Raw genomic sequence first — 456,405 nt, 5'->3', positions numbered from 1 at the left:
CCGTCCGGGACGGCTCACGTTGGCCAGCGTCCGGACCGTCTGATGAGGACGGTAGTGGTCACGGCTGGGGCCGAGATCCACCAGCACACCGGTGGCGAGTTCGGCGGCGTAGAGCGTGCCGATGATCTCGTCCGCCTGCCACGGGTGCACCGGCAGCCACAGGAAGACCGCGGGGTTCGCGGCGAGGGTGAACTCGGCGCGTTGCTCGGCGTCGAGTTCCTCCCGGAGCAGAAAGTTCTCGTCCAGCCCGGCCACCGAGCGGAACCGCGCGTGGTCGCGATGCACGGCGAACCAGCGAAGCTGCACGTCCGACCCGGATTCCGGTGCGTAGAGCGCGCGGTCGGCCGCCGAGAAGCCGACCCGGCCCTTGTTGAGCACCAGGCGCGGATGCCCGGTCAGGTGCCCGTCGGCCAGATTATAGTCCATTGTGGACAATCGTTCCGCGGTCGGCGCGTGTGCCAGCCGGGTCGCTTCGTTGGTGACCGTGGCGGTGAGTTCGGCGAGAACATCGGCGAGCCGAGCCCCGGCCAGACCGAGTTCGGCGCGCGCGTCCACAATCAGCGTCCGCGGATCGGAGGCGGGCACCGGCTCCTCCGCGCCGGCGCGCCGGGTCGCCGTTCCCGGCAGGACCGTCCACGAACCGAAAGCGCCACGGCGCGCCTTGAACTCGTACTGGACATCCTCCGGAAGGGACAGTCGCCAACCCCGGTGGGCACCGGGGTGCTCCTCCTCGGTGGGTTCCGGCTCGAACAACCCTTCGTAGGACAGTTCTCCGAGCATCTTGTGCGTGACCTGCGACCCGGCCAGCCGCCAGGCGTCCGCCTCGTCGAGTTCGTCGTTCACTGTCTCTCCTCGCTTGGGGGGCACAGGCCGAACCTGGTGAACGCGGTACGGGAGGGAAGATCGTAGACCGCGTGCCCGCGGACCGAGTTGATGATCGACGCCGCCCGCCACGCGGCCAGGCCGAGATCCGGCGCACCGGCGCCATGCGTGTGCCGTTCGGCGTTCTGCACGTAGATCGAACCCGTGATGCCGGCACCGTCCGGGGACAGGCGAAGCCGGTAGTCGCGCTCGACCACGAGCCTTCCGCTGCCGTCGCGTGCCAGGCAGGCGCCGAGCGGAGCGAGCAGGTCGTCCAGCGGCGTCTCGGTGTAACCGGTCGCGGCGACCACCGCGTCAGTGTGCCAGACGGCGCCGGCGCTCTGCTGCCGATGCCGCAGGCCCAGCGCGATCCTCGTCCCGTCGGGCCGCGCCGAGACGACCTCCACCCCCGGCGTGAGGACGACGTCGGGCCAGTTTCCGCCGACACTCCGGCGATACAGTTCGTCGTGGATAGCGGCGATCGTGCCGGCGTCAATGGCCTTGTAGAGCTGCCATTGCGACGGCAGCAGCCGGTCACGCTCCGGTTCGGGGAGGCCGTGGAAAAACCCGGTGTAGTCCGGGGTGAACTGTTCGAGCCCGAGCTTGGAGTACTCCATCGGCGCGAACGCCGGAGTCCTCGCGATCCAGCGCAGGCCGTCCGGGCGTGAACGGTGACGCAGCAGGTCGAGAAAGACTTCGGCGCCCGACTGCCCGGCGCCGACGACGGTCACCACGGGAGCGTCCAGCAAGCGCTTTCTCTCGTCGAGGTAGTGCGCCGAATGCACCACGGAACCAAGGGATTCCAGGCTCCGCAACGGTTCCGGCAGCCACGGCGAGGTGCCGACGCCGAGCACCACGTTCCGGGCCCTGACCGGCTCGGCGTCCACCGCGGAAGTCAGCCGGAAGGTGCCGTCCGCCCAGGCGATCGAGGTGATCTCGGCACCGAAGTGGCAACTGCCGAGCCGCCCGCTCGCCCAGCGGCAATAGTGGTCGTACTCGGCGCGCGGCAGGTGGAACCGTTCCGCGAAATAGAACGGGAAGAGCCTGCCATGCTCCCGCAGATAGTTCAAAAAGGACAGTGGGCTGGTCGGATCCACCAGCGACACCAGATCGGCCAGGAAGGGCACCTGGATCGTGGCGCCCTCGATGAGCAACCCCGGGTGCCAGCGGAATTCCTCGCGCCGGTCGAACAGCGCCACCGACAGGCCCGGGACCTTCTCGGCCAGCGCGGCCAGCGACAGGTTGAACGGGCCGATGCCCACACCGGCCAGATCGAGGGGCTCCCCCGTCATGAAGTCACCGCGCCCTCGGCGGACGCGGCTCGCGCGGCCGGCGGGGTCATTTCGGCACGGGCGACGGCCAGGATTTCGCCGAGCAGGCCGGAATAGTCGGCGGCCGTGGCGTGCGGGTGCAGGAAGGTGAGCTTGAGCCAGATCCGCCCGCCGATCGTGGCGCGTCCGACGACCGCCGTCCCGGCCTCCAGCAGCGTCCGCCGGATCCGCGCGACCAGCGCGTTCGCCGCCGGAACGGTGATGTCGTCGGCGACGGCCGGGCGGAACAGCACGGTGGACAGTTTCGGGCTTCCCCACAGCGTCAACCCGGGGTCGGCATCGATCAGCCCGGCGACCTCGGCCGCGGTCCGGCAGCACTGTTCCACCATCGCGCCCATGCCGCGGACGCCGAGGGCCCGCATGGTCACCGCCATCCGGAACACGTCGGGCCTGCGTGAGGTCCGGAGGGAGCGGCCGAGCACATCCGGCAACCCGGCTTCGGTGTCGTCTTCGGAGTTGAGGTATTCGGCTCGCACCGTCAGCGCGTCGAGGTCGGACGCCACGCGGGAGACGAACAGGCCCGCGGAAATCGGCTGCCAGCCGAACTTGTGCAGGTCGAGAGCGATCGAATCGGCCTCGCCGAGTCCGTCCAACCGGGACCGCAACGAAGGACTGCACAGCGCGAGCCCCCCGTAAGCGGCGTCGACGTGCAGGCGCGCGTTGTGGCGGCGACAGATCCGCGCCACCTCGGGCAGCGGATCGATCTCCCCGGTGTCGGTGGTGCCCGCGGTCGCCACCACGACGGCTGGTGCACCGTCCAGCGCAGTGCCGAGGGCCGTCTCGAGAGCGGCGGGACGAATCCGCTGGTCATCACAGTCCACCACGACCGGCGCGGGAAGCCCGAGCAGCCAGGCCGCGCGGGCGACGCTGTGGTGCGCGCTCGCACCGCACACCGGCCGCACGGCCGGGTTCCGCTCGCGCGCCAGCAGGAGGCCGAGCAGGTTGGACTCGGTACCCCCGGTGGTGACGACCGCGTCGGGCGCCGGCTCATCCGGGTAACACAGGCGCGCCATCTCGGTGACGAACTCACGCTCGAGTTCGGTCGCCACCGGGGCCTGATCCCAGGAGTCCATCGACGGGTTGAGCGCGCCGGCGACCACGTCGGCGGCGACCGCGACGGCCAGCGGCGGGCAATGGAGGTGCGCCGCGCACCACGGTTCGGCCGGATCGACCGATCCCGCGGCGAACAGCGTGCCCAACTCGGCCAGCGCCCGCTCCGCACCGACGCCTTCGGCGGGCACCAAGGGCCGGGCGCCGCTCAGGGCCGCCGCGACGGCGGCGGGTCCGCCCGCGGGCGCGGCACCGTCACGCTCCGTTCCCCCTGCCGCCAGCGTCCCGAGCGCCAACGGAATCAACTCCGCCAGCCGCTCGTGCCCCGCCGCTCCGCCGGCCAGCGCGTCCGGCGCGCCCACAGCGTCCACTCAGTGCCCCCTCGGTGCCCTTCCCAACATCCCAAGGTCTTTCCTTAGGTTTGCCTACCCTCAGCTACTCTACGCACCCTCTCGATTGCGCGAACGGGGAGGCAGGGTGTTGTCGAGGGGCCCGGGGAATTCAGCGAGGAGCCAGCGCCGCCACCGTCGCGGCGGGGTCGTCGCCGGGGACGGCCAGCGTGATGAGCGGCGTGTCCACCCCGTTGTCCTGGTAGGTCTGGACCTTTTCGCGGCACTCCGCCAGCGAGCCGTGGATCAGCAGATCGTCGACCACCTCGTCGGGAATCGCGGCGTTGGCGGCCTTCCGGTCGCCCCGCGCCCAGGCCTCGTGCATCGGCGCGAGCAGTTCACCGCGCCCGAGCCAGTCGTGGAACGCGGCATAGACCGGGACCGTGAGATAACTGCTGATCATCCTCCGGCCCAGCGCCCGCGCGGCTTCGCGGTCCTCGGTCGGGCAGACGAACACGCGCGCCACCAGTTCGAGGTCGTCACCGATTTCCGCCTGCACCTTGGGCACGTCGGAGGGCGCGAGCCAGTTGGTGATCGCGCCGTCGGCCTCCCGGGCGGCGAGCCGGAGCATGCCGGGCCGCAGCGCCGCGAGCATGATGCCGGGCGCGGGATCGGGCACCCGTTCCAGCCGGAAGCCGTTCACCGAGAACGTCGGATACTTCTCGGTCACCTTCTGCCCTGCCAGCGCCGCACGGAGGAACCGCAGGGTGTCCCGCGTGCGGCCGAAGGGTTCGGCGAACTCCGCCGCGTTCCAGCCCGACACGATCACCGGGGACGAAGCGCCGATGCCCAGCACGAACCGGCCGGGCGCGGCATCGGCGAGCGTGGCCGCCGACATCGCCAGCAGCCCGGGCCCGCGCGTGTAGACCGGCACGATCGCCGTGCCCAGCCGCAGCCGGGGGGCCCACTGCGAAGCCAGCAGCAGCGGCGAGAACGCGTCGTTGCCCGCGGTCTCGGCCGTCCAGGCGTCCGTGTAACCCAGATCCGGCAACCGCTCGACCAGTTCGCGGTGCGCCATCAGCGGCACCCCGTTCAGCGGAATGGTCAAACCCCAGCGCTTCACGCGTCCTCCCGGTTGTCCAGTTCGCGCTTGATCCACTCCACCTGGAGCCGGACCAGGTTCTCGGCCACTTCCTCGGCCTGGGGCGTCATGTGCGTCGCGCCGACCAGCGGAAGGAAGGTATGCGCCCGGCCCGCCGCCAGCAACGCCGAGGACAACCGCAGCGAATGCGCGACGAACACGTTGTCGTCGGCCAGACCGTGCACGATCAGCAGCGGACGGCGCAGCCCCGGCGCGTCGTCGATGAGCGAACTTTGCCGGTAGGCGTCGGGTTTCTCGTCCGGCCTGCCCAGGTACCGCTCGGTGTAGTGGGTGTCGTAGAGCGCCCAGTCGGTGACCGGCGCACCGGCGACCGCCGCATGGAAGGTCTCCGGAGCCCGCAGCACGGCGAGCGCGGAGAGGTAGCCACCGAAGGACCAGCCCCGGATCGCCACCCGGCCGAGGTCCAGTTCCGGGTGGTCGGCGCCGACCGCGCGCAGCGCGTCGGCCTGGTCGGCCAGCGTCACGCCGGCGAGGTCGCCCGCGACCTCCTTCTCCCAGGCCGGACCGCGTCCCGGCGTGCCGCGGCCGTCGGCCACCAGCACGGCGAATCCCTGATCCGCCAGCCATTGCGAGGTGAGGAACGCGTTGCGGCTGTGGAGCACGCGTTGCGCGTGCGGACCGCCGTAGGGATCGAGCAGAACCGGCAGCGGCGGGTCCTCTCCCGGCCGGTACCCGGTGGGCAGCAACAGCGCGGCCCGCAGCCCGCGCTCGCCCACGGAGAGCATGAGCGGGCGGGGCTCCAGCCCCGGATCGACCGGGTACGAGCGGACGGGGACGACCGGCTTCCCTTCCCGCACAACGGAAACCTCGGGCCCGCTCCGCTCGAGCGACCATGACGAAAGCACCGTCACCGCCGCGGTTCCCCCGCCGATGTGCACACCGTCCGATGTGGACACTCGGGCGACGGAGCCGTTCCGGGTGCGGTAGACGTGGATCTGGGTCGGGTCGTCCTCGGACGCGCTGAACAGCACTTCGTCGCCGACGTGGAGCACGGAACGCACTTCGAGTCCGGGCGGGGTCACCGGCTCACCGTCGATCAGGAGCCGGTAGCGGCCGTCGGCGGCGCTGACGCGCACGAGCCGCCCGCCGGTGGTCCAGGCCGGAACGCCCGGGACCAACTCCACCCAGTCCGGATCGGTTTCGCTGTGCAGCAGGCTCGTCGAACCGTCGTCCGGGTTCACCGCGAGGATGTCGAGCCGGCGCTGGTCCCTCGGCTGCACGGCCAGCAGCGGCGGGCCGCCTGCCGACCAGTGCACCGCGGCCAGGTATTCCCAGTCACCGCGTTCGATGTCCACCCGAGAGCCGTCGAGGCCCAGCAGGGCCAGTGACACCTCGACGTTGGCCGTGCCCGCCGCCGGGTAGGCGACGGTCGTGGCGGACGCGCCCGGGTCGGCGGGGTCCGCGATCGTCCAGCGGCTCACCCCCGACCGGTCGGTGCGCTCGGCCAGCAGGCTCGTGCCATCGGGCGACCACCAGTAGCCGCGCGCCCGGCCCATCTCCTCCGCCGCGATGAACTCCGCCAGGCCCCACGCGACGTCTTCGGTGTCGGCGGCTTCCTCGACCACCACCCGGTCCTCGCCGGTGGCGAGTTCGATCACCCGGAGCCTGCGGTCACGCACGTAGGCGACGTGCTTCCCGGCCGGGTCGGGCCGGGGGTCGACCACGGCGCCCGCGACGAGTTCGGTCACCTCCCGGGTGGCCAGATCGACCGCGTAGAGCCGGCCGGACAGCGAGAACGTCGCGAGGCGCAGGTCGTCGTCGACGGCGTAACCGACCACCCCGCCCGCGCTCTCCCGGCTGCGTTCCCGGCGAGCGCGCTCCTCCGGGGGGAGTTCCTCCTCGCCGGGCAGCAACTCCACGGCGTCCACGATCTTGGCTTCGGCCCCCGACTCGAGGTCGGTCTCCCACAGGCTGTTGCGGCGATCGGTGCCCGATTCCGATCGCAGGAACAGCAGTCTCTTCCCATCCGGCGACACCCGGAACTCCCGCGGGGTGCCGAGGGTGAAGCGCTGGGAACGCGCCTGTTTGCGGAGGAAGGAAAGCTCGTCGGTCACGTTCGCACACTCTTTCAGACCAGCACCACGGTTGGCGAACGCGCCGCCGTGAACAGGCAGCCACCCCTCTTCTCACACGATCGGGGTGACCGGCGCAGCGTTCCGCCGGTTTCCCGGCCGGAAACGCAACGATCAGCGGGTGAAAGCAGCGTTTTCCGGGATGAAGCGCCGCCCGGACTGCCCGTAGCCTCTAGGTCATGACTGAGACCATGTCGAGGACCTCCCCCGGCAGCACGGCCGCCTTCATCGCGCTCGACGAACGCTGGAGCACGCACAACTACCATCCGCTGCCGGTGGTGATCGCCGAGGCCGAGGGTGCCTGGGTCACCGATGTCGCCGGAAGGCGTTACCTGGACTTCCTTTCCGCCTACTCGGCGCTGAACTTCGGGCACCGCCATCCCGCTCTCGTCGCCGCCGCCGTCGCCCAGCTCGGCCGCGTCACCCTGACGTCACGCGCGTTCCACCACGACCAGCTCGGCGTCTTCTGCGCGGAGCTCGCCGAACTCACCGGCACCGAGATGGTGCTGCCGATGAACTCCGGGGCCGAGGCCGTGGAGTCCGCGCTGAAGGTCGCGCGCAAGTGGGCCTACGAGGTCAAGAAGATCCCGGCGGACCAGGCCGAGATCGTGGTCGCGGGCTCGAACTTCCACGGCCGGACCATCAGCATCGTCTCGTTCTCCACCGACGAGAGCGCCCGCGCCGGGTTCGGTCCGTTCACCCCCGGCTTCGTCGTCGTCAAGTACGGCGACGCCCAGGCGCTGCGCGACGCGATCACCGAACGCACCGCGGCGGTGCTGCTGGAACCGATCCAGGGCGAAGCCGGGGTCCTCGTGCCCCCCGACGGTTACCTCGCCGAGGCCCGCCGGGTGTGCGACGAGGCGGGCGTCCTGCTGATCGCCGACGAGATCCAGTCGGGCCTGGCCCGCACCGGCACGCTGTTCGCGCTCGACCACGAACACGTCCGCGCCGATCTCTACACCCTGGGCAAGGCCCTCGGCGGTGGCATCGTGCCGCTGTCGGCGGTGGTGGGCAGGCGGGACGTGCTGGGGGTGCTCAAGCCGGGCGAGCACGGGTCCACCTTCGGCGGCAACCCGCTGGCCTGCGCGGTCGGCCGGGCCGTGATCGAACTGCTGTCGACCGGCGAGTACCAGCGGCGCTCCGCCGAGTTGGGCGCGCACCTGGAAGCCCGGCTGGGCGAGTTCGTCGGGCACGGCGTCGCCGAGGTCCGCGGACGCGGCCTGTGGGCGGGCATCGACCTGACCCCTGGCGGCCCGTCCGGGCGCGAGACTTCGGAAGAGCTCGCCCGGCGCGGTGTGCTGTGCAAGGAAACCCACGGCACCACGCTGCGGATCGCACCGCCGCTGATGATCAGCCGGGAAGATCTCGACCACGGCCTCGACATCGTCGCCGACGTGGTCACCCGCTGATCACGCAGCCCCTCCGCGGCCTTGCGCGCCCCCGCGATCGTGTCGACAGGGCGCTCCTTACCAACGCACGTCACCTGGGACGAAAAGGCGCCCCGCCGCCCCGATAGCGGATTCAGTCGGCGCGCTCAGTGGTCACCTTGACAGCCGCGTGTTGACACAAGGGGTACTACGCAGGCACGGCTTCGCGGGCGAGGGCGGTCAGGCGGCTGACCGCGCGCAGGTACTTCTTCCGGTATCCGCCTTGGAGCATTTCGTCGGTGAACAGGCCGGACAACGGTTGCCCCGAGGTCAGCACCGGAACGGCGCGGTCGTAGAGGCGGTCGGCGAAGGCGACCAGCCGCAGCGCGACGTTCTGGTCCGGCGCCGGCCGCACATCGCGCAGGTGCACGAGCGACACGCCGTCGACAAGCCTGCCGTAGCGGGACGGGTGCAACCGCGCCAGATGCGCGCACAGCGCGCCGAAATCGTCCAAAGTGGACCCCGGATTCGCCTCCGCGGACGAGAGCAGGATGTCGTCGTCGACCGGCGGTGGCGCCTCCGGCAGGCCGCGGTGGCGGTAGTCGGGGCCATCCACGCGCACCACCGAAAACCGTTGTGCCAGCGAGGAGATCTCACGGAGGAAGTCGTCGGCGGCGAAACGGCCCTCGCCCAGTTTGCCGGGCAGCGTGTTGGACGTCGTCGCGACGCGGACACCGGCGCCGGTCAACTCGCGCAGCAGGCGGGTCACCAGCATCGTGTCGCCCGGGTCGTCGAGTTCGAACTCGTCGATGGCGAGCAGGCGGTGCCCGGACAGCCGCCGCACCGCCTCCGCGAAGCCCAGCGCACCGACCAGGTGGGTCAGTTCGACGAAGGTGCCGTACGCCTTCGGCCCGGGCGCCTCGTGCCACAGCGACGCGAGCAGGTGGGTCTTGCCGACACCGAACCCGCCGTCGAGGTACAGCCCAAGAGAACCCGCGGGCTCCTCCCCAGCCGCACCGAACAGGCGACGCAGGAGAGGCCTCTTCGGGGCCTGCGCCGGGATCCGCCCGGCGAAGGCCGAGCAGGCCGCGACCGCCGCCGCCTGGCTCGGTTCACCCGGATCGGGCACGTAGGTGGAGAACCGGACCGCGTCGAAACGCGGTGGCGGCACCAGCGCCGTGATCAGTTCCTCGGGCCCGATCTCCGGAAACCGGTCGGTGAGCTGCATAAAGGCGAATTTAGACGGCGCAGGGGGCCTCGGCCCGCGAGGTTGATCAGGCTCACTCCGGCCGGATTGAGCGGGCTCACGAACGGGCATCCCCGCTTCGACCTGCGCTTTACCTCCCGATCGACCCCATGCTGGGATGGACGACCATGCGGATGTTGTGGCCAACCCCACTCGACGAAGTGACCGACGAGGACCTGATGCGGATCTACGGCTACCCCCCGGAAATCGCCACGTCGTGGGTCCAGGTGAACTTCGTCTCATCCGCCGACGGAGCCGCCACTTTGGACGACCGTTCCGAGGCGCTGTCCCACCCCGCAGACAAGCGGATCTTCCTGCTCGGCCGCGACCTCGCCGACGTGGTCATGGTCGGGGCCGGAACGGTCCGCGCCGAGGGCTATCGCGGCGCGCGCACGACGTCGGAGCGCCGCGAGCGGCGCAAGAGCCTCGGGCTCTCGGAGATCCCGCCGATCGTGGTGGTCACCGCCACCGCCCGCCTCGACCCCGGATGCGCGCTGTTCACCGACACTTACGTGCCACCGATCATCGTCACCAGCGAGCACGCTCCCCGCGAGCGCCGCGACGCGCTGGCCGCCGCGGGCGGAGAGGTGCTCGTCGTCGGTGAGCGCATGGTCGACCTTCCGGCCGCGCTGACCGAGTTGTCCCGGCGGGGGCTCAAACGGGTCAACTGCGAAGGCGGCCCGCACCTGTTCGGCGAGCTGATCGCCGCGGACCTGGTCGACCAGCTGTGCCTGACCATGGCTCCGCTGCTGGCGGGCGGCGGCGCGGACCGGATCGCGGTGGGCCGGACGACGAGTGAATCGCGGCGCATGGAACTGGCGTCGATCCTGTACGAGGACGGGTTCTCCATGCTGCGGTACCGGAGGCCCTCCTGATCTCCCGGGCACCCGCTTACCCGCTGCTCACCCCGCCCGTGCGAAGGTTTGGAATGGTATGGGAACCGGGGAGGGGAAGCATCGTGCGCCGCGGTAAGGGGTTACTGCTGGCCCTGCTCGTGCCCGTCGTGCTCACCGGATGCACGGCGGGGCCCTCGCGGCGCCCGGCCGTGGTGGAGAACGACGCACGCTCCGCGCCCACCGCCGGCGTGCCCTCGACGGTGCCGCTGCCACCGCTGACCGAGCCGCGTTCCCCGTCGGTGCAGTGGTCCGACTGTGACACGCAGGTGCGTTCCCGGCTCGAGCCGCCCTCGGTGCCGGCTTCGGCGCTGTCCTTCACCTGCGCGACGGTCACCTCCGTGCTCGACTCACCCGACCTTCCCGGCCGCATCCCGACGCACGTCGCGCTGCTCAAGGCGGGCAGCGGCCCGATCCCGCTGCTGGTGCTCAACGACATCGAGGGCGAAAGCGGCACCCACTACGCCGCGCATCTCGCGGCGGCCCTGCCGCCCGCGCTGCTCTCCCGTTTCTCCCTGATCGGCGTGGACCGCCGGGGCACCGGCGACTCCGACGCGGTGGGCTGCGTGCCCCGGGACGTGCGCACCACGCTCCTGTCCCAGGACCCGGCCGCCGACGAAATCGACGAGGTACTCGACGCCGCCCGCCGGGCAGGCCAGCAGTGCGCCATCGACCTGGGCAACAGCCAGCTCGCCATCGACAGCTGGCGCGCCGCGGGCGACCTCGAGCAGATCCGCGTCCAGCTCGGGGTCCCCAAGCTGAACGCGATCGCGCACGGCGAAGCCTCGCACGTGCTCACCTCCTACGCCGCGCGCTACCCGGGGCGCTTCGGCCGGGTCGTGCTCGACGGCATCCCCGACCCGTCCCCGGACCCGGCCACCGCGCTCGCCGACCTCACCGCCGCCCGTCAGTCCACTTTGGACGCTTTCGGCCGGGACTGCGCGGACCGGCGCTGCGGGCTGGGCGACGCGACCGCCGCGGTGACCACGCTCCTCGACCGGCTGCGCGCGGATCAGCCCATGCTCGGTGACGGCACCGCCTTCAGCCCCGGCCTGGCCCTCGACGCGATCACGGTCGGGCTGGCGAACCCGGCGCGCTGGCCCGAACTCGCCACCGCGATCCAGGCCGCGGGAGGCGGGAACCCGGCGCCCCTCGCGGCCTTCGTCGATCCCATGCTCCACGGTTCGCAAGCGGCCCCGCCCCGGCTCGACGGCGCGCTGGCCACCGAGTGCAACGACAGTTCGGCCCGCCTGTCCGCCAACCAGATCACCGCGCTCGGCACCCGGCTGCGGCAGCAGTCCGCCCTCTTCGGCGCGGCGGCGACCGAGCGGCTCACCTGGTGTCTTCCGTGGCCGGGACGCACCACCCCACTGCCGCCACCGGGCGTCGCGGGCCTGCCCCCGATCCTCGTCACCGCCACCGCGTCCGACCCCGTGACGCCCGAGCCCGGCACCACCCGTGCCGCCGCGCAGATGCCCAGCGCGGTCCGGATCTCCTGGCAGGGCAGCGGGCACGCCGCGTTCACGTCACCGTGCGTCGGGGAGGCGGTGAGGGCTTTCCTCGCCGACGGGAAGGTGCCCGCCGATGGCACGCTCTGCCCCGCTTAGGGACGGCTATGCCCGATCGTTACCCTAGGCGTTCGTCCCAGCCGCCGAGCCCAAGGGGAATCACCGTGTCGTCATCCGCCGTCGAGGCACCGGCCGACCTGCCGGCACCCTCGCCGCCGGAACGCAGGCCCCTGCCCTGGCCGGTGTTCTGGGCCGGCCTGGTGCTCGGCGCGCTCGCGGGCGGAGTGTACGTGCGTCAGGTGCTCGCCGACCTCGGCGGCATGATGCATCTGCTGGACCTCAGCGTGTACCGGATCGCCGGGACACGCATCCTCGACGGTGTCTCGGTCTACGACACCCCGCTGGCAGGCCACACCCGCGGTGAGTGGGAGTTCGTCTACGCGCCGTTCGCGGCCCTGATGTTCGTGCCGCTGGCCAAGTTGCAGGGCACCCCGTTCACCTACACCGGCGCGCTCGGGAACTTCGCGCTGCTGGCGCTGGGCGCCTGGGCCGCGCTGTCCATGCTCGGCTATCGCCGCGACCTCCGGCTCGCCGTGTTCAGCCTGCCGCTGGCCGGCATCCTGCTGTGGATCGAGCCGATCCGGCAGACCATGGCGTTCGGGCAGGTCAACATCCTGTTGATGTCGATCGTGCTGGTCGATCTCGCCCTGCCGGACCGCACGTGGGCCAAGGGCGTGCTCACCGGGATCGCCGCGGGCATCAAGCTGACCCCCGCCTTCTTCGTGCTGTACCTGATCTTCACCCGGCGTTACCGCGCCGCCGCCGTGGCGGTGGGCTCGTTCGCCGCCACCGTGCTGATCGGTTTCCTCGCGGTGCCCCACGACTCGGCGACGTTCTGGTCGGGCGCCTTCGCCGACCCGACCAGGGTCGGCGTTCCGGAGAATCCGAGCAACGAGTCGCTGCGGGGCCTGTTCGCCCGCACCATCGGCCTCGCGGGCGGCGCGCAACTGCTGTGGCTGGCCTCGGCCGCCGTGGTCGCGCTGGCTTGCCTGCTGCTGGCGCGGTACCTGTCGTTCTCGGGACAGGAACTGCTCGCCGTCGTGCTGTGCGGCCTGGCCACCACCGCCGTCTCGCCGTACAGCTGGGTGCATCACTGGGTGTGGCTCGGCCCGCTGATCATCTACCTGCTGCACGCCAGTCTCGGCAAGCGTGCGGTCGGCGCGTGGATCGCGCTCGTGCTGAGTTTCGCGATCGCCTCGGGCGGAGTGCTGAAGCTGTTCGGCTTCGAGGAAAACAGCATCCTCGGCTATCCGTCGTTCGATCACTTCGGCGTGGTGTACCACAACGCCTACATTTGGCTCACCGTCGTGATGCTCGTGGTGATCGCGGTCGGCCTGTTCGCCCGGCGCCGGCACACCGAGCACACGGAAGGCATGGAGGACGTCCGACCGGCCTAGGTTTCCGCACGTCAAAGCCCGCCGGTTAGGGTTCGCGCATGCGATTCGCGATCTCCCTCCCCCAGTTCTTCGAAGACGGCGCCTTCGACCCGGCCGGCTTCGCCGGCTTCGTGCACCGGGCGGAGGAGCTCGGCTACCACAGCGGGTGGACGCAGGAACAGGTACTCGGTCCGGGCGCGAACCTCGGGCCCATCGAGCTGATGACCTACGCCGCCGCGTGCAGCGAACGGCTCCGTCTCGGGTGCGCGGTGTTCGTCAGCCCGCTGCACAACCCGGTTCATTTCGCCAAGAACCTCGCCACGCTGGACCAGTTGAGCCGCGGCCGTCTCGAAGTGGGCATCGGCACCGGCGGCCGGGGCCGCATGTTCTCCGCCTTCTCGGTCGATCCCGACCGCCTGGTCGGCCGCTTCACCGAGGGCCTCAACCTGATGAAGGAACTGTGGACCAGCCCACGGGTCACCTTCGACGGACAGTTCTGGCAGCTCGAAGACGCGATCATGGAGCCGAAGCCCGCCCAGAAGCCGTATCCGCCGGTGTGGTTCGGCGGCAGGCACCCGGCGGCGCTGCGGCGCGCGGTCCGGCACGGGGACGGCTTCTTCGGCGCCGGGTCGAGCACCACCGCAGACTTCGCCGAACAGGTCGGGATCGTCCGCGAGGAACTCGCCGCCACGGGACGCGAGCCGGGGAGTTTCCGGCTCGCCAAGCGGGTTTACGTCGCCGTGGACGATGACGCCGCGCGCGCAGCCGAGCTGGCGGTGGCGGGCCTGTCGGTGATCTACGGCGATCGCGGCGGCCGCGACCGGCAGTCGGCGGCCGTGTTCGGCACGCCCGGGAACTGCGTGCGCGGGGTGCGCGAAGTCGCCGAGGCGGGCGCCGAACTGATCCTGTTCACGCCGCTGACCGACCCGGCCGCGCAGATGGAACGGCTGGCCGCCGAGGTCATGCCGCACCTCTCCTGACCCGCAGGGCGGCGGGAAAGCGCTTTCCGGACACTCGCGGTGTTCTCCCCGGAGTCTTCCCCGAAGCCGGTCACGGCCGCGGAATCCCGCTGTCCTACGGTGGTCACATGTCCCGCCGCACCAAGCTGATCGTCGCGCTCGCGCTGCTCGCGGCCGCGATCGTGGCGGCCACGGTACTGCCGTTGCCCGGTCCCGCCGGGCTGCGCGACTGGGCGGCGGGCCGGGGCGCGTCCGCCGCGCTGCTCTTCTTCGCGGCGTACGCGGTGGTCACCGTGGCGCCGGTGCCGAGGACGGTGTTCAACCTGGCGGCCGGCCTGCTTTTCGGCGATCTGGCGGGGGTGGGCGTCGCGATCAGCGCGACCGCAGTGTCCGGGATGCTGGGTTTCGGGCTGGCCAGGCTGCTCGGCCGGGACCTGGTCTCCCGCCATCTGCAGCGCGGCTCGGTGCGCTCGGTGGACGAACGGCTGGCGGGCGGTGGTGTGCTCGCGGTGACCTCGCTGCGGCTGATCCCGGTCGTGCCGTTCGCGCCGTTGAGCTACTGCTGCGGGATCCTGTCGGTCCGTCCGCTGCCCTACGCCGCCGGCACCGTGCTGGGCAGCCTGCCCGGCACGATCGCGGTGGTCGTACTGGGCGACGCGCTCACCGGCGGCACGCCGCCGGCCCTGCTCGCGTGTTACGCCGGATTCGCGCTGGTAGGAGCGCTGGGAATGATCAAGGTCGTACGGGGGGCAGCTTACGACAGCCGCACGAACCAGCCCGCTACACTCGGTGCGGTGCGCGAGGAAGTCGTTCGCGCTCAGGGAAGCCAAGAAGCGCGGGTAGTTTCCGAGGAGTAGTCGCCATCGACACCGGTCAGCTGATCGCAGGGCACTATCGCCTCGTTGAGCACATCGGCAGCGGCGCCATGGGCGTCGTGTGGCGGGCGGTCGACGAACGCCTGGAACGCTCGGTCGCGGTCAAGCAGATCCTCGCCCAGCCCGGCATGTCGGAGACCGAGCGCAACAACATGCGCCAGCGGGCGATGCGCGAGGCCAAGAACGCGGCCCGGTTCCAGCACCCCAACGCCATCGTCGTGTTCGACATCGCCGAGCACAGCGGGGACCCATGCCTGGTCATGGAATACCTGCCCTCGCGCAGCCTGTCGGCCGTGCTCGCCGAGCAGACCACGCTGCCGCTGGCGCAGGTCGCCAAGATCGGCTCGCAGGTCGCCTCGGCGCTGGTCGCCGCGCACCGGGCCGGCATCGTGCACCGGGACATCAAGCCGGCCAACATCCTCATCGACGAGGCAGGCACCGCCAAGATCACCGACTTCGGCATCTCCCGCGCGGCCGGTGACCTGACCCTGACCCAGACCGGGCTGATCGGCGGCACCCCCGCCTACCTCGCGCCCGAACTGGCCCGCGGCTCCGACCCCTCGCCCGCGTCCGACGTGTTCTCCCTCGGCGCGACCCTGTACCACGCGCTGGAGGGCCAGCCGCCCTACGGCAACAGCACCAACCAGCTCGCCCTGCTCTACACCGCGGCGAACGGCCAGGTCATCCCGCCCCGCCAGTCCGGCAAGGCGACCGCGTTGCTGATGAACCTGCTCCGGATCGAACCCGACGAGCGGCCGAGCATGATCGAGGCGCGGGACAAGCTCGCGGCGCTGGCCGCCGCACCCGAATCCGCTTCGCCGGCCGCCCCGTCCCCCACCCTGGTCGCTCCGCCGACGCCGCCCCCCGGCCGTCCCGCCGCCGGTGTCGCCGGTAACCCGATGCCCGCCGGGCAGGTCGGTCAGGGGGACCGGCCACCGTGGCAGCGGGTGAACCAGCCCGTCGGCGGGAACGCCCCGAGTTTCGCCGGGATGCCGCCACAACAGCCCCGGTTGCAGAACCCGACCGCCGCCTACCATCCGACGTCGCGGCCGCCCGTGCGGCCGCAGCAGTCCTCGTCGCCCCTCAAGAACAAGGGCGTCCTGATCGGCTCGATCGCCGCGGGCGTCGTGGTGATCGCCACCGTGGTGTTCCTGATCCTCAACTCGAAGGGGAACGACCACAACGGCACCCCGCAGCCCGGTCAGGGCGGTACCAGCACGTCGCAGGCCTCTCGTCCCTCGTCCGGCCCCTCGTCGCCGGCCGCCGCCCTGGGCGGAACTCCCAGCACCGGAAAGGTCAACATCCAGGACGCGGCCAACCTGGTGGTCGGTTTCCTCGATCCCCTCACTTCCTCCGGCGGCAGCAGCGAAGGCTGGAACAAGCTCACCCCCGCCGCGCAGCAGATTTACGGCAGCCAAGACGCCTTCATCACCTACTGGTCCCAGCACCGCATCACCGGCTACCGCAATGTTTCCGCCGACCAGGGTGCGAACTCCGACGGTTCGGTGGAGCTCTACACGACCATCGACGGGGCGGGCCGGCCACACTGGCGAGTCGTCAACACCGGCGAGGGTCTCAAGATCGACGCCAACACCAAGGCCTTCGGCGGCTGACCGTGGTCCGCGCCACGGTTACGGGCGTGGGTTACCGTGGGGACATGGCCGAAACCGACCCGGCCCGCCATCACCGCTTCGACGAGGATCTGATCGGGCTCGATCCGGCCGATCCCGAGGCGCGGGCCTTCGCCGAGCACCTGGACCGGATGGAGCGCTGCGGTCCAGCCTTCACCGTCGAGGCTTCGCTCGAAGGGGTCGCCGACTTCGCGGACTCCAGCCACCGCGCGACCGGTCTGCGCTGGTGGCTCGCCGCGTTGATAGCGACGCTGATCGTGTTCGGGGTCGTCGTCAGCTCCTGGGACATCATCACCCGCGCCGTCCAGTGGCTCCTCCCTTGAGAGAGGCCCGGCAGGCGTAGATTCGAGGTATGGAACCTCGTACCGATTCCAGCCCGCAGTCCAGCCCGCGCGTGGTGAAGTCCGAAGCGGAATGGCGGGAGAGCCTCACGCCGGAGGAGTACGCGGTGCTTCGTCAGGCGGGCACGGAGCGCGCTTTCACCGGCGAGTACACCGACACCAAGACCCAGGGCGTGTACGAGTGCCGTGCCTGCGGCGCCGAACTGTTCCGCAGCGACACCAAGTTCGAAAGCCACTGCGGCTGGCCGTCCTTCTACGACCCCGCCGACACCGACGCCGTCATCCTGCGCCAGGACCGCAGTCTCGGCATGGTGCGCACCGAGGTTCTGTGCGCCACCTGCCACAGCCACCTCGGGCACGTCTTCGAAGGCGAGGGCTACGGCACGCCGACCGACCAGCGCTACTGCATCAACTCGATCTCGCTCCGGTTGGTGCCCGCCGAATAGCGGGGCACACCCGGCGACGATAAGGCCCGTTTGCCGCCCTTCGCGGCGTCGAACGGGATTTCGCCGTTACGCTGGCTCGCGTGAACGAGCCTTGGGGGATTTCGGGTCCCGGCTTCATCCTGCTCTATCTGGTGTTGCTCGCGGTGCCGGTACTGTTTCTCGCCGTCGCCGTCACGGTGCTCCGGTTCCGTGGTGGGGGCACGGCGGGCCCGCTGCCCGGCGCCGCGCACGCCGCCTACCTGGCCGGCGGGGCCGACCGCGTCACCGACGCCACGATCGCCACGCTGGTCGAGCGGGAAAGCCTGCGCGTCAACACCGGCGGCAAGCTCACCGTCATCGGCCGGCGGCCGTCCGACGGGCTGGAAAGCGCGGTCTGGGGCCGGGTCAAGAACGATCCGCGCCGCCGGATCGCCCGGCTGCGGGACGATTTCCGCGATCACCCCGCCATCAACAGGCTCGCGGCGGACCTCACCGAGCGCGGGCTGCTCGTCCCCCGGCGGTCGCTGACCAAGGTCTGGCAGATCACCCTCACCCTCTACGGGCTCGTGTTCCTGACCGGGCTGGCCCGCTGGATCAACGGCACACGACTGGACCGTCCGGTGGGCGGTTTGACGGTCCTGCTCGTGGTCACGGTGATGCTACTCGTGGTCGTCTACCGGGCCCGGGGATGGGTCGAGCGGCGCCCCACCGTCACGGGCTCCAAGGCGCTGGCTGGCGCCCGGGGAACGGCTCTGCTGGCCGGTGCCGCGGGCGCCGTCGCCCTGGGCGGCCTGAGCAGTTATCCCGATGCCGCGATCGGCGCCGCTTTCGCGGCCGGTTCCGGTGGCGGAAGCAGCGGCGGCGGCTTCGACGGCGGGAGCAGCGGTTGCGGCGGCGGTGGCGGATGCGGCGGTGGCGGAGGCTGTGGTGGTTGACCGCTGGGTGGTTGAACGCTGGGTGGTTGAACGCTGTGGTGGCTGATGCCGGATCCCTGGGCGTCGGGATCGGCTGGCGCCCGGAACTCGACCTGTCCATCGCGCGCCTTCCCGGGGTGGACTGGGTCGAGGTGATCGCCGAAAACCTCGACCCCGGCGCGCTGCCGGAATCCTTGCTGGACCTGAAAAATCGCGGCCTTCCGGTGCTTCCCCACGCGGTTTCGCTCTCGCTGGGCGGCGCCGAACCGGTGGACACGCGCCGCGCCGAGCACCTCGCCCGGGTCACCGCCGCACTTGGTGCGCCGCTCGCCAGCGACCATGTGTGCTTCGTCCGCGCGGGCGGGCTGGACTCGGGACACCTGCTCCCGGTGCCCCGCACCCGCGAAGCGCTGGATGTGCTGGTGGACAACGTGAAGGTGGTCCAGTCGATCGTCGGTGTCCCGTTCGCGCTGGAGAACATCGCCGCGCTCTTCGCCTGGCCCGGCGCGGAACTCGGTGAAGGCGAGTTCCTGCGCGAACTGACCGAGCGCACCGGATGCCTGCTCATCGTCGACGTGGCCAACCTCTACGCCAACGCGCGCAACCTGGGCGCCGATCCCGGAGCCTTTCTCGACGAGGTGCCGTTGGACCGGATCGCCTACGTGCACGTGGCCGGTGGCGTGGAACGGGATGGCGTCTATCACGACACCCACGCCCACCCTGTCAGGCCCGAAGTGCTCGACCTGCTCGGCGAGTTGCGGAAACGGACCGAGCCGCCCGGCGTTCTGCTCGAACGCGACGACGACTACCCCGCCGACAGTGAACTCGCCGCCGAACTGGCGGCGATCCGGGCCCGGCTGTGACTCCGGAAAGCCCCGGGAACCCTGGGAATCCTCGCGAACGGCTCGCGGCCCGGCAGGCCGAGTTGCTGCGGGCGCTGCTCGCGGGCGGGCCACCGCCCCCGGGCTTCGATTCCGCGCGCCTGGCGGTCGAATCCACGGTGTTGCGGGCGAAGCGCCGTGGCATCGTCGCCCGGCTCCGGCCGGATGTGCCGGCGGCGCTGGGCGAGTCGTTCGGGCCCCTGTTCGACGAGTACGCGGCGGAGAACCCGCGCGCCGAGGGCGTCCGAGCGCGGCAGGACGCCGACATGTTCGCGGACTGGCTGGTGGCTCACGGAAAACACGCCGGCTTCAGCCCACGCCGGAAACCGCTTTCCCGGCTGCTCTCCCCACTGCGCCGGATCGCTTCGCGGTAGGTGCGGAAGTCCCGATCCTGGCTCAAGTCACACCCATCGCCTTGCGGGCAGTAGCGATCTTCAGAATCAGGCGATGAGGATTTCCCTTGACGGGCACAAAGTCGTGCTTCCGGTAGAACGCCGCGGCACTATCGTCGATAGCGTCGACCACGATCAGACGCCGGACGATATCTCGGCCGCTCCGACCATCCTGCTGATCGCGTCGACGAGAAGCTGTGTGCCCAGCCCCTTACCGCGTAGCTTGACGTCGAGGGCCAGCCGAGCCAGGAGATCGCCAGGAGCGGCTACGGGAGATTCGTGACGAGTTCGGCGGGAGCGATCCGGGTGCCGGTGTAGAACGGGATCTCCACGCGGACGTGCCGACGCGCCTCGGTCGCCCGCAGATGCCGCATGAGGTCGACGATCCGGTGCAGTTCGTCGGCTTCGAAGGCGAGGATCCACTCGTAGTCGCCGAGCGCGAACGAGGCCACCGTGTTCGCCCGCACGTCTGGGTAGTCCCTGGCCTCCTTGCCGTGGTCGGCGAGCATCTTGCGGCGCTCGTCGTCGGGGAGCAGGTACCAGTCGTAGGAGCGGACGAACGGGTAGACGCAGACGTACTTGCGCGCCGGTTCCCCGGCCAGGAACGCCGGGACATGGCTCTTGTTGAACTCGGCAGGCCGATGCAGCGCGAACTGGCTCCACACCGGCGTCGACACCCGGCCGAGCGGCGTGCGCCGGAACCCGGTGTAGGCGGCCTGCACGGCTTCGGCCTCGGACGCGTGCCACCAGATCATGAAGTCCGCGTCGGCCCGCAACCCGGCGAGGTCGTACACGCCCCGGACGACGACGCCCTTGTTCTCCAAGGCATCCAGGTACCCCTCGGTCTCACTGGCGGCGGCGCCCCGGTCGTCGGGCAGCCTTCCCTGCTCCACCTTGAACACCGACCAGGCGGTGTAGCGGACGGTGTCGTTGAGCTCGTTGTAGTTCAGGCGTGCCATGTCTCCATCATGGCACTCGGCCGGCGGGCACCGAACCCGGATCGGGCACGCTCAGGGTGCGATACCCGCCACGATCGCCTCCGCGGCGGCCGTGGCGGTGCCGATGCACGCGGGAACGCCGACACCGTGCAACGCGGCCCCGGCGATCGCCAGGCCCGGCAGTCCGGACACGGCACGCTCGGCGCGCTCGACGAGGCCGAGGTGGCCCACGCCGTACTGCGGCAGCCCACCGCCCCAGCGGGTCACCACGACGTCCACCGGAGCCGCCGTGATGCCGGTCAACTCGGCGAGGTCGGCGCGTACCAGGCGGACCAGTTCGGTGTCGTCCGCGCGCAGCGCGCCCGGTTCGCGGAACCGCCCGACCGACCCGCGCACGAAGACCGGCCCACCGGCGAAATGCGCCCACTTGCGGCTGGAGAAGGTGAACGCCTTCGCGGCGAAGGGTGTGCCGTCACGGTGCCGTTCCCCCGCTGAGATCAGCACGCCCGACGCGTCGGGCAACTCGGTGCCGGGCGGCAGCGCGAGCGCGACCACCGCCATCGAAGCCAGTTCGATGCGGCTCAGCGCCTCCGACGCTTCGGGCACGACGCCGTCGAGGAGCCTGCGCGCCGCCGGGGCGGGAACGGCGAGGATCACGGCGTCCGCGTCGAGCGTTTCGCCATGCCCGGTTTCCAGTGTCCAGCCGGTCTCCCGCCGCCTCAGCGCCACCACCCGGGTCTCCAGCCGGAGATCGGGCTTCGCGAGTTCGGCGAGCCTGTCGACGAGGGTGCCGAGGCCGCCGGTCAGCGTCCCGAAAACCGGGGTGCCCGGGGAGCCCTTGGCAGGCGCGGGCAGCAGCGAGGCCGCCGCGACCGTCAGCGAACCGGCGCCGCCCTCGATCGCCGAGGCCAGCGCGGGCAGGGTCGCCCGCAACCCGAGGCCGTCCGCGCCCCCGGCGTAGACGCCGCCGAGCAGCGGGTCCACCAGCCGGTCCACCAGTTCGTCGCCGAACCGGGAACGCAACAGGCCGCCCAGCGCGACGTCCTCCTCGCCGAGCGAGACCGGTGGCAGCCCAGGTTCGGCCGCGACCATTTCCCGTCCCCGCTCGGACAGCACGCCGGCCACCGCGTCGGCCGAACCAGGAACGCCCATCATGGTGCCGCCGGGCAACGGCACGCGCCGCCCGCCCGCGCACACCGTGGACCGCGCCGGAGTGGGGTGAACCACTTCGTCCGCGAGCCCGGTTTCGCGGATCAGCTCGAGCGCCTCCGGCCTGCGCGAGAGGAAGGCTTCGGCACCGACGTCGAACCGCACCCCCGCGACCTCGGCCGTCCGGAGCTTCCCGCCGAGCACGCCGTCCGCTTCGAGCACGGTGATGGTCGCGGTGTCGCCGAGCCGGGTGCGCAGGCGGTAGGCGGCGGTCAGGCCGGACACGCCCCCTCCGACCACGGCGACGCGCATCAGGGCTCCAGCCGGTGCACCAGGTCGACCACGCGGGTCAGCACGTCCGGGTCGGTGCCCGGGGGCACCCCGTGGCCGAGGTTGAACACGTGCCCGGCGGCCGCGCGTCCCTCTTCGGCGATCCGCCGGACCTCGGCCTCGATCACCGGCCAGGAAGCGTGCAGCAGCGCCGGGTCCAGGTTGCCCTGGACCGCGGGCGGCGCCTGGCCCTCGGCGGTCAGCCTGCGCACCGCCTCGTCGAGCGGGATCCGCCAGTCCACACCGACGACGTCCGCGCCCGCCTCCCGCATGGCGGGCAGCAGTTCACCGGTGCCGACACCGAAGTGGATGCGGGGCACGCCGTAGTCGGCGACACCGCCGAGCACCGCCGCCGAATGCGGCAGCACGAACTCGCGGTACTCGCGCGGCGACAGCGCCCCCGCCCAGGAGTCGAAGAGCTGCACGGCGTCCACGCCCGCGTCCAGTTGCGCGCGCAGGAAGTTCAGCGCGATCTCGGCCAGCCGCCCGGCCAGTTCGTGCCAGAGCCGGGGCTCGGAGTGCATAAGGGCCTTGGTGTGCTCGAAAGTACGGCTGGGTCCGCCTTCGATGAGGTAGGAGGCCAGGGTGAAGGGCGCGCCGGCGAACCCGATCAGCGGCGTCTCGCCGAGCCGTTCCACCAGCAACCGCACGCCCTGGGCGACCTGCTCCACCTGGCCCGGTTCGAGCCGGGGCAACGCCGTGACGTCGTCGGCGGAGCGCACCGGAGCCGCGGCGACCGGCCCCTTGCCCGGCACGATGTCGATGTCGACGCCCGCGGCGTAGAGCGGGACCACGATGTCGCTGAACAGGATCGCCGCGTCGACACCGTGGCGGCGGACCGGCTGGATGGTGATCTCGGCGAGCATCTCGGGGTCGAAACACGCCTTGAGCATCGGCACGCCTTCCCGGAGCGCGCGGTACTCGGGCAGCGAACGACCGGCCTGGCGCATGAACCACACCGGCAGACGAGCCGGCCTGCCGCCGCGGGCGGCGACCAGGAAGGGCGCGCCCGGCAGGTCGCGGGCGGTAGACCCAGGAGTGGACCCGGTAGTAGACATCGCCCATATCGTCCCACGACCACGTGACACGCTTCGCTCGGTGTGTCTACCCGGGGTAGCACCCGTCGCGTCTTACAGTCGGTCGTGTGACCGCGATGACGCATGCACCCGAGTTGTTCCGTGAAGCCGTCGCGGCGCTACGAGCCGTCCGGCCCCGCCCGGAAGTGACCCTGGAGACCGTCCGGGCACCCCAGCGGCTGGCCCCGTGGGCCTACGCCGTGGCCTGTGAGGCGACGGGCCCCGCCGACGTGGGGGCGAGCGGCAGGCTCGTGCTCCTGCACGACCCCGAGGGTCCCGAGGCGTGGCATGGCGTGCTGCGGCTGGTGGTCTACGTACGCGCGGAGCTCGATCGCGAGCTGGCCAGCGACCCGTTCCTGCCCACGGTGGGCTGGTCCTGGCTCACCGACGCGCTGGAGACTTCGGGCGCCGAGTGGAGCGCCTTGGGCGGCACGGTGACCGAGACCTCCTCCGCGCGGTTCGGCGAGATCTCCGGGCCGTCGCGCACCGATGACCTCGAGCTCCGGGCGTCCTGGACCCCGCCGGACGCGAACCTGAAGCCGCACGGCGAAGCGTTCCTGCAGCTGATGTCGAGCATGGCCGGACTGCCCCCGGTGGGTGTCACCCTGTTCCGGCAGACCTCCTAGCGGACCGGCACGCGGCCGGGCGCGGCCTTGCCGGTGGCCGCCCCCGGCTTGGCGCTCCCGGCCCGGATACAGCGCCTTCGACGGCTTCGGGGCTTTCACGGTTTTCACGGCCGCCGGCCCGGACCGTCCCATCCGCCTTGCCCGGAAACTTGCACCGCCGCATCGTCCACCGCGGCGTCGTTCCCTCCTCGTTCACCGCAAAGGTGGGTGGCCCAGCCTCCTTGAGGCCCACGATCGGGGGCCGCCATTCGGGTGAAGCCGGGCCCTCCGCCGGAGGGCGACGACCAGGTCCGGAAAACGGCCTGGCCTCGATTCGATGAACCCCCGGCCGCGGTGCCGCGGAGATGTCGGCCATAGTGCCGTCACGGGCACGGCCCGGTGGCGTCAGAATGGGCATCAGCTCGCCGGAGGAGGTGCAGGGGGCAGATGCACGACCCGGATGCACGCGCACGCCCGAAGCATTAACCCCCCATTATCGGGTGCTCAGCGCATCTCGTTAGCCACTCCACGTATGTTAACCCGATCGTGTTACAACATATTCCCTCAGTGACTACCCGATCGGGATAGATACCCGTTCGATCCCCCCGCGAACCCCTGAGTGCGGCTAGAGTGCCTTCGACGACACCACTTTCGGTCTAGAGCTGGCGCGGCTGATTGGCCGAAAGTCCCGGTGCCGGTCGGGGGGCACGACCGACTCCAGGGAGGTAGTGACGTGGCTGCCGTCGGCTTATCTCAGGCCGTCAGATCCACGCCGGCCGGCACCTTGCCGGCGAGCATGGTTCCGCATCCGCGGGAAGAGCTGTTTTCCGTGCTGGTGGTCGATGACCACCCGCTGTTAAGGGAGGCGATTGCCGCACGGCTCGCTCAGATGGGAGCGGGCACAGTACACGAGGCCGCCACGGTGGCCGAGGCGAGGGCGCGGGCGACCGCGACCGGTCCGTGTGACCTGGCCATCCTCGACCTCGGACTGCCCGATGGCAGCGGGATCGAGTTGGTCACGGAACTCCGTAACCACGGCTGGCCCCGCATCGTGGTACTCGCGTCCTCGGACGACCCGTACGCGGTTCGTTCGGCGTTCCAGGCAGGCGCTCAGGCGTACCTGCTGAAGAGCGCGTCACCGATGGTGGTGACGGACGGGGTCCGGCGTGTGCTCGAGGGCGGTGTGTACGCGGACCCGAGCGTGGCCCCGGTGCTGGCCACCGGTACCCGCGTTCCGGGCACCGACAACACTCCGCGTGAGCTTTCCGCGCGCGAGGTGGAGGTTCTCCAGCTCGTCGCGGATGGCCAGTCCAACAAGGAGATCGGCGAAGAGCTCAGCCTCTCCGCGCTCACCGTGAAGTCGCACCTGTCCCGCATCGGCCGCAAGCTGGGCACCGGGGACCGGGCACAGATGGTGGCGCTGGCGATGCGCGCGGGCGTTATTCGCTGATCGGGACAACCGGCTCCCGGGACGGGCGTACCCAGGTCGGTACGCCCGTCCCGTAGGGTGCAACGCTGTGGAAACCGCAGATCACGGCACCGACGCGGGGCACACCCCCGCGCCCATCCTGCTGAGGGAGCCCGCCGAGGGAACACCGCCGGTCCTCACTGGCCGCGCGGAGCTCGAGCAAGCCTGCGAACGGCTCGCCGAAGGCAGCGGTGCCGTCGCGGTGGACACCGAACGGGCTTCGGGCTACCGGTACTGGCCGAAGGCCTACCTGGTGCAACTCCGCCGGGATGGCGCGGGCACGCTGCTGATCGACCCGATCGCCCTGGCCGATCATCTTGATCCCCTACGAGGCGTGCTCAACGACACCGAATGGGTGTTACACGCGGCATCACAGGACCTACCCTGCCTCGCGGAACTCGGTCTCGCCCCGAAGAGCCTGTTCGACACCGAACTGGCCGGACGGCTGGCCGGCTACGAGCGGGTCGCGCTGGGCACGCTGGTCGAACTCCTGCTCGGCTACCAGTTGGAGAAGGGGCACAGCGCGGCGGACTGGTCGCGCCGTCCACTCCCGGTGGACTGGCTCAACTACGCCGCGCTCGATGTCGAACTGCTGATCCCGCTGCGCGAAAAGCTCGAAGCCGAACTCGCCGCCCAGGGCAAGCTCGAATGGGCACGGCAGGAGTTCGAAGCCGTGCGCCTGGCGCCCCAGCCTGCGCCCCGGGCCGAGCCGTGGCGCCGTACGTCGGGCATCCACAAAGTGCGGAGCGCGCGGGGCCTGGCCGCCGTGCGCGCGCTGTGGGAGGCGCGGGACGAGCAGGCCCGCAAGCGCGACCGCGCGCCGAGCCGGGTGCTCCCGGACAGCGCGATCATCAACGCGGTTCTCTCCGAGCCGCGCAGTGTGGCCGAGCTCCAGGCCCTGCCCGTGTTCAGCGGCCGGGTCCAGCGCCGGTACACCGCGAACTGGTTCCGGCATCTCCAGCAGGCCCGGGAACTGCCCCGCGAGGAGCTCCCCAGCGCCTCTCAGACCACCGACGGCCCACCGCCGGCGAACCGCTGGGCCGACAAGGATCCGGACGCCGCCGCGCGCCTGGCCGCGGCCCGCGCGGCACTGATCGCGATCGCCGAACACCACCAGCTTCCGGTCGAGAACCTGCTGCTGCCCGACCTCGTGCGCCGCACCTGCTGGCGGCCCCCGGAGGACCGCTCCGCCACCGGCGTGGCCGAGGTCCTGCGGGCGGCGGGCGCGCGGCCCTGGCAGATCGAGCTGACCGCGTCCGCGTTCGCCGAAGCCCTCCAGGCCACCGCGAACGCGAAGGACTGACGCCAGGCAGGGTTTCAAGACACCGAGTGGCGTTTCCCACTCGACTGGGGAACAGCCCTGGTTACCCGCCGGTAACAAGGGCTATGGTGCGGGGGTAAGCCGAGACTTCCGAGGCTCTGTCCGACTTCCCACTCCCGATTTCCCTCAAGGAGCAAACCGTGGCCGCAACACCCCTGGCGCCTGCCGGGCGGGCGGTGCGCAGCGTGGCCTTCGTCGAAGGCGTGCGCACCCCGTTCGGCAAGGCCGGTGAGAAGGGCATCTACGCCGGCACGCGAGCCGACGACCTGGTCGTCAAGGTGATCCGCGAACTGCTGCGCCGCCATCCCGAACTGCCCGGTGAGCGGGTCGACGACGTGGCCATCGCCGCCACCACGCAGACCGGCGACCAAGGACTGACCATCGGCCGGACCGCCGCGCTGCTGGCCGGGCTGCCCAAGTCGGTACCCGGATTCGCGATCGACCGCATGTGCGCCGGCGCGATGACCGCGGTGACCTCGGTCGCCGGTGGCATCGCCTTCGGTGCCTACGACGTCGCGATCGCCGGCGGTGTCGAGCACATGGGCAGGCACCCGATGGGCGAGGGCGTCGACCCCAACCCACGCATCGTGGCCGACAAACTGGTCGACCCGACCGCGCTGGTGATGGGCCAGACCGCGGAGAACCTGCACGACCGGTTCCCCGCGATCACCAAGCAGCGCGCCGACGCGTACGCGGCCCAGAGCCAGGAGCGCTTCGCCGACGCCGTCAAGTCGGGCAAGATCGGGCCTGAACTGGTCCCGGTGGCGATCCGCTCGGCCGAACTGGGCTGGGGCCTGGCCACCGAGGACGAACCGCCACGGCCCGGCACCACGATCGAGGGGCTGGCCGGCCTCAAGACCCCGTTCCGCCCACACGGCCGGGTCACCGCGGGCAACTCCGCGGGCCTCAACGACGGCGCGACCGGTGCGATCCTCGCCGACGAGGACACCGCTCGCGAACTGGGCCTGCCCGTCGCTATGCGGTTGGTGGGCTACGCCTTCGCCGGGGTCGAACCCGAGGTCATGGGCGCGGGGCCGGTGCCGGCCACCGAGAAGCTGCTCGCGCGCACCGGACTGTCCATTTCGGACATCGGGCTGTTCGAGATCAACGAGGCGTTCGCCGTGCAGGTGCTCGCCTTCCTCGACCACTTCGGGATCGACGCCGACGATCCGCGGGTGAACCCCTGGGGCGGCGCGATCGCCTGCGGACACCCGCTGGCATCCTCCGGCGTGCGGTTGATGACGCAACTGTCACGGCAGTTCGCGGAGCATCCCGAGGTGCGCTACGGCATCACCACGATGTGCATCGGCATCGGCATGGGCGGCACCGTGCTCTGGGAGAACCCGGCCTACGACGGGAGCGAAAAGTGACCCTCACCGCGCAGCAGGCCGAAACGGCCTTTCCGGACGAGGTGGTGACCACCGCGGTCACCCGCCTGGCCAACGTGCCGGGCCTGGACCGTCCGGTCGCCCTGATCACGCTCGACAACGGCCATGACCACACGCGGCCCTCCACGTTCGGTCCCCGGGGACTGATCAGTCTCGATGCCGCGCTGGACGAGGCGTTCGCCGCCGAACCCGCCGCGATCGCGGTGACCGGCAAGCCGTTCATCTTCGCGGTCGGTGCCGACCTGTCCGGCATCGAGACGCTCAGTGACCCGTCGCTGGCGCGCCAGATCGCCGAGATGGGGCACGACGTGTTCCGCAGGCTGACCGAATCGACGATCCCGACCTTCGCCTTCGTCAACGGCGCGGTGCTGGGCGGCGGGCTGGAACTCGCGCTGTCCTGCCACTACCGGACCCTGTCGGAGACCACCACGGCGATCGCGTTCCCCGAGGTCTTCCTCGGCCTGCTCCCGGGCTGGGGCGGCACGCAGCTGCTGCCGAACCTGGTCGGCGCGGACGCCGCGGTGACCGTGATCGTGGAAAACGCGCTGAACCAGAACAAGATGCTGAGCGTCGCGCGAGCCGCCGAACTCGGCATCGTCGACAAGGTCCTGGGCTCGGCGGACTTCCTGGAGCAGTCGCTGCTGTGGCTGGCGAAGGTCGTCCGCGGCGAGATTTCCCCGGCACGGCCGGAGATCGACCGGGGCGAGGCGTGGGACGCGGCGATCATCCGCGCCCGGTCCATTGTGGATGGTAAGACCAAGGGCGCATCACCGGGCGCGCTCAAGGCGGTCGAGCTGCTCGAACTGGCCCGCACGGCGGATCTCGAGACCGGTTACGCGGCGGAGACCGAAGCGCTGGCCGCGTTGCTGATGGACGACACGCTGCGCGCCGGGCTGTACTCGTTCAACCTGGTCAACAAACGCGCCAAGCGCCCGGCCGGAGCACCGGAACGATCATTGGCGCGTCCGGTCACCAAGGTCGGCATCGTCGGCGCCGGGCTGATGGCGAGCCAGCTCGCGCTGTTGTTCGTGCGCAGGCTCAAGGTGCCGGTGGTGCTGACCGACGTGGACGCCGAGCGCATCGACAAGGGTGTGTCCTTTGTGCACACCGAAGTCGACAAGCTGTTGGAGCGAAAGAGGATTTCGCCGGACGAGGCCAACCGCCTCAAGGCTCTGGTGTCCGGTTCGCTGGACAAGGCCGCGTTTTCCGACGCCGACTTCGTGATCGAGGCCGTCTTCGAGGAGATGGACGTCAAGCGAAGGGTTTTCGCCGAAGTCGAGGAGCACGTCTCGCCCGAAGCGATTCTCGCCACCAACACGTCTTCGCTTTCGGTGAGCCAAATGGCGGCGGAGCTGAAGCACCCCGAGCGCGTGGTGGGGTTCCATTTCTTCAACCCGGTCGCCGTCCTGCCCCTGCTGGAGATCGTGCGCGGCGAGCGGACCGACGACGCCGCACTGGCCACCGCGTTCGCGACCGGCAAGCAGCTGAAGAAGTCCTGCGTGCTGGTTTCCGACGCGCCCGCGTTCGTGGTGAACCGGTTGTTGCTGCGCTTCCTCGGCGAGGTCCTCACGGCGGTCGACGAGGGCACCCCGTTCGACGTGGCCGACCGGGCGCTCGAACCGCTCGGGCTGCCCATGTCACCGCTGACGCTGATGCAACTGGTCGGCCCGGCCATCGCGCTGCACGTCGGGGAGACGCTGCACCAGGCCTTCCCGGACCGCTTCCCGGTCAGCGAGAACCTGCGCCGGTTCGTACGGGCCGGAAAGACCGCGGTGTGGCAGTGGGACGCCCAGGGCACGCCGTCGGTCGATCCGGAGGTCGACGAGTTGTGGGAGCGCGGCGACAAGCCATCCACCGCCGAAGAGGTCCGGCAGCGCGCGCTCGCGGCCATCGCCGGAGAAATCCGCATCATGCTGGACGAAGGCGTGGTCGCCGAACCGCAGGACATCGACCTGTGCCTGCTCCTCGGCGCCGGCTGGCCGTTCTGGCTCGGCGGGATCACCCCGTACCTCGACCGCACCGGCGTTTCGGAAAAGGTCAACGGCAAGCCGTTCCTCGCTCCGGGCATCGCCTCGGTGCCCTGACGTCTGTGGACTCGCACGCGAGCGCTGCCTGTGGCGGGCAGCGCTTGCGTCGGTGTCGATCAGGTTGAGTCGATCAGGTTGATATGTCGGCGAGCTGACCGGCCGCGAGCAGGGCTCGGCCGAGGAGGACGGCTTCAGGCGCGGTGAGGTTGTATCCGGGTGAGTTTCTCGCGCCGAGCAGGATGCGCGGCATGGTTTCCCGGGCGTGCTGCTCCAAGTCGACGGAGAGCACCAGGGGTTCGAAGCCCCGTTCCGGGCGTTCGCCGCGGATCGGGTCGTTCGTGGTCAGCAGGACGGCGGCGAGTTCCTGGCCGGGGCGGTGTATCCGGTCGTCGGGGAAATCTTCGTCGGTGTGGGTCATAGTGCACCATCCCGGGCAGGGGGAGGTCTGCCACTCTGGCCTATCATCCTTCATCGGGTCGACTCCTTCGTAGTCGATCAAGGCCCCCGGTTGGTGTTCCAGCACCGCCGGGGGCCGCCTTATTGGATATCTTAGATCACAATTCGACTTTGTGGTTGATTAACTATCTTTATTTCACCCGAAAGTGTGATCGTCCTTTTTCGTTGGCCGACAGCGTTCGCCGTTCACGCGTCGATCCTGGTCAATGGCTTCCTGTTGAGGTTTCGGGACTATCAGGTTCAGAACTCGGGCGCCACCGCCCGCTGGCGTCAGCACGGTCCGACAGCCCGCCAGCGCAGGGGCCTTGACAACCGAAATAGCCACCCACCAGGCAGTTTTCGGCCAGCTGATCGCACGAATGGACAGTTCGCACACATTAAATAACACCAGAACGTGTACGAACTAGAGTTCGATACGACGGTATACTGGGCGCATGACCGCACTGACGCCCGAGCACGTGTCCTCGCTGAGTGACACGGCGGTGCTCGACGCGCTCCGGGAGGCCGAGATCCGGCGTCGCCGGATGTATCGGGATGAGTTGGTGCTGGTCGCCGAGGTCGAGGCGCGGGGTATCGCGACCAGCCGTGGTGTGCATGTGGGTACGGTGGCGTTGCTGCGGGACATCTTGAACGTCGGTTCCCCTGAGGCGCGGCGGTTGGTCGCGCACGCCGAAGCCCTGTGTGGCACGGTCACTCCCACTGGTGTCCGTCTGGACCCGCAGCTTCCGGTCGTGGCCGAGGCGCTTTCCGATGGTGCCCTCGGGCCCGACCATGTCGAGGCGATCCGTAAAGCGGTGACCGGCTTGCCGGACGCCGCGACGGTGGAAGACCGGGTGATCGCCGAAAAGATCCTGTGTGAGGCCGCCACCACGAGTGAGCCGTTCGTCGTCAAGCGGCTCGGTGATGAGATCGCTCAGCGTCTGGATCCTGATGGTGACGAACCCAAGGACAAGGAACTGCTACGGCCGCAGCGGCGGCTGGATGTTCAGGAGACCCGGGACGGCCGGGTGCTGGGACGGTTCGATCTCGACACCGAAACCGGAGCTTTGCTGAGCGCCCTGCTGTCTCCGCACACCGCGCCGCGCTCGACCGACGAGGGCCCCGACCGGCGCTCCCGCAGCGAACGCTACGGCGACGCCTTCCGGGACATTCTTACCCTCGCGGCGCAGTGCGAGAGCACACCGACCGAGGCAGGCGAACCCGCCACCCTCATGGTCAGCGTGACACTGGAGGAGTTGAAAAGCGGGATCGGACACGGGTTGCTGGACGGTTACTGGAACCTCTCCGCCGCCCAGATCCGCCGCATCGCCTGCGACGCCGCCGTCGTCCCCGTGGTCCTGGGGTCGAAAAGCGAGATCCTCGACATCGGACGCGCCACCCGGATCGTGCCCCGCGCCATCCGCCGTGCACTCATCCGACGAGATAAAGGTTGCTCGTTCCCAAGTTGCGCGAAAAAAGCCAAGTGGTGTCAAGCTCACCACATTTTGGAATGGTTTTCCGGCGGGCCGACCGCGTTGGAGAACTTGGCCCTCGTGTGCCACTACCACCATCAGGTCCTGCACCACAGCGACTGGCAAGTTCGCATGATACAAGGGTTTCCGGTGTACATACCACCGTCCTATGTGGATCCCAAGCAGAGACCACGGCGGAACACCTTACACACCATGCGCACATAACCACCCCACTGGAACCCTCGCATATAATAGTACAGCGACCTCCCCGGACAGCGGCCACATATTGCGCTTGCCGGGTCGTAAAGCTTCCTTAAAACCCAACAAGATTGGAGCGATCAGCGCAGCGCGGGCAGCCGGACGGTGACCGAAAGCCCGCCTCCGGGCACCGGTTCCGCCGAAACGACCCCGCCATGGGCCTCGACCGCGGCCCGCACGATGGACAGTCCCAGGCCGGCTCCGGTTCTGGCGGTCCGGGCCACCCCGGCACGGCGGAAGGGTTCGAACAGCGTGTCCACTGTCGCCGCGTCCACCTGCGCCCCCGAGGACCGCACCCGCAGCGTCGACCAGGCGGCGCCGGGCTGGGTCTGCACGTCGATCCAGCCGCGCTCGGTGTTGTGCCGTACCGCGTTTTCCAGGAGGTTGCCCGCGATCCGTTCCACCAGCGCGGGGTCGCCCCGGACCAGGGCGGGCGCGCAGTCGAACTCGGCGCGGACGCCGTGCTGGTCGGCTTCACCCCGCACCGCCCGCCAGGCGCTGGAGACCACTTCCGCGAGGTCGACCGGCTCGTGCACGGCCAGCCCGGCGCCGTCGGTCCGGGCGAGCAGCAGCAGCGAGCCGACCAGTCGTCCGGCGCGTTCGGTGGCGTCGCGCACCACGAGCGCCATGCGCCGCAGTTCGGCCAGGTCGGCGTGCGGGTCGGCCAGCGTGACGTCCAGTTCGGTCCGGATGACCGAAAGCGGGGTGCGCAGTTCGTGGCTGGCGTTGGCGACGAAGGTCCGCTGGGCTTCGAAGGCGGCCTGCAGACGGTCGAGCATCGCGTCGAAGGTCCCCGCCAGCTCGGCCAGCTCCCCGCGGGCCTTGACGTCACCGATGCGTTCTCCCAGCGACTCCACCGAGAGCCGCTGCGCGGTGCCCGTGATCTCCCGCAACGGCCGCAACACCCGTGAGGTGAACGTCCACGCCAGGATCGCGGTCGCCACCACTACGCAGCAGAACGCGATCGAACCGGCGAGCAGGACCTTGTCCCGCGCCATGTCCTTCAGATGTGCGGCCAGTGCCGAAGCGTCCACGTCGACCCCGTCCACGCGCACCGGCGTGCCCGGCGGGAGTTGCGGCACGGCGGCCACGGCGTCGCCGACCAGCGTCCACGCGAGCCAGAGCAGCACGAGGCTCACCCCGGCGGCCAGCCCGGTCGCCAGCAGAGTGATCCTGGCCCGGAGGCTGCGCGGCCTCACACCACCTCTTACCCCATCCCTCACGCCACCACCGAGCTTGTCACGCCTGCTGCTCACGCACCCGATTCTCGCCCGGCCGCCCTGCGGCCACGCTGCCGGACCACCTTCTGGCGGCCCGCTCCTGCCGGACCTACTTCGGTACCGGCTGGACCGCGGCGCCCTCGCCGATCCGGTAACCGGATCCCACGACGGTCTCGATGATCCCGGGTTCGCCGAGCTTCTTACGCAGGGTCATCACCGTGACCCGGACCGTGGTCGTGAACGGGTCGGCGTTCTCGTCCCACACCCGCTCCAGCAGCTCCTCGCTGCTCACCACCGCGCCCTTGGCCGACAGCAGGACCTCGAGGACACCGAACTCCTTGCGGGTCAGCTCGACCGGCAGACCGGCGCGGCGGACGGTCCGCCGGGCCGGGTCGAGTTCGACGTCCGCCGCGGTCAGCAGCGGCGGCGCGGCCGGCGTGGCCCGCCGGCCCAGCGCCCGCACCCGCGCCACCAGTTCCGGGAAGGCGAAGGGCTTGGACAGGTAGTCGTCCGCGCCGAGGGAAAGCCCGGCCACCCGGTCCGACACCGTTCCGCTCGCGGTGAGCATGAGAACCCTGGTGAGTTCGCCGGAAGTGACGATCTCCCGGCAGAGTTCGTCACCAGACATTCCCGGAAGGTCACGGTCGAGCAGCACCACGTCGTAGCGGGTGATGCTGGCCTTCTCGTGCCCGTCCTCACCGTTGAGCGCGACGTCCACGGCCATGCCTTCACGGCGCAACCCGCGGGCAATCGCCTCCGCGAGCGGCTCCTCGTCCTCGACTACCAGAATTCGCACACCGACCACCGTCCCACAAATACCTGAGAGAAAATTATGAGACGTTCACTCCAACGTATTGCTTGCCGTCGAAGTTCTCCACCTCTACGCGGGCCACGTCGCCCGGGGCGACCAAAGCCGTCCCGTCGAGGTGGGTGCCTTTCTGCTCGGCGGCGGAGGACACCAGCCAGCTTCCCGCTTCCTCCCGGTTTCCCTTGCGGGAAACCACATAAATCCGGCATTTTTCCCCCTGGGGGATCCCCTTCACGTCCGCGCTCAGCCGCACCCAGCCCGCGGCCGGCTGCACGGAGACGCTCATCGCGGCTCCGGTGGCCGGGTTGGTGGCGGAAATCGTGTGCGGTTCCGGGCCTGCCGCGTTCGTGGTCGGCGCGGTGAACCGCCCGGCCGCGATCCCGCCACCGGCGAGCACCACGGCCGCCGCGGCCGCCGCCATCGTGGTGATGATCCGGCGGTTACGGGTCTGCACATTGCGTTCCCGGCGAATCGTGCGCAGCGTCCGCTGCAACAGCAGATCACCGCCCTCGGGTGGCCCGTCCAGCCACGCCTCCGGCGGCAGCCCGCCCAGTGCCGCGTGCGCCGACTGCAGCTGGGCCACTTCGGCCCGGCACGGTGCGCACGAGGCCAAGTGCCGCTCCATGGCACGCATCTCCTGCTGGTCCAGCGCGGAAAGGACGTAGGCGCCCAACGACCGCGTATCGTGTCTCGTGGTCATCCGGCCACCTCCGGGATCGCCTGCCGCACACCGAAAGTCTGACGCATCGCTCTGAGGGCGTAATACGACCTCGACTTGACCGTGCCCGGCGGGACCCCAAGAGTCTGGGCGGCCTCCGCCACGCTGCGGCCCCGGAAGTAGATCTCGGTCAGCACGTCGCGGTGTTCCGGCGAAAGCCGCTCCAGCGCGTCGAGCACGACCATCGAGTTCACCACCGCGTCCGCATGGTCACCTTCCACGGCCGGGGCCGCCGCTGATTCGGCGACCTCGGCCGGCCGGGCGGCCTTCGCCCGGTATCGATCGGTGATGATGTTGCGGGCGACCGTGAGCAGCCACCCCCGTACCGATCCCTTGCCGTTGACGAGGGAGTCCGGATGCCGCCAGGCGCGGACCAGGGTCTCCTGGACCACGTCCTCGGCGGCGGCCCGGTCGCCCGTCAGCCGGGTCGCATAGGCGAGCAGTGCCCGCCCATGCTCCTCGTACAGCGATCGGATCAGCGCCTCGTCGGCCACCACCGCCCGTTTGCGGGCCCACAACGCCGCCATCCGGTCACTCCTTAGGTTTCAGTTCGGTTCAGTAGCCACCGGAGCCGCCGGAGCCGCCGGCCGTGATCCCGGCCGAGCCCGACGTGCTGTCCGATCCCGCCGAAGAGGTGGGTTTCTTGCTGCCGTCCACCTTGCAGCCGTTGGTCTCGATGGCGAACCACACGCCACCGACGTTGTGACCGGTGGCCTGCCCCGGCGCGGTGTCCTTCATGTAGCGGTAGACGGGCCAGCCGCCCACCGTGAGCTGCTCGGTGCCATCGGCCCGCTTGGTCTTGCCGACCAGCTTCGGGTCGATTCCGTTGATCTTGGCGTCTCCGTTGGCCAGCAGCGGCGGCCAGGTGGTCGCGCACTGGCCGTTGCAGTTGGAGACGTGCTTGTTCTTGTCGTCCTTGGTGTAGAGGTAAAGCGTCATGCCGTTCTGGTCGGTGAGGATCGTGCCCAGACCGTCGATGTTCGCGGTGTTGATGGCGACCCCGGCGTCGGCAGGCGCAGACTGGTTCTGCTGGCCCTGCGCCGCCGCGTTGGCCTTGCCACCGGTCGGCGTCACGGCGTACCAGGTGTTGCCCACACCCTGGCCCTTGGAGTCGCCGGCAGCGGCGTCCTTGGCGTAGCGGTAAAGCGGCCAGCCGTTGATGGTGACCTGCTGGCTCCCGTCGTTCCGGGTCACCGTGCCGACCAGTTTCGAGTCCACGCCCTGCACGTCCACCGAGCCGTTGGCCAGGACCGGCGGCCAGGCGGCCGCGCAGTCACCGTCGCAGTTGGACTTCGGTGGTTTCGCCGTGTCCTTGTCGAACCGGTAGAGCGTCATGCCTTTCGCGTCGGTCACGACCTGGCCGACCCCGGTCACCTGCGCGACGTTGAGCTTGACCGCGTTCGAGGCGTTGTCGACGGCCGCTTGTTTCTGGACCGCCACGGGAGCCGGGGTACCGGGGTTGGAGTTGTTTCCGCCGTAGCCGCTGCACGCGCCGAGCAGGCCGACGCCGAGCACGGTGGCGGTGGCCACCACGATCTTGCGGGCAGACATGGGATTCTCCTTCAGTGAGCTAGGGAACGCGACCCTTTGGGGCCGCGACGTTTTCTCACCCAGCACACGTCCGGTACTCCTGACCGGTTCGAACGAATCTTTCCTCAAACGGCACAAGAATTGGGGCAGTTCTGTACGGCCTATCGGGCAAACACGGGCAAGCCCGGGCAACCCGAAGGCGGGCCCGGGCAACGAACGCGGGTATACCCGGACCCGGACGCGCCGAGAAGGGAGCGCGCCCGTGCGGACGCGCTCCCTTGGTGCTCGTGCTCGTCACTCCTTGCAGGTCTTACCGCCGTTGATGCAGTTCACGACGCGGGTCATGATCGCCTGTGACATCACGTTGGCGAAGTCGTCGTGATCGGAAAGCGGGTTGTGCTTTTCCTGCGCGAATGCGTCCACTTTGTACTGACCGTTGAGCTGGACGTCCCGGGGGATGCTGTAGGTCAGCGTGATCCTCAGCTGCGGCACGGCCTTGAAACCCTGCTTGCACTTGCCGTTGGCGTCCGGGAACACGATGTGGTCGCGGTGGTTGGTGCTGTCCACGTTCTTGCCGTCCCAGCAGCTCGGGAAGTCGTGGATCCGCTCGACCTTGCTGCCCGCGGGGCAGATCGGGTACTTGTCCAGGAGCCGGTCCTCGAAGCCGGTGCAGGTCCACGACGCACGGGCGTTCTTCGTTCCGTTGGTGGACTGCTTGGCGTCACCGGTGAGGATCCTCAGGAACTGCGGCATGGCGGTCACCGGCCCGGCCGCGTTGCCCCGGAAGGTGATATCGGCGCTGTCCGGCTCCACGATGGTGCCGTCGTTGTCGCCGACCTCGTTGTCCGGACCGCTGACGCCGCCCAGTTCGGTGGTGCTGGTGGCGGCGGCACTGCTGCTGTTGTTACCGCCGTTGTTGTTACCGCCGTTGTTGTTACCGCCGTTCTTGCCGCCGCCGTTCTTGCCACCGTTGCCCTTCTTGCCGCCGGCGGCACCGTTGTTCTGGGCGGGGTTGCTGTTCTGGCCACCGTTGTCCAGTCCGCCGCCGTTACCGTCCTTCAGCGCGCACTTGGCCAGGCCCGCCACGTCGAGCTGCGGCTTCTGGGCAACCCGGCCGATCGCGGTGGCGATGCGGTTGACCACCGCGGTCCGCTTTTCGCCCAGCGGGCCGAGGACCGCGTTCTGGATGAAGTTCGGGCCACCCTCGCCCTGGCTGGTCACCAGGCGCTGGTCGGCCTCGTTGATCTGGCTGTCCAGTTGCTGGAGGTTCTGCTGGACTTCGGCCATCGCCTGGTCCGGCACGTCGGCAAGCTGGCTGGCCACGTCCGGGCAGTCGACCTGCGGGGCCGCGTTGTCCTCCTGGGCCTGTTGCTGGTCCTGCTGCTGTTTCTGCTGTTGCTGGTTCTGCTGTTGCTGGTTCTGCTGTTGCTGGTTCTGCTGTTGCTGGTTCTGCTGCTGACCGTTCGCCGCTTTCCCGTCACCGGCGGCCGGGGCCGTGGTGGAGGCCGCCTCGGTGCCGGAGTCGTTCGCGGCCTTGCCGCCGTTGGCCTTGCCGCCGTTGGCATTGCCCCCGCCGGCCTCGTTCTGGCCCTTGTCGATGCGGATCACCGGCCAGAAATAGGCCGACTTGTCGCCGTTCTTGCAGGTGGTACCACCCTTGATGAGGCTCTTGTTGTTCGAGTCGGCGTTGGTGGTCAGGTTGCCCACGTAGTCGTGCAGGTGTTGCGCGCCGTTCTTGATGCCCGGCTGCGCGATGAAGTTGTCCGGGTTGGCGTGACTGCCGTCGGCGTTCGTGCCGCAGTCCACGGTGAACGTCCCCTTCGAAGCTCGCGCTCCGTCCTGGGGATCCTTCACGTTGGGCTTGACCTTCGTGATGTCGACGAAAAAGGCCTTGTTCGCCGGGTCTGCACCGGCCTGCCCGGTGTCGCTGGTCGTCGTCGCGACGACCAGTCCGCCGGCCGCCATCGCCAGTCCGATCATTCCGGTCGCGATCTTCGTTCGGCGGCTGATGCGGTGTCGGCCAATAGTGCGGGCCATTGACTATTCACCTCTTTGGTTTTCGCCCGGGCGGGATGAGCCTGGAGGAGCGCAGGCGCCGGGGCATCGGCTAAAAGATGATCTCTGGGAAACGGCCCCCGTCCCGTCACCCATGAGTACGTATCAACCGGCCGGGTAGTTCAAACCGAGATTTGCGCGTGATCGGGAGGTGATAAGCCGCTGGTTACGCGGCTGATTGCGCGGCTAGTGCGCGATGGTGGTCACCACGGCGCCGTCGTCGCCGCGGACCTCGAACTTCTGGATCTGGTCGGGGGCGAACGCGGTGCCGCCGGAGACCCGCAACGGACGCCCCGAATCCTCCGGCGTCATCCAGGTACTGACGACCTGGGCCTCGCCGGTCCAGGAAATCGCGAACAGCTGACACTGCTTGGGACCAGGCACACCGGCGAGATCGAGGGTGATGTCCGAACCCCACGTGGTGGCGTGGACCACCACGGTGGCCTGGACCCCCTTGCCGGCCGTGCCGCTCGCCGGGGAGACCGAGTTCGTCGTGCCGCCCGAGCCCCAGACCTGGCCGGTCGGGGCCGCGGCCTGTGGGCTGGCGCTGCCCTCGACGGTCGGCGAAGGCAGCAATGCCAACGTGATCGGCGGACCCGCGGCGATGAGCAGCGCGGCCGCCACCCCCGCCACGCGGGTCAGGAGCCGTCGGCGGCGGCGCCGGAGCGCCACCTGGTCGAGCAGCCTGCCCAGCTCCCGGGGCACGGGCATCGGCGGGGCAGGCCAGTGCTGCCGGATCTCGTCCAGGATCTCGGGCAGGTCGTAGAACTCGAGCAGGTCGAACTGGCAATGCGGGCATTCCAGCAGATGCGCTTCGAACGCGGAATTCTCGCCTTCATCGAGCACACCGAGGACGTAGGCTGCCACGTCGGTGTGCGTCACCCCTCCCACTTGACCTTACCCCCGATCTCGTAAGGCCCGCCGCAGCGCGCGCACCGCATGGTAGATCCGCGACTTCACGGTACCGGGCGGAATGCCGAGTGTGGCGGCCACCTCGTTCACGGTCCGGTCACGGATATAGGTCTGCAGAATGGCTTCGCGCTGTTCGGGCGAGAGGTTCTGAAGAGCCTCGTAGACCACCATCGCGGCCAGTGTCCGGTCTGATTCGTCGGGCACTCCGATGGAGTCCGCATCGGCCTCCTCGACCTCCTGCGGGCGCGCCTGCCTGCTCCGCCATCCGTCGATCACGATCCGCCTGGCCACCGTGTAGAGCCATGCACGCAGCATTTCCGGCTCCCGGTCGAGCTTGTCGGCGTTGCGCCAGGCCCGGATCAACGTCTCCTGGACCACGTCCTCGGCCCACAAGCGGTCCCCACCGGTCAGGGTGACCACGAAGGACAGCAATGGGCGGCCGAACTCCTGGTACAACGCGGTGGCCAGGTCATCACGGAGACCATGGGCCGACTCGGCGTCGGCTCCGGGGCGAAGTGTTCGGCTGTGGCGTCCCACGGGGGAACATCCTGCAGCCCGCCGCCTTGTTCGTCCAGAGGCAAAAATCTTCCAACCGAATTTGAACCATGTACCTCAGGCGGACGTATCCCCCAGCGAAGACCCCGACCGGGCACCGACCCCCGCGGTGCCCACCTACACATCCACTATGGATGCCCAGCGTCCGGCGCCGCGCCTGACATCGCTCGGTCAGAAGCAGCGGTTTGCCAGGAGCATTGTGCCTGAGGCGCGTTTTGTCAGGCGCATTGTTTCGAGGCGGCGGCGACGCGGTGTCCACAGTGGATTTGACGTGCACTTTTCCAGCACTTCCGTGCCTGGCCCCCGACAGGAAGGAAGTCTTCATGCGCTGTACCCGCACATCGCCGGTGCCGCAGGCGGTCACCGGCTTCGCCCTGGTCACCGCCACGCTGATGAGCACCGTGGCGTGCACGGCGAGCAGTACTGCTTATTCTTCTTCCTCCCCCGGCGGTGCCGGGGGAATGGTCATGCAACAGCAGGTCGCACCGGTCCCACCCGGGTTGTTCGCCGATCGTCCGTTCGATCTGAGCCCGATGGTCGTCGACGAGATGGGGATGACCGTCTACCGGTACGACAAAGACAGTGCGAACCCACCACGCTCGACCTGTGACGGCGACTGCGCCCGGATGTGGAAACCGATCCGGCCCAGCGCCGACCTGGAGGTCGGCGGTATAGACAAATCGGCGATCTCGTCGATCACCAGGCCGGACGGCAGTGACCAGGTCACGCTCGCCGGCTGGCCGATCTACCGGTTCGCCGGCGACGGGATGGCGGGCGAGACCGCCGGCCAGGGCAAGGACGGCGCCTGGTATCCCATCGCGCCGACCGGCGAAAAGGTCCAGGCCGTCTCCGACCCGGGACAGTCCAATGCGTTCGGCTTCTGAGCGCGGCGGGCACCGGGGAACGCGGCGAATCGTCCGCGCCTGCGTCCTCGCGTTCGCCTTCGCGGCCGTGGCGATGATCACTCAGCTCGCGGTGCCCGTCTCCGCCACCGCGCAGAACGCCGCCGTGCTCTCCCCCAGCGACCAGGATCTCATCGTCCGCGTCCGGCAGGCCGGGCTCTGGGAAATGCCCTCCGGTTCCTGGGCCATTCAGCGCGCGGACAGCGACCAGGTCAAACAGGTCGGCCGGACGCTGATGGTGGACCACGGCAGGCTCGACGTCCTCACCCGGAACATGGCGGCGCAGTACAACCTGCAGTTGCCCGACCAGCCCAACGCCGACCAGCAAAGCTGGTTGAGGGAGGAACAGAACGCGCGTAACGGCGCGGAGTTCCAGCGGATCTTCGTCAACCGGCTTCGCGCGGCGCACGGCGTGATCCTGGGTGTGATCGGCCAGGTCCGGGCGGACACGAAGAACGACCAGATCCGGGGTTACGCGACCACGGCGAACCAGGTCGTGCTCCGCCACATCACCCTGCTGGAAAGCACGGGGCTGGTCGACTACAGCCAACTGCCCGAACCCAAGACCGCCACCACGGCGAGCACCTCGGCGGCCCAGTCGCTGGACCTCGGTCTCCCCGGCATCGTCGCCGCGGTCGTGGTGACGCTCGTGGTCGCGATCGGCTCCTGGTGGCTGCTCAGGATGATCCGCAGGCCCCAGAAGACCCGGGCGGTGAAGGAGGTCCGGACGGACAGGACGGCCCGGGAAACCCAACCAACTCAAGAGACTCGGAAAAGAAGCTTCGGCAGCAGGGACGCGATCGCGGGCCCCCAGCCGGACTTCCGGACGAAAATCTAGCGGAGGCACGTGATGTCGATGGTTTTGGCACAGGCGAGCGGCGACGACGGGCTGCGACACATCGCCCAGTACTCCGCGCGGCTGTCCTTCGTCTTCATGTGCCTGACGCTGGCCTGGGGCGTGTTCACCGCGACCGGCTGGATCCGCAACGTGACCGGACGGAAGGCGGTCCGTGGCTCCCACATGGTGATGGCCACGCTCACGCTGGCCTTCGGCGGGATCCACGCGCTGTGTTTCGTGTTCCTGTCCAGTGGGGCACTCAGTTTCGCCTACATCGCGGTTCCGTTCTCGGTGCCGGGCGCGCTGGCCCGGCACGAGTTCGGCGTCATCGGCTTCGAACTGATGCTGGCGATCGCGCTGACCGCGGGCCTCTACCGGTTCACCTCCTACCGGCGGTGGCTGTACCTGCACCGGGTGGCCTACCTGGCCGTGCCGTTGACCGCGATCCACTCCTTCTTCGGGGCGATCGCCAACGGGCACCTCGCACTGGACTGGCTGGTCGGGACCATTCTCCTGGTGCCGGCGTTGCTGATGTCGTTGCTGCGCTTCATGCCGGTCCGCACCCTGGAACGGATCGGCCTGATCGAGGAGCAGGTGTGATGCGGAAGCTGACGTTGCGCGGCGGTCCCCGGATCGCCGTGGACGACGACCGGTGCGAGCTCTACGGGATCTGCCAGTGGGAGGCACCCGACATTTTCGAGCTGGACCGTGACGGCCGCCTGAAATACCGGCGGCAGCTGGAGCCCGACGACTACGACCAGGCCGCCGCGGCGGCCCGGTGTTGTCCGATGCAGGCCATCGTGATCCGAGGTTTTTCCGAAGAATGACCCTGCCCTGCTGGCGCGGCCGTTCCGCGCGCGGGCAGCACGACAACAGGAGCTTTGTCTGATGAGTGATGGGGACAGGATCGTCATCGTGGGTGCCGGCGTGGCCGGGCTGCGAGCCGCGGAGCGGGTCCGGGAACTCGGCTTCGACGGCGAAGTGGTGATCATCGGCGACGAGCCGCGACGGCCGTACCACCGGCCGATGGTGTCCAAGCAACTGGTCATGGGCACGGTCCGGCCGCTCGACGCCTACCTCAAGCCCTATCTGGACCTGGACGCCCACTGGCGGCTGGGAACCCGCGCCACGCGACTGGACACCAAGCAACGGGTGGTCTACCTGCCCGGCGGCGAGGAGCTCTGGTACGACGGACTGATTCTCGCCACCGGCGTCTACCCGCGCCATCTCCGCGGCGCGCCCCGCTACGACCCGCGCGTCCGCGTGCTGCGCACCGTCGAGGACTCGATCGCGCTGCGGCGCACACTGGTGAGCAGCACCAAACCCGCGGTGGTGATCGGCAGCGGCCTCATCGGCTGCGAGTTCGCCGCCAGCATGCGTTACCTGGGCCGGGACGTGACGCTGGTCGGGCACGCGAAGGCGCCGCTGTACCGGTTCGGGCCGCACATCGCCGAAGCGGTGACCAAGGTGCAGAAGGAACATCGCGTGAATCTCGCGATGAATTCCGAGGTACGGCACTGGATCAGCAGCAAGGAATCCTTCGGTCTGCATTTGACCAACAACCAGCTCGTGGTGGCCAGCTGTGTGGTGCTGGCCATCGGCAGCGTGCCCGCGGTCGAATGGCTGCGCGATTCCGGCCTGGTGATCGACGACGGCGTGCTGTGCGAGTCCACCCTGTTCGCGGTCGACGCCGAGGACGTGGTGGTGGCCGGTGACATCGCCAAATGGCCGAATCTGCGGTTCGACGAGGTCCCGCGCCGGGTCGAGCACTGGCTCAACGGCGTCGAGTCCGGACGTGCCGCGGCGGAGAATCTGATCCGGGGACGGATGAGCGCCGTGCCCTACACGCCGTTGCCGCGGGCCTGGTCGACGATCTACGACGTGCGGCTCCAGATGGCCGGAATGCCGGCGCTCGGCGAGGACACCGTGGAACTGGGCACCAACGTCACCGGCTTCCTCAAGGACGGGCGGCTCGTGGGCGTCTGCGCCTGGGATCGTCCGCGCGCGATGCTGCACTGGACAGCGGAACTCGAGCGGCGGCTTCCGGTGCCTTTGGTGCCCACCCCGTCCCTTCCGGCGCCGGCGGAGCCCGCCGGGACGCTGGTCGATTCGATGCCGCTTTCGGATATCGAAGAGGAATGGTTGTCGCTGCCGACGCAGACATCGTCCTCGGAATTGTCCCGGCCGTCGCTCCAGCCGGTTTCCGGCGTGGCGTGACGGGTGCCGGAATGACGGGTGTTCGCCTGGGCGCCGGCGCTGTCCACGAGATCGAACGGGGCTCGATCTACGGGGTGGGACAGGGCCGGCGCACCACGCGGACGCTCGCGGTGACCGGCTTCGTCGGGTGAACCGTCGCGATGACGGCGACATCGCGACGGTGCGGTGAAACGGTGAGGTGAGGGGCTGCCGGCGGGTCAGCGTCTCAGGGGTGCAGCGTTTCACCGGACGCGGCGGAGCGGGTTTCCACCGGGAACCGGGCGGCCGGATCGAGCACGTGCTCGATCCGGCCGCCCGGTTCTGTTACTACTGCTTGTTCTGTTCCTGCGGGGACTCTTCCGGTTCCGCGGTCTCGTGGTGCGGGTCACCGATCAGGTTCGCCGCCCACTCGGTGATCTTCCGCGCCGCGTCCTGTGCGGTGAGGCCCACCCTGGCCAGCACCTCCTCGCGCGTGCCGTGCGTCAGGAACCGTTGCGGCACCGCCAGATCCCGCAGGGGTACATCGCATTCGGCGTCGCGGAGCAGCGCGGCGAGCGCCGAGCCGAACCCGCCATGCCTGCCGCTGTCCTCGACGGTGACCACCAGCCGGTGCTCGACCGCGAGGGTCACCAGCTCCGACGGCACCGGCACCACCCACCGCGGGTCGACGACCGTGACCCCGATTCCCTGGTCCGCCAGGCGTTCGGCGGCCGCCAGACCCAGCCTGGCGAACGCCCCGACGGCGACCAGCAGGACGTCCGGCGCCGCGTCGGGCTTGCTGCTGGGCCTGCACAGCACGTCGACGGGCCCGATCCGCTCCAGCGCGGGGATCTCCTCCGGCACGCTGCCCTTGGAAAACCGCAACGCGCTCGGGCCGTCCGAGATCGCGATCGCTTCGCGCAGCTCTTCGCGCAGGGTTACCGCGTCCCGGGGCGCGGCGACCCGCATGCCGGGCACCATCCCCAGCAGGGAGAGGTCCCACATGCCGTGGTGACTCGGCCCGTCGGGGCCGGTGATGCCGGCGCGATCGAGCACCAGGGTCACCGGCTGGCGGTGCAGCGCGACGTCCATCAGGGTCTGGTCGAAGGCCCGGTTGAGGAAGGTGGAGTAGACCGCGACCACGGGGTGCATGCCGCCCATGGCCAATCCCGCGGCCGAGGTCACCGCATGCTGCTCGGCGATGCCCACGTCGAACCAGCGATCGGGGTGCCGCTCGGCGAAGGCGTCCAGACCGGTGGAGCGCAGCATCGCCGCCGTGATCGCCACCACGTCGGGGCGCTCGTCACCGATCTTGGCCAGTTCCGCGCCGAAGACCGACGTCCACGAGCGTCCCTTCGGCTTGGGCAGTCCGGTCTCCGGGTCGATCGGGTCGGTCTGGTGCATCTGATCGTGGCCGTCGTTGACCGCGGGCGGGTAGCCGTGGCCCTTCTCGGTCACGGCGTGCACCACGACCGGGCCGCCGAACGCCTTGGCCGCCTGCAACGCCCGCTCCAGGGCGAGCAGGTCGTGGCCGTCGACCGGGCCGAGGTACTTGAGCCCGAGATCGGAGAACATCATCTGCGGGCTCAGCGCGTCCTTGATGCCCGCCTTCGCGGCGTGCAGCGCCGCGTAGATCGGCTTGCCCACGACCGGGGTGTGCAGCAGCAGCTCACGGCCGCCGTCGAGCACCCGCTCGTACCCCGGCTGGAGGCGCAGCGACGCCAGGTGCTCGGCGAAGCCGCCGATCGTCGGCGAGTAGGAGCGGCCGTTGTCGTTGACCACGATCACCACGGGGCGGTCCGGCGCGGCGGCGATGTTGTTGAGCGCCTCCCAGCACATGCCCCCGGTGAGCGCGCCGTCGCCGACCACGGCCACCGCGTGCCGTCCGCCCCCGGCCAGTTCGAAGGCCTTGGCCAGACCATCCACATAGGACAGAGCGGTGGACGCGTGGCTGTTCTCCACCAGGTCGTGCTCGCTCTCGTCCCGGATCGGGTATCCGGCCGGGCCGCCGGTCTGGCGCAGGCGGCCGAACCCGCCGTGCCGCCCGGTGACGATCTTGTGAACGTAGCTCTGGTGCCCGACGTCGAACACGATCGCGTCCTTCGGCGAGTCGAAGACGCGGTGCAGGGCCAGGGTCAGTTCGACGACACCCAGGTTCGGCCCGAGATGCCCGCCGGAGGCGCGGACCTTGTCGATCAGGAACTCACGGATCTCCCCCGCCAGCAGATTGAGCTGCTGATTCCCCATACGCTTCAGATCGGCTGGTCCGTGCACCGACTCCAGCAAAGTCACATCTCACCTCACCGCTCGATCGTGGCCGTCCGCCCAGTCTAGGAGAGACCGGATAACTCTCGCTCGGCCACTCGGGAGCGCACACCGTGGCGCGCACCGGCGTGACCGTGCGTTCAGCCGCGCTCCACGAGCGCGACGCACTCGACATGGTGGGTCATCGGAAACGCGTCGAAGGCCCGGAGATCGGCGAGCGAGTACCCGTGCCCGGCGAAGGTGGCGAGGTCACGCGCGAGCGCGGCCGGATCACAGGCCACATAGACCACCCGCGCCGGAGCGACCTCCACAATGGACTCGACGACCGCGCGTCCGGCGCCCGCGCGGGGCGGGTCGAGCACGACCACGTCCGGGGCCCCGCCCTCACCGAGGTCACGTACGACGTGTTCGACGCGGCCTGCCCGCCAGCTCACCTGGGGCAGATCGGCCAGATTCGCCTCGCCGTCGGCGACCGCGCCGCGGTTCGACTCGACGGCCACCACCTCACCCCGGGGCCCCGCCTGGCCGGCGAGCACCGACGCGAAAAGGCCCACACCGGCGTAGAGGTCCCACGCGCGGCCACCCTCGGGCACCCGCGCCCACCGCCCGACCACCTCCGCGAGCGTGTCCGCCGCGGCGGGGTGCACCTGCCAGAACCCGTGCGCGTCCAGCTTCCAGTCGCGCCCGGCGGCGTGTTCGACAGCGCGACCGCCGCGCAGCTGCCGGGTCTGGCGCCTACCACGCGCGCTTGTCTGCTCACGGACATGCGGGCGCCCGTCACCGTCGGAGGTGACCTCTACTTCACTGCCGGGTCGCCAGCGCCGCGAAACCACCGGCTCCAGGATGCCCGGCACCGCGATCGGGCAGTCCGGCAGCGCGATCACGTCGTGGCCGCGATGCCCGCGGAGGCCCGCCCGCCCGTCGCGGCCCGCGACCAGCCGCATCCGCGTGCGCCAGCCGAGCATCCCGCCGGGCAGTTCCTCGACTTCGGTCTCGCGCTCGATCCCGGCGAGCCGGGACAGCTGTTCGGCGACCACCCGAGCCTTCAGCTCCCGCTGGAGCTCCGGTGCCGCGTGCTGCCAGTCACAGCCGCCGCATGCGCCGGGCACGGCCAGCGGACACGGCGGCTCGACCCGGCCCGGCGCCGCCCGCAGCACCCGCACCGCGTCGGCCCGGCAGTACGACCCGCCTTTGTCCTCGGTGATTTCGGCGACCACGCGCTCACCCGGCAGCGCGTGCCGGACGAACACCACACGACCGTCCACTCTGGACACACAATGCCCGCCGTGTGCCACCGCGCCGACCTCGATTTCCAGCGTGGTGCCGACGTCGTACCGCGACAATTCTCGCGATGTTTTTCCTGACACCGTGCCGGTCACCGGCGTCCTTCGGAATACAGGCCGCGGCGGACGTCACCGGCGGCCGGACGGGCACGCATCTCCCGCCGCACCGCCTTGGCCGAAGAAACCAGTTGCCACGGCACGCTGGTCACCATCACGCCGGGCTGGAACAACAGCCTGCTCTTGAGCCGCAGCGCGCTCTGATTGTGCAGCAGGTGTTCCCACCAGCGGCCGACCACATACTCGGGAATGAACACGGTGACCACGTTACGCGGATTATCGCCCCGTACCCGCTTCACGTAGTCCAGCACGGGCTTGGTGATTTCCCGGTACGGTGATTCGATCACCTTGAGCGGCACCTTGAACCCGCGTTTGTCCCATTCCACCACGAGTTCCCTGGTCTCGGAATCGTCGACGTTGACGGTGACCGCTTCGAGGACGTCGGGCCGCATCGCCTTGGCGTAGGCGAGCGCGCGCAGGGCAGGCCGGTGCAGTTTGGACACCAGCACGATCGAGTGGTTGCGCGACGGCAGGACCGTCGGCTGGTCGCTGTCGGGCTCGCTCAACTCGGTCGAAACCCGGTCGTAGTGGCGGCGGATCGCGGTCATCAGCAGGTAGATCGCGGCCATGGCGGCGATCGCGATCCACGCGCCCAGCAGGAACTTGGTGATCAGCACGATGACCAGCACCGTGCCGGTCATGGTCAGGCCGATCGCGTTGACCGTCTGCGAACGCCGCATCGTCCGGCGCGCCGCGGGATCGGTTTCCGTGCGCAGCAAGCGGTTCCAGTGCCGGAGCATGCCGGTCTGGCTGACCGTGAAGGACACGAACACGCCCACGATGTAGAGCTGGATCAACCGCGTGACTTCCGCGTCGAACGCGATGATCAGCAACAGCGCGAAGGCGGCCAGCAGGATGATGCCGTTGGAATAGGCCAGTCTGTCCCCGCGAGTGTGCAACTGCCGGGGCAGGTAGCGGTCCTGCGCGAGAATCGAGCCCAGCACCGGGAAACCGTTGAACGCCGTATTGGCGGCCAACAGCAGGATGATCCCGGTGACGAAGGAAATGTAGTAGAACCCCGGCGGGAAGCCCGCGAACACGGCCTGCGCGATCTGGCTGAGGATGGTCTTCTGCTGGTAACCCGCCGGGGCTCCGGCGAGCTGGGTCGCCGGGTCCTCGGCGAAGCGGACCTTCGTGATGACCGCCAGCGCGATGATGCCGACCAGCATGCTCACCGCGAGCAGGCCCATCATCAGCAGGGTGGTGGCCGCGTTCTTCGACTTCGGTTTGCGGAAGGCGGGCACGCCGTTGCTGATCGCCTCCACCCCGGTCAGCGCCGCCGCGCCCGAGGAGAACGAGCGCAGGATCAGGAACACGAACGCGAACCCCGTCAGCGAGGATTCGGCGTGGAGCTGGAAGCCGGCGCTTTCCGCCCGCAGCTGGTCGCCTCGGAGGGTCTCGAGCAGGCCCCAGGCCACCATCAGCAGGATCCCGCCGATGAACCCGTAGGTCGGCACGGCGAACGCCTTGCCGGACTCGCGCACGCCGCGCAGGTTCATCGCGGCCAGCACCGAGACGATCAGCACCGCGCAGATCACCTTGTGCTCGGCCACCCAGGGCAGCGCCGAGCCGATGTTGGCCACACCGGACGAAGTGGACACCGCGACCGTGAGCACGTAGTCGACGAGCAGGGCGCTGGCCACGGTGAGGCCGAATCTGCCGCCGAGGTTGGTGGTGGCGACCTCGTAGTCCCCGCCGCCGCTGGGATAGGCGTGCACGTTCTGCCGGTACGAGGCGACGACGACCAGCATCACGAGGGCGACGGCGATCCCGATCCAGGGCGCGTAGGCGTAGGCGGACAGTCCGGCGACGCTCAGCGTCAGGAAGATCTCTTCGGGCGCGTACGCGACGCTCGACAGGGCGTCGGAGGCGAAGATCGGGAGCGCGATGCGCTTGGGCAGCAGCGTGTGGGACAACCGGTCGCTGCGGAACGGGCGGCCAAGAAGAAGCCTCTTGGTCGCGGTCGCTAACTTCGGCACGGCTGCAGCGTAATCCTTGACATCACAAGGTAGGTTCTGCGCTGGCACGACGCGGGTAACCGCCGGCGTGGAGGTGCCAGGAGCGTTACTACGAGGAGGCAGGAACGTGCACGTGGTGATCATGGGGTGCGGCCGGGTGGGCGCGTCCCTCGCCGCGGCGCTCGAGCGCCTCGGGCACGATGTCGCGGTCATCGACAAGAGCCAGGAGGCGTTCCGGCGGCTCGGCAGCGACTTCCACGGCCGTCAGGTCGTCGGCGTCGGGTTCGACCGCCAGGTGCTCGTCGACGCCGGCATCGAACAGGCCGGCGCGTTCGCCGCGGTGTCCAGCGGCGACAACTCCAACATCATTTCCGCGCGCGTGGCCAGGGAAAACTTCCACGTCGAACACGTCGTGGCCCGGATCTACGACCCCAAGCGCGCCGCCGTCTACGAGCGCCTGGGCATCCCGACGGTGGCGACCGTGCCGTGGACCACGGACCGGTTCCTGCGCACCCTCCTGCCGGAGGGCGTGGCGTCGGCCTGGCGGGACCCGACCGGCAACGTGGCGGTGCTCCAGTTGCCGCTGCACGAGTCGTGGATCGGGCGCAGCGTCGCCGACCTCCAGGAGGCGACCGGCGCGCGTGTGGCGTTCATCATGCGTTTCGGCACCGCCGTGCTTCCCGAGAGCAAGACCGTGCTGCAGGCCGACGACCTGGTCTACGTGGCCGCCCGTTCGGGCACGGTGAGCGACGTCACCAGCGTCGCGGCGAGGGCTCCGGAGGACAGCTGATGGACGTGACAGACCGCACCGACAATTCTCGTGAAAAACCTCGCGAAAAGGCTCATCGCGAAATGGCCAAGGAGTGCTGATGCGGGTCGCTATCGCCGGTGCCGGCGCGGTAGGGCGTTCGATCGCCTCCGAACTGATCGACGGCGGGCATCAGGTGATGCTCATCGAGCGGCAGAGCGGGCAGTTCGAGCCGGAGACCGTGGAACAGGCCGACTGGGTCCTCGGGGATGCCTGCGAGGTGTCCACGCTGGAGGAGTCGGGCATCGAGCGGTGTGACGTGGTGATCGCCGCGACCGGGGACGACAAGGTCAACGTGGTGGTCGCGCTGCTCGCCAAGACCGAGTTCGCGGTACGCCGGGTGGTCGCGCGGGTCAACGACCCCGACAACGAGTGGCTGTTCACCGAGGCCTGGGGCGTCGATGTCGCGGTATCCACGCCGCGCATGCTGGCCGCGATGGTCGAGGAGGCGGTCAGCGTCGGGGACCTGGTGCGGCTGATGACCTTCCGCCAGGGGCAGGCGAACCTGGTCGAGCTGACGTTGCCCGAGCAGACGCCGCTCGCGGGCAAGCCGGTGAGCGAACTCGATCTGCCGCGCGACTCGGCGCTGGTGACCATCCTGCGCGGCGACCGGGTGATCGTGCCGCAGCCGGAGGATCCGCTCGAACCGGGTGACGAACTTCTCTTCGTCGCCGCGGCCGAGGTCGAGACGGACATCCGCACCGCTCTGGGCTACTAAGGCTCACTGAGCGCTACCGAGAAGCGGTCGGCGCTACCTACTGTCACCAAGCGCTTGAGGTCTTGTCACGGCCAATGAATTCACAAATCTGTGAAAACTCTGTAGCTTGTGAAGCATGACGACCCACACCAGCGACACCAGTGAAACGGCTCCCGTGCCGGAAGGGCTGCCCACCGGACGCGAACGCCTCCTCGACCCGCCCGGAGAGCTGTCCCGGCTGCGCGCCCAGCGTCCGGTCAGCCGCATGATCTATCCCGACGGGCACGAAGGCTGGCTGGTGACCGGCTACCACGCGGCCCGTGCCGTGCTCGCCGACCTCCGGTTCAGCTCGCGGCAGGATCTGATCCGCCACACCCCGATCCCGAACCCGTTCGGCGACCAGAAACCACCGCCTGCCATGGCGGGCACGCTGACCCGCCTCGATCCGCCGGAACACACCCACTACCGGCGCCTGCTGACCGGCCAGTTCACCGTGCGCCGCATGAACCAGCTCGCCGGGCGCATCGAGCGGATCACCGAGGATCGCCTCGACGCGATCGCCGAGGCGGGAGCGCCCGCCGATCTCGTGCCCACCTTCGCCCTGCCCATCCCGTCCCTGGTCATCTGCGAGTTGCTCGGGGTGCCCTATGCCGACCACGAACGGTTCCAGCGGGATTCGGCGACCCTGTTCAACCTCGGCTCGTCGGCCGAGGCCATGCTGGAGGCGTTGGACGATCTCACCGCGTTCCTCGGGGAACTGGTCGAGACCAAGCGGGCCGAACCGACGGACGATCTGCTCAGCGGCCTGGTCACCGGTGGCGAGCTGAACCACGAAGAGCTGGTCACCATCGCGCTCACGCTGCTCGTGGCCGGGCATGAAACCACCGCCAAGATGCTCGCGCTCGGCACCTTCGCACTGCTGGAAAACCCCGATCAGCTCGCGAAGCTGCGCGCCCAGCCCGAGCTGATCAACAACACGGTCGAGGAACTGCTGCGCTACCTGACCATCGTGCACATCGGACCGGTGCGGGTCGCCAAGGAGGACGTCGAGGTCGACGGGGTGCTGATCAAGGCGGGCGAGACCGTCACCCTCAGCCTGCCCGCGGTCAACCGGGACCCGGCGCGCTTCACCAACGCGGAGGAACTGGACATCACCCGGCCCGCGACCGGGCACGTGGCGTTCGGCCACGGCGTGCATCAGTGTCTCGGTCAGCAGCTCGCCCGGATCGAGATGCGGGTGGCCTATCCCGCGCTGCTGCGGCGCTTCCCGGGCCTGCGTCTGGCCGTCCCCGCCGACGAGGTCAAGGCACGCGCCAACGCCGCCATCTACGGACTCGACGCGCTTCCGGTCACCTGGTAGGCGCCGGCCTCGTCGAGCTCCTTGAGCCGCTTGTCGGAGCGGCGCACCGCCCAGACCACCACCAGCAGCGCGAGTCCGTAGAGGGGGTAGCCCATGGCGATCTTGGCGAACGCCAGCCAGCCGGTGTAGTCGGCCTCGTACAGCCAGCGCTGCACGATGAACCGCGCGCCGAAGACCGCCGCGAGCGCGAGCGTGGCCACGTCATAGCCGTACCGGGAACGTTTGTCCGCGCGCCAGGCCGTGCCGGTCCCGTTGAGCAGGTTCCAGACGAGGCCGGCCAACGGCCAGCGCACCAGGATGGACACCACGAACACCGCGCAGTAGACCAGGCTCGCCCAGATACCGAACAGGAAGAAGCCCTTGGCCGAGCCCGTCCGGAAGGCGATGAACGCGGCGATGGCCACCCCGAAGAACCCGGAGATGGCCGGTTGCAGCGGCTCCCGGCGCACGATGCGCAGCACGGTGATCGCCACCGCGCTGCCCAGCGCGCTCCAGATGCCCGCCTTCAGCCCGAAGAAGGCGTTCGCGAGCACGAACACCACCACCGGCAGCGACGAGTAGAGCAGGCCGGAAACCCCGCCCATCTGTTCCAGCAAGGTGGGTTCGGGCTTGTCCTGGTGCTCTTCGCCGGTCTTCTCGCCGGTCTGCTCACCGCCGGGTGGGGTCACGTCGTGGTCCTTGTCGTGATCCCGCCCGACCGGCTGGAGCCTGGTGAGTTCGTTGGGTCAGCGGGATCAGGATGTCGTCTGCAGTTCGTAGAACGGGTTGTACAGCACCTTCTGGCCGTCCCGCTCCGCCATCCGGCCCCGTACCTTGATGGTCCGCCCCGGCTCGATGCCGGGGATGCGGCGCCGTCCGAGCCAGACTAGCGTCACGCCCTCGGTCCCGTCGAACAACTCAGCCTGCAGAGTGGCCGCTTCGTTCGTGGGGCACAGCTGCACGCTGCGCAGTCTGCCGAGCACGGTGACCTCTTCACCGGACCGGCAGTCGCAGGCGCGCTGCGCCCCGCCGGCCTCGGATTTTTCCGACAGATCATCGGCGTCGAGCTCGTCGACGTCGCTGGTCAGCTTGCGCACCAGCCGGCTGAAATAGCCGCCGTCCTTGGCGGACATAAGTCGCTCCATGAGTTCCGGGGCCCCCGACAAACCACGGCCCATTACGTGGTCCAGCGTAACCTTTCCCAGGCAGGGAAACCGGTTTGCTTCAAGATCGCAACGTGATGTCCGCTATGCCGAAACCACGCGTCGTGCTACTGCCCGGTACCGGGTCCGATGAAATCTTCATCCGAAGCGTCTTCTCCGGCCCGTTGTCCGGGATGGGCGCCGAGGTGATCACGCCACCTCCGCCGGCGGAATCGCTGCTGGTCAGCGGCTACCTGCGGGCGCTGGACACCCTCGCGTCCGCACCACGGGAAGGAGCACAGGAGGGGCCTCAGGACGGGGCACTGATCGTGGGTGGCGTCTCGTTCGGCGCCCACCTCGCCGCGCGCTGGGCGCTGGCGAATCCGCATCGGTGTGCCGGGCTGATACTGGCTCTGCCCGCGTGGTCGGGACAGCCGGGCGAGGCCCCCGCGTCGCGGGCCGCGCGAGCGTCCGCGGATCTGGTGGAGGCTCACGGCCTGGAAGCCGCGCTCCGGCTGTCGGCCGACGGCGTGGCACCCTGGCTCGCCGCCGAGCTGACGAGGTCATGGCGGCGCCACGGCGACGGCCTGGCCGCGAGCCTGAAAGTGGCGGCGGACTCGCCCGCGCCGGAGCTGGAGGCGTTGCGGCGCCTGGAGATCCCGGCCGGCATCGCCGCCTGCGTGGACGACCCGGTGCACCCCGCCGGAGTCGCGCACGCCTGGGCGGAGGCACTGCCCCGCGCGGCGGTCGTCGAGACGACGCTGGCCGCCCTCGGCGAGGACCGCGAATCCCTCGGCCGGGCCGCCGTACTCGCGTGGCTGCGCGCGGGAGGCTTGCCCGCGGGGCAGGGAACGGCGGTCTAGACCATCCGGCCCTGTTGTTCGGCGATGTGCTGGGCCACCGATTCGGGCAGGGTGATCGGCAGCGGCGTGCGCACCGGCATCGGCGCGTCCCCGCGTACGACGATCGTGTGGCGCACGATGTCCCGCAGGACCCTCGGCGCCTCGGCCGCCTGCGACTGGGGGCCCGCGATCACGCCGCGAAGCATCCACCGCGGACCGTCGACACCGACGAAGCGCAGTGCCATGTCCCCGAGCAGCGCGGACAGCTCGAAGCCCCACTCGCCGTCGCCGGGGGAAACCCGCGCGCCGTCGGCCCGCAGCTGCTGGGTGAGCTCGGCGCCGACCTCGCGCCACAGCCCGCCGGAACGCGGTGCCGCGTACGCGCTGACCGTCACCTGACCGAACGGGGTGGCCACGTGGACCGCCCGCACCCCGCCGTTCTCGGGATCCATCTCGACCTGGACGCCGGTGCCGTCCGGCACCGGGACCCGCACCGACCCGAGGTCGATCCGCGGGATCCCGTCCTCGGGCGCGTCGTCGACGTCGAACGGGCCGTCGGTCAACGGTCCGTCCGGCTCATCGGCGTATTCCTCGGCGTACTCCCCGGCATAGGTACCCCGGTCGGGCGCCGCGTGCCGTCCCGCGGGCCGCCGCTTGCGTCCGAAAATGCCCACTACCGCTTCGCTCCTTCCCCGGATCTGCCCGAATTCTGCAGCGTCGCATGTCCGCCCGTGGACCCGTATCCGCCTTCTCCGCGGGCGGAGGCGTCCAGTTCGGCGACCTCGACGAACTCGGCGGTCTCCACCCGCTGCACGATCAGTTGCGCGATGCGGTCCCCACGGGAAAGCTCGACCGGCCGGGACGGGTCGTGGTTGATCAGGCACACCTTGATCTCGCCCCGGTACCCGGCGTCGATCGTGCCGGGCGTGTTGACCACGGAAAGACCGACCCGCGCGGCCAGACCCGACCGCGGATGCACGAAAGCGGCGTAACCGTCGGGCAGCGCGATCGCGACACCGGTGCCGACGACGGCCCGTTCGCCGGGCGGCAGCACGACATCGCTCGTGGTCACGAGATCGGCGCCCGCGTCGCCGGGATGCGCGTAGGCGGGTAGGGGAACCCCGGGATCGAGCCGGGACAGCAGCACCTGCACAGTGGACACGACCGGCGAGACTACCCTGGGCCCGTGGGTGAGAGTTCGAGCGCGCCTGGCACGAAGGTCGAGGGCGCCGGGAAACGGTATTCGGAACGCCTCTACGTGCCCTGGTACAACTGGCCGCTGCCGCTGATCGGCGCGGGGCTGATGGCCGCGACCATCCACCTCGGCTACCCGGGCCTGCGGGCGTGGCTGCCCTATGTGGTCCTGATCGCACTGATGATCGCGGTGCTGGTCCAGCTGAGCAGGTCGAAGGTCGAGGTCGCCGACGGCGAACTGCGGGTCGGGAAGGCGCACCTGCCGTTGCGCTACGTCGGCGAGGTCGAGGTGATCGGCAAGGACCGCAAGCGCAAGGCGCTCGGCCCCGAACTCGATCCGGCGGCGTTCATGCTCTACCGGGGATGGGTCGGGCCGGTGCTGCGCGTCCGCCTGACCGACCCCGAAGATCCGACCCCCTACTGGGTGTTCAGCACGCGCAGACCCGATCACCTGGCCGAGTTGCTCCGGTCGTCACACACGTCGTCGTAGCGACCGTGACGGCCCGTCCCGGCGGTACCGCACCCGGCAACATGTCCGCATGTTGCCGGGCCGGTCGTTTCACGCACAGTCGCGGCAGATCATCCGGCCGTTGCTCTCCTCGGCCAGCCGGCTGCGGTGATGCACCAGGAAACACACCGAGCAGGTGAACTCGTCGGCCTGTTTCGGCACCACCTTGACCGTCAGATCCTCGCCGGAAAGCCCCGACAGGTCCGCTCCCGGGAGTTCGAAGTTCTCCGCGGTCGCGTCCTCGTCGACGTCGACGACGCCGGACTGGTTTTCGTTACGCCTGGCCTTCAGTTCCTCCAACGAGTCTTCCGCCAGCTCGTCGGCCTCACTGCGGCGCGGAGCGTCGTAGTCGGTCGCCATTGTCCCTCACCCCTGCGATCAGCTTGGAGTCAATCATTCCAGGCCCGCGATGCGCTTCGCACGCCCGTCGTTGCCGCTGGACAACGTTCCAGCGCCCCTGTTTGTGCCCGGCGGCGTAGTGAGTCAGGTCTCTCTTGGCAATCGTTTCCCGGGACCTGATCTACGGCCGGAGCCCGCAGAGGGTAGCTCACCGGATACCCCGACTCGCAACGAGTCAGGCGAAGCCACCAAGACGTCACCCGAGAGGGTTAACGGTTGGCCCTGAAAGTCCAGGTCGATACAACTTCGTGACCCACCCGGCCAGGGTGTGGCGCGACACCTCGCGCCAAGCCCTACCCTTGATCAAGGACGGCCTTTCCGGCACTGACCCGGAGCCGGGACGCGGAAGATGACGCGGAAGGATGGGGCACGTGGCGTCGGAGATCCGTTTCGGCAACCGGAAGTCACGGGGCTACCGCAGGCGCAAGCCGCTGCCGGCGCTCATCGTGATCGGTCTGCTCGGCCTGATGGCCATGGTCATCTGGATCCGCGCCATCGTCACCAAGTCGGACATCGACGAAGTGATCCGCTGCACCCCCGCGGCCACTCCCCCGGCGGGAACGACCTTCACCCCGCTCGGCCACGCCGCCCTCGACGACGCCGCGCCCATCGCGCCGGACCAGGTGGCGGTGAAGGTGCTCAACGCCGGCCGGATCCGCGGCCAGGCGCTGATCACCACCGAGAGCCTGCGGCAGTTCGGGTTCAGCCAGGTCGGCCAGCCCGACAGCGATCCCGCCTACCCGGAGAACGACGCCAAATGCTGGGGCCAGATCCGGTTCGGCGAGAGTGGCACGTCGGCCGCCCGCACGCTCAGCCTGATGGTCCCGTGCGCCGAACTCGTCAAGGACAACCGCCCCGACGCCAGCGTCGACTTCGCGATCGGTAACCGCTTCGCCGACCTCACGCCCACGCAACAGGCACGCGAGGTCCTGCGGCAACTCACCGCGACGAGCCATCCCGGTGGCGACGACTCCTCCGCGGTGAACAGTCCGGTCATCGACCACGACCTGCTCGCCGCGGCACGCGACGTCACCTGCTGAGAGCTCCTGAGAGCCCTCGAAAGGCGCGCTGAGAGCCCCGCCCCCTGGGGTTATACGTCCTTCGCGCCGTGGGCGGCCAGGAGGTCGCGCAGCGGGGCCGCGATGGAGGGCGCGGCGGCGAACGTGGCGTCCGTCCCGAGACCGGGATCGTCGCCGGGCAGGCTGACCACCGCGCCCGCCTCGGCGGCGACCAGTGCCCCCGCGGCCCAGTCCCAGCGGTTCAGCCCGTGCTCGAAGTAGGCGTCGGTCCAGCCGGCGCCGACCGCGCACAGGTCGAGCGCTCCCGAGCCACCGCGCCGCACGTCACGAACCCGGCTGAGGAGGCCTTCGATCACCCGGGCCTGCCGGGCGCGACGTTCACTGAGGTAGGAGAAGCCCGTGCTCAGCAGCGTCACCTCGAGCCGTGCCGGCGCCGACACCCGCAGCGGGCGCCCGTCCAGCCAGGCCCCCTGCCCGCGCACCGCCGTCCAGACGCGGCCGCTTGCCGGCTCGACGACCGCGCCCGCCACCGACCGCCCGGCCACCTGCGCGGCGACGGACACGGCGAAAACCGGTGAGCCGTAAAGGAAGTTCACCGTTCCGTCGATCGGATCGACCACCCAGGTGACACCGTCACCTTCGCCCTCCCCGCCGGAACCCTCCGCACCGCCGCCCTCTTCGCCGAGCACCGCCTCACCCGGCCGCAGCTCGGCCAGCCGGCGGCGGATCAGATCCTCGGACGCGCGGTCCACCGCGGTGACCACGTCGGTGTCCGAGCTCTTGGTCTCGACGGGCATCCGCTGCCCTGCGACCATGGCTTCACGGGCGTTTCTGACCAGCTCAGCCGCCTCTTCCGCGACCTTGACCGCCACATCCCGCAACGCAGATTCGCCAGCCGTCACACAACCATGGGACCACAGCCGGATAAAGTCTCCCGAGCAGGTATCTGAATCGAGTCTGAACAAGCAGGAGGGACGACGCCAATGACGGCGACCCGAGGTTTCGGTATCGACATCGGCGGCAGCGGTATCAAGGGCGCCCTTGTCGACCTGGAAAAGGGCGCGCTCATTGGTGACCGCCTCCGCATCGACACCCCCAAGCCGTCCACCCCTTCGGCCGTCGCCGAGGTGGTGGGCGAGATCGTGCGTCACTTCGGCTGGGACGGCCCGATCGGCGTGACGCTGCCCGCGGTGGTCAAGAAGGGGGTCGCGCTCACCGCGGCCAACATCAGCCATCACTGGATCGGCACCGACGCCGACGCGCTGTTCGCCAAGCAGCTCGGCCGCACCACCGACGAGATCGCGGTGCTCAACGACGCGGACGCGGCGGGCATGGCGGAGATCCGCTTCGGCGACCCGGCCGCCCGTATCGGGGTGACCTGCCTGCTCACCTTCGGCACCGGCATCGGCAGCGCGCTGTTCCAGGACGGCAAGCTGGTGCCCAACACCGAACTGGGCCATGTGGAGGTCGACGGCCACGACGCCGAGAAGAAGGCCGCCGCGTCGGTGAAGGACAACGAGGGCATGTCGTACCCGGACTGGGCGAAGCGGGTGAACCGTTACCTGACCGTGCTGGAGAACCTGATCTGGCCCGATCTGTTCATCGTGGGCGGCGGGGTCAGCAAGAAGTCCGAAAAGTGGGTCCCTCTGCTGGACATCCGTACCCCGATCGCGGTCGCGTCGTTGCAGAACAATGCGGGCATCGTCGGTGCGGCCTCGGCCGCGGCCGAGGGTCTCCGGCATTAACCCGGGCGGGCGCCAGGGGAGATGATCGGACGCAACGCACAGGCGTATCGTCGTTACAATGGAACAAGGCCCCGGATCGCGGGAACGAACTCGCAGGCCGGGGATGTCCCCGAATCTGAGGCAGGCTGGGACCAGCCGTCCCGGCTCGCCGTGATCGACCGCTGCGAAAGGGCGTACGTGGCAGCCGCAAAAACCGCTACCCGAAGCGGCACGAAGACAACGAGCGCCGCCCAGGCTCCCTCGGCCGGCGAAGGCGCGGAACCCGACGACGCGGGCACCGACCAGGCCACCACGACCAGGAAGACGGCGGCGCGCAAGCCTGCCGCGGCCAAGACCGGCGCCAAGAAGGCGCCGGCGAAGACCGCGAAGCCCCGCAAGGGCGCCGCCAAGCCCGAGGACAAGAAGGGCGAGGAGGACGGTCCCGGCGAGGAGCTGGAGGATGTCGAACTCGACGTCGACCTGTCCGACCTGGAAGAGGTCGAGGTCGATGTCGTCGACGCCACGGTCAACGACGAGCCCGACGAGGACGAGGAGCCCGCTCGCGGCGAGCGGCCCAAGGGCGGCAAGTCCTCCAACGATCCCGACTTCGTGTGGGACGAGGAGGAGTCCGAGGCCCTGCGGCAGGCCCGCAAGGACGCCGAGCTCACCGCGTCGGCCGACTCGGTCCGTGCCTACCTGAAGCAGATCGGCAAGGTCGCGCTGCTCAACGCCGAGGAGGAGGTGGAGCTGGCCAAGCGGATCGAGGCCGGGCTCTACGCCGCCGAGCGCGTCCGGGTGGCCGAGGACGAGGGCGAGAAGCTGCCCACCCAGCTCCGCCGCGACCTGAAGTGGATCGTCCGTGACGGCGAGCGCGCCAAGAACCACCTCCTCGAGGCGAACCTGCGGCTCGTGGTGTCGCTGGCCAAGCGCTACACCGGCCGCGGCATGGCGTTCCTCGACCTCATCCAGGAGGGCAACCTCGGCCTGATCCGCGCGGTCGAGAAGTTCGACTACACCAAGGGCTACAAGTTCTCCACCTACGCGACGTGGTGGATCCGGCAGGCCATCACGCGCGCGATGGCCGACCAGGCCCGCACCATCCGCATCCCGGTGCACATGGTCGAGGTGATCAACAAGCTGGGCCGGATCCAGCGTGAGCTGCTCCAGGATCTCGGGCGCGAGCCCACCCCGGAGGAGCTGGCCAAGGAGATGGACATCTCCCCCGAGAAGGTCCTGGAGATCCAGCAGTACGCCCGTGAGCCGATCTCGCTGGACCAGACGATCGGTGACGAGGGCGACTCGCAGCTCGGCGACTTCATCGAGGACTCCGAGGCGGTCGTGGCGGTGGACGCGGTGTCGTTCACGCTGTTGCAGGACCAGCTCCAGTCGGTGCTGCAGACCCTGTCCGAGCGCGAGGCCGGGGTGGTGCGGCTCCGCTTCGGGCTCACCGACGGCCAGCCGCGGACCCTGGACGAGATCGGCCAGGTCTACGGGGTCACCCGCGAGCGCATCCGCCAGATCGAGTCCAAGACGATGTCCAAGTTGAGGCACCCGTCCCGCTCCCAGGTGCTGCGCGACTACCTCGACTGATTTTTCGCTTCACCGCCGGGCAGCCGGCTCCACGCCTCCGCGGGCGTCGAGCCGGCTGTCCGGCGTTTCGAGCCCTGCCGGACCACTGTCCACAGTAGCCTCCGCGTCCACAAGAGACAGTGCGAAACGACTTGGGGGCAACGTTTCCTCAACTGTCCATTGAGGAACCTTGGACGGAACGGTCAGTACCGCCAGAGGTGGGCCGCGACGATCTCGGCCGGGCTGTGTTCGGCCGCCCACTTCCGGTCCGAGGAGCGGACCGCGCGGAACGCGCCGAGCAGATCCTCGCCGAGCGTGCCGGACACCCGTGGCGAGGCCACCAGCGCCGCGTCCTGCTCAGCCGGGGTGGCAGGCAGCCGCACCACACCGGCCTCCTGCCGCCGTGGATCGCTCCACGTTCCGGGATCTTCGCCGATCGGATCGGGCAACGGCAGGGCGTCGGTCACGCCGGCCAGCCCGGCCGTCAGCACCGCGGCGAGGGCAAGATAGGGGTTCGCCGACGCGTCGGACGGTTTGAGTTCGACATTGGCGTGGTCCTCACCGAGCAACTCGGTGGCCGGTACGTAGCGCAGCGGAGCTTCGCGGTTTTCCACGCCCCAGAAACCGTAGGCACTCGCGAAGTAGCCGGGCCTCAGGCGCATCGTGGAGGGCACGCTCGGCGCGGTGACGGCGGTCAGGGCAGGCAGGTCCCGCAACAGGCCGGCCACGTATCCCGCGCCTTCGGCGCCGGGTACCGGCATCCCCGCCTCCTGCCGCTGCCCGGCGCCGAGCACGTTCGTTCCCTTGCGCCACAACGAAGTGTGCAGATGCCAGCCGTTGCCCACCGCCTCGGGGCTCACGATCGGCGCGAAGCTGACGCGCAGCCCGTGGGCGTGCGCGGCGGCGTGGATCGTCTGGCGGGCGAGCAACTGGTCGTCCGCGGCCGACATCGGGTCGGTGGCGGCGAGGGAAAGCTCCAACTGCGCGGGCCCGTACTCGGCATGCAGCTGGTTGAGGCCGAGCCCGTTCGCTTCGAAGTCGTGCAGCAGCGTGGCGATGAAGCCGTCGAGTCCGATCAGAGCGTGCGGGCTGTAGGCGGGACCGTGGTGGCCCGGTGTCGTCACCGCGTCCTCACTGCCGGCGGGTGCGACGGTGAACTCCAGTTCGTAACCGGCGCGCAGTTCGTAACCTCGCGCGGCGGCCTCCGCGACCGCCCGTTCGAGCACGGCTCGCTGGCAGTACGGCCAAGGCGAGCCGTCGGCGGTGATCTGGCGCCCCGGCGCCCACGCGAGCGCGGGCTGGCCGGCGAGCCGGCGCAGCCGTTCGATCACCGGTACGAGACGTACGTCACCGGACGGCGTCGCCAGCCCGGGGTGACCGTAGGTGATGGCGTCGTGCGAGTCGAAGACGGCGAACAGTGTGGTCACGCCCACACCACGGCCGGCGGCGTGGGCCAGTCCACCGACCGGGATGATCCGTGACCGGGGAATGCCGTTGTTGTCCGCCCAGGCGATCTGCACCCCGGTGACCCCGGCGGCGGCGAGGTCCTTGGCGGCGGCCGATGCTGCCTTCGTCATGGCTCGCAGTGTCCCACCGATTCAGCTGATAACGAACACGGCGCGGCCGGGGAGGGCCGCGGGAGGGCCAGGAGGGCTCCGCCACGCCGTTTTCCCACCGCCCCGGATGGGCGCTTGACCACCGGAAACACGGTCACGGAGAGAGTCACCGTTCTGCATGCCGGGATTAGATCTACGACATCCGGGGTAATTCGCGGTGACACGCCTCCTACTCGTGCGGGAACACTTGCGGCTCACACAGCGTCTGCAAGAGTGGAGGCCAGCGAGCACCTCGGTGGTCGCGGCCGGATCGATGGCATCGGGACACCGGTGCCGGGACGGAGGGAGACTCCACATGACCACCACGACGCTCACCCGCCCCGAACTGACCGCTGCCGACCGCTGCGACCGGTGCGGTGCCGCGGCGAAGGTTCGCGCGATTCTCCCCACGGGCGGCGAGCTGCTGTTCTGCGGCCACCACGCCCGCGAGCACGAGAACAAGCTCAAGGAGCTGGCGGCGGAGATCCAGCGCTGATCGATACCGGCTTGGAAGGGCGGGAACCCCGGCGGGTTTCCCGCCCTTCTCCTATCCCGGCTGTTCCGTCACGCGGTGTGGCTTTCGTCACCATGACCGCAGGGTGACGATCCGTTCTTCCAGCTGTTCCATGGTGGCCATCGCGGTGGGCGGGCCACCGCAGACACGGCGCAACTCGCTGTGGATCGCTCCGTGCGGCTTCTTCGTGCGGTGGTGGTAGACGCCCACCAGAGCGTTGAGTTCCTTGCGCAGCGCGGCGATCCGCTCCGACACCGCCTGTGGCTTGGGCGGCGCGGCGGCAGGCTCCTCCTTCTGCGGCTTGCGCCGTTTGGCATCGGAGAGCTGCTCCTCCTGGCGCTTGCGCAGCAACGCCCGGACCTGGTCGGGCTCCAGCAGCCCGGGCAGGCCCAGGTACTCCTGTTCCTCCTCCGAGCCGGAGAACACCGCGGTGCCGAACGAGTTGCCGTCGTAGATCACCTGATCCAGTTCGGCGGACGCACCGAGCGCGGTGAAGGCCTTCTCCTCCTCACCGGGTTCGTCCTCGGTCCGGTTCGCCGCCGCGAGCAGTTCGTCGTCCCAGCCGTCCTTTTCGCGGTGCGGCTTGCCGAGAACGTGGTCGCGTTCGGCCTCCAGTTCGCTCGCCAGCTCCAGCAGCACCGGCACGCTCGGCAGGAACACGCTGGCCGTCTCCCCCTTTTGCCGGGCCCGCACGAACCGGCCGATCGCCTGCGCGAAGAACAGCGGGGTCGACGCACTGGTCGCGTAGACACCGACGGCCAGTCTCGGCACGTCGACACCTTCGGACACCATCCGGACCGCCACCAGCCACCGGCCGTCCGATTCGGAGAACTCGCCGATCCGTTTGGTCGCCTTCGGGTCGTCGGAGAGCACGACGACGGGTGTCTCCCCGGTGATCGTCGCGAGCAGTTTGGCGTAGGCGCGGGCGGACTCCTGATCGGTGGCGATCACCAGACCGCCGGCGTCCGGGATCCCGCCGCCGCGCAACTGCTGGAGGCGGGTGTCCGCCGCGTGCAGCACCGCGGGAATCCACTCGCCGGCGGGATCCAGCGCGGTACGCCACGCACGCGCGGTCTGCTCCGCGGTCAGCGGCTCTCCCAGTCGCGCGGTGAACTCCTCGCCCGCGCTGGTCCGCCAGGACGCCTCGCCCGAGTAGGCCAGGAAGACCACGGGGCGCACGACGCCGTCGGCGAGGGCGTCGGCGTAGCCGTAGGAGTGATCCGGCTTGCTGCGCAACGCCCCGTCGCCGTCGGGCTCGTAGGTGATGAACGGGATCGGCGAGTCGTCACTGCGGAACGGCGTCCCGGTCAGCGACAGGCGCCGTACGGCGGGCGTGAACGCCTCACGGACCGCGTCACCCCAGGACTTCGCGTCACCGCCGTGGTGGATCTCGTCGAGGATGACCAGCGTCTTGCGGGTTTCGGTGCGGACGCGGTGCAGTGTGGGGTGCGCGGCGACCTGTGCGTAGGTCAGCGCCACGCCCTGGTAGTCCGAGGAGGTGGCGCCTTGCCCGTTGCGGTAGTTCGAGTCGATCGCGATGCCGGCCAGGGCGGCGGAGGCGGCCCACTGGTGCTTCAGGTGCTCGGTGGGAGTGACGATGGTGATCGACTCGACGGTGCGATCGGACAGCAGTTCGGCCGCCACACGCAGGCCGAACACGGTCTTGCCGGCGCCGGGGGTGGCGACCGCGAGGAAGTCTTCCGGCTTGGTGGTGAGGTACTTGGTCAGCGCGCGGCGCTGCCACGCTCGCAGCGGGCGGGCCGTCGCGTCGTGCCGCGGCTCCGGTGCGCCGAAGGTCCGATTACGCTGGGCCGTGTCCGACAAGGATGGTCCCCCTCCTCTCGCCGATCAGGAACGCGACATGCGAAGGCCCCCGGAAACGCGAAAACCGGCGTCGATGCCGGGCCGCGATGGGGGCGACCGGACGAGACTACCTGGCGTGGCCCACGCGGGTGGAGCCGAACACGCCGCGACGGCGCCCGGCCGGACCCGCGCGGATGCACCATGCTGGAAAATGCGATGAGCACCACGAACGAGAAGCGCGAGCCGGAGCGCCCCCGGAAGGGCGCCCTGCGGCTCGTTTCGCGGACGGTGGCGAAAGCCTGGGACGGCAGCATCTTCTCCGAGTCGGCGGAGGCGGCGTTCTGGCAGACGCTGTCCCTGCCGCCGCTGCTGCTGGGCCTCCTCGGCAGCCTCGGCTACATGGGCGACTGGTTCGGCGCGTCGTTCGTGGCCAATCTGCACGACAAGATCATCGCGGCCTGTGAGCGCGTGTTCACGCCCAACGTGGTGGGCCAGATCATCGAGCCGACGGTGAACGACATCCTCACCAAGGGCAAGGGTGAGGTCGTCTCCGTGGGCTTCGTGCTCTCCCTGTGGGCGGGATCCTCGGCGATGTCGTCCTTCGTGGACGCGATCACCGTGGCGCACGACCAGTACGGGGTGCGCAACGAGGTGTGGCAGCGGATCTTCGCGCTGCTGCTGTACCTGGCCGGGCTGGTGCTGCTGGTGGTCGGTCTGCCGGTGATCGCGATCGGGCCGGACGAACTCACCGACTTCTTCCCCGATTCCTGGAAACCCACCGTGTCCACCTGGGTGAGCGGGCTGTACTACCCGGTGCTGGCCGTCCTGCTCTTGCTCGCCCTGGCCACGCTCTACAAACTGGCACTGCCCCGACGGCTGCCCTGGCACCGGTTCCTCCCGGGGGCCAGCCTGGCGATGCTGATCTTCCTGTTGTCCAGTGTCGGCCTGCGGATCTACCTCACCTGGATCACCAGCACCGGCTACACCTACGGCGCGCTCGCGGCGCCGATCGCCTGGCTGCTGTTCACCTTCTTCATCGGCATGGCCGTGGTGGGGGGAGCGTATTTCAACAGCGCGATCCAGGAACTGTGGCCGGCGAAGATGACCCGGCGTCAGCGGCGGAAGTGGCGGCGTCTGGAGATGGACCGCGCCGCGGAAACCGGCTCCCCGGCAGGCCCGGCGCAGGAAAGGCCAGGGGAAGAGACACAGGAAGAGACGCGGGAAAAGCCACGGGAAGAGGCACAGGAAAAGACGCGGGAAGAAACCCCGGAAAAGCAGGAAAAGGGGAACGACAAAACGGCGGCGCGCGAAGCGCAGGCGGCCGAGAAGAAGGCGTGAAGCGCCACGGCTTCGTCATCGGCCGCCGGAGGGCCGTACTCCAGAACTCCGGGGAGTCCTACTCGCCGCTGGGGCCGGGCTTGAGGCCCTGGTAGATCTCCTTGCACGCCGGGCACACCGGGGAGCCGGGCTTGGGCGAGCGGGTCACCGGGAAGACCTCGCCGCAGAGCGCCACCACGTGGCTGCCCATGACCGCGCTTTCGGCGATCTTGTCCTTGCGCACGTAGTGGAAGACCTTGGGTTCGTCGCTGTCGGTGCTGTCCGTGCCTTCCGGACGAGTCTCGACATCGGGCAACGTCACTGTGCTCATGACCACCATGATACGGCGCGCCGGTCATCGGCCAGGATGGCTGGTGTGACTCCGATTTCCCTGAGCGTTTCCCTGAGCGACGAGGTGGCCGACGCGCTGGCCGACGGCAGGCCCGTCGTCGCGCTCGAAAGCACTCTGCTGTCACACGGCCTGCCCCCTGGCCGCAACCTCGACGTGGCGCGGCGGCTCGAACGCATCGTCCGTGACGGGGGTGCGGTACCCGCCACCATCGCGGTGCTCGACGGCAGGCCGCGCGCCGGGCTTTCGTCCGCCGAACTGGAGCGGGTCTGCGCGCCCGGCGCCGGGATGGCGAAGTTGTCACTGCGCGATCTCGGTCCGGCGGTCGGGCTCGGCCTCTCGGGCGCGACGACGGTGGCCTCGACCTCGGCACTGGCCCACGCGGCGGGGATCGGCGTGTTCGCCACCGGCGGCCTCGGCGGAGTGCACCTGGGCGCGCCCTGGGACGTCTCGGCGGATCTCGGCGTGCTGGCCAAGGTGCCGACGTTGGTGGTGTCGTCGGGGTTCAAGTCGGTGCTGGACATCGCGGCGAGCCTCGAGGTGCTGGAAACCGGTTCTGTTCCCGTGCTCGGTTATCGCACGGACGCCTTCCCCGGCTTCTACCTCCGGGACTCCGGGTTCGCCGCGCCGTGGCGGGTCGACGATCCGGCACAGGTGGCCGCCGTCGTCACCGCGCACCGCGGCTACTCCGGATCCGGGGTACTGCTGGCGAACCCGATTCCGGAAGAGTCCGAAATGGACAGAGAGCTGCACGACCGGCTGCTCGCCGAAGGACTGGAACTGCTGCGCGAACGGGACGTGCACGGCAAAGAGGTGACCCCCGTGCTGCTGGACCACTTCCACACCGCGAGCGGCGGGATAAGCCTCGACGCGAACGAAGCACTCGTCCTGGCCAACGCGCGCTTGGGAGCCGAGGTCGCGGTCGCGCTGTCATGAAGATCATCGTGGTCGGTGACGCGGGCTTGGACGTGCTCGTGCGCCACGAGGGCGAAATCGTTCAGGGCGACGACACCCCAGCCCAGGTACGGATCGCTGGTGGCGGTTCGGGGGCCAACACGGCGCTCTGGCTGGCCGCGTGCGGTGTGGAACCCGTCCTGGTGACGCGGGTGGGCGATGACACCGGTGGCCGCCTGGTGCGCGCCGACCTGGAAGCGGCGGGGGTGCGCTGCCTTTTCACCGTCGATGGTCGTGCCGCGACCTTTTCCCCCGTCGTGCTGGTGGACGGTGCCGGGGAGCGGACCATCTTGGGCGAACGGGGCGCCTGCGCGCGGCTCACACCCGGCGATGTCGAAGCCGCCTTCGAAGCCGCCGTCGCGGAGGGAGCGAGCCACCTGCACCTCTCCGGTTACGTGCTGCTCGACCCGCGCTCGCGCGACGCAGGCCTGGCCGCGCTCGCGGCCGCGCGCGAGGCGGGGCTGACCACATCGGTCGACCCGCAGTCGGAGGCGCTGCTCGCCGGATCCGGCACGTTCCTGGACGACGTGCGCGGCGCCGGGCTCCTTCTGCCGAACACCGGCGAACTCCGGGCCTTGACCGGGTCGCCCGAACCGGCCTCGGCCGTAGGGCTTCTGGACACGGTGGGCGCCGTGGCGGTCACCGCGGGGCGCGACGGAGCGAGTTGGGTCGACGCCGACGGAATCATCACCGTCCCCGCCGCACCAGCCGCCTGCCGGGATTCCACCGGCGCCGGGGACGCGTTCAACGCCGGGGTGCTCGCCGCCCTGGTTCGCGGAAAGTCCATAATGGACACATTGGCCGCGGGAATCGCTTCGGCCACCAAGGCGATCGGCCGGATCGGTGCCCAGCCCTGACCCGGCGTCAGCCGCCGTCGATCACCCGATGCGTACCGCTTTCGATGGCCGGGAGCCCCTCGGCGTCGCCGCGGTAGCGGTTGACCTCCTCCGACTTGCGCGGCGGACGGTCGTTGGCGACGAGGACGGCGACCCAGGGCAGGGGGATCGACAGCACCACGAACAGCAGCGCCAGCCACCACGTGTGGTAGAAGACGCCGGCCAGGATCAGGCACGGGAACCGCAGGCCCATCATGATCATGTACTTGCGCTTGCGGGCGGCGTGTTCGTCGTCGTAGGAGGGGGCGGCCTCGGTGATCAGCACCGGGGCTGAATCGCTCCCGGAGTTCCGGGCGGGCCTGCTCACAAGAACCACCTCCTTGTTCCATGCTGCCACTCCGGCCGTCCTCGCGACAGCCGGGGGCGGGACAGCGTCTCAATAGCCGGTGGCACCGTCGATCCGTTCGCGGAGCAGATCGGCGTGGCCGTTGTGCCGGGCGTATTCGGCGATCATGTGCACCATGATCTGGCGAAGCGAAACCGGCTCACCGGACGGGATGTGCGTGCCGGTCGCGTCCAGGGACGGCGCCGCCGCGACGATCTCCCGGGAACGCTCGCACTCCGCCCGCCAGACCGCGAACGCCTCCGCCGGATCGCCGTCGAGGCGTTCGAAGTCCTGGTCCGGGTCGTCGTCCGAGTAGTAGAGATCCGGCACCTCTTCCCCGGCGAACTGTGTCCGGAACCACCATCGTTCGCCGCCGGCGAGATGCCGTGCGATGCCGTGCAGGCTCAGGCCCGACGGCGGGATTTCCTTGGCGGACAAGCGGTCCTTGGGCACACCGGCGCACTTCAGCTCGAAGGTGCTCCGGTGCCAGTCGAGGAGCGAAGTGAGAATCTCTCGCTCGCTCCCGGTCTTGGGCAGCGGTGGGCGGGTGTCCTGCGGCCATGGCCGGGCGAAGTTCGCCGGGGGCGTTTTCGTCATGTGCCCAGCGTCTCAGTGGGTACCGACAAAAACTCGAGCGCGCCGACGACCAGCGTTTCCACGCCGGTACGCAGAGTGGGATGCAGCACCGGGGCGAAGCGAGGCGAGTGGTTCGACGGGATGTCCCGCTCGAAGGTCCCACCGGCGATCGCGTCCAGCACGGCCTCCGCCTCCATGCCGCCGACCAGCCAGAACACCGACGGAGCTCCGGCCGCCTTGCCCAACTCGCCGAAATCCTCGCTTCCGGTCACCAGGGGTGCCTCCAGCACTCGCTCACCGCCGAAATGACCCCGGAACGCCGTGGTCAGGCGGGTGTTCGCGGCCTCGTCGTTGACCGTCACGCCGAAATTCGCGATCGGCGTGATCTCCGGCGGTTCGGGCGCACCCGCCGCGGCCGCCTCGCCGCGCACGATCCGGTCGACCGCGGCCAGCACCTTGGCCCGGACCTGCTCGTCGAAGGCGCGCACGGTGACCTCCAGCACGGCGCTCTCCGGGATCACGTTGTGCGCGGTGCCCGCGTGCACGGACCCGACGGTGACCACGGCCGACTCGGTCGCGGAGATCTCGCGGGAGACGATGGTCTGCAGGCGGAGCACCACCGAAGCGGCCATCACCACCGGATCGACCGTGCTCTCCGGACGGGCGCCGTGGCCGCCACGGCCGTGCAGCACGATCCTGAACCCGTCGGTCGCGGCCATGATCACGCCGGGCCGGGTGAGCACCCAGCCCGCCCCGCCCGGCACGAGATGCTGGCCGAGTACCACGTCGGGCCGGCCGGCCAGTTCGAACAGGCCGTCCCGCACCATCGCCTCGGCTCCGGTGCCCGCCTCCTCACCCGGCTGGAAGACGACGAGCAGGGTGCCTCGCCAGGCATCGCGACCCTCGGCCAGCAGCGCCGCGGCACCGCTGAGCCACGTCGCGTGCATGTCGTGCCCGCAGGCGTGCATCACCGGCAGATCCCGCACGTTCGAGCCCTCGGCCGCACACCCCAGCGCCTCGCTCGCGTAGTCGAGGCCGGTCTTCTCCTCGACGGGGAGCGCGTCGATGTCCGCTCGCAGCATCACCACCGGGCCGGGACCGTTCCGCAGCACGCCGAGCACGCCGGTACCGGCGATGCCCGTGTGCACTTCGAAGCCGCCGGAGCCACCAGAGCCGCTCAGCCGTCGTGCCAGCTCGGCCGCCGTGCGGTGCTCGGCGAACGACAGCTCGGGATGACGGTGCAGGTCCTTGTAGAGTTCTTCCAGCCCCGGCAGCAGCCCGTCCAGCCGGGCGAGAACATCCCGAGCGCTCATACATGGGAAGATTACGCCCCGTGAGTGGCCATCTTCCCCAGTTCACCGACGATCTGTGCGCCCGCCTGCGGGAATCGCTGCGGCGCACCGGGTACGACGCCGACGGCGTGCTGGGCACGCTCGGTGAATCCGCCCACGCGGCGCTCGGCCGCGGTGAGCCGGAGCCGGCCGCGCGAGCCAGCCGTGACGCCGGTGAGCTGGGCACCCTTATCCGCCTCTTCCTGCTGGGCGGCGCCGAACCGCGCGACGCCGTCCGGGCCGCCTTGGCGCCGGTCCCGCTCGACGACGCGATCGCGGTCGGCCTGGTCACCGACGGTGACGAAGTTCGGGCGGGGCTGGACCTGCGCCCGCACGGCGACGAGCGGGGTTCGTGGTGGGTGCTGTCCGACCTGGACTCCGACGTGCTCGGCGGTCAGGTGCCCGCAGACCACGTACTCGGCGTCGGCCACGCCTCGCTGAGCCTGATCCGTGCCACGATCCGGCGACCGGTGGACACCCTGCTCGATCTCGGCACCGGGAACGGGGTGCAGGCGCTGCACGCGACGCGGCACGCCCGGAGGGTGACCGCGAGCGATGTCTCCGAGCGGGCGCTCGCCCTCGCGGACGCGACGTTCCGCCTCAACGAACTCGATGTCGAACTGCTCCGCGGCGAGTGGTTCGCCCCGGTCGCCCGCCGCCGGTTCGACCAGATCGTGTGCAACCCGCCGTTCGTGGTCGGTCCGCCGCGCGTCGACTACACCTACCGGGATTCGGGTCTGGCCGGTGACGACGCCAGCGCGCTCGTGGTGCGGCAACTACCGGCTTTCCTGACCGAGGGCGGTACCGGCCAGTTGCTCGCGTCGTGGCTGCACGTTCGCGGCGAGGACTGGGCCGATCGGGTGCAGCGGTGGCTCCCGCCCGAAACCGACGCCTGGTTCGTGCAACGGGATGTCGCCGATCCCGCCCTTTATGTGGGTACTTGGCTGCGGGATGCGGGAATCGATCCACGCTCAGCGCAGGGCCGCGAGAAGGCGGCGGCCTGGCTCGACTGGTTCGCCGAGGCGAAGGTGCAGGGCATCGGATTCGGTTTCGTGACCCTGCGCCGCGCCGGCACGGCCCATCCGACGGTGGTGTGCGAGGACCTCCGCCAGTCCTACGACGACCCGCTCGGGCCGGAAGCGGGTGCCTGGCTGGACCGCGTGGCGTGGCTGCGCGAACACGACGGCGAACTGGCGGCCACCCGGTTCCGGGTGCCGCCGACCGTGGTGGCCGAACACGTCGACCGGCTCTCCGACGACGGCTGGGAGACCTCCGTGCGCCGGTTGCACCGCACCGACGGGCCCGGCTGGCAGCACGACGCCGACGAACTGGTCACCGCGCTGCTGGCGGGCTGCCGCGGCGTTCTCCCGCTGTCGGACCTGCTGGGACTTCTCGCGGTGGCGCACGGCCGCCCGGCCGGGGAACTGACCGAAGCGGCGCTGCCGGTGGTCCGGGAACTGGTGCGTCACGGAATGCTCGAGCCCGCATGAGGGCGGTCGTCGCGCGAGTCACCGAGGCGGACGTCACTGTCGCCGGAGAGATCACCGGGGCGATCGACGAGCCCGGCCTGCTGGTGCTGTTGGGCATCCACAGCCAGGACTCTCCGGACAAAGCGGACGTCATGGCCCGCAAACTTCACGAACTGCGCATCCTTCGTGACGAACAGTCATGCGCGGTCACCGGTGCGCCGCTGTTGCTGGTGAGCCAATTCACGCTCTACGGCGATACGCGAAAAGGACGACGTCCATCGTGGACCGCCGCGGCACGGCCGGAACCCGCGGCACAATTGTTTGATTTGGTAGTCGAGCGGCTACGCCAAAGGGGTGCCCGCGTCAGCACCGGCGTCTTTGGTGCGGCGATGGCGGTACGGAGCGTGAACGACGGACCGTTCACGGTTCTGGTGGAAGTGTGAAACTTTGGTTCGAACCATTCTTTCGCACTGATTTGACGGCGGATTCACGGGTTTTTCTCAGCTGGACCTCAGGTTTGGTCGAGCAAACCGGGCGCGCGGGCAAGTCGTCCACTTTTCGCAGGATGCGGGAACGATTCGCGGTTCCCCAGCGTTGACCCGAATGTCGGCCAGCCAGCCGGCAGCGCGCGGCGGGAACTCCACAGGACCGCTTCGCGAAGCACAACCGGTATGACGCATAAGCGTCAGCCCGTGACCGGGGAGGCAGAACATGTCAGTACAGACCCTCGAGCGCAAAACTCGCGGGAGCACCGAACCGAGGTTCCCCGAACCCACCGTCGATCCGGCTCTCGACACCAGCGTACCCGCTCAGCAAACTGCCGACGCCGACCTGGACGCGCAAGGCCCCGCGGCGGATCTGGTCCGGGTGTATCTCAACGGAATCGGCAAGACCGCGCTGCTGTCCGCCGCCGACGAGGTCGAACTCGCCAAGCGGATCGAAGCCGGTGTTTTCGCCCAGCACATGCTCGAAACCGCGCCCAAGCTCCCCGCCCAGCGCCGGCTCGAGCTGAAGGCACTGGTGCGGGACGGACACCAGGCCAAGAACCACCTGCTCGAAGCCAACCTGCGCCTGGTCGTGTCGCTGGCCAAGCGCTACACCGGCCGGGGCATGCCGCTGCTGGACCTGATCCAGGAGGGCAATCTCGGGCTGATCCGCGCCGTGGAGAAGTTCGACTATTCCAAGGGGTTCAAGTTCTCCACCTACGCCACCTGGTGGATCCGGCAGGCCATCACGCGCGGCATGGCGGACCAGGGCCGCACCATCCGGTTGCCGGTGCACCTGGTGGAGCAGGTGAACAAGCTGGCGCGGATCAAGCGCGACCTGCACCAGCAACTGGGCCGCGAGGCGACCAACGACGAACTGGCCGCGGAGTCGGGGATCCCCGCGGAGAAGGTGTCGGACCTGCTCGACCACGCGCGCGATCCGGTCAGCCTCGACATGCCGGTGGGCACCGAGGAAGACGCCCCGCTGGGCGACTTCATCGAGGACTCGGACGCCACCGACGCGGAGAGCGCGGTCATTTCCGGTCTGCTCCAGGACGATCTGCGCCGCGTGCTCGCCACCCTGGACGACCGTGAGCAGCACGTCATCCGGCTTCGCTACGGCCTCGACGACGGGCAACCGCGCACCCTCGACCAGATCGGCAAGTTCTTCGGGCTCTCGCGGGAGCGGGTGCGCCAGATCGAGCGCGAGGTGATGGCCAAGCTCCGGCAGGGGGAACGCGCGGAGCGGCTGCGAGCGTACGCGAGCTAGACCCACGGATCACCCGTTGCGACGCACGGCGTGTGGCTTGGCACCCGTTGGCACCATTGACATATGACATGCGTCACGCCACGGTCGAAGCAACGGGCCCGGTGGACGGGGCGTCCTCCGGGTGTTGCGAGCTTCGCGGCGGGTGATCCGTGCCCGGCCGCTTGCCCCGGAAGGTCGGGTCCGTCGGGGTGGGCCCGGCCTTCCGACTTTTCCGGCACTTCTTCCAGCACTTCTGATCCGGGTAGGGCACAGCCCGGCCTGTCCCCAGCGGACATGCCGTGGCTCACATCGCGGTTTCCTCACACCGGGCGGTGCGCGGCCCGGTGCGAGCGGTAACGTCGGCACCCTCCAAGCACGTGCAAAGGGAGCCGAGCCGTGACCGCCACCAGCCCGTTCCAGTACACCGAAGTGCTGCCGCTCTCCCCCGATCACGAGACCGAGTACCGGCTCGTGACCACGGAAGGCGTGCGTGTCGTTCAGGCCGCGGGCCGGGACTTCCTCGAGATCGCACCCGAGGCGCTGACCACGCTCGCGCGCACGGCGATCAGTGACATCCAGCACCTGCTGCGCTCCTCGCACCTGGCCCAGCTGCGCGCCATCGTCGACGACCCGGAAGCCAGCGGCAACGACCGGTTCGTGGCCATGGACCTGTTGCGCAACGCCGCGATCTCGGCCGGCGGCGTGCTGCCCATGTGCCAGGACACCGGCACGGCCATCGTGATCGGCAAGCGCGGTGAAGGCGTGCTCACCGGTGGAGACGACGAAAAGGCCCTGGCTCGCGGAATCCACGACGCCTACCAGGAACTCAACCTCCGGTACTCACAGATGGCGCCGCTGTCGTTCTGGGAGGAACGCAACACCGGCACCAACCTCCCCGCGCAGATCGAGCTCTACCACCGGGACGGGGGCTCGCCGGGGTATGAGTTCCTGTTCATGGCCAAGGGTGGCGGCAGCGCGAACAAGACCTTCCTTTACCAGGAGACGAAGGCGGTCCTCACGCCGAAACGGCTCGCCCGCTTCCTCGACGAGAAACTGCGTTCCCTCGGTACCGCCGCCTGCCCGCCGTACCACCTCGCGATCGTGGTGGGCGGTATGTCGGCCGAATACAACCTGAAGGTCGCCAAGCTCGCCTCGGCCCGATATCTCGACACCCTGCCCCGTGAAGGTTCACCGCTCGGGCACGCCTTCCGTGACGTGGAGCTCGAACAGCAGGTGCTGGAGATGACGCGACAGTTCGGCATCGGCGCGCAGTTCGGCGGCAAGTACTTCTGCCACGACGTGCGGATCATCCGGCTGCCCCGGCACGGCGCCTCCTGCCCGGTGGGCATCGCGGTGTCCTGTTCGGCGGACCGCCAGGCCAAGGCGAAGATCACCGCCGACGGGGTGTTCATCGAACAGCTCGAGCGCGACCCGGCCCGCTTCCTGCCCGATGTCACCGAGGACGACCTGTCCGGCGAGGTGGTGAGCGTCGACCTCAACCGCCCGATGGCGGAAATCCGCGCCCAGTTGTCCGCCTTGCCGGTCAAGACGCGGCTGTCGCTGACCGGCCCGCTGGTCGTCGCGCGCGACATCGCGCACGCCAAGATCGCCGAGCGGCTCGAAGCCGGGGAACCGATGCCGGACTATCTCCGGGACCACCCCGTCTACTACGCCGGGCCGGCCAAGACCCCGGAGGGTTACGCGTCCGGGTCGTTCGGCCCCACCACGGCGGGCCGCATGGACTCCTACGTCGAGCGCTTCCAGGCCGCCGGGGGCTCCCTGGTCATGCTGGCCAAGGGAAACCGGTCCAAGCAGGTCACCGCGGCGTGCCAGGCGCACGGCGGGTTCTACCTCGGATCGATCGGCGGGCCCGCCGCGCGGCTCGCGCAGGACTGCATCAAGAAGGTCGAAGTCCTGGAATACCCCGAACTCGGCATGGAAGCCGTGTGGAAGATCGAGGTCGAGGACTTCCCGGCGTTCATCGTCATCGACGACAAGGGCAACGACTTCTTCGCGGCCACTTCGGAACCCGTCCTGCAGATCAGTTTCCGCAGCTGAACCGGCCGCGCTCAGTGCCTGCTGTCCTCCGACAGCAGCAGGACGGTCCGCTGCCCCAGCGGTTCGTCCAGTGACACCGACACGACCGGGTAGCGGATGTCCATCGTGCACATCTGTCCCCGGGGCGGTGACTGGGTCTTGACCAGGCTCACCACGACGCGCTGTGCGGTCTGTTCCCGCACCTCGCCGTGGACGCGGTCGCAGCCGCCCTCCTGGGCGCGGGCGAAGAGTGTCCGGCCGTCGGCGGAGACCCACACCTCGTGCGGATACCCGGCGGGCAGCGCGCTGAAGTCCACCTGAGCGGCGGGCACCGACCTGCTTTCGGCAGGCGGACTCGTCTCACGCGGCGGGGGCACTGGGGAAGCGGGTCCCGTCGAAGGGGGCCCCGGGGAAGACGGCGCCGGGGAAGGGGGCGCTGGCGCGACCGAAGAACTTCCCGGGGGGCCGCCCGGCGTCACGGTCGACGGCGGCTGACCGCAGGCCGTCCCCGCCACGAGCACGAGGCCGAAACCGATGAGCAGCAATCCTTTCCACCTCATACCCCAAGGACGGAACGGGCGGGCTATGCGGTTGCATGACACCCTTGTGTCAACCCGCGGCTGTCAAGGTGCGTATCGAGCGCGCCTTTTCTTGCTGGTGCTTTATGGGGGCGCAGCCCCCACACCCCCGCTGGGGGCAAGCCCCCAGACCCCCTCATCGGGGCGGCAGGGCGCCCATCAGTCTGACGTGACGTGTGTCGGGGAGGAGCGCCCTGTCGACACGATCGCGGGGGCGCGCAAACTCGCGGATGACTCTGCATCACCTACCGGGTTGAATGGGCGCGTGACGGAACGGCTGGAACGGCGTCTGGGCACCGGGGACGCGGTGGTGATCGGTCTCGGCTCGATGATCGGGGCCGGGGTGTTCGCGGCGTTCGCGCCCGCCGCGAGAGCCGCGGGATCGGGGCTCCTCATCGGACTCGCCGTGGCGGCCGTCGTCGCCTACTGCAACGCCACCTCGTCGGCCCGTCTGGCCGCCCGCTACCCGTCCTCGGGCGGAACCTACGTCTACGGCAAGGAAAGACTGGGCGAGTTCTGGGGTTATCTCGCCGGTTGGGGCTTCGTGGTCGGCAAGACGGCCAGTTGTGCCGCCATGGCACTGACCGTCGCCGCCTACATCGCTCCGGGGCTCGGGCGCGCCGCCCAGTCCGGGATCGCCGCCGCGGCGGTGCTCGCGCTGACCGCGCTGAACTACCGCGGGATCCACCGTTCGGCGCTCGCCACCCGCGTGATCGTGACGGTGTCCGTACTCGTGCTCGGTGGCGCGGTCGTGGCGATCGGCGTCGCCGGCGACCCCTCCGGGTCACGCCTGTCCCCGTTCCCGGGTGGCGGCGTGCTGGGCATCCTCCAAGCCGCCGGGCTGTTGTTCTTCGCCTTCGCCGGATACGCGCGGATCGCCACCCTGGGCGAGGAGGTCCGTGATCCGGCGCGGACCATTCCCCGGGCGATTCCGGTCGCCCTGGCGCTGACTCTCGTCGTCTATACCGCCGTCGCCATCGCGCTCCTGCTTCAACTGGGTCCCGTCACGTTGGGCGCTTCCGCGGACCCCGTCGCGCAGGCGGTTCCGTCGTGGCTTTCCCCCGTGGTCCGCGTAGGCGCCGCGCTGGCGTCGCTGGGCTCGCTGCTCGCCCTGGTGCTCGGGGTTTCCCGCACCACCTTCGCGATGGCCCGGGACCGGAATCTGCCGCGGCCTCTCGCGGCGGTGCATCCCCGTTTCGGGGTTCCCCACCATGCCGAGATCACGGTCGGTGTCGTGGTGGCGATCCTGGTGGCCTTCACCGATCTGCGCGGCGCGATCGGTTTCTCCTCCTTCGCGGTCCTGATCTACTACGCGATCGCCAACGCCAGCGCTTGGACGCTCCGTGGCGACCGGATCATTCCCGCGCTCGGACTGCTCGGCTGCGTCGTGCTCGCCTGCACGCTGCCGCTCGGGTCCGTCCTGACCGGTTGCGCCGTTCTCGCGGCCGGGGCGCTCGCCTGGCTCGTCCGCGGACGCGGACGAGCACGCGACAATTAGGGTTCGTTCAGCGGGTCTTGTCGAGACGGCTCAACGTCTCCTCGTAGCCGCTGACCAGTTCCGCGACGATCTCGGCGACGGGCCGTACCCGGTCGATCCTGCCCACGATCTGCCCGGCGGGCATGGACACCAGTGACGGCTCCTTCGCCTCGTGCAGCCGGTCGTGGGCGGGCGCCACCAGGACGTTCTGCAACGGCATCGGCAGTGGCTTCGGGGCGTCCGGCGCCTCCCACGCCTCGGTCCACCGGGTCTTGAGCAGCCGCGCGGGTTTGCCGGTGTAGATCCGGGTGCGCACGGTGTCCGAGGAAGTCGCGTTGACCAGCGCGGTCTGCATCGCCGTGGAGCCGGGCATGGTCTGCAGGTATTCCTCGGTGGCCAGCCACAACGAGCCCATCCACGCCCCGGACGCGCCCAGCGCGAGCGCGGCGGCGACCTGCCTGCCGGAGCCGATCCCGCCCGCGGCGAGCACCGGGACCTGGTCCCCGACCGCGTCGACGATCTCCGGCAGCAGCACCATGGAAGCGATTTCACCGGTGTGCCCACCGGCCTCGTATCCTTGCGCCACAACGATGTCGACGCCGTTGCCGACGTGCCGCACGGCGTGCTCGGCCTTGCCCGCCAGTGCCGCCACCGGCACCCCGTGCCGGTGGGCCTGCTCGATCACGTCGGGGGGCGGTGAACCCAGCGCGTTGGCGATCAGCTTGATCGGGTGTTTGAGGGCCACCTCGACGTGGGAACGCGCGACCGAGTGCAGCCAGCCGAGCACCGCGTCGTGCCGCTCCCCCTCTCCGGGAACGGGCACACCCAGTTCCCGCAGCGTCCGGTCCACAAAGGACTTGTGCTCCTCCGGGATCAGTTTGCCGAGATCGTCCGGCGTGCCTTCGGTCGGGATCTTGGCCGGCATCACGACGTCCACCCCGTACGGTTTGCCGCCGGTGTTGTCGTCCATCCAGTCGAGCACCCGGTCGAGTTCGGTGGCGTCGTTGAAGCGGACGCAGCCGAGCACGCCCAGCCCGCCCGCCTTGCTGATCGCCGCCGCCACGTGCTCCGACGGAGTGAAACCGACGATGGGGTACTCGATGCCGAGCCTTTCGCACAGCGCGGTGCGCATGCGGTGCCTCCTGTGTCTTCGCCGGCCGCGCCGGGTGCTTTGTCCCTCTGACTACGGGGCCTACCGGACCTACCGGGCTTTGACGGCCGGCTCGTTTTCGGCCGCGAAACGCTGGGCCCACGGGTAGTCCGGCTTGCCGCTGGGCAGGCGGCCGATCTCCTTGGCCAGCCAAATGGTCCGCGGGACCTTGTAACCCGCGATTTCGGTGCGCACGTGTGCCTCGACCGCGGCGAGGTCCGGCTGTTGCCCCGGCCGGCCCTGGATGATCGCGGCGACCCGCTGCCCGAGCCGCTCGTCCGGAACTCCGAGGACGAGCGCGTCGAACACGTCCGGGTGCGACTTGAGCGCGCCCTCGACCTCTTCGGGGAAGACCTTCTCGCCGCCGGTGTTCACGCACTGGGAACCACGGCCCAGCAGGGTGACCGTGCCGTCTTCCTCGTAACGCGCCCAGTCCCCCGGGATGACATAACGGTGGCCGTCGATTTCGGTGAAGATCGTGCGCGTCTTCGCCTCGTCCTTGTAGTAGCCGAGCGGAACGTGCCCGCGGCGCGCGATCCGGCCGACGGCGCCCGGTACCGGCTTCACCACCTGGTTGTCGTCGTCGAGCAGGATGGCGTCCTTGCCGAAGTTCACCCGGGGGCCCGCGGAGTGGTCGGTGTCCTTGCCCACCATGCCGATTCCGGTGAAGCCGCTTTCCGACGAACCGATGGCGTCGGTCAGCACGACGCCCGGGAAGGTTTCGACGTATTCCTGTTTGAGCGACTGGGAGAACAGCGCCGCGTGGCTGGACAACGCCACGAGCGACGACGCGTCGTACTCGCGCTCACGGTAGGCGTCGAGAAGCGGCCGGGCCATGGCGTCGCCGACGATCGCGACGACCTGCACCTTGTGCTCCTGGATGTTCCGCCACACGTCGTGGGCGTCGAACTGCGGGACGAAGACGACCGTGCCGCCAGTGAACAGCGCGCCGAACGCGGCCCACTGCGCGGCGCCGTGGATCAGCGGCGCGACCGGCATCCGGACGAGGCCGTACTGCTTGGCCTGCTCGGCCATGGTCCACTCGTCGGGCACGTACTCACCGGTGACGAAATCGATGCCACCACCGAGCGCCCGCCAGACGTCCTCGTGCCGCCAAATAACCCCTTTGGGGTAACCCGTGGTGCCGCCCGTGTAGAGGATGTAGAGGTCGTCGGAGGTGCGTTCGCCGAAGTCCCGTGAAGGCGATCCGCCCGCGAGGGCGTCTTCGTAGGCGACGCCTTCGAAGTCCGCTCCGGACCCGTCGTCGACGACTACAACGTGTTTCAGTTTTGGCGCGTCGGCGCGCACCCCGGCGACCCGGTCGGCGTACTGCCGCTCGTGCACCAGCGCGACCAGATCGGCGTTGGTGAACAGGTACTTCAACTCGCCGTGGACGTAGCGGTAGTTCACGTTGATCGGGACGGCGCGCAGCTTGAAGGCCGCGAACATCGTTTCGATCATCTCGATGGAGTTTCGCGAGTACACGCCGATGTGATCGCCCTTGCCCACCCCGTGCCCGGCGAGGTGGTGGGCCAACCGGTTGGCGCGCTCGTCCAGCTGGGCGTAGGTGATCTGCCGTCCGCCGCAGATGACCGCGATGCGATCCGGCACGGCGTCGACGGCGTGCTCGAGGAGATCCGCGATGTTGTATGCCACTCAGCCAAACTAGAACATGTTATCGTTTTGGGCAATGGCGAGTAGTCGCGAAGAGCGCTGCCGGCGGCGGTGGCGCCCGCGCGGGAGGACTGGAGGGCAGGCATGACCGGACCACACGCTCTGGTGGAACAACGCGGGCACACCCTGGTGGTGACGATGAACCGGCCGGAGGCCCGCAACGCGATCACCGGCGAGATGATGGCGATCATGACCGAGGCCTGGGATCGGGTCGACGACGATCCCGAGATCCGGAGCTGCGTGCTCACCGGCGCGGGAGGCGCTTTCTGCGCCGGGGCCGACCTCAAGACGATGGCGCGCAACTCCCCCGCCGAATCCCACGCGCGCGGCACGTTCGACCCCAGCCGCATCGAAGGCCTGTTGAAGGGCCGCCGGCTGACCAAACCGCTGATCGCCGCCGTCGAAGGGCCGGCGATCGCCGGTGGCACCGAGATCCTGCAGGGCACCGACATCCGGATCGCCGGGGAAAGCGCCAAGTTCGGCGTGTCCGAGGCGCGGTGGGGACTGTTCCCCCTGGGCGGCTCGGCCGTCCGGCTCACCCGTCAGATCCCCTACACCGTGGCCGCGGAAATACTGCTGACCGGCCGGCACATCACCGCGATCGAGGCCAAGGAGTTCGGCCTCGTCGGCCACGTGGTGCCGGACGGCACGGCGCTCGAACACGCACTCGCCATCGCCGACCAGATCGCGGCCAACGGACCGCTGGCCGTGCAGGCGATTCTCCGGACCATCCGGGACACCGAAGGCCTCCACGAGGAGGAGGCGTTCAAGATCGAGGCCCAGTACGGCCTGAAGGTCTTCCAGTCCGACGACGCCAAGGAAGGCCCCCGCGCGTTCGCCGAGAAGCGCAAGCCCGAGTTCAAAGGCCGCTGAAAAGGCACTGAAAAAGACACTGAAAAGCGAAAAGGCCGTGTGCGTCCGGACGCACACGGCCTTTTCGGTCAACGCTCAGATGGCGCGCTCGCGCCCCTCCCAGTACGGATCGCGGAGCTTTCGCTTGTAGAGCTTCCCGTTCGGATCGCGGGGCAATTCCTCGACGTAGTCGATGCTCTTCGGGAGCTTGAATTTCGCCAGCCGTTCCCGCGCGTAGGCGAGAAGTTCCTCCGTCAGTACGTCGTTCGGCTCGACACCCGTGGCGGGCTCCACGACGGCCTTGATCTCCTCGCCCCAGTCCTCGTGCGGCACGCCGAAAACGGCCACGTCGGCCACCTTCGGGTGCATGACGAGTTCGTTTTCGATCTCCGCGGGATAGATGTTCACCCCACCGGAAATGATCATGTCGTTCTTGCGGTCGTGCAGAAAGAGATATCCGTCCTCGTCGAGATACCCGACATCGCCGAGCGTGAAGAGCTCACCCGCCCGCGCCTTTTCGGTTTTCGCCCGGTCCCGGTGATACTCGAACTTCGAGTTGCCCATCTTCATGTAGACGGTGCCGGGCTCGCCCGGTGGAAGTTCGCGGCCCTCCTCGTCCAGGATCTTGATCACCGAACCCGGCCACGGCCGCCCGACGGAACCCGGCTTGCGCAACCATTCCTCGCCGCTGATGGCCGTTCCGCCGCCCTCTGTCGCCGCGTAGTACTCCGTGACGACCGGCCCCCACCAGTCCAGCATCTGGCGCTTCACCTCGGGCGGGCACGGCGCCGCACCATGGATCACGTTCCGCAGCGAGGACACGTCGTACTTGGCGCGCACCTCTTCGGGCAGCCCCAGCAACCGGCGCAACTGGGTGGGCACGACATGGCTGTGCGTCACCCGGTGCCGCTCGATCAGCCGCAGCATCTCCTCCGGGTCCCACCGGTCCATCAGCACCGCCGTGTGCCCGAGCTGGATCGAGATCGCCACGAAATTCAGCACGGCCGTGTGATAGAGCGGCGAGCCGCACAGGTGCACGTGGTCGTCGAAGGGTTTGAGCCCGAAGATGCCGAAGAACCCGGACGCCGCCACCGGCACCTCGTCGGGGTCGGCACCGGTCAGCGGACGGCGCACGCCCTTCGGACGGCCGGTGGTGCCGGAGGTGTAGAGCATCGGAGAACCGGCCGTGCGGCGCCGTGGCCGCCCTTCACCCCCGGCGCCGAGTTCGCGGACGTCGCCGAAACCGTCGATCCGGCCGACCGCGAACCGGGCGCTCTCCGGCAGACCGGCCTCGTCGGCGGCCGCGATCGCGACCTCGGCGAAGCGCTCGTGCGCGATGAACGCCTTCGCGTCGCTGTCGGAAAGGATGTAGGCGATCTCGGGACCGACGAGATGCCAGTTGACCATCACGACATAGAGACCGGACTGGATCGCCGCGAAATACGCGGCGAGCAGTTCGATGCCGTTGGGCTGCAGCACCACGATCGCGTCGCCCGTTTCCAGGCCGAGGTCCCGCAGCCCGCGGCCGTAGGCGTCAGCCTTGGCCGCCAGCTCCCCGTAGCTCGTCTCCGTGCCGTCCGGACTGATCACAGCGGCACGCCCCGGTTGTTCGGCGGCGATGTTCCAGAGCCCCGTCATGAGCTCAAATCTAGAACGTGTTCCACCGCGAGGCAAGTGCATCCCCTCGGCGCCTTGCCGACTTTTCGAGAACGTGTTTCACTCATCGCGTGAGTACCCCGCTGTCCGCACCGCTGGAAGTCGGCTTCGACTACACCCGCTCGCTCGGGCCGGTCCTGGGCCGGTTCGTCACCGGCCTGCGCGACCATCGCATCGAGGGAATCCGAGGCTCCGACGGCCGGATTCACGTGCCGCCGGTCGAGTACGACCCGGTGACCGCCGAAGCCCTGAGTGAGTTCGTCCCGGTGGCCGAGGAAGGCACCGTGCTGTCCTGGTCGTGGATCGCGCATCCGCTCGAAGGACAGCCCCTGACGGATCCGTTCGCGTGGGCGCTGATCCGGCTCGACGGAGCCGACACGGCCATGCTGCACGCCGTCGACGTGCCCGCACCGGCGGACATGCGGACGGGAATGCGGGTTCGCGTGCGCTGGGCCGAAGAGACCACCGGGCACATCCGCGACATCGCCTGCTTCGTGCCCTCCGAGGGCACCACCTCACCGGAACCCCCGCCTCCGGCCACCGACGGCGCGCCGGTCGAAATCATGATCACTCCGGTGCATCTGCACTACCAGCATTCCGCTTCTCCCGAGGAAAGCCGGTACCTGCGCGGACTGGCCGAGGGCCGGCTGATCGGCCAGCGGTGCCCCGCCTGCCAGAAGGTCTACGTTCCCCCGCGCGGCGCCTGTCCCACGGACGGGGTGCCGACCGCCGAAGAAGTGGAACTGCCCGACACCGGGATCGTCACCACCTTCTGCGTCGTGAACGTGCCGTTCCTCGGGCAGCGCATCAAGCCGCCCTACGTCGCCGCCTACATCCTGCTCGACGGCGCCGACATCGCGTTCCTGCACCTGGTGCTCGGCTGCGACCCGTCCGAAGTCCGGATGGGACTGCGCGTGCGCGCGGTGTGGAAGCCACGCGACCAGTGGTGGACAAGCCTGGAAAACATCGATCATTTCGAGCCGACCGGCGAACCGGACGCGCCCTACGAGTCCTTCGCCCACCATCTGTGAGGGGAACCCCGATGCAAGACGTCGCCGTCGCCGGGTTCGCGCAGGCACCCAACGTCCGCCGTACCACCGGCACCACCAACGGCGTGGAGATGCTGGTACCGATCTTCGCCGAGGTCTTCGCCAGTACCGGTTTGTCCAAAAAGGACATCGGCTTCTGGTGTTCCGGTTCGTCGGACTACCTTGCCGGCAGGGCGTTTTCGTTCATTTCTGCGGTCGACGCCATCGGCGCCTTCCCTCCGATCCACGAGTCCCATGTGGAAATGGACGCCGCCTGGGCGTTGTACGAGGCATGGCTGAAGATCCGCACCGGCGAGGTCGACACGGCGCTGGTGTACGGATTCGGCAAGTCATCGGCCGGCCAGCTCCGGCGCGTCCTCTCGATGCAACTCGACCCGTACACCGTCGCACCGCTCTGGCCGGATTCCATCAGTATCGCCGGTATCCAGGCGCGCATGGGCCTGGAAGCGGGATTGTGGACGGAAAAGGATCTCGCCGAAGTGGCCGCGAGGAGCCGCGCCGACGCGGCCCGCAATCCGCACGCGCAGATCACGGACGCCGTCGACGCCGGCGACCTTCTCGCCGCCCCGTATTTCGCCGATCCCCTGCGGGCACACGACATCGCGCCCGTCACCGACGGCGCGGCGGTGGTGATCCTGGCTTCGGCCGACCGGGCGAAGGACCTCGTCGAGCGGCCCGCGGTGATCACCGGTTTCGAACATCGCGTTGATTCCCCCGTGCTGGGCGCGCGCGACCTGACCCGCGCTCCTTCCGCCGAAGCCGCCGCACGGGCCGCCGGAGCCGACGGGGTGGAGGTCGCCGAACTGCACGCCCCCTTCACCCACCAGGAACTGATCCTGCGCACCGCCCTGGGTCTGGACGACCACGTACGCATCAACCCCTCGGGTGGCGTGCTCACCGGCAACCCGATGTTCTCGGCCGGACTCGCGCGGATCGGCGAGGCCGCGACCCAGATCTTCACCGGGTCGGCGCGGAAGGTGCTGGCGCACGCGACCAGTGGGCCGGCGTTGCAGCAGAACCTCGTGGTCGTGCTGGAAGAAGCCGCGGGTTGAGGACGATGTGAACAAGCCGATTCCGACGAAGCCGGAGGGCCGGATGGCCAAGCAACTCGCCGCGGTGCTCGGCACCGGGCAGACTCATCACCGCGCGAAACGGACGGACGTGTCGATGGCCGGCCTGGTCCGGGAAGCCATCGACCGTGCGATGGCCGACGCACGGGTGGACTGGTCCGACATCGACGCGGTGGTGCTCGGGAAGGCACCGGATCTGTTCGAGGGCGTCATGATGCCCGAACTGTTCCTGGCCGACGCCATCGGCGCGACCGGCAAGCCGATGCTGCGGGTCCACACCGCCGGATCCGTCGGAGGCTCCACCGCGCTGGTGGCGGCGAGCCTGGTGCAGGCGGGTGTGCACCGGCGAGTGCTGACCGTCGCCTTCGAGAAGCAGTCCGAATCGAACGCGATGTGGGCGCTGTCGATCATGCCGCCGTTCCAGATGCCCGTCGGGGCCGGCGCGGGCGGATATTTCGCACCCCACGTGCGGTCCTACATCCGGCGTTCGAAGGCGCCCGAACACGTCGGCGCGATCGTCGCCGCGAAGGATCGGCGCAACGGCGCGCTCAACCCCTTCGCCCACCTCCGGCAGAGCGACATCACGGTCGAGTCCGTCCAGGCATCGGCGATGCTGTGGGATCCGATTCGCTACGACGAAACGTGCCCGTCTTCCGACGGCGCCTGCGCGATGGTGATCGGCGACGAGGCCACGGGGGACGCCGTGGGCGACGCGGCGTGGATCCACGCGACCGCCATGCGCACGGAACCCACCACCTTCGCCGGACGGGACCAGGTGAATCCGCAGGCAGGCCGGGACGCCGCCAAAGCACTGTGGCGGGAGGCGGGCATCACCGATCCACTGTCCGAAGTGGACGCCGCTGAGATCTACGTGCCGTTCTCCTGGTTCGAGCCGATGTGGCTGGAAAACCTGGGATTCATGCCGGAAGGCGAGGGGTGGAAGCTGACCGAGGCGGGTGAGACCGGGCTGGGAGGCCGTCTGCCGGTGAACCCTTCGGGTGGCGTCCTTTCGTCCAATCCGATCGGCGCCTCCGGCATGCTCCGCTTTTCCGAGGCGGCCAAGCAGGTCATGGGACGAGCGGGCGACTACCAGGTCGAGAATGCCAGGGTCGCCCTTGGACATGCCTACGGTGGCGGGTCCCAGTACTTCGCCATGTGGGTCGTCGGCTCGGCGAAACCCGCCTGACCTTCGGTCACGAAGCCGGACCCCGGAGTCTCCGGGGTCCGGCCTTTTCCTGCCAGGCTCGTCACTTCGCCCGGGCGCAACACGAAGCCCCCCGTCTGCCCGTCCGCACGGGCATTCGGGGGGCTGTCAGCTTTCGGCCGTCACTCGTAGGCGACCTGGTAGTGCTTGATGCCGTTGAGCCAGCCGGAACGCAGGCGATCCGGCTCGGAGACTTCGCGGATTCCCGGCATCTCGTCGGCGATCGCGTTGAAGATCAGGTCGATTTCCAGCCGCGCCAGGTTCGCGCCGATGCAGTAGTGCGATCCGGTCCCGCCGAATCCCACGTGCGGGTTGTCCTCCCGGAAGACATCGAACTTCTCGGGCTGGTCGAACACCTCGGGGTCGAAGTTCGCCGAACTGTAGAACATACCGACCCGGTCGCCCTTGCTGATGTGCTGCCCGCCCAGCTCCGTGTCGGCCATGGCCGTCCGCTGGAAGGCGATCACCGGGGTTCCCCAGCGGACGATCTCGTCGGGGGCGGTCTTGGGTCGCTGCTCCTTGTAGAGCTCCCACTGTTCCGGATGGTCGAGGAACGCCTTCATCCCGTGGCTGATCGCGTTGCGGGTGGTCTCGTTACCGGCCACCGAGAGCAGGATGACGAAGAATCCGAACTCCTCGGAGCTCAACGCCTCACCGTCCACGTCGGCATGGAGCAGCTTGGTGACGATGTCGTCCATCGGGCAACGGCGGCGTTCCTCGGCCATGTTCCACGCGTAGCCCACCAGCTCCGCGGAGGCGGCCAGCGGCTCGACATCGTATTCCGGGTCGTCGTAGCCGATCATCTGGTTCGACCACTCGAAGATCTTGCCGCGGTCCTCCTGCGGGATCCCGATCAGTTCGGCGATCGCCTGCAACGGCAGCTCGCAGGCGACGTCCTGGACGAAGTCCCCGGAACCCTTCTTCCTGGCCTCGTACACGATCCGGGCCGCGCGCTCCCGCAACGTGTCCTCCAGCTTGAGGATCGCCCTCGGCGTGAACCCCTTGGACACGATGCGGCGCTGCTTGGTGTGCTGCGGGGCGTCCATGTTGAGCAGCACCAGGCGATTGGCCTCCATGCCCTGCTCGTCCAAGCTCTCGTCGAACCGGATGATCGCGAGCTTCTCCTGCGAGGAGTAGAGCTCGCTGTCGCGGGAGACCGCCTTGACGTCCTGATGCCGGCTGACCACCCAGAAGCCGTTGTCCCGGAACCCCGCCTTGTTGTAAGGCTGTTCGTTCCACCAGACCGGAGCCGTGCGGCGCAGTTCCGCCCACTCCTCGAGCGGCAAGCGGCTCGCGTACAGATCCGGGTCGGTGAAATCGAAGCCGGCAGGGATCATCGGTGTCGCCACGGCTACCTCCGAGAGTCGGTGGAACACGTTCTAACACCGATTAGAGCATACGGCGTTAACTCGCTGAAGGGTTTGAGTGAAACCCGTTAACTTTCTCGATTAGGATCTTGAAATCCCTGGTTGGAGGCCAGGTTCGAACCACGGCCGGCATCGTGGTGTCAACCCTCGACTCTTGCCTAAAACTGGAACTTGTTCTAGCTTCGAACCAGGTGCGCAACGTCGGACAAAGGAGACCTGGTGGGCGACCCCGTCATCGTCGAGGCCGTGCGGACGCCGATCGGGAAGCGGCGTGGCTGGCTTTCCGGTCTGCACGCCGCGGAACTGCTCGGCGCGGCGCAGCAGGCGTTGCTCCGACGCGCCGGGCTGGATCCGGTTCTGGCCGAGCAGGTGATCGGCGGTTGCGTCACCCAGGCCGGTGAGCAGGCGGGCAACGTGACCCGCACGGCGTGGTTGCACGCCGGTCTTCCGGAAGGCACCGGAGCGACCACGATCGACTCGCAATGCGGCTCCGCGCAGCAGGCCACTCATCTGATCGCCGGCCTGATCGCGGCCGACGCGATCGAGATCGGCCTCTCCTGTGGCGTGGAGGCCATGAGCCGCGTGCCGCTCGGCGCGAACCGGGGCGTCGACGCCGGCGAACGCAAGCCCGCGTCCTGGTCGATCGACATGCCCGATCAATTCGGCGCGGCCGAAAGGATCGCGGTCCGCCGCGGGCTCGTTCGCGAGGACGTCGACCAGTTCGGGGCGAGCTCTCAGCTCAAGGCCGCGAAGGCATGGGCGGAAGGCCGCTTCGATCGGGAAATCGCCGCCGTGACGGCACCGGTACTCGACGCGGACGGTGCACCGACCGGGGAATTCCGCGAAGTGAGCCGGGATCAGGGGCTGCGTGAGACCACCGTCGAGGGGTTGGCGAAACTCAAGCCGGTGGTCGAAGGCGGGGTGCACACGGCCGGGACGTCCTCGCAGATCTCGGACGGCGCCTCCGCGGTGTTGCTGATGGATGCCGGGCGCGCACGCGATCTTGGTCTGCGACCACGAGCACGCATTCGCGCGCAGGCGCTGGTGGGCGCCGAACCGTACTACCACCTGGACGGTCCGGTCCAAGCGACCGAGCGGGTCCTCCGGCGGGCCGGGATGAAGATCGGCGATCTCGATCTGTTCGAGGTGAACGAGGCCTTCGCCTCGGTGGTGCTGTCCTGGCAACAGATCCACGAAGCCGATCCGGAGAAGGTGAACGTCAACGGCGGCGCGATCGCCCTCGGCCACCCCGTCGGCAGCACCGGGACACGCCTGATCACCACGGCCCTGCACGAACTCGAGCGTCAGGATGGTGAGACCGCGCTCGTCACCATGTGCGCCGGCGGCGCTCTGTCCACGGCGACGATCCTGGAACGCCTCTGACCCTCCGCGCCGAACTCCGGCCCTACCGGTTCGCCGCCGGGCCGGTGTTCACGCGCACCGCGGGCCCGTTGTCCGGCCGTTCGAACCGCACAACGGATTCGCCTGGCCGCCAGACCGTGACGACCAGGGCGTTGCCCTCCACCGCGGTCAGCACCGCCTCGCTCAGATCCAGCCTGAACAAGTGACAGGGATCGGCGTTCCCTTGCACGGCTTCGATCTCACGCGGGTCGGTCAGCTCGATCGCCACACCGGCCACCTTGGCGTCCCCGTTGGCACTGGGGAAAGCGTGGATCGCGCAGCGTCCGTCCCGCCGCAGGTCCCGCGCCTTCATCGCGTCGAGCATGGAGCCGATCATCAACTCGGACCCCGAGAAATCCACCTCGGTCCCGCTCACCCGCGGAGAGCCGTCCCGCCTGAGCGTTGCCAGCACGTGTGACTTCTCCGCGGTGAACCGCGCGCGCACCGTCGCCGCGAGTTCCGGCGCCTCACGAGTGAACCGCAACCAGTCGACCATGCCGCACAGTCTGGCAGGCACCACCGACAATTTCGCCGCGCCGGCGCTCGGGGCGGATCAGCTGGGACGTGCGAGCTTCGTGGCGTCATAGCGGGCGCGGGCGGTCATCACCTCGGGCACCCGGGCCTCGACGAACTCGATCAGGTCGACGAGTTTCTCGGCGACCGCGTGCCCGGCGGGGGTAAGGCTGTACTCCACGCGGGGCGGGATGGTGAGCTCGGCTTCACGATGAACGAACCCGTCACGTTCCAACGTCTGCAGGGTCTGCGCGAGCATTTTCTCACTCACCCCGTCCACTTTCCGGCGCAACGCGTTGAACCGGAGCGCACCTTCGGCAAGCGCCGCCAGCGCCAGCGAACCCCATCGGCCGGTGACATGTTCGAGGATGCCCCGGGAGACGCATGCGCGGGCGAACACGTCCGCTTCGGGTGGACCGAACTCCGCACGCACGTCGTCGAGGCCGGGTGCCGTGTCCGGCGTGGCCTCTGTGGCGCGGCTGCTCATGGCTACACGGTACCGGGCGGATGCGGCGGATCAAGGTGATTACGCTAACCGAAGGTTGTGCACTTTCGATAAGTTAGTACAAACTCGCGGTACTGCCCCGATGAGAAGGAGTACGCATGATCGTCGTCACCGGCGCCACGGGCCAACTCGGCCGCCTCGTCGTGGAGGGCCTGCTGGAACGACTGCCCGCCGGAGAGATCGTCGCCGCCGTTCGCTCACCCGAGAAGGCGAACTGGGCCGCGGAGCGCGGCGTCGTCGTGCGCAAGGCGGACTACGACCAACCGGAGACGTTGTCGTCCGCCTTCGAAGGTGCCGACAAGGTCCTCCTCGTTTCCGGAAGTGATGTGGGCAAACGGGTGGCGCAGCACAAGGCGGCCGTGGAGGCCGCCCGCGACGCGGGTGTCGCGCACTTGGTCTACACCAGCGCACCGAAGGCCGACACGAGTCCACTGGTGCTGGCGCCCGACCACAAAGCCACCGAAGAGTTCATCCGGGCGTCCGGGCTGACCTACACCATCCTGCGCAACAACTGGTACAGCGAGGGCTACACGCAGGCCATCGAACAGGGCGCGCGAACCGGCAACTTCGTCGGCAGCGCGGGCGACGGCCGGGTCGCCACCGCGACTCGCGCCGACTACGCGGCCGCCGCCGTCGAGGTGCTCACCGGCGACGGTCACGCGAACGAGATCTACGAACTCTCCGGCGACATCGCCTGGACCCGGGCCGAACTCGCCGCCGAAATCTCCAAGGCGACCGGCAAGGAGGTCACCTACACCGATCTGCCCACCGACGAGCACAAGGCCGTCCTGGTCCAGGCCGGACTGCCTGCCCCGGTCGCGGAACTGTTGGCCGCCATCGACGCCAACATCAAGGACGGCGTGCTTTCCGCGACCCCCGGTGACCTGAAGGCACTCATCGGCCGTCCCCCCACGCCCATCGCCGACACCGTCGCCGAGGTCGTCAAAGGCCTGTGACCGTTCCTCGGACATCCCGGGAACTTGCCGGGCACCCTGGAACGGCAAGCCACGCCGCGGCTACATTTCAGCCGTGATCTCCGAGGACACCTGCCGGGCCGAAGACGCCGAACTGCACGTACGGCGCACCGGCGAAGGCCCGCCGTTGCTGGTGATCGCCGGTGGAATCGGCTCGGCCGACGCCTTGCGGGCACTGTCCGCACGGCTGTCCGCCGAGTACACGGTGCTGTGCTACGACCGCCGCGCGCATTTCCGCAGTACCGACCGATCGGAAGGCTCGATCACCGTCTCGCGCCAGGCCGACGACGCCCGCGCGGTGATCGAGCACTTCGGTTACGGGAAGGCGCTGGTGTTCGGCAGCAGCGCCGGCGCGCAGATCGGGTTGGCGCTGGCCGCCCGGCATCCGGAGGTGGTGGACGGTCTGGTGGCCCACGAGCCTCCCGCCGTCCGCCTGCTCCCGGATGCCGACGAGTGGCTGGCCTTCGCCGAAGCACAGACGAGCTGGGCCGCCAAGGGCGATGTCTTCCAGGCGTTCCAAGGGTTCATCGAGTCGATCGCCGGCGCGGGACTCCCGGCGCTCAAACCCGTGCGACTGCCCAACGAGGCCGAGTGGCAAACCCTGTTCGACCGGGAACTCACCGAGATCTACCACTATCTTCCCGACACCCACGAGCTTCGCCGAAACGGACTCCCCATCGTGCTGGCCGCCGGCGTCGAAAGCCGCGGCTACCATCACTATCGGCCCGCGAAAAAACTGGCGCTCGAACTCGGCCTTCCCTTTGTGGAAATGCCCGGAGCCCACCTCGCGCCCCAGCGCGACGCGGCCGAGTTCGGCGCGGCCCTGTGCTCGCTTCTCAACGACTTCCTGAGCTAACCGGCTGGTCCAAGCCGGCCGGCGATCCGGCCAACAAGGCGATGAACCAGCCGTCAACGGGCACGGGCGCGCACAGTCATCGCGGGCGGACAACGGGTACCCGTCAGACGGCGTGAAGGGCGGGAAACCGTTTACCCATGGGTCCTTTGTAGACAAGCATTGACGGAAGGGCAGGCAACCGGGTGAACCGTGGTGTGATTGCCGGAAACCCCACCCGACGAGGCCGAACCGCTGTATCCTTGAGCGGAAGCGGCTGGCGTCATCCTCCCCAGTTTCTCGCCGGCCGCGTTCCGGCGCACAACCTCCCCCTCGGGCGCCGGAGCACAAGGGCCCCCGGGCCGCGCCTTTTCCCCCAGTTCGGCGCCGCCCGGGGGCCCGTGGCGTCTCCGCTCGTTTTCCCCGACACCGCTCGCACCCTGAGGATAAATCGAACTTGTATTCGGTAATATCCAGCGAGTCACGTATTTACACGTCGATCAAGACGCGCTAGCTTCCGGCCATGACCACCGCGCACCAGGCGACGGCCGCACGCCTCGACCGGCTTCCCGTGACCCGTCTGCACCGGTACCTGATCGCCGTCGTCGGGGTGGCCACCTTCTTCGACCTCTACGACCTGTTCCTCGCCAGCGCGGTGAGTACCGTGCTGGCCAAGGAGTTCGGCGTGTCCGCCGGTTCGCTCAAACCGTTGCTGGCCTCCGCGTTCCTCGGCGCGTTCCTCGGGGCGATCGCGTTGGGACGGCTCGCCGACCGGATCGGCCGCAGGCGCGCTTTCCTGGTGACACTGAGCATCTACTCGGTTTTCACCTTGTTGGGCGCATTCAGTACGAATGTCTGGATGCTGGTCGGCTGCCGGTTCGCCGCCGGTCTCGGCATCGGCGGCGAACTACCGCTCGCCGACGCCTATCTCGCGGACATGCTGCCGTCGCACGCGCGGGGCCGGGCGACGGCATGGGCTTACACGATCGGCTTTTTCGGAGTGCCCGCGGCGGGTTTCCTGGCCATGGGCCTGGTCGGCCGTGCCCCGCTCGGGGTGGCGGGCTGGCGGTGGTTGTTCGTGGTCGGCGCGCTGGGCGCCGCGATCGTATGGCTGGCCCGCACCAGGTTGCCGGAGTCACCGCGCTGGCTGAGCGCCCGGAATCGGCACGACGAAGCCGAGGAGGTCCTTCGGCGGCTGGAATCGTCCGCGAAAACGCCGTTGCCCGAGTTGGAGGCCGGCCACGAGCATCCGGCCGATCCGCGGCCGGAACGCGTCGGAGCCCTGTTGAGCGTACGGTGGCGCCGCCGGACCGTCATGCTCTCGGTGTTCCAGCTTCTCCAGACTTTCGGCTACTACGGCTTCGGCTCCCTCGTGCCGATCATCCTGGCGGCCAAGGGTTTCGACCTGACGCACTCGTTGACCTACAGCGCGCTGACCTTCGTCGGCTACCCGATCGGCTCCGCCCTGTCGATCCCGGTCATGGAGCGACTGCAGCGCAAGTGGCTGATCGTCGGCAGCGCGTTCCTGATGGCGGTCTTCGGCCTGGCCTTCGGATACTCGGCCAACGGCGCGGCGATAGCGGTGCTCGGCTTCTGCTACACGGCGACAAGCAACGTGTTCTCGAATGCCTTCCACACCTATCAGGCCGAGCTGTTCCCGACATCCCTGCGCGCGACGGCCTCGGGATCGGCCTACTCGCTGTCCCGTCTGGCGACCGCCGCGATGCCGTTCATCCTGTTGCCCGTGCTGCAAGTTCACGGCGCGACGGGGTTGTTCACGGTCGTCGCGTCGGCGATGGGCCTGCTCATGGTGGACATAGCGGTCTTCGGACCGCGAACCACGGGAGAATCCGTGGAGGTGATCGCCAGCAGGACGTAATCTCCCTGCGCTAGAGCCAATCGTCGGGGCCCGCGACCGCGAAAAGGGTGCCAAGGCCCCCGCGAAGCGGCTCTGTCGCTGTGTAGCGGCCGCGGTAATACAACAAGGGCCGCCCTTCCGACGGTTCTCCGAGCGCGGTCACCAATCCCACGGCGAGGTAGTGATCACCGGCCTCGTGAGTGGCATACAGGTCGCACTCCACCCAGGTGAGTGCGCCGTCCAGCAGCGGTGACCCCGAGGGCCCGGGGCTCCATCCGACCTCCGCGAACTTGTCCGCACCAGGTGCGCCGAAAACGCCGCAGACATCCCGTTGCTCCTCGGCCAGCATGTTGACCGCGAACTTCCCGGACCGTTCGATGACTTCCCAGGTGCGGGAGTGGCGAGACGGACAGAACACCACGAGTGGGGGATCGAGCGACAGCGCCGCGAAGGACTGGCAGGCGAAGCCCGCGGGCGACTGGCCGTCGTGGGTGGTCACCACGGTGATACCGGTGCAGAAATGCCCCAGCACGGCCCGGAAACGGGTGGCGTCGACGGGCGGCGTTTCCGCCCTCATTCCGGTCGCATCCCGACGCTGAAGTCGTGCCCCCACAGACTGACCGCGGTGCTCTCCCGGGCGATCCACTGCTCGTCGTCGACCTGCCTGCCCTCACAGCCGAACTCGACGTCGAATCCGCCCGGTGTCTTCATGTAGAAGGACAACATCAGGTCGTTGACATGACGGCCGAGGGTGGCCGACATCGGCACGTTCCGGCGCTTGGCACGATCCAGGCAGAGCCCCACGTCATCGCTGTTCTCCACCTCGACCATGAGGTGGACGATCCCGCTCGGCGTCGGCATCGGCAGGAACGCCAGGCTGTGGTGCCGGGGGTTGCAGCCGAAGAACCGGAGCCACGCCGGCGCACCGTCCGCGGGCCTGCCGACGACCTGCGGCGGGAGCCGCATCGAATCGCGCAGCCGGAAGCCGAGCACGTCCCGGTAGAACCGGAGGGCGGCCTCGTCGTCATGCGTGGACAGCACGACGTGCCCGAGGCCTTGCTCACCGGTGACGAACCGGTGGCCGTACGGGCTCACGACCCGGCGGTGCTCGAGGGCGGCGCCGTGAAAGACCTCGAGCGTGTTACCCGATGGGTCGTCGAAGGTGACCAGTTCGGTCACCCGGCGGTCGGCCAGTTGCTCCGCGGTGCCTTCCTTGTAGGCCACCCCATGGGCTTCCAGGCCCGCCCGCACCTCGTCGAGCTCCGCCGCGTTGGCGACCTCCCAGCCGACATGCGCCAGCCGGTCGGTCTCGCCCGGGAAGATCACCAGGCGCGCCGGGAAGTCGTCCATCCGCAGATAAAGGGCGTCCGGATTCGATCCCTTGCCCTCGATCATGCCCAGGACCTTGAGACCGTATTCCCGCCATTTCGCCATGTCGGTGGCTTCGATCCGCAGATAACCCAGCGAGCGGATGCCCATCACGCGCCTCCCAAGAACTCGATGGCCAGCCGATTGAACTCGTCGAACTTCTCCAGCTGCGCCCAGTGGCCGCACCGGCCGAACACGTGCAGTTGCGCGCGCGGAATCATCTTGAGTGCGAGCAGCGCCCCGTCAAGCGGATTCACGCGGTCTTCCCGTCCCCAGATCAACAGTACTCGTTGACGGAGGCGGTGCGCGTCCCGCCACAACATGCCTTGCTCGAAGCTGTCCGGCCGCATGAACGACGCGCCCATCGCGCGCATCGCCGCCAGGGATTCCGGCGTGCTCGCCGCGGCGAAACGTTCTTCGATCAGTTCGTCGGTGATCAAGGACTGGTCGTAGACCATCACCCGGAGGAATGCTTCGAGCTTTTCCTTGCTCGGTCCGGGGGGTGCGGGAAACCGGCTGAGATTCTTGACGCCCTCGGTGGGATCCGGAGCGAAAAGGTTGACGCTCAGCCCACCCGGCCCCATGAGTACGAGCCGGCCCGCCCGGTCCGGATGGTCCAGCGCGAGCCGCACGGCGGTGCCGCCACCGAGGGAATTGCCGACGAAATGGGCCTTCTCGATGCCGAGCTTGTCGAGCAATCCGAGGACGGCCTCGGCCGAATGGGAGAAATACTGGGGATGGTCGACCGGTTTGTCCGAAAGTCCGAAACCCGGCTGATCGACGGCGATGGTGCGGAAAGCCTTGGCGAAGACCGGGACGTTGCGGCCGAAGTTGCTCCATGCCGACGCGCCGGGCCCACCGCCGTGCAGCATGAGCACGGTCTGTTCGTGCTCGACACCGGCCTCGTGGTAGTGCAGCCGCAGGCCTTCCGCTACTTCGACGAAGTTGCCCACTGTCGCCACCTCACACCATCGCGTTTTCGACGCGAAGTCCGAACTCGCCCGTGCCGAACATGGTGTAGGCACGTTCGGGGTCGTTGGCCGCGTGCACCCGGCCGGCATGCGCGTCGCGCCAGAAGCGCTGGATCGGGGTGCCCGCCCGCAACGCGCCCCCGCCCGAGTTCTCGAAGAGCCGGTCGATCGCCGCGATCGACCGTTCGGTTCCGCGCACCTGGTCCCGCCGCACCCGCAGCCGGGTGGGGAACGGCAGTTTTTCACCGCGGCAGGCGGCCTGGTAGAGCTCGTCGATGTTGTGGGTCAGCTGGAGCCAGGCGGCATCGATGTCACTGGCGGCTTCGGCGACGCGCACCTTGGCGAACGGGTCTTCCTTCGCCTGCTCGCCCATGTAGGACGCCCGCACACGCTTGCGCTGGTGCTCGACGTGCGCCTCGTACGCGCCGCTCGCCATTCCGATGATCGGCGCGGTGATCGTGGACGGGTGGACCGAACCATAAGGAAGCCGGTAGAGCGGCCCCGGGTTGACCTCCTGGCCGGGCGTCTTGCACTTCGAGGTCGCCACGAAACTCAGCGCACGGTGGTCGGGAACGAACACGTCCTCGACGAGAATGTCGTTGCTGCCGGTCCCGCGGAGTCCCACGGTGTCCCACACGTCGATGATCTGGTAGTCGGCGATGGGCAGCAGATAGGTGCAGAAGTCGACCGGCTTGCCGTCGTCGAACGCCGGGGCGCCCAGCAGGACCCAGGTCGCGTGGTCGCATCCGGAGGAGAAACTCCACCGGCCGGAAAGCCGGTATCCCCCTTCCACCACCGTCGCCTTGCCCATCGGGGCATACGAGGACGAGATGCGCACGTCGTGATCCTCGCCCCAGACCTCCTCCTGCGCGCGGGCGTCGAACAAGGCCACGTGCCACGGGTGGATTCCCAGGATCGAGGCGACCCACCCGGTCGAACCGCACGCGCTCGCGATGAGCTTGACCGCGGTGTAGAAACTCACCGGGTCGGCCTCGAAGCCGCCGTAGGATTTCGGCTGCAGCAGCTTGAAGAAGCCGCTCTCCTGCAATGATTTGATCGACTCGTCGGGGATCCGCCGCCCGTCCTCGGTCTCCTGTGCCCGCTCACGCAGGACAGGCCGCAGTTCGGAAACGGTGGCGATCACCCTGCTCACGTCCTGCTCGCTCATGAGCAAAGACTAGAACACGTTCTCGTTTTTGTCACCAGCCGGAGCCCGGCATTTGGCATGAAAGGGCAAACGACGACGTCTCCGCGGACCTCCACCGGCAACGGGCTCACCCCCACGGGATAGGCGACCCGGCCGACATCCGCTACCCTGGAACTGAAACACGTTCTCGTCTATGGTGACGACGAGCGGAGAGCGCTCGACCGCCGAGGGGCAATCAGGCTCCACGCGGAGCACGCGGAGGGTGGCATGCCGGACAGCCCGTCTTCAAACCGGGAGATTCCTGGTCAAGGTGAGTGGTCGAACCCGCCTTCCGGAGGGACGGGTTTCAAGACAGGCACAGCGAACTTCGACGTGGTGGTGGTCGGCAGCGGCGCTGCCGGCATGACCGCGGCACTGACCGCGGCCCACGCCGGTCTCAGCGTGGTCGTCGTCGAGAAGGCCGCGAAATTCGGTGGTTCGACGGCCCGCTCGGGCGGCGGTGTGTGGATACCGGGTAATGAGGCTTTGCGGCGGGCCGGCCGGAAGGACACCCCGGAACGAGCACGTGAGTACCTGCGGGCCATCGTGGGCGATGTCGTCCCGGCCGAGCAGCGCGAAGCCTTCCTGGAAAGCGGGCCCGAGGTCGTGTCGCTCGTCCACCGGACCACCCCGCTGCGATTCCGCTGGGTTCCGGGCTACTCCGACTACCATCCCGAGGCACCGGGCGGCGAGCCCGGCGGACGCTCCGTGGAACCCGCCCCGCTGGACACTCGTGTCCTCGGCAAGGAGATCGCGAACCTCGAGCCGCCTTACAGCGCACCCCCGCTCGGCGTGCCCATCATGCAGAAGGACTACCGCTGGCTGTCCCTCATCGCACGGCATCCGCGAGGCATCGTCCGGGTTCTGAGCGTGGGCGGCAGGTGGCTCGCGGCACGGCTCACCGGCAGGCACCTGCTGGTGATGGGACAGGCGCTCGCCGCCGGCCTTCGTGCGGGCCTGCTGAGGGCCGATGTGCCGGTGTGGCTGGACACTCCCCTTGTCGACGTCGTCACCGAAGGCGACCGGGTCACCGGCGTACTCGTCCAGCGGGACGGCGAAGAAGTTACGATCAAGGCGCGCCGTGGTGTGATCCTCGCTTCGGGCGGGTTCGAGCACAACGCGGAGATGCGCGCGAAGTACCAGCGGCAGCCGATCGGCACCGAGTGGACCGTCGGCGCCAAGGGAAACACCGGCGACGGGATCAACGTGGGCCTGAAGCTCGGCGCCGCGGTCGACCTGATGGACGACGCCTGGTGGGGGCCCTCGATTCCGCTTCCGGGAGGCCCGTGGTTCGCCCTCGCCGAGCGGTCCCGGCCCGGCTGCGTGCTGGTCAACGCCCGGGGTGAGCGGTTCGTCAACGAGTCCGCGCCCTACGTCGAGACGGTGCACGCGATGTACGGCCCGGGAGACGGACCGGCCGCGAACGTGCCCACCTGGCTGGTCTTCGACCAGCGTTACCTCAACCGGTACATGTTCACCGGGATCGCGCCACGACAGAAGCTGCCCGGCCGCTGGTTCAAGTTCGGTGTCGTGGTGAAGGCGCCCGGCATCGCCGAACTCGCCGAGCGGATCCAGGTGCCCGCCGAAGCGCTGACCGCGACCGTCGAGCGGTTCAACGGGTTCGCCCGTCGAGGGGTGGACGAAGACTTCCGGCGCGGGGAAAGCGCCTACGACCACTACTACGGGGATCCGCGTTCACGACCGAACCCCAGCCTCAGCCCGTTGGACTCGGCGCCGTTCTACGCCGTCAAGATCGTGCCCGGGGATCTGGGGACCAAGGGCGGCCTGCGCACGGATCCCCACGCCCGGGTGCTGCGGGAAGACGGTTCGGTGATCGCCGGGCTCTACGCGGCCGGGAACACGAGCGCGTCGGTCATGGGACGCACCTACGCCGGTCCCGGCGCGACGATCGGGCCGGCCATGGTCTTCGGCTACCGTGCCGTCCGGCATCTCGCCGGTGAAGGTCCAGGGATCGCTGAAGAAGGAACGGGAGGGCAACGATGACAGAGGTTCGCACGATCGACGCCGGCGCGCCGCCGGCCCGGTTCGCTCGCGGTTGGCACTGCCTCGGCCTGGCCGACTCGTTCCGGGACGGCAAGCCGCACGCGATCACGGCGTTCGGCACGAAACTCGTGGTGTTCGCGAGCCAGGACGGCAAGCTCCACGTGCTCGACGGCTACTGCAGGCACATGGGCGGTGACCTGACCCAGGGCACGGTCAAGGGCGACGAGGTGGCCTGCCCGTTCCACGACTGGCGCTGGGCGGGCAACGGCAAGTGTGTCTCGATCCCTTATGCCAAGCGGGTTCCCTTGCGTGCTCGTACCCGGTCGTGGACCACCCTCGAGGAGAACAAGCAGCTTTTCGTGTGGCACGACCCGCAGGGCAACCCTCCTCCGGAGGACGTGGTGATCCCCCGCATCGACGGGGTCTTCAGCGGCGAGTGGAGCAACTGGACCTGGGATTCGGTGCTCATCGAAGGGTCCAACTGCCGCGAGATCGTGGACAACGTCGTCGACATGGCGCACTTCTTCTATATCCACTTCGCCTTCCCGACGTATTTCAAGAACGTTTTCGAAGGGCACATCGCCACCCAGTACCTGAACACGAAGGGCCGCCCCGACGCCGGGATGGCGTCCAACTACGGCGGTGAAGACAACCTGTTGCGCTCGGAGGCGTCCTACTTCGGCCCGTCGTACATGATCAACAAGTTGCTGAACACGTACAAGGGCTTCGAGATCGAGAACGTCCTGATCAACTGTCACTACCCGGTCACGCCGACGTCCTTCGTCCTGCAGTGGGGTGTCAGCGTGAAGAAGCTGCCGGGAGTGTCCGACGAGCAGGCCGACAAGATCGCCGGGAAGTTCGCCAAGGGCATCGGCGTGGGCTTCCTCCAGGACGTGGAGATCTGGAAGAACAAGACCCGGATCGACAATCCGTTGCTGTGTGAGGAAGACGGGCCCGTCTACCAGTTGCGCCGCTGGTACGAACAGTTCTATGTGGACGTCGAAGACGTCACCGAGGACATGACCCGGCGGTTCGAGTTCGAAGTGGACACCACCAGGGCGAACGAGGCGTGGGCCCGCGAGGTCGCCGAGAACCTGGCCCGTCAGCAGGCCGGGGTCTGACCGTGCCCGAGAGACTGTCCGCGAATCGTGAGTTACCTGATCAAAGTGACCAGGCGGCGCGTTCACCAACAGGCACCGAGACGGTCGCGGAGCGCGTCGAGTTCCTGGCCGGCGGCTTCCGGCCGCACGACTGTTCGTCCTGCGGGAACCGCGTGCTGGCGAAGAAGAACAGCATGAAGCACACCAGCATCCAGTGGATCACGGACGCGGTGAGCGGCTGCCCGGTCTTCGCCGAGCAAGCCGCCGCCGGAACGCACACGGCGCTGCTGGACACCTGCGAACGACTGAGCGCGAGCATCGCGGAAGCGGCCAGAAAAGGCGAGTTCGGGGTACTGGATGAGTGAGCCGCACGCGTTGACGGTGGCGGAGGTGATCGAGGAGACCTCCGACGCCCGGTCCGTGGTGTTCGAAGTGACCGCGGAGCAGGAGGAGGCCTTCCGGTACCGGCCCGGTCAGTTTCTCACCCTGCGGGCGGGTGCCGTCGCGCGCTGCTACTCGCTCTCGAGCGCGCCGCACGAGGGGTCCCGGCTGAAGGTCACGGTGAAGCGCACCGACGGCGGTTACGGGTCGAACTGGATCTGCGACAACCTCCGGGCGGGCGCGAAGGTCGAGGTTCTGCCTCCGGCCGGGGTGTTCGGCCCTCGGTCGTTCGACGAGGACCTGCTGCTGTTCGCGGCCGGAAGCGGGATCACCCCGGTCGTGTCGATCGTCAAGGCCGCCCTGCGCGAAGGCTCGGGACGGATCGTCCTGGTCTACGCGAACCGGGACGAGCGGTCGGTGATCTTCGCCGACGAACTCGCCGTCCTCGCCCGTGACCATGCCGATCGCCTGCTCATCGTGCACTGGCTGGAAACCGTGCAGGGTCTGCCGGGGGTGGCGCAACTGCGGGCGCTGGCCGAGCCGTTCGCCTCCTTCGAGGCGTTCCTCTGCGGACCGGCTCCTTTCATGGCCGCGGCCAAGCAAGCGCTCGAGGAACTGGGATTCCCCCGGCGCCGCGTGCACCTGGAGAAGTTCGTCTCGCTCGGCGGGAACCCGTTCGAGACCGCGGCGGCGCCCGCTCCGGCGGGCGAGACACCGGTCGCGCCTGTTCCGAGCGGAGAGACGAGCACGGTGCGCGTGAACCTCGACGGTGAGGAGCGGGAGTTTTCCTGGCCACGGCAGCAGAAACTGCTCGATCTGCTGCTGGCGAAGGGACTGGACGCGCCCTACTCGTGCCGCGAGGGCCAATGCAGTGCGTGCGCCTGCCGGATCGTTTCCGGTGAGGTCAAGATGTTGAACAACGAGGTGCTCGATTCCGAGGACATCGCGGAGGGCATCGTGCTGGCCTGCCAGTCTTTGCCGCTCACCGACGAGGTCTCGGTCAGCTACGAGTAGGAGCGAACGTGCCGATAGATCCCGAACGCGCGATCGGCGCCGACCTGGGTGAGGAGTCCTTCTCGTGGACGGCCTCCGACGTGCTGCTCTACCATCTGGCGCTCGGAGCCGGCGGGAACCCGGTGGACGAACGGGAATTGCGCTACACCTACGAGCGCGACCTGCGCGTGCTGCCCACCTTCGCGACCGTGGCGGCGAACGCGCGGACGGACGAGCCACCGGCCGTTTCCTTTCCCGGCGTGGAGATCGCGCTCGACAAGGTGGTGCACGGCACCCAGGCGGTGACGGTGCACCGGCCCGTTCCCCCGGAGGGCAAGGCGGTCGCCCGCACCCGCATCGTCGACGTGCTCGACAAGGGCACCGCGGCGGTGATCATGAACGAGACCGTGGTGACCGAGCCGGACGGTGGTCCACTGTGGACATCGCGGTCGAGCATCTTCGCCAGGGGCGAAGGCGGTTTCGGCGGCCGACGCGGTAGCTCGGAGCGGATCGCGCTCCCGGATCGCGACCCGGACTCGGTTGTCGACATTCCGACTTTGCCGCAGCAGGCGCTGCTCTACCGGTTGTGCGGGGACCGCAACCCGCTGCATGCCGATCCGGAGTTCGCCCGCGCCGCCGGCTTCGACGCGCCGATCCTGCACGGCCTGTGCACCTACGGCATCGTGGCGAAGGCCGTCACCGACACGATGCTCGACGCGGACGTCACCCGGGTCGAGTCGTTCTCGGCCCGGTTCGCCGGGATCGTCGTGCCGGGCGAGACTCTCCGCGTCCGCGTCTGGCGGGACGGGGAGCGTCTCCTTGTCACCGCGAGTGTTCCCGAACGCGGCGGCGCACCGGTGCTCGCCGACGCGGTGCTGACGACCACCTGATCCCCCGGTGGCTACCAAACGGCGGCGACGAACAGATAAGCCATGGCCGCTCCCATGACGGAACGGCAGATCGGGCGGACGACGGTCGCGTCCCTCATGCCGGCGGTACGCGCGTTGCGGGCCGCCCGGGTACCGACCCGGACGGCGTCGTAGGCGAAGTAGGCGGCGGCGAGGGCCGCCAGTGCGGGGAACGCGAGCCGGGCCGTGCCCATCCCGGACATGGTCAGCCAAGGTCCGTGATCCGTGTGCTGCCCGGGCATCGCGACGATCATGTACAGCATCGCGATGGCCACGACCGCGTGGTGCACGGCGCAGCATCGGCGCCTGCGGAAAGCCGCGACCAGAAACCATCCGGCGGCCAGCGCCAGCACGGCCGCCCAGCCCGCCGCCGGGATCGGCCCGCCGAGCGGCGACACCATCGCGACCATGGCCAGCGCCATCAACAGTTCGGTCAGATCGGTCTCCCGGGCGGTCCAGGCGAGGCGGCCCGGATCGACGCGCACCAGCCGGGACACGCTCGGGACGACGAGCACGGCGAACAGGACGACGAGCGTCCACGCGACCGCGACCGGAATGTGCATGGCTTCAACCATCACTCGCCGCCGCGCGACCACGCCAGCCTGCAATCAGGTGAGGCCGCCACGTTTCAAAGGCCCGTGTCTCCACATGCGGTGAGTAGGTGCGCGCCAGTGCCGAAGGCCTCGGATTTTCTCCAGGCGGGCCGCCTGCTTGCCCAGAGCAGGCCGACGGCGAGAGTCACGGCCCGTCTACGCAAATCCGATCGCGCGCCTTTGAAACACAGTGCTTACTGGTCCCGGGCCAGCACGAGACCGGAGGTGGGCACGCCGGTTCCCGCCGTGACCAGCACGTGCTCGGCCCCGGCCACCTGGTTCACGGCGGTGCCACGGATCTGCCGCACGGCCTCGGCGATGCCGTTCATACCGTGAATGTAGGCCTCTCCGAGCTGACCGCCATGGGGGTTGAGGGGAAGTTCGCCATCCAGTTCCAGGGTGCCGCCCGCGATGTAGTCCTTGGCCTCGCCCCTCCCGCAGAAACCGAGCTCCTCCAACTGAAGCAGCACGTACGGGGTGAAGTGGTCGTACAGCACGGCAACGTCCATATCGGACGGTCCGAGGCCGGAACGCGCCCACAGTTGCCGCCCGACCACGGCCATTTCGGGCAGCGCCTCGAGTTCGTCGCGGTAGTAGCTGGTCATGATGTACTGGTCGGGCCCGCTGCCCTGGGCCGCGGCCGCGATCACGGCGGGCGGGTGCGGCAGGTCGCGGGCGCGCTCGGTGCTCGTGATGACCAGGGCGACTCCACCGTCGGTTTCCTGGCAGCAGTCGAGCAGGCGGAGGGGCTCGGCGATCCAGCGAGAGGCCTGGTGATCGGCCAGGGTGATGGGTTTGCCGTAGAACCAGGCGTTCGGGTTGGTGGCCGCGTGGGCACGGTCGACGACGGCGATCCGGCCGAAGTCCTCACTGGTGGCGCCGTAGGTGTGCTGGTAGCGCCGGGCGACCATGGCGACCGTCGCCGCCGGGGTCGCCAGGCCCATCGGGTAGTGGAAGCTGTTGTCCACGCCCGAGGAGTTGACCTGGCCCGCCGCCGCACTCGACACCTGCCCGAACCGGTGCCCGGATCGCTCGTTGAACGCGCGGTAGGCCACCACGACCTTCGCCGCCCCGGTCGCGACCGCCATGGCCGCCTGCTGCACCGTGGCCGCCGCGGCGCCCCCGCCGTAGTGGATGCGGCTGAAGAAGGTCAGCTCCGGGATGCCCAGCTCGCGGGCGACGGAGATCTCACTGTTGCCGTCCATCGTGAACGACACCAGTCCGTCCACATCGGACGGTTTCAGGCCGGCGTCGGCGAGTCCCGCGAGGATGGCCTCACAGGCCAGCCTCAGCTCGCTGCGCCCGGAGTCCTTCGAGAACTCGGTGGCGCCCGCCCCCACGATCGCGGCGTTCACGGTGTGTCCTCCGGGAGTGTGAGCGAAACCGTGCCGGTGATGTGCTCGCCGGCGGCCACGGTCCCGGTGACCTGGACCGTGGCGTCGCGCCCGTCGAGCGCGGTCAGCCGTCCCGACAGCACCAGGGTGTCCCCGGCGTAGCAGGGCACGCCGAGCCTGATCTTGATGGATTTCACCAGTGCCTCCGGACCGGCCCAGTCGGTGACGAACCGTTGTACCAGGCCGGTGTCGGTGAGGATGTTGACGAAGATGTCCTTGCTGCCACGGCGAACCGCGGCGTCCCGGTCGTGGTGCACGTCCTGGAAGTCGCGGGTGGCCAGCGCGGTGCTGATCACGAACGTCGGGGTGACCTCGAAGGTCAGCGGCGGAAGTTCGGTGCCGGTGCTCGTCATGGGGCGACCTTCCACACGGGCAGCGTCAGTTCTTCGTCCACCCGGACGAAGTCGGACTGGACCCTTTGTCCTATGTGGACCGAAGATGGGTCGGCGTCGACGAGTTCGCCCAGCATCCGCACTCCCTCCTCCAACTCGACCAGCGCGATCACGAACGGCAGTGCCTTGCCGGGCACCGCGGGGCGGTGATGGACGACGAAGCTGTAGACCGTGCCCCGTCCGCTCGCCACCACGTAGTCCGGCTTGAGGTCGAGGTCGCCGTCCGGCGGCATGGGTCCGGGCGGATGCCGGAGCTTGTCGCCCCATCGCTGGATCCGCAGTTCCCCCGCGCGCGTGCCCTCCCAGAAGAACTCGGTGTCCCGGCTGATCACCGGCCGCAGCACGGCGGCCGGGGAGGGCTTCTGCTTCGGCTTGAACTTGAGCACGCGGAAGAGCATCTCCGCGACCGGCTCCTCGCCGACGGACCAGGTGGTCTTCGTGGTGACGAACCAGCCCTCGCCGAGTGCGGTGCGTTTCGGGCCGGTGACGTCCTCCAAGGTGAGGGATGTCGAAACCCGCTCGCCGTGCCGGAGGTAACGGTGATAGGTCTGCTCCGAGTTGGTGGCCACCACGGAGGTGTAGCCGGCCTCGTCGAGGATGGTCATCATCGCGCCGAGCGGATCGTCGTCGCTACGGCCGCCGTGCAGGCCGGGCATGCTCCAGACCTGGGCCATGGCGGGCGGCGCGACCAGTCCACCGTGGACGGACGAGGCCGCGAAACCGGGGTCGGTGTACACCGGATTCCGGTCACCGATGGCCTCGACCCAGTTGTTGATCATCGCCTGGTTCACCGGGTCGCGGGCTTCACGCGGTCGCGACGGCCCTCGCGCGGCAACGCGCTCCGCTTCTTCTTCGATCGTCATCTCTGGTCCTCCGCGAGGTCACAGTGATCGCCTTGGCAGCCGCGAGTCGGCACAGGAGGTGTCATCGTGGCACCCTCGGCAGTTTCAGGCCGGTCATGGCGATCAGCTCCCGCTGGATTTCGTTCACTCCGCCACCAAAGGTCAGCACCAGGTTCCGGCGGGCGATCACGTCGAGCCACTCGGCGAGTTCGGTGGTGGCCGGATCGGTGAAGTCGCCGTGCCGGGCGACGATCTCCCCGAGCACGCGCCCGATCCGCTGGACTCGCTCCGAGCCGAACACCTTGGTGGCCGACGCGTCGGCGATGGCTGTCCCCGGGTCACCCGCGTCCGCCGGGTCATCGCCGGACCTCGCGGCGACCTGCCAGTTGAGCAGTTCGTTGATCCGGGTCGTGACCAGCGATTCGGTCAGGGCGCGCCGGACGTCCGGGAGATCCAGCAGGGGCACGCCGTCCGGGGACTTGCGCGTCGAAGCCCATTCCCGGACACGGTCGTGGAGACCGCCGATACGCCCGGCCGGACCGAGCATGACGCGTTCGTGGTTGAGCTGGGTGGTGATCAGCTTCCAGCCCTGGTTCTCCTTGCCCACCAACCGGTTCGCCGGTACCCGGACGTCGGAGTAGTACGTCGCGTTGACATGGTGGGCACCGTCGCAGGTGATGATCGGTGTCCACGAATATCCGGGATCGGTGGTGTCGGCGATGAGGATCGAGATGCCCTTGTGCTTGGGCGCGGCCGGGTCGGTGCGCACGGCGAGCCAGATGTAGTCGGCGTCGTGGCCGCCCGTGGTGAAGATCTTCTGGCCGTTCACGACGAAGTCGTCGCCGTCGCGGGTCGCGGAAGTGCGCAAGGAGGCCAGGTCCGTGCCGGCGTCGGGTTCGGTGTACCCGATCGCGAAGTGGATTTCGCCGGCCAGGATCTTGGGCAGGAAGAACGCCTTCTGCTCGCTGGTGCCGAACTGCTGCAAGGTGGGACCGACGGTCTGCAGCGTGACGGAGGGCAGTTGCACGTCCGCCCTGGCGGCCTCGTCGGCGAAGATGTGCTGCTCGATGTCACCGAACCCGCGTCCACCGTATTCCTCCGGCCAGCCCACCCCGAGCCAGCCGTCCTGCCCCATCCGGCGGACGATGCGCCGGTAGGTCTCGCCGTGCCGTTCCCGGAGCAGCGACTTCCGTTCCTCCGGCGTGACGAGGCCGGCGAAGTAGCGGCGGAGTTCGGCCCGCAGCCGTTGCTGTGCCGTGGTCAGTTCGATGAACATCAGCGCACCAGCTCCCCGAGCCGGTCTTCCGCTCCTGCCACGAAACGGCTCGTCTCCGTGAGCAACGTGTAGTACCGGTGCAGTGGGTAGGTGATGTCGACGCCCAGCCCGCCGTGCAGGTGATGACAGATGCCGATGGCCTCCGGCGCCTGGTCGGCGAGCCAGTAGGCGGCGACGTCGAGATCGGCTTGCGCGTCGAGCCCCGCGGCCATCCGCCACACGGCCGAGAGCACGGCCAGGTGCAAGGTACGCGAAGCGATGTAGACATCGGCGATCTGCTGGGCGACGGCCTGGAAGGTGGCGAGCGGCTTACCGAACTGTTCGCGCCGTCCGATGTGCCCGGTGGTCAGCGCGAGGGCGCCGGCGAGGGCGCCGTCGGCCAGCGCGGCCGCTCCGGCGATCGCGTGGCGGTGCAGAGTGGCGATCGCCTGCCCGGGTTCGCGGTCTCGCACCAGGTCCGCGTCGGTCGCGATCACGTTCTCCAGCCGGATCGCCGACCCGGTGACGGTGACGCCGTCGGTGCGGGGGTCGAGCACGAAGACGCCCGTGCCGCCGGGAAGTGAGGCCGGCAGGAGGATTCTGGTGGCCTCGGCGGCGTAGGGCACCGCCGTCTTGACCCCGTTGAGCACCCAGGCGCCGTCTTCGGCTACCGCGGTGGTGGCGGGCCGGGCGGGAAGGGGTGCCGACGGCTCGTGGACGGCGGCCGTGACGACGGCGGTTCCCGCCGCGATCTCCGGCAGCAGCTCCGCCTTCTGCCGGGGAGTGCCGAGTTCGGCCAGCGGCAGGAGACCGAGGGCGAGGGTGAGCGCCGGCACCTCGGCCGCGGCACGGCCGATCTCGGTGAGCACGATCGCCACCTCGGCGATGCCCAGCCCGTCGCCGTCGAGGTCCGGTGGCAACGCCAGCGCCAGCAACCCGGCCTCGGCCAGTGCCCGCCAGACCGCCTCGCCGGGTTCCTTGTCCAGGACGGCGGCGGCCAGCGCGGCGATTTCGCGCTGGGTCTCGTCGAGGGTGAAGTCCACACGGGCTCCTCAGCTGTAACTGAAACCTGTTCTAGTTCTAGCCGAGGATGGCCCTCTGGGGCAAGGCTCACTTCGCGCCGAGAAGCTCTTTCAGCTCATCCGCGATCGCGTCCGCCAGTGGCCACGGATCTGGAACGAGTTCTTGCGCGGCGAGGAGTCCGACGTCGACCCGGCCGGCGTTGGAGATCACGGTGATGTTGAGGCCGGCACCGTGGAACACCGGCCCGAGCGGGTACATCCCGGTGATCCGCGCGCCGAGCAGGTAGAGCGGCGCCGGTGGCCCGGCCACGTTGGAGATCACGAGGTTGTGCACCACGGGGTGTTTTTCGGCGAGCCGGAGGGCCGAGTAGGCACGCACTCCGAGCCGGAACAGGAACGGGCCGGCGAACTGTGCCCAGTCCTGCAGCATGTCGGCGTCGATGCTGTAGTGGTGTTCCTTCGCCAGCCGGTTGCTCTCGGCGATCGCGTAGACGCGGGCCGCCGGATCGGCGAGCTGGGTGGGCAGGGAGGCGAAGAACGCCGAAACCCGGTTGCTGCCGGTGCCGTGTTCGGAGCGGTTGTGCAGCGAGACCGGAACCGTCACCACGAGCGGGTCGTCCGGCAGCTCGCCCCTTTCTGCGAGGAAACGGCGCAACGCGCCGGTGCACAGCGCGAGCACGACGTCGTTCACCGTGACACCGAAGGCGTTCTTCACCTTCTTCACCGCGTCGAGGTCCATCGAGGTGAACGCGACGCTGCGGTGCCCGGTGATGGTGCTGTTGAGCGACGTACGCGGCGCGGTGAACGGCACGGGCATGCCCTGACGGCGCAGCGCCCGGAGCAACCAGCGCGGCACCACGCCGGCCAGGTCGGGCAGCAACCGGGCCAGTTCGGCGGGACGGCGGGCGAACTCGGCCAGGCTGGCCTTCAACAGGTCCAGATGTCCGGGCGGCGACGGGATCGGGGATGTTTCGGGCAGGGGCGGCAGAGTACCGGGCTCGGTCCCCGCCAGATACGCGATGATGTTCGCGCCGCCGACCCCGTCGACGGTCGAATGGTGCATCTTCAACATCACCGCGACGCGGCCGCCGGGAAGCCCTTCGATGACGTACATCTCCCACAGCGGACGGCTGCGGTCCATCGTCTGCCCGGCGAAGTGCGCGCACAGCTCGGCGAGCGTCGCGTGGTCACCGGGCGAGGGCAGGCCGATGCGGTGCACGTGGTGGTCGATGTCGAAGTCGGTGTCCTCGACCCACACCGGGTGCCGGAGGTTCAGCGGCGAATTGTGCAGTTTCCGGCGGAATTCCGGGATGGCACGGACGCGCTGGTCGAGTGACCCGGTGAAGGCGGCGAAATCGTAGCCGCCAGGAATCGTCGAGACGTCCAGAGTGAGCAGGGCGCAGACGTGCAGCGGCTGCGAAGGTGTTTCCAGGTACAGAAAACTGGCGTCGAGACCGCTGAGCGCTTGCACAGCTCCAGGGTAGGCCAGCGGTTACCATGGTGCGTCAGGAGAGTCCGTCTTCAAACGGGGAGGTGCCTGGTCAAGGTGAGTGGTCGAACCCGCCTCCCGAAGGTACCGCGGGTTTCAAGACAGGCACTGAGATCGCGGTTCCTCACCAGGAGAGCGGCACAACTGGTATTGACGGCCAACGCGTTGCGGCCGCTGGGCGGTGAGAGAACGTCGATCGCGGCGTTCTTCGCCGGGTGGCTGACCGGTGAGCTGGCTCCGCACCTGCTCGCCCTGACCGCCGCCGACACGCTCGCACACCTCGCCCGGCACGGCCTGCGCGAGCGGTCGGACCGGATCGGGGTCGGCCTGGCGGCCCTGTCGGCCGCGGGGCTCGGCGCGTTGATCGTGGATTCGCAACGGGCACGCGGTGAGGTCGAGCGCGCACTGGCCGAAGCGCTGGGCCCGCGCTACGCGCAGAACCTCCGGCGCCCGCCGGATCCCCGGGATCTGGCGACACCGTGGGGACAGCTCGTGTTGCCGTTCCGGATGCGCGACCCGGACGTCCGCCGGGACCGTGACATCGCCTATGCCCCTGGGGGCAAGCGATTCCTGCTCGACATCTACCGCCCGAAGGAGCCGGTCGAAAACAGCCCGGTCCTGCTGCAGATCCACGGTGGCGCGTGGATGGTGGACAGCAAGGACCATCAGGGCATCCCGCTGATGCTGCACATGGCGCGGCGCGGCTGGGTCTGCGTGGCGATCAACTATCCGCTCTCGCCGTCATCCCGGTGGCCCGAGCACATGATCGGGGTCAAGCGGGCGGTGGCCTGGATCCGGCGGAACATCGCCTCCTACGGGGGCGATCCCTCGTTCCTGGCGGTCACCGGCGGTTCCGCGGGCGGCCACCTCGCGGCCCTGCTGGCGCTCACGCCGAACGACGCGGCCCTGCAACCCGGCTTCACCGAGGTGGACACCAGCGTGCAGGCGTGCGTACCGCATTACGGCGTCTACGACTTCGCGGCGACCAGCGGCTCACCGGCGAGCCAGCGACGGCTCAAGGGCCTGATCGCCCGTTACGTGGTCGGCAAGGATCCGGTGCGGTTCCTCGACGACTACATCGCCGCGTCCCCGCTCGACCGGATCACCGACAAGGCGCCGCCGTTCTTCGTGATCCACGGCGAGCGCGACACGCTGGTTCCGGTGCGGGAAGCGCGCGAGTTCGTGCGGCGGCTGCGGGAGACGTCGCCGAATCCGGTCGCCTACGCCGAAATCCCGGGAGCGCAACACGCCTTCGACGTGTTCCCCTCGATCCGCAGCGCGCACGTGGTGCGTGGCGTGGAGCGCTTCCTCGAATGGAGCTATCTGCGCGCGCGCGAACCCTGAGTCACCGCAACGCTTCAGGACAGCACGTCGACCGGATGGACGGAGCCCGGGCCGGAAGGAACCCAGCCGAGACTCCTCCGGGCGAAGCGATACCAGCGGCCGTCGCGGCCCAGCCGGAGCTGGACGTCTCCGCGAGTGACCCGGTTGCGCCAGACCACCGTCTCGCCGGGCAGGTCCGCCTCGTCCAGTTCGGCGCGGGCTTCGGCCGTTTTTCCGCGCGGTGGCTGCCAAATCTCCCGCAGGACGTTCAACCCGCCGCGCCCGGCTTCGCGCCAGGCGATCGCCCAGCGGGTGAGTTCCTTGACCGGCATTCCGGCGTGCGCGGCGAGCACGGTGACGTCCGGCATGATGGCGGCCCGGCGCGCGAGATCCTCTTCCAGGGACAGGCCGAAAACCTCGCCGGGACCGTCGGTCAGCGCGTGCCAGGCGACCGTGGCGGCGTTCGTGGCCAGGTCCGTCAGGACATCGGTGCGCAGGGCGCTGCCCGGCGGCGGGTCCGAGGGCAGCGGGAGCGGACGGGCCGGCCCTTCCGGAATCGGGGGCAGCGCGGGCAGAGCACCCGGTGTGCGGGCGAAGGCGTCCTCAGGCTCGACACCCTCGTCGAGCGCGGCTTCGGCGCCGGGCGGCCGGGCCCGGCGGGCACGCAATTCGGCGAGGAGCTCGTCGCGGCCCTTGCCCCGCAACAGGAACAGCACGAACGGATCCGCGTCGACCTCGTCGGCGACCAGGTAACAGACGGCGGCCGCGTGCTTGCACGGGTCGGCCGAGTCGGGACAGGAACACCGCGGCCACAGGTCTCCCGGCCCCGGCAACAGATCGACGCCGGCCGACCGCGCGTGCTCGGCGAGTTCGGGTGGGAGTTCCCCGTCGAGCAGCGCCGCCGTGTAGCCCATCTGGCCGCCGATCGTGTCCAGCAAGGTCTCCCAGTCCCGCGCGGAAAACCGGTGGGTGCCGATGGTGACGCGATACGGGACCGGACGGCTGCCCTGGACCCTGGCCTTGATCTGCCCCGCCGTCACCTCGAGCGCACCCACCTGGCCCTTGCGCGCGTAGGTCCGGCCGCGCGGCAGGCGGTTGGGGTCGATCTGGGCACGGCCTTCCAGGGCGTCGACCCAGGCTCGTCCCCACCAGGTGCTTCCGAAGTTGCGCCGGGCCATCACTGTCCCCACGGGCCGGCGGTCATGGTGTCTCCCCGAGGCGCACGAGGTCGGCGAGTTGCTGGTCGGACAGTTCGGTGATCCAGTCCTCGCCGGCGCCGATCACGGCTTCGGCGAGCCCGCGCTTGGTCTCCAGCACCGCGGCGACCCGTTCTTCCAGGGTTCCTTCGGCGATCAGCCGGTGGACCTGGACGGGCCGGTCCTGGCCGATGCGGTAGGCGCGGTCGGTCGCCTGGTCCTCCACCGCGGGATTCCACCAGCGGTCGTAGTGGATCACATGGGTGGCCCTGGTGAGGTTCAGCCCGACCCCGCCCGCTTTGAGCGACAACAGGAAGACCGGGATCTCCCCGGCCTGGAACCGGCTCACCATCCGCTCGCGCCGGTCCGCCGTCACGGCGCCCGACAGCAGTTCCGCGCCGACGCCCTGTTCGGTCAGACGCGCCGCCAGCAACCGGCAGAGCTGGACGTACTGGCTGAACACGAGCACGCTCTCGCCCTCGTCGAGGATCACGTCGAGCAGTTCCTCGAAGGCCGCGAGCTTCCCGGACCGGCCGGTGAGCGGACCGTCTTCCTTGAGGTACTGGGCCGGATGGTTGCAGATCTGCTTGAGCTCGGTGAGCATCTTGAGCACCTGCCCGCGCCGTTGCACACCGCGCGACTCGCGGATGACGGCCATGTTCTCGCGGACCACCGCCTCGTACAGCGTCGCCTGTTCGGTGGTCAGCGGGACGAACCGGTCGGTCTCGGTCTTGCGCGGAAGTTCCGGCGCGATGTCCGGGTCTGTCTTGCGCCGCCGCAACAGGAACGGACGGACCATGGCGGCGAACCGCGCGGTGGCCTCCGCGTCGCGATGACGCTCGACGGGCCGGGCGACGGTACGGCGGAAGTGTTCGAGGCTGCCCAGCAGGCCCGGCGTCGTCCAGTCCACAATGGACCAGAGCTCGGTGAGCCGGTTCTCCATCGGGGTGCCGGTGAGGGCGACGCGGGCGGCCGCGGGGATCTTCCGCAGTTCCTTCGCCGTGGCGGACAACGGGTTCTTCACGTGCTGAGCTTCGTCGGCGGCGATGAGGCCCCAGCCCGCCTCGGCGAGCGCGGACCTGTCCCGGCGCAGCACGCCATAGGTGGCGAGCACGACCTCGTCCGGCGCGAGCGCGTCGAGATGCCGCCCGCCGCCGTGGAACCGGCGCACCGGGATCTTCGGGGCGAACTTCGCGAATTCGCGCTCCCAGTTGCCGAGCAGTGAGGTCGGGCAGAGGACGAGCGTGGGGCCCGCGCCGAGCGCGCGCCGATGCAGGTGCAGGGCGATGAGCTGGATCGTCTTGCCGAGACCCATGTCGTCGGCCAGGCAGCCGCCGAGGCCGAGCGCGGTCATGGTGGCGAGCCACCCCAGCCCGGCCAACTGGTAGGGCCGCAGCGTGGCCTCAAGGCCAGGAGGCGGACCGCTCACGCGGGCGGTGTCGTTCCGGACGCGCTCCAGCAGGTCCGCAATTGCTTGCGGGGGCGAGAAATCGAGCCGCTCCCCCTCGACCTCGACGGTGCCGGCCAGCGCGGCCGCGAGGGCCTCGGCACCGGTGAGGGTGCGCGTGCGGCGCCGGAGCCTGGCGAGCATGGCCTCGTCGGCCCGCACCCACTGCCCGCGCAGGCGGACGATAGGCCGTTTCGCCTCGGCCAGCGCGGTGACTTCCTCCTCGGTGAGCGGCTGACCGCCGACGCTGAGCTGCCAGCGGAAGGAAAGCAGGTCGGTCAGGCGGAACGCCGAGGCCGATTCGCTGCCGGGCGACGGCGTCGCGCCGGCCCGCACGCGCACCGCGTCGGCGAACATTCCCTTGGGCCACAAGACTTCCACGCCCGCCTCGCGGAGGGGATCGTGGCTGAGCAGTTCGACGATCTCGTCGTCGGTGAGCGCCAGTTCGCCCGGGGCGGCCGCCTCGAGCGCCCGGTTCAGCGGGGGCCAGGCGCGGGCGGCGCGGCGCAAACCGATGAGCAGCCGTGCCTCGACCTGGTCGCCGAACCGGCTGAGCACGGCGTCCGGCGCCTGCCACAGGGTCGCCGCGTCGACCACCAGGCTCGGGTCGGCGGCACTGCGCAGGGCGATGACCCCGGCGAAGGAGAAATCCTCGCCTTCTTCGCGGATCTCGATGCGCAGCGACAGGTGCGCCCCGGAAGGCTGCTGCGCGGTGAGCCACGCGGCGTCGGCGGAGCTCAGCAGGGTCGGCTCCGGGTCCGCGAAGGCGGGCTCGGCCGAAGCGAACCGGGCGGCGGGCGTACGCGCCAGCACGTCGGCGACCGCGTCCCAGAGCGCTCGGATGAGCGACTCCGGGGAATGCAGGCGGATCCGTTTCAGCCCGGACAGGGGCAGCGCGTGCGCTTCGGGCGGCAACGCGGCCGCGAGGCCCCGGATGAGTTCTTCGTCGGCGCTCTCGAGCGGACCTGCCCGCCACGAGTCGTACCCGCCGGGGCTCGCGGCGGGCAGGACCCGGCCGCGAGCCACCACGTTCAACGCGGCCGCCACCGCGGCGCTCCACGCCTCGATGGTGCGGTTGGGCGGGTCGGTGACGGTGAGCAGGAGCCCGATCGCCTCCGCCACCGGCAGCACGTGGGCGTCGACCTTCATGCGCCGGAACGACTTCCCGTCGGGCAGCACGAGTTCGATGGGGGTGTCCCCACCACCGTCACCCCACAGGGCGAGCACGCCTCGGCGGGGCGGGTCGGAGGGCACGAAGATCGCCCTGGTGGCCGGTGTGAGTTCCACGCAGTCACGATAGGACCGGCCACCGACACCGCCCGCACGCGCATGGTCAGGAAGAGGGCAAAGAGCCCAACTGGGTGTCGATGTCCGATCCGAGCACCAGATCGGTGAAGGGCGCCTTCAGGGTGAACCGTGCGGAGTGCACCCCCGCCTTCATGACCTGGGCCACCGTCCACAGCCACAAACCGTCCGGCAACCCCTCCGGCTTCTTGCTCATCACGTAAGGGAGGGCGTACCGGTTCCGCAGTGCCTTGTCGGCCGCCGCGAAGGTGCCGCCGCCCAGCAGGCCCCACACCATGTGCCTCGGATCAGTGTCGCCGTGGGCCAGGTTGAGAATGGTGTTGCCGGTGGCGGTCACCATGAATTCCTGTGCGGCACCGTAGAGGACCTGTGCCGTGGTCGGAGGCAGGTATCCGGCGCCTCCCACCGCGGCTTCTTCGGTTTCCGAGACCCGCACCGAGACATTCTCGGTGCTCCGATGGACGCTCGCGTCCACCTCGGGCCCCTCCCCTGCCGCCGATTCCTGGGCGGCCACCGCTTCGCCGCGGCCGGCAACGGAAGGAGCGGCGGGCTCGTCCAGGGCCACCTGGTCTTCCAGCACATGCCCGGAATCCGTGCGGGCCACCTGCCCGGCGTCCGGAGCCACCAGAGTGAGATCGGTGCTCCGGCGGAGAAGAGCGTTCAAGTCAGGCTCGTCGACCGTGGGTCCCTCCTTGACCTCAGTACCCTCCTTGACCGCCGATTCCGGCGCGGCGCCCGCCTCACCGCCACGCTCGGCGGAAGGACCGGCGGCGACATCCAGGTCAGTGGTCTTTCTTTCCAGCACCGGTCCGGAACCCTCGCGAACCGCCTCAGGCGTCACCAGAGTGAGATCGGTACTCCGATGGACAAGCGCGTCCAGGTCAGGCTCCCAGGCCGCGGGTCCCGGCGTGACCACGGAGCCCTCCACCTCCGGGGTTTCCTCCTTGGCCGTCGAGTCCCGGCCGGACGCCCGCTCACCGCCACCGGCCACGGAACGGACGGAGTCACCATCGCGCAATGTCATCAATGCGATGCCCTCCGCCGGTGCCGGTACCGGCGGAGCCACCTCGGTCGCGGACCGCGGACCCGACGCGTTGTCCCCGCCGTCACGGGACGGAGAACGGGGCGAATCGCTTTCACGCGAGGCCCTCTCCCTCCGCGTCCCGTAGTTGTCGATCGCGTTCTTGACGCGCTTGCCGATCTTCGTCTCCTGCTCCAGCAGGTGAATGGTGAAGTAACCAGCGAAATCGAGCGCCTCGAACGGAAGGAGGCTGTAGAGCAAGACATCCCTGGCATTGCTCAACCCCCGCCCGGAAAGGAACTCGGGAGCCATCATGCCGGTGTACATCGTCGCGGCGTCGGCAAGGTAGGCGGGGAGCCATTTGGTCAAGATCTCACCGGCGTATCCGGCGATTTTACCCGCGGTGGCGCCCACCCCCCGCATGACCTCGGCCGCGGAGGCCACCAGTCGGCGGAACGCCTGGCACAGTTGGATCGCGCGGCTGATCAACCAGTAGGCCCGGTTCAGGAAGATGAGTCCGGCTATCCAGCCCACCACCCAGGAAAGGGCGACGGTCGCCAGCAATGCCTCCAGGATCTCCAGGGCTATGCCGATGATCGTCCGGATGATCAGCCCGGCGTTGGCCGCGTGGGTTTCCAGGTGGTCGGCGGCTCTGTCCAGGTGATCGGCGGCGTCGTTCGCCAACTGGAGGTGGTACTGCGCGAGCCGGGAATGGGAATCCGCGGCGGAGCCCGCCCAGTCGATGTCGTTCAGGGAGGAAACGACCTGGCCGTAGGACTGCCGCATGGCGTCGGCGTGCTCCCGGTACTGCTCCGCCCGTGCCCGGATCGCCTCGGCATCGCTGCCGCGCCCGGGGTAGGCCACGCCGAAACTCTCGAGGACACGGATCGCCTCGTCGACGATGGCCGCGTTGACGTCGGTCATCGACCGTCCGGGGCGGGCAACCCGGCCACGGCCGTCGCGTCGTCGTCGACTCCACGACAGAGCCGCGTCATCGATTCCAGCGCATCCCGGTGACGCTGCGCCAAATCGTGCATACCGAGCACCATGTCCTGCAACGATTCATGCATCGTGCGATATTCGGCGGACGCCCGTTCACCCTCCGGCGATATTCCGAAAGCGAATTCCGGAGTGGTCCCGCCATCGAGAGCGCTCAGCAGGCTTCCGGTTTCTTCGACACATTCACCGAGGCCGCGCGCCGCTCGCCTGAGCTGTTCCACGTCGGCCCGAAAACGATCCGCCGCCAAAATTCCTCCCACGACCTGGTAGTGCACGCGCATTGATTCGCGCACTTCCCCGGCGAAGCGCGACAGACGAGACCGTCCGCGTCAAGAACTACCGAGTCCAGGTGGCACACTCAAGGGATGGCCAGAACGGAAACGTTCATTTAACATTCACCCATCCGGTCGCGGAGAAGCCGGTCGCCGCTACACCGCCGTCACCCGTGGTCTGGCCGTTTCCTTGCGGACCACCGAGGGCGCCGGCACCTGCCACGGTTTGCTGGCGGAGGTGGCCGCCGAACTCGCGGCGACCGCCGCCGGGGCAGGCCGGCTGCGCCCCGAGGTCACGGTCGAGGACCTGCTCGCTGTGGCCAACGGGATCGCCATCCAGGCCGAGGACGATCCGGAGCGGGCGGGCCGCCTCCTGCGGATCGCCCTCGACGGCGTGACCCCCCGGGGCTAGCGGGCCGACCTGGGTCGTATCGAGGTCAGGCGGCGCCAGACCTGCGGAAGGACGCCGTGGCACACTTCGTTGACCACGATGCCGTCAGGGGAGCACGACGCATGACCGAGCGCCCGGCCAGGCGAACGCAGGAGCAACGACGCGCCGAGACCGAGCGGCGCGTGCTGGACGCGGCAATGGCGCTCATCGCGCGCAGCGGCTCCCGTGCCATCACGCTCGCCGAGGTCGGGGAGGCCGCCGGCTACAGCCGCGGCATCGTCTACCACCATTTCGGCAGCCGGGAACGGCTGCTGGAAGCCGTGGTCGACGAGGCGCAGCGGTTCGACGTCCCCGACTACCAGGGCGACGCCCTGGACTACCTGGCGCGGATCATCGAGGCGTACCTGCGCAACGTCGTGCGACGCACCCCGTCGGCGCGCGCGTTCCTGCAGCTGTGGGGCGAGGCGATCGCGGCCGACCCCGTGCTGGCTCCGCTGTTCGCCCGCCGGGACGCCGACTTCCGGCAACTCCTGGCGAACGTGGTCCGCCAGGGCGTCGCCGACGGGTCCATCCGGCCCGACGCGAACCCGGCCGCGGCCGCCGTGCTGATCCTCGCCCTGCTCCGCGGGACCGGGCTGCAACTCATCGCCCAACCCCCGGTTCGCAACCTCCCCACCCTCATCACCGAGGCGACGCGCTCGGTACGCGCGGCCTTCGCGGTCACGCCGTAGCTTCCGGCAGTGGTCTCCCGCACCGGCCGCTGCTACACTTACTTGCATACATGCACACAACTTAGGAGTGATTATGGCCGTTCCACTGGTACTCGTGCACGGCAATCCGGAGAGCCCCGGCGTGTGGGGACCGCTGATCGCCGCGCTCGGCCGGGACGACGCGGTGTCGCTGTCCCCGCCCGGCTTCGGGGTGCCCGCCTCGGACGACTTCTCCGCCACCGTCGACGGCTATCGCGAATGGCTCGCCGCGCGGCTGGAGCAGTTCCGGGAACCCGTCGATCTCGTCGGCCACGACTGGGGTGGCGCGCACGTCGCCCAGATCGCGATGACCCGCCCGGATCTGATCCGCAGCTGGGCATCGGACGCACTCGGCCTCTTCGCCCCGGACTACGTCTGGCACGCGCGGGCCCAGGTGTGGCAACAGGAAGGGGCAGGCGAGGCCTCGGTGAAGGAACTCTTCGGCGGCACGCTGGAGCAGCGGCTGAAGGTCGTCGGCGCGCTCGGGATGACCGGCCCGGCCGCGGAACGCGTGGCCGCCGGTATGGACGACGGCATGGGGCGGGCGGTGCTCTCGCTTCTGCGATCGGCCGCCCAGCCGGTCATGGCCGACGCGGGCCGCGGCCTCGCGAAGGCGCGACAGCGGCCCGGCCTGGCCCTGATCGCGCTCGCGGACAGGGACCAAGCCAGTGGAACGCCTGCGCAGCACCGGTTCGCGGGCGAGGCCGCCGGTGCCGAAATCGCCGAACTCCCCGGTGTCGGACACTGGTGGCCGGTGACCGACCCGCACCCGGTGGCGCGCGCCCTGGCCGCGTTCTGGTCCCGTTTGGACGGTTAGCCCGTCGTGACGAACTCGTCGGCGACCCAGCGTGCGACAGCGGCGGGGTACGGCGGCAACAGTCCGAGGACGATGTGCCGGAAGCCGGCCTCGATCGCCTCGGCGATCGCCTTCCGGGTTTCGCCGGGCTTGTCGTAGGAGACGGGAAGGTGGATCGAGCGGGTGATCGTCGCGGGGTCACGACCGATCTCGGCGCAGTAGCGGTCCAGCACCGCGCTGCGCCGGAGGAGGTCGTCCATGTCCTGCCCGCCGGGGATGTTCCACAGGTCGGCATGTTCGGCGACCACGCGCAGCGTCGCGTTCGAACGCCCGCCGATCATGATCGGCGGATGCGGGCGCTGAACGGGTTTGGGATCGCCGAACGCTCCGGCGAGCTGGACATAAGTGCCGTCGAAGTCGAACGGTTCGGCCTCGGTCCACAATCGCCGGATCACCGTGACGGCCTCCGCGAAACTGCCTACGGCGTGCGCGGTGTCGTGGAAGGGCACGCCGTGGGCCTCGTACTCGCGGCGGGCTTGGGGAAGGTCCGGTCGTGAGCCGACACCGATGCCGAAGTCGAGCCGCCCGCCGGACACGATGTCGACCGTCGTGGCGATCTTGGCCAGCAGCGCGGGAGGCCGGAAGCGGTTGCTCGTCACGAGCAGGCCGAGGCGGAGACGCCGAGTCTGCGCGGCGAGAGCGGACAGCAGGGTCCAGCCTTCGTAGGTCGGCCCGAGCGGGTCGCCGAAGATCGGCATGAGGTGGTCGTAGAGCCACGCGTGCTCGATTTCCGGGATCGCGTCCGCTTCTCGCCAGACTCGCCGGACGTCGTGGTAATCGACCTGCGAGGGCGCGGTCATGATCCCGAAACGCGGCCGTGAATCAGGCATGATGGTCCATTTCTTTTCGTCGGATACCGTCGGAGAATTCATTTGTATTCGATCCGGCCCAGCGGATCGGAGGCGTCCTTCAGCGCGGCGCGCGCGGCGCTCCAGCCGGAGTCTTCGGGATAAAGCGCGCTGCGAAGGTAGGCCGAGGTGAGGCGTTGAATCAACGCGACCCGTTCGGGATTCTCGTCCGTCGTTTCCGCGGCTTCGTAGCCGGCGATCCCGCCCAGTGAATGTTCGGCACCGAACAGCGTCAGCAGGCTCTTTTCGCCGGGGCTCAGGAAGTACGCGTCGGTGAACCAGTCCGGGCCACGGACCGACAACGGGGAGTCGTCGTGATCCCCCGCGACGATGAGAGCCGGCGTGGTCATGTCCGCGAATCCCGGATTCATGAACGGCATCTGCTCGGCCGCGAACGGAGCCAGGTCCGCTCCGCCCGTACCGGTCACGGCGAAGAGCACACCGGCTTTGACCCGTGAATCCGACAGATCCTCCCCCTGTTCGCCGTCGGCATCAAGGACTCGCGCGCCCAAGAGCATGCTCGCGGTCTGGGCACCCCAGGAATGTCCGGCGACGGCGATACGGCTTCGGTCGAGACGTCCGCCGAGACCGGGAACGGACGTTTCGAGGAAATCGAGCTGGTCGAGCACACGCTTCAGGTCGTCGACCCTGATACGCCAGATCAGTGGTGTCCGGGGATCGTCCGACGGAAGGTTCAGCGTCCTCGAATCGAGATGGGTGGGTTGAACGACCACGAAACCGTGCGCGGCCCAGAAGTCCGCCAACGGACCGTATCCCCGCAAGGAAGACCCGAATCCGTGGGAGAACACGACAATCGGCAGATCGCGCCCCGTCTCCGGGGCCGACACTCGCACCTGCAGTTCTTCACCACGACCCGGAGCGGACAGCACCACCGGGCCTACGGAGACCACACGAGAGGACACGCCGGCCGGTCTCCCGGCAGTGATCGTGTTCGGCTTGCTCATGAACAACCTTTCCGAGGGGGTGTGGTGGCCGGGCCTTCGCCCTGGCATCATGGACTAAGCGGAACGTTGCTCCGCCAACGATACGGAACTATGTTCCGCTTTGCAAGTGCCTCGGTGACGGAAGGAACCGCGCGATGAACGACAGCGGCAAGAGCGCGGCACGCCCCAAGCGCGCCGATGCCCGGCGCAACGAGAAAACCCTGCTCGACGCGGCGGCCGCGGTCTTCGTGACGTCAGGCGTGGAAGCGCCGGTCCGCGACATCGCGGCCAAGGCCGGCGTCGGGATGGGCACGATCTACCGCCACTTCCCGACCCGGGCGGACCTCATCATCGCCGTCTACCGGCATCAGGTGGAGGCCTGCGCCGAGGCCGGACCCGCCCTGCTGGCGAGCAGCGCGTCCCCTTACGCCGCACTGGTGCGGTGGATCGACCTCTTCGTCGACTTCCTGGTCACCAAGCACGGACTCGCCGCCGTGCTCCGGTCCGACAAGGGCGGCTTCGACGCGCTGCACGCCTACTTCCTCGACCGCCTCGTGCCCGTGTGCACCGAACTGCTCGAAGCCGCGGTGGCGTCCGGCGAGATCCGATCCGACGTGCGGGCCCTCGAACTCATGCGCGGCGTGGGAAACCTCTGCATCGGCGCCGAGGAGAACGACACCCGCTACGACGCCCGCCGGATGGTGAACCTCCTCGTCGCCGGGTTGGGTAAACCTTCTTAGCGAGGCAGGCCGAGGAGACGCTCGGCGGTGACGTTCAACAGGATCTGCGTGGTACCACCCGCGATGCTGAGGCACCGCGTGAGCAGGAACTCGTGCTGGGCGGGCCCGGACAGGGCGCCCAGCGGTCCCTGCCATTCCACCGCCGTTTCCGCCACCGCCTGCCGGTGCCGTACGCCGATCAGCTTGCGGACGCTGGATTCCGGCCCGGGGTCGTGACCGCCCAGGCGGCGCAGCGCGGCCCTGAGTTCGAGCAGCGAGCACGCGGACCCTTCGGCGACCAGGGCACCGAGGCGTTCCAGCATCGCCGCGTCCGGTGACCGCACCGTACTCAGCAATTCCTCGACCGCCTCGCCCACCGAGGATCCGCCGCCCATCGCCACCCGCTCGTTGGCCAGCGTGGTCCGCGCCAGCGCCCATCCGCCGCCGACCTCGCCGACCACGTTCTCGTCCGGCACGAACACGTCGTCGAGGAACACCTCGTTGAACACCTCGTCACCGGTGATCTCGCGCAGCGGCCGGATCTCGATCCCCGCACTGGCCATGTCCACCAGGAAGTAGGTGATCCCGCGGTGTCGTTCACCACCGGTGCGCGCCAGACAGATCGCCCAGTCCGCCTCGCGTGCCAGCGAGGTCCAGACCTTCTGGCCGGTCAGCCGGAAACCACCCTCCACTTTGGATGCCTTGGTGCGCAGGGAGGCGAGGTCGGATCCGGCACCCGGCTCACTGAAGAGCTGGCACCAGGCGATCTCGCCGCGCAGGGTCGGACCGGCGAACCGCTCTCGCTGTTCCGGCGTCCCGTGTTCGAGGATGGTGGGCACCGCCCAGGCGCCGATGGTGAGGTCGGGACGGGAGACTCCGGCCGCGGCCAGTTCGGCGTCGATCACCAGTTGCAGTTCGGGACTCGCGCCGAGGCCGTAGGGCTGGGGCCAGTGCGGCATGAGATAGCCGGATTCGGCGAGCCGCGCCCGCTGTTCCCCGGAGGGAAGCGCGGCTATTCCGGCCACGGTGGCTCGTACGTCGTCGTCCACCGGAAGGTCGAGACCAAGCCTGCGGCGCACGCCGGAGAGCACGAGTTCGGCCGCGCGACGGCGCCAGCGCGCCGAACCACCGAGCAACTGGCGCAGGGACAGGGCACGGCGGAGATAGAGATGCGCTTCGTGCTCCCAGGTGAAGCCGATGCCGCCGAGCACCTGGACGCAGTCCTTAGCGTTGTCCACCGCCGCATCCAGCGCGGCGGACGCGGCCACGGCGGCGGCGAGCGGGTGCTGGCCGGGGTCCCCCGCGGCGCGGGCGGCGTCCCAGGCCAGCGCGGCGGCGAGTTCGGACCGGCAGAGCATCTCCGCGCACAGGTGTTTGACGGCCTGGAACGACCCGATCGGCTTGCCGAACTGTTCCCGCACCTTCGCGTACTCGCTCGCGGTGCGCACGCACCAGGCGGCGACACCGGCGGCCTCGGCGGCGGCCAGGGTCGCGGCGAGGTCTCCGGGATCGGCGACGAGCGCGGTGTGCGGCACCTCGACGTCTTCGAGTTCGACGAAACCCAGGTCCCGCGAGAAGTCCAGGGCTTCCGCGCGTTCGACACGCACGCCGGGCAAGCCGGGCGGCAAGAAGAACCAGGTCGTCGATCCGTTCACGTCGGCGGCGAGCAGCAGATGGGTTTCCTCGCCGGCGTCGAGCACCGGGGTGGACCGGCCGCTCATCCGGAAACCCGGGGAGCCCTCCAGCGGAACACCCGTCAGATCACCGGGCCCGAGCGCGACCGCGGCGCGTGCCGTGCCGTCGGCCAGCGGCGCGCAGAATTCCTTGGCGGCGGCCGAGTCCGGCCGGGCGCTCAGCGTCAGCGCCGCCAGGAGGGTGCCGAACACCCTCCCGGGCGCGAGCACACCGGCCGCCTCCGCCAGGCCCACCGCGGCGTCGGCCACGCTCGCCCCGGCGCCGCCGAGATCCTCGGGTACCGCGATCGCGAACAACCCGATCTCCGCCAGTCCGGCGCCGAGGTCGCCCTCGCCGCCGCCCTCCCGGGCTCGCACCAGGTCGGCCGGAGACGCCCCGGAGGCCCAGGAACGGATCGATTCGCCAAGGGCACGCTGCTCCACCGTGATCGCCATCGCCACGCGGCTCACTATAGAACGTGTTTCAGTTTTTTCGAAAGACTGCCGTTAGGTAAGCTATGCGGACATACTGAAACAAGTTTCGGAGTATTTGCCGATGACGGGTAAGTCGAAGGTATCTGCCCAGGCCAAGAACGGACTGGGCGCCGCACCCGGCGAGGAGCTGGGGTCAGCCGCCCAACGGGACCGGCGCCGCCGCATCCTCGACGCGACGCTGGCGCTGGCCTCCAAGGGCGGCTACGACGCGGTGCAGATGCGCGCCGTGGCCGAACGGGCGGACGTCGCGCTGGGCACGCTGTACCGCTACTTCCCGTCCAAGATCCACCTGCTGGTCTCCGGGCTCGCCCGCGAGTTCGAGCGTGCCCAGGAACGGCTGACCAGGAGCACCATCCCGGGCGAGACGCCGGCGGAGCGGTTGATCTTCGTGCTCAGCCGCAACACCCGGATGATGCAGCGCGACCCGCACCTGACCGAGGCGGTGGTACGGGCCTTCATGTTCGCCGACACCAGCGCGGCGGCCGAGGTCGAACAGGTCGGCAGGTTCATGGAGGAGATGTTCGCCCAGGCGATGCGGATCGACGAGCCCACGGAGCACGACCGCGCCGTGTTCCACCTGATCGCCGACGTGTGGATGGCGAACCTGGTGGCCTGGGTGACGCGCCGCGCCTCGGCCGCCGACGTGGCCGCCCGGCTGGAACTCTCGGTGCGCCTCCTGCTCGAACGCTGACGCACCGAAAGCCCACCCGTCGCCCACCGCCACCCTCAACGGACGCGCTTCGCGCGGCGGCCTAGCCCACCCGTCACCCACCACCGCCCTCAACGGACGCGCTTCGCGCGGCGGCCTAGCCTTTGAGCTTCGGCAGGACCTCGCGGCCGAAGACCTCGATCCACTCCTTCTGGTTCCGGCCGACGTTGTGCAGGTAGATCCGGTTGAATCCGGCGTCGACGAACTTCTGCAGCGCGGCGCGGTGCACGTCCGGGTCGGACGAGATGACCATGCGGCCCTCGAAGTCCTCGGCCCGCACCAGCTTGGCCATCTGACCGAAGTCGAACGGGGAACGGACGTCGGCCTTCGGGAACTTCATCCCGCCGTTGGGCCACTGGTCCAGCGCGTTGGCCAGCGCCTCCTCGTCGGTCGGCGCCCACGACAAATGCACCTGAAGGAGTTTCGGCATGCTGTCCGGGTCCTTGCCGGCCTTGCGCGCGCCCTGGCCGAAGTTGTCGAGGATGCCGGCCAGCTTCTCCAACGACGCCCCCGGCGTGATCAGGCCGTCGGCCAGCTCACCGGTCTTGCGTGAGGTGTACGGGCCCGCCGAGGCGATGTAGACCGGCGGCGGGGTGTCCGGCAGCGTCCACAGCCTGGTGGTGTGCAGCTTGAAGAACTCGCCGTTGTGCTTGACGTCCTTGCCGCTGAACAGTTTCCGGATGATTTCCAGCGCCTCGAACATCCGGCGGACGCGTTCCGGCGCCTCCGGCCAGTACCCGCCGATGATGTGCTCGTTGAGCGCCTCGCCCGATCCGATGCCGAGCCAGGTCCGGCCCGGGTAGGTGGCCTCGAGCGTGGCCGCGGCCTGCGCCACCATCGCGGGGTGCAGCCGGAACGACGGGCAGGTCACCCCGGGGCCCAGGTCACCGGTGGTGTTCTCGGCCAGCGAAGCGAGCACGCTCCACACGAACGACGCCTGCCCCTGCTGCGGTACCCATGGCTGGAAGTGGTCGGCGGCCATCTGCCCGGAGAACCCGTGCTGCTCGCCCATCGCCGCCAGCTCGATGGATTCTCGCGGCGAGAACTGCTCCAAGGCCGCCGCCATGCCGATCTGAACGCTCACGACTCAATACCTTTCTCGGATGACAACTTCAAACCTACTCGTAGCGGGCCGCGAACACCGCCAGCGCGTCGAGGCGCCGCAGCGTGCGGGCCTCCGGCTCCACCGGAAGCGCCAGCGTCACCCGCTCGGCACCGGCCTCGGCATAGGCGGCGAACAACTCCTCGTCCGGTGATGCGGAGGTCACCGTCACCGGCACACCGGAGGGCCTGGCCTCCAGCTGGGCCTCGACCTGGCGTGGATCCCGCACCGCGAACGGCAGCCAACCGTCACCGAGCCGCCCGGCCCGCGCGGCCGCGGACGCGCTGTCCCCGCCGATGTAGACCGGTGGGTGGGGCTTGGAGACCGGCTTCGGCCACTGGAACATCGGGGCGAAGTCGACGTACTCGCCGTGGAACTCCGCCTCGTCCTGGGTCCAGATCGCCTTCAACGCCAGAATCCGTTCGTCGAGCAACGCGCCCCGGGTGCGCGGGTCGGTGCCGTGGTCGCGCATCTCCTCGCGGTTCCACCCCACCCCGACCCCGAAGATCACCCGGCCACCCGACAGTACGTCGACGCTCGAAACCTGTTTGGCGGTATGGATCACATCACGCTGTACCAGCAGCGATATGCCGGTACCGAGGAGCAGCCGGGAAGTCACCGTGGCGGCCGCGGCCAGCGCGACGAACGGGTCGGCGGCGCGGAAGTACGGCCGGGGCAGGTCGCCTCCGAGCGGATACGGCGTCTCGCGGCGGACGGGGATGTGGGAGTGCTCGGCCACGAACAGCGCGTCGAATCCGCGTTCTTCGACCGCTTCGGCCAGCGCGGCGGGCAGCATGCCCTCGTCCGTCACGAAGGTCGAGATGCCGACCTTCACAGGCCCGCGACCTTGGCCAGTTGGTCAAGGCGGGTCAGGGTTTCGGCTTCGGGCAGGGTGGGCAGGAGCAAGGCCACCCGCTCCGCGCCGGCTTCGGCATAGCCCTCGATCAGGCGGGGATCGTCACCGACGCCGAACGCGGTGAAGGGCACGTCCTCGCGGCCCAGTTCGGCGAAGCGTTCACGGGCACGGCGGAGCTGGCCCGGGCCGGCGATGGGCAGCCATCCGTCGCCGTGAGCGGCGACCCGCGCCAGCGCCGCCGGGCTTTGTCCTCCGATGTAGACCGGTGGGTGGGGCTTGGAGACCGGCTTCGGCCACTGGAACATCGGGTCGAAGTCGACGTACTCGCCGTGGAACTCCGCCTCGTCCTGGGTCCAGATCACCTTCAACGCCGCGAGCTGCTCATCGAGCAGGGCGCCCCGGGTGCGCGGGTCGGTACCGTGGTCGCGCATCTCCTCGCGATTCCACCCCACCCCCACCCCGAAGATCACCCGGCCGCCGGAAAGCAGGTCCAGGCTGGCGACCTCCTTCGCCGTGTGGATCACGTCCCGCTGGATCGTCAGCGCGACACCGGTGCCGAGCAGGAGGTCCGAGGTGACCGTGGCCGCGGCTGCGAGCGCGACGAACGGGTCCAGCGTGCGGTAGTACTCGCGAGGAAGGTCACCGCCGGCGGGATACGGCGTCTCCCGGCTCACCGGGATGTGGGAGTGCTCGGCCAGGAAGAGCGAGTCGAAACCTCGTTCTTCCAGCGCTTTGCCGAGCGCCGCGGGCCCGATTCCGTCGTCGGTCACGAAGGTGGCGATTCCGAACTTCATATGACCGCGCAACCTCGCCGCGCCGCGCGATATTCCCGCGCGGGCGCGACGATTTCCGCCCGGATTGGTCCGCCGTCACACGTTACGCCGGTATTGACCCCCGACTTCGAAGAAGGCTTCGGTGATCTGGCCCAGTGAACACACCCGGGCCGCGTCCATCAGCGCCCCGAACAGGTTCTCGCCACGCGTGGCCGCCTCGCGAAGACTCTTCAGCGCCTGTTCCGCTTCGTCGTGGTGCCTTTCCTGGAAGTCCGCCAGCCGGCTCAGTTGCGACTGTTTCTCCTCCTCGGTGGCACGTGCGAGTTCGACCTCGACCTCGTCGTCCTCCGGGTGCGGGTTGCGGAAGGTGTTCACCCCGACGATGGGCAGCGATCCGTCGTGTTTGCGGCGCTCGTAGAGCATCGACTCGTCCTGGATCCGGCCCCGCTGGTACCCGGTTTCCATCGCGCCGAGCACCCCGCCTCGCTCGGAGATCCGGTCGAACTCGGTGAGCACCGCCTCCTCGACGAGGTCGGTGAGCTCATCGATGATGAACGAGCCCTGCAACGGGTTTTCGTTCCCCGCCAGGCCCCATTCCTTGTTGATGATCATCTGGATGGCCATCGCGCGGCGCACCGAACTCTCGCTCGGCGTGGTGATCGCCTCGTCGTAGGCGTTGGTGTGCAGCGAGTTCGCGTTGTCGTACAGCGCGCACAGGGCCTGGAGCGTGGTCCGGATGTCGTTGAACGCCATCTCCTGCGCGTGCAGCGAACGCCCCGAGGTCTGGACGTGGTACTTGAGTTTCCGGGAACGCTCGTTCGCGCCGTAGCGTTCCCGCATCGCGATCGCCCAGATGCGGCGCGCCACCCGGCCCAGGACCGAATACTCGGCGTCCATTCCGTTGGAGAAGAAGAACGAAAGATTGGGCGCGAAGTCGTCGATGTCCATTCCGCGCGCGAGATAGGCCTCGACGTAGGTGAATCCGTTGGCCAGCGTGAACGCCAGTTGCGAGATCGGGTTCGCACCGGCTTCGGCGATGTGGTAACCGGAGATCGAGACCGAGTAGAAGTTGCGGACCCCGTGCTCGATGAACCATTCCTGGATGTCGGCCATCATGCGCAGCGAGAACTCGGTGGAGAAAATGCAGGTGTTCTGCCCCTGGTCCTCCTTGAGAATGTCCGCCTGCACGGTGCCACGGACCGTGCGCAGCGTCCACTCACGCAGTTCCGCGGCCTCGTCTGCCGAGGGCTCCCTGCCGTGTTCAGCGGTGAACTCCGCGATGCGCGCGTCGATCGCCGTGTTGAGGAAGAAGGCCAGGATCGTCGGCGCCGGACCGTTGATCGTCATGGACACCGAGGTGTTCGGCGCGGTCAGCTCGAAACCGTCGTAAAGGGCCTTCATGTCGTCGAGGGTGGCGATGGACACGCCCGAAGTGCCGATCTTGCCGTAGATGTCGGGCCGGGTGCCGGGATCGTGGCCGTAGAGGGTCACCGAGTCGAAGGCGGTGGACAGACGCTTGGCCTCGGAATCGGCGGAGAGGTACTTGAACCGGCGGTTGGTGCGGAAGGCGTCGCCCTCGCCCGCGAACATGCGAGCCGGGTCCTCGCCCTCGCGCTTGAACGGGAAAACTCCCGCGGTGTAAGGGAAGTAGCCGGGAAGGTGCTCGCGGCGCAGGAAGGACAACAACTCGCCGGGGTCGGTGTAGCGGGGCAGCGCCACGCGCGGGACCCGGTTGCCGGAAAGCGTTTCCCGCCACAGCTTCGTCCGCAGTTGCTTGTCCCGCACGCCGAACACGAGTTCCTCGCCGCGGTAGGACTCGGCGAGTTCGTCCCAGGAGTCGAGCAGCCTCCGCGACTCACTGTCCACTTCGGACTCCGCGGCGGCGAGCAGGTCGTGGAGCGCACCGACGGTGTCCGAAGAGCCCGCCTCCTGCAACGCCGCCTTCGCGGCGGCGAGGTGTTCACGCCGGCGCACCACCGCGACCTGGCGCCGGGTGTGTTCGTGGTAGCCCCGTACGGTCTCGGCGATCTCGGCCAGGTAGCGCGTCCTGGACGGCGGGATGACGGTGCTCGCCCCGGTGGACACCTTGCCTTCGACGTGCGGCAGGGTTCCGGCGGACACCGAAAGTCCCCGTTCGGCCAGCGCGTCGCGCAGGTGCGCGTACAACGCGGTGACCCCGTCGTCGTTGAACTTCGCCGCGCTGGTGCCGAACACCGGCATGTCCTCCGGCGACGCGCCGAACTCTTCGCGGTTGCGCAGCAGTTGCCGCGCGACGTCACGGCGGGCGTCCTCCGCGCCGCGCCGCTCGAACTTGTTGATCGCCACCACGTCGGCGAAGTCGAGCATGTCGATCTTCTCGAGCTGGGAGGCCGCGCCGAACTCCGGAGTCATGACATACAGCGAGAAGTCGACGTGGTCCACGATCCCGGCGTCACCCTGCCCGATGCCCGGCGTTTCGACGATCACCAGGTCGTAACCGGCCGCCTTGCACGCCTGGATCGACTCGTCGAGCCCCTGCGGGATCTCACCGTGCGTGCTTCTGGTCGCCAGGGAACGGAAATAGACCGGCGGGGTGCCGCCCCCGGCGTCGCCGGTCAGGCAGTTCATCCGGATCCGGTCGCCCAGCAGCGCACCGCCGCCACGCCGCCGGGTCGGGTCCACCGCCAGCACCGCGATCCGTACCTTGTCCTGCTGGTCCAGCCGGAAACGGCGGATCAGCTCGTCGGTGAGCGAAGACTTCCCCGAACCACCGGTACCGGTGATGCCGAGCACCGGCACGGTGCGGGCCGCCGCCGCCCGCGTGATCGCGGCCTGGACGTCCTCGGGCAGGACACCGCCCTGCAGCCGGGTGATCGTCCGCGCGAGGGCGGGCACGTCCCCGGACAACAGCCGGTCCACCGGGCCCGGCGAGGTGGCGGCGAGGTCGACGTCGCATTCGCGGATCATCAGGTTGATCATCCCGGGAAGGCCCATCTCCAGGCCGTCGTCCGGGGAGAAGATGCGGGCGACGCCGCGGGAGTGCAGGAGTTCGATCTCCTCGCGCACGATGACGCCGCCGCCACCGCCGTAGACCTTGATGTGCCCGGCGCCGCGTTCGCGCAGCAACTCGACGAGGTAGGTGAAGTATTCGACGTGGCCGCCCTGATAGGCGCTGACCGCCACGCCGTGGACGTCCTCGGAGATGGCCGCGGTGACGACCTCGTCCACGGAACGGTTGTGCCCGAGGTGCACGACCTCGGCGCCCTGGGACTGAAGGATCCGGCGCATGATGTTGATCGAGGCGTCGTGCCCGTCGAACAGGCTGGACGCGGTGACGAACCGGAGGGGATGAGTGGCCCGGTAGAGCTGCATACCCCTAAAATACTTGGACTTCCTACTATTTCAAGCCCAAGGACGCCCTTCGTCCGCACAGGGACGGACGGCCGTGCGAACGCAGCACGACGGCAGGATCGGTGAACGAAGAGTCGCCCACCGCGGCGGCCGTCCGGGTCTCCCCTCGCGAACCGCCGCGGAAATCACCGCTTGCCGGCGGACCTCATCGCGATCCACTGCCGCATCGCGTACTCGACCAGCGTGATCAGGGTTTGCTTGGTCGACTCGCGATCCCGCGCGTCACACCGCACGATCGGGATGCTCGGCTCGATCGCCAGCGCCTCCCGCACGTCGTTGAGATCGTGCGACAGGACCCCGTCGAACGTGTTGACCCCGATGATGTAGGGCAGGCGGCGGTCTTCGAAGAAGTCCACCGGCGCGAACGAGTCCGCCAGCCGGCGGGTGTCCGCGAGGACCACCGCGCCGATCGCGCCCCGCACCAGGTCGTCCCACATGAACCAGAACCGCTGCTGGCCCGGCGTGCCGAACAGGTAGAGGATCAGGTCCCGGTCCAGCGACACCCGGCCGAAGTCCATGGCCACCGTGGTGGTCTGCTTGTTCGGCGTGTTGTCGAGGTTGTCGATGCCCCGGCTGGCATCGGTCATCATCGCCTCGGTGGTGAGCGGGACGATTTCCGACACGGACCCGACAAAGGTCGTCTTGCCGGCGCCGAACCCGCCGGCGACCACGATCTTCGCCGAGGTCATGGTCTGCGGCGCGGCCGGCCGCTGTGTCTTAAAGCCGACGGAGTCCACTCAACACCCTTTCCATCAACATGAAATGCGCCTCCCCATCCCCGTTGCCGGATACTGTCTTGTGCACGGTGATCAACCCCGCATCAGCGGCGTCGCTGATCAGCACCCGGGCCACGCCGAGCGGAACCCGCAGCAGCGCCGCGACTTCCGCGACCGAACGCGGTGTCCGGCATTCTTCCATGATCGACCGGTGCTCGAACTGCACCGTCGTCAGGTCCACCTGGACGCCTGCCCGTTCGGATACCGAGATCAGCGTTTCCAGTTCCAGCGTGAGCTTGGCCTTCGTGCGACCCCCGGTCAGCGCGTAGGGGCGCACGACCGAGGCCTCGTCCGACTGCCGTTCGAACTCCACCGGACCGCTGGACACCGCGGGCTCGAACAGCCCGGTGCCCTGGGAGGTCTCGAAAAAACCGGGAGGCTCCCGTGGCGCGTCCATCGGCGGGGGCACCGGCGCCTGCTGCGGCGGCTGGTGCTGCTGTGGCGGCGTCTGTGGCGGACCGGGCGGCAGGTACTGCTGTTGCTGCTGCCCCTCGTACCCCGGCGGCGGCGTCTCGGCGTAGCCGTCGGGATAGCTGTCTCTGCTCTTCTTCCGCTTCCTGCGCGACCGCCCCGAGTCGAGGGTGAACGCGTTCAGGACATCGGCGAAGGTCGCCTCGTCGTCCTCGTCCGGAGACGATGCACCGCCCCCGGGTCCCGTGCTCATCTCGGCATCATCCCACCGGTTGGCCCATCAAAGATCCGCCCGAACCCTGGAGCTGGGCCCGCAACTCCGGGGTGAGGATCTGGCCGACCCGGTCGACCAGCATCGTCATCTCGTAGGCCACCTGCCCGATGTCACAGTTGGGCGCGGCCAGGATCGCCAGGCACGAACCGTCGCTGATGGACATCAGCACCATGATGCCGAGTTCCATCTCCACCACGGTTTCGGTGACGGCACCGGCCTCGAAGCACCTGGCGGCGCCCTGGGTCAGGCTCACCAGGCCCGACGCGACGGCCGCGAGCTGGTCGGCACGGTCCAGCGGGAGCCGGTTCGACGCCGTCAACAACAGGCCGTCGGCCGAAACGACCACCGCGTGCGCCACTCCCGGGACGCGCTCGGCGAAGTCGTTGACCAGCCAACCGAACTGGTTCTGTTGGGGCTGCGGCGAGGTCATTCACCCTCCATGGTTTCTCGTTCGGAGTCGACCGCCTGGGTGGTCCGGTGCCTTCCGCGCCGGACACCCTGCTGGAAGCTGCTCAGCCGGCCACGCACATCCTGCGCGTCACGCTGGGGCAGGCCCGCGTTGGCGGGCGCCGCCGAAGCGGCACCCGGCAGGAGCTGCTCCCCACGCCTCCTGCGGGGCAGGCCCGCGGAGGTGAAGCTGGACGGTGCGGCCTGCGATACCGCCTGGACCGTGCGCCAGGTTTCGTCGGTGGCGAAAGACCACGGCGAATCCTGGCCGCTCACGGCGGACGGGGCGGATTGTGGCGATTCGGGCTCGCGCTGTGGGTAAGCCGTGTCGGCTCCCCACCGCGGAAGCTGTCCCGTCTCGTCGGCCGCCAGCGGTTCGCGCCGGGGCGTCGGAGCGGGGTGCTCCGCGAAGAACTCGGGCTGAGGCAAGGTGCCGCGTTCCACCGCCGTGTAAGCGGTGTTCTCCGCGGCCGACGGCCGCCATTGCCCGGTCCCGCCGGCCGTGGCGGCCGGGTCGGGTGCTTCGCGGGGCGGCACGGCCTTGGGGCGCCGCTGGGGCAACGGGTGACCGGATCGCGGCTGCTGGTGGGCCTGTCCGGTCGTCGGCTCGGGTGGGGAGTAGGACTGCTGTCCCTGGCCGAAAACGGGTCGCTGCTGGTACTGCGTCTGGTAGCCCTCGGGCTGGTACTGGGTCGGCTGTCCCTGGTCCGCGACGGGCTGCCACGGCGACTGGAACGCCTGGTACTGCTCGGTTTGGTACTGCTCGGCTTGGTATTGCTCGGTTTGGTACTGCTCCGCCTGGTACTGCTCGTGGGCGGGCTGCTGCTGCCACGGGGACTGCTGCGCCTGCGGAGCGGGCTGCGCTTGCGGGGCGGGCTGCTCCGCCTGGTGCTCCTCGCCCGCCGCGTGCCGGGCGCGGTGCACACCGTCCTGGAAGCGGGAAAGCCTGCTCCGGACGTCGGCCGGATTCCGCACCGGCAACCCGCTCGTGGTCCGCGGGGCCGGGGCCGCGGGCACGGCGGAGGACGCGGCGCTGCCGGGCAGCAGTTGCTCACCGCGCTGGCGGCGGGGCAGACCCGCGTCGGTGAAGCTGCTCGGCTCCGCCTCGGCGACCGACTGCACCGTGCGCCAGCTCTCGTCGGAGGCGAACGCCCAGCCGGGCTGTTCCGCCGGCTCTGATTCCGGCTCTTCCCCGGCTTCGGCGGCCTGCTCGCTCTCGTCGATCGTCCCGGCGAGCCCGGCTTCGGCCTCCGGGGCCTGCTCGGCGGCCGGGGCCTCGTCCTGCTCGGGCTCCGCCTCGGCCGGCTGCGACGGACGCGCGGGCCGGTCGCTGCGGAACCACGCGGACAGCGTCTCGTCGAAGATCGGCGTGGTCTCGTTCGGCGGGGGCGGCGGGGGCGGTGCCGGCTCGGTCGTGGCCGTGCTCCACCACTCGGTCAGCGCGCCACCCGAAGTGTTCGCCTCGAACAGTGCGCTTCCGGCGGGCAGTCCGCCGGCAGGCGTCTCCGGCGGCTGGGACGACGGCGGGGCTGGCGGCAAGGAAGGCGGCGGCGGGCCCGGTTCGTCGGTCTTGGCGGGGGTGAACAGGGCGGGCCCGGAGACCTCCACGGCCTGGCGCGACGGCAGCACGCCGGAATGGCCGTTCTGGCTCCATCCACCGGGCGTCGCGGCGCCGTCGCCGAGGGTTCCGGAGGTACCGGCGAGGTTGGCGAGCCCCTGGCCCGCTCCGTTGACGGTGCGGCGCTGCGGGAGCGACCCACTGTCCGCGGGCTCGAGTTCGGGGAAGCTGGGGTGGGCGGTGGGCCGGCTCGGGGCGGGCGCCGAAGGCGGCGGCGTGGGGGCCTGCTCCAGATCCCGCACCAGTTCGGCGGGCACGGTCACGGTGGCGCGCACGCCGACGACGTCCTTGCCACCGTGCAGCGAGACGCCGATGTTGTGCCGGTTCGCCAGGCGGCCGACCACGAACAGGCCCATGCGGCGCGACGTGGCGAGGTCGACGGTCGCGGCCTCGTACAGGCGGGCGTTGGCCTCGGCGACCTCGGCCTCGTTCATGCCGATGCCCTTGTCCACGATCTCCACCACGAGCCCGCCGTTGTCGGAGGCGTGCGTGGTCACGGTGACCTGGGTCTGGGGCGCGGAGAACGCGGTGGCGTTGTCGAGCAGCTCCGCGACCAGGCGCATCAGGTCGCTGGCCGCGTAACCGACGATGCGGGCGCTCGGCGGCTGCTGCACCACGACCCGCTGGTACTGCTCGATCTCCGAGACCGCGGCCCGCAGCACGTCCGCGGTGGCGACCGGCTGGCCCGAGCGCCGTCCGGGCTCGGCGCCCGAGAGGACCATCAGGTTCTCGTTGTTGCGCCGCATCCGGGTGGCGAGGTGGTCGAGCTGGAACAGCGTGGCGAGCTGGTCGGCGTCTTCCTCGTCCCGCTCGAGCCGTTCGATGAGCTGGAGCTGCCGCTGCACGAGACTCTGGCTGCGGCGGGAAAGGTTGACGAACACGTGGCTGAAGCCGGTCCGCATGTGGGCCTGCTCCATCGCCAGGCGCAGGGCCTGACTGTGCACCGCGTCGAAGGCCTGGGCCACTTCACCGATCTCGTCGCTGGTGCCGATGGCCAGCGGGCTGACCTCACTGGCGACTTCTTCGCCCTCCTGGATCCGGCGCACCGCGGCGGGCAGCTGGTGGTCGGCCACGTCGAGCGCGCCGGACCGCAGCAGTCGCAGCGACTGCAGGATCTGGCGGGTGATCAGGAAGACCACCGCGGCGGTCACCATGAGGGCGACGAACAGCAGCACCGCCAGCAGGCCCGCGTTGGTCCCGGAGGACTCGACCAGCGCGTTGGACGCGGTCCGGACCTGGTCGTCGAGCCGCTTGGTGAGGCCTTCGGCGGCGCCGATCACCGAGTTGGACGCGGCGTTCCACTGCTCGGCGGAGATCGCGTTGAGCGCCGAGTTCGACGACGCGCCCTGCGCGTTGAGCACGCTGCCGGCCAGCCGGGTCCGGGTGTCGTAGTCCGGGCCCATCACGGTGCTGTCGAAGTCCTGCTGCTGGGCCAGAGTGGCCGAGGCGCGGAAGTCGTCCAGCCGGTCGCCGAGGCGGACCTCGTCCGTCCGCAGCTGGTTCAGCTGGATGGAAGTCAGGTTGTGGCGGTTGATGCCGTAGCCGAGCAGCGACTGCGAGGAGGACATTTCCTCCTTGGCGACCTGGAGGTCGTGCAGTGCGCTCGGGGTGCCGCCGATGGAGTCGTCACCGATGCTGGCCACGCGGGAGGTGTCGAGGGCGAGCACCGCGGTGGTCATGGCCGAGTAGCTGTCCATGGCCTGCACCGCTTCGAGCTTGCCGCCACTGACCTGTTGCCGGACCGTGGCCAGGCGGGACAACGCGTTCCCGGCGGAGATGGCCGGTCCGCTGACCCCGCTGTCGAGTTCGGCGGCCCGCGCGGCGTCCGTGCTGTAGGCGGGGAGGGCCCGGTCCACCGCGCCGCGCGCGGCGTCGAGCGTGGGCGAGTTGCCGACGGTGCTGTCGGTCAGCTGGCTCGCGGTGATGCTCCGTTCCTGCTGCAGCGCGTCGAGCAGGATGTGCAGGTCGGTGCCCAGGGTGACCAGGCGGTCGATGCGCTCGAGGTTGTTGGAGCGCTGGACCTGGTTGCTGATCGTGATCCCACCGAGGATCAGCGCGAAGACAATAGGAACCAGGGTGACCGCGCCGAGCTTGGCCGAAATGCTCCAGTCACGCCACCGAGTGACGGCTCGCCACTTGGTGGGACGGCGCGGTTGCTGGCCGAGGAGCTGTCCAACAGGCACTTGGCCTTGTCCTGCAACGGTCACGAAAGTGACTCCCTGTCCGGCATGTTCGGTACACATCCCTGGCTGACGCCGCTTTCCTCGCCGCCGTCCGTGAAGTGTGCTCCGTCCGGTCCACCGCCGCGCACCCGGGCACCGCCACCGGCCGCGAGTGTGCGTGCATCATGCGCCGCGCATGATGCGGAGGACAAGATCGGTTTACCTTCGGTCACAGCGAGTCAACGTAGCCAGGGAAGCGTACACCAATCGAGCGGCGAGCGATCCTAGCCGAGCATTTCGGCGTTGACCAGCGTAAATACCCAAGGTGATGAGTTGTTGACGCGATCCGAAGAAGCCGTCCGCAAGGTCGGCCATCTCGCGTAACGCCCTGGTGAGAGCGTCGGTAGGGGTCGCCACCCGAATGGCTCAGGGGTCTCCTGGAACCACCGGGGAAATAGATACAGGGCGTACCAACGCGACGGTGTAACAGAAGAATAACGCCCGATTTCGTGGTTTTGGTCGTCACACCTACCCAACGCCCGGCCTCGCATGCCCAGCCAGCGGTTTTCGACGTGGTGCCACCGCCGGGGGTCACCGGTTCCGCGCAGCGAAACCATCGGTTAATCACAAAAAGTCATGAATACACTGCTTTTCGCTTCCGGTACCCGCTGTTCGAGTGATTACGCTGCGCTCGACCAGGCATCTTTTGAACCAGGCTGCCGCCGCAGCCGTTTACCAACCTGGCTACCATGTGCGATCCCGAAGGTTCGCCCGCCCAGCCCGCCGGGAGGCAGACATGCAGAACGTCGCCCAGACCTCTGCGAACAGGAACACCATGGAGGACACGGGCCCGATCCCGGTCCTTTTCGAAGCGGCCGGCACCGACCAGTACGCCAAGCCCGGGCGCCAGGCCGGTCCCGACTACCTGACGATCCAGCACAGCGAAGAGTTCCGCAGGCTGCGTGCCCGGTTCCGCCGCTTCGTCTTCCCGATGACCCTGCTGTTCATCGTCTGGTACTTCGCCTACGTGCTGCTGGCCGCTTACGCGCACGACTTCATGTCCATCAAGGTGTACGGCCAGATCAACGTCGCCATCGTGATGGGCATCGGCCAGTTCGTCTCCACCGCCCTGATCACCTTCGCCTACCTGCGGTTCGCCCGGCGACGGCTGGACCCGCAGGTGAACAAGGTCCGGCAGCAGGCGGGAGTCTGACCCATGGCCGACCACACTTCCACGGTGCTCGCCCAGGCCGCGGCCACCGGCAGCGACCCGGTCATCAACACCGTCATCTTCAGCCTGTTCGTGGCCATCACCCTCTACGTGGTGTACCGCGCGAGCAGCCGCAACTCCTCGCGTTCCGACTACTACGCGGCGGGCAGCGCCTTCACCGGGCGGCAGAACGGAATCGCGCTCTCCGGTGACTACCTCTCGGCCGCTTCGTTCCTCGGCATCGCCGGTGCCATCGCGGTCAACGGCTACGACGGGTTCCTCTACTCGATCGGCTTCCTCGTCGCCTGGCTGATCGCGCTGCTGCTGGTCGCGGAACTGACCCGGAACACCGGCCGGTTCACCATGGGCGACGTGCTCAGCTACCGGATGAAGCAACGTCCGGTGCGCGCCGCCGCGGCCACCTCGACGCTGGTCATCTCGCTGTTCTACATGCTGGCGCAGATGGCGGGCGCCGGTGACCTGATCGCGCTGCTGCTCAACATCCACGGTGCCTTCGGGCAGGCGCTGATCATCGCGGTGGTCGGCCTGGTCATGGTGTTCTACGTGCTGGTCGGCGGCATGAAGGGCACCACGTGGGTGCAGATCATCAAGGCCAGCCTGCTGATCCTGGCCGTGGTGATGATGACGGTCTTCATGTTCGGCAAGTTCGGCTTCAGCGTGTCGAACCTGCTCTCGCAGGCGGCCTACCACAGCCCCCTCGGTGACAAGCTGCTGCAGCCCGGCGGCTCCTACGGCGCCAACAACCTGACCAAGCTGGACTTCGTCTCGCTGTCACTGGCGCTGGTCCTCGGCGTGGCCGGACTGCCGCACGTGCTGATGCGGTTCTACACCGTGCCCAACTCCCAGGAGGCCCGCCGTTCGGTGGTCTGGGCGACCTCGTGCGTGCTGGTGTTCTACCTGTGCACGCTGGTCATCGGCTACGGCGCGGCCGCCCTGGTCGGCACGAAGGAGATCAAGGGCGCGCCCGGTGGCGAGAACTCGGCGGCCCCGTTGCTCGCCCTGCACATCGGCGGTCCCCTGCTGCTCGGGCTGATCGCCGCGGTGGCCTTCGCGACCATCCTGGCGGTTGTCGCGGGCCTGACCATGACCGCTTCGGCCTCGTTCGCGCACGACGTGTACGCGAACATCTTCAAGCGGGGCAAGGCGGACCCGTACGAGGAAGTCCGGGTGGCACGGCTGACGGCGGTCGTGATCGGCCTCCTGTCGATCATCGGTGGCATCCTGGCCAACGGGCAGAACGTGGCGTTCCTGGTCGGGCTGGCCTTCGCGGTCGCCGGTTCGGCGAACCTGTCCACGTTGCTGTACTCGCTGTTCTGGAAGCGGTTCAACACCACGGGCACGCTGTGGGGCATCTACGGTGGCCTCGTCGCCTGCGTGGTGCTGGTGATCTTCTCGCCGGTGGTGTCCGGGGACGCCCATTCCATCGTCAAGGGCGTGGACTTCCACTGGTTCCCGCTGAAGAACCCGGGCCTGGTGTCGATCCCGTTCTCGTTCATCTGCGGGTTCATCGGCACCTTCGTCGGCGGCGGCAAGGCCGACGCGCGGAAACACGCCGAGATGGAGGTCCGTTCGCTCACCGGCATCGGCACCTGAGGAGGAGTTTTCGAACTCCCAGGGCGCCCGGTGCGGGTATTCGCACCGGGCGCCTTTTCGTGGAGGCGCAGACTGGTCTGGTGAGTCACGAGCGAAACCGGCGGTTCTTGGCGGAACACGCGCCCTCGACCCCCTGCCTGATCGTCGACACGGCGGTGGTGCGGGAACGGGTGCGAGCCTTCGTCACCGAATTCCCGCACGCGGCATTGCGCTACGCGGTCAAAGCGAACCCAGAGCCCGCGGTACTGAAGGCCGTGCTCGCGGCCGGAGGGGGTTTCGACGTCGCGAGCCCGGCCGAAATCGAGGCCTGTCTCGCCGTGGGGGCGCCACCGGAGACGCTGTCCTACGGCAATCCGGTCAAGAAGGCGGCGGACATCGCTTTCGCGTACTCGCGCGGTGTCCGCGACTTCACCACCGACTCCGGAACCGATGTCGGGAACCTGGCCCGCTTCGCCCCCGGCGCCACGGTTTCGGTGCGGCTGGCCACCGAGGGCCCACCGTCGGTGACGCCGTTCGGGCAGAAGTTCGGCTGCGAGCCCGCCTCCGCCACCGACCTGGTCCAGCAGGCCGCCGAACTCGGCTTGGACGTGGCGGGGCTGGCGTTCCACCCTGGTTCGCAGCAGCCCGACAGCGGCGCCTGGGAGCCCGGGATCTCCGCCGCCGCCAAGATCTTCGCCGCGCTGGACGGTGACGGCATCCGGCTCCGGCGGCTCAACCTCGGTGGCGGGTTCGCCGTGGCCTACCGTGCCCCGGTCCCCTCCCTGGCCGGCTACGCCGCGGCGATCTCGGCCGCGCTGGAGGCACGATTCCCGTACCGGAGGCCGGAAATCGTGCTGGAGCCGGGGCGGGCGCTGGTCGCCGAAGCCGGGTTGATCCGCGCGGAGGTCGTGCTGGTCGCGCAGCGGTACGGGCGGCGTTGGGTCTATCTCGACATCGGCCGCTACAACGGGCTCGCGGAGACCGAGAACGAGGCGATCGCCTACCGGATCATCGCGCCGGGCGGCGAACCGCGGGGCCCCGCCGTGCTGGCCGGGCCCACATGCGATGGTGATGACGTGATCTACCAACACACGCCGTACGAGCTGCCGCTTTCCCTGCGGGCGGGTGACCGGGTGGACATTGTGGACACCGGTGCGTACACGGCCAGTTACTCTTCGGTCTCCTTCAACGGCATCGAACCGCTCCGGGTCTACTGCCTTGACTGACCAACCATCTGCAAACCGAAACGGACCAGCTCAAGGCGAGTTGCCGAACGCGCCATCCGAAGGTCCGGCGCGTTCTCAAAATAGCACTGAGTTTTCGGGCAGACATGTGCTTGCCGAGATGCGTGACGTGGACCCGGCGTTGCTGAACGACGCGGAGTTCCTCAGCGAAGCGGTGCGCTCGGCGGTGACCCAGGTCGGGGCCACGGTGTGCGAGGTGGTGTCGCACCGGTTCGAACCGAACGGGGTCACCGTGGTCGCGTTGCTGGCCGAATCCCACGCTTCGGTGCACACCTATCCCGAGTTCGGCGCGTTGTTCGCCGACGTCTTCACCTGCGGCGAGCGCGCCGACCCCGAGCGCGCGGTCCGGCTGCTGGCCGGGCGGCTCGGCTGCGAGCGGGTACTTCTGTCCACTGTGGACCGTGGTCGCGGCGGCGCGGTGTTCGAGCGCATCGGCGCGGGCCTGTCGAGGCGGTGGGAAGTCTCCGACGTGTTGTTCGAAACCCACACGGGCTTCCAGAACCTGCTCATCGGGCGCACCGGGCAGGGGGTGGCGCTGTTCTGCGACGACGAGCGCCAAAGCACCGAGGCGTCGCAACTGATCTACCACGAAGCCCTGATGGTCCCCCCGATGCTGCTCGCCGGGCGGAGGCGGCGGGTGCTCGTCATCGGTTCCAGCGAAGGCGTGCTCAGCAGGATCGCCGCCGACGAGGGCGCCGAAGTGGATCACGTGGACATCGACCGGGTCGCGGTGCGCGCCTGCGCCGAACACCTGCCGTATGGCTACACGCCGGAGATCCTCAAGGCCGCCGAACGGGGGCAGGGGCCGATCCGGGTGCACTACCAGGACGGCTGGGAGTTCGTGGCCCGCTCCGACGGCGGGTACGACCTCGTGCTCGTCGATCTTCCGGACGAGCACCCCGGGTCCGGAGAACAATACGAGCGTCTCTACAGCACCGAGTTCCTGCGCCGCTGCGCGAGCCTGCTGGCCCCGGAAGGGGTGGTCGCCGGCCAGGCCGGCTCCGCGATCAAACAGCGCAACGGCACGTTGATCAACGCGTGGCGCCGGTTCCGCGAGGTCTTCGGCACCACCGTCTACTACGGCTCGGACGAGCACGGGTGGGCGTTCCTGTCGGGCAGGCTCGATGAAGTGCCCGACCCCTTGGCCGTGATGACCGAGCGGCTCGGCGAACTCCGCTATCGCCCGGAGACGATCGACGCGGAAGCCTTGCGCGGCAACACCGTTCCGCCGCTGAGCGTCCGCCGGTCGTAGCGGGTTCGCTCAGACCTTCTCGCCCGCCTCGACCCGGCGCGTGACCAGTCGTTCGGCGACGAAGGACAGGAACGGGATGGTCCCGGCGAGCAGGACGAACAGGGTGCCCTTGATCGACCACCGGGCCTTGAGCGCCAGGTCGACCGCCAGCACCAGGTACACCATGTAGCACAGGCCGTGGGTGACCCCGGCCCAGCTCATCATGCCCGGCGAGTCGGCCGCGTACTTCAGGATGAACGCCGCCGTGAGGCACAACAGGGCGACACCGGTGACGTAGGCCAGCACCCGGTACCGCAGCAGCGGGCCCTTGAGTTCCCGCGATGACTTCGCGCCCGCTCGTGCTCCGGTCGCGGGCTGTTCCTCCGTGCTCACCATTGTCGCGGCTTGCCTTTCTGACGATTCTCTTGATCTCGCGCGTTCAACTCGGCGAGGTAGCGGTTGTAGGCGGCCAGTTCGTCGTCCTCGTCCCGCACGTCGCTCTGGACGGGCCGAGGCCGCTCCGGCTTCGGCGCCGGGAGTTCGACGGCCTGCCGGTCGCCGTCCCCGGCGGTGCTCGCCCGCTCGTCTTCGGCCGCGGCGGCGCGGCGAAGCTTGGCGATGCGGTAGACCATGAACGCCGGGAAGAGCCCGAACAGCGGCCACTGCAGCACGTAACCGAGATTCTGGAACGTTCCGCTGGGCGAGGCGAACCGGTCCCACTGCCACCAGGCCAGTCCGCACGAAGCCAGCAGGCTCAGCAGACACAGACCCGCTGTCCCGAGACGGCGTGGTGTGAGGAAACCTGCTGGCACGACTTCGACGCTAGCACTCACGAGACCCGGACGACCTGTGCGGCCTTGGCGTAGGAGTCGGCGAGGCCGTAGACCTTCCGGCCGTAGTCGACGGAGTTGTTGTACGACAGCACCCCGGACCACCAGCCCTGCGCGCTGGCCATGTCCCGGCCGCCGGCGCAGAGGTACTTCGCGGCGGCCAGCGCGGCCGCGTCGATCTGCTGCGGGTCGTAACCGCCACCCCACTTCAACCAGGTGGACGGGATGAACTGCATCGGCCCGACGGCGCGGTCGTAGTTCGGGTCTCCGTCGAAGCGGCCGTGGTCGGTGTCCGGGATGGCACGCACGCCGGGCGTACCGTCCAGCGGCACGCCGACGATGGGCCTGGAGGGGTAACCGTTGCTCTGCAGGATCGCGCCGCCGTACTGGCCGTGGTTGGACTCGATCCGGCCGATGCCGGCGAGCGTCGCCCAGGAAAGACGGCAGCCTGGCTGCGTGGCCCTCAGCTCGAGTTCGGCGTTGCCGTAGGCGACCAGCGCGCGGGCCGGGATCCCGGTCACCTGCGCGGCCCGGTCGGCCCAGAGCTGGAGCAGATTGCCCGGCCGAGGCTGAGGCTGCTGGGGCTTCGCGGGTTCGTTGCTGACGGTCGCGTCGACCGGCGCGCTCGCCCCGGGTTGCACGTCGACCGCGGGGACTTCCAGGGCGGGGATCTCGGTGGTGGTCGGGCTCGCGGCGGGAGTACTGGCCCGGCTGGTGAACCAGACCGCGCCCGCCGCCACCAGCAGCACCAGCCCGACGATGCCGAGCCTGCCCAGCGCGGCGAGATACCGGCGATCCGTGTCTTCCGACCCCGACGACCCCACCGACTCAAGCCTCCACGTGACGCTGCCTTACCGGACAACGAAGCCGCAGGAGCCTACGTTACGGGTCTTCCGACACAAACGGGTGCTGCCCGGCGGGCATGCCGGCATGATGCCGCTCACGCGAAGCGGCCCGCTGCCGGCATGCCGCGGGGAACGCTCAGCCGGCGCGCTGCTGGCGGGCCAGGCGGGCCACGCACCAGGCGGGCGCGCTGCCGCGGCGAAGGTGCTGGAGAACGGTCATCGGGCCCAGCCTGCGGGCCAGGTCGGACGGCCGGAGACCGGCCGCGCGGTAGTCGAGGGCACGCTGGTCGAGCGGGCTGATGCCGGCGTCCCACCACTGCTCGGCTTCGCTGACATCGCCGATCATCTGCCACCAGCCCGCCGCGGCGACCAGGAGGTCGTACGGCACGCCGGGCAGCCGGTCGCGCATGGCGTCGAGGTAGCGGGGGTCGGCGGCTTCGAGGGGCGCCCAGCCACGGGCGCCGCCGCGGGCACGCTGCCCGGGGATGCCCGGCGGGGCCTGGGGGACGTCGGCGAGCCATTCGGTCGCGATACGGTCGATCTCTCTTTCCTCGGCCGTCTGCTCGCGTTCGGCGGCCCACTGACGGATCACCGCATCAACTCCGGGATCTCCGGTCATCCCTGCCTCCTCTTGTGCCCCAACCGAGGTGTCGTGCCGCTGCACGGGAATGCTGGAACGTGACCTCGGATGAGAACCACCCGATCGGTCGGTCACGCAATGTGAGCACCGTAGGGTGCGGTGACGATCCAGCGCCAGACCTTCTAGCGGACGAATTCGACGACCAGCGGTTTTATCGCGGCAATCCACCCGGATGGTCCAATGTTTCACCTCATTTTCCCAAGCGCACTACGCAGAGTCACGCCTGGTCGGAGGCGTGCTCCGGTGACCCGCCGCGAGGCACGTACGGGCTGGTGAACTGGGGTTTTCCGCCGGCGAAACGGGCTCAGGCGAACAGGTCGCGCACGAAGGTCAGGATGGCCTCGGCGCCGTTGCGCAGCCAGCCGAGAGCGTTCTGCACCACGTGGGCCGACTCGGTCGGCTTCGTGATCAGGAAGAACAGGACGAGTGCGACGACGGCGACGGTCAGAATCTTCTTCGTGTTCGCCGACATGGGCTCCCCTTCGATCGTCGTCCGGGCCCGCGTCGCCGTTGCGTCGCCGGCGCGGCACCGGTCCCCCGGCGAAGGGGATCATAACGGTCCGTGGCCGTTCGCCGGGAAAGCGCGCATCGCCGGGCGCGTCACAATCCGCGCGAAATGATCTCCTTCATGATCTCGGAGGTACCACCGAAGATCCGGGAAATGCGGACGTCGGCCCAGGCCCGGGCGATCGGGTATTCGGTCATGTAGCCGTAGCCACCGAAAAGCTGGAGACACTCGTCGGCGACCTTTCCGACCCGTTCCGTTGTCCACAGTTTCACCATCGCGGCACCCTGCACGTCCAACTCGCCCCGCAGATGACGGTCGAGGCACTGGTCGAGGAAGGCACGGGCGACCGCAGCCTCGGTGGCCGCATCGGCGAGGGTGAACTTGGTGTTCTGGAAGGAAAAGACCGGCCTGCCGAAGGCGGTCCGCTCCTTGGTGTAGGCGATCGTGTCGTCGATCATCGTTTCCATGCCCGCCACCGCGGTCACCGCGATGATCAGCCTTTCCTGGGGCAACTGCTGCATCAATTGGATGAAGCCCTGCCCCTCCTCGCCGAGCAGATTCTCCGCCGGAACACGCACGTCGTCGAAGAACAATTCGGCGGTGTCCTGCCCCTTCAGGCCGACCTTGTCCAGCACGCGGCCACGACGGAAACCCGGGGCGTCGCATTCGACAACGATCAGTGACACGCCGTGGGCTCCCGCGTCCGGGTCGGTCTTCGCCACGACCACCACCAGGTCGGCCAGACCACCGTTGGTGATGAAGGTCTTGGCGCCGTTGATGACATAGGAATCGCCGTCGCGCACCGCACGGGTGGTGATGCCCTGCAGATCCGATCCGGCTCCCGGCTCGGTCATCGCCACCGCGCCGACCATCTCGCCGCTCGCGAGCTTGGGCAGCCACTCGCGCTTCTTCTCTTCCGAGGCATAGTTCACCAGGTAATGCGCGACGATCCCGTTATGCACGGCCACACCCCAGGCGCTGTCCCCGGCACGCACCTGCTCTTCGTAGAGCACCGCCTCGTGCGCGAAGGTTCCGCCGCCCCCGCCGTACTCCTCCGGAATGGACAGTGCCAGCAGGCCTACTTCCCCGGCCTTCGACCACAGTTCGCGGTCGACGTGCTTCTGCTCGCTCCATCGTTGCTGATGCGGCGCGAGCTCCTTCTGGCAGAACGTCCTGGCCAGCTCGCGGAAATCGGCCAGGTCGGCACTCCAGGAACTGTTCGGGGTCTGAAGCGGCATCGAATCCCCCTCGGTAGCGGGCCCCTGGTCCCCAGCGGCCGGGTGGAAAACATTACGACTGGAATGTAAGTTACGACCGTAATGTACAAGCGGGGGAAGGCCGGGTAAAGACGTGACCGTGACTCCGTCCCATCGCACCCAGGCCCAACGGCGCGAGCGGACGAGGACGGCGCTGCTCGACGCGACCATCGACTGCCTGGTCGAGCTGGGCTACGCGCGCACGACGATGCAGGAGATCTGCGCCAGGGCCGGGGTGTCCAAAGGCGCGGCGCAGCACCACTTCACCGACAAGGCGACCTTGATGGCCGCGGCGGTCGAGCACCTGACCAACCGGCGCCTGGCCGAACTGGCCGGCTCCCTCGACGGCGTGCCGGCCGGGCCCGGCGCCGTCGGCATGGCGATCGACCTGTTGTGGGCCGGTTACTCCGGCACCCTCGCGACGGCGGCGACCGAACTGTGGGTGGCCGCGCGCACCGATCCGGCGCTGCGGGCCGCCATCCGGCCGGTCGACCGCACGCTGGGGCGCGCCGCGTTGAAGCGGGTCGCCGCCCTCGCCGGAGACCTGCCGAGGGAACGGGTCGAGACGCTGTTCTGGCTGACCGTGAACTTCACTCGCGGCCTCGCCCTGGACGCCGAACTCGGTGGCGCCCCGGCCCGTCGCCGACAGCTCCTGGACGAATGGAAACGGATCGCCTCGGAGAGCACGGACAGCACCGGCGTGGCGGCGAACGGGCCGGCCCGGCCCTCGCACGGGTCGGCCCGCCGCTCGTGAGAGAACGACCGGAGCCCACCGCTGTGACGTTTGCTTGAGAAAACTTGACAGCGATCCCGGATTGTTAGCCTGTACTGATCAGTAACTACCCCCGGAGGGCCGCCATGAGCAGCAGCATCACCCCCACCACGGGTCACGAGGCGGGCACGCCGGGGACGGTGGGTGGCGTGGTCGGCGCGCCGTCGGCCGCGCGGGCGGCGCAGCTCGTCCGGCGCGCGGACGGCGGAGCGGACTCGGCGCCGGTGGAGGCCGTCTCGCCGTTCACCGGGCTGCTCACCGCGACCCTCCCCCAGGCCACCGACGCCGACGCGCGGCGCGTCTTCGCCGAGGCACGCGCGGCCCAGGCCGCTTGGGCCGCCAGACCGGTGTCCGAGCGCGCGAAGGTACTGAGAAGGGTCTACGAGAAGATCCTGAAGCGGCAGGACGAGATCCTCGACCTGGTGCAGGTGGAGGCGGGCAAGGCCCGGATCGACGCGTTCGACGAAGTGAGCGCCGCCGCGCTGGTCGCCGGCCACTACGGCAAGCACAGTGCCCGGCTGCTCGCCCCGAAACGGGTCAGCGGGCTGATCCCGTTCCTCACCCGGGCCCGCGAACTGCGCCATCCCAAGGGCGTGGTCGGCGTGATCACGCCGTGGAACTACCCGGTCGCGCTGACCGCGATGGACGTCTTTCCGGCACTCGTGGCCGGCAACACCGTGGTGCAGAAGCCGGACAACCAGACCGCGCTGTCCGCGCTGTGGCTGCACGAACTGGCCGAGGAGGCGGGGCTGCCCGCCGGGGTCTGGCGCGTGGTGCCCGGCCGTGGCTCGCGGATCGGTGACGCGTTCGCCGAGGAGTCCGACTATCTGTGCTTCACCGGTTCCACCCCGACCGGCAAGGACCTGGCCACGAAGATCGCCCACCGCCTGACCGGCTACTCCCTCGAACTCGGCGGCAAGAACCCGATGGTGGTCCTGCCGGACGCGCCGGTCGCCAAGGCCGCCGCCGGTGCGGTCACCGCCTGCTTCTCCTCGGCCGGTCAGCTGTGCGTGTCGGTGGAACGCTTGTATGTCCACGAAAGCATCCGCGAGGAGTTCACCGAAGCCTTCGTCGCCAAGACCAAGGCGTTGCGGCTCGGAGCCGAACTCTCCTACAGCGCCGACGTGGGCTCGCTGACCACGCAGGGGCAGCTCGAGTCGGTTTCGGCCCATGTCGAGGACGCCCGCGAAAAAGGTGCCGAGGTCCTCGCCGGCGGCCGCCCGCGACCGGACATCGGGCCGCTGTTCTACGAACCCACCGTGCTCACCGGCGTCACCGAGGACATCACCCTGTTCGCCGAAGAGACGTTCGGGCCGGTGGTGTCGATCTACGGCTACCACGACGTCGAGGACGCCATCGAGCGCGCCAACTCAGGCGAGTACGGGCTCAACGCGAGCGTGTGGGGACGTGACACGGCCGCGGCCTCCGCCGTCGCCGCCCGGCTGAAGGCGGGCACGGTGAACGTCAACGAGGGCTACGCGGCCACGTTCGGCACGGTCGGCCTGCCGATGGGCGGTATGAAGGAATCCGGGTTCGGTCGTCGCAACGGCGCGGAAGGCCTGCTCAAATACACCGAAGCGCAAGCCGTGGCGGTCCAGCGGGGGATGCGCCTGCGCCCGGCCCGCGCCGTGTCGCCGCGCCTGTGGACCCGGGCCCTGACCGCCGGTATCCGCCTCCTGAACCGCCTGCCCCGCTGAGACCTTCTGAAAGCGCTTTCAGGAAGCGACGGGCCTGGTCAGCAGGCCGCGGTCGTAGGCGATGGCCACGGCTTCCGCCCGCCGGGCGGCCCCCAGCTTGGCCATCACCCTCGACAGGTGCACGCTGACGGTCTTCTCGCTGATGAACAACTCCTGCCCGACCTCGCGGTTGGTGCGGCCGAGCGCGACCTGCTCGAGAACCGCGCGCTCGCGGCCGGTGAGCGGGTCCGCCACCACTTCCTGCCGCGCCGGTGCGGGATCGGCGACGCCGGGAAGCTCGATCCTGGCTCGCTGCGCCAGATCCCGAAGCGCGGAACGCAGGGGCAGTGCCCGCAGCCGCTCGGCGACCTCGTGCGCCCGCAGCAGTTCCTTGACCGCGCCGTCGCTTTCCCCCGCGGCCAGCAGGGCTTCGGCGTGGTGCCAGCGGCTGATCGCCTGCTCGTAGACGGCGCCGTAACCGAACGCCGTGACCGCCGTCGACCACAGCTCCGGATCTGCGGGGCCGTCGAGCCCGCTCGCCGCGGCTTCCGCGCGCGCGAGCCAGGCTCGTCCTTCCGGGCCCAGCCTGCCCGACCGGGGACGGCCGTTTTCGGCGGCGGACCGGACCGTCGCCAGCAGTTCCCGCGCGTCCGCCACGATGGCCGCCGTCGTGGCGTCACCGCGGCCGTCGCGTGAGCGCGCCACCGCCCGGGCAGCGGCCTCGATGCCGAGGGAACCGAGCCTGAGCCCGGCGAGCACCCAGTCGTCGTCGAGGCCGGCGAAGAAGTCGAGGAGTTCCCGGATCCGCTTGATCGCCTGGGCGTAGTCCCCCTGCCAGTAGGCCAGCTCGGCACCCGCGGCGGCGGCCAGCGCGGTGAACGGCTCGGCACGCCAGTGCGGGCGCAGTTCGGCGAGCAACTTGCCCGCCATCGCGAACCGGCCGCGCGCCACGGTCATCGCCGCCCACGACGCGCTCATCCGTGCCGCCACCACGCTCGAAACCCCCTGGCCTGGGCGGGTGGTGAACTCGGCGGGCCAGTCACCGGCGACATAACGAAGCCAGATCTGGCGGGCTCGTGACTCGATCCCGTAGAAGCTCCAGGTGAGCCCGGTCTCCTCGGCGCGGCTGATGCCCCGTTCGTAGACCTTCGCGGCGGATTCCAGCTCACCCTGATCCTCGAAACTCAAGGCCAGGAAGCACATCGCCCTCAGCTCGACATTGAACGCTTCGACGCCGCGGGCCTTCCGCTCCGCTTCTCGGAGGTGATCACGGGCTTCGGCGAAGCGCCCCGCGTTGTCCGCGAGCGCGCCGAGCGTGATCAGGGCCGACGCCTCGGCGCCGGCCGAGCCCGCGGCCCGCGCGTCGCTCACCGCGGTGCGCGCGCTCCACGACGCTTCCTCGTGCTGGTCGAGCGCGCGCTGGAGGGCGGCGCGGGTGGCCAGCACCCAGGCACGGGTCTTGCTGCTGCCGGTCCGGGCCACCAGCTCCCAGGCCTTGCCGATCGCCTCGACCGCGTCGTCCAGGCCGACCTCGACGTTCATCAGCGTCTCGGCGAGCCTGCGCCACGTCTTCGCCGCGCGCTCCGAATCTTCGTCCGGCCCGAGCGCCTGCGCGGCGGAACGGGCATAAGCGACCGCGCGCTCGGGCTCGCCGGAGGTGCCCGCGAAGTACGAACCCTCGTGCAGCAGACGCAGTTCGTCGAAGTCCGGCGGGCGGTCGGCCTCCGGGACCGCGTCCCAGATCTCCAGCGCCTGCTCGATGTGCCGGAGCGCGGCGGCGGGCGCGCCGAGGCGCTCGGCCTCCTCCGCGGCGCGGAGCAGGGCGGGCAGCGCGACGCGCAGATCCTTGCTCTGCAGGCTGTGGTAGGCGAGCTTGGCGTCGTGCCCCCGGCCTTGGGGCGTCCGGCGGATCCTGGCCGCGTACGCGGCGTGCACGCGGGTGCGTTCTCCCGGCAGGAGATCGGCGTAGACCGCCTCCTGGAGCAAGGCATGCCGGAAGGTGTAGGCGGCGCGTTCGACCACCAGCACGTGGTGCTGCACCGCCTCGCGAAGCGCCTCTTCGAGCTCCAGTTCGCCCAGTCCCGAGACTTCGGCGAGCGCGGCGTGCATGACCAGATCCGATGCGACCGCGATGATCCGCACCACGCGGCGGGCATCCGGGGACAGTCTTTCCAAGCGGGCCAGCAGAAGTTCGGCGAGCCCGGCGGGAAGGTCGGCGCGGCCCTCGGCATACGAGGCGAGCAGTTCCTCGGCGAAGAACGGGTTTCCTTCGGAGCGCTCGGCCACCCCGGCGAGGACATCGGGGGAAACCGGCCCGTCCGCCAGCGCCTCCACGAACGCGCGTGACGCGTCGGGCCCCAGCGGAGCGAGCTCGATCCGGGTCACCGCGGGAAGGCGCACCACTTCGACGAGCAGTGCCCGCAACGGATGACGGCGGTACACGTCCTCCTCGCGGTAGCTGGCCACCACCAGCAGGCGCTGCCCGCGCAGCCGGGAAACCAGGAACGACAACAGGTTCCGGGTGGATCCGTCCGCCCAGTGCAGGTCCTCCAGGACCAGCACCACCGGCCGCCGCGCGGCGATCTCGGTGAGCACGCCGAGCACCGCGTCGAACAGCTGGAGCTGGCCCAGATCCTGCTCGGACCGTGCCCGGTGCGGCAGGTCGTACTCGGAGCCGGCCGGCGGATGCCCCGCCCCGGCCGGCGGACCCGCCTGCGTCAGCGGCAGCAAACGGGCCAGCGCGGGCCGGGACCGCACCGCGTCGGCGACCGTCTCCTCGGCGTCGGTGGCCAGTGGCGCCAGCGCCTCGGCGAAAGGGAGGTAGGGCAGGCCGCCCTCCCGCACGTCGAGGCAGCGGCCGGTCAGGACGAGCGCCCCGCGTTCCCCGGCGAACTCCGCGAGTTCGGTGAGCAGGCGCGTCTTTCCCACGCCCGCGTCCCCCGCCAGCAGCACGGCACCCGCCTCACCGCGCTCGGCCCGGGTGAACGCGGCGCGGAGCCGGCGCAGCTCCTCGACGCGCGCTACCAACGGGATTCCGGAACCTAGGCGAGGCACGAGACGCATTGTCTCGCACCCCACCGACAATCCCGCCATGATTTTCGCTTACCGCGGAGTTTCCGGCGTCTCACCGGTCCCGCGCCGACACTCTCCTGTCGTGGCTCGGCCGCCGTTGCTCGGGCACGGTGACGGTGCGGCGCCCGAGTTTCCACCATGGCGCGCGGTCGTTCCCCGAACGCGCCCGGGCCCGGTAGATCTCCTCGGTGCGGTAAGCCAGTTCGGCTTGTGTGACGTCGAAAATGCGGTCGTCGCGCATGACCTGTTTCCCCGTTTCCCTGGTTCGTTTTTCCACCAGGTCCCAGGTTCTTCCTGAGGGGGCCGCCGCGGCATCGGACGATCACGCCGCAGCGGGGGCGATCGGGCCCCTTACCCGGCGGCGCGGGGACCGGCCGGGGTAAGGGATCAGTCGCGGACCCGCAGCAGCCCTTCCTGCACGACCGTCGCGATGAGCCCGCCGTCGGCGGAGAAGAACCGGCCGGTGGCCATCCCCCGGCCACCCGAGGCGCTCGGAGTCGAGGTCTCGTAAAGCATCCATTCGTCGGCGCGGAACGGCCGGTGGAACCACAGCGCGTGGTCGAGGCTCGCGCCGACGACCTTGTCCAGTTCCCAGTAGACCCCGTGCCGCGCCAGCGGCGAGTCGAGCAGGGTCATGTCGGAGGCGTAGGTGAGCACGCAGACGTGCAGCAGATCCTCGTCCGGCAGCTTGCCGTCGGCCCGCATCCAGACCTGGTTGCTGGAGGTGCGGCGGCCGGTGCCCCGGGTCACCCACGGCGGGTCGTTGACGTACCGGATGTCGATCGGGCGGGGCAGCCATCGGGCGGCGGGCAGTCCGGGGAAGCCCTGTACCCGTTCGGCCATCGTCGGCAACGTCTCCGGGGCGGGCACCTCGGGCATTTCGTCGGCGTGTTCGATGCCGTCCTCGGGCGTCTGGAACGACGCAGAAAGCGAGAAGATCGCCTTGCCGCGCTGGACCGCGACGACCCGGCGGGTGGTGAACGAGCGGCCGTCGCGGATCCGGTCCACCTCGTAGACGATGGGAATCCTCGGATCGCCGGGACGGATGAAGTAGGCGTGCAGCGAATGCACCTTGCGCTCGGCCGACACGGTGCGCCCCGCGGCGACGAGCGCCTGCCCCGCGACCTGTCCGCCGAACACCCGGACCGAGGAGCGCGCCGGGCTCACACCCCGGAAGATGTTCTCCTCGATCTGCTCCAGATCCAGCAGGGCGACCAGGCGGTCGAGCACCCGCTGCCCGCTGCCCTCGGCCTGGTCCTCCTCGACCGCGGCTTTCCTCGCCAGCTCAGTCATAGGGCGAACCCTAACCGGGCAAACCGGCGACGAGGCCGGAAAAGCGCCTAAGCGTGGTCGTCCTCACCAAGACGGTGCACCCGGATCAGGTTGGTGGTGCCGATGGTGCCCGGCGGGGAACCGGCCACGATCACCACCAGGTCGCCGGGCTGGTAGCGGCCCATCTCCAGCATCGCGTGGTCGACCTGCTGGATCATCTGGTCGGTCGAACCCACCTTGGGCACGATGTGCGTGGTGGTGCCCCAGGTCATCGAGAGCTGACTGCGGACGCTCTCCTCCGGGGTGAAGGCGAGGAGCGGCAGCCGCGTGTGCAGCCGGGCGAGACGGCGCACGGTGTCCCCGGACTGGGTGAAGGCGACGAGGGCCTTGGCGTTGAGCCGCTCGCCGATGTCGCGCGCCGCGTAGGAGATCACGCCGCGCTTGGTGCGGGGCACGTGGGACAACGGCGGCACGGTGGGCGAGTCGGTCTCGACCGCCTCGACGATCCGGCCCATCGTCTGGACGGTCTCGATCGGGTAGCGGCCGACGCTGGTCTCACCGGAGAGCATCACCGCGTCGGCGCCGTCGAGCACCGCGTTGGCCACGTCGGAGGCCTCGGCGCGGGTCGGGCGCGAGTTGTTGATCATCGAATCGAGCATCTGGGTGGCCACGATGACCGGCTTGGCGTTCTCCCGCGCGATCTGGATCGCCCGCTTCTGCACCAGCGGAACCTGCTCCAGCGGCAGTTCGACACCGAGGTCGCCCCGGGCGACCATCACGCCGTCGAAGGCCAGCACGATCGCCTCGAGGTTGTAGACCGCCTCGGGCTTCTCCAGCTTGGCCACGACCGGGAGCCTGCCCTTGCCCACCCGGTCCATCACCTGATGCACCTGGTCGATGTCGGCCGGCGAGCGCACGAACGACAGCGCGATGAAGTCCACGCCCAGTTCGAGGGCGAACTCCAGGTCTTCGATGTCCTTCTCGGACATGGCGGGCACGGACACGTCCATGCCCGGCAGCGAGACGCCCTTGTTGTTGCTGACCGGGCCGCCCTCGGTGACCTCGCACACCACGTCCGGGCCCTCGACACCGGTAACCACGAGGCCGACCTTGCCGTCGTCGACGAGCAGGCGGTCGCCGGGTTTGGCGTCGCGGGCCAGGCCCTTGTAGGTCGTCGACACGCGGTCGTGCGTGCCCGCCACATCCTCGACGGTGATGCGCACCACATCGCCGGTGCGCCATTCGACCGGACCGCCGGCGAACGTGCCGAGGCGGATCTTCGGTCCCTGCAGGTCGGCCAGGATGCCGACCGCGCGGCCGGTCTCCGCCGCGGCGGCCCGCACCAGGTCGTAGACCTGCTTGTGGTCGCCGTGGCTCCCGTGGCTGAAGTTCATCCTCGCCACGTCCATCCCGGCGTCCACCAGGGCGGCGATCTTGTCGGCCGTGGCGGTGGCGGGGCCCATAGTACAAACGATCTTCGCGCGTCGGCTCACGTCTCCACAGCGTAGCCCCTCGGCGCGGAGCCGTCTGTACCGATCTCTCGACCGGTCAAGTCGAACGCTGTTTTCGAGCCTTTCGGGGCAATTTCGGGACCCTTTCGGCTCACCGGCGAGGCTTCTCGGTCACCCCTACGTGGTCACGCGCCCACTCGTTGAGGTCACGCAGCTGCCGCCACGCCGTGCGGACCCGGTCGAGACAGGAACGGTCGTGCAGGGTGTCGTCCGGGTCCCACACGCGCACGGCGTAGAGCGACCGGTGCCTGAGCAGACCGAGACGCGGATGGTCCTCGGCGTAGCCCCGCGGCCGGGTGCGCAGGGTGTCGCCGGCGATGGACCAGCCCGACCGGCGCAGCTTCGCCAGGATCTTCTCCAGCCGTGTGCCGTGCACTTCGGTGTCGACGGCCTGGCGGAACCGCGCCAGCTGGTCGGACTCCAGATGGAAACAGCCGCCCCCGGCCCGCAGTCCCGCCGCGGAAAGCTCCACGTAGTACGCGCCGGCCCCGCGGCCCTGCTCGATCACCCCGCCACAGTGCGTCTTGTACGGGGTCTTGTCCTTGGCGAAGCGGACGTCGCGGTAAGGCCGGAAGACCTTGCCCTCGCCGAAGTCCTTTCCGAACTCCGGCGAGAGCTCGGCGACCAGCGCCTCCATCGGGCCGCGCACGTGCTCGCGGTAGATCGCGACGTTGTCGTCCCAATAGGCCTTCGAGTTGTCGGCGACGAGACCGTCGTAGAACTCGACGGCATGCTCACCGAACCCCGCGAACTTCACACCGCAACGATAGAACGACCGCGCTAACTCGCGACGGCGGTCAGGAGTTCGCCGTCGGGGGTGTCTCCGGAGAGCTCCCAGACGAACGCGCCGCCGAGGCTCTGCCCCCGGGCGTAGCCGATCTTGCCCGCGATCGTGGCCGGTGTGTCGTAGCCCCACCACTCGCTTCCGCAGAACGCATAGGCCGTGCCGCCGACGGTGCCGGTCGACGGGCAGCGGGTCTTGAGAACCTTGTAGTCCTCGATGCCCGCCTCATAGGTGCCCTGCGCGGCGCCGGTCGCCGAGCCGCCCGGTGCGGCCTGGCCGACGCCGGTCCAGCCGCGACCGTAGAAACCTATGCCCAGCAACAGTTTTCCGGAAGGAACGCCCTCGGCCTTCAGCTTGGCGATCGCGGTGTCGGAGGTGAAGCCGGCGGTCGGAATACCGTTGTAGGAGGTGAGCGGCGAGTGCGGCGCGGTCGGGCCGGTGGCGGCCCAGGCACCGAAGTAGTCGTAGGTCATCACGTTGTACCAGTCGACATAGGCCGACGCTCCGCCGTAATCGGCCGCCTCGAGTTTGCCGCCGGATGTGCCGTCGCCGGTCACCGCCGCCGTCACGAGTTCGCCGCCGAAGCGTGCGCGCAGTGCTGCCATCAGGTTCGTGAACGCCGCACGCCCGCTGCTGTCACAGGAGTTCCCGCACGCGTTGGGGTATTCCCAGTCGATGTCGATCCCGTCGAAGAGACCGGCCCAGCGAGGGTCGTTGAGCAGGTTGTAGCAGGAGTCGGCGAAGGCGGCCGGGTTCTGCGCGGCCTGGGTGAACCCGCTCGACCACGTCCAGCCGCCGAAGGAGTAGACCACCTTCAGGCCGGGATGCATCCGCTTCAACCGCGTCAACTGCCCGAAATTGCCGCGCAGCGCGCCCGTGTCCCAGGTGTCGGACACGCCGTCGACACTACTGGAGGCGTCGTAGTACTTGTCGTAGGCGGCATACGAGTCGCCGATCGCGCACTGACCGTTGGTCACGTTGCCGAAGGCGTAGTTGATGTGGGTCAGTTTCGCGGCCGAACCGCTCGTCTCGACGTTCTTGACGTGATAGTTGCGGCCGTACACCCCCCACTCGGTGAAGTAGCCCCCGACCTTCCCCACCGAACTGGCGAGCGGAGCCGAGGTGGCGGACGGAGCCACCGCGACGGTGACCAGACTCGCCGCGAAGAGGCCGGTGATGGCGTAGATGACTGTCCTGGCTGACCGGAACATGGTCCCTCCCTTGATCCGACGGAGAAGGGGACCAGTTTCACGCTATGTGGTTTAGACCAAAAATCAATGGTCTAGACGTATTTTCCCTACTAAAGGAGGGTCGGCTTCGCGGCGCGAAACCGGTGGCCACAAAGGACTCCCACAAGAAAGCCGGGCCGCCTCGGCGGCCCGGCTTTCTCTCCGGAGAAGATCAGCTCAGCCGAAGAAGACCTCGGCCTCTTCGTACCGGCTCTGCGGCACGGTCTTGAGCTCGGCGGTGGCCTCGGCCAGCTTGACCCGCACGATGTCGGTGCCGCGCAGGGCCACCATCACGCCGAAGTCGCCGTCGGCGACCGCGTCCACCGCGTGCAGGCCGAAGCGGGTGGCGAGCACCCGGTCGTAGGCGGTCGGGGTGCCGCCGCGCTGCACGTGGCCGAGCACCACGGCCCGCGACTCCTTGCCGGTGCGATGGGCGATCTCGTCGGCCAGCCAGGTGCCGATGCCGCCGAGGCGGACGTGACCGAAGGCGTCCTTCTCCCCGCTGGTCAGGGTTTCCGCGCCGCCTTCGGGCAGCGCGCCCTCCGCGACCACGATGATCGGCGCGTACATCCGCTCGAACCGGCGCTCGACCCATTCGACGACCTGGTCCACCTTGAACGGCCGCTCGGGCACCAGGATCACGTTCGCGCCGCCGGCCAGGCCGGAGTGCAGCGCGATCCAGCCCGCGTGCCGGCCCATGACCTCCACCACCAGGGCCCGGAAGTGCGACTCGGCGGTGGTGCGCAGCCGGTCGATCGCCTCGGTGGCGATGTGGACGGCGGTGTCGAAACCGAAGGTGTAGTCGGTCGCGGCCAGGTCGTTGTCGATGGTCTTGGGCACGCCGACCACGCCGACGCCGTCGTCGGTGAGCCTCTTGGCCACCCCGAGGGTGTCCTCGCCGCCGATCGCGATGAGCGCGTCGACGCCCTGCTCGGCGAGCGTCGCCTTGATCTTGTCGACGCCGCCTTCCTCCTTGTACGGGTTGGTGCGCGAGGAGCCGAGGATGGTGCCACCCCGGGTGAGGATCTCCTCGACGTCCCCGAGTCCGAGCGACTTGCTCTCTCCCGTCATCGGCCCGCGCCAGCCGCTGCGGAACCCGACGATCTCCCAGCCGTGGATTTCGATGCCCTTGCGGACCACCGCGCGGATCACCGCGTTCAGGCCCGGGCAGTCCCCACCACCCGTCAGCACCCCGACACGCATGGGATCAGTCCCTTCCAGATAAGCCTTCGTCACAGATGTCACCGTCAGGGTAGCCGGGGGTGCCCTTGATCGGTAAAGGGCGGTCACACCACCGGAGGTGATGCCGTCCCGCACGGTGCTAAGGTCTTCTCTCGTGCGACGGCGTTATTTCTGGTTTAGCGGGCCGGCCCTGGGTGGGCCAGCCGGCGAGATCGCCGCGCGCTGAACCTTCCACCCATCGAGCCGGACACCAGACCGGCTCGGTGCTCGCGGGCCGGTCACGAGAGGACCACCCGCCATGCAGATCCCCGCAGACGCCGCGGACTCCCTGGACAACCAGCGGACCGCCGCGATCAGCCCGCTGATCTCACCCGCCCTGCTCCGCCAGGAGCATCCGATGAGCGTCGCCATCGCCAAGACGGTGGCCCAGGGCCGCGCCGCCACCACCGACATCCTGAACGGCATCGACGACCGGCTCATCGTCATCGTCGGCCCGTGCTCGGTGCACGACCCGGACGCCGCGCTGGAGTACGCACGGCGGCTGGCCGGGCACGCCGACAAGCTCCGCGACCAGGTGCACGTGATCATGCGGGTGTACTTCGAAAAGCCCCGCACCACCCTGGGCTGGAAGGGCCTGATCAACGACCCCGGGCTGGACGGCGGCTACGCGGTCAACGAGGGGCTGCGGATCGCCCGCCGGCTGTTGCTCGACATCTCCGCGCTCGGCCTTCCGGTCGGCTGCGAGTTCCTCGACCCCATCACCCCGCAGTTCATCTCGGACACGGTGAGCTGGGGCTCGATCGGCGCCCGCACCGCCGCCAGCCAGGTGCACCGGCAGCTGTGCAGCGCGCTGTCCATGCCGGTCGGGATCAAGAACTCGACCGAAGGGGATGTCCAGGTCGCCGTCGACGCGGCGCGGGCGGCGGCGGCGAGCCACGTGTTCCCGGGAATCAACGCCGACGGGCTGGCCGCGCTGATCACCACGTCGGGCAATCCGGACTGCCACGTCATCCTGCGCGGTGGCTCACGCGGGCCGAACCACGCCCCGGAGACGGTGACCGAGACGCTGGAGCGCCTGTCCTCGGCCGGCCTGCCGGAGCGACTGATCGTCGACGCCAGCCACGGCAACAGCGGCAAGGACCACCGGCGGCAGGCACTGGTGGCAGCTGAGCTGGCCGGGCGTATCGGTGACGGCGAGCGCGGTATCGCCGGTGTGATGCTGGAGAGTTTCCTGGAGGCGGGGCGCCAGGACCTTGTGCTCGGCCACGCGGACCAGCTCACCTACGGGCAGAGCATCACCGACGCCTGCATGGACTGGTCCACCACCCAGCACCTGCTCGACACGCTGGCGATGGCGGTGGCGTCCCGTCGCTAAGCCGCGCCGATGGCCGCCGGAATCACCGTCACAGAGTTTGGCGGGTGTTCGGCTTACGGAGCCGGTGGGCTTCGATGGCCCGCCAGCGCTCGAGGTTGTGGCGCGCGTCGGCGAGCGCGTCGTGGGCGTCGCCTCCCGGCGCGGGAAGCTTCGGCTTGCCGGCGTCCTCCCAGCGCTGGCGCAGGTCGCGGGTGAAGCGAGGCAGCTGGCGCGGCAGGTCGGGCATCGCGCCCCACAACTGCGCCAGCGCCACGTGGTCATAGGCGGCATACCAGGCCCACAGCTCGATTCCACCGCCGGGCTTGCCGAAGAACTCCAGCAGGTCCTCACGGATCCGCTCCCGGCTTCGCCAGGCCGGGTCGGCCGGTGACGGCAGTTTCGGCAGGACGTTCTCGCGCACCCACGGGCCTGCCTTCGCCGGGTCGAAGTCGGTGGAGACCGCGTAGAACTCCCGGCCCCGTTCGTCCACCACACCGATCGACACCAGGTCGATCGTCACGCCGTCCTCGATGAATTCGGTGTCGTAGAAGAATCGCACCGGAGCACCTTAGGCCGTGCTCAGCCGACCTTGGTCTGCGGCACCCGGTCGGCCTCGGCTCCCGAGGGCTGCGACGGCACCTGAGGCCGCACCCCGGCTTCCTCGGCGGCCATCAGTTCCTTCGCCCGCGCGGCGTAGATGTCCACGTACTCCTGGCCGGACAGTTCCATCAGCGCGTACATGATCTCGTCGGTGATGGAACGCTCGACGAACCGGTCGCCGGAAAGGCCCTCGTAGCGGGAGAAGTCCAGCGGTTCCCCGAAGCGGATCTCCAGCCGCCGGGGCCGCCACATCTTGGACCCGATCGGGTTGACCTTGTCGGTGCCGATCATCGCGACCGGGATCACCGGGACGCCCGCCTCCAGCGCGATCCGCGCGACGCCGGTCTTTCCCTTGTAAAGACGGCCGTCCGGGGAGCGGGTGCCCTCCGGGTAGATGCCGAGCAGGTGCCCTTCGCGCAGCAGCCGGATCGCGGTGTCCAGCGCGGCCTGCGCCGCCGAGCCCCCCGAACGGTCGATCGGGATCTGGCCCACGCCGGTGAAGAACCACTTCTTCAGCAGGCCCTTGAACCCCCGCCCGGTGAAGTATTCCCGTTTTGCCGGGAAGGTGACGCGGCGCTTCACGCGCACGGGCATGAAGAACGAGTCGGCGACGGCGAGATGGTTGCTTGCCAGAATCGCACCACCGTGCTCGGGGATGTTGTCGGCGCCGGTGACCCTGGTCGGCCACAGCAGCCTGAGCAACGGCCCCAGCAGTACGTACTTCAACAACCCGTACAGCACCGTTTCACGCCCTCCTGCCGCCACAGCCGCCGTGCTCCCAGCCTACGAACCGTCACCACCACCGCACAACCGGCACCGGCGGGGTGCGCGAGACGTCACACGCGCGCAGGCTATCCCCACATGGGGCATGGGCGTGGGACGATGGTGATCCGGTCTCGGACGAGGGAAGGACGGACGATCATGCTCGCCGGTGCCGAACCGTTCTCCTACCCCGGGTCGGGCGAGGTGGGGGTGCTGCTGTGCCACGGCTTCACCGGGTCTCCCCAGAGCATGCGGCCCTGGGGCGAATACCTGGCGGAGCGGGGCTACGCGGTGCGCTGCCCCCTTCTTCCCGGACACGGCACCACGTGGGCCGAATGTAACCGCACCGGCTGGGCGGACTGGTACGGCGCCGTCCGTGCGGAACTGCTGTCGCTGCGCGAGGACTGTTCCTCGGTGTTCGTCTTCGGGCAGTCGATGGGCGGCGCGCTGGCGCTCCGGCTCGCCGAGGAGTTCGGTGAGCAGGTGAGCGGACTGGTGCTGGTCAATCCGTCGATCACCTCCCTGCGCTGGGACGTCAAGCTGCTGCCGGTGCTCTCGCTCGTCCTGCGCTCCGCGCCCGGACTCGCCGGTGACATCGCCAAGCCCGGTGTGACGGAGGTGGCCTACGACCGGGTGCCGGTGCGCGCCATGGCGAACCTGGCCCGGTCCTGGCGGCTGGTCCGCACGGACCTGCCGAAGATCACACAACCGTTGCTGGTGCTGCGTTCGGTGGACGATCACATCGTGGAGCCGGTCAACTCGCGCATCATCCTGGATTCGGTGGGTAGCGAAAAGACGACCGAAGTCGTCCTGGAGAACAGTTTTCACGTAGCGACCCTCGACAACGACGCGCCATTGATCTTCGAACGGAGCGTGGAGTTCATGAGGGAGGAGGCATGACACCCCTTGTGTCCACCCGCGGCTGCGAAGATGACCGGGGTGACGTCGCGGAGGAACGAGCATGAACAGCCGGGATCCTGAAGACGTCGACGCGACCTTCGCGGCGATCGTCGCCGATCTGCGGGCCGAGGGCGTCGGCCGGTTCGCCGACGAGCCGCTCGACGAACCGGCCCCCGAGCGACCGGAACAGGGCTGGCGCTCCGGCGCCGACGGCTGGGACCAGGTCGTGCTGGGTGACGACCCGAGCGAGTCCGACGAGCATTTCGTGCCGCCGGATCCGCCACCCTTGCCCCGCCCCGGCAAGGGCGCGTTCGTCGTGCTGCTGTTCTTCCTGGTGGGGTTGTTCATGCTGATCGCGCCGGGCCTGATCGGGGTCAGCACGACGGTGGGCACCCCGCTGGGCATCCTCTGCCTCGCCACCGCGATCGCGTTGTCGTTGCTGCGGGTCAAACAAGGACCGACCGACGGGGACGGCGCGCAGGTCTGAGCGCTTAGGGTTTGGCGCATGCCCCGAGTGGTCGTCGCGCCGGACAAGTTCAAGGGCTCGCTGCCCGCCGATCGGGTCGCCGAAGCCGTGGCGGCCGGGTTGCGCCGGGTCGTGCCCACCGCCGAGGTGTTCGAATGCCCGATCGCGGACGGCGGTGAGGGGACGGTCGCGGCCGCGGTCGCCGCCGGTTTCCGGCACGTGCGCCTCACCGCGACGGGGCCGACCGGGGAACGGGTGGCGACGGGTTACGCGCGGCGGGGCGAAACGGCCGTCGTCGAACTGGCCGCGGTGTCCGGCTTCGGCCTGCTGCCCGGGGGCCGGCTCGCGCCGCTGACCGCGAGCACGCTCGGCGTCGGTGAGGTGATCCGGCAGGCCCTCGACGACGGGTGCACGCGGGTGGTGCTCGGCATCGGCGGGAGCACCAGCACGGACGGCGGCGCGGGGCTGGTGCGTGGTTTGGGGGCACGCCTGCTCGACGCGGACGGCGACGAACTGCCTCCCGGTGGCGCGGCGCTGCTGAAGCTGGACCGGATCGACCTCGACGGCCTCCGCGAAGCCGACATCGTGCTGGCCGGTGACGTGGACAACCCCCTGCTCGGCGAGCATGGCGCGGCCGCCGTCTACGCCCCGCAGAAGGGTGCGACCGCCGCGGAGGTCGAGCTTCTCGAACGGGCGCTGGCACGGTTCGCCGCGGTCGTGCGGGCCCAGACGGGCGCGGACCTCGCGGAGGCACCGGGCGCGGGCGCGGCCGGTGGTGTCGGTTTCGCCGCCCTGGCGCTGCTCGGCGCGGTGTTCCGGCCCGGCATCGACGTCGTGTTGGAGCTGGCCGGTTTCGAGGACAAACTCACCGGCACCGATCTGGTGATCACGGGTGAAGGCTCGGTCGACGAACAGACGCTGCGGGGCAAGGGCCCGGCCGGGGTCGCCGCCGCGGCGAAGGCGCACGGTATCCCCGCCGTGGCGGTCGCCGGACGCGTCACCCTGGCCCCGGAAGTTCTTGCGCGCCATGGCTTTTCGGCGGCCTACGCGCTGACCGGCATCGAACCCGACATCGATCGATGCCTCGCGCATCCCGCCGAACTGCTCGAACGGCTGGCGGCCCAGGTCGCCACGGACTGGCTGACGGCCTCCTAGCCCACCACCCTCAACGGACGCGCTTCGCGCGACAGCTACCCCAGGAGCGCCTTCCACTCCTCCAGCGAGCGGGGACGGAAGACGAAGTTGTGCTGCTTCACCGACGACAGGGAGGCCGAGGGGTCGGCCGAATACTGGTGGCCCGGGTAGACGACCGGGTCACCAGGCAGGTCGGCCAGCCACCGCAGGCTCCGGTACAGGGCCTCGGAGTCGCCGCCCGGAAAGTCGGTGCGGCCGCAGCCTTCGAGGAACAGCGTGTCACCGGCGACGAGCCTCCCGCCGACGAGGAAGCACTGGCTGCCGGGTGTGTGGCCGGGCGTGTGCAGCAGACGGATTTCGATCGCGCCGACCGTCACCACGTCGTCGTGCTCGTGGACGGTCAGGTCGGTGGTGGACACGCCGGTGGTGCGCCGGACCCAGTCGCTCTCGTCCCGGTTGACGTGCACCGGCACCGGCTCGCGGGCCAACAGGTCGGCGAGGCCGGGCAGCTTGATCCCCATCAGGTCACCGCCGACGTGGTCGGGGTGGTGGTGCGTGGCGAGCACTCCCGCCAACCGCATGTCGTCCTCGGCCAGCTTGTCCAGCAGGTCGCCGACGGCGTAGGCGGGATCGACCACCACCGCCTCGCGGGTCTCGCGGTCGCCGATGAGGTAGGAGAAGTTCACCATCTGCGTGGCGACCGGGTCGCCCGCCGCGTAGTCGCGGCCGGAGAGGAGCTGGCGGAAGTACAGGCGGTCGGACATGGGGCCGACCCTAGCTCACATGCCGTTCCTCTCCGGCCCCGTCGTCGCCTCAGGCGAACTTGGTCTTCGGGCGGTCCTGCTTGACGCCGTCGACGAACACGTCCACCTTCTCGTCGTAGAACGCGACCAGTCCGGTGACCTTCTGGCTCTCGGGCAGCGGGGTCCGGTAGAACCACGCGACGTCCTGGTGGAGAGCGTCACCGAGGCGCACCGACCAGTACTCCGCTTCACCCTTGTAGGGGCAGCGAGAGACGGTGTCGCTGGGTTCGAGCAGATCCAGGCGGACGTCGGTCTTCGGCAGGTAGTACCGGGTGGGCAGACCGGTCTCGAACAACAGCCGCGGCTGGGTGGACTCCGCCACCGTCACGCCGTCGATCTCGATCCTGATGTGGCGGGAGCTGGAGAGGATGTCGACACGGGTGTACGGGTTCCGCGGATGGACGAAGATCTCCTCGTCCTCCTCGAACCACGCGTCCATGGCCGCGAAGTCGAACCGGACGTGGCCGCGCAGCTCCTCGATCGGCGAGTCCGGGTACTCGGTGGCCGCCTCGACGGCCTCGTGCTTGCCGACGCGCACGGTGGACAGCCTGCCTTCGCCCCGGCTCGGCGAACGCTTCGTGTTCCCCGTCGGCTCGAGGACATCCCGGACGTCTTCACGGGGAAGGTAGTACGCCGGGTAGTAGGGCACCTCCCACACCAGCAACGGACGGACACTGTCGGCGACGACCTCGCCACCGAAGACCACCCGGACCCGTTTCACACTGCGTTCGACTCGCACCCGTCCACGATCGGCGCTCATCTCGTTTCCTCCCCGCGCTCGCGGCAGTTGACAGAGGGGAAAACCCGGCGGGGGCACCAGATATTTCGGGGCAGCCTCCGCGACAACCGCTTCCGGTTTCCGGGGCGGGTACGGAGGGTATTTCCCGGGCATGGACGACCGGTTGCGGAGTTTCTTGTCCGGCCTGGATTTTCCGTGCGATCGGGCCGCGTTGCTGCGCCACGCCGCGGCGAGCGGGGCCGGCGACGATGTCCTCGGCCACCTTGCCACGCTGCCCGAGCGCGATTACCCCGGCATCGACGAGGTGGCGCGGGAAGTACGTTGTGCGCCTGGCGAGGAGTGACATCTCGGCGCCGGGAATCCGGCGTCGGCGGAACGGGCGGGGTTTCCGGTATGTCGATCCTACGGGTGCTCGCCTGGACGACGAAACCCTGCGGCGGGTCAAGGGCCTGGTGATCCCGCCGGCGTGGCGGGAGGTGTGGATCTGCCCCCGGCCGAACGGGCACATCCAGGCGGTCGGTATCGACGACGCGGGTCGCCGCCAGTATCTCTATCACGAACAGTGGCGGCGTGCCCGCGACGAGGAGAAGCACGACCGGGTGCTGCGACTGGCCGAGCGGCTGCCCGAGTGGCGTGCCCGGGTGGCCGATGACCTGGACACGCACGGCCTTGGCCGGACCAGGGTGCTCGCGGGGACGCTGAGGATGCTCGACCGGGGAGTGTTTCGCACCGGCGGAGAGGAATACGCCGAGGAGAACGGTACCCGCGGCGCGGCGACCTTGCTGCGTAAGGACGTCACCATCCGTCGCGGCGGACTGGAGTTCCGCTATACCGCCAAAGGCGGTATCGAGCGGGCGATCAGTATCACCGACGCTCAACTGACGAAGCTGGTGAAGGCGTTGCGGCGGGCCAAGTCCAGCAGCGATCGATTGCTGGTCTACCGGGACATGAACGGGTGGCACGAGGTCCGGGCCGAACAGATCAACGAGCGGTTCAAGGAGCTGGCCGGCGAAGAATTCACCGCCAAGGACCTTCGCACATGGCACGCGACCGTCCTCGCTGCCGCCACCTGTGCCGCCGCGAGCCCGGCGAAGTCGGAGCGAGCGTTCACGCGGACGCGGGCGTCGGTGATGCGCACGGTGGCCGAGGAACTGGGCAACACGCCGTCCGTGGCCCGGAAGTCCTATGTGGATCCCCGGGTCCTCGATGCCTACCGGCAAGGGACCACCGTCGAACTGCCTGATCGGATGGACAGCGACGAGGACAGGACAAAGCTGGAACACGCCGTGATCCGGCTACTCGACGGCCACGAGCGGGATTGACGAAGAGGTTTCGCGAGCGCAGTCCGTCACTGCCCTCGCGAAACCTCCTGTTTCACCGGTGTCAGCCGGCGATCTGCGAGACGACGCGCTGAACCGCCTGCACCGCGACATCCGGCTGATCGACGTAGATGTAGTGACCGCTGTTCGTCGCGGTGCTCAGGGTGCTGCGGCTGGAGACCGCGAGCCATGCGTGCTGCCCGTCGGACCACACGCGCTCCAGCGCCTGCCCGTAATCGGGGACGGCTTGCGCGAGGTACTGCTGCCCATGCTGGATCACTTCGACCGGGATGTTCCCGGCGGAACGGACGGCACCATCGGGGACCACAAGCTTTTCCGGGTTGTCCCCCTGGTTAGCCGCGAGGGTCTGTGCCCGCAGATCGGCGGCCGGGCCGGTGGCGGACTCGGGGATCGTCTTCGAGAGATCACCGGACATCGTCGGTGAGGTGGCCTCCATCAGGACCAGTCCTTTGACCTTGTCCTGGTGGTCGGGGGCGTACCGGGCGGCGATCAACCCGCCCAGGGAATGCGCGGCCAGGACGACCGGGCCGTCACCGGCGACCTTGGCCAGTACCCCGGTCAAGATCTTCCCGGTGCTGTCGATGCTCTGCGGGCCGTCCGGCTGGTCGCTCGTGCCTTCGCCGAGCCGGTCGTAGGAGCAGACCCGGTCCTTTTCGCTCAGGGACTTCTGGAAGTCGGCCATCTTGTCTACCCCGTCACCCAGGCCGGCCAGCAGCACGACGACTGGTCTGCCCTTCACCAAAGTGCCCGAGCAGGACACGTTCACCGACTTGCCTTCGATGTTCACCTTCACGGCGCCCGAGAGGGTGCCCAGTTCGGCGGGGCCCGGGGCCGCCGCGGCGGCGGGCGCGGGTGACGGCGCCGACGGCCGGTTCCCGTCCTCGTCGTCATCGCAACCGGCCAGCACCGTTCCGGCGACGGCGCAGCACAGCGCGAGCACGGCGGGTGCCCTGAAAGTACCGAACATGTACTTCCTCCAGGAGATTCGATCGTTGTCGTGATGCCACTCAATGGACCTACGCGACTGGACCGGACGGGTGCAGCGCGTCGTCAGAGAGCGTAACGATGGAACCCCTGCCGATTACGCCGGGTTTCGATCCTTGCTCTTCAGTAACAATTAGTAGCGATCGAGATATTCCAATTCGAACGAAAAGCCCAGTTCGCGAGGTTACTTCGCGGATGCCTGGGCCGAGTTCGGGACTTCGTACTCCTGGATTGCTCGACGCACGGTAAGCGTGCGGAGATCACATGGGAGACAGCGGTTTCGTGGCCGGGCCCTGGATCACCGAGCCGTCCGTGCCGAAACGCGAAGCGTGGCAAGGGCAGTCCCAGGTCTTCTCGGCGTTGTTGAACGCCACGAGACAGCCCAGGTGCGTGCACCGGGCGTTGACCTCACGCAGTTCGTCATCCTCGGTCCGGCAGGACGCCACGAAGCCGGCGCCCCGGCGGGTCACGACTCCCTCACCTGGCCGCAAATCGTCCACTTTGGACCGCGACAAGGCGGCGCGCAGGTGGTCTCCGACCAGGTACTTCGCCACCACGGCATTGTTCCGGGCCAGCCCGGCAGAGGAGGCCAGGTCGAAGCGATTCGGGTCGAACAACGCGGCCGAGGGAGCCTCCAAGCCCCGGATCAACCGGTCCAGCAGGAGCCCCGCCGCGGTGCCTCCGGTCATGCCCCACTGGCCGAAGCCGGTCGCCACCCACAGATGGCGGGCCGCGGGATGGTAACGCCCCACGTACGGCACCGAGTCCACTGTGGACATATCGTGCGCGGACCACCGATAAGTCGGCTTGGTGACACCGAATCGTGCGGCGGCCTCGGCAAGCCTCCGGTAACGCGCGTCGACGTCGACGTGCTCGCCGGTGCGGTAGTGCTCGCCCCCTACCAGCACCAGACCGTCGTACCCCCGCAACGACCGGTGCGTCACCGCGTCCAGATACATCCCTCCTGGCCACGGAGTTCCAGTCTCACCGGCCACCACCAGATCACGGACCGGGTCGAGGCGGGCGAAGAACAGGCCGCGGTCGAGGATCGGGTAGTGCGTGGCGACCACGACATCGCGTGCCCGCACCCGGCCGTGCTCGGTGTGGACGACCCCGCGTTCCTCCACGTGGGTCACCCGGGCGTCCTCCACGATCCGGCCGCCGAGCCGTTCGATCGCCTTGGCGAGACCCAGCAGCCACCGGCGCGGATGGAACTGCGCCTGGCCGGTGAACCGCACCGCGCCGACGGCGCCGACCGGCGGCGCGATCTCCCCGACGTAATCGGCGGGCAGTCCCGCTTCCGACGCCGCGTCGGCCTCGTGTTTCAACTCGTCGACTCGGCCGCGGCCGGTGGCGTAGACGTAGCTGTCCTGGCGGCTGAACGAGCAGTCGATGTCCTCCGCGTCCGCCGTGGCCGCGATCCATTCCAGCGCGTCGAGCTGTGCTTTCCCATACTGCCTGGCGCCGTCGAGCCCCTTGCGGGACTTCAGTTTGTCGTAGATCAGCGCGTGCTGGGCACTGACCTTCGCCGTGGTATGCCCGGAAACGCCACCGGCCACCTTGCCCGCTTCGAGCACCACGACCGCGCGGCCGGCTTCGGCCAGGCGATAGGCGGTGGTCAACCCGGCGATTCCCGCGCCGATCACCACCACCTCCGCCTCGGGGGGCACCAAGCCCCCGGCGCGGTCCGGCGCGGGTGCGGTGTCCACCCAGAGGGACAGCGGCGAAGGAAGCTCTGTGGTCACTCCTCCCGAGTGCCCACCCGGCGCGGGCCGAAACGTTACCGGCGTTTACGGGTGATGGCACGCCACGACGTGCCACGGCGACCGGGTTCGTAGGGGGAGTCGAGCCGCTTGGCGGTGATCCCGGTCAGGCCGTTGGTCAGCGCGGCCTCGAGGACGTCCGCACCGCCGCCCACATAACGCCGGGGTACCCGCCAGGCCTCACCCGACAGTCGGAGACGGTCCAGCCGCCGCCGTCGTGACCGGTATGGATCGTCCAAACAGGACTTTCCGGAAAAGAACAGCACGTCGAAAGGCAGGTACACCACGGGAAATCGACCGGCGAGCCGTTTGGCCTCGCGCGCCGTCGTGACTTCGGCGCGCCGCCGCAAGCCTTCCTCGGTGGGTTTACCTTCGTCGAGCACGATCATCTCGCCGTCGAGCAGCACCTCGGTGGCTCCGAGCTGGGCGCCGAGGCCCTTGAGCTCCGGATAGGCCACGGTGACGTCCTCCCCTTCGGCGTCACGCAAGGTGACGCGGCCGCCTTCCACCCGCGCCTGCACGCGCTCGCCGCCCCAGGCGAATTCGTAGGCCCATTCGGCGTCCTCGTCCGCGGTGGGCAACGCTCCCCGGCGCGCCAGCATCGGCGGCACGAACTCGGGCAGGTCCTCACCCGCCCCTTCGTCGACGCGCTGGACGAACCAGTCACGGTCGTCGTGGCGGTTGACGAAGACGTAGGTGCCCCGCACGCGGGAACCCCGCATGCTGATCTCGACCTTGTGGTCGCTCCAGTGCAGGGCCTCATAGCGGCCACGATCCCAGATCTTCACCGTGCCGCCGCCGTACTCACCGGCCGGGATTTCCCCCTCGAAGGTCGCGTACTCCAAGGGATGGTCTTCGGTGTGCACTGCCAGCCGTCGTGTGCCGGTCCGCGGAGGCAGTCCCTTCGGCACGGCCCACGAGACCAGAACTCCCTCGCGCTCGAACCGTACGTCCCAATGCAGGCGCCGCGCGTGGTGCTCCTGGATAACGAAGACGTCGTCGTCGCCGTGCGGCAGATTTTCCGCACCGGCCGGGGGTTTCGCGGCCGGCTCCGTCTTTCCGGCGCGAGCCGCCGGTACCGGCTCCGGGGTGCGCCGCGGGTCGCGCCTGCGCCGGTACTCGCCGAGGTCCGACATGAACGCAGAGTACCCACCCCGGCACGCGTTTATCCTTTCCGGCGCCGGGGGAAAGAAGTGAAGCATGAACAGCCATAAGATCACCGAGATCTTCGTGCTCGGTTTGGACGAGCCGAACCTGCGCACGCTCAGACGTGTGCCCGGCGCCGATCACTACCGGTTCCACCCGCTGCTTTCGATCCCCGAACTGCAGGAGGGTGAGATCCCCATCGCGGACCTGTTCGACAAGGCGGTGCGCGAACTGGACTCCTTCGACGGCGAAATCGGCGCCATCGTGGGGTACTGGGATTTTCCGGTGAGCACCATGGTGCCTTTGCTGTGCCGCAGATACGGACTGCCGGGGCCGGACCTGGAAGGCGTGATCAAGTGCGAGCACAAGTACTGGAGCCGGCTGGAGCAACGGCAGGTGCTCGACGACGAAGTGCCGCCGTTCGGTCTGGTCGACCTCGACGGCGAACTCGAGCCGCCAGAGGGACTGCAGTTCCCCATGTGGTTGAAACCGGTGAAGTCGTTCTCGTCGGAACTGGCGTTCAAGGTCTCCGACGAGGGGGAGTTCACCGAGGCGGTCGAGCGGATTCGTGAAGGTATCGAGCGAGTCGGAAAACCGTTCCAGTACCTGCTCGATCAGATCCCGGATCTCGACATGCCGCCTGAGGTCGAGGCGGCCGGGGCGCTGTCGTGCCTGGCGGAGGAGTCGATGTCGGGCGTCCAGGCGGCGACCGAGGGCTTCGTGCACGACGGTGAAGTGGTGGTGAACGGGGCTCTCGACTCGATCGACTACCCCGGCCGGTCCTCGTTCCTGCGCCACCAGTACCCGTCGCAACTCCCGGAAGCGGTCGTCCGCACGATGTTCGACGTCTCGCGCCGCGTGATTTCCCGGATCGGGCTGGACAATTCGATGTTTTCGATCGAATTCTTCTGTGAACCCGAAAGCGGCCGGGTGCGCGTGCTCGAAATCAACCCACGGCACTCCCAGTCGCACGCGGAGATGTTCGAAGACGTGGACGGCGTCCCGAACCACCACTGCATGCTCGAACTGGGGCTGGGCCGCAGGCCGAGTATGCCGCGCGGCGAAGGCCGCCACCGGATCTCGGCCAAGTGGTATCACCGCCGTTTCGCCGACGCGGTGGTGCGGCGCGTACCGTCCAAGGAAGAGATCCAGGAGCTGGAGCGGGAAATCCCGGGAATCACCGTCAACGTGGTACCCGACGAGGGGCAACGGCTGTCCGATATGGACGCTCAGGACAGCTACAGCTACGAGCTGGCCCTGGTCCACGTCGGCGCGGACAGCGAAGCTGAACTGAAAGAGAAATATCAGCGCGCGATCGACGCGCTGAAGTTCGAGTTCGAGGAGGAATAGCCATGCGCGCGGTGGGCGCGCTCCCCTACGAGATCATCGAAGAAGAGCACGTGTGGATTCCGGTGTCGGACGGGGCCCGGCTCGCCGCGCGGATCTGGCGGCCGGTCTGCTCCGACGACGAACCGGTCCCGGCGATCTGTGAGTACATCCCTTACCGGAAAAGGGATCTCACCGCGCAGCGTGACTCGATCCACCACCCCTATCTCGCCGGGCACGGTTACGCGTGCGTGCGGGTCGATCTTCGCGGAACCGGCGAATCCGAAGGCGTCCTGGTCGACGAGTACCTCGAACGCGAACAGGCCGACGCCGAGGACGTGCTGGCGTGGATCGCGGAGCAACCGTGGTGCGACGGGAAAACCGGGATGATGGGCATCTCGTGGGGGGCGTTCGCCGCGTTGCAGGTGGCCGCGCGCAAGCCGCCGAGCCTGCGCGGCATCGTCATCTCCTCGTTCACCGACGACCGCTACTCCGACGACTTCCACTACATGGGTGGTTGTCTGTTGTCGGACAACCTCGCCGAGGCGGGCACCATGTTCGCCTACGGCACGCTTCCGCCCGACCCGGCGCTGGTCGGCGAACGGTGGCGGGAAATGTGGCTCGAACGGCTCGACGCGGCCGGGCCCTGGGTCGACGAATGGCTGCGCCACCAGCATCGGGACGCCTACTGGCGACACGCTTCGGTGTGCGAGAACTACCCGGACGTGCGCTGTCCCGTGCTGGCTTCGAGCGGGTGGGCCGACGGCTACTCCAACGCGGTGATGAGGTTGCTCGCCCATCTGGATGTGCCGCGCAAGGGCCTGATCGGCCCGTGGTCGCACAAGTATCCGCACCTGGGCGAGCCTGGCCCAGCTATCGGATACCTCCAGGAAGTCGTGCGCTGGTGGGATCACTGGCTCAAAGATGCCGACAACGGTGTGATGGACGGGCCGATGCTGCTCACCTGGATGCAGGACAGCGTGCCTCCGTCGACCTCCTACGAGGACCGGCCGGGCCGCTGGGTCGGCGAAGAGGAGTGGCCGTCGCCGAACGTCGAGCCGGAGGTGTTCCCGCTGGCCCGGCACCGGCTCGGTCGGGCCGGCGAACAGGTCGGCGGGCAGGCCATGACGATCTCGTCGCCGCTGTCGGTCGGGCAGTTCGCCGGCAAGTGGGCCTCCTACAACGCTCCCCCGGATCTGCCCTACGACCAGCGCGAAGAGGACGGCGGCTCGCTCGTGTTCGACACGGCCGAACTGACCGAGCGGTGCGAGATCCTGGGCGCCCCGGTGGTGCGGCTGGAGGTGGCGGCGGAGGCGCCGGTCGCGATGGTGGCCGCGCGGCTGTCCGACGTGGACCCGGACGGGCGGGCGACGCGGGTGACCTACGGCCTGCTCAACCTCACCCATCGCGACGGCCACGACCGGCCCGAACCACTCGAACCAGGCAAGCGGTACAGCGTCGAACTGTCGCTGAACGGGGTGGCGCAGGCTTTCCCGCCCGGACATCGCGTCCGGCTCTCTCTGTCCACTTCGTACTGGCCGTTGGCGTGGCCGCCGCCCGAAGGCACCCGGCTGACGGTCTACGGCGGAGACCTGACCCTGCCCGTGCGGACCGGTGGCGACACCGTGAACGCCCCGTTCGGCGAACCCGAGGGCGCGGCACCGCTGCGGACGACGAAGCTCCGCCCGGGCGAAGGGCGCTGGAACGTCACCCGTGACCTGGTCGGCTACGAGTCCACCCTGGAGATCGTGAAGGATTCGGGCACCGAACGCATCGACGACATCGACCTCGAATACTCCCGTCGCGCGTGCGAACGTTATTCGTCGGTGGCCGAAGATTTCGCTTCGCCCCGTGGTGAAACCGAATGGACGATGACGTTCCGGCGTGGCGACTGGGAGGCACGGACGGAGACACGTACGGCGCTGACCTGCACACCGCGGGAATTCGTGGTGCACGCGGAACTCGACGCATACGAGGGTCCCTATCGCATCCGCTCCCGGAACTGGCGGTACTCGATACCGCGTGAACTCGTTTGACACTTTACCCATCGGGTAACCGAGGGGGCGTGACGAGTTTGCACGCCAAGGCACTTATCGCGGCGATGCGTATCACGCGCCGTAAGAACACGTTCGCCGACGTCGACAAGTTGCGCGCCAGTTTCGAGAAGCGGCAGCGCCCGGAAGACGCGGCGCCACCCGCGCGTGTGCATCGCCGCGTCGCCGTGGAGTGCGACGAAATCCACGGTCGTCCCGTCTACACGCTGCGGCCACGCACGGGTGGCGGCTCGCGGCATGTCCTGTACCTCCACGGCGGCGCCTACGTGCACCAGATCCAGCGCGACCACTGGTCGTTTCTGACGCGCTTGGTCGAGCGCACCGGATGCACCGCCACCGCGCCGGTGTATCCGCTCGCGCCCGCGCACCACTACGACGACACGATCGCCATGGTCCAGGCGGCCTACAAGGAGACACTCGGCCGGACCGAGCCCCACGACCAGATCCTGATGGGTGATTCGGCCGGTGGCGGGCTGTCGCTGGTGCTCGCCCGATCGCTTCGGAAAGAGGGACGTCCGCAGCCGAAGGAAATCGTGCTTCTTTCACCGTGGCTGGACATCACCATGAGCGACGAGGCACAGCCCGAACTGGACCGGCGCGACCCTTATCTCGCCATCGCGGGCCTGCGCGAGGCCGGCGCGCTGTATGCCGGCTCGCTGGATCCCCGCGACCCGGCGGTCAGTCCCCTCTACGGCGATCTCCAGGGTCTCGGCAGGCTCAGCACCTTCATCGGGACAAGGGATGTGCTCCTGACCGACGCCCGCCGGTTGCGGACGCGTGCGGAGGCGGAGGGTGTTCCGCTGGAGTATCACGAATACGAAGGGATGTTCCACGCGTGGATGATCGCGAATATCCCCGAAGCACATCAGGCGAGCGAGCAAATCGCGCGCCTGGTGCTGCGCTGACCACATCACCCGATGGGGCCGATCGCGGTTGAAACGGCATCAGGCGGGTATGGACGAAGGAAGCAGATTACCAATCCGACCAAAAGTAGGCGGAGACGCTCCGCAGCCAACCTGCTTGTAGACACCCGTTTCCGCCGTGGCTGTGGTCGGATTGGTAACGATCGACACAGTATCCGAGGAGGGAAACCTGTGACCGCAACCGAAAACCATGACCTGATTTCCGTCATCACCTCCGACCATCGCGCCGTCGAGCGCGTGTTCACCGAGCTGGAAACCGGAACCGGCAGCCCGGAGCACCGCCGCGCGCTGGTCGACCACGTGATCACCGAACTCGTCCGGCATTCCGTCGCCGAGGAGCAGTTCATGTATCCGGCGGCCCGCCGGGTGCTGGACAACGGCGACGAACTGGCCGATCACGAACTCGAAGAACACGCCGAAGCCGAACAGGTGATGAAGGAACTGGAGGGGCTTTCGCCCACCGACCCCCGCTTCGAAGAACTGCTCGGCAGTCTGATGAAGGACATCCGGCACCACATCGACGACGAGGAAAAGGACCTCCTGCCCAAGCTGCAGCACGCCTGCTCCCGGGAGGACCTGCGTGATCTCGGCGAGAAGGTGTTGCGCGCCAAGGAGTTCGCGCCGACGCGGCCGCACCCGAGCGCGCCGGACCGTCCGCCGGCCAACCTGATCCTCGACCCCGGTGCCGGGCTGATCGACCGTCTCCGGGACAAGCTCACCCGGTGAGCAGCGGAGCCGCCGCTTCGAGGTCGGCGACCAGGTCGCGGTAGGCGGCGGTCCGGTCGGGCGCGCGCAACACCGATGACGGGTGCACGGTGGCGAGCACATGCTCGGGATGACCGTCGAACTCGGACGGCGCGTCGAGGATCTCGCCCCGGTGCTGGGTGACCTTGAACGAAGGGCCGAGCAGAGACTGCGCGGCGGTCGCCCCGAGCACGATCGCCAGGCCGGGGCGCACCGCCGCCAGCTCGGCGACCAGCCAGGGGCGGCAGGCGACCACTTCCGTCCGTGACGGCTTCTTGTGGATGCGTTGCTTGCCCCGCCCCTCGCGGGCGAACTTGAAGTGCTTCACCGCGTTGGTCACATAGACCTCGTCGCGGTCGATACCCGCTTCCACCAGTGCCCGGTCGAGCAGGCGTCCGGCCGGGCCCACGAACGGTTCACCGGCGAGATCCTCGCGGTCTCCGGGCTGTTCCCCGATCATCAGCACCTTCGCCCGCGCCGGACCATCACCGAAAACCGTCTGCGTCGCGTCGGCGTAGAGGTCACAGCCACGGCACGACCGGGCGGCTTCCCGCAGCCGCTCCAGATCGGTCGTTCCGGGCACCCATTCCGCCGCGGTCACGCTGTGTCCTCCGCGTCCTTGCGCGCCGGAAAGAGAGGGCGCGCTCTGTGGTCACCTTGGCAGCCGCGGGTTGGCACACGGGATGTCATGGCTTGAGCAGGACTTTGATCGCGCCGTCCGCCTTGTGCTGGAACATCCGGTAGGCGTCCGGCGCCTCGTCCAGCGGCAGGCGGTGGGTGGCGAGGTCCTCCACGCCCAGCGGGTCGTCGTCGCGCTGGACGAGCGGCAGCACGTCGTCGATCCAGCGGCGCACGTTCGCCTGGCCCATCCGCAACTGGATCTGCTTGTCGAACAGCTCCATCATGGGCATCGGGTCGACCATGCCGCCGTAAACGCCACTCAGCGAAATCGTGCCGCCCCGGCGTACCGTGTGGATCGCCTCGTAGAGCACGCTCAGCCGGTCGACACCGGCCTTTTCGATCATCTTCGCCGCGAGCGGCTGGGGCAGGAAGCCCGCGGTCTGCTGAGCGAACCAGGCCACCGGCGCGCCGTGTGCCTCCATGCCGACCGCGTCGATCACCGAATCGGCGCCACGGCCGCCGGTGAGCTCCCGCACCGCGCCGGCGACGCCGGACCGATCCCGCGTGTCGATGGCGGTGACGCCGTACCGGGCCGCCAGCGCGAGCCTTTCCGGCACCAGGTCGACCCCGATGACCCTGCTCGCGCCTTTGTGCAGCGCGATACGGCAGCACATCTGGCCGATCGGGCCGAGCCCGAACACGACCACGCTCCCGCCGTCCGGGATCGCCGCGTACTCGACCGCCTGCCATGCCGTCGGCACCACATCGGACAGATACACGAACCGCTCGTCGGGCGGGCCCTCCGGTACCTTGATCGGCCCGTAGTGGGCCTGCGGGACACGCAGGTACTCGGCCTGGCCTCCCGGCACCTGGCCGTAAAGCCTGGTGTAGCCGAACAGCGCCGCACCCTTGCCCTGGTCACGGACCTGCGTGGTCTCGCACTGGGACTGCAGGCCGGCCGAGCACATGGCGCAGTGGCCGCAGGAGATGTTGAACGGCACGACAACGCGATCGCCGGGCTTGATCGACTCCACGGCGGGACCGACCTCCTCGACCACGCCCATCGGTTCGTGGCCGAGAATGTCGCCTTCTTCCATGAACGGGCCCAGCACCTCGTAAAGGTGCAGGTCCGACCCGCAGATCCCGGTCGAGGTGATACGGACGATCGCATCGGTCGATTGCCGGATTTCCGGATCCGGCACGGTGTCCACCCGGACGTCACGCTTACCGTGCCATACGACAGCCTTCATGCGGACGGAGTGCCCCGCACACCGGGGCACAAACCCGCGTCACTCGTCCTCGTCGAGCCAGCCCTGTTCGTGCACGAGTTCGAGCACGGTCTTGCGCACGCGCACGATCTGGTCGGCGGTCAGCGTGGGCACCGAGACGAGCAGCGCCTCGGTCAGCGCTTCCCGGAACTCCAGGGAAAAGCCCAGGTAGTCGGCGTCCTTCGCGACCACGGAGCCACCAGGTGCGCCCGGGGCACTGCGCACGACCCGCACGTTGGACGCCTTCGGGCCGCGCTCACCCTCCTCGACGGTGAACTCCACGACCGCGCCCGGCGCGATGAGACGCTTGTCCACGTCGAGGTCGTTGACGTGGACGAAAACATCCTCACCACCCGTGTCCGGGGTGACGAACCCATACCCGCGAATCTCGTCGAAGCGCACAACCTTGCCCGTGACCACCAGAGACCCCATCATGCTCAACCGTGGAAATATCGCGTCAAGGTACCGCCTTACCCCGTTAGCGCACAACGTAGGCGATCTCACGCTCCGTCGGAGGAGGAGCAGGGCGTGAAGTCCCCGTGAGAAGCCGTCACCACCTCCCGCGGTCCACAGTGGACGTTCAGTCCCGGTCGTAGAGGATCACACCCCGGATGTTCTTGCCGTCCCGCAGATCCTGATATCCCTCGTTGACCTGTTCCAGGCTGTAACGCCGGGTGATCAGCTCGTCGAGTTTCAGCTGGCCGGCCTGGTAGAGCCCGAGCAGGCGGTTGATGTCGTACTGCGGGTTGGCCGAACCGAACAACGCGCCCTTGATCGTCTTCTCGAAAGTGGTCATCGCCATGCCGGAAACGTGCACGGTGAGCTTTTCCGGGTGGGCCAGACCGGTGATGACCACGACCCCGCCCTTACCCACGGCGTTGACCGCGGCGGTGACCACGTCCTCGTCGACCGTGCCGACCGTGACCAGTGCCTGGTCGGCCAGCTGGCCCCGGGTCAGCTCGACGAGCTTCTCCTGCGCCTGTGCCGCGTCCGCGAAGGCGTGCGTGGCGCCGAACTTCAGCGCCGTTTCCCGCTTGAACGCCACCGGGTCCACGACCACGACGTTCACCGCGCCGGCGTGCACCGCGCCCTGCACCGCGTTGATCCCGATGCCGCCCACGCCGTAGATCACCACCGTGTCGCCCGCGCGGACACCACCGGCGTAGTTCGCGGTGCCCCAGCCCGTCGGCACCCCGCAGCCGACCAGGACCGCGGTCTCCAACGGCAGCGAAGCGTCCACTTTGACCACCGAGTACTCGGACACGGTCGCCCGCTCGGAGAAGGTGCCGAGCATGCAGATGCCGCCGTAGTCCACGCCATCGCGGTGGAACCGGAAGCCGCCGTCGGCCAGGCAGCCCACCGCGATGTTGGCGCCGAGGTCGCACAGGTTCTGCCGGCCGGTCGAGCAGTAGCGGCAGTGCCCGCAACTCGGGATGAAGCTGCACACCACGGGATCACCGGGCTTGACCTTGGTGACGCCGGGGCCCACGTCCTCGATGATGCCGGCGCCCTCGTGGCCGCCGACGATGGGGAACCGGACCGGCAGATCGTTGTCGATCATGTGCAGGTCCGAGTGGCACAAACCGGCCGCCACGAACCTGACCAGCACCTCGCCCTCGCGCGGGCCGTCGAGGTCCAGTTCCTCGATCTCGAACGGTCGATGGATGTCGTGCAGTACAGCCGCTTTGGTCTTCATCGCCGGTCACCTCATCGTGAGTAGGCACTGTGAGTAGGCACTGTGACAACCGTTACGCGGTCCCATCCTGCGGCAACGAGGACAGTGACGAAAGGGTTTCCGACAGGGATTTCGTCCAGCGGTTCAGGATCCGGTGTCCCTCCTCGGCGTTCGCGCCGGAAGGATCCCCCAGCACGCCAGTGGAACTCACCGCGCGGACGCCGGATTCGCGGAGTTCGTCCAGCAGTTCCGGTAAAGGGGTCTTCACCCCCGGCGGCCGGTGCGCGCGCACGGCCGACGGGCGCAGGGCGAGCATGACCGAGGTCTCCACCCGGCCGGCGTGGGTGTCGTCCGGCGGACCGGTCGGTGTCCAGGCGGATGCGTTGCGCCCTTCTCGCCTCAGCCGCGCGACCGCGCGAGCGAGCGGGCGCGCGTTGCCGCCGTGCGCGCAGACGAAGAGCAGGCCGGCGAAGGCGTCCGCGGACCGGCCGAGTTCCACCAGCAGCGACTCGGTCGCTTCCTGGCCCAGCGAAAGGGTTCCGGGAAACCCGGCATGCTCACCGCTGGAGCCGTACGGGACTGCGGGCGCGACCACGACATCGTCCCGGGCGCGGGCGAGGCGTTCGCACAACGCCACCGCGATCTCGGTGTCCACTGTGTACGGAAGATGGGGACCATGTTGTTCGGTCGCGCCGAGCGGGACGGCGAGGATGCCCGGCTCGGTGAGTTCGGTCCAGGTGAGACCGGCGAGGGTCCTCATGCGGACGCACGCCGTCCGGGCCAGTCGGAAAGGTCCGGAATCAGGGGCGCGGCGGTTCGCTCCCGCAGACAGCCACGCCAGACTCCGAGGCCGTAGGCGGCATCGTCGGCGGCGCGGGCCAAGACCCACCACCCCGGCCCGAGCGGCGGCCGGGTGCGCGCCCATTCGGTCAGGTGGCGGGCCAGCGCGAGGGCGAGCACCAGCCGTCCGCGTTTCGTCATGGCCAACAGGGGAATCGCGACCGGCCCCCAGGGACGGGTGAGCGCGTCGGCGAAGAACCGGCCCGCGCCAAGGTGCCCGCGCAACGCGAGCACGAGCGCGTCCCGGGCGGGTACGCCGAGCGGCGCGAGCTTGCGTGGCAACAACGCGGCCGTGCCCACCGCGATCGCCAGGCCGGCGCAGGGACGGCCCGCCACGGCCGCCAGCCAGGCAAGTGCCGTCCAGCGGGAAACCCGAAGGGGCGCAAGGGCTTCGCGGCCGTGACGGCGGGCCAGCGGAGCCGCCGAGGTGCCGTAGTCGAATCGCTGACGCAGCCACGATCGCCAGTTCGCGCGAGGAGCGTGGACGACCTGGGCCGCAGGTTCGTACCGCACCGACCGTCCCTGGGCCACCAGCCGCCACACGAGGTCGACGTCCTCACCGAAACGGAGATCCTCGTCGAACCCGCCGATTTCGCGCAGCGCCGCGACGCGCACGACGATCGTGGCGGTCGGCAGGTAACTCACCCGGGCCCCGGGGCGCACCTGGGCCGGAGTGCCGCCGAGATCGAGCGACGATCTCGCCCGTTCGTAGCGGGCCAGTGCGGAGGTGCCGGGGGCGCTGCGCACCCGGGGCGCCACCGCGGCCACGTTCGGATCCTCGAAGTGCGGGAGCAGCGCGTCCAGCCAGCCCGGTTCCGGGCGGATGTCGGCGTCGAGGAAGGCGACGAGTTCGGTGTCCACCTTGCGCCAGCCCGTGTTGCGGGCGGCGGCCGGACCTCGGGCGTGGTCGTGGCGGTGGCCGGCGCCGGGCACCGGCACCAGGGAACCGTCGTCGACGACCAGCGTGGCGGCGAGATTCTCCAGCAACGGAAGCAGGTTTTCCAGCCGGTCGCCGTGATCACGGACCGGGATCACCGCCGTCACGTCTTCCGGGCCCAAGCCGCCGGGGCCGTACTCGGGATGGGCCATTCCGGCCGCGACCAACCTCGCCGCGAGAGCGGTTCCCGATACCACCTCGGCCCCGCCGCGCCACTCGTCCACGAGCCGGAGACCGGCCTCGGACAGCTTCATCACCTTCAGCGGTGCCCCGCCGATCAGGGCGGATCCGGCCGTCATGGTCGCCGGATCGAAACGAAGCTTCATGCGGTGAATCCTCCGTCGGCGTGGACGACGGTTCCCGTGATCGCCGAGGACCGCTCGCCGCACAACCAGCACACCGCCTCGGCCACCTCGCGCGGATCGAGCAGGCGCTCGACGAGCTGATGCCGCGCGAACTCCTCGACATCGGGCAGGTCGTACAGCTCGGCGGTCGCGTCGAGCATCGCGGTGCGGGTCGAGCCCGGGGACACCGCGGTCGCGGTGATGCCCGTGCCGCGCAGGTCCGTGGCCAGCCCGCGGATCAGGCCGACGACCGCGTGCTTGGCGGCGTTGTACCCGGCCAGGTGCCAGAGCCCGCGGTGCGCGGCGGCGGAGGCCAGCGCGACGAACCGGCCCGACCTCGGCTCTTTTCGGCGCAGCAGCGCGGGAATCGCGGCGCGGGCCAACTGGAACACACCGCGGACGCCGTGGTCGAACAGAGCGTCCCAGTCCTCGTCCGGCGTTTCCCACAAGGGAGTTCCGCCCGCGATGACCGCCGCGCAGGCGACCGCCGCGTCCAGCCCGCCGAACTCGGTTTCGGCGAGCGCCACGGCTTCGGCCATCGCTTCCCGGTCACGGACGTCGGCGGCCTTGGCGAGAACGTGACCGGGCCAGTGCGCCGCGCGTGCGGCGAGTTCGTCCTCGCGGACGTCCACGGCGATCACGCGCCAGCCGTCGTCCGCGAGTTGGTCCACCACGGCGCCGCCGATGCCACCCGCCGCGCCGGTCACCACAGCCACTCGCGTCATCGCGAGTACCCGTGTTCTTTGAGATAACCGTGTTCTTTGAGATAGCCGAGCAGCGCGTCGGCGGCCTCGGCGGGGGTGGCCGGGGTGAGGAGCGCCGGGGGCGTCCGCTCGGTGAGCGCTCCGGTCAGCGAGAGCATCCGTTCATGCGGGGCTGTCCCGCTTGGGACGGGCAGGGACCGGGGACGGGGCCGGTATGGCTTCACCTCGCCGGGCCGGATCGTCATCGAACCGGCGTTCATCACCGGAATCGTCGCCCGGCGAGCGGCCAGGGTCGCCGGCAGCGACGCGCGCCGTGGGACGGTTCCGGCGGGTTCCACCGAGCACACCGCCGGTGTGGAGAAAGCCAGTCGTTCCCGGCGTCCGCCGTCCAGCCGCCGGACCGCGCGGAGCGCACCATCAGGCTCGGCCGTCAGCTCAAGCAATCCCAGCGCCTGCGCGGCGCCGAGGAAGTGGGCCAGGAACGCCGGAGTGGCGCCGGTGCCGCGCTCGGCCGAGTGATCGCCGCAGACCACGATGTCCGGCGGCTCGGCCCATCCCGCCAATCCCGCGAGCAACAGCCGGGCCGTCTGGCTGCCGTCCTCGGTGACCGTGGCCGCCGGGTCCGGGCCCTCGATCCGGAGCACTTCGTCCACGCCCAGGGCGAGCGCGCCGCGCAACATCTCGTCGGCGGCCGCCGGACCGGCCGTCACCGCGACACACCGGCCGCCGAGCCGGTCCCTGAGCCGGAGGGCGTGTTCGAGGGCGGCCAGATCGGCCGCGCCGGCACCCGCGGCGCGCGGATCGGTCCTGGCCTCGCCGGAGAGCGGGTCCACGCTCGCCCGGTGATCGCTGAACCTCAGCGCCGCCACCACCAGCATCACCCTCACCCCTTCCGGAACACGACGCCGTGGCCACCGTCGGGATAGGTCCAGTTGATCGCGCCTTCGCCGTCGCACACCTGATAGCAGGTCCCGCACTCGAAGCACTGCTCGTAGTTGAACAGGATCCCGCCGTCACTGGTCGGCACGAACAAGTTCGCCGGGCAGGCGTACACACACGCCTTCGTGGTGCACGACCGGCAGACATCGCTGTCCACCGTGATGTGCGGCCGCTCCGCCACCCGGAACTCCACAGTGGACATGACATCGTCGAACGCCGGCTCGGAGTAACGCCGTTCCGTCATCTAAAGCCTCGCATTCCGGTCCAGGCGTCGCGGGCGAGGTCGCGCCACCGGACGCCGTTGGCCTTGGCACTGCGCCGTAGCAGCGCGGTCAAACCGGGCTTCGGACGCGGATTGTCCACTTGGAACAGTCCCTGTGCCAGGTCGCAGACCAGCCCGGGATAGCTCGTCTGCACCCGGCCGGAGAGCACCAGCGCCGGAATGTCGGCCAGCTTGCGGTGGTCGGCCAGCACGAACGAGCGTTCCAGCATCGTCTTGTACCCGGCCAGTCCGCGCCGCGAAACATCACCCGCCCGCACCGCCGCGGCGGCCGCACGGCCCGCGTACATACCGGCGCCGAGCGCGAAGTTGACGCCTTCCAGCCAGATTCCGGCCGCCAGGCACATCGCGGCGGCGTCCCCGGCGACCAGGATCCCGTCACCGGCAAGCTCGGGCATCGACCGGTAACCACCCTCCGGGATCAGATGCGCCGAATACTCGATCTCCTCTCCGCCCCGGATCAATGGCGCGATCGCCGGATGCCGTTTGAGGTCGGCGATCAGTTCCTCCGGCCGGGTCTTCGCCTCACTCAAGCCCTCCAGGCCGAGTACGACCCCGATACTCACCGAATCCAGGTTGGTGTAGAGGAAACCGCCGCCCGGGATGCCCCTCGTACAGCCGAGGATCTCGAAGTCCACGCCGTCACGTCCGCTGACCCCGAACCGTTCGTCGATCGTCTCCCGGGGGAGCTCCAGCGTCTGCTTCACCCCGAGGGTCAGGTGTTCCTTCGCCCGGTGCATCCCGGCTTCCTTGGCGAGGAACGAATTCACCCCGTCACACGCGATGACGACACCCGCGGTGAGGTCACCGTCGGGCCGGTCGGTGGCCACGCCCACCACCGCGCCGTCCGGTGCCCGCAACAGACCGGTGGCCACAGTGGACGGAACCAGGACGGCACCGGCTTCCACCGCCAGCTCCGCCAGCCACGAGTCGAGATCGGCGCGGTGCGCGGTCGCCCCGTTGTACGGCGGGGCGCCCCAGTCCTCGGTGCGGAAGTCGACGGTGAGCGCCTGCCGTGGCGTCATGATCATGGTGGCGCGCCGGGTCACCCAGCGCTGCACCGGCATCCGCTCCCACCAGGCGGGTACGAGTTCGTCGAGCACGCGGCCGTAGACCACACCGCCGTAGACGTTCTTGGCGCCCGGAAACGGGCCGCGCTCGACCAGCGCGACCGAGCAGCCTGCCCGCGCCGCTTCCAGCGCCGCGGCCGACCCGGCGGGCCCGGCTCCGACCACGACGACATCGAACGCGCGGGTGTCGCTGTCCACCACCGTGGACACCGAGTCCGGACCGGCGTGAGTCACCGTGTTTCCTCCACCTTCCGGGCCAGTTCGAGGAGAACCGCCTGGGCGTCGGCGACGATCCCGAGGTCCGCCATCGCGGTCATGGGGCAGGACGGATCGAGGTTGACGCTCACCACGTGCGCGGGATCGCCGATGCCGCCGAGGTGCTGCGCGGCACCGGAAACGCCGAACGCGACGTAGAGACCGGGATCGACGACCACGCCGGTGGTGCCGATCTGGCGGTGGTAACCGGTCCAGCCCGCGTCGGTGACCACCCGGGTGGCGCCCAAGGAGGCACCGAGCGCCGTGGCGACCTCACCGAGCAGTCCGACCGCGTCCGGTCCGTCCAGCTTGCCGTGCCCCAGCCCGGCACCGGCGGTGAAGATCATCGACGCCTCGGCGAGATCGACCGTGCCGGGCTCGGGCTCGGAGACCTCCAGCACCTCGACGTCCGCGCGAACCGCCTCCGGCAGTGCGATTTCCGTCAGCACCGCCTCCGTGCTCTCCAGCCGCACGGCTCGCTTCCCGGTGGCGGGCTGAAGCGTCGCGACGAACGGCCCCGGACAGGAAAGCGTGACACACGAACGGGAGTCCCACCGCGCGAGTTCGACCTGATCGGCTCGCACGCGGACGGCGCCGGCATACAGCGGGCGACCGAGTTCCGCGGCCAGTCGCGGCGCGAGATCGCGGCCGTCCGGCGAACCGGGCAGCAGAATGTGGTCGTGCCCGGCAAGCACCTCGGCGAGCTGCGCGGCCCACCGTCCAGGAGCGAACGGTCCGTTCTCGGCGAGTAAGCCTTTGCGCAGCGCGGAAAAGTCAGCGGCCGCCTGCTTGACGCCGGTGCCGACGAGCAAGGCCTCTCCGCCCGCCTCGGCCACGGTCTCGTCCGCGCCGGTGCCCGGGACACCGCCCCGCACCACGATCACGGCGATCACAGGCTCACCCCCACGCGGTCTCCCTCGATCACGGCGGCGTGCGCACGCCTCGGGGTGAGGCAGTCACCGACTCGGTGCACCGGGAACGGCGCATCGGCGAGCGCGCGCCACAGCTCGTCTTCGGGCTCTTGGTGCGTGGCACAGACGACCCAGTCGTAGTGAACCTCGTCGGTCACGCCGGTGGTGTGCGTCAACATCTGCAGCACCACCTTTCCGTCCACTTGGGACGCGCCGAGCACGACTTCGTCGGTGTGCTGACGGATTCCCTTGGCGTGGGCCCGCACGCTGAACGTCTCCATGTCCAGCGTCACCCCGAGGTCCTGTCCCACCACCATGCCCGAGGTCGACAGCGTCACCGCGCAGCCGCGGTCGGCGAGCAGTTCCGCGACCGAGGTGGCCTGGTGGAAACCCAGATCGTCGATCACCAGCACGTCACCGTGCGGGGCCACCCGGCCTTGGAGCACATCGCGGACGTCGACCACTCGGTCGGCCTCACCGGCCCAGTACGGCGGTTTCGGCTTGGCGCCGGTCGCCAGGACCACCACGTCCGGTGCTTCGGAGATCAGCAGGCCGGCGTCGACCTCGGTGCCGGTCTTGACGTCGACGCCGTATCGCCGGCACTCCGCGAGCAGATTCCGCACCACGTCGAGGAATTCGGCCCGGCTCGGCACACTCGCGGCGAGTGCGACCTGACCGCCGGTGGCGCCTTCGCGCTCGAACAGCGTCACGTGGTGGCCGCGCCGCGCCGCGGTCGACGCGGCCTGAAGCCCGGCCGGTCCGCCGCCGACCACGAAAACGCGCTTGGGCCGGGAACCCGGCAGGGACAGCGGCACGCTTTCGCGGCCGGTGCGCGGGTTTTCGATGCACCCCAGCCAGCGGTTGAGGCCCATCCGGCCGACGCATTCCTGGTTGCAGGACAGGCAGGTGCGGATCTCGGTGGCATGCCCGGCCCGTGCCTTGGCGGCGAAGTCGGCGTCCGCGATCTGGCCGCGCACCACGCCGACGAGATCGCAGTGACCTTCGGCGAGCGCGCGTTCGGCCTGCACCGGGTCCTTGATCCGGCCGACCCCGACCACCGGGAGACGCACGGCCTCGCGGAGGGCGTTGGCGATGAACAGGGCGTAGCCCGGCGGGATCGCCATCGACGCCTCGATCATGTACAGCGTCGCCGTGGCCACCCCGATCGAGGTGTTGATGTAGTCGACCTTGCCGGTCGCCTCCACCAGCTTCGCCACCTCGACGGCTTCGCCGATCGTGGTGCCGCCCTCGATCAGTTCGTCACCGCACAGGCGCACGCCGAGCGCGCGGCCGGGCCCGATCGCCTCGCGCACCGCGTCGATGATCTCCAGCAGGATCCTCGCCCGGTTCGTCACCGTGCCGCCGTAGGAGTCGGTGCGCAGGTTGGTCGCGGGCGAAAGGAAGCCGCGCACGATCGACGAGTGGGAACACTGCAGTTCCACGCCGTCGAACCCGCCCTCGGCACAGTGCCCGGCGACCGTGCCGTAGCCCGCGACCACCTCGGCGATCTCGCGGGTGTCGATGGCTTTCGGGACCTCGCGGAACATCGGGTCGGGCACGGGCGAGGGCGCCCACACGGGCAGTCGCGAGTACATGCTCGACGCCTGGCCGCCGTTGTGGTTGAGCTGCGCGAAGATCGGCACACCGTGCGCGTGGACCGCCTCGGTGATCCGCCGGTAACCGGGAATCACCTCGCGATGGAAGCCGTGGATCAGCTTCTCGTACGGCCAGTCGGTGCGATGCGTGGAGTGTTCCTCGGTGATGATCAATCCCGCGCCGCCCTCGGCCCGGGCGGCGTAGTACGCGGCGTGCTGCGCGGTCGGCAGGCCGTCGGCCGCGTAGTTCGTCAGGTGCGCGGAGAAGACGATGCGGTTGCGCACCACCACAGGCCCGACCCGAAGCGGCGAGAACAGGTACTTGTACCGCCCGTTCACAGGAGAACTCCCTCGCTGACGAGGGCAAGCGCGGCACGGCGCCCCTCGAGGATCGCCTCGTGGATCGTGCGGGGCGCGACACAGTCACCGGCCCGGAGAGTCCCTGGCCGGGCGAGGGTTTCGTCCGGCAGTCTATGTCCACAATGGACGACGACAGCCGCTTCGACCTCGCGGCGCTCGGCGGTGAAGACGTCCTCCAGCACGACGTGGCCGGAATGGACCTCGCGCAGCCTCGACCGCTTCGCCAGCGTGACACCGGCTCGCTGGAGCCGCGCGTTGGCGTCGGCGAGGTCGCCGGTGAGCGCGAGCTGGGTGCCGACCACGGGGTCCTGGCTCACGATCGCGGTCCGCCTGCCCTGACTCGCCAGCAGTTCCGCGACGCCCACCCCCACCGCGTCGCCGACCGGATCGGCCACGACCACGGGACCCTCCGGCAGTGCGGCACCGTCGAGGAAATCGGTCACGTCCACGACCACCCCGGAGCGCACGACGTAGTCGCGCGGTCCCGGGACCGACCCGGTCGCCACGATCACCGCTCCACCCGTCGCGCCGTCCACATCGGACACCTCGGTTCCGGTCGAGACGCGCACGCCCAGTCGCCGCACCTCGGCCTCCAGCCAGCCGGTCAACCGGGCCAGCCGTTCCCGGCCCGCGACCCTGGCGGCGAGCGTCGCCATGCCACCGAGGCGGCCGGATCGCTCGGCCAGTTCGACCCGGTGGCCGCGCAGCGCGAGCACCCGCGCCGCTTCCATTCCGGCCGGGCCGCCACCGACGACGAGCACGTCCCTTGGCGCCTCGCGCGAGATGCCCTCGACGGCCGGATCCTCGGTTTCGTGACCGCTGCGGGGCTCGCCGACGCAGCTGACGATCGGGTTGCGGTTGTCGCGCACCCGGCATTTCTGGTTGGCCAGGACGCACGGGCGCGCGGGCAGTCCGGCCCGGATCTTCGTCACGAGATCGGGGTCGGCGATCTGCGCCCGGGTCATCTCGACCAGCGTCGCGACTCCTTCGTCCAGCGCCTGCCGAGCCTGGACGGGGTCGACCACGCTGCCCTGCAACACGGTGAGGGTGCGGCCGTCGACCGCCTGCGTCATGGCGCGGCACAGATCGAGGTTGAAGCCCGGCTCGGTGTGCAGGTCGGGCCTGGTCGCCGACGCGCTCATGGCCGATCCCCGGACCGGGACCAGGTAATCCACCGACGCGGCGAGGTCGCGGGCGAGCACCGCGGCACCTTCGGGCGTGATGCCCGCCCACGGTGCCAACTCGTCGCAGGACAGGCGCAATCCGAGCACGCGCCCGTCGCCCAGCGCCGCGCGCACGGCCTGGATGACCTCACGCAGCAACCGCGACCGGTCGGTTCCGTAGACGTCACCACGGTGGTTGGTCAGTCCCGAAGCGAACTGCCGCAGCAGCGAATACTGTCCGGCGTCGATTTCCACACCGTCCACACCGGACTCGACGGCCAGCGCCGCGGAATCCGCGAAACCGTCCACCAGAGCCCGGATTTCGGGCTCCTCCATCTCCATCGGCAGCTCACGGCTGGCGACGTCGGGCACCCGCGAGGGCGCCCACAACGCCGACTGACCGTAGGCGGACGAACCTTGCGAACCGGAGTGGCCCAGGCTCGCGAGGACCAGGGCGGGACGGCATCGCTCCACAATGGATGACCACGCGGGCCCGCACAGCGCCGCCAGCGGGGCACGCTCGTAGGGCCAGTCCGATTCGTGCACACTGGCCGTCTCGGTCACCACGATCCCCGCGCCACCGGCCGCCCGGCGCGCGTAGTAGGCGACGTGCCGGGCGGAGGGCACCCGCCCCTGGCCGAGGTTCGTCTCGTGCGGCCCGAAGAGCACGCGGCTGGGCGCCACCCGCCCCGCGAGCTCGACGGGAGTGGTGATCACCTCAGCCCGGCCAGCGGACTGGTGTCGCAGGCACGGTCCGGTACCTGACCCGAAGGCGGGCCGAAGGAGATCTCGACCGGCACCGCCCGCCGGCGGCTTCGAGGGGCACCGCGCGAATGGTCCACATCGGACCGCGGTGCCGCGTCGACGGTGCGCAGGGCCCGTTCTCCGTGTCCCTTCACGCATTCCGGGTCGGGCCCGTCCAGGGGAAGGCCGGTGAAGAACTTCGCCGCCATGCAACCGCCCTGGCAGGCGTCGTAGGCCGAACACGACTCGCACGCGCCGCCGGTCTGCGGCCCGCGCAGCCGGGTGAACAACTCGGACTCCGTCCACACCCCGGCGAAACCGCCCTCGTCACGGACGTTTCCGGCCAGGAACTCCTGATGGATCGCGAACGGGCACGCGTAGACGTCGCCGACCGGGTCGATCAGGCACACCACGCGTCCGGCGCCGCACAGGTTCAGCCCGGGCAACGGGGTGGAGCCGAGCGCGTTGAGATGGAAGAAGGAATCACCGGTGAGCACGTTCTCGCCGTGCTCGACCAGCCAGTCGTAAAGCGCGAGTTGCTGTTCGGCCGTGGGATGCAGGTCGTCCCAGACGTCGGCGCCCCGACCCGACGGGCGAAGCCTCGTGATCCGCAGCTGGGCGCCGTAGGTCGCGGCGATCTCCGCGAACTGGTCGAGCTGCCCGACGTTCTGGCGCGTCATCACCACGCTGAGTTTGAAGTCGCGGAAACCCGCGTCGGCGAGATTGCGCATCGCCCGCATCGCGGTGTCGTAGGAGCCGGGGCCACGGACCGCGTCGTTGACCTCGGCGGTGGCGCCGTCGAGCGAGATCTGCACGTCCACGTAGTCGGTCCCGGCCAGCCACCGGGCGCGCTCGGGCGTGAGCTTCACGCCGTTGGTGGAGAACTTGACGCCGACCTGGTGCGCGACGGCGTATTCGACCAGCTCCCAGAAATCGGACCGCACGGTGGGTTCGCCGCCACCGATGTTGACGTAGAAGACCTGCATCCGCTGCAGTTCGTCGATGACCGCCTTGCACTCCTCGGTGCTCAGTTCACGCGGATCCCGCCGTCCCGACGAGGAAAGGCAGTGCACGCAAGCGAGATTGCAGGCGTAGGTCAGTTCCCAGGTGAGGCAGATCGGCGAGTTCAGGCCCTCCTTGAAATGCTCGACCAGCTTCTTCGGCCGGGGCGGCGGCAGGACATCGGGCAGAACATCCGTCATCGCATGTCCTCTTCTCGGGACTCGTTTTCGCGGGGCTCGATGGTGCCCGCCTCGGCGAGGCCGGCGAGCGCCTTGAGGTAGGCGGCCCGCTGGTCGCCGGGGACCCCGGCCGCGTCCAGCGTGGCGTGCACGTCCGGCTGGTTTTCGAGGGTCCGGACCACCTCGACCAGCATCGGAGTCTTCAGAAAGGACAGTTTGCGGGTACCGAAGTCGTAGGCGAGCGCGCCGAAGGGCTCCGGCCTCAGCGCGACTCGCGGCGAACGACGGTAGGCCCGACCGGGATCGAACACCGAAGTTTCGGACACTGAAGTAACGGGGAGGTCAGTAGACACCGCACATGCCGTCGATGGAGACCTCTTCGACGAGAAGTTCCTCCTCGACCAGGGGCTCTTCGGGTGTCTGGGCGGCGGTGGACGCGTCGGACATGGGATGCTCCCTTCCTGGGCCGCCACGGTGCGACCCCGTCACGACAATAATGACACCGAGTGCCGAATGGAAGAGTCTTGAACGGATCGGGCGCGACGTCCCGCGTCGGGCGCCGCAGGATCACCACCCGCGCCGAAGTCGAGCACGCGGCCTTCGAACTGTTCGCGGACCGGGGATTCGAGCGCACCACGATCGACGACATCGCCGAAGCGGCCGGCATCGGCCGTCGCACCTTCTTCCGGTACTTCCCGTCCAAGAACGACATCGCCTGGGGCGACTTCGACGGCCAGCTCGCGACGATGCGCAAACGGCTCGCGGAGTATCCGGCGGACCGGCCGCTGCTGGAGGTGATCTCCGAGGCGCTGGTGGAGTTCAACCGGATCGACCCCGCCGAGGCGCCCTGGCACCGGCGGCGGATGGAGCTGATCCTGACCACCCCGGCACTCCAGGCGCATTCGGCGCTGCGCTACGCGGACTGGCGGCAGGTGCTCGCCGAGTTCGTCGGGACACGGCTCGGCGTCGATCCGGATTCCCTCGCGCCCCAGACGATCGCCTACGCCACTCTCGGTGTCGCCCTTGCCGCGTATGAACAATGGCTCCGCGCGCCCGGCTCCGACCTTGGCCGGCTGCTGTCCGCCGGGATGGCCGAACTCGGGCGGCTTCCTACCTTTCGGTGACCTCCAGCAGGCCCAGCAGGGTTCCCGGCCCGACCACCGAGGCGCCCTCCGCTTCCACGCGTGAGCGGAGTTCGCGGTCGGCGGTCACCACGACGACCTGTTCACGTGGCGCCGACGCGCGCACCACCTCGACGATCGCGGAGTCGCCGTCGCGTTCGGCGGCGACGACCTCCACGGTGCCACCCGTACCGCCACCGGCGCCGTCACCGGAGGAGATCCGGCGCGCCTGCCCCTCCACGACCAACCGGACCGTCGGCCACCAGCACCAGTCGGGCGCCAGTGCCACGTCGGTGCCCCGCACCCCGTCCCGGACCAGCGCGCCCAGGCTGTCGCGCAGCCGGGCCGCCGCCCCGGCCCGGTCGCGCCACCAGCCGTCCGGCCGCGATCCGACCACGTTGGCGGCGTCCACCACCAGCACCAGTTCGCGGCCGAGCTGCGCGTGCAGGGCCGGCCAGGCGGCCGCGAAATCCTGGTGCAGCGGGAAGTTCCCGACCTCCTCGGGGCTTACCCACCGCAGTTCGGTGCTTTCGGCATTCATCACGCGCTCGCGCACGGTTTCGCGGGCAGTGGCGAGGATCGTGGTGTAGCGCCAGCCGCCGTGGTCCACGGCGGTCGCCGCGGTCACCCGGACCGCGTCCGGCGGGACCGCCGCCTCTTCCCCGGCCTCCCGGATCGCCGCCGCGCGTGGGCTCTCACCGTCGTGGATCGCGCCCCCGGGCAGCGCCCAGGTGCTGCCCTGATGCGTCCAGGAAGCCCGGTGCTGCAACAACACCCGGCACTCCGAGTCGACCAGCAGTAACCCGGCGGCACCATTGGTGCCCCAGTGGCGATGACCGCCCGAACACCACACGAACCCGTCGCCCGACGCCATTCGACCAGCTTGTCACACCTTGCGGCGGGCCCCGCCGGATTCCCTGGCTGACGCCGCCAGCGCGGCGGCGCCGACGATCGCGGCATCGTCGCCGAGATGCGCGGTGCGGATCCGCGCGAGCGGCCGGTGCCGCGCCCCGGTGAGCGCGCCCGCGTAGTGCTCGCGAGCCTCGTCGAGGAACAGCGTCGCCGATTCGGAAACCCCTCCGGCGATCACCATGATCTCCGGATCGAACACGTCGGCCACCAGCGCGAGCCCTTCCCCGAGCCACTTCGCCAGCTCCGCCACCGCCCGCTGGGCGATGGGGTCGCCGTCCCGCGCCGCGCCCGCCACCCGGCGGCCGGTGATCGCCCCGGGGTCCCGCGAAAACTCCCGGGCCAGCACGGTCGAAACACCGGGATGCCGGGCCAGCAGTTCCACCGCGGTCGCCGCCAGCGCGGTTCCGCTGCAGTAACGCTCCCAGCAGCCGTACTTGCCGCACGGGCACGCACGGCCCCCGGGCACGACGGTCAGGTGACCGAGTTCCGGCGCGACCCCGTGCGCGCCCCGGTAGATTTCGCCGTCCAGCAACAGTCCCGCACCGATCCCGGTGCCGATCGCGATCAGCGCCGCCACCCGCGTGCCCCGCGCCGCGCCGAACCGGTGCTCCGCCAGCGCCGCCGCGTTCGCGTCGTGCTCCAAGGTCACCGGCAGGCCGACCCGCTTGGCGATCCGTTCCGCCACCGGCGCCGCGCGCCACGCCAGATGCGGCGCGAACATCACCGTCCGCCGGTCGTTCGCGACGAACCCGGCCACCGAGAGCCCCACCGCGGCCACCTCGTCATGCCGGTTGCGCAGTTCGTCGATCACCGCGGAAATCGCGTCTTCGAGGGCGTCTTCGTCGCTCGGCGTCCCCGCCCGCGCGGTGTCCAGCAGCGATCCGCGCTCGTCCACCACGCCCGCGCGCACGCTCGTGCCACCCACATCGAGCCCGATCGCGTGCACTCAGCCCTCCCGTCTCGCACCGCCACGCGTGGCGGTCAGCCCCTCCCGTCTCCCACCACCACCCTCAACGGACACGCTTCGCGTGGCAGTCACGTATTTTGCCACCGCACCGGAATGTGCTGGACCCGTTCCTCGGCGGGAGGACGGGGCGAACGCTGGAAACCCGGCATGTGCACGCCCTCCTCGGGCTCCCAGCGGTCCGCGAGCACGGCGCGCAGCAACGCGATGAGCTGCCGGGCCTGTTCGAGCACGCGCGCGGCGAACTCCGGCCGTTCCCCGCGCACCACCGAGACCACCGCGCACAACGGGCACCAGCCGCAACCCGCCGCGTCCGGCTCTTCCCCGTCTCGCGGGGAACCGTGCCCGGCCGCGATCACCTCTTCCAGCCACGGCGCCGCGCGTTCGAGCACCATTTCGACGAGTTGCCGGATCTCCTCGCCAAGGCTCGTCGCCTCAGTCTCAGTCAACAGCCCTCCCGGTGAAGGAAACGACCAAGCCACCGCTGCCTGCCTCCGCTCCCACGACCCGGCAGTGGCGCAGCTTTCCGGGCAACGGCACGAGCCTGCGGAAGCCGTCCACGGTGATCGCCAGATCGTCGTCGACGCGCGCCAGGTCCACCTCGGCGTCCCGGCCGAGCGGAAGCGCCACCCGGAGCAGGTAACCGTCGCCGGACTCCGACACCTCGAACAGCGGAGCGGGCTCGTTTCCCCGGTCGCGCAAGGGATCCTCGTCGCCGTAGAGCTCGGTCGCGATCTCCAGCAACGCCGCCAGCCCGACCGGTTCGACCGCCCGGTGCTCCACCGGCGAGTACCGGGCGAGCGGCGTTCCGGCCAGTTCGGCCAGGACCGCGTCCTGCTGCGCTCGCCGTGCCCGGAGCCAGGACGCCGCCGCACCGCGCCACAGCCGGGCCGCGGGCATGAGCCGGTTGACGATCACGCCGTCCACGCGGACGCCCCGCAACGCGAGCGCGGACAGTGTGCGCCTGGCTTCGGCCACCACGACCCGCTCCGGGGTGAGCACCAGCCGCACCCCGGTCGCCACCGGATCGGTGAGCAGGTCCCGCAGGGACTCCAGGTGCGCGGCGAGCTTCCGGACGGACCGCACGGTGCCACCGCCGACGATCTTGGCCTGCCAGCCGAACATCCGGTCCAGGTACCCGGTGACGGCCTCGGGAAGCGCCAGCAGCCGGAGCGTCTCCGCGGTCGGGCCGCAGTCGACCACGATCGTGTCCCACCGGCCGCTCTCGGCCAGCCGCTGGATCTCGGTGAGCGCGAGCAGTTCGTCCACGCCGGGCAGGACGGTCAGCTCCTCGGCCTCCAGCTCGTCGACCCCGGCGCCCGACAGCGCACTGCGCAGTTTTCCGCGCAGGTCCTGCCAAATCGTGTCGACCAGGCCGCGGGAGTCGATCTGGGCCCCGTGCAGACAACCATCCACCTCGGACGGTTCGGCGGTCAGCCGCCGGGCGAAGGCGTCGGCGAGCGAGTGCGCGGGATCGGTCGACACGACGAGGGTCTTGGTGCCACGCGCGGCCAGCCCGGCCGCGGTCGCCGCCGCGAGTGTCGTCTTCCCGACGCCCCCCTTGCCGGTGAACAGCAGCAGCCGGGTCAAACCGGCTCCCCGGCGAGGCCGCCGGCGCGGCGAAGTGCTCGGTTCACCGGTCCCCTCACTGACCGGCGCCCTCCTCGACGCGGCGCTTGAGCTCTCTGAGCGCGGTGTGCATGACCATCGCCTCCGCCTTGCGCCGGAGCATGCCGATCATCGGCAGCATCAACTCGACCGACAGCGTGTAGGTCACCCTGGTCATCCCGCCGTCGATCGGCTCGAGCCGGTAGCGGCCGTCCTGGGCCTTCTGCATCTGGCCCTTCACCAGATGCCAGCTCACCTCGCGGCCGTCGGCCGACCAGTCGTACTCGAGGGTGTAGACATCCTTGATGGGGCCCGCGTCCAGGGTGAGTTTGACCTGCTTGGCGCGGCCTTGCTCGTCTTCGGCGAGCACCTCGGTCTCCCGGACCTGCTTGGCCCATTCCGGATACGACGGGAAGTCCGCGATCACCGCCATGACACGCTCCGGCGGCGCTTCGACGTCGATGGACTGCGTGGACTGGTCGGCCATGCGCTGAGGTTACAGCGCCACCCGGTCGCGGGCGCGTCGTGCCTTCACCGCGCGCTCGTTCACCACCGCAGTACGTAGGGCCGCTCGGTGACCTTGAAGTGCCCGACGTTGCGGCATTCCGTGCACCCGGTCCGCAGCCGGGACGACAGCGGCTGGTGCACGTGGCCGAAAAGCGCCCATCGCGGCCCTTGCGCGGCGATCAGGTCGATCAGGGCTTCCGAGCCCACCTCGTGCCGCCGGGCGACCACGTCGTAGGTCAGTTCGGGAAAGGCGGGCGGAACATGCGTGCACAGCACCTCGACGTCGTCGAGTTTGCCGACCGCGGCCACGAACTCGTCACGGGTGCGCAGGTAGGGGCGCCACACCGGATTCGCGCGGCGCACCACGGCCCCGTCGGGCAGCACCACACCACCCGCGAAACCGAACCTCAGCCCCCCGATCTCGACCACTTCACCGTCGACGATCGTCACCCCGTCGCCCGCGAACTCCGGCCACAGATCCGGCGCGTCGACGTTGCCGGGCGTAGCGTAGGTCGGCACCGGGAGCGCCCTCATCGCCCCGAACAAGGCGGCGTACTGCTCGCGGATGGCTTCGGTGACGGCGGCCGCGGGGTCGGCCAGGCCTGCCCACAGCGACCGGGAGAAGGCAACGGTTTCTTCGCGGGTTCCCTCACGGCGCAGGCGGGCGAACTGGCCCACCTTCTCCGCGCCGAACAGCGTGCCGAGGATGCCCTTCCCGTGCTCGTTGTAGTCGACGAAGTCGAGCAGATCACCGAGCACGACCAGCGCGTCGGCACCCTCACCGGCCCGGGCGAGCGCCTCGGCGTTGCCGTGCACGTCGGAGACGACATGAACCCGCATGGGAAAGAGCCTACTGGTCGTGAACCGGCGGTATCCCCGGCTCCCGGCCGTCCTCGAGAACCTGTTTCAGTCCGAGCGCGATCTGCTTCGCCGCGCGGGCCCGGCGGTCGAACTCGCGGCGGAGGTCACGAGGCTTCGGCTCGCCGTTCGGGCTCGCCCGCAGGAAGTAGTGCAGGACGGTGCCGTCGAGAACCGGTTCCAGCCACACCTCCATCGTCCCGGTCAGCGCGCCGCCCACGGTCCAGCGCAGGCCCTCGTCACCGCGGTCGGTGTAGACGCGAAGGACCAGGTCGGGCCAGTAGTGCGACCAGGCCTGCGGATCGGCGAAAACCGCCGCGATCAGCTTGGGCGGTACCGCGATGAACGTCTCGTCGACCAGGTCGAGGGCCGGTGGTGTGCCGAGGGGGATGCTCACGATGTGCAGGATGTCATAAGGTAAGCGCACGCCTAGTTAACTCGCGAGTAGCATTACATACACGGAGGTCCCCCGTGCGGGAGTACAGCGCCCCGGCAGCGAAGCCGGTTGCCGACGACGAGACGCTCGCGGACATCGTGTTCGCCAACGCCGAGCGTTTCGGCGAAGCGATCAGCTTCAGGCGGCAGAGCGGAGGAACGTGGCTGGACGTCACCGCGCGGGAGTTCGCCGCCCAGGTGCTCGCCGTGGCCAAAGGCCTGATCGCGGCCGGTGTCGAACGTGGTGACCGGGTCGGCCTGATGTCGAGGACCCGCTACGAGTGGACCTTGATCGACTTCGCGATCTGGGCCGCCGGAGCGGTGACGGTGCCGATCTACGACTCTTCCTCGGCCGAGCAGGTGTACTGGATCCTGTCCGACTCCGGCGCCAAGGCCGTGTTCGTGGAAACGTCCGCCCACCTCGCCGAGGTCGACAAGGTGCGCGACCGCCTGCCGGGCCTGCGGTACGTGTGGGCGATCGACTACGGGGCGGCCAAGGAGCTGAGCGCGCTGGGCTCGCGGGTCCCTGACGATTACGTGCGCGACCGGCACCGGCAGGTGCGGGCCGGGGCGCTGGCCACGATCGTCTACACGTCGGGGACGACCGGCAGGCCCAAGGGCGTGGAACTGACCCACCGCAACCTGCTGGCCGAAATCCGGGGCGCCATCGAAGCGTTCCCCCAGCTGATGGAGCAGGGCAACTCGCTGCTGTGCTTCCTGCCGCTGGCACACGTACTGGCCCGCGCCATCGCGTTGACGGCGCTGACCGCCCGCGTCACCCTCGGTCACACCGCGGACGTGAAGAACCTGGTCGAGGACCTCCGCACCTTCCGGCCCACCTTCGTGGTGGCCGTGCCGCGGGTGTTCGAGAAGGTCTACAACGGTGCGCGGCAGAAGGCGGAGAGCGAAGGCAAGGGCCGCATCTTCGACATGGCCGAGCAAACCGCGGTCGAGTACAGCCAGGCCCTGGACGCCGGCGGTCCCGGACTGGCGTTGCGGCTGCGCCACTTCGCCTTCGACAAGCTGGTCTACGGCAAGCTCCGGGCCGCGCTCGGCGGGCGCTGTGTCGGCGCCGTGTCGGGCGGCGCTCCGCTCGGCACCCGGCTCGCGCACTTCTTCCGCGGCATGGGAGTGCCGGTCTACGAGGGTTACGGGCTCACCGAAACCTCGGCGGCCGCCAACGTCAACACCGAGACGGCGTACAAGGTCGGCACCGTGGGGCGCCCGGTCGCGGGAACGTCGGTGCGCATCGCCCCGGACGGTGAAGTGCTGATCAAGGGCGACGTGGTGTTCGGGTCGTACTTCAACAACCGGGCCGCCACGGCCGAAGCCATCCAGGACGGCTGGTTCCACACCGGCGACCTCGGCGCGCTGGACGACGACGGCTTCCTCCGCATCACCGGCCGCAAGAAGGAGATCATCGTGACGGCGGGCGGCAAGAACGTCGCCCCCTCCGGGCTCGAGGACACCCTGCGGGCGCACCCGTTGATCAGCCAGGCGATGGTGGTCGGCGACCGGCGGCCCTTCATCGGCGCGCTGATCACGATCGACCCCGAGTTCTTCCCGACCTGGAAGGCCCAGCGCGGCAAGCCCGAGCGCGCCACCGTCGCCGACCTCACCGGCGACCCGGACCTGCGCGCGGAGGTGCAGGCCGCGATCGACCAGGCCAACCAGCAGGTCTCGCACGCCGAGGCGATCAAGAAGTTCATCATTCTGGACCGCGACTTCACCGAGCAGACCGGGGAGATCACGCCGAGCCTCAAGCTCAAGCGCAACGTGGTGGCGAAGAACTACGCCAACGCCATCGAATGGATCTACCAGCGCTGAGCACTCGTTCCCGCACGGTCAGGACGATTTTCGCACCAGGCCGGTGAATCCGGCGACGAACAGGGTGAGGAAGGCCCACGTCAACGCCTGGAGAACCCAGCCTGCCGCGAGAATCGCCTGCCCGGGCCCCCGTGAAGTATCGATCACGCAACGCTGATGGTCCACCTTCACCAGCGGGGTCACCGCGTTGAGGGCGAGCCCGACCTGTTCCACCGGAGGGCACCGGCCGAGCAGCCCGGCCGCGCCCGCGAGGAGGACGAGAAGCACCGACAGGGCCAGGGTGCCGGTGAGCCAGAGCAGCGCCACGATGGGCCGGTAACCGTAGCCGACGGTGACCCCGGCGACCCGGTGCCAGACCCGGCCGGACAACCCGAGGTCACCTCGCCGCAGGAGGTCCTTCTGCCGCGCGAGGTGGATACGCTTCACGTTCCTTTCGTGCCCGGCTCCGGAATGTGCCTTGGCCAGCTGGAAGTAGGGCTGGCTCGCGTACTCCGGGGTACGGTCGGCCAGCATCTCCAGCCATTCGGTGAGGGTGGCGTTGCCGGGGCGTCCGCCATAGGTCAGGCCGGTCACGTCCAGCGGCCCGTCGGGAAACGAGACGGCCAGGAGCAGGTGTCCCGTGATTCGTACCTGACTCAGATGAAGCGCGAGGTCCCCGGGCCGCGACGGCCGCGCCCGGCCGTCGTCGCACACGAGTTGCCCGCCGATCTCCGCGCCGACGAGGCGCACCGTCCCTTCCGCTTCGAAGCCGTCGTAGAACACCGCATTGCTCCCGGTTCGCAGATAGTCGGCGACGAGGCTGGGACCGTCCGGGTTACGAATCGTGGCCCCGGCCAGGTTGAGCATCGTGCCGACGACGACGCCCGGAAGCCGGACCACGCCCATTTCGCCGGTGCCTTCGGCGTGGAAGCCCCGGTTGATGAACACGCCGCTTCCGGTGTGCAGGCCGCTCGCCTGCATCGCGGGTCCTTCACTGGCGCTCAGGCGTGCCCCGCTGAAGTTGAGCACCCCGCCGATCCGCGCTCCACCGAGATGCACCGCGTAGAAGGGGCCACCACCCAGCACCGAATTACGCAAGGTCAGACTCCGTTCCACGGTCATCTCGTCGGCGATCAGCCGAGGCGCCACCAGACCCGTCAAGTCCACAGTGGACAGTTTCGCGCCGCGAAGCCGGACCGGCTCGGCGCTGTGGCAGTCGATGAGCGAGAGCGGCAGCGATGACGAGACCTCCGCGAGGTCCAGCCCGCCTGCCAGCCGCGCTCCGGACACCCGGATCCCGCGCGGGTCGGCCCGTTCGGTGCCGGGCCAGCCGAACCGGTCGAGCATCATCTGCCGGATCAGTTCCCCGCGGATCTCCGGCATCTCCGGGTTCCCGGTCCGGCCGGTCAGATCGAGATACCCGCCGCCCAGCACCGCCAGGACCAGTTCACGCTCGGCTTCGTTGAGATCGTCGACTGTCCAGCGCCTCACCGCGACAGGCTAGCGAGCCTGAGCGGCCACGGTGTTCACAACGGGTTCATGGCGGCGATCTTCCAGGTGCCGTCGACGTTCCGCGCGCTGATGTCGAGGGCGGCGCTTGTCGACGTCTGGCGGCCGGTCGTGGTGTTCAGGGTCTGCTGGTCGAGAAAGACCAGGAGGTGGGCCGTGTCGCCGTGGAGTTCGCGGGCGCCGATCGACGCGATGGTGGTGGTGCGGATGAGTTTCTCCGCGCTCGCCTGACGCGCCGCGGCGTCGAAGACGGCCTGGTACTGCGTGGTCGCCGCGTCCACGAGAACGGTGGTGGCGGCGCGGCGGGTCCGGTCGAGATTGTCGTAGTCGTAGGAGAAGACCTCCTTCACCGCGGTCCCCACGTCGTCGGTGAGCCGCGCGGTGGCGGCGGTGTCGGCCACCGCCGTGTTCGCCGACAGCGACGACCGCTGGGCGAGCCACGACCAGACGACGAAGCCCGAGGCCGCCACGATCACCACCGTCAGCACCACCAGCGCCGTCAGCGGACGGCTCGCCCCGGCACGTTCCGCGGTGGCGATTTCGTCCTCGTCGGCAGGGCGCTCGGCCGAGACGGGATACGGAGTCGGCTTGTGTCCCGTCATGAGGCCGCCTGCACGGAATCGACCTTCCACCCCTGCGGTGTGCGGGTGAGTTCGGCGTTGAGGCGGGCACGGTTCGCCGATCCGGGCGCACCGCCCGTGCTCAACCGCACGTCGAGAACGGCGATCACGCGCGCCGTGTCACCGTGCAGGTCCGCGACCGCGGCCTGGTTCACCGTGGCCGTGGACTCCGTCCGGCTCGAATTCGCGCGGTCGAGGTGCAGTTGCCGGTCACCGCTCAACGAACTGCCCAGCGTGCCCGTGGTGACCTCGATCCACCGGTCCACCGACGGCCCGGCGTTGTGATAGTCCATGGTGTTCAACGCGACGAGCGCTGCCGAAGCCGCGGAGAGCACCGCGTCCCGGTCCCGCGCCCGCGTGGTGGTCTCGTCGTGCGTGTCCCGCCACCAGGACCATCCCGCCCAGGCCGCGCCGAGAACCGCCACCACGGTCACCACGCCGAGCAGGCGAACCACGGCCGCTCTGCTCACGGCAACCCCAGCAGCTGCCCGATCCCGGCGGCCGGAGCGCCCGAACCCAGTCCGATGAGGCCGGGCAACGGCGTCGTCGGAGGTCCGGAGCCGGCCGGCGCCGGGCCGCTCTGGGCGTTCGGCTGGGCGGGCGCGGTCGGCTTTCCGGCGTACGGCACGTTCTGCGCGCCGCGGACTTCGGTCGGGCTGCCCGGGGGCTCGGCGCAGTAAGCCAGCTTGTTGGCCGGATATTCGCTCGTATCGCTGGCCGGGCGCTGTTTCGTCGTCTCGTACCCCTTGGTGCAGGAGTGCGGGTCGAAGAAGTTGAACACGAAGCCCAGATGCCCTTCCCCGTTCGACGCGACCGAACGCGTGAACGCCGAAATCACCGGGAAGGCCACGAGATCCTCCTCGATCGCGCTCGTCCGCACCGAAGTGATCTGGAACGTGGTGAGCAGATTGGCGGTCAGCACCCCGAGGTCGGTGCCCGAGACGGCCAGGATGCCGTCGATGTCGTCGGCAAGACGCGGCGCCTCGTCGATCACCTTGCGCAGGTTGGGGTCGGCGGTCTTCAGCTGCTCGGCGATGGTCCGCAGGCCCGCGGCCAGCGACGTGATGTTCGCGGCCTGACGGCGCTGCGTGTCCAGCACCGTCTTGCCGTCCGCCAGGAGTTCGGTCGTCTGGGGAAGATTCTCCGTGGCGGTCGTGGTGAACGAACTCGCCGTGTCGAGCAACTCCCCGAGGTGCTGCCCCTGACCGGCGAAGGCGTCGTACACCTCGTCGACGACCGTACGCAGCGACTGGGGGTCCACGCTGGACACCAGTTTGTCCACACTGGACAAGACGCTGTCCGGAGAGACCGGGAGCGCCGTCCTGGACAAGGGAATCACCGCTCCCTGACCGAGATACGGCCCGTTTTCGTTGTCCGGCCTGAGATCGACGTACTGCTCCCCGACCGCCGACCGGTCCGCGACCACGGCGTGCGTGGCGGCCGGGATCTTCGGCGTGTCCGGGTCGATGTCGAGGTCGGCCACCACCCCCTGGTCGTTCAGGTGCAGGGCGGTCACCCGGCCCACGGCCACCCCGCGGTAGGTGACCTCGGAGTTGACGAAGATCCCGCCGGAGTCGGCAAGCTGCGCGGTGACGACATATCCGCGGGTGGTGAAGAGCCGGTCGAGTCCCGCGTACTTGGCACCCACATAGGACACCGAAAGCACCGCGATGAGCACGAAGGCGATCAGCTTGAACCGGTGTGACCTGGTGATCACGAGCCACCTCCTCCCAGCAGACTGCCGAGTAGCCCACCGAGGCCGTTGCCGAGCCCGGACAGCGGTTGCGGCACACCGGGCAGCGTCAGCGGCGGACCGGCCGCACCGGCGCGCGGAGGCGTCGGAAGCGGAAGGCCGGCCACCGGGATCTTCCCGGCGTTCTCGATGCTCTTCAGGAGGGAATCGAGGTCGAAATCGACCCTGGCGCTCACGTTCGCGAAGTCGCCCTTCACCACCTCGCCGGCCACGTCGGGCAGCGGGTAAGTGGGCAGGATCCGCAGCGCGGTCGGCAGGTTCGTCCCGGCGTCGGCGAGCTTGGTCAGCGTGGGCGCCAGCGCGCGCAGGTTGTCCAGCAGCGACGCCCGGCTCTGGTTGATGGTCGACACCGCGACGGTGGACAGGTTGTTCAGCGACTGCAGCATGCCGACGAGCTGGTCTCGCTGCTGGTTCACCACGGCGAGCCCGGGCGCCAGGTTGTCCAGCGCGTTGCCGAGATTGCCGGTCTGCGCGACCAGCGTGCTGGACAACCGGTTCAGCCCGTCGATGGCGCGGACGATCTGTCCCTTCTGGCCGTCCAGTTCGGTGGCCAGCTGGTCCACTCGGGACAGCAGCGCGCGCAGTTCGGCCTCGTTGCCGGTGAGCGTCTTGTTCAGCTCACGGGTGATGTCGGCGAGCTGGTTGACCCCGCCGCCGTTGAGCAGCAGGGAAAGCGCGCCCAGCACCTCTTCCACCTCGGGGTTCCGGTTGGTCCGCGCGAGGGGGATCAGGGCACCGTCGGCCAGCGGTGCCACCGCGGCGGCCCGGTTCGCCGGCTCGCGCAACTCGATGAACTTCTCCCCCAGCAGGCTCGACTGGCGCAGGTCGGCGTAGGAGTCGGCGGGGAGCTTCACGTCCCCGTTGACCGTCATGCTCACGATCGCCGACTTGGTGTCGGGGGCCAGGTCGATCCGGTCCACCCGGCCGATCGCCACGTCGTTGACCTTCACGCTGGCCTGCGGCACGAGGTCGAGCACGTCGGCGAACTGTGCCCTGATGTGGTGGGGATGATCACCGACATCGGCGCCACCGGGCAACGGTGTCGTGTAGAGCCCGGAGAAACCGCCACTGCCACACCCCGCGGCCAGCAGGCAGCAGAGCACGGCGAGCAGTCCGCGGACCGCGCGGCGCCTCATTGGCCCGTCCCCGGCACGGAAACCAGCGGCAGCACCGGCAACGGAGGCAGTTTCCCGCTCGAGATCTCCGCCATGATCTGGGAAACCGGCGGGATCTTCGTCAGTCCGTCGACCACCGGCGCGAGCGTCTGGCACAGGTTGTTCACCACGTCGGGCAGCCGGACCGGACTGGAGGCCTTCAGCAGGCGGCACAGGGTGGTGACCAGCGGGTTGGTGAGTTCGTTGGCGTTGTACCGGATCGCGATGCTGCCGGTGGCGGAGTCGTAGGAGTTGATGAAGTTCGTCATGGCGGTCGGCGCGGTGTCGAGGACCTCGGCCAGTGCGGCGCGTTCGTCGACCAGCACCTTGCTCACCGAGGCCAGTCTGTCCACATTGGTCTCCAGCTGAGACGAATTCTGTTCGACGAAGCCACGCACGTCTCCCAGCGCCGAGCCCAGCGACGACAGCGCCGGCGCGAAATCATGGGAATCCTGCGCCAGGAATCCCGCGACGTCGGCGAGGCGGGCGTAGAACTGGTTCAGTCCTTTGTCGCTGTCGGCGAGTGCGGTGGTGAACGCCTGGAGGTTCCGCACCGTGGCGAACGTGTCGTCCTTGGTGTTGTTCAGCGTCCGCGAAAGCTCGCCCAGTTCGTTGACCGTGTCGCCGAGATTCTTGCCGTTGCCGTCGAGGTTCTTCGCGGCGGTGTCCAGCAGGCCCGACAACGCGCCAGACGAGTTCGCACCCTGCGGGCCGAGGCTGGTGGACAGCTTGTCCAGACTGCCGTAGAGGTCGTCGAGTTCCATCGGAGTCGCCGTGCGGTCCCGGGGGATCACCGCGCCGGAAGCCAGCACGGGGCCGCTGTCGTAGGCCGGTGTGAGCTGCACATACCGGTCACTGACCAGGCTCGGCGCGATCACCACCGCGCCCACGTCCGCCGGAACGGTCACACCGTCGTCGACGCGCATGTCCACCCGCACCGCACCGCCCTGCGGCGTGACGTCGGTGACCTGCCCGACCTGGACGCCGAGGACCCGCACGGAAGAACCGGCGTAGAGCCCGACCGTCTTGTCGAACATCGCGGCGAGCCGGGTGCCGCCGGTGTCACGGAGCGCGAGCCACAGGCCGGCGGTCACCAACAGCACGGCGACGCATCCCATCGCCAGCCAGGTCACCAGGTCGCGCCCGGCGCGTGTCGAAACCGTCACCGTCCACTCACCCCCTGGTCCGGAGCCGATATCGGAGGCGTACAGCCGTCGGGATTGACCGAGACCGCGCCGGCGTTGATCACCGGCGGGAGCAGGCCGCAGATGTAACCCTCGAACCAGCGCCCGTTGCCGGTGGCGTTGGTGCCCAGCCGCGTGAAGGGCGCCAGCAGCGCGAGACCGCGCCCGAGGTTGTCCTGGTTGCGCTGCAGGATCCCGGTCACGGTACTGAGCTTGTCCAGCGTCGGGCGGAGCTGCGCCTGGTTGTCGGCCACGAGTCCGCTCAGCTGGGCGGACAGCCTGCGCGTTCCGTCGAGCAGCGCGCTGATCGCGTCCCGCCGCTGCTGGAGTTCGTCGAGCAGGAGGTTCCCGTCTCCGATGATCCGTTGCAGCTGGGCGTTTCGGTCGGCGAGGGTTTTCGACACCTGACTGGTGTTGGCGAGCAGGGTGGCCAGCTCGCTGTCCCGCGAAGACACCGTCCTGGACAGAGCCGACAGCCCGTTGAGCGTGTCCTTCAACGGTTGCGGCGTGTTCTTCAGCGCGTCGGAAACCGTGTTGAAGCTCTGGGCGAGTTGTCCGGTGTCGATCTGGCCCACCGTCTGCGAAAGCTGCTGGAAGGCGTCCTGGAGCTGGAACGGGGTCGAGGTGCGCTCGACGGGAATGGGCACCTTGGGGTCCTGGGCTTTCGCGCCCCTCGGTTCCACGGCCAGATATTTCTCGCCGAGCAGGGTCTTGATCCCGATGGCGGCGGTGCTCTGCTCGCCCACTCGCGTGTTGTCGACCGTGAACTTGACCAGGACCTTGCGTCCGGCCAGCGCCACGCTGCGCACCTGCCCCACCTTCACCCCGGCGACCTGCACCTCGTTGTCCGGCACCAGCCCGGCGGACTCGGCGAAGTAGGCCTCGTAGGTGGTTCCGCTGGCGAGCAACGGAATGCGGTCGGAGAAGTAGGACACCAGGGTCACCAGCACGACGAGCACGAGCGTGACCGCGCCGACGGCGGCCTGATTGCGGTCCCTGAGCGACTTCACGACTTACACCTCGGGGCGAGCTCGGTGCCGGGGATCGGCTGGAACGGCAGGGTGATGTTCAGCGAGGAAATGCCGATCGTGCCGCTCAGATTGCAGAGGTAGTAGTTGTACCAACTGCCGTAGCTCAGGGTCCGGGTGAACTTGTCCACGTTGCCCGGCAGTTTCTGCAGCAGCGTGTCGAGCAGCTGGCCGGAGTCGGCGAGGTTTCCGGACAACCTGCCGAGATTGGTGATGTCGTCCTTCAGCGCCGGGCGGGCGTCCTGCACGAGGCCCGCCGTGACGGAGGTCAGGCTGGACAACGCCGAAACCGCGTCGCCGATCGGCTGGCGCTGCGCGGCCAGGCCGCTGACCAGTTGCTGGGCCTGGTCGATCAAAGTGGACAGTTGCGGGCCGCGGGAGTTCACCGTGCCGAGCACGGTGTTGAGGTTGTCGATCACCTGCCCGATCACCTTGTCCCGGTCGGCGATCGCGGAAGTGACCGACGCGGTGTGGGTCAGGAGGCTGTCGATGGTGCCGCCTTCCCCCTGGAACACCTGGATGATCTCGTAGGACAGCTGGTTCACCTGTTGCGGATTCAGCGCCTGGAACAGCGGCTTGAACCCGTTGAACAGGACGGTCAGGTTGAGCGCGGGCTGGGTGCGGGCGGGCGGGATGACACCGTTCGCGGGCAAGGGATCGCCGTCGGCGACGTTCGTGCCGATGGCGAGGTAGCGCTGGCCGACCAGGTTGCGGTACTTGATCGTCGCGGTCGCCAGCCCCGGCAGCCGGTAGGCCGAGGAAATCCCGAAATGCACGTCGGCGAGCGTGCGCTCGCCCTCCTCGGCCACGCCGATGTGGTCCACCTGGCCGACCTTGACGCCGGAGATCCGCACGTCGTCCCCTTCGCGCAGGCCCGAGGCGTCGGTGAACCGCGCGGTGTAGCCGGAGGTGTTGCCGAAGTCGGTGTTCGCGATGGTCGCGCCGAGGATGGCGGTGAGCACGACCGTCACCGCGGTGAAGATGCCGATCTTGATCAGCGGGGCGGCGAGATTCCTCACTGCAGATCCACCTCCGCTCCCCGGTACAGCGGGCCCACCAGCAGGCTCGACCAGCCCGGCACGTTCTCCGGTGTGGTCTGCAGCGCGGGTGAGGCCAGCACGCCGATCAGGTCCTGTTCCATCGGCGAGTTGGCGATCGACCCGTTCGACCCCGTGGTGCCGGAACCGCCGTCGATGGTTCCGTCGCCGGGCAGAGGCGGGTTTTCCCCTGGCGGCAGCGGCGGATGCGCCGAGCCGTCCTGGACGGGACCGTCCGGCGGGTACTGCGGCCAGCGCGCGGGCGGAACGGCCTGCGGGTAGCAACGCGGCCCGCGCTTGTCGAGATACTTCGGCGTGTCCACGCCCGGCAGGTATTTGGTGCGGTCCGCGATGAACCTGATGGTGACGTGGTTCATGTGGTCGGTCGTGGCGCCGAACGCCTGCAGCGCGCGGGGCAGTGAGTCGGCGAGCTGCCCGAGCAGGCAGGGATACTCCGGCGCGTACTTGGCGAGAAGGTCCAAAGTGGACTGCGCGGTGGTGGTCAGCCGGATGATGTTGTTCTGGTTGACCTTGAGGAAGCTGCCGAGGTCCTGCGACACGGTCGTCACCGAGCCGAACAGCTGGGACAGCTGCTGCCGCTTGTCCACCAGCGTCCGGCTCGTGGTGGTGAGATCGGAAAGCGCTTGCAGGAAGTCCGGCGCCGCGTTCGCGTAGGTCCCGCTGACGTCGGCGAGGCCCTTGATGTCCGCCTTGAGGTTCGGCAGTGAAGGGTTGAGCCCACCCAGGTAGCCGGACAGCTTGACCAGCGTGGTGCCGAACTCCTCACCACGGCCGTCGAGTGCCGTCGCGACCGCGCTCAGCGTGGCCGAAAGCTTTTGCGGCTGGACCGACTGCAGCAACGGCAGTACGTCGTCGAGCACCTTTTCCAGCTCGATCGCGGCGCTGCTGCGGTCCTGGCCGATGACGTCCCCGGCGGCGAGGTGTTGCGACGAAGGAGAGCCGGGGATCTGCAAGGCGACATAGCGTTCGCCGAAGAGCGTCTTCGGCAACAGCCGTGCCGACACGTTCGCCGGGATCTGCCCGATCAGGGCCGGGTCGAGGGCCAGGTCGAGCGCCGCGTGGTCGCCGAGGGCCCGCACGGACCGGACCTCGCCCACGACCACCCCGCGGATCTTGACATCCGAGCCCTTGGCGAGCTGGTTGCCTGCCCGGTCGGTGTCCAGCCGCACCATCGCCACGGGGGTGAAGTCCTTGTGGTACACCGCGATCGTGGTCGCGATGAACAGCGCGCACACCACCAGGAAGACCAGGCCCAGGATCTGGTGCCACAACCGTCTCGTGAGGACCCGGCTCATCCCGAAATCCTCACCGTCGTGGTGGCTCCCCAGATCGCCAGGCTGAGGAAGAAGTCCAGTACGGAGATCAGCACGATGGAGGTCCGGACCGCGCGGCCCACCGCCATCCCCACCCCGGCGGGACCGCCGGTGGCGGTGTAGCCGTAGTAGCAGTGCGAAAGGATCACCAGCGCACTGAAGATCATCACCTTGAGGAAGGACCAGATCACGTCTTCCGGGGGCAGGAACAACGTGAAGTAGTGGTCGTAGGTGCCCGCCGACTGGCCGTAGAGCCACACCGTGACCTGCCGCGACGCGAGGTAGGACGAGAGCAGCCCGACGGCGTAGAGCGGGACGACCGCCACGATACCGGCGATCACCCGCGTGGTCACCAGGTACGGCAGGCTCGGTACGCCCATCACCTCCAGCGCGTCGATCTCCTCGGAGATCCGCATCGCGCCGAGCTGGGCGGTGAAACCACAACCCACGGTCGCCGACAGCGCCAGCCCCGCGGCCAGCGGCGCCACCTCGCGGGTGTTGAAGTAGGCGGAGATGAACCCGGTGAGCGCCGCGGTGCCGAGCTGGTTCAGCGCCGCGTACCCCTGGAGCCCGACGATGAGACCGGTGAACATGGTCATCCCGATCATCACGCCGATGGTCCCGCCGATGACCGCGAGGCCGCCGGTGCCGAAACAGACTTCGGTCAGCAGCCGCAGCGTCTCCTTCGAGTAGCGCCGGATCGTGCGGGGCGTCCACGCGAGCGACCGGAAGTAGAAGGAAAGCTGGACGCCGAGCCCTTCCAGGATCTGCCCGGGACGGGCGATGTAGTCCAGCGCGCGGTTCTGGGCAGCTTGATCTGTCGTCACTGTCCCTCCGCGAAGTCGCTGTTGTCAGCTTTACAGCCGCGAGTCGATGTAGGGGGTCGCATCAGATGGCCTTCGGGGGCACGACCCGCAGATAGATCGCGGTCAGCACGACGTTGATGAGGAACAGCAACAGGAACGTGATGACGACGGCCTGGTTGACCGCGTCCCCGACGCCTTTCGGCCCGCCCGCCGGGTTCAACCCGCGGTAGGCCGCCACGACCCCGGCGACGAACCCGTAGAGCACCGCCTTGATCTCGCTGATGTAGAGGTCGGGCAACTGGGCGAGGGCGTTGAAACTGGCCAGGTACGCACCCGGGGTGCCGCCCTGCATGACCACGTTGAAGAAGTAGCCGCCGAGCACACCGACCACGCTGACCAGGCCGTTGAGCAGCACCGAAACCAGCATCGCGGCGAGCACGCGCGGCACGATGAGACGCTGCACCGGGTTGATGCCCAGCACTTCCATCGCGTCGATCTCTTCACGGATCTTGCGGGCACCGATGTCGGCGCACACCGCGCTGCCGCCGGCTCCCGCCACCAGCAGCGCGGTGATGAGCGGGGAGGCCTGCTGCACGATGGCCAGCGCGCTGGCCGCGCCGGTGAACGACTGCGCGCCGATCTGCTCGGTGAGCGAACCCAGTTGCAGCGCGATCACCGCGCCGAAGGGAATGGCCACCAATGCGGTCGGCAGAATGGTCACGCTCGCGAAGAACCAGCTCTGCTGGATCCATTCACGGAACTGGAAGGGCCGCCGGGGGATCGCGCGCAGCACCTCCCACGCGAGCGTGGCCAGCCGTCCGACCTGGATCAACGCGGAGGTGCCGGGAACGCGCACTGATCCTTCGCGAGCACTCATGACACCTCCGCCGGCTAGAAGCTTCATTGCTTCGAGTCTTTTACTCCCCCACGTGCCACCGCATTCCGTTAGCGGTGTTCACGGCCGAACAGCGTCCGATCAATGCCGACGGCCTCCCCCTTGAATCCCTCAGCTGTCAGATCTTCAACGCGTGGGTCGCCGTCGCCCCGCCGTCGGCCACGAATTCCGCACCGGTGCAGTACGAGCTTTCGTCGCTGGCCAGGAACAGCACCAGGTTCGCGATCTCGTCCGGTTGCCCGGCCCTGTTCAGGGCCAGCTTCTTCGTGATCGCCGACAGGTCGACGTCGATACCGCCGGCCGCGTCCCGCACCATCTTCGTGTCGATCATGCCCGGATGGACGGAGTTGACCCGGATATTCTTGGCACCCAGTTCCAGCGCGGCGACCTTGGTCATTCCGCGAATGGCGAACTTGCTCGCCGTGTAGGCGATCAGAAAGGGCACCGCAGCCAAACCCTCCACAGAGGACACGTTGATGATCGAGCCACCACCGGCCCGTTCCATGGGTTCAACGACCGAACGCATGCCGAGAAACGCACCGATCTGGTTGGTGTCGATAACGCGCCGGTAGTCGGCGAGAGTGGTCTTCGCCAGTTCGGAGAAATGCAGGGTACCGGCGTTGTTCACCAGCACGGTGAGCTTGCCGTAGGCGGCGAGGGTGGTCTCCACGGCCGCCGCCCAGTCCGCTTCGGCCGAAACGTCCAGGTGCTGGTAGACCGCGCCGATCTCCTTCGCGAGCGCGGCGCCCTCGTCGTCGTTGACGTCGGCGACCACCACCTGGGCGCCTTCGGCGACGAACCGCCGCGCCGCCGCCGCACCCTGTCCGCGCGCGGCACCGGTGACCAGCGCTACCTTGCCGTCAAGTCGTGCCATTCGTCCCATCCCTCATCCGATCGCGCCGGGGCTGCCGGCGTTTTTCACAGGAAATCGCCCTCGTCCGCGGCGAACATCGCGTCGTGCTCTTCGAAGTAGGCGGCGGCCTCACCGAGTTCGCCGAGGTTCCAGACCGGCCCGGGAGAGGGCGGCCGTACCAGCGCGACCCGGCCGCCGTGCACCACGAACACCTGCCCGTTGATGTGCCCGGCCTCGGGGGAGGCGAGGAACGCGACGAACGGTGCGACGTGGTCCACCGACAGCGGGTCGGTCCCCTCGCTCGGCGCGTCACCGAAGACCGGCGCGGTCATCGCGGTGCGCGCCCGGGGACAGATCGCGTTCGCGCGGACGCCGTAGCGGGCACAGCCGCGCGCCGTCGCCACCGTGAGCGCGACGATGCCGGCCTTGGCCGAGGCGTAGTTGGCCTGCCCCGGGGAGCCGAACAGGAACGCCTCCGACGCGGTGTTGATCACTCGGCCGCCGAGCGGCCGACCCTCCGCTTTGGACTGTTCACGCCAGTAGGCGGTGACGTTGCGGGACAACAGGAAGTGCCCGCGCAGGTGCACCCGGATGACGGTGTCCCAGTCCTCGTCGGACATCGAGAACACCATCCGGTCGCGGAGCACACCGGCGTTGTTGACCAGGACGTGCAGGCCGCCGAAGTGCTCCCGCGCCGCCGCGACGAGTGCGTCCGCGGTCGCTCGTTCGGACACGTCCCCGGTGACCAGCAGGGCTTTCCCGCCCGCGGCCTCGATCTCGTCGACGACGGCGGACGCGCTCTGGCCGATGTCGTTGACCACCACCGAAGCCCCGCGGGCGGCCAGCGCGAGCGCCTCCGCCCTGCCCAGGCCGGCTCCGGCGCCGGTGACGATCGCGACCTGACCTTCGGCTTCCATCACGGCCTCGCCGCCCGGAAGACACCCTGAGCCCAGCGCACGCCCTGCCTCCTCGCCGGCCCGGCGGGCCGTCGCGGCCCACCGTCAGAGCCAAAGACTAGAATCTGTTCTCGCATTCGGCAAGCCACCTATTCCGTTATCGAAAGCGCCACTTTCGGACACGCCGCAACGGCTTGGGCAACGCGTCGCTCCTCGCCGGGCGGTACCTCCGACCGCACGTGAAGCTCCCCGTCGTCGTCCACCTCGAACACTTCGGGCGCGAACGACACGCATACCTCGTTGGCCTCGCAGAGCGTCCGGTCCACCTCGACCCGCATCACGACCTCCCATTGGAACTAGAACTTGTTCTACACTAACTCCCGGTCCCGTCCGCCACCAGCGGCCGGACGAGACGCGTTGGAGGTGAGGACATGCGAATCGGCCACACGCCCGAGCGGGAAGGGTTGCGCGAGGAACTGCGCTCCTACTTCGCCCGGCTGATGACCCCCGAGCGCCGCGAGTCACTGGCCGGTGAAGGCGGCGAATACGGCGACGGTGTGGCGTACAAGGAGATCGTGCGCCAGCTCGGCCGGGACGGCTGGCTCGTGCTCGGCTGGCCGGAGGAGTACGGCGGTCAGGCCAGGCCGATGCTGGACCAGCTGGTCTTCACGGACGAAGCGGCCATCGCCGGGGTGCCGGTGCCGTTTCTGACCATCACCACGATCGGTCCGACCATCATGCGGTTCGGCACCGAGGAACAGAAGTCGTTCTATCTGCCCCGCATCGCGGCCGGGCAGCTCCATTTCTCGATCGGCTACTCCGAACCCGAGGCGGGCACGGACCTGGCGTCGCTGCGCACCCGCGCCGTCCGGGACGGCGACGACTACGTGATCAACGGCCAGAAGATGTGGACCAGCCTGATCGAATACGCCGACTACGTGTGGCTGGCCGCCCGGACCGATCCGGACGCGCCCCGGCACAAGGGTCTGAGCATCGTCGTCGTGCCCACGTCGGCGCCCGGATTTTCCTGGACGAAGGTGCACACCGTCGCCGGGCCGGGCACCAGCGCCACCTACTACGAAGACGTGCGGGTGCCGGTGAGCGCCAGGGTCGGCGAGGAAAACGCGGGCTGGCCGCTGATCACCAACCAGCTCAACCACGAGCGGGTCGCGCTCACCTCCTCCGCGCCGGTGGAGTCCGCGCTACGCGAAGTACGGCAGTGGGCGCGGGAAACCAAGCTGCCCGACGGCAGCCGGGTGATCGACGCCGAGTGGGTCCGGCTTCACCTGGCCCGCGTGCACGCCCACGCCGAGTACCTCAAACTGCGGAACTGGCACGTCGCCTGGGCACTGACCGCCGAGAACGGCACGCTGGGCCCCGCCGAGGCGTCGGCGACGAAGGTCTTCGGCACCGAACTGTCGATCGAGGCCTACCGGCTGCTGATGGAGGTCGTCGGCGCGGGCGCCGTCGTCCGCGAGAACTCCCCTGGCGCCGTGTTGCGGGGACGCCTGGAACGCGCCCACCGCTCGGCGTTGATCCTCACCTTCGGCGGCGGCACCAACGAGGTCCAGCGGGACATCGTCGCGGCCACCGCCCTTGGCCTTCCGGTTACCCGTTGACAATCCGACCGAAAGTAGGCGGAGACGGGACGCCACGGAACTGCTTGTAGCGACCTGTTTCCGCCGTGGCTGCCGTCGGATTGGCAACGAACGACACAGTAGGAGCTTTCAAGATGGACTTCACGGAGACCGAGGCGCAGCGTGATCTGGCCGCGCTCACGCGGCGGATCCTGGCCGACAAGGTCACGCCGGAGATGCTGGGCCGGCACGGGACCGGCGGGTTCGACCGCGGGCTGTGGCAGGACCTGGCGAAGGCGGGCATCGTCGACGCCGCGCTGCCCTACCCGCTCGGCGGCGGATTCGGTGTGCTCGAACAGTGTTCCGTGCTCATCGAGATCGGCCGGGCCGTGGCGCCGGTGCCCTACCTGCCGACGGTGACCATGGCGGCGGCCGCGCTGGCCGAGTTCGGGGACGGCGCATTGCTCGAACGCTGGGGCGTGCCGGTGGTACGCGGTGACAAGATCCTCGCCGTCGCGTTGCCGGACGCGGGCGCTCCGTGCGGCTTCACCGCCTCACGCACCTCGGGGGGATGGCGGATCTCCGGCTCCCAGACAGCGGTCGCCTTCGGCGCGTTCGCCGACGGCTTCCTGATCGCCGCCGAAACCCCGGAGGGCAGCGCGGTCTTCGTGCTCGACGCGGACGAAGGCGTGGAAGCGAGGGCGCAGAGCGTGATCGACCACGCCGACGCGGCACTGGTCACCGTCTCGGAAGCGTCCGGCACGCCGTTGGGCGAACCGGGCTCCGGCGTGCCCGAGTGGCTCCGGTTACGCGGCACGGTCGGGCTGTGCGCGCTGCAACTCGGCGTGCTGAACGGCGCCTTGACCGCGACCGCCGAATACACCAAGCTGCGCAAACAGTTCGACCGCGCGATCGCCGCGTTCCAGGCGGTCCGGCAGCGGCTCGCGGACGCCTACATCGACGTCGAAGCCGTCCGCCTGACCCTGTGGCAGGCGGCCTGGCGGCTGGCCGAGGGACTGCCCGCGGCCGAAGAGGTCGCGGTCGCCAAGTACTGGGCCGCGGAGGCAGGGCACCGGGTCGCGCACACCGCGGTGCACCTGCACGGTGGGGTCGGCATCGACGTGGACCATTCGCTGCACCGGTACTTCGCGGCCGCCAAACGGACCGAGTTCGCCCTCGGCGGGGCCACCGCGCAGTTACGTGTACTCGGCGACCTGCTGGCCACGACAGGCTCGGAGCCGTCATGAACGTCCCGACCGTCACCGAGTTGCTGCTGGCCCGTGCCGACGACGACCATCCCGGCCTGAAGTTCGAAGACGAGACCTGGTCGTGGGCCGAGCACGTCCGGCGGTGCGCCGCCTACGCGGCCCTGCTCGCCGAGGAGCTGCCCTCGGGGCGGCCACGGCACGTGGGGATCCTCGCGGACAACACGCCGCGGTTCTCGTTCCTGCTCGGGGCCTGCGCGTTGTCCGGCGCGGTACTGGTCGGACTGAACCCCACCCGGCGCGGGGAGTCGCTGGCGCGTGACGTGCGGATCGCCGACTGCGCGCTGGTGCTCACGGAGCGCCGGTACGCGCACCTGCTGGACGGACTGGACCTCGGTGGTGCCAGAGTGTCCGAATTGGACACTCTGAACCCACCGGACGCGCCGCTGAACCCCCTTCCGGCCGGGCCGGACGACCTGCTCATGCTCATCTTCACCTCGGGCACGAGCGGTGATCCCCGGGCGGTCCGCTGCACCCATGGCAAGATCGCCTTTCCCGGCCGGATGCTCGCGGACCGGTTCGGTCTGTCCACTTCGGACACCGTGTACCTGTCCATGCCGATGTTCCACTCGAACGCGATCATGGCGGGCTGGTCGGTCGGCCTCGCGGCCGGCGCGACGATCGCGCTGCGCCGCCGGTTCTCCGCCTCCGGTTTCCTCCCCGACGTGCGGAAGTTCGGCGCCACCTACGCCAACTACGTCGGCAAGCCCTTGTCCTACGTCGTCGCCACTCCCGCGCACCCCGACGACGCGGACAACCCGCTCCGCATCGTCTACGGCAACGAAGGTGCCGAAGCGGACCTCGCCGCGTTCGGCAAGCGTTTCGCCTGCCAGGTGGTGGATGCCTTCGGCTCGACCGAAGGGGGAATCGGCTTCTCCCGCGGTCCGGGCACCCCGCCCGGTTCGCTCGGCATGCTCGCCGACGGGGTCGCCATCCTGCACCCGGACACCGGAAAACCCTGTCCCCCGGCCGAATTCGATGCCGACGGGCGGATGCTCAACGGCGAGGAGGCGATCGGCGAACTGGTCAACATGACCGGGCCGGGATGGTTCGCGGGGTACTACCGCGACCCGGAAGCCGACGCCACGCGCCTGCGGGACGGCAGGTACCACACCGGCGACCTCGCCTACGCCGACGCCGATGGCTTCTGCTACTTCGCCGGAAGGCTCGGCGACTGGCTGCGCGTCGACGGCGAAAACCTTGGTACCGCGCCGATCGAACGCATCCTGAACCGGCATCCCGACGTGGCCGAGGCCGCCGTCTACGCGGTGCCCGACCCGGCGACCGGAGATCAGGTCATGGCCGCCATCGTCACCCGGGAAGGCACCCTGAACCCCGCGGGTTTCGGCGAGTTCCTGGCCGCGCAGTCCGATCTCGGCCCGAAACAGTGGCCCCGCTACGTGCGGATCGCCGCCGAACTGCCGCGCACCTCGACCTTCAAGGTGCGCAAGCGGGATCTCTCCGCGGAAGGGACGAACTGCGCCGATCCGGTGTGGTCCCGACGCGGCCGGGAAGCCCGCTACGAGGTCCACACCCCCAGCGTCACCGGCTGGACCAGTTAGTCGGAGGGGATCGCGCGGAGCCGTCGGGGGCCGGTGTCCGGGCGCGCCGGCGACGGGCCGATCACGAGCCGGGCGTTGGTCACGAACGCTCCTTCCGGTGACGCCAGCACCGGATCGAGAGCGAGCGAACGGACCTCCGGGTTGTCCTCGGCGAGCGCGTTCACCCGCAGCACCAGATCCTGCAGCGCGGCCAGATCGGCCGGCTGATCACCCCGGTAGCCGGTCAGCAGGGGCGCGCCCTTCGGTTCTCGCACCAGGGTCGCGGCGTCCACGTCGGTCAGCGGCACGGCCCGGTAGGCGCGGTCGCCGAGCAGTGTGCTGATCAGGCCCGAAAGCCCGAACGAGACGAGCGTGCCGAACGAAGGGTCGTCCTGAAGGCCGATGAAACACGAGATTCCCTTGGGCGCCATGCGTTGCACGTAGACCTCGTCGTCGCCCGACACCTCGCGCAGATCCCCGTAACCGCGACGGACCGCGTCCTCGGAGGCGAGATCCAGCCTCACGCCAAGGAGATCGGGCCTGCCGCGCAGCCGTTCGTCGACTGCCTTCACCACGACCGGATACCCCAGCTCCCGCGCCGCCTCGACCGCGTCGTTCTCCGTGGACGCCAGGCGAAACGGCACCAACCCGATGCCGTAACAGTCGAGCAGCCGCACCGCGTCACCGTCGTCGAGCATGACGTTCTTCCCGGTGACGATCTCTCGCACCAGTTGCTGGGCTCGCTCGGTGTGCAGGCCCGCCGGCCGGAGGAGCCGCCCTTGCGGGCGCTGCCGCCAGGCGGCATACCGCACGCTCTTCGCGAGCGCGTTCACCGCCCGTTCGGGGCTGGGATAGGAGGGAATCGACCCGCGCCCCGGCGATCCGTCCGCCGTGGGCACGGCCAGTTCGGCCGGCACCCCCTCGGCGGCGAGGAACGTCGAGACGATGGGCTTGCTCTGGTCGACGTCCCGCACGGCTTCCCGCAGCGCGCGGGCATAGGCGGTGCCGGGAATCGCCAGTGGCGGCACGAAGACCGCGACCAGCGCGTCGGTCTCCGGCGAGGTCAGCGCCTCCCGCACGGCGGCGGCGAACTCGCCAGGCCCCGCCTGGGGGCCGATGTCCACCGGTTCGAACGCGAGCCGAAGCCCCTGCGCCCGCGCGGTGTCCGCGGCGAGGAGCCCGATCGCGCTGGAGTTGCCGACGATGCCGACCCGCGGCCCGGCGGGCAGTGGCTGGTGGGCGAACAGGAGCGCGGTGTCGAACAGTTGCGCCAGGTTCTCCACCCGTACCACCCCGGCCTGCTCGAACAGGGCCTGCACGCTGGACTCGTCGATCTCGGCGGAGGTGGCCGCGAGCTGGGGGCGCACCGCGTGCCGTCCCGACTTGACCGCCACGATCGGTTTCGTGCGCCCGAGCCGCCGCGCGAGCCGCGCGAACTTGCGCGGGTTGCCGAAGGATTCCAGATACAGCAGCACCAGATCGGTGTTCGGATCGGTCTCCCAGTACTGCAGCAGGTCGTTGCCCGAGACGTCGGCCCGGTTCCCGGCCGAGACGAACGTGGACAGTCCGAGCCCGCGAGCCTCCGCGTCAGCCAGAATCGCCGTGCCGAGGGCTCCGGACTGACAGAAGAACCCGACGCGGCCCCGCGCGGGCAACCGGGGCGCGAGGGTGGCGTTGAGCCGCACCGCGGGATCGGTGTTGAGCACGCCCAGCGCGTTCGGCCCGACGACACGCATCCCGTGTGCCCGCGCCTCGCCGACGAGGCGCAGCTCGGCGTGTAAACCGTGAGGCCCTGACTCGGCGAACCCGGAGGTCACGATCAGCAGAGTCTTCACACCCTTGGCCAGCGCGCCGTCGAGCACCGCCTCGACCTGGTCCGCGGGCACCGCGACGACGGCGAGTTCCACCGGATCGGGAATGTCCACAACGGACGGGTACGCGCGCACCCCGTGCACCGACCGGTGTTCGGGGTTGACCGGGTAGACCGGCCCGGCGAAGTCCGCGGACAGCAGGTTCGACAGCACCACGTACCCGACCTTGGTGGGGTCGGTGGACGCGCCGATCACCGCGACCGAGCGAGGATGCAGCAGGTTGTGCACGCTGCGCGCCTCCGCGGCCTGCTCGCGGGCCCGCGCCACCGCGAGGGACTCCTCGGTGGGGTCGATGTCGAACTCGAGGTGCAGCACGCCCTCTTCGATCTCCCGGCTGACCTGGTAGCCGGCATCACGGAAGACCCGCACCATCGCGCCGTTCTCCGCCAGCACCTCGGCCACGAACCGCCGCAGACCGCGTTCGGAAGCCGCCGCCGCCAGATGCTCCAGCAGAATCGAACCGAGCCCGCGGCCCTGGTGCGCGTCGTCGATGACGAACGCGACCTCGGCGGAGGGACTCGAGCCCAGCCGTTCGTACCGCCCGACACCGACGATGTCGTCGCCGAGCAGCGCCACGAAGGCGACCCGGTCGACGTGGTCGACCACCGAGAACCGTTCCAGGTCGCGCGGCGGGATGCGCGGGTACGCGCCGAAGTAGCGCAGATAGCGGGTGCGGTCGGAAAGCTTGCCGTGGAACGCGACGAGGAGGCCGGCGTCGTCGGGCACGATCGGGCGCAGGTGCACGGTCCCGCCGTCGGAGAGCACCACGTCGGCCTCCCAGTGGGGCGGGTAGTCGTACGGGTCGCGCTTTCCGTCGCCTTCCTGGCCGTTCATCGTCCGGTCAGTGCTTGTTGGTGAACGCGCCGGACCTTCGGATGGCGCGTTCGGCCGGTCACTCGCTCACGTACTGTGCCGATCGTTACCAATCCGACCACAGCCACGGCGGGAACGGGTCTATACAGCCAGATTGGCCGCGGTCCGTCTCCGCCTACTTTTGGTCGGATTGGTAACTCGCGATTCGCGGTCATTCTCTCAGTCCCTCGGGTCGTCGGGGTCCAGGCCGTGCGACGGGAAGACCGCGCGGCGCGTGTCGCGGATCGCGATGTCGACCGGGTCGTTGTCGCCGTCGCCCCACGGGCTGAAGGTGGTGTCGGCTCCGTCGGTCATTTCGACCGGGAGTTCGGCGCGCGGGGCGGCCTCGCGGACCTTGTCCACCCATCCGGGCGGCAGCGGTGTCGCGGGCTTGAGATCGCGGTCGAGCACCGTCGCCAGCAGATGGGTCCACGACCGTGGCACCACCCGGATCAGCTGGTATCCGCCGCCGCCCACGGCGAGCCACCGGCCGTCCGCGTGGTCCCCGGCCAACTCCCGCAGCGCGGCGTAGATCCGGCGATGGCCGTCGACCGACAGGGAAAGGTCGGCCAGTGGATCTTCCTCGTGGGAGTCGACCCCGCACTGGGTCACCAGGATCTGCGGACGGAAGCCGGAGAGCAGCGAGGGCACCACCGCGTGGAAGGCCCGCAGCCACCCGGCGTCGCCGGTTCGCGGCGGGAGCGGGATGTTGACCGCGGTCCCCTGCGCGCCCGGCCCACCCGTCTCCCCTGAGTAGCCAGTTCCCGGCCACAGCGTGAAGGGGTGCTGGTGCAGCGAGATCGTCAGCACGCGCGGGTCGTCGTAGAAGGCGGCCTGGACACCGTCACCGTGATGGACATCGGTGTCCACATAGGCGATCCGGTCGAAACCGTGGTCGAGCAGCCACGAGATCGCCACCGCGCAGTCGTTGTAGACACAGAACCCGGCGGCGCGGTCCGGCATCGCGTGATGCAGGCCACCCGCGATGTTCACCGCCCGCCGCGCCCGCCCCGCCGCGATCTCCCGCGCGGCCAGCAGGGTCGAGCCCACCACCAGCGCGGAGGCGTCATGCATGTCGCTGAACACCGGGTTGTCCGTCGTGCCGAGTCCGTGGCCGACGTCCCAGCCCGCCAGCGGCGCCTGCTTCACGGCCTCCAGGTACTCCACGGCATGCACCCGCCCGAGTTCGGTTTCGCTCGCCGGTTCGGGCACGAGCAGCGAGACCCCGTCGAGCACACCGAGTTCGGTGGCCAGGCGGATGGTGAGTTCCAGCCGCACCGGGTTGAAGGGATGATCACCGCCGAGGTCATAGCCAAGCAGTGCGCGGTCCCAGACGACGGCGGGCTCCATGCCGACCGATGGTAGTCGCGACGGCGCACGGCCCGGGGAAACACCGCGCGGGGAGGGCCGCGGGTCCCGCAGGACGCCGTGCGGCGACTCCGCATCGCGGAAGCGGTCACCGGGGGTCATCCCGCGCTCAGCGACTACCATGGATCCCTGCGGACGAAGGGGATATCGTGAACGATCTCATCGACACCACAGAGATGTATTTGAAGACCATCTTCGAGCTCGAAGAGGAAGGTGTCGTACCGCTGCGCGCCCGCATCGCCGAACGGCTCCAGCAAAGCGGGCCGACGGTGAGCCAGACGGTCGCCCGGATGGAGCGCGACGGCCTGGTGCGAGTCGCCGACGACCGCCATCTCCAGCTGACCGACCACGGCCGCGAGCTGGCCACCGCCGTGATGCGCAAACACCGGCTGGCCGAGCGGCTCCTGCTGGACGTGATCGGGCTGGAGTGGGAGCACGTGCACACCGAGGCCTGCCATTGGGAGCACGTGATGAGCGAGGCGGTGGAACGCAAGCTCGTCAAGCTGCTCAACCACCCCACGACCTCGCCCTACGGCAACCCGATTCCCGGCCTGGACAAGCTCGGGGAGGGAGACCTCCCGGCACCGCCGGCCGAGGCCGGGCTGATCCGCCTCGACGAGTTCGCCCGCGCCGGAGGCGGTAACGCCGAGATCCGCCGCATCGCCGAGCACGTCCAGCTGGACGAAAAGCTGATGGTCGACCTCAGGGCGGCCGGCGTGGTGCCCGGAGGCACGGTGAAGATCGGCAGGGCCACCGGCAGCGGCACGGTCGAGGTGGCCGGTGACGGCGCGAGCGTCCAGGTGGCGATGTCGGTGCTGCACGCGGTGCTCGCCCAAGCCAGGTGAGGTCCGGCCCGGACCTGGCGACCGTAGTGGGGGCAGGGCTCCCAGCAGGGATTGGTGACCTTTGACCGAAAAGCAGAGCCCTGCCGGCGGGACGCCCGCCGCGGGTAACGCCGCGGACCGGCCCTTCCGGCCCGCCGTCGCCGCCGGCGAGGCGTTCCGGTCCGTTCACGGCCGCGCGCCTTCCGGAGTGTGGTCGGCCCCGGGCCGCGTGAACCTGATCGGTGAGCACACCGACTACAACGACGGTTTCGTCCTCCCTTTCGCGCTGCCCCACCGCCTCGCCGCGGCGGCATCGCCCCGCGACGACCAGCTCCTGACCGTGGCCACGCTGGGTTCCGACGGCCGTATCCAGGAGTCGGGGCCGATCCGGATCCCGGAGCTGCGTCCCGGCGCGGTCGACGGCTGGGCGGCGTATCCGGCCGGCGTCGCCTGGGTCCTGCGCGACCACGGGATCGGCGGCGGCGCCGACCTGGTCCTGGCCGGTGACGTCCCCACCGGGGCCGGGCTGTCCTCCTCTCACGCGCTCGAGTGCGCGGTCGCTCTGGCGCTGCTCGGTCTGGCCGGTCTCGAACTCGACGACCCGGACGGCCGGACCCCGGACCGCATGCGGATAGCGCGCTGGGTTCAACGTGCCGAGAACGACTTCGTCGGCGCGCCCACCGGACTGCTGGATCAGACGGCCTCCTTGTGCTGTACCGAGTCTCATGTGCTGTTCCTCGATGTCCGCTCCGGTGAGACCGAGCAGGTCACCTTCGACACGGCCGCCCACGGCCTGCGGATCCTCGTCGTCGACACCCGGACCAAGCACTCCCACAGCGAGTCGGGTTACGGCGAGCGCCGCCGGGGCACCGAGCGGGCCGCCGAACTCCTCGGGGTCAAGGCGCTGCGGGACGTCTCCCTCGACGGCCTCACGCCGGCCCTCGAGCGCCTTCCGGGCGAACTGCGGCCACTCGTGAGGCACGTCGTCACCGAGAACCAGCGGGTACTCGACGTCGTCGACCTGCTGCGCGCCGGCCGGATCGCCAACATCGGGCCCCTGCTCGACGGTTCCCACCAGAGCATGCGGGACGACTACCGGATCTCCACTCCGGAACTGGACCTCGCCGTGGAGGTGGCCCGCGACGCCGGTGCGCTCGGCGCCCGGATGACCGGTGGTGGCTTCGGCGGCTCCGCCATCGCCCTGGTGCCCGAGGCCGCCGTCGACACCGTCAGCGAGGCCGTCACCAGCGCCTACGACCGCAAGGGCTGGCGCGCGCCACGGGTCTTCGTCGCCGTGCCGGCGGCGGGCGCGGGGCGCGACCTGTGAGGCGGTGCGCGGCCTGCGGGGCCGTGGTCCACAATGGCGCGCACCCTCTCCTTCCCGAGCGAGAAAGGCCCTCGACGACACCATGACCACCGGCTCCGGTAAGCACCTCAAACTGATCGTCACCGGCGGCGCCGGATACATCGGCAGCGTCTGCACCGCCAGGCTGCTGGAAGCCGGCCACGAAGTCGTCGTGGTGGACGACCTGTCGACCGGGCACGCCGACGCCGTCCCCGAGGGCGCCCGCTTCCTCGAAGGCGACGCGGCGGACGCGACCGCGCAACTGCTGGGCGAGGGCAAGGCCGAGTTCGACGGGGTGCTGCATTTCGCCGCCAAGTCCCTGGTCGGCGAGTCCATGCAGGACCCCGGAAAGTACTGGCGGGGCAATGTGTTCACCGCCATCCGGCTGCTGGACGTGCTTCGCGAACACGGCGTCGGGAGGCTGGTGTTCTCCTCGACCGCGGCCACCTACGGCGAGCCTGAGCAGGCGCTGATCCCGGAGACCGCGCCCACCCGGCCGACCAACACCTACGGTGCCACGAAACTGGCGATCGACCACGCCATCACCAGTTACGCGCAGGCCCACGGACTGGCCGCGGTGAGCCTGCGGTACTTCAACGTCGCGGGTGCCTACGGGTCCTACGGGGAGCGGCACACCACCGAAACCCACCTCATCCCGATCGTGCTGCAGGTGGCCACCGGCGACCGTGCCCGCGTGCAGATCTACGGCGACGACTACCCCACCGACGACGGCACGGCGATCCGGGACTACATCCACGTCACCGACCTCGCCGACGCGCACCTCCTGGCCCTCACCCACGCCAGGCCGGGCGAGCACCGCATCTACAACCTCGGCAACGGCACGGGGTTCTCCGTCCGGCAGGTGATCGAGACCTGCCGTGAGGTCACCGGGCACGCCATCCCGGCCGTGGTGGCGCCGCGCCGCGCCGGGGACCCGGCGATCCTGGTCGCGTCGAGCGAAGCGGCCCGCGAAGAACTCGGCTGGAAGCCGGAAAGCACCGACCTCCACGGCATCGTCGCCGACGCTTGGCGCTTCACACAGGAGCGACAGCAAGGCTGAGCTCCTCGGCGAGCCCGAGCCGGTGAAGCCGGGCGGGCGGCACGGCGCTGTCGAGACAAGCGAGAAGCAGCCTCGCCAGGCGATGTCCGGGCATGGCCGCCACCGCTTTGTCCAGCACCGCGCGCGCGAGCGCACCGTCGCCTCTGACGTAGGCGGAAAACCCCAGCAGGACAGCGGGTTCGGCACGTTCGGGCGCGGGCAGCTTCCGGGTCAGTGCCAGCCAGAGTGCCTCGGCGCGCAGGCTTCGCTCGCTGCCCGGCGGAAGCGCCACGGCCAGGCAGGCATCGCGGACCCGCGGCTGGGACAGCGCGACCGCGAGGCGCAGGACTCGCTCGTCGGGCAGGTCCGGCTCGCCCCGGTCCACCGGACCGAGAGCGGACCGGACCTCTCGGAACGCCTCGGCGACATCGGCCGGCGCGTCATGGGCGCGTGCCCGGAGAAGCCGCTCCCGACGGGCCACCGCCGCGGGATCATCCGCGTCCAGCTGCCGTTCCATTTCCTCGCGGCTGTCGAAGGTCACGAACCCCTTGCTCACCACGGCGGCCGCCACCGGCGTGGCCGAGTCGTCGGGTAGTACACCGGGGCATTCCGGCTCGTCGTAACGTCGCCAGGGTGAGCCCGCACGGATCTCCGGTGTCCAGAGCGTGCTTTCCACCGGCCTGCCCCGGGCTTCGAAGGCCGCGGCAAGCGTCGTGACGAAACGGCGATGCGGCACATCACCGGGATCGGGCGGCGGACCGGGATCCGACCCGACGACGAGAACCGCGACGGCACGGCCGGGCTGCCGGGCGAAGACCGTGGCCAGCATCGCCGCGACGGCGCCTTCATCGCCCGGCGCGGGAAGACCTGTCCGCACGAGCGGATCGACGCGTTTGCCGTTGGCACCGCCGAAACCGATGACGACGACCGAGTCGGCCGGCCGGAAACCGAGCAGATGAGGGACCGCGGCGATCAGGTGTGCCGGGTCGTTGACGCTGATCACGATGCCGCTGTCCGGCGGGACACTGAGGGAAGTCATGTGTCCAGCCTGGCGTCCGGGAAAGGCCAGGGGGAGCCCGAATACGAAGCCTGTGGACAACCCGGGCTTTGTGGACAAACCCCTCTTCCCGATCTTGTTCGGACGTTTTTCGTCGGATGCCGACGCTAGGATGCACAGCTTTTCCACCCCCGGGTTGAGCCGGGAATCCACCCCGGCGCCGAAGCGCGAACCCTCCGCCCCGGCCGAAACTGACCTGGTCAGAGATTTTTCGTGAAGGGGGAACGCGATGTCCGTGACCGAAATCCTGCTCTACCTCGCGATCGCCGCGGTGGTCGTGTGGCGGGTGATCATCCGGCAATGGCGAGGAAGCGCCATCACCGTCCGCGGCCTGGTGCTGATCCCGGGCATCCTTGTCGTCATCGGGGTATCGAACTGCCTCGCCGCGCTCTCCAGGGCTTCGGCGGGCGAAATCGAACTGCTCGTGGCCGACGTCGTGGTGCTGATCGGGCTCGGCGTCGCCCGGGCCGCGAGCACGACGGTGACCACCCGCGGCGGGAACGCCTTCCAGAAGGGCACCGTGCTGACGTTGTTGCTGTGGCTGACGACGATCGTGGTGCGCATCGGCGTGGCGGTCCTGGGCACCCGGCTGGGCGTGGCGGGCCCGCTGACCTCCGCCTCGGTCGTGCTGTCGATGGGGCTGAGCATCGGCGTGCAGAACGCCGTCATCTATCTCCGCGCCCGGTCCCTCGGCCTTCCCGTCGCCGCGGACCGCCGCGGACTCGCCGTGCGACCCTGATCGGCATGACCTTCGAGCAACGGCGGGACTGGGCAGGCTTCGCGCTCAACGCACTGCGCTGGACCTTCGTGTTGCTCCCGCTGGCCGGCACGGTGCCCCTCCTGACGGGGTGGTTCTGGGCCGTGGCGGCAACGGCCTTGATCGCCTCGGTTCCGCTGCTCTGGATTCCGTCACGACCCGCCTGGTTGCTGCCCGCCGGACTGGTCACGCTGGCCGCCACGAGCGCCGCGTTGTGGATCGACCTGCCGAGGACGCTGATGTCCATCGTCGTCTACACGACGGTGTTCTACGGCGCGCGTTTCCTGCCGTTCCGGCAGGCGGCGTCGGTCGTGGTGGTCGCGGTGGCCGCGGTCGCGATCCAGTACCTGCACGCCGGGCATCTGATCGATGCCTTGCTGACCCTCGCCGTGGTCGCGGCGGTGACGCTGCTGGGACTGCTCCGGCGGGACCGCCAGGCCCGCATCGAACAGACCGAACTGGCGCTGGCCAGGGCGCGGACTGCGGCCGAGGAACACGCGGTGGCCGCGGCACTGGCCGAACGCGCGCGTATCGCCAGGGAACTGCACGACGTGCTGGCGCACTCACTCTCCGGGCTGGCGCTGAACCTCCAGGCCGCACGGCTGATGCTGCTGCGGGACGGCGCGAGCGAGGAGACGATCGCGCAGATCGACCGCGCACGACGGCTGGCGAGTGACGGTCTCGCCGAGGCCCGCAAGGCGGTGGTCGCGCTGCGAGAGGATCCGGTGCCGCTCGACCGGGCGATCACCGACCTGCTGGCCGAGTACCGGCTGGACACCCGCGCCGCCGCGGGACTCAGCGTGCGCGGCGAGCCGCGGGAGATCGCCCCGGCGACCGGATCCACCGTGCTCCGCGCGGTTCAGGAAGCGCTCACCAACTCGCGGAAACACGCTCCGGGGGCGGCCGTCGACGTGACGCTCGCCTACGCCCCCTCGCATCTCGAAGTGACGGTGCTCGACCACCAGGACGGACCGGTGTCGGACGCGCCGACGGGCTACGGTTTGCGCGGCATGCGCGAGCGGGCCGAACTGCTCGGCGGGCGGCTTTCGACCGGGCCGGCGGAGGATGGATGGCAGGTACACCTGGTGGTTCCGGCATGAACGACATCGCGCCCGGTGACGCCGGACGCCTGCGAGTGGTGCTCGCCGACGACCAGGCCGTGGTGCGCGAAGGCCTGGTCACGCTCCTCGGCCTGCTTCCGGGCATCGAGGTCACCGCGGCGGCCGCCGACGGCGACGAGGCCATCGCGCTGGTCGCCGAGCATCGGCCCGACGTGCTGCTCGTCGACCTGCGCATGCCCCGCTGCGACGGGGTCGAAGCGACCCGCCGCGTGCGCGCCGAGTACCCGGAAACCGAAGTCGTGGTGCTGACCACCTACGCCGACGACGAGTCGCTGCTGTCCGCGCTCGAAGCGGGCGCACGGGGTTTTCTCACCAAGGACGCCGACGCCGAAGCGGTGGCACGGGCGCTGCGGTCGGCCGCGGTCGGGCTATCCACAGTAGACAGCGCACTACAGGCACGTCTGGTCAGGGCAGCGACCCGATCCCGCGCTCCCGGCCGGGACGCAGAACTCGAGGGACTCACCACCCGTGAGATCGAGGTACTGCGGTTGATCGCCGCCGGGCTGTCCAACAGTGAAATCGCCCGTTCCCTCGTCGTCAGCGAAGCCACCGTCAAGACCCACGTCAACCACCTGTTCGCGAAGGCGGGGCTGCGGGATCGGGCACAGGCCGTCGCCTTCGCCTACCGGACCGGTCTGGTCCAGCACTAGGTTCGCCTTCCGGACGGCTCGGTAAACTGCCGCGCGCCATGCAAAAGCTCCAGCGCCGGGTGACCGCAGCCGCCGAGGCCGCGCTCGCCGAACGGCATTACGTCGCCCCCGTCGAGGTTTTCGTCGCGCTGCGCTGGATCGGGCCTTCCCTGGTGACCGACTGGCGGCGGGGCCTGTTCACCCCGTTGCTCCGGAAAATCCCGGTGGATCCGGCGAAGGTGACCGCCGCTTGCGAGTACCTCGCCGGCTGGGCGAGGGAACGGGGGCTCACCCCGAGCGAAACCGTCTATCTCGCGGGAACGCGCGACCGGCGGCCCCTCGTCTTCGCCGACGAGGACGACGAAGAAGCCGAACGTCGCTTCCGCACACACTGGGTTTCGCCCGAGCTGCCGGACAGTCGGCGGCAACGACTCCAGGAACGGCAGAACAAGGCTCCCGATCTGGCGGTCATCGACCCGCTGAACGAGTGGACGTGCGCCGGCTGCGGAACCGGATCCGGCGGCTTCCTGTTCATGGAGGACGACGAATCCTTGTGCCTGTCCTGCGCGGACTTCGACCATCTGGTGTTCCTGCCTTCGGGCGACGCGGCGCTGTCCCGCCGGGCGAAGAAGGAAAGCACGCTCGCGGTCCTGGTCCTGCGCTTCAACAGGCGCCGCAAACGCTATGAGCGCAAAGGGATTCTGGTCGAGGAAGCCGCGCTGGAACGGGCGGAAGAGCAGTGCCTCGCCGACGAGGACGCGCGGGCACGGCGGCGCGAACGGGACGCGGTGCGTCGCTCGGCGCAGGATGTCGAGTTCCAGGCGGCGTTCACGACCGAGATCCTGCGTCTGTTCCCCGGCTGCCCCACCGAGCGCGCCCAGCGGATCGCCGCGCACGCCGGGCTACGGGGCAGCGGGAGGGTCGGACGCTCAGCGGCGGGCCGGGCCCTCGGCCCTGACGCGGTGCGGCTCGCCGTGGTCGCCTCGATCCGGCACGAGGACACCGGCTACGACTCCCTGCTGATGTCCGGCGTCCCGCGCGCCGAGGCGCGCGAGCGGATCAGCGGGGACATCGACCGGGTGCTCGCGCGGTGGCAGCGGTGAGTCAGCCCCGGGAAATGTAGGCGTGCAGCTGTTCCTGATGGGTCTCCAGTTCCTCCATCCGGGACTTCACCACATCGCCGATGCTGACGATGCCGGCCAGCGTGCCGTCCTGGAGCACCGGAACGTGCCGTACGCGCCGCCGCGTCATCAGCACGCTCAGGTCGTCGACCGAATCGGCCGGGGTACAGGTGGCGACCACCTTGGTCATGATCTCCGAGACCGGCCGGGCGAGCAGGTCCGCGCCCCGCTCGTGCAGCCGCCGCACCACGTCGCGTTCGGACACGATGCCCGCGAGCCCGTCCGGCCCGGTCACGACCATGGCACCGATGTTGTGTTCGGCGAGCCCGGCCAGCAGGTCCGCCACCGTGGTTTCGGGACTGACGGTGACCACGCCGGAACCTTTGGTCCGCAGCACGTCCGCGATCCGCATCGTTGCCTCCCGGGCTAGTGATCCACTTCACACCAGGTTAGGGCCAACGGGCGCGAGACGAAAGCCGCGAACCGGGCTACCGGTGTGTCACAGCACGTCACAGGCAGGCAAAAGCCCTGCTCGAAGCGATTCAGCCGGATCACACCAAAGCGTTGCGGAAAGCGCTTACCCACGAAGCGGCGCCGCGCGTCACACCCCTGCCGTAGCGTCCGGGCATGGACATCCGGGAACTCGACCGCCGCGCTCTCGCCACCATCGACGGCCTCGTCGCCGGGATCCGGGCGGAGGACCTGACCGTCCGGACGCCGTGCGAGGGCTGGAACCTCGGCGACCTCCTGCGGCATCAGGTGGGCGAGAACCACTCCTTCGCCGTCGCTTTCCGTCGGGGCTCCGCCCCGAACTGGGGAGACGGTTCGCTCGGTGAGAACGCCTACGCCGACTATGCCGAGTCGGTCAGGGACTACCTCACCGCGCTCGAGGACGACGGCCTGTTCGGCAGGCAGGTCACCGTCGGCCCCGCCGGCACGTTCCCCGGCAAGGTAGCGGTTGCCATGCACCTGGTCGATTCGGTCGCGTACGGGTGGGACATCGCGAAGGCGCTCGGCCTGTCCTACGACCCGGACCCCGAAGCCGTCGCGGAGGCACTGCGCGTCGCGGAACGGATTCCGGCCGACCCGGCGGCACGGAGCGCGGGCGGTGCCTTCGGTCCCGTGGTGGAGACCGGCGCCACGGCCACCCCGCTCGACCGGTTCCTTGCCCTGCTCGGGCGGTCACCGGACTGGTCCTGAGCTGGCACAATGGCTGCCATGACCGACGACGATCCGTACCTGTGGCTCGAGGATGTGACCGGTGAGACGGCGCTCGACTGGGTTCGCGCGCGCAACGCCGAAACGGTAACCGAGCTGGCCGCTGGGGAGCGCTTCACCGCGCTACGGGACGAGATCCGCGAAGCACTCGACGCCGACGACCGGATTCCCTACATCCGCAGGCGCGGCGAGTACTTCTACAACTTCTGGCAGGACGCGGCGCATCCGCGTGGCCTGTGGCGACGCACCACACTGGACGACTACCGCACCGGCGAGCCCGAGTGGGAAATCCTGCTCGACGTGGACGCGCTCTCCGCGGCCGAGGGGGAGAACTGGGTCTGGGAGGGCGCGACCGTACTGCGGCCCGGCTACGTCCGGGGGCTGGTGGAGCTGTCCCGCGGCGGGGCCGACGCGACGGTGGTCCGCGAGTTCGACCTCGAACGACGTTCCTTCGTGGACGACGGTTTCCGGCTTCCCGAAGCCAAGAGCCGGGTCGGCTGGATCGACGTGGACCGGATCTATGTCGGGACCGACTTCGGTGAAGGGTCGCTCACCAGCTCCGGCTATCCCCGCGTGATCAAGGAATGGCGCCGGGGCACGCCGCTGTCGGAGGCGACGACGGTCTACGAGGGCAAACCTGACGACGTGTCCGTGTTCGGTCACCACGACTCGACCCCGGGCTACGAGCGTGACTTCGTCGGCAGGGCGATCGACTTCTACCGCTCGGAAAAGTTCCTGCGCACACCCGGCCGTCTCGTCCGCATCGACGTGCCCGAGGACGCGCGGACCTCGGTACACCGGGATTGGCTGCTCATCCGCATCCGCTCACCCTGGATCGTGGCCGGCCAGGAATACCGCGCGGGCACTCTCCTCGCCGCGAACTTCGACGCCTATCTCGGCGGCGAGCGCGACCTGACCGTGCTGTTCGAACCGGATCCACGGACATCATTGGAGTCCTACACCTGGACCCGTGACCACCTGCTGCTGACCACGCTTTCCGACGTGCGGACCGAACTGTACGTGCTGACACCGGCCGCGGACGGCTGGCAGCGGGAACCACTCGCGGGGGTGCCGCCGATGAGCACCGCGCAGATCGTGGACACCGACCCGGACAACAGCAACGAGTACCTGCTCGACACCGACGGCTTCACCGAACCCGCCACACTCACCTACGGCCATGTCGGTGGCGAAGTGGAGGCGCTCAAGCAGGCCCCGTCCCGGTTCGACGCCGAGGGCATGACCGTCGACCAGTACTTCGCGGTGTCCAAGGACGGCACGAAGATCCCGTACTTCGTCGTCCGCCCGCGCGACCCGCACGGCCCCACCCTGCTCACCGGCTACGGCGGTTTCGAGATCTCGCGGCTGCCGAACTACAGCGCCGTGACGGGACGAGGCTGGCTCGCCCGCGGTGGCACCTACGTCCTCGCCAACATCCGCGGCGGCGGCGAATACGGCCCGGAGTGGCACACCCAGGCCATCAAGGAAAACCGGCACCTGGTCCACGAAGACTTCGCCGCGGTCGCCACCGACCTCGTCGAGCGGGGAATCACCACACCGGAGAAACTCGGCATCCAGGGCGGCAGCAACGGCGGCCTGCTCACCGGCGTCATGCTCACCCGCTACCCCGAGCTGTTCGGCGCGGTGGTCAGCCAGGTGCCGCTGCTGGACATGCGCCGCTACCACGTCCTGCTGGCGGGCGCGTCCTGGATGGCCGAATACGGCGACCCCGACGATCCGGCGGAATGGGCCTACCTCGGCCGCTACTCGCCGTACCAGAATGTCCACAGTGGACATGAATATCCGCCCGCACTGTTCCTCACCTCGACGCGAGACGACCGGGTGCACCCGGGACACGCGCGCAAGATGGTGGCCAGAATGCTGGAGCAGGGCCACGACGTCCGCTATCACGAGAACATCGAAGGTGGCCACGGAGCGGCCGCCGACAATGAGCAACTGGCCTTCAAATGGGCGCTGATGTTCGAGTTCCTGTGGACCACGCTCACGAATACCGGGACCGGAGGAACTCCTCGAACGTGATCGTGCCGACGGCGTGCTCCGGTGTCAGGTGCGCGCCGTCCCGGTACGCCCGGCCGAGCCCGCCCGGCAGCCTGACCGGCACGACGGGACGGCGGCGCCCCACCGCCCGGAGGTACAGGCGAGCGAACTCGCGCTCCTCACGAACTTCCGGGCCGCCCATGTCGGCCACGCGGCCCGCCGGCTCGTCAACGGCCAGCGTGGCGAGGCGGTCGGCGACCTCCCGCACGTCGATCGGCTGAAACCGGACACGCCGCAACGCGAAGGTCACCGGAAGCCGTCGCTGCACCGCCGAAAACGCGACGATCAGGTCGTGGAACTGCGTCGTGCGCAGGATCGTCCACGGCAGACCGGACTCCTCGATGAGACGTTCGGCCGCGAGCTTGGCCCGGTAGTAGCGGAAAGGTACCCGGTCGATGCCGACGATCGAGATGTACACCAGTCGCGGCGACCCGCTCCGTCGCACGGCGTCGACAAGCCGCCGCGTCGCCGCCTCGTCCCCGCCCCGGCGCATCGTCGTGGCGCAGTGGACGATCGCGTTCACACCGGCCACGGCGGCGTCCACCCCCGCGCCGGTGTGAAGATCGCCGGTGTGCCAACGGTAGGGCGTGCCGGACGGAGCGGACCGGCGACTGAGCACATTTACCCGGTGCCCCCCGGCGAGCAGTCGTTCCGCGACGACACGGCCCAGCGTGCCGGTGGCCCCGGTCACCAGAATGGATTCCGTCATGTCCTCTTGGACGAGCCCGGGGCCAGAAGTGTGACACCGGGTCGCCCGGCCGCGCCACGTTCGCGGGTCGGGTGACCGTCGCGAAGGGATTCAAGACGCGGACGCCGGTCGAAGCGACGTCCGCCGTGTTACGGGTGACCAGAGTCCACCCACGCACCAGCGCCGTGGCGGCGAGTAGCCCGTCGACGACCGGCAGGATTTGCCGCCAGACACCCGCAGAGCCGGGGCGACTACCGTCACCCCGGCTCTGACCAGCTGTTTCAGCTGTCGAAGGCGCTCACTCTCAGCTACAGCCGGACGTGGCGCCGCAGCCCTCGCACGCGTAGCACGAGCCCGCGGGGCGCATCTTCGTTCCGCAGGTCATGCACAGCGGCGCGTCGGCCGCCTTGCCGAGATGCAGGTCCATCAACTCCGCGGTGCTGTGCGCCGCCCGCGGCTTGTCCTCGGCCTGCCTGTCCATGCCCGAATCGACCGTGCTGCGCAGCGCTTCCAGGTCGACGTTCTCCGACGGCGCGCCGTACCCGGCTTCGACCTGAGCGGCGCGCTCGCTCGCGGTGAAGATGCCGAGCTGGGCGCGCTTGTCGTAGGGCAGGTAGTCCAGCGCGAGCCTCCGGAAGAGGTAGTCCAGCACGCTGGTGGCGATCCGGATGTCCGGGTCGTCGGTCATCCCGGCTGGCTCGAACCGCAGGTTGGAGAACTTCGACACGTAGAACTCGAGCGGAATACCGTACTGCAGGCCCACCGAGATCGACATGGAGAAGGCGTCCATCACACCGGCCAGGGTCGAGCCCTGCTTACCCAGCTTGACGAAGATCTCGCCGAGCCCGTCGTCCGGATACGACCCCGCGTGCAGGTAACCTTCCGCGCCGCCGACCGTGAACGACAGAGTCTGGCTCGGGCGCTTCTTCGGCAGCCGCTTGCGGACCGGCCGGTACTCCACGATCTTCTCGGGCTCGGCGGTCTTCTTCGCCGTCGACAACGGCTGTCCGACCTTGCAGTTGTCGCGGTAGATCGCCAGCGCCTTGAGCCCGAGTTTCCAGCCCTGGAAGTAGATCTCCTCGACCTCGCCGACCGTGGCCGACTCCGGCATGTTCACCGTCTTCGAGATCGCCCCGGAGATGAACGGCTGCACCGCGGCCATCATCCGGACATGGCCCATCGGTGCGATGGACCGCTCGCCCACCGCGCAGTCGAAGACCCCGTAGTGCTCCGGCCGGAGTCCCGGCGCGTCGACCACGTGGCCGTGCTGGGCGATGTAGTCGACGATCGCCTCGACCTGCTCGTTGAGGTACCCGAGCGCCGTCAGCGCGCGCGGCACGGTCTGGTTGACGATCTGCATGGACCCGCCGCCGACCAGCTTCTTGAACTTCACCAGCGAGAAGTCCGGTTCGATGCCGGTGGTGTCGCAGTCCATCATGAAGCCGATGGTGCCGGTCGGCGCGAGCACGCTGGCCTGCGCGTTGCGCCAGCCGTTCTTCTCGCCCACCTCGATGCCGCGGCGCCATTCCTTCGTCGCCAGTTCCCGGACCGCGACGTCATTGGCGTGCTGGGTGCGGATCTCGTCGTTGGCCGCGGAGTGCTTGCGCATCACGCGCTGGTGCGCCTCGGCGTTGCGCGCGTAGCCCTCGTAAGCGCCGACGACACCGGCCAGCTCCGCGGAGCGGCGGTAGGACGTGGCCGTCATCAGCGAGGTGATCGCCGCCGCGAGCGCGCGGCCGCCGTCGGAGTCGTAGGCGTGACCGGTCGCCATCAGCAGCGCGCCCAGGTTCGCGTACCCGATGCCGAGCTGGCGGAACTTCCGCGTGGTGTCGGCGATCGCTTCGGTCGGGAAGTCGGCGAAGCAGATCGAGATGTCCATCGCCGTGATGATCAGCTCCACGGCATTGACGAACACCCGCGCGTCGAAGGTGCCGTCGTCGCGGAGGAACTTCAGCAGGTTCAGCGAAGCCAGGTTGCAGCTGGAGTTGTCCAGGTGCATGTACTCCGAGCACGGGTTGGACGCGGTGATCCGGCCCGACTCGGGGCAGGTGTGCCAGTCGTTGATCGTGTCGTCGTACTGCAGGCCGGGGTCGGCGCACTCCCACGCCGCCTGTGCCATGGCGTGGAACAACCGCTTGGCGTCGGTGCGTTCCAGTACCTCTCCGGTCAGCCGCGCGCGCAGCCCGAAGTCCTCGCCCGCCTCGACCGCGCGCATGAACTCGTCGGAGACCCGCACCGAGTTGTTCGCGTTCTGGTACTGCACCGAGCTGATGTCGGCACCGGAGAGATCCATGTCGAAGCCGGCGTCCCGCAGGACCCTGATCTTCTTTTCCTCGCGCGCCTTGGTCTGGATGAACTCCTCGATGTCCGGGTGGTCGACATCGAGCACCACCATCTTCGCCGCGCGCCGGGTCGCGCCACCGGACTTGATCGTGCCGGCCGAAGCGTCGGCCCCGCGCATGAAGGACACCGGGCCCGACGCGGTGCCGCCCGAGGACAGCAGTTCCCTGGACGACCGGATCCTGGACAGGTTCAGCCCGGCACCGGAGCCGCCCTTGAAGATCAGGCCTTCTTCCTTGTACCAGTTGAGGATCGAGTCCATGTTGTCGTCGACGGCCAGGATGAAACACGCCGAAACCTGCTGTTTGGACGCGGTGCCGACGTTGAACCAGACCGGCGAGTTGAAGCTGAACACCTGGTGCAGCAGCATCCAGGTGAGCTCGTGCTCGAAGACCTCGGCGTCGGCCGCCCCGGCGAAGTAGCCGTTGTCGGTGCCCGCCTTGACATAGGTCTTCACGACGCGGTCGATGAGCTGCTTGAGGCTGTGCTCGCGCTGCGGGCTGCCCACCGCTCCGCGGAAGTACTTGCTGGCCACGATGTTCGTCGCGTTGACCGACCAGAAGTCGGGGAACTCGACGCCGCGCTGCTCGAAGTTGACCGAACCGTCGCGCCAGTTGGTCATGACGACATCGCGCTTTTCCCAGTCCACCTCGTCGTAGGGGTGCACCCCCTCGGTGGTGAACACGCGGGATACGGCAAGTCCCCGCTTGCCCTTCCGGGCACCCTTACCGCCTGTCGTCACGGTCTCCGTCATGCTCTCCCTCTCCGCCATGTGGCGAGGTCACTCGCCGCCCGCACTCCTGCCGCCGTCTTGCGGCGCTGCCGATTCCGCCACGGCTTTACGAAGGTCCGCGATCTCCTTCTCGAAGTCCTCGACCGATGAGAACGACCGGTAGACACTGGCGAACCGCAGGTAGGCGACCTCGTCGAGCTCGCGGAGCGGACCGAGGATGGCGAGGCCGACCTCGTGACTCGGGATCTCCGCGACGCCGGTCGAGCGGATCGACTCCTCCACCCGCTGGGCCAGCTGCTGAAGCGCGTCGTCGTCGACCGGTCTGCCCTGGCATGCCCTGCGCACGCCGAGGACCACCTTGTCCCTGCTGAACTGCTCGGTGACCCCGGACCGCTTGACCACGGCCAGGACCATGGTCTCCGAGGTGGTGAACCGGCGCCCGCAGGCCGAACACGACCTCCGGCGGCGGATCGCCTGGCCCTCGTCCACCTCTCGCGAGTCGACGACCCGGGAGTCGGCGTGCCGGCAGAACGGACACCGCATAGCCGAACACCTTCCCTCTCCGCCGGCCTTCTCGCCGACACCTGGCCGCCACGCACCGCCACACAAACGGCACCTGAGGATCGATCTGTGGACACCCGGTGGATGAGCGCCGACTGGCTGTGGATAACTCGCCTTCGAGTCTACTCCCCAACCAGTGGACCAACTACAGCCGTGTAACTACTAGATATAGCGGTGAACCCTAGATCGCCACGCGTCGGCACGCAAGGATCGGGGGGCCGCTGAAGCGGCGTGTCGCGGCCGGAGCGACGAGCGTCACGGCCGTGACGCGGGAGCGCCGGAGGAGACCGGCACGGTCAGTGGCATACCGGGGACGAGCACGTCCCCGTCGAGCCGGTTCAACTGACGGATGCGGGCCACGACCGCCGCCGGGTCGCTGTCCGGAGCGTACTCACGCGCCAGCTCGCCCAGGCTCTGCCCGCGGGCCACGAACACGGTCGCCGTCCGATCCGGGACGGAAGGCGTCATCGCCGCCGAAAAAACACCCAAACCGGTGATTATCAGAGCCATCGTGACCGCCAGAGCCGCCAGCCACGGCCAGCGTGGAGCCACCCGTCGCGGCGCGCAGCCGGGCCTCGGCAGGGGCCGGCGACCCGCCACGAGCCGGGCCCGGCCCGGGGGCCGGCGCGGCTCACCCGCCCGCCTACGGGCCCGTACCGGCATCCTCGCCCGGCTCCCGATCTGGCCCGTGACCTGGTCTTCGTCCACCAGAACCGACATCGCACGACCTCCTCGCGGTCTCGCCGGCGGCCGCGGCCCGGCGGGCGCCAGGTCGAACAGCCGTTCTATCGAACCCCAGAGCGAATGTGTACCACCAGGGTCCGACAAAATCGAGACCCACCCGGCGTGTCGCTCGAACAGTTGTTTGATGTTCTGGCCCCGGTGGACTACTGTGGGTGACCAGTGGAAGACGAGACACACCGGTCCCCGCCACGGAGTGTCCACACAAGACGACCGAGCCAGACAGGAAGCCAGGAGGAACGACCGTGACCGAGACAGAAGAGACCGCCGAGATCCCCCGCCGCCCCGGTGGCAGGTTCGGCGATGTCCACCCGCTTCCCGACCCCGAGGATGTCGAGGAAGGGCTCAGCCCGCGGCAGCAGCAGGTGCTCGAGGTGATCAGGGCCTGGGTGGACCGGTTCGGCTACCCGCCCAGCGTGCGCGAGATCGGCGAGGCGGTGGGGCTGACCTCCACCTCGTCGGTGTCCCATCAGCTCCGCACGTTGCAGCGCAAGGGCTATCTGCGCCGCGACGCGAACCGGCCCCGCGCGGTCGGCGTGCTCACCGCGGCCGCGGAGAAGGCGGCCCGCATCGGCCGCACGGAGGCCGACATGCCCCAGCCGGCCTACGTGCCGGTGGTCGGGCGGATCGCCGCGGGCGGCCCGGTGCTCGCGGAGCAGTCCGTCGAGGACGTGTTCCCCCTGCCGAAGGACATCGTCGGCGAAGGGGACGTGTTCATGCTCAAGGTGACCGGCGACTCGATGGTCGAAGCGGCGATCACCGACGGCGACTGGGTGGTCGTGCGGCAGCAGCCCACCGCCAACAACGGCGAGATCGTGGCGGCGATGATCGAGGGCGAAGCGACGGTCAAGACGTTCAAGCGCAAGAGCGGGCACGTCTGGCTGCTTCCCCACAACCAGGCCTACGAGCCCATCCCCGGTGACGACGCGACGATCCTCGGGAAGGTGGTCGCCGTGCTGCGGAGGCTGTGACGGCGTGGGTCGTGAGTGGAGCGGGCCGGCCGCGCCATGGCGTCAGCCGGCGCGGCGCCCGTCCGCTCACTACCGCCCGGCTACGCCCCGCGGTAGTCCGCCAGGGCGGCCGCGAGGTCGGGTCGCACCCGCGCGTGCAGCCTGGTGCCCTCGGGCAGATGCTCCTCGGTGAGGACCTCGCCGTCGGAGTGCACCCGTGCCACGAGTTCACCGCGCGTGTAGGGCACGAGCGCGTCCACGGTGACGTCCGGCCGCGGCAGCCGGTCGGCGATCGCCTCGGCCAGTTCGGCCATGCCTTCACCGGTCCGGGCCGAGACCACGACCGCGTCCGGCAGAAGGTGCCGTAACCGCACCAGGGACAACTTGTCGGCCGCATCCGCCTTGTTGATCACGATCAGCTCCGGCGGAAGCCCGCCCGCATGCCGCTGCGCGATCTCGGCGAGCACCTCGTGCACCGCCGCGACCTGCTCCTCCGGCGCCGCATCGGCCGCGTCGACGACGTGCAGCAGCAGGTCCGCACCGGCCGCCTCGTCGAGGGTGGACCGGAACGCGTCGACCAGTTGGTGCGGCAAGTGACGGACGAACCCGACGGTGTCGGTCAGCGTGTAGGCCCGGCCGTCGGGGGTGGCGGAGCGCCGGGTGGTCGGATCCAGCGTGGCGAACAGGGCGTTCTCGACGAGCACGCCCGCCCCGGTGATGGCGTTGAGCAGGCTCGACTTGCCGGCGTTGGTGTAGCCGACGATCGCGACGCTCGGCACCTCGTTGGCGACACGACGGCCCCGCTTGGTGGTCCTGATGGTGTCCATCGCGGTGATCTGGCGCCGCAGCTTGGCCACCCGCTTGTTGATGCGCCTGCGGTCGGTCTCCAGCTTGGTCTCACCGGGACCACGCAGGCCCACACCGCCGCCCGCGCCGCCGGCCCGGCCACCGGCCTGCCGTGACAGCGACTCACCCCAGCCGCGCAACCGCGGAATGAGGTACTGCAGCTGGGCCAGTTCGACCTGCGCCTTGCCCTCCTTGGAACGGGCGTGCTGAGCGAAGATGTCGAGGATCAACGCGGTCCGGTCGACCACCTTGACCTTGAGCCTCGCCTCCAGCTGGCGGAGCTGGCCGGCGGAGAGCTCGCCGTCGCAGATCACCGTATCGGCGCCGGTCGCCACCACGATGTCGAACAGCTCGCGGACCTTGCCGGACCCGATGTAGGTGGCCGGGTCGGGCTTGCCGCGACGCTGCACGAGACCCTCGAGGACCTGCGAACCCGCGGTCTCCGCCAGACGGGCCAGCTCGGCCAGAGACGCTTCGGACTGCGCGGCGGTGCCGTCGGTCCACACACCGACCAGGACCACCCGCTCCAGACGAAGCTGCCGGTACTCGACTTCGGTGACGTCCGACAGTTCGGTGGAGAGCCCGGCGACACGGCGCAGTGACGCGCGCTCGGAGAGTTCCAGTTCACCGGTGGACGGGTCGTCGACCGCGTCGGAATAGCTGAGTTCTGTCATCGTCCTTCCATGGTCCCACGATTCGGGGCTTGAGCGAGCAAATTAACGGCTGGGGTAGGTGGCGACGTAGATCGCGACACTGTCACCGTCGGGTTTGGCGGGCCTGGCCGCGAAGTCGTCGAGAAGTTCTCCCACGCGTTGCTCGAACTCCTCGCGGGCCTCCTCGCCGAGGCTGACCACCAGCCTTCGCTGCCGGAGCTCGCCGACGTCGATCTCGGAAATCTCGCCCAGGTAGGCCTCCAAGGCGGCCTGCGCGACCTCCCGGTAGCGCGGCGCTCCCTGGTACAGCAACCTCCAGGACAGGCCCGTGGACAGGTACGGGATCTCCTTCGCTCCGCGCCTTCCCCGGCGCGGCGGCTGCGGCTCCAGGAACCCGGTCTCCACTAGTTTGCGCACGTGGTGCAGGGTCGTCGCCGGATCGCGCCCGAGGCGGCCGGCCAGTTCCTTGTTGGTCAGCGCCTCGCTTCCGGTCAACCGGATGATGCGCAGCCTTATTCCGGAGGCGAGCGCGCTCGCCTCCGCCTCGGTCGCGTTCCGTCGTTCCACACGCTCAGCCTAGAGCGGAAGTGATTGACCATTTCCAATCACTCTCGGCAGACTGAGCCGGTGACTGCCTCATCACCCGCGGGTGTCTCCGGGCGCCGCACCTCCCTGTGGTTCCATGCGGACTTCCGGCGTCTTTGGGCGGGTGACACGGTCAGCCAGTTCGGCAGCTCCGTCGGCAACACCGCGATACCCCTGCTCGCGGCGACCGTGCTGGCGGCCGGCCCGTTCCAGATGGGCCTGCTGACCGCCGCGGAGAATGCCGCCTTCCTGTTCCTCGGCCTCCCGGCGGGGGTGTGGGTGGACCGGATGCGCCGCCGCCCCCTGATGATCCGCGCCGATCTCACCCGCGCGGTGGTCCTGCTGAGCGTGCCGGGGGCGTGGTGGGCGGGATGGCTCACGCTCACGCAACTCGTCGTCGTGGCCTTGCTGGTCAGCGTCGGCACCCTGTTCTTCGACATCGCCTATCAGTCCTACCTGCCGTCGTTGGTCGGCCGTGAGCATCTGGTCGAAGGGAACGCGAAACTCCAGACAAGCCAGTCCGTCGCACAGATCCTCGGGCCTGGCGCGGCCGGTGCGCTCACCCAGTTCGCCGGAGCGGCCAACGCGGTGCTGACGACCGGTCTCGGCTACCTCGCGTCAGCCCTGTTTCTGGGGCGTATCAAGGCGGTCGAACCCGAGCCGCGACGCCGGGACGACGCCGGACTACGGGCGGAGATAGGCGAGGGGCTGCGTTTCGTGTTCCGCAATCCGACGCTGCGCGCCATCACGACGTGCACCGGGACCGCGAACCTCGGCTTCTCCGCCTTCATGGCCGTCGAAATCCTGTTTCTCACCAGGGATCTGAGGCTTTCCCCCGCCGGCGCCGGAACACTGCTGACCCTGGCGGGCTTCGGCGGAGTGGCCGGTGCGCTCGGCAGCGGCTGGTGGGCCAGACGAGTGGGGCAGGCCAGGGCGATCTGGCTGGTGCTCCTGGTCACCGACCCCGCGTTGCTGCTGATCCCGCTGGCCGAACCGGGTTGGCGGGTCGTGCTCGTGCCGATCGGTTTGGTGTTCCTCGGCTACGGCGTGGTGGTCTACAACGTTTCCCAGGTCAGCTACCGGCAAGCCGTGTGTCCCGACCACCTTCTCGGCCGGATGAACGCCAGCATCCGGTTCGTGGTGTGGGGTATCGGCCCCATCGGCGGGCTGACCGGCGGGGCACTGGGCGAATGGATCGGCGTGCGCGGCACGGTGTGGGTGACCCTGGGCACGCAGATCGTGGCCGTCCTGCCGGTCCTGTTGTCCCCGTTGCGAACCATGCGGGACATCCCGGTCGAGCCGAACGAGTCCGACGAGGAAGACGTGGCCCGGTAAGCGGAACCGGGCCACGTGTCATCAGCCGTTGGCCGCCCACCAGTCGTCGTACAACTCACCGTGCGCCACGAACTCCGCGGGTCCGGTCAGCGTCGCTTCACCGCGCTCGAGCGCGACCATGACCTGCCCGCCGGGAACATCCACTGTGGACTCTCCGGTGTCCGTGCCCGCCAGGTGCAGCGCCGCGGCCACCGCGGCGACGGTGCCGGTGCCACAGGAGCGGGTCTCGCCCACTCCCCGTTCGTAGACCCGCATCCGGAGCGCGCCTTCCCCGATCGGGTTCACGAACTCCAGGTTCACCCCGTCCGGGAAGAAGTCCGTGTCATAGCGCGGCTGGGCGCGCAGATCCAGCTCCACCACGTCGCAGTCCACAATGGACACCAGATGCGGGTTCCCGACGTTGACCGCCACCCCGGAGAAGTTCCGGTCGTCGACGATCGCCACCGAAGCGCCGGTGATCGTCGCCGGTCCCATGTGCACGGTCACCGCACCGTCCGGGCGCACCATCACGCGCCGGTCCCCACCGCGGCTGCCCACGACGAACTCCCGCTCGCGCACGAGGTTCGCGTCCACCAGGTATCGCGCGAACACGCGCATCCCGTTGCCGCACATTTCGGCGGGCGAACCGTCCGCGTTGAGATAGTCCATGAACCACTCGCCATCGCACGCGATGCCGAGCGCCTCGGCGCGAACCACCCGTAACACTCCATCGGCACCGAGCCCGCGCTGCCGGTCGCACAGAGCGGCGACCCGGCCCGGCGTCAGGTCGAGACGGCCGGACGGATCGGGCAGCAGCACGAAGTCGTTCTGTGTGCCATGCCCTTTGAGGAACTCGATTGCCACTCGCTCAGCCTACTGGGCGACCACGGACAGCACCCGCTCGGCCACATCCCGATCGGTACCGTCGAACCAGCGGATCCGCCGGTCCCGGCGGAACCAAGATCGTTGCCTGCGAACGAAACGGCGCGTCGCCTGCTTCGTCGCGGCCGCGGCCGCCGCGAAATCGCCGTCGGAGTCGAGCGCCGCCAGCACCTGCTGGTACCCCAGGGCGCGCGACGCGGTCTTCCCTTCGCGCAAACCCTTTCCGGCGAGCAACCGCACCTCGTCCACCAACCCTCCGTCGAACATGCGGTCCACCCGCGCCTCCACCCGTTCGTCGAGTTCGCCCGCTTCTCGATCGATTCCGACCAGCACCGTGCCGTAACGCGCGGGACCGGGCCGCGGCATGCTCGCGGAGAACGGCCGTCCGGTGATTTCGATGACCTCCAGTGCGCGCACGATCCGGCGCGAGTTGCTGGGCAGGATGGCTTCCGCGGCCTTCGGATCACGCTCGGCCAGTCTCGCGTGGAGCACCGCCGGGCCGAGCTGTTCGGCTTCGGCCTCCAGCCCCGCTCGCACGGCAGGGTCGGTGCCCGGGAATTCCAGGTCGTCCAGGACCGCCTGGACGTACAGCCCGGATCCACCGGTGAGGATCGGCACCTTCCCGGCCCGCATCAGCCGTTCGACGATCTCCCGCGCCTGCCTCTGGTACGCCGCCACCGACGCCGTTTCGGTGACGTCCAGGACGTCGAGCAGGTGGTGGTTCACGCCGCGTCGTTCCTCGGTGGTGACCTTGGCGGTGCCGATGTCCATCCCGCGGTAGAGCTGCATCGCGTCGGCGTTGATCACCTCACCACCCAGTTCGAGGGCCAGCGTGACGGCCAGTTCGGATTTCCCGGTGGCGGTGGGGCCCACGACGGCGATCGGCTTCACCGGCGCTGTCCGTCCACGGGATCGCCGCTGGGACGGGAAGCCCTTTCCCAGACCGCGACGTGGTAACCGACACCGAAAGGCGCGTCCGAGTACAGGAGTTCGGCCCGCCATCCCGGTCCGAGCCCGGCGAGCACCTGCCAGGGCGCGCGGCCACCGGCGCCGAGTTCTTCCGCGAGCCGGACGTCCAAGGCGAGCAGGCCTGGGACGTCGGCGTTCCGCAGCGCCTCCGCGACGCTCTCGTCGAAGGCGGGGGCGCGGGCGTCCTCGCTGCCCGGAGACCGAGGACCGTGCCGGTTGGACCCATCGGCGAGAATCAGCAGCGACGTCTCCGGGGAGTCCGCGAGTTCCTTGCCGATGCGCTCGCATTCGGCCGCCGGAGTCGCGCGCGGGACGAGGCGGATCCGCACCGAGGCCGCGCCGGCCCGCTCCCGCAACCAGCCCGCCACCAACGCCGGCAGCGGCAATTCACCGGAAGGCACCCGTTCGGTGGAAAGACTGACCGGGACATCTACGCCATAGCCCCGGAAAGTTCCCGCGGATTCCGGTTCAATGGAGAGGTCATCGTCGTGTGCGCCGACCGCCAGCCAGGCCTTGCCGAGCCGCGAAACCGCGGTCAGGCAAGCCGTCCGCAGGTCGGCCGCGCATCCCGGCGAGAGCTCCGGCACCAGCAGGGGAGGATGCGGCACCACGGCGACACGCGAGATCACACCCTCCGAGATTACCGGCCCGAAGTAGAATCACCCGCTCCGGACACCTCGCCGAATACCACAAGCCGTGCTGAACTGCTTGAATGCGGCGAGGGGCGGAAAACCGCTCCCGACGATCCACCACCGGCAAGACCCGGCCCCACCTCGGTGGGGCGCCCGCCCGAGGGCGGGCCGACAGGCGATAAGGAGCCTGCGATGGCCGACGAGACAGAGACCGGCGCTCCGGCGCCCCACCCCCTGCCGCACGCGCAGACGGCGGGCCAAGGTGCGCGACCGGTGCCCTTGGCCGAGTCGAATCCCTCCCGCTGGGGCCGGGTGGACGACGAGGGCAACGTCTACGTGCGGACCGCGGACGGCGAGCGCACCGTCGGGGTCTGGCAGGCCGGCACGGCCGAGGAGGGGCTGCTGCACTTCGCCCGGCGCTTCGACGACCTGCGCACCGAAGTCGAGTTGCTCGAGACCCGGCTGGCCTCCGGGGCCGGCGACCCGAAACACGCGCTGTCCAGCGCCAATCAGCTGCGCGACGGGCTCGCCAGTGCCGCCGTCGTCGGCGACCTCGAAGCGCTCAAGAGCCGGCTGGACCACGTGATCGGGCACGCCGAAAGCGCGCTGGCGAACGTCCGGCAGGAGCGCGAGCAGGCGCGGTCGGCCGCGATCGCCCGCAAGCAGGCGCTGGTCGACGAGGCCGAGGAGATCGCCTCCGCGTCGACGCAGTGGAAGGCCGCCGGCGACCGGTTGCGCGCGATCCTGGACGAGTGGAAGACCGTCAAGGGCGTCGACCGCAAGACCGACGACGAGCTGTGGAAACGGTTCTCCAAGGCGAGGGAGTCCTTCAACCGGCGGCGCGGGTCGCACTTCGCGGAACTGGACAAGCAACGGGCCGCGGCCAAGACCCGCAAGGAGGAGTTGATCGCCGAAGCCGAAGCGCTGGTGGATTCCTCCGAATGGGGACCGACCGCGGGCCGGTACAAGGAGCTGATGGCCGAGTGGAAGGTCGCCGGCCGCGCGCCCAAGGAGACCGACGACGCGCTCTGGCAGCGGTTCCGCGCCGCGCAGGACAAGTTCTTCGCCCGCCGGTCGGCGGTGTTCACCGAACGTGATCAGGAGTTCGCGAACAACGCCGCGCAGAAGGAGGAACTGCTCGCGGAGGCGGAGAAACTCGACCCGGCGGCCAACCTGGACGCGGCGAAGGCGACGTTGCGCCGGATCCAGGAACGGTGGGACGAGATCGGCAAGGTGCCGCGCGAGCGCATCCGGGAGCTGGACGGCCGCCTCAAGGCCGTGCAGGACCGGATCCGCTCGGTCGAGGACAGCCGGTGGCGGCGCACCGATCCGGAGGCGCAGGCGCGCGTGGAACAGTTCCGCGAGCGGGTCGCGCAGTTCGAGTCGCAGGCGGCCAAGGCCCGTGCGGCGGGCGACGAGCGCCGTGCCCGCAAGGCCGACGAGCAGGCCGCCCAGTGGCGTGAATGGATGGAGGCCGCCGAGCGCGCCGTGGCCGACCGTTGACGCGGTGAGCCGGGCCACCGGCCGGTGACGGCGCCGTGGACGACGATCGCCCAGGCGGCCGGTGTGTTCGCCTGCACCAACATCGATGATCTCGTCGTCCTCACCGCGCTGTTCCTGGCCGCCCGCGCTCGTGGCGTCCCGCGGCCACGGGAGGTCGTGGTAGGTCAGTACCTCGGTTTCGCCGTCCTCGTAGCGGTCAGCGCGGGTGCCGCGGCGGGCCTGGTGGCCGTGCCCGGCGCATGGGCAGGCCTGCTGGGCCTGGTCCCGCTCGCGCTGGGCGTCCGGGGCCTGTGGCGGGCACGCTCCGCGGACCGGGACGGCGCCGATCCGGTCGCCTCCGGCCTGCTCGGCGTCGCGGCGATCACCATCGCGAACGGCGCGGACAACCTCAGCGTCTACGTTCCGGTGTTCCACGCCCTCCGTGCCGGGCAGGTTCTGCTGACCATCGCGGTGTTCCTCGTCCTGCTGGGCCTGTGGTGCGCGGCGGGCGCCGCGCTCGGGGGCCGCCCCAAGATCATCGCCGGGCTGGCACGGGTGGGACCCGTGCTGGTGCCCGCGGTGTTCATCGTGATCGGGGTCTGGATTCTCGTCGCCGCGGGAATCTCGGCGAAGGTGCGGTGAGCACCGAAAATTGTCCACAATGGACAGTCGGGCGGGGTTAGAGTCCGTCCTCGTCGCCGAGCCCCGCGTGTTCCAGGTCGAGCGTGCGCTGAATGCGGCGACGGGTGTGATCGGAAATCTCCCCCGCCTGATAGAGGCGATTGAGTTCGGCGCCTTCGACGGCCAGCAGTTCCCGGCGCAACCGCCGGTAGGACTCGGCGGCCGACACGCTGGCGGCCTCGTCGGGTTCGCGCTCGGTGATCCGGTCCATCCGTGCCTGCCAGCTGTCTCTCAGCTGCGAGACCAGGAACTCGGGCGCCGCTTCGGTCGCGGCCACCGCGTCCAGATGCGCCAGGCCGGCCTCGGCCAGCCGCAGTCGCGCGGAGACATGTTCGCGACGCACGTCCTCCGAGGTCACCGCGACACCGGTCCGCCGCACCAGAGGCGCGAGCGTGAAGCCCTGGACCACCAGAGTGATCACAATGACCGCGATGGTCAGCAACAACACCAGGTCTCGGTACTCGGGCTGGGTCGCGAGCGGAATGGACAGCGCCGCGGCGAGCGGGACGACGCCCCTGGCGCCGGCCCACGACACGACCGCGGGCACCTCCCAGGTGGGCCGCCGGGCTCCGCGCCGCCGCTGCTGGACCGCCGACAGCGGGAAGACCCACAGCACCCGCACCACCAGAAGGGTCACCGCGATCGCGATGGCCTGCACTGGCCACGGGGTCGTGGTGGACAACTCGCGCACCAGTTCCGGCAACTGAAGGCCGATGAGCGCGAAGACCACGCTCTCCAGCAGGAACACCACGGTTGCCGAAACCGCGCCGAGCTGGAGCCGGATCCGGGCGGTGGTCAGCTTGCTCGCCTGCGTGCCGAGAATGACGCTGGCGACCACGACCGCGGTCACTCCAGAGCCGTGGATGGCTTCCGCGAGCACATACGCCGCGTACGGGGTGATCAGCGAGAGCACCGTTTCCAGCACAGGGTCTTCGGTACGGCGGCGCACGACGTAAGCGCCGGCGGCGACCAGCGCGCCGACCAGGAGGCCGCCACCGACAAGCACACCGAACTCGACCGCGGTGTGGCCCCACGACACCGAGCCCGCGCTGATGCCCACGATGACCGCGACCCGGAAGAGAAGCAGGCTCGTCGCGTCGTTGAACAGGCTCTCCGCCTGAACCAGTGCCTGCACCCGGGGCGGCAGCGAAAGCCGACGGCCCAGCGCGGCGACCGCCACCGGGTCCGTGCTCGCCAGGACCGCGCCGAGCACGAAGGCCATCCCCAGCGGAAGCGGGGTCAGCGCGACCGCGACCGCGGCGACCGCCGCCGCCGAGGCCATCACCAGCCCGAACGCCAGCACGGACACCGGACGCCAGACCGCCCGCAGATCACGCCACGGCAGTTCCTCACCGGCGGCGAACAACAACGGCGGCAACACGACCAGGCTGACGATTTCGGGGCTCACGCGGATCGTGGGCACCCCGGGCAGCAACCCGGCCACGACACCGGCGACGACCAGCAGCGAGGGCGGAGGCAGGCGCAGCCGGTGGGCGAAGGCGGCGACCACGGTCGCCAGCACGACAAGGGCAAGCACCGTTTCGACACTGCGCATGGTCCGGCCGACCTCTCTGTTCGTGATGCCGACCAGACTTCCCGGCGCGCCTTGTTCAGATTAGTGCATGTTTCAGAAGCCCGGGGTTCCGCATGAGGTGAGTAGATGCGCGCGAGCGCCGTAGGCTTCGGATTTTCGGAGGTGGGCCGCCTGCCTCCGAAAAGGGACGGTGCTTCGAGAGCCACGGCCCGTCTACGCAAATCCGATCGCGCGCCTTGGAAACACAGATTAGTGCATGTCGATCCCGCAAGCCGGGTACGCGAGTCAGTTGCGGGACCAGGCGGTGCGCATCCAGGTACCGGCGAGGACGATCATGATGCCCAGGGCCAGGGCCAGCCCGATGCCGGGGCCGTCGCCGTGCACGCCACCGGCGGTGGAGGACTGCTGGGACCACACCGCGAGCAGGCCGTCCACCGAAGCGAACCAGCCGCCCATCGCGCACACCCAGGTCAGCCACCAGCGTCGGGTGGTCAACGCGAGCGCCGAGGCGAGCACGCCGAAACCGGTCGAGGTGGCCGCGAACAGCCGCGGGATCGCCACGCCGCCCTGGCCGAGGAGCACCTGCCATCCGGAGTACGGGCCGACCCACGGCAGCAACTCGGCGACGATGAGCACGAACACCAGCAGGGAGATCACGAAACCACGGCGCCCGAGGTCGACGGTCCTGGCCGCCTTGTCCACCACGCCGTCCACATCGGCGGCGAGCCGACGCAAATCGGCCGCTTCGTCATTGCCCGGCTTGTCACTCATGTTTCCCTCCCGGTCATTGACGGTGCGGTTCTTCACCCGCCACACCCGACGTTCGCCGCCGGAACCACGGGCGGCGCACCGAAAGCGGGCAGCCCGAGGCTCACCCCGCTGGTCGTGGGCCGCCGCCCGGCCTCGGTGTTGTCGCCGGCCGTGGTGCGCCGGTGCGACAGCGGCTCGCCGTCGGCGACCAGGTGGTGCGGCGCGGCATAGGTGATCACGGTTTCCACGATGTCCCCGGGACGCACCGTTCCCTGGACGGCGGGCCCCGACGGCGTGAAGTGCACCAGCCTGCCGTCACGGGCGCGCCCGCTCATCCGGTGGGTCTCGCTGTCCTTGCGGCCTTCGCCGGCCGCCACCAGCAGTTCGACCTTGCGGCCCACCAGTTTCTTGTTCTCCTGCCAGGAAATCTCGTTCTGCAGCGCGACGAGCCGCTCGTAGCGTTCGCCCACGACCTCCTTGGGCACCTGGCCGTCCATCGTGGCGGCGGGCGTGCCGGGACGCTTGGAGTACTGGAAGGTGAACGCACTGGCGAACCGCGCCTGCCGCACCACGTCGAGGGTCGCCTCGAAGTCCTCCTCGGTCTCGCCGGGGAAGCCCACGATGATGTCCGTGGTGATCGCGGCGGCGGGCAGCGCCGCCCGCACCTTGTCCACAATGGACAAGTAGCGGGAAGCCCGGTAGGAACGGCGCATCAGCTTGAGAATCCGGTCGGACCCGGACTGCAACGGCATGTGCAACTGGGGGCAGACGGACGGCGTTTCGGCCATCGCTTCGATCACGTCGTCGGTGAACGCGGCCGGGTGCGGCGAAGTGAACCGCACGCGCTCCAGGCCGTCGACCGCGCCGCAGGCGCGCAACAGCTTGCCGAACGCCAGGCGGTCACCGAATTCGACGCCGTAGGAGTTCACGTTCTGGCCCAGCAGGGTCACTTCGAGTACGCCTTCGGCGACCAGCGCCTCGATCTCGGCGAGAATCTCGCCGGGCCGCCGGTCGCGTTCCTTGCCGCGCAGCGACGGCACGATGCAGAACGTGCAGGTGTTGTTGCAGCCCACCGAGATCGACACCCAGCCCGAGTAGGCCGAGTCACGCCGCGCGGGCAGGGTCGACGGGAAGGTCTCCAGCGACTCGAGGATCTCCACCTCGGCCTCGGCGTTGTGCCGGGCGCGCTCCAGCAGGGCCGGCAACGACCCGAGGTTGTGCGTGCCGAACACCACGTCGACCCACGGCGCGCGCTTGACGATGTCGCCACGGTCCTTCTGGGCCAGGCAGCCACCGACCGCGATCTGCATGCCGGGGTTGGCGTCCTTGGCCGGCCGCAGATGGCCCAGCGTGCCGTAGAGCTTGTTGTCGGCGTTCTCCCGGACCGCGCAGGTGTTGAACACGACCAGATCCGGCTGGGCGTCACGCCCCGCCGGGCGGTAACCCGCCTCCTCCAGCTGCCCGGCGAGCCGCTCGGAGTCGTGCACGTTCATCTGGCAACCGAAGGTGCGGATTTCGTAGGTCCTGGGAACACTGGTCACTGAAGCGTCACAATCACTGCTCAGGGCTGGACGGCTCTACCCTACTCGCCGCCGGCCGACAGACCGGTGGACGGGCTTCCCGCCTACCCGGCTGTCCAGGGATCGAGCACCCGCACACCCGTATCGGCGAAGTCCTTCGCGTTACGGGTGGCCAGCTCCGCACCATGGAGACGACAGATCGCGGCGATCTGACCATCAGCCATGCTGATGGGACGACCGCGTCGTTCACGGCCGGCCACGATCGCCGCATACGTAATCGCGGAATCCGAAGTGAAGGCGATGACCCGGTCGGCGAAATCGACGACTCTTGCGCGGTCCCCTCGGGCGGCGTGCCAACTCCTTCACAGGCCCAGGTGCAGCTTGAGGGCATGATCGATCTTGGTCATCAGCGCCGGGGGCACATGGCCCACCTTGCGCCCGATCCGTTCGACCGACACCGAGCGCACCTGCTCGGCCTGAGCCTTCGAGTCGTGCTTCAGTCCGCACTCGGCCGCCTTGAGCAGCACCTGGAAGGGAAAGACCCGGGAGGTGTTCGAGGTGACCGGCACGACGGTCACGACGCCGCGGCCCAGCCGGGCGGCGACCGCGTTCGCCCCGTCGTTGCTGACGACGACGGCGGGCCGGGTCTTGTCGGACTCCGAACCGCGCACCGGGTCGAAACCGACCAGTCGGATTTCCGCCCTGCGCATCAGTGTGTCGCCTGGGTCGTCACGCCGTCACCGACGGTGGACTCCCAGGCATCCGCCTCCTCTTCCGCCCATTCGTCCCAGGCGGCCTGATAGGAAGCCTCCAACTCGGAGGCGCGGAGCAGTTCGATGGCGCGTTGCAGCACGGCGGACCGCGAACTGATCTTCGCCTCCGCGGCGAAGCGGTCAAGGAAGGCCACGTCCTCCTCACCCAGACTGATACTCAGCTTCATACCAACCATGCTACCGCCATTGCTACCACCAGGCTACCCGGCATCGTCGCTGTTGACGGCCGTGACTACAGTGATGTGCACAATGCGGCACAAAGGCGACACGAACGCCCCAAGATGACACCTAGGTTGCGGTTGAACCGTTGTGCGGGCATTACTGTCCGCTTCGGTGTTAGATCGCCGGGGTGAACCGGGGTGAACCCGGGGGTATGGAGGGTAAATGACCACAGCGACGCCACAGTCGTCTGCGCCACCCATGATCAGGGCGACGGGAGTGAACAAGTTCTTCGGCGAGTTGCACGTGTTGCGGGACATCGACTTCGAAGTCCCCCGCGGTCAGGTCGTCGTGGTGCTCGGCCCCTCCGGCTCGGGCAAGTCCACGCTGTGCCGCGCGATCAACAGGCTGGAACCGATCGACTCGGGCGAAATCGCGGTGGACGGCAAGCCGCTGCCCGCCGAAGGCAAGGCACTGGCCGCGCTCCGCGCCGATGTCGGCATGGTCTTCCAGTCGTTCAATCTGTTCGCGCACAAGACGATCCTCGAGAACGTCACCCTGGCGCCGCAGAAGGTCCGCAAGATCGCGGCCGCCGACGCGCGCAAGACGGCGATGGAACTGCTGGACCGCGTCGGAATCGCCAACCAGGCGGAGAAATACCCGGCCCAGCTTTCCGGCGGGCAGCAGCAACGCGCCGCGATCGCCCGCGCGCTGGCCATGAAACCCAAGGTGATGCTCTTCGACGAGCCCACCTCGGCGCTCGACCCGGAAATGGTGCAGGAAGTGCTGGACACCATGACCGCGCTGGCCGCCGACGGCATGACCATGCTGGTCGTCACGCACGAGATGGGCTTCGCCCGCCGCGCCGCGAACCGGGTGATCTTCATGTCCGACGGCGAAATAGTCGAGGACTCCACCCCGGACGACTTCTTCACCAAACCGAAGTCGGATCGCGCGAAGGACTTCCTCGGCAAGATCCTCACCCATTGACACCAGTGCGATTTCCCCACCCGAAGTAACGCACCCAACACCGGGAGTTTGCATGAAAATCCGCACCCTGGCGGCCGGATTGCTGGTCAGCGCGCTCGCCCTGACCGCGTGTGGCAAGCAAGGATCGCCCTCGGACAACGGCCAGGCCGGTGCGGCGCCGCCACCCGCCTACCCGGTCGCGAAGAACGTCGACCTGCCCGGCTCGGCCACCTTCGCCAAGATCAAGAGCCAGGGTGGCGCGGTGACCATCGGCGTCAAGGACGACCAGCCCGGCCTCGGTCTCAAGGACCCGACCACCGGCAAGTTCGGTGGCTTCGACATCGAGATCGCGAAGATGGTCGCGGCCGGCCTCGGCATCGACGAAAGCAAGATCACCTACAAGACCGTCGACAGCACCGCGCGGGAAGCCTCCATCGCCAACGGCAACGTCGACTACTACGTCGGCACCTACACCATCACCGACAAGCGCAAGACCCAGGTGTCCTTCGCGGGCCCGTACTTCCAGGCCGGCCAGGACCTCCTGGTGCGCAAGGACGACAACTCGATCACCGGGCCGGAAACGTTGAAGGGCAAGAAGGTCTGTTCGGTCACCGGCTCCACGCCGATCCAGCGGGTGCGTGACCAGCACCTGACCGAGCCGGGCGGCCAGATCGTGGAGTTCCAGAAGTACTCGCAGTGCGTGGACAAGCTGGGCACCAAGGAGGTCGACGCGGTCACCACCGACGACGCGATCCTCAAGGGCTTCGCCGCGCAGGACCCGGACACCTTCAAGGTGGTCGGCAAGCAGTTCTCGCAGGAGCCCTACGGCATCGGCCTGAACAAGGACGACGCGGCGCTGCGCGGCAAGATCGACGACCTGCTGCAGGCGGCCATCGACGACGGCACCTGGCAGAAGATCTACAACGCGACGCTGGGCAAGTCGGGCTCCGCGGCGCAGCCGCCCGCCATTCAGCGGTACTGACCCCGATCGGCGGCAGGCGGGCGGTGTGCGCCCGCCTGCCGCTCTTCGTGACACCCAGCCGGGAGAACTCCCTTGAATGTCTTGACCAACAACCTCGACATCTACGGTTCGTACTTCCTCACCACGATCGAGTTGTTCCTGCTCTCGGGTGCGGCGAGCCTGATCTTCGGCACGTTCCTGGCGATGTTGCGGGTCAGCCCCGTGCCGGTGTTCCGCGCGGTCGGTACGGCGTACGTCACCCTGGTGCGCAACACGCCGCTGACCCTCATCTTCGTCTTCCTGGTGTTCGCCTACCCGCTGCTGGAGATCCTCAAGCTCAACTTCTTCGTCGCCGCGGTCGTCGCGTTGAGCCTCTACACCTCGGCCTTCATCTGCGAGGTGGTGCGGTCGGGCATCAACACCGTCCCGATCGGCCAGGCCGAAGCGGCCCGGGCGCTGGGCCTGAACTTCGGCCAGGTGCTCGGCCAGATCGTGTTGCCGCAGGCGGTGCGCTCGGTGGTGCCGCCGCTGATGAGCATGCTCATCGCGTTGCTCAAGAACACCACCATCGCGTCGGGCTTCTCGGTGCTCGAAGCCGGCGCCATCCGCCAGTACCTGTCCGAACGGGGCGAGAACCAGCTCGTCGGCCTGCTCTGGGTGGCCCTCGGCTTCGTCATCCTGGTCGCGATCCTCTCGCTGATCCAGCGATCCCTCGAAAAGCGCTGGAGCGTGGCCCGATGAATTCCGTTCTCTTCGACATTCCCGGCCCGAAGGCGCGCGCCCGGTACCGGCTGCTGGCCGTGCTCGGCTGCGTGGTGGTGGCCGCGATCATCGCCTACATCGTCTACCGCTTCTACGACAGCGGCCAGTTCACCGGGCGGAAATGGGAGTGGCTGGAGTACGTCCAGGTCCAGACCGACCTGGCGAACGCGGTGCTGGCCACCCTCAAGGCGTTCGCGGCGGGCGCCGTGCTGGCACTGATCTTCGGCGCGGTGTTCGCGGCGGGACGGCTGTCCGACCATGCCTGGCTCCGCGGGATCTCGACCGGGATCGTCGAATTCTTCCGCGCGATCCCGCTGCTGATCCTGATGTTCCTGTTCTACTACGGCGGTCCGGAGCTCGGCTTCCCGATGCCGCCGTTTCTCGCTGTGGTGCTCGGGCTGACGCTGTACAACGGATCGGTGCTGGCCGAGGTGTTCCGCGCCGGCATCCTGGCGCTGCCGAAAGGCCAGCGGGAGGCGGCGTACGCGCTGGGGATGCGCAAGACGCAGGTGATGTTCCTGGTGCTGATCCCCCAGGCCGTCCGGTCGATGCTGCCCACCATCGTCAGCCAGCTCGTGGTGCTGCTGAAGGACACCGCGCTCGGTTTCCTGGTCACCTATCCGGAACTGCTGTACTACGCGCGCTACATCGGCTCACAGGGCCAGTTCGGGCGCCCGATCGTGCCGTCGACGATCGTGGTGACGGCGATCTACGTCGCGTTGTGCCTGCTGTTGACCGCCCTCGCGCACTACGTGGAGCGACGGCAGCGCCGGTCGAAGAAGCGTCTGCAGACCACCGGCCACGAAGTCGAGGAACTCGCGCTGGCGACCGACGCCGCCTAGAGGCTGCTTGAACTCAGGAGCACAACCAGTCGAGGACGACGGCGGCGGTCCACGACTGGTCCGCCGAACCGAGCGGTTCCCCGGTGAAGGGTTCGTAGTACTCGCCGAAGGAACCGTCCTCGGTCAGCAGGATCGCGGCGTCGCGCAGCCTGCGGGCCCGCTCGTGCCAGCCACGGCGTTCGAAGGCCCACCAGAACAGCCACACCACCACCGGCCACTGCGGCCCGCGCCAGTACTGGCGCGGGGTGAACCCCGGACGCAGCGGTGACACCGAAGGCGGCACCGGGGCCAGCAGTCCCGGATGGCCACACCACCGTTCACTGTCCAAAAGAGACAGAAGCCGGAGCTGGACCCCGTCGGGAGCGCCACCGCAGAGCAGCGGCGCGAACCCGGCGATGGTCTGGGTGTCCAGCCAGCGCGATGTCCGCAGGTCCCGGTCGCGGGCCATGCCGGACACCGAATGACAGCTCGCGGCGACCGCCGCGCGCGCGTTCGCGGCCCATTCGGCCAGGTTCCCCAGCGGCTCGGGAGCCTGCCCGAACTCGCGGCCCAACTCGATCAGCACGTCACAGGAGATGGCGAACAGTGCGGTGATGAACACGTCCCCGGCGAGGAAGCTCGAATCACGCACGATCCGCCGCTGGTCGTAGCTCGCGCGCCGCATCTCCTCGATCAGCCAGAGGTAGCGGTCGTACTCGCGGTCGGTCGGGCGCTCACCCGGATCGCCGACCGCGCTGAGGTCCTTACGCACGTACGGCGGCAGCTCCGCGCCCGGTTTCACCGCCGCGTACGGCAGATCCCAGCGCGGTGAATTGTCCATTCCGGACTCCCAGCCGTGCACGATCGCGATCAGTCCGCTCGATCCCGGCGTCCGGTATTCGACGAGCCAGCGGTGCCACGCGTAGAGCTTCGGCCAGATGTGCCGGGCGAACCGCTCGGCGTCGGCCCGGTCGCCGGGCGAGGACATCCGGGCCGCTTCCAGGACCCGCTGCACCGCGATGGCGTGCACCGGCGGCTGGCAGATCCCGGACGTGCGCACGTTGGACGGCCCGTCCCTGGCCACGTCGGTCCCCCAGCGGTCCGGGCCGGGGAAGTAGGCGTCGGCATCGGTGAACACGATGTGCGGCACCATGCCGTTGCGCCACTGCGCGGCGAACAGCGTCTCCAGTTCGGCGATCGCGCGCCGCACGTCGAGCCGGGCCAGGCCGATGGAGATGAAGGCGGCGTCCCAGCTCCACATGTGCGGGTACAACCTGGGCGCCGCGGTGACCACCGAACCGGTGTCGTTGTCGCGCAGTACCCGCGCCGCCCGTGCCGCCAGGACGGGATGCGGATAGCGGACCCGTCTTTCGCCGGACGTGTCCTCCCTGGCGGCCGTGGCGTCCACGCTCATGCCGCCGTCTCCGGCATCTCGTCCTCTCCCGTTCGCGCCGACGAGTAGACTTCTGTCTAGTCGTTGAACATAAGTCGCCGTGGAGGTTCTGTCAAACGTGCCCGGATCACGAACCGGCGAGACCGCTTCGCCCGGCCACATCCTCGCGCTGCTGCGCGCGGAGGGACCGCTCACCCGCCAGGAGCTCCAGACCCGCACGGGGCTCTCGCGGGCGACCATGGTCGAGCGCCTCGACGTGCTCCATCGCCTGCGGCTGCTGCGCCCGACCGGATTTCGGGCGTCCAGCGGCGGCCGTCCGGCGGAGATGCTGGCCGCCAACGACGTGGGGCACACCGCGCTGGTCGCCGACATCGGGCAACGCCACTGCACCGTGGCCGTGGCCGACCTCCACGGCACCGTGTTCACGCAGGAGCACCGGCCTCTGCCCTACGGGCACCCGCCCGCCGAAACCCTGCCCTATCTCCTCGAAACCGGACGCGGCCTGTTGAAGGCGACTTCTCGCGCGGAGAGCCTGAGCGCCGTCGGGCTGAGTGTGCCCGGGCAGATCGACCACGACGAAGGCACCACCATCGCCCCGCCGACGATGTCCGGCTGGCTGGGAGTGCGGCTGCGTGAGGAGATTTCCCGGGAACTGCCGGTCCCGGTCTTCCTCGAAAATGACGCCAACGCCTTGGCCTTCGGCGCCCACTGCGAACTCGGGCGGCCGGACGCGGCGCTGGTCGGGGTCAAGGTGGGCACCGGCATCGGAGCCGGGATGGTGATCTCCGGGCGCGTCCATCGTGGCGAGACCGGCTCGGCCGGGGAAATCGGGCACATCCGGATCGAGGGCGACGAGCGGCGATGCGACTGCGGGCGACGCGGCTGCGTCTCGGCCATCGCCGGCGGGAAGGCGCTCATCCGGGACCTGCGGCATTCCGGGGTGCGCTCCACCGACGACCTGATCCGCCGGGTCTGGGACGGAAACGCCGACGCCTCCCGGCTCACGGCCGCGGCCGGGCGCCTGGTCGGCACCGTGCTGGCCACCGTCGTCACCATCGTCAACCCGCGCTACGTCCGGGTCGGCGGAGAGATCGGGGTGCTGCCACCGTTCCTGCGAGGGCTGCGCGAGGCCGTACTGGCCAACGCGCACGCCAGCTCGCTGGACGGAATCAGCGTCGAGCCGTGCGCCCTCGGCTCGAACACCACGCTGACCGGAGTGGCAGGCCTGGTCGCCGACGAACTTCTCGCTCCCGCCGCCGTCGACGCCCTCGTCGCTCGTTCCGGAGGAAGCCCGGACCAGGCCTGAGCGACCCGCCTACTTCCGCCGGAACAGCTTCGAACCGAGCCAGACGATCGGGTCGTAGCTCCGGTCGACCACTCGCTCCTTCATCGGGATGAGCGCGTTGTCGGTGATGTGGATGTTCTCGGGGCACACCTCGGTGCAGCACTTGGTGATGTTGCACAGACCGAGGCCGTGCTCGGACTGCGCCGCCTCACGCCGGTCCGCCACGTCGAGCGGATGCATTTCGAGCTCCGCGATCCGCATGAGGTAGCGCGGGCCGGCGAAGTTCTCCTTGTTCTCTTCGTGGTCACGCACCACGTGGCAGGTGTTCTGGCACAGGAAGCACTCGATGCACTTGCGGAACTCCTGCGAACGCTCCACGTCCACCTGCTGCATCCGGTATTCACCGGGCTTGAGCCCTTCCGGTGGCGTGAAGGACGGGATCTCGCGCGCCTTGGTGTAGTTGAAGGAAACGTCGGTGACCAGGTCGCGCATCACCGGGAACGTCCGCATCGGCGTGACGGTGATGACCTCGCTCTCGTCGAAGGTCGACATGCGGGTCATGCACAGCAGCCGGGGCCGCCCGTTGATCTCGGCCGAGCACGAGCCGCACTTGCCCGCCTTGCAGTTCCACCGCACGGCCAGGTCCGGGGCCTGGGTCGCCTGCAGCCGGTGGATGATGTCCAGCACGACCTCACCCTCGTTGACCTCGACGACGAAGTCCTGCAACGCGCCACCGTCGGCGTCACCACGCCACACCCGGAAATTCGCCTTGTAGCTCACGCTGTCTCCTTCGCGATTTTGCGCGCGACCGCGATCGCGTCGCCAGGGCGCTCTTCGGGGAGGCAAGAAACGTCAGACGGAAGGGCGCCCTGCCGCCCTGATGCGGGGATCCGGGGGCTTGCCCCCAGTAGGGGTGTGGGGGCCTTGCCCCCATAAAACACCGGAGAAAGGCCGCGCGCGTACCGGTAACCCCGAGTGCCGCGACTTGCGCTGCTCACACTTGCTCCTTCGCGGTGGCGGGACTTGCGTTGTTCACGCCTGCCTCCCGGGGTGGCTCGCCAGTTCGCCTTCGGTGTAGTACTTCTCGAGCTCGCCCAGTTCGAAAAGCTCGAGGAGGTCCTGGCGCATCGGCTCCTGGTCCTTCGGCGTCACGATCACGTCTTCACCGTCCACAGTGCACACCAGGAGCTTGTTGCGCCAGTTCGAGTCCATCTGAGGATGGTCGTCGCGGGTGTGCCCACCCCGGCTTTCGGTGCGCAGCAGCGCCGCACGCGCGACGCACTCGCTGACCATGAGCATGTTCCGCAGATCGAGGGCGAGGTGCCAGCCCGGGTTGAACTGGCGGTGCCCCTCGACCGTGACGTTGCGGACGCGCTTCTTGATCTCTTCGAGCTTCGCCAGCGCGCGCGAGATCTCGTCGGCCTTGCGGATGATGCCCACCAGGTCGTTCATCGTCTGCTGGAGTTCACTGTGGAGGGTGTACGGGTTCTCCGCGGCACCTTCCGCCGGCGGGTCGAAGGGAACCACCGCCGTCCGCGCCGCGGAGTCCACGGCGGACTGCGCGACGGCCGGGCGGCTCTCCAGGGAGTCCACATAGGAGGCCGCGCCGAGTCCCGCACGACGGCCGAACACGAGCAGGTCGGACAGCGAGTTACCGCCGAGGCGGTTGGACCCGTGCATCCCGCCCGAGCATTCGCCCGCGGCGAACAAGCCCGGCACCGTCGACGACCCGGTGTCGGGGTCGACCTCGATCCCGCCCATCACGTAGTGACAGGTCGGCCCGACCTCCATCGGCTCGGCGGTGATGTCCACATCGGCCAGTTCCTTGAACTGGTGGTACATCGAGGGCAGGCGCTTCTTGATCTCCTCGGGAGTGAGCCTGCTCGCGATGTCGAGGAACACCCCGCCGTGGGGCGACCCGCGGCCCGCCTTGACCTCGGAGTTGATCGCCCGGGCCACCTCGTCCCGCGGCAGCAGGTCCGGGGTGCGCCGGTTGTTCTCCTGGTCGGTGTACCAGCGGTCGGCCTCTTCCTCGCTGTCCGCGTACTGGCCCTTGAACACGTCCGGGACGTATTCGAACATGAACCGCTTGCCTTCGGAGTTCTTGAGCACGCCACCGTCGCCCCGCACACCCTCGGTCACCAGGATGCCCTTGACGCTGGGCGGCCAGACCATGCCGGTCGGGTGGAACTGCACGAACTCCATGTTGATCAGGGTCGCGCCCGCCCGCAGCGCCAGCGCGTGCCCGTCGCCGGTGTACTCCCAGGAGTTCGAGGTGACCTTGAACGACTTGCCGATGCCCCCGGTCGCCAGCACCACCGCGGGCGCCTCGAACAGGATGAACCGGCCGCTCTCGCGCCAGTACCCGAAGGCACCGGAGATCCGGCCTTCCTCGTCGGTCATCAGTTCGGTGATCGTGCACTCGGCGAACACCTTCAGCTTCGCCTCGTAGTCACCGTGGGTCTTGAAATCCTCCTGCTGCAGCGAAACGATCTTCTGCTGCATGGTGCGGATGAGCTCGAGCCCGGTGCGGTCGCCCACGTGAGCCAGACGCGGATAGGTGTGGCCGCCGAAGTTGCGCTGGCTGATCCGGCCGTCGGCGGTCCGGTCGAAGAGCGCCCCGTAGGTCTCCAGCTCCCAGACCCGGTCGGGAGCCTCCTTGGCGTGCAGTTCGGCCATGCGCCAGTTGTTCAGGAACTTGCCGCCGCGCATGGTGTCGCGGAAGTGCACCTGCCAGTTGTCGTTGGGGTTGGCGTTGCCCATCGACGCCGCGCATCCGCCTTCGGCCATCACCGTGTGCGCCTTGCCGAACAGCGACTTGCACACCACCGCGACCGAGAGCCCGCGCTGGCGGGCTTCGATGACCGCGCGCAGCCCGGCGCCCCCGGCACCGATCACCACGACGTCGTAGCTGTGCCGTTCCACTTCGGTCATCCGGATGCCACCTTAAGAAAATTGCGGAAAATGATGTTCAGCGCGGTAGTCAGTTCACGAAACGCGGGTCCGGGAAGACGCCGCTGGACACCAGCATCACGTACAGGTCGGTGAGGACCAGCGTGCCGAGCGTGGTCCAGGCGAGCTGCATGTGCCGGTTGTTCAGTTTCGTGATCTGGGTCCACATCCAGTATCGGACCGGATGCCGGGAGAAATGCTTCAGCCGCCCGCCGGTGATGTGCCGGCAGGAATGACAGGAAACCGTGTACGCCCACAGCAGCACGACGTTGGCGACCAGGATGACATTGCCCAGGCCGAAGCCGAACCCGCCGGTCTTGCCGTGGAACGCCACGATCGCGTCGTAGGTGTTGATCACCGAGACGATCGCCGCCACGTAGAAGAAGTACCGGTGCACGTTCTGCACGATCAGTGGCAGCCGCGTCTCCCCGGTGTATTTGGCGTGCGGTTCGGCGACCGCGCACGCGGGCGGGGAGAACCAGACCGAGCGGTAGTAGGCCTTGCGGTAGTAATAGCAGGTCAGCCGGAATCCCAGGAGGAACGGCAACGCGATGAAGCCGAGGGGGATGAACGACGGCAGGTCACCGAACGGGGTGCCGAAATGACTGGAACCGGGCACGCACGAGGTGGACAGGCACGGTGAATAGAACGGCGTCAGGTAGTGGTAGTCGGCCACCCAGTAGGCGGTCCGCACGAACGACCTGATCGTCGCGTAGACGACGAACGTGCCCAGCCCCAGGACGGTGAGCAGGGGCTGGAGCCACCACCGGTCCGTCCGGAGGGTGCGCGCGGCGATACTCGCGCGGCCGGGAGCGCCCACGCCTTCGGCGGGGCTACCGGCACCAGGAGACTTGGTGGGCGCGCTCATGCCTGATCACGGTGGTGGCCACCGATCCCTTCGTCGTCCGCGCCTTGCCACAGCGACGGGTCGTAAGGCCCCTCGGGGATCTTCACGATCTCGGAGCGGTCGAGGAAACCGGGGGATTTCGGCTGGCGTGGGATCGGGGCCTCCAGGTCTTTCGCGTCGATATCGAGGCGTTCGACGTCGTTGGCTAGTCTGCGGACCGCCGAGGCGTCGCCGTAGCGAGACCGTAGCGCGCCCACGCACTGCCGCAGCTGCCCGATCGCCCGGCGAAGCTCCGCGAGTTCCGCGGTGGTGCCCATCTTCCACCTCCGTTGGTGAGCGTCCGGCAGAGCCCCCTCTCTCGGTGGGGACTCTGCCGCTAACGCGTGCTTGTGACAAGTAGCACAAGCCAGGTTGTTCCCGTGATCGAGGTCACCTTAAACGATCATCTGGATCGATTTGGCCGAGCACGCTTATCGTCATCATGGGGACCGCTGGCAAAGCCGTGAGGAGCTGATCCGTGAAGCACGAACTGCTGGACCTTTCGCCGGTGATGCCCGTCGTGGTGGTTGACGACGCCGACGCCGCCGTCGGAGCGGCACGGGCGTTGCTGGCCGGCGGGATCAAGGTGATCGAGTTGACCCTGCGCACCGACGTCGCCCTCGCGGCGATCGAGCGGGTGGCTTCGGCGGTGCCGGACATCGTCGTCGGCGCCGGCACCGTCACCACGGCCGGACAGGCGAGACAAGCCGCCGACGCGGGCGCGTCCTTCCTGGTGACGCCCGGCTGTACCGAGCGTCTGCTGGAGGCCGCCTCGAGTACCGGCCTGCCGTTCCTGCCCGGAGTGAGCACCGTGTCCGAGGCGATGCGGCTGGCCGAGCACGGGGTGAGCGCGCTCAAGTTCTTCCCGGCCGAGCCCAGTGGGGGCGTCGCCTACCTCAAGGCGATCGCCGGGCCGCTGCCGTCACTGCGGTTCTGCCCGACCGGCGGGATCACGCCGGACAACGCGCCCGGCTACCTTGCGCTGCCCACCGTCGCATGCGTCGGCGGGTCGTGGCTGACACCCCGGGATGCCTTGTCGGCCAAGGACTTCGCCCGGATCGAGACCCTCGCGCGGAAGGCCGCGGCCCTGCGCTGACCGACGCCGGTTTCCTGCGGAGACCGCGCGGACTCACTAGGCTCTCCTCCACAGACGCGCGCCCCGGCGACCGCACAGGGAGAACCCTCGTGTCTTGGGACTGGTTCACCGATCCCGGTTACTGGGCGGCACGGCTCGCGTTCCAGCGGATGCTGGCCGCGATCTATCTCATCGCTTTCGTGGTCGCGGCGAACCAGTTCCGCGCGCTCATCGGCGCGCACGGTCTGCTGCCCGTGCCCGAGTACGTTCGCCGTGTCTCGTTCCGGCGGTCACCCAGCCTTTTCCACTGGCACTACTCGGACCGGTTCTTCGCCGCCGTCGCGTGGATTGGTGCCGCCGTGTCGGCCACGTTGGTCGCCGGGTTGTTCGACTCGGCACCGGTGTGGGCGTCCATGCTCGCGTGGGCGGTGCCCTGGGCGCTGTACCAGTCGATCGTCAATGTGGGCCAGATCTGGTACGGCTTCGGCTGGGAATCACTCCTCCTGGAAACCGGTTTCCTGGCGATCTTTCTCGGTCCGGCCGACACCGCGCCGCCCGTGCTGGTGCTGTGGTTGCTGCGATGGCTCCTGTTCCGGGTCGAGTTCGGCGCCGGCATGATCAAGATGCGGGGCGACCAGTGCTGGCGCGACTTGACCTGCCTGTACTACCACCACGAAACCCAGCCGATGCCCGGACCGGCGAGCTGGTATTTCCACCACCTTCCCCGGCCGCTGCACCGGATCGAGGTCCTGGCGAGCCATTTCACCCAGCTCGTCGTGCCGTTCGTGCTGTTCGCGCCACAGCCCGCCGCCGGGCTGGCCGCCGCCTGCATGATCGTGACGCAGGGATGGCTGGTACTCAGCGGCAACTTCTCGTGGCTCAACGTTCTCACCATCACGCTGGCAGTGTCCGTTTTGGACACTTCGATCCTGCGTGTTCCGCCGTCCGGCTCGGTGGAACTTCCGTTCTGGTACCGGATTCTCGTCATCCTGGTGACCGCGCTCGTGGTGGCACTGAGCTACCGGCCCGCCCGCAACCTCGTCGGGCGGCGGCAGGTGATGAACTACAGCTTCGACCGGCTGCATCTGGTGAACACCTACGGCGCGTTCGGGTCCATCACCAAGGTCCGCCACGAAGTCGTCATCGAGGGCACCGACGAACCGGAGCTGACCACGGACACGGTGTGGCACGAGTACGAGTTCAAGGGCAAGCCCGGCGACCCACGCCGACGCCCCCGGCAAATCGCGCCGTACCATTTGCGGCTCGACTGGATGCTGTGGTTCGTCTCGCTCTCTCCCGGATACGGCGCCACCTGGCTGCCGAAGCTGGCCGAGAAGCTTCTCGCTGCGGACAAGGCGACTCTCAAGCTGCTCCGGCACGACCCCTTCGAGGGCTCTTCCCCGAGGTTCCTGCGGGCCCGCCTGTTCCGCTACCGCTACACGACCTGGCGGGAGCGGAAGGAGACCGGCGCCTGGTGGGTTCGCGAGCCCGAGGGCCCGCTGCTGCGAACGGGCACGCTCGGTCCGGAAGGCACGCTCCTGCCGGTCCGGGACGCCTGACCACGGAAAGAACCGGTTTAGTTCTCCGTGGTCAGGTCGTCCAGGAGGGTCGTCTCGGCGCCTGCCTGCTTGAGCTCCTCGCGGACCACGGTGTAGGCGAGGCCCTGCGAGTAGCCCTTGCGGGCCAGAGTGCCGAGCAGGCGACGCGTGGCGGTCTGCTCGTCGAGACGGGTCATCGAGCGCAAACGCTTGCGTACCAGTTCGCGGGCACGCTGTTCCTCGGACTCCCGGTCGATCTCCCCCGCCGCGAGCGTGGCGACCTCGCCGTCCACCCCCTTGCGCTTGAGTTCGGCGACGAGCGCGCTTCGCGCCAAGCCCTGATAGGCGTGCCGGGAACGCACCCACTGTTCGGCGAACGCGGCGTCGTCGATCAGTTTCGCGTTGTCCAGCTTGCCGAGCAGGGTTTCCCGGAGCTCGTCGTCAAACCCCTTACGGCGCAGGGCCTGCCGAAGTTCCTCCTTGGTCCGCGGCCGTGCGGCCAGGAGATCGAAACAGATCTCCTTGGCCTTCCGCCAAGCCTCTTCCGGCGACAGTTCTTCCGGATCCCGCTTCGCCATGGACGGTCTCAGAAGTCCACCGGGGCCGGCGCGCCTTCCTCGGCGTCCACCTGCGGCCCGATACCGAGCTTCTCCTTGATCCGCTTCTCGATCTCGTTGGCGATGTCGGGGTTGTCGCGCAGGAACTTCCGCGCGTTCTCCTTGCCCTGGCCGAGCTGGTCGCCCTCGTAGGTGTACCAGGCACCGGACTTGCGAAGGATGCCCTGATCGACGCCCATGTCGATGAGCGAACCCTCGCGGGAGACACCCTGCCCGTAGAGCATGTCGAACTCGGCCTGCTTGAACGGCGGAGCGACCTTGTTCTTCACCACCTTGACGCGGGTGCGGTTGCCGACCGCCTCGCCGCTGTCCTTGAGGGTCTCGATCCGCCGGATGTCCAGCCGGACGGAGGCGTAGAACTTCAGCGCCTTGCCACCGGTCGTCGTCTCCGGGCTGCCGAACATCACGCCGACCTTCTCGCGCAACTGGTTGATGAAGATCGCGGTGGTGCCGGAGTTGCTCAGCGCTCCGGTGATCTTGCGCAGGGCCTGGCTCATCAGGCGGGCCTGCAGGCCCACGTGCGAGTCGCCCATCTCGCCCTCGATCTCCGCGCGGGGCACCAGCGCGGCGACCGAGTCGATCACCAGGATGTCCAGCGCGCCGGAGCGGATCAGCATGTCCGCGATCTCCAGCGCCTGTTCACCGGTGTCCGGCTGGGAGACCAGCAGCGCGTCGGTGTCCACGCCGATGGCCTTGGCGTACTCCGGGTCGAGCGCGTGCTCGGCGTCGATGAACGCCGCGATACCGCCGGCGGCCTGCGCGTTGGCCACGGCGTGCAACGCGATCGTCGTCTTACCGGAGGACTCCGGTCCGTAGATCTCCACGACGCGGCCACGGGGCAGGCCGCCGATGCCGAGGGCGATGTCGAGGGCGATGGCGCCGGTCGGGATGACGGCGATCGGCGCGCGGCCCTCGTCGCCGAGACGCATCACCGAGCCCTTGCCGTACTGCTTGTCGATCTGGGCCAGGGCGAGCTCGAGGGCCTTGTCCCGGTCGGGTGCTGCGGGCATTGGAATCCACCTCGCTGGTCAGAGCCTGTGGGGCTGATTACGGGTTTTGAGCTTTCGGCCCGACGCTACGGGCGGGGTACGACAATTCCGGGGGCCACCAGTTCCGGCCGTCTCCGGATCGCCGATGCCCCACACGATAGCCGAACACGTGTTCGAGGCAAGTACTGACACACCATCGGGGCAAGATTTTTTTCCGGACGCCTCACCGGCGTTCGGCGGGGACGTCGAACGCCTGGCAGACCTCGCGCCAGATCTCCTTCGCGGGGACGCCCGCCGCCAGCGCCTGTTCGACGGTGCGGCCGCCCAGCCCGCTGAACACGTGGTCGGTGGCCAGCACCTCGGCCCGGGCCGGGCCGAACTCGTCGGCCATCAGCCTGCGGAAAACGGTGATACGCATCGGGGATCAAGGGTAGGCCGCGACCCGCCGCGGGGAACGGCTGGGCCGACCTGCCCCTCGCCCGCCGCGCGGAATTGTCGGTGGGTGGGTTCAAGATGGTGGATGTGAGCGATGCGCTGGCGCTGTTCTCCCCCGCGACCCGGGACTGGTTCGCCGGGGCCTTCGCCGCGCCCACCGAGGCGCAGGCCGGCGCCTGGGTGGCGGCGCGGGAGGGCGAGCACGCGCTGGTGGTCGCCCCCACCGGGTCCGGCAAGACGCTCGCGGCCTTCCTCTGGGCGCTCGACCGCCTCGCCACCGGTCCGCCTCCGGAGAGCCCGGGGCGGCGGTGCCGCGTGCTCTACGTGTCGCCGTTGAAGGCCCTGGCCGTGGACGTCCAGCGCAACCTGCGGGCGCCCCTGGCCGGAATATCGCAGGCTTCCCGCAGGCTGGGGAGCCCTGCCCCGGAGATCACCGTCGGCATGCGCACCGGCGACACGCCCGCTTCGGAACGAAGGTCGTTCGGCCGCACCCCACCGGACATCCTGGTCACCACCCCGGAGTCGCTGTTCCTCATCCTCACCTCGTCGGCGCGCGAGTCGCTGCGCGGGGTGGAAACGGTGATCGTGGACGAGGTGCACGCGGTCGCGGGCACCAAGCGCGGCGCCCACCTCGCGCTGTCGCTGGAGCGCCTGGACGCCCTGCTCCCGCGCCCCGCGCAGCGGATCGGGCTGTCGGCCACCGTCCGTCCGGTCGACGAGGTGAGCGCGTTCCTTGGCGGGGCACGGCCGGTGCGCGTCGTGCACCCGAAGCCGCTCAAGACGATCGAAGTACGCGTCGAAGTCCCCGTGGAGGACATGGCGAACCTCGACGCCCCGGCTCCCGCCGAACCCCCGGCGGGCTTCCCGCCGCTGCCTTCCGAAGGAGGCATCGGCACCCAGGAGGAGATCGGCGGCTCGGCGGTGCGCCGTCCCTCGATCTGGCCCGCGGTCGAGGAACGGGTGCTCGACCTCATCCGCGGGCACCGCTCGACGATCGTGTTCGCCAATTCGCGACGGCTCACCGAACGGCTCACCGCCCGGCTCAACGAACTCGCCGCCGAGAACACCGAACTCCAGGCCGGACAACGGTTTCCGGCGGAGGCGATCGGCGAGTCGGGGCTGACCACGGGCGCCGTCGCCACGGTCGCCAAGGCACACCACGGATCGATGTCGCGCGAGCAGCGCACCCACGTCGAGGAGGAACTGAAGTCCGGCAGGCTGCCCTGTGTCGTGGCCACCTCCTCCCTCGAGCTCGGCATCGACATGGGCGCGGTCGACCTCGTGGTGCAGATCGAAGCGCCGCCGACGGTCGCCTCGGGGCTCCAGCGGGTCGGCCGCGCCGGTCACCAGGTGGGTGCCGTGTCGACCGGGGTGATGTTCCCCAAGTTCCGCGGCGACCTGGTCTCCTGCGCGGTGGTGTCGGAACGGATGACAGCGGGCGCCATCGAGGCGGTCCGGTATCCGCGCAACCCGCTGGACGTGCTCGCCCAGCACGTCGTGTCGATGGTCGCGCTGGAGCCGTGGACGGTGGCCGGACTGGGCACCGTGCTCCGCCGCGCGGCCCCGTTCACCTCGCTGCCGGACGACGCGCTGCTGGCCGTGCTGGACATGCTCGCCGGCCGGTATCCGAGCGAGGAGTTCGGCGAGCTGCGGCCACGGATCACCTGGGACCGGGTGACCGGTGAGCTGCGGGGCCGTCCCGGTGCCCAGCGGCTCGCCGTCACCTCCGGCGGCACCATCCCGGATCGCGGCCTGTTCACCGTGACCACTCCCGGCGAAGAGGGCAGGCCCGGATCGCGGGTCGGCGAGCTGGACGAGGAGATGGTCTACGAATCCCGGGTCGGCGACACGATCCTGCTCGGCACCTCCTCCTGGCGGGTCACCGACATCACCCACGACCGGGTCATCGTGGTGCCCGCGCCCGGCGAGCCGGCCAGGATGCCGTTCTGGAAGGGGGACGCGCCGGGCCGTCCACTGGAACTCGGCCGGGCGCTCGGCGCGTTCGTCCGCGAACTGTCCACATCGGACTCCGCCACGGCGCGGGCGCGGGCCGCCGCGGCGGGGCTCGACGATCGTGCCCGCGACAACCTGCTGGCCTATCTGGACGAGCAGCGGTCCGCGACCCGCCACATCCCCAACGACCGCACGCTGTTGCTCGAGCGCTTCCGGGACGAGCTCGGCGACTGGCGGGTCGTGCTGCACTCACCGTTCGGCGCGCAGGTGAACGCGCCGTGGGCGCTGGCGATCGCCGCCCGACTGCGGGAGAACAGGGGCGTCGACGCGCAGGTCATGCACTCCGACGACGGGATCGTGCTGCGCCTGCCCGACGCGCTGGACGCCGACGGGTCCGAGGTGACGATCGGCGGCCAGGACGTGCTGATCGAACCCGAGGAGGTCGAGCAGCTGATCGTCGCCGAGGTCGGGAGCTCGGCGCTGTTCGCGGCACGGTTCCGCGAGTGCGCGGCGCGCTCGCTCCTGCTGCCCAGGCGTGATCCGCGCCGCCGGACGCCGTTGTGGCAGCAACGGCAACGCGCTTCGCAACTGCTCGCCGTCGCCGCCAAATACGAGCGGTTCCCGGTGGTCCTGGAGGCCATGCGGGAATGCCTCCAGGACGTCTACGACGTGGGCGGCCTGCGTGAGCTGATGAGCGACGTGCGAGCGCGGCGGGTCCGGGTCGTGGAGGTGGAGACGCCCTCGGCATCGCCGTTCGCCCGCAGCCTGATGTTCGGTTACGTCGGCATGTTCCTCTACGAGACCGACGCGCCGCTGGCCGAGCGGCGAGCGGCGGCGCTGTCCCTGGATTCGGCGCTGCTGGCGGAACTGCTGGGCACCGAAGCCATCCGGGAACTGCTCGACGCCGACGTGGTGGCCGAGGTCGAGCGTTCCCTGCAGAGGCTGGATCCCGAGCGTCACGCCAGGGACCTCGAAGACGCCGCCGACCTGCTGCGCTTTCTCGGCGACCTGACCGTGGTCGAGGCCGGGGCCCGGGGCGTGCGGCTGGAGTGGCTGGACGAACTGGCGGCCCGGCGCCGGGTGATCCGGGTGCGGATCGCCGGGGAAGATCGCGTGATCGGCATCGAAGACGCGGGACGGGTGCGTGACGCGCTCGGGGTGGCCCTGCCGATCGGTGTCCCCGAGGTGTTCACCGAACCGGTCGCCGACCCGCTCGGCGACCTGCTGATCCGCTACGCGCGCACGCGCGGCCCGTTCCGGGCGCGGCAGGCCGCGGAACGATTCGGCCTGGGCACCGCGGTCGTCACCGGAGTGCTCGACAGGCTGACTTCGGAAGGCCGGCTGGCGCGCGGCGAACTGAGCCCGATCGGCCATCCCGAAACACACGGCGCGGGCACGGAGTACTGCGACTCGGCCGTGCTGCGCAGGCTCAGACGGGCTTCGCTGGCGCGGCTGCGGGCCGAAGTGGAACCGGTGGAGCCCGCGGCGCTCGGGCGTTTCCTGCCGTCCTGGCACGGTATCGGTGCGCGGATGCGGGCCGCGCCGACGGCCGACGACGTGCTGTCCGTCGTCGAGCAACTGGCCGGTGCGCCGCTTCCGGCCAGCGCGGTGGAATCGCTGATCCTGCCGAGCAGATTGCCGGGCTACTACCCGGCTCTCCTCGACGAGTTGACCACCGCCGGCGAGGTCACCTGGGCGGGCTGCGGCGCCCTGGCCGGCGGTGACGGCTGGCTGGCGCTCGCGCCCGCGGATGTCGCGGACCTGTTGCTGCCCGAGATCGAGGAGGAGGCGCCGGGCGGCCCACTGCACGAGGCGATATTGTCCACTTTGGACGGTGGTGCGCTGTTCTTCCGCCAGTTGGTCGATCGCGCTTCGGTGCTGGTCGAACGACCGCCGGAGGACGCCGACGTGATCGCCGCGCTGTGGGACCTGGTCTGGGCGGGACGGGTCACCGGCGACACACTGGGGCCGGTGCGCGCCCTGGTCGCCGGCCGCGGCGCCGCGCACAAGCCTCGCCGGTCCGCGCCCCGCGGCCGCTACGCCCGGATGCGGGCGGGCAGGCCGGCCATGCCCTCTCGTACCGGACCGCCCACGGTCGCCGGGCGGTGGGCACTCACCCCGCCGCGCGAAACGGACCCGACGAGACGGACACACGCCCGCACCGAAGCCTTTCTGGAACGCCACGGGGTGCTCACCCGTGGCGCACTGGAGACCGAACGGGTCACCGGCGGGTTTTCCGGGATCTACAAGGTTCTTCGCGGTATGGAGGACTCCGGCCAGGTGATCCGGGGCTACGTCGTCGAGGGGCTGGGCGCCGCGCAGTTCGCCGCGCGGGGAGCCGTGGACCGGTTGCGGGCCATGTCCGACGTGCACGGTGCCCGGAGCGAGAACGCCGCGATCGTGCTCGCCGCCACCGACCCGGCCCAGCCCTACGGCGCGGCGCTGCCGTGGCCCGCGCCCAGCGGGGAGAGCCGGCATCGGCCTGCCCGCAAGTCGGGTGCGCTGGTGGTGCTCGTCGACGGGGTTCCCGTGCTCTACGTGGAACGCGGTGGGCGCTCGCTGTTGTCGTTCACCGACCAGGACCGGGTACTGCGCGCCGCGGCCGACGGACTGACCCGCGCGGTCCGGGAAGGCTGGCTCGGCCAGCTCGCGGTCGAGCGGGCCGACGGCGAACAGGCCCTCACCTCCGCCCTCGCCGAAGTGCTGCGTGACGCGGGATTCCGCGCTACCCCGAAAGGGCTAAGACTGCGCGCGTAGCGCATCTCGGTCCTCACCGTAGACTTTCGCCAGCTAGAAAGGACACGAAGCATGGCGATGCGGGATCTGCGGTACTTCGGGGACCCGGTACTGAAAACGAAGTGTGAACCGGTGACGCGCTTCGACAAGGCCCTCGAAACCTTGGTCAACGACCTGCTCGAGACGGTCAAACCGGCCGGGCGGGCCGGGCTCGCGGCCAATCAGATCGGTGTCGGCCTCCGTGTGTTCAGCTACGACGTGGACAACCTGCTCGGCTACGTGATCAATCCGGAAATCGTCGAACTTTCGGAAAGCACGCACGAAATCAACGAGGGCTGCCTGTCGGTTCCGGAATTGTGGTTTCCCACCGTCCGCGCGGAACACGCGGTGGTCCGCGGTGTCGATCTGCGCAACGAACCGGTTGTGGTGGAAGGAAAAGGCGTGCTGGCGCAATGCCTCCAGCACGAGACCGACCACCTCGACGGCCTCCTCTACCTTGACCGCCTGAGCAAGGAACGCAAACGTGAAGCCATGCGCGAGGCCAGGACCAAGGACTGGTTCTGGCAACGCTCCTGAATTCCGCTCAGATTTGCCCGAGTACGTGGGGCAGCGAGTCCCGCGGTATCGCGATCCGTACCAGTCCCTCCTCTTCCGGAGGTTCGGGCTCGAGCCCGGCCTTCCGGGCGGTGCGGAAGAGCCCGTCACGCCCGGGCAGGGAAATGGCCACGAGACTGGTGTGCCCGCGGGCCGCGGCGAGCACAGCGAGCCTCGCCATCAATGCGGTGCCCACTCCCCGGCGTTGCCAAGAGTCTTCGACGAGCAGAGAGACTTCCGCGATCCGGCCGGCTCCGCCGAGGATCAGCTGTCCCATTCCGACGACTTCGTGGCCGCATACCGCCAGCACGCTGAGACCGCGGGGCGGCATGAGAAGGCGGTGCAGCCAGCGACGGGGCATCATGCGCATTCCGGTGTGGTAGCGCTGGAACAGACTGTCCGGCGAGCACCGCCGGTGCAGGTCCGACACGGCTTCGGCATCACCTGGTCGCCCCTGTCTCACGACGATCATGGCGCCGTCCGTGCAGGTCACCGCGGCGGGCTGGGAAATGCTGGTCCGCGCGCTGTCCAGCAGGCCGAGCAGCGCCTCGGCCCGGGCCAGCTCCAGCTGGACGAACGGCGCCCAGCGCCGGCGCGCGACGAACGCCCGCTCGCCGTCGACGGCGAAGGCGACCCGATGCCCGCCCTCGGTGCGTCCGGGGTTCGCTTCGGCGCGGGGGACCACGGTCACCAGATCAGCGGCGAGAACCTCCCGCAGCACGTCCGCCTGACGCGCGGGGTCGTCGACGGCGCGGCGAGCGGCGGACAACGTGGCCGTGGACGCGTCCACCAGTTCGCGGACATCCGCGTCGGTGACCTCCGAGCAGTCGCAGCCTTCGGCGCGGAGGGCACCGATCAGCTGTGTCTTGGTCAGCCCGGTGGCCGGCCGGATCACGACCTCGTCGAGAACGCCGCCCGGAACGGGCAGCACGGTCAGACCCAGGATGTTGCACTCCAGGTCCGCCATGCGGATCGCGACGCGGGCGAGCATGCCGGGGTGATCGTCCATGCGGATACGCAGGCGCCAGACGACCGAGGTGGTCTCGTCCGGCTCGATCGAAGTCCAGTTCCCGGGGGCCGGCGGGGCGGCCTGCGTCCGGGGGGCGGGGCCAATCTCCATTCGGCAACGATCCCGTTTCCGTGTTGCCGCACGAGCACACCGTTGTTTCGCGTTTGTCAGGCTTCCGGCCAGTGTGGCAATTACCCCGAAACAATCCCTGAACATCGTTCAAAGAAAGCAGGCCGAAGGGCCGGAGGTCACCACCGGGACCTCCGGCCCTTCAACCCGCGTGACGCCACCGAGGCGCCGGCAGGCCTTCCACCGTTTCCGATATCGCTTCCCCACGTACCGGAAGAATCAGCGGGTGGCCAGCCTCAGCAGCGCCCACAACTGCGCGATGGCGTCGGGATCGCCGTCCCAGCCGACCGCGTGATGCCCGACCCGGCCCCACAGCCACAGGTACACCGCCATCGGCGTGCCGGAAACCGTGCTGTCGGCCCGGCCGGCTTCGGCGGCCGAACAACGCCAGGCGACCGTCTCCTCGGGCCCGGCGCGGGCGATCCAGGTGTGCCCACCGGTCCGCACGGCCACCGATCTCGTGGTGGTCCCGGACAGGCCCAGCATCGGCAGCCGTCTGCCGAACCACACCGACAGCACCTCGTCCACCCCGTCGACCGCCATGTCCTCGGGGATCTCCGTGACCTCCCAGCCCGCCGCCGCCTGGGCGTCGGTGCGGTGGACGGTGGTCTCGTGGGCCATCCGCCGGGACCAGAACCCGTACGTCCGATCCGCCGGCCACCAGCTCGCCGCGAAGGTGCCGGGCTCATGCGCGGTCAGCTCAGCGAGCAGGTCCGCGAGCCCGGCCCGCAGATACTCTTCCCCGGTCTGCCCCGGGACCGGATCGGCCTGCCAGTCCAGCGGCCGGCGGCCCTCGGTGATCCACAGCCGGGCGACCCGGTAGACGCCACCGACGTGGCGCACGATCTCTCCGAGAGTGAACCCCGGACACGTCGGCACGGGCGTGGCCGCCGGCACGGCACGCGCGGCCATGGTGAGCGACTCCGCTTCGGCCCCGAGCACTTCCCGGAAGCGGCCGTGATCGATCAATGCCTGACCGGACATCACTTCCTCGTCTTCACGCGCACCCAGGAGCACACGCTCACCACCGTTCCCGGTCAGCGCGCCGTGCCCGTCCGCCCGGCGCCCGCTGCGCCGGGACGAAGCCGCTGACCAGGCCGCCGTGGACGACGCGGTCGGCGATGACGATGAACTGCCCGGCCTGCCGGCACAGGTCGTCGGCCGCTCTCGTGGTGAGACGACGGGTGATCCCCGCCTGCGCCGCGGCCTGCGCGGCCGAGTTCGCGGCGAAGAACCCGGCCCACTCGGCGAGTTCGGGCACCGCGGATTCGAGCAGGACCCACACGCTCGCCGGACGGGCGCGGCCGCGGTGTGGCCTGCCCCGGGCGACGAGCACCGCGGCACCGGCGCGCAGTGCCGCGAGATAGGAGGCGATGAACTTCGGGGCGGGCTCGGCCGCGTGCTCCGCCTCGGCGAGCCCGCGCCGGGCCTCCGCGATCAGGCGCAGAGCCGTCGGCTTGGGCGGAGCCGCGGGCGGTGACGGCGCCTGCCGGCGTCTCCGTGGAGGCGCCATGGGGAGCGGCAACGCGGGTTGAGCCGAGGAGGCACGGAACGGGATGGCAACGGACATTTCCCCTCCCTGGTCGTCGATCAAGGGCGGTACCCCGGCGCTGAAACGCTTCCCCCGTCCCCACGCCGGGGTACCTGACCGGCGAGCGCTCACCGGATGTCGAACTTTTGTTCGAGCAGATTCCAGCTTAGCTTCCGAACACGTGTTCGTTCAAGTCCTGGGACGGCGATCTCCGCGTCTCACCGCGGTACCACACGATCGAGTGAGGGCTTCGGGGCGCGGGAACCACCCGCGCCACCGGGACCGACCTGCAGGGCGTCACGCCGGGCCGGTCCGCCTATCCAGCCCACTTGCCCGGCGTCACACCACAGCGGCGCCGGTAGCGGGAACTTTCCCCGCGACGGGGACGACCAGCACGGCATGATTCTCAGGCGCACGCTCGCTTCGCTCACTCTGGCCGGTCTTGCCCTTCTGGCCGCCGCACCGCCGGCACTGGCACACACCGAACTCGACACCAGCGACCCGGCCGAAGGCGCTTCGCTCGCCACGGCACCGAAGCAGGTCCAGCTGAAGTTCGCCGAGGCGGTCACTCTTCCCGCCGATCCGGTCCAGGTGACCGGCCCCGGCGGCGCGAAATGGACCGTCGGCAAGGCCACGGTGGAGGGCGCCGTGGTGACGGCACCGATCGAAAACGCCGGTCCGGCCGGGGCGTCCGTGCTCGATTACACGGTCCTTTCCGACGACGGCGACGAAGTGAGGGGAAGCGTGCACTTCACTCTCACGGCCGCGGCACCCAGCACCGGCCAGACCCCGGAACGAGCCACGGCGCCCGCCCCAGCACCCGCGTCAGCGGCTCAAACGAGTGAATCCGGCGGTTTCCCGGTGTGGGCCTGGGTCGTCATCGGCGTCGTGGTGATCGCCGCGATCGGCGGGGTCGTCGTGGCGCGCTCACGCCGCTCGGCAGGGTGACGCCGGGGAAATCCGCGATATGCCGTCGCCCGAACGAGCGGACCGTGATCTGATATCCCTATGAGCAGCCTCGACCACCCCGCGGTCGCCAAGGTCGCCGCGGCGCTGGCGGAAGCGGGCCTGCACCGCGCCGCCGAGGGCATCCGGATCCTGCCCGCCGAGGCCCGCACCGCCGCGCAGGCCGCCGACGCGCTCGGCGTCGAGATCGGCGCGATCGCCAACAGCCTGGTGTTCAGGGCCGACTTCGGCGACCGGAGCGCACCGGTCCTGGCGCTGACCTCCGGGGCACACCGGGCGGACACGGACGAACTGGCCAGGCTGGCCGGTGCTTCGGCGGTGCGCAAGGCCGACCCCGAGTTCGTCAAGGAGCACACCGGACAGGTCATCGGTGGCGTCGCTCCGGTGGGGCATCCGGCCCCGCTGACCACGTTCGTGGACTCCGCGCTCGAACGCCACGAGGTCGTCTGGGCCGCCGCCGGGCACGCCAAAACCGTCTTCCCGACCACCTACGCCGATCTTCTGGCGCTGACCGGCGGGACCGCGGCGGAGTTGGCATCATGACCGCCGTGTCTCCCCGCTCCCCCTCGGCCGTTCAGTTCGCCCGGTTGTCACCCGACGAATTCCGCAACCGGCTACGGGAAGCGCTGGCCATCTATGTCGAGGCGATGCGGTATCCGCTGGGCACGGCCGAGCAGCGCGCGCCGATGTGGCTCACGCACGCGCTCCGTGAAGGGTGGCGTTCCGTCGCCGCGATCGACCCGGACGGAAAGATGCTCGGCATCGCCTACGGCTACCGCGGCAGTCCGGGCCAGTGGTGGCACGAGCAGGTGCGGCGCGGGCTGGTCAGGGAAAGCGGCGAGGAAGTGGCCAACGCCTGGCTGACCGACTATTTCGAGCTGACCGAGATCCATGTCCGCCCCCGGAGCCAGGGCGCCGGCATCGGTGAGAACCTGTTGCGTTGCCTTCTCCACGGCGTAGGAGACCGGCAGGTGCTGCTCTCCACGCCGGAAGGGCCGACGCGGGCGTGGAGTCTGTACCGGCGTGTCGGGTTCGGTGACGTGCTGCGAAACTACCACTTCGCCGGTGATCCGCGTCCGTTCGCGATCCTCGGCAGGCCCCTGCCGTTGCCGCCCCAGACCCGGCAGGCCGGTCACTGACCTGCCGGGAAAGCCGGCCACGAGCGTCACGTCTCGCCGCGAAGCCGTGAGCCGAAAGCGAGCGCTCCGGCCATCAGAGCCGCGCCGCACCACCCGGTGAGCCCCAGCCGGTCACCGAGCACGACGGCGGACAACACGGCCGCGGTCAGCGGTTCCAGCAGTACGGCAAGCGCGGTGACCACCGGGTGCGCGCGGCGAAGCGCCCGGAAATAGGCCGCGTAGCCCAGCGCTGTCGGTCCCAGACCGAGGTACAGCGCCGCCCCGATCGCCTTGGGCCGCAACGGAAGCGTCATACCCGACCACAGCGCGGCGGGAGTGGCCAGGAGACCGCCGACGAGCAGGGCGAACGCCGTGGTGCGCCACGGGTCCAGCCCCTCCACCGGATGGCGCGACACCAAGGTCAACGTGGCGAACCCGCCCCCGCACGCCAGCGCGAGGACGACACCGAGGGCCGGCCGCCAGCCGCTTTCCAGCCCCTGTGGTGACCACGTCAGCAGAACCAGCCCGGCGACCGCGACGGCGATCGCGGCCAGGGCGCCGGTGGCGGGCCTGCGCCGCTCGCGCACCGACGTCGCCAGCGCGACGAGCACCGGGACGCTGCCGATGGTGATCATGGTCGCCAGGCTCACCGAAGTGAGCGAGACCGCCGCGAAATAGCAGCTCTGGAACAGGCACATCAGCGCGCCGGAGACCAGGATCCGGCGCACCACGGGCTTGGTCCATACCATTCCGGTGAACCCGCCGGTGCCGGCGAGGATGGCGATCGCGCAGAAACCGCCGACCAGCAACCGGTACGCGGCCACGGACAACGGGCGGAGCCCCGCCTCGGTGGCGAGAAGGGACCCGGAGAGGCCGCCGGTGCCCCAGAGAATTCCGGCGAAGAGGAGCACGACCGCGGATCGGCCGCGCGCGGTCGTGACAGGTGTGGCAGACATGAGGAACAGCTCCAGCGTCGAAGAAGTCGGGGGACGACGACGCGGGGCGATCAGAAGTGCCGTCGGCGAGCTGTCCGATCAGGAGGCGGAAAGCACGCCGGATGGCGAAGGGAGTGCGGACCGAAAACGCCCGTCACCCAGGGAAGAGACTCGCCCCGCTCAGGAGCGTGGCGGTGGGGTGACGAGGAAGATCCGATGCATGCCCCCAAACTAGCAGTGTCTTTCAAGGCACGCGATCGGATTTTCCGTGGCCGCGATCAGCCGAATTCGGCGAGTTGTTCGCGGAGGGTGTCCAGGCCCATGCCGCCGAGGCGGAGCGCGCGGGTGTGGAACTCCTTGAGGTCGAAGGAATCGCCCTGACGCTGCCGCGCCTCGTCGCGTGCCCGCAACCACAGGCGCTCGCCCAGTTTGTACGCGGGCGCCTGCCCCGGCCAGCCGAGATAGCGGTCGATCTCGTCGCGGACGTGGGCCTCGTCGGTGACCGTCCGGGTCAGCATGAATTCCAGGCCGAGCGCGGGCGTCCACCGCTCGCCCTCGTGGAATCCGGTGCCCGCCGGGATTTCCAGCTCCAGGTGCATGCCGATGTCGACGATCACCCGTGCCGCGCGGAACAACTGCTCGGAGAGCATGCCGAGCAGTTCGCCGTCGTCGGAAAGGTAGCCGAGGTCACGCATCAGCCGCTCGGCGTACAGCGCCCAGCCTTCGGCATGCCCGGAGGTGAACGCCAGCAGCCGCTGGAAGCGGTTCAGCGAGTCACGCTGGTGCACCGCGGTCGCGATCTGGAGGTGATGGCCGGGTACGCCTTCGTGGTAGACGGTGCTGACCTCGCGCCAGGTGATGAACTCGTCCTTTCCGGACGGCAGGGACCACCACATCGTGCCCGGGCGCGAGAAATCCTCGTTGGGGCCGGTGTAGTAGGCGCCTACGCTTCCGCCCGGCGGCGCGATCCGGCAGTCGAGGGCCATCAACTCGTCGGGGATGTCGAAGTGCTTGCCGCGCAGTTCGGTCAGCGCGGTGTCGGAAAGCCGTTGCATCCACCGCTCGAACTCCTGCCGGCCGTGCACGCGGTAACGCGGTTCCCCGTCGAGGACCGCGGCCGCCTCGGCGACCGTCGCGCCGGGCTTGATCCTCCCGGCGACTTCGCGCATTTCGGCGTCGAGCCGCGAGAACTCGCCCCAGCCCCATTCATAGGCTTCGCGCGGATCCAGCGCCGCGCCGACGAAATACCGCGACCAGAGCCGGTAAGCGTCCTCGCCCACCGCGTCGGTGGGCTTCGCCTTCGGTGCGAGTTCGGCCCGCAGGAACCCGGCCAGCTCCGCGTAGGCCTCCCGCGCGGCACGCATTCCCCGCTGGAGATCGGCTCGCAACGCGTCGGAGACGTTTTCCGCCTGGGCCACGAGGGTCTCGAAATAACCTTCGCCGCCGCTCAGGCCGGCCCAGGTCTCGGCCTGCTCGGCCACCTTGGTGACCTGCCTCAGCGCGGGCGCGTTACCCGCGCCGGCCGCGGCGAGCAGGGACGCGCGAACGCCGTCGAGTGACGCCGGAACCTTCCCGAGCCGGGTCGCGATCGTGGCCCAGTGTTCGGGATTTTCGGTCGCCATCATGTCGAACACCATGCGCACGTCCTGGACCGGACTGGCGATGGTGTTGAGCGCGGCCAGATCCAGGCCCGCGTCGTGGATCTCCAGATCCAGGCCCAGCCGCTCGGTGAAGACCGCTTTGGCCGACCGTTCGGTGTCGTCGGCGGGGTCGGCCGAGGAGACCGCCTCCAGGGAACGCTTCGTCAGCGCGGCCCGCGCCGCGTGCCCTTCGGGGGAATAGTCGGTCAGCCGGTCCTCGTAGCCGGGGATGCCCCAGGCCGTCGCGGCGACGGGGTCCGCGGCGGCGAATTCCTCGACGTAGGTATCGCAGATCTGGTGAACGGAGGACATGGGTCCCAATCTAACCGCCCGATGTCCGCGGGGTGTGCTCGTATCGCCACTCTCAGGCGCGGACCGGGACCAACCCGAGCCGGTTGACCACCTCGCGAGTGGCCTTGGACCGGTTGAAGGTGTAGAAGTGCAGATCCGGCACGCCTTCGGCGATCAGCCTTTCGCAGAGTTCGGTGACGATGTCGAGTCCTTCGGCGCGGAAGGCCTTGGGATCGTCCTCGAGCGGCTCGAGGCGGTCCAGCAGCGAGGACGGCGCGGGCGCGCCGGAAAGCCTGATGGTGGTGTGCAGGGTGCGCGGCGTGGTCAGCGGCATCACCCCGGGAATGAGCAGCGCCGAACTGCCCGCGGCGGCCACCCGGTCGCGCAGGCGGAGGAAGTCCTCGGGCTGGAAGAACAGCTGCGCGATGGCGAACTCGGCACCGGCGGAGAACTTGCGCACCAGGTACCGGGTGTCGGTGTTCAGGTCCGGCGAGCGGGGGTGGCCGTAGGGGAAGGCGGAGACGCCGACGCAGAAGTCACCGAGCGAACGGACCAGCGAGACGAGTTCTTCCGCGTAGTTGAGGCCGTCCGGATGCGGTACCCACTCGCCGTACGGGTCGCCGGGGGGATCGCCGCGCAGGGCGAGGACGTTGCGCACGCCGACGGCGGCGTACCAGCCGATGACGTTGCGCAGTTCGGCGACGGAGTGGTCGACGGCGGTGAGGTGCGCCATCGGCACGAGTGTGGTTTCGGTGGCGACACGGGCGATGCTGCGGATCGTGCCGTCCCGGCTCGATCCTCCGGCGCCGTAAGTGATCGACATGTAGGCCGGGTCCAGCGGCTCCAGGTCCCGGATGGAGCGCCACAGCACCGCCTCGTCGGCCGCGTCGCGCGGGGGGAAGAACTCCACCGAGAACGCGGGCCTGTCACCGCGCAATCGCTCCACAATCGACGTCATGCGTCTCATGGTATCGAGACATGTGTCTCACACGGCTGTGCCGGCCACCACGATCCCACCTGGTGGGCGGACACGGATGGTCAACGACCAGGAGTCCTTCGTCACGCTCCGGCGTCGGACGCCGCGAGTTCGTGACTTTCGGCCTGTGCGCCCCAGCGGCGCGCGAGCACCGCGCAGATCATCAGCTGCGCCTGGTGGAACAGCATCAAGGGCAGCACGATGAGGCCGACGCTGCCCGCCGGGAACAGCACGGTGGCCATCGGCAGGCCACTGGCCAGGCTCTTCTTCGAACCGCAGAACACGATCGCGATCCGGTCGCCGCGATCGAACCCGAGGCGGGCGGAGACGAACTTCAGTACTCCCAGCATGACGAAGAACAGCGCCAGGTTCACCACCACCAGTCCGGCCAGCGAGATCCAGCGGACCTGGTGCCAGATTCCGGCCACGACGCCTTCGCTGAACGCCGTGTAGACCACGATGAGGATGGTGCACCGGTCGGCCCGGCCCAGTACCTTGCGGTGCGCCGCGATCCAGCCACCGATCCACCGCCGCGCGATCTGCCCGGCGATGAACGGCAGCAGCAGCTGAAGAGTGATCGAGACCACCGAGTGCAGCGAAAATCCGTTGCCGGTGGTCCGGAGCAGCAATCCGACCAGCAGCGGCGTGAGCACGATCCCGATCAGGCTGGAGAACGAGGCACTGCAGATGGCCGCCGCCACGTTGCCGCGGGCGATCGAGGTGAACGCGATCGACGACTGCACGGTCGAGGGCAGCGTGCACAGGAAGATCACCCCGGCGCTCAGCGCGGGGGTGAGCACGGCGGGCACCAGCGCCTTTGTCGCGAGGCCGAGCAAGGGGAACAGCACGAACGTGGCGAGAAGGATGATCACGTGCAGCCGCCAGTGCCGGAGTCCGGCCAGTGCCTCCGAAGTGGACAGCCGCGCGCCGTAGAGGAAGAAGAGCGCGCCGACGCCCACCTCGCTGACGATGGAGGCGATCTCGGCGCCCTGACCGCGGGCGGGCAGGAGGAACGCTATCCCCGCCACCGCGAGGATGCCCAGGATGAACGGGTCGATCCGAGCTTTGGCGAGCAGCGTGGCTCCGCGCATCCGGCGTCCCTTCCCTTTGCCTTCGATCTTCTCCGGTAACCCCAGTAATTGGGAAGTGCGATCGCCACCATAACTGTTATCGCGTTTGGTGATATCGTGGCCCTGTGCTGGATCCGGTCTGGCTCAGAACGTTCCTGATGGTCGCGGAAACCCGCAGTTTCACCCGCGCCGCGGACCGGCTCGGCCTGCGGCAGTCCACGGTCAGCCAGCACATCCGCAAGCTGGAGGACGTCAGCACCCAGCAACTCCTGCTCCGGGACACGCATTCGGTCGAACTCACCTCCGACGGCGAGGCGATGGTCGGGTTCGCGGTCAACGTGCTGGAAACCATCGACCGCGCGATGAGCTACTTCACCGGCTCCGAGTTACGCGGCCGCGTGCGGTTCGGCGCGTCGGAGGACTTCGTGGCGGGCCCGCTACCGGAGATCCTGCGCGCGTTCCGCCGCACCCACCCCGGCGTCGATCTGGAACTCACCGTGGCTCTTTCCGGCGTGCTGCACGAAAAGCTTCGTGCCGGCGAACTCGACCTCGTGCTCGGCAAACGAGGAGCGGGACAGGACCAGGGAAGTCCGCTGTGGACGGAAAAGCTGGTGTGGGTGGGCCGCGAAGGTTTCGAGCACGACCCCGCCGCGCCGGTCCCGTTGATCGCCTATCCGCCGCCGAGCATCACCCGCGCCCGCGCGCTGGAAGCGTTACGGCGCGAGGGAAAGCCGTGGCGAAGCGGCTGCACCAGCGGCAGCCTCAACGGCCTGCGCGCCGCGGCGCTGGCGGGGCTCGGCGTCGCGGTGTTCGCGCGGAGCCTGATTCCCGCCGGTCTGGTCGAACTGCCCCCGGGACACGGCCTGCCCTCTCTCGGCGAGGTCGAATTCATCCTCACCGGGCGGCGCGCGGCGATGCGGGGGCCGACGGCCGCGCTGTCGGAGGCGATCCGCACCGAAGCGAGCCGCCTCCACCACGACTAGTGCGAGTTTCCTTTCGGCAGGTGCCCCACGACCGCTCGCGCCAGCGTCGCCTGGGAACGGCGAATGTCCTCGGGCGAGCGGCCGCCGGCGAGTAACTCCTCGACAAGGTCGATACGCAGCGCCGAGAGGAGAACGTGGGCGGCATACCCGGTGTCGCCCGCCGTCGTCCCGGCCACGGCGTCCTCGATCAGGTTACGCAGGACGTCCTGCATCCACCGGTAGCGCTCGGTTCTCAGCGCTCCGGTAGAGGCCACCTCGCGCGCGCGAAGCAGGTGGCGGTTCTCCAGTTTGAAGGTCAGCAACGCGTCGAGGAAGGCGACGATCCGCTCGCACGGCTGCCCACTGGAGCCGAGCGGCGCCTCTTTTCCTTCCACGGCCTCGCGTACGGGCGCGAACTTCGTGTCCGACAAGGCGTCGAGGAGGCCGTCACGGCTGCCGAAGGCCCGGAACAAAGTCCCCTTTCCCACCCCTGCCGCGGCGGCGATCGCGTCCATCGTGACCGCGCCCGGAGCGTCGGCACCGGCGAAGAGCGCGTCGGCGGCGGCAAGCACGTGAGCGGTGGGAACCGGAGGACGGCCTCGCCGCGCACCACTTTCGGACCGAGAGTCCGGAATGTTGCTAAGGTGTTGTGGACTCATAGTCCGTAATCCTACTGGAGGCAAGCATGGCACCGACGTCCGTTCTTCCCGCATGGCTCGCCGAGGCGTTCGACGCCCTTGTCGCCGGTGATGTCGACGGCTGGGCGAGGATCTACGCGCCCGATGCGGTCCACGAACTCCCCTTCGCACCGGAGGGGCAGGTGCGGCGGCTCGAGGGACGGGAAACGATCGCCGCCCGTTTGAAGGAGGTCTTCGACTCCGGCGAAGGACGCCTCAGGTTCGGCTCCTTCGACGACGTTCGCGTGCGGGAGATCGGCGACGAAATCGTCATCGAGGGCAACGGCCGCCATTACCGGACCGACGACGGCACGCCGGTGGAAATCGGCTGTGTCTGGTTCATCACCCGCCGCGACGGCCAGGTGACGCATTTCCGTGACTACATGAACCCGCTTCCCCTGTCGGCACACCGGTTGTAGGGGCATGCACGTGGCTGACGTAGGTGGCGGCACATGGCCGACCACAGAGCGCGCCGGTGCCGAAGGCTACGGGAATACGGAGGCGGGCCGGAGGTCCGTCTACGGATTCCCGTGGGCGCGCAAGGCCGCCAAAAAATAGGGGAAACAGCGCTCAGAGGCCGGCGAGGAGATCGGTCTCGGTGATGCCCGGCCCCGCGCCCGCGCGGATGAACCACTCCGTGCCGAACGCATAACGGAACGCGTTGTCGGGCATGGCGAGGAAGAACGACTGCTCGCTGATCTGGCTGGCGTGGGCACGCATCGCGCGGCGCTTGTGGTCGAGGTAAGCCGTGACGTCGACCGCCGCGGTGATCTCGGCTTCCGACTTGCCCAGGTTCTCGGCGTCCGGCGGGACGTCCGGAAGCGCGGAATCCTCCCCGAATTCGGCGCGCGCCCGCACGAAATGGTCACGGTTCATCGTGTTCTGGTAGACGCGGGCGGTCCCGGCGATTTCGGCCGCGCGCATGCCGACCCGGTGCACCTGGATGTGGTCGGGGTGGCCGTAGCCGCCGTTGTCGTCGTAGACGGTGAGTACGTCGGCGTTCTCCTCGCGCAGGATGGAGGCGAGTTTTTCGGCCGCGTCGTCGACCGGCGTGGTCCAGAAGGAGCCCGGCGCGTCGTTGGTCTCGGTGCCCATCATCCCCGAGTCGAGGTAACCCAGGAACTCCACGCGCTCGACGCCGAGAATCTCGGCCGCCGCGTGGGTCTCGGCCACGCGGCGACGCCACAACGGCTCGTCTTCGCCGAGGAAGCCCTCCGGCACTTCGCCCCGCTCACCGCGCGTCGCGACGACGAGGACGACCCGATGGCCTTCCTCGAAGGCCTTCCGCATCACACCGCCACAGCCGATCGACTCGTCATCGGGATGGGCATGAAAAGTCACCAAGGTAGCCACGAAGCGAGAATACTGGGAACCACCCCCGAGATCGCGCGCATGCCCCGTTGGCAGCACGATGGACACATGGACTTCGACGCCGACCTGCCCGGCCACGTGCACCGGGAGCTGACCCGGTTCCTGAACGAGGCCTCGGCGGAGATCCGGGTGGCCGAGCCCGGTTTCGCCTACGCTGTCGACGCGCTCGCGGATTTCGTGCTGGGCGGCGGAAAACGGCTGCGGCCGACCTTCGCGTGGTGGGCCTGGCGCGGTGCCGGTGGCGACCCGGCGCACGCCGAGGGGGTCCTGCGGGCGGTGTCCAGCCTGGAACTCGTCCAGGCGTGCGCGCTGATCCACGACGATCTCATCGACTCCTCCGACTCCCGGCGCAACCGGCCGACGGTGCACATCGCCTTCGCCCGGCATCACACCAGCAGCAGCTGGCTCGGCTCACCCGAGGCGTTCGGGCTTGCCTCGGCCGTGTTGATCGGCGATCTGGCGCTGGCCTGGGCGGACGACATGTTCTCCACCGCCGGGCTGCCCGCGGAGAACCTGACCGCCGCCAGGCCGGCCTGGCGGGCGATGCGCACCGAAGTCCTCGCCGGGCAGTATCTCGACGTCCGTACCCAGGCGACCGGAGACACCTCACCGGAGGCCGCGTTGCGGGTCAGCAGGCTGAAAACGGCCGCCTACACCGTCCAGCGGCCGCTGCACCTGGGCGCCGCGCTGGCCGGCGCGAATCAGGAACAGGTCGACGCGCTCCTGGCGTTCGGGGCCGAACTCGGGGTCGCTTTCCAGTTGCGCGACGACCTTCTCGGGATCTTCGGCGATCCGTCGGTGACCGGAAAGCCCGCCGGGGACGACTTCAGGGAGGGCAAGCGGACCCTTCTCGTGGCACTCGGGTTGCAACTGGGCACCGCGCGGCAGGCCGAAATCATCACGAAGGCGGTCGGCAACGCCAGGCTGTCCGAACCGGAGGTCGCCGATGTGCGGGCGGCACTGATCACCTGCGGTGCCGTGGCGGCGGTGGAAGGCCGGATCGACGACCTGACCCGGAGCGCGCTCACCGCGTTACGGAGAGCACACCTGACCGGGCCGGCGGAGGAGCGGCTCACCGAACTCGCGGGCAAGGCGACGCAGCGGGTGTCGTGAATTCTCCTTACCCTGCCGTGATTTCCGGCCGCGCCGCGGGCCGTCCGGCCGAAGCGTCGCCCTGCGAGCGCCACGAGCGCCGATAAGCTGGCCATTATGACCACCAGGCCCATACGTATCGGACTACAGCTCCAACCCCAGCACGCGGATTACGCCAAGATCCGCGCCACGGCCGCGGAAGCGGAAGACCTCGGCGTCGACATCGTGTTCAACTGGGACCACTTCTACCCGCTCTACGGCGAACCCGAAGGCAAGCACTTCGAATGCTGGACGATGCTCGGCGCTTGGGCGGAGTCCACCTCCCGCGTCGAGATCGGCGCGCTCGTGACGTGCAACAGCTACCGCAACCCCGAACTGCTCGCGGACATGGCCCGCACGGTCGACCACATCAGCGACGGCAGGCTGATCCTCGGCATCGGCTCGGGCTGGTTCGAGAAGGACTACGCCGAGTACGGCTACGAATTCGGTACCGCGGGAAGCAGGCTCGACGACCTGGCCGAGTCCTTGCCCCGCATCGAAGCGCGCCTCGGCAAGCTGAACCCCGCGCCGACGCGGAAGATCCCGGTGCTGATCGGCGGTGGCGGCGAGAAGAAGACGTTGCGGCTGGTGGCCAAGCACGCCGACATCTGGCACAGCTTCGGGGATCCGGAGGTCCTGGCACGCAAGGTGGACATCTTGCGCGGGCACTGCGAAGCCGTGGGCCGCGATCCCGCCGAGATCGAGGTTTCGTGCGGAGTCGGCAGCCGGGGCTCGGCCACCGATCCCGAGGAACTCGGCGCCCAGCTGAGGAAACTCGGCGTCTCGCTGTTCACCGTCGGGGCAGGCGGCCCGGACTACGACCTCGGCAACCTGCGCAAATGGATCGCCTGGCGGGACGCTCAGGAGTCCTGAGGCCGACAGGTGTCCGGGTTTTCCGCAGGGGCGGGGAAACCCGGGCACGCCGGAACACCGCGCTCGCCGGAAGGCCGCGCGGAACGCGGGCCTGAACGCCGTTCAGAACGCCATTGCCTGTGCGCGCCGTTTGACCTCGGTGCCGTGGTTGGTGCGGAGCGCGTTGATGGGCGTGGTACCGGGCAACGAGTCGTCGGCGGTGTAAAGCCAGCGCAGCATTTCGGTGCGGCTGAAACCCGCGTCGGCCAGCACCGTCAACAACCCCGAGAGTCCCTTGACCGGTGTTCCCCCGGCGAAGAAATCGGCCGGTACGAACACCTCCCCGTCACGGCGGACGGCGAGCAGATGCCCGTCCCGCAACAGCTGCCGCACTTTGTTGAGCGACAATCCGAGTTCGGTACTCACCTGGGCCAGACTGAGCACCGCGGTATCCGGACCGAGCACATCATCAGCGACTGGAATCGCACTCACAGCTGACACTGTGCCACATTCCGCGTCACCGAGGGCAATTTCATTACTCCGACCGGCAGAAAACACTGTTCTTGCCCAGCCCTGTGCGCACGTCAGACCACGGAGGGCGACGGTCGCGCCCGAATCGGACAGAGTGGCTCACCACACGCCAGGCGATGTCCGTACCATCGGCTACCGTGACAACCACCGACACCGGCCTCGCCGGGACGTTGCTGGAGCAGCGTTACCGGATCGATTCGCTGCTCGCCCGGGGCGGTATGTCGTCGGTGTACCGCGGCACCGACACCCGGCTCGACCGCCCGGTCGCCATCAAGATCATGGATCCGCGGTTCGCCGACGACCGGTCGTTCGTCGACCGGTTCGAGCGGGAAGCCCGCTCCGCCGCCCGGCTCCATCACCCGAACATCGTGACCGTGCACGACCAGGGCGTCGACGGCGAACACGCCTTCCTGGTGATGGAACTGCTCGACGGCGGAACCGTGCGCGACCTGCTGGACCAGCGGGGCAGGCTCGACGTGGCGCTCGCGTTGAGCGTGGCCGAGCAGATGCTGGAAGCGTTGTCCGCCGCGCACACCGCCGGCCTGGTGCACCGCGACGTGAAGCCGGAGAACCTGCTGCTCGGACGCGCGGGCACGCCACCGGTCGGGGTGGTCAAGGTGGCCGACTTCGGCTTGGTGCGCGCCGTCGCCAGCACGGGCGCCACCAGTTCGAGCGTCATTCTCGGCACCGTCGGGTATCTCTCCCCCGAGCAGGTCACCGCGGGCGCGGCCGGCATGCGCGGCGACGTGTATTCGGCGGGCATCGTGCTCTACGAAATGCTGACCGGCCAGGTCCCCTACAGCGGCGACACCGCGATCTCGGTGGCCTACCGGCACGTGAACGACGACGTGCCCGCGCCCAGCACCCTGGTCCCCGGCCTGCCCGCCGTGCTCGACGACCTGGTGCTGCGCGCCACCCGGCGCGACCCGGAGGCACGGCCGGCCGACGCCGGCCTCTTCCTGCGGCGCCTGCGCGAGGTTCGCGCCTCGCTCGGACTCGGTCCGGTGCCGATCCCCGTCCCGCCTCCCGCGGGCCCGCCCCCGCCCCCGGTGGACGACCTGACGGTCCCCGCGTTCTCCGCGGTGGGCACCGCGCCGGTCGCCGGACCACGCGGCACGAGGGCGATGACACGCCTCGGCCACCAACCCCTGGTCGCTCAGCGGCAACCGCAACCCACCATGGCGGCGATGGCCCCGCCGCCCGGTTCGTACCCGCCTCCGGCGGCGCGGGACGACGAGGACGATCGCCGCCGGAAGAAGACGATCGCGCTGCGCGTGCTGCTGGTGCTGGTGATCGGCGGCCTCATCGGCACGATGGTGTGGTGGTTCGCCGGGGGCGGCAAGCAGATCGCCGACGCGGTGGACGTGCCGCAGGTGGCGGGCATGGACCGGCCGACCGCCGAGAAGACCCTGCACGACAAGGGGTTTTCCACCAGGATCAGCCAGCAGGCGAGTGACACCGTGGCCGCGGGAATGGCCATCGGCACCACCCCGGCGGCCGGCTCGTCCGCGTCGCCGGGCAGCCAGGTCACGCTCCTCGTCTCCTCCGGCAAGCCGAAGGTGCCCGACATCGTCGGCGCGACCCGCGAAGAGGCCGAGTCGTCGATCGTCTCGCAGCAACTCAAGGCCGCGCACGACACCAGCAAGGACGATTTCAGCGGGTCCGTGCCGAAGGACCACGTACTCACCGTGAGCCCGCAGGCCGGCACGCCGGTCGCCATCGGGGCGACGGTCACCTACGGATTGTCCAAGGGCACTCCGCCCAAACCCGTGCCGAACGTGGTGGGCAAGTCCCACGACCAGGCGTTCCAACTCCTGCAGCAGGCCGGTTTCGAGCCCTTCGACGCCGGCACCGAGTTCGCCCGCGGGGTACCGGCGGGCAACGTGACCCGGACCAGTCCGGCGGCGGGCAGCCGTCCGGACGACACGGACGGCAAGCGGGTCGGGGTGTTCACCTCGAACGCGGTCCAGGTGCCCTCGGTGTTCGGGATGAGCCTCCAGGAGGCCGTCCAGACGCTGACCGACGCGGGACTCCAGGTCAACGGGGACGGTGACGGAGGAGGTGGCCGCCGTGGTTTCAGCTTCGTGGTCGGCCAGGATCCGGACGCCGGCAGTTTCGTGCAGAAAGGCACGAAAGTGAAATTGAAAACTTTTCCGTAATCACCCGCTCCACCTGAACCGTCTGTCCTCTGTGGACGGTGTGCATCCATTCGAGTGAACGGAGTTCGGCGTTAGCGTCACCGAAACACGGGGACTACGCTGATGTCACGTCCGTTTGGTCGAGTAGAGCCAACACATCGCACACCGACCACAGAAGGGTCCCTATGCCCGGCCGCCAACTCAGCGGGCTCGATATCGCATTCCTGTGCCTGGAAGGCAGGGCCACGCCCATGCACATGGGCGCCGTCGTGACGTTCCGGCCAGGGGCGCCGGTGAACGAGGACCGGCTCGCGTCGCTGCTCGCCGAGCGTGCCGCCCGCGTTCCCCGCCTGCGCCTGCGCATCGGCTCGACGCTGTTCCCACCCGGGGGCGCCACCTGGGTGGAGGACACCCGGTTCGACCCCGCGGACCACATCCACGTCCATCGCCTGAGTGAATTCTGCGTCGAGGACCCGCTCACCGCCTACGCCGCCGGATGGATCGAGGAATCGCTCGACCTCGACCGCCCGCCCTGGAGCCTGCACGTGGTCACCGGGTTGCCGGAGGGCAGGTTCGCGCTGCTGCTCAAGCTCCACCACGCCTTCACCGACGGCGCGGGCGCCTTCGCGGTGGCGGCCGGCCTGCTGGACGAACTCCCGATCACGCGGGCGTTGCTGGAGGCCACGGAGCCTCAGCCCGAAAGCCGGTCACCGCTGGAACTGCTCAGGGACGGCATCGCCACCGCGATCACCGACGCCGGGAAGGGGGCGGGCATCGCCTCGGCGATCCTGCGCGCCGCCCGGCCGTATCCCACCTCACCGCTGTCCGCGCCGAGTTCGGCGAGCCGCCGACTGGGTTTCGTCCGGCTGGACGTGGCCGACATCCGCAAGATCCGCGCCGCGCACGGCGGCACGGTCAACGACGTGATCCTGGCCGTGCTGACCGGGGCGCTGCGCGACTGGCTGGTCAACCGCGGCCAGCGGCTCGACGGGCGCGGCGTCCGCGCGCTGGTGCCGGTCAGCACGCGCGCCCGTGACACCGGGCCCGCGGCCAACCAGCTCTCCGGATACCTGTGCGATCTTCCCGTGCACCTGGAGGACCCGGTGCGGCGGCTGCGTGAGATCCACCAGTCGATGCACCGCAACAAGGCGGCGGGCCCGCTGTCGGGCCCGGGTGCCGTGCCGGTGCTGGCCGGCCGGATCCCCCCTCCGGTGCACCGGATCGCGACCCGGGCGGCGGGCCAGGTGGCGGGACTGCTGTTCGACATCGTGATCACCAACGTGCCGCTGCCCAAACTGGAACTCGGCCTCGACGGCGCGTCGTTGGAGGAGGTCTACCCCCTGGTGCCGCTGGCACCGAGGCACGCACTGGGCGTGGCGGCCGCCGTCTATCGCGACGGCGTCCACATTGGACTCCAGGCGAACGGTGACGCGGTGGCCGACACCGGATCGCTGCGAGATGCCGTCCTGAAATCCGCCGCCGCACTTTACCAATCCGCCTGAAAGCAGGCCGAACGGTCAGCCTGTTTGCCGGTAGGGACCCGGCTGTTCTCCGAATTGGTAACGGAACGGCGCAGCATGAGCGATCCGCGTCACCCTGACGCGGAAACGTAGGTCATGATTGGACCATGCCGGTCCCCCAAGCGCACTCGTTTCCGCGCGGGCTCTCGCGCGCGACCAGGAGTGCGATCATCGTTCCCGTACCCGAGACCGACCACCTCGTTGCCTGGCACCGGCGTGCGCTGAGTTCGCGGCCGACGGCGAGCGTTCCCGCCCATGTCACCGTGCTGTACCCGTTCGTACCACCATGCGAAATCGATGACGGCACAATTACCGGCATAGAGGCCGCGCTTTCCGGTTTCCGCCCTTTCGAGTGCGCCTTCTCACAGGTGAAATGGTTCGACGACGAGGTGGTCTGGCTCGAACCCAAGCCGGACGACCATTTCCGCGCGCTCACTCAGGCGATGTGGAAACGTTTTCCCGCGCACCCGCCCTACGCCGGTGAGCATCCGGACACGGTGCCGCACCTGACGGTGATCGACAGCCGCATCGGCGATCCGGAGGGCAAGCGGCGCGCCGCGGCCGACCTCGCCGCCGTGCTGCCGGTCCACGCCTGGATCGACCGTGTCCGGCTCGTCGCGGGTGACGACGAACACGGGCCATGGCGCACCGTCACCGAGTTCACGCTCTCGGGCTGACCCGCCCGTCTCCCACCACCGCCCTCAACGGACACGCTCCGCGCGGCGGCCACACCCAGCGTCTCCACCGCCACCCTCAACGGACACGCTTCGCGCGGACAGCCAGTCCCTAGCCTCGGAGCATCTCGGCGACCAGGAAGGCCAGTTCCAGCGACTGCTGGGTGTTCAGGCGCGGGTCGCACGCGGTCTCGTAACGGCCGGCGAGGTCGAGATCGGAGATCTCCTGGGCCCCGCCGAGACATTCGGTGACGTCCTCGCCGGTCAGCTCGACGTGGATCCCGCCCGGATAGCTGCCCAGTTTGTGATGCACCTCGAAGAAACCCTGGACCTCGTCGATGATCCGATCGAAGTGCCGGGTCTTGTACCCGTTCGAGGACTCGTGGGTGTTGCCGTGCATCGGGTCGCACTGCCAGACCACCTTGTGCCCCGTGGCCTCGACCTCTTCCACGATCGCGGGCAGCACCTCCCGCACCTTGCCGTTGCCCATCCGCGAGATCAGCGTCAGCCTTCCGGGCTGGTTGAGCGGATCGAGCCGGCGCACGTACTCCACCGCCTGGGCGGGCGTGGTCGTCGGGCCGATCTTGACCCCGATCGGGTTGGCCAGCAGCTCGGCCAGGGCGATGTGCGCGCCGTCGAGCTGACGGGTCCGCTCCCCGACCCACAGGAAGTGGGACGACAGGTTGTAGAGCCTGGGATTCTCCGCGTCGGCGTTGTCCAACCGCAGCAACGCGCGTTCGTAGTCCAGCAGGAGCGCTTCGTGACTGGCGAAGATCTCCGTCGAGTGCAGGGAAGTGTCCTGGACGCCACAGGCACTCATGAACCGCAGCCCACGGTCGATCTCCCCGGCCAGGGCTTCGTACCGCTCTCCGGCCGGGGAGGTCCGCACGAAGTCCTTGTTCCAGTCGTGGACCTGGGTCAGGTCCGCCATGCCCGACGCGGTCAGGGCACGGAGCAGGTTCATCGCGGCGCCCGAGTTCGCGTACGCGCGGATCATCCGGCTCGGGTCCGGCACCCGGAGCTCCGGCTTGGCCACCAGCGAGTTGACGATGTCGCCCCGGTAGACCGGCAGGCCCAGCACATCGTTCGCGGCCGAGCGCGGTTTTGCGTACTGCCCGGCGATCCGGCCGACCTTGACCACCGGCAGGCTAGCGCCATAGGTGAGCACCACGGCCATCTGGAGGAGCGTCCGCATGTTGGCACGGATGTGCGGCTCGGTGTTGGACTCGAAGGTCTCCGCGCAGTCACCACCCTGAAGCATGAAGGCCTCACCGCGCGCGACCATCGCCAGCCGGTCCCGCAGCCGGTCGATCTCGACCGGCACGGTGATCGGCGGCACGCTCTCCAGCACCGCGCGCACCCGGCGGGCGGCATCGGCGTCCGGCCATTCGGGCTGTTGCGCGGCCGGCCGGCCGAGCGCGTCATCCAGGCGCGCACGCAGCCCCGGCGGCAGGGGAGGCAGCTCGGGCAGGGTGTCGACAGGGACGTCCACGGTCCAGTTCACGACACCCAGGATATGGGCCGGTCCCGGACGAGCGGGACCGGCCCAGGTGAGCGGTCCTCAGGAAGAGGCGGCGGTGTTGTAGAGCTTCTGCGCGTCGGCGCCGAAGTACGGACCGAACATGAAGCCCGGCAGGAAGTTGTAACCGAAACTGTTCACCGAGTTCTGCACGCCCGTTCCAGCGGCCGAGTCGAAGCTCTGGAACCACGGCCCTCCGCTGGAACCGCCCGTCATGTCACAGTTGAGGCCGTTGTCGTTACTGCCGAAGTAGTCGGTGAACGTGGTGCCCGCGCAGTAGTCCAGCTTGGTGCCGTCGTAGGGCACCTCGGCGGGATAGCCGAAGCTGTACATGCGCTGGCCACGAGCCTGGTTGAAGGCGATCCCCTGGCCGCCGACCACGTCGGTGAGACGCCGGCCGTTCACCGTGTCGACGACAGCCGCGCCGACGTCGTAGTTGAGGTCCTCGCTGGCGGCCCACTGCGGGGTGGACATGGTCTTCTTCGCCGGCCACTGACCGTAAGGGGCGTTGCCGTTGTTGTAGCCGGGCACGAAGACCCAGTTGGTGTGCCAGGTTCCGTTGAGCTTCACGCAGTGCCCGGCGGTGATGACGGTGCTGGAGTTGCCGCTCGTGACCGCGTCACCGCTGCAGGAAGCCTTGGCACCGTTGTAAAGGAAGAAGACCCGGCCCGCGGTCTTGGTGACCTTGCCGCCGCCGGTCCACACCGAGCCGGGCGTGGAGGACGAAGGCGTCGAAGGAATCAGCGACGGGAGCCCGCCGGCCACCTGCCCCGCCAGCGAATTGACTGTCTGGACCAGACCGTCCAAAGGGGTCGCCGCGCGCATGTCGGCCGGAGTCCAGAAATCCTTGGCCGCAGCCGAATCCGACAACTGATGAACGGCCGGCGACGGTGTCTGCTGAGCACCGGCCGAGGCCGGTGCCACGAATCCCGCCGTCAGAACGCTCGCGGCGAGCAAAAAACCCGCCCGCGCCTTTACCTTCATGTGGACCCCGTTCCACTCGCCGAAACAACCGTACGCGACAGTAGGTTCGACGAGGGGGTGAGATCAATAGGCCAAACGGGCTCCGGGTGTTACACGACCGCTAAAGGCAACGCACCGGGGTGCACGGGCGCGGGGAGATCCGAGTCGCCGGTCAGATAGGCGTCGACCGCGTGCGCGGCCGAGCGGCCTTCGGCGATCGCCCACACCACAAGGGAAGCGCCACGATGCGCGTCGCCGCAGACGAAAACTCCGGGCGCGCCGGTCTGCCAGTCCGTGCCGCAGGACAGCGAACCCCGCCGGTTCGGCTCCAGGCCGAGGTCGTCGAGCAGGCGCATCCGCTGCACCCCCTCGAAGCCGATCGCGAGCAGCACCAGATCCGCGGGGATCTCCTCGGTCTCGTCGCCGACCGGGACGACCTCACGCCGCCCTGTCTCCGGGTCGCGGGACACCCGGACCCGCTGCAGTTCGATGGCGCGCACGTTTCCCGAGTCGTCGCCGACGAACCGCTTGACCGCGACGCCGAACGTGCGCTCGCCGCCCTCTTCGTGGGCCGGGTAGGTGCGCAGCACGTAGGGCCAGGTGGGCCAGGGCGACCGGTCGTCGTCACGGGTCTGGGGCGGCATCGGGTACTGGTCGAGCTGCGTCACCGACCGCGCGCCCTGCCGGGTCGCGGTGCCGTAGCAGTCGGCACCGGTGTCACCACCACCGATGACGACCACGTGCTTGCCGGCCGCGTCGATCTCGGGCGGTCCGTCACCCTCGCACTGCCGGTTGGCCTGCACGAGATGTTCCATCGCCAGATGGATTCCGGCGAGCTCACGCCCCGGCGTCGAGGTGTCGTCCCGGTCGCGCAACGCACCGACCGCGAGCACCACGGCGTCGTAGGAGGCCCGCAGTTCCTCGACGGTGAGATCCACGCCCACCTCGCACGAGGTGACGAACCTCGTGCCCTCCTTCTTCAACTGGGCCAGGCGCTTGTCGAGATGCTTCTTCTCCATCTTGAACGCGGGGATGCCGTACCGGAGCAGCCCGCCGAGCCGGTCGTCCCGCTCGAACACGGTGACCTCGTGGCCCGCGCGGGTGAGCTGCTGCGCGGCGGCCAGTCCCGCCGGCCCCGACCCGACGACAGCGACCCGCTGGCCCGAGGAGACCTCCGCCGCCTGAGGCTCGACGATGCCCAGCTCCCACGACTTCTCGGCGATCGTGGCCTCGACCCGCTTGATCGCCACCGGACCGCCCGAGGCCGGGGAGATGGACAGCACGCAGCCCGCCTCGCACGGCGCGGGGCACAGTTTCCCGGTGAACTCGGGGAAATTGTTCGTCGCGTGCAGGCGGTCGCTCGCGGCCTCCCACTGGCCCTGGCGCACCAGGTCGTTCCATTCCGGGATCAGGTTGCCCAGCGGGCAGCCCGCGCTGCCGGAGTGACAGAACGGAATCCCGCAGTCCATGCACCGGGTGGCCTGCGTGCGCACCTGCTTGTCCCGTTCGGCCGGGTCCAGGTCGGCGTAGACCTCGCGCCAGTCACCGATCCTTTCCTCACGCGCCCGTTTCCGGCCCTCGGCTCGCTCGAACTTCAGGAAGCCCTTCGGGTCAGCCACGAGCCACTCCCCTTTCCTGGCGGCCTTGCGCGCCCACGGGAATGCGGCGCGCTCTTTGGTCAGCTCGGGTGCCGCCGGTTGGCTCAACCACGAGCTACCTCCATGACCGCTTCGTCGACATCGCGGCCGCTGGCCTTCGCGGCGCGCATCGCATCCAGGACCCGCGCGTAGTCGCGCGGCATCACCTTGGTGAAGGCCGCCGACCGGCGTGGCCAGTCACCGAGCAGCGACGCGGCCACGGCGGAGCGGGTCAGGTCGTGATGCCGGGTGACGATCTGCTTGAGCCAGACCAGATCTTCCGATTCCAACGGCACCAGTTCGACCATTTGCCGGTTCACGGTGGCGAAATCGAGGTCGAGCACGTACCCGATGCCGCCGGACATCCCCGCCGCGAGGTTGCGCCCGGTCGGCCCGAGCACCACCGCCCGGCCTCCGGTCATGTACTCGAAAGCGTGGTCACCCACGCCCTCGGCCACCACCACGGCGCCGGAGTTGCGCACGCAGAACCGTTCGCCGACCTGCCCGCGCAGGAACATCTCCCCGCCGGTCGCCCCGTAGGCGAGCGTGTTCCCCGCGATGACCTGCCGCTCCGCGACGAAGGTCGCGTCGGGATGGGGACGCACGATGATCCGACCGCCCGAGAGGCCCTTGCCCACGTAGTCGTTGGCGTCACCGAGAAGTTCGAGCGTCACTCCGCGCGGCAGGAAGGCGCCGAGCGACTGACCCGCCGACCCGATCAGCCTGATGTGGATGGTGTCGTCGGGAAGGCCGTCTCCGCCGTAGCGACGGGTGATCTCCGAACCCAGCAGCGTGCCCACCGTGCGATTGACGTTGCGGACCGGGAGTTCCAGCCGGACCGGACGCGCGTCCTCCAGCGCCGCCTCGGCGAGCTGGATGAGCGTGCGGTCCAGAGCGCGTTCCAGACCGTGGTCCTGTTCGCGGACCTTGCGACGCGCGCTGCCGTAGGACACGGCCGCGCCCTCGGGCATCTCGAAGATCGGCGCGAGGTCCAGGCCCTTGGTCTTCCAGTGCTCGACGGCCTCGTCGGTGTCGAGCAGGTCGGCCCGGCCGATCGCCTCGTCCAGCGACCGGAAGCCCAGCGCGGCAAGGGTTTCCCGCACCTCGGCCGCCACGAAGTGGAAGTAGTTCACGATGTGCTCGGCCTGCCCGGTGTAGCGCTTGCGCAACTCCGGGCTCTGGGTCGCCACCCCGACGGGACAGGTGTCCAGGTGACAGACCCGCATCATGACGCAGCCCGCGACGATCAGCGGAGCGGTGGCGAACCCGTACTCCTCGGCGCCGAGCAGCGCGGCGATCACCACATCACGGCCGGTCTTCATGGCACCGTCCACCTGCACGGTGATCCGGTCGCGCAACCCGTTGAGCAGCAACGTCTGCTGCGTTTCCGCGAGCCCGATCTCCCACGGCGTCCCCGCGTGCTTGAGCGAGTTCATCGGCGAGGCGCCCGTGCCGCCGTCGTGGCCGGAGATGAGCACCACGTCCGCGTGGGCCTTGGACACGCCCGCGGCCACCGTGCCGACGCCGAGCGTGCTGACCAGCTTCACGTGGACACGCGCGCGCTCGTTGGCGTTCTTCAGGTCGTGGATCAGCTGTGCCAGATCCTCGATGGAGTAGATGTCGTGGTGCGGTGGCGGGGAAATGAGCCCGACCCCCGGCGTGGAATGCCGGGTCCGCGCGATCCACGGGTACACCTTGTTCGGCGGGAGCTGACCGCCTTCGCCCGGCTTGGCGCCCTGCGCCATCTTGATCTGGATGTCGTCCGCGTTGACCAGGTACTCGCTGGTCACGCCGAACCGGCCGCTGGCGACCTGCTTGATCGCGCTGCGCCGCTCCGGGTCGTGCAGCCGCTCCGGGTCCTCGCCGCCCTCACCGGTGTTGGAGCGCCCGCCGATGCGGTTCATCGCGATGGCCAGCGTCTGGTGCGCCTCCGCCGAGATCGACCCGTAGGACATCGCGCCGGTGTTGAACCGCTTGCAGATCGACTCGACCGATTCGACCTCGTCCAAGGGGACGGGTTCGCGCTTGCGGAAGGCGAACATGCCCCGCAGGAGGCCGCCTTCACGCGCGAGGCGGTGCACCTCGTCGGCGTAGGCGCGATAGACCTCGTCGCGGCGGGTCTTGGTGGCGTGCTGAAGCAGGAACACCGTTTCCGGGGTGAACAGATGCAGTTCGCCCTCGCGGCGATAGGCGTACTCGCCCCCGGTGTCCAGCCTGCGGTGCACACGGTCGGTCGGGTTGTCCGGATACGCCCGGCGGTGCCGGACCGCGACCTCCTCGGCCAGCACGTCCAGGCCTACTCCGCCCAGTTTGGAGACCGTGCCGGTGAAGTATTCGTCGAGCAGTTCCTGGGACAGGCCAAGGGACTCGAAGACCTGCGCCGCGGTGTAGGCACCAACGGTGGAGATGCCCATCTTGGACATGATCTTCAGGACGCCCTTGACGAGCGCCTGCACGTAGTTGCGGATCGCCTGGCGTGGTTCCACCCCGGTGAGCACGCTCTGCCCGTTCCGGTCCACGCCCGCGTTCCCGCCCGCGATCATGTCCTCGATGGTTTCGAAGGCCAGGTAGGGGTTGACCGCCGCGGCGCCGTAACCGAGCAGCAGCGCGATGTGGTGCACCTCGCGGGCATCGCCGGTCTCGACGACGAGCGCCACGCGCAGCCGCTCCTTGGTGCGCACCAGGTGGTGGTGCACCGCCGAAACCAGCAGCAGCGACGGGATCGGCGCCATGCGGTGGTCGGAGTCGCGGTCGGACAGCACGAGGGTGCGGGCACCCGCGGCGATGGCTTCGGAGGCCTCCCGCCGGACCCGCTCGATGGCCGCCGTCAGCGCCTTGCCGCCACCCTCCACTTCGAACAGTCCGGATAGGACAGTGCAGGCGAACCCGGGAAGGTCGCCGTCGTCGTTGATGTGGATGAGCTTGGCGAGCTCGTCGTTGTCGATCACCGGGTAGGGCAGCTGGATGTGCCTGCAGCTGGCCGGGCCCGCGTTGAGCAGGTCGCACTCCGGCCCCATGATCCGGCTCATCGAGGTGACCAGTTCCTCGCGGATCGCGTCCAGCGGCGGGTTGGTGACCTGCGCGAAGTTCTGTTTGAAGTATTCGTACAGCAGCCGCGAACGCTGGGACAGCACCGCGGGCGGGGTGTCGGTGCCCATCGACCCGATCGGTTCGGCGCCGGTGCGCGCCATCGGCGCGAGCAGGATCTTCAGTTCCTCTTCGGTGTAACCGAAGGAAAGCTGACGCCGGAGCACCGAGTCGTGGCTCTGCGTCACGTGGTCGCGGTCGGGCAGGTCGGCGAGCTGGAGCAGGCCGGCGTGCAGCCATTCCGCGTACGGCTGGGCCGCCGCCAGCCCGGCCTTGATCTCGTCGTCGTTGACGATCTTGCCGGCTTCGGTGTCCACCAGGAACATCCGGCCGGGCTTGAGCCGCCCCTTGGCCACCACGTCCTCGGGTGCGACCTCGAGCACGCCTGCCTCGCTGGCCAGCACCACCCGGTCGTCGGCGGTGCGCCACCAGCGCGCCGGGCGCAGGCCGTTGCGGTCGAGCACCGCGCCGACCAGGGTGCCGTCGGTGAAGGTGACACAGGCCGGGCCGTCCCACGGTTCCATCAGTCCGGAGTGGAACTGGTAGAACGCGCGGCGGGCCGGGTCCATGGTGGCGTGGTTCTCCCACGCCTCCGGGATCATCATCAGCACCGCGTGCGGCAGCGACCTGCCACCGAGGTGGAGCAGTTCGAGGACCTCGTCGAAGGACGCGGAATCCGACGCCTCCGGCGAGCAGATCGGGTACAGCCTGGACAGATCGCCCGGGATGAGACCGGACTCCAGCAGGGCTTCACGGGCGCGCATCCGGTTCCGGTTGCCCCGGATGGTGTTGATCTCGCCGTTGTGCGCGACGAACCGGAAGGGATGGGCCAGCGGCCACGACGGGAAGGTGTTGGTGGAAAACCGGCTGTGCACCAAGGCGATCGCGCTGGTCATCCGCTCGTCGCGCAGGTCGGGGAAGAACGCCGGAAGCTGGACCGGCGTGAGCATTCCTTTGTAGACGATCGTGCGCGAGGACAGCGACGGGAAGTAGGTACCGCATTCGGCGGTGACACTGTCGTGCTCGACCCGTTTCCGCAGGCAGAAGGTCAGGCGGTCGAGGTCCGCGCCGGACGGCCGCCGCCCCTGCGCACCGGCTTGCCCGGCGAGGAAGGGCATGGCGAAGTGAGGCATGACGGACCGCGCCGTCGGGCCGATGCCCGCGCCTTCGGTCTCGGTGGGCACGTCGCGCCAGCCGAGCACGTCGAGGCCCTCTTCCTCGGCGAGCCGCTCGACCAGGCCGACGGCCTTGTTGCGCGATTCTTCGTCGGCGGGGAGAAACGCCAGTCCCGCCGCGTATTCCCCGGGCGCGGGCAGGTCGAAGCCCACCACGGCGCGCAGGAACTCGTCCGGCAGTTGCACGAGGATGCCCGCGCCGTCGCCGGAAGTCGGCTCGGCCCCCGCCGCGCCGCGATGGTCGAGGTTGATCAAGGCCGTCAGGCCGTCGGTGATGGTCCGGTGCGAGCGCCTGCCGCGAATGTCGGCGACCATCGCGACCCCGCAGGAGTCCTGCTCGGTCGCCGGGTCGTACAAGCCCTGCTTGCCCGGGTTGGCGGAGAAGATCATACGGACCTCCTTCGTCGTCTTCGTGCCCAGTTCGGAAATCCCCCGGTTTGCTGTGCTCGGGACGACGATGGCCCGCTGATTAGCGCGACCTTAACACCCAGGAAACACGACGGCACCCTTTCGCAGCGTCGATTTCCTCATCTGATCGGTAACGATCTGGCTGCGACGAACGACTGCGTTCTTGATGGGCCGGATTCCGGCAGGACCTGTGGTCGAGTGTAGCGCGCACGCCTATCCGGACCAGGTTACGCCAGCGGTTGCCGGGCAGCCAGATCCGCCGATGGTAGCGTTCCTCACCCTGGTCAGCGGCCCGCCGACCGGCGATGCTGATCGACGGCCCGCCGGGCGGGCGGAGGAGTGGCGAGGTCGGGAACCCGGCGCCGCGAACGGTGACCAGTCGAGCACCCTTGGTGGGGGGTCTGGGGGCGGTGTCCCCAGAAAACACGAACCGCGCGGATCCGGCGAGTATCCACCCGAAACCCTTTCGCCTCCAGGCCTCACTCCGACGTGCCCCGGCGAAGTGAGGCCTGAGAAATTTTCGTAAGGAGACTGTTGCCGGTGCCAAAGGTTGCCGTGATTTCCCTGTTCGCCGCGTTGTCGTTGGGGCTCACCGGATGCGCGACGCACGCGGCGGACCCCGGTCCCGCCGCGCCGGCGGGACCGGCCGCGTTCCCGGTCACCGTCGGCGGGGTCGCCATCCCCCACCGTCCGGACCGGATCGTTTCGCTTTCACCGTCGGCCACGGAAACCTTGTACGCGCTCGGCGCCGGGCCGCAGGTGGTGGCCGTGGACTCCGACTCGGACTACCCGCCCCAGGCACCGCGCACCGCGTTGTCCGGCCTGTCGCCGTCCCCCGAGGCGATCGCGGCCCGCAACCCCGATCTGGTGGTCGTCTCCGCCGACACCGGCGGCCTGGCGGCGGCCCTGGCCAAGACCGGCGTGCCGACCGTGGTGATGCCCGACGCGAAGACCCTCGACGACGCCTACGGGGAATTCGTCTCGCTGGGCATCGCGACCGGCCACCGGGCGGAAGGCGAGAATCTGGCCCGCCAGGCCAAGGAGGACATCGACCGGATCGTGGCCGCGACCCCGAAACCCGCCCAGCCGCTCAGCTACTACTACGAACTCGACCAGACGTACTACAGCGCCAAGTCGTCGACCTTCATCGGGCAGATCCTCTCCCGGTTCGGGGTGAGCGACATCGCCGACGGCGCCGGGACGGGCGACTATCCGCAGCTGTCCGCCGAGCACATCCTGCGGGCCGACCCGGGCCTGATCTTCCTCGCGGACACCCATTGCTGCGGCCAGAACGCGGGGACGGTGGCCGCCCGTCCCGGATGGAGCACCCTCAGCGCGGTGAAGAACGGGCATGTCGTCGCGCTCGACGACGACATCGCCTCGCGGTGGAGCCCGCGGATCGTCGAACTCGTGCGCGCCGTCTCCGCCGCGGTCTCCTCCGCCGCGCCGGCGCATCGATGAACACGGTCCGGGAGACCACACGGCACCAGCGCACGAGGACTCGGTTACGCCCCCGGACCGTCCTGACCGGCCTGCTGCTGCTCACGGCCGTCGCCGTGGGCGCGCTGCTGGTCGGCGCGGGCGAGCTCGGCTGGCAGCGCGTACTCGGCGAGATCTTCGCCCAGCTGACCGGTGGGCGTTCACCGCTTTCCGATCGCGAGGCGGCGATCCTGTGGCAGTTGCGGGCGCCGAGGGTGGTGCTGGCCGGTCTGGTCGGCGCGGGGCTGGCCGTGTCCGGCGCGACCTTCCAGGGCGTGTTCCGCAATCCGCTCGCCGACCCCTACCTGCTCGGTGCGGCGGCGGGTGCGGGGATGGCGGCCACACTGGTCATCGTGCTGACTCCGGCCGGCAGCGCCTGGGTGCCCGTGGCCGCGTTCGCGGGAGCGCTGTCCGGAGTCGGCCTGAGCTGGCTCGCCGGCCGTGCCGACGGGCGCGCCGGGACGGCCGCGCTGCTGCTCGCGGGGGTCGCCGTCGCCTCGTTCCTGACCGCGGTGCAGACGTTCGTCCAGCAGCTCAACGCACAGACGATCCGGCAGGTCTACACCTGGATGCTGGGCGGGCTCAGTCTCGCCGGCTGGCACGAGGTGCTGCTGGCCCTGCCCTACGTGAGCGCGGCGGCGGTCGTGCTGTGCCTGTCCGCCCGCCTGCTGGACGTGCTCACGCTCGGCGACGCGGAGGCGGCCTCGCTCGGCCTGCGGCCGTCGCGGGTCCGGCTGGTGCTGCTGGGTGCCGCCTCGCTGGCGACCGCCGCGGCCGTGTCGGTGAGCGGGCTCATCGGGTTCGTCGGGATCGTCGTGCCCCACCTGGTCCGGATGCTCGCCGGGGCGAGCTACCGTGTCGTGATACCGCTTTCGCTCATCGGGGGTGCCGTCTTCGTGATCCTGGCCGACCAGATCGCGCGCACGGTCATGCCCGGCGAACTGCCGCTCGGGGTGGTGACCGCCTTCACCGGCGCGCCCTTCTTCGTCGGCGTGCTGCGTTCGGATCGACGGAGCGGTGCCAACCTATGACCGCGGTCCGGGTCGTGGACGTGCATGCCGGATACGGTGGCCGCCCGGCCTTACGCGGGGTTTCGGCGGAGCTTCGCGGCGGAGGCTGGCTGGCGGTCGTCGGCCCGAACGGCGCCGGGAAGTCGACCCTGCTGAAGGCGGTCGCCGGACTGTTGCCCTTTCGCGGCGATGTCACGCTCGACGGAAAACGCGCGGAACTGTTGTCCCGCAAGGAGAAGGCCCGTCTGATCGGATATGCGCCGCAGAATCCCGTTCTGCCCGAAGGGCTTCGGGTCGCCGACTACGTACTACTCGGCCGCACTCCGCACCTCGGCCCGCTGGCTCGCGAAGGCCGCGACGATCTGTCCATTGTGGATAACTCATTGGCACGGCTGGATCTGACCGGGCTGGCAGGCCGGAAACTGCGCACCCTTTCCGGCGGGGAACGCAGGCGCGCCGTGCTCGCCAGGGTGCTCGCCCAGCGCGCCCGGATCCTCCTGCTCGACGAGCCCACCGCGGGCCTCGACCTCGGGCACGCGCAGGAACTGCTGGAACTGCTCGACCGGCTCAGGAGCGAGGACGGCACCACGGTGGTGTCCACAGTGCACGACCTGACCCTGGCCGCGCAGTACGCGGAGGAGTTGCTGCTCCTCGCCGACGGCGAGGTCGCCGCCGCCGGGGCGCCCGCCGAGGTCCTCACCCCCGATCGTCTCGCCCGCCACTACGGCGCGACGGCCGACGTGCTGGTCGCCTCGCGCGGCGAACTGGTGATCGCCCCGACCCGGCGCGGACCGGCACCGGTGAACCGGACATAGACTCCCCGGAGTCCCTTTTCGTTCCGCTTCCCGGCATTTCGTTTTCGTTCGCGACTTTCTCGGTGAACCCCGCCCGCGGCCACCGGAGGGTGCAATATCCTCGTCCCCGACGACACGACCAAGGACTCTCTGGGGGGCCGGTGGACTTTCATGTTGATCCCGAGGCACTGAAGCAGTACGCCGAGGTGCTCGAGAACCTGAGCTCGGTGATCGACGCGATCGCCGAATACATGCACGACGACGGCTGCGACAAGTCCGGCTTCACCGGGCTGTTCATGGTGCTGCAGCCCGCCGTCGACCTGGTCGGTTCCCTCTACGGCGACACGCTGAAGATCGGAAAGCAGCGGATGGCGTCACTGGTCGAAGGTGTCAACCACGCGGCGAGCAGCTACGAACACGCCGACAGCGGTGTCCATCAGGTCCTCAAGGGCCTGCTGAGCGACATCGACACCTCCGCCGTCCCGGTCATCGCCTGACCCGGCGCCGACCCAGTCAATCGCAGAGCCGTAGAGAACGGACGATCATGCCACCACGCCACCCCCACCACGGCGGCCCCCAGCACCCGTACTCCCCGCAGCACCACCCGCGTCCCGGGCAGCCGTATCCACCACAGCACACGCAGCCGTATCCGCCACAGCACGCGCCTCAGCCTTATCCGCCGCAGCAGCCTTATCCACCCGGCCATCCGGGGCAGCGGTACCCGCAGCAGGCTCCCATGAACCCGCCGTACCACCCCACTCAGCCCTACCCCGGTGAGCAACCGCCGCGTCCGGGCCGTCAGCCCGGCACGACCGACACCGGCCAGGCCCACGGAGGGTCCACAGAGGACGGTTCCGGTTCATCGTCCACAGGGGACGGCCGGTCCGGCGGTGAATCGCCGGAGGAACCGCCACGCCGCGGCGGGGACCGGACCACGCCCAGCGGCTCCGGCGACTCCGGAAGCTCGGAAGGCTCGGGCGGCGAGGGCTCCGGGGAGGAGGGTTCCGGGGAGGAGGGTTCCGGCGAAGGTTCCGGCGGCGAAGGCGGCGAGCCCCCGTTCGAGCCCACCATGCCGGAGGGCCAGTACCAGACCGGCGACGAGATCATCGGCCAGTTGCAACCGCCCGAACCCGGTGACGGCTCGGACGTCAAGGCGCTGGTGGAAAGCGCCGGCCTGGAAGTGATGGCCGTCGACTGGGTGTTCCAGCACATCGCCGGCAAAAGCCTGGTCGACATGGTGATCAAGCCGCTCACCGGCGATTTCAGCAAGATGCGCCAGAACGGCGAAGCCTGGCGCAACATCGCCAATGCGATGAAGCAGTTCTCCGCCACGATGTCGGGCAACGCGAAGATCGTGGGCGAGGACTGGAAAGGCCCGTCCGGGCTGGCCCACAAGGCTTACGTGGACGTCGGCTGGAAGGCCGGGCTCGCCGTGGAGGGCGAGATCGCCAAGGTCATCGCCAAGGGTTTCGACACCGTGGCCGACGGTTCGGAGAAGCTCGCCCGTGAAGCGCTCAAGCTGCTCAAGAAACTGGTCGACAAGCTGATCGAGATCGCCGCGAAGGCGTGCATCCCGGTGGTGGGCTGGGCGGCCGAAGCCACCACCGTCATCGACGCGCTCGACATCGCCAACCAGATCTTCCAGATCATCGAGCTGATCAAGGACATCATCGAGAAGGTCAAGGCGATGTGGCAGTCCATCCAGGACATCGGCTCGCAACTGGCGAAGATCAAGGACATTCAGAGCCTCGGCGACGCGATCGACATCGCGAAAAACGTCAAGGGCGACGTCACCGACATTTCGGGCGACGCCAAGGGCATCGCCGGTGACGCGAAGGACATCGGCCAGACCGCGCGGGAAATCGGCGCGAGCCACCACGGCGAAGAGCCCTCCGGCGAAGAATCGTCAAGCGAAGGATCCTCCGGCGAGGGAAGCGAAAGCGAGTCCGGTCCCAGGACTCCGGCCGGCGCCGGTTCCGGCCACAATGGACAAACATAGTGCGTACCGGCCACCACACCACCCCGTCCGCGTCACCGATCACGGAGTAGCCCACCATGTCCGATCCGGCCGTCGACCTCGGCGACTCGTGGAAACCCGCTTCGCTTCGTGAAGCCGAAGCCGCTCTCGACGAGACCATGGCGAAATCACGCGAGGTCATCGAACAGGCCGAAGAGAAGCTCAAGCACCTCCCCGACATCGACCACACCGCCAAACCCGAGGACATCGCCGCGGTCAAGGCCGCCGCCGAGCGCCCGGACGCCCCGGCCGCGCTGCGCGCGATGAAGAAGAAGGTCGACGCGGGTGAGCTGACCTGGAAGGACATCCTGGAGGGCAAGGCACTTCAGGACGACACGGTCCGCGGAATGATGTCCGCGAGGCTTGACGAGATGCGGGAGATCTACCAGGAGGCCGAGGCCGGCGCGAGCCTCGAAGAGATCCTGGAGGCGCGGGGAGTCACCAGCGGAAGCGTTTTCGACGACGGCGGCGCCGGTGCCGCGCGGACGTATTCCCAGGCCGCGCCGCCCTCGCCGCCCAGCGAGGACGACTACTTCGCGGGCGGGCACATGGTGTCGGACGACAAGCGAGACGACACCGGTGCCGCACGCACGCCTCCGCCGCCTCCCACGCCACCTTCGCCGCCGTCTCCGCCGCAACCGCCGCGCCGCACGCCACCGCCCGCCCGGCGCGACGAAGAGTACGACGAGGACGACTTCGCGGACCCGCTCGCTTCACGCGGCGGAGAACACCAGCAGCCGCGAGACACCGGGAACACGCCACGAGACACCGGGAACACGCCGGGAGGCACCAGGAACACGCCACGCCGTGGCCGCCGGGACGAACCGGACGACGACGACTACTTCGGCGGTTCCGTCCTCAACTGATCCACTGGTCCCCGGAAAACAACCCTCGGCCCCAAAACTAGAACCTGTTACAGTTGTCGCGTGATACTTGATCGCTTCCAGGTCACCGGCAAAGTGGCCGTGGTGACCGGTTCCGGCCGTGGCATCGGCGCCGCTTCGGCGATCGCGCTCGCCGAAGCGGGCGCTGACGTCGTCCTGTCCTCACGCACCGAAAAGGACCTCCAGGAGGTCGCCGCGCGGATCGCGGACGCCGGCCGCAAGGCGCATGTCGTCCCGGCCGACCTGTCCGACCCCGGCGCGGCCGCCGGACTGGCCGAGGCCGCGAAGGACGTCTTCGGCAGGCTCGACATCGTGGTGAACAACGTCGGCGGAACCTATCCACGACCGCTGCTGGACACCACCACCGACTTCCTCGAAGAAGCCTTCCGCTTCAACGTCTCGACCGCGCACGCGCTGACCACGGCCGCGGTGCCCGTGATGCTCGAAGGCGGTGGCGGAGCGGTCGTCAACATCTCGTCCGTCATGGGCCGCATCGCCGGGCGGGGCTTCGCCGCCTACGGCACCGTCAAGGGTGCGCTCGCCCACTACACCCGGATCGCCGCGGCCGACCTGGCGCCACGGGTGCGCGTCAACGCCGTCTCCGTCGGCACGGTCGCGACCTCCGCGCTCGAAGTCGTGGCGGCCAACCCGGACCTGAAGACGAAGATCGAGTCGGCCATCCCGCTCAAGCGGATCGGCGAGCCGGAGGACATCGCCGCGACGGTCCTCTTCCTGACCTCGCCGGCGGGCGCCTACGTCACCGGAAAGGTGATCGAAGCCGACGGCGGCCTGCAAGCCCCGAGCCTCGACCTCGGCCTCCCCGACCTGTGATACCGCGGCCCCGGGGAAGGGGCCGATGAGGTTTCCGGTCAGGCGCGGGGGCCGACGGTCGCCATCGCGCGGTCGACGGCGTCGCGGAAGGAACCCTTCGCCCCGGAGGCCAGCCAGGAATGGTGTGCGGCCACCAGACAACCGAACGCCGCGGCGGTCAGCGCACGGGGCGCCGGATCATCGGCGGCGTAGGGCTTGCCCGCGGCCTCGGCGCGCTCGAGCAGCAAGGTGACGACGGCGTCCTGCATGTGCTGCAGCTTCTGCAGGTAGCCGGCGAGCAGTGCCGGAGTCTCGAAGACCATGCGATTGATCGGTTCCACGAGCTTCTCGTTGCCCGGCGCTTCCGCGATCGACGACAGCACGTCGAAAACGCGGTGCAGTGACGTCCAGACCGGCTCATCGGCGGGACGCGCGCGCAGCACGTCGAGCATCTCCTCCACCACGAAGTCGAACTTGCCGAGGACGAGTTCTTCTTTCGTGGCGAAATAACGGAAAACGCTGCGCTGGGACATGCCGACCGCCGCCGCGATGTGGTCGATCGTGGTGGCCTCGTAGCCACGCTCGGCGAACAGCGCACCGGCCGCTTCGGCGATCTCTTTCCGGACCGCCCGCCGAGTGCGCTCGCGCAGGCCTGACCGGCTCTCACTCATGATGGGCCGATTGTAGCAAGCATGGCCAAATGTGACAGCCACTGACAAGTTAGGCATATACTGTCAGCGACAGCTTCCGACCGTATCCGAGGACGACCATGAACGAGGCCAAGACCATCGTCATCACCGGCGCCAGCGACGGCATCGGCGCCGCGGCCGCCCGCCGGCTCCACCAGAACGGCCACCACGTCGTTGTCGTCGGCCGCTCTCCGCGCAAGACCGAGGCGGTCGCCGGCGAAATCGGTGCGGACCGCCATGTCGCCGACTTCACGCGCCTCGATGACGTCCGCAAACTCGCCGCCGAACTGAACGCGGCGTACCCGCGCATCGATGTACTCGCGAACAACGCCGGTGGCGTCTTCGGTGATCCCACCAAGACCGTCGACGGGTTCGAGAAGACCTTCCAGATCAACCATCTGGCGCCGTTCCTGCTCACCCGGCTGCTGATGGACAAGCTGACCGCTTCCAGGGCCACGGTGCTCCAGACTTCGAGCGTCGGCGCACGCCTGGCGGGCAAGCTCGATCTCGACGACCTCGACCACGACCGGAAGTTCGACGCGAGAAGGGCCTATGCCGCGACCAAGCTCGAAAACATCTTGTTCACCAAGGAACTACACCGTCGATACCACGATCAGGGCGTCTCCACGGCCGCCTTCCACCCGGGCAACACCGCGAGCAACTTCGCCAACGAAACCGAAGACCGGCTGATGCGGTTCATCGTCACCAACCGTGTCACCCGGGCCGTGCTCCTGAGCACCCCGGAGAAGGGCGCCGGCGAACTGGCGTGGCTCGCCGAGGGCCGCCCCGGCGTCGACTGGGAATCCGGCACCTACTATGAGAAGCGCAAACCCAAGCGCGGCAACCCGCAGGCCGAAGACGCCGATCTGGCCCGCCGGCTCTGGGACCGCTCCGAAGCACTACTCGGCTAGAGACCACCGGCTGCTCGTGGAGCGGCTCCGGCGCGCTGGACGCCGAATGGCTACGAAGCGCTCTTGCCGCCCTTGCCTTGGTCACCCGTGGACGAGGTGTCCGCGGTCGACGCGGCCTTTTCGCGCCCGTCCGGCGCTGCGGACGTCCCGGCAGAGTGGTCGACGGCCTCGTCGGTGATGTCGTTGCCGCGCAAGGTTTCCGGCTCCTCGCGTGGGCCGCGCTTCGCGGCGAACACGATGTAGGCGACCGCGCCCGCGAAGACCAGGATCGAGGTCCACACGTTGACGCGCAGGCCCAGCACGTGCGTCGCGTCGTCGGTGCGCATCAGTTCGATCCAGAACCGGCCCGCGGTGTACCCGGCGACGTAGACGGCGAACGCGCGTCCGTGCCCGAGCCGGAAACGCCGGTCGGCCCAGACCACGAGCGCCGCTATCCCCAGGTTCCACACCAGCTCGTAGAGGAACGTCGGGTGCACCGGGCTTTCCGGCAGCGGGATGTGGCCGAAGGCCACACCGGTGGGCCCCTGGTCCGGGATCGCCGGGTTGTTCGGGTCGAACCGTTGGTAGACCTCCAGGCCCCAGGGCAGCGTGGTGTGCGCGCCGTAGAGCTCCTGGTTGAAGTAGTTGCCGAGGCGGCCGACCGCCTGCGCGACGATGATGCCGGGCGCGATCGCGTCCGCCACCGCGGGCAGCGGGATCCCCTTACGGCGGCAGGCGATCCAGGCACCGACGCCACCCAGCGCGATGGCCCCCCAGATGCCGAGGCCGCCGTCCCAGATGTAGAGCGCCCTGATCGGCTCCTTGCCCGGGCCGAAATAGCGCCACCAGTCGGTGATCACGTGGTAGAGACGGCCGCCGACCAGACCGAACGGGACGGCGAACACGGCGATGTCGACGATCGTGTTCTTGGTCCCGCCGCGCTGCGTCCACCGGCGCTCGCCCCACCAGATCGCGATGACGATGCCCGCGATGATGCACAACGCGTAGGCCCGCAACGGGAGCGGTCCGAGGTACCACACTCCCCGGTCAGGGCTCGGTATCGTCGCGAGGAAAGCTGCCGAGGCGGAGTTCACACCGGTCACCGTAACGTGCCCGGCAAGTCTCGCCGACAAGACCCGCCCACCGAACGCGTCAGTTCGACGGCCGCCGGTTCAGCGCGGCCGAGCCGATCGCGAGCGCACAGCCGACGGCGAAGATCGCGGTCAGCCAGACCGGGCCCTCCCGTAACCCGTTCCAGATCGCGGCGGCACCCATGAGCACGGCCATGATGATGTTGCGGACCTGCAGCGGCGACGGTTTGGCCATGGAATGAAGCCTCGCATGCCCAGGAGACGGTGCGCTCAGGCGGCTACCCGGTTCCGCACACCGTCGGCGAGTTCGGCGGTCAGCGCGCGAACGGCTTCGGCACCCTCCGCGGCCTTGGCGACCAGCGCCGACCCGACGATCACGGCGTCGGCGAAGCCCGCCACCTCGGCGGCCTGCTCACCCGAACGGACGCCGAGCCCGACGCCGATCGGCAGGTCCGTGTGGGCCCGGGTGCGGCGCACCAGGTCCGCCGCTCCGGCGCCGACCTGGTCCCTGGCGCCCGTCACGCCCATCACCGCGGTGGCGTACACGAAGCCCGAGCACGCCCGGGTGGTCAGCGCGATCCGCTCCTCCGACGACGAGGGTGCCACGAGGAAGATCCGGTCGAGACCGTGCAGTTCGGACGCGGCGAGCCAGTCGCCCGCCTCTTCGGGGATCAGGTCCGGGGTGATCAGGCCCAGGCCACCGGCGGCCGCCAGGTCCCGCGCGAAGGCGTCCACACCGTAGCGGCGGATGGGGTTCCAGTAGGTCATCACCACCGCGCTGCCTCCGCGCGCCGCCACCGCCTCGACGGTCTCGAACACGTCACGAAGGCGGAAACCGGCCTTCAGCGCGGTGTCCCCGGCGAGCTGGATGGTGGGACCGTCCATCACCGGATCCGAGTACGGCACCCCGACCTCGACGAAGTCGGCGCCACCGTCGAGCATCGCGGCGAGCAGGTCCTTCGACCCCTCGACCGTGGGGTAACCGGCCGGCAGGTACCCCACCAGCGCCGCACGCCCCTCGCCACGAGTCCGCGCGAACACCTTCTCCAGCGGTTCCACGCCGTGACTCATGACTCCACCAGTCCGAAGTACTTCGCCGCGGTGTCCATGTCCTTGTCGCCCCGGCCGGACAGGTTCACCAGGATGAGTGCCTCGCGCCCGAGTTCCCGGCCGAGCTGGATCGCTCCGGCCAGCGCGTGCGCGGACTCGATCGCCGGAATGATGCCTTCGGTGCGGGACAGCAGCTTGAGCGCCTCCATCGCCTCGGCGTCGGTGACCGGGCGGTACTCGGCACGGCCGGTGTCCTTGAGCCAGGCGTGTTCCGGGCCGACACCCGGGTAGTCGAGCCCCGCGGAGATCGAGTGCGACTCGATGGTCTGGCCGTCCTCGTCCTGCAACAGGTAGGTCAGCGCGCCGTGCAGGTTGCCGGGGGTGCCCTCGGTCAGGGTCGCGCCGTGCCGGCCGCTCTCCAAGCCCTCACCACCGGGTTCGAGACCGACCAGCCGGACGTCCGGGTCGTCGATGAAGCCGTGGAAGATGCCGATCGCGTTGGAGCCGCCCCCCACGCACGCCGCGACCGCGTCCGGCAGGCGCCCGGTCTGCTCCAGGACCTGCTTGCGCGCTTCTTCCCCGATGACCTTGTGGAAGTTGCGGACCATCATCGGGAACGGGTACGGCCCGGCGGCGGTGCCGAACAGGTAATGCGTGGTGGAGGCGTTGGTGACCCAGTCCCGCAGCGCCTCGTTGATCGCGTCCTTGAGCGTCCGGGAGCCGGTCCTGACCGGCACCACCTCGGCGCCAAGGAGCCGCATCCGCGCCACGTTGAGCGCCTGGCGTTCGGTGTCGACCTCACCCATGTAGACGACGCATTCCAGGTCGAGCAGCGCGCACGCGGTGGCCGTGGCGACGCCGTGCTGGCCCGCCCCGGTCTCGGCGATGACCCGCCGCTTGCCCATGCGCTTGGTGAGCAGCGCCTGGCCAAGCACATTGTTGATCTTGTGCGAGCCGGTGTGGTTGAGGTCTTCGCGCTTGAGGAAGATCCGCGCGCCTCCGGCGTGTTCGCCGAACCGCACCGCCTCGGTGAGCAGCGACGGACGGCCGGCGTAGTCGCGCAGCAGCCGCTTGAACTCCTGGAGGAAGTCCGGGTCGACGCGGGCCTTGTCGTACTCCGCGGCCACCTCGTCGACGACGCCGATCAGCGCCTCCGGCATGAACCGGCCGCCGTAGGGACCCCAGTAGCCGCGCTCGTCCGGGTCGTGCGAGTGAGGATCCTGGCTCATCGGCTGGGCCTCGGGCAGGCCGGATGCGAGCCGGCGGTGACCAGCTTGATCAGCGCGCCCTTGGGGTCGCCCGAGGCGACCAGGCCCTCGCCGACCAGGACGGCGTCCGCGCCGTGACCGGCGTAGGCCATCAGGTCACCGGGACCCCGCACGCCGGACTCGGCGATCTTCGTCACATCGAAGGGAAGTCCGGGCGCGAGGCGGCCGAAGGCGTCACGGTCGACTTCGAGGGTGTGCAGGTTCCGGGCGTTGATCCCGATGACCTGCGCGCCCGCCTCCAGTGCCCGGTCCGCCTCCTCGGCGTTGTGCACCTCGACCAGCGCCGTCATCCCGAGCGATTCCACCCGGTCGAGCAGCGCCGTGAGGGCGTTCTGCTCCAGCGCGGCGACGATCAGCAGCACCATGTCGGCACCGTGCGCGCGGGCCTCGTGCACCTGGTAGGGGCTGACCACGAAATCCTTGCGCAGCACCGGAACATCCACCGCGGCACGCACCGCGTCGAGGTCGGCGAGCGACCCGCCGAACCGGCGGCCCTCGGTGAGCACACTGATCACCCGGGCACCCGCGTCCTCGTAGTCCTTGGCCAGCGCGGCCGGATCGGCGATCTCGGCCAGCAGGCCCTTGGAGGGGCTGCTCCGTTTGACTTCGGCGATGACGCCGATCGAGGACTCACGCAACGCGCTCTTGGCATCCCGGGGTGCGGGAGCCCGCGCGGCGAGACGCTTCAGTTCGTCGAACGGGAGCGCCTTCTCGCGCTCGGCGAGGTCGGCGCGCACGCCCGCGACGATTTCTTCGAGAACGCTCACAAACACCTGTCCCTTCCCGCAGAAAAGATGCTAACCCGCGGCGGAAGAGCGACCGGGTCCGGGTCGAATAAGCCTTTGCCAGCAGGGAAAACTACCGATCGGTAGTCGGATCTTCGCCATCCGAGAGAGCTTCCCACAACTCGGCGTCCTCCTCACGCGCGGGCTTTTTCACGCTGGGTACCGAATAGCGTGCGCCCAGTCGCGGCATCGTCACCGCATACTTGAGCGTGACCAACCCCCCGGCGATCACCAGAATTCCCGCCAGCGCGGCCAGTGCCCGGCCGGCGACGATCTCCGTCACCGGTGTCCCCGCCGGGTAGCCGCCGAAGCGCGCACCGGCGACGGCGGCCCAGCAGGCGCCGATCCCGGCCCCCACCAGCACCACCGCCAGCAGCCGGCGGGGCAGGCCACCGGTCGCGATCACGCCGGCGACACCGGCCAGCACCAGCAAGGCCAACGGGACCAGCGCGGAAGAGACCTGCGCGCCGGTCTGGGTGTCCAGCACGATGCCGCGCACGCCGGCGTCACGCTCGTGCGCCGACCAGACCAGCCGCGAGGCACCCCACAGTGCCGCCGAGCCGAGCAGCAGCGCCACCAGGACCGTCCACAGTGGACGTTTAGTGGATGGGGGCGACGTCATCGCTGAACTCGGCGGCCGGGGCCATGGTCTGCGCGGCGGCGACCGCCGAAAGCACGGTGCGCGCCTTGTTCAGGCATTCGGTGTCCTCGTAGTCGGGTTGTGAGTCGGCGACCACCCCGGCGCCCGCCTGTACGTGCGCCACGCCGTCCTTGACCAGCGCCGTGCGGATCGCGATCGCGGTGTCGGCGTCACCGGCGAAGTCGAGGTAGCCGACGATGCCACCGTAGAGGCCGCGCCGCACCGGCTCCAGTTCCTCGATCAGTTCCATCGCCCGCACCTTGGGCGCGCCGGAGAGCGTGCCGGCCGGGAAGCAGGCCGTCACGGCGTCGAAGGCGGTGCGGTCGTCACGCAACTCCCCGGTGACGGTGGACACGATGTGCATGACGTGGCTGTACCGCTCGATCGAGAAGAAGTCGACCACCCGGACGGTACCGGGCTTGCACACCTTGCCCAGATCGTTACGGCCGAGATCGACCAGCATCACGTGCTCGGCGCGTTCCTTCTCGTCGGCGAGAAGATCCTTGGCCAGGCGCGCGTCCTCCTCGGGATCCGTGCCGCGCCACCGGGTCCCCGCGATCGGGTGGGTGGTGACCCGGCCGTCCCGCACCGTCACCAGCGCCTCCGGGCTGGAGCCGACGATGTCGAAGCCGTCCAGCCGCACCAGGTACATGTACGGGCTGGGATTGGACGTGCGCAGCACGCGGTAGATGTCGAGCGCGTCGGCGTCCGTGGCGAGCTCGAACCGTTGCGAGGGAACGATCTGGAACGCTTCGCCGGCCTTGATCGCCTCGACCGCCTTGTCCACGGCGGCGTGATAGTCCGCCTTCGTACGGTGACGGGTGAACTCGGGCGCCGGGCGGTCGAACACCGCCGCGGTGGACGGAGCGGGCATGCCGAGCCGTTCCGTCATCGTCTCCAGCCTGCGCACCGCGTCGTCGTAGGCGGCGTCGACCCGTTCCGGGGAGTCGTCCCAGTTGACCGCGTTCGCGATGAGCGTGACGGTGCCCTCGTGGTGGTCGAACGCCGCGAGGTCGGTGGCGAGCAGCATGGTGAGCTCGGGGATGTCGAGGTCCTTCTCGGCCAGCTCGGGCAGCTTCTCCAGCCAGCGAACGGCGTCGTAGCCCAGGTAGCCGACCATGCCCCCGGTCAGCGGCGGCATGCCCGGCAGCGGCTCGGTGTGCAGGGCGGTCACGGTCTCCCGCAGAACGGTCAGCGGATCGCCCGCCGTGGGCAGCCCGGACGGCGGCCTGCCGGTCCACACCGCTCGGCCGTCACGGACGGTCAGCGCCGCGGGGCTGTGCACGCCCACGAAGGACCAGCGCGACCACGACTGGCCGTTCTCCGCGGACTCGAAGAGGAAGGTGCCGGGGCGGTCGGCGGCGAGCTTGCGGTAGACGCCCACGGGCGTCTCACCGTCGGCGAGCACCCGGCGGACCACCGGGATGACCCGGCGTCCCTCGGCGAGGGCACGAAACTCCTCGCGAGCCGGGCTCACCGCGCCGAGACCACCGCCGCCAGACGAAACGGAACGGACACTGACCATGACCGCCATTGTGCCGTTACCCGCCGGACGGGCGTTCGGCGGGCGAAATTCCGGCTACGTTGAATTATTCCCGGGCGGTGGTCATGATGGAAGACATGGATCCCGCCGAGCCACGCGCGGCGGCCAAGCGGCGCGGGCGCCGCCCGGCCGGCCACGATACCCGCACCGCTCTGCTGGAGGCCGCCCGGCAGGTGTTCGCCGAAAACGGTTACGAAGGCGCCACGGTGCGCGCCATCGCCGCGCGGGCGGGGGTGGACGCGGCGATGGTCAATCACTGGTTCGGCGGTAAGGAAACCCTCTTCGCCCAGGCCGTCCTCCAAATTCCGTCCGAGGTGCAGGAACTGGCGGCGAGCGTGCTCGCGGGCGATCTGGACACGGTCGGCGAGCGGATCGCGCGAGGGTTCGTCACGGCCTGGGACTCCACCGCCGGAGGAATCTTCCCCGCGCTGGTCCGCAGTCTGACCGGCCACGACCAGGCGGCGGCCGGGCTGCGCGACTTCCTGGTCAAGCACATGTTCGGCCGGATCGTCGCGCGGCTGGAGGTCGATCAGCCGCTGCTGCGGGCGAACCTGTGCGCGTCACAGCTCGTCGGCATCGGCATGGTCCGCTATGTGGCGAAGTTCGAGCCGCTCGCCAGCGCCCCCGCCGACGTGCTCGTCGCGGCGGTGGGGCCGACCCTGCAGCGCTACCTGACCGCGGAACTGAACCTGCCCGCCACCTGAGGGAGCGTTTCAGGCGCGCTCGGCCGGTGCACCGAGCAGAAGCCGGCCGTCATCGCCGAAACAGCTCGGGGTCCCGGTGTGGCAGGCGGGGCCGGTCTGGTCGACGCGGACCAGCACCGTGTCACCGTCGCAGTCGATCCGCACCTCGCGCACGTACTGGGTGTGGCCGGAGGTCTCTCCCTTGACCCACAATTCGCCGCGGCTACGGGAAAAGTACGTTCCCCGGCGGGTGGTCAGCGTCGCCTCGAGCGCTTCGTCGTTCATCCAGGCCACCATGAGAACGTCCGAAGTGGAATGATCGACGACGACCGCGCACACCAGCCCGTCGGCGTTTCGCTTGAGGCGGGCGGAAATTCCGGGATCAAGGCTCACCGGACCTCGACTCCCCCGGCACGCATCGCGTCCTTCACCTCACGGATCTTCAACTGTCCGAAGTGGAACACGCTCGCGGCGAGCACGGCGTCGGCGCCCGCGCGTACCGCCGGGGTGAAGTGCTCCAGCTCGCCCGCGCCGCCGCTGGCGATCAGCGGGACCGTCACCACGGCACGCACCAGGCCGATGAGGTCCAGATCGAACCCGGACTTGGTGCCGTCCGCGTCCATCGAATTGAGCAGGATCTCGCCGACGCCGAGCTCTTCCCCGCGTGCCGCCCATTCCACCGCGTCGATTCCGGTGCCCCGGCTGCCGCCGTGTGTGGTCACCTCGAAGCCCGACGGCGTGGGACTCCCGCCCTCGGGCACCCTGCGCGCGTCCACCGACAGCACCACGCACTGCGATCCGAACCGCCGGGACGCCTCGTGGAGGAACTCGGGCCGGGCGATCGCCGCGGTGTTGATGCTCACCTTGTCCGCGCCCGCGCGGAGCAGACGGTCGATGTCGTCGCAGGTGCGCACGCCGCCGCCCACCGTGAGCGGGATGAACACCTGCTCGGCCGTGCGCCGGACCACGTCGAAAGTGGTCTCGCGGTCGCCGGAGGACGCCGTCACGTCGAGGAAGGTCAGCTCGTCGGCGCCTTCGGCGTCGTAGGCGCGCGCCAGTTCGACCGGGTCGCCCGCGTCGCGGAGGTCGGCGAAGTTCACTCCCTTCACCACCCGTCCGGCGTCGACGTCCAGACAAGGAATCACCCTCACCGCTACACCCATGGTGACCAGCGTACTTCCGCCCCCACGCGCCTGGAGAGCAGCCCGCGCGCCGGGCGCCGTAGGGTGTGGCGCATGTGGTGGGGCCTGCTCTGCGCACTGGTGGCCGCGTGCGCGTACGGGGTCGCGTCGGTACTCCAGGCGGTCGCCGCGCAGTCGGTCGAAGGGGGCGATCGCGGGGTCGACCCGCGGTTGCTCGTGCGCGTGCTCGGGCAGTGGCGTTACGTGCTGGGGCTCGGCCTGGACGCGCTCGGCTTCGTCGCCCAGCTCGCCGCGCTGCGGGTGCTGCCGTTGTTCGTGGTGCAGGCGGCACTGGCGGCGAGTCTCGCGGTCACGGCGGTCGCCGCGCTCACCATCGGGGCGCGCCTCGGCCGTCGCGAATGGACCGCCGTCGCCGCCGTCTGCGCCGGCCTGGCGTTGCTCGGATTGTCCGCGCACGGCGAGGGATCACGCCCGGCGGGCATGGCATTCCACAGTGGACTCGCCGTCGCGACGGCGGTGCTGGCGGGGCTGGGGATGCTGGCCGGACGAGCACCCCGGCGACTACGGAGCCCGGCGCTCGGGCTCGTCGCGGGCCTGGCCTTCGGCGTGGTCGCGCTCGCGGGCCGCGTGCTGTGGACCCACAGCCTGACGGACCTGTTGTCCGACCCCGCCACCTACACCGTTGCCGCCGCGGGGGTACTCGCCATGCTCCTGTACGCCTCGGCCCTGCAGCGCGGAAACGTGACGACCGCCACCGCGCTGATGGTGGTCGGCGAGACGGTGGTGCCCTCCGCCATCGGGGTCGCCATGCTCGGCGACACCACCCGCTCCGGGTTCACCCCGCTGGCGAGTTTCGGTTTCGTGCTCGCGGTCGCCGCCGCCGTCGCGTTGGCGCGCTTCGGCGAGGTGGCGCCGGTGCCCCAGGAATCCCGGCACTCTTCGTGAAATTTCACCGGAATCCCCGAAACCTGACCCGTAATCCCGGCCATGCCGGGATATCGTCGCGCCATGTCGGAATTTCAGCGCCTGTCGGGTGAACGGTACGTCGTCCTGACCACCTATCGCCGCAACGGCGACCCGGTGGAGACCCCGGTGTGGGTGGCGGGCGAGGGTGGTGAACTCGTCGTCTGGACCGAGCGTCAGTCCGGCAAGGTCAAGCGCATTCGCCGCGACCCGGCGGTGCGCGTCCAGGCCGGCGATCTGCGCGGGCGCTCGAAGCACGGCGCGGCGGTCGCGGGCCGGGCCCGCGTCCTCGACGATGCCGGAAGCGAACTCGTCCGGCGGGCGATCGTAGGAAAGTACGGGCTCCTCGCACGGGTCACGATGTTCTTCAGCCGTCTGCGCGGCGGCAGCGATCGCACCGTCGGGCTGGCCATCGCCCTCGACGACTAGCGAACCGCGAGCAGAGCCTCGGGCAGCGTGAAGTTCCCGGCGTAGAGCGCCTTTCCGATGATCGCGCCTTCGACACCGTCGCGGGCGAGACCCGAAAGCGCCCGGAGATCGTCGAGGCTCGACACACCGCCCGAGGCGATGACCGGGGCATCGGTCCGCGCGGCGACCTCGCGGAGCAGGTCCAGGTTCGGGCCGCGCAGCGTGCCGTCCTTGCTCACGTCGGTGACCACGTACCGTGTGGCGCCGTCCCGGTCGAGGCGTTCGAGCACCTCCCACAGGTCCCCGCCGTCACGGGTCCAGCCGCGCGCGGCCAGCCGGTAGGCGTCACCGGTGATCCGCACGTCCAGACCGATGGCCACCCGTTCCCCGTAGGCGGCGACGACCTTGGACGTCCACTGTGGATCTTCCAGCGCGGCGGTGCCGAGGTTGACCCGGGCGGCACCGGTGGCCAGCGCCGCGTCGAGCGAGGCGTCGTCACGGATCCCCCCGGACAGCTCGACCCGCACGTCCAGCTGCCCGACCACGTGGGCCAGCAGCTCACGGTTCGAGCCCTTGCCGAACGCGGCGTCGAGATCGACCAGGTGGATCCACTCCGCCCCGTCACGCTGCCAGGCGAGGGCGGCCTCCAGCGGGTCGCCGTAGGTGGTCTCGGTGCCGGCTTCGCCCTGGACGAGGCGGACTGCCTGGCCGTCGGAAACGTCGACGGCGGGAAGGAGCGTGAACGTCACGCGGGCACTATATGTGAGCGCCCTACAGCGCCCGTAGCCAGTTCCGGAGCAGGTGGGCGCCCGCCTCACCGGACTTTTCCGGGTGGAACTGCGTCGCCGCCAGCGGACCGTTCTCCGCGGCGGCCACGAAGTCCTCGCCGTGGTGCGCCCAGGTGACCTTGGGCTGCTGCCCGGCGAGGCCCGAGTCGAGCTCCCAGCGACGAGCCGCGTAGGAGTGGACGAAGTAGAACCGCGTGCCGGCGTCCAGGCCGTCGAACAGCACCGAGTCCTCGGGCGGGCGCACGGTGTTCCACCCCATGTGCGGGATCACGTCGGCGTGCAGGCGCTCGACCGTGCCCGGCCACTCCCCGGTGCCCTTCGACTCCACGCCGTGCTCGACGCCGCGCTCGAACAGGATCTGCATGCCCACGCAGATGCCCAGTACGGGCCTGCCCCCGGACAGGCGGGTGCCGATGATCCTGTCCCCGCCCACGGAGAGCAGTCCGGTCATGCACGCGGCGAACGCGCCGACGCCGGGTACGACGAGGCCGTCCGCCTCGAGCGCCGCGCGACGGTCGGCCGTCACCACGACATCGGCGCCGACATGGTGGAGGGCACGCTCCGCGGAGCGAAGGTTCCCGGAACCGTAATCGAGAATAACGACGCGAGCCACGAAGAAGAGTCTAAGCTGTCCACGAGAGCGCCCCCGAATGCCGCCGGTAACCGGTTTGATCCGCGCCCAGCTGGGAATTTCAGGCCGGAAAGGTGAGGCAGGAGGAATCAGATGCTGCCAGTACGCAGACCCGATTATGCCGGCTGGTCGACGCCCGCGCGCCGGATCATCCGCTTGGCCGGTGAACTCGCCAGCGAACTCGACAGGATGGAGACCGCGCCGCTGGAGCCCGCCGACATCCGGCACCTGCTGGACGGCATGAGCGGCACGGCGGCGGCCCTGACCAGGCTTCTCGACGAGCTCCGGCTTTCCCCGGTGCTCACCAGCGCCTCGAACGAGCTCGGACTGCCCTCGCAGCGCACCGTGCTCAGCGAGCTGGCGCAGGCCGCCGCGGCGGCCGAAGACCTCACCGTGACGGCGGCCTCGCTGTGCCGGCTGCTCCCGCGCGAGGTTCCCTGAAAAAAGTCCACTGTGGACCTGCCCGTCCGGCAAAGTGTTCCCACGTCGGACACCCGGTCACCAACCTCGACTTAAGTCGAACTCGAGGTTAGCCTGAAACCATGACCAGGCTAGCCGACCACCTCACCATCGGTCAGGTTGCGGAACGCAGCGGTGTGCCGCACACCACACTGCGGTTCTACGAAGACCGCGGGTTGATCGGCTCGGAACGGTCCGCGGGCAACCAGCGGCGCTATCCGCGTGCGGTGCTGCGCCGCATCGCCTTCATCCGCGCCGCCCAGCGGGTCGGTCTCAGTCTGGAGGAGATCAGCGCCGCGCTGGCCACCCTTCCCCGCGATCACGCCCCCACGAAGGCCGACTGGTCGCGACTTTCCCGTAATTGGCAGGACGAGCTCGACGCCCGGATCGATGCCCTGCAACGGTTGCGTGACCGGTTGACCGGTTGTGTCGGCTGTGGCTGTCTGTCCTTGCGCGTATGCGGCCTGTACAACGCCGACGATCACCAAGCCCGTTTCGGCCCTGGTTCCCGGGCTCTCAGACCCGCTTCGGAAGGCGGCACCTGACGTCCGGAACGATTTCCGATCGCTTTTTTCCGGCGCCGCGAACTCCACCCTTGGAGAATGAACAATGACCACGTTCGCGTGGGCAGAATGAACGCGTGTTGATCAGGCAGGCCGAACTCGACGACGCCGGCGCGGTGTTCGCGCTGCTCCGGCAGTTCGCCACGAGCCATCGGCCACACCGGCCGGACTTCGAAAAGAACTACGAGTTACTGCTCGCCGAATCGGCCTACGACGGCACCGATCTCCTCGTCGCGGACGACGACGGAACCCTGATCGGCTACGCGCTGGCCACCCGGTTCCTGGTTCTTCATGCGAACGGACCGATTTGTCAGCTCAACGAACTGACCGTGGCAGGAGAACATCGCGGGAACGGCGTCGGCAGGCAACTGGTGGAGGCGATCATCGGCCGCGCGCGGATGACCGGCGCGGTGGAGATCACCGTGCCGACCCGTCGCGCCGCCGGCTATTACCGGAGATTCGGTTTCGAGGAAACCGCGACCTTGCTGAAACTTTCGCTGGCCTGACTCGGCACAAGGTCAGGCGCGGGGGCGGCCGAGAAGTTTGCGTCCCACGTCCAGCAGATGGCGGCGCAGGCTTTCGTCGTCCAGCGCGGCGAGATCCTCCGAACCACCGGTGAGCGCGATACCGGCGATCGCGACCTGCGCGGCGACCAGCCGGCCCAGATCCCGTTCCGGGCCCACGAGCAGATCCATCATGCGGACGCGGAAGTTCTCCTTGCCGTTCCAGGAACAGGTGAGCATGCGGGCGATCGTCGGGTCGCTGCTGAACAGCGAAATCAGCGCCCGGTGCCGCACCACGACGTCCACGAAACCGGTCAGCAGGTGGTCGGTCCGTGCCCCGCGCCGCCGCTGGCGCTCCGCTTCCTCGACGACCGCGTCCAGTTCCCGCAGGCCCGGTTCGGCGACGGCTTCGGCGATCTCGTCCTTGGTCTTGAAGTGGTAGTACACCGCCGCCTTGGTCACGCCCAGCGCGTCGGCGATCATCTGCAGGGACGTGCCCTGTACTCCGTGCTCGGTGAACAGTTTCAGCGCCGTGGCCAGCAGCCTTGTGCGCGTGTCCTCCGGGCCGGCCACCCCCGCTGCCATCGAGCCTCCTCCTCCGGCACATCCGCGTGCCCTCCCGGCGACCACCGGGTAAAGAGCCTGTTAATGGTGGCACGGAGAGTACGCGCAGGGCTCCAAACAGAGCAATCCCCTAGCCGTGCGGCTAGCATTCCCCTAGCCGTGTGGCTGGTCACTTCCTAGCCGATCGGCTTGCTGCCGCACTTGCCGTTCGGCTAGCTTTCTTGGCAATTCGCCTACAGGGAGCGTGGTAGTGGCCACCGTTTTGTACCGTCTTGCCCGGTTCTCGTTCCGCCGCCGTGTGCTGGTCACGGCCATCTGGGCGGCGGTGCTGCTCGCGCTGGGACTGGGCGCGATGACGCTGTCCGGGCAACTCACGAACTCGGTGACCATTCCCGGTACCGAATCGCAGCGCGCCATCGACCAGCTCCGGGAACGCTTTCCCGAGGCGGGTACCGGAGGCGCGACGGCACGCGTGGTGGTCCAGGCACCGACCGGGCAGCGGCTGACCGATCCGGCGGGCCACGACACCGTCGAGCGTCTCGTCGCGGCGCTGAACACCGTCCCGAAGGCGGCCGGTGCGGCGGATCCGTTCGCGGTCAAGGCGGTCTCGCCCGACGGCCGGGTCGCGCTCGTCCAGCTGACCTACCGCGTGCAAGCGTCGGAACTCACCGACGCCGACCGGCAGGCCCTCACCGCCACCACGACCGATGCCCGGAACGCCGGCCTCGACGTCGAAATCGGCGGCGACGCGATGCAGGGCATGCCCGCGACCGGTGCCACCGAAGGACTCGGCGTCGCCGTCGCCGCGCTGGTACTGGCGATCACCTTCGGCTCGGTCGTCGCGGCCGGGCTGCCGTTGCTCACCGCGTTGATCGGCGTGGGCGTCGGTATGGCCGGGGTGTTCACCGTCTCCGGCTTCACGCAACTCAACTCCAACACCCCGATCCTCGCGCTCATGCTCGGTCTCGCCGTCGGCATCGACTACGCGCTTTTCATCGTCTCGCGGTACCGCCACGAACTCACCGAAGGACACGAGCCGGAAAAGGCCGCCGCGCGGGCGGGTGGCACGGCGGGCTCGGCGGTGGTGTTCGCCGGGCTGACCGTGATCATCGCGCTGGCGGGGCTGACCGTGGTCGGCGTCCCCTTCCTGGGGCAGATGGGAATCGCCGCGGCCGGAACGGTCGCCGTAGCGGTCCTGATCGCGCTCACGCTGTTGCCCGCGCTGCTCGGATTCGCCGGCCGCACCGTGCGCCCCAAGCGTGCCCGGCAGAAGGCCCGCGCCACCAACGGCGAACGGTGGGCACGGTTCGTGGCCCGGCACCGAGGGGCCGTCCTGCTCGTCGCCGTGGCGGGCCTGCTCGTCCTGGCCATCCCCACGCTGAGCATGCGGCTCGGCCTGCCCGACGACAGCACCGCGCCGCCCGGCTCCACCCAGCGCAAGGCCTACGACATCGTCAGCTCGAGCTTCGGCCCCGGCGCCAACGGCCCGCTGATCGTGGTCGTCGGCATGTCGACCCCACACGCGGCGGCCGACGCGTCGGAGGAAATCCTGCGGTCGAAAGACGTCCTGGCCGTCAACCCGCCGCTGATGAACAAGGCCAACGACACCGCGCTGCTCACCGTGATTCCCAAGAGCGGACCGGGTACCGAGGAAACCGCGGCCCTGGTCAAGGAAATCCGCTCGCACGCGTCCAAATTGGACATCAAGGTGACCGGGCAGACCGCTCTGCAGATCGACGTCTCGGCCAAGCTGGCGCACGCCATGCTGCCCTACCTGGGAATGATCGTCGGTCTGGCGTTCCTGTTGCTGATGCTGGTCTTCCGCTCGGTGATCGTGCCCGTCAAGGCGACCCTGGGCTTCCTCGGCTCGGTCGCGGCCACCTTCGGCGCGGTGGTCGCGGTGTTCCAGTGGGGCTGGCTGGACCGGCAACTCGGTGTCGCGTCCACCGCGCCGATCATGAGCATGCTGCCGATCCTGCTCATCGGCGTGCTGTTCGGGCTGGCCATGGACTACCAGGTGTTCCTGGTGACGCGCATGCGCGAGGAACACACCCACGGCGCGGCGCCGACGGAGGCGATGATCACCGGTTTCCGCCACGGATCCCGGGTGGTGGTCGCCGCCGCGCTGATCATGATCAGCGTGTTCGCCGGTTTCGTGCTCTCGGACACCACACTGATCCAGTCGATCGGGTTCGCGCTCGCCTTCGGCGTCGCGGTCGACGCCTTCGTGGTCCGCATGACGATCGTGCCGGCGGTCATGACCCTGCTCGGCGCCCGTGCCTGGTGGCTGCCGAAGTGGCTGGACCGCGTGCTGCCCAAGGTGGACGTCGAAGGCGAACAGATGACGGAGCGGGTCCCCGAGCCCGCCCAGGTCAGCTGAGCACGGTCGATCCCCGCGCTCAAGCGGCCGGTGCCGCCCACCGGGTCGCGTGCTCCCGGACGAACTGGGTGAACGTGCGGGGTGCGTGGCCGGTCAGGTCGAGTACCGCGGTGCTGAGTTCGTCTTCGCGGCCGGCCCGGGCGCCGGCGTCGGCGGCGGCGAGGATCGCGGCGAACTCGGCCGGTATGCCCGCGGCTCGGAGACCGGCCGCCTGCTCGTCCACAGTGGTATGTACCACCCGGATCGGTCGCCCGGTGCCGGCGGTGATGATCGCCGCCGCCTCCGGATAGCTCAGTGCCTGCGGGCCGGTGAGCAGGTAGTCGCCACCGGGGATGGCGTCAGGGTCGGAAAGCAGGGCCGCGGCGGCGGTCGCCGCGATGTCCCGCGTGTCGATCCACCCCACCCGCCCGTCACCGGCGGCGGTGCGGATCTCCCCATCTCGACGGATCCGCTCGCCCAGTGGGTGCGGGCTCAGAAAGTTCTGCATGAACCCGGACGGACGCAGCACGACCCAGCCGGGCTGGGCCCGGACCTGGGCGGCCAGTTCCGGCGCGGTGGGCGCGAGAGGGACGGCGGAGCCGAGGAGTACGACTCTGCTTATGCCGAGGCGCCGCGCCTCGGCCAGGAACGGCCCGACCGACGGCATCGGGTCCGTGCTCTGCGTCGGAGGCACCAGGAAGACCCGGTCCTGTCCGTCGAGAGCGGCAAGGTGGGTGTCCGGGTCGTTCCAGTCGAAGCGGATCGTCTCCGGGTCGTCGGCGGCCGGGTTACCAATCCGACCAAAAGCAGGCCGAGACGGACCGCAGTCAATCTGCTTGCGGACACCCGTTTCGGCCGTGGCTGTGGTCGGATTGGTAACGACCGGCACAGTACGGCTGGCCACCCGAACCCGCATGCCCCTGTCGCGCAGCAGCCTTACCAACTCGCGACCGGTCTTCCCGGTGCCGCCGGTCACAAGCACCCGGGTCGCCGACGGATTGTTTGATGCTTGTCGAATCATCACAGCACACGACGGTAGACTATGGTTTGATACACGTCAAACGATGGAGAGGAGCTGGCGGATGCCGCGCGCACTACCCGAACCTTCGGTCGGCTCCTTCGATCTCACGGTCATTCTCGGCGCGCTCGCCGAACCGGGCAGGCGAGCGCTGATGACCGAGCTGTATCGCAGTGCGGAGCCGGTCGACTGCGCGGTCATAGCCGAAAAGGCCGACCTCGGCCTGAGCAACCCGACGATCTCCCACCACTACCGCGTCCTGCGGGAAGCGGGCCTGATCAGGACCATCGCGGAAGGACGCAAGCGGATCGTCACAGTGCGCCGCGACGACATGGACGCGCGTTTCCCCGGCCTCCTGAACGCGGTACTGGGGGTCTGACCCCGCCTTTAACCGAGGAACCAGGCGACGGCGCCGCCGATCGCCAGCAGCGCGGCGATGCCGAGGACCGTGGCCATCACCTTCGCGGTCTTCCAGGCACTGTAGACACCGCCGATCAGAAAACCCGCCAGCGCCAGCAGCAGTATGCCGACCACGTCCTTGCTCACGCTGTTTCCTCCGCGATCTCACCGCGGTCACCTTGACGGCCGCGGGTCGGCACAAGGGGACTCACAGCACACCCTTGGTGGACGGGACGCCGGCGGCGCGCGGGTCGGATTCGGTGGCGGCCCGCAGCGCCCGCGCGACCGCCTTGTACTGGGCCTCGGCGATGTGGTGCGGGTCGCGGCCGTGCAGCACGCGGACGTGCAGGGCGATCTGGGCGTGGAACGCCAGCGAGTCGAACACGTGCCGGGTCAGCACGAAGGGATAGTTCCCGCCGATGGTGAAGGCGTTGAACTCCTCCGGCTCGCCGAGATGCACGCAGTAGGGCCGCCCCGACACGTCGATCGCGGCATGCGCCAGGGTTTCGTCCATCGGGATCCAGGCGTCGCCGAAGCGGCGGATGCCCTTCTTGTCGCCCAGCGCCTGCCGGATCGCCTGCCCGAGCACGATCGCGGTGTCCTCGACCGTGTGGTGTGCGTCGATGTGCACGTCACCGGTCGCCTCGACCCGCAGGTCCAGCGAACCGTGCACGCCGAACGCGGTCAGCATGTGGTCGTAGAACGGCACCCCGGTGGCGATCTCCACCACTCCGGTGCCGTCGAGATCGACCACGACCGAGATCGCGGACTCCTTGGTGGTCCTGGAAACCTTGCCGACCCGGCTCACCGTCCCACCTCCTTGCTCGCCTCGAGAAAGGCGTCGTTCTCCTCCGGGGTGCCGATGCTGACCCGCAGGTGCCCCTCGATGCCCACGTCGCGGATCAGCACCCCTTTGTCCACATAGGACTTCCAGCTCGCCGGGGCGTCAGCGAAGGAACCGAACAGGATGAAGTTCGCGTCGCTGGGCACGGGCGTGAACCCGAGGCCGAGCAACGCTTCGGCCACCCGGTCGCGTTCGGCGGCCAGTTTCGCCACCGAGGCCAGCGTCGCGTCCGCGTGCCGCAGCGCCGCGCGCGCGGCCGTCTGGGTCAGCACCGAAAGGTGATAGGGCAGCCGGACCAGTTGCAGCGCGTCGACCACCGCCGGGGCCGCCGCGAGATAACCGACCCGGCCGCCCGCGAAGGCGAACGCCTTGCTCATCGTGCGCGAGACGATCAGCTTCGCCGGGTGCTCACGCAGGAGGTGGATCGCGCTGGGACGGCTGGAGAACTCGGCGTAGGCCTCGTCCACCACCACGATTCCCGGCGCGCTCCGGACCAGTTCGTCCACATCGGACAGCGGAAGGGAACCGCCGGTGGGATTGTTCGGGCTGGTCACGAACACCACGGAGGGCCGCCGCTCGGCGATGATCTCCGCGGCCCGCGCGGCGTCCAGGGAGAAGTCGCCCCGGCGCGGCGCGGGAAGCCACTCGGTGCGGGTGCCGGCGGCGATGATCGGGTGCATCGAATACGACGGTTCGAAGCCCAGCGCGGTCCTCCCCGGCCCCCCGAAGGCCTGAAGGATCTGCTGCAGAATCTCGTTGGAACCGTTGGCGGCCCACACTTCCCGCTCCGACAGACCTACCTCCGTGGCCGCGCTCAGGTACGCGGCCAGGTCCCGCCTCAGCGCGATCGCGTTCCGGTCCGGATAGCGGTGCAGGTTCGCGGCCGCCTCCCGGACCGCTTCGGTCACGTCGGCGACGAGGGCGGCAGGCGGTGGATACGGGTTTTCGTTGGTGTTGAGCCGGATCGGCACGTCGATCTGCGGCGCGCCATAGGGCGAGGAACCACGCAGATCCTCACGCAAAGGCAGATCGTCGAGGGTCACGCCCTCCAGTGCTTCGCCCGCCGTCACTGTATTTCCTCCGCGACTTTGCCGAACCGCGCCGTCACGGCTTCACCGTGGGCGGGCAGGTCCTCGGCCACGGACAGGGCGACCACCTTGTCCGCGACCTCCCGCAGCGCTTCCGGCCCGTAGTCGATGACGTGGATGCCACGCAGGAAGGTCTGCACGGACAGTCCTGACGAATGCCGGGCGAACCCGCCGGTGGGCAGCACGTGGTTGGACCCCGCGCAGTAGTCGCCCAGCGACACCGGCGCGTACGGCCCGACGAACACCGCGCCCGCGTTGCGCACGCGGGCGGCGACGGCGCGGGCATCGGCGGTCTGGATCTCCAGGTGCTCGGCGGCGTAGGCGTCCACCACCCGCAGTCCATCCTCCACAGTGGACACCAGGACCGTGCCGGACTGCTTGCCCTGCAACGCGGTGGTGACCCGCTCGCTGTGCTTGGTCGCCTTGGCCCGGACGCTCACCTCGGCGTCCACCGCGTCGGCGAGCGCCTCGGAGGTGGTGACGAGCACGCTGGCGGCGAGCGTGTCGTGCTCGGCCTGGCTGATCAGGTCGGCGGCCACGTGCCCGGGATCGGCGGTCTCGTCGGCGAGGATCGCGATCTCGGTCGGCCCCGCCTCCGAGTCGATCCCGATCAGCCCGCGCAGCATCCGCTTGGCCGCGGTGAGATAGATGTTGCCGGGGCCGGTGACCAGGTCGACCGGGAGAAGTCCGGTGCCGTCGGTGTCCGTGCCGCCGTAGGCGAGCAGCGCCACCGCCTGGGCGCCGCCCACCGCCCACACCTCGTCCACGCCGAGCAGCGCGGCGGCGGCGAGAATGGTGGGGTGCGGACGCCCGCCGAACTCGGCCTGCGGCGGCGAGCACAGCACCAGGGAGCCCACGCCGGCCGCCTGCGCCGGGACCACGTTCATCACCACGCTGGAGGGATACACCGCGAGCCCGCCGGGCGCGTACAGGCCGACCCGCTCGACCGGCACCCACCGCTCGGTCACCGTGCCGCCCTCGGTCACGGTCGTGGTCACGTCCTCACGACGCTGGTCCTCGTGGACCTTCCTGGCCCTGGCAATGGATTCCTCCAGCGCCGCCCGCACTTCGGAGTCCAGTTCGGACAGTGCGCGGGCCAGTTCCTCCCGGGGGACCCGGACCCGTCCGGGCCGCACCTGGTCGAAGCGCTCGGTGTAGTCGAGCACCGCTTCGACGCCGCGATCGGCCACCGCGTCCACGATCGGCCGCACCTGATGCATGGCCGCGTCCACGTCGATCTCGGCACGCGGCAGGGTGGCGCGCAGTTCGGCGGGTGACGGAGTGAGTCCACGCAGGTCGATGCGGCTTAGCATGGGTCTAGCGTACGAGCCGGGAGCGTGCGGTTGACCAGGGAGGTAGGCGTGCCGCGCATCGCGTTGTGTCAACTGGTGTCCAGCGACGATCCGTCAGCCAACATCACGTCCGTCCGGGACGGCGTGGCCAAGGCCGCCGACGCCGGAGCACGGGTCGTGGTCTTCCCCGAAGCGATGATGGCGCGCTTCGGCGTGCGGCTCGGGCCGCTGGCCGAGCCGCTCGACGGGCCCTGGGCGAAGTCGGTCGCCGGTATCGCCGAGGAGCACGACGTCCTCGTGGTCGCCGGCATGTTCACCCCATCCGGCGACGGCCGGGTGCGCAACACGGTGCTCGTCACCGGCCTCGGTCACCACCTCGGCTACGACAAGATCCACCTCTACGACGCGTTCGGCTTCCGTGAGTCCGCCACGGTCGCCCCCGGTGCCGAACCGGTCACCGTGACCGTCGACGGCATCACCTTCGGCATAGCCACCTGCTACGACATCCGCTTCCCGGAGTTGTTCCGCGAGCTGGCCGACCTCGGCGCGTCGGCCATCGTGGTGCCGTCGTCGTGGGGCGCCGGCCAGGGCAAGGTCGACCAGTGGGAGGTCCTGGTGCGAGCCAGGGCGCTGGATTCGGGTTGCTGGATCCTCGGCTGCGGGCAGGCCGACCCCGCCGTGGCCGGGGTCGACGTGAACCCGAAGGCGCCGACCGGCGTCGGGCACTCGATGGTCGCGGACGGTTACGGCCACGTGCACGCCCGGCTCGGCGCCGCTGAGGACCTCCTGATCGCCGACATCGACCCCGCGGTCACCGAGAAGGCCCGGGTGGCTACCGGCGCGCTGGCGAACCGTCGACGGCCTTGAGCGCGAACTGCGTCTCCTCGGCTTCGGCACCGGCCGACCCGGTCTCGGCCGCTGCCGGGTGACTGTTCCGCCACGAAAGCAGCGAGATCCCGATGACGATGGCCGTCGCCGCGAGCACCTCGCCGGCGAGCACGGCCGGGCCGGTCGCGGCCTTCTCGTCCATCCACCACACCCCGATGGCCACCCCGACCAGCGGGTCGACCGTGGTGATGACGGCGAGTGACGGCGCGATCAGCCGCCCTCGCTGAAACGTGTTCTGCGAAAGCAGGAACCCGATCGGTCCCACCACGCACACCACGTAAAGCGTCCAGTGCGTGAACGTGACCTGCCAGCCTTCACGCAGATCGCCCGCGACGACCTTCATCAGCCCGGCCGTGAGGCCGTAGAACACCCCGGTGGCCAAGGCCAGCCCCAGCACCCGGCTGGGCCTGCTGACCAGCGCCGACCAGGCCAGTCCGGCGAGCGCGACCAGCCCGAGCGCGATGGCGAGCGGGACCAGGCTCCCGCCCGGGAGCAGCCGGTTCGTCCCGTCACTCGGCCGCGCGAGCATCAGCAGCGCGGACAGTCCCGCGACGCAGATCAGCGTGCCGAGCAGGACGACCCCGTCGGGCCTGCGCCCCTCCAGCCAGGCGGCGAATCCGCCCGCGAACGGCAACGCCGTCACCAGCAAGGGCTGGACCAGCATCAACGGGCCGAAACCCAGGGCGACAAGCTGCAGTCCGAGACCCGCGATGGTCGCCGAAATCCCGATGAGCCACAATGGCCGGCGGGCCAGATCGAGCAGCAACCGCGGATGCAAGGTCTTGCCTACCGGGACCTCCTTGGTGGCCCTGGCCTGCGCGGCACTGGCCAGTCCCATGCAGGCCGCGCCCGCGATCGCCGCGGGCACCGCCACCATCAGGCTGGGTAACTCCTGGTTCATGCGCATGCCTCCCCAAGCATGCAACGTATCCGTCCCCCGAACGTCTTCCCGGTTGAGAAAAAAGAACAGTGCTATTACGGTGCGCGATTCACCTCGCTGCGTAGCGTGAACCTCAAGTTGTTCGCAAGCCAATGTGGATTTCACCTACCGGGCGGGTACATTGAGCGCACTCCAGCCGCGGATGCCTCACCCCCGAAAGAGACAGCCAGGCCCATGCCTCCACACTTGACCGTCCACCTGCCCGCCTTCGGCTCGTTGATCCGGCAAGGTGCCAAGCACCTGCTCGAATCGACCGTCGTGCCGCTGGGCCTGTTCTACCTGCTGCTGATCACCGTCGGTTTCAACGGCGGAGTCATCGCCGCCCTCTCCTGGTCGATGCTGGCGCTGGCGCGCCGGATCGTGTTGCGCCGCGGAATCCCCGCCGTGTTGCTGCTCACGACCCTGCTGCTGGTCTGCCGCACCGTGCTCGGCCTGATGACCGGCAGCGTGTTCCTCTACTTCCTGCAGCCCACGCTGCAGAACTTCCTCGTCGCCTTCGTGCTGGTCGCCTCGCTGCCCCATCGCAGGCCGCTCATCGCCAAGCTCGCCGACGATTTCTGCGCCTTCCCCGCCGCGTTCTCCGAACACCCGCGGGTCGTGCAGATCTTCCGCAAGCTGTCGTTGTTCTGGGCGCTGGTTTTCCTCACCAACGGTGTGACGACCCTGTGGATGCTCGCCCGGAAGACCGTGGGCGATTTCCTGATGGTGTCGACGGCGGGTACCTGGAGCATCGTCGGTATCGCGATCGTGGTGTCGCTGGTGTGGTTCCGCCGCTCGCTGCGCGGTGAAGGAATCGTGCTGCGGATGGGACCGGCGAACGCTGCTGCCTGACCCCGGCGCCGGTATCGTTGTCCCTCTATGAGACCGGACACTCGGATCCCGGGGCCGCGGTTGGTCGCGGACCGTTACGAGCTCACGGGATACCTGGGCGGTGGCGGGATGGCCGATGTCTACCGCGCGGTCGACCTCCGGCTCGACCGGCTGGTCGCGCTCAAGGTGTTCCGCGCCGGGTCCGATCCCGCGGGCCGTGTCCGGTTCGAGAAGGAAGCCCGCCTGCTGGCCGCGCTCGACCACCCGGGACTGGTGGCGCTCCACGATGCCGGTTTCTCCGACGGCGAGCCCTACCTGGTGATGAAGCTGGTGGAGGGCGGCACCCTGGCGGAGCTGCTGGCCGACGGGCCGCTGCCGGTCCCGAAGGTCCTCGATCTCGCCCGTGAGCTGACGCGGATCCTGGCCTATGTGCACGCCTGCGACGTCGTCCACCGGGACGTGAAGCCGTCGAACGTGCTGCTGTCCCCGGGCCACGGCGCGTATCTCGCGGACTTCGGCATCTCCCGGCTGCTGACCTCGCGGGACCGGCCCACCGTCGCCGGGAAGATCATGGGCACGGTCGGATACCTGGCGCCGGAGCAGGTACGCGGCGAAGAAGTGACCCAGGCCGCGGACGTCTACGCGCTCGGCCTGGTGCTCCTGGAATGCGTGACCGGTCAGGTCGAGTACGACGGCACCGGGGTGGAGGCCGCGGTCGCCCGGCTCCACCGGGCGCCCCGGATTCCCCCCGAACTGGCCCCGCCGCTGTCCACCGTCATCCGGGCGATGACCGCGACCAAGCCCGGGAACCGGCCCTCGATGGCCGAGTGCGTGGCCATGCTGGACCGTCGCCGCTCACCGCTGGCCGGGAAGGCCCGGCGCGGTTGGATACTGGCCGGGTCCGCCGTCGCCGGAGTGGCCGCCCTCGCCGCCGGGTCGTCGATCCTCTTCTCCGGTGGGAGCCGGCCGGACGCCCGGAGCCCGCTCTCCATCGACAGCGGTGGTCCGGTGGCCCCGCCTCCCGCCGTTTCGGCACCGCCGGAACCGTCTTCCGCCGCGCACGAGCCCACCCTGAAACGCGGTCCGCAGGACTCGATCGTGCCGCCGCCGGACCCGCACCGGACCATCACGGTGGCCTCGCAGCCGCCCCCGAGCACCACGGTCTCCGTCACCACGACCACCGTGGTGGGAGACCCGTCCAGCGACCCCAACGGGCCAGGGAACGGGAATGGCAACGGCAACGGGAAGACCAAGCCCCACGCGCCTCGCGGCTGAGCGGGCTCGGCGCGCGCCTTCGAACGGCTTTAGGTGATGCCCTCTTCGATCGCGAGGCGGGTCAGTTCCGGACGACGGCGGCGCCCGGTCTTGTCGCGGATCCGTTCCAGGTAGGAGCGCACGGTCCGGACGCTGATCGACATGGCCTCCGCGATGTCGGCGTCCCGCTCGCCCGCGGCCAGCAGCGAGAGGACCTGCCGTTCCCGGTCGGACAGCAGGCTGCGCACGCCACGGGCGGAGTTCAGCACGAACGACGCCAGGGTCGGTGAGAAATAGGTGTTCCCGGCCGCGATCTCCCGCACCGCGTGCAGAATGTCCTCGCCGTCGGCGTCCTTGGACAGGTAGCCACGGGCGCCCGCGGAGATCGCCCCGAGCACCTCGTCCTGACCGGCGTGCGCGGAGACGACGAGCACCCGGTGCCCCATCGCGGAAATCTTGTGCACGGCCGCCGAATCGGCCACGCCCCGCAACTTCAGGTCGAGCACCACCACGCAGCCGGCCGGCTCGCGGGTGACCGCGAAGCCCGGCACCGAATCGGCGACCGGGCCGAGATCGATGTCCGCGGCTTCGGTGAGCACCCGCGCCACCGCGGCCCGGTACAACGGGTGGTCCTCGATGACCCCCACCCGGATCATGTCGCCTCCTGTGTTTTCACGGGACGCCCACACCCGGCCGGCCCGCGCGATCGGGACTCCGCCATTGTCGATCACGCGGCCCTCCTGTGGGTTCGCTGTGGGCAATTCTTCCGGCAGGAAAAACGCGCCTTCCCGAGTTTATTCTGTACCAGAAGCGAGAGGGGTGCGCCGATTGACCACTGCCCATGCACCGGCTCCGCTGACCGGTCCCCCAGGACACCCGCGCCGCTCCGGCTCGCACCTCACGATACCGGGTGCGCGGCCGTTTCCGGTCGCTTCGCGGAAACTTCTGGCCTGGACCACGGCGGCGATCGCCGTCGTGGCGGGCTTTTCCTGGACCGGACCACCGGCCCGGATCATCATCGTCGTGCTCGCCACGGCGGTGCTCGCCACCACCTCGGTCCGCTTCTCCGGGCGGAACCTGTGTTCCTGGGCCTGCACCTGGATTTCCTACCGTCTGCTCCAGCACGACGACCGGTCGCAGACCGCCGACCCGTTGCGGTCGCTCGCCCACGACTTCCGGCTGCGGCGGTATTGCGACCGTGCGGGTCATCAGTTCGGCATCGCGGGCGTGGGCGACGGTTGGTCCGCGGTGATCCGGATCCACGGCGAGCCGCCGGTCGCCACGCTGCTCGCCGCCCTGGCTTCCGCCTGTGCGGACACGGAAATCCCGCTCGCGGGCGCCCAGCTCACCGTCCGCACGCAAGGACCGGAGCGGGTCTTGCTCCTAGCCGTGCGCTACCGGCCCGCGGCCGCTCCCTTCGCGGCACTGCTGCGGGGTGACGGGGAAGACGGCGAATTGTGCGCCACCGCACGGGCGGCGCTCGCGCTCATGGCCACGATCGCCAGATCCGGTGTGCGCAGCGCCCTGCTCGGACTGGACGAACTGGCCACGGAGCTCCGGGCCGCGCTGGGCCCCTGCGACCCCGGCGCCGAGGTGACCGACGGCTGGCGCCGGTGGGCCGCGGGCGAGGTCACGCAATCCTGTTTCACCACGCTCGGAACCGTTGACCTGGCGGACGCGCTGCCCGCCGACGCGCCCACGGCGCCGTTCACGGTGGCCTCCTACACATTGTGGCGTACCGGAAACGGCACGCTGCGGGAGAACGTCACCGTCCGGCTGGCCCCGGGCCCCGGCCCGGCAGCATGGGCCGGCGTCCCCGTGGTGCCGCTCTATGGCAGGCAAGCCTCCGGCATGCGGCGCACGATGCCACTCGCGCTCTCCTGCTAGTGGAACACTGAGGCCATGCGCCGCCCGTACGTCCTGTCCTCCGCCGCCGTCTCGCTCGACGGCTGTCTGGACGACACGAGCCCCGAACCGCTCGTGCTGTCCAACGAAGCGGATTTCGACCGCGTCGACGAGGTGCGCGCCGGCGTGGACGCGATCCTGGTCGGCGCCGGCACGATCCGTGCCGACAACCCCCGGCTCCTGGTGCGCGACGGGAAGCGCCGTCAGGCCAGAGTGGATCGCGGGCTGCCGCCGGATCCGGTCAAGGTCACGCTCACCGCGAGCGGGAACCTGGACCCGGAAGCCTCCTTCTTCACCACCGGAGAGAGCGAAAAACTCGTCTACACCTCCTCTGGCGCAAACGTTTCCGCCCGGCTCCGCGCCGTCTCGACGGTCGTCGAAGCGAACGACATCGAGGCGGTCCTCGCCGATCTCGCTTCGCGAGGGATCCGGCGGCTGATGGTCGAAGGCGGCCAGGAGATGCACACCCGGTTCCTGACCGCCGGCGTGGTCGACGAACTGCATCTGGCCGTCGCGCCCTTCTTCGTCGGCGACCCGGCCGCGCCACGGTTCGTCGGCCCGGGACGGTTTCCGCAGAGTCCGCGGAACCCGATGGTCGTCGCGGAAACCCGGCAACTGGGTGATGTCGTCGTGCTGCGGTACCTGGCCGGCCAGGCGGCGACCGACTTCACGCGGCTCCGCGAAGCGATCGCGCTCGCCGACCGCTGCCCGCCGTCGCACACCTTCCGGGTCGGCGCCGTGGTCACCGACGCCGCGAACAACGTGCTGGCAACGGGCTATTCCGGCGAGACCGACCCGCACGACCACGCCGAAGAGGCCGCTCTCGCCAAGCTGGCTCCGGACGACCCCAGGCTCGTCGGCGCCACCCTCTACAGTTCGCTGGAACCGTGTGGCGCCAGGGCTTCCCGCCCGGTCACCTGCACCGGGCACATCCTCGCCACGGGGATCGCACGAGTGGTCTTCGCCTGGCGAGAGCCGGAACTTTTCGTCGAAGGTGAGGGCGCCGAGCAACTCCGCTCGGCCGGCCGAGAGGTGGTCGAACTCCCCGAGCTGGCCCATCTCGTCCGCCGCGCGAACACCCATCTGCCCGGCGTCGGCCCCGCTTGATCAGCGGGGAACCCACAGCGTGACCCGGGTTCCGCGGCCGGGCCAGGATTCGATCCGGCACCAGCCGCCGACCTCGGTCAGCCGGGCGGTCATCGACTCGCTGACCCCGAACCCGGCCGGCCGCGTGGCCTCGTCGTAGCCGGCGCCGTGGTCCCGCGTGATCACCGCGACCCCGCCGTCGCGCTCCTCCATCCGCACCACGACCTCCCGGGTGCCGGAATGCTTGATCGTGTTCCGGAGCGCCTCGCGGGCCGCGTCGCGCACGGCGAGGCGGCGCACCTCGGACAACCGGTCGTCACCGATGTCGGAGATCGCCAGCTGGGCACGCAGGCCGTCGCGGGCCATTTCCGTTGCCAGCGCGGCCAGTTCGGCGGCGAGCCCGTCCGCCATGTCCTTGTGGTCGCCGAGCCCCCGGCGCAGTTCGTTCGCCTGCGCACGCGCCGCGTGCCGGACGCGATCGAGCTGTTCGCGCGCGTCGGCGTTGTCCCGGGCGCTGCTCATCGCGATCGCTTCGAGCACCTGGAGCACGGTGTCGTGCAGCATGCGCTCGGTGCGCGCCCGCTGGGCGGTCTGGCCGAAGCGCATTCCGATCGCCAGCGCCAGACGGGTGGCCAGGCCGATCAGCACCAGCGATCCCGCCGACGTCACGGCGGTGGCCAGCAGAATGCCGGACGAGCCCACCATGCCGGCGATGTCGATCCTGGACAGGTGCGGCGTCTGCGCGGCCAGCGGCGCGGCCACCTGCACCGCGATCCCGAGCGCGACGATCACCAGCCCCGAGGGCAGGCCGCGCACCATCGTCCACAGCGCGACCGTTCCGGTGAGGTAGAGGAACGCCAGCCAGCCCGCCGCCCAGTACACCTGCCACGGCACGGTGAGCCCGACCAGGACGCAGGCGGCCAGCGCCAGCACGGCGTCGCCGATCAACAGCAGGTTGGTGAGCAGTCCGCTGCGGTCGGGTACCCGCAGCACCCACACGAAGCTCGCGGCGCTGCCGAGAATGCCGATCCACGCGACCGCCGTGGCCACCGGCGCGGCACCCGGGCCGAAGGCGATGACGAACCACGACCAGATGACGGTGAGGGCCAGGACCCGGTAGGCCAGCGGCAGGAGCACCGCGTAGCGGGCGGCCCGGATCATCAGCGGATCCTGGGGGCCGTCGATCCGCGTCGCGGCGAGCTTGCCCAACCTGCGGATGGCCGGGACCGGCTCGGGATCATCCAGCTCGGGCGGCATTTCCGCGGGTGCCGACGCGAGCACGGAGGTGCCCTGCCTGAGCAAAGCCCCCAGAAACCTAGGTCCCGCAGTCACACCACTCGTCCTGCTTCCTCCCCCCAGGGCCTAACTAATAGCAAGTCGGCAACAGAGGTGACAACCACCCGATCGAGTTGTTCAGGCCCGAACAACCTGTCTGTGTTGTTCAGAACGCGCCCACGTGTGCTCACAGCCTTACCAGGGAACAGCGCTCTGTCTGCCAGTGTGCCTGGCGGCCTCGCTCAGTAGAGATCCAGGCCCAGATCGAGCGCGGGAGAGGAGTGCGTGAGCGCTCCGACGGCAAGGTAGTCGACGCCCGTCGCGGCATAGGCGCGCGCGTTCTCCAGCCGCAGGCCACCCGAAGCCTCCAGCCGCGTCTTGGGGGAGCGCTCGTCCCGCAGTTCCACGGCCCGCGCGCAGTCCTCCGGCGTGAAGTTGTCCAGCAGAACCTCGTCCGCACCGGCCGCGAGCGCCTCTTCCAACTGATCCAGGGCGTCCACCTCGACCTCACACGGCAACCCGGCGGCGTGTTCCCGCGCGGCCCGCAGCGCCGCGGTGACCGAACCCGCGGCCACCACGTGGTTGTCCTTGATCAGCACCGCGTCCCCGAGGCCCATCCGGTGGTTGACCCCGCCCCCGCAGCGCACCGCGTACTTCTGCAGTGTCCGCAGCCCCGGCAACGTCTTGCGGGAGTCGCGGATCGCGCACCCGGTACCGTCCACTTCGGACACCCAAGCGGCCGTGGTGGTGGCGATGCCGGAAAGGTGGCACAGCAGGTTCAACGCCGTGCGCTCGGCGGTGAGCAGGCCGCGAACTCCCCCGCGCAGTACCAGCGCCGGCTCACCGGCGACCAGCCGCTGACCGTCCTCGCGTGCGCCCAGTACTTCGTAGTCGTCACCGAGCACCTCGTCGAACACCGCCGCGGCCACCGGAATCCCGGCGAGCACGCCGGTCGTCCTCGGCGTGATCTCGGCCAGCGCCACCGCCGTCTCCGGCACCGTCGCGCTGGTGGTCACGTCCGGGCCGTAGCGCAGGTCCTCGGCGAGCGCGGTCGAGACCACGCGCCGGACATCCTCGGGATCAAGCAGAGACACCAATGGATTCACGCCGCTCCTTCCAGCACCGGGTCGGCCAGGACCGGCTGTCCCGACGGGTTCAGCCGGATGAGCTGGCTGCGCCGCCACGACTCGTCGTCGCGGCCCGGGAAGTCATGGCGCACATGGCAGCCACGGGACTCGGTCCGCCGGGCCGCCGCCGCGATCAGCGCCTGTGCGACCAGGGTGAGCGCCGCGTCCTCCACCATCCGGTGCGTCTTCCGCTGACTGTCCTTTGTGGATAGATCGAGCACGGAGCCCGCCACGGCGAGGCCCTCGGCGTCCCGTCCGATCGCGGCGTAGGAGGTCATCACCCGCTGCAGCGCGTCCCGGTCCGCGACCGGGAAGACCCGCTCGCGTTCCCTGGCCCGTGACGGATCGGCGAGCAGCCCGCGCGCCAGGTCCGCGGCGACCGCCCCGGCTGCCGCGATCCCACCGGTCAACCCCTCCAGCAGGCTGTTGGAGGCCAAGCGGTTCGCGCCGTGCAAACCGGTCCGCGCGACCTCGCCGGTCGCGTACAGCCCACGGACGCCGGTCCGCCCTCCGGCTCCGGCCACCACGCCGCCACAGGCGAAATGCGCCGCCGGCGTCACCGGGATCGGCTCCTCGCGCGGGTCCACCCCGATCACGGCGCACGCGGCGAAGACGGTGGGGAACCGTTCGGCGAACCCCGGAACCGCCGTCGCGTCGAGGAAGACGTGATCATCGATCCCACCCGGCGCCCCGGCCATCCGCCGGGTGATCGCGGCGGAGACCACGTCGCGGGGGGCCAGGTCACCGAGCGGGTGGACACCGCGCATGACCGGTCTGCCCGCGCCGTCGACGAGCACGGCACCCTCGCCGCGTACCGCCTCGGTGATCAGGGGGCAGCGGCCTCGGGCCCCCGGCGTGTAGAGCACGGTCGGGTGGAACTGCACGAACTCCAGATCCGCGGCCGGGGCTCCCGCCCGCAGCGCGAGCGCGAGTCCGTCACCGGTGGCGATCTCCGGATTGGACGTGGCCGAGTAGAGCTGCCCGAGCCCGCCGGTGGCGAGCAGCACCGCCGGGGCCCGCAACCGGCCGGGCACGCCATCGGGGTCGAGCACCGACACGCCGCCCACGTCACCACGCGGGGTGAGCAGCGCGTCCACGGCGATGTGCCGTTCCAGCACCGGGAGGCCGCCCGCCCGCGCGACGAGCGCCCGTTCCACCTCGGCTCCGGTCGCGTCACCGCCGGCGTGGATCACGCGGAAGGTGCTGTGGCCGCCTTCTCGGGTCCTCGCCAGGTGCCCGTTCTCGCCGGGATCGAAGCGCGCACCGCAGGCCTGTATCAGCCACGACACCGCAGCGGGTCCCGCGTGCAGGATCTCCGAGACCGCGGCGGGCTCGCAGAGGCCGGCTCCGGCGGCCAGCGTGTCCTGGATGTGCTGCGAAACCGAGTCACCCTCGTCGTGCTCGCCGTCGAGGACCACGGCCACCCCGCCCTGGGCCCAGCGCGTGTTGCCGTCCTCGACCGCGGCCTTGGTCACCACGAGCACGCGCAGGCCGAGTTCCCGGGCTCTGAGCGCGGCCGTCAGTCCGGCGACACCGCTGCCCACCACGACGAGATCCGCCCGCGCTTCCCACTCCGCGGTTTTTGCTTGAAAGTCACAAACCTGGCCGCTCATTCGCCGCCGCCCGGCTTGCCGATCTCGATCATCCGCCGCACCGACGCCCGCGCCTTCGCCGCGACGTCGGGGGCGACATGCACCTCGTCGGCGCCCTCCCGCAACGCGCGCAGCAACGCGGCCGGAGTGATCATCTTCATGAACCGGCAGGAGGCGCGGTCGTTCACGGCGCGGAAGTCGATCTCCGGCGCCGCCTTGCGGAGCTGGTGCAACATGCCCACCTCGGTGGCCACCAGCACGGACGTGGCACTGGTGTCCCTGGCCGCCGTCACCATGTCACCGGTGGAGAGGATCTTGACCCGCTCCGCCGGCACGGCCCCCTCCCCGGCGAGGTAGAGCGCCGAGGTGGCACAGCCGCATTCGGGATGGATGAACAGGTCCGAGTCCGGGTGGGCGGCGGCCCGTTCGGCGAGCTCCGCGCCGTTGATCCCGGCGTGCACGTGGCATTCACCCGCCCAGATGTGCAGGTTCTCCCGTCCGGTCTTCCGTTTGACGTGGGCGCCGAGGAACTGGTCGGGGCAGAACAGCACCTCCTTGTCCGCCGGTATCGACGCGACCACGTCGACCGCGTTGGACGAGGTGCAGCAGATGTCGGTCTCGGCCTTCACGTCGGCCGTGGTGTTGACGTAGGAGACCACCACCGCGCCCGGGTGCTCGGCCTTCCAGGCCCGCAGCTCGGCAGCGGTGATCGAGTCCGCGAGGGAACACCCGGCGCGCGCGTCGGGGATGAGCACGGTCTTCTCCGGCGCCAGGATCTTGGCCGTTTCGGCCATGAAGTGCACGCCGCAGAAGACGATGGTGGAGGCGTCACTGGCGGCCGCGATCCGCGAGAGGGCGAGCGAGTCCCCGGTGTGGTCGGCGATGTCCTGGATCGCCGGGATCTGGTAGTTGTGCGCGAGCAGCACCGCGTCGCGTTCACGAGCCAGGCGGCGCACCTCTTCGGCCCAGACTTCGTCCGGTTCGACGCCGCCGTACGGCGTGAGATCGAGTTGAGACATCGTGGGCATCGGGCCCTCCCCTTTTCCGGCACTTCCGCGCGAACGAGAGGGGCAGGCCGGTACCACCTCTCCCGGTTTTCGCCTTATAATCGAAAACCGTGCACAGTCATATTAACAGCAGCGCCCCCCTCGCACACGAGGTTTTGGCGACGGTATTGCAGGTGCGTTCCGCCACACTGCGGGTCCTGCTGTGGCGGCGCGCTCTCGAGCCGCACGTCGGGCGCTGGTCGCTACCCGGCGGACGGCTGCGCCCGGACGAGGACGTGGAGACCTCGATCCGGCGGCAACTCGCCGAAAAGGTCGACGTCCGGCAGCTCAAGCACGTCGAACAACTCGCGGTGTTCAGCGATCCCGGCCGGGTTCCCGGGCCCCGGGTGGTGGCGACCGCGTTCGTCGGGCTGGTGCCCTCCGACGTGGATCCCGCGGTCCCGGAGGACACCCGCTGGCACGAGGTCGACATGCTGCCCCGGACCGCGTTCGACCACCGCGAGATCATCCTCCGCGCGCGCGACCGGCTGCGTTCGAAGCTTTGCTACACCAACCTGGGCTTCGCGCTCGCGCCCGAGGAGTTCACCGTGTCCGCGCTGCGCGAGCTGTACTCGGCCGCGCTCGGCTACCGGGTTTCGGCCACCAACCTGCAACGGGTGCTCTCGCGCCGAGGCCTGCTCGCACCGACCGGGCACACCGCTCCACCGGGCCGTAGCGGTGGCCGTCCCGCCGCCCTGTTCTCGTTCACTGGTAACGGAATCCAGGTGACCGATCCGTTCGCCGTCTTTCGCCCACCGTCACGATCCTGAGCGCGCGGGCGGTTTTCGTCGTACCGTGTAGCCGTGACGGATGAGCGAAGTGCGGTCTTCTTGCCGCTGTTCCCGTTGCAGACCGTGCTCCTGCCGTCGGTGGAACTACCGCTGCACCTGTTCGAACCCCGCTACCGGCAGCTCGCGCTCGATCTGCTCACCGGGGCGGCGCCGGACCGCCGGTTCGCCGTCGTGGCGATCAGGACTTCGGCGGTCCGCGAGGTGGAGACCCTGGACCACGTGCACCCGATCGGCTGCTCGGCGATCATGGGCGACTGCGAACGGCTCCCCGACGGCCGGTTCGACATCACGACCACCGGCGAGCGACGATTCCGCCTCGTCGAGATCGACCGCACCCGCGCGCCGTACCTGGTCGGCCGGATCGAATGGCTCCCGGACGAGAACCTTTCCCCGGAGACCGGCGAAGCGGCCGCCAGGCTCGCCGACGCGGCCCGCTCGGCGCACCGGAAATACTGCGAATCGGCCTGGGACCGCAACAGCTGGCATCCGCCGCCCCCCGGCACCGAATCGGCCGAGCTGGCCTACCTGCTGGCGTCCGACTGCCTGCTACCGGTGCCGGACCGTCAGCGCCTGCTGGAGGAGCGGCATCCGCTGCGCCGTCTCCGCCTGCTGTGCCACCTGCTGGCCCGGGAAGCCGGTTTCCTGTCCACGCTGCGCGCCGTGCCAGCCCCACCACCCGAACTCGTCGACCTCAGCGCTCCCGCCAGCCTCAACTGACCAGTGCCGGGTTTCTCCGGCCGGGACGTATCTCGTAGCACACCTTCCGATGCCAACTCTAGCCGGCGATGCGGCGCACCGAGGCTGATGTGCCGCTGCGTCGCGGTGTGCGCTCTTGGTGCCAGCGTGCGTGTGTTTCGAGGTCAACTACCCATGCTCCGCATTCCGCGCACCCGGTGCCCGCAGGGACCGCCTGGGGGGCGGCATGCGCGGGTTCCGGCATGTTCCTGTCACCGATAGGGTCGACGTGATTCGCCAGAACGATCCACCGCGCCTTCCAAACCTCGTCGATAGTCGCAATGTCGACATCGCAAGCCTGCAGGAAACCGCGGACGAACTCCCAACTCGGCAACTTGTTGCCACCGAGGTTCCGCGTGATGGTGGCTGGCGAGTACTTGAGCTGGCGGCTGAGCTTCCGGTAAGGCGGGTCACCAGCGAGTCGGCGCACCCACCGCAAGTCGGTCGCGAACATGAGAAGGTTCTCGACGAAATCGTCGCCAGGCATGTGTTGTTTGTTGATCACGATGTATCTCCTCCGAAGAGGGCGCCGGAGGCCGGTCAAGCCCCCGGCGCCGAATCGGTCAGGCGAGGACGGGGTGTGGCGAGCCCGGGGACGATGGACCGCCGTCGTCGTTGCCGAGTATTCGGCGGACGACTTCGGAGGCCAGAAGCCCGGCGGTGAACGCCGCAGCCAGGGTGATTTCCAGCCCGTAGCCGAACGACAACCCTTCCGCGATGAACGCCAGGACGAACATCAAGACCAAAATCGTGGAAACCAGATTGGTGAGCATATCTCACCTCCTCCTGCTCGTCTCGGTGGTCCAGGTGACGGTCTTTCTCCAGATGGGTGAAGCGTCTCCCAACAGCCTTTCTCGAGAGGAGACGAGACCTGCCCAGCAAGGCGAAGATCTCGATGGGCATCCTCCCATCGTGAAGGCTTTTCCGCAAACACTCGTCCGTGTCGCGTGTTGTCTCATTGACAATACGCTGACCCTCAGGAATCCTGTTTGCTACCGCAAACTACTCAATGGTAACTAGATTAGTCGAGATATCCGGAACACGAGACCGCACCACTCTTTTGGGTGAGGGCGCGAATGCGTGCTTCACTAATGCGAGTAGTCGGGAAGCCGCCGACGTGGTTCATGCGAGCTGATCACGGAAGCACAAGCAAGACCCAGGTCCGGCATAGGGGAAGGCCCCCCGTTGCTGCGGGGGGCCTTCTGGTTCCCGAAGCCGCCACCTGGACCAACAGAGAGACGAGCTCGGGAGACTATGTGGTTGAACTGGGTACATCGCCTGCAGACAGGGATCCATGATGCACTCACCCACGCTACTCACAAAGGCGCTCGGATCAAGACGGCGAGAAGGTGAGATTGTGGCTCCGCCTTGCCACCCAAGATCGAAAAAGGCTCTGATCTGCATGTATGCAGATCAGAGTAGGGTCCATCAATGTGCGGCCGCGCTTGGCGACCCACAGGTGACGACACCCCGACGAAGCGAAAACCAGCGGTCAACGCGGCGCCGCAAACGGCGATATCAGCGGCCATCCGCGAGAGTGCGTGCCCGTGATGCCGAATCAGCGCCGCACCAACCTGCAAGTCCGCAGCAGGACCAGCCAGGGGGGAAGATGTCGCCGTTATGGCTAGCGGATCCGGACACCGTGGCTGCGTGGTAGTTCGGAGTGGTTGCGCCCAGAGGTTCGCCGCCTTGCGGTAAGCCAGTGGAGAATGAGCAACGGATGACACGCGCCAGAACGGGGATAGGAAACGATACGCGGCGGTCTGTACGACGCCACTCAGCGCGGGCATGCCAGCCCCTCCCCCTTACTGAACGTGCTACTTTGGCGCATTAAACAACCCGTTAAGTGAAGTTGTTCGTCACGGTCCTAAATCAACGCGTAGTGCAAGCCTTTGTTCGCCCTATCACTATGGTGCAGTTCGGACTTAATAGCAAGTCTCTACAGGGTGAGAAACGCAACGAAACGGATCGGAACAGAACCGAGCCCAAACGAAACGCGATGATTAACGTTTGATGCACTTTTTGTCGCCAAAGACAGGTATAAGGTCGAGATTTAATACGGTCGACATGCTGCCCGATCTCATCGGCGCGTTAACACTCCGAGGCCGATCTGCGATGGACTTTTCGTTTTATTGAATGAAATTCTTGTGTCGTAATACTTGATCAATTCCGCAGGCAGAGGAATTCACCGGCCATGGCGGGCTTCTCAGGCGTATGCCAAGGGTATTCTGCTTTCGATGCCTTGCACATTCGGCGGGTTTGCCAGCGCCAGCGACCGTACGTGGCCGAGCTCGCAGTCAGACACACCCCGGTCTTCGTTGTGGAATCGGCACGCCCGCTGCCAGGGTCGGTGCTGGTTGGCGATGACGTCGAAGCGGCGACATGCTCAGGGGCTCAGCCCAAGCGGCGGCCGAGGTCGTCACGGCTGTTCCAACCGGCCAGGAGACCGTAAACGAGCGCTGTCGCGAGGGGTTGGGTGAAGATCACCCAGATGCTCTCGATGACGGGCGCCTGTTCGATCACCGAGTTCACCCGGGGCGCGCCGGAGATCGCGTAATGGCTGTTCGCGAAGGCGACGCCCACTCTGGTCGCGAGCCACGCTCCCAGGAGGCCGCCGAGGACCGCGCCGATCATGATGACCGGGCCACGCCGTTCCCGGAGCAGCCAGACGGCCACCCCCACGCACACGCCGGCCGCGAGCCCGAGCAGACCGGAGATCGCGAGATCGTCGAACCGGTGCCAGCTCTCCAACTGCAGCGGGATGAACTGGTTGCCGTCACGCACCAGAACCCGTTGGGGCGGCGCGAGCCGGGACCACAGCCAGCCCAGCGGAATGCCGAGCAGGCCCACGATCGACAACACGCTCAGCGCGGGCAGCAGATCGGCCTGGACGACCACGCGGGGCCGGCGCCGTGGCAGCGCGAACAACGTCACGGGTAACACGGGACCGTGTTCCGCTGGTGATTCAGCCACTCCCGCCTCCGTTTCGCCGCCACCCGCAGCCGAGACTAGACCAGCTCGAAAAGTCCGTGTCAGAGCCTGAGGCGAGCCGGGCGCGCGAGTGCCGAAGGCCTCGGATTTGCGGAGGCGGCGCGCCCGCCTCAGGAAAGCGAGGACGATGCGGGGTCACGGCCCGTCTACGCAAATCCGATCGCGCGCCATTAAGGCACAGCCTATCCGGTCGGCTCGTTCGTGTACTCACCGTGTCGGGCGCAGCGGGCGGTCCAGCCCAGCGGGGTCACCTGGACGACCATGCGGCGCGCGCACTCCGGACAGAACCGGGGCGGCTCGAGTACGGCTCGCTCGGCGGTGCACGACGCGTGCCCGGCGACGGACTCCTCATGTCCACAATGGACGCAGAACCGGCTCACAAGGTCTGGCCCAGCGCCTTGATCGGCATCTTCAACTCGTTCAGCATGTCCAGATCCCGGCTCGCCGGGCGCCCCAGGTTGGTCAGGTAGTTGCCCACGATGATCGCGTTGATCCCGCCGAGCATGCCCTGTTCCGCGCCCAGGTCGCCCAGGGTCAGTTCACGTCCGCCGGCGAAGCGCAGCATCGTGCGCGGCATCGCCAGCCGGAAGGCGGCCACCACCCGCAGCGCGTCCGCGCCCTCGACCACCTCGTAGCGCTCATAGGGCGTTCCCGGTTGCGGGATCAGGAAGTTCACCGGCACCTCGTGCGGGTCGAGCTCGGCCAGCTGCACGGCGAACTCGGCGCGCTGCGCCACGCTTTCCCCCATGCCGATGATGCCGCCGCAGCAGACCTCCATCCCGGCGGCCTTGACCATGCGCAACGTTTCCCGGCGCTCCTCCCAGGTGTGCGTGGTGACCACCTGGGGAAAATGCGAGCGCGCGGTCTCCAGATTGTGGTTGTAGCGGTGTACGCCCATCTCGACCAGTTCATCGACCTGGTCCTGGGTAAGCATGCCGAGGGAGCAGGCGATCTGGATGTCGTTGCCGTCCGCGCGAATGGCCTCGATGCCCTCGCGCACCTGTCCCAGCAGCCGGCGGTCGGGCCCGCGGACCGCTGCCACGATGCAGAATTCGGTCGCACCGGTGGCTGCCGTCTGCCGCGCGGCTTCGACCAGGCCGGGGATGTCCAGCCAAGCCGACCGCACCGGAGTGGGGAACCGGCCGGACTGGGAGCAGAAGTGGCAGTCCTCCGGGCAGCCGCCCGTCTTGACGCTGACGATGCCCTCGACCTCCACTTCGGGACCGCACCAGCGCATGCGGACCTCGTGGGCCAGGGCGAGCAGGTCCGGCAGCGCCTCGCCGGGCAGGTTCAGCACCTCGGCCACCTGCCGCTCGGACAAGCCGACGCCCTGGTCGAGCACCTGTTCACGGGCAAACGCGAGCACATCGGTCCCTTGGGGCGCCGAGGTCACGGACCACTCCTCTCCAACCGGGTAGGGACAGCACCTCATGCTGCCGCACCGATCGGCGTCCAGGCACGGAAACTACCCCTCTGTGGTGTTTCGCACGCGAAGCGTGCACCGGCCTGGCGCAGCCCGGGTCACAGCGCGGAGGACGCCTCCTTCTCGAAGCGCTCGGCGTCGAACTCGCCACCGAACCACGGCGAAAGCCCCCGCCGTGCCTCCTCCCGGAACCGGCCGCGGTCGAGCGTGCCCATGCCCTCCGGGAGCACACCGAGCAGCGGCGCGCCCGCCGCCACCGGCAGGTCCGTCACGTTGGACAGCGCCGCGAGGCCGGGCCGAGTCGGCCACGAGCCGATCACCACGCCCGCCACGTGCAGCCCCCGCGCGGTGGCGACCTCGGCCGTCAGCGCGGTCGCGTTCAGCGTGCCGAGCCCGGCCTCCGCCACCACCAGCACCAGCGCGCCGAGCGCCCAGGCCACGTCCGCCAGCCCGGTGCCGTCCTCGGAGAACCGCACCAGCAACCCACCCGCCCCTTCGATGAGCACCAGGTCGTGGGTGCGGTCCAGGTCGGCCGCGGCCGCTGCCGCCTCCGCCGGTCCGAGGGCCGGGATGCCGCTGCGCCGCGCCGCCGCCTCCGGCGACAGCGGGTCCGGATACCGTCTCAGTTCGCTCGTGGTCACCTCGCCCGCCAGCCGGACGACCTCCGCGAGGTCGCCCTCCTGCCCCGGACTGACTCCGGTCTGCGCGGGTTTGAGGACGGCGACTCGCCGACCGGCCTGCCGGGCGAGCGCGGCGATCGCCGCGGTCACCACGGTCTTGCCGACGCCAGTCCCCGTTCCGGTCACGACCAGCATGCTCACGAAACTCCACGGTAGTACCGGCTGGGCGCGGAACGATGAGAGCCCGGTGGTACGGACCTGACCAGGACCCCGGAAGTCACCGAACCTGGTGAAAACTCACCGCGCGGCGAGCCGCGTCGCGGGCACGAACGCCCCGCTCACGGGGTCGTAGAGGTGCGCGCAGGCGGCGCCCACGTCGAAATACATCCCGACCAGATTCACCTCCCCGCGCGCTTCGGCCCGAGCGACGCAGGGATATCCGTGCAGGCGGTCAAGCTGTTCCAGCACGTTGTGCAACGCCAGCCGGTCCGCCTCGGCCTCCGGGACGCGGCCGTCGACCTCGATCGGCGGGCGTTCACCCGCCCGCCGGACACTGGGCTCCGCGTGCCGGAGCCACGAGCGCAGCGCCGGCGCCCGGTCGGGTGCTCCGTGCACGAGCGCCGTCATCGCGCCGCACGAGGAATGCCCGCACACCACGATTTCGCGCACGCTGAGCACATCGACGGCGAACTCGACCGACGCGCCTATCGAAGCGTCCTCGGCGCAGCCGGCGTGATCGGGCACGAGGTTGCCGATGTTGCGGATGGTGAACAGGTCGCCGGGACCGCTGCTGGTGATCAGGTTGGGCACGATGCGGGCGTCCCCACAGGTGATGAACAACGTCTCGGGCTCGTGCACGTCGGCCAAGCGGCTCAGAAACGGCCGGACCAGATGCGAGGTGCGCCGCTCGAACTCGCGCATGCCCCGGCGCATCGAACTCTCCCCGGCCCGCGGCACCGGCACCTCGGGTGCCGGAGGCTGCCGTGTGCCCTGCCATTCCGACCACGGCGCGAACCACCGGGGCACGATGTGCCGGGCATGAGCCTTGTGCACCACCGGCTCGCCGGCCTTGCCCCGCCCGAACCACGGATGCCCGACCTCGTCCACGAACACGATGCCACCGGCCTGCTCGTGCGCATGCTGCCAGGCCGAGAGCGTTTCGAAGGCGGCATGGTCGAGATAGTCGACCACGAGTTCCAGCGTCACCTGCGTGCCGCGAGGGATTCCGCTCAGCACAGCGGAAAGGCGTGGGATGGACAACGCCGACAGGGCTCCCTCGACGACCACGCGCCAGCCGTCTCCGTCGCGCTCGGCATGGATTCCGGTCCACAGGACGCGGCGCAGCATCAGCAACGCGGCCGCGGCGATTCCGATCAGCACCCCGGTGAGGAGATCGATCGTCACCACGCCTGCCAGCGTGAGCAGATAGACGGGCAGGTCGCCGTGGCGGAGCACCGCGCGGATGTGGTCGACGTTGACCAGCCGGGCCCCCACGTGCACGAGCAGGCCGGCGAGCGCGGCCAGCGGGATGCTGCGCAGCACCCCGGCCAGCACCGCGACGAACAGCAGAATCCACACGCCGTGCAGGATCGCCGAGGCGCGGGAACGCGCGCCGGAATGGACGTTGGTCGAACTCCGCACGATCACGCCGGTGACCGGCAGGCCGCCGAGCGAACCCGACACCACGTTGGCCGCGCCCTGCCCCACCAGTTCCCGGTCGAGGTTGGTGCGGGGACCGGTGTGGAGTTTGTCGGTGGCGACCGCGGACAGCAGGCTTTCCACGCTCGCCACCAGCGCGACGGTGACGACCGCGAGGCCGAACCCGAACCAGTCGCCGTGCGGCGCCACCGGCACGAACCGAATGTCCAGCACGTTGGCCGGGACGTCGACGCGCGGCACGGTCATCCCGGTGACCACGGACACGACGGTGACCCCGAGGACGGCGGCCAGCGGGCCGGGAAACTTCCGCACCGCGGCGGGAAGCTTGCCCCAGCACACCAGCACGGCGATGGTCACCAGCCCGATCGTGGTCGCCTGCCCGTGGTGGTTGACGATCTGCCGGGGCAGTTGCAGCAGGTTCTCCACGGGCGAGCTCTGCGGGCTGCCCCCGAGGACGACGTGGAGCTGGGCCAGCACGATGGTCACGCCGATCCCGGCGAGCATGCCGTGCACGATCGCCGGCGAGACGGCCAGCGCGGCCCTGGCTGTCCGGCTCAGCCCGAGCGCGATCTGCACCAGCCCGGCGAGCACGGTGATCGCGCAGGTGACCGCCCAGCCGTACTGCGCGATGGTCCCGGCCATGATCACGGTCAGGCCCGCCGCCGGGCCGCTCACCTGCACCACCGAACCGCCGAGCGCGCCCGCCACGAGGCCGCCCGCGATCGCCGCCACCAGCCCGGCGACAAGGGGCGCTCCGGAGGCCAGCGCGATGCCGAGCGAGAGCGGGACGGCCACCAGGAACACCACCAGCGACGCCGGCAGGTCGTGGCGCAGGTTCCGCCACGACCACCGCGGGGCGCCCGGTGGGGCGTGCTCACGCTCGCGTGCGGATATGTCGATCATTGAGGCCTCCGTGCGGTACTGGGGAAGGGCTGGACACTCGTCCGGCGATGTCTCCGGTGACTCCCGGCGATCCCACCAATACCGAAAAATGGGCGAAATGTCCGGTACGCGAGTACTGTTCGCATCTTGTTCGAACCATTTGGTCACCCAGGACCACCGGCCGCACCGCGTGAACTCATCGCACGGCGTGACCAACGGCCGGACGAATGTCCCATCACCGCAAGGAAAATCGACTCTCCGTAATCACGGAACACCAACCACACCGAAACGGGTGGACTTCGGCCCTCAGGAGGACCCGGCCGCCGCGACCATGGCCTCGGCGATGGCCGTGATGTCGGAATCCGTGCACACGTAGGGCGGCATCGCGTAGATCAGATCGCGGAACGGCCTGAGCCAGACCCCGAGACCGGTCGCCACCCTGGTGGCCTCCGCCATGTCGACCGGATGATCGAGCTGGATCACCCCGATGGCGCCGAGCACGCGGACGTCGGTGACGCCGTCGAGCCGGGCGGCCGGAGCGAGCCCCGCCCGCAGGCCCGCTTCGATGCGGCCGACCTCCGCCCGCCAGTCCCGCTCCAGCAGCAGGCCGATCGAAGCGTTCGCGACCGCGGCGGCCAGCGGGTTGCCCATGAACGTCGGGCCGTGGGCGAGAACCGGGAGCTCGCCCCGGGAGATCCCGGCGGCCACCCTCGGCGTGCACAGCGTCGCGGCCATGCTCAGGTAACCACCGGTGAGTGCCTTTCCGAGACACAGCACGTCAGGCGTCACACCGGCGTGCCCGGCCGCGAACATCTCCCCCGTACGACCGAAACCCGTCGCGATCTCGTCGAAGATCAGGAGAACGTCGTGCGCTTCGGTCAGTTCGCGGAGCACGGACAGGTAACCGGGATGGTGAAAGCGCATGCCGCCCGCGCCCTGCGCGACCGGCTCCACGATCACCGCCGCCAGTTCGTCCGCATGCCGCTCGATCGCCGCCGCGAGAGTATCCACATAGGACTGATCGGGCGGGTCGGTAAAGCCCGACGGCGGCTCGGGCACGAACACCTGCTCGGGCAGGACTCCCCGCCACAGCGAATGCATGCCCCCCTCGGGATCGCACACGCTCATCGGGTGGAACGTGTCGCCGTGGTAGCCGCCCCGCCAGGTGAGCAGCCGCCGTTTCGCCGTCCGCCCGGAGGAAGCCCAGTACTGCAGGCACATCTTCACGGCGACCTCGACGGACACCGATCCGGAGTCGCACAGGAAGACGTGCTCCAGCCCGGCGGGGGCGAGTTCGGTCAGGGTGACGGCGAGGCGAACGGCCGGCTCGTGCGTGAGACCGCCGAACATCACGTGACTCATCCGCCCGGCCTGCGCGGCGAGCGCGGCGTCGAGCACGGGGTGGCGGTAACCGTGGATCGCCGCCCACCACGACGACATCCCGTCGATCAGCTCGCGGCCGTCGGCGAGCCGCAACCGCACCCCGGACGCCTCGGTCACCAGCAACGGCGCCGACTGCCCGGGCATGGGAGCGTAGGGGTGCCAGACATGTTCGGCGTCGAGTGCCAGAAGTTCCGCAGGATCCACGCGGGGCACTTTAGCCCCGGCCTGACCTGCCCGCCCCGCCCGCAGGAGCCGGATCCCGGCGAGAGAAGTCAGGAAACCCGGACCGGAAGCTTCTCCAGGCCACGGAACAAGGTGCTCGCCCGCCATCGGAGCGCACCGGGGTCACCGTCGAGCTCGATGGTGTCGAAGCGCCGCAACAGTTTGCCGAGCGCGATTTCGGCCTCCAGCCTGGCCAGAGGCGCGCCCACGCAGTAGTGGATACCGTGTCCGAACGCCAGATGCCCACCCGCCTGACGGGTGACGTCCAGACGGTCGGGGCCGGGAAACCGCTCGGCGTCCCGGTTGGCCGACAACAACGCCACCATGACGAATTCTCCGGCGGGGATCTCGGTGTCCCCCGCTCGGACGGGCTCGGTGGTGAACCGGAGGGTCGCCACGTCGACAGGTCCGTCGAAGCGCAGGAACTCCTCGATCGCGGTGGGCAGCAAGGAAAGGTCCGCGCGCAGCGCGGCGAGCTGGTCCGGGTTCTCCATCAGCGCGAGCACGCTGTTGCCGATCAGGTTCACCGTGGTTTCGTGGCCCGCCAGCAGAAGCAGGAACACCATCGGAACCAGCTCGCTCTCGGCCAAGCGATCGCCCCGTTCGGATACGTGCACCAGCTCGGAGAGAAGGTCGTCGGTCGGCGCACGCCGCTTGTCCGCGATCAGGCCGTTGAGGAACTCCATCAGCGCGGTGGCGTCCCGCTGGAATACCTCCGGAGAGGCGCCGGAGAGGAGCGAGGACATCCAGGCCCGGAAGACGTGACTGTCTTCGGCCGGGACACCGAGCAACTCGGAGATGACCGTGGTCGGCAACGGAGCCGCGAACGCTTCCATCAGATCGACCGTGCCCGCCGCCGCGACATCGTCGAGCAGCGCGTCGGTGATCTCCTCGATCCGTGGCCGCAGCCTGGCGACCGTGCGCGCGGTGAAGGCCTTGTTCACCAGCGTGCGAAGCCTGGTGTGGTCCGGTGGATCCGAGTTGAGCATGTGCCCGGCCAGCGGTGAAACCCCGGGAGAGTTCTGGGCGGTCGCCGTGATCTGATTGCCGATCAGTTCGGCCACGCGTTTGTTGTCCTTGCTCAACCTCGGGTCGGCGAGCAGCGCGCGGGCCTCGTCGTAACGGGTCACGAGCCAGATCCGCCGCCCCCACGGCGTGACAGCGGGAGCAACCGGACCTTCTTCGCGCAGCCGCCGATACACGGCGTGCGGGTCCTGGAAGAAATCGTCCTCGAGCCGGATCGGTTCGGTAATCACTGGCGCCACCCCTGTTCGTTCCCTCATGTGGACCCTTACCAGCACAACGTCGTGCGGGGCTCGCCCGTGCCCGGACCAGACGATCATGAGGCAGGATCGGAAGGTATGAGATACCGGCCCATCTCCTTCGACCGGCTCGCCGCCGAGTTGACCGAGCGGCTCCTCGCCCTGCCCGGCGAGGAACGGGTCCGGGTCGCCGTCGACGGCGCGGTGGGCACCGGAAACCTCGCCGCCGATCTGGCGAGCCGGCTGCGGGTCGGCGGCAGGCCCGTGCTGACAGTGTCCACAATGGACTATCTGCGGCCCGCCTCACTGCGTTTCGAGCGGGGCAGAACCGATCCCGATGCCCGCTACACCGACTGGCTCGACGAGAGCGCGCTGCGACGTGAAGTGCTGGACCCGCTCGCGCCGGGCGGCACCGGCATGGTGCTGCCCGCGCTCTGGGACGCCGAACGGGACCGGGCGACGAGGCAGGACAGGATCATGCTGCCGCCAGGCGGAGTGCTGATCGCGCACGGCGAGTTGCTGCTCGGCCGCGGTCTGGAGTTCGACCTCACCGTCCACCTCGCCGTATCCGCGGGCGCGCTTCGTCGCCGCCTCCCCGAATCCGAACACTGGGCGCTGCCCGCCTACCAGCGCTACGAAGCCGAAGTGCGGCCGGCCGAGGTCGCGGACGTGCTGGTGCGGACCGACGATCCCCGTCATCCGGCCGTCCTGGAACGCGCCGCATAACCGCTTCAGCAGGTCAGGAGCGAACGGAAGCGGGCGGCCAGCAGATCCCAGCGCCAGTGTTCGGAGACCCAGGCACGCCCGGCTTCGCCCATCCTGCGCGCGCGGGCGGGATCTGTGAGCAGCGGCGCGAGGGTTTCGGCCAGTTGTGTCACGTCGCGGCCGTCCACCACATGCCCGGTCACCTCGTCGAGGACCGTCTCCGGCGCTCCGCCGGAACGTCCCGCGACCACGGGGAGTCCGGTGGCCGAAGCTTCCAGGTACACCAGACCCAGCGCTTCCACGTCCAAACCCTTGCCCCGGGTGCGGGCCGGCATCGCGAACACGTCACCCGCCGCGTAGTGGGCGGGCAGTTCCTGCCACGGCACCGAACCGGTGAAGAACACGTCCGCGCCCACGTCCAGTTCGTCCACGAGTCCGGTCAGGTGCTTGCGATACGGCCCACCTCCGACCAGGAGCAGCGCGGCCCCCGGGGTTCTCCGCCGCAACTCCGGCATGGCTCGCACGAGCATGTCCTGGCCCTTGCGGGGAACCAGTCTCGACACGCAGACGACGGTCGGCCGGTCACCGAGTCCGTGGCGTTTACGGATCTCGTCCCGCGCGGCGTCGTCCGGCCGGAACAACTCGGTGTCGACGCCCGACGGCAGGTGCTCCAACCCGGCCATCGGACCGAAGGCCGCGGCGAACCGGCGCCTCGTGTACTTGCTGACGTAGGTGAGGACGTCGGTGGTGGTCCCGATGCGGCGCAGTGCCTGACGCGCGACCGGCAGCATCGACCACCCGACCTCGTGGCCGTGCGTGCACGCGACGACCCTGCGCGCGCCTGCCTCACGCAACGACGGCCCCAGCAGCGCCAGCGGTGCGGCGGCGCCGAACCACACCGCCTCGCAGTCCCGCGCCCGCATGATGTCCTTCGCGCGGCGCAGCACGTCCGGTGTGGGCAGCATGAGCGAGGTCGGATGCCGGACGACCTCGAACGGCGCGGCCGCGTCGAACTCCGGATGGGACCCCGATCCTGACTCCCAGGAAGGTGCGTACACCACGAGGTCGTCGGCCGGCAGCCGCCGCGCCAGCGAGTCGAGGTAGTTCTGGATCCCTCCGGGACGGGGCGGGAAGTCGTTGGTCACCAGCAGGGTCCGTAGCACGGAGGGAGGCTACCGGCCTCGAACGCCGAGGGCGGCACCCGCCTTGCGCGGTTGCCGCCCTCGTTTGCGAAAGAAAGGTGGATCTACTTGTTACAGGGAGTGAATCCACCTTCCTCGGATGACCTGCCGCGGGTCAGAGCGCGACCCGGCGAACGTTGGTGATGTTGTTGGGCACGTTCGAGATCTTGACCACGTCACCGCTGGTGGGCGCCTGCACGACCTTGCCGCCACCCAGGAACATGACCACGTGGTACGCGGGCGAACCTTCGAACATCAGGTCGCCCGGCTGGGCGGCGGACATGGAAACCGCGACGCCCGCCTGCTGCTGATCCGACGCGACACGCGGGATGCTGACGCCGGCCTGTTTGTAGGCCCACTGCGTGAGGCCGGAGCAGTCGAAGGAGTTCGGACCGGTCGCACCGTAGACGTACGGGTCACCCAGCTTCTGCAACGCGGCGTTGATCGCGGCCTGCGCGGCCGCCGTCGGTGCCGGCACGTTCGGCGCGCTCCCACCGGTGTCGCGCTGGGCGGCCCGGTCCGACGCGGAGAGCCGCAGGCGGATCGAGTCGAGGTTGGCCATCTGCTTCTGCAGATCCGCCGAACGGGCGTTGAGGTCGTCGAGCAGTTTCGCCGCGGCGTCCGACGCGGCCTGCGCGCGAGCCTTGGCGTCTGCCGCCTGACGCTGCGCCGCCGCGGCCCTGCCGGACGCGTCGAGATAGGTCTGCATGATCTTGTTCTTGTCGTTCGCCAGCACCTCCAGTGCCGACGAGCGGTCCAGGAAGTCCTGCGTCGACTTCCCGCTCAGCAAGGCGGACAGCTTCGCGAACTGCGCGCCGCTGACGAAGGACTGGTCGGTGAACTGGTCGACGTCGACCTGGTACTTGGTCTGGTCGCCCTGGGCCAGGCTGAAGGCACGGTTGGCCGCGTCGACGTCCGCGTTCGCCTTGTTCAGCTCGGCCTGCTTGGCGTTGAAGTCTCCTTGCGCCTTCAACTTCTGCTCGTTGAGCTGCTCGGCCTGGCCGGCGACCTGGCGATACTGAGCCAGGGCATCCGACGCGGTGGTCGGGGGATCGGCGGGAAAGAGGGCGGGGACCGCATCGGCCTGGGGGAAGGTCAGGACCGTGATCACGGCCGCGGCCGCGAGCGCTCCCGCGACCACACGTTTCACTGGTTGCGACTGCACGCCGCGAGCCTCTCCTTTGCACTCGGCCGCCTGCCGTCCGTCAGAGGTCGGGGGCCCTCTGATCGGCATCGCACACCGTGTGGTGCCAGGGATACCGGCATGAATCCGTCCTTGGCGCACGGCGACACCGGCCGCGGCCAGGCATGGAAGGACCACACCTGGTTCACAACACTGGTGTCCGGCACAGCTCCCCGACAAAGCTGCTTCGGCGGCAATCCCGCGTCGCCGTCACCCGTGTGGCGGCCTTCTGGCGCGAGATCTCGGACAGGTTACGAAACTGCAGCCAGTTGGTCCACCCACCCCAGGTAAAAAACTGTGTGTAATACCTGATCTTCACGATCGCAGCAGGCCGACCCCCAATGGTGTGACCAGCATCTCTGGTTCATTCCAGCTGGTCACCAGCCTTTCGGCGACGAAAACGACCGTTCGCCGCTGCGGCCGGAGATCAGGCCGCTTCCCGCCTCGATACCTGGGCCATCGGCGTCATACGCAACCGCGGCAGAAGCCCGCCCTCGGCGAGCGCTTCGACCGCACGCAGTTCGACCTCATCCCATTCGACCGGCCACGACGGGTCCACCAGGGCCCCGATCACGCAGTCCGAGCACGCCAACCCACGCAGCACACACCGCCCACAGTCGACAGTTGCCGCCAGGTTGCGCGCGACCGCGATCGTGTCGACAGAGCGCTCCTGAGTAACCCGAGTCGCGTCATCGGATTGGGCGCCCTGCCGCCCCGATAGCGGGCCTGCCGGCAAAGCGCGCGCGTTGTGGTCGCCTTGACTGCCGAGGCTTGCCGTCTGGGCGGCAAGGGTTTCGTCGTTCACAGGTCCTCCTCGAACCTTCGTTCGACTCGTAGGAGACCCACGGTAGGCACACCCACCGACAATTTCGGTGGTTCAGACACGTCCGAGCAGGGTGAGCAGGGTCGCGGAGGCGACCGAATGCGCGCCGGAGGCGCGGACGGAGGCCACGACCGCCCGGTCGGAGGTCGCCACCACCAGCGGCCTTCCGGAAGGTTCGGCGGCGACGAGCTCGCGGATGACATCGTCGGCGAGCACGCCTCGCTTGGAGAACAGGACCCGCACGCCCCGGACCGCGGCCGTGGGCACGGCGAGCACACCGGCGCCGTCGAAGACCACGGTCACCTCGGCCGAAGTCCGTGAAGCCAGGGCGCCTAGCTGCTGGACCAGCCGGTCGCGTTGATCGGCGAGGACCAGTTCGGGATAACCGGTCTTGGTGACGTTGTAGCCGTCCACGATCAGATGCACGCCGGGCAGACCGAGCAGACGGTCGAGCGCCGCCGGATCACGGACCTGCGCCCCACCCTCGCCCGCCGACCGCGCGCCCCGCAGCTGGTCCGCCGGACGTCGCGTACCGGAGCCGAGCGAAAGCTCCCGGCGTAGTCCGGCCACGGCGCCGTCCAGTGTGTCCACCAGCAGCTTCAACCGCACTTCGTCGGCGTCACGGGCCTCTCGCGCGGACTGCCGCGCGGTCTCCGCGTCGGCCACGGCACGCTCGGCCCGCGAACGCTCCGTGGCCGCGCGCTGCCGCTCCCGCTCGAGCTGGGCGGTCAGGGAAGCGAGCTCCTCGTCGCGGCGCGCGTTGGCCCGTTCGGCCTCCGCTCGCGCCATCTCGGCCGCATCGCGGGCCTGTTTGAGCACGACGCCCTGTTCCCGCAAGCGACCGCGCAGCTTGACCAGCTCGTCCTCCCGCTCGTGCCGCGCGTCGTCGACCGCTTGGAGCGCGGCCTTCAGCTCCGTCTGGAGCTGCGTGAGCTCGGCTTCGAGGCGCTGGTTACGCGCGATCACGGCGTCTCGCTCGGCCCGCAGCGCGGTTTCGGCCGCGTTCTTGGCCACCAGGCGCACTCGCGAGGTGGCGCTCGCCTCGCCGAGCAGCAGGGCCGCGGTGGCGGCGGACACGGAGTCCTCGTCGTTCGGGTTCAGCGCGTCCGGCCGATACTCACGCAGCCACTCCAGCGTCGCGGTCCGGAAGGGCGGCGAGTCCTGCAAGGCACTCAGCAACGCGGTGGCACCGAGCCGGGCTCGCTTGGCCGGCGCGAACTTGGCGACCGGCCGCAGTTGCTGGGGAACGTCCAGCCTCGACATCTTGCCCAGCGCCTCGGCGGCCAGCTCGGTCAGCCGCAGGCGCACCGGCTCGGGCAGCTCGCGCCAGTCGGCGGGCGGCCCGGGCTCCACCTCCGGCCGGGTGGCTCCGGCCGCCGCCCGAAGACCAGGCGCTTCGGGCTCTTCGGCGTGCGCTGAGGGCGACATCCATCCAGGGTAGTCGCTCACGCAGTGGATCACCGCATTCGGGAATTGTCGGTGGGTCCGCCTAGGGTGCCGATCATGCGTGTCCAGAGTGATCAACTGGCCTTCGACGAGCTGGGCACTCCGCTACGGGACACCACTTTCGTCGTGTTCGACCTGGAGACCACGGGCACCCGGCCGGGTCCGGACGGCATCACCGAAATCGGCGCGGTCAAGGTCCGCGGCGGTGAGGTGCTCGGCGAATTCGCCACCCTGGTCGACCCAGGGATGCCCATCCCGCCGCAGATCGTCGCGCTCACCGGGATCACCGGCGCGATGGTGCACGACGCACCTCCGATCACCCGCGTGCTGCCGGCGTTCCTCGAATTCGCCGCCGGTGCCGTACTGGTGGCCCACAACGCGCCCTTCGACACCGGCTTCCTCCGCGCGGCCTGCCACGAGTACGGCTACCCCTGGCCCAAACCGGCGGTCGTGTGCACCGTCCGGCTCGCCCGGCGTGTGCTCACCCGCCAGGACACGCCGAGTTACCGGCTTTCGGCACTCGCCGCACTGTTCGGTGCCTCCGCCACGCCGAACCACCGGGCGCTGACGGACGCCCGCGCGACCGTGGACGTCCTGCACGCGCTGCTGGAAAGGCTCGGCCCGCTCGGGGTCCACTCGCTCGAAGAGTTGCTCGACTACCTGCCCGAGGTCACGCCCGCCCAGCGAAGCAAACGTGGTCTCGCGGCGCATCTGCCCGAGCGCCCCGGCGTCTATCTCTTCCGCGGTCCGTCGGAGGAGGTCCTCTACGTCGGCACGACCGGCAACCTCCGTCGTCGTGTGCGCCAGTACTTCACGGGTTCGGAAAGCCGTGGCCGGATCCGCGAAATGGTGGCGCTGGCCCAGCGCGTCGACGGGATCGAATGCGCGCACTCGCTCGAAGCGCAGGTGCGGGAGCTGCGGTTGCTCGCCGCGCATCGCCCCGCCTACAACCGGCGATCGAAGAACCCGCACGCCTCGTGGTGGATCACGCTCACCGAGGAAGCGTTTCCCCGGCTGTCGGTGATCCGGACGCCCCGGGACGGCACTCTGGGGCCCTTCCGCTCCCAGGCGGCGGCCAAACTGGCCGCGGACGTGCTGGCCGGTGCCGCCGGACTGCGGACGTGTACGCAGCGGATTTCGCCGCGCGCGCCCTCCGGCAGACCCTGCGCCCTCGCCGAACTGGGCCGGTGCGGCGCTCCGTGCGCCGGTAGGCAAAGCGTCGTCGACTACGCGCCCGGAGCGCTCGCGGTGACCGAACTCATCGAGGGCAGGAGCGCGGCGCCGCTGGATTCCGCGCTCAGCCAACTGGACGCCCTGTCGGCGGCGCGGCACTTCGAGCGAGCGGCCCGGCGCCGTGACGAACTGGCCGTGCTCGTCCACGCGGTCGGCCGGGCGCACCGGCTGTCGTCCCTGGCCGCGATTCCCGAACTCGTGGCCGCGTCGCCGGACTCGGCGGGTGGGTGGGAGTTCGCGGTCGTCCGGCACGGCAGGCTCGCCTCGGCCGGGGTGGCCCGCCGTGGTGTCCCGCCGATGCCCGTCGTGGAAGCGCTCGTGGCCGCGGCGGAAACGGTCGAGCCCGGCCCGGGGCCACTGCGCGGCGCTCCCGCGGAAGAGGTCGGCATCCTGCGCCGCTGGCTCACCCGTCCCGGAGTCAGGCTCGTCCGCACCGCGCGACCGTGGGCCGAACCCGCGGTCGGCGCCGGTGGCTGGAACGGCTGGCTGGAACGCGCGGAGACGGCCGTCGCCCTCGAGAACGCGAGGTGAGCACCGAGATAGGATCGGCGAGCGAGAAGTGCTCGTCATGGCTCGCCGGGTCGTCCCGGCCTGCCGGAAACCGGAGGAACGCGAGTGATCACCGCGATCGTGCTGATTCACGCCGTGGCCGAACGCATCCCCGAGGCGGCGCAGGCGATCGCCGACATCGACGGTGTGTCCGAAGTGTACTCATGCGCGGGCGATGTCGATCTCATCGCGATTCTCCGGGTGGCCGCGCACGAGGATCTGGCCGACGTCATCCCCGGAAAGATCGGCAAGGTGCCCGGTGTCCTCGACACCGACACGCACATCGCCTTCCGGTCCTATCGCACCACGGACACCGAATCGGCCTTCGCGATCGGCTCACCCACCACCGACTGAAGCCCCACCTAATGCGGGAAGGTGGCTTTACTACGGATGTTCCGTAGTAAAGCCACCTTCCTTCGCGAAAACCGCCTAGTGGTCCGGCGTCTGCCAGCCGGCGGGCACTTCTTCGGACGCGGGGACGCCGTTGCCGTGACCGTTGCCCTTGGCGCTCTCGAGCGCCTTGGTCTCCTCGGCCGGGTCGGGCGCGAGGAGAGTGCCCGGCACGGCGTGGCCGGCGGCGCCGAGCTTGTTCATCTTCTTCGGCACCGGCGCGCCCTGGTACTCCAGCGGAATCGCGTGACCGTGGTCGTCGACGCCACCGAGCGGCTGGTGCAGTTCGATGAACTCGCCGTGGGGCAGGCGCTTGATGATGCCGGTCTCGATGCCGTGTTCCAGCACCTCGCGGTCGGCGCGCTGAAGGCCGAGGCAGATCCGGTAGGTCACGAAGTAGGCCAGCGGCGGCACCACCAGCACCCCGATCCGGCCCGCCCAGGTCGTCGCGTTCAGTGAGATGTCGAACTGATCCGCGATGATGTCGTTGAAGCCCGAGGCCTCGATCACCGCGAAGAATCCGAGCGCCATCGCGCCCAGGCTGGTGCGCACCGGCACGTCCCTCGGCCGCTGCAGCAGGTTGTGGTGCGCGGTGTCCCCGGAGAGTTTCCGCTCGACCATCGGATACGTCAGCAGCAGGGCGAACAGGATCGGCATGCCCACCGCGCCCGGGAAGAACACCGCGGGGATGGTGTAGTGGCCGAGGTAGATCTCCCAGGCGGGGAAGATGCGGAGCAGGCCGTCGGCCCAGGCGAGGTACCAGTCCGGCTGTGAGCCCGCCGAGACCTGCGCCGCGTTGTAGGGGCCGTAGTTCCAGATCGCGTTGATCTGGAAGATCCCGGCCAGCAGGGCCAGGATGCCGGTCACGATGGTGAAGAACGCACCGCCCTTGAGCGCGAACACCGGCATGATCCGGACGCCGACGACGTTGGTCTCCTTCCGGCGCACCCCGGGGAACTGGGTGTGCTTCTGGTACCACACCAGCGCCAGGTGCGCGCCGACGAGTCCCAGCATGATCCCTGGCAGCAACAGGATGTGCAGGGTGTACATCCGCGGCACGATCTCCGTACCCGGGAACTCGCCACCGAAGAGCGCCCAGTGCAGCCAGGTGCCGATCACCGGGGACGACAGCACGATGCCGGACAGGGTGGCACGGATACCGGTGCCGGAGAGCAGGTCGTCGGGCAGCGAGTAGCCGAAGAAGCCCTCGAACATGCCCAGGATCAGCAGCAGGCCACCGATGATCCAGTTCGCCTCACGCGGGCGGCGGAACGCTCCGGTGAAGAAGATCCGGAACATGTGCACCATCATCGCCGCCACGAAGATCAGCGCGGCCCAGTGGTGCAACTGCCGGACGAACAACCCGCCGCGCACGTCGAACGAGATGTCCAAAGTGGTCGCGAAGGCCCGCGACATCGACACGCCCTGCAGGTCGGCATAGCTACCGTGATAGGTGACTTCCTGCATGGACGGGTCGAAGAACAGGGTGAGGTAGACCCCGGTCGCGATCAGCACGATGAAGCTGTAGAGCGCGATCTCGCCGAGCAGGAACGACCAGTGCGTCGGGAAGACCTTGTTGAGCTGGTGCCGCAGGCCCTTGGCCAGGTGGTACCGCTGGTCCATGTTGGTCGCCGCCTTGGCGGCCTCCCGCTGGAGCGGGCTGGTTCCCTTGGTGGGCGTGGTGAGTGAACTCATGACTTACGCTCCCAGAAGGCCGGGCCGACGGGTTCGATGAAGTCGCTGCGCGCCACCAGGAATCCGTCCGGGCTCACGGTGATGGGCAACTGCGGCAACGCGCGGGTCGCCGGTCCGAAGATCGGCTTGCCGTAGGTCAGCGCGTCGAACTGCGACTGGTGACAGGGGCAGAGGATGCGGTTCGTCCGCTGCTCGTACAACGACGCCGGGCAGCCCACGTGAGTACAGACCTTGCTGTAGGCGTAGTACTCACCGAAGTTGAAGTCTTCCTGCCCCTGGCGTTTGGTCACGCGCGCCGCGTCCTCGGGGCGGAGCCGGAGCAGCATGACCGGGGCGTCCGACCGGTTGAAGATGGCGGCCAGCTTCTCCGGGTCCTCGCGATCGGACTCGTGGAACGGGAAGACCGTCTCCATCCCGCCCGCGTCCATGTCGTCGGGGCGGATCAGTTCGACCTGCTCGGAAACACCGGTGTAGCGGCGAAGATAGACGACATCGCCCGGGTGCTCCGGCATCCACGGAGTGTGCCAGAGCGTGTCCGCCGGGTTGGGTTCCTTCCACGGGCTCTTGACGAACGACGCGATCGGCAGTGCCACCACGCCGAGCCCGAGAGCCCCGCCGCCGAGCGCGGCGCTGCGCTTGATCAGCGAGCGCCGGGCGATCGTGCTCCGGTCACCGGAGTCGGCCAGCTGCGCGACGATCGTCTTCTTGTCCAGTTCGGACGAACCCTCGCCATCGCCGTCGTGTCGCTCCTGCACCGCCAGCTCGCTCGGGATGAACCGCTTGGTGTAGAGCAGGACGCCGATGCCGAGACCCAGGATCGCCAGACCGAGGGTGACACCCAGCGCGGGGGTGTAGAGGTTGTACCAGAAGGTGCCCGAAGCGCCCGGCTCCTTGTACCGCCACACATCCGGCCAGCACAGCAGCACCACGAACGCCAGACCGGCCAGGCCGGCGATGACGAACCACAGCGCGACCATGCGCTCGGCGCGTTTCTCCGCGCGCGTGCCCTTGACCGGCCACGGGTCCGGATAGTCGACGAGTTTCACGCCGTCCAGGGACGTTCCCAGCTCGACCAGCTGGTCACGGTCCATTTCGGCCAGTTCCGACTCGGACGGCTCCGGTACGTCCTTGCTGCTCATGCCCTCGATCCAATCCACAAGGTCACGCCGATGAGCGCGCCTATGCCCACGATCCACGCGATGACACCCTCGGACGCCGGGCCGAAGCCGCCCAGGGAGTCACCACCGGGATTGTTGTTGCCGTCCGACACCGACTTCACGTACGCGATGATGTCCTTCTTCTCTTCCGGCGAAAGCTGCCGGTCGGAGAACTTCGGCATGTTCTGCGGGCCGGTGAGCATCGCCGTGTAGATCTGCTCCTCGCTCGCCGGGTCGAGGTTCGGCGCGAACTTCCCGGCCGACAGGGCCCCGCCCCGGCCGGTGGCGTTGTGGCAGGAGGCGCAGTTGAGGCGGAACAGCTCCCCGCCGCGCGCGGGATCGGGCCCGCGCAGTGCCTCTCCGGTTTCGGCGGGCCGCTGGGGACCGCCGCCGTTGGCCTGGATGTAGGCACCGACCGCGTCGATCTCCTCCGGGGTCAGCTTCGGCGGCTTGCGCTCAGCCTGCGCTTCCTGTCGCGCCAGGGGCATCCGGCCGGAGGAGGTCTGGAAGTACACCGCCGCGTCCCCGACACCGATCAGGCTCGGTCCTCGGTCCTTCACGCCCTCGAGGTTCGCGCCATGGCAGGTGATACAGGTGTTGTTGTAGACCTGCTGGCCCTGCCGGAGCTGCGCCGGATCCTCCTGTGCCTGCGCGGTCTGCGCCTTCGGCACGAACACGGCGTAGGCCGTGCCCACCCCGAACAACGCCACACCCAGCGCGAGCGCGCCGGCCACGCGCCGGCGCAGTTTGGTGCGCGCGCGGTACCGGCGCTCGGAGGTCTTGTTGCTGGTGGTCATCTCTGCGGCAACCCTTGCTCTCGGTGGTCGGGGGACCCTGCGGTCAGGGGAGGATCTCGATGACCGCGAACAGGCCGATCCACACGATGTCGACGAAGTGCCAGTAATAGGACACCACGATCGCCGAGGTCGCCTGCGCGGGCGTGAACTTGCTCAGCTTGGTGCGGATGAGCAGGTAGACGAAAGCGACGAGTCCACCCGCGACGTGCAGACCGTGGAAACCGGTCGCGACGAAGAAGATCGAGCCCCACGCGCCCGACGGGATGGTCACGCCTTCCTTGATCAGGCTGGTGTACTCACCCGCCTGCCCGCCCAGGAAGATCGCGCCCATGATGAAGGTCACGACGTACCAGCGGCGCAGGCCGTAGACATCCCCGCGCTCGGCGGCGAACACGCCCAGCTGGCAGGTGAACGACGAGGCGACCAGGATGATCGTGAAGGGCAGCGAAAACGGGATGTCCAGGTGGATCGGCTCGCCCGTGGCCGGATTGATCGGCGGCCAGACACCACTGGAGTTCTGCGCCTTGACCGTGAAGAACATGGCGAACAGGCCGGCGAAGAACATGAGCTCACTGGAGAGCCACACGATCGTGCCGACACTGACCATGTTCGGCCGGTTCAGCGAGTGCACCCGCTGGCTGATGGTGGGAGCTGTCACGCCTCGCATTATGTCCTCCGGCGAACGGGCCCGCCCGGTCGGGTCATAGGGGAATCGGTCACACACGCGGACGCGGGGTGTGCAAGTTCTCCGCAACCCGGCCCGACCAGGGGCGGAGCTGCGCCGAAGGCGTTGTGTGCCAGGGGTTTCCGGGGCGTTTCCGGGCGACGAAGGCCACAGCGGTTCAGGCACGCGAGGAGAATCACACTCGGTTTCCGACGGTGTTCGCGCGCGAGTGGGCGCGAACACTAGCATCTGGGACATGAGCGAGCAGCCGATGAGGGTTCTGGTGTTCAGCAACCGGCCGGAAGTGCGCGAATCGATCACGATGGCGGTCGGCCGCCGTCCGGCCACCGACCTCGGCCGGATCGAGTACGTGGAGGTCGGCACGGTCGCCGACGTCCTCTCCGAAATGGACGCCGGGACCATCGACCTGGCGATCCTGGACGGTGAGGCCCAGCCGACCGGCGGCATCGGTTTGTGCCGTCAGCTCAAGCACGAAATCGACGACTGCCCCCCGATCGTCGTCGCGGTTCGCCGCAAGGACGACCGCTGGCTGGCCACCTGGGCGCAGGCCGAGGCCGTACTGGTGCACCCGCTCGACCCGCTGGCGGCGGCGGAGACCGTCGCCGAGGTGCTGCGCGGCCTGCGGGTTCCCTCAGTGCGCGCATGAGCTGGCCGGAGCTGCTGAACCGGCTCATCTCCGGCGCCGACCTCGACGCCCGGGACACGGCGTGGGCGATGGACCAGATCATGTCCGGCGCGGCCACCCCGGCGCAGATCGGCGGCTTCGCGATCGCGTTGCGGGCCAAGGGAGAGACCGCGGCGGAGATCGCCGGCATGGCCGAGGCGATGCTCGCGCACGCCCGCCGGGTCCACTTCGAGGGCCGGGCGGTGGACATCGTGGGCACCGGCGGTGACCGGTCCGGTTCGGTGAACATCTCCACCATGGCCGCGCTGGTGGTCGCCGCCGCCGGAGCGCCGGTGGTCAAGCACGGCAACCGCGCCGCCTCGTCGAAGGCGGGCGCCGCGGACGTGCTGGAGGCGCTGGGAATCGCGATCGATCTGCCCCCGGAGGGGGTCGCCAGATGCGTGACGGAACTGGGCATCGGGTTCTGTTTCGCGCCGGTGTTCCACCCCGGTTTCCGGCACGCGGGCCCCACCCGGAGCGAACTGGGCGTGCCGACGACCTTCAATCTGCTCGGGCCACTGACCAACCCGGCGCAACCGGCCGCCGGACTGGTCGGCTGCGCCTATCCGGACAAGACCGAGGTGCTCGCCCGCGTGTTCGCCCGGCGCGGTGTCACGGCGCTGGTGGTGCGCGGCGACGACGGTCTCGACGAGATCACCACCACCACGTCGAGTTCGGTCTGGGTGGTCTCCGATGGCGAGGTCCACGCCGAACACTTCGATCCGTCCGCTCTGGACATCCCCAGGGCGGCGGCCGAGGACCTGCGTGGCGGCGACGCGGCGGCCAATGCCGAGGTGGTGCGCGACCTGGTCGCGGGCAAGCCGGGACCGGTGCGGGACGCGGTGCTGGTCAACGCGGCGGGCGCGCTGGCCGCCCACGCGGGACTGACGTCGTCGCTGACCGCCGACCTGGCGGCCGGGATGACCAGGGCTGCCGAAGCGGTCGACTCGGGAGCGGCGGCCGACCTCCTCGCCCGCTGGGCGGCCCACCGCTAGGAAGCCCCCGACGAAAAGTGCCCACACCCGCGCGGGGTGTGGGCACTTTGTCGTGAAGGCCTATTCGTGGTTCGGGCCCGTGTGGTACTCGAAGACCAGGCCGCCGACCGTGAACAGGATCAGCACGCCGGCGATGACGATCAGCCAGATATGGAAGAAGGCCATCGCGAGGGCCGCCAGGCCCACCGCCCCGGCCATGGCGATCGGCCAGTAGCTTCCCGGGCTGAAGAAGCCCATCTCGCCCGCGCCCTCGCTGATCTCGGCGTCCTCGCGGTCCTCGGGACGCGGCTCGATACGGCGCGAGATGAACTGCATGTAGCTGCCCGCGATGAGCGCCAGGCCGCCGGTCAGCAGCAGCGCGACCAGGCCGACCGGCTCGACGCCGAACCCGCTCTGCAGGTGCGTCCACACGCCGTACACGATGGCGATGACGAAACAGAAGATGGTGACTACGTAGAAAACCCGGGCTTCGACCTTCATGAGCCTGCTCCTCCTACTGTGCCCTTCGTTTCCAATCCGACGGCAGCCACGGCGGAAATGGATCTATACAGGCGAGTCCGTTGCGGACCGTGTCCGCCTACTTTAGGTCGGATTGTCACCGTGTGGCCGCGCGCGCGGTGCGGTCGGTGTTGAACGGCTGACTGGTCATCGCGTGAGGGGTGCACAACTGTCCGCAGTTGAGCGCCGCGAGCGCCTCGGCCGCGGTGTTCGGCTGCCCGGTCGCGGGATTGATCTGCGTCCTAGCCTGAATGTAGCGCGCGTAGAGATCGGCCGGCAGGGCCCGGACCTCGAAGTTCATCATCGAGTGGTGGATGCCGCAGAACTCGGCGCACTCACCCTTGAATCCCCCGGCCTGGTCGATCTTGTTCTGGAACGACGAGTCCTGGTTGTTCTTCTCCGGGTAGGGGAAGACGTCGCGCTTGAAGTTGAACTCCGGCACCCAGAAGGAATGAATCACGTCCGTGGAGCGGAGGTTGTACTGGATGGTCTTGCCGACCGGGAGCACCAGTATCGGGACCTCGCCCGAGTTCCCGATGGTCCTGATCATCTGCCCGGTCGCGTCCTTGGGCTCACCGGGATAGTCGAACTCCCAGTTCCACTGGAACGCGACCACGTTCACGGTCACGTCCGGATGGTCGGTCTTGGACAGCACCTGATTCTCGGTCGTGGCGGTGAAGAAGAACAGCACGCCCACCATGACCAGTGGAACGACGACGCAGAAGAATTCGAGCGCCACGTTGTACTGGAACTGCCGGGGCAACTCGGTGGGATCGGAGTTCTTCTTCTTGCGGTGGAACAACACCGCCCAGAAGATCAACCCCCACACGACCGCGCCCACCACCAGGGCCGCGACAACCGACCAGGTCCACAGCCAGCGCATCTTGCCTGCCTGCTCGGTGACCCCGACCGGCCAGCCGAAGCGCAGCACCTCGTCACCGGAGCACCCGGTGGCCAGCAGGGCGACCAACCCCGCCAGCGCGGCGACCTTACCGACCCTGTTCAACCCAGGCCTCCTCCGAAGTCCAGCGTGACAGCCCGGAGTCTAGATCTGCCGCGCCGGGCACGTCCGGTGAGGGTGGGTGGGTGTGATGGTGGGGACATTCGCGCGCGGCCAAGGGGTGACCGCCCGCGAACGGAGCACCCGGCATACTGGGCCCTCGACAACCGGCGATGACTCGAGGGTGTGAAGAGAGACGTGTGCGGCCTTCTTGGACTGGTCTGTACCAGTGACAGCGACGCGGCCAAGGCCAGGGCCGCGGTGGGGACGGCTCTGCGCTGCCAGCGGCACCGCGGCCCCGACGAGACCGACACCTGGGCCGACGGTGAGGTCGTCTACGGCTTCAACCGGCTGGCGTTCATCGACGTCGAGCACGCGCACCAGCCGCTGGTCTGGGGACCGCCGGAGTCACCGAACCGTTACACGCTGAACTTCAACGGCGAGATCTACAACTATCTCGAGCTGCGCGAAGAGCTGACCGAGAAGCACGATGCGAAGTTCGCCACAGCGGGCGACGGTGAGGCGATCGTCGCCGCCTATCACTACTGGGGACCGGGCGCGGTGGCCCGGCTGCGCGGCATGTTCGCCTTCCTCATCTGGGACGCCGACGAGCGGGTGCTCTTCGGCGCGCGTGACCCGTTCGGCATCAAGCCGTTGTTCTACTCCTCCGGGCCCGGCGGCACGGCGTTCTCCAGCGAAAAGAAGAGCCTGCTGGAGCTTTCGGACGTGCTCGGGCTGCCCCAGCGGTTGGACAACCGCGCGCTGCAGCACTACCTGACCCTGCAGTACGTCCCCGAGCCGGAGACCTTGCACACCGGCATCCGCCGCATCGAGTCCGGTTCCTCGTTCACCATCGCACCGGGCGGTGAAGTGAAGGAGGCGCGCTACTTCTTCCCGGTGTTCGACGCGCGGCCGGTGCGGTCGAAGGCCGACGCGGACTCGCTCTACCAGCGGATCGCCGATGTGATGCGCGATTCGGTCGGCAAGCACATGATCGCCGACCCGGACATCACCGTGGGCGCGTTCCTCTCCGGCGGCATCGACTCGACCGCGATCGCCGCGCTGGCCAAGGAGCACAACCCGAACCTCATCGCGTTCACCACCGGTTTCGAGCGCGAGGGCTACTCCGAAGTCGACGTCGCGGCCGAGTCCGCGGCCGCGATCGGAGTGAAGCACATCGTCCGCACGGTGTCCCCCGACGAGATGATGGACGCGCTCCCGCTGATCGTCTGGTACCTCGACGACCCGGTGGCCGACCCCGCGCTGGTGCCGCTGTGGTTCATCGCCCGCGAGGCGCGCAAGCACGTCAAGGCGGTGCTCTCCGGCGAGGGCTCCGACGAGCTCTTCGGCGGCTACACGATCTACAAGGAACCGATCTCGCTGGCACCGTTCGAGAAGGTTCCGGGCGGGATCCGGCGGTTGCTGGGCAAGGCGTCGGGGGTGATCCCGGAGGGCACGCGCGGCAAGGACCTGCTGCGGCGTGGCGCGCTGAAGCTGGAGGACCGCTACTACGGCAACGCGCGGATCTTCCGTGACGACCTGTTGCGCGGCGTGCTCCGCACCTACGACGAGCGGGTGGGGCACCAGGACGTCACCGCCGAGCACTACCGCACGTCACGAGACTGGGACCCGGTGGCGCGCATGCAGCACGTCGACCTGTTCACCTGGCTGCGCGGCGACATCCTGGTCAAGGCCGACAAGGTGACCATGGCGAACTCGCTCGAGCTGCGGGTGCCCTTCATGGACCCCGAGGTGTTCAAGGTCGCGGCCGGTATCCCGCTCGATCAGAAGATCGCCCACGACACCACGAAGTACGCGCTCCGCCGCGGGCTCGAAGGAATCGTGCCCGCCCACGTGCTCAACCGCGCCAAGCTCGGGTTCCCGGTGCCGATCCGGTTCTGGCTGCGCGCGGAGATGTACGACTGGGCGCGCGGCATCATCAACGACTCGCAAACCGGCGAACTGATCGACAAGGCCGCCGCGCTGCGCATGCTGGACGAGCACAAGGAGAGCAAGTTCGACCACAGCAGGCGCATCTGGGCCCTGCTGGTCTTCATGCTCTGGCACGGCATCTTCGTCGAGCACCGCATCAAGCCCGAGGTACCCGAGCCCGTCTACCCCGTGCGGATCTGACGGCGGTGCCCACGCGTTCGGGGCCGCACCGCGTGGCCCCGAACGCTTTCCGGCTCAGGCCGGCAGCAGCGGCGCGATGTCCGCGGCGGCGTCGGGTCCGTAGGCATCGGCGAGGCGCTTGAGCGCCGAAGGCGTGTCCAACGTCCACTCCTGGGTGCCGACCGTCTCCAGCACCAGCACCGCGATGAGCGAGCCGAGCTGCGCCGATCGTTCGAGGCTCAGGCCGCCGTTCAGGCCGGCGAGGAACCCCGCGCGGAAACCGTCACCGACACCGGTCGGGTCGGCCTTGGTCAGCTCGGGCAGCGCGGCGACCTCGAGTTCGGCGCCGTCGGCGGTGACGATCTTCACGCCCTTCTCGCCCAGCGTGGTGACCCGCACGGCGACCCGGTCGAGCACGTCCGACGGGCTCCAGCCGGTCTTGCGGAGCAGCAGTTCCCACTCGTAGTCGTTGGTGAACAGGTAGTCCGCACCCTGGACGAAGTCGCGCGCCTGCTCGCCGTCCATCCTGGCCAGCTGCTGCGACGGGTCGACCGCGAACGGGTAGCCCCGGTCACGGCATTCCTGGGCGTGGCGGAGCATCGCGTCGGGGTCGTCCGGGCTGACCAGGACCATGCGCAGCCCGGACAGCCTGCGCACGATCGGCTCCAGTTCGATGTTGCGCGCCTCGGCCATCGCCCCCGCGTAGAAGGTGGCGATCTGGCAGAAGTCCTCGTCGGTGGTGCAGACGAACCGGGCGGTGTGCGCCACCTCCGACACGTGCACGCCGCTGGTGTCCACGCCGTGCCGCTCCAGCCACGACCGGTAGTCGGCGAAGTCTTCGCCCACCGCACCGACCAGGACCGGGTTCACCCCGAGGACACCCAGCGCGAACGACACGTTGGCGGCGATGCCACCCCGCCGCACCACGAGGTCGTCGGCCAGGAAGGACAACGAGACCCGGTGCAGCTGCTCGGCGACGAGCTGCTCCGCGAACCTGCCGGGGAAGTGCATGAGATGGTCGGTCGCGATGCTGCCCGTGACCGCGATGCGCTCGTTGGAAGCCACCCGTATCTCCCTGTCTGTGCCGTCAGGACATGACGAAGCCTGCCACGCGGTGGTGACAGGCCCGGTAAAGCACTATGCACACACGCCGGCGCCAGGCGGGCATCCCGCCTGGCGCCGAGTGGTCAGTGGAAGGAGTCGCCGCAGGCGCAGGAGCCCGTGGCGTTGGGGTTCTCGATCGTGAAGCCCTGCTTCTCGATGGTGTCGACGAAGTCGATCACGGCATCCTGCACGTAGGGCGCGCTCATGCGGTCGACCGCCACGCGAAGTCCGTTGAAGTCGCGGAAGAGGTCGCCGTCGAGCGTGCGCTCGTCGAAGAACAGCTGGTACCGCAGGCCCGCGCACCCGCCGGGCTGAACTGCGATACGCAGGTGCATGTCGTCGCGGCCTTCCTGCTCCAGCAGGGTCTTCGCCTTGGCGGCCGCGGCGTCGGTCAGGTTCACGCCGTGGGTGGCTTCGCCGGCTTCGGCCTGCTTGCCGGTCTGCTCAGCGGTCGTCATTGCTCTCCCTCGGTGTTCGCGTGCGGCGGGCACGGACCGTATTCCCGAACGGGTCCATCCGCAATCACACTCGTTGCCGGAAGGACTCCTGATCAGGTCAACAACCACGGTGCCCGATCTCTTCCATGGTCGCATACGCACCGACCGCGTGAACACCGACGGCGAGCCTGGAATATCCTGGGCCGGTGAGGTTTCTCCGCCGCAGCGGCACCACCACCGAAGACAGCCCCGAGGCAACGTCTGCCGAGGTGGCGCAGGGTATCGAATCTCACAACCGGGGCTATACGCCCGGCAAGGGCAAGGCGACCCCGAAACGCCGCGAGGCCGAGGGCAAGCGCCGCGGCCCGGTGGCGCCGCCGCCGCGCACCATGCGTGAGGCGATGAAGCGCAACCGCGAGCTGAGGAAGTCGAACCCGCAATACCGCGCGGAGCGGCGCGCCCAGGCCCGCGAACGCCAGCAGCGGATGGCCGAGGGCGACGAGCGCTACCTGCTGCCGCGTGACAAGGGCCCGGTCAAGGCCTACGTGCGCGACCTGGTGGACTCCCGGCGGAACCTGCTCGGCCTGTTCATGCCGCTGGCGATCCTGGTCTTCGTCGCGCTGCTCATTCCCTACCCCGCGATCCAGCAGTACGCGACGCTGATGTGCACGCTGTTGCTGCTGGCGATGGCCTTCGAGGGCTTCATGGCCGGTCGCCGCATCACCAAGCAGGTGCGGGAGAAGTTCCCGAAGGAAACCGTCAACGGACGTTCGGTCGGCTGGTACGCCTTCGTGCGCGCCAGCCAGATCCGCAAGCTGCGGGTGCCCAAACCGCGTGTCAAGCCCGGGGAAGCCGTCTCCTAGCGCCTCAGGCGCGGAGCGGGGGCAACGTGGTTTGGCGCGCCCGCGTCCCGGGCGAGCCGCCCGGAGAGTGCCGTGCGACCTCGCTCTGCGTCAGGCGCAGGGCGGGTCGTAAGGCAGTTGCGGAAGGTGCTGCTGCCACCGTTGCGGGGTGAGTGTTCCCCCGGTCGCGCCACAGATCCGCCGGACGGCGTGGTCGATGTCCAGGTCCCACAGCCGCACGGTGTCACTGTCACTGGTGGTGGCCAGGGTCTTCGCGGTCATGCCGAAGGCCACCGCGTTCGCGGTGCCGTGCGAACCGCCGGTCAGCGGACCGCCGTACTCGACGGCCCGGCCGGGATCGGTGACGTCCCACAGCTGGATCGTGCCGTCGTCGGCGACCGCGGCCATGCTCCGGCCGTCGGGAGCGAACGAGAGGTCCTTGACCAGACCGGTGAACCCGACCAGCGGCGAGCCGAGCGCGGCGGCGTGAGCCGGGTCCGTGACGTTCCACAGCCGGACCGTCTTGTCATCGCTGCCGGTGGCCAGCGTGTGCCCGTCCGGGGCGAACACCAGCGCATTGATCGCTCCGGTGTGCCCGGTCAGCACCCCGCCCAGCGGAACGGCGTGGTCCCGGCGGGTCACGTCCCACAACCGCACCGTCTGGTCGGCACTGGCTGTCGCGAGGGTCCGGCCGTCCGGGCTGAACGCCATCGCGTTGACGTAGCCGGTGTGCCCGGACAGCGGCAAGCCGAGCCGGACCGGCCTGGCGGGATCGCCGATATCCCACAACTGGACGCTCTCGTCGTCGTTGCCGGTGGCGAGAAACCGGCCGTCCGGGCTGAACGCCAGCGGGTTCGAGTAGCGGACGCCCAGGACCAGGCTCGCGCCGATGGGCACCGTACGGGCCGGGTCGGAGGTATCCCACAACTGAACGGTGCGGTCGCTGGTGGCGGTGGCCAGCACCCGCCCGTCCGGTCTGAACGCCATCCCCCAGACCTGGGCGCTCGCCGTCAGCGGCGGTCCGAGCGGCGCCGGACGGGCCGGATCCCGGACATCCCACAACCGCAGGGTGTGGTCGTTGGCTCCGGTCGCCATCGTGCGGCCGTCCCTGGCGAACGCGATCGAGTCCACGTCGTCGCTGTGGCCTTGCACGATGGTGGCCGGCAGTGACCACAACCGCACGATGCCGTCCTGTCCCCCGGTCGCGATGTAATGACCGTCCGGGCTGAACGAGACGGCGTACCCGGCACCTCCGGCGAGTGGACTCTCGAGTTCGCTCGGTTTGGCCTGGTTGGCCAGGTTCCACAGACGCGCGGTGCCGTCGCTGCCGGTGCTGGCGAGCGCCCTCCCGTCCGGGCTGAACGCGACCGACCACACCTGGGCGGTATGGCCGATGAGCGGCGCGCCCACGGGCGCCGCGGCGGCGCGGTCGGTGACGTTCCAGAGCCGGACGGTCTTGTCCGCTCCGCCGCCGGCGAGCATCTTGCCGTCCGGGCTGAACGCCACCGAATGCACGGTGTCGGTGAAGCCGGTGAGGGGATGACCGACCGGCGCCGGGGCGTGCGGGTTCGTCACGTCCCAGAGCAGGATCGTGCCGTCGTCACCACCGGCCGCGACGGTGTGGCTGTCGGGGCTGAACGCGACCGAACGGACCGGCTTGGTGTGGCCGTCGAGCTGGCCGATGTTCTGCGGCCGCCGCCGGTCGGTGACGTCCCAGAGCCGGGCCGTGTGATCTTCGTCGGCGGTGACCAGCAGGTGGCCGTCCGGGCTGAACGCGACCAGGTAGATCGTGCCGTCGTTGCCCGACATGGGATCGCCGAGGCGGGCCGGGCGGGCCGGGTCGGTGACGTCCCACAACATCACGGTCCCGTCGTCGCCCGCGGTGGCGAGGGTGTGCCCGTCCGGGCTGAACACCGCCGAGGACAGCCAGCTCCGATGGCCGGTCAGCGGGGCACCCAGTGGCTTCGGATGGCTCCGGTCGCGGACATCCCAGAGCCGCGCCGTGCGGTCGTAGCCCGCCGTGGCCAGGACGTTGCCGTCCGGGCTGAACGAGGTGAGGTACACCGCGCCGCTGTGTCCGGGCAGCGGCGTGGCGAGGCCCTGCTGCTGGGTGGAGATCAGCCGCGTGCCGACCGACGCGTCGCCGGGCCGCATCCGGTGGGCCACCAGGTCCAGCAGCGCCGACAGGGACGGGTCGCTGTCGGCCAGCCGGTCGGCTTCGGAGACGACCTGCTGGAAGCGGGCGTCATCCCGTTGCTGGACCGCGACGACCGCGGCGGACACGGCGGTCAGCGCGAACACCACGACCAGCGCCACCGCGGCCCGCCGGAACCACGAGTTGCGGCGCTTGAAGCGGACCGAGGAGGCGAGGAACTGCCGGGCCACCGGACTGATCGCCTCCTGGCCGGCGGTGGCGGCCCACTGCTGGGCGTTGTCCAGCCGCGCGCCCCGGTACAGCGGTGAGGAATCGCGGCCCTCCTGGTCCCAGGCGCGCGCGTCCTCCTCCAGGCGCTGCCGCAGCAGGTTGCCGGCGCGGTCCTGGTCGATCCAGCGGCGAAGCCGGGGCCAGGCGTGCAGGAGCGCCTCGTGGGTGATTTCGACCCATTCGGCGTCCAAGGTCAGCAACCGGGCACTGGCCAGCGTGTCCAGGGCGCGCTCCGCGGCGCCCGCGCTCGCCGCCTGTGCCCCCAGTTCGCGGCGGTCACACCGGCGGCGGGTGTCCTGGGTGTCCTCCCCGACCCGGACCAGGCGCAACAGGATCCGGCGCGCGGCGGCCTGGCCGACCGGATCGAGGTTGGCCCAGGCCCGCTCCGCGGTCTCCGCGACGGCCTTGCCGATCCCGCCGGTCGCGCGGTAGCCGGCGATGGTGAGCTTGCCGCCCTGGCGGCGCTGCCACGTCGCCAGCAGAGCGTGGGACAGCAGCGGCAGCGCACCGGCGTTGTAGGTCCCCTTCGTACGGCCGCTGTGCACCCCGAGGTCGCGCAGGATGAGATCGGCCAGACCGGTCTCCAGCTGCAGGCCCGCCGCCTTCGCGGGACCGTTGACCGCGTCGCGCAGTTCCCCCACCGTCATCGGGCCGAGCACCATCGACCGCGTCTGCAACGCTTCGGCCAGCGGCGGATGCTCCAGGCACTGACCGTAGAAGTCGGCCCGCACCGCCACCAGGACGACTCCGGCCACGCCCTTGGCGCACACCGATTCCAGCGCCTGGACGAACTGGCGGCGCTTGTCCTCGTCCTCGCACAGAGTGAAGGTTTCCTCGAACTGGTCGACCACCAGCACGATCCGGGCGTCCTCACCGCCGCCACGGCGGCGGGCCTCCTCGGCCACGCCGTCGCGGATCGCCTCCGGCCCGGACGCTTCCGCGAGCGCGGGGAGTTCGGTGTGCAGTTGCTTGACCGGGTCGTCGCCGGGCGTGATCACGATGACCGGCCACCCGGCCGAGGACGGCCCGCCGAGCACTCCCTGGGACAGCGCCGGGATCAACCCGGCGTGCACGAGCGAGGACTTGCCCGCACCGGACGCGCCCACCAGGGTCACGATCCCGCCGGTCTCCATCGCGTCGGCAAGCCTCGAAACCAGCTTGTCGCGGTTGCGTTCCTGGCCGAAGAACCAGTTCGAATCCTCGGCGCGGAAGGCGGACAGACCGCGATACGGGCAAGCCCCGGTGTCGCCTGAGGTTTCCGCCGCCGCGCTCACCGGGGTGGCCAGCGCCTCGCGCCAGAGGGTCCGCCACGCACCGACGTCGTAAAGGCCCGCGACGGGAGGCTGTGGATGGCGGCGACGGGCCTGCACGATGAGCACTTCGAGGACGATCGCGAGCGCCGCGAACCGGGCCGGCACGTTACGCCCGCGACGCCAGTCGCTGACGCGCTGTGCGACCACGCGGACCGGCTGTCCGCGCTCGTCCACGCGGCCGGCGCGGGCCACCGCGTTGGCGACCTGCTTCAGCGGCGGGTCGCCGGCCTGGGCGTACAACAGGGAGAACCGCTCCGCGAAGGCTTCACGCGGCACGGGATCCGAGCGGGAATCGACCATCTCCTTGCGACTGTCCTCCTTGTCCCGCCCTCGTCCTGCTCCGGACCGGAAACCACATGTACGCCGTTCACCAGCGAGTTTACCGACCGGAGCGGACGGGTTCAGACCAGGATGGCCCGTCCGCTGTCATGCTGTTGTCGCGGCGCGTCCGCCGAGAATCCTGGGGGTGTTCTCGGTGGCGCGCCGTCCCTGCGTGGTCGATCACTCTCCCTATAGTTTGTCGTCCACGACCGCTTCCCGGTGTCCCCCAGAACGGTCAAGTGAGTCCGTGGCCGGGGTGCTTCCCGGTAGCCGGTGCACCAGGATCAGGCCCACCGCGGTCACCAACAGATAGCGCGTGGCCGATTCCAGACCGTTCCACTTGGACGACTGCCACATCTGGAACCACTCGCCGCCGACGGCGAGGAACCCCCCGGCGAACAACGCCAGTTCCAGAAGCCATCCGGCGGCGGAAAGCTTCGGCGCGAGCGGGCGGCGGAGGATCCACGCGACGCTCGCCGTCAGCAGCACGACAGAGGTCAGGACCTCCCAGATGATCACCGCCACGTAGGCGGTGGTGGCGAACCCGGGCGTGACCATCGCCCGCCACATCAGGTGCGGCGAGCGGAAGGTGGTGTCCATCGCCAGCACGTGCTGCACGAAGGCGTAGTTGGTGTCGTAGTCGATCACATTGTCGACGGTGACCAGGAGCATTTGGACGGCCGTGATGACGGTGAGTACTGCGACCGCCAGAGACTGTGTCCCCAATCTGGCTATAAGACGCATAAGTCGAAACTCTAACCGGATGATCACCACGCGGCTGTGGACTTCTGGCAACTTGGCTCACCCGGACGGGGAAACCGCCCCTGCGCTTCCCCTGGCGAGCACGTGCCCGGCGACCGCGAGGTCGTGCGGATAGGTGACCTTGATGTTCTGCTCCTCGCCCGGCACCCACTGCACCGGTAGCGCGGAGAACCGTTCCATGACCGACGCCGTGTCGGTGCCGGCGAAGCCTTCCCGTTCGGCCCGCTCGTAGGCTTCCAGCAGCGGACCGGCCCGGAAGGCCTGCGGGGTCTGGGCCTTGACCGCGGTACCGGCCCACGCCAGCGGGCTGAGCGACTCGCCGTCCTCGGAGATCGCCGCGATGTCGTCGGCGGCCAGTCCCGGGATGGCGCCGCCGTGTTCCCTGGCCGCGCCCAGCACGCGAGTGATCAACTCCGGCGTGACCAACGGCCGCGCGGCGTCGTGCAGGAGGACGGTGTCGACGCTGCCACGGCCGATCCGCCCGGCGAGGTGGCGCAGCGCCCGCAGTTCCGACTCCTGCCTGCTCGCCCCGCCGTGGACGACCTCGACCACCGCGGCACCCACCTCATGCCCCAGCACCTGCTCGACCAGGGCCGCGTCCTGGGGCCGGGTCACCAGCACGAGCACGCTCACCCCGGGAACGCGGGCGAACGCTTCCAGCGACCAGGAGACCAGCCGCCGCCCGGCAAGCGGCAGATAGACCTTGTTGAGGCTCGCGCCGACCCGTGTGCCCGCCCCGCTGGCCAGCACCACGGCGGCGGCGCCAGGGTCCGTGTCCGGCCTGCCTTGGTTCACAGGGGGATCATACGGCCGGGCCTGCTCGCTTCTTGCAACCCTGAAAGGTCTGTACCATTCGGGGAAGGTCCGGCACTCTTCCCTTCCTCGCAAGGAGTGACATGCCCGAGATCACTGTCAAGGTAGCGTCCTCGGTCGGCTTGCACGCGCGCCCGGCGAGCCTGTTCGTCAAGGCCGCGGCCAAGCACTCCGGCCCGGTCACGATCGGCAGGCCCGGGGGCACGCCGGTCGACGCGCGGAGCATGCTTTCCGTGCTGGGCCTGGCGATCGAGCACGGTGAGGAGGTCGTCCTGCACACGGAGGGGGACGACGCGGACAAGGCGCTGGCCGAACTGTCGCGGCTCCTGGTCACCGACCTGGACTCCTGAACCACTCCTGCCGCTTCGAGCCGGAAGGAAAGGGTCCGCCACCGGCCGCTAGGTTGACGGCGTGACTGTTGAGTTCGCGCCCGTGCCCCAGCCCGACGAGGTCGTTCGCGCCGAGGCACTGCGACGGCACGCGACCCTCGCCAAACCCGTCGCTTCGCTCGGCAGGCTCGAAGAACTCGGCGCGTGGATCGCCGCCTGCCAGGCCCAGTCGCCGCCGCGCCCGTTCGCCAGGCCGCGGATCGTGGTGTTCGCCGCGGATCACGGCATCGCGGCCAAGGGCGTCTCGGCCTATCCGCCGGAAGTCACCGCGCGGCGCGTGGGCACCCTGCTCGCCGGCGAGGGGGTGACCAGCGCGCTGGCGCAGGTCGGCGGCGCGGGCGTGCGCGTGGTCGATGTCGGGGTGGACGGTGACACGCCGCTCACCGAATTCAAGGTACGCAAGGGATCCGGCTCGATCGACGTCGAGGACGCGCTCACCGCGGACGAGACGGACGCGGCGCTGCGAGCCGGGATGGCCGTCGCCGACGCCGAAGTGGACTCCGGGGCGGATCTGCTCATCGCGGGAGATCTCGGCGTCGGGGCCAGCACGCCGTCGTCGGTGCTCGTCGCGGCACTGACCGGAACCGAGCCGGTCGCCGTCGTCGGCCGTGGTTCGGGCATCGACGACGTGACGTGGATGCGGAAGGCGGCCGCCATCCGCGACGCACTCCGCCGGGCCAGGGCCGTGCTCGCCGACCCGGTGGCGCTGCTGCGCACCGCCGGGGGCGCCGACCTTGCCGCCATCGCCGGATTCCTCGCCCAGGCCGCGATCCGCCGGACACCGGTTCTGCTGGACGGGCTGGCCGCCGGTGCCGCCGCGCTGGTCGCCGACGAACTCGCCCCCGGGGCACGGTCCTGGTGGGTCGCCGGGCAACGGTGCGCCGAGCCGGCCTACGACTTCGTGCTCGAGCGCCTCGACCTGAAACCCTTGCTGGACCTCGACATCCGGCTCGGCGAAGGCGCCGGCGCGGCCACCGCGCTCCCGCTGCTGGTGATGGCCACCCGCCTGCTCACGGACGTGGCCACCCAAGCCTGAACGGGAGGGCGCGAACGCCCTCCCGTTCAGTCCTCTCAGGAGAGCCGGTGCATCCAGCCGTGCGGGTCGGGGCGGGTGCCCTCCTGGATACCGGTGAGCTCCGCGCGGAGCTTCATCGTCAGCTCGCCGGGCTCGCCACCGCCGATCAGGAACCCGCCCCCGGCGTGCTTGACCCGGCCGACCGGCGTGATCACCGCGGCGGTGCCGCACGCGAAGACCTCGGTCAGTTCGCCGGAGGCCACGGCCGAGGACCATTCGTCGGTGGAAATCCGGCGCTCCTCGACCGGATACCCGAAATCGGCCGCCAGCCGCAGCAGCGAATCGCGGGTCACGCCGGGCAGGAGCGACCCGCTCAGCTCGGGGGTCACCAACCGCGCGTCCGAGCCGGAGCCGAAGACGAAGAACAGGTTCATCCCGCCCATTTCCTCGACCCACCGGTGTTCGGCCGCGTCGAGCCAGACCACCTGGTCACAACCCTGCTCCACGGCCTGCGCCTGAGCCAGGAAGGACGCCGCGTAGTTGCCCGCGCACTTGGCCGCGCCGGTGCCGCCCGGAGCGGCCCGCACGTACTCGGTGGACAGCCACACGCTCACCGGCTTCACGCCGCCCGCGAAGTACGGCCCGGCCGGCGAGCCGATAAGGGTGTAGAGATACTCGCTCGCCGGGGCGTTCACGCCGAGGCCGACCGAGGTCGAGATCATGAAGGGGCGTAGGTAGAGCGTCTCGCCCGGCGTGCCCGGCACCCACCGGCCGTCCACTTCGATCAGTTCGCGCAGGGAGTCCACGAACAGTTCTTCGGGCAGTTCCGGCATGGCGAGGCGGCGGGCCGACGAACGGAACCGGGTGGCGTTGGCGTCCGGCCGGAAGGCCGCGACCGAGCCGTCGGGCTGCCGGTAGGCCTTGAGGCCTTCGAAGATCGCCTGCCCGTAGTGCAGCACCGACGTGGCCGGATCGAGAGTGATCGGCTGGTAGGCGCGCACTTCGCCGTCGTGCCAGCCACGGGCGGCGTCCCAGCGCAGCGTCACCATGTTGTCGGTGAAGTACGTCCCGAAGCCCGGCTTCGCCAGTACCTGCGCTACCCGCTCCGCGGACGCGGGAGTCGGGTTGGGGGTACGGGTGAAGGGCATCGTGGTCGTCATGCGGATCAGAATAACCGATTTGCTCGGACGTCCAACGATCGACAGGTGCCCTAATATGGCACCGTGGTCGCCAACAAAGTGTCCGCCGGAACCGGTTCCGACGTGCGCACCTTCGTCTCCGCCGCGCTGCTGACCTACGTCGTCGGGGTGCTGACGCTCAACGGCGTCATCCTGCTCGACACCGGCGGCGCCTTCCTCGGCCTGATCGTCGCGCTGTTCACGGTGCTGGGGTGGCGCAAGCACCACGGCAAAAAGATCTTCCCGCGCGACATCCCGGTCCGGTCGGTGATCCTCCTGGCCGTGGTGGACATCGCGCTCACCGTGCTGGCCGTGGTGCTCTTCCACGCGACCTGACGGCCGTATCCCAGCCAGGGAACCTTCGGCACGCCACCGTGCTGCGCGAACGCACCGTATTGGTCGAGCCTGTGCTCCGTGAGGGCGCCGTTGGTCGAGTTTGCGCTACGCATTCGGGGCGGACCTGCCCCACACATGTGGATCGGCAGGTCTAGCTTTTTTTCCGGTTCTTTTTCCACAGGCCGGGTCAGACCGCTACCGGTCCACCATTGACGTCACAGTCACGCAGGTACCGGTCGTACCAGCTCCAGGTGAACCGCTTTCCGGAGTGCCTCCGCAGTCCCTGGTAGATCGTCCACGCGACAAAGTCGGCCATCCGCACCCAAGCCGAACGGTGCGCCGGGACGAACAGCGGGGTCCTCGATCAGGTTTCGTGAGTTCAGCTTGAGTCCACGGTGGGCACCGTAATAGCCGTTGGAGTGCGTGCCGTTCCCGTCCATGATGATCATGCCGTGCTCACCGGCCGCGGTGAGCCGCGTGTCGAGGTGGTCCACCAATCCGATGTACGTGGCTTCCCGCTCGACGGCGTACGCCTTCTTCCGCGCTGATGTCTGCCGGTAGACAGCGCCGACGCGCAGCTCAGGGCAACGACCGATGGTGGCCAGTGCCCGCTCGGCGACCTCGTGACGCGCCTTCTTCGACATGTTCACACCGGGGTTTTGTGAGGGATTCCCGCGACCGTTGATGAACTGCGTCGCGTGCAACTCGGCCGAAGGCGGGATCTGGTACCTGGCGTACAGAGATTTCCGTAAGTCCAGCCACGCTCGCAGGCCGCTACACCAGTTGATCATTGCGCAAAACAGGCTCGTCCGGCGGCCGACACGAGGTGATCCGCCTGTGTCGGCGTCACTTCACCTGAATGGCCGCCGGTAATGCCGTAACGCTGCTTGCCGTCACCGTGCTGGCGGTGGTGCCGTTCCACGCGACCTGACGGCCGCGAACGTGGCGGCGGTCGCGCCGATCAGCGCTACGGCGAGGAGCAGCGAGAACGGCGGTATCCAGGCCAGCAGGCTGATCGCCAGCGCGGCGCACAGGATCGACCGCGCGTCGCGTCGGCGTGACACGGCGAGCAGGCTCGTCACGAGAACGTCGGCGAGGGCCAGCGCGGCGGCGAGCCAGAGCGCGGAGGCTGGATGCAGCAGCGCCGCGCCGGCCGCGGCGACCAGGCCGCAGCCGATCGTCGCCCACCGCGCGTGCGGGAAGCCGGCGGCCGCCCCGGAGAGGGCAGCCAGCGTGGCGGGAACGGTGGCGATCACGACCACTCCGGCCAGCAGGGGCAGGATGGCCTGCCCGTCGGCCGCGGCGAGCACGTCCCGCACCGGGGCCGGTGAGAGCCCGAGCCGGACCGGGCCGAGTTGGAACAATTCCGCGGCGCAGACGGCGAGCGCCACCGCCACCGATCCGGCCAGCCACCAGCTCCGGCGACGGGTCAGTAACGGGAAGACGAGCGCACCCGCGGCGAACGCGCCGCTGGGTCCGGGACGATTCGTCCCCGCGCCGGGCGAGGACACCGGCGGAATAGCCAGGCACACGGCGACCAGCGCGGCCGCGGAAACGAGCAGGACGCCGAGCAGCCAGCCCCGCCAGTACCGCGCCAGGGACAGGCCGGCCGCCGCGGGCACCGTGACGGCGAGCGCGAACGCGACGGCGGCCAGGCGGGTGTGCCACGGGAAGAGGTAGACGGCGAACACGGCGGCGAACAGCGGCGCGCCCGCCAGGCGGGCCGCCGCGTGGGTGCCATGGGTGAACCACGTCCCGGCCGGATCGATCGGGACGACTCCGGCGGACAACAGGGCAAGAACGCCCGCGAGGACGACCCCGGCGAGCAGCCACCAGCCACCCGCGGCCGCCCCCACCGCCGGTGTGACCAGCAGTCCGGCGCCCAGCCACATACCTACCACCTGCTTTCGACGGGCGAGTCCTCGTTAGCATGGCTTACGATCGAGGTCCTTAACCCGAGGAGCCGTCAGTGACACCCCTTGTGTCAACCCGCGACTGTCAAGGTGACCACAGAGCGCGCCCTTTCTTTCCGCTATCTTGGCGGCAGGGCGCCCATCCACTCCACGTGACGTGTGCCGGTAAGGAGCGCCCTGTCGACACGATCGCGGGGACGCGCAAACTCGCGGAGGAACAGTGACCCTGCCAAAGTTCGCTCTCACCGACACCATCGACCCGAGCCGTGCCGACATCCTGGTGGTCGGCACCGTCAAGGGCGACAAGTCGGTCACCCTCGCACCGGGTGCGGAAGCGGCGGATGCCGCCTTCGACGGCAAACTCGCGGACGTGCTGGCCACGCTGGGCGCGACCGGCAAGGCGGAGGAGATCGTCAAGCTGCCGACGCTGGGCAAGCTGAGCGCCGGCGTGGTGCTCGCGGTCGGCCTCGGCAAGCCCGCCGCGGACGGTGCCCTGTCCGGCGAGCAGGTCCGGCGGGCCGCCGGCGCGGCCGCCCGTTCGCTCGGCGGCACCGCCCGCGCGCTGTGCACACTGTCCACAATAGACCTCAAGGCCGCGGTCGAAGGCATCGCGCTCGGCGCCTACGCGTTCACCGGGTACCGCTCCGAGCCGGGTGACGCGCCGGTCGGCGCGGTCGATTTCCTCAGCCCGCCCGAAGACACCGCCAAGGCCGCCAAGGCGGCGCTGAAAGCGTCGGCCGCGATCGCCGAAGCGGTGATCATCGCCCGCGACCTGATCAACACGCCGCCCAACGACCTCTACCCGGCCTCTTTCGCCGACCGCGCGGCGAAACTCGCCGACGCGAACAAGCTCGATTTCGAGGTTCTCGACGAGAAAGCGTTGAAGCGCAAGGGATTCGGCGGCATCCTCGGTGTCGGCGGCGGTTCCTCGCGCCCGCCGCGGCTGGTGCGGGTGAGCTACCGGGGCCCGAAGCCGGTGAAGAAGATCGCGTTGGTGGGCAAGGGAATCACCTTCGACTCGGGCGGGATCTCGATCAAGCCCGCGGCGAACATGGACCAGATGACCTCGGACATGTCCGGTGCCGCCGCCGTGCTCGCCTCGGTCGTGCTCGCCGCCAAGCTCAAGTACCCGCTGGAGGTGACCGCCACCATCCCACTGGCGGAGAACCTGCCCTCGGGCACCTCTTACCGGCCCGGCGACGTCCTCAGCATGTATGGCGGCAAGACCGTCGAAGTGCTCAACACCGACGCCGAAGGCAGGCTCGTCCTCGCCGACGCGATCGTCCGCGCCGCCGAGGACAAGCCCGACTACCTCATCGAAACCTCGACGCTCACCGGTGCCCAGATGGTCGCTCTCGGCAACCGCACCGCGGGCGTCATGGGCACCGACTCCTTCCGCGACCGGATCGCCGAGATCGCGCAGGCCACGGGCGAGGGCGGCTGGCCGATGCCGCTGCCCGAAGAACTGCGCGCCGAGCTGGACTCCCGGCTGGCGGATCTGGCCAACGTGGCCGGACACCGCTGGGGCGGCATGCTCGCCGCCGGGATCTTCCTGCGCGAGTTCGTGGCCGACGGCCTGCCCTGGGCGCACATCGACATCGCGGGTCCGGCCTTCAACAGCGGCGGCCCCTGGGGCTACACCGGCAAGGGCGGCACAGGGGTTCCGGTCCGGACCATCGCGGCCGTGCTCGCCGACATCGCCGACAACGGCTGAGCCACCGCGCGGCGGCTCGATTCAGCGCTGGTCCGGCTGTTCTCCCCGCCGTTCCTGGCTCTTGAGCCGCCGCGTGTACTCGCGCATCCGTTTCGGATAGCCGACCCTCGCCACCTCGTACACCGGGATCCCGTGTTTGTGGCCGAACCGCTGGGCCGCGGCGAGACTGCCGATGCGGCGGCGCGTCCACTCGCCGTCGTGCGCGATCAGCACGACCGTGGTCTCGGTGACCGTGGTGGGCGGCTCGACGTAGGCTTCGACCCCCTGCCGCGTCGACGCCCAGACCTGCAGATGCGTGGTGTCGCTCTCACTGGCCTTGCGCGGTGCTCCCGCTCTGCCACGTCTCCTGCGCAAAGCGTCGAACAGACCCACCTCGACCACCTCATCCCTCGCCTGTTCCCACCTCCATTATCAAGCGTTCCTCAGATGCGCTGAGCAACACACCTGGCTACCTCGCAATGGCGAAGTCCGTAGTGACAAGATGATGTGGGTCAAGAAGTACGACGACATCGACCAGACCTGCGAACGAGCTTCGCCGACAAGCTCACCGAGGAGTTATTGAAGTGACCGACACCTCCGCCGACCTGGTAATCCTTGGTGGCGGATCGGGCGGCTACGCCGCGGCTTTCCGCGCGGCCGAGCTGGGCCTGTCCGTGATCCTGATCGAGAAGGACAAGCTGGGCGGCACCTGCCTGCACCGGGGTTGCATTCCCACCAAGGCCCTCCTCCACGCCGCCGAGGTCGCCGACCTCGCGCGCGACGGTGAGCAGTTCGGCGTCAAGACCACGCTCGAAGGTATCGACATCGCCGGTGTCCACAAGTACAAGGACTCGGTGGTCTCGCGGCTCTACAAGGGTCTCCAGGGGCTGGCCAAGGCCAACAAGGTCAACCTCGTCGAGGGCACCGGCACCTTCGTCGGGCCGAACGCGGTCGAGGTCGACGGTCAGCGCTACACCGGCAAGAACGTCATCCTCGCCACCGGCTCGTACTCGAAGACGCTGCCGGGGCTGGAGCTGGGCGGCCGGATCATCGCCAGCGACGAAGCACTGTCCCTGGACTACGTCCCGGAGAAGGTGATCGTGCTCGGCGGCGGCGTGATCGGCGTCGAGTTCGCGAGCGTGTGGGCCTCCTTCGGGGTGGACGTGACCATCGTCGAGGCGCTGCCGCGGCTGGTGCCCAACGAGGACGAGTTCGCCTCCAAGCAACTCGAGCGCGCCTTCCGCCGCCGCAAGATCGCCTTCCGCACCGGGGTCCGCTTCACCGGTGCGAAGCAGGACGACAACGGCGTGTCGGTCTCGCTGGAGAGCGGCGAAACCCTCGAAGCCGACCTCCTGCTGGTCGCGGTCGGCCGGGGTCCCAACACCGCGGGCCACGGCTACGAGGAGGCCGGGCTGCGCATGGAGCGGGGGTTCGTCATCACCGACGAACGGCTCCGCACCAATCTTCCCGGTGTCTACGCCGTCGGTGACATCGTGCCGGGCCTGCAGCTCGCGCACCGCGGCTTCCAGCAGGGCATCTTCGTCGCCGAGGAGATCGCCGGCCAGTCGCCGCGGTCGATCGACGAGGCGGGCATTCCCCGGGTCACCTACTCGCACCCCGAAGTCGCTTCGGTCGGGCTCACCGAGGCCGCGGCCAAGGAAAAGTTCGGCCAGGGGGTCACCACCTTCACCTACGACCTCGCCGGCAACGGGAAGAGCCAGATCCTCAAGACCTCCGGCGCGGTCAAGCTCGTGAAGGCCCCGGACGGACCGGTCGTCGGCCTGCACCTGGTCGGTGACCGGGTCGGCGAGCTGATCGGCGAGGCTCAGCTGATCTACAACTGGGAGGCGTTCCCGGAGGACGTGGCGCCGCTCATCCACGCGCACCCCACTCAGACCGAGGCCCTCGGCGAAGCACACCTTGCCCTGGCGGGCAAGCCACTGCACGTGCACAGCTGACGAACCTCCCGATCCTTTCGACCACATCCCAAGATTCAAGGAGTCAGCGAACGATGGCCTACTCCGTCACATTGCCGGAGCTCGGGGAGAGCGTCACGGAGGGCACCGTCACCCGGTGGCTGAAGCAGGAAGGCGACAGCGTCGCGGTCGACGAGCCGCTACTGGAGATCTCCACCGACAAGGTGGACACCGAGGTCCCGTCCCCGGTCGCCGGGGTCGTGCGGCGGATCGTCGCGAAAGAGGACGAGACGGTCGAGGTCGGCGGTGAGCTCGCGGTGATCGACGACGGGTCGGAAGGCGGCGCGAGCGCTCCTTCGGCCCCCGCGGAGGAGGCCTCCAGTGCTCCCGAGCCGGAGCCCGAGCGTGCGGCCCAGCCCGCCGAGCGCGAGCCCGAGCCCGAGCCGGAGCCCGCGGCGTCGTCGGCGTCCTCGACGTCGAGCGGTTCCGCCGAGGGCACTCCGGTCACGCTGCCGGAGCTGGGCGAGAGCGTCACCGAGGGCACCGTGACCCGCTGGCTCAAGCAGGTCGGTGACACGGTCGCGGTGGACGAGCCGCTGCTGGAGATCTCCACGGACAAGGTGGACACCGAGGTGCCCTCGCCGGTCGCGGGCACCCTGCTGGAGATCAGCGTGGGCGAGGACGAGACCGTCGAGGTCGGCGGCAGGCTCGCGGTGATCGGCGATGCCGGTGCCGAGCCGGCGCAGGCTCAGCCGGAACCCCAGGCGCCGCAACGGACCGAGCCGGAGCAGCGCGCCCCGGAAAAGAAGCCGGAGCCCGCTCAGCCCAAGGCCGAACCGGCTCCCCAAGCGAAGCCGCAAGCCGCCGCGCCGGCTCCCGCCAAGGCGGAAGCCCCGGAGCCTTCGGGCAACGGCCATCCCGCCACCGCCGAGGGCCCGTATGTGACGCCGCTGGTGCGCAAGCTGGCCACCGAACACGGGATCGACCTGTCCGACCTCACCGGCAGCGGCGTGGGCGGACGGATCCGCAAGCAGGACGTGCTCGCCGCGGCCGAGGCGAAGCAGAAGGAACAGACGGCCCCGGCCGCTCCCGCCGCTCAGGCGCCGCGGCCGTCGAGTGCCCCGTCGGCACCGGCCGCGCCCTCGCCCGAGCTGGCCGCGTTGCGCGGCACGGTGCAGAAGGCGAGCCGGATCCGGCAGCTGATCGCCCAGCGCACCCGGGAGTCGCTGCAGACCTCCGCGCAGCTCACCCAGGTCTTCGAGGTCGACATGACCAAGGTGGCCCGGCTGCGCGAGCGGGCGAAGCAGCAGTTCCTCGAGCGCGAAGGTGTCAAGCTGACCTTCCTGCCGTTCTTCGCCAAGGCGACGGTCGAGGCGCTCAAGCAGCACCCGAACGTCAACGCCTACTTCGACGAGGAAAGCAAGGAGATCACCTACTTCGGTGACGAGCACCTCGCCGTCGCCGTCGACACCGAGAAGGGCCTGCTCTCCCCGGTCATCCACAACGCCGGTGAGCTCAACCTGGCCGGTCTCGCCACGCGCATCGCCGACCTGGCCGCGCGCACGCGGTCCAACAAGGCCAAGCCGGACGAGCTGTCCGGTGGCACCTTCACGGTCACCAACCTGGGCAGCAACGGCGCGCTGTTCGACACGCCGATCATCAACCAGCCGCAGTCCGGGATCCTGGGTGTCGGCGCGGTGGTGAAGCGGCCGGTCGTGGTGACCGACGCGGACGGGCAGGACACCATCGCGATCCGCTCGATGGCCTATCTGGCGCTGACCTACGACCACCGTCTGATCGACGGTGCCGACGCGGGCCGGTTCCTCACCACCATCAAGCACCGCTTGGAAGAAGGCCACTTCGAGGACGAGCTCGGTCTCTGATCCCGTGGTCCGGACGCGCCCGGCCATCGCGTTCCCCCGGCCGGGCGCGTCTTTGCTGTCTACGCCGTCCACGACGCCGGTGCTTACGATCGAACCATGCGGATCCTGATCGCCGGTTCCAGCGGCCTCATCGGCCGGTCGCTGGTGGCCGAGTTGCGTGCGGGTGGCCACGAGGTGCGGCGGCTCGTGCGGCGAGCGCCCCGGGCCGGTGACGAGTTCGAGTGGGATCCGCCCTCGGGCCGGATCGACGAACGCGCCTTCGACGGGCTCGGCGCGGCGATCAACCTGTGCGGCGCGCCGATCGGCAGGCGCTGGAGCGCGGCGACCAAGCAGATGATCGTGGACAGCCGCGTGGAGCCGACCGACGTGCTCGCCGAGGACGTGGCCGAGCACGGCGTCCCGGCCCTGATCAACGCCTCCGGCGTCGGGTTCTACGGGGACACCGGCGACCGCGTCGTCGACGAGACTTCCCCTCGGGGACAAGGGTTTCTCGCCGGACTGTGTGAGGCATGGGAAGCCGCCACCGCGCCGGCGGCGCGCGCGGGCGCGCGCGTGGTGAACCTGCGGACGGGTCTCGTCCTGGGCAAGGGCGGGCTTCTGGGGCCGCTGAAACCCCTGTTCCAGCTCGGTCTGGGCGGACGTCTCGGTGACGGGCGGCAGTACATGCCGTGGATCGGGATCGCCGACGAGGTCGGCGCGATCCGGTTCCTCACCGAGCACGAAACCGTGTCCGGGCCGGTGGATCTCTGCGCGCCGGAACCCGTCACCAACGCGGAGTTCACCCGCGTGCTCGGCCGGGTGCTGAATCGCCCGGCGCCCTGGTGGGTGCCCGCGTTCGCGCTCCGGGCCGCGCTCGGTGAGGCGGCGGACGAACTCGCGCTGGTCTCACAGCGAGCCGTGCCGACGGTGTTGCTCGAGGCCGGATATTCCTTCGCCTGCACCGAACTCGACCAGGCACTGGCAGCCGCGCTGTGATCCGCTGGTTCGTGCTGGGCGGCGTGGCGTGTGCCCTGTTCGTGGCGCTGGGCATCGCCGTCACCGGGCAGCCCGCCGGCGTCGACCTGTCCGTTGCCGGTGCGCTGCAAGGACTGTGGCGTGGCACGTTCGGAGAGGCCACCTTGGTGGTCAGCGATCTGCTCGGGATCGTGGTGCCGGACGCGTTCGCGATCGCGCTGTTCGTTTCGGCGGTGTTGTGCCGGTACCGCGGACTCCGGCGCGAATTCCTCGTCGTGGTCAAGGTGATGCCGGTGCTGGTCGTGACCCGGCTCACCAGCGCGGTCGGCAAGCCGCTGTTCCTGCGGGTCCGGCCGCGTTCGTATCCGCAGTTCAGCTACCCGAGCGGGCATGTGGTCGCGATCGCGGCGACCGGTCTGTGCGCGGTCCTGCTGTGCGTGTGGCTCGCTCCATGGCTGACGCGCGTCGCCGCCGCGTCCTTCGCCGCGGCCACGGTGCTGGTCGCGGTGACCCGGCTGATCCTGGGGGTGCACTGGCTGACCGACACCGTCGGCTCGGTGCTCGCGGTGCTCGGCACCGGACTGGTCGTCGCGGCCGGTGTGAGGTTGCTTCCCGGACCGATGCCGGTCACCTCGGTCGCGGCGTAGCCTTCGTTACGTGACCGCTACCTCCGCCAGTTCTTGCCGCGAAACCACGCAACCCGTCGACGTGCGTCCGATCGGCACGATCGACTACTCCGACGCCTGGGAGATGCAACGCGGCCTCGCCGTCGCCCGCGCCGAGGGCGAGGCGCCGGACACGCTGCTGTTGCTGGAACACCCCTCCGTCTACACGGCGGGGAAGCGGACCGAGCCGGCGGACCGCCCGATCGACGGCACGCCGGTGATCGATGTCGACCGCGGCGGCAAGATCACCTGGCACGGGCCGGGTCAGCTGGTCGGTTACCCGATCGTCAAGCTGGGCGACCCGATCGATGTCGTGCACTACGTGCGGCGGCTCGAAGAGGCGCTGATCCGGGTGTGCGCGCAGTTCGGCGTGTCCACGGGCCGGGTGGAGGGACGCAGCGGCGTCTGGGTGGCCGCCGACGACCACGGTCCGGAACGCAAGATCGCCGCGATCGGCATCCGGGTGCAGCGGGGCGTGACCATGCACGGCTTCGAGTTGAACTGCGACGCGGACCTCTCGGCGTTCGGCAAGATCGTCCCGTGCGGCATCCGCGACGCCGGGGTCACGTCGCTGTCGTTCGAGCTGGGGCGGATCGTCACCGTAGAGGAAGCGCTTCCCTTCGCCCGTGACGCCGTGCTGGCCGCGCTCGACGGCGAACTTCCCGTCACCGACCACTGGATTCCGCGCGCCGCGGCGGTTTCCTGACCGCTTTCGGCCCCTGAGCCCGGGCCGGGCCCGGGCTCAGGGCGGCCGGGTCAGGACAGCTGGGGAACGACCTCCGAGGCGATGAGGTCCAGATGACCGAGGTCCGACAGGTCGAGGATCTGGAGATAGACCCGGGAAATGCCGGTCGCCTCGCGGTAGCGGCCGAGTTTGTCGACCACCTCGGCCGGTGACCCGGCCAGCCCGTTCTCGCGCAGTTCGCCGACTTCACGGCCGATCGCCTCGGCGCGGCGAGCGAACTCGGCCTCGTCACGGCCGACACAGGCGACCTGCGCGGCGGAGCGGACGATCTCCGCGGGATCACGGCCGATCTCCGTCGCCGCGGCGGCCACGCGCTCGAACTGGGTCGCCGCGGTGGCGCTGTCGGTGAACGCCGCGTTGAACTCGGCGGCGTACCGGGCGGCGAGCGCGGGCGTGCGTTTCTTCCCGCCGCCGCCGATGATCACCGGCGGGCGCGGCGACTGCGCGGGCTTGGGCAGCGCGGGCGAGTCCTCCAGCCGGTAATGCTTGCCGTCGTGGGAAAAGGTCTCGCCGGACGGCGTTTCCCACAGGCCGGTGATGATCTCCAGTTGCTCGGTGTAGCGGTCGAACCGCTCACCCACGTCGTAGAGCGGGATGCCGTAGGCGCGGTGCTCGGCCTCGTACCAGCCGGCGCCGAAGCCGAGTTCGACCCGGCCGCCGGACATCCGGTCCACCTGGGCGACCGAGATCGCCAGCACCGAGGGGTGCCGGAAGGTGGCGGCGGTGACGAGCGTGCCGAGGCGGACGCGGGAGGTCTCGATGGCCAGTCCCGCCATCGTGATCCAGGCGTCGGTCGGACCGGGCAGCCCGGAAACCGATCCCATCTTCAGGAAATGGTCGGAACGGAAGAACGCGTCGAAACCGCCGTCCTCGGTCGCTTTCGCGACCCTGAGCAAATCGTCGTAACTCGCGCCCTGCTGGGGCTCGGTGAAGATTCGGAAGTCCACGACGCCACCCTAGTGGCGTAGCGCGGGAGCCTGCCGGGCCTGCGCGGGCTCAGGTCCGGCGCACGCTGTTGAGCAGCTGGACGATCACGGCCTCGACCTGTTCACCGACCCGTTTCGGATCCGGGGAACCGGCGATCTCGGTGGCGGCCGCGGAAAGCGCGCCGAACAACAGGCGGGAGGTGATCTCGACCGGAACCGGCTCCACCTCGCCCGCCTCGATGAGGTCTTCGACACCCGTCCGGATCAACCCGAAGGACGCGCGGTCCTCGGCGTCGCGCCAGCGTTCCCAGCCCATCACCACCGGCGCCTCGTGAATGGCGATGCGCTGATAAGCCGGGTCAAGGCAGTGGGAAATGAATTCGCGCACACCGCGCAGCGCCCGCTCCCACGGAGGTTCCGGCCCGCGCATGATTTCCTCGAGCCGGCCGAAAACCCGGCTCTCGACTTTCGCGAACGCCGCCTCGAAAAGGGCCTGCTTACCGCTGAAATGGTGATACAGCGCACCTTTCGTGACCCTCGCCCGCCGCGCCACCTCGTCCAGCGAGGTGCCCGCGTAACCGCCCTTGGTGAACAGTTCGATCGCGCTGTCCACCAGAGCGGACCGAGTGGACTCCGAATAGTCGAGCCGCCTGGACCGCGTTGTCGCCACGCTCACAGCTTACGGCAGCCCGATCGTGGACATACCCATGGTATGTTGGCCGCTATCAGGCGACATACCGACAGTATGTGGCAAACCAAGAGTTTGCCGGGGGCTGTACAGAAGGGGACGATCCGATGACACCCCTTGTGTCGACCGGCGGCTCTCAAGATGACCACAGAGCGCGCCCTTTCTTTCCGCCAGCGGGGCGGCAGGGCGCCTAACTGTCCAGCGTGACCGTGCGCTGGCAAGGAGCGCCCTGCCGACACGATCGCGGGGCGCGCAAACTCGCGGAGGAAACTATGACCTGGACTGACTTCTACCGACGTCGCGACATCCTGGACGCCGTCCTGCGCGAGGTTCGCCGCGAACCGGACGGCCCGCTGCCGTTCGACAGCGTTCCCGGCGCCCGGGACACCTTCGGCAGTGAGGAAAACCTCCTGCTGGCGCTGCACCACAAATGGACTCAGGTGCTCAGTGGCCACCTGCGGGCCGAGACCGTCGGCGACCCTGATCACGTCGACGCGGTGACCCGGGCCTGGCGCAGGGCATCCGAGAGCCACCCCACGCTGCGTGCGGTGCTCGACGCGCACGTGGAGGGCCATCCCGCGCTGCGTTCCCTGCGCGAGGCCGAGCAACGGATGCTGGTGCTCACCGCGGGCCTGGCCGACGCGGACGAACCCGAGGCGGAGACGACCGCGACGGGCGCCGCTTTCGAGACTCTGCTGCGGCACGGCACTGACGTTCGCGCCACCCGCGCTCCCCGCTCTGTTCGTGCTTCTACGGGGTTCCTGCGGCGGATGCTCGCGCCCAGCGCGTGACGCGGGCGGAAATCGTTGTGCGCGGGGGTGTTGTGCGCGGCAATAGGATCCTCGCATGACCAAGTGGACCGAGGCGGACATCCCGGACCAGACAGGCCGCACGGTGCTGATCACCGGCGCGAATTCGGGACTCGGCCTGCGCAGCGCCCAGGTCCTGGCGGGCAAGGGCGCGCACGTCCTGCTCGCCTGCCGGTCCCGTGAGCGGGGTGAGCAGGCGGTGCGCTCGGTGCCGGGCGGCACGCTGGTTCACCTGGACCTCGCCGATCTGGCCTCGGTCCGCCAGGCGGCCTCCGGCGTGCGGGAACGCACCGGTGACCGGCTCGACATCCTGATCAACAACGCCGGCGTGATGGCCACCCCGAGGTCCGTCACCGCCGACGGGTTCGAGCTCCAGTTCGGCACCAACTACCTGGGGCCCGCGGCTTTGACCTGGCTGCTCATGCCGGCGTTGCGCGGCGCGGGCGAGTCGCGTGTGGTGACGGTGTCCAGCCTCCTCGCTCGAGGGCCCGGTTCGGTGCTGGACGACCCGAACTTCGAGCGCCACCGCTACAACCCGGCAGCCGCCTACGGCCAGTCCAAGTTCGCGGACCAGGTGTTCGCGCTCGAACTGGACCGGCGGCTGCGCGCGGCGGGTGAGGACGTCGTCAGCGTGGCCGCCCACCCGGGCTACACCGCCACCGGTCTCAACGCCGCCATGGCCCGGTCCTACTCCAATGTGGTTGTTCGCTCGGTCTTCGACGTCGCTGGGCGGATTGGTGACGTCTTGCTCGGCCAGAACGTCAAGATGGGCGCGCTGCCCCAGCTCTACGCGGCGACCGCGCCGGCCGTCAACGGAGGCGACTACGTCGGGGCAGGCGGGCTGGGTGGAATGCGCGGCTATCCCGCGTTCGTGCCGCCCCTGCGGACCGCGCTGGACCAGCGCACCGGTACGGCCCTGTGGGAGCTGACCGCGAAGTTGACCGGCATCACGCCCGATCCGGCCTGAAAACCGGGAAACCCAAGAGACTGTGAAACCGCGCTCCGTCGCGGGCTGAACACGGAGCTCACGGCGTAGGCTGACCGACGTGACTGTTGTGCCTGAAGGTCGGAAACTGCTGCGGCTCGAGGTCCGCAACAGTGAAACCCCCATCGAGAAGAAACCGTCCTGGATCAAGACCAGGGCCAGGATGGGGCCCGAGTTCACCGAGCTCAAGGGCCTGGTGCGCAGGGAAGGTCTGCACACCGTCTGCGAAGAAGCGGGCTGCCCCAACATCTACGAATGCTGGGAGGACCGCGAGGCCACCTTCCTCATCGGTGGAGACCAGTGCACCCGCCGTTGTGACTTCTGCCAGATCGACACCGGCAAGCCCGCGGAGCTCGACCGCGAGGAACCGCGCCGCGTCGCGGAAAGCGTGCAGGCGATGGGCCTCCGGTACTCGACGGTCACCGGCGTCGCGCGGGACGACCTCGAAGACGGCGGAGCCTGGCTCTACGCCGAGACCGTCCGGCAGATCCACGCGCTCAACCCGGGCACGGGCGTGGAGTTGCTGATCCCCGACTTCAACGCCGATCCCGCGCAACTCGCCGAGGTGTTCTCGTCCCGGCCCGAGGTGCTGGCGCACAACGTGGAAACCGTGCCGCGGATCTTCAAGCGCATCCGTCCCGGCTTCCGTTACGCGCGCTCGCTCGAAGTCATCACCCGAGCGCGTGAGGCCGGGCTGGTCACCAAGTCGAACCTCATCCTCGGCATGGGCGAGACCCCCGACGAGGTCGAGCCCGCCATGCGGGACCTGGTCGACGCCGGGTGCGAGATCCTCACCATCACCCAGTACCTGCGGCCTTCGGTCCGGCATCACCCGGTGGACCGGTGGGTCAAGCCGGAGGAGTTCGTCGAACACTCCCGGGCGGCCGAATCGCTCGGCTTCGCCGGAGTGATGGCGGGTCCGCTGGTCCGCTCGTCCTACCGGGCGGGCCGGTTGTACGCGCAGACCAAGCGGCACCGCGGCGAGGCCCTGCCGGAGAACCTGGCGCACCTGGCCGAGGCGGGACCCGCCGCGCAGGAGGCATCGAGCCTGCTCACGCGTTGATCCGGCGCGTTTCCAAAATTTTTTCCCGACGATGTCGAGAACGGGTGGCCGGCTCCGTCCCCGAGGTGAACGCGACCAGAATGGGTCGCACAAGCACCGAGGAGAATCACGATGGCCAAGTACCTGCTGCTGAAGCACTACCGCGGCGCCCCGGCTCCGGTCAACAACGTGCCGATGGACAAGTGGACGCCGGAGGAGGTCTCGGCCCACATCAAGTTCATGCAGGACTTCGCGGCCCGGCTCGAAGAGTCCGGTGAGTTCGTCGACGCTCAGGCGCTCGCCCCCGAGGGCACGTGGGTCCGGTACGACGGCGAAGGCCGCCCGCCGGTCACCGACGGCCCGTTCGCCGAGACGAAGGACCTCATCGCCGGCTGGATGGTGATCGACGTCGAGAGCCACGAGCGTGCCGTCGAACTGGCCGGGGAGCTCTCGGCCGCCCCGGGGGCGGATGGGAAGCCGATCCACGAGTGGCTCGAACTGCGCCCGTTCCTGGGCGAGCCGCCCACCATCACCGACTGACCGGGGGTGTGACCTCGGATGTTGGATGAGGCCCTGCTCCGGAGCCTCACGCCGGGTGTGCTCGGGATCCTCGTCCGCCGCGGAGCCGACTTCGCGGCGGCCGAGGATGCCGTCCAGGACGCGCTGGTCGAGGCGATCCGCGTCTGGCCGGAGGACCCGCCACGGGATCCGAAGGGCTGGCTGGTCACGGTGGCCTGGAACCGGTTCCTCGACATGACGAGGGCGGACGCCGCCCGCCGCCGGCGTGAGGACCGCGTGAGTGTCGACCCGGCGGAGCAGGATTCCGCGGTGGACGTGGACGACACGCTCCAGCTCTACTTCCTGTGCGCCCACCCGTCGCTGACGCCGGCGTCAGCGGTCGCGCTCACGCTCCGCGCCGTCGGCGGTCTGACCACCCGCCAGATCGCTCAGGCCTATCTGGTGCCCGAGGCGACCATGGCCCAGCGCATCAGCCGGGCCAAGCGCACCGTCTCGGGCGTGCGGTTCGACCAGCCCGGTGACGTCGCCACCGTGCTGCGCGTCCTGTACCTGGTCTTCAACGAGGGATACTCCGGTGACGTCGATCTCGCGGCCGAGGCCATCCGGCTCACCCGGCAGCTCGCGGCCGCGATCGACCATCCCGAGGTGGCGGGACTGCTCGCGCTCATGCTGCTTCACCATGCCCGGCGCGCCGCCCGGATCGCGCCCGACGGCAGCCTGGTCCCGCTCGCCGAGCAGGACCGAGGCCGGTGGGACACCGTGGCGATCGCGGAGGGCGTCGAAATCCTGCAGGCGGCCCTCGCCCGCGATCGGCTGGGCGAGTTCCAGGCCCAGGCCGCCATCGCGGCACTTCACGCCGACGCGCTCACCGCCGAGGAGACCGACTGGGTACAGATCGTCGAGTGGTACGACGAGCTGGTGCGCCTGACCGACAGCCCCGTCGTCCGGCTCAATCGCGCGGTGGCCGTCGGCGAGGCCGACGGACCGCGAGCCGGTCTCGCGGCCCTTACGGAACTCGACGCATCACTGCCCCGCTACGCCGCGGTGGCCGCGTACCTCCACGAGCGCGACGGCGACCTGGCGACGGCGGCGCGGTTGTACGGCGAGGCGGCTCGAAAGGCGACCAACCTCGCCGAACGCGACCACCTCCTGCGCCGTTTGTCATCAATCCGACGGGAGTTCAACTCCCGCTGAACCGGCGCGCGACCGAGTGTTCGGTCGAGGCGCCGGCCTGCCAGTCGGCGATCCACGGCCCGGTGCCCTCGCTGGGGTCGAAGACCCCGGCCTCCAGCCAGGTGTAGTGACCGTCGATGGTGCGCTTGGACAGCCGCGTGTCCGCCTCGTCGGTGTTGGACCACAGGGCGTCGAACAGCTCGCCGACCCGCAGCCTGGCCTGGCGGCAGAACACATCCGCCAGCTCGTAAGCCGCCGCACCCTGGTGGGCGTCACCGGAGCGCTGCATCTCGGCACGGACACAACTCGCCGCCATCGCGAACAGTTCCGCGCCGATGTCGACGATCCTGGCGAGAAACGCCTGCCGCTTCTCCAACCCCGCCTGCCAGCGGGCCATGCCGTAGAACGTCGACCGGGCCAGCTTGCGGCAGGTCCGCTCGACGAACCTCAGATGCTGCGCCAGCGGGCCGAATTCCCCGAACGCCATCGGCGACTGACCCTTGCCCGCGACCAGTTGCGGGAGCCAGCGCGCGTAGAAGCCGCTGGCCTTGGCCGCCGCTTTCGCCTTCGCGGACAGGTCGGCGTCCGCGTCGGCGAGCGCGCCCGCCGCGGACAGGTGCGCGTCGACCGCCTCACGGGCGATGAGCAGGTGCATGATCTCCGTCGAGCCTTCGAAGATCCGGTTGATCCGGAGATCACGGACCAGTTGCTCCACGCCGACGGCGCGTTCTCCGCGCGCCGCAAGGGATTCCGCGGTCTCGTAACCGCGGCCACCCCGGATCTGCATCAGCTCGTCGGCCACCTTGCACGACATCTCGCTCGCCCAGAGTTTCGCCAGCGCCGCCTCGATCCTGATGTCGTTGCGCCCCTCGTCACTCATGTGCGCGGACAGTTCGACGATGCTTTCGAGTGCGTACGTGGTCGCCGCGATGAAGGAGATCTTCTTCGCCACGGCCTCGTGACGGGCGATCGGCTTGCCCCACTGGACCCGCTCGGCGGACCACTCACGGGCGATCTTCAGCGACCACTTCCCCGCCGCCGCGCACATCGCGGGAATGGACAGCCTGCCGGTGTTCAGCGTCGCCAAGGCGATCCTGAGTCCCTTCCCTTCGCCGCCGACGACGTTTTCCTTCGGCACGCGGACCTTGTGGAAGCGCGTCACCCCGTTCTCGATGCCGCGCAGGCCCATGAACGAGTTCCGCCGTTCCACGGTGATACCGGGAGTGTCCATTTCGACGATGAAGGCGGTGACGCCACCGCGATGACCTTCGGATTTCGGCACCCGCGCCATCACCACGACCAGTTCCGCGACGACACCGTTGGTGGTCCACAGTTTCACGCCGTCGAGTTCGTAGGCCTGTCCGTCTTCGATCGGGATCGCGGAGGTGGCCAGCCGCGCCGGGTCGGAACCCACGTCGGGTTCGGTGAGCAGGAACGCGGTGACCGCGCCCTTCGCGCAGCGCGGCAGGAACTTCGCCTTCTGCTCCGGTGACCCGGCGAGCTTGAGCGGCTCGGGCACGCCGATGGACTGGTGTGCCGACAGCAGCACGCCGAGCGACGAATGCACGGTGCCCACGAGCATCAGCGCGTGGTTGTAGGCGACCTGGTCGAGCCCGAGACCGCCGTACTGCTCGGGAATCTTGATGCCGAAGCAACCCAGGTCGGCCAGCCCCTTGACGTATTCGTCGGGAATGCGGTTCTCGCGTTCGATCACGGCGCCGTCCAGCGTGGCGCAGTACTCGCGCAACCGGCCGAGGAACCTGTCGGCCTTCGCGATGGCCTCCGGTGACGAGCGCGGATAGGGGTGGATCAGGTCGAGACGGAACCGGCCGAGGTAGAGCTCCTTGGCGAAGGACGGCTTCCCCCAGCCGCTTTCCCGAGCCTCTTCGGCGACCGCACGGGCTTCCTTCTCGGTGACTTCCTTCTCCGCCGCCGTCGTTCGATCAACCATCGGGCACCTCCTAGCCGGGCCGTCAAGCCCTGGTGAGCTGGGTGACCCAGCTGGGCTGCTCACCAGTGTTACCCATCGGTAGCCACCAGGAAACCCTCCGTCCGTGTCTCGTTCGTCAAAGGTCCTCGCCGGTCAGCGGCGTGCCCGTCACCGCGTGGCGCCGGCCCGCCGGTTCAAGCGACGATGGCTGAGTAGTTCGTTGACCAATCCGGCGGCAGCCACGGCGGAAACGGGTGTCCAACAGCAGTTCGGCCGCGGACCGTCTCCGCGTGCTTTCGGTCGGATCGGCAAACACACGCATCTCGAGCAAGGAGGCGCGCAGCCGATGGCCGACCTGAACCTCCCTCGGCCGATCGGGTTCGTGCTGGGTGGCGGTGCCAGCCTCGGCGCGACCCAGGTGGGCATGCTGCGCGCACTCGACGAGGCCGGCGTCCGGCCCGACCTCGTCACCGGCACGTCGGTCGGATCGCTCAACGGCGCGGTCCTGGCTCTCGACCCGGTCGGCGCGCTGGACCGCCTCGGCGAGACGTGGGCCCACATGACCCGGCAGGAGGCCTTTCCGGGCGGAGTGTTCAGCCAGGTTCGGACCCTGCGGCACACCAAGATCCACCTGTTCCCCAACAGCGGGCTCGCCACCATCATCAACGACCACGTGGGCGCGAACGTCCGCTTCGACGACCTCAAGCTGCCGTTCGGCGTGGTGGCCACCGACATCGACACCGCGGGCCCGTTCCTGGTTCGCTCGGGCGAGCTGCTGCCCATTTTGCTTGCCAGCGCGGCGGTTCCGGGCATCTACCCGCCCGTGGCCTACGAAGGCAAGTTGCTCTACGACGGCGGCCTGGTGGCGAATGTGCCGATGCGGCAGGCATTGCGGATGGGCGCGCGTTCCCTGGTGGTGCTCGACTGCGCCTTTCCCGGCCAGGTTCCGTCACCGCCGCGGACCTTCGCCGAAGTGCTCATGTACACCGCCATGGTCAGCATGCGGAACCAGGCGGTGCTGGAAGCGCCCATCGCGGCGGCCGAAGTTCCGGTCGTCTATCTTCCCGGCCCCGTCCCGGTCCGGATGAGCGCGCTCGACTTCAGTCACACCGACGAGTTGATCATCGGGGCCTACCACGCGGCCAAGCGTTATCTCGCCGGGCTGAGGGTCGACGGCCCGGGACTGTACGGAGGTCCGGGGATCGCCGCACCGGCTTGACGAACAGCGGTGATCCGGACCACCCCGGGGCAACAAACCGGGCCGGGACCCGTCCTTTCGAAAGCGGTATTTTACCAATCCGACCAAAAGTAGGCGGAGACGGACCGCGGCCAATCTGGCTGTACAGACCCGTTTCCGCCGTGGCTGTGGTCGGATTGGTAACGATCCGCACAGTATTGCCCACGCCTGCCCGCCGATCCTCCGCGGAAGAGAACCCATGTCGTTCGAAGCGCCTCGTTTTTCCCGTACTCGTTTTTCCCGCGGCGGTGCAGGTGCGGTCACCGCCGCACTTGTCGCCGTCCTCACCCTGTCGGCCTGTTCTTCCGGTGACAACGGCACTTCCGGAAATCCCGGTGCGCCGGGCGGTCTGCTCTCGGCCGCACCGGGAGCGACGGTGAAGGTGGACATCACGCCCGCGCCCGGCGCCACGAATGTCAGCCCGGCGACGCCGATCGTGGTCAAGGCCACCGGCGGCACGCTGACCGACGTGATCGTCACCAATACCGCGAAGAACAAACCCGTCACGGGCGGCATGTCGGCGGACAAGACCACCTGGACTTCGTCAGAACCGCTGGGCTATGGCAGTACCTACGCGGTGGACGCCAAGGGCGCCGACCCGAACGGACAGACCGTCGAGCAGCAGGGCAAGGTCACCACGCTGACGCCGGCGAAACAGGCGAATCCCAATCTGCTTCCGGCACCTTCCGCGGTCGCGCAGACCGGTGTCGGGGTCGGCCAGGTGATCGGTTTCCAGTTCACCTACCCGGTGAAGAACAAGAGCGCGGTGGAAAAGCAGCTTTCCGTCCAGTCGAATCCGTCCCAGCCGGGCAGTTGGTACTGGATGGACGACAAGAACGTGCACTACCGGCCTAAGCAGTACTGGCAGCCCGGAACGACGCTGACGGTGAGCGCGAAGGTCTACGGGGTCGATTTCGGCAACGGCGTCTACGGTGCCGAGGACCGCACGGAGACCTACCGGATCCACGACTCCTGGATCGCCAAGGCCGACGGCAACACCGACCAGATGCAGATCTTCCACAATGGACAGATGGTGAAGTCGATGCCGATTTCGCTCGGCAAGGACTCGACTCCCACGCACGTCGGCCCGCACGTGATCTCGTTCAAGGCGCAGAAGTACACGATGGACTCGTGCACCTACGGTGTCTGCCAGGGACAGCCCGGGTGGTACAAGTCCGACGAATACTGGACCGAACGGATCTCCGACGACGGCGAGTTCGTCCACATGAACCCCAACAGCGTGGGGGCGCAGGGCAACGCGAACGTCTCGCACGGCTGCATCAACCTCAATGAGGAAAACGCCACCTGGTTCTTCAACACGCTGGGGCTCGGCGATGTGGTCGAGGTGACCAACTCGGGCGGCCCGCCGTTGCCCGTCTACGACCTCTACGGCGACTGGGAGCTCTCCTGGGACCAGTGGCAGAAGGGCAGCGCGCTCAAGTGAACCTGGTGCGGTAACCGGACTCGGACGGGCACCGGTCCCCACCAGTGACCCGTCCGAGCCGACGCCTTCAGGCAAGCCGCCGTACGGTCCCCCGCGGACGCCGACAGCTGTGCCAGGAAGTGACCGTGTGTGTCTGACGCAAGACGGATCACGGCTCGCCGGGTTCGTGACCCCATCCCCGGATCACGAGCCCATACCGCCACATCGGTGAGTACTTCAGTGACGAACTTCCTCGCGGAAGGCAATTACAGGTGTACCGGCAACCCGGGCCGATGGCCTAGTACATCGAGGCACATGTCACCCAGATGGGGCAGCATGTGTGACTCTCTGTGATTGGTCCGCCGGGCGTCGTGCTCGCTGGGCCCGGAGCTCGAAAACGGCCAGCACCAAGGCCACCAGAATGAACGCGATCGCGCACACCACGGCGATGGCCAGGGCGTCCGAGAAGTCCTCGTGCGACGAGGCGACGACCGCGCGGTACACCCCCGCGAGGACCGCGGTGCCGATCGCGATACCGATCCGTTGACCGGTCTGCAACGCGCCACCGGCGACCCCCGCCACCCGGGTGGGCACGCATTCCAGGGTCAGCGTGGTGTTCGGCGAAATCACCATGCCACCGCCGATGCCGCCGACCAGCAACGGCAGCGCGGTGAGCAGGCCCATGTGACGGGTCGGCGCGAGCCAGACCAACAACACGACCGCGACCAGGGCGACGGTGACCAGACCCAGCCCGGTCACCGTCAGTCTCCGGCCCCAGCGCGCCACCAGCCGTCCCGCCAGAGCCGCGGACACCGCCGAACCGATCGCGAACGGGGTCACCGACAGGCCGGACTCCAACGGTGAGTAGCCGAGTCCCTGCTGGAAGAACAGCGCGAACACCAGCCAGAGCCCGGAGAAACCACAGAAGTAAACGGCGCCCAGCGCGGCGCCGGACGCGTAACCGGGCGTCGAGGCGAACAACTCCACGTCGATCAGCGGCGCACGTCCGGTGCGCTTCGTCCGCCGTTCCCAGTGGACGAACAGGAAGCCGACCACGGCGGCGGCCGGGAAGAGCCACCACATCCGGCTCAGGCCGTGCTGTTCGGCCTCCACCAGCGGCAGCAACACCCCCAGCACCGCGAGGCCGAGCAGGACGATGCCCCCGAAGTCGATCTCGGAACGGACGTCGATCCGCCGTCGTTCCACGACGGGGACCAGCCGCATGGCGAGCACGAAAGCCAGCAGGCCGACCGGGACGTTGACGTAGAACACCCAGCGCCAGCCCTCCTGCGCGCCGAACGCGGTGATGATCAGGCCGCCCAGCACCGGGCCCACCGCCGTCGACACCCCGATCATGGCGCCGAACACCCCGAACGCCCGACCGCGCTCGGCACCGCGGAATAGCTCCTGGATGAGGCCGGTGTTCTGCGGGGTCAGGAGGCCGGCGACGGCTCCCTGGAGCAGCCGGGCGGTGACCAGGATGCCTGCCGTGGGCGCCGCGCCGGCGAACGCGCTCATCGCCACGAACCCGGCGAGGGAGATGAGGAACATCTGCCGTCTGCCCAGCGCGTCGCCGAGCCGCCCGCCGGAGACCAGGACGAGCCCGAAGGTCAGGACGTAGCCCGACACCACCCACTGCACCGTCCCGGCGCTCGCGCCGATCCCGCTCTGGATCGACGGCAGGGCGACGTTGACGATGCTGACGTCGAGCATGGTCATGAACCCGGCGGCGAGCGTGACCGCCAGTGCCTTCCAGCGTCGTGGGTCGGGTCGGTAGGAGCTGTCTGTCACTTTGCCATGGTTACATCGGCAAGTAGACGTCGCTGTGTCGAGGACCAGCAGCCCGCTCCGACAAGGGAGTGACAGCGTCTGATCGGCAGACCGGCCGAAGAGGAGCGAAGGACATGAAATACCTGCTGGCGATCCACAACAACCCGGCCACCTACGAGGCCTTTTCCGAGCAGGAGCGCGAGGAGTTGTTCGGTGACGTCGACCGGATCATGAAGGAGCTGACCGAGAGCGGTGAGCTCATCGGCGGGCAGGCGCTCGCGGACTCCTCGACCACGAAAACGGTGCGGGTGCGCGACGGTGCGGCGGTGGTCACGGACGGCCCGTTCGCGGAGGCCAAGGAGCAGTTGGGGGGATACCTGATCGTCGAGTGCGATTCCGAGGAGCGTGCGGTCGAGATCGCCGCGAGCTGGCCGGACGCGCGGCACTTCGCCGTGGAGGTCCGGGCGATCATGCACACCTCCGGCGCGGAAATGTGATGGATCCCCTGGCGGCCGGGGACCTGCTGCGCGAACTCGCGCCGCGGGTCCTCGGCACCCTGGTGCGGCGCTACGGCGATTTCGCCGCCTGCGAGGACGCGGTCGGCGATGCCCTGCTGGACGCGGCCGCGCAGTGGCCCGAGCGTGGCGCACCCGCGAACCCACAGGGCTGGCTGCTCACGGTGGCCACGCGGCGCCTGACCGACCACTGGCGTGCCGAGTCCGCCCGTCGCAGGCGTGAAGTCACGGTCGCCGCGCGTGGCCCGGTCTTCTCGCCCGGCCCCGACGAGGACCGTTCGCCGGACTTCGACGACACGCTGACCGTCCTGTTCCTGTGCTGCCATCCCACCTTGTCCGAGTCGTCACAGGTCGCGCTCACGCTCCGCGCCGTCGGCGGCTTGAGCACCGCCGAGATCGCCCGTGCGTTCCTCGTACCGGAAACGACGATGGCGCAACGGATCAGTCGCGCCAAGCACCGGATCAAGGCCGCGGGTGCCACGTTCTCCTTGCCCGCCGAACCGGAACTGGCCGGACGGTTACGCGTGGTGTCGCATGTGCTGTACCTGATCTTCAACGAGGGGTACACCGCCACCTCCGGAACGGAACTGCATCGCGCCGAACTGACCGGAGAAGCGATCCGCCTGACGCGGATGGTGCACCGCACGCTGCCCGACGACGGCGAAGTGGCCGGCCTGCTCGCGCTCATGGTGCTCACCGATGCCCGCCGTCCCGCGCGGACCCGGCCGGACGGCACGCTGGTTCCGCTCGCGGAGCAGGACCGTACCCGGTGGGACCGTGACTCGATCGCCGAAGGCGTCGCGCTGATCAACCGGACCTTGGCGCGGGCGCCCCTCGGTCCCTACCAGGTCCAGGCCGCGATCGCCGCCATCCACGACGAGGCAGCGTCCGCGGCCGACACGGACTGGCCCCAAATCCTTGCCCTGTACCGGATTCTCGAACGGCTGGCGGAAAACCCGGTGATCACGCTCAACCACGCGGTCGCCGCCGCGATGGTGCACGGCCCGCAAACCGGACTCGACATGCTGGCCTCGCTGGCTTCCGACGACCGGATCGCCGGCCACCACCGGCTGGCGGCCGTCCGCGCGCATCTCCTGGAAATAGCCGGCTCGTCCGACGCGGCACGCGTGGCCTACCACGAAGCAGCCCGCCTGACCGCCAGCCTCCCGGAGCGCCGCTACCTCGAAGCGAAGGCCGCCGCGCTCTCGTGAACCGCTTACTGTGCCGATCGTTACCAATCCGACCACAGCCACGGCGGAAACGGGTCGATACAAGCAGGTTGGCGGCGGCCCGTCTCCGCCTGCTTTTGGTCGGATTGGTAATCACCTACGCCGTTCTCTGTCCGGCCCAGTCCCGTCCGCGCCCGCAATTCGCCGAGCATCCTCCTCGGTCACCTTCCCACCACGAACGTTCCCCTGCTGCGGATGGTGACCAGAAGTCCTTCCTGACGCAGGAGTCCGATCGCTCGCCGGGCTGTCCCCAGCGCGACTCCATACTCTTTGGCCAGAGCCGATTCCGAAGACAACATCTCGGATTGGGGCAGTTGACCTACCGCGATACGCGCGGCGATGTGCCCCGCGACCTGACGGTAGAGGTAAGGTAATGCCGTCCGGTCAATCCGAAAGGTCCCCAGGCGTTCGTCAGCCTGGTCACACTCCCTATCCATCATGATTCTCTTCTTCCTTTCTCCCGCACCTCGCCTCGATCGGGGTCGACGAGGGGCCATCGCACCGGTTTCTTGGCTTGCTCGCGTTCTTGTTCCACTCGAGCCGCAATAGCGGCCGCCGACCGCTCGTCGCGCTTCCAGGCCTCCTGCTTGAGCCGCCGCCGTTTCCGCAGCAGTAACCCGAGCGAGTGAACGACAACCGGCCCCAAGGTGCAGACCTCGAACCAAGCCAGCGTGCTCACGGTGTCAAGAACACCGCGATTGGTGGGTGTGCAGGTAGGCTGATTGATGACTCACGGTGTGTTCACGCACACTCACAGTGCCAAGATCATGGGAGGTCTCGGTGACAACGAATTTGTCTCACGCCGAGTCGAGGGACGAAGAGTCCGAGGTGAACCTCTTCGCCGTCGAACTCAAACGCTGGCGCGATGTGCGTGGGCACTCCCGCACCACGCTGGCCAAGGCGATGGGCTACGACCGTTCCTACGTGTCCAAAGTAGAGTCCGGCACAGAGCGACCATCGGCGACGTTCGCCGCGCACGCCGAGACGGCGCTCCGCGCCGGTGGGGCCTTGCGCACCGCGTTTCAGGAATACGAAAACGCTCGGTCGCCTCGGGCCCGGCCACCCGCGCTACCGAAGACAGCCGAACCGACAGGTGCGGCGAGCTTGGTCGTCGATCACGACGACGCAATCCTGCGTTACGAAAACGGCATATATCGTCTCACCCAACGTCGGCTTCTCCTCAACCAAAGCGGCGAACCGATCAGTCGTTACCTGATCCGGATTTCTGTCGACCGCTACCCCGGTGACCCCGAACGCTCCAGTCAGCTCTACAGTGGAAACCCACTTACCTGGGAAGAAATCGGACTGCGTGCCTGGCATGGGCAAGGGCGGACGAACGTGATGAACTGGATTCCGCATCACGACCGCGACGCGTTCAAAGAAATATGGCTGCTCTTTTCCGGAGAAAATGGCCACTTTCCCTTGTATCCGGGCGAATCCACGTGGATCGAGTACGAATACACGATACGCGAGGAACACTGGGGGAATTGGTTCCAGCGCGCGATCCGGTTGCCGACGCGAACATTGTCAGTATGTCTGGATTTTCCGGCCGGCTGCTCCGCGTCAGTGTGGGGCCTGCACACGTCGATGACGGCACAGGCCATGCCGTTCGCCACGCCGATTACCCACGTCACAAGCGGGGAACGGAACATCTTCTCATGGTCCTGTGAAAACCCGCCGCTTCACGCTCGATACCGGTTGGAATGGGACTTCAAGAGCCGCACCGGCACCAGAACCGGGTCTCCGGCCAGACCGAGTGAGGTCATGGCATCGCTCGGCATCGTCCAGGACACGGACCCCTCGCTGCATCGGCCCGCCCGCCGGTTCGATCTACCTGCCGAGGCCGAGGACGCACGTCGCGTGGTCACCGCGCTACACTCCGCCGCTGAACGCGTTGCTCAGGTGCACACATTCGGCAAAGGCATGGGTATCGCCGCACCGCAGATCGGGATCGATCGTACGGCCGCCATCGTGTTCGCTCCGGGTGGGGAAGCGATCACTCTGTTCAACCCCACCATCATCGAACACGCCGGGACAACTGACGAACAATACGAGGGCTGCCTGTCGTTTTTCGACGTGCGTGGCCGAGTGCCGCGATCGCACACCATTCAAGTGGAGCACACGACCATCGATGGGCTGAGGAAGATCACAGTATTTGGACTCGGCGTCGCACGCCTGGTCGCTCACGAGGTCGATCACCTGCACGGCACGCTCTATACCGATCGGATGCGCCCGGGCATCGACCCGATCCCCGTCGAACAGTATCGGGGTACAGGTTCCGACTGGAAATACTGATTCCGATCAGGACAGATCCGCGATCGAGGCGAGGGTCACCAGTTTCTTCGCGGCGGCCGCCAGGCGCTCGTCGAGTGTGATCAAGGCGTCTGCCTGGAGCTGGGTCAAGGCGATGTACTCGGCGTCAAAGGTGTCCGGCCAGCCGAGTGTTTCGGCGACCTTCCACGCGGTGGCCTGGAGAACACGGTCGCCGAGAAGCCGGATCCGCAGCCCGCGTAGGTAGTCGAGCCGGTGCTCGGCTTCCTTCTTCGTCGACTCACCGCGCTGGACCTCTTGGTAGAGAAGCGAAAGCGCCTGTGAGCGAAGCAGCGTCGGAGCCAGGAGCCGGTGCCCTTCGTCGATCACCACCCCCTCGCGAGCCAGGCGAAGGGCCACGTCCGGGCCGATGACGTACTTGGTCACGTGCTCGCGGTGATGCCGGGGATGCCCTTCAGCTCACCCATCAGCATGGAGGTGACCTTCACCGGATAGTCGTAGAGGGCGAAGACGGTCTCCCTGCGCGGACCGATCAGCTTGAGGCGCACCGGAGTGTCTCCCTTGTGGGCCTGCAGGGTCTGCTTCAGCTCACCGACCACGCTCTTGTCGAGCTTCTCGGCGGCGCAGTGCAGGACCAGCGGGGGGTCATCCTCACCCGTGCCGGCCTCGGAGAGGTCCAGCGGGACGAGACCGCCGCCGAAGACCGACATCCTGTCCTCGCGCCAGTTCACCCGGCCCTTGACCAGGACCGCGTTGTCCTCCACCAGATCGGCCGCGAACATGACATAGGACTTGGGGAAGAACAGGACCTCGAGCGCGGCGTCCATGTCCTCCACGGTGCAGATCGCCCAGGGCTCGCCCTTCTTGTTCACCCGCCGCTCCAGCGACGTGATCAGCCCGGACACCACCAGTTCGCCCTCCTTGGGCGGGTTGTCCAGGATCGCGGCGATGGGCTTCGGGGCGTGCTTGCGCAGGATGCGCTCGGCGCCGTCCAGCGGGTGCGCCGACACGTACAGCCCCAGCATCTCCCGTTCGTAGGCGAGCAACTGCTTGCGTGGCCACTCTTCGGTGACGAACTTGACGTGCGCGAGCGGAGACGAGCCCGCCGAAGCCTCCGCCTCGTCCCCGCCGCCGAACAGGTCGAACTGGCCCATCGCCTCCTGGCGCTTGAGCGGGACGACCGCTTCCACCGCGTCCTCGTGCTGCTGGATCATCGCCAGCCGGGTGTGCCCGAGCGAGTCGAACCCGCCCGCCTTGATCAGCGACTCGAGCACCCGCTTGTTGCAGACGACCAGTTCCGACTTGTCCAGGAAGTCGGTGAACGAGGAGTACTTCCCCTTCTCCTTACGGGTCTTGATGATCGACTCGACCACGTTGGCGCCCACGTTGCGCACGGCACCGAGGCCGAACCGGATCGACTCCCCGACGGCGGCGAAGCGGCGGTCGGACTCGTTGACGTCCGGCGGCAGCACCTTGATGCCCAGGCGGCGGCACTCCGAGAGGTACACCGCCGACTTGTCCTTGTTGTCGCCGACGGAGGTGAGCAGCGCCGCCATGTACTCGGCGCGGTAGTTGGCCTTCAGGAACGCGGTCCAGTACGCGATCAGGCCGTAGGCCGCGGCGTGACTCTTGTTGAACGCGTAACCGGCGAACGGGAGGATCGTGTCCCACAGGGCCTGGATCGCCTCGTCGGAGAACCCGCCGGGAACGATGTCGCTGGCCTTCATCCCCGCGTGGAAGCCCTCGAACTCCTTTTCCAGGACTTCCTTCTTCTTCTTGCCCATCGCGCGGCGCAGCACATCCGCTCGGCCCATCGAGTAGCCGGCGACCTTCTGCGCGATCTGCATGATCTGTTCCTGATAGACGATCAGGCCGTAGGTCTCGGCCAGGATCTCCTTCAGGGGTTCTTCCAGCTGCGGATGGATGGGCTTGATCTGCTGCCGGTTGTTCTTGCGGTCGGCGTAGTCGTTGTGGGCGTTCATGCCCATCGGGCCGGGCCGGTACAGCGCGAGCACCGCGACGATGTCTTCGAAGCCGGTGGGCTGCATACGGCGCAGCAGGTCCCGCATCGCACCACCGTCGAGCTGGAACACGCCCAGGGTGTCGCCCCGGCCGAGCAGCTTGTAGGCCTCCTCGTCCTCCAGCCCCAGCCGGTCGAGGTCGATTTCCTCGCCGCGGTTGGCCTTGATGTTCTCCAGGGCGTCACCGATGACGGTGAGGTTGCGCAGGCCGAGGAAGTCCATCTTCAACAGGCCGATGGCTTCACACGACGGGTAGTCCCAGCCGGTGATGATCGAACCGTCGTCGCGCTGCCAGACCGGGATCGCGTCCATCAGCGGCTCGCTGGACATGATCACCGCGCAGGCGTGCACACCCGCGTTGCGGATCAGGCCCTCCAGGCCCCGCGCGGTGTTGAAGATCGTCGAGACCTCTTCGTCGGTCTCGACCAGCGAGCGCACCTCGGCCGCCTCGGCGTAGCGCTCGTGCTGCGGGTCCACGATGCCGGACAGCGGGATGTCCTTGGCCATGATCGGCGGCGGCAGCGCCTTGGAGATCTTGTCCGCGATCGCGTACCCGGGCTGGCCGAAGTGCACCCGCGCCGAGTCCTTGATCGCGGCCTTCGTCTTGATCGTGCCGAAGGTGATGACCTGGGCGACCTTGTCGGCCCCGTACTTCTCCGTCGCGTAGCGGATCATTTCGCCACGCCTGCGGTCGTCGAAGTCGATGTCGATGTCCGGCATGGACATCCGCTCCGGGTTGAGGAACCGCTCGAACAGCAGCTTCTGCGGGATCGGGTCCAGGTTCGTGATGCCCAGGACGTAGGCGACCAGTGCGCCCGCGGCCGAGCCACGACCGGGCCCGACCAGGATCCCCACCTCGCGCGCGTGCTGGATCAGGTCGGCGACGATGAGGAAGTAGGCGGGGAAGCCCTTGGCGATGATGACTTCGAGCTCGAAGTCACACCGCTCGATGTACCCGTCGGGAATCCCTTCGGGGAAGCGCCACTTGAGCCCCTCCATCACCTTGTGCCGCAGCCAGCTCGCCTCGTCGTGGCCCTCCGGCACGTCGAAGACCGGCATCCGGTCCTTGTGGGAGTAGACGTCTTCGTAGGACTCGACCCGTTCGGCGATCAGCAACGTCGAGTCGGCGGCGCCGGGGACCTCGCTGTCCCAGTACTCGCGCATCTCCGCCGCGGACTTGAGGAAGTAACCGTCACCGTCGAACTTGAAGCGGTTGGGATCGTTGAGGGTCTTGCCCGACTGCACGCACAGCAACGCCGAGTGCGAGTCCGCCTGATCCTTGGTCACATAGTGTGAATCGTTGGTGGCCAACGGTTTCAGGTCGAGAGCCCGGCCGATCTCCAGCAGCCCCTCGCGCACCGACCGCTCGATCGGCAGACCGTGGTCCATCAGCTCGAGGAAGAAGTTCTCCTGGCCGAAGATGTCGCGGTAGTCCGCGGCGGCCCGCAGCGCCTCGTCCCGCTGGCCCAGCCGCAACCGGGTCTGCACCTCGCCGGACGGGCAGCCGGTGGTGGCGACGATCCCCTCGTGGTACTCGGAGATCAGCTCCCGGTCCATCCGGGGTTTGCGGTAGTAGCCCTGCATGCTGGCCAGCGACGACAGCCGGAACAGGTTCCGCAACCCGGTCGCGTTCCGCGCGAGCATCGTCATGTGCGTGTAGGCGCCGCCACCGGAGACGTCGCCGCCCTCACCGAACTCGTCCGCGCCGCGCTGGCTGCTCTGCCCCCAGAACACCGGCTTCTTGTGGAAGCGCGACTCCGGCGCGACGTAGGCCTCGATCCCGATGATCGGCTTGAGGCCGGCCTTGCGGGCCTGCTGGTAGAACTCGTCCGCCCCGTACATGTTCCCGTGGTCGGTCATGCCGACCGCGGGCATCTCCAGCCGCTTCGCCTCGGCGAACAACGGAGCGATCTTCGCCGCACCGTCGAGCATCGAATACTCGGTGTGCACATGCAGGTGGACGAAGGAATCGTTCGACACCAGCGAAAACCTCCCCGTGAGCGACGCGCACGACCTCGATGGCGTGATGAGCGTGGGTGCGTTTTACCTCCGGCCGATGGCCGTCGGATGTCCCACCCTAGCGCTGGGCACCGACAGTTCGGCGGAGGCGTGCCGGACTCACCGGGGCCTTGATCGATCCCTTGGCGGGACCTGGATCGACGGCGGCCGGGCGGCTGGTTTGACACTCCTGGTGCCGCCGACTCATGATGTTCGCGTGCACCTGTCTGACAGCCTTACAGGTTCTTTCGCGACCGCGGTTCCCCGGCGGGTGACCGCGATGGAGGCCGTGCTGGCCCACCTGCGGGCCGCGATCGAGCACGGTCAGTACGGCGTCGGCGACAGGTTGCCCGCGGAAGCGAGTCTGGCCAGGGAGTTCGGCGTCAGCCGCCCCGTGGTGCGGGAGGCGCTGCGGGCGCTGCAGGCCCTCGGGCTCACCGAGTCGCACACCGGCCGCGGCACCTTCGTGGTGGCCACGGCCCCGGCCGAACACCCGACCTTCGGCTCCTACAGCGCGCGTGACCTGCTCGAAGTGCGCCGCCACGTCGAAATCCCGGTGGCCGGCTATGCCGCGCTCCGCCACGGCCCGGAGGACCTCGCCACGCTCGACCGGCTGCTCACGAGGATGACCTCCGAGGCCGACGACCATGCCTGGGTGGCGCTGGACACGCGCTTCCACATCGCGGTCGCGGCGGCGTCGCGCAACCCCGTGTTCGGGAAGGTGATCGAGGAGATCCGCGACGCGCTGGCCACCCAGTCGGCGTTCCTCAACCGGCTCGGCGACCGGCGTCGCCGGTCGGACGTCGAGCACCGCGGGCTCCTCTCGGCCATCGCCGACCGCGACCGGGAGGCGGCCGTCGGCGCGATGACCGACCACCTCGACCGGGTGGAGCAGGCGCTCGAAGAAATCGTGCGGCCGGCGCGGGACCCGAGTTCCCGGAGATGACGGACAGTCCGCGAAGGCACACGGGAGAAGGAATCCGATCATGACGCATGAACCGCTGATCGAAGTGATCCGCGACGGCCGGACCGAGAGCGTGCATTACGGTTCGCTGGTGGTGCTCGGCGCCGACGGAACGGAACGGTTCGCGCTGGGCGACGTCGACACCGCCGGGTATCCGCGGTCCACCGCGAAGATCATGCAGACCACCGGGCTCGTGCGGCTCGGCCTCGACCTGCCGCCGGAGTTGCTCGCGCTGGCGGTGTCCAGCCACTCGGGTGAGGAGTTCCACCTCGAAGGGGTGCGGCGGATCCTCGACGCCGCCGGGCTCACCGAGGCCGACCTGGCGAACGCGGAAAGCCTTCCGCTCGGGGAAAAGCCGCGCGACGAGTGGATCGCCGCCGGACGGCCCGCCCGCAAGCTCGCACACTGCTGTTCCGGCAAGCACGCGGCCATGCTCACCGTCGCCGCCGCACACGGATGGTCCATTGTGGACTACGTCGATCCCGGACACCCGCTCCAACTGGCGCTGGCCGACACGATCGAGAACCTGACCGGCGAGTCCATCGCGCACGTGGCCGTCGACGACTGCGGTGCTCCGCTGTTCGCCGTGTCGCTACGCGGCCTGGCACGTGCCACGGGCCGGATCGCCACCGGCGCGCCGGGATCCCCGGAACACCGGGTGGCGACGGCCGTCCGCGAGCATCCGGAAATGGTCGCCGGTCCGGCACGGGACGTCACCCGGCTGATGCGAGCGGTACCGGGACTGATCGCCAAGGACGGCGCCGAAGCCGTCGGAGTCGCCGCGCTTCCCGACGGGACGGCGATCGCGCTCAAGATCGCCGACGGCTCCGCGCGTGCCCGGCTCCCCGCCCTGGTGGCCGCGCTGGGCCAGTGCGGTGTCGATTTCGGGGAAGCCCTGAATCTGCCTGCCACCTTCAGGTCCACGTTCGCCGCACAAGCGGTATGACTCTTTGCCCATAAGGGCAAATTCGCCGGTTGTGCTCGGTGTCTGGTAGATCGTGCTCGTATCGTGTCGGATCGTCCTGACCGACCCGTCGAGCCCCGAGGCCACAAATGCCGCAGTTGATCCGTCAGTTCGAAACGTTGGCCGAACCCGTGACGTCGAAGTCGGGTGCGTGGGCTCTGCGCTATGACAGCGACGGCCGCGCCACGATCAGCGACCGGAACGGCAAGACCACCTGGACCGCCGGTGCGGTGGGCACCCTTCGCCTTGAAATGGACGGCGTTTTCGTGGTGTACGACGGCGACCGGATCGCGTGGCGCGGCGATGTACCCGAACTCGGCTACACATCCTTCGGCGTCACTGACGACGGGGACGGCGTGATTTACGACAACGGGCTGCCCAAGTACAGCTTGCGGCACGGTCCGATCGAACCGGTTTCGCTGGGCGACCGCGCGCCGGTGACCGAGATCCGCGACAACCGGTTCCTCGAATCCGGCAACGGCAAGCGCACAGTCAACCGCACACCGGACGGCGACGCCCTGGTCCACACGACGAAGTACGGCATAGGCGCACGGGGGATAGTCGTCGTACCACCCGCGGATACCCGGGCACTCGAACAGCCGGACACGTGGCTTACTTGGCGGTTTTTGGATGACGACGGGAATGGCCGGTGGAACCTGGTATTGGTCGGACCTGACGATGAGGTGCTCTGGGCGTTCGGCGAGCGCCGACCCGTAAAGCCGGAGCCGGAGCCGTCACCCGTGGTTGTCGACACCATGGAAGGTGAGGAAGGCGCGTATTCGGACGAGTGGCTTGAAACCGGCTTGGGGGGCATGGAAGGCGGCTATTGCGTCACGGCGATCCAGGACGTCGATCCGGACGAAGCCCTGCGCCGCTTCGGCGCCGAGGACGCTCAGATCTCCACGTCGACCTGGGCGGAACTGCTACGCCGCGCGAGCTACGAGGATGTCGATGTCGGGCACCACGTCGTTGCCGCCTTCGGCTTCGGCCCCCACACGCTGCTCGTCGAAAACGTCGGATGGGAAGGAACCCGCCGTCCGGATCTGTCGCGCGGCACCTTCGCGGTCTCCTCGTACTGCAGCATCAACGCCGACCAGAGATTCCTCGTCAGCCAAGACGGCGAAACGCTGGCGGCGTTCGACGACGGCTACGCGAGCTATGCCGAGGGCGCGAATCCCGACGTGCTGACCGACGCGTTGGCCGAGATGGGCATCGACGATTGCGAAGCGTTCGACGCGGACGATGACAACTTCCTCGAAGACCTCGAACTGTTGTGCCGGCTCGCCGGTGTCCGCCCTACCGTCGCGGACGTCACCGGACCCGCACGCGTCGCGATCCTGCCCCGAGAACTGCCGCTGGGGTTCCCAGCGGCCTGACGGAGACGCGCTCCGCCACGAACGGCGCCGTGCGGCCTTCGGAAGCGGCCGCGAGGGTCACAAAAGTCCGTGAACCACCCACCGAAACGCCGTTAAGGTCAAGGCATGCGAGACGAAGACGTGCGGCGGTTCCGGGCCGATACGCCGGGCTGTGAGGAAGTGATCCACCTCAACAACGCGGGCTCGTCGCTGCCGCCCGCCTCGGTGACCGAGACGGTCATCGAGCATCTGCGGGCCGAGGCCGCGCTCGGCGGGTATGAGGCCGCGGCGGCCGCCGAGGATCGTCTCGACGCCGTCTACCAGTCGTTCGCGCGCTTACTGGGCGCGGCAAAGGACGACATCGCGCTCACCGACAACGCCACCCGCTCCTGGCAGGCCGTTTTCTACGCCTTGCGGCTCGGGCCCGGCGACAAGATCCTCACCTGCCGGTCCGAGTACGCCAGCAACGCCATCGCCTACCTCCAGTCCGGCGCCACGGTCGAGGTCGTCGACGACGACGAAAGCGGGCAGCTCGACGTCGACGATCTCGAACGGCGGATCGACGACCGGGTCAAGCTGATCTCGCTCAATCATGTGCCCACTCAAGGCGGTCTGGTCAACCCCGCCGAAGAGGTGGGCGTGATCGCCGAGCGGGCCGGGATCCCGTACCTCCTCGACGCCTGCCAGTCCGCCGGCCAGCTCGACCTGGACGTGACCCGGCTGCGGTGCGACGCGCTGAGCGGAACGGGGCGCAAGTACCTTCGCGGGCCGCGCGGCACCGGGTTCCTCTACGTGCGTCCGCGCCTGCGGGCCCGGCTCGAACCCGCCATGCTCGACCTGCACTCCGCGGCCTGGACCGCGCCGGATGCCTACGAGGTCGCGGAGTCCGCGCGCCGGTTCGAGGTATGGGAACGCAACGTCGCCGCGATCCTGGGCCTGGGTGCGGCCGTGGACTACGCGCTGGCCATCGGCCTGCCCGCGATCGAGGAACGGGTCACCCGGCTCGCCGCGCGGCTGCGCGAGATGCTCGGCGACATCACCGGGGTGAGCCTGCACGACCAGGGCAAACGGCAGTGCGGAATCGTCACCTTCGGGGTCGCGGGACTCCCCGCGGCGGAGCTGAAGAAATTGCTGGCCCAGTCGAAAATCAACACGTCGGTCTCCCGCGCGGCCTCGGCCCAGTTCGATTTCACCGCACGGAAACTGCCGGAATTACTGCGTGCCTCGGTGCACTACTACAACACCGAGGAAGAACTGCGCTGCTTCGTCGAAGAGGTCGACCGATTCCGCCCGTGATTTCCTGGCGGGGAAACCGGGGCCCTTGGCGGGTGGCGCGCCAAGGGCCCCGGATATCCATGACCAGGTCCCGGCCTCCGGGAACCGATCACGCCCTTCGAGGAAGCCCTCTAGGCGGGCAGGACCCAGAGGTCGCGGTCCTCCCAGCCGATCCGGTAGCAGACGTGCCAGTCCGGCTGGTAACGGCCTTGGGCCACTCCCGCGGCGTACTCCGCCTGGCACGCGTCCCAACTCGGGAAATTGCCGACCTTGACCGCGCCCGCGGGCATATCGGCGGGAATGGTGTCGGCGGAAGCCATTCCCTGACCCAGCAACAGGCCACCTGCCAGCCCCGCCGTGACAACCGCGGAAGCGACGAACTTTCGCACCATATCGACTCCTTTCGGTTACTGCCCGAATTAATCGGTATCAGGCGTGATCGAAGTTATCGCCGCCGCCGGTTCGACGCACCGATTCGCCGGCTTTTCGTAGCGAAGCCGCCAGTGAATAACGAAACGCTGGCAGTTCCGGAAAAACCGCAATCACAGTGCGCCGAGGCTCGTCGCCGCGAGCGGGCGAAGCTGTGGCCTACGACTCCTTGACCGGCGGAGGGCCCGGAGATCACGATGTCTGGGCTGAGATTAGCTCACGCGAGCACCCTGGCAACGAAGTCAGAAGGAGTGCGCCATGTCGACGAAGACAGGGACCATCGCCCGGGCCGAGAACGTCGGGAGCCTGCTGCGTCCCGCCGCGCTGCTGGACGCCATGCGCGACAGGCAGCAAGGCTCCATCACCGCCGACCAGCTGCGCGCACTCCAGGACACCGCCGTGCGCGAGGCCCTGGAACTGCAGGAATCCGTCGGTCTCGACCTCGTGACAGACGGCGAGATGCGCCGGGAATCCTGGGTGCTCTCCGGCTTCATCCTGGACTGCTTCGACCCGGTCGCCGGGCCACGGTCCTACCCGCCCAGCATCGCCCAGACGAAGGACGACGCCGGCACGTTCTCCGTGGTCACTCGACGTCTGGTGCCGCCCACCGGCCGTGACCTCGACGACGGATACACGTTCCTGCGCGAGAACACCGACGCCCGGATCAAGTTCACCCTGCCCGCCCCCAGCTACCACCGGCGATTCTGGTCCGACACCCACTCGACGGGCGCGTACGGCTCCTGCGAAGAGTTCCTCACCGACGTCCGTGACTGGATCGGCGGGGTGGCCAAGCGGCTCGCCGAGTCCGGGTGCGACTACATCCAGCTCGACGCGCCGAACTACGGCTCGCTGTGCGACCCGGCGATCAGGGACTACCACGCCTCGCTCGGACACGACCTCGACGCCCAACTCGCCTTCGACGCGGAACTGGACTCCTCCGTCTTCGACGGACTGACCGGCGTCACCCGGGCCATCCACCTGTGCCGGGGGAACCTCCCGGGCGGGCAATGGTTCTCCAGCGGCGGTTACGCGCCCATCGCCGCGGGCCTGTTCCCGGCTCTGCGCGTCGATGTGATGCTGATGGAATTCGACTCCGACCGGGCCGGTGACTTCGGCCCGCTGGCCCACGTCGCGGACGGCACCACCGTCGTGCTGGGCCTGCTGACCACGAAGAACGACGTGGTGGAGGAGGAAAAGGACATCGTGGCGCGGATCCACGCGGCCACCGAGGTCAAGCCGCTCGACGAACTCGCGCTGAGCACCCAGTGCGGGTTCGCGTCGGTGGCCGGGGGGAACCCGGCCACCTTCGCCGCGCAGCGCGCGAAACTCGAGACCGTGGTGCGCATCGCCCGCCAGGTCTGGGGCTGACCTACCGAACGCCGTAAAGGTGTTCCAGGGCGAGCTGGTCGAGGCGCTCGAACGCCATGCCGCGGGCGGCCGCGGCTTCGGGGTCGAACTCCTCGGCGCGCAACGACTCCAGGGTCTCTCCCTCCGAGAGCGTCGGTTGCGACAGTTCGGGCACGCGAGCGGTCTCGAGTGCCTCGGAAACCTCGGGGTCGCTCCGGAAGGCCCGGACCTTTTCCCGCAGGATCAGGTAGTTCCGCATGCAGCCCTCGGCCGAGGCCCACACGCCGTCGAAGTCCTCGGTGCGGGGCGGCTTGAAGTCGAAGTGCCGGGGGCCGTCGTAACCACCGTTCTCGATGGTGTCGACGGTCCAGAAGGCACCCCGCGCGTTGCCCGCGCCGAACCGGAGGTCCTGGTCGAAGCGCGGTCCGTGCTGGCCGTTGAGGTCGATGTGGAACAGCTTGCCGTGCCACAACGCCTGCGCGATCCCGTGCGCGTAGTTCAGCCCGGCCATCTCCTCGTGCCCGACCTCGGGGTTGAGGCCGACCAGTTCGGAGCGCTCCAGCTCGTTGATGAACGCCAGCGCGTGCCCGACGGTCGGCAGCAGGATGTCGCCGCGGGGCTCGTTGGGCTTCGGCTCGATCGCGATCCGCAGGTCGTAGCCGGAGTCCACAATGTACTGGGTCATCAGGTCGACGGCTTCCTTGTACCGCTCCAGTGCGGCCCTGATGTCCTTGGCGGCACCGGATTCCGCGCCCTCGCGCCCGCCCCAGCAGACGAACGTCCGCGCGCCGAGTTCGGCCGCGAGGTCGAGGTTGTCCAGCACCTTCCGCAGGGCGAAGCGGCGCACGTCCCGGTCGTTGTTGGTGAACCCGCCATCGCGGAAGACCGGGTGGGAGAACAGGTTCGTGGTGATCATCGGTACGACCAGGCCGGTCGCCGAAAGCGCCTCGCGAAGCGGCTTGAGCGCGGCCTCCTTCTCCGCGGCCGTCGCGCCGAACGCGAAAACGTCGTTGTCGTGGAAGGTGATCCCGTACGCGCCGAGTTCGGCCAGCTTGTGCACCGCCTCCGCCGGTTCGAGTGGCGGGCGGACCGCGCCGCCGAACACGTCCACGCCCTGCCATCCCACGGTCCACAGCCCGAACGAGAACCTGTCCTCGGGCATAGGCCTGAATTCCGGCATCGAATTGCCTCCTCGCGTCACTTGCCGAAGCCCGCCGTCAGCCCGCTCACGAGCTGACGCCGGCCGAGAATGTAAAGCGCCAGAACAGGCAGTGTCGAGAGCACGACGGCCGCCAGTACCGCCGGGATGTCGACACGGAACTCGCCCTGGTACGCCCAGAGTGACATGGGCAGCACCCGCTCGTCGGAACTCTGGGTGAGGATCAGCGGGAAGAGGAACCCGTTCCACACGTTCAGGCCGTCGTACACCGCCACCGTCACCAACGCGGGCCGGGTCAGCGGCAGCACCAGGGACAGCAGCATCCGCCAGTCGCCCGCGCCGTCCACCCGCATCGACTCGAACAGCTCGTTCGGCACGTCACGCAGGAAGTTCGCGAGGATCACCACGGACAGCGGGATGGCGAAGGCCACCGACGGCAGGATGATCGCCAGCAGCGTGTCGTACAGATGCGCCTGGGTGATCAGGTAGTAGACCGGGATGATGCACGCCTGCAGCGGGATCGCCAACCCGAGGAGAAAGACGCGGTAGGTCACCGCGGCGAACCGCGTTCCGCCCCGGACCACGAAGTAGGCCGCCATCAGCGAAACCGCGAGGGTGATCGCGACCGCCCCGACGGTGACCACCACGCTGTTGGTCAGGTACTGCAGGAAGTCGTTCTCCAGCACCTTCCCGTAGGCGTCCAGCGTCGGGTGCGTCGGCGGCTGCAACGGGTTCGTGTCGTAGAACCCGTTCTGGTCCCGCAGGCTGGTGACGACCACGTAGTAGACCGGCACGATCGTGATGATCAGCCAGAGGAATCCGCCGATACCGCCCGGGACGTTGACCCGCGTGCGGCGGGTCTTCGTCCTCGGGAGCCGGGTCTGTGCGGCCAAAGCCATCAGGAACCCTCCAGTTGGCTACCCCGCGAGAAGCTCGCCAGGCGGGCCAGGCCGAGGGACAGCGCCAGTCCGGCGACGACCAGCAGCACGGCCAGCGTGCTCGCGCGCCCCATGTCGTTGTTGGAAAAACCGTTGAGGTACATGTCCAGCGGGAGGAACCGGGTCGCGTTGCCCGGTCCGCCGCCGGTGAGCACGAAGACCAGGTCGAAATAGGTCAGCGAACCCACCAGCATCAGCGTGGACGACGTGATGATCGTGTACCGCAACTGCGGCAGGGTGATGCTGAAGAACTGACGCACCCGCCCCGCGCCGTCGATCTCCGCGGCTTCGTAGAGCTGCCGCGGGATCTGCCGCACCCCGGCCTGGTAGAGCAGGGTGTGGAAGGGCACGAACTGCCAGGCGATCACGAAGATCACCACGTACAGCGTCAGTGACGGGTTACCGAGCCAGTCCTGCGCAAGCGCTTTCATACCGAAGGCGCGGCTCATCCCGAAGTTCGGGTCGAGCAGTGCCTTGAACGCGATCGCGATCGCGGCGGCGGACATCAGCATCGGCAGGAAGTAAAGGACCCCGAGAACGGCCCGGTATTTTCCCTTGCTCGCGATCAGCACCCCGAGCAACATCGAGATCGGCGTCTGGATCAGCCAGGTCAACACCATGACCTGCACGCTGAGCTTGATCGCGTGATAGGTCGCCGGATCGGCCAGCGCGGCCGCCCAGTTCGCCAGCCCGGCCCACGAAGGCGTGGCCACGCCGTCCCACTTCATCAGGCTCAGGACCGCCACACCGATCAGCGGCACCAGCGCGAAGACGGCGAAGAACGCCAGCGCCGGTACCACCATCAGAGGGCTGGGCCCACCGCGACCCCGGGTCGACGGAGTCGTGGTGGGCCTCTCCTGCACAGCCGTGGCCCTGTTCTCGCGCAGGGCCACGGCCGGACGCGCCGCGCTCATTTGCCGATCGTGGCATTCATGTTCGCGGCGAACTGTTCGGGCGTGATCTGCTTACCGAACAGCTGGTCGAGATTGGTCAGCAAGGCGTCCGCCTGACCGGGCGAGAGCGCCTGGTCCCAGGACATCTGGAAGTTGGGCGCGTTGGCCGCCATATTGTAGGTGTAGGTCAAGAAGTCCGGGTCCTTGGCCTTGGCGAGCTTGTCCTGGATGCCGTTCACCGGCGGCACCGCGCCCAGGGACACCAGACTGTCCACATTGGCATCGTTCATCACGTTGTCGGACAGGTACTTCACCGCGGCCTTCTTCTGGTCGTCGGTCGCCTTGGCCGAGACCGACCAGAAGTTCGCCGGGTTGCCCGCGATGTCGGCCGGGTCACCCTTGCCCCCGGGGACGGTCGGGAAGGCGGTCCAGCCGAGCTTGCTCTGCGCGAACTGCGGGTTGGCCTGCTTGATCGTCGGGAACGCCCAGGAACCCATCAGGTACATGGCGGCCCTGTTGGTGTAGAGCAGGGCGGTGTCGGCGTTGCTGTCGGTGGTGATCGACTTGAACCCGTTGACGAAGCCCTTCGCGTCGACCAGCTGCTGGATCATCTGACCGGCGCGGATGAAGGCCGGGTCCGACCAGGCGTTCGGCTTGTTCGCGGTGACCGCGTTGAACACCTCCGGACCGCCGATCCGGTCGACCAGGTACTCCATGTACATCAGGTACGACCACTTGCTCTGGCCGCCGAGGGTCAACGGCGCGATGTTCGCGGCGTTGAACTTCGGGATCAGCGCGATCAGGTCGTCCCAGGTCTTCGGCGGCTGCACGTTGAGCTGGTTGAACAGGTCCTTGTTGTAGAACAACATCACGGGCTGGACGCTGTTGTTCGGCAGCGCGTAGGTCTTGCCGTCGATCTGGCCGGCCTTCATCACCGAAGGCAGGTAGCGGCTGGTCATCTTCGGGTTGGCCTGCACGTCGGCGCTGAGGTCGTAGATCTTCCCGCCGTCGACCCACGACTTGAGCATCCCGCCGTTGCCCCAGCTGAAGATCAGGGTCGGCGCCTGGTCCGCACCTACGGCCGAACGGATCTTCTGCTTGTAGGCGTCGTTGCCGAAGAACTGTCCGTCGATATTGCCGGAGGAGAACGAGGCCCGGAACGCCGGCTCATACGCGCCGGTGAGGACCCAGGCGTTCACCCCGCCGGATTTGCTGCCCGGCCCGGCCGACCCACAGCCGGTGGTGAACGCGAGCAGCGCGGCCAGTCCGGCCGCCGCGGCCGCGTACCGCCGCTTACCCAGTTTCATCATTGCGCCTTCCCCGTCGAAGGTTCGAAAACTTTCGGAAAACACGTGGTGGTGCAGGGAACCTAGAACGTGACCACTCCTCCGTCAAGGGGCTTACCGACCTGAGATAGTCCAGTTATAGTGAGCCGAAATTTTCCGATAGGAGTCGTCCATGCCAACTGGCAAGCGACCGACGCTCGCCATGGTGGCCAACGCCGCCGGGGTGTCGCTGCCGACTGCCTCCAAGGTTCTCAACGGCCGCGGCGACGTGTCCGCGACGACGCGTGCTCGCGTCGAGGAGGTCCTCCGCGAGTTCGGGTACGTCCCGCAGGCGGGCCGGAGGATGCTCCCGCCCGCCCGCGTCGTCGACCTGGTCTTCGACGAGCTGATCAGCACGTATGCGCTGGAGTTGCTGCGCGGTGTCACCGAAGCCGGCGCGGCGGCCGGAGTCGACGTCGTGGTGAGCCGGCTTTCCGACGCCCAGCGCGGGGGCCCGCTGACCACGGAAAACGGCTGGGCACAACGGCTCAAGAGCAGCGGCCGCGAGGGCCTCATCGTGGTCACCTCGGAGCTGACCCTGGCCCAGGTCGAAAGTTTCACGCGGGCGGGACTGTCGCTGGTGGTGATCGACCCGCTGAACCCACCGCGCGTCGAGGTCACCAGCGTCGGCGCGACCAACTGGCTCGGTGGCATGGCCGCGACCGAGCATCTGCTCTCCCTCGGGCATCGCAGGATCGGGTTCGCGGGCGGCCCGGTGCAGGCGTCGTGCAGCCAGGCCCGGCTCGGCGGCTACCGCGCCGCGCTGGACAACGCGGGCCTGCGTTCGGATCCCGCGCTCGTGCTCCATGGGCCGTTTGACTACGCGGGCGGGCTCGAGATGGGAACCTTGTTGCTGGATCTGGAAAATCCGCCCACTGCGGTGTTCGCCGCGAGCGACGCCACGGCGCTCGGCGTGATGGAGGCGACCCGGCGCCGCGGCCTGCGCGTGCCGGAGGACCTCAGCATCGTCGGTTTCGACGACACGATCATGGCTTCGGTGTCGACGCCGTCGCTGACCACGATCCGTCAGCCGCTGCAGGACATGGGTCGTGTCGCGCTGCGCACGCTGCTCCGGCTCATCGCGGGCGACACGCTGGACTCCCACCACGTCGAACTCGCCACGAACCTGGTGGTGCGGAACTCCACCGCACAGGCCAAGGAGGAATGACACCACAGCGCGCAAGCTCGCGAACGAGAGGAAACCGATGAACTGGCGGGACACCGCGCTTACGCCCGGGCAACGGGCCGAGGCACTGCTTGCCGAAATGACCCTGGAGGAGAAGATCGCGCAGCTGGGCAGCGCCTGGCCCGGTCATGACCAGGGCGGCGGAGACGTCGCCCCGATGCAGGACGTGTTCGCCCGTGGCAACGTGCCGTTCGAGCAGGCGCGCGCGAACGGGATCGGGCACATCACCCGGGTCTTCGGCACCGCCCCGGTGACCGCGTCCGAAGGGGCCGCCCGTGTGGTCGCGCTGCAAACCGAAGTCGTGGAGGAGACCCGGCTCGGCGTCCCGGCCATCGTGCACGAGGAATGCCTGACCGGTTTCACCACGCTCGGCGCCACGGTCTACCCGACCTCGCTCGCGTGGGCGGCGACCTTCGACCCCGGGCTGGTCGAGCGGATGTCGGGCGCGATCGGCGAAGACATGCGCGCTTGCGGTGTGCACCAGGGACTTTCGCCGGTTCTCGACGTGGTCCGCGACTACCGGTGGGGCCGCGTCGAGGAGACCATGGGCGAGGATCCCTATCTGGTGGGGATGACGGCCTCGGGCTACGTCCGTGGGCTGCAGAACGCGGGAATCATCGCGACCCTCAAGCATTTCGCCGGTTACTCGGCCTCCCGCGCGGCGCGCAACCACGCTCCGGTGTCGATCGGCTGGCGGGAACTGCGTGACGTGATCCTGCTGCCGTTCGAAATGGCGGTGCGTGAGGGCGGCGCCCGCTCGGTGATGGCCGCCTATGTGGACCTGGACGGGCTGCCCGCCTCGGCGCACGAGCCGCTGCTCACCGAGATTCTGCGCGACGAGTGGGGTTTCGAGGGCGTGGTCGTTTCCGACTACTGGTCCATCGCGTTCCTCAAGACCATGCACGGCATCGCCGACAGCACGGGCCAGGCGGGTGCACGCGCCCTGTCGGCCGGTCTCGATGTCGAACTGCCCGACACCCTGTGCTACGGCAAGGAGCTCATCGAGCTGGTCCGTTCGGGCGAGGTCGCCGAGTCGCTTGTGGACCGTGCCGCGCTGCGCCTGCTGACGCAGAAGGCGGAACTCGGACTGCTCGACCCCGGCTGGACGGCGGAAGTGTCCGAAGTGGACCTCGATTCGGCACGAAACCGCGCCATCGCGCGAGAGATGGCCGAGAAGTCGGTGGTCCTGCTGGCCAACGACGGCGTGCTTCCGTTGGACGCACGGAAGATCGCCGTGGTCGGCCCGTGCGCGGACGACCCGCTGGCGTTCCTCGGCTGCTACTCCTACCCCAACCACGTCCTGCCGCACCATCCCGGTCTCGGTATGGGACTGGAAGTGCCGTCGCTGCTGGAATCGCTGCGGGCCGAACTGCCGGACGCCGAGATCACCTCGCACGCCGGATGCCCGATCCGTGACGAAGACCGTTCCGGTTTCGCCGACGCGGTCGCCGCGGCCCGCGACGCCGACGTGTGCGTCGCCGTTGTCGGGGACCGCGCGGGCATGTTCGGGCAGGGCACCTCCGGCGAAGGCTGCGATGCGGCCGACCTGAGCCTGCCCGGCGTGCAGGACGAGTTGCTGACCGAGTTGCTGGCCACCTCGACCCCGGTCGTGATCGTCGTGGTTTCGGGACGCCCCTACGCGCTCGGTGCGCACGCCGGCCAGGCGGCCGCGCTCGTGCAGGCGTTCATGCCCGGCGAGGAGGGCGGGCCGGCGCTGGCCGGGATCCTGTCCGGCCGCGTGGTGCCGAGCGGGAAGCTCCCCGTGCAGATTCCACGGCTGGCGGGCGGCTCGCCCCACACCTATCTGCACCCGCCGCTCGGCGGCAACAGCGAGGGCATCAGCAACCTGGACCCCACCCCGCTGTTCCCCTTCGGGCATGGGATCTCCTACACGCGGTACGAGTATTCGAACCTCGAACTGAGTGCGGCCGAGATCCCCACCGACGGCGAACTGTCCGTTTCGGTCGAGGTCGCCAACGTCGGCGAGCGCGCCGGCGAAGAGGTCGTTCAGCTCTACCTGCGCGACCCGTGGGCCCAGGTCGCCCGTCCGGTACGCCAGCTCACCGGGTTCGCGCGGGTCGGACTGGCCGCGGGCGAGCGGGCGAAGGTGACCTTCACGCTGCACGCGGACCGCACCGGCTACACCGGCGCCGACCTGCGGCGCATCGTCGAGCCGGGCACGATCGAGGTGTTCGCCGGACCGTCCGCGGGCGACACGCCCTGCTCGGCGTCCTTCGAGCTGACCGGTCCCGCACGCACGCCGGCGCACGACCGGGTCCTCACCACACCGGTCACGGTCACGCCTCTGACGAAGTGAGAGATCACCGCCCTGCCGCCACTTTCGCGGCGGCAGGGCGGTTTTCTAGGCACCCTTGATCGCGCCCGGATTGCCCTGAGCCGACGGTGCGCCCAGCGCCCGGGAAATCCCACGGGCACAAGCTGTCATCACCGGCACCAGCGCGCGAGGCTCGCACTCGTCGATGTGCACGACCAGGCCGAGCGCGGCCACCACTTCGTCCCCTGGCCCGCGGATCGGCGCGGCGATCGCGACGCCTTCCAGCGTCAGTTGTTCTTCCGCCGTCGCGATGCCGGTCCGGCGCACCTCGGCCAGCGTCCGGCGCAGCACGCGCGGATCGACGACGGTCTTCGAAGTGAACCGCTTGAGTGGGGCGCGGAGAACCTTTTCCTGCAGCTCACGGTCGGCGTAGGCGAGAAGGATCAGGCCGGTGCCGGTGACGTGCAGCGGCCATCGCTGTCCGAGCCGGCTCAGCACCGTGACCGTGCCACGCGCTCGCAGCGTTTCGACGTAGACCACTTCCATCCCGTCGCGGACGGCCAGGTGGACGTGGGCACGGGTGGAATGGAACAGGTCCTCGAGAAAGGGCTGAGCCAGTTCGCGCAGCTCCAGTCCGCGAGGCGCGAGCGCCGCCAGTTCCAACAGGTGTAGACCGATCCGGTAACGCCCCTCGCTGTCCCGTTCCAACGCGCCCCAATTCACCAACTCGCCCGCGAGGCGATGCGCGGTGGTCAGGGAAAGGCCCGCGCGCCGTGAGATTTCACTGAGGGTGAGCAGACGACGCCCCGGGGAGAACGCGTCGAGCACCGCCAGCAAACGACCAGCCGCTGTCATCGGGGTCGGGGTGGCCGGTGTCGAAAGGGCGTGCTCCATTGCGGCTCCTCAGGGTCGGCGATGACCGTGATACCGGTAGGTTACCGCCAATTTTCCGGGAATCGACCCTTGAGGAACGCCGGCGGACGCCACACCTCAAGGGAAAACGCTTGCGACCCGTCCGCCGGCCACCTCGAGACGACGGGTGGTGTGCACGGCTTCGAGCATCCGGCGGTCGTGCGTGACCAGCAGGAGCGTTCCCGCGAAACCGGCCAGTGCCGACTCCAGCTGTTCGATCGCGGGCAGGTCCAGATGGTTCGTCGGCTCGTCGAGCACCAGGAGGTTGACGCCGCGCGCCTGCAGCAGGGCCAGCGCGGCGCGGGTCCGCTCCCCCGGCGAAAGCGTGGCCGCGGGGCGCAGCACATGGGCGGCGCGCAGACCGAACTTGGCGAGCAGGGTCCGGACCTCGGCGGGCGCCATCTCGGGAACCTCCCCGGCAAACGCGTCGACCAGCGGCACGTCGCCGAAGAAACGTCCGCGAGCCTGGTCGATCTCTCCCACGACCACCCCGGAGCCCAGCGTGGACTGCCCTTCGGCGAGCGGGACGCGGCCGAGCAGGGCCGCCAGCAGGGTCGACTTGCCCGCGCCGTTCGGGCCCGTGATGGCCACCCGGTCCGCCCAGTCGACGCTCAAATCCACCGGACCGAGCGTGAAGTCACCGCGCCGCACCACCGCGCCGCGCAGCGTCGCGACCACGCTCCCGGACCGGGGCGCCGCGGCGATCTCCATCCGCAGTTCCCACTCCTTGCGTGGTTCCTCGACGACATCGAGCCGCTCGATCAGGCGCTCGGTCTGGCGGGCCTTCGCGGCCTGCTTCTCGGTGGTCTCGCTGCGGAACTTGCGGCCGATCTTGTCGTTGTCGGTCGCCTTCCGCCGCGCGTTCCGGACGCCCTTGTCCATCCAGGCCCGTTGTGTCCGTGCACGTTCTTCGAGGGCGGCGCGAGTCCCCGCGTACTCCTCGAACCGTTCCCGCGCGTGCCGCCGTACCACGGCGCGCTCTTCGAGATACGACTCGTAGCCACCCCCGTAGGCACGCACCTCCTGTTGCGCCAGATCGAGTTCGACGACCCGGTTGACCGTTCTGGCCAGGAACTCCCGGTCATGGCTGACCACCACCGCGCCCGCGCGCAACCCGGTCACGAACTCCTCGAGCGTCGTCAGCCCGTCGAGGTCCAGGTCGTTCGTGGGCTCGTCGAGAAGGATGACGTCGTACCGGCTGAGCAGCAACGACGCCATTCCGGCGCGCGCCGCCTGCCCGCCGGAAAGCGCCGTCATGGGCTCGTCGAGTCCCGTGGTGAGCCCGAGTTCGACGACCACCGCGGCGGACCGTTCGTCCAGATCGGCCCCGCCCAGCGCGAGCCAGCGCTCCAGGGCCGCGGCATAGGCGTCGTCGGCGCCCTTCTCGCCGGCACTGAGCGCTTCGGTGGCCGCGTCCAGGGCGGCCTGCGCGGCGGCCACACCGGTGCGACGGGCGAGAAACGCGCGCAGGGTTTCCCCGGGCCGCCGCTGGTGTTCCTGTGGCAGGTACCCGACCGTGGCCTCCGGAGGGTTCAGCCGGACGCTGCCCCGCTCGGCGGGAATCAGGCCGGCGAGCGTGCGCAGCAGAGTCGACTTGCCGGCACCGTTCGCGCCGACCAGCCCGACCACGTCACCGGGAGCGACGACCAGGTCGAGTCCGCTGAACAGCACTCGGTCCCCGTGTCCGGCGGCCAGATCCTTCGCGACAAGTGTGGCGCTCACCCGCCGATCGTTTCACGGGCCCGGCGCGACCCCGAGGTCGTCCGGCCATTTCCAGTCCAGCAGTCGCAGCACCCTCGCCCGGTCGAGCACGATCTGCAGGCGGGCGCGGCTCTCGTCGGCCTCCCAGTAGTGGCTGGACGCGGTGGTCTGTCCGTCGTGCTTGCGGTAGAGCATGCTCGGCTCGGCGATGAACTCACCGGGCGTGACGGCCTCGGCGGCCAGGAGCAACCCGACCGTCTCCGCCCCCGAAAGCGCAGGCCACCCACCGAGCGCCCGCACGAGATCGGTGTGTGCGGCGAAGTTCGCGGCGAGCACCGACAACCGGTCGTGCCGCTGCTCGGTGAGAAAGAGATCGTCCGGCAGCGGACCGGGCGGAGGATCGTAGGGACCCGCGGTCGTCGTGCCGTCCGGATGAAGATCCAGCCCGGCCGAGGTGCACCACGCGACCCGTGCCAGCGTCTCGATGTCCCGGGCAAGCGCTCCCGGCAGCAGGAGGTCGTCGGCGTCGAGCGTGCGGACGAGCGTGCCGCGCGTGCGCGCCAGCGCCATCGTCCGCGCCACCCCCGCTCGCCCCGGAAGTCCGGTGCCGGAGGAGATGCGCGGGTCGTCCGGGAGCACCGAGGCGGGCACGCCGGTCCTGCCGTCCTCCTGAAGACACCATTCCCATTCCCAGCCCGACGGCAGTTCCTGCGCGCACAACGACGCGTACGTTTCACGGAGATGGTGATGCCCACCGTCGAACACCGGAGTCAGCACCGTGATCAGGCGAGGCACCGGCCCAGATTAACGGTCGCGCGAAGCGCGTCCGTTGAGGGTCGCGGTGGGTGACGGGTGGGGTTACCGGTTAGGACGAGGAGTCAGCGGCTTTCGGCGTGGTCGCGTTCGTCCTCGGTCGCGCCCTCGGTGTCGCCCTCGGTGCCCTGCAACAGCGGGGACCTGGCCAGCAGGACGGTGCAGGCGGCGACCAGGGCCGCGCCACCCACCTGAGCGATGATCCACGCGCCGTCGCGCACCTGTTCTCCGAACACGACGACACCCCAGCCGACCGCCGACAGCGGATTGGCCAGGGTCAAGCCCGGTTGCGAGGCCACCAGCCGCGCCGCCCGCAGGGCGTTCTGCAGCAACACGAAGCCCAGCGGACCCACCACCAGGATGCTCCACGTCTGCCAGGAGCGCATCGCCTCGCCGAACCCTGCCTCGAAGGCCGCCGTCATGCCCGCGACCAGCGCGGCCGTGAAGCCGAACCACACCCCGGTGGCGATGCCCAGCAAGGCGGCCCGGCGAGCGTGCCGCGCCCGGTACCCGAGCATGACCAACGTGCCCACCACGGCCACGGTGACCCCGCACCCGAGTGCCCACGCCGTCACCGACGCCTGCCGTGGATCACCACCGCCGGGGGCGAACGCCACCAGCAGCAGCGCCACGCCGACGCTCATCCCGGCGACCGCGGTCCACTCACGCGCCCGCAGCCTGCTGTGAAACACGAACCCGGACAGCAGCAGGGTGAACGCCAGCTCCACCACCAGGATGGGCTGGATCAGCAGAATGGGGCCGGTGGCCAGGGCGGCCGCCTGGAACGCGAAGCCGATCACGATCGCGGTGATGCCGCCGATCCAGGCCGGCTGATGGGCCAGGTCCCAGAGGATGCGCACGGACAGGGAGTCGTCCTCCGGCTGACGGCGCGCGGCCTTGCGCTGCAACACCGACGCCGTCGCGTTCCCCATCGCCGCCAGTACCGCGAACACCACACTCAACACCACGAGCTTCACCTTTCGTCCCTATCGGACGAGTTACCCCGCGAGAGCCGGGGCATGCGCCGTAAAGTCGGAACATGACCGAGGTCATGGTGCGAGTGGGTGACACCGAGCTGTGTGCCGAAACGTTCGGTGACCGGAGCGCGCCCTCGATACTGCTGATCGCCGGCGCCTCCTCGCCGATGGACTGGTGGGACGAGGAATTCTGTCTTCGCCTGGCTGAGGGCGGCCGCTTCGTCCTCCGATACGACCACCGCGACACCGGACGCTCGACCTGTTCACCACCGGGTGAGCCCGGGTATTCCGGCACCGACCTCTGCGACGACGTGGTCCACCTGATCGACACCCTCGCCGACGGCCGCGCCCACCTGGCCGGGCTGTCGATGGGTGGCGGCATCGCCCAGTACGTCGCGATCGAACATCCCAAGCGCGTCGCGACGCTGACGCTGCTGTCGACCAGTCCGGGTTACGCCGACGATCTGCCGCCCATGGCGGACAGCCTCAAAGCCACTTACGCCGACCCGGTGCCCGAACCCGACTGGACCGACCGCGAAGCCGTGGCGAAGTATCTCGTCGAACTCCACCGGCCGCTGGCGGGCACCCATTTCGACGAGACCTCCGCGCTCGGCATCGCCCGGCGGGTGGCGGAACGCTCGATCGACCCCCGTTCCGCGAAGAACCACTGGCTCGTCGGCGGCGACGGCGAGGACCTCCGCCCGCGTCTGGGTGAGATCGTCGCGCCCACACTGGTCATCCACGGCACCGAGGACCGCATGTTCCCGGCCGCGCACGGACAGGCACTGGCACGGGAGATCCCGGACGCCGAACTGCTCCTCCTCGAGAGGGTCGGCCACGAAGTCCCGCCCCGTCCGACCTGGGACCGGGTGATTCCCGCCATCCTGCGCCACACCGAGCGGTGACCGACGCACTTCGTCTGAATGGTCATCCTCCCGTCATCAAGAGGCGCCAATTGTGGTGTGGAGCCGGGCCGGTCGGCCAGGATCACAATTCGGATAGAGTCCGCCATCACCACATTTCCGCGCGCTTCGCCGGAAATTTCGTTCTGATTCGTCCTCGCCTTTTCACCTTCGCTATCTTCGTTTTCTGGGAGGGAAATACAGCCGTCTCCTCCTGTCGCGGACGGACCGCGTCGATGTAGGTCGCGGCGTGCTGCTTCAGATCAGGCTTCCCACCGCCCGGACCACGGGCGGCGAGGCAGGTTCTTCCAAAAACCGGACAATACGTGCACCGAGCTGCCACAATACGGACGCACGCGGACATACCGTACGAGGGAGACACGATGCCTGCCCACATGGACGAGCTGATCGCGCGGTTCGAGAACTTCCAGGCCAAAATGCGGCAGGCCGAGGCCCGCTTCGCCGGGGTGGGCGACATGCAGGAGCGGATCGCGCAGGTCGAGAGCGCGGTGACCTCACCCGACGGCACCGTAACGGTGGTCGCGGGCGCCGGCGGAACGGTCACCGGCCTCCGGCTCGCCCCGGGCGCGGTACGCCTCGGGTCGGACCGGCTTTCCGAGGTGATCATGACGACGATGCGCCAGGCGGTGGCCGAAGCCATCAGGCAGCAGGCCGGAGTCGTGGACGACATGTTCGGCGACTCGTTCGGTATCAACACCTCGGAGCAGGTTCGCCAGGCTCAGGCCGAAGCATTCGGAACCCCGCCGGAAGAGCCCGCGTCGCAGGAACCGGCGCCCCGGCAGGCGCCTCGACCGGGGCGCCGATCCGGCACGCCGGACGACGACGACTACTTCGGCCAGAGCTCCATCATGCGCGGCTGACCACTCCGACCAGGGACGGGACGATGTCAGAGGGAATACAGACCAATATCGACGCGATCTCCGGTTATGCCCGGCAGCTTCCCTACTACGAGCAGGAAGCGGATGCCTTCGGCCGCCTGATCGACACCGCCGACGTGACCGACAACGCCTGGGGAGTCGTGGGCATCTTCGCCAAACAGGGCTACACCGAGCGCCTGGCCGAACTTCGTTCGCTGCTCACCGACATGAAGGACGGGGTGGGCGGGTTCATCACCAAGCTGAACAAGGCCGCGGAGATGTACCAGGGCGTCGAAGACACCGGAAAGATCACGTTCGGCCGGCACCAGGCGGAGATCGACGCGATCGGAGACCAAGGCGAATGACCGAGAAGAAGAGCATCGCCGAGACCTTGAACGTCGAGGCCTACGACGAGAGCACGGGCGCCAACCTCGACCGCGCGATGGGCTACGTCCCCGTGGCAGGCACCGTGTACAAATCCGGCAAGTCGATCGCCGGGCACGCGCAGCAGGCGGCTCAGGCGGACAACCCGGGGGAACTGGCCTCCGCGGGTGCCGCGCTGGTCGGCGACGGGGCCGCGTTCGTCGGCGCCGCGGCCGGAGACATGGTCACCTTCGCCATGGACCCGATCGGCTGGCTGGTCAGCCACGGGCTGAACATGCTGCTCGAACTGGTCCAGCCACTACAGGACGCGTTACACCACGTCACCGGGGACGGCCCCGCCATCGGGCAGGGTTCGGAGAACTTCGTCTCGATCGCGGAAGGCTTCGTCGCGCTCGCCGAGGACTTCGAGCGGACCGGCGACACCGCGCTGGCCGAGTGGGTGGACGAGGCCGGGAGCGCGGCGAAGGAAGCGCTCGGCGAATTCTCCTCCGGCATCCGTGGTGTCGGTTCGGCAGCCGGTTCCGTGGCCGAGGTGCTGAAGATGTGGTCGATGGTCATGGTGGTCATCGAAGAGGTGATCAAGGCGATCATCACCGAGCTGGTCTCCTGGCTGATCACCCTGTGGCTGCCCGCCCTGGCCGCGTCGGTGATCAGCTTCGGTGGTTCGGTCGCCGCCGCGATGACCGCTTCCATCGCCAAGGCGGCCTCGGTGCTGCAGAAGGTCACCCGCTATCTCGGCAAGTTCGGCAAGTTGCTCGACACCTTCATGGAGTTCCTGGTCAAGTTCTCCGGGAAGCTCGAGGTGTTCACCAGGAAACTGCGCGTCGGCGTGATGCCCGGGGAGACCAAGTTCGGGTTCGGCGCGGTCGCGGACGGCTTCCAGCCGAGCAACCGGGCGCTCACCACGATGTTCGGCACCGCCGTGGGCGCCAAGCCCCTCGTCGCCGGCGCGAGCGTCAAGGCCGGTATCGCGGCGGGGAAGACCGTCTACGGCGAGGGCAAGGAATCCGTTACCTCCGAAGGAGACGAACCGTGGTTCGACAAGAGCGAAATAGGCGGGGACCAGAGCCCGGAGGAAACCCGGCGGAAGCTCGACATCTAGCCGCCGGGCCGGACGAACTCGTCGCGCGGGCCCCGACCGAGGCCAGAGGGCGAGCGGCCCGCAAGATCTTCGATCACCAGGCCCATCTCGAAGGCGGGACGGAAAAGGTCCTGGTCCGTGCCGGCTTCCGGGAACGGGTGGAAGAGCTGATGCGAGGCCAATGGCGGGAGCCGGTCCTCGTGCTGCGCCTGGGTGACGACGCCCCGGGGTATGACGTCCCGGGCAGACGCATGGACGGCACGGTCAAGGGTGAAAACCTCATCCGGCGCTTCTTCTGGAACACCCTTCGCGGTGTCGGCGGCGCGGTTTTCGCTGTTTTCGCTTTCGTGAACGGCGCCGGTAGCGGCGGCGGCAAATGGGGGAAACCGTTTCAGCGGGAAATCCGCGTGACGGGCCCGGCGAACGCGATGGCGCTGGACCTGCTCGACAAACTGCGACCGGCAAAGGGACCCTGGCTGGTCCTCTCGCCGTCGTGCCTGGCGGTGGTGGACACCGGACCCACCTATCTGGACCCGGCCGGCGTTCCCCCGCCGCGGATCGTGTGGCAGGCGCGCGAACCGGAGGCTCCGGAGGTCGACCTGCGCACCCGGTTCCTGACGTGGCCTGACGGATCGAAGTTCCGGTTCACCCTGCACGGCCGCGGCGAGGAGCAGCATCTGCGGAAGTACCACGAGTCACCGGAAGGCTCGTTCTGAAAGCGCATTCCTGGCCTGAATGAACAAAGGTGCCGCCGGGGGAGCCCCGGCGGCACCGAAAGAATACCGGAAATATGGTCTTTACTTCGGTCCCGGACGAACCGGGTCGATGTAGGTGCCAGGATGGGTCGCGGCGTCCTGCTTCACGATCGCCCTCCCGACCGCCCAGGTCACGACCTGCGTGTCGGTGGTGTTCGGCGGTGTCACCGCCATGCTGGAAATCTTCCAGCCGTTGCCCGAGTCATCGGTGAGGTAGGTCAGGTCCGCGTCGGCGTGCTCGCCCGGCCGAAGCACGACCGGGGTGATCGGCTTGCTGGTACGAGTCAGGTCCCAGGTGGTGCCGTCGGATCCGTTGAGCCGGACTCCCGGAAACCCGCGCACCTGGCAGTTCGCGTCACCGGTGTTCGTCAGCATGATCGGGAACACCCATTGCGTGCTGGTGTCGTTCACCGCCTTGGGCTGCGACGTCGTGACTTTCAACCGCGTGCAGGGAATTTCGTTCCCGGCGTGCGCGACGCCGCCGCCGTCCTGCCCGTTCGTCGCCGACAGATCCCGCATACCGGCCTGCGGACTCCCTTGGTCGGCCGCCGAACCCGCGGCAGGCGCGGGCGCCTGGGCCCCAGGAGCGGCCGCACCGGTCTGCCCGGTGGAGCACGCGCCCAACGCCGCCGCCATCGCCGCCACCGCGAAAGCCGTCACCGCGCCACGCCGTACGACCGTGCCATTGATGTTCATTTTCGCACCCCTTGAATAAATTGCTTCGCCTGTTTCCCGCTCAGCTCGTCCTCGCACCGGTAAAGATGTCCGGCCGCCCCGGAAAGATGCTCCACCGTGATATGGATCACACTAATGCAACCATATTGATCAACTTAATCTTGATACCGTTTGCCCAGCTAGGAATACCTTCATCGCCATTTGAACCACAACTCTCGCCGCCAGGCGGAGTAGCACCACTCCATTCTTTTCCACGGCCCGGACACGCACACCTCGAAATTGATCCGACTCCGGAAGCCTTAACGGCAGTCGAACGAAATTTTCGGGCAACCCGCCCGTCGGCACCCAACCCGATCACGGATGCTCCACCGAGTGGCCGACGGCGGCGATACGTGACGCCCTGGTCGATGAGGAACGTGCGGAGCCCTACGCGGCGGTACAGGAAATGATCGACCAGCGACTCGGCCGGTAACGGACCGGTGTACCGGCTGATCCCTGACCGGACGGCGAGGGCACCGTGACCTACCTCGTGCTGGACGACCAGCGTGAGGTTCACATCCTGCTTGTGCAGTGGGCCGGCCAGCCACTGCCGTTACGTCAGGGCTTCGGTGGGCGCAGCAGGGTTCGAACCTGCGACCCCCTCCTTGTAAGGGAGGTGCTCTTCCGCTGAGCTATGCGCCCGTTCCGCCGGCGGCGCGAGGCGCCGCCGGCGAAGACGATCAAGCGAGTTCCGACACGGCCTTCTTCCAGGACTGCTGGTCGCGTGCCTGTCCCGGCGGGTTCACCTCGGCGTAGCGGACCACGCCCTCCTTGTCGATCAGGAAGGTGCCCCGCACGGCCATCCCGGCGTCCTCGTTGAACGTGCCGTAGGCCTTGGCGACCTCGCCGTGCGGCCAGAAGTCGGACAGCAGCGGGAACTGGTAGCCCTGCTGCTCAGCCCAGACCTTGAGCGAGAACGCGGTGTCCACGGACACCCCGAGCACCTGCACGCCCTGACCTTCGTAGTCCGCGAACTCGTCCCGCAACTGGCACAGCTCGCCGGTGCAGATAGCACTGAACGCGAACGGGTAGAACACCAGCAGGACCGGCTTCTCACCCTGGAACGACGACAGTGTGACCGGCTGCCTGTTGTAGTCGTTGAGCGTGAAGTCCGGGGCCTTCGAACCGACCTCGACCGCCATGAAAGGGCACCTCTCCCGCGTTTGGCTCTCTTGCTTCCTTCAACCTTAGCGTGCCCTTGGTCAACGCTTGGACTTCGACTTGGGCGAAACGAGTTTCGTGCCCGCCCAGTTCGGTCCGGCGCTGATGTTGGAGGTCTGGGCCAGCCCGACGGTGGGCACGGCCTCGGCGATTTCACTCGGCTCGACGTGCCCGGGCTGTCCGGTCTTGGGTGTGAGCACCCAGATCACGCCGTTCTCGTCGAGTGGGGTTCGCGCGTCCATGATCGCGTCCACCAGGTCGCCGTCGTCCTCCCGCCACCACAACAGCACGACGTCGACCACTTCGTCGGCGTCCTCGTCGAGGAGGTCACCACCGATGTGTTCTTCGATCGCGGCGCGCAGGTCGTCATCGACGTCGGAGTCCCATCCGAGCTCCTGAACCACCATGTCGGGCTTGATCCCAAGCCTTTCGGCGACGCTGCTGTACTCAGCGTCTCCAGCGGCGACCACTGCTTTCACTCCTCCAACTACGCCTTTGGGACGGATTGCCCATCCCGTTGATACACGGATGGGGCTAGCGAACACGGCCTGAGCCCGCGGCGCAACCGTCCACACCGGATCTGGTGCCAACTCGTTTCGCAGCGTAGGGGCACTCCAACACGGTCTGCGACCGGGTTAACACCGCCGAACGGACCCACTGTCGTCACACTGGCCTAGGGTGGATGGTGCCTCGCGCGCGCGTGCGCGTGTGACCCGCGCCGGGGCGGTGAACGTTACCGTTCAGTAGCGGTGACGGCAAGCCCGGAAAAGACGACGATGGGAGTCGGGGCACGCCAGCCCCGACCCCCTGGACCAGCAAGAAACGGCGAGGAGATCCCTTGGCCCCCCAGAACGACCGTGCCGGCACACAGCAGGCTCCGGCGCGGGTGCGTGTCATCCGTGACGGCCTGGCCGCTCACCTCCCCGACATCGACCCCGAAGAGACCGCGGAATGGCTGGACTCGTTCGACGAGGCGATCGCCAGAGGCGGTCAGCAGCGGGCCCGGTACCTGATGCTGCGGATGCTCGAACGCGCCCGCGAACGCAACGTGGGCGTGCCGCCACTCACGGCTACCGATTTCGTCAACACGATTCCCACCGAGAACGAACCATGGTTCCCCGGGGACGAGGAGATCGAACGGCGCTACCGCGCCTACATCCGGTGGAACGCGGCGATCATGGTGCACCGCGCGCAGCGACCCGGAGTCGGCGTCGGCGGCCACATCTCGACCTACGCGTCGTCGGCCGCGCTCTACGAAGTGGGGTTCAACCACTTCTTCCGCGGCAAGGACCATTCCGGCGGCGGTGACCACATCTTCATCCAGGGCCACGCCTCGCCGGGCATCTACGCCCGCGCGTTCCTCGAAGGCAGGCTGACCGAGCAGCAGCTCGACGGGTTCCGCCAGGAGTACTCGCACGCGGGCGAGGGCGGCGGCCTGCCGTCGTACCCGCACCCACGGCTGATGCCGGGCTTCTGGGAGTACCCCACGGTGTCGATGGGCCTGGGCCCGATGAACGCCATCTACCAGGCACGGTTCAACCGCTACCTGCGCGATCGCGGCATCAAGGACACCACCGACCAGCATGTCTGGGCGTTCCTCGGCGACGGCGAGATGGACGAGCCCGAATCGCGCGGCCTGATTCACGTGGCCGCCGGTGAGGGGCTGGACAACCTCACCTTCGTGATCAACTGCAACCTGCAGCGGCTGGACGGCCCGGTCCGGGGCAACGGCAAGATCATCCAGGAGCTGGAGACCTACTTCCGTGGCGCGGGCTGGAACGTGATCAAGGTCATCTGGGGCCGCGAGTGGGACTCGCTGCTGCACGCCGACCGCGACGGCGCGCTGGTCAACCTGATGAACGTCACGCCGGACGGCGACTACCAGACCTACAAGGCCAACGACGGCGCCTACGTCCGCGAGCACTTCTTCGGCCGCGACCCGCGCACGAAGGACCTGGTCAAGGATCTCTCCGACGCCGACATCTGGAACCTCAAGCGCGGCGGCCACGACTACCGCAAGGTGTACGCGGCGTACAAGGCGGCGATGGAGCACCACGGCCAGCCGACGGTGGTCCTGGCGCACACCATCAAGGGTTACGGCCTCGGCCCGGCGTTCGAGGGCCGCAACGCCACGCACCAGATGAAGAAGCTCACGCTCGACGACCTCAAGCTGTTCCGCGACGCGCAGCGGATCCCGGTCAGCGACGCCGAGCTGGAGCGCGATCCCAAGCTCCCGCCGTACTACCACCCCGGCCCCGGCTCGCCGGAGATCGAGTACATGATCGGCCGCAGGCGCACCCTGGGCGGCTTCCTGCCGGAACGGCGGGCCCACCGGGCGAAGCCGCTGGTGCTGCCCGGGGACAAGATCTACGACGCGGTCCGCAAGGGCTCGGGCAAGCAGGAGGTCGCCACCACGATGGCGTTCGTCCGGCTGGTCCGCGAGCTGGCGAAGGACCCGGAGATCGGCGCCAGGGTGGTGCCGATCATCCCGGACGAGGCGCGCACCTTCGGCCTGGACTCGATGTTCCCGACGGCCAAGATCTACAACCCGCAGGGCCAGACCTACACCTCGGTCGACGCGAACCTGATGCTGGCCTACAAGGAGTCCGAGCACGGGCAGTTGCTGCACGAGGGCATCAACGAGGCCGGTTCGACCGCGTCGTTCACCTCCGTGGGCACCTCCTACGCCACGCACGGCGAGCCGATGATCCCGATCTACATCTTCTATTCGATGTTCGGGTTCCAGCGCACGGGCGACGGCCTGTACGCGGCGGCCGACCAGATGGCACGTGGTTTCGTGCTCGGCGCCACGGCGGGGCGCACCACGCTGACCGGTGAGGGTCTGCAGCACGCGGACGGCCACTCGCATCTGCTGGCGCACGCCAACCCGGCAGTGGTCGCCTACGACCCGGCGTGGTCGTTCGAGATCGCGCACATCGTGCGGGACGGCCTGCGCCGGATGTACGGCGAAACCGGGCCGGACGGCAACGGCGAGAACGTGTTCTACTACCTGACCGTCTACAACGAGCCGTACCGGCAGCCTGCCGAGCCGGAGAACCTCGACGTCGACGGGCTGCTGCGCGGCCTGTACCGGTATTCCGCCGCGCCTTCCGGGGCGGGTCCCGAAGCCCAGATCCTGGTGTCGGGCGTGACCATGCCGGACGCGCTGAAGGCACAGCGGATGCTGGCCGAGGAGTGGGGCGTACGCGCCGCCGTGTGGTCGGCCACGTCGTGGTCCGAGCTGCGGCGTGAGGCGGTCGAGGTGGACCGGGACAACTTCCTGAACCCGGACGACTCACCGCGTGTGCCGTACGTGACGCAGGCTCTCCAGGGTGCCGAGGGCCCGGTCGTGGCGGTGTCCGACTGGATGCGCGCCGTGCCGGACCTGATCCGCCCGTGGGTGCCGACGGACATGTTGACGCTGGGCACCGACGGATTCGGGTTCTCCGACACCCGCCCGGCGGCGCGGCGGCACTTCCTGGTGGACGCCGAGTCGATCGTGGTCGGCGTGCTCACCGCGCTGGCGCGTCGCGGCGCGGTCTCGCGGGCCAGCGTCGTCGAGGCCACCCGCCGCTACCGGATCCACGACGTCTCCGCGGCCGGACCGCAGCTGTCCGACTCGGGGAACGCCTGATCCAACCCTCTCCCGCCGGCCGGGGCGCGAACCCCGGCCGGCGGAAGGGCCGTTTCCATCGGGGACAACCGGGTACGCGCGGGGTGGTGCCGGGGGCTTCGAAAGCGGCTCGCGTCGGAGAGGATGATCACGTGACCAAGAGGCGACTGCCCGAACCCCGCGAACTCAAGGAGCTCCTGCGGCCGAAGCCGCTGGAGCTGAACCCGACCACGCGCCGGCTCGCGAACGCGCACACCATCGGCGACCTGCGCACGATCGCGCGCAGGCGCACGCCCCGTGCGGTCTTCGACTACACCGACGGCGCCGCCGAACACGAGGACAGCCTGCGCCGCGCTCGCCAGACGTTCCGCCGCGTCGAGTTCCACCCGAACATCCTGCGGGGCGTCGACGACGTCGACCTGAGCACGCCGATCCTCGGCAAGCGCTCGGCGCTGCCCTTCGCCTTCGCGCCGACCGGGTTCACGCGCATGATGCACCACGAGGGCGAACGCGCGGTGGCCCGCGTCGCCCAGCGCGAGAACATCCCGTTTTCGCTGTCCACGATGGGCACCACGTCGATCGAAGACGTCGCGAAGGCGGCGCCGGACGCCCGCAGGTGGTTCCAGCTCTACGTCTGGCGGGACCACGGCGCCGGCGCGGAGCTGATGGCACGCGCCCACGAGGCCGGTTACGACACGTTGCTGCTGACCGTCGACACCCCGGTCGCCGGTGCGCGGCTGCGGGACGTCCGCAACGGCCTGACCATCCCGCCGTCGCTGACGTTGCGCACGTTCCTCGACGGCGCCACGCACCCGTCGTGGTGGTTCAATCTGCTCACCACGGAGCCGTTGCGGTTCGCCTCGCTGACCTCCTCCGGCGGGACCGTGGCGGACATGATCAACAAGCTGTTCGACCCGACGCTGAGGCTCGAAGACCTCACGTGGGTCCGCGAGACCTGGCCCGGAAAGCTCGTGGTGAAGGGAATCCAGCATCCGGAGGACGCCAGGGACGTGGTGAAACACGGCGCGGACGCCGTGGTGCTGTCCAACCACGGCGGGCGTCAGCTCGACCGCGCTCCGGTGCCACTGGAACTTCTTCCGTCCACAGTGGACAGCGTGGGCGGGGCGGCCGAGGTCTGGCTGGACACCGGGATCCTCTCCGGCGGGGACATCGTCGCCGCGATCGCCAGGGGCGCCGACGCCTGCCTGATCGGCCGCGCCTACCTGTACGGGCTGATGGCGGCCGGTGAACGGGGTGTCCAGCGGTGCGTGGACATCCTGCGTTCGGAGATCGTGCGCACGCTGCAGTTGCTCGGTGTCCGTAGCGTGGCCGAACTCCGGCCCACGCACGCGACCCTGCGCTGAGCGGCCCCGCTCAGTTCGACGCGGCTCCGACCGCGCCGCCGACCCGGCGTGCCGTCCGGTTCCAGCTCCACCAGCCCCGGATCACCAGCACGGTGAACACCAGGTAGACGGTCGCCGAGAACCACAGACCCGAAGCGATCTGCAGCGGCACCCCGATCGCGTCCACCACCAGCCAGACCAGCCAGAACTCGACCAGACCGAGCCCCTGCGCGCCGAAGGCGACCAGGGTGCCGACGAGAATGGCGGCGTCCGGCCACGGCGCCCACGAAGCGTTCAGCGCCTGGAGCAGCAGCGCCGTCGCGACCGTGCCCGCGGCGAAGATCCCGGCGGTGACCAGGCTTTCGACCGGCCGGGCCCGCCGGACCACGATGCCGTAGACGGGGTCGCGCCGGCGTGCCCAGGCCCACCAGCCGTAGAGCGAGATCGCCAGGATGGCCACCTGCCGCGTCGCGAGCCCGCCGAGGTGCGCCGAAACGTACACGGCGAACAGCAACACGGTGGCGCCCACTTGCACCGGCCAGGTCCACAACGTGCGCCGTTCCGCGAGGAAGACCACGGCCAGTGCGCACAGCTGCCCGGCCAGCTCGGCGATGGATGTCCATTGCCCGAAGACTGTCAGCCCGTGGTGGAGCAGGAAGTCCATGCTGTCCCCTTCGTTACCAATCCGACGGCAGCCACGGCGGAAACGGGTGTCTACAAGCAGTTCGGCTGCGGACCGTCTCCGCCTGCTTTCGGTCGGATCGGTAACGGGGCCAACAGCCGGCCGCCACGGCTGATTCCCTCGGCGGGACCGCGGTGAACAGCGTTCCACGATCGGGTGAGGCGGGTAGCGGCGGCCGATCGATACGGTCCATAGTGGACATACCGGTGGGGACCGGGGAGATGAGGCCGCCCGGCGCGGAAATGAACAAGCGGGGAAACCGCGACGCGCCGGGCGGCCTCGCCGCTCGAGCGGCCTACCATCGACCACATCATGACCCAGACGAACGTCCGGCCCACGCCCAAGCACCACGGCCTGTCCGCCAAGACACTCCGTCGGCTGGAGCGCGCGTCGGGGCGGCTGGCTTCGGCCAGCGTGGTGGCGATGGAGCAACGGCTGCCGTGGTTCGGGAAGCTGCCCGCCGACCAGCGCGCCAGTGTGCTGATGATCACGCAGGCCGGCGCCGCCGGATTCGTCGACTGGCTGCGGGACTCCCAGGAGGCCCTCAAACTCACCACCGAGGCGTTCCGCAGCGCCCCCCAGGAGCTCTCCCGGTGGATCGGGCTGCGCCAGGCGGTCGGGCTGGTCCGGCTGGCGATCGAGGTGTTCGAGGAGCACCTCCCGGAGTTCGCCGCCAACGAGGCCGAACAGGCCGCGCTCATCGAGGGAATCCTTCGCTACGGACGCGAAATCGCCTTCGCCACGGCGAACTCCTACGCCGCCGCGGCCGAAGCCAGGGGTGCCTGGGACGCCCGGCTGGAGGCGCTGGTCGTGGACGGGATCGTCCGTGGCGACGCCGAGGAGTCCGTCCTGTCGCGGGCGTCGGCGCTGGGCTGGGATCCGGCCGCGAAGGCGACCGTGCTGGTCGGGCCGCCCTCCTCGGACGATCCGCCCACGGTCGTGTTCGAAGTCCGGCGGCTCGCCGCGAGGCTGGGCAGGCCGGTTCTGCTCAGCGTGCAGGGCTCCCGGCTCGTCCTGGTGGCAGGCGGTCCGACCGAGGGCGCGGCCAGGGACAACGAGGTCCTCGGCAAGCTGGCGATCGCCTTCGGGGAGGGGCCGGTGGTGGCCGGGCCGACCGTGGCCAACCTCGGCGAGGCCCATCGCAGCGCGGCGGAAGCGCTTTCCGGGTTACGTGCGGTGGTCGGCTGGCCCGGGGCGCCGAGGCCGGTGCGTTCGGGGGATCTGCTGCCGGAGCGGGCGCTGTCCGGCGATCCGGAAGCGGAGCGGCTGCTGATCGAGGAGATCGCCGGCCCCCTGGAAGCCGCCGGGCCGACCCTGCTGCACACCGTCGACGCCTACCTCGAGTCCGGCGGAGTGCTGGAGACCTGCGCGAAAACCCTGTTCGTCCACCCGAACACGGTGCGGTACCGGCTCCGCCGGGCAGCCGAACTGACGGGGCACAACGCCGCGAACCCCCGGGACGCACTGGTGCTCAGGGTCGCGCTGGCGGTCGGCAGGCTGGCCCGCTCGCGCGGCCTGTGGTGAACGGGGCTTGCTCCCAGCGGGGGCCTGGAGGAGCCGCGCCCCCGACGAACACCGTCGTGACGGAACTCACGCCGATCTGCTCACTACCGACAAGTCACCCCCGCCGCGTACGGCCGCGTCGCCAACAGGTTTGTAGATGCTCCACAACATCGCCGCGTGTACTTGGTGATCGGCGGCATCCCGTGACGAGCCGCCGTGCGTGTTCCCTGGACACGTGACGGCACTGCTCGCGCCCGGACAGGGCTCCCAAGCGCCCGGCATGGTGACGCCGTGGCTCGACCTCGACGGCGCAAGAGAAAAACTCGAGCGCTGGTCCGACCGTGCCGGTCTCGATCTTGTCCACCTCGGTACCGAGGGTGACGCCGAAACGATTCAGGACACCGCGGTCGCGCAGCCGCTGATCGTGGCGCTTTCCCTGCTGGCCTTCGGGGAACTGGGGCCGGTCCCGGACGACATGCCGGTAGCCGGCCACTCGGTGGGCGAGCTAGCCGCGGCGGCGATCGCCGGCGTGCTGTCCGAAGAGGACGCCGTCGCGCTCGCGGCGGTCCGCGGTGCCGAGATGGCGAAGGCCTGCGCGGCCGAGCCCACCGGCATGGCCGCGGTGATGCTCGGCGAACCCGACCAGGTGGTCGCCTGGCTGGAGGAGCACGGCCTCGTCGCGGCGAACCGCAACGGCGCCGGTCAGATCGTCGCCTCCGGCGCGGCCACGGCGATCGAAAAGATCGTCGCGGAACCGTTGGCGGGCACCAAGATCCGGCGGCTCAAGGTGGCGGGCGCCTTCCACACCGGCTACATGGCCCCGGCCGAGGCCGCGCTGGCCGGGCACGCGGCGACCATCACGCCGGCCGACCCGGCGCGCCCGCTGTTGTCCAACGCCGACGGCAAGGTCGTCACTTCGGGCGCCGAATACCTGGAACGGCTGGTGCGGCAGGTGACCCGCCCGGTGCGCTGGGACCTGACCATGGACGGCCTGGTCTCCCTCGGCGTGACCACCACCGTCGAGCTTCCCCCGGCCGGCACGCTGACCGGCCTGGTCAAGCGTCAGCTCAAAGGCGTGGTGACGAGCACCGTCGCCCTCAAGACCCCGGCCGACCTGGCCGCCGTGCGGAAGGAGGCCGAGTGAAGCTGCGGCTCAAGCAAGGGCCGGCCGCCACTCGTGTGCTGGGCTTCGGAAGCGCCCAGCCCGAGCGGGTGGTGACCAACGACGACCTGTCCCAGATCATGGACACCAACGATCAGTGGATCCGTGACCGGGTCGGCATCATCGAACGGCGGTTCGCCGACAAGGACGAACTGCTGGTCGACATGGCGGTGACCGCGGGCGCGAACGCCATGACCGACGCCGGGGTCGAACCGTCCGAAGTGGACACCGTCATCGTGCCGAACTGCACGATGCCCTCGCAGATCCCGAACGCGGCGGCGCAGGTCGCCGACCGGTTGGGCATCAAGAGCCCCGGCGCCTTCGACCTCAACGCCGCCTGCGCCGGCTTCTGCTACGGCCTCGGCGTGGCCTCGGACCTGATCCGGGCCGGCTCGGCGGGCAAGGTGCTGGTGATCGGCGCGGAGAAGCTGACCGACTGGGTGGACCCGGTCGACCGGGCCAACGCGATCATCTTCGCCGACGGGGCGGGCGCGGCCGTGGTCGGTCCGTCCGACGAGCCCGGCATCGGGCCGGTCGCCTGGGGCAGCGCGGGCGACCTGGTGGACACCATCTACATGCGTGAACACCGTTTTCTCACCCAGGAAGGCCAGTCGGTGTTCCGGTGGGCGACCACGCAGATCGCGCCCGTCGCGCTGCGGGCGCTGGAACTGGCCGGGGTCGACCCGTCCGAAGTGGACGTGCTCGTCCCGCACCAGGCGAACCTGCGTATCGTCGACGCGATCGCCAAGCGGCTGCGCGCCAAGGGCGCCCGGGAGGACATGGTCGTCGCCGACGACATCAGGTACTCGGGCAACACCTCGTCCGCGTCCATCCCGCTGGCGCTCGACCACATGCGCAAGGCGGGCAGGGTGAAGACCGGTGACGTGATGCTGACCGTCGGGTTCGGTGCCGGACTGTCCTATGCCGGTCAGGTCATCATCAACCCGTGATACCACTTACCCCGGCAGGCGCCGCCCGCCGGGGAAGACCAGGAAACAACGAAAGGGAACGAACAGTGGCGGACAAGCAAGAGATCCTCACCGGCCTCGCCGAGATCGTCGAAGAGGTCGCCGGTGTGGCGAAGGACGACGTGAGCTCGGAGAAGTCGTTCGTCGACGACCTGGACATCGACTCGCTGTCGATGGTCGAGATCGCCGTGCAGGCGGAGGACAAGTTCGGGGTCAAGATCCCCGACGACGAGCTCGCCAACCTCAAGACCGTCGGCGACGCCGTCGACTACGTGGCGGCCAACGCCGCCTGAGCACCTGAATCTTCCCTCCTTACCTCGGGAGAGTCCCCATGAGCACCATCGACGTCGTCATTACCGGGCTCGGGGCGACCACGCCGCTTGGCGGTGACGTCGCGTCCACTTGGGACCGTCTGCTCGCCGGTCACAGCGGGATCCGCCGCATCGAAGCCGACTGGACCGAAAGGTTCGACCTTCCGGTTGAGATCGCGGCCAGCCTCGCCGAGGAACCGACGGAGAGGATTCCACGGGTGCAGGCGCGGCGTCTGGACCGCTGCGAGCAGATCGCCCTGCTCGCCGCACGGCAGGCCTGGGCGGACGCGGGTTTCGCCGAGCCGACCGACGAGCACACCGATGTCGAGCCCGAGCGGCTCGGCGTGTCCATCGGTACCGGCATCGGCGGCCCGGTGACCCTGCTGGTCCAGGACGATCTGCTGGAGGAGTACGGCATCCGCAAGGTGTCGCCGCTGACCGTGCCGATGCTGATGCCCAACGGTCCCGCCGCGCATGTCGGTATCGACCTCAAGGCCAGGGCCGGGGTGCACTCGCCGGCCTCGGCGTGTGCCTCCGGCGCGGAAGGCATCGCCAACGGCTACCAGATGATCCAGAACGGACGGGCCGACGTGGTGGTCGCCGGTGGCGCGGAGGCGTGCATCCACCCCATCACCATCGCCGGCTTCGCGCAGGCCCGCACCGTGTCCACGCGCAACGATGAGCCGACCCGGGCGTCCCGGCCCTTCGACAGCGACCGCGACGGGTTCGTGCTCGGGGAGGGCGCCGGTGTGGTCGTCCTGGAGCGGGCCGACCGGGCGAAGGCCAGGGGCGCCCGGATCTACGGCCGGCTCGCCGGCTACGGCATCACCTCCGACGCCTACCACATCACCGGCAACCACCCGGAAGGCGTCGGGCAGATCGCCGCGATGGCCAACGCGATCACCATGGCCGACCTGACCTCCGCGGACATCGGCCACGTCAACGCGCACGCCACGTCGACCGTGGTGGGCGACATCGGCGAGGCCAACGCGATCCGCAAGGCGATCGGCGATCAGGTCGTGGTGACCGCCCCGAAGGGCGCGCTCGGGCATCTCGTCGGAGGCGCGGGCGCGGTCGAAGGCATCATCACGCTGCTGTCGCTGTACCACGGCATCGTGCCGGCGACGCTGAACCTGGAGAACATCGATCCACGCGTCGAACTCGACGTGGTCTCCGGTGAGCCGCGCAAGGTCGAACTCAACGCCGCGGTGTCGAACTCGTTCGGCTTCGGCGGCCACAACACGGCTCTGCTGTTCACCACGGTCTGAGTAGTAGCTTCTCCGAACGCCCTTCTCGCGCCTCGCGCGAGGAGGGCGTTTTTACCAATCCGACCAAAAGCAGGCGGAGACGGACCGCAGCCAATCTACGCTGTCAGCACTGGGAAACTTCGAGCGTCGAAGCCTGCGGCCCCGAGTCCAGCTTCCAGCGGCCGCTCTCCAGGGTGAGCGGGAACACCAGCCGCCACCGCAGACAACCGGCCCGCAGTTCGGGTGGCGCGGCCGAGGGGTCCTGGACGCTGGTGAACCCGATGAGCACGTTGAGGCCGTTGCCGGGCGACGGGTCGATGCGATAGATGACGATGCTGCCGTCCCGGGTCGAGCGGTAGTTGGCCTGCCAGTCGGGGCGAGGCTGGGCCGCGATCTTCACGCGCGTCACGGTGGTCCGCCAGGCGTCGTAGTCACCGCGGTTGATCGCGTCGAAGTAGGTCTGCATCAGCGCGCGGACGGCCTCGTGCTGAGGATGCGCGGCCGCGTCCGGGGTCAGGCGGACCGTCGCAGGCCCGGGCTCCGCGTCGGGTGCGACATCACCAGCGCCCGGCGGCACCGTCATCGCGGTGGACACCCCCTGCGGGCGCTGGTAGAACTCCCGGGCGACGAGGCCGCCGCCGACCATCAGCGAGATCACCACAACCAGGACGGGAAGCAGCCGGCGATGCCGCGGCGTCGAGGAGGCGGGCAATGCGGACACATACGAAGAGTAGTGTCAGGCAGGCCGCCCGTCACCGAGACCCACCCGCAGGTGCCCGCACTCTGCCCCTTCAGCCCACCCTGTGCAACCAGGTGACCGGGGCCCCGTCGCCCGCGTGCCGGAACGGCTCGAGCGCCTCGTCCCAGTTGGCCGCGAGCAGTTCGTCGAGGCGGTGGGCGAGCTGCTCACCGGCCTTCACCTGGCTCACCAAGGCGCGCAACTGGTCCTCACCGACGACGATGTCGCCGTTGGCGCTCGTCCGTCCGTGCCACAGGCCGAGACCGGGCACGTAACAGAACCGCTCGCCGTCGACGCCGGGACTCGGGTCCTCGGTGACTTCGAAGCGCAGCATCGGCCACGCCCTCAGGCCGGCGGCGAGCTTGGCGCCCGTGCCTGCGGGCGCGCTCCAGCCGCACTCGGCCCGGAGTTGTCCGGGCGCGGCCGGCTGCGCCGTCCACTGTAGATCGACTCGGGTCCCTAGGGTGCCCGAGATAGCCCACTCGACGTGCGGACATACCGCAGACGGCGACGAGTGGACGTACACCACGCCACGGGTGTTGCCACGGGTGCTCACTGCTGACCTCCGCTACTCGACGAGGGGCGTCTTCCCCTACGACCTCGCGAGAACATCGGCCGACGCGACTCGTGACGCGGCTATCGCACATTCTGCACCGCGCTAACCCATTTGGCCACATGAACCTCACCTGTCGCACCCGAAAGGGAAGGAAGGAATGGTTCTTACGGCAAGTCCGTGCCAAACCCGCCTTCCCCACCTTCCCCAGAGAGACAACTCGGGGCCGCAGGGGGTTCCCGTCGCACCGCGCCTACCGCCAAGTAGCCCTTCGGCCGCTCGCGGGGGCCGAGACGCCGTCCCCTGCCCGCACCCGGGGGGCGAGACGCTAGCCTGGGGCAGCAATTCACCCGATCGGGGAGGTGTGGAGTGCGGCTCGTTCGCCTGGGCCAACAGCCGTCGCGGGTGGCCGAAGACATCAGGGCGGCCCTCGCGTCAATCGGCCGGGGCAGCAACGTCGTCGGTGGCCTCGCCCTGATCGGACCGCGCCCGCTGCCGACCGCGAAACCGGTCGACGCGATCATGATCCTGCCCCGGGGTGTGATCGTGGTGGTCGGTGTCGATCTGCCGGACCCCGCGATGCGACTCGAAGCCCCGCTGTCCGGGCCGTGGAAGGCCGACGGCTGGCCGCTCGTGAGCCCCGACAAGGCGGTCAACCCGGCCGCCACCGCGCTCACTCTCGCCGACTCCATCGCGCGGCGCGTGCGCGAAAAGACACCGGACCTGCCGGTGGGGACCATCGTCGCCGTCGGTCCGTTCGTGGAGACCGTCGACCAGCCCGCGGCCGATGTCGCCGGTTCCACGCGGGTACTGCACCCCACGCCGACGAGCATGCTCGCCGCCGCCGTCTCCCTGCCGTCGGCCAAGGCACCGTGCACCGCCGACGAGGTACGGGCGTTGCTGAAGGTGCTCGCGCCGGAAGCGCCGCGGCTCGACTCGGAGGCACTGGCCAGCGAGGGCTTCGCCAGCGAGGGATTCACCGCCGAACGCGGAGCCGAGGATCCGCTCTCCGCCATCACCGTCAAGCTGACGCAGGTTCCCCCTCCGGCGCCGAAGAAGTCGCGGGCGCCCGTGCCGGCGTCGGCGGTACCGCCGTTGGTCCCGCCACCCAAGCCGATCGAGGTCACCACCCCGGTACCGAAGATCAACATTCCGCTTGCCCCGCCCGAGCAGGCTTCCCGGACCGTCCGCTGGCTGCCGGTGGCCGCGATCGCGCTGCTGGCGGTGATGCTGGTGACGGCCATCGTGCTGGCGACCACCGGCGGCGGTGGCGAGCAGGCGGCACCGCCCCGGCCAGGACCTTCGCCGACCCCGGTCAGCCAGGCGGTGCAGGGACTGCAGTTCCTCAAGCGCGACCTGGCCGGCGACCCGAACTGTGCCGCGCATGCCTACGGCGACGTGCAGGCGAGTCTCCAGCGCGCGCCCTGCACGATGATGCGGCGCGGAAGTTTCGAATCGTCGATCGACGGCCGCGCGGTCGCCGTGTCGATCGCGGTGGTCTACTTCAACGACGAGGCGACCGCGGCGGCGTTCAAGACCACCGCGGACACCGCGGGTGGCGGAGGCATCGGCGATCTCGCGACCGAAACCGGGAAGTGGCCACGCACTCCGCAGTTCGCCGGCGCCGCCTACACCAGTTCGGTCACCAGCACGGCGGTGCGGCTGGTGCTGGCGACCTGGTTCGACGGCGCCTCCTCGTCCGCCGACCCGGGCCTCAACCAGGTCGGCCATGCCGCGCTGAACGTGCAGTTGACCTAGCCCACCCGTCTCCCACCACCACCCTCAACGGACACGCTCAGCGCGACAGCCACACCCAGCGTCTCCCACCACCACCCTCAACGGACACGCTCAGCGCGACAGCCACACCCAGCGTCTCCCACCACCACCCTCAACGGACACGCTCAGCGCGACAGTCTCACAACCCGTAGGTCTCCAGCAGCCTCAGCCATACCTCGCTGATGCTCGGGAACGACGGCACCGCGTGCCACAGGCGTGACAGCGGTACCTCGCCGACGATCGCCACCGTCGCGGAGTGCAGGAGTTCGGCCACGTCCTGACCGACGAAGGTCACCCCGACGAGCACCTCGCGCTCGATGTCGACGATCATGCGCGCGGTCCCGGTATAGCCGTCCGCGTGCAGGCTGGCGCCTGCCACGTCGATGGCGATGTCCACCACCCGGTGCGGTGCGCCGTCGGCGGGCTCGGTCAGCCCGACCGCGGCGACTTCGGGATCGGTGAACACGACCTGCGGCACCGCGTAATGATCGGCGGTACTCGTGTACCGGCTCCACGGACGCGTGTCGGCCGGCCTGCCTGCCGCCCTCGCCACGATCACGTCGCCGGCCACCCGCGCGGCGTACTTGCCCTGATGCGTCAACAGCGCCCGCCCGGTGACGTCCCCGGCCGCGTACAGCCATCCTCCGTCCACTTCGGACACCAGGCCGGTGTCGTCGACGGTGAGCGGGCCACCGGCGGTCAGCCCGATCGATTCCAGGCCGAGATCGTCGGTCGCGGGCTTGCGGCCGGTGGCGACGAGCACGCGGTCGGCGGTGAGCACCTCGCCGCCGCGGAGTTCCAGCCGGGCCGTGCCGTCTTCTTTCCAGGCACGCTCCAGCGCGGTTTCGGTGTGCATTTCGACGCCGGCGGCACGCAGTCCCTCGGCGACCGCGTCGCCGGCGAAATCCGGATAGCGCGGCAACGGTCGCGGCCCGGTGACGATCAAATCGACCCGGGCGCCGAGCCGCGCCCAAGCCTGGGCCATTTCGACACCGACCACACCGCCGCCCAAAACCGCGAGCCGCCCGGGCACCTCGCTCGCGGAAGTGGCGTCCCGTGACGTCCAGGCCGGGATGTCGGCGAGTCCCGGAATACGGGGCGTCTTCGGCACGCTTCCGGTACAGACCGCGACCGCGTGCCGGGCCCGCAGGACCTGCCCGCCGTCCACTGTGACCTCTCGCTCACCGGTGATGCGGGCGCGTCCGCGCACCGGTTCGATTCCCGCGCCGCGAACCCAGTCGGCCTGAGCGGAATCGTCACCCTTCTCAGTGAACTCATCGCGCCTCTTGAACACTGGTTCGGGGTCGAGGGAATCGCCGATCGGAACCCCGGGCATCCGCTTCGCCGCGGCCAGCAGGTTTCCTGGTCGTAGCAAGGCTTTGCTGGGGATACACGCCCAGTAGGAGCACTCGCCGCCGAATCGTTCGTGTTCGACGAGAGCCGTTGTGAGTCCGCCCCGGGCCGCACGGTCGGCCAGATTCTCCCCCACCGGACCGCCGCCGATCACGACCACGTCGAAAGTCTGTTCAGCCATACAGGCCAACGAACACCAGGCGAGCGCGTCACGCAACCGGGGGAGGTATTCTGCCCGCAGAATCAAGTAGGGAGGTTTCGGTGGCCAAGAACACCGCAGTGCAATTACTGGATGACCTGAACGGCGAACCGGCCCAGGAGACGGTTCGGTTCGGCCTCGACGGTGTCGCCTACGACATCGATCTCTCCGACGAGAACGCGGAAAACCTCCGCGAGGTGCTGGCGTCCTATGTCGAGCACGGCCGGCGTATCGGCGGCCGCAAGCGGGCACCGCGCCGTCTCGGCCCGCCGAAGCGAACACGGCGTAGCACCGCCGCGAAAACAACCGCGAAGCCGGCCACCGCGAAGGCTCCGGCGAAGACCCGGTCCACCAAGTCCGCGGCGAAATCCGCGCCCGCCAAGTCCGCGCCCGCCAAGTCCGCGACGGCGAAACCGGCTACGCGGACGGCCAAGGCGGCCCCGGCGAAGACGGCCGCGAAAACCACGAAGGCGACCGCGAAGCAGACGCCCGCGAAATCCGGAGCCAAGGCGGCGAAAACGACAACGGCGAAATCCGCGACGAAGACGACCTCGACCCGGGCCACGACTTCGAGGGCATCGGGCACGAAGGCCGCGGCGGCGAAATCCACGGGAGCGAAGACCACCGCCGCCAAGAGCACCCCGGCGAAGACCACCGGCCGCAAGCCCGCCGCGAAGAAGACGGCCGCCGCCAAGAAAACGGATTCGGGGGAGAAGACTTCCCGCCGCACCTCCCGCACGGCGCCCCCGGTCATCTTCTCGGCGGCGGACTAGGAACCACAGCTTGGAGGGAAGACCGCCTCGCGCGCGGGCATGCGGGACTCGCGCGCGGGACCGGGCTGACCTCAGAGGTTCTTCAATTCCTCGACGATGTCGCCGACCGAGGTCTTGGCGTCGCCGAAGAGCATGGTCGTCTTCGGGTCGTAGAACAACTCGTTGTCGATCCCGGCGAAGCCCGAACTCATCGACCTTTTCAGCACGATGACCGACCGGCTCTCGTTCACCTTCAGGATCGGCATGCCGTAAATGGGCGAGGAGGGATCGCTCTGCGCGGCCGGGTTGGTCACGTCGTTCGCGCCGATCACCAGCGCCACGTCGGTGTGGCCGAACTCGGAATTGATTTCGTCCATTTCCTTGAGCTGGTCGTAGGGCACGTCGGCCTCGGCCAGCAGGACGTTCATGTGGCCGGGCATCCGGCCTGCCACCGGGTGAATGGCGTAGGCGACCTTGATGCCCTTGTCCTGGAGCAGGTCGGCCATTTCCCGCACCGCGTGCTGGGCCTGAGCCACCGCCATGCCGTAGCCGGGGACCACCACGACGGTGCTGCCGTAAGCCATCTGGATCGCGGTGTCGGCGGCGGTGGTACTGCGCACCGGCCGGGTCTCGGTCGTGCGCGCCACCGCCGTGCCACCGCCGAATCCGCCCGCGACGATCCCGGGAATCGAGCGGTTCATCGCCTTGGCCATCAAATTCGTCAGAATGGAACCCGAGGCACCGACGATCATGCCCGCCACGATCAGCGCGGTGTTCTGCAGCGCCAGGCCCATGGCCGCGGCGGAAAGACCGGTGAACGCGTTGAGCAGGGAAATGACGACCGGCATGTCGGCGCCACCGATCGGGAGCACCACCATCACGCCGAGCACCGCGGCGGCCAGCAGCAGCACGATCATCAGTGCCTCCGCGTGGCCGCCCGCGATCACCACCCCGGCGCTCGCGAGTGCCACCAGCAGCAAAACGATGTTCAGCGGTTGCTGCAGCGAGCCCAGGGTGACCGGCCGCCCGGGAAGGATTTCCTGGAGTTTGCCGAACGCGATCAGCGAGCCCCAGAACGAAATCGAACCGATCAGCGCGGCGAACAAAGACGCCACGGCGACGTAGGTCTGTTCACTCGCATAGCCATCGGTGGTGCGGAATTCCACCCAGGCGATGAGCGCGACGGCCCCACCGCCCACGCCGTTGAACAGGGCCACCATCTGCGGCATGGCGGTCATCTTCACCCGGCGCGCGGCCGGAACGCCGACCAGCGTGCCGAGCACGATGCCGAGCGCGATCAGCAGCCAGTTGCTCATTCCGGGCGTCAACAGGGTCGCGACCACCGCGATGACCATGCCCGCCGCGGCGATCCAGTTGCCGCGCACCGCCGTGCGGGGACCGGTCAGGCCCATCAGGCCGTAGATGAACAGCGCGAAGGCGACGATGTAGAGGGCGCCGATCAGATTCGTCATTGACCGTCCTTCTTCTGCTTGAACATCCCCAGCATCCGGTCGGTGACCAGGAATCCGCCGACGACGTTGATCGTGCCGAAGGCGATCGCGACGACCAGCAGAACCTTGTTCAGGACTCCCTCCGCGCCCAGTCCGAGCACGATCAGCCCGCCCAGCAGGACGATCCCGTGAATGGCGTTGGTTCCCGACATCAACGGGGTGTGGAGGGTGTTGGGGACTTTCGAGATCACCGCGAAACCCACGAATCCCGCGAGCACCAGTACCGCGAGGCTGGTCACGAGCATCACGATTCTCCCTTCTTCTCGCGCCCGCCGAGCGCGACGCAGGCGCCTTTGACGATTTCGTCGGAGAAGTCGAGCGCGAGCCTGCCCTCGGCATCGACGAGCAGTTCGACCAACTCGGTGAGGTTGCGCGCGTAGAGCTCGCTGGCGTGCGCGGGCATCTCGGCGGGAAGGTTGAGCGGTGAGCAGATCGTGACGTCGTGGGCGACGACCTCGCGGCCCGGCTCGGTCAGCTCGCAGTTTCCGCCGGTCTCGCCCGCCAGGTCGACCACCACCCCGCCGGCCGGCATTCCGCGCACCGCTTCGGCGGTGACCAGGGTGGGCGCCCGGCGGCCCGGCACCAGCGCGGTGGTGATCACGACGTCGAAACCGCCTATCGCCTCGGTCAGCCGCTGTTGCTGGCCCGCTCGCTCTTCTTCGGTCAGTTCGCGGGCGTAACCGCCCTCGCCGACCGCCTCGATCCCCAGATCGAGCCAGTTGGCACCGACCGACCGCACCTGCTCGGCGACTTCGGGGCGCACGTCGTAACCGGTGGTCTGCGCGCCGAGCCGCTTCGCCGTGGCCAGCGCCTGCAGGCCCGCCACCCCCGCGCCCAGCACCAGGACCTTCGCCGGGGGCATGGTGCCCGCGGCGGTGGTGAGCATGGGGAAGAACCGGGGCAGACGCTCGGCGGCGAGCAGCACCGAGCGGTACCCGGCGACGCTGCTCTGCGAGGACAGCGCGTCCATCGCCTGCGCGCGGGTGATGCGCGGGATCGACTCCACCGCGAACGCGGTGATTCCCGCCTTCTCCAGTTCCGCGATCCTGTCCACATCGGACAGGGGGCGGAGGAAGCCAATAAGGACGGAGCCCTCGCGCAACCGCGGCAGCTCCGCCTCCCCCGGTGGGGCCACCTTGAGCACGATGTCGGCCCCCCAGGCGTCGCCGATCCGCGCGCCCGCCCGCTCGAAAACGGCGTCCTCGAGCCGCGCGCCCGCTCCCGCGCCGGATTCGACGACCACCCGCAGACCACGCTTGACCAGGCGTTCGATCAGTTTGGGCACCAGCGCCACGCGGCGTTCACCGGGCTCGGACTCGCGCACCACCCCGACTGTCAACTGATCGGTGTCGGCCACTCCCACCACCTCCGGCTGGGGATTCCTGCGTGGCTACCAGCAAAGATCCACGGGCGTGCCGAGTCAAGTACCGCTGCCCGACACGAACAGGGCAAGCCTGCGCGTCCAGCACCGGCCGCAGGGCCGGGCGGGTGCCGGTGTCCGGTCCACGCACGGCGCGGCCGTGAAAGATCCCGTTACGGTGGGGACATGTACTCGACCGAGATCGAGGTCCGCACCGGGGGAAAGCCCGTGGTGCACGACCTGACCGAGCAGACGCGGTCGTTTCTCGCCGACGCGGGTGCCGCGGACGGACTCCTCCACGTCTGGGTGCCGCACGCCACCGCGGGGCTGGCCATCCTGGAGACCGGCGCCGGCAGCGACGACGACCTCCTGGCCGCGCTCGACGACCTCCTGCCCCGCGACGACCGCTGGCGGCACCACCACGGCAGCGCCGGCCACGGCCGGGACCACGTGCTGCCCGCGCTGCTGCCGCCCTACGCGAGCGTGCCGGTGCTCGGCGGAGCGCCGGCACTGGGCACCTGGCAGTCGATCTGCCTCGTCGACACCAACGTCGACAACCCGGTCCGGCGGGTCCGGTTGAGCTTTCTGGCCGGCTGAACCGGCCCGGACCCACGAGTCGCCGGGTACCGTCTGGTCGTGAGCAAACGGCTGGTGCTGTGGGACATCGATCAGACCCTCGTCGATCTGCGGGGCGCCGGGCGCGCCTGGTACGCGCACGCCCTGTCGGAAGTCCTCGGCGTCACGCTGACCGGGATGCCGCCGTTCTTCGGCCGCACGGAACGGGCGATCACCGCGGAAGTCCTTGCCGCACATGGCATCCAGCCCGACGAGGAGCTGGTCCGGCGGGTCTGGGCGGCCCTGGTCGCGGCGTCCGAAGCGTCGCTGCCGACACTGGCCGGGCGGGGGCTGGCGCTTCCCGGTGCCGCCGACGCGCTCTCCGGCCTCGCCGCTCACGGGGACGTGGTGCAGTCACTGGTCACCGGCAATCTCAGGGAGATCGCGTGGCACAAGTTGTCCGCCTTCGAACTGCACGCGCATCTCGACTTCGACCTCGGCGGCTACGGCTCCCTGTCGGCGCACCGGCCCGACCTGGTCGCCCACGCCGTCGGCCAGGCCGCCGCGCGCCACGGCGAGCCGGAGTCCGTGATCGTCGTCGGCGACACACCACACGACGTCGAAGCGGCGCTCGCGCACGAGGCGGTCGCCGTCGCGGTGGCCACGGGCCGGTTCAGCGCCGAAGAGCTGCGCGGCGCGGGAGCGCACATCGTGCTGCCCGACCTCGCCGACACCGCGGCCGTACTCGCCGCCGTCCTCAACGGGCACTGAGCCCCGTTTTCGGGCAAGTTCCTTCCGGCATGGGAATACCGTCGGGTTATTCTTGACATGGGGGTCGACATCGACTTTCTCATGCCCTTCACCGGCACGGAATCCGTGTCCGCGACGACGAAGGATGACCAGTGAACACGGTGAGAACGCCCGATGGCAGGCGTCTGGATATCTTCACCGAGGGGCCCGAACAGGCCCCCGCGCTGCTGTTCCACCACGGCACCCCCGGCGCCGCCGACTATTACGCACCGCTTGTCGCGGCGGCGAACGCGGCCGGGTTCCGCTGGATCTCCTACACCCGGCCGGGCAACGGTGATTCCGACCGGGCGGCGGGGCGCACGGTGGCCGACGCCGCGGCGGATTCGGCGGCGGTACTGGACGCGCTCGGAGCCGAAAGCTTCGTGACGGCGGGTCTGTCCGGTGGTGGCCCGCACGCGCTGGCTTGCGCGGCGCTGCTGTATGGCCGGTGCGCGGGGGCTGTCACCGTCGGCGGACTCGCCCCGAGGACCGAATTCGCCGCCGCGGGGTTGGACTGGACCGATGGTATGGACCAGACCAATATCGGGCAGTTCGCGGCGGCCCTCTCGGGCGAGAACGCGTTGCGTGAGTTCATCGAGCCGTTCGCGGGCCAGATCGCCAAGCTCGACGGCACCGGCGTGATCGGCATGCTCGGCGGCCTCGTGGACGCCCCCGACCGAGCCGTCCTCACCGGCGGGTATGCCGACTACGTCGCCGCGTGCTTCCGGGAGTCGGCCCGGGTCGGCGCCGACGGCTGGGTCGACGACATCCTCGCGTTCACCCGGCCATGGGGCTTCGCGCTGGCCGACATCCGGTGCCCGGTCGCGGTTTGGCAGGGCTCCGAGGACCGGATGGTCGCCCCCGCGCACGGCGCGTTCCTGGCCGAACACCTCCCGAACGTCCGTCCGCACCTGATGCGGGGCGAAGGACACCTGTCCCTGGGCGTCGGCTCCTTCGACGAGATTCTCGCCGAAGCCAAGGCCTTCCTGGACTGACGCCGGACCAGCCGGCCGGTGTGCTAGGCAGTGTTCAAAGGCGCGCGATCGGATTTGCGTAGACGGGCCGTGACTCTCGTCGTCGGCCTCCTCTGGGCAGGCAGGCGGCCCGCCTCCGCAAATCCAAAGCCTTCGGCACCCGCGCGGCTACTCACCTCGTGCGGAAACACAGGCTTTCGAAACACGCCCTAGCCGTGGACCAGCTTGGCCAGGCGCGCCACGACCTCGTCGACCGCGACCTCCTCGCGGTCGCCGGAGGTCCGGTCCTTGATCTCGACGACGCCCTTGGCCAGTCCGCGCCCGACCACCAGGATGGTCGGCACCCCGATCAGCTCCGCGTCGGCGAACTTGACCCCGGGGGTGGACTTCCGGTCGTCGAGCAGCACCTCGATCCCGGCCGCGTCGAGGTCCGCGGCGAGCTTCTCGGCGCCCGCGGCCACCGTCTCGTCCTTGCCCGCGATCACCACGTGCACGTCGAACGGGCTCACCGCGCGCGGCCACACCAGGCCCAGGTCGTCGTGGTGCTGCTCGGCGATGACCGCGACCAGCCGGGACACGCCGACGCCGTAGGACCCCATGGTGATCCGGATCGGCTTCGAGTCGGCGCCGAGGGCGTCCAGCGCGAAGGCGTCGGCGTATTTGCGGCCGAGCTGGAAGATGTGCCCGATCTCGATGCCGCGCGCCGCGACGAGGGTGCCCTTTCCGTCCGGCGACGCGTCGCCCTCGCGGACCTCGGCGGCCTCCACCGTGCCGTCGGGCTGGAAATCCCGGCCCGCGACGAGGTCGACGACGTGGTGGTCGGCCTTGTCCGCGCCGGTCACCCAGGCCGTGCCGGTGACCACCCTGGGGTCGACGAGATAGCGGATCCCGTTGTCCCGCAGGGCTTTCGGGCCGATGTATCCCTTGACCAGGAACGGGTTGGCGGCGAAGTCGGCCTCTTCGAGGAGGGCCACGTCGGCGGGCGCGAGGGCGGCTTCGAGCCGCTTCTGGTCGACCTCGCGGTCACCGGGGACACCGATCCCGACGATGTGCCAGTCCTTTTCACCCGGCTGCCGCGTCTTCACCATGACGTTCTTCAAGGTGTCCGCGGCGGTGAAGGTGCGGCCGAGTTCGGTCTTGGTGTTGAGGTAGTCGACCAGGCCGGCGATGGTCGGCGTGTTCGGCGTGTGGTGCACCTGCGCCTCGGGCAGGCCTTCCAGCGACCGGGCGGGCGGCGCGGGCGTCACCACGGCCTCGACGTTGGCCGCGTACCCGGACTCGGTGCTGCGGACGTAGGTGTCCTCACCCGTCTCGGCGACGGCGAGGAACTCCTCCGACGCCGACCCGCCCATCGCACCGGAGGTCGCCGCGACGACGACGTACTCCAGGCCGAGCCGGTCGAAGATGTTGATGTAGGCGTCCCGGTGCAGCGCGTACGAGCGCTGGAGACCGGCGTCGTCGAGGTCGAAGGAGTAGGAGTCCTTCATGACGAACTCGCGGCCGCGCAGGATCCCGGCCCGGGGACGCGCCTCGTCGCGGTACTTCGTCTGGACTTGGTAGAGGATGACCGGGTAGTCCTTGTACGAGCTGTACTCACCCTTCACGGTGAGCGCGAACAGCTCCTCGTGGGTGGGGCCGAGCAGGTAGTCGGCGCCCTTGCGGTCCTTGAGGCGGAACAGCGCGTCGCCGTATTCGGTCCAGCGCCCGGTCACCTCGTACGGCTCGCGGGGCAGCAGGGCGGGGAACTGGATCTCCTGCCCGCCGATGGCGTCCATCTCCTCGCGCACCACGGTCTCGATCCGGCGCAGCACCCGCAGGCCCAGCGGCAGCCAGGAGTAACCGCCCGGGGCGACGCGGCGGACGTAACCGGCGCGCACCAGCAGCCGGTGGCTGGGCACTTCGGCGTCCGCCGGATCCTCACGCAGGGTGCGAAGGAACAGCGACGACATCCTGGTGATCACTGGGGCGCTCCTCGGGGCCGATACACGTTGCGCTCAGCGTAGTCAACCCCGCGGGGCCTCCTCCAACCGGTTATCGGCAGGCCTTTGCGGACCGGCTGGGATGCCACATCTCGCGTGGTGGGACCGCGCCTTTCAGCCAGGGCCAGCGGTTCACTCGACCGGTTGTCGTTGACTGTGTGATCACGAGGTGACTCTGAGTCGAAGAGCGAGTGCTGGGGGTGTACTGGTCAAAGCGTTGAAGCACCAAGGCGGAAGCGACGGAGGATTTCGGTCAGCACGACATCGCGATGACAGCGGCGTTGGTCGGCCTCGAAACACAGCAACGCGACGCGCTCATAGCGGAGACAGTCGCGGATTTCGTCCAACGTCCGGGAGGCGTCATCACGTGTCAGCAAGTCGGCAAAAGCGGCCTTGGCGTGCCGCAGTTCCGATTCCGAACCGGCAAAACCCGGCCGGTTCTCCTTCGGGTTACCCAGTTCCCGACGATGGTCGTACGCGATGCCGACTTCGGCCAACGCCTGGCGCAATGCCGTCTTGCTGAAACCCCGCTTCCGCGATATCGGGGTCA

Annotated in this window: 429 protein-coding genes, 1 tRNA gene and 1 pseudogene (2 of these 431 running past the window's edge); 187 read left to right on the top strand and 244 right to left on the bottom strand. The window is 69.2% G+C overall.

Going from position 1 to position 456,405, the window contains the following annotated elements; all coding sequences use genetic code 11:
• The 5 genes from ACFSXZ_RS21870 to ACFSXZ_RS21850 form a co-directional block, all read right to left on the bottom strand.
• On the bottom strand, positions 1-780 hold the 5' portion of the coding sequence (locus ACFSXZ_RS21870; RefSeq protein ID WP_378267010.1) for an IucA/IucC family protein. It extends 951 nt beyond the left edge of the window; the window shows 780 of its 1,731 coding nt (coding positions 1-780); it begins with the start codon at positions 778-780; its stop codon lies off the left edge, out of view.
• 59 nt (positions 781-839) lie between these two features.
• Positions 840-2,153 (bottom strand): lysine N(6)-hydroxylase/L-ornithine N(5)-oxygenase family protein, encoded by a 1,314-nt coding sequence (locus ACFSXZ_RS21865; RefSeq protein ID WP_378266970.1) that lies wholly within the window; start codon positions 2,151-2,153, stop codon positions 840-842.
• Entirely contained in the window at positions 2,150-3,613 is a 1,464-nt protein-coding gene (locus ACFSXZ_RS21860) for a pyridoxal phosphate-dependent decarboxylase family protein (RefSeq protein WP_378266969.1), read from the bottom strand. Before ACFSXZ_RS21860 ends, ACFSXZ_RS21865 begins: the two co-directional genes overlap by 4 nt.
• Positions 3,614-3,743: 130 nt before the next feature.
• Positions 3,744-4,694, bottom strand: a complete 951-nt coding sequence (locus tag ACFSXZ_RS21855) for an LLM class F420-dependent oxidoreductase (protein WP_378266968.1) — start codon at positions 4,692-4,694, stop codon at positions 3,744-3,746.
• Positions 4,691-6,787 carry a S9 family peptidase gene (locus ACFSXZ_RS21850; RefSeq protein WP_378266967.1) on the bottom strand — a complete coding sequence of 699 codons (2,097 nt, stop codon included), beginning with the start codon at positions 6,785-6,787 and terminating at the stop codon, positions 4,691-4,693. Before ACFSXZ_RS21850 ends, ACFSXZ_RS21855 begins: the two co-directional genes overlap by 4 nt.
• A 197-nt stretch (positions 6,788-6,984) precedes the next feature.
• Between ACFSXZ_RS21850 and rocD the strand changes: the two genes are divergently transcribed.
• Positions 6,985-8,214: an ornithine--oxo-acid transaminase gene (gene rocD, locus ACFSXZ_RS21845; protein ID WP_378266966.1), complete on the top strand. Its 1,230-nt coding sequence runs from the start codon at positions 6,985-6,987 to the stop codon at positions 8,212-8,214.
• Positions 8,215-8,380: 166 nt separating this feature from the next.
• On the opposite strand, the gene zapE is transcribed toward rocD, so the two are convergent.
• A complete protein-coding gene (zapE, locus tag ACFSXZ_RS21840) occupies positions 8,381-9,400 on the bottom strand; it encodes a cell division protein ZapE (protein WP_378266965.1) in 1,020 nt (339 codons plus the stop codon).
• A 146-nt stretch (positions 9,401-9,546) separates the two neighbouring features.
• Here zapE and ACFSXZ_RS21835 point away from each other — a divergent pair, with 146 nt between their 5' ends.
• The 11 genes from ACFSXZ_RS21835 to ACFSXZ_RS21785 all read left to right on the top strand — a co-directional run bounded on the left by ACFSXZ_RS21835 (position 9,547) and on the right by ACFSXZ_RS21785 (position 19,655).
• Positions 9,547-10,293, top strand: a complete 747-nt coding sequence (locus ACFSXZ_RS21835; RefSeq protein WP_378267009.1) for a pyrimidine reductase family protein — start codon at positions 9,547-9,549, stop codon at positions 10,291-10,293.
• Positions 10,294-10,346: 53 nt separating this feature from the next.
• Positions 10,347-11,918, top strand: a complete 1,572-nt coding sequence (locus ACFSXZ_RS21830) for an alpha/beta hydrolase (protein ID WP_378266964.1) — start codon at positions 10,347-10,349, stop codon at positions 11,916-11,918.
• A gap of 65 nt (positions 11,919-11,983) precedes the next feature.
• A complete protein-coding gene (locus ACFSXZ_RS21825; RefSeq protein WP_378266963.1) occupies positions 11,984-13,276 on the top strand; it encodes a glycosyltransferase 87 family protein in 1,293 nt (430 codons plus the stop codon).
• Positions 13,277-13,314: 38 nt separating this feature from the next.
• Entirely contained in the window at positions 13,315-14,235 is a 921-nt protein-coding gene (locus tag ACFSXZ_RS21820) for an LLM class flavin-dependent oxidoreductase (protein ID WP_378266962.1), read from the top strand.
• Positions 14,236-14,342: 107 nt separating this feature from the next.
• The gene (locus ACFSXZ_RS21815) at positions 14,343-15,071 is read left to right on the top strand and encodes a TVP38/TMEM64 family protein (protein ID WP_378266961.1); all 729 of its coding nucleotides are present in this window, start codon (positions 14,343-14,345) and stop codon (positions 15,069-15,071) included.
• Positions 15,072-15,091: 20 nt separating this feature from the next.
• A complete protein-coding gene (locus ACFSXZ_RS21810; protein WP_378267008.1) occupies positions 15,092-16,702 on the top strand; it encodes a serine/threonine-protein kinase in 1,611 nt (536 codons plus the stop codon).
• Positions 16,703-16,746: 44 nt separating this feature from the next.
• On the top strand, positions 16,747-17,043 hold the full coding sequence (locus ACFSXZ_RS21805) for a hypothetical protein (RefSeq protein ID WP_378266960.1): 297 nt from the start codon (positions 16,747-16,749) through the stop codon (positions 17,041-17,043).
• A 29-nt stretch (positions 17,044-17,072) separates the two neighbouring features.
• Positions 17,073-17,507 (top strand): peptide-methionine (R)-S-oxide reductase MsrB, encoded by a 435-nt coding sequence (gene msrB, locus ACFSXZ_RS21800; RefSeq protein WP_378266959.1) that lies wholly within the window; start codon positions 17,073-17,075, stop codon positions 17,505-17,507.
• Positions 17,508-17,587: 80 nt separating this feature from the next.
• Positions 17,588-18,421, top strand: coding sequence for a TIGR04222 domain-containing membrane protein (locus ACFSXZ_RS21795; protein ID WP_378266958.1), 834 nt, complete (start codon positions 17,588-17,590; stop codon positions 18,419-18,421).
• Positions 18,422-18,456: 35 nt separating this feature from the next.
• Entirely contained in the window at positions 18,457-19,263 is an 807-nt protein-coding gene (locus ACFSXZ_RS21790; protein WP_378267007.1) for a DUF692 domain-containing protein, read from the top strand.
• Entirely contained in the window at positions 19,260-19,655 is a 396-nt protein-coding gene (locus ACFSXZ_RS21785; RefSeq protein WP_378266957.1) for a hypothetical protein, read from the top strand. The genes ACFSXZ_RS21790 and ACFSXZ_RS21785 overlap by 4 nt, the downstream gene beginning before the upstream one ends.
• Before the next feature lie 284 nt (positions 19,656-19,939).
• Here the strand turns inward: ACFSXZ_RS21785 and hemQ are convergent, their stop codons facing one another.
• From hemQ to hemE, 3 genes are read right to left on the bottom strand one after another with little or no spacing between them, the layout of a single operon-like run.
• Positions 19,940-20,632 (bottom strand): hydrogen peroxide-dependent heme synthase, encoded by a 693-nt coding sequence (hemQ, locus tag ACFSXZ_RS21780; protein WP_378266956.1) that lies wholly within the window; start codon positions 20,630-20,632, stop codon positions 19,940-19,942.
• A gap of 51 nt (positions 20,633-20,683) precedes the next feature.
• Positions 20,684-22,072, bottom strand: coding sequence for a protoporphyrinogen oxidase (gene hemG / locus ACFSXZ_RS21775; RefSeq protein ID WP_378266955.1), 1,389 nt, complete (start codon positions 22,070-22,072; stop codon positions 20,684-20,686).
• Entirely contained in the window at positions 22,072-23,148 is a 1,077-nt protein-coding gene (gene hemE / locus ACFSXZ_RS21770; protein ID WP_378266954.1) for a uroporphyrinogen decarboxylase, read from the bottom strand. Before hemE ends, hemG begins: the two co-directional genes overlap by 1 nt.
• An 86-nt stretch (positions 23,149-23,234) precedes the next feature.
• Here hemE and ACFSXZ_RS21765 point away from each other — a divergent pair, with 86 nt between their 5' ends.
• The 5 genes from ACFSXZ_RS21765 (at position 23,235) to ACFSXZ_RS21745 (ending at position 30,032) form a co-directional block, all read left to right on the top strand.
• Positions 23,235-23,792: a DUF3000 domain-containing protein gene (locus ACFSXZ_RS21765; protein ID WP_378266953.1), complete on the top strand. Its 558-nt coding sequence runs from the start codon at positions 23,235-23,237 to the stop codon at positions 23,790-23,792.
• A gap of 775 nt (positions 23,793-24,567) precedes the next feature.
• Positions 24,568-25,221 (top strand): response regulator, encoded by a 654-nt coding sequence (locus ACFSXZ_RS21760; RefSeq protein WP_154756179.1) that lies wholly within the window; start codon positions 24,568-24,570, stop codon positions 25,219-25,221.
• 67 nt (positions 25,222-25,288) lie between these two features.
• Entirely contained in the window at positions 25,289-26,542 is a 1,254-nt protein-coding gene (locus ACFSXZ_RS21755; protein WP_378266952.1) for an HRDC domain-containing protein, read from the top strand.
• Positions 26,543-26,736: 194 nt separating this feature from the next.
• Positions 26,737-27,930 (top strand): thiolase family protein, encoded by a 1,194-nt coding sequence (locus ACFSXZ_RS21750; RefSeq protein ID WP_378267006.1) that lies wholly within the window; start codon positions 26,737-26,739, stop codon positions 27,928-27,930.
• A complete protein-coding gene (locus tag ACFSXZ_RS21745; protein ID WP_378266951.1) occupies positions 27,927-30,032 on the top strand; it encodes a 3-hydroxyacyl-CoA dehydrogenase NAD-binding domain-containing protein in 2,106 nt (701 codons plus the stop codon). Before ACFSXZ_RS21750 ends, ACFSXZ_RS21745 begins: the two co-directional genes overlap by 4 nt.
• Positions 30,033-30,105: 73 nt before the next feature.
• Here the strand turns inward: ACFSXZ_RS21745 and ACFSXZ_RS21740 are convergent, their stop codons facing one another.
• Complete coding sequence (locus ACFSXZ_RS21740; protein ID WP_378266950.1) at positions 30,106-30,447, bottom strand: DUF6907 domain-containing protein; 342 nt, start codon at positions 30,445-30,447, stop codon at positions 30,106-30,108.
• A gap of 418 nt (positions 30,448-30,865) precedes the next feature.
• Here ACFSXZ_RS21740 and ACFSXZ_RS21735 point away from each other — a divergent pair, with 418 nt between their 5' ends.
• Positions 30,866-32,107: an HNH endonuclease signature motif containing protein gene (locus tag ACFSXZ_RS21735; RefSeq protein WP_378266949.1), complete on the top strand. Its 1,242-nt coding sequence runs from the start codon at positions 30,866-30,868 to the stop codon at positions 32,105-32,107.
• A gap of 113 nt (positions 32,108-32,220) precedes the next feature.
• Here the strand turns inward: ACFSXZ_RS21735 and ACFSXZ_RS21730 are convergent, their stop codons facing one another.
• The 8 genes from ACFSXZ_RS21730 to ACFSXZ_RS21695 all read right to left on the bottom strand — a co-directional run bounded on the left by ACFSXZ_RS21730 (position 32,221) and on the right by ACFSXZ_RS21695 (position 39,920).
• Positions 32,221-33,339, bottom strand: a complete 1,119-nt coding sequence (locus tag ACFSXZ_RS21730; RefSeq protein WP_378266948.1) for a sensor histidine kinase — start codon at positions 33,337-33,339, stop codon at positions 32,221-32,223.
• 130 nt (positions 33,340-33,469) lie between these two features.
• On the bottom strand, positions 33,470-34,156 hold the full coding sequence (locus ACFSXZ_RS21725) for a response regulator transcription factor (RefSeq protein ID WP_378266947.1): 687 nt from the start codon (positions 34,154-34,156) through the stop codon (positions 33,470-33,472).
• Positions 34,157-34,190: 34 nt separating this feature from the next.
• Positions 34,191-34,868, bottom strand: coding sequence for an anti-sigma factor family protein (locus ACFSXZ_RS21720; protein ID WP_378266946.1), 678 nt, complete (start codon positions 34,866-34,868; stop codon positions 34,191-34,193).
• Positions 34,865-35,413, bottom strand: coding sequence for a sigma-70 family RNA polymerase sigma factor (locus tag ACFSXZ_RS21715; protein ID WP_378266945.1), 549 nt, complete (start codon positions 35,411-35,413; stop codon positions 34,865-34,867). The genes ACFSXZ_RS21720 and ACFSXZ_RS21715 overlap by 4 nt, the downstream gene beginning before the upstream one ends.
• Before the next feature lie 28 nt (positions 35,414-35,441).
• Positions 35,442-36,437 (bottom strand): SCO0930 family lipoprotein, encoded by a 996-nt coding sequence (locus ACFSXZ_RS21710; RefSeq protein WP_378266944.1) that lies wholly within the window; start codon positions 36,435-36,437, stop codon positions 35,442-35,444.
• A gap of 273 nt (positions 36,438-36,710) precedes the next feature.
• Entirely contained in the window at positions 36,711-38,453 is a 1,743-nt protein-coding gene (locus tag ACFSXZ_RS21705; protein ID WP_378266943.1) for a DUF1996 domain-containing protein, read from the bottom strand.
• A gap of 204 nt (positions 38,454-38,657) precedes the next feature.
• A complete protein-coding gene (locus tag ACFSXZ_RS21700; RefSeq protein ID WP_378266942.1) occupies positions 38,658-39,353 on the bottom strand; it encodes an anti-sigma factor in 696 nt (231 codons plus the stop codon).
• A 15-nt stretch (positions 39,354-39,368) separates the two neighbouring features.
• Positions 39,369-39,920 (bottom strand): sigma-70 family RNA polymerase sigma factor, encoded by a 552-nt coding sequence (locus ACFSXZ_RS21695; RefSeq protein WP_378266941.1) that lies wholly within the window; start codon positions 39,918-39,920, stop codon positions 39,369-39,371.
• Positions 39,921-40,261: 341 nt separating this feature from the next.
• Between ACFSXZ_RS21695 and ACFSXZ_RS21690 the strand changes: the two genes are divergently transcribed.
• From ACFSXZ_RS21690 to ACFSXZ_RS21670, 5 genes are all read left to right on the top strand, one after another.
• The gene (locus ACFSXZ_RS21690; RefSeq protein ID WP_378266940.1) at positions 40,262-40,822 is read left to right on the top strand and encodes a hypothetical protein; all 561 of its coding nucleotides are present in this window, start codon (positions 40,262-40,264) and stop codon (positions 40,820-40,822) included.
• Positions 40,806-41,678 carry a DUF4142 domain-containing protein gene (locus ACFSXZ_RS21685; protein WP_378266938.1) on the top strand — a complete coding sequence of 291 codons (873 nt, stop codon included), beginning with the start codon at positions 40,806-40,808 and terminating at the stop codon, positions 41,676-41,678. Before ACFSXZ_RS21690 ends, ACFSXZ_RS21685 begins: the two co-directional genes overlap by 17 nt.
• A gap of 12 nt (positions 41,679-41,690) precedes the next feature.
• Positions 41,691-42,278 (top strand): ferric reductase-like transmembrane domain-containing protein, encoded by a 588-nt coding sequence (locus ACFSXZ_RS21680; protein ID WP_378266937.1) that lies wholly within the window; start codon positions 41,691-41,693, stop codon positions 42,276-42,278.
• Positions 42,278-42,505 (top strand): ferredoxin, encoded by a 228-nt coding sequence (locus ACFSXZ_RS21675; RefSeq protein ID WP_378266936.1) that lies wholly within the window; start codon positions 42,278-42,280, stop codon positions 42,503-42,505. The genes ACFSXZ_RS21680 and ACFSXZ_RS21675 overlap by 1 nt, the downstream gene beginning before the upstream one ends.
• Positions 42,506-42,566: 61 nt before the next feature.
• Positions 42,567-43,895 carry an NAD(P)/FAD-dependent oxidoreductase gene (locus tag ACFSXZ_RS21670; RefSeq protein ID WP_378266935.1) on the top strand — a complete coding sequence of 443 codons (1,329 nt, stop codon included), beginning with the start codon at positions 42,567-42,569 and terminating at the stop codon, positions 43,893-43,895.
• Positions 43,896-44,201: 306 nt separating this feature from the next.
• Here ACFSXZ_RS21670 and dxs read toward each other — a convergent pair whose 3' ends face one another.
• From dxs to ACFSXZ_RS21655, 3 genes are all read right to left on the bottom strand, one after another.
• Positions 44,202-46,145 carry a 1-deoxy-D-xylulose-5-phosphate synthase gene (gene dxs, locus ACFSXZ_RS21665; protein ID WP_378266934.1) on the bottom strand — a complete coding sequence of 648 codons (1,944 nt, stop codon included), beginning with the start codon at positions 46,143-46,145 and terminating at the stop codon, positions 44,202-44,204.
• 113 nt (positions 46,146-46,258) lie between these two features.
• On the bottom strand, positions 46,259-47,497 hold the full coding sequence (locus tag ACFSXZ_RS21660; protein WP_378266933.1) for a class I SAM-dependent RNA methyltransferase: 1,239 nt from the start codon (positions 47,495-47,497) through the stop codon (positions 46,259-46,261).
• A complete protein-coding gene (locus ACFSXZ_RS21655; RefSeq protein ID WP_378266932.1) occupies positions 47,494-49,497 on the bottom strand; it encodes an APC family permease in 2,004 nt (667 codons plus the stop codon). Before ACFSXZ_RS21655 ends, ACFSXZ_RS21660 begins: the two co-directional genes overlap by 4 nt.
• 106 nt (positions 49,498-49,603) lie before the next feature.
• Between ACFSXZ_RS21655 and ACFSXZ_RS21650 the strand changes: the two genes are divergently transcribed.
• From ACFSXZ_RS21650 to ACFSXZ_RS21640, 3 genes are all read left to right on the top strand, one after another.
• Positions 49,604-50,266 (top strand): potassium channel family protein, encoded by a 663-nt coding sequence (locus tag ACFSXZ_RS21650; protein ID WP_378266931.1) that lies wholly within the window; start codon positions 49,604-49,606, stop codon positions 50,264-50,266.
• A 79-nt stretch (positions 50,267-50,345) separates the two neighbouring features.
• On the top strand, positions 50,346-51,002 hold the full coding sequence (locus ACFSXZ_RS21645) for a potassium channel family protein (RefSeq protein ID WP_378266930.1): 657 nt from the start codon (positions 50,346-50,348) through the stop codon (positions 51,000-51,002).
• A 115-nt stretch (positions 51,003-51,117) separates the two neighbouring features.
• Positions 51,118-52,341, top strand: a complete 1,224-nt coding sequence (locus ACFSXZ_RS21640; RefSeq protein WP_378266929.1) for a cytochrome P450 — start codon at positions 51,118-51,120, stop codon at positions 52,339-52,341.
• Here ACFSXZ_RS21640 and ACFSXZ_RS21635 read toward each other — a convergent pair.
• Both ACFSXZ_RS21635 and ACFSXZ_RS21630 read right to left on the bottom strand, forming a co-directional pair.
• Complete coding sequence (locus ACFSXZ_RS21635; RefSeq protein WP_378267005.1) at positions 52,308-52,925, bottom strand: DUF3159 domain-containing protein; 618 nt, start codon at positions 52,923-52,925, stop codon at positions 52,308-52,310. The two genes, ACFSXZ_RS21640 and ACFSXZ_RS21635, sit on opposite strands and share 34 nt — an antisense overlap.
• A gap of 150 nt (positions 52,926-53,075) precedes the next feature.
• The gene (locus ACFSXZ_RS21630; RefSeq protein WP_378266928.1) at positions 53,076-53,453 is read right to left on the bottom strand and encodes an OB-fold nucleic acid binding domain-containing protein; all 378 of its coding nucleotides are present in this window, start codon (positions 53,451-53,453) and stop codon (positions 53,076-53,078) included.
• A gap of 116 nt (positions 53,454-53,569) precedes the next feature.
• Between ACFSXZ_RS21630 and ACFSXZ_RS21625 the strand changes: the two genes are divergently transcribed.
• Positions 53,570-54,325 (top strand): alpha/beta hydrolase, encoded by a 756-nt coding sequence (locus tag ACFSXZ_RS21625; RefSeq protein ID WP_378266927.1) that lies wholly within the window; start codon positions 53,570-53,572, stop codon positions 54,323-54,325.
• On the opposite strand, the gene ACFSXZ_RS21620 is transcribed toward ACFSXZ_RS21625, so the two are convergent.
• A complete protein-coding gene (locus tag ACFSXZ_RS21620) occupies positions 54,322-54,978 on the bottom strand; it encodes a DUF3710 domain-containing protein (RefSeq protein WP_378266926.1) in 657 nt (218 codons plus the stop codon). The two genes, ACFSXZ_RS21625 and ACFSXZ_RS21620, sit on opposite strands and share 4 nt — an antisense overlap.
• Entirely contained in the window at positions 54,978-55,466 is a 489-nt protein-coding gene (gene dut / locus ACFSXZ_RS21615) for a dUTP diphosphatase (protein ID WP_378266925.1), read from the bottom strand. Before dut ends, ACFSXZ_RS21620 begins: the two co-directional genes overlap by 1 nt.
• Before the next feature lie 24 nt (positions 55,467-55,490).
• Here dut and ACFSXZ_RS21610 point away from each other — a divergent pair, with 24 nt between their 5' ends.
• A complete protein-coding gene (locus ACFSXZ_RS21610) occupies positions 55,491-55,988 on the top strand; it encodes a DUF3093 domain-containing protein (RefSeq protein ID WP_378266924.1) in 498 nt (165 codons plus the stop codon).
• Between the two features lie 69 nt (positions 55,989-56,057).
• Here the strand turns inward: ACFSXZ_RS21610 and ACFSXZ_RS21605 are convergent, their stop codons facing one another.
• Positions 56,058-56,366 carry a DUF4193 domain-containing protein gene (locus ACFSXZ_RS21605; RefSeq protein ID WP_027947044.1) on the bottom strand — a complete coding sequence of 103 codons (309 nt, stop codon included), beginning with the start codon at positions 56,364-56,366 and terminating at the stop codon, positions 56,058-56,060.
• Positions 56,367-56,776: 410 nt separating this feature from the next.
• Between ACFSXZ_RS21605 and cei the strand changes: the two genes are divergently transcribed.
• Positions 56,777-57,445, top strand: a complete 669-nt coding sequence (gene cei, locus ACFSXZ_RS21600; RefSeq protein WP_378266923.1) for an envelope integrity protein Cei — start codon at positions 56,777-56,779, stop codon at positions 57,443-57,445.
• 50 nt (positions 57,446-57,495) lie between these two features.
• Here the strand turns inward: cei and ACFSXZ_RS21595 are convergent, their stop codons facing one another.
• Positions 57,496-58,326: an inositol monophosphatase family protein gene (locus ACFSXZ_RS21595; RefSeq protein WP_378266922.1), complete on the bottom strand. Its 831-nt coding sequence runs from the start codon at positions 58,324-58,326 to the stop codon at positions 57,496-57,498.
• 81 nt (positions 58,327-58,407) lie between these two features.
• On the opposite strand from ACFSXZ_RS21595, the gene ppgK reads away from it, so the two are divergent.
• Complete coding sequence (gene ppgK, locus ACFSXZ_RS21590) at positions 58,408-59,169, top strand: polyphosphate--glucose phosphotransferase (RefSeq protein ID WP_378266921.1); 762 nt, start codon at positions 58,408-58,410, stop codon at positions 59,167-59,169.
• 150 nt (positions 59,170-59,319) lie between these two features.
• Positions 59,320-60,738 carry an RNA polymerase sigma factor gene (locus ACFSXZ_RS21585; protein ID WP_378266920.1) on the top strand — a complete coding sequence of 473 codons (1,419 nt, stop codon included), beginning with the start codon at positions 59,320-59,322 and terminating at the stop codon, positions 60,736-60,738.
• Positions 60,739-60,920: 182 nt separating this feature from the next.
• On the opposite strand, the gene ACFSXZ_RS21580 is transcribed toward ACFSXZ_RS21585, so the two are convergent.
• Positions 60,921-62,294: a glutamine synthetase gene (locus tag ACFSXZ_RS21580; protein WP_378266919.1), complete on the bottom strand. Its 1,374-nt coding sequence runs from the start codon at positions 62,292-62,294 to the stop codon at positions 60,921-60,923.
• A 334-nt stretch (positions 62,295-62,628) separates the two neighbouring features.
• Here ACFSXZ_RS21580 and ACFSXZ_RS21575 point away from each other — a divergent pair, with 334 nt between their 5' ends.
• On the top strand, positions 62,629-62,808 hold the full coding sequence (locus ACFSXZ_RS21575) for a DUF7455 domain-containing protein (RefSeq protein WP_378266918.1): 180 nt from the start codon (positions 62,629-62,631) through the stop codon (positions 62,806-62,808).
• Between the two features lie 87 nt (positions 62,809-62,895).
• Here the strand turns inward: ACFSXZ_RS21575 and ACFSXZ_RS21570 are convergent, their stop codons facing one another.
• Positions 62,896-64,650 (bottom strand): DEAD/DEAH box helicase, encoded by a 1,755-nt coding sequence (locus ACFSXZ_RS21570; RefSeq protein WP_378266917.1) that lies wholly within the window; start codon positions 64,648-64,650, stop codon positions 62,896-62,898.
• A gap of 195 nt (positions 64,651-64,845) precedes the next feature.
• Between ACFSXZ_RS21570 and ACFSXZ_RS21565 the strand changes: the two genes are divergently transcribed.
• Positions 64,846-65,967 (top strand): YihY/virulence factor BrkB family protein, encoded by a 1,122-nt coding sequence (locus tag ACFSXZ_RS21565; protein ID WP_378266916.1) that lies wholly within the window; start codon positions 64,846-64,848, stop codon positions 65,965-65,967.
• 58 nt (positions 65,968-66,025) lie between these two features.
• Here the strand turns inward: ACFSXZ_RS21565 and ACFSXZ_RS21560 are convergent, their stop codons facing one another.
• A complete protein-coding gene (locus ACFSXZ_RS21560) occupies positions 66,026-66,277 on the bottom strand; it encodes a DUF3039 domain-containing protein (protein WP_378266915.1) in 252 nt (83 codons plus the stop codon).
• Positions 66,278-66,331: 54 nt separating this feature from the next.
• Here ACFSXZ_RS21560 and ACFSXZ_RS21555 point away from each other — a divergent pair, with 54 nt between their 5' ends.
• Both ACFSXZ_RS21555 and ACFSXZ_RS21550 read left to right on the top strand, forming a co-directional pair.
• Positions 66,332-67,231, top strand: coding sequence for a pseudouridine-5'-phosphate glycosidase (locus tag ACFSXZ_RS21555; RefSeq protein ID WP_378267004.1), 900 nt, complete (start codon positions 66,332-66,334; stop codon positions 67,229-67,231).
• Positions 67,228-68,106: a carbohydrate kinase family protein gene (locus ACFSXZ_RS21550; protein WP_378266914.1), complete on the top strand. Its 879-nt coding sequence runs from the start codon at positions 67,228-67,230 to the stop codon at positions 68,104-68,106. The genes ACFSXZ_RS21555 and ACFSXZ_RS21550 overlap by 4 nt, the downstream gene beginning before the upstream one ends.
• A gap of 7 nt (positions 68,107-68,113) precedes the next feature.
• On the opposite strand, the gene ACFSXZ_RS21545 is transcribed toward ACFSXZ_RS21550, so the two are convergent.
• The 3 genes from ACFSXZ_RS21545 to ACFSXZ_RS21535 all read right to left on the bottom strand — a co-directional run bounded on the left by ACFSXZ_RS21545 (position 68,114) and on the right by ACFSXZ_RS21535 (position 70,359).
• Complete coding sequence (locus ACFSXZ_RS21545) at positions 68,114-68,452, bottom strand: DUF3099 domain-containing protein (protein ID WP_378266913.1); 339 nt, start codon at positions 68,450-68,452, stop codon at positions 68,114-68,116.
• A 69-nt stretch (positions 68,453-68,521) separates the two neighbouring features.
• A complete protein-coding gene (locus ACFSXZ_RS21540; RefSeq protein ID WP_378266912.1) occupies positions 68,522-69,067 on the bottom strand; it encodes a DinB family protein in 546 nt (181 codons plus the stop codon).
• Complete coding sequence (locus tag ACFSXZ_RS21535) at positions 69,064-70,359, bottom strand: amidohydrolase (RefSeq protein WP_378266911.1); 1,296 nt, start codon at positions 70,357-70,359, stop codon at positions 69,064-69,066. The genes ACFSXZ_RS21540 and ACFSXZ_RS21535 overlap by 4 nt, the downstream gene beginning before the upstream one ends.
• A gap of 20 nt (positions 70,360-70,379) precedes the next feature.
• Here ACFSXZ_RS21535 and ACFSXZ_RS21530 point away from each other — a divergent pair, with 20 nt between their 5' ends.
• The 4 genes from ACFSXZ_RS21530 to ACFSXZ_RS21515 all read left to right on the top strand — a co-directional run bounded on the left by ACFSXZ_RS21530 (position 70,380) and on the right by ACFSXZ_RS21515 (position 75,638).
• Positions 70,380-71,867 carry a DUF7782 domain-containing protein gene (locus ACFSXZ_RS21530; protein ID WP_378266910.1) on the top strand — a complete coding sequence of 496 codons (1,488 nt, stop codon included), beginning with the start codon at positions 70,380-70,382 and terminating at the stop codon, positions 71,865-71,867.
• Positions 71,864-72,289 carry a D-aminoacyl-tRNA deacylase gene (gene dtd / locus ACFSXZ_RS21525; RefSeq protein ID WP_378266909.1) on the top strand — a complete coding sequence of 142 codons (426 nt, stop codon included), beginning with the start codon at positions 71,864-71,866 and terminating at the stop codon, positions 72,287-72,289. The genes ACFSXZ_RS21530 and dtd overlap by 4 nt, the downstream gene beginning before the upstream one ends.
• A 268-nt stretch (positions 72,290-72,557) precedes the next feature.
• Positions 72,558-73,601: a sigma-70 family RNA polymerase sigma factor gene (locus tag ACFSXZ_RS21520; protein WP_378266908.1), complete on the top strand. Its 1,044-nt coding sequence runs from the start codon at positions 72,558-72,560 to the stop codon at positions 73,599-73,601.
• 375 nt (positions 73,602-73,976) lie between these two features.
• The gene (locus ACFSXZ_RS21515) at positions 73,977-75,638 is read left to right on the top strand and encodes a fumarate hydratase (protein WP_378266907.1); all 1,662 of its coding nucleotides are present in this window, start codon (positions 73,977-73,979) and stop codon (positions 75,636-75,638) included.
• 11 nt (positions 75,639-75,649) lie between these two features.
• On the opposite strand, the gene ACFSXZ_RS21510 is transcribed toward ACFSXZ_RS21515, so the two are convergent.
• Positions 75,650-75,949: a hypothetical protein gene (locus ACFSXZ_RS21510; protein WP_378266906.1), complete on the bottom strand. Its 300-nt coding sequence runs from the start codon at positions 75,947-75,949 to the stop codon at positions 75,650-75,652.
• Positions 75,950-76,523: 574 nt separating this feature from the next.
• Here ACFSXZ_RS21510 and ACFSXZ_RS21505 point away from each other — a divergent pair.
• On the top strand, positions 76,524-77,693 hold the full coding sequence (locus ACFSXZ_RS21505) for an APC family permease (protein WP_378267003.1): 1,170 nt from the start codon (positions 76,524-76,526) through the stop codon (positions 77,691-77,693).
• A gap of 7 nt (positions 77,694-77,700) precedes the next feature.
• Here the strand turns inward: ACFSXZ_RS21505 and ACFSXZ_RS21500 are convergent, their stop codons facing one another.
• Together ACFSXZ_RS21500 and ACFSXZ_RS21495 are read right to left on the bottom strand one after the other, a co-directional pair.
• Positions 77,701-78,804 (bottom strand): NAD(P)H-dependent flavin oxidoreductase, encoded by a 1,104-nt coding sequence (locus ACFSXZ_RS21500; RefSeq protein ID WP_378266905.1) that lies wholly within the window; start codon positions 78,802-78,804, stop codon positions 77,701-77,703.
• Between the two features lie 69 nt (positions 78,805-78,873).
• Positions 78,874-80,478, bottom strand: a complete 1,605-nt coding sequence (locus tag ACFSXZ_RS21495; protein ID WP_378266904.1) for an acyl-CoA synthetase — start codon at positions 80,476-80,478, stop codon at positions 78,874-78,876.
• Between the two features lie 102 nt (positions 80,479-80,580).
• Between ACFSXZ_RS21495 and ACFSXZ_RS21490 the strand changes: the two genes are divergently transcribed.
• Positions 80,581-81,369, top strand: coding sequence for a crotonase/enoyl-CoA hydratase family protein (locus ACFSXZ_RS21490; RefSeq protein WP_378266903.1), 789 nt, complete (start codon positions 80,581-80,583; stop codon positions 81,367-81,369).
• 75 nt (positions 81,370-81,444) lie between these two features.
• On the opposite strand, the gene ACFSXZ_RS21485 is transcribed toward ACFSXZ_RS21490, so the two are convergent.
• Complete coding sequence (locus ACFSXZ_RS21485; protein ID WP_378266902.1) at positions 81,445-82,986, bottom strand: acyl-CoA synthetase; 1,542 nt, start codon at positions 82,984-82,986, stop codon at positions 81,445-81,447.
• Between the two features lie 89 nt (positions 82,987-83,075).
• Between ACFSXZ_RS21485 and ACFSXZ_RS21480 the strand changes: the two genes are divergently transcribed.
• Genes ACFSXZ_RS21480 through ACFSXZ_RS21470 form a run of 3 tightly spaced genes read left to right on the top strand, consistent with a single transcriptional unit; the run spans position 83,076 to position 86,309 of the window.
• A complete protein-coding gene (locus ACFSXZ_RS21480; RefSeq protein ID WP_378266901.1) occupies positions 83,076-84,035 on the top strand; it encodes a Zn-ribbon domain-containing OB-fold protein in 960 nt (319 codons plus the stop codon).
• 11 nt (positions 84,036-84,046) lie between these two features.
• The gene (locus ACFSXZ_RS21475) at positions 84,047-85,105 is read left to right on the top strand and encodes a thiolase domain-containing protein (RefSeq protein ID WP_378266900.1); all 1,059 of its coding nucleotides are present in this window, start codon (positions 84,047-84,049) and stop codon (positions 85,103-85,105) included.
• Between the two features lie 43 nt (positions 85,106-85,148).
• The gene (locus ACFSXZ_RS21470; RefSeq protein WP_378267002.1) at positions 85,149-86,309 is read left to right on the top strand and encodes a thiolase domain-containing protein; all 1,161 of its coding nucleotides are present in this window, start codon (positions 85,149-85,151) and stop codon (positions 86,307-86,309) included.
• A 140-nt stretch (positions 86,310-86,449) separates the two neighbouring features.
• On the opposite strand, the gene ACFSXZ_RS21465 is transcribed toward ACFSXZ_RS21470, so the two are convergent.
• Entirely contained in the window at positions 86,450-87,676 is a 1,227-nt protein-coding gene (locus tag ACFSXZ_RS21465) for a cytochrome P450 (protein WP_378266899.1), read from the bottom strand.
• 237 nt (positions 87,677-87,913) lie between these two features.
• Here ACFSXZ_RS21465 and ACFSXZ_RS21460 point away from each other — a divergent pair, with 237 nt between their 5' ends.
• Positions 87,914-89,077 carry a steroid 3-ketoacyl-CoA thiolase gene (locus tag ACFSXZ_RS21460; RefSeq protein WP_378266898.1) on the top strand — a complete coding sequence of 388 codons (1,164 nt, stop codon included), beginning with the start codon at positions 87,914-87,916 and terminating at the stop codon, positions 89,075-89,077.
• A 22-nt stretch (positions 89,078-89,099) separates the two neighbouring features.
• On the opposite strand, the gene ACFSXZ_RS21455 is transcribed toward ACFSXZ_RS21460, so the two are convergent.
• Positions 89,100-89,612: a pyridoxamine 5'-phosphate oxidase family protein gene (locus ACFSXZ_RS21455; protein WP_378266897.1), complete on the bottom strand. Its 513-nt coding sequence runs from the start codon at positions 89,610-89,612 to the stop codon at positions 89,100-89,102.
• 36 nt (positions 89,613-89,648) lie between these two features.
• Entirely contained in the window at positions 89,649-90,095 is a 447-nt protein-coding gene (locus ACFSXZ_RS21450) for a winged helix-turn-helix transcriptional regulator (RefSeq protein ID WP_378266896.1), read from the bottom strand.
• Positions 90,096-90,211: 116 nt separating this feature from the next.
• On the opposite strand from ACFSXZ_RS21450, the gene ACFSXZ_RS21445 reads away from it, so the two are divergent.
• The 3 genes from ACFSXZ_RS21445 (at position 90,212) to ACFSXZ_RS21435 (ending at position 93,798) form a co-directional block, all read left to right on the top strand.
• Positions 90,212-91,069, top strand: a complete 858-nt coding sequence (locus tag ACFSXZ_RS21445) for an SDR family oxidoreductase (RefSeq protein ID WP_378266895.1) — start codon at positions 90,212-90,214, stop codon at positions 91,067-91,069.
• 73 nt (positions 91,070-91,142) lie between these two features.
• Positions 91,143-91,943, top strand: a complete 801-nt coding sequence (locus tag ACFSXZ_RS21440; protein WP_378266894.1) for an alpha/beta fold hydrolase — start codon at positions 91,143-91,145, stop codon at positions 91,941-91,943.
• A 499-nt stretch (positions 91,944-92,442) separates the two neighbouring features.
• Positions 92,443-93,798 (top strand): MFS transporter, encoded by a 1,356-nt coding sequence (locus tag ACFSXZ_RS21435; protein WP_378266893.1) that lies wholly within the window; start codon positions 92,443-92,445, stop codon positions 93,796-93,798.
• Positions 93,799-93,808: 10 nt separating this feature from the next.
• Here the strand turns inward: ACFSXZ_RS21435 and hsaB are convergent, their stop codons facing one another.
• From hsaB to hsaA, 4 genes are read right to left on the bottom strand one after another with little or no spacing between them, the layout of a single operon-like run.
• Complete coding sequence (gene hsaB / locus ACFSXZ_RS21430) at positions 93,809-94,354, bottom strand: 3-hydroxy-9,10-secoandrosta-1,3,5(10)-triene-9,17-dione monooxygenase reductase subunit (RefSeq protein WP_378266892.1); 546 nt, start codon at positions 94,352-94,354, stop codon at positions 93,809-93,811.
• Complete coding sequence (gene hsaC / locus ACFSXZ_RS21425) at positions 94,351-95,256, bottom strand: iron-dependent extradiol dioxygenase HsaC (RefSeq protein WP_378266891.1); 906 nt, start codon at positions 95,254-95,256, stop codon at positions 94,351-94,353. The genes hsaB and hsaC overlap by 4 nt, the downstream gene beginning before the upstream one ends.
• Entirely contained in the window at positions 95,256-96,098 is an 843-nt protein-coding gene (gene hsaD / locus ACFSXZ_RS21420) for a 4,5:9,10-diseco-3-hydroxy-5,9,17-trioxoandrosta-1(10),2-diene-4-oate hydrolase (RefSeq protein ID WP_378266890.1), read from the bottom strand. Before hsaD ends, hsaC begins: the two co-directional genes overlap by 1 nt.
• Before the next feature lie 10 nt (positions 96,099-96,108).
• Entirely contained in the window at positions 96,109-97,284 is a 1,176-nt protein-coding gene (hsaA, locus tag ACFSXZ_RS21415) for a 3-hydroxy-9,10-secoandrosta-1,3,5(10)-triene-9,17-dione monooxygenase oxygenase subunit (protein WP_378266889.1), read from the bottom strand.
• Between the two features lie 246 nt (positions 97,285-97,530).
• On the opposite strand from hsaA, the gene kstD reads away from it, so the two are divergent.
• Genes kstD through ACFSXZ_RS21390 form a run of 5 tightly spaced genes read left to right on the top strand, consistent with a single transcriptional unit; the run spans position 97,531 to position 102,670 of the window.
• Entirely contained in the window at positions 97,531-99,306 is a 1,776-nt protein-coding gene (gene kstD / locus ACFSXZ_RS21410) for a 3-oxosteroid 1-dehydrogenase (RefSeq protein WP_378266888.1), read from the top strand.
• Positions 99,303-100,427: a Rieske 2Fe-2S domain-containing protein gene (locus ACFSXZ_RS21405; protein ID WP_378266887.1), complete on the top strand. Its 1,125-nt coding sequence runs from the start codon at positions 99,303-99,305 to the stop codon at positions 100,425-100,427. The genes kstD and ACFSXZ_RS21405 overlap by 4 nt, the downstream gene beginning before the upstream one ends.
• Positions 100,428-100,429: 2 nt before the next feature.
• Positions 100,430-100,771 carry a hypothetical protein gene (locus ACFSXZ_RS21400; RefSeq protein ID WP_449224282.1) on the top strand — a complete coding sequence of 114 codons (342 nt, stop codon included), beginning with the start codon at positions 100,430-100,432 and terminating at the stop codon, positions 100,769-100,771.
• Positions 100,764-101,801, top strand: coding sequence for a 2Fe-2S iron-sulfur cluster-binding protein (locus ACFSXZ_RS21395; protein ID WP_378266886.1), 1,038 nt, complete (start codon positions 100,764-100,766; stop codon positions 101,799-101,801). The genes ACFSXZ_RS21400 and ACFSXZ_RS21395 overlap by 8 nt, the downstream gene beginning before the upstream one ends.
• Before the next feature lie 8 nt (positions 101,802-101,809).
• A complete protein-coding gene (locus ACFSXZ_RS21390) occupies positions 101,810-102,670 on the top strand; it encodes a MaoC/PaaZ C-terminal domain-containing protein (RefSeq protein WP_378266885.1) in 861 nt (286 codons plus the stop codon).
• Between the two features lie 11 nt (positions 102,671-102,681).
• Here ACFSXZ_RS21390 and ACFSXZ_RS21385 read toward each other — a convergent pair whose 3' ends face one another.
• From ACFSXZ_RS21385 to ACFSXZ_RS21355, 7 genes are all read right to left on the bottom strand, one after another.
• Positions 102,682-103,251 (bottom strand): DUF5134 domain-containing protein, encoded by a 570-nt coding sequence (locus ACFSXZ_RS21385; protein ID WP_378266884.1) that lies wholly within the window; start codon positions 103,249-103,251, stop codon positions 102,682-102,684.
• Between the two features lie 224 nt (positions 103,252-103,475).
• Positions 103,476-104,636 (bottom strand): lipid-transfer protein, encoded by a 1,161-nt coding sequence (locus ACFSXZ_RS21380; RefSeq protein ID WP_378266883.1) that lies wholly within the window; start codon positions 104,634-104,636, stop codon positions 103,476-103,478.
• A complete protein-coding gene (locus ACFSXZ_RS21375) occupies positions 104,633-105,028 on the bottom strand; it encodes a MaoC family dehydratase (RefSeq protein WP_378266882.1) in 396 nt (131 codons plus the stop codon). The genes ACFSXZ_RS21380 and ACFSXZ_RS21375 overlap by 4 nt, the downstream gene beginning before the upstream one ends.
• The gene (locus ACFSXZ_RS21370) at positions 105,025-105,930 is read right to left on the bottom strand and encodes a bifunctional MaoC family dehydratase N-terminal/OB-fold nucleic acid binding domain-containing protein (protein WP_378266881.1); all 906 of its coding nucleotides are present in this window, start codon (positions 105,928-105,930) and stop codon (positions 105,025-105,027) included. Before ACFSXZ_RS21370 ends, ACFSXZ_RS21375 begins: the two co-directional genes overlap by 4 nt.
• Positions 105,931-105,991: 61 nt before the next feature.
• Positions 105,992-107,185 carry an acyl-CoA dehydrogenase family protein gene (locus ACFSXZ_RS21365; RefSeq protein WP_378266880.1) on the bottom strand — a complete coding sequence of 398 codons (1,194 nt, stop codon included), beginning with the start codon at positions 107,183-107,185 and terminating at the stop codon, positions 105,992-105,994.
• A complete protein-coding gene (locus ACFSXZ_RS21360; protein ID WP_378266879.1) occupies positions 107,185-108,207 on the bottom strand; it encodes an acyl-CoA dehydrogenase family protein in 1,023 nt (340 codons plus the stop codon). Before ACFSXZ_RS21360 ends, ACFSXZ_RS21365 begins: the two co-directional genes overlap by 1 nt.
• 67 nt (positions 108,208-108,274) lie before the next feature.
• Positions 108,275-109,657, bottom strand: coding sequence for a WS/DGAT/MGAT family O-acyltransferase (locus ACFSXZ_RS21355; protein ID WP_378266878.1), 1,383 nt, complete (start codon positions 109,655-109,657; stop codon positions 108,275-108,277).
• A gap of 126 nt (positions 109,658-109,783) precedes the next feature.
• On the opposite strand from ACFSXZ_RS21355, the gene ACFSXZ_RS21350 reads away from it, so the two are divergent.
• Positions 109,784-111,019 (top strand): alpha/beta hydrolase fold domain-containing protein, encoded by a 1,236-nt coding sequence (locus ACFSXZ_RS21350; RefSeq protein ID WP_378267000.1) that lies wholly within the window; start codon positions 109,784-109,786, stop codon positions 111,017-111,019.
• Between the two features lie 14 nt (positions 111,020-111,033).
• Here ACFSXZ_RS21350 and ACFSXZ_RS21345 read toward each other — a convergent pair whose 3' ends face one another.
• Genes ACFSXZ_RS21345 through ACFSXZ_RS21335 form a run of 3 tightly spaced genes read right to left on the bottom strand, consistent with a single transcriptional unit; the run spans position 111,034 to position 116,891 of the window.
• Positions 111,034-112,188, bottom strand: coding sequence for an SWIM zinc finger family protein (locus tag ACFSXZ_RS21345; protein WP_378266877.1), 1,155 nt, complete (start codon positions 112,186-112,188; stop codon positions 111,034-111,036).
• A 10-nt stretch (positions 112,189-112,198) separates the two neighbouring features.
• Complete coding sequence (locus ACFSXZ_RS21340) at positions 112,199-114,928, bottom strand: DEAD/DEAH box helicase (protein WP_378266876.1); 2,730 nt, start codon at positions 114,926-114,928, stop codon at positions 112,199-112,201.
• A 46-nt stretch (positions 114,929-114,974) separates the two neighbouring features.
• Positions 114,975-116,891, bottom strand: a complete 1,917-nt coding sequence (locus ACFSXZ_RS21335; RefSeq protein ID WP_378266875.1) for a WXG100 family type VII secretion target — start codon at positions 116,889-116,891, stop codon at positions 114,975-114,977.
• Between the two features lie 89 nt (positions 116,892-116,980).
• Here ACFSXZ_RS21335 and ACFSXZ_RS21330 point away from each other — a divergent pair, with 89 nt between their 5' ends.
• The 4 genes from ACFSXZ_RS21330 (at position 116,981) to ACFSXZ_RS21315 (ending at position 119,195) form a co-directional block, all read left to right on the top strand.
• On the top strand, positions 116,981-117,250 hold the full coding sequence (locus tag ACFSXZ_RS21330) for a hypothetical protein (RefSeq protein WP_378266874.1): 270 nt from the start codon (positions 116,981-116,983) through the stop codon (positions 117,248-117,250).
• A complete protein-coding gene (locus ACFSXZ_RS21325; protein WP_378266999.1) occupies positions 117,246-117,650 on the top strand; it encodes an SbtR family transcriptional regulator in 405 nt (134 codons plus the stop codon). Before ACFSXZ_RS21330 ends, ACFSXZ_RS21325 begins: the two co-directional genes overlap by 5 nt.
• A gap of 101 nt (positions 117,651-117,751) precedes the next feature.
• Positions 117,752-118,360 (top strand): TetR/AcrR family transcriptional regulator, encoded by a 609-nt coding sequence (locus ACFSXZ_RS21320; RefSeq protein ID WP_378266873.1) that lies wholly within the window; start codon positions 117,752-117,754, stop codon positions 118,358-118,360.
• Between the two features lie 73 nt (positions 118,361-118,433).
• On the top strand, positions 118,434-119,195 hold the full coding sequence (locus ACFSXZ_RS21315) for an alpha/beta fold hydrolase (RefSeq protein ID WP_378266872.1): 762 nt from the start codon (positions 118,434-118,436) through the stop codon (positions 119,193-119,195).
• Here ACFSXZ_RS21315 and ACFSXZ_RS21310 read toward each other — a convergent pair.
• Entirely contained in the window at positions 119,192-120,064 is an 873-nt protein-coding gene (locus ACFSXZ_RS21310; RefSeq protein WP_378266871.1) for an LLM class flavin-dependent oxidoreductase, read from the bottom strand. The genes ACFSXZ_RS21315 and ACFSXZ_RS21310 overlap by 4 nt on opposite strands.
• 38 nt (positions 120,065-120,102) lie before the next feature.
• Complete coding sequence (locus tag ACFSXZ_RS21305; RefSeq protein ID WP_378266870.1) at positions 120,103-121,047, bottom strand: alpha/beta hydrolase family protein; 945 nt, start codon at positions 121,045-121,047, stop codon at positions 120,103-120,105.
• Between the two features lie 134 nt (positions 121,048-121,181).
• On the opposite strand from ACFSXZ_RS21305, the gene ACFSXZ_RS21300 reads away from it, so the two are divergent.
• Positions 121,182-121,766 carry a TetR/AcrR family transcriptional regulator gene (locus ACFSXZ_RS21300; RefSeq protein ID WP_378266869.1) on the top strand — a complete coding sequence of 195 codons (585 nt, stop codon included), beginning with the start codon at positions 121,182-121,184 and terminating at the stop codon, positions 121,764-121,766.
• Here ACFSXZ_RS21300 and ACFSXZ_RS21295 read toward each other — a convergent pair.
• The gene (locus ACFSXZ_RS21295) at positions 121,763-123,874 is read right to left on the bottom strand and encodes an acyl-CoA dehydrogenase family protein (RefSeq protein ID WP_378266998.1); all 2,112 of its coding nucleotides are present in this window, start codon (positions 123,872-123,874) and stop codon (positions 121,763-121,765) included. The two genes, ACFSXZ_RS21300 and ACFSXZ_RS21295, sit on opposite strands and share 4 nt — an antisense overlap.
• A 100-nt stretch (positions 123,875-123,974) precedes the next feature.
• On the opposite strand from ACFSXZ_RS21295, the gene kstR reads away from it, so the two are divergent.
• Complete coding sequence (gene kstR, locus ACFSXZ_RS21290; protein ID WP_378266868.1) at positions 123,975-124,604, top strand: cholesterol catabolism transcriptional regulator KstR; 630 nt, start codon at positions 123,975-123,977, stop codon at positions 124,602-124,604.
• Positions 124,605-124,719: 115 nt separating this feature from the next.
• Here kstR and ACFSXZ_RS21285 read toward each other — a convergent pair whose 3' ends face one another.
• From ACFSXZ_RS21285 to ACFSXZ_RS21250, 8 genes are all read right to left on the bottom strand, one after another.
• A complete protein-coding gene (locus ACFSXZ_RS21285) occupies positions 124,720-125,688 on the bottom strand; it encodes a TIGR03557 family F420-dependent LLM class oxidoreductase (RefSeq protein ID WP_378266997.1) in 969 nt (322 codons plus the stop codon).
• 52 nt (positions 125,689-125,740) lie between these two features.
• Positions 125,741-126,559 (bottom strand): LLM class F420-dependent oxidoreductase, encoded by an 819-nt coding sequence (locus ACFSXZ_RS21280; RefSeq protein ID WP_378266867.1) that lies wholly within the window; start codon positions 126,557-126,559, stop codon positions 125,741-125,743.
• The gene (locus ACFSXZ_RS21275) at positions 126,556-127,374 is read right to left on the bottom strand and encodes an LLM class F420-dependent oxidoreductase (protein WP_378266866.1); all 819 of its coding nucleotides are present in this window, start codon (positions 127,372-127,374) and stop codon (positions 126,556-126,558) included. Before ACFSXZ_RS21275 ends, ACFSXZ_RS21280 begins: the two co-directional genes overlap by 4 nt.
• 75 nt (positions 127,375-127,449) lie before the next feature.
• Positions 127,450-130,704: a fused isobutyryl-CoA mutase/GTPase IcmF gene (gene icmF, locus ACFSXZ_RS21270; RefSeq protein WP_378266865.1), complete on the bottom strand. Its 3,255-nt coding sequence runs from the start codon at positions 130,702-130,704 to the stop codon at positions 127,450-127,452.
• A 164-nt stretch (positions 130,705-130,868) separates the two neighbouring features.
• Positions 130,869-131,480, bottom strand: coding sequence for a GTP-binding protein (locus tag ACFSXZ_RS21265; protein WP_378266864.1), 612 nt, complete (start codon positions 131,478-131,480; stop codon positions 130,869-130,871).
• On the bottom strand, positions 131,461-132,183 hold the full coding sequence (locus ACFSXZ_RS21260) for a DUF742 domain-containing protein (RefSeq protein WP_378266863.1): 723 nt from the start codon (positions 132,181-132,183) through the stop codon (positions 131,461-131,463). The genes ACFSXZ_RS21265 and ACFSXZ_RS21260 overlap by 20 nt, the downstream gene beginning before the upstream one ends.
• 7 nt (positions 132,184-132,190) lie before the next feature.
• Positions 132,191-132,634, bottom strand: coding sequence for a roadblock/LC7 domain-containing protein (locus tag ACFSXZ_RS21255; RefSeq protein ID WP_378266862.1), 444 nt, complete (start codon positions 132,632-132,634; stop codon positions 132,191-132,193).
• Positions 132,631-136,452, bottom strand: coding sequence for a nitrate- and nitrite sensing domain-containing protein (locus ACFSXZ_RS21250; RefSeq protein WP_378266861.1), 3,822 nt, complete (start codon positions 136,450-136,452; stop codon positions 132,631-132,633). The genes ACFSXZ_RS21255 and ACFSXZ_RS21250 overlap by 4 nt, the downstream gene beginning before the upstream one ends.
• A 775-nt stretch (positions 136,453-137,227) precedes the next feature.
• Here ACFSXZ_RS21250 and ACFSXZ_RS21245 point away from each other — a divergent pair.
• From ACFSXZ_RS21245 to ACFSXZ_RS21225, 5 genes and pseudogenes are all read left to right on the top strand, one after another.
• Entirely contained in the window at positions 137,228-137,644 is a 417-nt protein-coding gene (locus ACFSXZ_RS21245; RefSeq protein WP_378266860.1) for a DUF485 domain-containing protein, read from the top strand.
• A 3-nt stretch (positions 137,645-137,647) separates the two neighbouring features.
• The gene (locus ACFSXZ_RS21240) at positions 137,648-139,255 is read left to right on the top strand and encodes a solute symporter family protein (protein ID WP_378266859.1); all 1,608 of its coding nucleotides are present in this window, start codon (positions 137,648-137,650) and stop codon (positions 139,253-139,255) included.
• An 80-nt stretch (positions 139,256-139,335) separates the two neighbouring features.
• Positions 139,336-140,460, top strand: coding sequence for a type III PLP-dependent enzyme (locus ACFSXZ_RS21235; protein WP_378266858.1), 1,125 nt, complete (start codon positions 139,336-139,338; stop codon positions 140,458-140,460).
• A gap of 40 nt (positions 140,461-140,500) precedes the next feature.
• Positions 140,501-140,887 (top strand): annotated as a pseudogene (gene speD, locus ACFSXZ_RS21230) (adenosylmethionine decarboxylase); the annotation flags it as partial.
• Entirely contained in the window at positions 140,873-141,730 is an 858-nt protein-coding gene (locus ACFSXZ_RS21225; RefSeq protein ID WP_378266996.1) for a spermidine synthase, read from the top strand. The pseudogene speD and the gene ACFSXZ_RS21225, both read left to right, overlap by 15 nt.
• 9 nt (positions 141,731-141,739) lie before the next feature.
• On the opposite strand, the gene ACFSXZ_RS21220 is transcribed toward ACFSXZ_RS21225, so the two are convergent.
• The 6 genes from ACFSXZ_RS21220 to ACFSXZ_RS21195 form a co-directional block, all read right to left on the bottom strand.
• Positions 141,740-142,105, bottom strand: coding sequence for a DUF3817 domain-containing protein (locus ACFSXZ_RS21220; RefSeq protein WP_378266857.1), 366 nt, complete (start codon positions 142,103-142,105; stop codon positions 141,740-141,742).
• A complete protein-coding gene (locus ACFSXZ_RS21215; RefSeq protein ID WP_378266856.1) occupies positions 142,099-142,521 on the bottom strand; it encodes a hypothetical protein in 423 nt (140 codons plus the stop codon). The genes ACFSXZ_RS21220 and ACFSXZ_RS21215 overlap by 7 nt, the downstream gene beginning before the upstream one ends.
• Positions 142,522-142,538: 17 nt before the next feature.
• Positions 142,539-143,363: a murein transglycosylase gene (locus tag ACFSXZ_RS21210; RefSeq protein WP_378266855.1), complete on the bottom strand. Its 825-nt coding sequence runs from the start codon at positions 143,361-143,363 to the stop codon at positions 142,539-142,541.
• Between the two features lie 157 nt (positions 143,364-143,520).
• The gene (locus ACFSXZ_RS21205; RefSeq protein ID WP_378266854.1) at positions 143,521-144,003 is read right to left on the bottom strand and encodes a helix-turn-helix transcriptional regulator; all 483 of its coding nucleotides are present in this window, start codon (positions 144,001-144,003) and stop codon (positions 143,521-143,523) included.
• A 325-nt stretch (positions 144,004-144,328) separates the two neighbouring features.
• Entirely contained in the window at positions 144,329-144,496 is a 168-nt protein-coding gene (locus ACFSXZ_RS21200) for a hypothetical protein (RefSeq protein WP_378266853.1), read from the bottom strand.
• Positions 144,497-144,624: 128 nt separating this feature from the next.
• Positions 144,625-145,770 carry an acyl-CoA dehydrogenase family protein gene (locus tag ACFSXZ_RS21195; protein ID WP_378266852.1) on the bottom strand — a complete coding sequence of 382 codons (1,146 nt, stop codon included), beginning with the start codon at positions 145,768-145,770 and terminating at the stop codon, positions 144,625-144,627.
• A 112-nt stretch (positions 145,771-145,882) separates the two neighbouring features.
• Here ACFSXZ_RS21195 and ACFSXZ_RS21190 point away from each other — a divergent pair, with 112 nt between their 5' ends.
• Both ACFSXZ_RS21190 and ACFSXZ_RS21185 read left to right on the top strand, forming a co-directional pair.
• Positions 145,883-146,542: a TetR/AcrR family transcriptional regulator gene (locus tag ACFSXZ_RS21190; protein ID WP_378266851.1), complete on the top strand. Its 660-nt coding sequence runs from the start codon at positions 145,883-145,885 to the stop codon at positions 146,540-146,542.
• 104 nt (positions 146,543-146,646) lie between these two features.
• Positions 146,647-148,257, top strand: a complete 1,611-nt coding sequence (locus ACFSXZ_RS21185; protein ID WP_378266850.1) for a succinic semialdehyde dehydrogenase — start codon at positions 146,647-146,649, stop codon at positions 148,255-148,257.
• Between the two features lie 18 nt (positions 148,258-148,275).
• On the opposite strand, the gene ACFSXZ_RS21180 is transcribed toward ACFSXZ_RS21185, so the two are convergent.
• From ACFSXZ_RS21180 to ACFSXZ_RS21150, 7 genes are all read right to left on the bottom strand, one after another.
• Positions 148,276-151,299, bottom strand: a complete 3,024-nt coding sequence (locus ACFSXZ_RS21180; RefSeq protein WP_378266849.1) for a helix-turn-helix transcriptional regulator — start codon at positions 151,297-151,299, stop codon at positions 148,276-148,278.
• 61 nt (positions 151,300-151,360) lie between these two features.
• The gene (locus ACFSXZ_RS21175) at positions 151,361-151,549 is read right to left on the bottom strand and encodes a hypothetical protein (RefSeq protein WP_378266848.1); all 189 of its coding nucleotides are present in this window, start codon (positions 151,547-151,549) and stop codon (positions 151,361-151,363) included.
• Between the two features lie 146 nt (positions 151,550-151,695).
• Complete coding sequence (tesB, locus tag ACFSXZ_RS21170; RefSeq protein WP_378266847.1) at positions 151,696-152,601, bottom strand: acyl-CoA thioesterase II; 906 nt, start codon at positions 152,599-152,601, stop codon at positions 151,696-151,698.
• Between the two features lie 47 nt (positions 152,602-152,648).
• Positions 152,649-154,073 (bottom strand): pyruvate kinase, encoded by a 1,425-nt coding sequence (gene pyk / locus ACFSXZ_RS21165; RefSeq protein WP_378266846.1) that lies wholly within the window; start codon positions 154,071-154,073, stop codon positions 152,649-152,651.
• Positions 154,074-154,182: 109 nt separating this feature from the next.
• Positions 154,183-154,848 (bottom strand): DUF2461 domain-containing protein, encoded by a 666-nt coding sequence (locus ACFSXZ_RS21160; protein ID WP_378266845.1) that lies wholly within the window; start codon positions 154,846-154,848, stop codon positions 154,183-154,185.
• A gap of 23 nt (positions 154,849-154,871) precedes the next feature.
• Entirely contained in the window at positions 154,872-156,086 is a 1,215-nt protein-coding gene (locus ACFSXZ_RS21155) for a glycoside hydrolase family 18 protein (protein ID WP_378266844.1), read from the bottom strand.
• 195 nt (positions 156,087-156,281) lie between these two features.
• Complete coding sequence (locus tag ACFSXZ_RS21150; RefSeq protein WP_378266843.1) at positions 156,282-157,307, bottom strand: 6-phosphofructokinase; 1,026 nt, start codon at positions 157,305-157,307, stop codon at positions 156,282-156,284.
• A gap of 277 nt (positions 157,308-157,584) precedes the next feature.
• On the opposite strand from ACFSXZ_RS21150, the gene ACFSXZ_RS21145 reads away from it, so the two are divergent.
• Positions 157,585-158,661, top strand: a complete 1,077-nt coding sequence (locus ACFSXZ_RS21145) for a 3-deoxy-7-phosphoheptulonate synthase (RefSeq protein ID WP_378266842.1) — start codon at positions 157,585-157,587, stop codon at positions 158,659-158,661.
• 28 nt (positions 158,662-158,689) lie between these two features.
• Here the strand turns inward: ACFSXZ_RS21145 and ACFSXZ_RS21140 are convergent, their stop codons facing one another.
• Together ACFSXZ_RS21140 and ACFSXZ_RS21135 are read right to left on the bottom strand one after the other, a co-directional pair.
• Positions 158,690-159,199, bottom strand: a complete 510-nt coding sequence (locus ACFSXZ_RS21140) for a polyadenylate-specific 3'-exoribonuclease AS (protein ID WP_378266841.1) — start codon at positions 159,197-159,199, stop codon at positions 158,690-158,692.
• Positions 159,200-159,219: 20 nt separating this feature from the next.
• Positions 159,220-159,981 carry a lysophospholipid acyltransferase family protein gene (locus tag ACFSXZ_RS21135; RefSeq protein ID WP_378266840.1) on the bottom strand — a complete coding sequence of 254 codons (762 nt, stop codon included), beginning with the start codon at positions 159,979-159,981 and terminating at the stop codon, positions 159,220-159,222.
• A gap of 180 nt (positions 159,982-160,161) precedes the next feature.
• On the opposite strand from ACFSXZ_RS21135, the gene ACFSXZ_RS21130 reads away from it, so the two are divergent.
• The 3 genes from ACFSXZ_RS21130 (at position 160,162) to ACFSXZ_RS21120 (ending at position 162,523) form a co-directional block, all read left to right on the top strand.
• Positions 160,162-160,902, top strand: a complete 741-nt coding sequence (locus ACFSXZ_RS21130) for an alpha/beta hydrolase (protein ID WP_378266839.1) — start codon at positions 160,162-160,164, stop codon at positions 160,900-160,902.
• A gap of 61 nt (positions 160,903-160,963) precedes the next feature.
• Positions 160,964-161,389 carry a hypothetical protein gene (locus ACFSXZ_RS21125; RefSeq protein WP_378266838.1) on the top strand — a complete coding sequence of 142 codons (426 nt, stop codon included), beginning with the start codon at positions 160,964-160,966 and terminating at the stop codon, positions 161,387-161,389.
• 18 nt (positions 161,390-161,407) lie between these two features.
• Entirely contained in the window at positions 161,408-162,523 is a 1,116-nt protein-coding gene (locus ACFSXZ_RS21120) for a glycerate kinase (protein ID WP_378266837.1), read from the top strand.
• A 35-nt stretch (positions 162,524-162,558) separates the two neighbouring features.
• Here the strand turns inward: ACFSXZ_RS21120 and ACFSXZ_RS21115 are convergent, their stop codons facing one another.
• Together ACFSXZ_RS21115 and ACFSXZ_RS21110 are read right to left on the bottom strand one after the other, a co-directional pair.
• Positions 162,559-163,266, bottom strand: a complete 708-nt coding sequence (locus tag ACFSXZ_RS21115) for an MBL fold metallo-hydrolase (RefSeq protein ID WP_378266836.1) — start codon at positions 163,264-163,266, stop codon at positions 162,559-162,561.
• A 49-nt stretch (positions 163,267-163,315) separates the two neighbouring features.
• On the bottom strand, positions 163,316-164,065 hold the full coding sequence (locus tag ACFSXZ_RS21110; protein ID WP_378266835.1) for a DUF427 domain-containing protein: 750 nt from the start codon (positions 164,063-164,065) through the stop codon (positions 163,316-163,318).
• 130 nt (positions 164,066-164,195) lie between these two features.
• On the opposite strand from ACFSXZ_RS21110, the gene ACFSXZ_RS21105 reads away from it, so the two are divergent.
• The gene (locus ACFSXZ_RS21105) at positions 164,196-164,387 is read left to right on the top strand and encodes a DUF2795 domain-containing protein (protein ID WP_378266834.1); all 192 of its coding nucleotides are present in this window, start codon (positions 164,196-164,198) and stop codon (positions 164,385-164,387) included.
• A complete protein-coding gene (locus tag ACFSXZ_RS21100) occupies positions 164,368-165,366 on the top strand; it encodes a DNA topoisomerase IB (protein WP_378266833.1) in 999 nt (332 codons plus the stop codon). The genes ACFSXZ_RS21105 and ACFSXZ_RS21100 overlap by 20 nt, the downstream gene beginning before the upstream one ends.
• A 61-nt stretch (positions 165,367-165,427) precedes the next feature.
• Here ACFSXZ_RS21100 and ACFSXZ_RS21095 read toward each other — a convergent pair whose 3' ends face one another.
• From ACFSXZ_RS21095 to ACFSXZ_RS21085, 3 genes are all read right to left on the bottom strand, one after another.
• Positions 165,428-166,351, bottom strand: coding sequence for an alpha/beta fold hydrolase (locus tag ACFSXZ_RS21095; RefSeq protein ID WP_378266832.1), 924 nt, complete (start codon positions 166,349-166,351; stop codon positions 165,428-165,430).
• A 277-nt stretch (positions 166,352-166,628) separates the two neighbouring features.
• Complete coding sequence (locus tag ACFSXZ_RS21090; RefSeq protein ID WP_378266831.1) at positions 166,629-168,113, bottom strand: FAD-dependent oxidoreductase; 1,485 nt, start codon at positions 168,111-168,113, stop codon at positions 166,629-166,631.
• Positions 168,114-168,148: 35 nt separating this feature from the next.
• Positions 168,149-169,267, bottom strand: coding sequence for a DNA polymerase ligase N-terminal domain-containing protein (locus ACFSXZ_RS21085; RefSeq protein ID WP_378266830.1), 1,119 nt, complete (start codon positions 169,265-169,267; stop codon positions 168,149-168,151).
• A gap of 64 nt (positions 169,268-169,331) precedes the next feature.
• Between ACFSXZ_RS21085 and ACFSXZ_RS21080 the strand changes: the two genes are divergently transcribed.
• The 4 genes from ACFSXZ_RS21080 to ACFSXZ_RS21065 all read left to right on the top strand — a co-directional run bounded on the left by ACFSXZ_RS21080 (position 169,332) and on the right by ACFSXZ_RS21065 (position 174,306).
• Positions 169,332-170,627: an ATP-grasp domain-containing protein gene (locus ACFSXZ_RS21080; RefSeq protein WP_378266829.1), complete on the top strand. Its 1,296-nt coding sequence runs from the start codon at positions 169,332-169,334 to the stop codon at positions 170,625-170,627.
• Positions 170,628-170,629: 2 nt separating this feature from the next.
• Positions 170,630-172,639, top strand: a complete 2,010-nt coding sequence (locus tag ACFSXZ_RS21075) for a CocE/NonD family hydrolase (protein WP_378266828.1) — start codon at positions 170,630-170,632, stop codon at positions 172,637-172,639.
• 29 nt (positions 172,640-172,668) lie between these two features.
• Positions 172,669-173,562 carry an alpha/beta hydrolase gene (locus ACFSXZ_RS21070; RefSeq protein ID WP_378266827.1) on the top strand — a complete coding sequence of 298 codons (894 nt, stop codon included), beginning with the start codon at positions 172,669-172,671 and terminating at the stop codon, positions 173,560-173,562.
• 189 nt (positions 173,563-173,751) lie between these two features.
• A complete protein-coding gene (locus ACFSXZ_RS21065) occupies positions 173,752-174,306 on the top strand; it encodes a hemerythrin domain-containing protein (protein ID WP_378266826.1) in 555 nt (184 codons plus the stop codon).
• On the opposite strand, the gene ACFSXZ_RS21060 is transcribed toward ACFSXZ_RS21065, so the two are convergent.
• The 16 genes from ACFSXZ_RS21060 to mftA form a co-directional block, all read right to left on the bottom strand.
• Positions 174,296-174,925: a UdgX family uracil-DNA binding protein gene (locus ACFSXZ_RS21060; RefSeq protein WP_378266825.1), complete on the bottom strand. Its 630-nt coding sequence runs from the start codon at positions 174,923-174,925 to the stop codon at positions 174,296-174,298. The genes ACFSXZ_RS21065 and ACFSXZ_RS21060 overlap by 11 nt on opposite strands.
• An 85-nt stretch (positions 174,926-175,010) precedes the next feature.
• Positions 175,011-176,195, bottom strand: a complete 1,185-nt coding sequence (locus ACFSXZ_RS21055; RefSeq protein ID WP_378266824.1) for a zinc-dependent alcohol dehydrogenase — start codon at positions 176,193-176,195, stop codon at positions 175,011-175,013.
• A 39-nt stretch (positions 176,196-176,234) separates the two neighbouring features.
• Positions 176,235-176,648: a cold-shock protein gene (locus tag ACFSXZ_RS21050; protein WP_378266823.1), complete on the bottom strand. Its 414-nt coding sequence runs from the start codon at positions 176,646-176,648 to the stop codon at positions 176,235-176,237.
• A 145-nt stretch (positions 176,649-176,793) separates the two neighbouring features.
• Positions 176,794-177,909 carry an NDMA-dependent alcohol dehydrogenase gene (locus tag ACFSXZ_RS21045; RefSeq protein ID WP_378266822.1) on the bottom strand — a complete coding sequence of 372 codons (1,116 nt, stop codon included), beginning with the start codon at positions 177,907-177,909 and terminating at the stop codon, positions 176,794-176,796.
• A 52-nt stretch (positions 177,910-177,961) separates the two neighbouring features.
• Positions 177,962-178,648 (bottom strand): mycofactocin biosynthesis peptidyl-dipeptidase MftE, encoded by a 687-nt coding sequence (gene mftE / locus ACFSXZ_RS21040; RefSeq protein ID WP_378266821.1) that lies wholly within the window; start codon positions 178,646-178,648, stop codon positions 177,962-177,964.
• Positions 178,645-179,991 (bottom strand): mycofactocin biosynthesis glycosyltransferase MftF, encoded by a 1,347-nt coding sequence (gene mftF / locus ACFSXZ_RS21035; RefSeq protein WP_378266820.1) that lies wholly within the window; start codon positions 179,989-179,991, stop codon positions 178,645-178,647. Before mftF ends, mftE begins: the two co-directional genes overlap by 4 nt.
• Positions 179,988-180,734 carry a mycofactocin-coupled SDR family oxidoreductase gene (locus tag ACFSXZ_RS21030; protein WP_378266819.1) on the bottom strand — a complete coding sequence of 249 codons (747 nt, stop codon included), beginning with the start codon at positions 180,732-180,734 and terminating at the stop codon, positions 179,988-179,990. The genes mftF and ACFSXZ_RS21030 overlap by 4 nt, the downstream gene beginning before the upstream one ends.
• A complete protein-coding gene (locus ACFSXZ_RS21025) occupies positions 180,731-181,591 on the bottom strand; it encodes a mycofactocin-associated electron transfer flavoprotein beta subunit (protein ID WP_378266818.1) in 861 nt (286 codons plus the stop codon). The genes ACFSXZ_RS21030 and ACFSXZ_RS21025 overlap by 4 nt, the downstream gene beginning before the upstream one ends.
• A 5-nt stretch (positions 181,592-181,596) precedes the next feature.
• On the bottom strand, positions 181,597-181,896 hold the full coding sequence (locus ACFSXZ_RS21020; RefSeq protein WP_378266817.1) for a ferredoxin family protein: 300 nt from the start codon (positions 181,894-181,896) through the stop codon (positions 181,597-181,599).
• Complete coding sequence (locus ACFSXZ_RS21015; protein WP_378266816.1) at positions 181,893-183,236, bottom strand: FAD-dependent oxidoreductase; 1,344 nt, start codon at positions 183,234-183,236, stop codon at positions 181,893-181,895. Before ACFSXZ_RS21015 ends, ACFSXZ_RS21020 begins: the two co-directional genes overlap by 4 nt.
• Positions 183,233-184,150 (bottom strand): mycofactocin-associated electron transfer flavoprotein alpha subunit, encoded by a 918-nt coding sequence (locus tag ACFSXZ_RS21010; protein WP_378266815.1) that lies wholly within the window; start codon positions 184,148-184,150, stop codon positions 183,233-183,235. Before ACFSXZ_RS21010 ends, ACFSXZ_RS21015 begins: the two co-directional genes overlap by 4 nt.
• On the bottom strand, positions 184,147-186,102 hold the full coding sequence (locus ACFSXZ_RS21005) for a mycofactocin system FadH/OYE family oxidoreductase 2 (protein ID WP_378266814.1): 1,956 nt from the start codon (positions 186,100-186,102) through the stop codon (positions 184,147-184,149). The genes ACFSXZ_RS21010 and ACFSXZ_RS21005 overlap by 4 nt, the downstream gene beginning before the upstream one ends.
• Positions 186,099-188,003: a mycofactocin system FadH/OYE family oxidoreductase 1 gene (locus tag ACFSXZ_RS21000; protein WP_378266813.1), complete on the bottom strand. Its 1,905-nt coding sequence runs from the start codon at positions 188,001-188,003 to the stop codon at positions 186,099-186,101. Before ACFSXZ_RS21000 ends, ACFSXZ_RS21005 begins: the two co-directional genes overlap by 4 nt.
• Positions 188,000-189,232 (bottom strand): mycofactocin radical SAM maturase, encoded by a 1,233-nt coding sequence (mftC, locus tag ACFSXZ_RS20995; protein WP_378266812.1) that lies wholly within the window; start codon positions 189,230-189,232, stop codon positions 188,000-188,002. Before mftC ends, ACFSXZ_RS21000 begins: the two co-directional genes overlap by 4 nt.
• Positions 189,229-189,537 (bottom strand): mycofactocin biosynthesis chaperone MftB, encoded by a 309-nt coding sequence (gene mftB / locus ACFSXZ_RS20990; protein ID WP_378266811.1) that lies wholly within the window; start codon positions 189,535-189,537, stop codon positions 189,229-189,231. The genes mftC and mftB overlap by 4 nt, the downstream gene beginning before the upstream one ends.
• 16 nt (positions 189,538-189,553) lie before the next feature.
• Positions 189,554-189,658 carry a mycofactocin precursor MftA gene (gene mftA, locus ACFSXZ_RS20985; RefSeq protein ID WP_378266810.1) on the bottom strand — a complete coding sequence of 35 codons (105 nt, stop codon included), beginning with the start codon at positions 189,656-189,658 and terminating at the stop codon, positions 189,554-189,556.
• Between the two features lie 77 nt (positions 189,659-189,735).
• Here mftA and mftR point away from each other — a divergent pair, with 77 nt between their 5' ends.
• Positions 189,736-190,335 (top strand): mycofactocin system transcriptional regulator, encoded by a 600-nt coding sequence (gene mftR, locus ACFSXZ_RS20980; RefSeq protein WP_378266809.1) that lies wholly within the window; start codon positions 189,736-189,738, stop codon positions 190,333-190,335.
• On the opposite strand, the gene ACFSXZ_RS20975 is transcribed toward mftR, so the two are convergent.
• The 7 genes from ACFSXZ_RS20975 to ACFSXZ_RS20945 form a co-directional block, all read right to left on the bottom strand.
• Positions 190,322-191,206, bottom strand: coding sequence for an NUDIX hydrolase (locus ACFSXZ_RS20975; RefSeq protein ID WP_378266808.1), 885 nt, complete (start codon positions 191,204-191,206; stop codon positions 190,322-190,324). The genes mftR and ACFSXZ_RS20975 overlap by 14 nt on opposite strands.
• A gap of 12 nt (positions 191,207-191,218) precedes the next feature.
• Positions 191,219-192,190: an ROK family protein gene (locus ACFSXZ_RS20970; protein ID WP_378266807.1), complete on the bottom strand. Its 972-nt coding sequence runs from the start codon at positions 192,188-192,190 to the stop codon at positions 191,219-191,221.
• Between the two features lie 89 nt (positions 192,191-192,279).
• A complete protein-coding gene (locus ACFSXZ_RS20965; protein ID WP_378266995.1) occupies positions 192,280-192,603 on the bottom strand; it encodes a hypothetical protein in 324 nt (107 codons plus the stop codon).
• Positions 192,604-192,649: 46 nt separating this feature from the next.
• Positions 192,650-193,798 (bottom strand): ArsA family ATPase, encoded by a 1,149-nt coding sequence (locus tag ACFSXZ_RS20960; protein WP_378266806.1) that lies wholly within the window; start codon positions 193,796-193,798, stop codon positions 192,650-192,652.
• 55 nt (positions 193,799-193,853) lie between these two features.
• On the bottom strand, positions 193,854-194,303 hold the full coding sequence (locus tag ACFSXZ_RS20955; RefSeq protein ID WP_378266805.1) for an SRPBCC family protein: 450 nt from the start codon (positions 194,301-194,303) through the stop codon (positions 193,854-193,856).
• A 59-nt stretch (positions 194,304-194,362) separates the two neighbouring features.
• Positions 194,363-195,163 (bottom strand): metallophosphoesterase family protein, encoded by an 801-nt coding sequence (locus tag ACFSXZ_RS20950; RefSeq protein WP_378266804.1) that lies wholly within the window; start codon positions 195,161-195,163, stop codon positions 194,363-194,365.
• A 10-nt stretch (positions 195,164-195,173) separates the two neighbouring features.
• Entirely contained in the window at positions 195,174-195,578 is a 405-nt protein-coding gene (locus tag ACFSXZ_RS20945; protein WP_378266803.1) for a polyketide cyclase / dehydrase and lipid transport, read from the bottom strand.
• Between the two features lie 74 nt (positions 195,579-195,652).
• On the opposite strand from ACFSXZ_RS20945, the gene ACFSXZ_RS20940 reads away from it, so the two are divergent.
• Positions 195,653-197,443: an AMP-dependent synthetase/ligase gene (locus tag ACFSXZ_RS20940; protein ID WP_378266802.1), complete on the top strand. Its 1,791-nt coding sequence runs from the start codon at positions 195,653-195,655 to the stop codon at positions 197,441-197,443.
• Positions 197,444-197,461: 18 nt separating this feature from the next.
• Here the strand turns inward: ACFSXZ_RS20940 and ACFSXZ_RS20935 are convergent, their stop codons facing one another.
• The 14 genes from ACFSXZ_RS20935 to ACFSXZ_RS20870 all read right to left on the bottom strand — a co-directional run bounded on the left by ACFSXZ_RS20935 (position 197,462) and on the right by ACFSXZ_RS20870 (position 210,829).
• Positions 197,462-198,913, bottom strand: a complete 1,452-nt coding sequence (locus tag ACFSXZ_RS20935; protein ID WP_378266801.1) for a hypothetical protein — start codon at positions 198,911-198,913, stop codon at positions 197,462-197,464.
• Positions 198,914-198,948: 35 nt separating this feature from the next.
• Entirely contained in the window at positions 198,949-199,533 is a 585-nt protein-coding gene (locus ACFSXZ_RS20930) for a hypothetical protein (protein ID WP_378266800.1), read from the bottom strand.
• Entirely contained in the window at positions 199,530-200,021 is a 492-nt protein-coding gene (locus ACFSXZ_RS20925) for a hypothetical protein (RefSeq protein ID WP_378266799.1), read from the bottom strand. Before ACFSXZ_RS20925 ends, ACFSXZ_RS20930 begins: the two co-directional genes overlap by 4 nt.
• Positions 200,018-201,268 (bottom strand): MlaD family protein, encoded by a 1,251-nt coding sequence (locus ACFSXZ_RS20920; RefSeq protein WP_378266798.1) that lies wholly within the window; start codon positions 201,266-201,268, stop codon positions 200,018-200,020. Before ACFSXZ_RS20920 ends, ACFSXZ_RS20925 begins: the two co-directional genes overlap by 4 nt.
• Positions 201,265-202,440, bottom strand: a complete 1,176-nt coding sequence (locus ACFSXZ_RS20915) for an MCE family protein (RefSeq protein ID WP_378266797.1) — start codon at positions 202,438-202,440, stop codon at positions 201,265-201,267. Before ACFSXZ_RS20915 ends, ACFSXZ_RS20920 begins: the two co-directional genes overlap by 4 nt.
• Positions 202,437-203,624: an MCE family protein gene (locus ACFSXZ_RS20910; RefSeq protein ID WP_378266796.1), complete on the bottom strand. Its 1,188-nt coding sequence runs from the start codon at positions 203,622-203,624 to the stop codon at positions 202,437-202,439. The genes ACFSXZ_RS20915 and ACFSXZ_RS20910 overlap by 4 nt, the downstream gene beginning before the upstream one ends.
• On the bottom strand, positions 203,621-204,652 hold the full coding sequence (locus ACFSXZ_RS20905; RefSeq protein ID WP_378266795.1) for an MCE family protein: 1,032 nt from the start codon (positions 204,650-204,652) through the stop codon (positions 203,621-203,623). Before ACFSXZ_RS20905 ends, ACFSXZ_RS20910 begins: the two co-directional genes overlap by 4 nt.
• Entirely contained in the window at positions 204,649-205,689 is a 1,041-nt protein-coding gene (locus ACFSXZ_RS20900; RefSeq protein WP_378266794.1) for an MCE family protein, read from the bottom strand. Before ACFSXZ_RS20900 ends, ACFSXZ_RS20905 begins: the two co-directional genes overlap by 4 nt.
• Positions 205,686-207,023, bottom strand: coding sequence for an MCE family protein (locus ACFSXZ_RS20895; RefSeq protein ID WP_378266793.1), 1,338 nt, complete (start codon positions 207,021-207,023; stop codon positions 205,686-205,688). The genes ACFSXZ_RS20900 and ACFSXZ_RS20895 overlap by 4 nt, the downstream gene beginning before the upstream one ends.
• The gene (locus ACFSXZ_RS20890) at positions 207,020-207,868 is read right to left on the bottom strand and encodes an MlaE family ABC transporter permease (RefSeq protein WP_378266792.1); all 849 of its coding nucleotides are present in this window, start codon (positions 207,866-207,868) and stop codon (positions 207,020-207,022) included. Before ACFSXZ_RS20890 ends, ACFSXZ_RS20895 begins: the two co-directional genes overlap by 4 nt.
• A 61-nt stretch (positions 207,869-207,929) precedes the next feature.
• Positions 207,930-208,724: an MlaE family ABC transporter permease gene (locus ACFSXZ_RS20885; RefSeq protein WP_378266791.1), complete on the bottom strand. Its 795-nt coding sequence runs from the start codon at positions 208,722-208,724 to the stop codon at positions 207,930-207,932.
• Positions 208,725-208,860: 136 nt separating this feature from the next.
• Entirely contained in the window at positions 208,861-209,616 is a 756-nt protein-coding gene (locus tag ACFSXZ_RS20880) for a glucose 1-dehydrogenase (RefSeq protein WP_378266790.1), read from the bottom strand.
• Positions 209,617-209,660: 44 nt separating this feature from the next.
• Complete coding sequence (locus ACFSXZ_RS20875) at positions 209,661-210,512, bottom strand: SDR family NAD(P)-dependent oxidoreductase (protein WP_378266789.1); 852 nt, start codon at positions 210,510-210,512, stop codon at positions 209,661-209,663.
• 128 nt (positions 210,513-210,640) lie between these two features.
• The gene (locus tag ACFSXZ_RS20870; protein ID WP_378266788.1) at positions 210,641-210,829 is read right to left on the bottom strand and encodes a ferredoxin; all 189 of its coding nucleotides are present in this window, start codon (positions 210,827-210,829) and stop codon (positions 210,641-210,643) included.
• Between the two features lie 93 nt (positions 210,830-210,922).
• On the opposite strand from ACFSXZ_RS20870, the gene ACFSXZ_RS20865 reads away from it, so the two are divergent.
• From ACFSXZ_RS20865 to ACFSXZ_RS20855, 3 genes are all read left to right on the top strand, one after another.
• Positions 210,923-212,110, top strand: a complete 1,188-nt coding sequence (locus ACFSXZ_RS20865) for an acyl-CoA dehydrogenase family protein (RefSeq protein WP_378266787.1) — start codon at positions 210,923-210,925, stop codon at positions 212,108-212,110.
• Between the two features lie 113 nt (positions 212,111-212,223).
• A complete protein-coding gene (locus tag ACFSXZ_RS20860) occupies positions 212,224-213,315 on the top strand; it encodes an acyl-CoA dehydrogenase family protein (RefSeq protein ID WP_378266786.1) in 1,092 nt (363 codons plus the stop codon).
• Positions 213,312-214,895, top strand: a complete 1,584-nt coding sequence (locus ACFSXZ_RS20855; RefSeq protein ID WP_378266785.1) for a long-chain-fatty-acid--CoA ligase — start codon at positions 213,312-213,314, stop codon at positions 214,893-214,895. The genes ACFSXZ_RS20860 and ACFSXZ_RS20855 overlap by 4 nt, the downstream gene beginning before the upstream one ends.
• Here ACFSXZ_RS20855 and ACFSXZ_RS20850 read toward each other — a convergent pair.
• Positions 214,892-217,579, bottom strand: coding sequence for a bifunctional acetate--CoA ligase family protein/GNAT family N-acetyltransferase (locus ACFSXZ_RS20850; RefSeq protein ID WP_378266784.1), 2,688 nt, complete (start codon positions 217,577-217,579; stop codon positions 214,892-214,894). The genes ACFSXZ_RS20855 and ACFSXZ_RS20850 overlap by 4 nt on opposite strands.
• A gap of 198 nt (positions 217,580-217,777) precedes the next feature.
• Positions 217,778-218,947, bottom strand: a complete 1,170-nt coding sequence (locus ACFSXZ_RS20845; protein ID WP_378266783.1) for an acetoin utilization protein AcuC — start codon at positions 218,945-218,947, stop codon at positions 217,778-217,780.
• Positions 218,948-219,114: 167 nt separating this feature from the next.
• On the opposite strand from ACFSXZ_RS20845, the gene ACFSXZ_RS20840 reads away from it, so the two are divergent.
• The 3 genes from ACFSXZ_RS20840 (at position 219,115) to galE (ending at position 222,194) form a co-directional block, all read left to right on the top strand.
• Positions 219,115-219,810, top strand: a complete 696-nt coding sequence (locus ACFSXZ_RS20840; protein ID WP_378266782.1) for a metal-dependent transcriptional regulator — start codon at positions 219,115-219,117, stop codon at positions 219,808-219,810.
• Between the two features lie 61 nt (positions 219,811-219,871).
• On the top strand, positions 219,872-221,116 hold the full coding sequence (gene galK, locus ACFSXZ_RS20835; RefSeq protein WP_378266781.1) for a galactokinase: 1,245 nt from the start codon (positions 219,872-219,874) through the stop codon (positions 221,114-221,116).
• An 82-nt stretch (positions 221,117-221,198) separates the two neighbouring features.
• Entirely contained in the window at positions 221,199-222,194 is a 996-nt protein-coding gene (gene galE, locus ACFSXZ_RS20830) for a UDP-glucose 4-epimerase GalE (RefSeq protein WP_378266780.1), read from the top strand.
• On the opposite strand, the gene ACFSXZ_RS20825 is transcribed toward galE, so the two are convergent.
• Positions 222,169-223,212 carry a DUF4192 domain-containing protein gene (locus tag ACFSXZ_RS20825; protein WP_378266779.1) on the bottom strand — a complete coding sequence of 348 codons (1,044 nt, stop codon included), beginning with the start codon at positions 223,210-223,212 and terminating at the stop codon, positions 222,169-222,171. The genes galE and ACFSXZ_RS20825 overlap by 26 nt on opposite strands.
• Before the next feature lie 247 nt (positions 223,213-223,459).
• Here ACFSXZ_RS20825 and ACFSXZ_RS20820 point away from each other — a divergent pair, with 247 nt between their 5' ends.
• Genes ACFSXZ_RS20820 through ACFSXZ_RS20805 form a run of 4 tightly spaced genes read left to right on the top strand, consistent with a single transcriptional unit; the run spans position 223,460 to position 226,840 of the window.
• Positions 223,460-223,969 carry a hypothetical protein gene (locus ACFSXZ_RS20820; protein WP_378266778.1) on the top strand — a complete coding sequence of 170 codons (510 nt, stop codon included), beginning with the start codon at positions 223,460-223,462 and terminating at the stop codon, positions 223,967-223,969.
• A 5-nt stretch (positions 223,970-223,974) separates the two neighbouring features.
• Positions 223,975-225,087 (top strand): sensor histidine kinase, encoded by a 1,113-nt coding sequence (locus tag ACFSXZ_RS20815; protein ID WP_378266777.1) that lies wholly within the window; start codon positions 223,975-223,977, stop codon positions 225,085-225,087.
• Entirely contained in the window at positions 225,057-225,758 is a 702-nt protein-coding gene (locus ACFSXZ_RS20810; RefSeq protein WP_378266776.1) for a response regulator, read from the top strand. The genes ACFSXZ_RS20815 and ACFSXZ_RS20810 overlap by 31 nt, the downstream gene beginning before the upstream one ends.
• A gap of 38 nt (positions 225,759-225,796) precedes the next feature.
• Complete coding sequence (locus tag ACFSXZ_RS20805; RefSeq protein WP_378266775.1) at positions 225,797-226,840, top strand: DUF2293 domain-containing protein; 1,044 nt, start codon at positions 225,797-225,799, stop codon at positions 226,838-226,840.
• Position 226,841: 1 nt separating this feature from the next.
• On the opposite strand, the gene ACFSXZ_RS20800 is transcribed toward ACFSXZ_RS20805, so the two are convergent.
• Positions 226,842-227,270, bottom strand: a complete 429-nt coding sequence (locus ACFSXZ_RS20800) for a CBS domain-containing protein (protein ID WP_378266774.1) — start codon at positions 227,268-227,270, stop codon at positions 226,842-226,844.
• 215 nt (positions 227,271-227,485) lie between these two features.
• Here ACFSXZ_RS20800 and ACFSXZ_RS20795 point away from each other — a divergent pair, with 215 nt between their 5' ends.
• Both ACFSXZ_RS20795 and ACFSXZ_RS20790 read left to right on the top strand, forming a co-directional pair.
• Positions 227,486-228,058: a TIGR03086 family metal-binding protein gene (locus ACFSXZ_RS20795; RefSeq protein WP_378266773.1), complete on the top strand. Its 573-nt coding sequence runs from the start codon at positions 227,486-227,488 to the stop codon at positions 228,056-228,058.
• Between the two features lie 18 nt (positions 228,059-228,076).
• Positions 228,077-230,113 (top strand): prolyl oligopeptidase family serine peptidase, encoded by a 2,037-nt coding sequence (locus ACFSXZ_RS20790; protein ID WP_378266772.1) that lies wholly within the window; start codon positions 228,077-228,079, stop codon positions 230,111-230,113.
• On the opposite strand, the gene ACFSXZ_RS20785 is transcribed toward ACFSXZ_RS20790, so the two are convergent.
• The 4 genes from ACFSXZ_RS20785 to ACFSXZ_RS20770 form a co-directional block, all read right to left on the bottom strand.
• Positions 230,076-230,840, bottom strand: a complete 765-nt coding sequence (locus ACFSXZ_RS20785) for an SDR family oxidoreductase (protein ID WP_378266771.1) — start codon at positions 230,838-230,840, stop codon at positions 230,076-230,078. The genes ACFSXZ_RS20790 and ACFSXZ_RS20785 overlap by 38 nt on opposite strands.
• A 283-nt stretch (positions 230,841-231,123) precedes the next feature.
• Positions 231,124-233,913 carry a vitamin B12-dependent ribonucleotide reductase gene (locus tag ACFSXZ_RS20780; RefSeq protein WP_378266770.1) on the bottom strand — a complete coding sequence of 930 codons (2,790 nt, stop codon included), beginning with the start codon at positions 233,911-233,913 and terminating at the stop codon, positions 231,124-231,126.
• A gap of 27 nt (positions 233,914-233,940) precedes the next feature.
• The gene (gene nrdR, locus ACFSXZ_RS20775; RefSeq protein ID WP_378266769.1) at positions 233,941-234,435 is read right to left on the bottom strand and encodes a transcriptional regulator NrdR; all 495 of its coding nucleotides are present in this window, start codon (positions 234,433-234,435) and stop codon (positions 233,941-233,943) included.
• Between the two features lie 273 nt (positions 234,436-234,708).
• The gene (locus ACFSXZ_RS20770; protein ID WP_378266768.1) at positions 234,709-235,173 is read right to left on the bottom strand and encodes a LysM peptidoglycan-binding domain-containing protein; all 465 of its coding nucleotides are present in this window, start codon (positions 235,171-235,173) and stop codon (positions 234,709-234,711) included.
• A 266-nt stretch (positions 235,174-235,439) separates the two neighbouring features.
• On the opposite strand from ACFSXZ_RS20770, the gene lexA reads away from it, so the two are divergent.
• Positions 235,440-236,165 (top strand): transcriptional repressor LexA, encoded by a 726-nt coding sequence (gene lexA, locus ACFSXZ_RS20765; RefSeq protein ID WP_378266767.1) that lies wholly within the window; start codon positions 235,440-235,442, stop codon positions 236,163-236,165.
• 80 nt (positions 236,166-236,245) lie between these two features.
• Here lexA and hflX read toward each other — a convergent pair whose 3' ends face one another.
• Positions 236,246-237,664, bottom strand: coding sequence for a GTPase HflX (hflX, locus tag ACFSXZ_RS20760; protein WP_378266766.1), 1,419 nt, complete (start codon positions 237,662-237,664; stop codon positions 236,246-236,248).
• A gap of 42 nt (positions 237,665-237,706) precedes the next feature.
• Positions 237,707-238,210 (bottom strand): ArsR/SmtB family transcription factor, encoded by a 504-nt coding sequence (locus ACFSXZ_RS20755; RefSeq protein ID WP_378266765.1) that lies wholly within the window; start codon positions 238,208-238,210, stop codon positions 237,707-237,709.
• Between the two features lie 60 nt (positions 238,211-238,270).
• Here ACFSXZ_RS20755 and ACFSXZ_RS20750 point away from each other — a divergent pair, with 60 nt between their 5' ends.
• Complete coding sequence (locus ACFSXZ_RS20750) at positions 238,271-239,563, top strand: MFS transporter (protein ID WP_378266764.1); 1,293 nt, start codon at positions 238,271-238,273, stop codon at positions 239,561-239,563.
• 21 nt (positions 239,564-239,584) lie between these two features.
• Here ACFSXZ_RS20750 and dapF read toward each other — a convergent pair whose 3' ends face one another.
• Genes dapF through ACFSXZ_RS20735 form a run of 3 tightly spaced genes read right to left on the bottom strand, consistent with a single transcriptional unit; the run spans position 239,585 to position 242,022 of the window.
• Complete coding sequence (gene dapF / locus ACFSXZ_RS20745) at positions 239,585-240,406, bottom strand: diaminopimelate epimerase (RefSeq protein WP_378266763.1); 822 nt, start codon at positions 240,404-240,406, stop codon at positions 239,585-239,587.
• 9 nt (positions 240,407-240,415) lie between these two features.
• Positions 240,416-241,315, bottom strand: a complete 900-nt coding sequence (gene miaA, locus ACFSXZ_RS20740) for a tRNA (adenosine(37)-N6)-dimethylallyltransferase MiaA (protein WP_378266762.1) — start codon at positions 241,313-241,315, stop codon at positions 240,416-240,418.
• The gene (locus tag ACFSXZ_RS20735) at positions 241,312-242,022 is read right to left on the bottom strand and encodes a class III extradiol dioxygenase subunit B-like domain-containing protein (protein ID WP_378266761.1); all 711 of its coding nucleotides are present in this window, start codon (positions 242,020-242,022) and stop codon (positions 241,312-241,314) included. Before ACFSXZ_RS20735 ends, miaA begins: the two co-directional genes overlap by 4 nt.
• A gap of 195 nt (positions 242,023-242,217) precedes the next feature.
• Here ACFSXZ_RS20735 and ACFSXZ_RS20730 point away from each other — a divergent pair, with 195 nt between their 5' ends.
• Together ACFSXZ_RS20730 and ACFSXZ_RS20725 are read left to right on the top strand one after the other, a co-directional pair.
• The gene (locus ACFSXZ_RS20730; RefSeq protein ID WP_378266760.1) at positions 242,218-243,528 is read left to right on the top strand and encodes a DUF349 domain-containing protein; all 1,311 of its coding nucleotides are present in this window, start codon (positions 242,218-242,220) and stop codon (positions 243,526-243,528) included.
• Between the two features lie 24 nt (positions 243,529-243,552).
• Positions 243,553-244,149: a cadmium resistance transporter gene (locus tag ACFSXZ_RS20725; RefSeq protein WP_378266759.1), complete on the top strand. Its 597-nt coding sequence runs from the start codon at positions 243,553-243,555 to the stop codon at positions 244,147-244,149.
• A gap of 37 nt (positions 244,150-244,186) precedes the next feature.
• Here the strand turns inward: ACFSXZ_RS20725 and ACFSXZ_RS20720 are convergent, their stop codons facing one another.
• The 5 genes from ACFSXZ_RS20720 to ACFSXZ_RS20700 form a co-directional block, all read right to left on the bottom strand.
• Entirely contained in the window at positions 244,187-245,743 is a 1,557-nt protein-coding gene (locus ACFSXZ_RS20720; protein ID WP_378266758.1) for a Na+/H+ antiporter, read from the bottom strand.
• A gap of 264 nt (positions 245,744-246,007) precedes the next feature.
• Complete coding sequence (locus ACFSXZ_RS20715; RefSeq protein WP_378266757.1) at positions 246,008-246,493, bottom strand: Rv2732c family membrane protein; 486 nt, start codon at positions 246,491-246,493, stop codon at positions 246,008-246,010.
• A 32-nt stretch (positions 246,494-246,525) separates the two neighbouring features.
• Complete coding sequence (miaB, locus tag ACFSXZ_RS20710) at positions 246,526-248,013, bottom strand: tRNA (N6-isopentenyl adenosine(37)-C2)-methylthiotransferase MiaB (RefSeq protein ID WP_378266756.1); 1,488 nt, start codon at positions 248,011-248,013, stop codon at positions 246,526-246,528.
• A gap of 341 nt (positions 248,014-248,354) precedes the next feature.
• Positions 248,355-248,702 (bottom strand): type II toxin-antitoxin system PemK/MazF family toxin, encoded by a 348-nt coding sequence (locus tag ACFSXZ_RS20705; RefSeq protein ID WP_378266755.1) that lies wholly within the window; start codon positions 248,700-248,702, stop codon positions 248,355-248,357.
• Positions 248,702-248,932, bottom strand: coding sequence for a ribbon-helix-helix domain-containing protein (locus ACFSXZ_RS20700; protein WP_378266754.1), 231 nt, complete (start codon positions 248,930-248,932; stop codon positions 248,702-248,704). Before ACFSXZ_RS20700 ends, ACFSXZ_RS20705 begins: the two co-directional genes overlap by 1 nt.
• Before the next feature lie 253 nt (positions 248,933-249,185).
• Between ACFSXZ_RS20700 and ACFSXZ_RS20695 the strand changes: the two genes are divergently transcribed.
• From ACFSXZ_RS20695 to ACFSXZ_RS20680, 4 genes are all read left to right on the top strand, one after another.
• Positions 249,186-249,914: an amino acid ABC transporter ATP-binding protein gene (locus ACFSXZ_RS20695; protein ID WP_378266994.1), complete on the top strand. Its 729-nt coding sequence runs from the start codon at positions 249,186-249,188 to the stop codon at positions 249,912-249,914.
• 52 nt (positions 249,915-249,966) lie between these two features.
• Positions 249,967-250,875: a glutamate ABC transporter substrate-binding protein gene (locus ACFSXZ_RS20690; RefSeq protein ID WP_378266753.1), complete on the top strand. Its 909-nt coding sequence runs from the start codon at positions 249,967-249,969 to the stop codon at positions 250,873-250,875.
• Between the two features lie 72 nt (positions 250,876-250,947).
• The gene (locus ACFSXZ_RS20685; protein WP_378266752.1) at positions 250,948-251,595 is read left to right on the top strand and encodes an amino acid ABC transporter permease; all 648 of its coding nucleotides are present in this window, start codon (positions 250,948-250,950) and stop codon (positions 251,593-251,595) included.
• On the top strand, positions 251,592-252,458 hold the full coding sequence (locus tag ACFSXZ_RS20680; protein WP_378266751.1) for an amino acid ABC transporter permease: 867 nt from the start codon (positions 251,592-251,594) through the stop codon (positions 252,456-252,458). Before ACFSXZ_RS20685 ends, ACFSXZ_RS20680 begins: the two co-directional genes overlap by 4 nt.
• Positions 252,459-252,471: 13 nt before the next feature.
• On the opposite strand, the gene ggh is transcribed toward ACFSXZ_RS20680, so the two are convergent.
• On the bottom strand, positions 252,472-253,851 hold the full coding sequence (ggh, locus tag ACFSXZ_RS20675; protein ID WP_378266750.1) for a glucosylglycerate hydrolase: 1,380 nt from the start codon (positions 253,849-253,851) through the stop codon (positions 252,472-252,474).
• A 97-nt stretch (positions 253,852-253,948) separates the two neighbouring features.
• On the opposite strand from ggh, the gene ACFSXZ_RS20670 reads away from it, so the two are divergent.
• On the top strand, positions 253,949-255,136 hold the full coding sequence (locus tag ACFSXZ_RS20670) for an ROK family transcriptional regulator (protein ID WP_378266749.1): 1,188 nt from the start codon (positions 253,949-253,951) through the stop codon (positions 255,134-255,136).
• A gap of 9 nt (positions 255,137-255,145) precedes the next feature.
• On the opposite strand, the gene ACFSXZ_RS20665 is transcribed toward ACFSXZ_RS20670, so the two are convergent.
• The 4 genes from ACFSXZ_RS20665 to ACFSXZ_RS20650 all read right to left on the bottom strand — a co-directional run bounded on the left by ACFSXZ_RS20665 (position 255,146) and on the right by ACFSXZ_RS20650 (position 259,231).
• Entirely contained in the window at positions 255,146-255,895 is a 750-nt protein-coding gene (locus tag ACFSXZ_RS20665) for a succinate dehydrogenase/fumarate reductase iron-sulfur subunit (protein WP_378266748.1), read from the bottom strand.
• Between the two features lie 252 nt (positions 255,896-256,147).
• The gene (locus ACFSXZ_RS20660) at positions 256,148-258,049 is read right to left on the bottom strand and encodes a fumarate reductase/succinate dehydrogenase flavoprotein subunit (protein WP_378266747.1); all 1,902 of its coding nucleotides are present in this window, start codon (positions 258,047-258,049) and stop codon (positions 256,148-256,150) included.
• A gap of 49 nt (positions 258,050-258,098) precedes the next feature.
• Positions 258,099-258,935: a hypothetical protein gene (locus ACFSXZ_RS20655; protein ID WP_378266746.1), complete on the bottom strand. Its 837-nt coding sequence runs from the start codon at positions 258,933-258,935 to the stop codon at positions 258,099-258,101.
• On the bottom strand, positions 258,932-259,231 hold the full coding sequence (locus ACFSXZ_RS20650; protein WP_378266745.1) for a hypothetical protein: 300 nt from the start codon (positions 259,229-259,231) through the stop codon (positions 258,932-258,934). The genes ACFSXZ_RS20655 and ACFSXZ_RS20650 overlap by 4 nt, the downstream gene beginning before the upstream one ends.
• 200 nt (positions 259,232-259,431) lie before the next feature.
• On the opposite strand from ACFSXZ_RS20650, the gene eda reads away from it, so the two are divergent.
• Both eda and ACFSXZ_RS20640 read left to right on the top strand, forming a co-directional pair.
• On the top strand, positions 259,432-260,049 hold the full coding sequence (eda, locus tag ACFSXZ_RS20645) for a bifunctional 4-hydroxy-2-oxoglutarate aldolase/2-dehydro-3-deoxy-phosphogluconate aldolase (protein WP_378266744.1): 618 nt from the start codon (positions 259,432-259,434) through the stop codon (positions 260,047-260,049).
• Between the two features lie 89 nt (positions 260,050-260,138).
• Positions 260,139-261,587 (top strand): lipase maturation factor family protein, encoded by a 1,449-nt coding sequence (locus tag ACFSXZ_RS20640; protein WP_378266743.1) that lies wholly within the window; start codon positions 260,139-260,141, stop codon positions 261,585-261,587.
• Between the two features lie 17 nt (positions 261,588-261,604).
• Here ACFSXZ_RS20640 and ACFSXZ_RS20635 read toward each other — a convergent pair whose 3' ends face one another.
• The 3 genes from ACFSXZ_RS20635 to ACFSXZ_RS20625 all read right to left on the bottom strand — a co-directional run bounded on the left by ACFSXZ_RS20635 (position 261,605) and on the right by ACFSXZ_RS20625 (position 263,590).
• Entirely contained in the window at positions 261,605-262,144 is a 540-nt protein-coding gene (locus ACFSXZ_RS20635) for a regulatory protein RecX (protein ID WP_378266742.1), read from the bottom strand.
• 8 nt (positions 262,145-262,152) lie between these two features.
• Positions 262,153-263,193 (bottom strand): recombinase RecA, encoded by a 1,041-nt coding sequence (gene recA / locus ACFSXZ_RS20630; protein WP_378266741.1) that lies wholly within the window; start codon positions 263,191-263,193, stop codon positions 262,153-262,155.
• Between the two features lie 202 nt (positions 263,194-263,395).
• Complete coding sequence (locus tag ACFSXZ_RS20625) at positions 263,396-263,590, bottom strand: DUF3046 domain-containing protein (protein ID WP_378266740.1); 195 nt, start codon at positions 263,588-263,590, stop codon at positions 263,396-263,398.
• 95 nt (positions 263,591-263,685) lie between these two features.
• Here ACFSXZ_RS20625 and ACFSXZ_RS20620 point away from each other — a divergent pair, with 95 nt between their 5' ends.
• Together ACFSXZ_RS20620 and def are read left to right on the top strand one after the other, a co-directional pair.
• The gene (locus ACFSXZ_RS20620; protein ID WP_378266739.1) at positions 263,686-268,317 is read left to right on the top strand and encodes an ATP-dependent helicase; all 4,632 of its coding nucleotides are present in this window, start codon (positions 263,686-263,688) and stop codon (positions 268,315-268,317) included.
• Between the two features lie 51 nt (positions 268,318-268,368).
• Positions 268,369-268,872 (top strand): peptide deformylase, encoded by a 504-nt coding sequence (gene def / locus ACFSXZ_RS20615; protein WP_378266738.1) that lies wholly within the window; start codon positions 268,369-268,371, stop codon positions 268,870-268,872.
• Positions 268,873-268,879: 7 nt separating this feature from the next.
• Here the strand turns inward: def and ACFSXZ_RS20610 are convergent, their stop codons facing one another.
• From ACFSXZ_RS20610 to ACFSXZ_RS20600, 3 genes are all read right to left on the bottom strand, one after another.
• Positions 268,880-270,010, bottom strand: coding sequence for a GNAT family N-acetyltransferase (locus tag ACFSXZ_RS20610; RefSeq protein ID WP_378266737.1), 1,131 nt, complete (start codon positions 270,008-270,010; stop codon positions 268,880-268,882).
• A 237-nt stretch (positions 270,011-270,247) separates the two neighbouring features.
• Positions 270,248-271,012, bottom strand: coding sequence for a maleylpyruvate isomerase family mycothiol-dependent enzyme (locus ACFSXZ_RS20605; RefSeq protein WP_378266993.1), 765 nt, complete (start codon positions 271,010-271,012; stop codon positions 270,248-270,250).
• A gap of 37 nt (positions 271,013-271,049) precedes the next feature.
• On the bottom strand, positions 271,050-271,598 hold the full coding sequence (locus tag ACFSXZ_RS20600; protein ID WP_378266736.1) for an SAV_6107 family HEPN domain-containing protein: 549 nt from the start codon (positions 271,596-271,598) through the stop codon (positions 271,050-271,052).
• A 360-nt stretch (positions 271,599-271,958) separates the two neighbouring features.
• On the opposite strand from ACFSXZ_RS20600, the gene ACFSXZ_RS20595 reads away from it, so the two are divergent.
• The 3 genes from ACFSXZ_RS20595 to ACFSXZ_RS20585 are packed head-to-tail and all read left to right on the top strand — an operon-like array spanning position 271,959 to position 273,664.
• Entirely contained in the window at positions 271,959-272,507 is a 549-nt protein-coding gene (locus ACFSXZ_RS20595) for a copper resistance CopC family protein (RefSeq protein WP_378266735.1), read from the top strand.
• Between the two features lie 60 nt (positions 272,508-272,567).
• Complete coding sequence (locus tag ACFSXZ_RS20590) at positions 272,568-273,068, top strand: YbaK/EbsC family protein (RefSeq protein WP_378266734.1); 501 nt, start codon at positions 272,568-272,570, stop codon at positions 273,066-273,068.
• Complete coding sequence (locus ACFSXZ_RS20585; protein WP_378266733.1) at positions 273,065-273,664, top strand: GNAT family N-acetyltransferase; 600 nt, start codon at positions 273,065-273,067, stop codon at positions 273,662-273,664. The genes ACFSXZ_RS20590 and ACFSXZ_RS20585 overlap by 4 nt, the downstream gene beginning before the upstream one ends.
• 26 nt (positions 273,665-273,690) lie before the next feature.
• On the opposite strand, the gene ACFSXZ_RS20580 is transcribed toward ACFSXZ_RS20585, so the two are convergent.
• From ACFSXZ_RS20580 to ACFSXZ_RS20565, 4 genes are all read right to left on the bottom strand, one after another.
• Entirely contained in the window at positions 273,691-274,599 is a 909-nt protein-coding gene (locus tag ACFSXZ_RS20580) for a DMT family transporter (protein WP_378266732.1), read from the bottom strand.
• A gap of 257 nt (positions 274,600-274,856) precedes the next feature.
• Complete coding sequence (locus ACFSXZ_RS20575; protein ID WP_378266731.1) at positions 274,857-276,530, bottom strand: DUF885 domain-containing protein; 1,674 nt, start codon at positions 276,528-276,530, stop codon at positions 274,857-274,859.
• Positions 276,531-276,582: 52 nt separating this feature from the next.
• A complete protein-coding gene (locus ACFSXZ_RS20570; protein ID WP_378266730.1) occupies positions 276,583-277,467 on the bottom strand; it encodes a methylenetetrahydrofolate reductase in 885 nt (294 codons plus the stop codon).
• Between the two features lie 101 nt (positions 277,468-277,568).
• Positions 277,569-278,576 carry a bile acid:sodium symporter family protein gene (locus ACFSXZ_RS20565; RefSeq protein ID WP_378266729.1) on the bottom strand — a complete coding sequence of 336 codons (1,008 nt, stop codon included), beginning with the start codon at positions 278,574-278,576 and terminating at the stop codon, positions 277,569-277,571.
• 104 nt (positions 278,577-278,680) lie between these two features.
• On the opposite strand from ACFSXZ_RS20565, the gene ACFSXZ_RS20560 reads away from it, so the two are divergent.
• Entirely contained in the window at positions 278,681-279,538 is an 858-nt protein-coding gene (locus tag ACFSXZ_RS20560) for a LysR family transcriptional regulator (RefSeq protein WP_378266728.1), read from the top strand.
• On the opposite strand, the gene ACFSXZ_RS20555 is transcribed toward ACFSXZ_RS20560, so the two are convergent.
• Entirely contained in the window at positions 279,535-280,089 is a 555-nt protein-coding gene (locus tag ACFSXZ_RS20555) for a TetR/AcrR family transcriptional regulator (protein ID WP_378266727.1), read from the bottom strand. The genes ACFSXZ_RS20560 and ACFSXZ_RS20555 overlap by 4 nt on opposite strands.
• Before the next feature lie 113 nt (positions 280,090-280,202).
• Here ACFSXZ_RS20555 and ACFSXZ_RS20550 point away from each other — a divergent pair, with 113 nt between their 5' ends.
• Positions 280,203-280,613 carry a nuclear transport factor 2 family protein gene (locus tag ACFSXZ_RS20550; RefSeq protein ID WP_378266726.1) on the top strand — a complete coding sequence of 137 codons (411 nt, stop codon included), beginning with the start codon at positions 280,203-280,205 and terminating at the stop codon, positions 280,611-280,613.
• Positions 280,614-280,764: 151 nt separating this feature from the next.
• Here ACFSXZ_RS20550 and ACFSXZ_RS20545 read toward each other — a convergent pair whose 3' ends face one another.
• Entirely contained in the window at positions 280,765-281,547 is a 783-nt protein-coding gene (locus tag ACFSXZ_RS20545; RefSeq protein WP_378266725.1) for a PIG-L family deacetylase, read from the bottom strand.
• Positions 281,548-281,613: 66 nt separating this feature from the next.
• Between ACFSXZ_RS20545 and ACFSXZ_RS20540 the strand changes: the two genes are divergently transcribed.
• Positions 281,614-282,678, top strand: coding sequence for a polyprenyl synthetase family protein (locus ACFSXZ_RS20540; protein ID WP_378266724.1), 1,065 nt, complete (start codon positions 281,614-281,616; stop codon positions 282,676-282,678).
• 96 nt (positions 282,679-282,774) lie between these two features.
• Positions 282,775-283,569: an LLM class F420-dependent oxidoreductase gene (locus tag ACFSXZ_RS20535; protein ID WP_378266723.1), complete on the top strand. Its 795-nt coding sequence runs from the start codon at positions 282,775-282,777 to the stop codon at positions 283,567-283,569.
• A gap of 102 nt (positions 283,570-283,671) precedes the next feature.
• Here ACFSXZ_RS20535 and ACFSXZ_RS20530 read toward each other — a convergent pair whose 3' ends face one another.
• The gene (locus ACFSXZ_RS20530; protein WP_378266722.1) at positions 283,672-284,040 is read right to left on the bottom strand and encodes an Rv2175c family DNA-binding protein; all 369 of its coding nucleotides are present in this window, start codon (positions 284,038-284,040) and stop codon (positions 283,672-283,674) included.
• A gap of 176 nt (positions 284,041-284,216) precedes the next feature.
• On the opposite strand from ACFSXZ_RS20530, the gene pknB reads away from it, so the two are divergent.
• From pknB to ACFSXZ_RS20515, 3 genes are all read left to right on the top strand, one after another.
• A complete protein-coding gene (pknB, locus tag ACFSXZ_RS20525; protein ID WP_378266721.1) occupies positions 284,217-286,238 on the top strand; it encodes a Stk1 family PASTA domain-containing Ser/Thr kinase in 2,022 nt (673 codons plus the stop codon).
• 164 nt (positions 286,239-286,402) lie between these two features.
• Complete coding sequence (locus tag ACFSXZ_RS20520) at positions 286,403-287,719, top strand: wax ester/triacylglycerol synthase family O-acyltransferase (RefSeq protein ID WP_378266720.1); 1,317 nt, start codon at positions 286,403-286,405, stop codon at positions 287,717-287,719.
• Positions 287,720-287,844: 125 nt separating this feature from the next.
• Entirely contained in the window at positions 287,845-288,414 is a 570-nt protein-coding gene (locus ACFSXZ_RS20515; protein WP_378266719.1) for a 2'-5' RNA ligase family protein, read from the top strand.
• Positions 288,415-288,523: 109 nt separating this feature from the next.
• Here the strand turns inward: ACFSXZ_RS20515 and ACFSXZ_RS20510 are convergent, their stop codons facing one another.
• The 4 genes from ACFSXZ_RS20510 to gltB form a co-directional block, all read right to left on the bottom strand.
• Positions 288,524-289,927, bottom strand: a complete 1,404-nt coding sequence (locus tag ACFSXZ_RS20510; protein WP_378266992.1) for a class II 3-deoxy-7-phosphoheptulonate synthase — start codon at positions 289,925-289,927, stop codon at positions 288,524-288,526.
• A gap of 45 nt (positions 289,928-289,972) precedes the next feature.
• On the bottom strand, positions 289,973-290,914 hold the full coding sequence (locus tag ACFSXZ_RS20505; RefSeq protein WP_378266718.1) for a trypsin-like serine peptidase: 942 nt from the start codon (positions 290,912-290,914) through the stop codon (positions 289,973-289,975).
• A gap of 89 nt (positions 290,915-291,003) precedes the next feature.
• Entirely contained in the window at positions 291,004-292,512 is a 1,509-nt protein-coding gene (locus ACFSXZ_RS20500) for a glutamate synthase subunit beta (RefSeq protein WP_378266717.1), read from the bottom strand.
• 83 nt (positions 292,513-292,595) lie between these two features.
• Complete coding sequence (gltB, locus tag ACFSXZ_RS20495; protein ID WP_378266716.1) at positions 292,596-297,182, bottom strand: glutamate synthase large subunit; 4,587 nt, start codon at positions 297,180-297,182, stop codon at positions 292,596-292,598.
• A gap of 558 nt (positions 297,183-297,740) precedes the next feature.
• On the opposite strand from gltB, the gene ACFSXZ_RS20490 reads away from it, so the two are divergent.
• The 7 genes from ACFSXZ_RS20490 to ACFSXZ_RS20460 all read left to right on the top strand — a co-directional run bounded on the left by ACFSXZ_RS20490 (position 297,741) and on the right by ACFSXZ_RS20460 (position 304,215).
• A complete protein-coding gene (locus ACFSXZ_RS20490; RefSeq protein ID WP_378266715.1) occupies positions 297,741-298,661 on the top strand; it encodes an ABC transporter substrate-binding protein in 921 nt (306 codons plus the stop codon).
• Positions 298,658-299,710 (top strand): FecCD family ABC transporter permease, encoded by a 1,053-nt coding sequence (locus ACFSXZ_RS20485; protein ID WP_378266714.1) that lies wholly within the window; start codon positions 298,658-298,660, stop codon positions 299,708-299,710. The genes ACFSXZ_RS20490 and ACFSXZ_RS20485 overlap by 4 nt, the downstream gene beginning before the upstream one ends.
• Positions 299,707-300,504 carry an ABC transporter ATP-binding protein gene (locus tag ACFSXZ_RS20480; RefSeq protein WP_378266713.1) on the top strand — a complete coding sequence of 266 codons (798 nt, stop codon included), beginning with the start codon at positions 299,707-299,709 and terminating at the stop codon, positions 300,502-300,504. The genes ACFSXZ_RS20485 and ACFSXZ_RS20480 overlap by 4 nt, the downstream gene beginning before the upstream one ends.
• Positions 300,505-300,644: 140 nt before the next feature.
• A complete protein-coding gene (locus ACFSXZ_RS20475) occupies positions 300,645-300,980 on the top strand; it encodes a hypothetical protein (protein WP_378266712.1) in 336 nt (111 codons plus the stop codon).
• A gap of 239 nt (positions 300,981-301,219) precedes the next feature.
• The gene (locus tag ACFSXZ_RS20470; RefSeq protein ID WP_378266711.1) at positions 301,220-302,482 is read left to right on the top strand and encodes a hypothetical protein; all 1,263 of its coding nucleotides are present in this window, start codon (positions 301,220-301,222) and stop codon (positions 302,480-302,482) included.
• 56 nt (positions 302,483-302,538) lie between these two features.
• Positions 302,539-303,366 (top strand): hypothetical protein, encoded by an 828-nt coding sequence (locus ACFSXZ_RS20465; RefSeq protein WP_378266710.1) that lies wholly within the window; start codon positions 302,539-302,541, stop codon positions 303,364-303,366.
• Between the two features lie 60 nt (positions 303,367-303,426).
• Positions 303,427-304,215, top strand: coding sequence for an SDR family oxidoreductase (locus ACFSXZ_RS20460; protein ID WP_378266709.1), 789 nt, complete (start codon positions 303,427-303,429; stop codon positions 304,213-304,215).
• 38 nt (positions 304,216-304,253) lie between these two features.
• On the opposite strand, the gene ACFSXZ_RS20455 is transcribed toward ACFSXZ_RS20460, so the two are convergent.
• A complete protein-coding gene (locus tag ACFSXZ_RS20455; RefSeq protein ID WP_378266708.1) occupies positions 304,254-304,865 on the bottom strand; it encodes a TetR/AcrR family transcriptional regulator in 612 nt (203 codons plus the stop codon).
• 98 nt (positions 304,866-304,963) lie between these two features.
• On the opposite strand from ACFSXZ_RS20455, the gene ACFSXZ_RS20450 reads away from it, so the two are divergent.
• Positions 304,964-305,794 carry an SDR family NAD(P)-dependent oxidoreductase gene (locus ACFSXZ_RS20450; protein ID WP_378266707.1) on the top strand — a complete coding sequence of 277 codons (831 nt, stop codon included), beginning with the start codon at positions 304,964-304,966 and terminating at the stop codon, positions 305,792-305,794.
• Between the two features lie 50 nt (positions 305,795-305,844).
• On the opposite strand, the gene lgt is transcribed toward ACFSXZ_RS20450, so the two are convergent.
• From lgt to ACFSXZ_RS20415, 7 genes are all read right to left on the bottom strand, one after another.
• Positions 305,845-306,867 carry a prolipoprotein diacylglyceryl transferase gene (gene lgt, locus ACFSXZ_RS20445; RefSeq protein ID WP_449224281.1) on the bottom strand — a complete coding sequence of 341 codons (1,023 nt, stop codon included), beginning with the start codon at positions 306,865-306,867 and terminating at the stop codon, positions 305,845-305,847.
• Between the two features lie 58 nt (positions 306,868-306,925).
• Positions 306,926-307,099: a hypothetical protein gene (locus tag ACFSXZ_RS20440; RefSeq protein ID WP_378266705.1), complete on the bottom strand. Its 174-nt coding sequence runs from the start codon at positions 307,097-307,099 to the stop codon at positions 306,926-306,928.
• 35 nt (positions 307,100-307,134) lie between these two features.
• Positions 307,135-307,935, bottom strand: a complete 801-nt coding sequence (gene trpA / locus ACFSXZ_RS20435; protein WP_378266704.1) for a tryptophan synthase subunit alpha — start codon at positions 307,933-307,935, stop codon at positions 307,135-307,137.
• Positions 307,932-309,143, bottom strand: coding sequence for a tryptophan synthase subunit beta (gene trpB / locus ACFSXZ_RS20430; RefSeq protein ID WP_378266703.1), 1,212 nt, complete (start codon positions 309,141-309,143; stop codon positions 307,932-307,934). Before trpB ends, trpA begins: the two co-directional genes overlap by 4 nt.
• Positions 309,140-309,949 carry an indole-3-glycerol phosphate synthase TrpC gene (trpC, locus tag ACFSXZ_RS20425; RefSeq protein WP_378266702.1) on the bottom strand — a complete coding sequence of 270 codons (810 nt, stop codon included), beginning with the start codon at positions 309,947-309,949 and terminating at the stop codon, positions 309,140-309,142. The genes trpB and trpC overlap by 4 nt, the downstream gene beginning before the upstream one ends.
• A gap of 91 nt (positions 309,950-310,040) precedes the next feature.
• Positions 310,041-310,589 carry a Trp biosynthesis-associated membrane protein gene (locus ACFSXZ_RS20420; protein ID WP_378266701.1) on the bottom strand — a complete coding sequence of 183 codons (549 nt, stop codon included), beginning with the start codon at positions 310,587-310,589 and terminating at the stop codon, positions 310,041-310,043.
• Positions 310,567-312,132, bottom strand: a complete 1,566-nt coding sequence (locus ACFSXZ_RS20415) for an anthranilate synthase component I (protein ID WP_378266700.1) — start codon at positions 312,130-312,132, stop codon at positions 310,567-310,569. Before ACFSXZ_RS20415 ends, ACFSXZ_RS20420 begins: the two co-directional genes overlap by 23 nt.
• 95 nt (positions 312,133-312,227) lie before the next feature.
• Between ACFSXZ_RS20415 and ACFSXZ_RS20410 the strand changes: the two genes are divergently transcribed.
• The gene (locus tag ACFSXZ_RS20410; protein ID WP_378266699.1) at positions 312,228-312,854 is read left to right on the top strand and encodes a TetR/AcrR family transcriptional regulator; all 627 of its coding nucleotides are present in this window, start codon (positions 312,228-312,230) and stop codon (positions 312,852-312,854) included.
• A 9-nt stretch (positions 312,855-312,863) separates the two neighbouring features.
• On the opposite strand, the gene hisI is transcribed toward ACFSXZ_RS20410, so the two are convergent.
• Both hisI and hisF read right to left on the bottom strand, forming a co-directional pair.
• Positions 312,864-313,226 (bottom strand): phosphoribosyl-AMP cyclohydrolase, encoded by a 363-nt coding sequence (hisI, locus tag ACFSXZ_RS20405; protein WP_378266698.1) that lies wholly within the window; start codon positions 313,224-313,226, stop codon positions 312,864-312,866.
• On the bottom strand, positions 313,223-313,996 hold the full coding sequence (gene hisF / locus ACFSXZ_RS20400; protein WP_378266697.1) for an imidazole glycerol phosphate synthase subunit HisF: 774 nt from the start codon (positions 313,994-313,996) through the stop codon (positions 313,223-313,225). The genes hisI and hisF overlap by 4 nt, the downstream gene beginning before the upstream one ends.
• Before the next feature lie 72 nt (positions 313,997-314,068).
• Here hisF and ACFSXZ_RS20395 point away from each other — a divergent pair, with 72 nt between their 5' ends.
• Together ACFSXZ_RS20395 and ACFSXZ_RS20390 are read left to right on the top strand one after the other, a co-directional pair.
• Positions 314,069-314,920: a hypothetical protein gene (locus tag ACFSXZ_RS20395; RefSeq protein ID WP_378266696.1), complete on the top strand. Its 852-nt coding sequence runs from the start codon at positions 314,069-314,071 to the stop codon at positions 314,918-314,920.
• 63 nt (positions 314,921-314,983) lie between these two features.
• Positions 314,984-315,367, top strand: coding sequence for a PPOX class F420-dependent oxidoreductase (locus ACFSXZ_RS20390; RefSeq protein WP_378266695.1), 384 nt, complete (start codon positions 314,984-314,986; stop codon positions 315,365-315,367).
• Here ACFSXZ_RS20390 and priA read toward each other — a convergent pair.
• Entirely contained in the window at positions 315,364-316,095 is a 732-nt protein-coding gene (priA, locus tag ACFSXZ_RS20385) for a bifunctional 1-(5-phosphoribosyl)-5-((5-phosphoribosylamino)methylideneamino)imidazole-4-carboxamide isomerase/phosphoribosylanthranilate isomerase PriA (protein WP_378266694.1), read from the bottom strand. The genes ACFSXZ_RS20390 and priA overlap by 4 nt on opposite strands.
• A gap of 22 nt (positions 316,096-316,117) precedes the next feature.
• Entirely contained in the window at positions 316,118-316,747 is a 630-nt protein-coding gene (gene hisH, locus ACFSXZ_RS20380) for an imidazole glycerol phosphate synthase subunit HisH (RefSeq protein WP_378266693.1), read from the bottom strand.
• A gap of 111 nt (positions 316,748-316,858) precedes the next feature.
• Between hisH and ACFSXZ_RS20375 the strand changes: the two genes are divergently transcribed.
• The 3 genes from ACFSXZ_RS20375 (at position 316,859) to ACFSXZ_RS20365 (ending at position 318,293) form a co-directional block, all read left to right on the top strand.
• Positions 316,859-317,206, top strand: coding sequence for a hypothetical protein (locus ACFSXZ_RS20375; RefSeq protein WP_378266692.1), 348 nt, complete (start codon positions 316,859-316,861; stop codon positions 317,204-317,206).
• 101 nt (positions 317,207-317,307) lie between these two features.
• On the top strand, positions 317,308-317,769 hold the full coding sequence (gene soxR, locus ACFSXZ_RS20370; RefSeq protein ID WP_378266691.1) for a redox-sensitive transcriptional activator SoxR: 462 nt from the start codon (positions 317,308-317,310) through the stop codon (positions 317,767-317,769).
• Between the two features lie 95 nt (positions 317,770-317,864).
• Positions 317,865-318,293, top strand: a complete 429-nt coding sequence (locus tag ACFSXZ_RS20365; protein WP_378266690.1) for a GNAT family N-acetyltransferase — start codon at positions 317,865-317,867, stop codon at positions 318,291-318,293.
• A 12-nt stretch (positions 318,294-318,305) separates the two neighbouring features.
• On the opposite strand, the gene ACFSXZ_RS20360 is transcribed toward ACFSXZ_RS20365, so the two are convergent.
• Positions 318,306-318,875, bottom strand: a complete 570-nt coding sequence (locus tag ACFSXZ_RS20360) for a TetR/AcrR family transcriptional regulator (protein ID WP_378266689.1) — start codon at positions 318,873-318,875, stop codon at positions 318,306-318,308.
• Between the two features lie 229 nt (positions 318,876-319,104).
• Between ACFSXZ_RS20360 and ACFSXZ_RS20355 the strand changes: the two genes are divergently transcribed.
• Positions 319,105-321,234: an MMPL family transporter gene (locus ACFSXZ_RS20355; protein WP_378266688.1), complete on the top strand. Its 2,130-nt coding sequence runs from the start codon at positions 319,105-319,107 to the stop codon at positions 321,232-321,234.
• A 19-nt stretch (positions 321,235-321,253) separates the two neighbouring features.
• On the opposite strand, the gene ACFSXZ_RS20350 is transcribed toward ACFSXZ_RS20355, so the two are convergent.
• A complete protein-coding gene (locus tag ACFSXZ_RS20350; RefSeq protein WP_378266991.1) occupies positions 321,254-322,234 on the bottom strand; it encodes an ergot alkaloid biosynthesis protein in 981 nt (326 codons plus the stop codon).
• 61 nt (positions 322,235-322,295) lie between these two features.
• Between ACFSXZ_RS20350 and ACFSXZ_RS20345 the strand changes: the two genes are divergently transcribed.
• The gene (locus ACFSXZ_RS20345; RefSeq protein WP_378266687.1) at positions 322,296-322,610 is read left to right on the top strand and encodes an ArsR/SmtB family transcription factor; all 315 of its coding nucleotides are present in this window, start codon (positions 322,296-322,298) and stop codon (positions 322,608-322,610) included.
• Between the two features lie 8 nt (positions 322,611-322,618).
• Here the strand turns inward: ACFSXZ_RS20345 and ACFSXZ_RS20340 are convergent, their stop codons facing one another.
• The 4 genes from ACFSXZ_RS20340 to hisD all read right to left on the bottom strand — a co-directional run bounded on the left by ACFSXZ_RS20340 (position 322,619) and on the right by hisD (position 325,875).
• Positions 322,619-322,777: a hypothetical protein gene (locus ACFSXZ_RS20340; RefSeq protein WP_378266686.1), complete on the bottom strand. Its 159-nt coding sequence runs from the start codon at positions 322,775-322,777 to the stop codon at positions 322,619-322,621.
• A 61-nt stretch (positions 322,778-322,838) separates the two neighbouring features.
• Positions 322,839-323,438 carry an imidazoleglycerol-phosphate dehydratase HisB gene (gene hisB / locus ACFSXZ_RS20335; protein WP_378266685.1) on the bottom strand — a complete coding sequence of 200 codons (600 nt, stop codon included), beginning with the start codon at positions 323,436-323,438 and terminating at the stop codon, positions 322,839-322,841.
• Entirely contained in the window at positions 323,435-324,544 is a 1,110-nt protein-coding gene (locus ACFSXZ_RS20330; RefSeq protein WP_378266684.1) for a histidinol-phosphate transaminase, read from the bottom strand. Before ACFSXZ_RS20330 ends, hisB begins: the two co-directional genes overlap by 4 nt.
• Positions 324,541-325,875 carry a histidinol dehydrogenase gene (hisD, locus tag ACFSXZ_RS20325; protein WP_378266683.1) on the bottom strand — a complete coding sequence of 445 codons (1,335 nt, stop codon included), beginning with the start codon at positions 325,873-325,875 and terminating at the stop codon, positions 324,541-324,543. The genes ACFSXZ_RS20330 and hisD overlap by 4 nt, the downstream gene beginning before the upstream one ends.
• 48 nt (positions 325,876-325,923) lie before the next feature.
• Between hisD and ACFSXZ_RS20320 the strand changes: the two genes are divergently transcribed.
• Positions 325,924-326,721 (top strand): carbon-nitrogen hydrolase family protein, encoded by a 798-nt coding sequence (locus ACFSXZ_RS20320; protein WP_378266990.1) that lies wholly within the window; start codon positions 325,924-325,926, stop codon positions 326,719-326,721.
• Here the strand turns inward: ACFSXZ_RS20320 and ACFSXZ_RS20315 are convergent.
• The gene (locus ACFSXZ_RS20315) at positions 326,687-327,643 is read right to left on the bottom strand and encodes a DMT family transporter (RefSeq protein WP_378266682.1); all 957 of its coding nucleotides are present in this window, start codon (positions 327,641-327,643) and stop codon (positions 326,687-326,689) included. The two genes, ACFSXZ_RS20320 and ACFSXZ_RS20315, sit on opposite strands and share 35 nt — an antisense overlap.
• Positions 327,644-327,856: 213 nt before the next feature.
• Here ACFSXZ_RS20315 and ACFSXZ_RS20310 point away from each other — a divergent pair, with 213 nt between their 5' ends.
• The gene (locus tag ACFSXZ_RS20310; protein WP_378266681.1) at positions 327,857-328,513 is read left to right on the top strand and encodes a VC0807 family protein; all 657 of its coding nucleotides are present in this window, start codon (positions 327,857-327,859) and stop codon (positions 328,511-328,513) included.
• Between the two features lie 27 nt (positions 328,514-328,540).
• Positions 328,541-329,767, top strand: a complete 1,227-nt coding sequence (locus ACFSXZ_RS20305) for a serine/threonine-protein kinase (protein WP_378266680.1) — start codon at positions 328,541-328,543, stop codon at positions 329,765-329,767.
• Between the two features lie 29 nt (positions 329,768-329,796).
• Here the strand turns inward: ACFSXZ_RS20305 and ACFSXZ_RS20300 are convergent, their stop codons facing one another.
• Positions 329,797-330,402, bottom strand: a complete 606-nt coding sequence (locus ACFSXZ_RS20300; protein ID WP_378266989.1) for a LuxR C-terminal-related transcriptional regulator — start codon at positions 330,400-330,402, stop codon at positions 329,797-329,799.
• 172 nt (positions 330,403-330,574) lie between these two features.
• Here ACFSXZ_RS20300 and ACFSXZ_RS20295 point away from each other — a divergent pair, with 172 nt between their 5' ends.
• On the top strand, positions 330,575-331,633 hold the full coding sequence (locus ACFSXZ_RS20295) for a type VII secretion protein EccE (RefSeq protein ID WP_378266679.1): 1,059 nt from the start codon (positions 330,575-330,577) through the stop codon (positions 331,631-331,633).
• 15 nt (positions 331,634-331,648) lie between these two features.
• On the top strand, positions 331,649-332,758 hold the full coding sequence (locus ACFSXZ_RS20290) for a dihydrofolate reductase family protein (RefSeq protein ID WP_378266678.1): 1,110 nt from the start codon (positions 331,649-331,651) through the stop codon (positions 332,756-332,758).
• On the opposite strand, the gene ACFSXZ_RS20285 is transcribed toward ACFSXZ_RS20290, so the two are convergent.
• The 4 genes from ACFSXZ_RS20285 to nadA form a co-directional block, all read right to left on the bottom strand.
• Positions 332,759-334,069, bottom strand: a complete 1,311-nt coding sequence (locus ACFSXZ_RS20285; RefSeq protein ID WP_378266677.1) for an ATP-binding protein — start codon at positions 334,067-334,069, stop codon at positions 332,759-332,761. It abuts the gene before it with no gap.
• A 185-nt stretch (positions 334,070-334,254) separates the two neighbouring features.
• Entirely contained in the window at positions 334,255-335,118 is an 864-nt protein-coding gene (gene nadC / locus ACFSXZ_RS20280) for a carboxylating nicotinate-nucleotide diphosphorylase (RefSeq protein WP_378266676.1), read from the bottom strand.
• On the bottom strand, positions 335,115-336,752 hold the full coding sequence (locus ACFSXZ_RS20275) for an L-aspartate oxidase (RefSeq protein WP_378266675.1): 1,638 nt from the start codon (positions 336,750-336,752) through the stop codon (positions 335,115-335,117). The genes nadC and ACFSXZ_RS20275 overlap by 4 nt, the downstream gene beginning before the upstream one ends.
• Positions 336,749-337,759 carry a quinolinate synthase NadA gene (nadA, locus tag ACFSXZ_RS20270; RefSeq protein WP_378266674.1) on the bottom strand — a complete coding sequence of 337 codons (1,011 nt, stop codon included), beginning with the start codon at positions 337,757-337,759 and terminating at the stop codon, positions 336,749-336,751. Before nadA ends, ACFSXZ_RS20275 begins: the two co-directional genes overlap by 4 nt.
• Before the next feature lie 146 nt (positions 337,760-337,905).
• On the opposite strand from nadA, the gene ACFSXZ_RS20265 reads away from it, so the two are divergent.
• Together ACFSXZ_RS20265 and ACFSXZ_RS20260 are read left to right on the top strand one after the other, a co-directional pair.
• The gene (locus ACFSXZ_RS20265) at positions 337,906-338,547 is read left to right on the top strand and encodes an NUDIX hydrolase (protein WP_378266988.1); all 642 of its coding nucleotides are present in this window, start codon (positions 337,906-337,908) and stop codon (positions 338,545-338,547) included.
• A gap of 33 nt (positions 338,548-338,580) precedes the next feature.
• Positions 338,581-339,285, top strand: a complete 705-nt coding sequence (locus ACFSXZ_RS20260) for an LON peptidase substrate-binding domain-containing protein (RefSeq protein WP_378266673.1) — start codon at positions 338,581-338,583, stop codon at positions 339,283-339,285.
• A 58-nt stretch (positions 339,286-339,343) separates the two neighbouring features.
• On the opposite strand, the gene ACFSXZ_RS20255 is transcribed toward ACFSXZ_RS20260, so the two are convergent.
• From ACFSXZ_RS20255 to ACFSXZ_RS20215, 9 genes are all read right to left on the bottom strand, one after another.
• Entirely contained in the window at positions 339,344-339,808 is a 465-nt protein-coding gene (locus ACFSXZ_RS20255) for a helix-turn-helix domain-containing protein (protein ID WP_378266672.1), read from the bottom strand.
• A gap of 58 nt (positions 339,809-339,866) precedes the next feature.
• The gene (locus tag ACFSXZ_RS20250) at positions 339,867-340,076 is read right to left on the bottom strand and encodes a hypothetical protein (protein ID WP_378266671.1); all 210 of its coding nucleotides are present in this window, start codon (positions 340,074-340,076) and stop codon (positions 339,867-339,869) included.
• A 1,621-nt stretch (positions 340,077-341,697) separates the two neighbouring features.
• Positions 341,698-342,246, bottom strand: coding sequence for a DUF2567 domain-containing protein (locus ACFSXZ_RS20245; protein WP_449224283.1), 549 nt, complete (start codon positions 342,244-342,246; stop codon positions 341,698-341,700).
• 230 nt (positions 342,247-342,476) lie between these two features.
• On the bottom strand, positions 342,477-342,674 hold the full coding sequence (bsaP, locus tag ACFSXZ_RS20240) for a biotin synthase auxiliary protein BsaP (protein ID WP_378266669.1): 198 nt from the start codon (positions 342,672-342,674) through the stop codon (positions 342,477-342,479).
• Complete coding sequence (gene bioB / locus ACFSXZ_RS20235; protein WP_378266668.1) at positions 342,671-343,687, bottom strand: biotin synthase BioB; 1,017 nt, start codon at positions 343,685-343,687, stop codon at positions 342,671-342,673. Before bioB ends, bsaP begins: the two co-directional genes overlap by 4 nt.
• A gap of 128 nt (positions 343,688-343,815) precedes the next feature.
• Positions 343,816-344,532 (bottom strand): dethiobiotin synthase, encoded by a 717-nt coding sequence (gene bioD, locus ACFSXZ_RS20230; RefSeq protein ID WP_378266987.1) that lies wholly within the window; start codon positions 344,530-344,532, stop codon positions 343,816-343,818.
• Positions 344,533-344,634: 102 nt separating this feature from the next.
• Entirely contained in the window at positions 344,635-346,899 is a 2,265-nt protein-coding gene (locus tag ACFSXZ_RS20225) for a SulP family inorganic anion transporter (protein ID WP_378266667.1), read from the bottom strand.
• Between the two features lie 285 nt (positions 346,900-347,184).
• The gene (locus ACFSXZ_RS20220; protein ID WP_378266666.1) at positions 347,185-348,465 is read right to left on the bottom strand and encodes an adenosylmethionine--8-amino-7-oxononanoate transaminase; all 1,281 of its coding nucleotides are present in this window, start codon (positions 348,463-348,465) and stop codon (positions 347,185-347,187) included.
• Positions 348,466-348,533: 68 nt separating this feature from the next.
• Positions 348,534-349,766 (bottom strand): cytochrome P450 family protein, encoded by a 1,233-nt coding sequence (locus tag ACFSXZ_RS20215; RefSeq protein ID WP_378266665.1) that lies wholly within the window; start codon positions 349,764-349,766, stop codon positions 348,534-348,536.
• A 78-nt stretch (positions 349,767-349,844) separates the two neighbouring features.
• Here ACFSXZ_RS20215 and ACFSXZ_RS20210 point away from each other — a divergent pair, with 78 nt between their 5' ends.
• Positions 349,845-350,471, top strand: a complete 627-nt coding sequence (locus ACFSXZ_RS20210) for a uridine kinase (RefSeq protein WP_378266664.1) — start codon at positions 349,845-349,847, stop codon at positions 350,469-350,471.
• Positions 350,472-350,476: 5 nt separating this feature from the next.
• On the opposite strand, the gene ACFSXZ_RS20205 is transcribed toward ACFSXZ_RS20210, so the two are convergent.
• From ACFSXZ_RS20205 to ACFSXZ_RS20190, 4 genes are all read right to left on the bottom strand, one after another.
• Positions 350,477-351,613, bottom strand: a complete 1,137-nt coding sequence (locus tag ACFSXZ_RS20205; protein ID WP_378266663.1) for a glycosyltransferase family 4 protein — start codon at positions 351,611-351,613, stop codon at positions 350,477-350,479.
• A 133-nt stretch (positions 351,614-351,746) separates the two neighbouring features.
• Positions 351,747-352,796, bottom strand: a complete 1,050-nt coding sequence (locus ACFSXZ_RS20200; protein WP_378266662.1) for a C40 family peptidase — start codon at positions 352,794-352,796, stop codon at positions 351,747-351,749.
• A gap of 445 nt (positions 352,797-353,241) precedes the next feature.
• A complete protein-coding gene (locus tag ACFSXZ_RS20195; protein ID WP_378266661.1) occupies positions 353,242-353,619 on the bottom strand; it encodes a hypothetical protein in 378 nt (125 codons plus the stop codon).
• A 72-nt stretch (positions 353,620-353,691) separates the two neighbouring features.
• On the bottom strand, positions 353,692-355,065 hold the full coding sequence (locus ACFSXZ_RS20190) for an NYN domain-containing protein (protein ID WP_378266660.1): 1,374 nt from the start codon (positions 355,063-355,065) through the stop codon (positions 353,692-353,694).
• Positions 355,066-355,140: 75 nt separating this feature from the next.
• On the opposite strand from ACFSXZ_RS20190, the gene ACFSXZ_RS20185 reads away from it, so the two are divergent.
• Entirely contained in the window at positions 355,141-356,847 is a 1,707-nt protein-coding gene (locus tag ACFSXZ_RS20185) for a DEDD exonuclease domain-containing protein (protein WP_378266659.1), read from the top strand.
• Positions 356,848-356,931: 84 nt separating this feature from the next.
• Positions 356,932-357,219 (top strand): Lrp/AsnC family transcriptional regulator, encoded by a 288-nt coding sequence (locus tag ACFSXZ_RS20180; RefSeq protein WP_378266658.1) that lies wholly within the window; start codon positions 356,932-356,934, stop codon positions 357,217-357,219.
• A 75-nt stretch (positions 357,220-357,294) separates the two neighbouring features.
• Here the strand turns inward: ACFSXZ_RS20180 and qcrB are convergent, their stop codons facing one another.
• The 4 genes from qcrB to ctaE are packed head-to-tail and all read right to left on the bottom strand — an operon-like array spanning position 357,295 to position 361,571.
• The gene (qcrB, locus tag ACFSXZ_RS20175; protein ID WP_378266657.1) at positions 357,295-358,950 is read right to left on the bottom strand and encodes a cytochrome bc1 complex cytochrome b subunit; all 1,656 of its coding nucleotides are present in this window, start codon (positions 358,948-358,950) and stop codon (positions 357,295-357,297) included.
• Positions 358,947-360,089: a cytochrome bc1 complex Rieske iron-sulfur subunit gene (gene qcrA, locus ACFSXZ_RS20170; protein WP_378266656.1), complete on the bottom strand. Its 1,143-nt coding sequence runs from the start codon at positions 360,087-360,089 to the stop codon at positions 358,947-358,949. The genes qcrB and qcrA overlap by 4 nt, the downstream gene beginning before the upstream one ends.
• On the bottom strand, positions 360,086-360,904 hold the full coding sequence (gene qcrC, locus ACFSXZ_RS20165) for a cytochrome bc1 complex diheme cytochrome c subunit (RefSeq protein ID WP_378266655.1): 819 nt from the start codon (positions 360,902-360,904) through the stop codon (positions 360,086-360,088). Before qcrC ends, qcrA begins: the two co-directional genes overlap by 4 nt.
• A 43-nt stretch (positions 360,905-360,947) precedes the next feature.
• Entirely contained in the window at positions 360,948-361,571 is a 624-nt protein-coding gene (ctaE, locus tag ACFSXZ_RS20160) for an aa3-type cytochrome oxidase subunit III (protein WP_378266654.1), read from the bottom strand.
• A 253-nt stretch (positions 361,572-361,824) separates the two neighbouring features.
• Between ctaE and ACFSXZ_RS20155 the strand changes: the two genes are divergently transcribed.
• Both ACFSXZ_RS20155 and trpD read left to right on the top strand, forming a co-directional pair.
• Complete coding sequence (locus ACFSXZ_RS20155) at positions 361,825-362,235, top strand: hypothetical protein (protein WP_378266653.1); 411 nt, start codon at positions 361,825-361,827, stop codon at positions 362,233-362,235.
• Positions 362,232-363,248 (top strand): anthranilate phosphoribosyltransferase, encoded by a 1,017-nt coding sequence (gene trpD, locus ACFSXZ_RS20150; protein WP_378266652.1) that lies wholly within the window; start codon positions 362,232-362,234, stop codon positions 363,246-363,248. Before ACFSXZ_RS20155 ends, trpD begins: the two co-directional genes overlap by 4 nt.
• Before the next feature lie 60 nt (positions 363,249-363,308).
• On the opposite strand, the gene ACFSXZ_RS20145 is transcribed toward trpD, so the two are convergent.
• A complete protein-coding gene (locus tag ACFSXZ_RS20145) occupies positions 363,309-363,728 on the bottom strand; it encodes a cytochrome c oxidase subunit 4 (RefSeq protein ID WP_378266651.1) in 420 nt (139 codons plus the stop codon).
• Between the two features lie 115 nt (positions 363,729-363,843).
• Positions 363,844-364,752, bottom strand: coding sequence for an aa3-type cytochrome oxidase subunit II (gene ctaC, locus ACFSXZ_RS20140; protein ID WP_378266650.1), 909 nt, complete (start codon positions 364,750-364,752; stop codon positions 363,844-363,846).
• 192 nt (positions 364,753-364,944) lie between these two features.
• Here ctaC and asnB point away from each other — a divergent pair, with 192 nt between their 5' ends.
• Positions 364,945-366,879 (top strand): asparagine synthase (glutamine-hydrolyzing), encoded by a 1,935-nt coding sequence (gene asnB, locus ACFSXZ_RS20135; RefSeq protein ID WP_378266649.1) that lies wholly within the window; start codon positions 364,945-364,947, stop codon positions 366,877-366,879.
• Positions 366,880-366,933: 54 nt separating this feature from the next.
• Here asnB and ACFSXZ_RS20130 read toward each other — a convergent pair whose 3' ends face one another.
• The gene (locus ACFSXZ_RS20130) at positions 366,934-367,923 is read right to left on the bottom strand and encodes a carbohydrate kinase family protein (protein WP_378266648.1); all 990 of its coding nucleotides are present in this window, start codon (positions 367,921-367,923) and stop codon (positions 366,934-366,936) included.
• A 122-nt stretch (positions 367,924-368,045) separates the two neighbouring features.
• Entirely contained in the window at positions 368,046-368,420 is a 375-nt protein-coding gene (locus tag ACFSXZ_RS20125; protein ID WP_378266647.1) for a HesB/IscA family protein, read from the bottom strand.
• Between the two features lie 185 nt (positions 368,421-368,605).
• On the opposite strand from ACFSXZ_RS20125, the gene ACFSXZ_RS20120 reads away from it, so the two are divergent.
• Positions 368,606-369,262: a DUF3043 domain-containing protein gene (locus ACFSXZ_RS20120; RefSeq protein WP_378266646.1), complete on the top strand. Its 657-nt coding sequence runs from the start codon at positions 368,606-368,608 to the stop codon at positions 369,260-369,262.
• A gap of 90 nt (positions 369,263-369,352) precedes the next feature.
• Here ACFSXZ_RS20120 and ACFSXZ_RS20115 read toward each other — a convergent pair whose 3' ends face one another.
• The 3 genes from ACFSXZ_RS20115 to ACFSXZ_RS20105 form a co-directional block, all read right to left on the bottom strand.
• Positions 369,353-373,279 carry an nSTAND1 domain-containing NTPase gene (locus ACFSXZ_RS20115; RefSeq protein WP_378266645.1) on the bottom strand — a complete coding sequence of 1,309 codons (3,927 nt, stop codon included), beginning with the start codon at positions 373,277-373,279 and terminating at the stop codon, positions 369,353-369,355.
• Positions 373,280-373,489: 210 nt separating this feature from the next.
• Positions 373,490-374,026, bottom strand: coding sequence for a DUF2165 domain-containing protein (locus ACFSXZ_RS20110; protein ID WP_378266644.1), 537 nt, complete (start codon positions 374,024-374,026; stop codon positions 373,490-373,492).
• Between the two features lie 75 nt (positions 374,027-374,101).
• A complete protein-coding gene (locus ACFSXZ_RS20105) occupies positions 374,102-374,815 on the bottom strand; it encodes an IspD/TarI family cytidylyltransferase (protein ID WP_378266986.1) in 714 nt (237 codons plus the stop codon).
• A 143-nt stretch (positions 374,816-374,958) separates the two neighbouring features.
• Here ACFSXZ_RS20105 and ACFSXZ_RS20100 point away from each other — a divergent pair, with 143 nt between their 5' ends.
• Positions 374,959-375,225 (top strand): HPr family phosphocarrier protein, encoded by a 267-nt coding sequence (locus ACFSXZ_RS20100; RefSeq protein ID WP_378266643.1) that lies wholly within the window; start codon positions 374,959-374,961, stop codon positions 375,223-375,225.
• A 61-nt stretch (positions 375,226-375,286) separates the two neighbouring features.
• Entirely contained in the window at positions 375,287-376,300 is a 1,014-nt protein-coding gene (gene cobT / locus ACFSXZ_RS20095; RefSeq protein ID WP_378266642.1) for a nicotinate-nucleotide--dimethylbenzimidazole phosphoribosyltransferase, read from the top strand.
• Positions 376,301-376,335: 35 nt separating this feature from the next.
• On the opposite strand, the gene ACFSXZ_RS20090 is transcribed toward cobT, so the two are convergent.
• On the bottom strand, positions 376,336-377,439 hold the full coding sequence (locus ACFSXZ_RS20090) for a branched-chain amino acid aminotransferase (protein ID WP_378266641.1): 1,104 nt from the start codon (positions 377,437-377,439) through the stop codon (positions 376,336-376,338).
• Between the two features lie 63 nt (positions 377,440-377,502).
• On the opposite strand from ACFSXZ_RS20090, the gene ACFSXZ_RS20085 reads away from it, so the two are divergent.
• Entirely contained in the window at positions 377,503-377,793 is a 291-nt protein-coding gene (locus ACFSXZ_RS20085; RefSeq protein WP_378266640.1) for a hypothetical protein, read from the top strand.
• Positions 377,794-378,014: 221 nt separating this feature from the next.
• On the opposite strand, the gene ACFSXZ_RS20080 is transcribed toward ACFSXZ_RS20085, so the two are convergent.
• Together ACFSXZ_RS20080 and ACFSXZ_RS20075 are read right to left on the bottom strand one after the other, a co-directional pair.
• Positions 378,015-378,437 (bottom strand): hypothetical protein, encoded by a 423-nt coding sequence (locus tag ACFSXZ_RS20080; protein ID WP_378266639.1) that lies wholly within the window; start codon positions 378,435-378,437, stop codon positions 378,015-378,017.
• Positions 378,438-378,686: 249 nt separating this feature from the next.
• A complete protein-coding gene (locus ACFSXZ_RS20075) occupies positions 378,687-379,685 on the bottom strand; it encodes a hypothetical protein (RefSeq protein ID WP_378266638.1) in 999 nt (332 codons plus the stop codon).
• A gap of 241 nt (positions 379,686-379,926) precedes the next feature.
• Between ACFSXZ_RS20075 and ACFSXZ_RS20070 the strand changes: the two genes are divergently transcribed.
• A complete protein-coding gene (locus ACFSXZ_RS20070) occupies positions 379,927-381,420 on the top strand; it encodes a leucyl aminopeptidase (protein ID WP_378266637.1) in 1,494 nt (497 codons plus the stop codon).
• Positions 381,421-381,441: 21 nt separating this feature from the next.
• On the opposite strand, the gene ACFSXZ_RS20065 is transcribed toward ACFSXZ_RS20070, so the two are convergent.
• Positions 381,442-381,801 (bottom strand): oxidoreductase, encoded by a 360-nt coding sequence (locus ACFSXZ_RS20065; protein WP_378266636.1) that lies wholly within the window; start codon positions 381,799-381,801, stop codon positions 381,442-381,444.
• A gap of 182 nt (positions 381,802-381,983) precedes the next feature.
• On the opposite strand from ACFSXZ_RS20065, the gene lpdA reads away from it, so the two are divergent.
• The 5 genes from lpdA (at position 381,984) to lipB (ending at position 387,523) form a co-directional block, all read left to right on the top strand.
• Positions 381,984-383,357 (top strand): dihydrolipoyl dehydrogenase, encoded by a 1,374-nt coding sequence (gene lpdA / locus ACFSXZ_RS20060; protein WP_378266635.1) that lies wholly within the window; start codon positions 381,984-381,986, stop codon positions 383,355-383,357.
• A 53-nt stretch (positions 383,358-383,410) separates the two neighbouring features.
• Positions 383,411-385,198, top strand: coding sequence for a 2-oxoglutarate dehydrogenase, E2 component, dihydrolipoamide succinyltransferase (sucB, locus tag ACFSXZ_RS20055; RefSeq protein WP_378266634.1), 1,788 nt, complete (start codon positions 383,411-383,413; stop codon positions 385,196-385,198).
• 96 nt (positions 385,199-385,294) lie between these two features.
• Positions 385,295-386,173: a TIGR01777 family oxidoreductase gene (locus tag ACFSXZ_RS20050; RefSeq protein WP_378266633.1), complete on the top strand. Its 879-nt coding sequence runs from the start codon at positions 385,295-385,297 to the stop codon at positions 386,171-386,173.
• The gene (locus tag ACFSXZ_RS20045; protein WP_378266632.1) at positions 386,170-386,799 is read left to right on the top strand and encodes a phosphatase PAP2 family protein; all 630 of its coding nucleotides are present in this window, start codon (positions 386,170-386,172) and stop codon (positions 386,797-386,799) included. Before ACFSXZ_RS20050 ends, ACFSXZ_RS20045 begins: the two co-directional genes overlap by 4 nt.
• A gap of 10 nt (positions 386,800-386,809) precedes the next feature.
• A complete protein-coding gene (gene lipB / locus ACFSXZ_RS20040) occupies positions 386,810-387,523 on the top strand; it encodes a lipoyl(octanoyl) transferase LipB (protein WP_378266631.1) in 714 nt (237 codons plus the stop codon).
• Between the two features lie 50 nt (positions 387,524-387,573).
• Here the strand turns inward: lipB and ACFSXZ_RS20035 are convergent, their stop codons facing one another.
• Positions 387,574-388,509, bottom strand: a complete 936-nt coding sequence (locus tag ACFSXZ_RS20035; RefSeq protein WP_378266630.1) for an LLM class F420-dependent oxidoreductase — start codon at positions 388,507-388,509, stop codon at positions 387,574-387,576.
• 49 nt (positions 388,510-388,558) lie between these two features.
• Positions 388,559-389,158: a TetR/AcrR family transcriptional regulator gene (locus tag ACFSXZ_RS20030; protein ID WP_378266629.1), complete on the bottom strand. Its 600-nt coding sequence runs from the start codon at positions 389,156-389,158 to the stop codon at positions 388,559-388,561.
• 290 nt (positions 389,159-389,448) lie between these two features.
• Between ACFSXZ_RS20030 and ACFSXZ_RS20025 the strand changes: the two genes are divergently transcribed.
• The 5 genes from ACFSXZ_RS20025 (at position 389,449) to ACFSXZ_RS20005 (ending at position 393,725) form a co-directional block, all read left to right on the top strand.
• Complete coding sequence (locus ACFSXZ_RS20025) at positions 389,449-389,967, top strand: hypothetical protein (protein ID WP_378266628.1); 519 nt, start codon at positions 389,449-389,451, stop codon at positions 389,965-389,967.
• Between the two features lie 55 nt (positions 389,968-390,022).
• Positions 390,023-390,952 carry an oxidoreductase gene (locus ACFSXZ_RS20020; RefSeq protein ID WP_378266627.1) on the top strand — a complete coding sequence of 310 codons (930 nt, stop codon included), beginning with the start codon at positions 390,023-390,025 and terminating at the stop codon, positions 390,950-390,952.
• 79 nt (positions 390,953-391,031) lie between these two features.
• Complete coding sequence (gene lipA / locus ACFSXZ_RS20015; RefSeq protein ID WP_378266626.1) at positions 391,032-392,033, top strand: lipoyl synthase; 1,002 nt, start codon at positions 391,032-391,034, stop codon at positions 392,031-392,033.
• A 111-nt stretch (positions 392,034-392,144) separates the two neighbouring features.
• On the top strand, positions 392,145-392,552 hold the full coding sequence (locus ACFSXZ_RS20010; RefSeq protein ID WP_378266625.1) for a YciI family protein: 408 nt from the start codon (positions 392,145-392,147) through the stop codon (positions 392,550-392,552).
• Between the two features lie 21 nt (positions 392,553-392,573).
• On the top strand, positions 392,574-393,725 hold the full coding sequence (locus ACFSXZ_RS20005; RefSeq protein WP_378266985.1) for an RNA polymerase sigma factor: 1,152 nt from the start codon (positions 392,574-392,576) through the stop codon (positions 393,723-393,725).
• Here ACFSXZ_RS20005 and ACFSXZ_RS20000 read toward each other — a convergent pair.
• The gene (locus ACFSXZ_RS20000) at positions 393,712-395,655 is read right to left on the bottom strand and encodes an acyl-CoA dehydrogenase family protein (RefSeq protein WP_378266624.1); all 1,944 of its coding nucleotides are present in this window, start codon (positions 395,653-395,655) and stop codon (positions 393,712-393,714) included. The genes ACFSXZ_RS20005 and ACFSXZ_RS20000 overlap by 14 nt on opposite strands.
• 325 nt (positions 395,656-395,980) lie before the next feature.
• On the opposite strand from ACFSXZ_RS20000, the gene ACFSXZ_RS19995 reads away from it, so the two are divergent.
• Both ACFSXZ_RS19995 and ACFSXZ_RS19990 read left to right on the top strand, forming a co-directional pair.
• Positions 395,981-396,853, top strand: a complete 873-nt coding sequence (locus ACFSXZ_RS19995; RefSeq protein WP_378266623.1) for a patatin-like phospholipase family protein — start codon at positions 395,981-395,983, stop codon at positions 396,851-396,853.
• A 217-nt stretch (positions 396,854-397,070) separates the two neighbouring features.
• Positions 397,071-398,315: a L,D-transpeptidase gene (locus tag ACFSXZ_RS19990; protein ID WP_378266622.1), complete on the top strand. Its 1,245-nt coding sequence runs from the start codon at positions 397,071-397,073 to the stop codon at positions 398,313-398,315.
• Between the two features lie 297 nt (positions 398,316-398,612).
• Here ACFSXZ_RS19990 and ACFSXZ_RS19985 read toward each other — a convergent pair whose 3' ends face one another.
• A complete protein-coding gene (locus ACFSXZ_RS19985) occupies positions 398,613-400,085 on the bottom strand; it encodes an MFS transporter (RefSeq protein WP_378266621.1) in 1,473 nt (490 codons plus the stop codon).
• A gap of 113 nt (positions 400,086-400,198) precedes the next feature.
• On the opposite strand from ACFSXZ_RS19985, the gene ACFSXZ_RS19980 reads away from it, so the two are divergent.
• Positions 400,199-400,561 carry a YciI family protein gene (locus tag ACFSXZ_RS19980; protein WP_378266620.1) on the top strand — a complete coding sequence of 121 codons (363 nt, stop codon included), beginning with the start codon at positions 400,199-400,201 and terminating at the stop codon, positions 400,559-400,561.
• On the top strand, positions 400,561-401,790 hold the full coding sequence (locus ACFSXZ_RS19975) for an RNA polymerase sigma factor (RefSeq protein ID WP_378266619.1): 1,230 nt from the start codon (positions 400,561-400,563) through the stop codon (positions 401,788-401,790). The genes ACFSXZ_RS19980 and ACFSXZ_RS19975 overlap by 1 nt, the downstream gene beginning before the upstream one ends.
• 179 nt (positions 401,791-401,969) lie before the next feature.
• Here the strand turns inward: ACFSXZ_RS19975 and ACFSXZ_RS19970 are convergent, their stop codons facing one another.
• Together ACFSXZ_RS19970 and ACFSXZ_RS19965 are read right to left on the bottom strand one after the other, a co-directional pair.
• Positions 401,970-402,245: a GntR family transcriptional regulator gene (locus ACFSXZ_RS19970; protein ID WP_378266983.1), complete on the bottom strand. Its 276-nt coding sequence runs from the start codon at positions 402,243-402,245 to the stop codon at positions 401,970-401,972.
• On the bottom strand, positions 402,245-402,487 hold the full coding sequence (locus ACFSXZ_RS19965) for a hypothetical protein (protein WP_378266618.1): 243 nt from the start codon (positions 402,485-402,487) through the stop codon (positions 402,245-402,247). Before ACFSXZ_RS19965 ends, ACFSXZ_RS19970 begins: the two co-directional genes overlap by 1 nt.
• A 101-nt stretch (positions 402,488-402,588) precedes the next feature.
• On the opposite strand from ACFSXZ_RS19965, the gene ACFSXZ_RS19960 reads away from it, so the two are divergent.
• The gene (locus tag ACFSXZ_RS19960; protein WP_378266617.1) at positions 402,589-404,103 is read left to right on the top strand and encodes a peptide deformylase; all 1,515 of its coding nucleotides are present in this window, start codon (positions 402,589-402,591) and stop codon (positions 404,101-404,103) included.
• Positions 404,104-404,109: 6 nt separating this feature from the next.
• On the opposite strand, the gene ACFSXZ_RS19955 is transcribed toward ACFSXZ_RS19960, so the two are convergent.
• Positions 404,110-404,505, bottom strand: coding sequence for a type II toxin-antitoxin system VapC family toxin (locus ACFSXZ_RS19955; RefSeq protein ID WP_378266616.1), 396 nt, complete (start codon positions 404,503-404,505; stop codon positions 404,110-404,112).
• Positions 404,502-408,080, bottom strand: coding sequence for a DNA polymerase III subunit alpha (gene dnaE / locus ACFSXZ_RS19950; RefSeq protein WP_378266615.1), 3,579 nt, complete (start codon positions 408,078-408,080; stop codon positions 404,502-404,504). Before dnaE ends, ACFSXZ_RS19955 begins: the two co-directional genes overlap by 4 nt.
• Before the next feature lie 298 nt (positions 408,081-408,378).
• Here dnaE and ACFSXZ_RS19945 point away from each other — a divergent pair, with 298 nt between their 5' ends.
• The 4 genes from ACFSXZ_RS19945 (at position 408,379) to ACFSXZ_RS19930 (ending at position 412,677) form a co-directional block, all read left to right on the top strand.
• Positions 408,379-409,044 (top strand): FadR/GntR family transcriptional regulator, encoded by a 666-nt coding sequence (locus ACFSXZ_RS19945; protein WP_378266982.1) that lies wholly within the window; start codon positions 408,379-408,381, stop codon positions 409,042-409,044.
• A gap of 40 nt (positions 409,045-409,084) precedes the next feature.
• Complete coding sequence (locus ACFSXZ_RS19940) at positions 409,085-410,008, top strand: asparaginase (protein WP_378266614.1); 924 nt, start codon at positions 409,085-409,087, stop codon at positions 410,006-410,008.
• 107 nt (positions 410,009-410,115) lie between these two features.
• Positions 410,116-411,402, top strand: coding sequence for a DUF6461 domain-containing protein (locus ACFSXZ_RS19935; RefSeq protein WP_378266613.1), 1,287 nt, complete (start codon positions 410,116-410,118; stop codon positions 411,400-411,402).
• 105 nt (positions 411,403-411,507) lie between these two features.
• On the top strand, positions 411,508-412,677 hold the full coding sequence (locus tag ACFSXZ_RS19930; protein ID WP_378266612.1) for an aminotransferase class V-fold PLP-dependent enzyme: 1,170 nt from the start codon (positions 411,508-411,510) through the stop codon (positions 412,675-412,677).
• Between the two features lie 110 nt (positions 412,678-412,787).
• Here ACFSXZ_RS19930 and ACFSXZ_RS19925 read toward each other — a convergent pair whose 3' ends face one another.
• Positions 412,788-413,048, bottom strand: a complete 261-nt coding sequence (locus tag ACFSXZ_RS19925) for a hypothetical protein (RefSeq protein WP_378266611.1) — start codon at positions 413,046-413,048, stop codon at positions 412,788-412,790.
• A gap of 295 nt (positions 413,049-413,343) precedes the next feature.
• On the opposite strand from ACFSXZ_RS19925, the gene ACFSXZ_RS19920 reads away from it, so the two are divergent.
• The gene (locus tag ACFSXZ_RS19920; RefSeq protein WP_378266610.1) at positions 413,344-414,453 is read left to right on the top strand and encodes a cobalamin-independent methionine synthase II family protein; all 1,110 of its coding nucleotides are present in this window, start codon (positions 413,344-413,346) and stop codon (positions 414,451-414,453) included.
• Between the two features lies 1 nt (position 414,454).
• Here ACFSXZ_RS19920 and xylA read toward each other — a convergent pair whose 3' ends face one another.
• The 4 genes from xylA to ACFSXZ_RS19900 are packed head-to-tail and all read right to left on the bottom strand — an operon-like array spanning position 414,455 to position 418,729.
• On the bottom strand, positions 414,455-415,612 hold the full coding sequence (gene xylA / locus ACFSXZ_RS19915) for a xylose isomerase (RefSeq protein WP_378266609.1): 1,158 nt from the start codon (positions 415,610-415,612) through the stop codon (positions 414,455-414,457).
• Between the two features lie 17 nt (positions 415,613-415,629).
• The gene (locus ACFSXZ_RS19910; protein ID WP_378266608.1) at positions 415,630-416,490 is read right to left on the bottom strand and encodes a carbohydrate ABC transporter permease; all 861 of its coding nucleotides are present in this window, start codon (positions 416,488-416,490) and stop codon (positions 415,630-415,632) included.
• A complete protein-coding gene (locus tag ACFSXZ_RS19905; RefSeq protein WP_378266607.1) occupies positions 416,490-417,443 on the bottom strand; it encodes a carbohydrate ABC transporter permease in 954 nt (317 codons plus the stop codon). The genes ACFSXZ_RS19910 and ACFSXZ_RS19905 overlap by 1 nt, the downstream gene beginning before the upstream one ends.
• A complete protein-coding gene (locus tag ACFSXZ_RS19900) occupies positions 417,440-418,729 on the bottom strand; it encodes an extracellular solute-binding protein (RefSeq protein WP_378266981.1) in 1,290 nt (429 codons plus the stop codon). The genes ACFSXZ_RS19905 and ACFSXZ_RS19900 overlap by 4 nt, the downstream gene beginning before the upstream one ends.
• A gap of 151 nt (positions 418,730-418,880) precedes the next feature.
• Here ACFSXZ_RS19900 and ACFSXZ_RS19895 point away from each other — a divergent pair, with 151 nt between their 5' ends.
• Together ACFSXZ_RS19895 and ACFSXZ_RS19890 are read left to right on the top strand one after the other, a co-directional pair.
• Positions 418,881-419,915 (top strand): LacI family DNA-binding transcriptional regulator, encoded by a 1,035-nt coding sequence (locus ACFSXZ_RS19895; RefSeq protein WP_378266606.1) that lies wholly within the window; start codon positions 418,881-418,883, stop codon positions 419,913-419,915.
• A gap of 37 nt (positions 419,916-419,952) precedes the next feature.
• A complete protein-coding gene (locus ACFSXZ_RS19890) occupies positions 419,953-422,250 on the top strand; it encodes a beta-xylosidase/alpha-l-arabinosidase (RefSeq protein WP_378266605.1) in 2,298 nt (765 codons plus the stop codon).
• Positions 422,251-422,295: 45 nt separating this feature from the next.
• Here the strand turns inward: ACFSXZ_RS19890 and ACFSXZ_RS19885 are convergent, their stop codons facing one another.
• The 4 genes from ACFSXZ_RS19885 to ACFSXZ_RS19870 form a co-directional block, all read right to left on the bottom strand.
• A complete protein-coding gene (locus ACFSXZ_RS19885) occupies positions 422,296-423,063 on the bottom strand; it encodes an IclR family transcriptional regulator (protein ID WP_378266980.1) in 768 nt (255 codons plus the stop codon).
• Positions 423,064-423,198: 135 nt separating this feature from the next.
• Positions 423,199-424,842: an ABC-F family ATP-binding cassette domain-containing protein gene (locus ACFSXZ_RS19880; protein ID WP_378266604.1), complete on the bottom strand. Its 1,644-nt coding sequence runs from the start codon at positions 424,840-424,842 to the stop codon at positions 423,199-423,201.
• Between the two features lie 12 nt (positions 424,843-424,854).
• Positions 424,855-425,616 (bottom strand): glycosyltransferase family 2 protein, encoded by a 762-nt coding sequence (locus ACFSXZ_RS19875; protein ID WP_378266603.1) that lies wholly within the window; start codon positions 425,614-425,616, stop codon positions 424,855-424,857.
• An 83-nt stretch (positions 425,617-425,699) separates the two neighbouring features.
• Positions 425,700-426,611, bottom strand: a complete 912-nt coding sequence (locus ACFSXZ_RS19870; RefSeq protein WP_378266602.1) for a DMT family transporter — start codon at positions 426,609-426,611, stop codon at positions 425,700-425,702.
• A gap of 62 nt (positions 426,612-426,673) precedes the next feature.
• On the opposite strand from ACFSXZ_RS19870, the gene ACFSXZ_RS19865 reads away from it, so the two are divergent.
• The 5 genes from ACFSXZ_RS19865 to ACFSXZ_RS19845 all read left to right on the top strand — a co-directional run bounded on the left by ACFSXZ_RS19865 (position 426,674) and on the right by ACFSXZ_RS19845 (position 430,572).
• Positions 426,674-427,516: an alpha/beta fold hydrolase gene (locus ACFSXZ_RS19865; RefSeq protein ID WP_378266601.1), complete on the top strand. Its 843-nt coding sequence runs from the start codon at positions 426,674-426,676 to the stop codon at positions 427,514-427,516.
• Between the two features lie 380 nt (positions 427,517-427,896).
• Positions 427,897-428,394 (top strand): YbaB/EbfC family nucleoid-associated protein, encoded by a 498-nt coding sequence (locus ACFSXZ_RS19860; RefSeq protein WP_378266600.1) that lies wholly within the window; start codon positions 427,897-427,899, stop codon positions 428,392-428,394.
• A 23-nt stretch (positions 428,395-428,417) separates the two neighbouring features.
• Complete coding sequence (locus ACFSXZ_RS19855; protein ID WP_378266599.1) at positions 428,418-428,756, top strand: hypothetical protein; 339 nt, start codon at positions 428,418-428,420, stop codon at positions 428,754-428,756.
• On the top strand, positions 428,753-429,877 hold the full coding sequence (locus ACFSXZ_RS19850) for a hypothetical protein (RefSeq protein WP_378266598.1): 1,125 nt from the start codon (positions 428,753-428,755) through the stop codon (positions 429,875-429,877). The genes ACFSXZ_RS19855 and ACFSXZ_RS19850 overlap by 4 nt, the downstream gene beginning before the upstream one ends.
• Entirely contained in the window at positions 429,808-430,572 is a 765-nt protein-coding gene (locus tag ACFSXZ_RS19845) for a hypothetical protein (protein WP_378266597.1), read from the top strand. Before ACFSXZ_RS19850 ends, ACFSXZ_RS19845 begins: the two co-directional genes overlap by 70 nt.
• 81 nt (positions 430,573-430,653) lie before the next feature.
• Here ACFSXZ_RS19845 and ACFSXZ_RS19840 read toward each other — a convergent pair whose 3' ends face one another.
• The 4 genes from ACFSXZ_RS19840 to ACFSXZ_RS19825 form a co-directional block, all read right to left on the bottom strand.
• On the bottom strand, positions 430,654-431,307 hold the full coding sequence (locus ACFSXZ_RS19840) for a DUF4232 domain-containing protein (RefSeq protein WP_378266596.1): 654 nt from the start codon (positions 431,305-431,307) through the stop codon (positions 430,654-430,656).
• Positions 431,308-431,895: 588 nt separating this feature from the next.
• Positions 431,896-431,967 (bottom strand) — tRNA-Val (locus ACFSXZ_RS19835).
• A 38-nt stretch (positions 431,968-432,005) separates the two neighbouring features.
• Positions 432,006-432,467 (bottom strand): peroxiredoxin, encoded by a 462-nt coding sequence (locus tag ACFSXZ_RS19830; RefSeq protein WP_378266595.1) that lies wholly within the window; start codon positions 432,465-432,467, stop codon positions 432,006-432,008.
• Positions 432,468-432,527: 60 nt separating this feature from the next.
• Positions 432,528-432,956 (bottom strand): DUF3052 domain-containing protein, encoded by a 429-nt coding sequence (locus tag ACFSXZ_RS19825; RefSeq protein ID WP_378266594.1) that lies wholly within the window; start codon positions 432,954-432,956, stop codon positions 432,528-432,530.
• Between the two features lie 368 nt (positions 432,957-433,324).
• Here ACFSXZ_RS19825 and aceE point away from each other — a divergent pair, with 368 nt between their 5' ends.
• Positions 433,325-436,120: a pyruvate dehydrogenase (acetyl-transferring), homodimeric type gene (aceE, locus tag ACFSXZ_RS19820; protein ID WP_378266593.1), complete on the top strand. Its 2,796-nt coding sequence runs from the start codon at positions 433,325-433,327 to the stop codon at positions 436,118-436,120.
• Between the two features lie 131 nt (positions 436,121-436,251).
• Positions 436,252-437,463: an alpha-hydroxy acid oxidase gene (locus ACFSXZ_RS19815; RefSeq protein WP_378266592.1), complete on the top strand. Its 1,212-nt coding sequence runs from the start codon at positions 436,252-436,254 to the stop codon at positions 437,461-437,463.
• Positions 437,464-437,473: 10 nt separating this feature from the next.
• On the opposite strand, the gene ACFSXZ_RS19810 is transcribed toward ACFSXZ_RS19815, so the two are convergent.
• The gene (locus ACFSXZ_RS19810) at positions 437,474-438,106 is read right to left on the bottom strand and encodes a nicotinamide mononucleotide transporter family protein (protein ID WP_378266591.1); all 633 of its coding nucleotides are present in this window, start codon (positions 438,104-438,106) and stop codon (positions 437,474-437,476) included.
• A gap of 330 nt (positions 438,107-438,436) precedes the next feature.
• On the opposite strand from ACFSXZ_RS19810, the gene ACFSXZ_RS19805 reads away from it, so the two are divergent.
• The 5 genes from ACFSXZ_RS19805 to ACFSXZ_RS19785 all read left to right on the top strand — a co-directional run bounded on the left by ACFSXZ_RS19805 (position 438,437) and on the right by ACFSXZ_RS19785 (position 443,336).
• Positions 438,437-439,648 (top strand): PucR family transcriptional regulator, encoded by a 1,212-nt coding sequence (locus tag ACFSXZ_RS19805; protein WP_378266590.1) that lies wholly within the window; start codon positions 438,437-438,439, stop codon positions 439,646-439,648.
• Positions 439,649-439,847: 199 nt separating this feature from the next.
• Entirely contained in the window at positions 439,848-440,771 is a 924-nt protein-coding gene (locus tag ACFSXZ_RS19800; RefSeq protein ID WP_378266589.1) for an ACP S-malonyltransferase, read from the top strand.
• Entirely contained in the window at positions 440,768-441,739 is a 972-nt protein-coding gene (locus ACFSXZ_RS19795) for a beta-ketoacyl-ACP synthase III (RefSeq protein WP_378266588.1), read from the top strand. Before ACFSXZ_RS19800 ends, ACFSXZ_RS19795 begins: the two co-directional genes overlap by 4 nt.
• Before the next feature lie 65 nt (positions 441,740-441,804).
• Positions 441,805-442,050: an acyl carrier protein gene (locus ACFSXZ_RS19790; RefSeq protein ID WP_378266587.1), complete on the top strand. Its 246-nt coding sequence runs from the start codon at positions 441,805-441,807 to the stop codon at positions 442,048-442,050.
• 38 nt (positions 442,051-442,088) lie between these two features.
• A complete protein-coding gene (locus tag ACFSXZ_RS19785) occupies positions 442,089-443,336 on the top strand; it encodes a beta-ketoacyl-[acyl-carrier-protein] synthase family protein (RefSeq protein ID WP_378266586.1) in 1,248 nt (415 codons plus the stop codon).
• A 103-nt stretch (positions 443,337-443,439) separates the two neighbouring features.
• Here ACFSXZ_RS19785 and ACFSXZ_RS19780 read toward each other — a convergent pair whose 3' ends face one another.
• A complete protein-coding gene (locus tag ACFSXZ_RS19780) occupies positions 443,440-444,036 on the bottom strand; it encodes a hypothetical protein (protein ID WP_378266585.1) in 597 nt (198 codons plus the stop codon).
• 70 nt (positions 444,037-444,106) lie between these two features.
• On the bottom strand, positions 444,107-444,610 hold the full coding sequence (locus tag ACFSXZ_RS19775) for a DUF3145 domain-containing protein (protein WP_378266584.1): 504 nt from the start codon (positions 444,608-444,610) through the stop codon (positions 444,107-444,109).
• A gap of 366 nt (positions 444,611-444,976) precedes the next feature.
• On the opposite strand from ACFSXZ_RS19775, the gene ACFSXZ_RS19770 reads away from it, so the two are divergent.
• Positions 444,977-446,365, top strand: a complete 1,389-nt coding sequence (locus tag ACFSXZ_RS19770) for a hypothetical protein (RefSeq protein ID WP_378266583.1) — start codon at positions 444,977-444,979, stop codon at positions 446,363-446,365.
• Between the two features lie 157 nt (positions 446,366-446,522).
• Here the strand turns inward: ACFSXZ_RS19770 and ACFSXZ_RS19765 are convergent, their stop codons facing one another.
• Entirely contained in the window at positions 446,523-447,917 is a 1,395-nt protein-coding gene (locus ACFSXZ_RS19765; RefSeq protein ID WP_378266582.1) for a dihydrolipoyl dehydrogenase family protein, read from the bottom strand.
• A gap of 80 nt (positions 447,918-447,997) precedes the next feature.
• Between ACFSXZ_RS19765 and ACFSXZ_RS19760 the strand changes: the two genes are divergently transcribed.
• The gene (locus ACFSXZ_RS19760) at positions 447,998-448,708 is read left to right on the top strand and encodes a histone-like nucleoid-structuring protein Lsr2 (protein ID WP_378266581.1); all 711 of its coding nucleotides are present in this window, start codon (positions 447,998-448,000) and stop codon (positions 448,706-448,708) included.
• Between the two features lie 71 nt (positions 448,709-448,779).
• Here the strand turns inward: ACFSXZ_RS19760 and ACFSXZ_RS19755 are convergent, their stop codons facing one another.
• From ACFSXZ_RS19755 to ACFSXZ_RS19745, 3 genes are read right to left on the bottom strand one after another with little or no spacing between them, the layout of a single operon-like run.
• A complete protein-coding gene (locus ACFSXZ_RS19755) occupies positions 448,780-450,159 on the bottom strand; it encodes an NAD(P)(+) transhydrogenase (Re/Si-specific) subunit beta (protein ID WP_378266580.1) in 1,380 nt (459 codons plus the stop codon).
• Positions 450,156-450,443, bottom strand: coding sequence for an NAD(P) transhydrogenase subunit alpha (locus ACFSXZ_RS19750; protein ID WP_378266579.1), 288 nt, complete (start codon positions 450,441-450,443; stop codon positions 450,156-450,158). Before ACFSXZ_RS19750 ends, ACFSXZ_RS19755 begins: the two co-directional genes overlap by 4 nt.
• A complete protein-coding gene (locus ACFSXZ_RS19745) occupies positions 450,443-451,555 on the bottom strand; it encodes a Re/Si-specific NAD(P)(+) transhydrogenase subunit alpha (protein WP_378266578.1) in 1,113 nt (370 codons plus the stop codon). Before ACFSXZ_RS19745 ends, ACFSXZ_RS19750 begins: the two co-directional genes overlap by 1 nt.
• Before the next feature lie 189 nt (positions 451,556-451,744).
• Here ACFSXZ_RS19745 and ACFSXZ_RS19740 point away from each other — a divergent pair, with 189 nt between their 5' ends.
• From ACFSXZ_RS19740 to ACFSXZ_RS19730, 3 genes are all read left to right on the top strand, one after another.
• Positions 451,745-452,155 carry a secondary thiamine-phosphate synthase enzyme YjbQ gene (locus ACFSXZ_RS19740; RefSeq protein WP_378266577.1) on the top strand — a complete coding sequence of 137 codons (411 nt, stop codon included), beginning with the start codon at positions 451,745-451,747 and terminating at the stop codon, positions 452,153-452,155.
• 33 nt (positions 452,156-452,188) lie between these two features.
• A complete protein-coding gene (locus ACFSXZ_RS19735) occupies positions 452,189-452,884 on the top strand; it encodes an HAD family hydrolase (RefSeq protein ID WP_378266979.1) in 696 nt (231 codons plus the stop codon).
• 131 nt (positions 452,885-453,015) lie between these two features.
• Entirely contained in the window at positions 453,016-453,897 is an 882-nt protein-coding gene (locus ACFSXZ_RS19730) for an alpha/beta fold hydrolase (RefSeq protein WP_378266576.1), read from the top strand.
• A 188-nt stretch (positions 453,898-454,085) separates the two neighbouring features.
• Here ACFSXZ_RS19730 and ACFSXZ_RS19725 read toward each other — a convergent pair whose 3' ends face one another.
• Together ACFSXZ_RS19725 and ACFSXZ_RS19720 are read right to left on the bottom strand one after the other, a co-directional pair.
• Positions 454,086-455,837: a proline--tRNA ligase gene (locus tag ACFSXZ_RS19725; RefSeq protein WP_378266575.1), complete on the bottom strand. Its 1,752-nt coding sequence runs from the start codon at positions 455,835-455,837 to the stop codon at positions 454,086-454,088.
• A 227-nt stretch (positions 455,838-456,064) separates the two neighbouring features.
• A protein-coding gene (locus ACFSXZ_RS19720; protein WP_378266574.1) for a DUF488 domain-containing protein crosses the window boundary here: on the bottom strand, positions 456,065-456,405 show its 3' portion. 115 nt of this gene lie beyond the right edge of the window; 341 of the gene's 456 nt are visible here — the last part of the coding sequence; the start codon falls outside the window, past its right edge; its stop codon occupies positions 456,065-456,067.

Source organism: Amycolatopsis pigmentata, from assembly GCF_042684065.1.
In the GTDB taxonomy this organism is placed as follows: domain Bacteria; phylum Actinomycetota; class Actinomycetes; order Mycobacteriales; family Pseudonocardiaceae; genus Amycolatopsis_E; species Amycolatopsis_E pigmentata.
The sequence above is the reverse complement of the archived record's forward strand: the minus strand, read 5'-3'. Positions and strand labels throughout refer to the sequence as shown.

Bases quoted from the DNA above. Each gene is read 5' to 3' on its own strand.
- ACFSXZ_RS21865 (WP_378266970.1), bottom strand. From the start codon at position 2,153: ATGACGGGGGAGCCCCTCGATCTGGCCGGTGTGGGCATCGGCCCGTTC.
- rocD (WP_378266966.1), top strand. From the start codon at position 6,985: ATGACTGAGACCATGTCGAGGACCTCCCCCGGCAGCACGGCCGCCTTC.
- zapE (WP_378266965.1), bottom strand. From the start codon at position 9,400: ATGCAGCTCACCGACCGGTTTCCGGAGATCGGGCCCGAGGAACTGATC.
- ACFSXZ_RS21835 (WP_378267009.1), top strand. From the start codon at position 9,547: ATGCGGATGTTGTGGCCAACCCCACTCGACGAAGTGACCGACGAGGAC.
- ACFSXZ_RS21830 (WP_378266964.1), top strand. From the start codon at position 10,347: ATGGTATGGGAACCGGGGAGGGGAAGCATCGTGCGCCGCGGTAAGGGG.
- ACFSXZ_RS21820 (WP_378266962.1), top strand. From the start codon at position 13,315: ATGCGATTCGCGATCTCCCTCCCCCAGTTCTTCGAAGACGGCGCCTTC.
- ACFSXZ_RS21815 (WP_378266961.1), top strand. From the start codon at position 14,343: ATGTCCCGCCGCACCAAGCTGATCGTCGCGCTCGCGCTGCTCGCGGCC.
- ACFSXZ_RS21805 (WP_378266960.1), top strand. From the start codon at position 16,747: ATGGCCGAAACCGACCCGGCCCGCCATCACCGCTTCGACGAGGATCTG.
- msrB (WP_378266959.1), top strand. From the start codon at position 17,073: ATGGAACCTCGTACCGATTCCAGCCCGCAGTCCAGCCCGCGCGTGGTG.
- hemQ (WP_378266956.1), bottom strand. From the start codon at position 20,632: ATGGCACGCCTGAACTACAACGAGCTCAACGACACCGTCCGCTACACC.
- hemG (WP_378266955.1), bottom strand. From the start codon at position 22,072: ATGCGCGTCGCCGTGGTCGGAGGGGGCGTGTCCGGCCTGACCGCCGCC.
- hemE (WP_378266954.1), bottom strand. From the start codon at position 23,148: ATGTCTACTACCGGGTCCACTCCTGGGTCTACCGCCCGCGACCTGCCG.
- ACFSXZ_RS21760 (WP_154756179.1), top strand. From the start codon at position 24,568: ATGGTTCCGCATCCGCGGGAAGAGCTGTTTTCCGTGCTGGTGGTCGAT.
- ACFSXZ_RS21740 (WP_378266950.1), bottom strand. From the start codon at position 30,447: ATGAAGGATGATAGGCCAGAGTGGCAGACCTCCCCCTGCCCGGGATGG.
- ACFSXZ_RS21735 (WP_378266949.1), top strand. From the start codon at position 30,866: ATGACCGCACTGACGCCCGAGCACGTGTCCTCGCTGAGTGACACGGCG.
- ACFSXZ_RS21720 (WP_378266946.1), bottom strand. From the start codon at position 34,868: ATGACCACGAGACACGATACGCGGTCGTTGGGCGCCTACGTCCTTTCC.
- ACFSXZ_RS21715 (WP_378266945.1), bottom strand. From the start codon at position 35,413: ATGGCGGCGTTGTGGGCCCGCAAACGGGCGGTGGTGGCCGACGAGGCG.
- ACFSXZ_RS21710 (WP_378266944.1), bottom strand. From the start codon at position 36,437: ATGTCTGCCCGCAAGATCGTGGTGGCCACCGCCACCGTGCTCGGCGTC.
- ACFSXZ_RS21705 (WP_378266943.1), bottom strand. From the start codon at position 38,453: ATGGCCCGCACTATTGGCCGACACCGCATCAGCCGCCGAACGAAGATC.
- ACFSXZ_RS21690 (WP_378266940.1), top strand. From the start codon at position 40,262: ATGCGCTGTACCCGCACATCGCCGGTGCCGCAGGCGGTCACCGGCTTC.
- ACFSXZ_RS21685 (WP_378266938.1), top strand. From the start codon at position 40,806: ATGCGTTCGGCTTCTGAGCGCGGCGGGCACCGGGGAACGCGGCGAATC.
- ACFSXZ_RS21680 (WP_378266937.1), top strand. From the start codon at position 41,691: ATGTCGATGGTTTTGGCACAGGCGAGCGGCGACGACGGGCTGCGACAC.
- ACFSXZ_RS21675 (WP_378266936.1), top strand. From the start codon at position 42,278: ATGCGGAAGCTGACGTTGCGCGGCGGTCCCCGGATCGCCGTGGACGAC.
- ACFSXZ_RS21670 (WP_378266935.1), top strand. From the start codon at position 42,567: ATGAGTGATGGGGACAGGATCGTCATCGTGGGTGCCGGCGTGGCCGGG.
- ACFSXZ_RS21645 (WP_378266930.1), top strand. From the start codon at position 50,346: ATGCGGGTCGCTATCGCCGGTGCCGGCGCGGTAGGGCGTTCGATCGCC.
- ACFSXZ_RS21640 (WP_378266929.1), top strand. From the start codon at position 51,118: ATGACGACCCACACCAGCGACACCAGTGAAACGGCTCCCGTGCCGGAA.
- ACFSXZ_RS21635 (WP_378267005.1), bottom strand. From the start codon at position 52,925: ATGGGCGGGGTTTCCGGCCTGCTCTACTCGTCGCTGCCGGTGGTGGTG.
- ACFSXZ_RS21630 (WP_378266928.1), bottom strand. From the start codon at position 53,453: ATGTCCGCCAAGGACGGCGGCTATTTCAGCCGGCTGGTGCGCAAGCTG.
- ACFSXZ_RS21625 (WP_378266927.1), top strand. From the start codon at position 53,570: ATGCCGAAACCACGCGTCGTGCTACTGCCCGGTACCGGGTCCGATGAA.
- ACFSXZ_RS21605 (WP_027947044.1), bottom strand. From the start codon at position 56,366: ATGGCGACCGACTACGACGCTCCGCGCCGCAGTGAGGCCGACGAGCTG.
- ppgK (WP_378266921.1), top strand. From the start codon at position 58,408: ATGACGGCGACCCGAGGTTTCGGTATCGACATCGGCGGCAGCGGTATC.
- ACFSXZ_RS21580 (WP_378266919.1), bottom strand. From the start codon at position 62,294: ATGACGAAGGCAGCATCGGCCGCCGCCAAGGACCTCGCCGCCGCCGGG.
- ACFSXZ_RS21575 (WP_378266918.1), top strand. From the start codon at position 62,629: ATGACCACCACGACGCTCACCCGCCCCGAACTGACCGCTGCCGACCGC.
- ACFSXZ_RS21565 (WP_378266916.1), top strand. From the start codon at position 64,846: ATGAGCACCACGAACGAGAAGCGCGAGCCGGAGCGCCCCCGGAAGGGC.
- ACFSXZ_RS21560 (WP_378266915.1), bottom strand. From the start codon at position 66,277: ATGAGCACAGTGACGTTGCCCGATGTCGAGACTCGTCCGGAAGGCACG.
- ACFSXZ_RS21550 (WP_378266914.1), top strand. From the start codon at position 67,228: ATGAAGATCATCGTGGTCGGTGACGCGGGCTTGGACGTGCTCGTGCGC.
- ACFSXZ_RS21540 (WP_378266912.1), bottom strand. From the start codon at position 69,067: ATGACGAAAACGCCCCCGGCGAACTTCGCCCGGCCATGGCCGCAGGAC.
- ACFSXZ_RS21535 (WP_378266911.1), bottom strand. From the start codon at position 70,359: ATGAGCGCTCGGGATGTTCTCGCCCGGCTGGACGGGCTGCTGCCGGGG.
- dtd (WP_378266909.1), top strand. From the start codon at position 71,864: ATGAGGGCGGTCGTCGCGCGAGTCACCGAGGCGGACGTCACTGTCGCC.
- ACFSXZ_RS21520 (WP_378266908.1), top strand. From the start codon at position 72,558: ATGTCAGTACAGACCCTCGAGCGCAAAACTCGCGGGAGCACCGAACCG.
- ACFSXZ_RS21505 (WP_378267003.1), top strand. From the start codon at position 76,524: ATGATCGGGGCCGGGGTGTTCGCGGCGTTCGCGCCCGCCGCGAGAGCC.
- ACFSXZ_RS21500 (WP_378266905.1), bottom strand. From the start codon at position 78,804: ATGCGCACCGCGCTGTGCGAAAGGCTCGGCATCGAGTACCCCATCGTC.
- ACFSXZ_RS21490 (WP_378266903.1), top strand. From the start codon at position 80,581: ATGACCGGACCACACGCTCTGGTGGAACAACGCGGGCACACCCTGGTG.
- ACFSXZ_RS21485 (WP_378266902.1), bottom strand. From the start codon at position 82,986: ATGACGGGGCTCTGGAACATCGCCGCCGAACAACCGGGGCGTGCCGCT.
- ACFSXZ_RS21475 (WP_378266900.1), top strand. From the start codon at position 84,047: ATGCAAGACGTCGCCGTCGCCGGGTTCGCGCAGGCACCCAACGTCCGC.
- ACFSXZ_RS21470 (WP_378267002.1), top strand. From the start codon at position 85,149: ATGGCCAAGCAACTCGCCGCGGTGCTCGGCACCGGGCAGACTCATCAC.
- ACFSXZ_RS21450 (WP_378266896.1), bottom strand. From the start codon at position 90,095: ATGAGCAGCCGCGCCACAGAGGCCACGCCGGACACGGCACCCGGCCTC.
- ACFSXZ_RS21445 (WP_378266895.1), top strand. From the start codon at position 90,212: ATGATCGTCGTCACCGGCGCCACGGGCCAACTCGGCCGCCTCGTCGTG.
- ACFSXZ_RS21435 (WP_378266893.1), top strand. From the start codon at position 92,443: ATGACCACCGCGCACCAGGCGACGGCCGCACGCCTCGACCGGCTTCCC.
- hsaB (WP_378266892.1), bottom strand. From the start codon at position 94,354: ATGAGGGCGGAAACGCCGCCCGTCGACGCCACCCGTTTCCGGGCCGTG.
- hsaC (WP_378266891.1), bottom strand. From the start codon at position 95,256: ATGGGCATCCGCTCGCTGGGTTATCTGCGGATCGAAGCCACCGACATG.
- hsaA (WP_378266889.1), bottom strand. From the start codon at position 97,284: ATGAGCGAGCAGGACGTGAGCAGGGTGATCGCCACCGTTTCCGAACTG.
- kstD (WP_378266888.1), top strand. From the start codon at position 97,531: ATGCCGGACAGCCCGTCTTCAAACCGGGAGATTCCTGGTCAAGGTGAG.
- ACFSXZ_RS21405 (WP_378266887.1), top strand. From the start codon at position 99,303: ATGACAGAGGTTCGCACGATCGACGCCGGCGCGCCGCCGGCCCGGTTC.
- ACFSXZ_RS21395 (WP_378266886.1), top strand. From the start codon at position 100,764: ATGAGTGAGCCGCACGCGTTGACGGTGGCGGAGGTGATCGAGGAGACC.
- ACFSXZ_RS21385 (WP_378266884.1), bottom strand. From the start codon at position 103,251: ATGCACATTCCGGTCGCGGTCGCGTGGACGCTCGTCGTCCTGTTCGCC.
- ACFSXZ_RS21375 (WP_378266882.1), bottom strand. From the start codon at position 105,028: ATGACGAGCACCGGCACCGAACTTCCGCCGCTGACCTTCGAGGTCACC.
- ACFSXZ_RS21370 (WP_378266881.1), bottom strand. From the start codon at position 105,930: ATGACGATCGAAGAAGAAGCGGAGCGCGTTGCCGCGCGAGGGCCGTCG.
- ACFSXZ_RS21365 (WP_378266880.1), bottom strand. From the start codon at position 107,185: ATGTTCATCGAACTGACCACGGCACAGCAACGGCTGCGGGCCGAACTC.
- ACFSXZ_RS21335 (WP_378266875.1), bottom strand. From the start codon at position 116,891: ATGACCGACGTCAACGCGGCCATCGTCGACGAGGCGATCCGTGTCCTC.
- ACFSXZ_RS21320 (WP_378266873.1), top strand. From the start codon at position 117,752: ATGACCGAGCGCCCGGCCAGGCGAACGCAGGAGCAACGACGCGCCGAG.
- ACFSXZ_RS21315 (WP_378266872.1), top strand. From the start codon at position 118,434: ATGGCCGTTCCACTGGTACTCGTGCACGGCAATCCGGAGAGCCCCGGC.
- ACFSXZ_RS21310 (WP_378266871.1), bottom strand. From the start codon at position 120,064: ATGCCTGATTCACGGCCGCGTTTCGGGATCATGACCGCGCCCTCGCAG.
- ACFSXZ_RS21305 (WP_378266870.1), bottom strand. From the start codon at position 121,047: ATGAGCAAGCCGAACACGATCACTGCCGGGAGACCGGCCGGCGTGTCC.
- ACFSXZ_RS21300 (WP_378266869.1), top strand. From the start codon at position 121,182: ATGAACGACAGCGGCAAGAGCGCGGCACGCCCCAAGCGCGCCGATGCC.
- ACFSXZ_RS21295 (WP_378266998.1), bottom strand. From the start codon at position 123,874: ATGGCGATCACGGTGGAGCAGCGTGCCCTTGGCGAATCGATCCGTTCC.
- kstR (WP_378266868.1), top strand. From the start codon at position 123,975: ATGACGGGTAAGTCGAAGGTATCTGCCCAGGCCAAGAACGGACTGGGC.
- ACFSXZ_RS21285 (WP_378266997.1), bottom strand. From the start codon at position 125,688: ATGGCGGCGGCCTTGGAGCAGTTCTCGCCGCGAGAATCCATCGAGCTG.
- ACFSXZ_RS21275 (WP_378266866.1), bottom strand. From the start codon at position 127,374: ATGAAGTTCGGAATCGCCACCTTCGTGACCGACGACGGAATCGGGCCC.
- icmF (WP_378266865.1), bottom strand. From the start codon at position 130,704: ATGCAGCTCTACCGGGCCACTCATCCCCTCCGGTTCGTCACCGCGTCC.
- ACFSXZ_RS21260 (WP_378266863.1), bottom strand. From the start codon at position 132,183: ATGAGCACGGGACCCGGGGGCGGTGCATCGTCTCCGGACGAGGACGAC.
- ACFSXZ_RS21255 (WP_378266862.1), bottom strand. From the start codon at position 132,634: ATGACCTCGCCGCAGCCCCAACAGAACCAGTTCGGTTGGCTGGTCAAC.
- ACFSXZ_RS21245 (WP_378266860.1), top strand. From the start codon at position 137,228: ATGCAGAACGTCGCCCAGACCTCTGCGAACAGGAACACCATGGAGGAC.
- ACFSXZ_RS21240 (WP_378266859.1), top strand. From the start codon at position 137,648: ATGGCCGACCACACTTCCACGGTGCTCGCCCAGGCCGCGGCCACCGGC.
- ACFSXZ_RS21220 (WP_378266857.1), bottom strand. From the start codon at position 142,105: ATGGTGAGCACGGAGGAACAGCCCGCGACCGGAGCACGAGCGGGCGCG.
- ACFSXZ_RS21205 (WP_378266854.1), bottom strand. From the start codon at position 144,003: ATGACCGGAGATCCCGGAGTTGATGCGGTGATCCGTCAGTGGGCCGCC.
- ACFSXZ_RS21200 (WP_378266853.1), bottom strand. From the start codon at position 144,496: ATGTCGGCGAACACGAAGAAGATTCTGACCGTCGCCGTCGTCGCACTC.
- ACFSXZ_RS21195 (WP_378266852.1), bottom strand. From the start codon at position 145,770: ATGCCGCTTCAGACCCCGAACAGTTCCTGGAGTGCCGACCTGGCCGAT.
- ACFSXZ_RS21185 (WP_378266850.1), top strand. From the start codon at position 146,647: ATGAGCAGCAGCATCACCCCCACCACGGGTCACGAGGCGGGCACGCCG.
- ACFSXZ_RS21180 (WP_378266849.1), bottom strand. From the start codon at position 151,299: ATGCGTCTCGTGCCTCGCCTAGGTTCCGGAATCCCGTTGGTAGCGCGC.
- ACFSXZ_RS21175 (WP_378266848.1), bottom strand. From the start codon at position 151,549: ATGCGCGACGACCGCATTTTCGACGTCACACAAGCCGAACTGGCTTAC.
- tesB (WP_378266847.1), bottom strand. From the start codon at position 152,601: ATGACTGAGCTGGCGAGGAAAGCCGCGGTCGAGGAGGACCAGGCCGAG.
- ACFSXZ_RS21155 (WP_378266844.1), bottom strand. From the start codon at position 156,086: ATGTTCCGGTCAGCCAGGACAGTCATCTACGCCATCACCGGCCTCTTC.
- ACFSXZ_RS21150 (WP_378266843.1), bottom strand. From the start codon at position 157,307: ATGCGTGTCGGGGTGCTGACGGGTGGTGGGGACTGCCCGGGCCTGAAC.
- ACFSXZ_RS21145 (WP_378266842.1), top strand. From the start codon at position 157,585: ATGCAGATCCCCGCAGACGCCGCGGACTCCCTGGACAACCAGCGGACC.
- ACFSXZ_RS21130 (WP_378266839.1), top strand. From the start codon at position 160,162: ATGCTCGCCGGTGCCGAACCGTTCTCCTACCCCGGGTCGGGCGAGGTG.
- ACFSXZ_RS21125 (WP_378266838.1), top strand. From the start codon at position 160,964: ATGAACAGCCGGGATCCTGAAGACGTCGACGCGACCTTCGCGGCGATC.
- ACFSXZ_RS21120 (WP_378266837.1), top strand. From the start codon at position 161,408: ATGCCCCGAGTGGTCGTCGCGCCGGACAAGTTCAAGGGCTCGCTGCCC.
- ACFSXZ_RS21115 (WP_378266836.1), bottom strand. From the start codon at position 163,266: ATGTCCGACCGCCTGTACTTCCGCCAGCTCCTCTCCGGCCGCGACTAC.
- ACFSXZ_RS21110 (WP_378266835.1), bottom strand. From the start codon at position 164,065: ATGAGCGCCGATCGTGGACGGGTGCGAGTCGAACGCAGTGTGAAACGG.
- ACFSXZ_RS21105 (WP_378266834.1), top strand. From the start codon at position 164,196: ATGGACGACCGGTTGCGGAGTTTCTTGTCCGGCCTGGATTTTCCGTGC.
- ACFSXZ_RS21095 (WP_378266832.1), bottom strand. From the start codon at position 166,351: ATGTTCGGTACTTTCAGGGCACCCGCCGTGCTCGCGCTGTGCTGCGCC.
- ACFSXZ_RS21085 (WP_378266830.1), bottom strand. From the start codon at position 169,267: ATGTCGGACCTCGGCGAGTACCGGCGCAGGCGCGACCCGCGGCGCACC.
- ACFSXZ_RS21080 (WP_378266829.1), top strand. From the start codon at position 169,332: ATGAACAGCCATAAGATCACCGAGATCTTCGTGCTCGGTTTGGACGAG.
- ACFSXZ_RS21075 (WP_378266828.1), top strand. From the start codon at position 170,630: ATGCGCGCGGTGGGCGCGCTCCCCTACGAGATCATCGAAGAAGAGCAC.
- ACFSXZ_RS21055 (WP_378266824.1), bottom strand. From the start codon at position 176,195: ATGAAGGCTGTCGTATGGCACGGTAAGCGTGACGTCCGGGTGGACACC.
- ACFSXZ_RS21050 (WP_378266823.1), bottom strand. From the start codon at position 176,648: ATGATGGGGTCTCTGGTGGTCACGGGCAAGGTTGTGCGCTTCGACGAG.
- ACFSXZ_RS21045 (WP_378266822.1), bottom strand. From the start codon at position 177,909: ATGAAGACCAAAGCGGCTGTACTGCACGACATCCATCGACCGTTCGAG.
- mftE (WP_378266821.1), bottom strand. From the start codon at position 178,648: ATGAGGACCCTCGCCGGTCTCACCTGGACCGAACTCACCGAGCCGGGC.
- mftF (WP_378266820.1), bottom strand. From the start codon at position 179,991: ATGAAGCTTCGTTTCGATCCGGCGACCATGACGGCCGGATCCGCCCTG.
- ACFSXZ_RS21030 (WP_378266819.1), bottom strand. From the start codon at position 180,734: ATGACGCGAGTGGCTGTGGTGACCGGCGCGGCGGGTGGCATCGGCGGC.
- ACFSXZ_RS21025 (WP_378266818.1), bottom strand. From the start codon at position 181,591: ATGCTGGTGGTGGCGGCGCTGAGGTTCAGCGATCACCGGGCGAGCGTG.
- ACFSXZ_RS21020 (WP_378266817.1), bottom strand. From the start codon at position 181,896: ATGACGGAACGGCGTTACTCCGAGCCGGCGTTCGACGATGTCATGTCC.
- mftC (WP_378266812.1), bottom strand. From the start codon at position 189,232: ATGACGGATGTTCTGCCCGATGTCCTGCCGCCGCCCCGGCCGAAGAAG.
- mftA (WP_378266810.1), bottom strand. From the start codon at position 189,658: ATGTCCGACGCGTCCACCGCCGCCCAGACACCCGAAGAGCCCCTGGTC.
- ACFSXZ_RS20975 (WP_378266808.1), bottom strand. From the start codon at position 191,206: ATGGCGTCGGGCGACGGGTTCGTGTGGTGTTCGGGCGGTCATCGCCAC.
- ACFSXZ_RS20965 (WP_378266995.1), bottom strand. From the start codon at position 192,603: ATGGTGCTCGAACGCGCGGCGCCGTGGCTGGAAGAGGTGATCGCGGCC.
- ACFSXZ_RS20955 (WP_378266805.1), bottom strand. From the start codon at position 194,303: ATGGCCGACCAGTCCACGCAGTCCATCGACGTCGAAGCGCCGCCGGAG.
- ACFSXZ_RS20950 (WP_378266804.1), bottom strand. From the start codon at position 195,163: ATGCGGGTTCATGTCGTCTCCGACGTGCACGGCAACGCCGAGGCGCTC.
- ACFSXZ_RS20930 (WP_378266800.1), bottom strand. From the start codon at position 199,533: ATGACGGGACACAAGCCGACTCCGTATCCCGTCTCGGCCGAGCGCCCT.
- ACFSXZ_RS20915 (WP_378266797.1), bottom strand. From the start codon at position 202,440: ATGAGGCGCCGCGCGGTCCGCGGACTGCTCGCCGTGCTCTGCTGCCTG.
- ACFSXZ_RS20895 (WP_378266793.1), bottom strand. From the start codon at position 207,023: ATGAGCCGGGTCCTCACGAGACGGTTGTGGCACCAGATCCTGGGCCTG.
- ACFSXZ_RS20885 (WP_378266791.1), bottom strand. From the start codon at position 208,724: ATGAGTGCTCGCGAAGGATCAGTGCGCGTTCCCGGCACCTCCGCGTTG.
- ACFSXZ_RS20880 (WP_378266790.1), bottom strand. From the start codon at position 209,616: ATGGCACGACTTGACGGCAAGGTAGCGCTGGTCACCGGTGCCGCGCGC.
- ACFSXZ_RS20875 (WP_378266789.1), bottom strand. From the start codon at position 210,512: ATGGAAGCCGAAGGTCAGGTCGCGATCGTCACCGGCGCCGGAGCCGGC.
- ACFSXZ_RS20870 (WP_378266788.1), bottom strand. From the start codon at position 210,829: ATGCGGGTCGAGGTGGACCGGACGCTCTGCGAGGCCAACGAGGTATGC.
- ACFSXZ_RS20865 (WP_378266787.1), top strand. From the start codon at position 210,923: ATGCGAATCGGCCACACGCCCGAGCGGGAAGGGTTGCGCGAGGAACTG.
- ACFSXZ_RS20860 (WP_378266786.1), top strand. From the start codon at position 212,224: ATGGACTTCACGGAGACCGAGGCGCAGCGTGATCTGGCCGCGCTCACG.
- ACFSXZ_RS20855 (WP_378266785.1), top strand. From the start codon at position 213,312: ATGAACGTCCCGACCGTCACCGAGTTGCTGCTGGCCCGTGCCGACGAC.
- ACFSXZ_RS20850 (WP_378266784.1), bottom strand. From the start codon at position 217,579: ATGAACGGCCAGGAAGGCGACGGAAAGCGCGACCCGTACGACTACCCG.
- ACFSXZ_RS20845 (WP_378266783.1), bottom strand. From the start codon at position 218,947: ATGGAGCCCGCCGTCGTCTGGGACCGCGCACTGCTTGGCTATGACCTC.
- galE (WP_378266780.1), top strand. From the start codon at position 221,199: ATGACCACCGGCTCCGGTAAGCACCTCAAACTGATCGTCACCGGCGGC.
- ACFSXZ_RS20825 (WP_378266779.1), bottom strand. From the start codon at position 223,212: ATGACTTCCCTCAGTGTCCCGCCGGACAGCGGCATCGTGATCAGCGTC.
- ACFSXZ_RS20820 (WP_378266778.1), top strand. From the start codon at position 223,460: ATGTCCGTGACCGAAATCCTGCTCTACCTCGCGATCGCCGCGGTGGTC.
- ACFSXZ_RS20815 (WP_378266777.1), top strand. From the start codon at position 223,975: ATGACCTTCGAGCAACGGCGGGACTGGGCAGGCTTCGCGCTCAACGCA.
- ACFSXZ_RS20810 (WP_378266776.1), top strand. From the start codon at position 225,057: ATGGCAGGTACACCTGGTGGTTCCGGCATGAACGACATCGCGCCCGGT.
- ACFSXZ_RS20805 (WP_378266775.1), top strand. From the start codon at position 225,797: ATGCAAAAGCTCCAGCGCCGGGTGACCGCAGCCGCCGAGGCCGCGCTC.
- ACFSXZ_RS20800 (WP_378266774.1), bottom strand. From the start codon at position 227,270: ATGCGGATCGCGGACGTGCTGCGGACCAAAGGTTCCGGCGTGGTCACC.
- ACFSXZ_RS20795 (WP_378266773.1), top strand. From the start codon at position 227,486: ATGGACATCCGGGAACTCGACCGCCGCGCTCTCGCCACCATCGACGGC.
- ACFSXZ_RS20790 (WP_378266772.1), top strand. From the start codon at position 228,077: ATGACCGACGACGATCCGTACCTGTGGCTCGAGGATGTGACCGGTGAG.
- ACFSXZ_RS20785 (WP_378266771.1), bottom strand. From the start codon at position 230,840: ATGACGGAATCCATTCTGGTGACCGGGGCCACCGGCACGCTGGGCCGT.
- ACFSXZ_RS20780 (WP_378266770.1), bottom strand. From the start codon at position 233,913: ATGACGGAGACCGTGACGACAGGCGGTAAGGGTGCCCGGAAGGGCAAG.
- nrdR (WP_378266769.1), bottom strand. From the start codon at position 234,435: ATGCGGTGTCCGTTCTGCCGGCACGCCGACTCCCGGGTCGTCGACTCG.
- ACFSXZ_RS20770 (WP_378266768.1), bottom strand. From the start codon at position 235,173: ATGTCGGTTCTGGTGGACGAAGACCAGGTCACGGGCCAGATCGGGAGC.
- hflX (WP_378266766.1), bottom strand. From the start codon at position 237,664: ATGACAGAACTCAGCTATTCCGACGCGGTCGACGACCCGTCCACCGGT.
- ACFSXZ_RS20730 (WP_378266760.1), top strand. From the start codon at position 242,218: ATGGCCGACGAGACAGAGACCGGCGCTCCGGCGCCCCACCCCCTGCCG.
- ACFSXZ_RS20720 (WP_378266758.1), bottom strand. From the start codon at position 245,743: ATGCGCAGTGTCGAAACGGTGCTTGCCCTTGTCGTGCTGGCGACCGTG.
- ACFSXZ_RS20715 (WP_378266757.1), bottom strand. From the start codon at position 246,493: ATGAGTGACAAGCCGGGCAATGACGAAGCGGCCGATTTGCGTCGGCTC.
- ACFSXZ_RS20705 (WP_378266755.1), bottom strand. From the start codon at position 248,702: ATGCGCAGGGCGGAAATCCGACTGGTCGGTTTCGACCCGGTGCGCGGT.
- ACFSXZ_RS20700 (WP_378266754.1), bottom strand. From the start codon at position 248,932: ATGAAGCTGAGTATCAGTCTGGGTGAGGAGGACGTGGCCTTCCTTGAC.
- ACFSXZ_RS20695 (WP_378266994.1), top strand. From the start codon at position 249,186: ATGATCAGGGCGACGGGAGTGAACAAGTTCTTCGGCGAGTTGCACGTG.
- ACFSXZ_RS20690 (WP_378266753.1), top strand. From the start codon at position 249,967: ATGAAAATCCGCACCCTGGCGGCCGGATTGCTGGTCAGCGCGCTCGCC.
- ACFSXZ_RS20680 (WP_378266751.1), top strand. From the start codon at position 251,592: ATGAATTCCGTTCTCTTCGACATTCCCGGCCCGAAGGCGCGCGCCCGG.
- ggh (WP_378266750.1), bottom strand. From the start codon at position 253,851: ATGAGCGTGGACGCCACGGCCGCCAGGGAGGACACGTCCGGCGAAAGA.
- ACFSXZ_RS20660 (WP_378266747.1), bottom strand. From the start codon at position 258,049: ATGACCGAAGTGGAACGGCACAGCTACGACGTCGTGGTGATCGGTGCC.
- ACFSXZ_RS20655 (WP_378266746.1), bottom strand. From the start codon at position 258,935: ATGAGCGCGCCCACCAAGTCTCCTGGTGCCGGTAGCCCCGCCGAAGGC.
- ACFSXZ_RS20650 (WP_378266745.1), bottom strand. From the start codon at position 259,231: ATGGGCACCACCGCGGAACTCGCGGAGCTTCGCCGGGCGATCGGGCAG.
- ACFSXZ_RS20635 (WP_378266742.1), bottom strand. From the start codon at position 262,144: ATGGCGAAGCGGGATCCGGAAGAACTGTCGCCGGAAGAGGCTTGGCGG.
- recA (WP_378266741.1), bottom strand. From the start codon at position 263,193: ATGCCCGCAGCACCCGACCGGGACAAGGCCCTCGAGCTCGCCCTGGCC.
- ACFSXZ_RS20625 (WP_378266740.1), bottom strand. From the start codon at position 263,590: ATGCGTATCACCGTTTTCCGCAGGCTGATGGCCGACGAGTTCGGCCCG.
- ACFSXZ_RS20620 (WP_378266739.1), top strand. From the start codon at position 263,686: ATGGTGGATGTGAGCGATGCGCTGGCGCTGTTCTCCCCCGCGACCCGG.
- def (WP_378266738.1), top strand. From the start codon at position 268,369: ATGGCGATGCGGGATCTGCGGTACTTCGGGGACCCGGTACTGAAAACG.
- ACFSXZ_RS20610 (WP_378266737.1), bottom strand. From the start codon at position 270,010: ATGGAGATTGGCCCCGCCCCCCGGACGCAGGCCGCCCCGCCGGCCCCC.
- ACFSXZ_RS20605 (WP_378266993.1), bottom strand. From the start codon at position 271,012: ATGTCCGGTCAGGCATTGATCGATCACGGCCGCTTCCGGGAAGTGCTC.
- ACFSXZ_RS20600 (WP_378266736.1), bottom strand. From the start codon at position 271,598: ATGTCCGTTGCCATCCCGTTCCGTGCCTCCTCGGCTCAACCCGCGTTG.
- ACFSXZ_RS20595 (WP_378266735.1), top strand. From the start codon at position 271,959: ATGATTCTCAGGCGCACGCTCGCTTCGCTCACTCTGGCCGGTCTTGCC.
- ACFSXZ_RS20590 (WP_378266734.1), top strand. From the start codon at position 272,568: ATGAGCAGCCTCGACCACCCCGCGGTCGCCAAGGTCGCCGCGGCGCTG.
- ACFSXZ_RS20585 (WP_378266733.1), top strand. From the start codon at position 273,065: ATGACCGCCGTGTCTCCCCGCTCCCCCTCGGCCGTTCAGTTCGCCCGG.
- ACFSXZ_RS20580 (WP_378266732.1), bottom strand. From the start codon at position 274,599: ATGTCTGCCACACCTGTCACGACCGCGCGCGGCCGATCCGCGGTCGTG.
- ACFSXZ_RS20575 (WP_378266731.1), bottom strand. From the start codon at position 276,530: ATGTCCTCCGTTCACCAGATCTGCGATACCTACGTCGAGGAATTCGCC.
- ACFSXZ_RS20570 (WP_378266730.1), bottom strand. From the start codon at position 277,467: ATGACGTCGATTGTGGAGCGATTGCGCGGTGACAGGCCCGCGTTCTCG.
- ACFSXZ_RS20565 (WP_378266729.1), bottom strand. From the start codon at position 278,576: ATGCGCGGAGCCACGCTGCTCGCCAAAGCTCGGATCGACCCGTTCATC.
- ACFSXZ_RS20550 (WP_378266726.1), top strand. From the start codon at position 280,203: ATGGCACCGACGTCCGTTCTTCCCGCATGGCTCGCCGAGGCGTTCGAC.
- ACFSXZ_RS20540 (WP_378266724.1), top strand. From the start codon at position 281,614: ATGGACTTCGACGCCGACCTGCCCGGCCACGTGCACCGGGAGCTGACC.
- ACFSXZ_RS20535 (WP_378266723.1), top strand. From the start codon at position 282,775: ATGACCACCAGGCCCATACGTATCGGACTACAGCTCCAACCCCAGCAC.
- ACFSXZ_RS20520 (WP_378266720.1), top strand. From the start codon at position 286,403: ATGCCCGGCCGCCAACTCAGCGGGCTCGATATCGCATTCCTGTGCCTG.
- ACFSXZ_RS20515 (WP_378266719.1), top strand. From the start codon at position 287,845: ATGCCGGTCCCCCAAGCGCACTCGTTTCCGCGCGGGCTCTCGCGCGCG.
- ACFSXZ_RS20505 (WP_378266718.1), bottom strand. From the start codon at position 290,914: ATGAAGGTAAAGGCGCGGGCGGGTTTTTTGCTCGCCGCGAGCGTTCTG.
- gltB (WP_378266716.1), bottom strand. From the start codon at position 297,182: ATGATCTTCTCCGCCAACCCGGGCAAGCAGGGCTTGTACGACCCGGCG.
- ACFSXZ_RS20485 (WP_378266714.1), top strand. From the start codon at position 298,658: ATGAACACGGTCCGGGAGACCACACGGCACCAGCGCACGAGGACTCGG.
- ACFSXZ_RS20480 (WP_378266713.1), top strand. From the start codon at position 299,707: ATGACCGCGGTCCGGGTCGTGGACGTGCATGCCGGATACGGTGGCCGC.
- ACFSXZ_RS20470 (WP_378266711.1), top strand. From the start codon at position 301,220: ATGAACCCGCCGTACCACCCCACTCAGCCCTACCCCGGTGAGCAACCG.
- ACFSXZ_RS20465 (WP_378266710.1), top strand. From the start codon at position 302,539: ATGTCCGATCCGGCCGTCGACCTCGGCGACTCGTGGAAACCCGCTTCG.
- ACFSXZ_RS20455 (WP_378266708.1), bottom strand. From the start codon at position 304,865: ATGAGTGAGAGCCGGTCAGGCCTGCGCGAGCGCACTCGGCGGGCGGTC.
- ACFSXZ_RS20450 (WP_378266707.1), top strand. From the start codon at position 304,964: ATGAACGAGGCCAAGACCATCGTCATCACCGGCGCCAGCGACGGCATC.
- ACFSXZ_RS20440 (WP_378266705.1), bottom strand. From the start codon at position 307,099: ATGGCCAAACCGTCGCCGCTGCAGGTCCGCAACATCATCATGGCCGTG.
- trpA (WP_378266704.1), bottom strand. From the start codon at position 307,935: ATGAGTCACGGCGTGGAACCGCTGGAGAAGGTGTTCGCGCGGACTCGT.
- trpB (WP_378266703.1), bottom strand. From the start codon at position 309,143: ATGAGCCAGGATCCTCACTCGCACGACCCGGACGAGCGCGGCTACTGG.
- ACFSXZ_RS20420 (WP_378266701.1), bottom strand. From the start codon at position 310,589: ATGACGTCGCCCCCATCCACTAAACGTCCACTGTGGACGGTCCTGGTG.
- ACFSXZ_RS20415 (WP_378266700.1), bottom strand. From the start codon at position 312,132: ATGGTCAGTGTCCGTTCCGTTTCGTCTGGCGGCGGTGGTCTCGGCGCG.
- ACFSXZ_RS20410 (WP_378266699.1), top strand. From the start codon at position 312,228: ATGGATCCCGCCGAGCCACGCGCGGCGGCCAAGCGGCGCGGGCGCCGC.
- hisF (WP_378266697.1), bottom strand. From the start codon at position 313,996: ATGGGTGTAGCGGTGAGGGTGATTCCTTGTCTGGACGTCGACGCCGGA.
- ACFSXZ_RS20395 (WP_378266696.1), top strand. From the start codon at position 314,069: ATGTGGTGGGGCCTGCTCTGCGCACTGGTGGCCGCGTGCGCGTACGGG.
- ACFSXZ_RS20390 (WP_378266695.1), top strand. From the start codon at position 314,984: ATGTCGGAATTTCAGCGCCTGTCGGGTGAACGGTACGTCGTCCTGACC.
- ACFSXZ_RS20375 (WP_378266692.1), top strand. From the start codon at position 316,859: ATGCTGCCAGTACGCAGACCCGATTATGCCGGCTGGTCGACGCCCGCG.
- soxR (WP_378266691.1), top strand. From the start codon at position 317,308: ATGACCAGGCTAGCCGACCACCTCACCATCGGTCAGGTTGCGGAACGC.
- ACFSXZ_RS20360 (WP_378266689.1), bottom strand. From the start codon at position 318,875: ATGGCAGCGGGGGTGGCCGGCCCGGAGGACACGCGCACAAGGCTGCTG.
- ACFSXZ_RS20350 (WP_378266991.1), bottom strand. From the start codon at position 322,234: ATGATTCGACAAGCATCAAACAATCCGTCGGCGACCCGGGTGCTTGTG.
- ACFSXZ_RS20345 (WP_378266687.1), top strand. From the start codon at position 322,296: ATGCCGCGCGCACTACCCGAACCTTCGGTCGGCTCCTTCGATCTCACG.
- hisD (WP_378266683.1), bottom strand. From the start codon at position 325,875: ATGCTAAGCCGCATCGACCTGCGTGGACTCACTCCGTCACCCGCCGAA.
- ACFSXZ_RS20315 (WP_378266682.1), bottom strand. From the start codon at position 327,643: ATGAACCAGGAGTTACCCAGCCTGATGGTGGCGGTGCCCGCGGCGATC.
- ACFSXZ_RS20310 (WP_378266681.1), top strand. From the start codon at position 327,857: ATGCCTCCACACTTGACCGTCCACCTGCCCGCCTTCGGCTCGTTGATC.
- ACFSXZ_RS20305 (WP_378266680.1), top strand. From the start codon at position 328,541: ATGAGACCGGACACTCGGATCCCGGGGCCGCGGTTGGTCGCGGACCGT.
- ACFSXZ_RS20300 (WP_378266989.1), bottom strand. From the start codon at position 330,402: ATGATCCGGGTGGGGGTCATCGAGGACCACCCGTTGTACCGGGCCGCG.
- ACFSXZ_RS20290 (WP_378266678.1), top strand. From the start codon at position 331,649: ATGCGCCGCCCGTACGTCCTGTCCTCCGCCGCCGTCTCGCTCGACGGC.
- ACFSXZ_RS20275 (WP_378266675.1), bottom strand. From the start codon at position 336,752: ATGAGCGGCCAGGTTTGTGACTTTCAAGCAAAAACCGCGGAGTGGGAA.
- nadA (WP_378266674.1), bottom strand. From the start codon at position 337,759: ATGCCCACGATGTCTCAACTCGATCTCACGCCGTACGGCGGCGTCGAA.
- ACFSXZ_RS20250 (WP_378266671.1), bottom strand. From the start codon at position 340,076: ATGCTCACCAATCTGGTTTCCACGATTTTGGTCTTGATGTTCGTCCTG.
- bioD (WP_378266987.1), bottom strand. From the start codon at position 344,532: ATGCTGGTCGTGACCGGAACGGGGACTGGCGTCGGCAAGACCGTGGTG.
- ACFSXZ_RS20225 (WP_378266667.1), bottom strand. From the start codon at position 346,899: ATGATCGACATATCCGCACGCGAGCGTGAGCACGCCCCACCGGGCGCC.
- ACFSXZ_RS20215 (WP_378266665.1), bottom strand. From the start codon at position 349,766: ATGAGGGAACGAACAGGGGTGGCGCCAGTGATTACCGAACCGATCCGG.
- ACFSXZ_RS20210 (WP_378266664.1), top strand. From the start codon at position 349,845: ATGAGATACCGGCCCATCTCCTTCGACCGGCTCGCCGCCGAGTTGACC.
- ACFSXZ_RS20190 (WP_378266660.1), bottom strand. From the start codon at position 355,065: ATGTCGCCCTCAGCGCACGCCGAAGAGCCCGAAGCGCCTGGTCTTCGG.
- ACFSXZ_RS20185 (WP_378266659.1), top strand. From the start codon at position 355,141: ATGCGTGTCCAGAGTGATCAACTGGCCTTCGACGAGCTGGGCACTCCG.
- qcrB (WP_378266657.1), bottom strand. From the start codon at position 358,950: ATGAGTTCACTCACCACGCCCACCAAGGGAACCAGCCCGCTCCAGCGG.
- qcrA (WP_378266656.1), bottom strand. From the start codon at position 360,089: ATGAGCAGCAAGGACGTACCGGAGCCGTCCGAGTCGGAACTGGCCGAA.
- qcrC (WP_378266655.1), bottom strand. From the start codon at position 360,904: ATGACCACCAGCAACAAGACCTCCGAGCGCCGGTACCGCGCGCGCACC.
- ctaE (WP_378266654.1), bottom strand. From the start codon at position 361,571: ATGCGAGGCGTGACAGCTCCCACCATCAGCCAGCGGGTGCACTCGCTG.
- ACFSXZ_RS20155 (WP_378266653.1), top strand. From the start codon at position 361,825: ATGAGCGAGCAGCCGATGAGGGTTCTGGTGTTCAGCAACCGGCCGGAA.
- trpD (WP_378266652.1), top strand. From the start codon at position 362,232: ATGAGCTGGCCGGAGCTGCTGAACCGGCTCATCTCCGGCGCCGACCTC.
- ACFSXZ_RS20145 (WP_378266651.1), bottom strand. From the start codon at position 363,728: ATGAAGGTCGAAGCCCGGGTTTTCTACGTAGTCACCATCTTCTGTTTC.
- ACFSXZ_RS20125 (WP_378266647.1), bottom strand. From the start codon at position 368,420: ATGACGACCGCTGAGCAGACCGGCAAGCAGGCCGAAGCCGGCGAAGCC.
- ACFSXZ_RS20115 (WP_378266645.1), bottom strand. From the start codon at position 373,279: ATGGTCGATTCCCGCTCGGATCCCGTGCCGCGTGAAGCCTTCGCGGAG.
- ACFSXZ_RS20100 (WP_378266643.1), top strand. From the start codon at position 374,959: ATGCCCGAGATCACTGTCAAGGTAGCGTCCTCGGTCGGCTTGCACGCG.
- ACFSXZ_RS20090 (WP_378266641.1), bottom strand. From the start codon at position 377,439: ATGACGACCACGATGCCCTTCACCCGTACCCCCAACCCGACTCCCGCG.
- ACFSXZ_RS20080 (WP_378266639.1), bottom strand. From the start codon at position 378,437: ATGTCGAAGAAGGCGCGTCACGAGGTCGCCGAGCGGGCACTGGCCACC.
- ACFSXZ_RS20075 (WP_378266638.1), bottom strand. From the start codon at position 379,685: ATGTGGCTGGGCGCCGGACTGCTGGTCACACCGGCGGTGGGGGCGGCC.
- sucB (WP_378266634.1), top strand. From the start codon at position 383,411: ATGGCCTACTCCGTCACATTGCCGGAGCTCGGGGAGAGCGTCACGGAG.
- ACFSXZ_RS20050 (WP_378266633.1), top strand. From the start codon at position 385,295: ATGCGGATCCTGATCGCCGGTTCCAGCGGCCTCATCGGCCGGTCGCTG.
- ACFSXZ_RS20025 (WP_378266628.1), top strand. From the start codon at position 389,449: ATGACCTGGACTGACTTCTACCGACGTCGCGACATCCTGGACGCCGTC.
- ACFSXZ_RS20020 (WP_378266627.1), top strand. From the start codon at position 390,023: ATGACCAAGTGGACCGAGGCGGACATCCCGGACCAGACAGGCCGCACG.
- ACFSXZ_RS20010 (WP_378266625.1), top strand. From the start codon at position 392,145: ATGGCCAAGTACCTGCTGCTGAAGCACTACCGCGGCGCCCCGGCTCCG.
- ACFSXZ_RS20000 (WP_378266624.1), bottom strand. From the start codon at position 395,655: ATGGTTGATCGAACGACGGCGGCGGAGAAGGAAGTCACCGAGAAGGAA.
- ACFSXZ_RS19995 (WP_378266623.1), top strand. From the start codon at position 395,981: ATGGCCGACCTGAACCTCCCTCGGCCGATCGGGTTCGTGCTGGGTGGC.
- ACFSXZ_RS19990 (WP_378266622.1), top strand. From the start codon at position 397,071: ATGTCGTTCGAAGCGCCTCGTTTTTCCCGTACTCGTTTTTCCCGCGGC.
- ACFSXZ_RS19980 (WP_378266620.1), top strand. From the start codon at position 400,199: ATGAAATACCTGCTGGCGATCCACAACAACCCGGCCACCTACGAGGCC.
- ACFSXZ_RS19975 (WP_378266619.1), top strand. From the start codon at position 400,561: ATGGATCCCCTGGCGGCCGGGGACCTGCTGCGCGAACTCGCGCCGCGG.
- ACFSXZ_RS19970 (WP_378266983.1), bottom strand. From the start codon at position 402,245: ATGGATAGGGAGTGTGACCAGGCTGACGAACGCCTGGGGACCTTTCGG.
- ACFSXZ_RS19945 (WP_378266982.1), top strand. From the start codon at position 408,379: ATGGAGGCCGTGCTGGCCCACCTGCGGGCCGCGATCGAGCACGGTCAG.
- ACFSXZ_RS19940 (WP_378266614.1), top strand. From the start codon at position 409,085: ATGACGCATGAACCGCTGATCGAAGTGATCCGCGACGGCCGGACCGAG.
- ACFSXZ_RS19935 (WP_378266613.1), top strand. From the start codon at position 410,116: ATGCCGCAGTTGATCCGTCAGTTCGAAACGTTGGCCGAACCCGTGACG.
- ACFSXZ_RS19930 (WP_378266612.1), top strand. From the start codon at position 411,508: ATGCGAGACGAAGACGTGCGGCGGTTCCGGGCCGATACGCCGGGCTGT.
- ACFSXZ_RS19925 (WP_378266611.1), bottom strand. From the start codon at position 413,048: ATGGTGCGAAAGTTCGTCGCTTCCGCGGTTGTCACGGCGGGGCTGGCA.
- ACFSXZ_RS19920 (WP_378266610.1), top strand. From the start codon at position 413,344: ATGTCGACGAAGACAGGGACCATCGCCCGGGCCGAGAACGTCGGGAGC.
- xylA (WP_378266609.1), bottom strand. From the start codon at position 415,612: ATGCCGGAATTCAGGCCTATGCCCGAGGACAGGTTCTCGTTCGGGCTG.
- ACFSXZ_RS19910 (WP_378266608.1), bottom strand. From the start codon at position 416,490: ATGGCTTTGGCCGCACAGACCCGGCTCCCGAGGACGAAGACCCGCCGC.
- ACFSXZ_RS19905 (WP_378266607.1), bottom strand. From the start codon at position 417,443: ATGAGCGCGGCGCGTCCGGCCGTGGCCCTGCGCGAGAACAGGGCCACG.
- ACFSXZ_RS19900 (WP_378266981.1), bottom strand. From the start codon at position 418,729: ATGAAACTGGGTAAGCGGCGGTACGCGGCCGCGGCGGCCGGACTGGCC.
- ACFSXZ_RS19895 (WP_378266606.1), top strand. From the start codon at position 418,881: ATGCCAACTGGCAAGCGACCGACGCTCGCCATGGTGGCCAACGCCGCC.
- ACFSXZ_RS19890 (WP_378266605.1), top strand. From the start codon at position 419,953: ATGAACTGGCGGGACACCGCGCTTACGCCCGGGCAACGGGCCGAGGCA.
- ACFSXZ_RS19885 (WP_378266980.1), bottom strand. From the start codon at position 423,063: ATGACAGCGGCTGGTCGTTTGCTGGCGGTGCTCGACGCGTTCTCCCCG.
- ACFSXZ_RS19865 (WP_378266601.1), top strand. From the start codon at position 426,674: ATGACCGAGGTCATGGTGCGAGTGGGTGACACCGAGCTGTGTGCCGAA.
- ACFSXZ_RS19860 (WP_378266600.1), top strand. From the start codon at position 427,897: ATGCCTGCCCACATGGACGAGCTGATCGCGCGGTTCGAGAACTTCCAG.
- ACFSXZ_RS19855 (WP_378266599.1), top strand. From the start codon at position 428,418: ATGTCAGAGGGAATACAGACCAATATCGACGCGATCTCCGGTTATGCC.
- ACFSXZ_RS19850 (WP_378266598.1), top strand. From the start codon at position 428,753: ATGACCGAGAAGAAGAGCATCGCCGAGACCTTGAACGTCGAGGCCTAC.
- ACFSXZ_RS19840 (WP_378266596.1), bottom strand. From the start codon at position 431,307: ATGAACATCAATGGCACGGTCGTACGGCGTGGCGCGGTGACGGCTTTC.
- ACFSXZ_RS19830 (WP_378266595.1), bottom strand. From the start codon at position 432,467: ATGGCGGTCGAGGTCGGTTCGAAGGCCCCGGACTTCACGCTCAACGAC.
- ACFSXZ_RS19810 (WP_378266591.1), bottom strand. From the start codon at position 438,106: ATGGACTTCCTGCTCCACCACGGGCTGACAGTCTTCGGGCAATGGACA.
- ACFSXZ_RS19805 (WP_378266590.1), top strand. From the start codon at position 438,437: ATGACCCAGACGAACGTCCGGCCCACGCCCAAGCACCACGGCCTGTCC.
- ACFSXZ_RS19785 (WP_378266586.1), top strand. From the start codon at position 442,089: ATGAGCACCATCGACGTCGTCATTACCGGGCTCGGGGCGACCACGCCG.
- ACFSXZ_RS19765 (WP_378266582.1), bottom strand. From the start codon at position 447,917: ATGGCTGAACAGACTTTCGACGTGGTCGTGATCGGCGGCGGTCCGGTG.
- ACFSXZ_RS19755 (WP_378266580.1), bottom strand. From the start codon at position 450,159: ATGACGAATCTGATCGGCGCCCTCTACATCGTCGCCTTCGCGCTGTTC.
- ACFSXZ_RS19750 (WP_378266579.1), bottom strand. From the start codon at position 450,443: ATGCTCGTGACCAGCCTCGCGGTACTGGTGCTCGCGGGATTCGTGGGT.
- ACFSXZ_RS19740 (WP_378266577.1), top strand. From the start codon at position 451,745: ATGTACTCGACCGAGATCGAGGTCCGCACCGGGGGAAAGCCCGTGGTG.